Annotated in this window: 405 protein-coding genes, 5 tRNA genes, 1 other RNA gene and 4 pseudogenes (2 of these 415 only partly in view); 207 read left to right on the top strand and 208 right to left on the bottom strand. The window is 37.2% G+C overall.

All coding sequences use genetic code 11. The features are described 5' to 3' along the window. From FVB32_RS14925 to FVB32_RS14940, 4 genes are all read left to right on the top strand, one after another. A protein-coding gene (locus FVB32_RS14925) for a gliding motility-associated C-terminal domain-containing protein (RefSeq protein ID WP_147744630.1) crosses the window boundary here: on the top strand, positions 1 to 2,743 show its 3' portion. The gene continues 3,683 nt to the left of window position 1, outside the view; the window shows 2,743 of its 6,426 coding nt (coding positions 3,684-6,426); its start codon lies off the left edge, out of view; its stop codon occupies positions 2,741 to 2,743. A gap of 18 nt (positions 2,744 to 2,761) precedes the next feature. After that, positions 2,762 to 3,733 (top strand): PorP/SprF family type IX secretion system membrane protein, encoded by a 972-nt coding sequence (locus FVB32_RS14930; RefSeq protein WP_147744631.1) that lies wholly within the window; start codon positions 2,762 to 2,764, stop codon positions 3,731 to 3,733. 11 nt (positions 3,734 to 3,744) lie between these two features. After that, complete coding sequence (locus tag FVB32_RS14935; protein WP_147744632.1) at positions 3,745 to 5,697, top strand: OmpA family protein; 1,953 nt, start codon at positions 3,745 to 3,747, stop codon at positions 5,695 to 5,697. A 114-nt stretch (positions 5,698 to 5,811) separates the two neighbouring features. Further along, entirely contained in the window at positions 5,812 to 7,092 is a 1,281-nt protein-coding gene (locus FVB32_RS14940; RefSeq protein WP_147744633.1) for a hypothetical protein, read from the top strand. Between the two features lie 65 nt (positions 7,093 to 7,157). Here the strand turns inward: FVB32_RS14940 and FVB32_RS14945 are convergent, their stop codons facing one another. From FVB32_RS14945 to FVB32_RS18060, 4 genes are read right to left on the bottom strand one after another with little or no spacing between them, the layout of a single operon-like run. Next, positions 7,158 to 8,621 (bottom strand): lipopolysaccharide biosynthesis protein, encoded by a 1,464-nt coding sequence (locus FVB32_RS14945; RefSeq protein ID WP_147744634.1) that lies wholly within the window; start codon positions 8,619 to 8,621, stop codon positions 7,158 to 7,160. After that, entirely contained in the window at positions 8,606 to 9,889 is a 1,284-nt protein-coding gene (locus FVB32_RS14950) for a glycosyltransferase family 4 protein (protein WP_147744635.1), read from the bottom strand. Before FVB32_RS14950 ends, FVB32_RS14945 begins: the two co-directional genes overlap by 16 nt. Next, on the bottom strand, positions 9,889 to 12,321 hold the full coding sequence (locus FVB32_RS14955; RefSeq protein WP_147744636.1) for a YfhO family protein: 2,433 nt from the start codon (positions 12,319 to 12,321) through the stop codon (positions 9,889 to 9,891). The genes FVB32_RS14950 and FVB32_RS14955 overlap by 1 nt, the downstream gene beginning before the upstream one ends. Positions 12,322 to 12,345: 24 nt before the next feature. Next, positions 12,346 to 12,606, bottom strand: a complete 261-nt coding sequence (locus tag FVB32_RS18060; RefSeq protein WP_147744637.1) for a DUF4834 family protein — start codon at positions 12,604 to 12,606, stop codon at positions 12,346 to 12,348. 85 nt (positions 12,607 to 12,691) lie between these two features. Here FVB32_RS18060 and FVB32_RS14965 point away from each other — a divergent pair, with 85 nt between their 5' ends. The 4 genes from FVB32_RS14965 (at position 12,692) to hisC (ending at position 16,646) form a co-directional block, all read left to right on the top strand. Next, entirely contained in the window at positions 12,692 to 13,675 is a 984-nt protein-coding gene (locus FVB32_RS14965; RefSeq protein WP_147744638.1) for a transporter, read from the top strand. A 66-nt stretch (positions 13,676 to 13,741) separates the two neighbouring features. Continuing rightward, positions 13,742 to 14,860: a GTP cyclohydrolase gene (locus FVB32_RS14970; protein WP_147744639.1), complete on the top strand. Its 1,119-nt coding sequence runs from the start codon at positions 13,742 to 13,744 to the stop codon at positions 14,858 to 14,860. Positions 14,861 to 14,903: 43 nt separating this feature from the next. Further along, positions 14,904 to 15,458 (top strand): RidA family protein, encoded by a 555-nt coding sequence (locus FVB32_RS14975; RefSeq protein WP_147744640.1) that lies wholly within the window; start codon positions 14,904 to 14,906, stop codon positions 15,456 to 15,458. Between the two features lie 87 nt (positions 15,459 to 15,545). Continuing rightward, positions 15,546 to 16,646 (top strand): histidinol-phosphate transaminase, encoded by a 1,101-nt coding sequence (hisC, locus tag FVB32_RS14980; protein ID WP_147744641.1) that lies wholly within the window; start codon positions 15,546 to 15,548, stop codon positions 16,644 to 16,646. 4 nt (positions 16,647 to 16,650) lie between these two features. On the opposite strand, the gene FVB32_RS14985 is transcribed toward hisC, so the two are convergent. The 3 genes from FVB32_RS14985 to FVB32_RS14995 all read right to left on the bottom strand — a co-directional run bounded on the left by FVB32_RS14985 (position 16,651) and on the right by FVB32_RS14995 (position 21,286). Beyond that, positions 16,651 to 17,910, bottom strand: a complete 1,260-nt coding sequence (locus FVB32_RS14985; protein ID WP_147744642.1) for an aminotransferase class I/II-fold pyridoxal phosphate-dependent enzyme — start codon at positions 17,908 to 17,910, stop codon at positions 16,651 to 16,653. 126 nt (positions 17,911 to 18,036) lie between these two features. After that, positions 18,037 to 19,077, bottom strand: coding sequence for a PLP-dependent cysteine synthase family protein (locus FVB32_RS14990; protein WP_147744643.1), 1,041 nt, complete (start codon positions 19,075 to 19,077; stop codon positions 18,037 to 18,039). 73 nt (positions 19,078 to 19,150) lie between these two features. Beyond that, positions 19,151 to 21,286, bottom strand: a complete 2,136-nt coding sequence (locus FVB32_RS14995) for a S9 family peptidase (RefSeq protein WP_147744644.1) — start codon at positions 21,284 to 21,286, stop codon at positions 19,151 to 19,153. 59 nt (positions 21,287 to 21,345) lie between these two features. Between FVB32_RS14995 and FVB32_RS15000 the strand changes: the two genes are divergently transcribed. After that, positions 21,346 to 21,672: a YbaB/EbfC family nucleoid-associated protein gene (locus FVB32_RS15000; protein ID WP_147744645.1), complete on the top strand. Its 327-nt coding sequence runs from the start codon at positions 21,346 to 21,348 to the stop codon at positions 21,670 to 21,672. A 64-nt stretch (positions 21,673 to 21,736) separates the two neighbouring features. Here the strand turns inward: FVB32_RS15000 and FVB32_RS15005 are convergent, their stop codons facing one another. Beyond that, positions 21,737 to 22,768, bottom strand: coding sequence for a threonine aldolase family protein (locus FVB32_RS15005; protein ID WP_147744646.1), 1,032 nt, complete (start codon positions 22,766 to 22,768; stop codon positions 21,737 to 21,739). Between the two features lie 13 nt (positions 22,769 to 22,781). Then, a complete protein-coding gene (locus FVB32_RS15010; RefSeq protein ID WP_147744647.1) occupies positions 22,782 to 25,184 on the bottom strand; it encodes a zinc-dependent metalloprotease in 2,403 nt (800 codons plus the stop codon). Positions 25,185 to 25,266: 82 nt separating this feature from the next. Between FVB32_RS15010 and prfB the strand changes: the two genes are divergently transcribed. The 4 genes from prfB to FVB32_RS15030 all read left to right on the top strand — a co-directional run bounded on the left by prfB (position 25,267) and on the right by FVB32_RS15030 (position 29,855). Beyond that, positions 25,267 to 26,362 (top strand): peptide chain release factor 2 gene (gene prfB, locus FVB32_RS15015; RefSeq protein ID WP_147744648.1). Its coding sequence is split into 2 segments (ribosomal slippage): positions 25,267 to 25,329 and positions 25,331 to 26,362, totalling 1,095 coding nucleotides; the frame shifts between segments, so codons are not numbered across the junction. 11 nt (positions 26,363 to 26,373) lie between these two features. Continuing rightward, the gene (gene arsC, locus FVB32_RS15020) at positions 26,374 to 26,715 is read left to right on the top strand and encodes an arsenate reductase (glutaredoxin) (RefSeq protein ID WP_147744649.1); all 342 of its coding nucleotides are present in this window, start codon (positions 26,374 to 26,376) and stop codon (positions 26,713 to 26,715) included. Positions 26,716 to 26,839: 124 nt separating this feature from the next. Continuing rightward, the gene (locus FVB32_RS15025) at positions 26,840 to 27,331 is read left to right on the top strand and encodes a hypothetical protein (RefSeq protein ID WP_147744650.1); all 492 of its coding nucleotides are present in this window, start codon (positions 26,840 to 26,842) and stop codon (positions 27,329 to 27,331) included. A 1-nt stretch (position 27,332) separates the two neighbouring features. Next, on the top strand, positions 27,333 to 29,855 hold the full coding sequence (locus FVB32_RS15030) for a TonB-dependent receptor domain-containing protein (protein ID WP_147744651.1): 2,523 nt from the start codon (positions 27,333 to 27,335) through the stop codon (positions 29,853 to 29,855). A 27-nt stretch (positions 29,856 to 29,882) separates the two neighbouring features. Here FVB32_RS15030 and FVB32_RS17795 read toward each other — a convergent pair whose 3' ends face one another. Then, positions 29,883 to 30,056 carry a hypothetical protein gene (locus FVB32_RS17795; RefSeq protein WP_163422079.1) on the bottom strand — a complete coding sequence of 58 codons (174 nt, stop codon included), beginning with the start codon at positions 30,054 to 30,056 and terminating at the stop codon, positions 29,883 to 29,885. Positions 30,057 to 30,198: 142 nt separating this feature from the next. Between FVB32_RS17795 and fumC the strand changes: the two genes are divergently transcribed. Next, complete coding sequence (fumC, locus tag FVB32_RS15035) at positions 30,199 to 31,596, top strand: class II fumarate hydratase (RefSeq protein WP_147744652.1); 1,398 nt, start codon at positions 30,199 to 30,201, stop codon at positions 31,594 to 31,596. 78 nt (positions 31,597 to 31,674) lie between these two features. On the opposite strand, the gene FVB32_RS15040 is transcribed toward fumC, so the two are convergent. Further along, positions 31,675 to 32,562: a hypothetical protein gene (locus tag FVB32_RS15040; RefSeq protein ID WP_147744653.1), complete on the bottom strand. Its 888-nt coding sequence runs from the start codon at positions 32,560 to 32,562 to the stop codon at positions 31,675 to 31,677. Between the two features lie 168 nt (positions 32,563 to 32,730). Between FVB32_RS15040 and FVB32_RS15045 the strand changes: the two genes are divergently transcribed. Together FVB32_RS15045 and FVB32_RS15050 are read left to right on the top strand one after the other, a co-directional pair. Beyond that, positions 32,731 to 33,507: an MBL fold metallo-hydrolase gene (locus tag FVB32_RS15045; RefSeq protein ID WP_147744654.1), complete on the top strand. Its 777-nt coding sequence runs from the start codon at positions 32,731 to 32,733 to the stop codon at positions 33,505 to 33,507. Positions 33,508 to 33,573: 66 nt separating this feature from the next. Then, positions 33,574 to 34,260: a hypothetical protein gene (locus tag FVB32_RS15050; RefSeq protein ID WP_147744655.1), complete on the top strand. Its 687-nt coding sequence runs from the start codon at positions 33,574 to 33,576 to the stop codon at positions 34,258 to 34,260. 2 nt (positions 34,261 to 34,262) lie between these two features. Here FVB32_RS15050 and ettA read toward each other — a convergent pair whose 3' ends face one another. The 3 genes from ettA to FVB32_RS15065 all read right to left on the bottom strand — a co-directional run bounded on the left by ettA (position 34,263) and on the right by FVB32_RS15065 (position 37,219). Beyond that, complete coding sequence (ettA, locus tag FVB32_RS15055; protein ID WP_147744656.1) at positions 34,263 to 35,954, bottom strand: energy-dependent translational throttle protein EttA; 1,692 nt, start codon at positions 35,952 to 35,954, stop codon at positions 34,263 to 34,265. Between the two features lie 32 nt (positions 35,955 to 35,986). Further along, on the bottom strand, positions 35,987 to 36,163 hold the full coding sequence (locus tag FVB32_RS15060; protein ID WP_246139898.1) for a CAL67264 family membrane protein: 177 nt from the start codon (positions 36,161 to 36,163) through the stop codon (positions 35,987 to 35,989). A gap of 72 nt (positions 36,164 to 36,235) precedes the next feature. After that, on the bottom strand, positions 36,236 to 37,219 hold the full coding sequence (locus FVB32_RS15065; protein WP_147744658.1) for a Gfo/Idh/MocA family protein: 984 nt from the start codon (positions 37,217 to 37,219) through the stop codon (positions 36,236 to 36,238). Positions 37,220 to 37,286: 67 nt separating this feature from the next. Between FVB32_RS15065 and FVB32_RS15070 the strand changes: the two genes are divergently transcribed. Continuing rightward, the gene (locus tag FVB32_RS15070; RefSeq protein WP_147744659.1) at positions 37,287 to 38,915 is read left to right on the top strand and encodes an acyl-CoA carboxylase subunit beta; all 1,629 of its coding nucleotides are present in this window, start codon (positions 37,287 to 37,289) and stop codon (positions 38,913 to 38,915) included. Here FVB32_RS15070 and FVB32_RS15075 read toward each other — a convergent pair whose 3' ends face one another. The 15 genes from FVB32_RS15075 to FVB32_RS15145 all read right to left on the bottom strand — a co-directional run bounded on the left by FVB32_RS15075 (position 38,916) and on the right by FVB32_RS15145 (position 56,842). Then, complete coding sequence (locus FVB32_RS15075; protein WP_147744660.1) at positions 38,916 to 41,081, bottom strand: vWA domain-containing protein; 2,166 nt, start codon at positions 41,079 to 41,081, stop codon at positions 38,916 to 38,918. 1 nt (position 41,082) lies between these two features. After that, a complete protein-coding gene (locus tag FVB32_RS15080) occupies positions 41,083 to 42,822 on the bottom strand; it encodes a hypothetical protein (protein WP_147744661.1) in 1,740 nt (579 codons plus the stop codon). An 86-nt stretch (positions 42,823 to 42,908) separates the two neighbouring features. Further along, positions 42,909 to 44,255, bottom strand: coding sequence for a M24 family metallopeptidase (locus FVB32_RS15085; protein WP_147744662.1), 1,347 nt, complete (start codon positions 44,253 to 44,255; stop codon positions 42,909 to 42,911). A 23-nt stretch (positions 44,256 to 44,278) separates the two neighbouring features. Next, complete coding sequence (locus tag FVB32_RS15090) at positions 44,279 to 45,364, bottom strand: AMP-binding protein (protein ID WP_147744663.1); 1,086 nt, start codon at positions 45,362 to 45,364, stop codon at positions 44,279 to 44,281. Then, positions 45,339 to 46,277, bottom strand: coding sequence for a CPBP family intramembrane glutamic endopeptidase (locus FVB32_RS15095; RefSeq protein WP_147744664.1), 939 nt, complete (start codon positions 46,275 to 46,277; stop codon positions 45,339 to 45,341). The genes FVB32_RS15090 and FVB32_RS15095 overlap by 26 nt, the downstream gene beginning before the upstream one ends. Next, positions 46,268 to 47,320 carry an o-succinylbenzoate synthase gene (locus FVB32_RS15100; RefSeq protein WP_147744665.1) on the bottom strand — a complete coding sequence of 351 codons (1,053 nt, stop codon included), beginning with the start codon at positions 47,318 to 47,320 and terminating at the stop codon, positions 46,268 to 46,270. Before FVB32_RS15100 ends, FVB32_RS15095 begins: the two co-directional genes overlap by 10 nt. A gap of 71 nt (positions 47,321 to 47,391) precedes the next feature. Continuing rightward, the gene (locus FVB32_RS15105) at positions 47,392 to 49,353 is read right to left on the bottom strand and encodes a sensor histidine kinase (RefSeq protein ID WP_147744666.1); all 1,962 of its coding nucleotides are present in this window, start codon (positions 49,351 to 49,353) and stop codon (positions 47,392 to 47,394) included. A 491-nt stretch (positions 49,354 to 49,844) separates the two neighbouring features. Next, on the bottom strand, positions 49,845 to 50,600 hold the full coding sequence (locus tag FVB32_RS15110; RefSeq protein ID WP_147744667.1) for a LytR/AlgR family response regulator transcription factor: 756 nt from the start codon (positions 50,598 to 50,600) through the stop codon (positions 49,845 to 49,847). Positions 50,601 to 50,632: 32 nt separating this feature from the next. Beyond that, positions 50,633 to 51,541: a 1,4-dihydroxy-2-naphthoate octaprenyltransferase gene (gene menA / locus FVB32_RS15115; RefSeq protein WP_147744668.1), complete on the bottom strand. Its 909-nt coding sequence runs from the start codon at positions 51,539 to 51,541 to the stop codon at positions 50,633 to 50,635. A gap of 2 nt (positions 51,542 to 51,543) precedes the next feature. Beyond that, positions 51,544 to 52,143 carry an SPOR domain-containing protein gene (locus tag FVB32_RS15120; protein ID WP_147744669.1) on the bottom strand — a complete coding sequence of 200 codons (600 nt, stop codon included), beginning with the start codon at positions 52,141 to 52,143 and terminating at the stop codon, positions 51,544 to 51,546. A gap of 163 nt (positions 52,144 to 52,306) precedes the next feature. Next, a complete protein-coding gene (locus FVB32_RS15125; RefSeq protein ID WP_147744670.1) occupies positions 52,307 to 53,137 on the bottom strand; it encodes a CvfB family protein in 831 nt (276 codons plus the stop codon). A 74-nt stretch (positions 53,138 to 53,211) separates the two neighbouring features. After that, positions 53,212 to 53,553: a DUF2853 family protein gene (locus FVB32_RS15130; protein ID WP_147744671.1), complete on the bottom strand. Its 342-nt coding sequence runs from the start codon at positions 53,551 to 53,553 to the stop codon at positions 53,212 to 53,214. A gap of 38 nt (positions 53,554 to 53,591) precedes the next feature. Next, entirely contained in the window at positions 53,592 to 55,322 is a 1,731-nt protein-coding gene (gene menD, locus FVB32_RS15135) for a 2-succinyl-5-enolpyruvyl-6-hydroxy-3-cyclohexene-1-carboxylic-acid synthase (RefSeq protein ID WP_147744672.1), read from the bottom strand. Between the two features lie 55 nt (positions 55,323 to 55,377). Then, positions 55,378 to 56,439 carry a chorismate-binding protein gene (locus tag FVB32_RS15140; protein WP_246139899.1) on the bottom strand — a complete coding sequence of 354 codons (1,062 nt, stop codon included), beginning with the start codon at positions 56,437 to 56,439 and terminating at the stop codon, positions 55,378 to 55,380. Then, positions 56,420 to 56,842: a PaaI family thioesterase gene (locus FVB32_RS15145; protein WP_147744673.1), complete on the bottom strand. Its 423-nt coding sequence runs from the start codon at positions 56,840 to 56,842 to the stop codon at positions 56,420 to 56,422. The genes FVB32_RS15140 and FVB32_RS15145 overlap by 20 nt, the downstream gene beginning before the upstream one ends. A 68-nt stretch (positions 56,843 to 56,910) precedes the next feature. Here FVB32_RS15145 and FVB32_RS15150 point away from each other — a divergent pair, with 68 nt between their 5' ends. Then, positions 56,911 to 57,552 (top strand): alpha/beta hydrolase, encoded by a 642-nt coding sequence (locus FVB32_RS15150; protein ID WP_317132216.1) that lies wholly within the window; start codon positions 56,911 to 56,913, stop codon positions 57,550 to 57,552. A gap of 47 nt (positions 57,553 to 57,599) precedes the next feature. Here the strand turns inward: FVB32_RS15150 and FVB32_RS15155 are convergent, their stop codons facing one another. The 4 genes from FVB32_RS15155 to FVB32_RS15170 form a co-directional block, all read right to left on the bottom strand. Then, positions 57,600 to 58,520, bottom strand: coding sequence for a hypothetical protein (locus FVB32_RS15155; protein WP_147744675.1), 921 nt, complete (start codon positions 58,518 to 58,520; stop codon positions 57,600 to 57,602). A 74-nt stretch (positions 58,521 to 58,594) separates the two neighbouring features. Continuing rightward, the gene (locus FVB32_RS15160; protein ID WP_147744676.1) at positions 58,595 to 59,851 is read right to left on the bottom strand and encodes an NAD(P)/FAD-dependent oxidoreductase; all 1,257 of its coding nucleotides are present in this window, start codon (positions 59,849 to 59,851) and stop codon (positions 58,595 to 58,597) included. Between the two features lies 1 nt (position 59,852). Then, on the bottom strand, positions 59,853 to 60,863 hold the full coding sequence (locus FVB32_RS15165; protein ID WP_147744677.1) for a 4-hydroxyproline epimerase: 1,011 nt from the start codon (positions 60,861 to 60,863) through the stop codon (positions 59,853 to 59,855). Further along, positions 60,864 to 61,769 (bottom strand): dihydrodipicolinate synthase family protein, encoded by a 906-nt coding sequence (locus FVB32_RS15170; protein ID WP_147745080.1) that lies wholly within the window; start codon positions 61,767 to 61,769, stop codon positions 60,864 to 60,866. A 130-nt stretch (positions 61,770 to 61,899) separates the two neighbouring features. Between FVB32_RS15170 and FVB32_RS15175 the strand changes: the two genes are divergently transcribed. Both FVB32_RS15175 and FVB32_RS15180 read left to right on the top strand, forming a co-directional pair. Further along, entirely contained in the window at positions 61,900 to 62,742 is an 843-nt protein-coding gene (locus FVB32_RS15175) for a helix-turn-helix transcriptional regulator (protein WP_147744678.1), read from the top strand. Between the two features lie 72 nt (positions 62,743 to 62,814). Continuing rightward, the gene (locus tag FVB32_RS15180; RefSeq protein ID WP_147744679.1) at positions 62,815 to 64,374 is read left to right on the top strand and encodes a M28 family peptidase; all 1,560 of its coding nucleotides are present in this window, start codon (positions 62,815 to 62,817) and stop codon (positions 64,372 to 64,374) included. Positions 64,375 to 64,426: 52 nt separating this feature from the next. Here FVB32_RS15180 and FVB32_RS15185 read toward each other — a convergent pair. After that, positions 64,427 to 64,502 (bottom strand) — tRNA-His (locus tag FVB32_RS15185). A gap of 313 nt (positions 64,503 to 64,815) precedes the next feature. Here FVB32_RS15185 and FVB32_RS15190 point away from each other — a divergent pair. Next, positions 64,816 to 66,903 (top strand): tetratricopeptide repeat-containing sensor histidine kinase, encoded by a 2,088-nt coding sequence (locus tag FVB32_RS15190; RefSeq protein WP_147744680.1) that lies wholly within the window; start codon positions 64,816 to 64,818, stop codon positions 66,901 to 66,903. Here FVB32_RS15190 and bshB1 read toward each other — a convergent pair. Genes bshB1 through FVB32_RS15205 form a run of 3 tightly spaced genes read right to left on the bottom strand, consistent with a single transcriptional unit; the run spans position 66,900 to position 70,248 of the window. After that, a complete protein-coding gene (gene bshB1 / locus FVB32_RS15195) occupies positions 66,900 to 67,622 on the bottom strand; it encodes a bacillithiol biosynthesis deacetylase BshB1 (protein WP_147744681.1) in 723 nt (240 codons plus the stop codon). The two genes, FVB32_RS15190 and bshB1, sit on opposite strands and share 4 nt — an antisense overlap. Positions 67,623 to 67,633: 11 nt before the next feature. After that, positions 67,634 to 68,803 carry a trans-sulfuration enzyme family protein gene (locus FVB32_RS15200; RefSeq protein ID WP_147744682.1) on the bottom strand — a complete coding sequence of 390 codons (1,170 nt, stop codon included), beginning with the start codon at positions 68,801 to 68,803 and terminating at the stop codon, positions 67,634 to 67,636. Between the two features lie 35 nt (positions 68,804 to 68,838). Then, entirely contained in the window at positions 68,839 to 70,248 is a 1,410-nt protein-coding gene (locus FVB32_RS15205; RefSeq protein WP_147744683.1) for an MATE family efflux transporter, read from the bottom strand. A gap of 251 nt (positions 70,249 to 70,499) precedes the next feature. Between FVB32_RS15205 and FVB32_RS15210 the strand changes: the two genes are divergently transcribed. Continuing rightward, positions 70,500 to 71,807 (top strand): M14 family metallopeptidase, encoded by a 1,308-nt coding sequence (locus FVB32_RS15210; RefSeq protein WP_147744684.1) that lies wholly within the window; start codon positions 70,500 to 70,502, stop codon positions 71,805 to 71,807. Positions 71,808 to 71,811: 4 nt separating this feature from the next. Here the strand turns inward: FVB32_RS15210 and ccsA are convergent, their stop codons facing one another. Further along, the gene (ccsA, locus tag FVB32_RS15215) at positions 71,812 to 74,982 is read right to left on the bottom strand and encodes a cytochrome c biogenesis protein CcsA (RefSeq protein WP_147744685.1); all 3,171 of its coding nucleotides are present in this window, start codon (positions 74,980 to 74,982) and stop codon (positions 71,812 to 71,814) included. A gap of 168 nt (positions 74,983 to 75,150) precedes the next feature. Beyond that, entirely contained in the window at positions 75,151 to 75,834 is a 684-nt protein-coding gene (locus FVB32_RS15220) for an RNA polymerase sigma factor (protein WP_147744686.1), read from the bottom strand. A 106-nt stretch (positions 75,835 to 75,940) separates the two neighbouring features. Here FVB32_RS15220 and FVB32_RS15225 point away from each other — a divergent pair, with 106 nt between their 5' ends. From FVB32_RS15225 to FVB32_RS15260, 8 genes are all read left to right on the top strand, one after another. Next, a complete protein-coding gene (locus FVB32_RS15225; protein WP_317132217.1) occupies positions 75,941 to 76,315 on the top strand; it encodes a hypothetical protein in 375 nt (124 codons plus the stop codon). 107 nt (positions 76,316 to 76,422) lie between these two features. Beyond that, positions 76,423 to 76,800 (top strand): hypothetical protein, encoded by a 378-nt coding sequence (locus FVB32_RS15230; RefSeq protein ID WP_147744687.1) that lies wholly within the window; start codon positions 76,423 to 76,425, stop codon positions 76,798 to 76,800. A gap of 83 nt (positions 76,801 to 76,883) precedes the next feature. Then, entirely contained in the window at positions 76,884 to 77,645 is a 762-nt protein-coding gene (locus FVB32_RS15235) for a Rossmann-like and DUF2520 domain-containing protein (protein WP_147744688.1), read from the top strand. Next, positions 77,629 to 78,156, top strand: a complete 528-nt coding sequence (locus FVB32_RS15240) for a KdsC family phosphatase (protein ID WP_147744689.1) — start codon at positions 77,629 to 77,631, stop codon at positions 78,154 to 78,156. The genes FVB32_RS15235 and FVB32_RS15240 overlap by 17 nt, the downstream gene beginning before the upstream one ends. Next, complete coding sequence (locus FVB32_RS15245; protein WP_147744690.1) at positions 78,149 to 78,751, top strand: Maf family nucleotide pyrophosphatase; 603 nt, start codon at positions 78,149 to 78,151, stop codon at positions 78,749 to 78,751. The genes FVB32_RS15240 and FVB32_RS15245 overlap by 8 nt, the downstream gene beginning before the upstream one ends. Before the next feature lie 36 nt (positions 78,752 to 78,787). Beyond that, on the top strand, positions 78,788 to 79,744 hold the full coding sequence (locus FVB32_RS15250) for a septum formation inhibitor Maf (protein WP_147744691.1): 957 nt from the start codon (positions 78,788 to 78,790) through the stop codon (positions 79,742 to 79,744). 104 nt (positions 79,745 to 79,848) lie between these two features. Continuing rightward, positions 79,849 to 82,380 (top strand): PIG-L family deacetylase, encoded by a 2,532-nt coding sequence (locus FVB32_RS15255; RefSeq protein WP_147744692.1) that lies wholly within the window; start codon positions 79,849 to 79,851, stop codon positions 82,378 to 82,380. A gap of 109 nt (positions 82,381 to 82,489) precedes the next feature. Then, the gene (locus FVB32_RS15260; protein WP_147744693.1) at positions 82,490 to 84,196 is read left to right on the top strand and encodes a sodium:solute symporter; all 1,707 of its coding nucleotides are present in this window, start codon (positions 82,490 to 82,492) and stop codon (positions 84,194 to 84,196) included. A 52-nt stretch (positions 84,197 to 84,248) separates the two neighbouring features. Here FVB32_RS15260 and FVB32_RS15265 read toward each other — a convergent pair whose 3' ends face one another. Beyond that, on the bottom strand, positions 84,249 to 85,094 hold the full coding sequence (locus tag FVB32_RS15265; RefSeq protein WP_147744694.1) for a DUF2911 domain-containing protein: 846 nt from the start codon (positions 85,092 to 85,094) through the stop codon (positions 84,249 to 84,251). 224 nt (positions 85,095 to 85,318) lie between these two features. On the opposite strand from FVB32_RS15265, the gene FVB32_RS15270 reads away from it, so the two are divergent. The 7 genes from FVB32_RS15270 to FVB32_RS15300 all read left to right on the top strand — a co-directional run bounded on the left by FVB32_RS15270 (position 85,319) and on the right by FVB32_RS15300 (position 92,291). Beyond that, positions 85,319 to 85,816: an SRPBCC family protein gene (locus FVB32_RS15270; RefSeq protein WP_147744695.1), complete on the top strand. Its 498-nt coding sequence runs from the start codon at positions 85,319 to 85,321 to the stop codon at positions 85,814 to 85,816. A 4-nt stretch (positions 85,817 to 85,820) separates the two neighbouring features. Further along, entirely contained in the window at positions 85,821 to 86,513 is a 693-nt protein-coding gene (locus FVB32_RS15275) for an SDR family NAD(P)-dependent oxidoreductase (protein WP_147744696.1), read from the top strand. Beyond that, a complete protein-coding gene (locus tag FVB32_RS15280) occupies positions 86,513 to 87,823 on the top strand; it encodes a cryptochrome/photolyase family protein (protein ID WP_147744697.1) in 1,311 nt (436 codons plus the stop codon). Before FVB32_RS15275 ends, FVB32_RS15280 begins: the two co-directional genes overlap by 1 nt. Before the next feature lie 116 nt (positions 87,824 to 87,939). Further along, on the top strand, positions 87,940 to 89,367 hold the full coding sequence (locus tag FVB32_RS15285) for an amidohydrolase (RefSeq protein WP_147744698.1): 1,428 nt from the start codon (positions 87,940 to 87,942) through the stop codon (positions 89,365 to 89,367). A 75-nt stretch (positions 89,368 to 89,442) separates the two neighbouring features. After that, positions 89,443 to 90,327, top strand: coding sequence for a VOC family protein (locus FVB32_RS17925; protein WP_246139900.1), 885 nt, complete (start codon positions 89,443 to 89,445; stop codon positions 90,325 to 90,327). 2 nt (positions 90,328 to 90,329) lie between these two features. Beyond that, a complete protein-coding gene (locus FVB32_RS15295) occupies positions 90,330 to 91,334 on the top strand; it encodes a pirin family protein (protein WP_147744699.1) in 1,005 nt (334 codons plus the stop codon). A 78-nt stretch (positions 91,335 to 91,412) separates the two neighbouring features. Then, complete coding sequence (locus FVB32_RS15300; RefSeq protein WP_147744700.1) at positions 91,413 to 92,291, top strand: polysaccharide deacetylase family protein; 879 nt, start codon at positions 91,413 to 91,415, stop codon at positions 92,289 to 92,291. Here the strand turns inward: FVB32_RS15300 and murA are convergent. The 3 genes from murA to FVB32_RS15315 all read right to left on the bottom strand — a co-directional run bounded on the left by murA (position 92,288) and on the right by FVB32_RS15315 (position 94,645). Continuing rightward, complete coding sequence (gene murA, locus FVB32_RS15305) at positions 92,288 to 93,595, bottom strand: UDP-N-acetylglucosamine 1-carboxyvinyltransferase (protein ID WP_147744701.1); 1,308 nt, start codon at positions 93,593 to 93,595, stop codon at positions 92,288 to 92,290. The genes FVB32_RS15300 and murA overlap by 4 nt on opposite strands. A gap of 15 nt (positions 93,596 to 93,610) precedes the next feature. Next, entirely contained in the window at positions 93,611 to 94,273 is a 663-nt protein-coding gene (locus tag FVB32_RS15310; RefSeq protein WP_147744702.1) for a DUF4290 domain-containing protein, read from the bottom strand. 84 nt (positions 94,274 to 94,357) lie between these two features. Further along, positions 94,358 to 94,645, bottom strand: coding sequence for a DUF493 family protein (locus FVB32_RS15315; RefSeq protein ID WP_147744703.1), 288 nt, complete (start codon positions 94,643 to 94,645; stop codon positions 94,358 to 94,360). Positions 94,646 to 94,732: 87 nt separating this feature from the next. On the opposite strand from FVB32_RS15315, the gene FVB32_RS15320 reads away from it, so the two are divergent. The 5 genes from FVB32_RS15320 to FVB32_RS15340 all read left to right on the top strand — a co-directional run bounded on the left by FVB32_RS15320 (position 94,733) and on the right by FVB32_RS15340 (position 99,267). Then, complete coding sequence (locus FVB32_RS15320) at positions 94,733 to 95,296, top strand: AAA family ATPase (RefSeq protein ID WP_147744704.1); 564 nt, start codon at positions 94,733 to 94,735, stop codon at positions 95,294 to 95,296. Next, complete coding sequence (locus FVB32_RS15325; RefSeq protein ID WP_147744705.1) at positions 95,296 to 97,185, top strand: RecQ family ATP-dependent DNA helicase; 1,890 nt, start codon at positions 95,296 to 95,298, stop codon at positions 97,183 to 97,185. The genes FVB32_RS15320 and FVB32_RS15325 overlap by 1 nt, the downstream gene beginning before the upstream one ends. Next, positions 97,166 to 98,131, top strand: coding sequence for a methionyl-tRNA formyltransferase (gene fmt, locus FVB32_RS15330; protein WP_147744706.1), 966 nt, complete (start codon positions 97,166 to 97,168; stop codon positions 98,129 to 98,131). The genes FVB32_RS15325 and fmt overlap by 20 nt, the downstream gene beginning before the upstream one ends. A gap of 177 nt (positions 98,132 to 98,308) precedes the next feature. Beyond that, positions 98,309 to 98,581 (top strand): HU family DNA-binding protein, encoded by a 273-nt coding sequence (locus FVB32_RS15335; RefSeq protein WP_073176939.1) that lies wholly within the window; start codon positions 98,309 to 98,311, stop codon positions 98,579 to 98,581. A gap of 125 nt (positions 98,582 to 98,706) precedes the next feature. Then, a complete protein-coding gene (locus tag FVB32_RS15340; RefSeq protein WP_147744707.1) occupies positions 98,707 to 99,267 on the top strand; it encodes a YqgE/AlgH family protein in 561 nt (186 codons plus the stop codon). A 1-nt stretch (position 99,268) separates the two neighbouring features. On the opposite strand, the gene FVB32_RS15345 is transcribed toward FVB32_RS15340, so the two are convergent. Beyond that, the gene (locus FVB32_RS15345; RefSeq protein WP_147744708.1) at positions 99,269 to 100,114 is read right to left on the bottom strand and encodes an aminotransferase class IV; all 846 of its coding nucleotides are present in this window, start codon (positions 100,112 to 100,114) and stop codon (positions 99,269 to 99,271) included. A 54-nt stretch (positions 100,115 to 100,168) separates the two neighbouring features. After that, positions 100,169 to 100,552 carry an START-like domain-containing protein gene (locus FVB32_RS15350; RefSeq protein WP_147744709.1) on the bottom strand — a complete coding sequence of 128 codons (384 nt, stop codon included), beginning with the start codon at positions 100,550 to 100,552 and terminating at the stop codon, positions 100,169 to 100,171. Between the two features lie 135 nt (positions 100,553 to 100,687). Between FVB32_RS15350 and FVB32_RS15355 the strand changes: the two genes are divergently transcribed. The 3 genes from FVB32_RS15355 to FVB32_RS15365 all read left to right on the top strand — a co-directional run bounded on the left by FVB32_RS15355 (position 100,688) and on the right by FVB32_RS15365 (position 104,740). Then, positions 100,688 to 100,761: transfer RNA gene (locus tag FVB32_RS15355), tRNA-Met, on the top strand. A 443-nt stretch (positions 100,762 to 101,204) separates the two neighbouring features. After that, positions 101,205 to 102,314, top strand: coding sequence for a DUF4249 domain-containing protein (locus FVB32_RS15360; RefSeq protein ID WP_187269595.1), 1,110 nt, complete (start codon positions 101,205 to 101,207; stop codon positions 102,312 to 102,314). Further along, the gene (locus tag FVB32_RS15365; RefSeq protein ID WP_222707969.1) at positions 102,302 to 104,740 is read left to right on the top strand and encodes a TonB-dependent receptor; all 2,439 of its coding nucleotides are present in this window, start codon (positions 102,302 to 102,304) and stop codon (positions 104,738 to 104,740) included. Before FVB32_RS15360 ends, FVB32_RS15365 begins: the two co-directional genes overlap by 13 nt. 51 nt (positions 104,741 to 104,791) lie before the next feature. On the opposite strand, the gene acs is transcribed toward FVB32_RS15365, so the two are convergent. Then, entirely contained in the window at positions 104,792 to 106,699 is a 1,908-nt protein-coding gene (gene acs, locus FVB32_RS15370; protein WP_147744711.1) for an acetate--CoA ligase, read from the bottom strand. A gap of 173 nt (positions 106,700 to 106,872) precedes the next feature. Between acs and FVB32_RS15375 the strand changes: the two genes are divergently transcribed. After that, positions 106,873 to 108,291, top strand: a complete 1,419-nt coding sequence (locus FVB32_RS15375; protein WP_147744712.1) for an amidohydrolase family protein — start codon at positions 106,873 to 106,875, stop codon at positions 108,289 to 108,291. A gap of 12 nt (positions 108,292 to 108,303) precedes the next feature. Here FVB32_RS15375 and FVB32_RS15380 read toward each other — a convergent pair whose 3' ends face one another. Genes FVB32_RS15380 through FVB32_RS15395 form a run of 4 tightly spaced genes read right to left on the bottom strand, consistent with a single transcriptional unit; the run spans position 108,304 to position 112,275 of the window. Further along, a complete protein-coding gene (locus tag FVB32_RS15380; protein ID WP_147744713.1) occupies positions 108,304 to 110,079 on the bottom strand; it encodes a sodium:solute symporter family protein in 1,776 nt (591 codons plus the stop codon). Between the two features lie 3 nt (positions 110,080 to 110,082). Next, complete coding sequence (locus tag FVB32_RS15385) at positions 110,083 to 110,337, bottom strand: DUF4212 domain-containing protein (RefSeq protein WP_147744714.1); 255 nt, start codon at positions 110,335 to 110,337, stop codon at positions 110,083 to 110,085. Positions 110,338 to 110,361: 24 nt separating this feature from the next. After that, entirely contained in the window at positions 110,362 to 111,315 is a 954-nt protein-coding gene (locus tag FVB32_RS15390; protein ID WP_147744715.1) for a phosphoribosylaminoimidazolesuccinocarboxamide synthase, read from the bottom strand. A gap of 6 nt (positions 111,316 to 111,321) precedes the next feature. After that, positions 111,322 to 112,275, bottom strand: a complete 954-nt coding sequence (locus FVB32_RS15395) for a PhoH family protein (RefSeq protein ID WP_147744716.1) — start codon at positions 112,273 to 112,275, stop codon at positions 111,322 to 111,324. Positions 112,276 to 112,398: 123 nt separating this feature from the next. On the opposite strand from FVB32_RS15395, the gene FVB32_RS15400 reads away from it, so the two are divergent. The 6 genes from FVB32_RS15400 (at position 112,399) to FVB32_RS15425 (ending at position 118,438) form a co-directional block, all read left to right on the top strand. Then, positions 112,399 to 113,229 (top strand): SAM hydrolase/SAM-dependent halogenase family protein, encoded by an 831-nt coding sequence (locus tag FVB32_RS15400; RefSeq protein ID WP_147744717.1) that lies wholly within the window; start codon positions 112,399 to 112,401, stop codon positions 113,227 to 113,229. Continuing rightward, the gene (locus tag FVB32_RS15405; protein ID WP_147744718.1) at positions 113,230 to 113,532 is read left to right on the top strand and encodes a putative quinol monooxygenase; all 303 of its coding nucleotides are present in this window, start codon (positions 113,230 to 113,232) and stop codon (positions 113,530 to 113,532) included. It abuts the gene before it with no gap. After that, positions 113,532 to 114,263 (top strand): gliding motility-associated ABC transporter permease subunit GldF, encoded by a 732-nt coding sequence (gene gldF, locus FVB32_RS15410; RefSeq protein ID WP_147744719.1) that lies wholly within the window; start codon positions 113,532 to 113,534, stop codon positions 114,261 to 114,263. The genes FVB32_RS15405 and gldF overlap by 1 nt, the downstream gene beginning before the upstream one ends. Continuing rightward, positions 114,263 to 115,927: a gliding motility-associated ABC transporter substrate-binding protein GldG gene (gene gldG / locus FVB32_RS15415; RefSeq protein ID WP_147744720.1), complete on the top strand. Its 1,665-nt coding sequence runs from the start codon at positions 114,263 to 114,265 to the stop codon at positions 115,925 to 115,927. The genes gldF and gldG overlap by 1 nt, the downstream gene beginning before the upstream one ends. Before the next feature lie 122 nt (positions 115,928 to 116,049). Continuing rightward, positions 116,050 to 117,168, top strand: coding sequence for a DNA polymerase III subunit beta (gene dnaN, locus FVB32_RS15420; protein ID WP_147744721.1), 1,119 nt, complete (start codon positions 116,050 to 116,052; stop codon positions 117,166 to 117,168). A 187-nt stretch (positions 117,169 to 117,355) separates the two neighbouring features. Further along, positions 117,356 to 118,438 (top strand): hypothetical protein, encoded by a 1,083-nt coding sequence (locus FVB32_RS15425; RefSeq protein ID WP_147744722.1) that lies wholly within the window; start codon positions 117,356 to 117,358, stop codon positions 118,436 to 118,438. Positions 118,439 to 118,496: 58 nt separating this feature from the next. On the opposite strand, the gene FVB32_RS15430 is transcribed toward FVB32_RS15425, so the two are convergent. Beyond that, positions 118,497 to 118,856 (bottom strand): DUF4870 domain-containing protein, encoded by a 360-nt coding sequence (locus tag FVB32_RS15430; RefSeq protein ID WP_147744723.1) that lies wholly within the window; start codon positions 118,854 to 118,856, stop codon positions 118,497 to 118,499. Positions 118,857 to 119,198: 342 nt separating this feature from the next. Here FVB32_RS15430 and FVB32_RS15435 point away from each other — a divergent pair, with 342 nt between their 5' ends. Next, a complete protein-coding gene (locus tag FVB32_RS15435; protein WP_147744724.1) occupies positions 119,199 to 120,011 on the top strand; it encodes a hypothetical protein in 813 nt (270 codons plus the stop codon). Between the two features lie 48 nt (positions 120,012 to 120,059). On the opposite strand, the gene FVB32_RS15440 is transcribed toward FVB32_RS15435, so the two are convergent. Together FVB32_RS15440 and FVB32_RS15445 are read right to left on the bottom strand one after the other, a co-directional pair. Next, positions 120,060 to 121,367 carry a phenylacetate--CoA ligase family protein gene (locus FVB32_RS15440; RefSeq protein ID WP_147744725.1) on the bottom strand — a complete coding sequence of 436 codons (1,308 nt, stop codon included), beginning with the start codon at positions 121,365 to 121,367 and terminating at the stop codon, positions 120,060 to 120,062. A gap of 28 nt (positions 121,368 to 121,395) precedes the next feature. Further along, positions 121,396 to 122,058 (bottom strand): acetyltransferase, encoded by a 663-nt coding sequence (locus FVB32_RS15445; protein ID WP_147744726.1) that lies wholly within the window; start codon positions 122,056 to 122,058, stop codon positions 121,396 to 121,398. A 99-nt stretch (positions 122,059 to 122,157) separates the two neighbouring features. On the opposite strand from FVB32_RS15445, the gene mnmE reads away from it, so the two are divergent. Further along, positions 122,158 to 123,528: a tRNA uridine-5-carboxymethylaminomethyl(34) synthesis GTPase MnmE gene (mnmE, locus tag FVB32_RS15450; RefSeq protein WP_147744727.1), complete on the top strand. Its 1,371-nt coding sequence runs from the start codon at positions 122,158 to 122,160 to the stop codon at positions 123,526 to 123,528. A gap of 50 nt (positions 123,529 to 123,578) precedes the next feature. Next, complete coding sequence (locus tag FVB32_RS15455) at positions 123,579 to 124,322, top strand: tyrosine-protein phosphatase (RefSeq protein ID WP_147744728.1); 744 nt, start codon at positions 123,579 to 123,581, stop codon at positions 124,320 to 124,322. On the opposite strand, the gene FVB32_RS15460 is transcribed toward FVB32_RS15455, so the two are convergent. The 5 genes from FVB32_RS15460 to FVB32_RS15480 form a co-directional block, all read right to left on the bottom strand. After that, complete coding sequence (locus tag FVB32_RS15460) at positions 124,323 to 126,707, bottom strand: GumC family protein (protein WP_147744729.1); 2,385 nt, start codon at positions 126,705 to 126,707, stop codon at positions 124,323 to 124,325. A gap of 28 nt (positions 126,708 to 126,735) precedes the next feature. Beyond that, on the bottom strand, positions 126,736 to 127,503 hold the full coding sequence (locus FVB32_RS15465; protein WP_147744730.1) for a polysaccharide biosynthesis/export family protein: 768 nt from the start codon (positions 127,501 to 127,503) through the stop codon (positions 126,736 to 126,738). 55 nt (positions 127,504 to 127,558) lie between these two features. Next, entirely contained in the window at positions 127,559 to 129,502 is a 1,944-nt protein-coding gene (locus tag FVB32_RS15470) for a polysaccharide biosynthesis protein (protein WP_147744731.1), read from the bottom strand. Then, positions 129,499 to 130,632, bottom strand: coding sequence for a DegT/DnrJ/EryC1/StrS family aminotransferase (locus FVB32_RS15475; RefSeq protein ID WP_394348887.1), 1,134 nt, complete (start codon positions 130,630 to 130,632; stop codon positions 129,499 to 129,501). The genes FVB32_RS15470 and FVB32_RS15475 overlap by 4 nt, the downstream gene beginning before the upstream one ends. 617 nt (positions 130,633 to 131,249) lie before the next feature. Next, positions 131,250 to 132,764, bottom strand: coding sequence for a pectate lyase family protein (locus FVB32_RS15480; RefSeq protein WP_147744732.1), 1,515 nt, complete (start codon positions 132,762 to 132,764; stop codon positions 131,250 to 131,252). A gap of 313 nt (positions 132,765 to 133,077) precedes the next feature. On the opposite strand from FVB32_RS15480, the gene FVB32_RS15485 reads away from it, so the two are divergent. The 20 genes from FVB32_RS15485 (at position 133,078) to FVB32_RS15575 (ending at position 156,230) form a co-directional block, all read left to right on the top strand. Continuing rightward, positions 133,078 to 134,103, top strand: a complete 1,026-nt coding sequence (locus FVB32_RS15485; protein ID WP_147744733.1) for an NAD-dependent epimerase — start codon at positions 133,078 to 133,080, stop codon at positions 134,101 to 134,103. A gap of 467 nt (positions 134,104 to 134,570) precedes the next feature. Then, positions 134,571 to 135,902 (top strand): arylsulfotransferase family protein, encoded by a 1,332-nt coding sequence (locus FVB32_RS15490; RefSeq protein ID WP_147744734.1) that lies wholly within the window; start codon positions 134,571 to 134,573, stop codon positions 135,900 to 135,902. A 13-nt stretch (positions 135,903 to 135,915) separates the two neighbouring features. Continuing rightward, entirely contained in the window at positions 135,916 to 136,068 is a 153-nt protein-coding gene (locus FVB32_RS17800) for a hypothetical protein (protein WP_187269596.1), read from the top strand. A gap of 124 nt (positions 136,069 to 136,192) precedes the next feature. Beyond that, positions 136,193 to 136,459: a hypothetical protein gene (locus FVB32_RS15495; RefSeq protein ID WP_147744735.1), complete on the top strand. Its 267-nt coding sequence runs from the start codon at positions 136,193 to 136,195 to the stop codon at positions 136,457 to 136,459. A gap of 55 nt (positions 136,460 to 136,514) precedes the next feature. Then, positions 136,515 to 137,459 carry a sulfotransferase gene (locus FVB32_RS15500; RefSeq protein ID WP_147744736.1) on the top strand — a complete coding sequence of 315 codons (945 nt, stop codon included), beginning with the start codon at positions 136,515 to 136,517 and terminating at the stop codon, positions 137,457 to 137,459. Between the two features lie 133 nt (positions 137,460 to 137,592). Next, entirely contained in the window at positions 137,593 to 138,591 is a 999-nt protein-coding gene (locus tag FVB32_RS15505; RefSeq protein WP_147744737.1) for an SDR family oxidoreductase, read from the top strand. A gap of 11 nt (positions 138,592 to 138,602) precedes the next feature. Next, positions 138,603 to 139,931, top strand: a complete 1,329-nt coding sequence (locus tag FVB32_RS15510) for a UDP-glucose dehydrogenase family protein (RefSeq protein WP_147744738.1) — start codon at positions 138,603 to 138,605, stop codon at positions 139,929 to 139,931. Positions 139,932 to 139,935: 4 nt separating this feature from the next. Beyond that, entirely contained in the window at positions 139,936 to 141,219 is a 1,284-nt protein-coding gene (locus tag FVB32_RS15515; protein WP_147744739.1) for a nucleotide sugar dehydrogenase, read from the top strand. A gap of 41 nt (positions 141,220 to 141,260) precedes the next feature. Beyond that, positions 141,261 to 142,703 carry an MBOAT family O-acyltransferase gene (locus tag FVB32_RS15520; RefSeq protein ID WP_147744740.1) on the top strand — a complete coding sequence of 481 codons (1,443 nt, stop codon included), beginning with the start codon at positions 141,261 to 141,263 and terminating at the stop codon, positions 142,701 to 142,703. A 10-nt stretch (positions 142,704 to 142,713) separates the two neighbouring features. Further along, a complete protein-coding gene (locus FVB32_RS15525; RefSeq protein ID WP_147744741.1) occupies positions 142,714 to 143,631 on the top strand; it encodes a hypothetical protein in 918 nt (305 codons plus the stop codon). Between the two features lie 68 nt (positions 143,632 to 143,699). Beyond that, on the top strand, positions 143,700 to 144,794 hold the full coding sequence (locus FVB32_RS15530) for a glycosyltransferase family 4 protein (protein ID WP_147744742.1): 1,095 nt from the start codon (positions 143,700 to 143,702) through the stop codon (positions 144,792 to 144,794). 199 nt (positions 144,795 to 144,993) lie between these two features. After that, positions 144,994 to 146,304 carry a murein biosynthesis integral membrane protein MurJ gene (murJ, locus tag FVB32_RS15535; protein ID WP_147744743.1) on the top strand — a complete coding sequence of 437 codons (1,311 nt, stop codon included), beginning with the start codon at positions 144,994 to 144,996 and terminating at the stop codon, positions 146,302 to 146,304. Continuing rightward, a complete protein-coding gene (locus tag FVB32_RS15540) occupies positions 146,305 to 147,435 on the top strand; it encodes an O-antigen ligase family protein (RefSeq protein WP_147744744.1) in 1,131 nt (376 codons plus the stop codon). A gap of 3 nt (positions 147,436 to 147,438) precedes the next feature. Further along, positions 147,439 to 148,515, top strand: coding sequence for a glycosyltransferase (locus tag FVB32_RS15545; protein WP_147744745.1), 1,077 nt, complete (start codon positions 147,439 to 147,441; stop codon positions 148,513 to 148,515). 12 nt (positions 148,516 to 148,527) lie between these two features. Next, complete coding sequence (locus FVB32_RS15550) at positions 148,528 to 149,481, top strand: ATP-grasp fold amidoligase family protein (RefSeq protein WP_147744746.1); 954 nt, start codon at positions 148,528 to 148,530, stop codon at positions 149,479 to 149,481. A 29-nt stretch (positions 149,482 to 149,510) separates the two neighbouring features. After that, complete coding sequence (asnB, locus tag FVB32_RS15555; protein ID WP_147744747.1) at positions 149,511 to 151,367, top strand: asparagine synthase (glutamine-hydrolyzing); 1,857 nt, start codon at positions 149,511 to 149,513, stop codon at positions 151,365 to 151,367. Between the two features lie 7 nt (positions 151,368 to 151,374). Then, a complete protein-coding gene (locus FVB32_RS15560) occupies positions 151,375 to 152,511 on the top strand; it encodes a glycosyltransferase (RefSeq protein ID WP_147744748.1) in 1,137 nt (378 codons plus the stop codon). A gap of 11 nt (positions 152,512 to 152,522) precedes the next feature. Further along, positions 152,523 to 154,445 (top strand): asparagine synthase (glutamine-hydrolyzing), encoded by a 1,923-nt coding sequence (asnB, locus tag FVB32_RS15565; protein ID WP_147744749.1) that lies wholly within the window; start codon positions 152,523 to 152,525, stop codon positions 154,443 to 154,445. A gap of 1 nt (position 154,446) precedes the next feature. After that, positions 154,447 to 155,577 (top strand): glycosyltransferase family 4 protein, encoded by a 1,131-nt coding sequence (locus FVB32_RS15570; RefSeq protein WP_187269597.1) that lies wholly within the window; start codon positions 154,447 to 154,449, stop codon positions 155,575 to 155,577. A 23-nt stretch (positions 155,578 to 155,600) separates the two neighbouring features. Continuing rightward, on the top strand, positions 155,601 to 156,230 hold the full coding sequence (locus tag FVB32_RS15575) for a sugar transferase (RefSeq protein WP_147744751.1): 630 nt from the start codon (positions 155,601 to 155,603) through the stop codon (positions 156,228 to 156,230). Between the two features lie 12 nt (positions 156,231 to 156,242). Here the strand turns inward: FVB32_RS15575 and FVB32_RS15580 are convergent, their stop codons facing one another. Further along, on the bottom strand, positions 156,243 to 157,028 hold the full coding sequence (locus FVB32_RS15580) for a hypothetical protein (RefSeq protein WP_147744752.1): 786 nt from the start codon (positions 157,026 to 157,028) through the stop codon (positions 156,243 to 156,245). 112 nt (positions 157,029 to 157,140) lie between these two features. Between FVB32_RS15580 and FVB32_RS15585 the strand changes: the two genes are divergently transcribed. The 4 genes from FVB32_RS15585 (at position 157,141) to FVB32_RS15600 (ending at position 161,287) form a co-directional block, all read left to right on the top strand. Then, a complete protein-coding gene (locus FVB32_RS15585; protein WP_147744753.1) occupies positions 157,141 to 157,779 on the top strand; it encodes a sugar transferase in 639 nt (212 codons plus the stop codon). A gap of 188 nt (positions 157,780 to 157,967) precedes the next feature. Beyond that, positions 157,968 to 159,080 carry a GNAT family N-acetyltransferase gene (locus tag FVB32_RS15590; RefSeq protein ID WP_187269598.1) on the top strand — a complete coding sequence of 371 codons (1,113 nt, stop codon included), beginning with the start codon at positions 157,968 to 157,970 and terminating at the stop codon, positions 159,078 to 159,080. Positions 159,081 to 159,149: 69 nt separating this feature from the next. Further along, positions 159,150 to 160,238: a GNAT family N-acetyltransferase gene (locus tag FVB32_RS15595; protein ID WP_147744755.1), complete on the top strand. Its 1,089-nt coding sequence runs from the start codon at positions 159,150 to 159,152 to the stop codon at positions 160,236 to 160,238. Continuing rightward, positions 160,235 to 161,287 carry a GNAT family N-acetyltransferase gene (locus FVB32_RS15600; RefSeq protein ID WP_147744756.1) on the top strand — a complete coding sequence of 351 codons (1,053 nt, stop codon included), beginning with the start codon at positions 160,235 to 160,237 and terminating at the stop codon, positions 161,285 to 161,287. The genes FVB32_RS15595 and FVB32_RS15600 overlap by 4 nt, the downstream gene beginning before the upstream one ends. A 14-nt stretch (positions 161,288 to 161,301) precedes the next feature. Here the strand turns inward: FVB32_RS15600 and FVB32_RS15605 are convergent, their stop codons facing one another. From FVB32_RS15605 to FVB32_RS15695, 19 genes are all read right to left on the bottom strand, one after another. Next, a complete protein-coding gene (locus FVB32_RS15605) occupies positions 161,302 to 162,255 on the bottom strand; it encodes an SGNH/GDSL hydrolase family protein (RefSeq protein ID WP_147744757.1) in 954 nt (317 codons plus the stop codon). A gap of 2 nt (positions 162,256 to 162,257) precedes the next feature. Next, the gene (locus FVB32_RS15610; RefSeq protein WP_317132218.1) at positions 162,258 to 163,472 is read right to left on the bottom strand and encodes an MBOAT family O-acyltransferase; all 1,215 of its coding nucleotides are present in this window, start codon (positions 163,470 to 163,472) and stop codon (positions 162,258 to 162,260) included. Positions 163,473 to 163,718: 246 nt separating this feature from the next. Then, a complete protein-coding gene (locus tag FVB32_RS15615) occupies positions 163,719 to 164,447 on the bottom strand; it encodes a class I SAM-dependent methyltransferase (RefSeq protein ID WP_147744759.1) in 729 nt (242 codons plus the stop codon). 15 nt (positions 164,448 to 164,462) lie between these two features. After that, on the bottom strand, positions 164,463 to 166,151 hold the full coding sequence (locus tag FVB32_RS15620; RefSeq protein WP_147744760.1) for a carbamoyltransferase family protein: 1,689 nt from the start codon (positions 166,149 to 166,151) through the stop codon (positions 164,463 to 164,465). Between the two features lie 100 nt (positions 166,152 to 166,251). Further along, on the bottom strand, positions 166,252 to 167,505 hold the full coding sequence (locus FVB32_RS15625) for a sulfate adenylyltransferase subunit 1 (RefSeq protein ID WP_147745085.1): 1,254 nt from the start codon (positions 167,503 to 167,505) through the stop codon (positions 166,252 to 166,254). A gap of 7 nt (positions 167,506 to 167,512) precedes the next feature. Then, positions 167,513 to 168,418: a sulfate adenylyltransferase subunit CysD gene (cysD, locus tag FVB32_RS15630; protein WP_147744761.1), complete on the bottom strand. Its 906-nt coding sequence runs from the start codon at positions 168,416 to 168,418 to the stop codon at positions 167,513 to 167,515. A 1-nt stretch (position 168,419) separates the two neighbouring features. Beyond that, positions 168,420 to 169,013: an adenylyl-sulfate kinase gene (gene cysC, locus FVB32_RS15635; protein ID WP_147744762.1), complete on the bottom strand. Its 594-nt coding sequence runs from the start codon at positions 169,011 to 169,013 to the stop codon at positions 168,420 to 168,422. Next, the gene (locus tag FVB32_RS15640) at positions 168,977 to 169,426 is read right to left on the bottom strand and encodes a DUF2061 domain-containing protein (RefSeq protein ID WP_147744763.1); all 450 of its coding nucleotides are present in this window, start codon (positions 169,424 to 169,426) and stop codon (positions 168,977 to 168,979) included. The genes cysC and FVB32_RS15640 overlap by 37 nt, the downstream gene beginning before the upstream one ends. Then, positions 169,426 to 170,232: a 3'(2'),5'-bisphosphate nucleotidase CysQ gene (cysQ, locus tag FVB32_RS15645; protein WP_147744764.1), complete on the bottom strand. Its 807-nt coding sequence runs from the start codon at positions 170,230 to 170,232 to the stop codon at positions 169,426 to 169,428. Before cysQ ends, FVB32_RS15640 begins: the two co-directional genes overlap by 1 nt. Positions 170,233 to 170,271: 39 nt before the next feature. Then, positions 170,272 to 171,447, bottom strand: a complete 1,176-nt coding sequence (locus FVB32_RS15650) for an OmpA family protein (RefSeq protein WP_147744765.1) — start codon at positions 171,445 to 171,447, stop codon at positions 170,272 to 170,274. A 122-nt stretch (positions 171,448 to 171,569) separates the two neighbouring features. After that, positions 171,570 to 172,022 carry a hypothetical protein gene (locus tag FVB32_RS15655; protein WP_147744766.1) on the bottom strand — a complete coding sequence of 151 codons (453 nt, stop codon included), beginning with the start codon at positions 172,020 to 172,022 and terminating at the stop codon, positions 171,570 to 171,572. Between the two features lie 3 nt (positions 172,023 to 172,025). After that, positions 172,026 to 173,168 (bottom strand): N-acetyl-alpha-D-glucosaminyl L-malate synthase BshA, encoded by a 1,143-nt coding sequence (gene bshA / locus FVB32_RS15660; protein ID WP_147744767.1) that lies wholly within the window; start codon positions 173,166 to 173,168, stop codon positions 172,026 to 172,028. Between the two features lie 29 nt (positions 173,169 to 173,197). Further along, positions 173,198 to 176,113, bottom strand: a complete 2,916-nt coding sequence (locus tag FVB32_RS15665) for a glycoside hydrolase family 3 N-terminal domain-containing protein (RefSeq protein ID WP_147744768.1) — start codon at positions 176,111 to 176,113, stop codon at positions 173,198 to 173,200. Between the two features lie 88 nt (positions 176,114 to 176,201). Beyond that, the gene (locus FVB32_RS15670; protein WP_147744769.1) at positions 176,202 to 176,684 is read right to left on the bottom strand and encodes an ABC transporter ATPase; all 483 of its coding nucleotides are present in this window, start codon (positions 176,682 to 176,684) and stop codon (positions 176,202 to 176,204) included. A 29-nt stretch (positions 176,685 to 176,713) separates the two neighbouring features. Further along, positions 176,714 to 177,568 carry a LamG-like jellyroll fold domain-containing protein gene (locus tag FVB32_RS15675; protein WP_147744770.1) on the bottom strand — a complete coding sequence of 285 codons (855 nt, stop codon included), beginning with the start codon at positions 177,566 to 177,568 and terminating at the stop codon, positions 176,714 to 176,716. 27 nt (positions 177,569 to 177,595) lie between these two features. Beyond that, positions 177,596 to 178,387 carry a (Fe-S)-binding protein gene (locus tag FVB32_RS15680; protein ID WP_147744771.1) on the bottom strand — a complete coding sequence of 264 codons (792 nt, stop codon included), beginning with the start codon at positions 178,385 to 178,387 and terminating at the stop codon, positions 177,596 to 177,598. 10 nt (positions 178,388 to 178,397) lie between these two features. Beyond that, positions 178,398 to 179,720, bottom strand: a complete 1,323-nt coding sequence (locus FVB32_RS15685) for a (Fe-S)-binding protein (protein ID WP_147744772.1) — start codon at positions 179,718 to 179,720, stop codon at positions 178,398 to 178,400. 3 nt (positions 179,721 to 179,723) lie between these two features. Beyond that, positions 179,724 to 180,689 carry an MlaD family protein gene (locus FVB32_RS15690; RefSeq protein WP_147744773.1) on the bottom strand — a complete coding sequence of 322 codons (966 nt, stop codon included), beginning with the start codon at positions 180,687 to 180,689 and terminating at the stop codon, positions 179,724 to 179,726. 66 nt (positions 180,690 to 180,755) lie between these two features. Further along, positions 180,756 to 181,955, bottom strand: a complete 1,200-nt coding sequence (locus FVB32_RS15695; protein ID WP_147744774.1) for an N-acetylmuramoyl-L-alanine amidase family protein — start codon at positions 181,953 to 181,955, stop codon at positions 180,756 to 180,758. Positions 181,956 to 182,084: 129 nt separating this feature from the next. On the opposite strand from FVB32_RS15695, the gene FVB32_RS15700 reads away from it, so the two are divergent. Both FVB32_RS15700 and FVB32_RS15705 read left to right on the top strand, forming a co-directional pair. After that, positions 182,085 to 184,772 (top strand): putative LPS assembly protein LptD, encoded by a 2,688-nt coding sequence (locus FVB32_RS15700; RefSeq protein WP_147744775.1) that lies wholly within the window; start codon positions 182,085 to 182,087, stop codon positions 184,770 to 184,772. Positions 184,773 to 184,824: 52 nt separating this feature from the next. Then, positions 184,825 to 185,205 carry a RidA family protein gene (locus FVB32_RS15705; RefSeq protein ID WP_147744776.1) on the top strand — a complete coding sequence of 127 codons (381 nt, stop codon included), beginning with the start codon at positions 184,825 to 184,827 and terminating at the stop codon, positions 185,203 to 185,205. On the opposite strand, the gene FVB32_RS15710 is transcribed toward FVB32_RS15705, so the two are convergent. The 4 genes from FVB32_RS15710 to FVB32_RS15725 form a co-directional block, all read right to left on the bottom strand. Further along, a complete protein-coding gene (locus FVB32_RS15710; RefSeq protein ID WP_147744777.1) occupies positions 185,198 to 186,049 on the bottom strand; it encodes an N-acetylglucosamine kinase in 852 nt (283 codons plus the stop codon). The two genes, FVB32_RS15705 and FVB32_RS15710, sit on opposite strands and share 8 nt — an antisense overlap. Positions 186,050 to 186,118: 69 nt before the next feature. Next, positions 186,119 to 187,120, bottom strand: coding sequence for a type I glyceraldehyde-3-phosphate dehydrogenase (gene gap / locus FVB32_RS15715; protein WP_147744778.1), 1,002 nt, complete (start codon positions 187,118 to 187,120; stop codon positions 186,119 to 186,121). A 21-nt stretch (positions 187,121 to 187,141) separates the two neighbouring features. Continuing rightward, entirely contained in the window at positions 187,142 to 188,128 is a 987-nt protein-coding gene (gene pfkA, locus FVB32_RS15720; RefSeq protein WP_147744779.1) for a 6-phosphofructokinase, read from the bottom strand. Positions 188,129 to 188,259: 131 nt separating this feature from the next. After that, positions 188,260 to 192,681: a translocation/assembly module TamB domain-containing protein gene (locus FVB32_RS15725; protein WP_147745086.1), complete on the bottom strand. Its 4,422-nt coding sequence runs from the start codon at positions 192,679 to 192,681 to the stop codon at positions 188,260 to 188,262. A 102-nt stretch (positions 192,682 to 192,783) separates the two neighbouring features. Between FVB32_RS15725 and tsaD the strand changes: the two genes are divergently transcribed. Genes tsaD through FVB32_RS15740 form a run of 3 tightly spaced genes read left to right on the top strand, consistent with a single transcriptional unit; the run spans position 192,784 to position 194,887 of the window. Continuing rightward, complete coding sequence (tsaD, locus tag FVB32_RS15730; protein WP_147744780.1) at positions 192,784 to 193,812, top strand: tRNA (adenosine(37)-N6)-threonylcarbamoyltransferase complex transferase subunit TsaD; 1,029 nt, start codon at positions 192,784 to 192,786, stop codon at positions 193,810 to 193,812. A gap of 37 nt (positions 193,813 to 193,849) precedes the next feature. Beyond that, positions 193,850 to 194,176 (top strand): TfoX/Sxy family protein, encoded by a 327-nt coding sequence (locus FVB32_RS15735; RefSeq protein WP_147744781.1) that lies wholly within the window; start codon positions 193,850 to 193,852, stop codon positions 194,174 to 194,176. 3 nt (positions 194,177 to 194,179) lie between these two features. Beyond that, positions 194,180 to 194,887 carry a 16S rRNA (uracil(1498)-N(3))-methyltransferase gene (locus FVB32_RS15740; RefSeq protein ID WP_147744782.1) on the top strand — a complete coding sequence of 236 codons (708 nt, stop codon included), beginning with the start codon at positions 194,180 to 194,182 and terminating at the stop codon, positions 194,885 to 194,887. Here FVB32_RS15740 and FVB32_RS15745 read toward each other — a convergent pair. Beyond that, a complete protein-coding gene (locus FVB32_RS15745) occupies positions 194,884 to 195,669 on the bottom strand; it encodes a DUF1223 domain-containing protein (protein ID WP_147744783.1) in 786 nt (261 codons plus the stop codon). The genes FVB32_RS15740 and FVB32_RS15745 overlap by 4 nt on opposite strands. Positions 195,670 to 195,708: 39 nt before the next feature. On the opposite strand from FVB32_RS15745, the gene FVB32_RS15750 reads away from it, so the two are divergent. From FVB32_RS15750 to FVB32_RS15760, 3 genes are all read left to right on the top strand, one after another. Beyond that, positions 195,709 to 196,359 (top strand): DUF4159 domain-containing protein, encoded by a 651-nt coding sequence (locus tag FVB32_RS15750; protein WP_147744784.1) that lies wholly within the window; start codon positions 195,709 to 195,711, stop codon positions 196,357 to 196,359. A 3-nt stretch (positions 196,360 to 196,362) separates the two neighbouring features. Continuing rightward, positions 196,363 to 197,463, top strand: coding sequence for an AI-2E family transporter (locus FVB32_RS15755; protein ID WP_147744785.1), 1,101 nt, complete (start codon positions 196,363 to 196,365; stop codon positions 197,461 to 197,463). Between the two features lie 73 nt (positions 197,464 to 197,536). After that, entirely contained in the window at positions 197,537 to 198,649 is a 1,113-nt protein-coding gene (locus FVB32_RS15760) for a THUMP-like domain-containing protein (protein ID WP_317132219.1), read from the top strand. On the opposite strand, the gene FVB32_RS15765 is transcribed toward FVB32_RS15760, so the two are convergent. The 8 genes from FVB32_RS15765 to FVB32_RS15800 form a co-directional block, all read right to left on the bottom strand. Beyond that, on the bottom strand, positions 198,646 to 199,356 hold the full coding sequence (locus FVB32_RS15765) for a M15 family metallopeptidase (RefSeq protein WP_147744787.1): 711 nt from the start codon (positions 199,354 to 199,356) through the stop codon (positions 198,646 to 198,648). The genes FVB32_RS15760 and FVB32_RS15765 overlap by 4 nt on opposite strands. Positions 199,357 to 199,361: 5 nt before the next feature. Then, entirely contained in the window at positions 199,362 to 200,087 is a 726-nt protein-coding gene (locus FVB32_RS15770; RefSeq protein WP_147744788.1) for a carboxylesterase family protein, read from the bottom strand. An 8-nt stretch (positions 200,088 to 200,095) separates the two neighbouring features. Then, entirely contained in the window at positions 200,096 to 200,617 is a 522-nt protein-coding gene (locus FVB32_RS15775; RefSeq protein WP_147744789.1) for a 5' nucleotidase, NT5C type, read from the bottom strand. A gap of 111 nt (positions 200,618 to 200,728) precedes the next feature. Further along, positions 200,729 to 201,766: a LacI family DNA-binding transcriptional regulator gene (locus tag FVB32_RS15780; protein WP_147744790.1), complete on the bottom strand. Its 1,038-nt coding sequence runs from the start codon at positions 201,764 to 201,766 to the stop codon at positions 200,729 to 200,731. Between the two features lie 2 nt (positions 201,767 to 201,768). Further along, a complete protein-coding gene (locus FVB32_RS15785; protein ID WP_147744791.1) occupies positions 201,769 to 202,899 on the bottom strand; it encodes a glycoside hydrolase family 26 protein in 1,131 nt (376 codons plus the stop codon). A gap of 8 nt (positions 202,900 to 202,907) precedes the next feature. After that, on the bottom strand, positions 202,908 to 204,524 hold the full coding sequence (locus tag FVB32_RS15790; protein ID WP_147744792.1) for a sodium:solute symporter: 1,617 nt from the start codon (positions 204,522 to 204,524) through the stop codon (positions 202,908 to 202,910). Positions 204,525 to 204,533: 9 nt separating this feature from the next. Then, complete coding sequence (gene xylA / locus FVB32_RS15795; RefSeq protein ID WP_147744793.1) at positions 204,534 to 205,859, bottom strand: xylose isomerase; 1,326 nt, start codon at positions 205,857 to 205,859, stop codon at positions 204,534 to 204,536. Positions 205,860 to 205,867: 8 nt separating this feature from the next. Next, complete coding sequence (locus FVB32_RS15800; protein WP_147744794.1) at positions 205,868 to 207,349, bottom strand: xylulokinase; 1,482 nt, start codon at positions 207,347 to 207,349, stop codon at positions 205,868 to 205,870. Positions 207,350 to 207,683: 334 nt separating this feature from the next. Here FVB32_RS15800 and FVB32_RS15805 point away from each other — a divergent pair, with 334 nt between their 5' ends. The 4 genes from FVB32_RS15805 to FVB32_RS15820 all read left to right on the top strand — a co-directional run bounded on the left by FVB32_RS15805 (position 207,684) and on the right by FVB32_RS15820 (position 211,119). Further along, entirely contained in the window at positions 207,684 to 208,061 is a 378-nt protein-coding gene (locus FVB32_RS15805; protein WP_147744795.1) for a hypothetical protein, read from the top strand. A 96-nt stretch (positions 208,062 to 208,157) separates the two neighbouring features. Next, positions 208,158 to 209,135: a TonB-dependent receptor plug domain-containing protein gene (locus tag FVB32_RS15810; protein WP_147744796.1), complete on the top strand. Its 978-nt coding sequence runs from the start codon at positions 208,158 to 208,160 to the stop codon at positions 209,133 to 209,135. Positions 209,136 to 209,201: 66 nt separating this feature from the next. Further along, complete coding sequence (locus FVB32_RS15815) at positions 209,202 to 210,227, top strand: TonB-dependent receptor (RefSeq protein WP_246139901.1); 1,026 nt, start codon at positions 209,202 to 209,204, stop codon at positions 210,225 to 210,227. A 34-nt stretch (positions 210,228 to 210,261) separates the two neighbouring features. Next, the gene (locus tag FVB32_RS15820; protein WP_147744798.1) at positions 210,262 to 211,119 is read left to right on the top strand and encodes a hypothetical protein; all 858 of its coding nucleotides are present in this window, start codon (positions 210,262 to 210,264) and stop codon (positions 211,117 to 211,119) included. Between the two features lie 70 nt (positions 211,120 to 211,189). Here FVB32_RS15820 and FVB32_RS15825 read toward each other — a convergent pair whose 3' ends face one another. Then, complete coding sequence (locus FVB32_RS15825; protein ID WP_147744799.1) at positions 211,190 to 211,621, bottom strand: RrF2 family transcriptional regulator; 432 nt, start codon at positions 211,619 to 211,621, stop codon at positions 211,190 to 211,192. A 122-nt stretch (positions 211,622 to 211,743) separates the two neighbouring features. Between FVB32_RS15825 and FVB32_RS15830 the strand changes: the two genes are divergently transcribed. From FVB32_RS15830 to FVB32_RS15875, 10 genes are all read left to right on the top strand, one after another. Next, positions 211,744 to 212,250, top strand: a complete 507-nt coding sequence (locus FVB32_RS15830; RefSeq protein ID WP_147744800.1) for a c-type cytochrome — start codon at positions 211,744 to 211,746, stop codon at positions 212,248 to 212,250. Between the two features lie 12 nt (positions 212,251 to 212,262). Then, a complete protein-coding gene (locus tag FVB32_RS15835) occupies positions 212,263 to 212,847 on the top strand; it encodes a fasciclin domain-containing protein (protein ID WP_147744801.1) in 585 nt (194 codons plus the stop codon). A 40-nt stretch (positions 212,848 to 212,887) separates the two neighbouring features. Continuing rightward, positions 212,888 to 214,849 (top strand): Sec-dependent nitrous-oxide reductase, encoded by a 1,962-nt coding sequence (gene nosZ, locus FVB32_RS15840; RefSeq protein ID WP_147744802.1) that lies wholly within the window; start codon positions 212,888 to 212,890, stop codon positions 214,847 to 214,849. A 128-nt stretch (positions 214,850 to 214,977) separates the two neighbouring features. Continuing rightward, positions 214,978 to 215,598: a hypothetical protein gene (locus FVB32_RS15845; protein WP_147744803.1), complete on the top strand. Its 621-nt coding sequence runs from the start codon at positions 214,978 to 214,980 to the stop codon at positions 215,596 to 215,598. 4 nt (positions 215,599 to 215,602) lie between these two features. Beyond that, complete coding sequence (locus FVB32_RS15850) at positions 215,603 to 216,067, top strand: nitrous oxide reductase accessory protein NosL (RefSeq protein WP_147744804.1); 465 nt, start codon at positions 215,603 to 215,605, stop codon at positions 216,065 to 216,067. Then, a complete protein-coding gene (locus tag FVB32_RS15855) occupies positions 216,064 to 216,528 on the top strand; it encodes a pyridoxamine 5'-phosphate oxidase family protein (RefSeq protein WP_147744805.1) in 465 nt (154 codons plus the stop codon). Before FVB32_RS15850 ends, FVB32_RS15855 begins: the two co-directional genes overlap by 4 nt. 48 nt (positions 216,529 to 216,576) lie before the next feature. Then, positions 216,577 to 216,870, top strand: coding sequence for a cupin domain-containing protein (locus FVB32_RS15860; protein ID WP_147744806.1), 294 nt, complete (start codon positions 216,577 to 216,579; stop codon positions 216,868 to 216,870). Then, positions 216,870 to 218,108, top strand: a complete 1,239-nt coding sequence (locus FVB32_RS15865; RefSeq protein ID WP_147744807.1) for a nitrous oxide reductase family maturation protein NosD — start codon at positions 216,870 to 216,872, stop codon at positions 218,106 to 218,108. The genes FVB32_RS15860 and FVB32_RS15865 overlap by 1 nt, the downstream gene beginning before the upstream one ends. Beyond that, positions 218,105 to 218,821, top strand: coding sequence for an ABC transporter ATP-binding protein (locus tag FVB32_RS15870; protein WP_147744808.1), 717 nt, complete (start codon positions 218,105 to 218,107; stop codon positions 218,819 to 218,821). Before FVB32_RS15865 ends, FVB32_RS15870 begins: the two co-directional genes overlap by 4 nt. Continuing rightward, positions 218,814 to 219,596 (top strand): ABC transporter permease, encoded by a 783-nt coding sequence (locus FVB32_RS15875; protein WP_147744809.1) that lies wholly within the window; start codon positions 218,814 to 218,816, stop codon positions 219,594 to 219,596. Before FVB32_RS15870 ends, FVB32_RS15875 begins: the two co-directional genes overlap by 8 nt. A gap of 96 nt (positions 219,597 to 219,692) precedes the next feature. On the opposite strand, the gene FVB32_RS15880 is transcribed toward FVB32_RS15875, so the two are convergent. The 13 genes and pseudogenes from FVB32_RS15880 to FVB32_RS15935 form a co-directional block, all read right to left on the bottom strand. Further along, positions 219,693 to 221,624, bottom strand: coding sequence for an exo-rhamnogalacturonan lyase family protein (locus FVB32_RS15880; protein WP_394348888.1), 1,932 nt, complete (start codon positions 221,622 to 221,624; stop codon positions 219,693 to 219,695). Beyond that, positions 221,613 to 222,350: pseudogene (locus tag FVB32_RS18065) on the bottom strand (exo-rhamnogalacturonan lyase family protein); the annotation flags it as partial. The gene FVB32_RS15880 and the pseudogene FVB32_RS18065, both read right to left, overlap by 12 nt. Positions 222,351 to 222,409: 59 nt before the next feature. Beyond that, positions 222,410 to 223,267, bottom strand: coding sequence for an ROK family protein (locus FVB32_RS15885; RefSeq protein WP_147744811.1), 858 nt, complete (start codon positions 223,265 to 223,267; stop codon positions 222,410 to 222,412). A gap of 8 nt (positions 223,268 to 223,275) precedes the next feature. Then, positions 223,276 to 224,541: an MFS transporter gene (locus tag FVB32_RS15890; RefSeq protein WP_147744812.1), complete on the bottom strand. Its 1,266-nt coding sequence runs from the start codon at positions 224,539 to 224,541 to the stop codon at positions 223,276 to 223,278. 27 nt (positions 224,542 to 224,568) lie between these two features. Beyond that, positions 224,569 to 225,453 (bottom strand): PIG-L deacetylase family protein, encoded by an 885-nt coding sequence (locus FVB32_RS15895; protein WP_187269599.1) that lies wholly within the window; start codon positions 225,451 to 225,453, stop codon positions 224,569 to 224,571. A gap of 160 nt (positions 225,454 to 225,613) precedes the next feature. Further along, complete coding sequence (locus tag FVB32_RS15900; protein WP_147744814.1) at positions 225,614 to 227,011, bottom strand: RagB/SusD family nutrient uptake outer membrane protein; 1,398 nt, start codon at positions 227,009 to 227,011, stop codon at positions 225,614 to 225,616. A 16-nt stretch (positions 227,012 to 227,027) separates the two neighbouring features. Continuing rightward, positions 227,028 to 230,537, bottom strand: coding sequence for a TonB-dependent receptor (locus FVB32_RS15905; protein WP_147744815.1), 3,510 nt, complete (start codon positions 230,535 to 230,537; stop codon positions 227,028 to 227,030). 62 nt (positions 230,538 to 230,599) lie between these two features. Further along, positions 230,600 to 231,748 (bottom strand): FecR family protein, encoded by a 1,149-nt coding sequence (locus tag FVB32_RS15910; RefSeq protein ID WP_147744816.1) that lies wholly within the window; start codon positions 231,746 to 231,748, stop codon positions 230,600 to 230,602. Between the two features lie 128 nt (positions 231,749 to 231,876). Further along, the gene (locus tag FVB32_RS15915; RefSeq protein WP_147744817.1) at positions 231,877 to 232,419 is read right to left on the bottom strand and encodes an RNA polymerase sigma factor; all 543 of its coding nucleotides are present in this window, start codon (positions 232,417 to 232,419) and stop codon (positions 231,877 to 231,879) included. Between the two features lie 18 nt (positions 232,420 to 232,437). Then, entirely contained in the window at positions 232,438 to 232,809 is a 372-nt protein-coding gene (locus FVB32_RS15920; protein WP_147744818.1) for a nuclear transport factor 2 family protein, read from the bottom strand. 6 nt (positions 232,810 to 232,815) lie between these two features. After that, positions 232,816 to 234,015, bottom strand: coding sequence for an NAD(P)/FAD-dependent oxidoreductase (locus FVB32_RS15925; protein WP_147744819.1), 1,200 nt, complete (start codon positions 234,013 to 234,015; stop codon positions 232,816 to 232,818). Further along, positions 234,002 to 235,216 (bottom strand): acetylornithine deacetylase, encoded by a 1,215-nt coding sequence (argE, locus tag FVB32_RS15930; RefSeq protein WP_147744820.1) that lies wholly within the window; start codon positions 235,214 to 235,216, stop codon positions 234,002 to 234,004. Before argE ends, FVB32_RS15925 begins: the two co-directional genes overlap by 14 nt. Positions 235,217 to 235,221: 5 nt before the next feature. Beyond that, positions 235,222 to 236,556 (bottom strand): sodium-dependent transporter, encoded by a 1,335-nt coding sequence (locus FVB32_RS15935; RefSeq protein WP_147744821.1) that lies wholly within the window; start codon positions 236,554 to 236,556, stop codon positions 235,222 to 235,224. Between the two features lie 235 nt (positions 236,557 to 236,791). On the opposite strand from FVB32_RS15935, the gene FVB32_RS15940 reads away from it, so the two are divergent. Beyond that, positions 236,792 to 237,643: a MurR/RpiR family transcriptional regulator gene (locus tag FVB32_RS15940; protein ID WP_147744822.1), complete on the top strand. Its 852-nt coding sequence runs from the start codon at positions 236,792 to 236,794 to the stop codon at positions 237,641 to 237,643. A 9-nt stretch (positions 237,644 to 237,652) separates the two neighbouring features. On the opposite strand, the gene FVB32_RS15945 is transcribed toward FVB32_RS15940, so the two are convergent. Then, on the bottom strand, positions 237,653 to 238,708 hold the full coding sequence (locus FVB32_RS15945) for a DUF2911 domain-containing protein (protein ID WP_147744823.1): 1,056 nt from the start codon (positions 238,706 to 238,708) through the stop codon (positions 237,653 to 237,655). Positions 238,709 to 238,860: 152 nt separating this feature from the next. Next, on the bottom strand, positions 238,861 to 239,268 hold the full coding sequence (locus FVB32_RS15950) for a type II secretion system F family protein (protein WP_262712988.1): 408 nt from the start codon (positions 239,266 to 239,268) through the stop codon (positions 238,861 to 238,863). A 258-nt stretch (positions 239,269 to 239,526) separates the two neighbouring features. Here FVB32_RS15950 and FVB32_RS15955 point away from each other — a divergent pair, with 258 nt between their 5' ends. After that, positions 239,527 to 239,709 carry a hypothetical protein gene (locus tag FVB32_RS15955; RefSeq protein WP_147744824.1) on the top strand — a complete coding sequence of 61 codons (183 nt, stop codon included), beginning with the start codon at positions 239,527 to 239,529 and terminating at the stop codon, positions 239,707 to 239,709. 242 nt (positions 239,710 to 239,951) lie between these two features. Then, positions 239,952 to 241,373: a cardiolipin synthase gene (gene cls / locus FVB32_RS15960; RefSeq protein WP_147744825.1), complete on the top strand. Its 1,422-nt coding sequence runs from the start codon at positions 239,952 to 239,954 to the stop codon at positions 241,371 to 241,373. Positions 241,374 to 241,406: 33 nt separating this feature from the next. Here cls and corA read toward each other — a convergent pair whose 3' ends face one another. Both corA and FVB32_RS15970 read right to left on the bottom strand, forming a co-directional pair. Then, entirely contained in the window at positions 241,407 to 242,462 is a 1,056-nt protein-coding gene (gene corA, locus FVB32_RS15965) for a magnesium/cobalt transporter CorA (protein ID WP_187269600.1), read from the bottom strand. After that, positions 242,449 to 243,324 (bottom strand): mechanosensitive ion channel family protein, encoded by an 876-nt coding sequence (locus FVB32_RS15970; RefSeq protein ID WP_147744827.1) that lies wholly within the window; start codon positions 243,322 to 243,324, stop codon positions 242,449 to 242,451. The genes corA and FVB32_RS15970 overlap by 14 nt, the downstream gene beginning before the upstream one ends. A 764-nt stretch (positions 243,325 to 244,088) precedes the next feature. On the opposite strand from FVB32_RS15970, the gene FVB32_RS15975 reads away from it, so the two are divergent. Continuing rightward, on the top strand, positions 244,089 to 245,759 hold the full coding sequence (locus tag FVB32_RS15975; protein WP_147744828.1) for a sensor histidine kinase: 1,671 nt from the start codon (positions 244,089 to 244,091) through the stop codon (positions 245,757 to 245,759). A gap of 3 nt (positions 245,760 to 245,762) precedes the next feature. After that, the gene (locus FVB32_RS15980; RefSeq protein WP_147744829.1) at positions 245,763 to 246,173 is read left to right on the top strand and encodes a response regulator; all 411 of its coding nucleotides are present in this window, start codon (positions 245,763 to 245,765) and stop codon (positions 246,171 to 246,173) included. Positions 246,174 to 246,804: 631 nt separating this feature from the next. Here the strand turns inward: FVB32_RS15980 and FVB32_RS18035 are convergent. From FVB32_RS18035 to FVB32_RS16010, 8 genes are all read right to left on the bottom strand, one after another. Next, a complete protein-coding gene (locus tag FVB32_RS18035) occupies positions 246,805 to 246,975 on the bottom strand; it encodes a DUF6747 family protein (protein WP_317132220.1) in 171 nt (56 codons plus the stop codon). A gap of 602 nt (positions 246,976 to 247,577) precedes the next feature. Continuing rightward, positions 247,578 to 247,805: a hypothetical protein gene (locus tag FVB32_RS15985; protein WP_147744830.1), complete on the bottom strand. Its 228-nt coding sequence runs from the start codon at positions 247,803 to 247,805 to the stop codon at positions 247,578 to 247,580. Between the two features lie 433 nt (positions 247,806 to 248,238). Then, complete coding sequence (locus FVB32_RS18040) at positions 248,239 to 248,409, bottom strand: DUF6747 family protein (RefSeq protein WP_317132220.1); 171 nt, start codon at positions 248,407 to 248,409, stop codon at positions 248,239 to 248,241. A gap of 668 nt (positions 248,410 to 249,077) precedes the next feature. Then, positions 249,078 to 249,785, bottom strand: coding sequence for a LytR/AlgR family response regulator transcription factor (locus tag FVB32_RS15990; RefSeq protein ID WP_147744831.1), 708 nt, complete (start codon positions 249,783 to 249,785; stop codon positions 249,078 to 249,080). 1 nt (position 249,786) lies between these two features. Next, positions 249,787 to 250,107: an Hpt domain-containing protein gene (locus FVB32_RS15995; RefSeq protein WP_147744832.1), complete on the bottom strand. Its 321-nt coding sequence runs from the start codon at positions 250,105 to 250,107 to the stop codon at positions 249,787 to 249,789. Between the two features lie 821 nt (positions 250,108 to 250,928). Then, the gene (locus FVB32_RS16000) at positions 250,929 to 251,141 is read right to left on the bottom strand and encodes a hypothetical protein (protein ID WP_147744833.1); all 213 of its coding nucleotides are present in this window, start codon (positions 251,139 to 251,141) and stop codon (positions 250,929 to 250,931) included. Between the two features lie 81 nt (positions 251,142 to 251,222). Continuing rightward, positions 251,223 to 252,128 (bottom strand): hypothetical protein, encoded by a 906-nt coding sequence (locus FVB32_RS16005; protein WP_147744834.1) that lies wholly within the window; start codon positions 252,126 to 252,128, stop codon positions 251,223 to 251,225. 26 nt (positions 252,129 to 252,154) lie between these two features. After that, positions 252,155 to 252,571, bottom strand: a complete 417-nt coding sequence (locus FVB32_RS16010; RefSeq protein ID WP_147744835.1) for a hypothetical protein — start codon at positions 252,569 to 252,571, stop codon at positions 252,155 to 252,157. Between the two features lie 651 nt (positions 252,572 to 253,222). Between FVB32_RS16010 and FVB32_RS16015 the strand changes: the two genes are divergently transcribed. Then, complete coding sequence (locus FVB32_RS16015) at positions 253,223 to 253,627, top strand: SRPBCC family protein (RefSeq protein ID WP_147744836.1); 405 nt, start codon at positions 253,223 to 253,225, stop codon at positions 253,625 to 253,627. Further along, positions 253,628 to 253,963 (top strand): ArsR/SmtB family transcription factor, encoded by a 336-nt coding sequence (locus FVB32_RS16020; RefSeq protein ID WP_147744837.1) that lies wholly within the window; start codon positions 253,628 to 253,630, stop codon positions 253,961 to 253,963. It abuts the gene before it with no gap. A gap of 66 nt (positions 253,964 to 254,029) precedes the next feature. Here the strand turns inward: FVB32_RS16020 and FVB32_RS16025 are convergent, their stop codons facing one another. The 6 genes from FVB32_RS16025 to FVB32_RS17805 all read right to left on the bottom strand — a co-directional run bounded on the left by FVB32_RS16025 (position 254,030) and on the right by FVB32_RS17805 (position 258,306). Next, entirely contained in the window at positions 254,030 to 254,575 is a 546-nt protein-coding gene (locus FVB32_RS16025; protein ID WP_147744838.1) for a DinB family protein, read from the bottom strand. Between the two features lies 1 nt (position 254,576). Next, the gene (locus FVB32_RS16030) at positions 254,577 to 255,056 is read right to left on the bottom strand and encodes a DinB family protein (RefSeq protein WP_147744839.1); all 480 of its coding nucleotides are present in this window, start codon (positions 255,054 to 255,056) and stop codon (positions 254,577 to 254,579) included. A 395-nt stretch (positions 255,057 to 255,451) separates the two neighbouring features. Next, a complete protein-coding gene (locus tag FVB32_RS17830) occupies positions 255,452 to 255,790 on the bottom strand; it encodes a dihydrofolate reductase family protein (protein ID WP_222707970.1) in 339 nt (112 codons plus the stop codon). Between the two features lie 305 nt (positions 255,791 to 256,095). After that, positions 256,096 to 256,596: a cache domain-containing protein gene (locus FVB32_RS16040; RefSeq protein WP_147744840.1), complete on the bottom strand. Its 501-nt coding sequence runs from the start codon at positions 256,594 to 256,596 to the stop codon at positions 256,096 to 256,098. A 392-nt stretch (positions 256,597 to 256,988) separates the two neighbouring features. Next, positions 256,989 to 257,840 carry an alpha/beta hydrolase family protein gene (locus FVB32_RS16045; protein WP_187269601.1) on the bottom strand — a complete coding sequence of 284 codons (852 nt, stop codon included), beginning with the start codon at positions 257,838 to 257,840 and terminating at the stop codon, positions 256,989 to 256,991. Positions 257,841 to 258,168: 328 nt separating this feature from the next. Further along, entirely contained in the window at positions 258,169 to 258,306 is a 138-nt protein-coding gene (locus FVB32_RS17805) for a hypothetical protein (protein ID WP_187269602.1), read from the bottom strand. A 193-nt stretch (positions 258,307 to 258,499) separates the two neighbouring features. Here FVB32_RS17805 and FVB32_RS16050 point away from each other — a divergent pair, with 193 nt between their 5' ends. The 7 genes from FVB32_RS16050 to FVB32_RS16075 all read left to right on the top strand — a co-directional run bounded on the left by FVB32_RS16050 (position 258,500) and on the right by FVB32_RS16075 (position 263,931). Continuing rightward, positions 258,500 to 260,401: a tetratricopeptide repeat-containing sensor histidine kinase gene (locus tag FVB32_RS16050; RefSeq protein WP_147744842.1), complete on the top strand. Its 1,902-nt coding sequence runs from the start codon at positions 258,500 to 258,502 to the stop codon at positions 260,399 to 260,401. Between the two features lies 1 nt (position 260,402). Continuing rightward, entirely contained in the window at positions 260,403 to 261,026 is a 624-nt protein-coding gene (locus tag FVB32_RS16055; protein ID WP_147744843.1) for a response regulator transcription factor, read from the top strand. 133 nt (positions 261,027 to 261,159) lie between these two features. Continuing rightward, complete coding sequence (locus FVB32_RS16060; protein WP_147744844.1) at positions 261,160 to 261,567, top strand: nuclear transport factor 2 family protein; 408 nt, start codon at positions 261,160 to 261,162, stop codon at positions 261,565 to 261,567. Positions 261,568 to 261,705: 138 nt separating this feature from the next. Beyond that, positions 261,706 to 261,858: a hypothetical protein gene (locus FVB32_RS17810; protein ID WP_187269603.1), complete on the top strand. Its 153-nt coding sequence runs from the start codon at positions 261,706 to 261,708 to the stop codon at positions 261,856 to 261,858. Between the two features lie 86 nt (positions 261,859 to 261,944). Further along, positions 261,945 to 262,577, top strand: a complete 633-nt coding sequence (locus tag FVB32_RS16065; RefSeq protein WP_147744845.1) for a peroxiredoxin — start codon at positions 261,945 to 261,947, stop codon at positions 262,575 to 262,577. Positions 262,578 to 262,798: 221 nt separating this feature from the next. Continuing rightward, on the top strand, positions 262,799 to 263,251 hold the full coding sequence (locus tag FVB32_RS16070) for a hypothetical protein (RefSeq protein ID WP_147744846.1): 453 nt from the start codon (positions 262,799 to 262,801) through the stop codon (positions 263,249 to 263,251). Between the two features lie 203 nt (positions 263,252 to 263,454). Beyond that, complete coding sequence (locus FVB32_RS16075) at positions 263,455 to 263,931, top strand: hypothetical protein (RefSeq protein WP_147744847.1); 477 nt, start codon at positions 263,455 to 263,457, stop codon at positions 263,929 to 263,931. A 75-nt stretch (positions 263,932 to 264,006) separates the two neighbouring features. Here the strand turns inward: FVB32_RS16075 and FVB32_RS16080 are convergent, their stop codons facing one another. After that, the gene (locus FVB32_RS16080; protein WP_147744848.1) at positions 264,007 to 264,585 is read right to left on the bottom strand and encodes a hypothetical protein; all 579 of its coding nucleotides are present in this window, start codon (positions 264,583 to 264,585) and stop codon (positions 264,007 to 264,009) included. A 472-nt stretch (positions 264,586 to 265,057) separates the two neighbouring features. On the opposite strand from FVB32_RS16080, the gene FVB32_RS16085 reads away from it, so the two are divergent. The 6 genes from FVB32_RS16085 to FVB32_RS16110 all read left to right on the top strand — a co-directional run bounded on the left by FVB32_RS16085 (position 265,058) and on the right by FVB32_RS16110 (position 270,323). Beyond that, positions 265,058 to 266,308: a tyrosine-type recombinase/integrase gene (locus FVB32_RS16085; RefSeq protein WP_147744849.1), complete on the top strand. Its 1,251-nt coding sequence runs from the start codon at positions 265,058 to 265,060 to the stop codon at positions 266,306 to 266,308. An 8-nt stretch (positions 266,309 to 266,316) separates the two neighbouring features. Next, entirely contained in the window at positions 266,317 to 267,150 is an 834-nt protein-coding gene (locus FVB32_RS16090; RefSeq protein ID WP_147744850.1) for a hypothetical protein, read from the top strand. 109 nt (positions 267,151 to 267,259) lie between these two features. Continuing rightward, on the top strand, positions 267,260 to 267,583 hold the full coding sequence (locus FVB32_RS16095; RefSeq protein ID WP_147744851.1) for a helix-turn-helix domain-containing protein: 324 nt from the start codon (positions 267,260 to 267,262) through the stop codon (positions 267,581 to 267,583). A gap of 93 nt (positions 267,584 to 267,676) precedes the next feature. Beyond that, positions 267,677 to 268,906, top strand: a complete 1,230-nt coding sequence (locus FVB32_RS16100; protein ID WP_147744852.1) for a primase-helicase family protein — start codon at positions 267,677 to 267,679, stop codon at positions 268,904 to 268,906. 323 nt (positions 268,907 to 269,229) lie between these two features. Beyond that, positions 269,230 to 269,646 carry a hypothetical protein gene (locus FVB32_RS16105; protein WP_147744853.1) on the top strand — a complete coding sequence of 139 codons (417 nt, stop codon included), beginning with the start codon at positions 269,230 to 269,232 and terminating at the stop codon, positions 269,644 to 269,646. Positions 269,647 to 269,663: 17 nt separating this feature from the next. Then, entirely contained in the window at positions 269,664 to 270,323 is a 660-nt protein-coding gene (locus FVB32_RS16110; RefSeq protein WP_147744854.1) for a hypothetical protein, read from the top strand. Positions 270,324 to 270,655: 332 nt separating this feature from the next. Here FVB32_RS16110 and FVB32_RS16115 read toward each other — a convergent pair whose 3' ends face one another. Beyond that, complete coding sequence (locus tag FVB32_RS16115; RefSeq protein WP_147744855.1) at positions 270,656 to 271,126, bottom strand: SHOCT domain-containing protein; 471 nt, start codon at positions 271,124 to 271,126, stop codon at positions 270,656 to 270,658. A gap of 110 nt (positions 271,127 to 271,236) precedes the next feature. Between FVB32_RS16115 and FVB32_RS16120 the strand changes: the two genes are divergently transcribed. Then, complete coding sequence (locus FVB32_RS16120; protein ID WP_147744856.1) at positions 271,237 to 271,458, top strand: helix-turn-helix domain-containing protein; 222 nt, start codon at positions 271,237 to 271,239, stop codon at positions 271,456 to 271,458. 13 nt (positions 271,459 to 271,471) lie between these two features. Here the strand turns inward: FVB32_RS16120 and FVB32_RS16125 are convergent, their stop codons facing one another. Next, positions 271,472 to 272,539: a hypothetical protein gene (locus FVB32_RS16125; protein ID WP_187269604.1), complete on the bottom strand. Its 1,068-nt coding sequence runs from the start codon at positions 272,537 to 272,539 to the stop codon at positions 271,472 to 271,474. A 172-nt stretch (positions 272,540 to 272,711) separates the two neighbouring features. On the opposite strand from FVB32_RS16125, the gene FVB32_RS16130 reads away from it, so the two are divergent. The 5 genes from FVB32_RS16130 to FVB32_RS16150 are packed head-to-tail and all read left to right on the top strand — an operon-like array spanning position 272,712 to position 279,962. Then, positions 272,712 to 273,548 carry a DUF4007 family protein gene (locus FVB32_RS16130; RefSeq protein ID WP_187269605.1) on the top strand — a complete coding sequence of 279 codons (837 nt, stop codon included), beginning with the start codon at positions 272,712 to 272,714 and terminating at the stop codon, positions 273,546 to 273,548. Then, positions 273,538 to 276,738: a hypothetical protein gene (locus FVB32_RS16135; protein WP_147744859.1), complete on the top strand. Its 3,201-nt coding sequence runs from the start codon at positions 273,538 to 273,540 to the stop codon at positions 276,736 to 276,738. Before FVB32_RS16130 ends, FVB32_RS16135 begins: the two co-directional genes overlap by 11 nt. Further along, on the top strand, positions 276,731 to 277,870 hold the full coding sequence (locus FVB32_RS16140; RefSeq protein WP_147744860.1) for a phosphoadenosine phosphosulfate reductase family protein: 1,140 nt from the start codon (positions 276,731 to 276,733) through the stop codon (positions 277,868 to 277,870). Before FVB32_RS16135 ends, FVB32_RS16140 begins: the two co-directional genes overlap by 8 nt. 1 nt (position 277,871) lies before the next feature. After that, on the top strand, positions 277,872 to 278,942 hold the full coding sequence (locus tag FVB32_RS16145) for a DUF262 domain-containing protein (protein ID WP_147744861.1): 1,071 nt from the start codon (positions 277,872 to 277,874) through the stop codon (positions 278,940 to 278,942). 42 nt (positions 278,943 to 278,984) lie between these two features. After that, positions 278,985 to 279,962, top strand: a complete 978-nt coding sequence (locus FVB32_RS16150; protein ID WP_187269606.1) for a protein kinase domain-containing protein — start codon at positions 278,985 to 278,987, stop codon at positions 279,960 to 279,962. Between the two features lie 166 nt (positions 279,963 to 280,128). Here the strand turns inward: FVB32_RS16150 and FVB32_RS16155 are convergent, their stop codons facing one another. Continuing rightward, entirely contained in the window at positions 280,129 to 282,630 is a 2,502-nt protein-coding gene (locus FVB32_RS16155) for a hypothetical protein (protein WP_222707971.1), read from the bottom strand. A 240-nt stretch (positions 282,631 to 282,870) separates the two neighbouring features. Between FVB32_RS16155 and FVB32_RS16160 the strand changes: the two genes are divergently transcribed. Next, the gene (locus FVB32_RS16160; RefSeq protein ID WP_147744863.1) at positions 282,871 to 284,613 is read left to right on the top strand and encodes a hypothetical protein; all 1,743 of its coding nucleotides are present in this window, start codon (positions 282,871 to 282,873) and stop codon (positions 284,611 to 284,613) included. 1 nt (position 284,614) lies between these two features. Further along, positions 284,615 to 285,070 carry a hypothetical protein gene (locus FVB32_RS16165; RefSeq protein WP_147744864.1) on the top strand — a complete coding sequence of 152 codons (456 nt, stop codon included), beginning with the start codon at positions 284,615 to 284,617 and terminating at the stop codon, positions 285,068 to 285,070. A 66-nt stretch (positions 285,071 to 285,136) separates the two neighbouring features. On the opposite strand, the gene FVB32_RS16170 is transcribed toward FVB32_RS16165, so the two are convergent. Beyond that, positions 285,137 to 285,210 (bottom strand) — tRNA-Arg (locus tag FVB32_RS16170). A gap of 198 nt (positions 285,211 to 285,408) precedes the next feature. Here FVB32_RS16170 and FVB32_RS16175 point away from each other — a divergent pair. Further along, positions 285,409 to 286,380, top strand: coding sequence for an aldose epimerase family protein (locus FVB32_RS16175; protein WP_147744865.1), 972 nt, complete (start codon positions 285,409 to 285,411; stop codon positions 286,378 to 286,380). Between the two features lie 61 nt (positions 286,381 to 286,441). On the opposite strand, the gene FVB32_RS16180 is transcribed toward FVB32_RS16175, so the two are convergent. Genes FVB32_RS16180 through FVB32_RS16190 form a run of 3 tightly spaced genes read right to left on the bottom strand, consistent with a single transcriptional unit; the run spans position 286,442 to position 289,954 of the window. Next, positions 286,442 to 287,983, bottom strand: a complete 1,542-nt coding sequence (locus FVB32_RS16180) for an acyl-CoA carboxylase subunit beta (RefSeq protein WP_147744866.1) — start codon at positions 287,981 to 287,983, stop codon at positions 286,442 to 286,444. Between the two features lie 7 nt (positions 287,984 to 287,990). Beyond that, positions 287,991 to 289,463 (bottom strand): acetyl-CoA carboxylase biotin carboxylase subunit, encoded by a 1,473-nt coding sequence (locus tag FVB32_RS16185; protein WP_147744867.1) that lies wholly within the window; start codon positions 289,461 to 289,463, stop codon positions 287,991 to 287,993. A gap of 11 nt (positions 289,464 to 289,474) precedes the next feature. Continuing rightward, positions 289,475 to 289,954: an acetyl-CoA carboxylase biotin carboxyl carrier protein subunit gene (locus FVB32_RS16190; RefSeq protein WP_147744868.1), complete on the bottom strand. Its 480-nt coding sequence runs from the start codon at positions 289,952 to 289,954 to the stop codon at positions 289,475 to 289,477. A gap of 399 nt (positions 289,955 to 290,353) precedes the next feature. Between FVB32_RS16190 and FVB32_RS16195 the strand changes: the two genes are divergently transcribed. Further along, entirely contained in the window at positions 290,354 to 291,859 is a 1,506-nt protein-coding gene (locus tag FVB32_RS16195) for an aminotransferase class V-fold PLP-dependent enzyme (protein WP_147744869.1), read from the top strand. Between the two features lie 112 nt (positions 291,860 to 291,971). On the opposite strand, the gene pdxR is transcribed toward FVB32_RS16195, so the two are convergent. Beyond that, positions 291,972 to 293,477 (bottom strand): MocR-like pyridoxine biosynthesis transcription factor PdxR, encoded by a 1,506-nt coding sequence (pdxR, locus tag FVB32_RS16200; protein WP_187269607.1) that lies wholly within the window; start codon positions 293,475 to 293,477, stop codon positions 291,972 to 291,974. A gap of 107 nt (positions 293,478 to 293,584) precedes the next feature. On the opposite strand from pdxR, the gene FVB32_RS16205 reads away from it, so the two are divergent. The 4 genes from FVB32_RS16205 to FVB32_RS16220 are packed head-to-tail and all read left to right on the top strand — an operon-like array spanning position 293,585 to position 298,403. Beyond that, a complete protein-coding gene (locus FVB32_RS16205) occupies positions 293,585 to 294,580 on the top strand; it encodes an NAD(P)H-dependent amine dehydrogenase family protein (protein WP_147744871.1) in 996 nt (331 codons plus the stop codon). A 22-nt stretch (positions 294,581 to 294,602) separates the two neighbouring features. Next, positions 294,603 to 295,475 carry an aminotransferase class IV gene (locus FVB32_RS16210; RefSeq protein WP_246139903.1) on the top strand — a complete coding sequence of 291 codons (873 nt, stop codon included), beginning with the start codon at positions 294,603 to 294,605 and terminating at the stop codon, positions 295,473 to 295,475. Positions 295,476 to 295,521: 46 nt separating this feature from the next. After that, a complete protein-coding gene (locus FVB32_RS16215) occupies positions 295,522 to 296,817 on the top strand; it encodes a M20/M25/M40 family metallo-hydrolase (RefSeq protein WP_147744873.1) in 1,296 nt (431 codons plus the stop codon). Positions 296,818 to 296,828: 11 nt separating this feature from the next. After that, the gene (locus tag FVB32_RS16220) at positions 296,829 to 298,403 is read left to right on the top strand and encodes an N-acyl-D-amino-acid deacylase family protein (protein WP_147744874.1); all 1,575 of its coding nucleotides are present in this window, start codon (positions 296,829 to 296,831) and stop codon (positions 298,401 to 298,403) included. A 97-nt stretch (positions 298,404 to 298,500) separates the two neighbouring features. Here FVB32_RS16220 and FVB32_RS16225 read toward each other — a convergent pair whose 3' ends face one another. The 3 genes from FVB32_RS16225 to FVB32_RS16235 are packed head-to-tail and all read right to left on the bottom strand — an operon-like array spanning position 298,501 to position 304,430. Continuing rightward, complete coding sequence (locus tag FVB32_RS16225) at positions 298,501 to 299,922, bottom strand: SusD/RagB family nutrient-binding outer membrane lipoprotein (protein ID WP_147744875.1); 1,422 nt, start codon at positions 299,920 to 299,922, stop codon at positions 298,501 to 298,503. Between the two features lie 13 nt (positions 299,923 to 299,935). Further along, complete coding sequence (locus tag FVB32_RS16230) at positions 299,936 to 303,169, bottom strand: SusC/RagA family TonB-linked outer membrane protein (protein WP_147744876.1); 3,234 nt, start codon at positions 303,167 to 303,169, stop codon at positions 299,936 to 299,938. Positions 303,170 to 303,197: 28 nt separating this feature from the next. After that, the gene (locus FVB32_RS16235) at positions 303,198 to 304,430 is read right to left on the bottom strand and encodes a M14 family metallopeptidase (RefSeq protein WP_147744877.1); all 1,233 of its coding nucleotides are present in this window, start codon (positions 304,428 to 304,430) and stop codon (positions 303,198 to 303,200) included. Between the two features lie 310 nt (positions 304,431 to 304,740). On the opposite strand from FVB32_RS16235, the gene FVB32_RS16240 reads away from it, so the two are divergent. The 14 genes and pseudogenes from FVB32_RS16240 to FVB32_RS16310 all read left to right on the top strand — a co-directional run bounded on the left by FVB32_RS16240 (position 304,741) and on the right by FVB32_RS16310 (position 315,926). Further along, positions 304,741 to 306,258 (top strand): M20/M25/M40 family metallo-hydrolase, encoded by a 1,518-nt coding sequence (locus FVB32_RS16240; protein WP_147744878.1) that lies wholly within the window; start codon positions 304,741 to 304,743, stop codon positions 306,256 to 306,258. Between the two features lie 405 nt (positions 306,259 to 306,663). After that, positions 306,664 to 307,245 carry a Crp/Fnr family transcriptional regulator gene (locus FVB32_RS16245; RefSeq protein ID WP_187269608.1) on the top strand — a complete coding sequence of 194 codons (582 nt, stop codon included), beginning with the start codon at positions 306,664 to 306,666 and terminating at the stop codon, positions 307,243 to 307,245. A 91-nt stretch (positions 307,246 to 307,336) separates the two neighbouring features. Then, on the top strand, positions 307,337 to 308,023 hold the full coding sequence (locus tag FVB32_RS16250) for an SRPBCC family protein (RefSeq protein ID WP_147744880.1): 687 nt from the start codon (positions 307,337 to 307,339) through the stop codon (positions 308,021 to 308,023). Between the two features lie 16 nt (positions 308,024 to 308,039). Beyond that, entirely contained in the window at positions 308,040 to 308,453 is a 414-nt protein-coding gene (locus FVB32_RS16255; protein WP_147744881.1) for a DUF6326 family protein, read from the top strand. A gap of 11 nt (positions 308,454 to 308,464) precedes the next feature. Next, positions 308,465 to 309,475, top strand: coding sequence for an NAD(P)-dependent alcohol dehydrogenase (locus tag FVB32_RS16260; RefSeq protein WP_147744882.1), 1,011 nt, complete (start codon positions 308,465 to 308,467; stop codon positions 309,473 to 309,475). An 8-nt stretch (positions 309,476 to 309,483) separates the two neighbouring features. Beyond that, a complete protein-coding gene (locus tag FVB32_RS16265; protein WP_147744883.1) occupies positions 309,484 to 310,125 on the top strand; it encodes a hypothetical protein in 642 nt (213 codons plus the stop codon). Between the two features lie 92 nt (positions 310,126 to 310,217). After that, entirely contained in the window at positions 310,218 to 310,577 is a 360-nt protein-coding gene (locus tag FVB32_RS16270; protein ID WP_147744884.1) for a cupin domain-containing protein, read from the top strand. A 30-nt stretch (positions 310,578 to 310,607) separates the two neighbouring features. Next, positions 310,608 to 311,315: an aspartate/glutamate racemase family protein gene (locus tag FVB32_RS16275; RefSeq protein WP_147744885.1), complete on the top strand. Its 708-nt coding sequence runs from the start codon at positions 310,608 to 310,610 to the stop codon at positions 311,313 to 311,315. 426 nt (positions 311,316 to 311,741) lie between these two features. After that, positions 311,742 to 312,311: a Crp/Fnr family transcriptional regulator gene (locus tag FVB32_RS16280; RefSeq protein ID WP_147744886.1), complete on the top strand. Its 570-nt coding sequence runs from the start codon at positions 311,742 to 311,744 to the stop codon at positions 312,309 to 312,311. 10 nt (positions 312,312 to 312,321) lie between these two features. Beyond that, a pseudogene (locus FVB32_RS16285) lies at positions 312,322 to 313,208 on the top strand (DMT family transporter). An 80-nt stretch (positions 313,209 to 313,288) separates the two neighbouring features. Next, positions 313,289 to 313,705 carry a 4-oxalocrotonate tautomerase gene (locus tag FVB32_RS16295; protein ID WP_147744889.1) on the top strand — a complete coding sequence of 139 codons (417 nt, stop codon included), beginning with the start codon at positions 313,289 to 313,291 and terminating at the stop codon, positions 313,703 to 313,705. Between the two features lie 31 nt (positions 313,706 to 313,736). Further along, positions 313,737 to 314,489, top strand: a complete 753-nt coding sequence (locus FVB32_RS16300; RefSeq protein WP_147744890.1) for an alpha/beta fold hydrolase — start codon at positions 313,737 to 313,739, stop codon at positions 314,487 to 314,489. Positions 314,490 to 314,556: 67 nt separating this feature from the next. Further along, entirely contained in the window at positions 314,557 to 315,228 is a 672-nt protein-coding gene (locus FVB32_RS16305; protein ID WP_147744891.1) for a type 1 glutamine amidotransferase domain-containing protein, read from the top strand. A gap of 14 nt (positions 315,229 to 315,242) precedes the next feature. Next, positions 315,243 to 315,926 (top strand): type 1 glutamine amidotransferase domain-containing protein, encoded by a 684-nt coding sequence (locus tag FVB32_RS16310; RefSeq protein ID WP_147744892.1) that lies wholly within the window; start codon positions 315,243 to 315,245, stop codon positions 315,924 to 315,926. 269 nt (positions 315,927 to 316,195) lie between these two features. Here FVB32_RS16310 and FVB32_RS16315 read toward each other — a convergent pair whose 3' ends face one another. From FVB32_RS16315 to FVB32_RS16360, 10 genes are all read right to left on the bottom strand, one after another. After that, entirely contained in the window at positions 316,196 to 317,422 is a 1,227-nt protein-coding gene (locus FVB32_RS16315; RefSeq protein WP_147744893.1) for a site-specific integrase, read from the bottom strand. Between the two features lie 425 nt (positions 317,423 to 317,847). Next, the gene (locus FVB32_RS16320) at positions 317,848 to 318,990 is read right to left on the bottom strand and encodes a type II secretion system F family protein (RefSeq protein WP_147744894.1); all 1,143 of its coding nucleotides are present in this window, start codon (positions 318,988 to 318,990) and stop codon (positions 317,848 to 317,850) included. A gap of 1 nt (position 318,991) precedes the next feature. Then, the gene (locus FVB32_RS16325) at positions 318,992 to 319,456 is read right to left on the bottom strand and encodes a PulJ/GspJ family protein (RefSeq protein ID WP_147744895.1); all 465 of its coding nucleotides are present in this window, start codon (positions 319,454 to 319,456) and stop codon (positions 318,992 to 318,994) included. Continuing rightward, on the bottom strand, positions 319,440 to 319,775 hold the full coding sequence (locus tag FVB32_RS16330; protein WP_147744896.1) for a hypothetical protein: 336 nt from the start codon (positions 319,773 to 319,775) through the stop codon (positions 319,440 to 319,442). The genes FVB32_RS16325 and FVB32_RS16330 overlap by 17 nt, the downstream gene beginning before the upstream one ends. Beyond that, the gene (locus FVB32_RS16335) at positions 319,763 to 321,025 is read right to left on the bottom strand and encodes a bactofilin family protein (RefSeq protein ID WP_147744897.1); all 1,263 of its coding nucleotides are present in this window, start codon (positions 321,023 to 321,025) and stop codon (positions 319,763 to 319,765) included. The genes FVB32_RS16330 and FVB32_RS16335 overlap by 13 nt, the downstream gene beginning before the upstream one ends. After that, positions 321,012 to 321,476: a hypothetical protein gene (locus tag FVB32_RS16340; RefSeq protein ID WP_147744898.1), complete on the bottom strand. Its 465-nt coding sequence runs from the start codon at positions 321,474 to 321,476 to the stop codon at positions 321,012 to 321,014. The genes FVB32_RS16335 and FVB32_RS16340 overlap by 14 nt, the downstream gene beginning before the upstream one ends. After that, the gene (locus tag FVB32_RS16345) at positions 321,473 to 322,165 is read right to left on the bottom strand and encodes a fibronectin type III domain-containing protein (protein WP_147744899.1); all 693 of its coding nucleotides are present in this window, start codon (positions 322,163 to 322,165) and stop codon (positions 321,473 to 321,475) included. Before FVB32_RS16345 ends, FVB32_RS16340 begins: the two co-directional genes overlap by 4 nt. Positions 322,166 to 322,169: 4 nt before the next feature. Then, entirely contained in the window at positions 322,170 to 322,898 is a 729-nt protein-coding gene (locus FVB32_RS16350; protein WP_147744900.1) for a hypothetical protein, read from the bottom strand. A gap of 69 nt (positions 322,899 to 322,967) precedes the next feature. Continuing rightward, a complete protein-coding gene (locus tag FVB32_RS18045; protein WP_147744901.1) occupies positions 322,968 to 326,420 on the bottom strand; it encodes a T9SS type B sorting domain-containing protein in 3,453 nt (1,150 codons plus the stop codon). Between the two features lie 153 nt (positions 326,421 to 326,573). Continuing rightward, complete coding sequence (locus FVB32_RS16360; RefSeq protein ID WP_147744902.1) at positions 326,574 to 326,777, bottom strand: helix-turn-helix domain-containing protein; 204 nt, start codon at positions 326,775 to 326,777, stop codon at positions 326,574 to 326,576. 156 nt (positions 326,778 to 326,933) lie between these two features. On the opposite strand from FVB32_RS16360, the gene FVB32_RS16365 reads away from it, so the two are divergent. Together FVB32_RS16365 and FVB32_RS16370 are read left to right on the top strand one after the other, a co-directional pair. Continuing rightward, positions 326,934 to 327,338: a hypothetical protein gene (locus FVB32_RS16365; protein ID WP_147744903.1), complete on the top strand. Its 405-nt coding sequence runs from the start codon at positions 326,934 to 326,936 to the stop codon at positions 327,336 to 327,338. 181 nt (positions 327,339 to 327,519) lie between these two features. After that, the gene (locus tag FVB32_RS16370; protein WP_147744904.1) at positions 327,520 to 327,918 is read left to right on the top strand and encodes a hypothetical protein; all 399 of its coding nucleotides are present in this window, start codon (positions 327,520 to 327,522) and stop codon (positions 327,916 to 327,918) included. On the opposite strand, the gene FVB32_RS16375 is transcribed toward FVB32_RS16370, so the two are convergent. The 8 genes from FVB32_RS16375 to FVB32_RS16410 all read right to left on the bottom strand — a co-directional run bounded on the left by FVB32_RS16375 (position 327,898) and on the right by FVB32_RS16410 (position 344,472). Further along, positions 327,898 to 328,230: a hypothetical protein gene (locus FVB32_RS16375; RefSeq protein WP_147744905.1), complete on the bottom strand. Its 333-nt coding sequence runs from the start codon at positions 328,228 to 328,230 to the stop codon at positions 327,898 to 327,900. The two genes, FVB32_RS16370 and FVB32_RS16375, sit on opposite strands and share 21 nt — an antisense overlap. A 40-nt stretch (positions 328,231 to 328,270) precedes the next feature. After that, entirely contained in the window at positions 328,271 to 333,817 is a 5,547-nt protein-coding gene (locus FVB32_RS16380; protein WP_147744906.1) for a DUF6443 domain-containing protein, read from the bottom strand. Between the two features lie 95 nt (positions 333,818 to 333,912). After that, positions 333,913 to 337,536: an RHS repeat domain-containing protein gene (locus FVB32_RS16385; RefSeq protein WP_147744907.1), complete on the bottom strand. Its 3,624-nt coding sequence runs from the start codon at positions 337,534 to 337,536 to the stop codon at positions 333,913 to 333,915. A 42-nt stretch (positions 337,537 to 337,578) separates the two neighbouring features. Further along, positions 337,579 to 338,790: a fibronectin type III domain-containing protein gene (locus tag FVB32_RS16390; RefSeq protein WP_147744908.1), complete on the bottom strand. Its 1,212-nt coding sequence runs from the start codon at positions 338,788 to 338,790 to the stop codon at positions 337,579 to 337,581. Continuing rightward, positions 338,790 to 340,235: a fibronectin type III domain-containing protein gene (locus FVB32_RS16395; protein ID WP_147744909.1), complete on the bottom strand. Its 1,446-nt coding sequence runs from the start codon at positions 340,233 to 340,235 to the stop codon at positions 338,790 to 338,792. Before FVB32_RS16395 ends, FVB32_RS16390 begins: the two co-directional genes overlap by 1 nt. A 10-nt stretch (positions 340,236 to 340,245) precedes the next feature. Beyond that, on the bottom strand, positions 340,246 to 341,685 hold the full coding sequence (locus FVB32_RS16400; RefSeq protein WP_147744910.1) for a fibronectin type III domain-containing protein: 1,440 nt from the start codon (positions 341,683 to 341,685) through the stop codon (positions 340,246 to 340,248). Beyond that, positions 341,682 to 342,773: a fibronectin type III domain-containing protein gene (locus tag FVB32_RS16405; protein WP_147744911.1), complete on the bottom strand. Its 1,092-nt coding sequence runs from the start codon at positions 342,771 to 342,773 to the stop codon at positions 341,682 to 341,684. The genes FVB32_RS16400 and FVB32_RS16405 overlap by 4 nt, the downstream gene beginning before the upstream one ends. Before the next feature lies 1 nt (position 342,774). Continuing rightward, positions 342,775 to 344,472 carry a hypothetical protein gene (locus FVB32_RS16410; RefSeq protein ID WP_147744912.1) on the bottom strand — a complete coding sequence of 566 codons (1,698 nt, stop codon included), beginning with the start codon at positions 344,470 to 344,472 and terminating at the stop codon, positions 342,775 to 342,777. 307 nt (positions 344,473 to 344,779) lie between these two features. On the opposite strand from FVB32_RS16410, the gene FVB32_RS16415 reads away from it, so the two are divergent. From FVB32_RS16415 to FVB32_RS16440, 6 genes are read left to right on the top strand one after another with little or no spacing between them, the layout of a single operon-like run. Beyond that, complete coding sequence (locus FVB32_RS16415; RefSeq protein ID WP_246139904.1) at positions 344,780 to 345,214, top strand: general secretion pathway protein GspG; 435 nt, start codon at positions 344,780 to 344,782, stop codon at positions 345,212 to 345,214. Positions 345,215 to 345,237: 23 nt separating this feature from the next. Beyond that, complete coding sequence (locus tag FVB32_RS16420; RefSeq protein WP_147744913.1) at positions 345,238 to 345,699, top strand: hypothetical protein; 462 nt, start codon at positions 345,238 to 345,240, stop codon at positions 345,697 to 345,699. Beyond that, entirely contained in the window at positions 345,689 to 347,110 is a 1,422-nt protein-coding gene (locus FVB32_RS16425) for a GspE/PulE family protein (protein ID WP_147744914.1), read from the top strand. Before FVB32_RS16420 ends, FVB32_RS16425 begins: the two co-directional genes overlap by 11 nt. Before the next feature lie 4 nt (positions 347,111 to 347,114). Beyond that, positions 347,115 to 349,337 (top strand): type II secretion system protein GspD, encoded by a 2,223-nt coding sequence (locus FVB32_RS16430; protein WP_147744915.1) that lies wholly within the window; start codon positions 347,115 to 347,117, stop codon positions 349,335 to 349,337. Continuing rightward, complete coding sequence (locus FVB32_RS16435; RefSeq protein ID WP_147744916.1) at positions 349,337 to 350,548, top strand: hypothetical protein; 1,212 nt, start codon at positions 349,337 to 349,339, stop codon at positions 350,546 to 350,548. The genes FVB32_RS16430 and FVB32_RS16435 overlap by 1 nt, the downstream gene beginning before the upstream one ends. 46 nt (positions 350,549 to 350,594) lie before the next feature. Then, positions 350,595 to 351,050 carry a hypothetical protein gene (locus tag FVB32_RS16440; protein WP_147744917.1) on the top strand — a complete coding sequence of 152 codons (456 nt, stop codon included), beginning with the start codon at positions 350,595 to 350,597 and terminating at the stop codon, positions 351,048 to 351,050. Between the two features lie 163 nt (positions 351,051 to 351,213). On the opposite strand, the gene FVB32_RS16445 is transcribed toward FVB32_RS16440, so the two are convergent. From FVB32_RS16445 to FVB32_RS16465, 5 genes are all read right to left on the bottom strand, one after another. Continuing rightward, positions 351,214 to 351,780 (bottom strand): BfmA/BtgA family mobilization protein, encoded by a 567-nt coding sequence (locus FVB32_RS16445; RefSeq protein ID WP_147744918.1) that lies wholly within the window; start codon positions 351,778 to 351,780, stop codon positions 351,214 to 351,216. Between the two features lie 363 nt (positions 351,781 to 352,143). Next, positions 352,144 to 353,400 (bottom strand): site-specific integrase, encoded by a 1,257-nt coding sequence (locus FVB32_RS16450; protein ID WP_147744919.1) that lies wholly within the window; start codon positions 353,398 to 353,400, stop codon positions 352,144 to 352,146. Positions 353,401 to 353,618: 218 nt separating this feature from the next. After that, a tRNA-Pro gene (locus tag FVB32_RS16455) sits at positions 353,619 to 353,693 on the bottom strand. A gap of 32 nt (positions 353,694 to 353,725) precedes the next feature. After that, positions 353,726 to 353,809: transfer RNA gene (locus tag FVB32_RS16460), tRNA-Ser, on the bottom strand. Between the two features lie 113 nt (positions 353,810 to 353,922). Then, positions 353,923 to 355,959 (bottom strand): HD family phosphohydrolase, encoded by a 2,037-nt coding sequence (locus FVB32_RS16465; RefSeq protein ID WP_147744920.1) that lies wholly within the window; start codon positions 355,957 to 355,959, stop codon positions 353,923 to 353,925. Between the two features lie 113 nt (positions 355,960 to 356,072). Here FVB32_RS16465 and FVB32_RS16470 point away from each other — a divergent pair, with 113 nt between their 5' ends. Continuing rightward, on the top strand, positions 356,073 to 357,248 hold the full coding sequence (locus FVB32_RS16470) for an acetyl-CoA C-acyltransferase (protein WP_147744921.1): 1,176 nt from the start codon (positions 356,073 to 356,075) through the stop codon (positions 357,246 to 357,248). Between the two features lie 21 nt (positions 357,249 to 357,269). Further along, the gene (locus tag FVB32_RS16475) at positions 357,270 to 358,022 is read left to right on the top strand and encodes a C40 family peptidase (RefSeq protein WP_147744922.1); all 753 of its coding nucleotides are present in this window, start codon (positions 357,270 to 357,272) and stop codon (positions 358,020 to 358,022) included. 52 nt (positions 358,023 to 358,074) lie between these two features. On the opposite strand, the gene FVB32_RS16480 is transcribed toward FVB32_RS16475, so the two are convergent. Together FVB32_RS16480 and gyrA are read right to left on the bottom strand one after the other, a co-directional pair. Beyond that, positions 358,075 to 359,337: a tetratricopeptide repeat protein gene (locus tag FVB32_RS16480; RefSeq protein WP_147744923.1), complete on the bottom strand. Its 1,263-nt coding sequence runs from the start codon at positions 359,335 to 359,337 to the stop codon at positions 358,075 to 358,077. A gap of 34 nt (positions 359,338 to 359,371) precedes the next feature. Next, the gene (gyrA, locus tag FVB32_RS16485; protein WP_147744924.1) at positions 359,372 to 361,903 is read right to left on the bottom strand and encodes a DNA gyrase subunit A; all 2,532 of its coding nucleotides are present in this window, start codon (positions 361,901 to 361,903) and stop codon (positions 359,372 to 359,374) included. Positions 361,904 to 362,164: 261 nt separating this feature from the next. On the opposite strand from gyrA, the gene FVB32_RS16490 reads away from it, so the two are divergent. Together FVB32_RS16490 and FVB32_RS16495 are read left to right on the top strand one after the other, a co-directional pair. Then, complete coding sequence (locus FVB32_RS16490) at positions 362,165 to 364,717, top strand: ATP-dependent Clp protease ATP-binding subunit (RefSeq protein ID WP_147744925.1); 2,553 nt, start codon at positions 362,165 to 362,167, stop codon at positions 364,715 to 364,717. Positions 364,718 to 364,875: 158 nt separating this feature from the next. Continuing rightward, positions 364,876 to 365,289 carry an STAS/SEC14 domain-containing protein gene (locus tag FVB32_RS16495; protein ID WP_147744926.1) on the top strand — a complete coding sequence of 138 codons (414 nt, stop codon included), beginning with the start codon at positions 364,876 to 364,878 and terminating at the stop codon, positions 365,287 to 365,289. A 3-nt stretch (positions 365,290 to 365,292) separates the two neighbouring features. Here FVB32_RS16495 and FVB32_RS16500 read toward each other — a convergent pair whose 3' ends face one another. Beyond that, entirely contained in the window at positions 365,293 to 366,828 is a 1,536-nt protein-coding gene (locus FVB32_RS16500) for an NAD(P)H-hydrate dehydratase (protein ID WP_147744927.1), read from the bottom strand. A 251-nt stretch (positions 366,829 to 367,079) separates the two neighbouring features. On the opposite strand from FVB32_RS16500, the gene thrA reads away from it, so the two are divergent. The 9 genes from thrA to FVB32_RS16545 all read left to right on the top strand — a co-directional run bounded on the left by thrA (position 367,080) and on the right by FVB32_RS16545 (position 376,348). Beyond that, the gene (gene thrA / locus FVB32_RS16505) at positions 367,080 to 369,524 is read left to right on the top strand and encodes a bifunctional aspartate kinase/homoserine dehydrogenase I (RefSeq protein WP_147744928.1); all 2,445 of its coding nucleotides are present in this window, start codon (positions 367,080 to 367,082) and stop codon (positions 369,522 to 369,524) included. Between the two features lie 3 nt (positions 369,525 to 369,527). Further along, entirely contained in the window at positions 369,528 to 370,451 is a 924-nt protein-coding gene (locus FVB32_RS16510) for a homoserine kinase (RefSeq protein WP_147744929.1), read from the top strand. Positions 370,452 to 370,455: 4 nt separating this feature from the next. Then, positions 370,456 to 371,751, top strand: coding sequence for a threonine synthase (gene thrC, locus FVB32_RS16515; protein ID WP_147744930.1), 1,296 nt, complete (start codon positions 370,456 to 370,458; stop codon positions 371,749 to 371,751). Between the two features lie 103 nt (positions 371,752 to 371,854). After that, complete coding sequence (gcvT, locus tag FVB32_RS16520) at positions 371,855 to 372,928, top strand: glycine cleavage system aminomethyltransferase GcvT (protein ID WP_147744931.1); 1,074 nt, start codon at positions 371,855 to 371,857, stop codon at positions 372,926 to 372,928. Further along, the gene (locus FVB32_RS16525) at positions 372,928 to 373,842 is read left to right on the top strand and encodes a glutaminase (RefSeq protein WP_147744932.1); all 915 of its coding nucleotides are present in this window, start codon (positions 372,928 to 372,930) and stop codon (positions 373,840 to 373,842) included. The genes gcvT and FVB32_RS16525 overlap by 1 nt, the downstream gene beginning before the upstream one ends. A 3-nt stretch (positions 373,843 to 373,845) precedes the next feature. After that, positions 373,846 to 374,667 (top strand): sugar nucleotide-binding protein, encoded by an 822-nt coding sequence (locus tag FVB32_RS16530; protein ID WP_147744933.1) that lies wholly within the window; start codon positions 373,846 to 373,848, stop codon positions 374,665 to 374,667. Positions 374,668 to 374,723: 56 nt separating this feature from the next. Further along, positions 374,724 to 375,011, top strand: a complete 288-nt coding sequence (locus FVB32_RS16535; protein ID WP_147744934.1) for a 4a-hydroxytetrahydrobiopterin dehydratase — start codon at positions 374,724 to 374,726, stop codon at positions 375,009 to 375,011. 79 nt (positions 375,012 to 375,090) lie between these two features. Continuing rightward, entirely contained in the window at positions 375,091 to 375,801 is a 711-nt protein-coding gene (locus FVB32_RS16540) for a YebC/PmpR family DNA-binding transcriptional regulator (protein WP_147744935.1), read from the top strand. Between the two features lie 52 nt (positions 375,802 to 375,853). Next, positions 375,854 to 376,348: a hypothetical protein gene (locus FVB32_RS16545; protein ID WP_147744936.1), complete on the top strand. Its 495-nt coding sequence runs from the start codon at positions 375,854 to 375,856 to the stop codon at positions 376,346 to 376,348. On the opposite strand, the gene FVB32_RS16550 is transcribed toward FVB32_RS16545, so the two are convergent. The 6 genes from FVB32_RS16550 to FVB32_RS16575 all read right to left on the bottom strand — a co-directional run bounded on the left by FVB32_RS16550 (position 376,345) and on the right by FVB32_RS16575 (position 381,528). Continuing rightward, positions 376,345 to 376,884 carry a 1-acyl-sn-glycerol-3-phosphate acyltransferase gene (locus tag FVB32_RS16550; protein WP_147744937.1) on the bottom strand — a complete coding sequence of 180 codons (540 nt, stop codon included), beginning with the start codon at positions 376,882 to 376,884 and terminating at the stop codon, positions 376,345 to 376,347. The genes FVB32_RS16545 and FVB32_RS16550 overlap by 4 nt on opposite strands. 40 nt (positions 376,885 to 376,924) lie before the next feature. After that, on the bottom strand, positions 376,925 to 377,980 hold the full coding sequence (locus FVB32_RS16555; RefSeq protein ID WP_147745089.1) for an iron-containing alcohol dehydrogenase family protein: 1,056 nt from the start codon (positions 377,978 to 377,980) through the stop codon (positions 376,925 to 376,927). Between the two features lie 71 nt (positions 377,981 to 378,051). Continuing rightward, the gene (locus tag FVB32_RS16560) at positions 378,052 to 378,756 is read right to left on the bottom strand and encodes an HAD family hydrolase (RefSeq protein ID WP_147744938.1); all 705 of its coding nucleotides are present in this window, start codon (positions 378,754 to 378,756) and stop codon (positions 378,052 to 378,054) included. After that, positions 378,747 to 379,460, bottom strand: coding sequence for a 3-deoxy-manno-octulosonate cytidylyltransferase (kdsB, locus tag FVB32_RS16565; protein WP_187269609.1), 714 nt, complete (start codon positions 379,458 to 379,460; stop codon positions 378,747 to 378,749). Before kdsB ends, FVB32_RS16560 begins: the two co-directional genes overlap by 10 nt. Before the next feature lie 40 nt (positions 379,461 to 379,500). After that, positions 379,501 to 380,064 carry a DUF4126 domain-containing protein gene (locus FVB32_RS16570; RefSeq protein ID WP_147744940.1) on the bottom strand — a complete coding sequence of 188 codons (564 nt, stop codon included), beginning with the start codon at positions 380,062 to 380,064 and terminating at the stop codon, positions 379,501 to 379,503. 30 nt (positions 380,065 to 380,094) lie between these two features. Beyond that, positions 380,095 to 381,528 carry an ATP-dependent DNA helicase gene (locus FVB32_RS16575; RefSeq protein WP_147744941.1) on the bottom strand — a complete coding sequence of 478 codons (1,434 nt, stop codon included), beginning with the start codon at positions 381,526 to 381,528 and terminating at the stop codon, positions 380,095 to 380,097. A gap of 194 nt (positions 381,529 to 381,722) precedes the next feature. Between FVB32_RS16575 and FVB32_RS16580 the strand changes: the two genes are divergently transcribed. From FVB32_RS16580 to FVB32_RS16590, 3 genes and pseudogenes are all read left to right on the top strand, one after another. After that, positions 381,723 to 382,373, top strand: coding sequence for a hypothetical protein (locus FVB32_RS16580; RefSeq protein WP_147745090.1), 651 nt, complete (start codon positions 381,723 to 381,725; stop codon positions 382,371 to 382,373). Next, positions 382,351 to 383,190 carry a DUF3822 family protein gene (locus tag FVB32_RS16585; protein ID WP_147744942.1) on the top strand — a complete coding sequence of 280 codons (840 nt, stop codon included), beginning with the start codon at positions 382,351 to 382,353 and terminating at the stop codon, positions 383,188 to 383,190. The genes FVB32_RS16580 and FVB32_RS16585 overlap by 23 nt, the downstream gene beginning before the upstream one ends. Beyond that, a pseudogene (locus FVB32_RS16590) lies at positions 383,190 to 383,723 on the top strand (RsmD family RNA methyltransferase); the annotation flags it as partial. The gene FVB32_RS16585 and the pseudogene FVB32_RS16590, both read left to right, overlap by 1 nt. Here the strand turns inward: FVB32_RS16590 and rnpB are convergent. Beyond that, an RNA gene (gene rnpB / locus FVB32_RS16595) (RNase P RNA component class A) lies at positions 383,720 to 384,022 on the bottom strand. The pseudogene FVB32_RS16590 and the gene rnpB sit on opposite strands and share 4 nt — an antisense overlap. Before the next feature lie 108 nt (positions 384,023 to 384,130). Here rnpB and FVB32_RS16600 point away from each other — a divergent pair. Continuing rightward, positions 384,131 to 385,852, top strand: a complete 1,722-nt coding sequence (locus FVB32_RS16600; RefSeq protein WP_147744943.1) for a DNA polymerase III subunit gamma/tau — start codon at positions 384,131 to 384,133, stop codon at positions 385,850 to 385,852. On the opposite strand, the gene FVB32_RS16605 is transcribed toward FVB32_RS16600, so the two are convergent. Continuing rightward, positions 385,841 to 386,200: a transmembrane 220 family protein gene (locus FVB32_RS16605; protein WP_147744944.1), complete on the bottom strand. Its 360-nt coding sequence runs from the start codon at positions 386,198 to 386,200 to the stop codon at positions 385,841 to 385,843. The two genes, FVB32_RS16600 and FVB32_RS16605, sit on opposite strands and share 12 nt — an antisense overlap. A gap of 103 nt (positions 386,201 to 386,303) precedes the next feature. Here FVB32_RS16605 and miaE point away from each other — a divergent pair, with 103 nt between their 5' ends. Further along, the gene (miaE, locus tag FVB32_RS16610) at positions 386,304 to 386,885 is read left to right on the top strand and encodes a tRNA-(ms[2]io[6]A)-hydroxylase (RefSeq protein ID WP_147745091.1); all 582 of its coding nucleotides are present in this window, start codon (positions 386,304 to 386,306) and stop codon (positions 386,883 to 386,885) included. Positions 386,886 to 386,892: 7 nt separating this feature from the next. Here miaE and FVB32_RS16615 read toward each other — a convergent pair whose 3' ends face one another. The 10 genes and pseudogenes from FVB32_RS16615 to rpsA all read right to left on the bottom strand — a co-directional run bounded on the left by FVB32_RS16615 (position 386,893) and on the right by rpsA (position 396,261). After that, positions 386,893 to 387,774 carry a Ppx/GppA phosphatase family protein gene (locus FVB32_RS16615; protein ID WP_147744945.1) on the bottom strand — a complete coding sequence of 294 codons (882 nt, stop codon included), beginning with the start codon at positions 387,772 to 387,774 and terminating at the stop codon, positions 386,893 to 386,895. A 10-nt stretch (positions 387,775 to 387,784) separates the two neighbouring features. Further along, positions 387,785 to 389,866, bottom strand: a complete 2,082-nt coding sequence (gene ppk1, locus FVB32_RS16620; protein WP_147744946.1) for a polyphosphate kinase 1 — start codon at positions 389,864 to 389,866, stop codon at positions 387,785 to 387,787. Next, the gene (locus FVB32_RS16625) at positions 389,867 to 390,355 is read right to left on the bottom strand and encodes a SixA phosphatase family protein (protein ID WP_147744947.1); all 489 of its coding nucleotides are present in this window, start codon (positions 390,353 to 390,355) and stop codon (positions 389,867 to 389,869) included. Between the two features lie 31 nt (positions 390,356 to 390,386). Beyond that, entirely contained in the window at positions 390,387 to 391,034 is a 648-nt protein-coding gene (gene pdxH / locus FVB32_RS16630) for a pyridoxamine 5'-phosphate oxidase (protein WP_147744948.1), read from the bottom strand. 86 nt (positions 391,035 to 391,120) lie between these two features. Further along, positions 391,121 to 392,026: a ribonuclease Z gene (locus tag FVB32_RS16635; protein WP_147744949.1), complete on the bottom strand. Its 906-nt coding sequence runs from the start codon at positions 392,024 to 392,026 to the stop codon at positions 391,121 to 391,123. 74 nt (positions 392,027 to 392,100) lie between these two features. Continuing rightward, positions 392,101 to 392,364 (bottom strand): annotated as a pseudogene (locus tag FVB32_RS16640) (four helix bundle protein); the annotation flags it as partial. 131 nt (positions 392,365 to 392,495) lie between these two features. After that, the gene (locus FVB32_RS16645) at positions 392,496 to 392,828 is read right to left on the bottom strand and encodes a ribonuclease Z (RefSeq protein WP_147744950.1); all 333 of its coding nucleotides are present in this window, start codon (positions 392,826 to 392,828) and stop codon (positions 392,496 to 392,498) included. A 1-nt stretch (position 392,829) separates the two neighbouring features. Then, positions 392,830 to 393,756 (bottom strand): aspartate carbamoyltransferase catalytic subunit, encoded by a 927-nt coding sequence (locus FVB32_RS16650; protein ID WP_147744951.1) that lies wholly within the window; start codon positions 393,754 to 393,756, stop codon positions 392,830 to 392,832. A 6-nt stretch (positions 393,757 to 393,762) separates the two neighbouring features. Next, entirely contained in the window at positions 393,763 to 394,302 is a 540-nt protein-coding gene (gene pyrR, locus FVB32_RS16655; RefSeq protein ID WP_147744952.1) for a bifunctional pyr operon transcriptional regulator/uracil phosphoribosyltransferase PyrR, read from the bottom strand. 117 nt (positions 394,303 to 394,419) lie between these two features. Next, on the bottom strand, positions 394,420 to 396,261 hold the full coding sequence (rpsA, locus tag FVB32_RS16660; protein ID WP_147744953.1) for a 30S ribosomal protein S1: 1,842 nt from the start codon (positions 396,259 to 396,261) through the stop codon (positions 394,420 to 394,422). A 258-nt stretch (positions 396,262 to 396,519) separates the two neighbouring features. Between rpsA and FVB32_RS16665 the strand changes: the two genes are divergently transcribed. The 3 genes from FVB32_RS16665 (at position 396,520) to FVB32_RS16675 (ending at position 399,094) form a co-directional block, all read left to right on the top strand. Continuing rightward, on the top strand, positions 396,520 to 396,900 hold the full coding sequence (locus tag FVB32_RS16665; RefSeq protein WP_147744954.1) for a LysM peptidoglycan-binding domain-containing protein: 381 nt from the start codon (positions 396,520 to 396,522) through the stop codon (positions 396,898 to 396,900). Positions 396,901 to 397,130: 230 nt separating this feature from the next. Continuing rightward, entirely contained in the window at positions 397,131 to 398,624 is a 1,494-nt protein-coding gene (locus FVB32_RS16670) for an amidohydrolase family protein (RefSeq protein ID WP_147744955.1), read from the top strand. 47 nt (positions 398,625 to 398,671) lie between these two features. Then, positions 398,672 to 399,094 carry an SRPBCC domain-containing protein gene (locus tag FVB32_RS16675; protein ID WP_147744956.1) on the top strand — a complete coding sequence of 141 codons (423 nt, stop codon included), beginning with the start codon at positions 398,672 to 398,674 and terminating at the stop codon, positions 399,092 to 399,094. Between the two features lie 18 nt (positions 399,095 to 399,112). Here the strand turns inward: FVB32_RS16675 and cmk are convergent, their stop codons facing one another. Continuing rightward, positions 399,113 to 399,802, bottom strand: coding sequence for a (d)CMP kinase (cmk, locus tag FVB32_RS16680; RefSeq protein ID WP_147744957.1), 690 nt, complete (start codon positions 399,800 to 399,802; stop codon positions 399,113 to 399,115). Positions 399,803 to 400,451: 649 nt separating this feature from the next. Further along, complete coding sequence (gene lon / locus FVB32_RS16685) at positions 400,452 to 402,902, bottom strand: endopeptidase La (RefSeq protein WP_147744958.1); 2,451 nt, start codon at positions 402,900 to 402,902, stop codon at positions 400,452 to 400,454. Between the two features lie 216 nt (positions 402,903 to 403,118). Between lon and FVB32_RS16690 the strand changes: the two genes are divergently transcribed. The 5 genes from FVB32_RS16690 to FVB32_RS16710 are packed head-to-tail and all read left to right on the top strand — an operon-like array spanning position 403,119 to position 406,836. Then, on the top strand, positions 403,119 to 403,676 hold the full coding sequence (locus tag FVB32_RS16690) for an RNA polymerase sigma factor (RefSeq protein ID WP_147744959.1): 558 nt from the start codon (positions 403,119 to 403,121) through the stop codon (positions 403,674 to 403,676). Between the two features lie 2 nt (positions 403,677 to 403,678). Continuing rightward, positions 403,679 to 404,239 (top strand): hypothetical protein, encoded by a 561-nt coding sequence (locus tag FVB32_RS16695; RefSeq protein WP_147744960.1) that lies wholly within the window; start codon positions 403,679 to 403,681, stop codon positions 404,237 to 404,239. Further along, complete coding sequence (locus FVB32_RS16700) at positions 404,220 to 405,311, top strand: DUF4097 family beta strand repeat-containing protein (protein WP_147744961.1); 1,092 nt, start codon at positions 404,220 to 404,222, stop codon at positions 405,309 to 405,311. Before FVB32_RS16695 ends, FVB32_RS16700 begins: the two co-directional genes overlap by 20 nt. 35 nt (positions 405,312 to 405,346) lie before the next feature. Then, on the top strand, positions 405,347 to 406,087 hold the full coding sequence (locus tag FVB32_RS16705) for a hypothetical protein (protein WP_147744962.1): 741 nt from the start codon (positions 405,347 to 405,349) through the stop codon (positions 406,085 to 406,087). Between the two features lie 23 nt (positions 406,088 to 406,110). Beyond that, positions 406,111 to 406,836 (top strand): head GIN domain-containing protein, encoded by a 726-nt coding sequence (locus tag FVB32_RS16710; RefSeq protein WP_147744963.1) that lies wholly within the window; start codon positions 406,111 to 406,113, stop codon positions 406,834 to 406,836. Between the two features lie 91 nt (positions 406,837 to 406,927). Here the strand turns inward: FVB32_RS16710 and FVB32_RS16715 are convergent, their stop codons facing one another. From FVB32_RS16715 to FVB32_RS16745, 7 genes are all read right to left on the bottom strand, one after another. After that, a complete protein-coding gene (locus FVB32_RS16715; protein ID WP_147744964.1) occupies positions 406,928 to 407,416 on the bottom strand; it encodes a nuclear transport factor 2 family protein in 489 nt (162 codons plus the stop codon). 33 nt (positions 407,417 to 407,449) lie between these two features. Next, positions 407,450 to 408,775: an MFS transporter gene (locus FVB32_RS16720; protein ID WP_147744965.1), complete on the bottom strand. Its 1,326-nt coding sequence runs from the start codon at positions 408,773 to 408,775 to the stop codon at positions 407,450 to 407,452. Between the two features lie 98 nt (positions 408,776 to 408,873). Then, positions 408,874 to 409,683: a M48 family metallopeptidase gene (locus tag FVB32_RS16725; protein ID WP_147744966.1), complete on the bottom strand. Its 810-nt coding sequence runs from the start codon at positions 409,681 to 409,683 to the stop codon at positions 408,874 to 408,876. Between the two features lie 37 nt (positions 409,684 to 409,720). Next, positions 409,721 to 412,120, bottom strand: coding sequence for a glycoside hydrolase family 31 protein (locus FVB32_RS16730; protein ID WP_147744967.1), 2,400 nt, complete (start codon positions 412,118 to 412,120; stop codon positions 409,721 to 409,723). Positions 412,121 to 412,214: 94 nt separating this feature from the next. Beyond that, entirely contained in the window at positions 412,215 to 414,110 is a 1,896-nt protein-coding gene (gene glgB / locus FVB32_RS16735) for a 1,4-alpha-glucan branching protein GlgB (protein ID WP_147744968.1), read from the bottom strand. Between the two features lie 2 nt (positions 414,111 to 414,112). Further along, positions 414,113 to 415,717: a trehalose synthase gene (locus FVB32_RS16740; RefSeq protein WP_246139905.1), complete on the bottom strand. Its 1,605-nt coding sequence runs from the start codon at positions 415,715 to 415,717 to the stop codon at positions 414,113 to 414,115. Between the two features lie 21 nt (positions 415,718 to 415,738). Continuing rightward, positions 415,739 to 417,676: an alpha-1,4-glucan--maltose-1-phosphate maltosyltransferase gene (locus tag FVB32_RS16745; RefSeq protein WP_147744970.1), complete on the bottom strand. Its 1,938-nt coding sequence runs from the start codon at positions 417,674 to 417,676 to the stop codon at positions 415,739 to 415,741. Positions 417,677 to 417,818: 142 nt separating this feature from the next. Here FVB32_RS16745 and FVB32_RS16750 point away from each other — a divergent pair, with 142 nt between their 5' ends. The 6 genes from FVB32_RS16750 (at position 417,819) to FVB32_RS16775 (ending at position 421,854) form a co-directional block, all read left to right on the top strand. Further along, positions 417,819 to 418,424, top strand: a complete 606-nt coding sequence (locus FVB32_RS16750; RefSeq protein WP_246139906.1) for a collagen-like triple helix repeat-containing protein — start codon at positions 417,819 to 417,821, stop codon at positions 418,422 to 418,424. Positions 418,425 to 418,551: 127 nt separating this feature from the next. Then, on the top strand, positions 418,552 to 419,049 hold the full coding sequence (gene msrB, locus FVB32_RS16755) for a peptide-methionine (R)-S-oxide reductase MsrB (RefSeq protein WP_147744972.1): 498 nt from the start codon (positions 418,552 to 418,554) through the stop codon (positions 419,047 to 419,049). Positions 419,050 to 419,126: 77 nt separating this feature from the next. Further along, positions 419,127 to 419,534, top strand: coding sequence for a peptide-methionine (R)-S-oxide reductase MsrB (msrB, locus tag FVB32_RS16760; protein WP_147744973.1), 408 nt, complete (start codon positions 419,127 to 419,129; stop codon positions 419,532 to 419,534). After that, a complete protein-coding gene (locus tag FVB32_RS16765; RefSeq protein ID WP_147744974.1) occupies positions 419,534 to 420,076 on the top strand; it encodes a DUF1572 family protein in 543 nt (180 codons plus the stop codon). Before msrB (FVB32_RS16760) ends, FVB32_RS16765 begins: the two co-directional genes overlap by 1 nt. A gap of 93 nt (positions 420,077 to 420,169) precedes the next feature. Further along, positions 420,170 to 421,561 carry a dihydrolipoyl dehydrogenase gene (lpdA, locus tag FVB32_RS16770; protein ID WP_147744975.1) on the top strand — a complete coding sequence of 464 codons (1,392 nt, stop codon included), beginning with the start codon at positions 420,170 to 420,172 and terminating at the stop codon, positions 421,559 to 421,561. Positions 421,562 to 421,569: 8 nt separating this feature from the next. Further along, entirely contained in the window at positions 421,570 to 421,854 is a 285-nt protein-coding gene (locus FVB32_RS16775) for a DUF3817 domain-containing protein (RefSeq protein ID WP_147744976.1), read from the top strand. On the opposite strand, the gene FVB32_RS16780 is transcribed toward FVB32_RS16775, so the two are convergent. The 5 genes from FVB32_RS16780 to FVB32_RS16800 form a co-directional block, all read right to left on the bottom strand. After that, on the bottom strand, positions 421,851 to 423,020 hold the full coding sequence (locus tag FVB32_RS16780) for a PQQ-dependent sugar dehydrogenase (RefSeq protein ID WP_147744977.1): 1,170 nt from the start codon (positions 423,018 to 423,020) through the stop codon (positions 421,851 to 421,853). The genes FVB32_RS16775 and FVB32_RS16780 overlap by 4 nt on opposite strands. A 66-nt stretch (positions 423,021 to 423,086) precedes the next feature. Continuing rightward, the gene (gene aroQ, locus FVB32_RS16785) at positions 423,087 to 423,503 is read right to left on the bottom strand and encodes a type II 3-dehydroquinate dehydratase (RefSeq protein ID WP_147744978.1); all 417 of its coding nucleotides are present in this window, start codon (positions 423,501 to 423,503) and stop codon (positions 423,087 to 423,089) included. Between the two features lie 83 nt (positions 423,504 to 423,586). After that, a complete protein-coding gene (locus FVB32_RS16790; RefSeq protein ID WP_147744979.1) occupies positions 423,587 to 424,093 on the bottom strand; it encodes an outer membrane beta-barrel protein in 507 nt (168 codons plus the stop codon). A 220-nt stretch (positions 424,094 to 424,313) separates the two neighbouring features. Then, complete coding sequence (locus tag FVB32_RS16795) at positions 424,314 to 424,775, bottom strand: hypothetical protein (RefSeq protein ID WP_147744980.1); 462 nt, start codon at positions 424,773 to 424,775, stop codon at positions 424,314 to 424,316. A gap of 53 nt (positions 424,776 to 424,828) precedes the next feature. Further along, positions 424,829 to 425,344 carry a hypothetical protein gene (locus FVB32_RS16800; RefSeq protein ID WP_147744981.1) on the bottom strand — a complete coding sequence of 172 codons (516 nt, stop codon included), beginning with the start codon at positions 425,342 to 425,344 and terminating at the stop codon, positions 424,829 to 424,831. A 247-nt stretch (positions 425,345 to 425,591) separates the two neighbouring features. On the opposite strand from FVB32_RS16800, the gene xerD reads away from it, so the two are divergent. After that, a complete protein-coding gene (gene xerD / locus FVB32_RS16805) occupies positions 425,592 to 426,488 on the top strand; it encodes a site-specific tyrosine recombinase XerD (RefSeq protein ID WP_147744982.1) in 897 nt (298 codons plus the stop codon). A gap of 7 nt (positions 426,489 to 426,495) precedes the next feature. Here xerD and FVB32_RS16810 read toward each other — a convergent pair whose 3' ends face one another. Then, complete coding sequence (locus tag FVB32_RS16810) at positions 426,496 to 427,011, bottom strand: hypothetical protein (protein WP_147744983.1); 516 nt, start codon at positions 427,009 to 427,011, stop codon at positions 426,496 to 426,498. 141 nt (positions 427,012 to 427,152) lie between these two features. On the opposite strand from FVB32_RS16810, the gene FVB32_RS16815 reads away from it, so the two are divergent. Beyond that, the gene (locus FVB32_RS16815; protein ID WP_147744984.1) at positions 427,153 to 428,844 is read left to right on the top strand and encodes a glycoside hydrolase family 13 protein; all 1,692 of its coding nucleotides are present in this window, start codon (positions 427,153 to 427,155) and stop codon (positions 428,842 to 428,844) included. 188 nt (positions 428,845 to 429,032) lie between these two features. Here FVB32_RS16815 and FVB32_RS16820 read toward each other — a convergent pair whose 3' ends face one another. Both FVB32_RS16820 and FVB32_RS16825 read right to left on the bottom strand, forming a co-directional pair. Next, complete coding sequence (locus tag FVB32_RS16820) at positions 429,033 to 429,728, bottom strand: hypothetical protein (protein ID WP_147744985.1); 696 nt, start codon at positions 429,726 to 429,728, stop codon at positions 429,033 to 429,035. A gap of 131 nt (positions 429,729 to 429,859) precedes the next feature. After that, the gene (locus FVB32_RS16825) at positions 429,860 to 431,143 is read right to left on the bottom strand and encodes an NAD(P)/FAD-dependent oxidoreductase (protein ID WP_147745092.1); all 1,284 of its coding nucleotides are present in this window, start codon (positions 431,141 to 431,143) and stop codon (positions 429,860 to 429,862) included. 102 nt (positions 431,144 to 431,245) lie between these two features. On the opposite strand from FVB32_RS16825, the gene FVB32_RS16830 reads away from it, so the two are divergent. From FVB32_RS16830 to FVB32_RS16840, 3 genes are all read left to right on the top strand, one after another. After that, a complete protein-coding gene (locus FVB32_RS16830; protein WP_147744986.1) occupies positions 431,246 to 432,673 on the top strand; it encodes an amidohydrolase in 1,428 nt (475 codons plus the stop codon). Between the two features lie 73 nt (positions 432,674 to 432,746). Further along, positions 432,747 to 433,241, top strand: a complete 495-nt coding sequence (locus tag FVB32_RS16835) for an RNA polymerase sigma factor (protein ID WP_147744987.1) — start codon at positions 432,747 to 432,749, stop codon at positions 433,239 to 433,241. A gap of 6 nt (positions 433,242 to 433,247) precedes the next feature. After that, complete coding sequence (locus tag FVB32_RS16840) at positions 433,248 to 433,889, top strand: hypothetical protein (protein WP_394348889.1); 642 nt, start codon at positions 433,248 to 433,250, stop codon at positions 433,887 to 433,889. Here FVB32_RS16840 and FVB32_RS16845 read toward each other — a convergent pair. Further along, complete coding sequence (locus tag FVB32_RS16845) at positions 433,886 to 434,698, bottom strand: lysophospholipid acyltransferase family protein (RefSeq protein ID WP_147744989.1); 813 nt, start codon at positions 434,696 to 434,698, stop codon at positions 433,886 to 433,888. The two genes, FVB32_RS16840 and FVB32_RS16845, sit on opposite strands and share 4 nt — an antisense overlap. Before the next feature lie 36 nt (positions 434,699 to 434,734). Next, complete coding sequence (locus tag FVB32_RS16850; protein ID WP_147744990.1) at positions 434,735 to 435,376, bottom strand: NUDIX hydrolase; 642 nt, start codon at positions 435,374 to 435,376, stop codon at positions 434,735 to 434,737. Here FVB32_RS16850 and FVB32_RS16855 point away from each other — a divergent pair. Further along, positions 435,375 to 436,094: a peptidylprolyl isomerase gene (locus FVB32_RS16855; RefSeq protein WP_147744991.1), complete on the top strand. Its 720-nt coding sequence runs from the start codon at positions 435,375 to 435,377 to the stop codon at positions 436,092 to 436,094. The genes FVB32_RS16850 and FVB32_RS16855 overlap by 2 nt on opposite strands. Here the strand turns inward: FVB32_RS16855 and FVB32_RS16860 are convergent. Together FVB32_RS16860 and FVB32_RS16865 are read right to left on the bottom strand one after the other, a co-directional pair. Continuing rightward, entirely contained in the window at positions 436,091 to 436,705 is a 615-nt protein-coding gene (locus FVB32_RS16860; protein WP_147744992.1) for a trimeric intracellular cation channel family protein, read from the bottom strand. The genes FVB32_RS16855 and FVB32_RS16860 overlap by 4 nt on opposite strands. Before the next feature lie 2 nt (positions 436,706 to 436,707). Next, a complete protein-coding gene (locus tag FVB32_RS16865; RefSeq protein ID WP_147744993.1) occupies positions 436,708 to 437,424 on the bottom strand; it encodes an RDD family protein in 717 nt (238 codons plus the stop codon). A gap of 35 nt (positions 437,425 to 437,459) precedes the next feature. Here FVB32_RS16865 and FVB32_RS16870 point away from each other — a divergent pair, with 35 nt between their 5' ends. The 6 genes from FVB32_RS16870 to FVB32_RS16895 are packed head-to-tail and all read left to right on the top strand — an operon-like array spanning position 437,460 to position 443,548. Continuing rightward, a complete protein-coding gene (locus FVB32_RS16870) occupies positions 437,460 to 438,437 on the top strand; it encodes a stage II sporulation protein M (RefSeq protein WP_147744994.1) in 978 nt (325 codons plus the stop codon). Further along, positions 438,415 to 439,299 carry a hypothetical protein gene (locus FVB32_RS16875; protein WP_147744995.1) on the top strand — a complete coding sequence of 295 codons (885 nt, stop codon included), beginning with the start codon at positions 438,415 to 438,417 and terminating at the stop codon, positions 439,297 to 439,299. The genes FVB32_RS16870 and FVB32_RS16875 overlap by 23 nt, the downstream gene beginning before the upstream one ends. After that, entirely contained in the window at positions 439,300 to 440,034 is a 735-nt protein-coding gene (locus FVB32_RS16880; RefSeq protein ID WP_147744996.1) for a DUF4129 domain-containing protein, read from the top strand. Then, the gene (locus FVB32_RS16885) at positions 440,027 to 441,241 is read left to right on the top strand and encodes a DUF4350 domain-containing protein (RefSeq protein WP_147744997.1); all 1,215 of its coding nucleotides are present in this window, start codon (positions 440,027 to 440,029) and stop codon (positions 441,239 to 441,241) included. Before FVB32_RS16880 ends, FVB32_RS16885 begins: the two co-directional genes overlap by 8 nt. After that, on the top strand, positions 441,231 to 442,214 hold the full coding sequence (locus FVB32_RS16890) for an AAA family ATPase (protein ID WP_147744998.1): 984 nt from the start codon (positions 441,231 to 441,233) through the stop codon (positions 442,212 to 442,214). Before FVB32_RS16885 ends, FVB32_RS16890 begins: the two co-directional genes overlap by 11 nt. Positions 442,215 to 442,216: 2 nt before the next feature. Then, positions 442,217 to 443,548: a DUF58 domain-containing protein gene (locus FVB32_RS16895; protein WP_147744999.1), complete on the top strand. Its 1,332-nt coding sequence runs from the start codon at positions 442,217 to 442,219 to the stop codon at positions 443,546 to 443,548. A 9-nt stretch (positions 443,549 to 443,557) separates the two neighbouring features. On the opposite strand, the gene FVB32_RS16900 is transcribed toward FVB32_RS16895, so the two are convergent. The 3 genes from FVB32_RS16900 to mnmA are packed head-to-tail and all read right to left on the bottom strand — an operon-like array spanning position 443,558 to position 446,217. Beyond that, a complete protein-coding gene (locus FVB32_RS16900; RefSeq protein ID WP_147745000.1) occupies positions 443,558 to 444,040 on the bottom strand; it encodes a hypothetical protein in 483 nt (160 codons plus the stop codon). A gap of 39 nt (positions 444,041 to 444,079) precedes the next feature. After that, on the bottom strand, positions 444,080 to 445,024 hold the full coding sequence (locus FVB32_RS16905) for an NAD(P)H-dependent flavin oxidoreductase (RefSeq protein WP_147745001.1): 945 nt from the start codon (positions 445,022 to 445,024) through the stop codon (positions 444,080 to 444,082). A 2-nt stretch (positions 445,025 to 445,026) separates the two neighbouring features. After that, entirely contained in the window at positions 445,027 to 446,217 is a 1,191-nt protein-coding gene (gene mnmA / locus FVB32_RS16910) for a tRNA 2-thiouridine(34) synthase MnmA (protein ID WP_147745002.1), read from the bottom strand. A gap of 449 nt (positions 446,218 to 446,666) precedes the next feature. On the opposite strand from mnmA, the gene FVB32_RS16915 reads away from it, so the two are divergent. Together FVB32_RS16915 and FVB32_RS16920 are read left to right on the top strand one after the other, a co-directional pair. Then, positions 446,667 to 448,553, top strand: a complete 1,887-nt coding sequence (locus tag FVB32_RS16915) for a fasciclin domain-containing protein (protein ID WP_147745003.1) — start codon at positions 446,667 to 446,669, stop codon at positions 448,551 to 448,553. Positions 448,554 to 448,630: 77 nt separating this feature from the next. Next, positions 448,631 to 451,135, top strand: coding sequence for a fasciclin domain-containing protein (locus tag FVB32_RS16920; protein ID WP_147745004.1), 2,505 nt, complete (start codon positions 448,631 to 448,633; stop codon positions 451,133 to 451,135). Positions 451,136 to 451,415: 280 nt separating this feature from the next. On the opposite strand, the gene yidC is transcribed toward FVB32_RS16920, so the two are convergent. The 3 genes from yidC to FVB32_RS16935 form a co-directional block, all read right to left on the bottom strand. After that, positions 451,416 to 453,284, bottom strand: coding sequence for a membrane protein insertase YidC (gene yidC, locus FVB32_RS16925; RefSeq protein ID WP_147745005.1), 1,869 nt, complete (start codon positions 453,282 to 453,284; stop codon positions 451,416 to 451,418). Between the two features lie 67 nt (positions 453,285 to 453,351). Beyond that, positions 453,352 to 454,986, bottom strand: coding sequence for a CTP synthase (locus FVB32_RS16930; RefSeq protein ID WP_147745006.1), 1,635 nt, complete (start codon positions 454,984 to 454,986; stop codon positions 453,352 to 453,354). 57 nt (positions 454,987 to 455,043) lie between these two features. Further along, positions 455,044 to 455,277 (bottom strand): DUF3820 family protein, encoded by a 234-nt coding sequence (locus FVB32_RS16935; protein ID WP_147745007.1) that lies wholly within the window; start codon positions 455,275 to 455,277, stop codon positions 455,044 to 455,046. Positions 455,278 to 455,321: 44 nt separating this feature from the next. Here FVB32_RS16935 and FVB32_RS16940 point away from each other — a divergent pair, with 44 nt between their 5' ends. Together FVB32_RS16940 and FVB32_RS16945 are read left to right on the top strand one after the other, a co-directional pair. After that, the gene (locus tag FVB32_RS16940) at positions 455,322 to 456,182 is read left to right on the top strand and encodes a hydroxypyruvate isomerase family protein (protein WP_147745008.1); all 861 of its coding nucleotides are present in this window, start codon (positions 455,322 to 455,324) and stop codon (positions 456,180 to 456,182) included. Further along, positions 456,175 to 457,761 carry a M81 family metallopeptidase gene (locus tag FVB32_RS16945; protein WP_147745009.1) on the top strand — a complete coding sequence of 529 codons (1,587 nt, stop codon included), beginning with the start codon at positions 456,175 to 456,177 and terminating at the stop codon, positions 457,759 to 457,761. Before FVB32_RS16940 ends, FVB32_RS16945 begins: the two co-directional genes overlap by 8 nt. Positions 457,762 to 457,770: 9 nt before the next feature. On the opposite strand, the gene FVB32_RS16950 is transcribed toward FVB32_RS16945, so the two are convergent. Together FVB32_RS16950 and FVB32_RS16955 are read right to left on the bottom strand one after the other, a co-directional pair. Beyond that, a complete protein-coding gene (locus FVB32_RS16950; protein ID WP_147745010.1) occupies positions 457,771 to 458,517 on the bottom strand; it encodes a LytR/AlgR family response regulator transcription factor in 747 nt (248 codons plus the stop codon). A gap of 9 nt (positions 458,518 to 458,526) precedes the next feature. Continuing rightward, entirely contained in the window at positions 458,527 to 460,338 is a 1,812-nt protein-coding gene (locus FVB32_RS16955; RefSeq protein WP_147745011.1) for a tetratricopeptide repeat-containing sensor histidine kinase, read from the bottom strand. A gap of 219 nt (positions 460,339 to 460,557) precedes the next feature. Between FVB32_RS16955 and FVB32_RS16960 the strand changes: the two genes are divergently transcribed. Together FVB32_RS16960 and FVB32_RS16965 are read left to right on the top strand one after the other, a co-directional pair. Then, on the top strand, positions 460,558 to 461,079 hold the full coding sequence (locus tag FVB32_RS16960; RefSeq protein WP_147745012.1) for a hypothetical protein: 522 nt from the start codon (positions 460,558 to 460,560) through the stop codon (positions 461,077 to 461,079). Positions 461,080 to 461,141: 62 nt separating this feature from the next. Beyond that, positions 461,142 to 461,373, top strand: partial view of a hypothetical protein gene (locus FVB32_RS16965; RefSeq protein WP_147745013.1) — the beginning only. It continues 851 nt past the right edge of the window; 232 of the gene's 1,083 nt are visible here — the first part of the coding sequence; its start codon is at positions 461,142 to 461,144; the stop codon falls past the right edge of the window.

Genomic DNA, 461,373 nt, shown 5'->3' on the forward strand with positions numbered 1-461,373 from the left:
TAGCAGTTTTGAGGTTACGGATTTATCGGACCCAAGCGATCCATTGGGCAACGCCCCTAACAATGTTGATCTAGATGGGGTCTGCGCTACCTTTGCGGCAGCCATTTCCATTACCCTTTCGGATTCCCTTTCCAACACCGATACCGATGCGTGTGACGATACCATCATTTATACCTATACTGTGACCAATACGGGCAGTGTGGACTTGGACGGAATTATACTCACCGACGATTTGGGCAACACCATTTCTGCTCCCAACCCCAATCCTGGTGACCTTGACATGGATAACCAGATAGACCCCTTGGAAGCTTGGGTGTTTACGGCTTTGTACGACATTACCCAAAACAATATCAATAACTCCCCTGCCCCCTTGTCCAATCAAGCACACATCACCGTGCAACCCGTGGGAACCAATACCGATGTGATTGCTGATTCCAACACCACTGGCACCGATGTTTCAGCTGCATGTGACGATACCGTGGGCATCACCGTAACAAGGATTTCATCTCTTTCCGATACCGATGGGGACAACTGCCCTGACACAATTAACTTTACCATTACCGTCACCAACTCGGGACAAGTAGATTTGGACACGGTGAGTTTGGACGATGATCTGCTGGGCAATTCACTGTCGCCCGATACCAATGGCAATGGGGACAATATCCTCAATGTGAATGAGCAATGGATCTATACGGGTTCCCACAACATCATACAGGACAACATCAACAACACACCTCTGGTCAGTGGGGCCAACGTAACCGCCGAACCCATTGGGAGCAGCTTCGAGGTTTCTGGCAGCGACCAGAACAATATTGATCTATCCGGAGCATGTGCCGATACCATAGGTATGGATGTAACCCTTTCGGGAACTCCCTTGGATACTGGTAACGATAATTGCCCTGATGTGATAACCTATACATACCTGGTTTCCAATTCTGGATTAGCCAATTTGGATACCGTGGAATTGACAGACTTTTTAAACAATAACATCCTTCTTGAAAACCCCAATACAGGAGACCTAGACAGCGATGGAATACTTGATCCTCTGGAGGTTTGGGAATTCATTGCTACTTATAACATTGAACAAACTGACATCGACAATTCTCCATTGGACAACCAAGTAACCGTTACAGCAGAACATGTCGGAAGCACTTTTGAAGTCACAGACATTGACCAGAACAGTATCGACGTTTCAGGTGCTTGCGACACACCAGCTACTCCAGCCATTGGGCTAATAAAGCAGTTTTTTGCTTTTGAAGATGTTGATAGTAATGGCTGTTCCGATGCTATAGTATATACCTACAGCATTCAAAATTTGGGAAATGAAGATATTACCAATATTGCAATTACCGATACCTTGTTAGGTGGCTCAAATCTTATAATCGCCTCCGGGGATGAAGGTAGCCCCAATGTATTGGACGTGAATGAAACATGGATTTTTGAACCCTTCAGGTATTCCATAACTCCAGAAGACATAATCCAAGGAGAAGTGGTTACCCAAGCATCAGTGAGCGGACTATCTTCGGATTCTTCTACTCAAGTTTTTGACCAATCTGACGATAACACCTATGCTGAAAATGATTCAACAACAACTTCGGTGGTAGGTTTATGTCCTGATGATTCTGCCCGTATTGGCGTAAAAAAAACAGGGAATCTGTTTGATTCTAATAATGATGGCTGTTTTGATGCTATCCTCTATTTATTTACAGTGGAGAATCTGGGGAACATCGCATTGGAAAACATACTGTTGGAAGATGACTTTTTGAATGCCGCCCTGACTCAGCCCAATACTCGAAGCCTTAACGAGGATGATATTTTGGATGTTGACGAACAGTGGACATACAATCTGGTCTACAATATTTCCCAAACTGATATTAATCGGACTTATGTTGAAAATCAAGCTATGGTATCTGCATTTAGGGTTGATTCACCAAATACCATAATTACTGATTTCTCACACGAAAATCTTCATACCGAAGACGAACCTACCATAGTATCAGTGGCAGGAGCTTGTATAAATAATACCGCAGGTATAGGGCTAATCAAACAAGGTAGTCTGTTTGATGCAAACAACGATAGTTGTCCCGAAAGCATCCAATATACCTTCAGGGTGGCTAATCTTGGAAATCAATCTCTAACTGGTATTGTTTTACGGGATGACCTTTTGGGAAACCCCATTGAAGGGCCCTTAGGAGATGAAAATGCCAATGGAACACTTGATTTTGAAGAAGAATGGACATATACTGTTGTTTACACCGTCACCCAAGAAGATTTAGGTCTGGAAGAAGTAGAAAACCAAGCTACCGTAACCGCAAATGTTGTGGGACAGCAAAATACTATTGTCAACGACATCTCTGACAATGATTTATTTTCCCAAGATGACCCCACAATAGTATCAGTTTCAGATGCATGTGAAGGCAGCAATCCAGTAGATTCCGATTTCAAAATTTTCACTGGTCTAACTCCTAATGGTGATGGAATAAATGACTTTTTTAGAATTAGGAGTATAGAAAACTATCCGGACAATAAGCTACAAATTTTTAATCGATGGGGTGTATTGGTCTATGAAACGAAAGGATATGGTGGTGCAAATAATCTTTTCGGGGGTATTTCCTTCGGAAGGGCAACCGTTGCGGAAGACAGGGAATTACCTAGTGGAACATACTTCTATATTCTAACATTTGGAGCAGAAAACCCAGGTCAAGAAAGCTATACAGGCTATCTGTACATCAATAGAGATTAAGATAACAGATCCAAAACTATGACCAACTCCCAATTCTTGTATAAGCGCATGCAGAAAAAGAAAAATTTAACCTCTATACTATTGCTATTAGTAGGCCTTTATGCCATTGGACAACAAGATTCACAGTATACCCAATATATGTACAACACCCAGATAATAAATCCTGCGTATGCTGGGTCAAGGGAAACACTTAGTATTGGTCTTTTAGGGCGTACGCAATGGACAGGTTTTGAAGGATCTCCTCAAACTTTAACATTTACAGCAAATGCTCCCGTAGGTTTATACAACAGCATGGGACTGGGGCTTTCAATTGTGCATGATGAAATAGGCCCTGCAATAGAGTCAAACATCACAGTTGATTACTCCTACACTATTGATGTCTCCCGAACTGGTAAATTATCTTTTGGTTTAAAAGGTGGTGTTGACTTGTTGGATGTTGACTTTAGTAAACTGAGCGTTTTTGACCAAAGCGATCCCAATTTTCAAAATAATATAGACCAAAAATTACAACCCCAAGTTGGAGCAGGTTTATACTTTAAAACGGAAAGATTTTATGCTGGTTTGTCAGTTCCTAACTTTTTAAATTCCAAACATTTTGATGAAAGTTCCCTCCAAAATGGAAACACTAACAGCATTGCCGTAGAAAGACTCCACTATTTTCTTATGCTAGGTCTTGTTTTTGATTTAAATAGGAATCTAAAATTTAAGCCAGCATCTCTGATTAAAGTAGTAAGCGGTTCTCCTCTACAATTGGATGTATCAGCCAATTTTATGTTTAATGAAAAGTTTGTCTTTGGCACTTCATATAGATGGGATGCATCGTTGAGTGCCATGCTTGGGTTTCAAGCCACAAAATCGATTTTTGCTGGATTGGCCTATGACTACCAATCCACTGATATTGAAACCTACAGTGACGGATCTTACGAGGTTTTCTTACGATTTGACATCTTTCATAAATCCGATAAAATCATGATTCCACGATTCTTTTAAGAAAGCCTCCTATGAAAGTAATAACCAAGAGAAAATTATTTGTTGTTGTATCTATTCTTCTGATAAGTAATCTCACTTACAGCCAAAAAAGTAAAATCAAAAAAGCAAATGAAGAGTTTGACAAATATGCTTTTATAGATGCAAGAAAAATATACCTAAAAGTAGTTGATGCTGGTTATGAATCTGCGCAAGTATTTAAAAAATTAGGGGACACCTACTATTTTAACAGCGAATATGAAGAAGCAGTAAAATGGTATAAAAAATTGATAGAAAAATATCCAAAAGAATTGGAACCAGAATATTTCTATAGAGCAGCGCAAACATTTAAGAGCATAGGAGAATATCATATCTCCAAAAAATTGATGGGTGAATTTGCTTCTAGGTCCGCTACCACTAGAATTGCTAAAAACTTTATGGAAAATTACCCCGCATTGGATAGTTTAGTTGATTTTCAGTCCAAAATATTTGAAATTAAAAATATCACCAACAAAATGTCCAGTTCTGATTTTGGACCCTCATTTCATAACGATAAAATCGTATACGCATCCTCATCGGTGAATATAGAAGGAGACAACAAAACACATGACTGGACAGGTCTTCCCTATTTAAATTTATATGAGGCAGAAATAGATGAAGAATGGCAACTGATCAACCCTAAGTTATTAAAAGGGGACATTAATTCTCCTTATCATGAATCGTCTGCTGTATTTACAAAAGATGGGATGACCATGTATTTTACCAGAAATAATTACATCGACGGTAAGGAAAAGAAAAATCAGAAAAAACTTATAACCTTAAAAATTTATAAAGCCACAAAAAAGGAGGATGGAACATGGGGAAATGTTCAGGAGTTATCATTCAATGATGATTCCTATTCCGTTGCCCATCCAGCTTTAAATCCAGATGAAAATCGCCTGTACTTTTCTTCAAACATGAAGGGAACTCAAGGGGAGTCTGATATCTGGTATGTGGATATCATTGGGGATTTTTTTTATGGGACTCCAGTAAATCTCGGTCCTGAGATTAATACGGAAGCTCGTGAGACCTTTCCTTACATCAGTAAAAATAATAACCTCTACTTTTCAAGCGACGGCCATATGGGATTAGGAGGGTTGGACATTTTTGTCGTTTCCTTACAAGAAAACGGTGAGTTTAGCGAGGTAACCAACCTAAAACAACCCTTAAATACAAATATGGATGATTTTGGGTTTATTCTAGATGAAGAAAAACAAATAGGTTACCTTTCCTCTAATAGAGATGGAGGTGCTGGTAGTATTTCAGATGATATATATAGAGTATGGGAAAAATGTGGGGATATAACCATTAAAGGTGTGGTTTTAGACGCAGTTATTGAGAATCCAGTTGCTGACTCTGTGGTTTCGCTGTTAGATGAGGATAATAATGTTGTATCACAAACCACAACCAATATAGATGGTTATTATGAATTTTTAAATCTAGTCGACTGTAGCAAGCAGTATGCCATTCGAGTTGAAAATGATGATAAAGAATATGAACCCTCAGAACAAACCATTACAACGCCTCGCGGATCTCACTCTTTAGAAGTAAACATAGAACTTACTCCCCCAGAATGCGCTGTTAATGATTTAGGGTGCAGACTCAATTTACAACCTATCTATTTTAATTATGGAAAATATAGTATACGGTCAGATGCAGAGATTGAATTGGCAAAGATTCTTCAAGCCATGAAAGAATACCCTCATTTAGAAATTCATATTGAATCCCATACAGATTCAAGATCTAGCAGCCTTTTTAATCTCAAATTATCAGAAAAAAGAGCTTGGTCCACTATGCAGTGGTTAGTAAATAAGGGTATAGATCGCAGCAGACTCACATCTAAAGGTTATGGCGAAACCCAACTATTAAATAGCTGTTCCAATGGAGTAGATTGCTCAGATATGGAACATGAGTTAAACAGAAGATCTGTATTCATCATCAAAAAATAATTATAAACGATTCTTTTTCAATAACTTACAACTTATGTGATTTTTTTGGCACGCTGTTTGGTATTTAGTAATCAGAATGTAAATAGTTGCATTTTGAATTTAAAACCTTATAGTATGAAAAAGTTAATACTCGTTATAGCAGCGGTTCTTTTAGGTACACCAAGTATCAAAGCAACCACGACAGAACATAAGGTTGCAACCAGCAATGCTTATAGATATGGAAACTCTTTCATTTTCCAAGAAAATGGAATAACGTTTTCAGTATACCCAGATGGAGAATTTGATTTTTATTTAAACAATCAAGTAAATGTAGGTGTGGGTGCACGAATCGGTAATGTTGGAATCACTTTTAATTCAGGATACAACTATAACCCATATGTACAGTATGATGACTATGGTGCTGTAATCCAGATAGAAAATATTCCTATATACTATGATCCCTATGGACGTGTATCTCAAATAGGAAGTGTGGACGTATGGTACAGAAATGGTCGAGTTCGCAGAGTAGGTGGATTAAATGTGTATTACAACGGTGGAGTATTTAGCCACTATACAGGATACATTAATATCTATAACAGACATTATGTGTATAGACCTTTCCACAGGTACTTTGTTAGACCTGCAATATCATATTGTAATGTATATAACAGACCTTATAGAAGGTATTATAGTCCTGCACGATATACCTATTACAGACCATATAGATACAACCATAGAAGAAGTTATGCATCTATTGGTAAAACATATAGAAATGACAGACATTATAGAAGAGACAATATCTATAGAAATGATAAAAGGGTAACAAGACGTAACCATAGTGTTAGAAGAGATGGAGGAAACTATGGAAGAAGTAACAGATCCGTAGGTCAGTCTGACTACAGAAAAGGAAATGTTGCAAGACGTTCTGACAACACCGTAAGAAGAAATAACGGAAACGTTGGAACTAGAAGAACTGTTAAGCAGAGTGATTATAGAAAAGGAAATACGGTAACGCGTTCTAACAATACAGTCAGAAGAAACAACGGAAACGTTGGAACTAAAAGAACTGTTAAGCAGAGCGATTATAGAAGAGGAAATACGGTGTCTCGTGGAAATAAAGGCAGAACTGTAACACAAAAACAGGTTACAAGAAAGCCAAGTAGTAGAACCGTGACAAAAAGAGAGGTTACCACTACCCCACGAAGCAGAACAGTTACAAGAAGTACAACTAGTACGTATAGAAAGCCACAGGCTAGAAAAAGTACAAGTAGGTCAGTAGCTAGTAGAAGCAGTGCACCAAAAAGAACAGTTTCCAGAAAAACAAGTACAACTGTTAAGAGAAATTCAGGAAATACAAGTTCAAGAAGAAGTAGTAATTCAGGCACTAGAACAAGAAGTTCGCGAAGAGTGCAATAAAGATAGTTTTTAGGTTGGTTAGTTGTTTACCCCGTAGTTGGATTTATCCACTACGGGGTTTTTCTTTACTCCTCCTCTCTCCTTTTCAACCATTTTGAAAGGACACCAGAAACATCCTCAGAGATTTCAAAGCGAAATAAAATTCCCAAGTACATTGCTACTATCAATGCCGATTTTAAAATGATATTCAGAATGGGATGAAATGAAAACTGTAAAAACTGGAAAAGTACACCTAGCAATAATAGTAACGCAAAGACTTTAAATGTAGCAGCCGTAAAAGGTAAAAAGCCAAACTTCAATTTTACAAAGATTAGCTTTACCAAATTAAAAATGACAATGGCAATAAAACTAGCCAAAGCTGCACCCTCCATTCCAAACTCAGGAATAAGAAAAAGGTTCAACAGTATAGTTAATAAGGCTAAACATATTCCAAAAACAAGCACTGTTTTATAGTATTTGGAATTGTAAAGGATAGAATTGTTGTTGCCAAGCATAGAATCAAAAACCTTGGCCAAACCAATAAGAAAAACAATGGCAAACCCATTTCGATACGATTCTGGGAGCAGTTGATATAAATCTTCCATATTCAGAATAATCAACACAAAAAGAATTCCCGATGCAATAAACAACGTCAAAGAAGTTTTTTTATACAGTTTTTCTAGTTCAAAATGATTCCCAGAGTTTAATAGTTCCGCAGTTAAAGGATATGTAATCTGGTGCATGGCCCTTGAAGGCACAATAATCACGGTAGCTATGTAGACCGCCACTCCATAATAAGCAACATTTTCAATTTTAATAAATTGGTTCAACATTACCTTATCTATTTCCAATAAAATTACTGCCGCAGAACCTCCAAGGATAATTAGAAAACTATAGTTTAATATTTCTTTAGTATTTGATGGAAATTGAATGCTCCATTTCGGAAATCGGATACTATAGGCATACACCTTCATAATAATGGTTCGCAAAAGGTAAAGACCTACCAAACTCTTAATAAAAGTGTCTAAAGTGACAATTTCTAAGTGAAGTAACAGCAGTAGCGCTAAAACACCTATGCGCCCAAAAACCTCTTTCATAAAGTTTCCGAAAACCGATTTTAAATGCACCTTGCACCAGGCGTAAAACACCTCAAAATAGCCCATAGCAAGACCAACCAAAAACACATACCAGATATAATCTTTCACCAATGCATTCTCTCGGGAAAAAAAAGCAGAAATAGTATCATGGAAGAAAAACGTGATTAGTCCAAGAGGTATAATACCCAAGAGAGGCGTGAGCAACATCAAACTTAAGAATCCATTCTTTTTAGAATCCTCATAGCTGCTATAAAACTTAACCATAGTATTATGAACTCCAAAGGCCATGAGAGGCATTAAAATAGCACCCGAAGCCAATATAAAAGTGACTAATCCGTAATATTCATCTGGTAAGATTTGAGTATACAGAAATAGGGTGTTTACAGCCCCAAAAGCAAAGCCTGCATAGGTAATCGCTATATTCTTTAAAGATTGTTTTAAGACGATTCCCATTGAATATAATTTGCTAATGCGCGTGTCAATTCTCTTCTATGGTATTTCTCAATTCCTGTTGAATTGACTACCAGTGCTCCTTTTTGATATAATTCAAACCAATCTAAAAGTACATTTTTTAAAGCAGCCGAGTCTCCTGGCGTAAAAACCGCTCCAGAATTTGTTTCTGAAATAATAGTACCTCCCTCCCATTCTCTTGGACCGATGGCCAAAATGGGGCGTTTGGCATTCAAATATTCAAAAAGTTTGCCCGGGATAATACCTTTTGTCTCCTCAGAGTCTATTTCCAATAATAAAAGTAATTGCGATTTCCGTTGAACTTCCAATATTTGATTATGGGGAAGGTAGCCAAGTTGCACTACACAATTTTCCAATCCACAGGCCTTAACAGATTGCAAGACCTCTTCTCCTACGACTCCGGCAAATTGTATTCGCAATTGCTTTTTAAACGCTTCATTCTCAGCAGTCAATTCTTGTAACGCCTTCCACAATGACTTTGGATTTCGCCTTGTAAGCAACGAACCTATATGGGAAATGGTAAACAACCCATCCATTTGAATCTCTCCCAAATTATCGTCAAAACCATTGGTGATAACCCTTATCGGTTTAGCAGTAATTTTTTCAAACTCTTGTTTTGTGGTATTACTGGTAACTATAATTTTATCCGAGGTGTTAAGAACTATATATTCCAATTCCTTATGTTTTCTTTGCGAAGCTTTTGTCAACCGCAATTTACTATGATAGCCAATAGTGGTCCAAGGATCTCTAAAATCAGCTATCCATTCAATCTGATGTTGCTTTTTTAACCCCATTCCTATTAAATGGACGCTATGTGGAGGTCCAGTTGTAACAATAGTCTGAATACCTTGTTCTTCAATTACTTCGGATAGATACGTGATTGATGGTTTAACCCATAACTTTCTGGCATCAGGAATAAAAAGATTCCCTCGAATCCACAGCAGCAATTTCTCCACAAAAGATGGTTCCTTTTCTTGGATAACCCCAGAACTTATGGTCTTCGTTTTCTTTTTAGAAAGCATTGAAGCCCACTTATAAGGCTCTACTATAGGTTGTTTTAAAATCTGAATATCTTTTGGGATTTCATGTGCCAAATGGTCATCTACTATGGGGTAGTTTGGATTTTCAGGCACATAAACAACAGGTTCAATCCCAAAATCCTTTAAGTATTTTACAAATTTCAGCCATCGTTGCACACCTGGCCCACCCGCAGGTGGCCAATAGTACGCTATGACCAAAACTTTTTGCATTATGCCTTTTTGGATTTCTTGGGTCGGAAAGAATACCCTATACCACCAACAACAATAAGACCCAATAGGATACAGCTTGCCAAGGTAATTTGACTGCCAGTCTTAACTACTTCAGGCTCAAATTTGAATTCGATTTCGTGCTGCCCTTCAGGAATCTTGATGCCTCGCAGTGCATAGTTTACTTTGTAATGCGGTGTTGTCTTTCCATCAATATATGCTTGCCATCCAGAACCATAGTGCATTTCAGAAAATACAGCAAAACCGGCATTTGCATTGTTAGATTGATACTTATTATAATTAGGTCTATAATCTGTTAGTGTTATGGAAGCCAGGGAATCTATCTCATAAGTATGTTTGGTTACTGTAGGGTAATCATTGGTATTGATGACGGCCTCCAATTTTGAATCGAATGCTGTAAGCTCCAGGATTTCATCATTTGCTGAACGTACGGGTTTCAGTTTTTCAACAAACCAAGCATTGCCATTGGCATTATCATTAACCGCTGGAAAACTATTTCCTTCTTCATCTTGTTGAATAATATACTTTACATTCAACATATTTAGAACCTGTAAATTGTTTTGGTACAGATGATAATCAAACAAATTTTGTAACTGTCGTGGTTTGGCCGCATGGTAGCCCCCAACCGATTTATGAAAATAAGAAGTTCTTGCCCCATTTAATCCTTCCTGTGGGTCAAAAACCCGAAATATGGTTTTGTCCTGTTGAATCAATTCATCTATTTGATTTACTTGAAATGGTGTATTTACCATACGTTGACGTACAAAACTGTCTTCATTTACATAGCGAAGGTTCACTCCAATCAAATCAAACAAAATCAATGCGCCCAAAACCAGAGCAACTAGATTTTTTCCAATCTTTTCTTTTACAAATAGCCATAAAGCTACCGCTGCGAGTGATACAAAAATCAGCGAACGAATCGTATCATTGATATAAACGGCCTCGCGGTCTCTTATAATCATCGTCATCAATTCATCCCCAAAATAACCACGATATGTTTCATCCCGTAGTCCTTCAAAATCGAAGAATCCCTTAATTAAAAATATAAATACCCCTAATCCCAAAGTGATAAAAAAACTAAGTTTAAGCCCACTTATTTTTTTCTTTGGTTTCAAAGACTTTCTAAAAAGCTCACGAATTCCGAGAATTCCAAGTACCGGTAAGCATAATTCTAAAACTACCTGAATAGAAGATACTGCCCTAAACTTGTTATATAATGGGAAGTAATCAATCATGAAATCGGTTAATGCAGGAAAGTTTTTACCCCATGACAATAACAGCGAAAGAATTGCGCCAGTAAGTAACCACCATTTCTTTTTTCCCTTAACCACTACAATTCCAAGAATAAATAAAAAGATAACAATAGCACCTACGTAGGCAGGTGCAGCTACGATAGGTTGTTTCCCCCAATAGAGTGGCAATCCACTAGAAAGCTCTAAAGCCTTGGTTGGAGAAAGCCCTTGCCCAGTTAGATATTCATATGCTTTGGATTTTTTCCCCAAATCTTCATTTGTGGTACCACCAAACAAACGTGCCGAAAATAGATTTAAAGACTCCGCTATACCGTAACTATACTGTGTAATGTATTCCCTATCCAGCCCACTTTGCAGCGCTTTTTCGCTTCCGTCTGGATTAATAGTTAATTCCGATTTTCCCCGAGTACTCCAATCGGCATACTCTTTTGTGGCCATTAAGCCTGTAGCGTTGGTGGCTATGGATAAGGCCACCGCAGCAATCAAAATTCCCACGGATGTAAAAAAGTGTTTTAATTTTCTGTCCTTGATTGCATAAATCAGCTGCACAAGTCCTAAAATCAATACCAATAACATAAAGTAATAGGTCATTTGGTAATGATTGGCACTTATTTCCAGTGCCATGGCCAAGGCCGTTAATATAAAACCCCACAAATATTTCTTTCGGAAGACCAAGACAATCCCGCCCAACACCATTGGAATATACCCCAGCGCATGTGCTTTTGCATTATGTCCCACACCAAGAATGATAATGAGATAGGTTGAAAAACCAAAGGCCAGTGCCCCTAAAATTGCCAACCTGTATTCTACTTTTAAGCAAAGCATCAAGACATAAAATCCTAACAAATACAAAAATAGATAATCGGCAGGTCTGGGTAAAAACCGAATCAATCGATCTAGTTTTTTTATGTAGTCATGAGGATAGTTAGCTCCAAGTTGATAGGTAGGCATTCCACCAAAGGCACTATTGGTCCAATATGATTCTTCACCTGTGAGCTCCTTATGATCATTGCGCTCTTTTGCCATACCCTTGTACTGGGCAATGTCCGATTGAAAAATTGCTTTTCCTTGAAGTACTGGATAAAAGTATACAAGCGAAGCAAGAATGAATAAAGCAATTACACAGATATGGGTGATAATAGCTTTTGGAGAAAGACTCATGGATTGATTTTGAAAAGACAAATATTAGTCAATTTCTTCAAAATCTATATATTCTCCAACTTTTTTTGAAGGATTGGATTTTTTAAAAGGCTTTTTAGAAAATGTAGGCTCCTTTTCCGTTTTAGATTTGTTTCCAAAATCCTGATAATTACCAAACTGCTGCCCAAAACGCTCTTCCGTTTTTCTCATGGCATAGTTCAGTAATTTGGGTGCCAACCATTTTAGCAGCATTTTCGCTGCGTAGTATACTAATACAAGTATTAAAATCGTTTGTAATAAAACCATATAATAATAACTATTGCGTCAAAATTACATTGTTAGTCTATTAAAAGGCCCTAAAGTATCTTAAAATAGTATTAAAATCAGTTATATGGATCTTCATATTGTAAAAAAAGTCCTTTTCACCCTCTGTCTTATTCCCCTTTTTACCAGCGCACAATATACGGACGTTATCAATTCTAACAGGCCAGGTAGAGCGGTAAGTGCTTATGCTGTAGGAAAAAACGTAGTTCAGGCGGAAGTAGGGCTTGTATATGAACAACAAGATGATGCTTCAATAAATTCTGACTCCAATATTTTTGGCGCAGATATTTCCCTTAGATATGGGTTGCTTTTTGAAACATTGGAGATCAACTATGAAGGAACTTTTATAAACCAAAACATAACGTTTACCGATTTAGGCACAGATGAAACCAGAACGGATTTCACTAGAAATAGATTAGGACTCAAATATCTCATTTTCGACCCTTTTAAAAATCCAGAAAACAACAAACCGAACTTATATAGCTGGAGAGCCAATAATGTTTTTCAATGGAAAAATTTAATTCCAGCAGTTTCTCTTTACGGAGGAGCAACATTTAATTTGGGAGAGAATCCATTCTACGTAGGTGATCCAACCATTTCGTACCGTGGGGCAATTGCCACGCAAAGTCGGCTTTCACCAAGATTTGTGCTTATTTCCAACATTGCTTATGACAGAATTGGAACAGATTTTCCAGAACTGAGCTATGCGGTTTCAGTCACCCATGCCTTTAGAGATCCTAAATGGAGTGTTTTTATTGAGAACCAGGGCATAAAAAGTGATCGGTATTCAGATATTTTATTGCGCACTGGTGTGGCGTATTTAATTAGTCCGAATTTTCAGGCCGATTTTCATCTGGGCTCCAATTTTAAAAATTCACCCTCCCGTATTTTTGCTGTTTTGGGTTTTTCACAACGTTTAGATTTTCATAAAGACAAGTTGGTCCCTATCGAAGATCAAAAGACAGGTGTAAATGGAAAGATCCGTAAAAAAGATGTCAAAAAGAAAAGAAAGAAAAAGAAAAAAAAGGATAAAGATGATCTAGACTTCTAAGTTTTACAGCTATCATTTTTCTTCTGATTAGAATATTGCTAATATTGGCCTTACAAAAATTAATGTATGGTCACCATTAAGCAAGCGCAGTCCAAAGCTGATTTAAAAAAATTTGTAAAGTTTCCATTTTCCCTCTATAAAGATTCTCCATATTGGGTGCCACCCATTATTAACGACGAACTTGAATCTTTTAATCCTGATAAAAATCCAGTTTTCAAGAGCGCTGAAGCTTCATTTTACCTTGCTTACAAGGATGATAAGATTGTAGGCCGTGTTGCTGCAATCGTCAATTGGTTGGAAGTAAAGGAACAGAACCTTAAAAAAATGAGGTTTGGCTGGTTTGATTTTGTTAACGATTTTGAAGTATCTGAAGCCTTATTACAAAAAGTTGAAGAAGTAGGAAAGCAACATCAACTAAACTATATGGAGGGTCCTGTAGGATTTTCCAATTTAGATAAGGTAGGTGTGCTTATTGAAGGGTTTGACCATATTGGAAATATGATTACGTGGTACAATCATCCATACTATCAATCCCATTATGAAAAACATGGTTTTGTAAAGGAAAAAGGATATTTAGAAGACAAGTTTTTATTTGCCAATGCTGACCCAAAAATCTTTTATAAAGCCAATTTATTAATAAAAAAACGCTACAAGCTTCGAGAGCTAAATTTTACAAACAGCAAGGATATTATGCCTTGGGTAGATAAAATGTTTGATTTATTCAATAGTTCTTACGCCAGTCTTTCCTCTTTTGTTAAAATCACAGATGTTCAGAAAGAATACTTTAAGAAGAAATATATAAGCTTTATTAATCCGGAGTACATCAAATTTGTCGTGGACGAACAAGATCAACTTGTAGCTTTCGCCATTGTAATGCCTTCGTTTTCAAAAGCGCTTCAAAAAGCTAAAGGAAAGTTATTCCCAACGGGAGTCTTTCATTTGCTAAAAGCTAAAAAACAAAGCAAGGATGTAATTTTCTATTTGATCGGTATTCGTCCGGAATATCAAAGTAAGGGGGTAACAGCCATTATTTTTAATGAATACTACAATACCTTTCAAAAAAGAGGAATCGTAAATTGCATTAGAACTCCGGAGTTGGAGGAGAATACTGCTATACGGCAAATATGGAAACATTTTGATCCTGTTACCCATAAAAAGAGAAGAACCTATCGAAAGGATTTATGATTTAGTATATACGGTTATATGCCTATCTGTTAAGCCTTAGCCTATGAAAAAAATTTGTGTGTTATTTTTTGTGCTTTCACTAGGGTGCGCCAAAACTAGTAAAGTCAAGAAAGATAGCCCTGCTTTGTACACCTATGATGTCGAGGAGCGAATAAAGGAACTAGATATTACACTAGCTCCTCAAAAGTTACCTAAAGGCCTAAAAATTGCAATGGCAACAACAAGCAATAACCTTGTTTATTTATCAGGAAATGGCCCAATAAAGCCTTCAGGAGAACGTATAATAGGAAAAGTTGGGGTTGACTTAACTGTTGAAGAAGGATATGAGGCAGCCCGAATAACAGCAATTAACCACTTAAGTATTTTAAAAGAAGAAATTGGAGACCTTAATAAGGTGGTAAGGATTGTAAAAGTGCTTGGTATGGTAAATTCGAACAGTTCATTTGAAGATCACCCCAAAGTGATTAATGGGTATTCAGATGTACTGGTGGAAATTTTTGGGGAAAGAGGAAAACATTCTCGATCTGCAGTAGGTATGGCTTCACTGCCATGGAACTTGGCTTGCGAAGTTGAAACAATCGTTGAGATACAACCCTAGCCTTTCATCATTACATTGAATTTTTGGTTATTTTTAGTCAAGTGCTAATCTATTTTCCCGCGCGGAAATCACTCTAAAGTCTTAAGGATGAACAACAGAAGAAATTGGCTAAAACAAGTAGGGCTCGGTATTGCTGGATTAGGATTGAGCAGTTTTGATTCGGTATCCTTTGATGAAAATTTCAGCCTTCAACATGCTTTCGATGAGGACACTATCTTTTTAAGTTCAAATGAAAATCCATATGGTCCTTCTCCAATGGCAAAAAATGCCATGATAGAAAGCCTTTCTAAAAGCAATCGATATGGCATGGAAATCACTATGCAGCTGGCCCGTGCCCTAGCTGAAAAAAATCAAGTTTCCAGTGATAACATAATAATGAGTCCCGGTTCATCAGCCATACTAGACATAGTGGCAAGATTTGCCGGAATGCAAAAAGGGAATTTTGTAACCGCAGAACCCACATTTAACTATTGGGGATCTGTAGCTGAGGCATTGGGCCTAAAGAAAATAGGAGTATCATTAACTGACGATAAAAAGCATGATCTAGATACCATATTAAAGGCCATTACTTCAGAAACCAGATTGGTATATGTGTGTAACCCTAATAACCCCACAGGAACCATTTGTGAACATGAAGAGCTAAAATCTTTTATCGAAAGAGCATCGCAGAATGCCTTGGTCCTTTTAGATGAGGCATATTTGGAGTTTACCGATGAAAAATCTATGACAGCGATGGTGAAGACCAACAAAAATCTCATCATTGCCAAAACGTTTTCAAAAATCTATGGATTGGCTGGGGCAAGAATTGGTTATGCGCTTGCCCATAGCGATACCATTAAAAAACTAAAACAACTGCAAACATGGGCTGGTATTGCCCTAAGTGTTGTTTCCTCTTCGGCTGCCCTTGCAAGCTTAAATGACAATACGTTTATTGATTCTACTCGGAATTTTAATAAAGATGCCAGAACATATGCCATTACAGAACTGGAAAGAATTGGCATTCCCTGCATTCCTTCCTACACTAACTTTATCTATTTTTCCTTAAAAGATTATGAAAAGGACTTTTTCCAACAATTAAAAGCGGCCAATATTATTGGCACAAGAATTTATGAAACAGAAGGGGAATGGTCACGAATCACTGTTGGAACAATGGACGAAATGAAAGCTTTGTCAAAGGCTTTGGGTTAAAATCTTATTCCCCCATGGCCGCTGCAACAGCTGCCGACAATCGCTTATAGGTGCCATTTTGAAGCCTTTCCCGTATACTCGAAAAAGCATCTAATGTTTCAGCGATATCTTGCATGGTGTGCGTAGCAGTAGGAATCAATCTGAGTAGAATTAATCCTTTAGGTATTACAGGATAAACTACTATAGAACAGAATATTCCATGATTTTCTCTCAAATCCTTAACCAAAGCCATAGCTTCTGGGATACTCCCGTTTAAATATACCGGTGTTACACAACTTGTGGTGGTACCAATATCAAAACCACGCTCTTTAAGTCCATTCTGTAGCGCATTAACATTCTCCCAAAGCTTAGCTTTAAGTTCTGGCATCGTGCGCAACATATCCAAACGTTTTAAGGCTCCCTTTACATAAACCATAGGTAATGATTTAGCAAACATCTGGGACCTTAAATTATACTTTAAATACTCTATGATTTCCTTATCTGCAGCTACAAAAGCCCCAATACCCGCCATAGATTTGGCAAAAGTTGCCAAGTAAACATCAATATCATCTTGGATTCCTTGCTCCTCGCCTGCTCCAGCTCCCGTTTTGCCCAAGGTTCCAAAACCATGTGCATCATCCACAAGCAATCTAAACTTGAACTTCTGTTTTAGTGCAACAATTTCCTTTAGAATGCCCTGCTCTCCACGCATTCCAAATACACCCTCAGAAATCACTAGAATTCCGCCACCTGTCTCTGTAGCCATCTTTGTTGCCCGCTCCAAGTTTTTCTCTAAACTTTCAGGATCGTTATGCTTAAAGGTGAAACGTTTGCCCATATGCAAGCGTACTCCATCAATAATGCAAGCATGACAGTCAACATCATATACAATAATATCATCTTTAGATACCAACGCATCTATAACCGACATAAATCCTTGATAGCCAAAATTTAATAGGTAAGAAGCTTGTTTATTAACAAATGCAGCCAATTCTTGCTCCAATTGTTCATGGAAATCTGTATGACCACTCATCATACGAGCACCCATAGGGAAAGCCGCCCCATACTCATAAGCTGCATCACCATCAACTTTCTTAACCTCGGGTAGATTGGCAAGTCCTAAATAATCATTGATACTCCATGTAATGACATCCTTTCCTTGGAATTTCATTCTGTTAGAGATAGGTCCTTCTAATTTTGGGAATACAAAATATCCTTCTGCCTGTGACGCCCATTTCCCTAAAGGTCCCTTGTTCTCAATGATTCTATCAAATAAATCTCTCATCTACCTCTAAATTGTTTCAAATGCAAAAATATAGATTTTTGCTAAGCTCACATAACGAAATTTGTATATAAAAAAACGGCAATGTAATCCATTGCCGCTCAGACTCTTAATACATCAATTTGAGTTTTACTTGATGTATTCTATTTTTTCTGGGGTTTCAGCATTCTGAATATCGAAAAATCCTTGATTTTCCATCCATTCATTACTGTATACCTTGCTCATATATCTTGACCCATGATCAGGGAAGATAACTACAACATTGCTATCTTCTGAAAATTCGCCTTCTGTGTTTAATTGATATAAGGCCTGCATTGCAGCACCACTGGTATAGCCAACGAACATTCCCTCTGTATGCGCAATTTTTCTGGCCATATGGGCACTTTCCCCATCAGTAACCTTCACATAGCGATCAATGCAGTTGAAATCAGTAGCTGTAGGAATCAAATTTTTGCCAAGGCCTTCTATTCTATAGGGATACACCTCATTATGGTCAAATTCGCCTGTTTCGTGGTATTTTTTAAGTACAGAACCATAGGCGTCCACACCTAAAATTTTTACATCTGGGTTTTGCTCCTTTAGGTATTGGGCAATTCCCGAAATAGTACCTCCTGTTCCGCTACATGCAACCAAATGTGTAATAGCCCCATTCGTCTGATTCCAGATTTCTGGCCCCGTTGTTTCATAATGCGCCTTTATGTTAAGCTCATTAAAATATTGATTGATATATATAGAATTATTGGTTTCGCTATGCAAGCGTTTTGCGACTTCGTAATATGATCTAGGGTCATCTGCACTAACATGCGCAGGGCAGACATATACTTTTGCCCCCATAGACCGAAGCATGTCTATCTTATCTGGTGAAGATTTTGAACTTACTGCCAAAATACATTTGTATCCTTTTACAATACTCACCATTGCCAAACTAAAGCCGGTATTACCAGAGGTAGTCTCAATAATTGTGCTCCCTGGTTTGAGCAGCCCTTTGCGTTCTGCTTCTTCAATGATGTAGGCCGCTATTCTGTCCTTTGATGAATGCCCAGGGTTAAATGCCTCAATCTTGGCATAAAAATTTCCGGTAAGTGGCTCGGTAATCTTGTTTAACCTAACTAGGGGGGTATTTCCAATTAAATCTAGGATATTGCTATGCGCATTTATCTGTTTTTCCATAACTGGTTTTAGGTAATGAATAAACACTGAAAGTCTTCAAAATTTATTCGGCACAAAAATAGTATTTTTTAATTTAAGGGGCTTTACCCTCCAAATCTAATATAAATGCGTACTCTTTGGCTGTTTCCTTTAGGGATTCAAACCTGCCGGAAGCTCCGCCATGGCCAGCATCCATATTGGTGTCCAAAAACAACAGTTGGTCGTCTGTTTTATGTTCTCTAAGCTTGGCCACCCATTTAGCTGGCTCCCAGTATTGCACTTGGGAATCATGAAGCCCGGTTGAAACATAAATGTTTGGGTATTCCTTGGCCTCAACATTATCATAAGGTGAATACGATTTCATGTATTCGTAATATTCCTTTTCATTGGGATTCCCCCATTCGTCATATTCCCCAGTGGTCAAGGGTATGGAATCGTCCAACATTGTAGTCACAACATCCACAAAGGGAACCGAAGCGATAACGCCCTTGTACAGTTCTGGAGCCATATTGATCACGGCTCCCATCAATAATCCACCTGCAGAGCCCCCACTAGCATACAGATGCTCCGGACTTGTATATTGTTTTTCTATAAGGAATTTAGAACAGTCGATAAAATCGGTAAATGTGTTCTTCTTCCGAAGCATTTTTCCATCTTCATACCAAGGTCTGCCCAAGTATTCTCCCCCACGAATATGGGAAATGGCGTACACAAACCCCCTGTCCAAAAGGCTCAATCTTACAGAAGAAAAATAGGGATCAATCGTACTTCCGTAAGAACCATAGGCATATTGCAGCAACGGACTTGTGCCATCCAAAGGGGTGTCTTTGTGGAAAACCAATGAAATTGGAACCTTTACACCATCCCTCGCCGAGGCCCAAACGCGTTGAGTGCGGTAATTGGATTTATCGAAATCGCCACCCTGCACCTCTAGCTCCTTCAGGATTTTTTGTGTTTTATCTTCCATGTTGAAATCGATGATGGCATAGGGAGCACCCATTTCATTATAATAATAGCGAAGTTCCTTGGTGTCAAAATCCACGTTTACGGAAGTTCCGGCCACATAGGTCTCACTTTCAAAAGGCAAATAATAGCTATCACTACCATCCCAACGGGATATTCGGAGTTCATTAAGGCCATTTTTACGTTCAGAAAGCACATAATGGTCCTTAAAAATATCCACATCCTCAAGCAATACATCTTCGCGATGGGGAACAAATTCCTCCCAATTGTCAGATGCTGTGTTATTGGAGGAAGTCTTCATCAACTTAAAGTTGGTGGCGCCGTCCTTATTGGTCAAAATATAAAAGTGATCTTGGTAATGGGCAATGGAGTACTCAACCCCTATTTCCCGTGGTGAAAACATCTGAAAATTACCATTGGGGTTGTCCGCGTCCAAAATCTGGTATTCCGAGGTAAGTGTGCTCATCGAACCGATGATAATGTATTTTCTAGACTTGCTTTTATACACAAAAGCACTAAAAGTCTCATCTTCTTCATGAAAAACGAGTTCATCCTCAGTGGGCGACGTACCCAAAATGTGCTTATAAATACGATCGGACCGTAGGGTCACCGGGTCTTTTTTGGTATAAAACAGGGTCTTATTATCATTGGCCCAGACCGAACCGCCCGTAGTATTTTCAATTTTATCAGGGTAGACCTCTCCCGTTTTTAGGTTTTTTATTTGGATATCGAACTGTCTTCGAGAAACGGTATCCACTCCAAAAGCTGCCACAGTATTATCCTGACTGATGGAAATTCCCTTTAGTTTAAAAAAATCCTGCCCTTTGGCTAGTTCGTTGCAGTCGAACATGATTTCCTCTGCTGCATCTAAATTCTCTTTTTTCCGGGAATAGACGGGATACCCCTTGTCTTCTTCAAACCGGGTAATGTACCAATAGCCGTTCAGTTTGTAGGGAACGGAAGAATCGTCCTCCTTGATACGGGATTTCATTTCCAGAAAAAGCTCCTCTTGAAACTTCTTCGTGTGGGCCGTCATTTGCTCGTAGTATGCATTTTCGGCATTCAGGTAATCAATAACCTCCTGGTCATCCCGGTTTTTCATCCAATAATAGTCATCCACCCTAACATCACCGTGCTTTTCAAGCTTCGTTGGCTTTTTTTTGGCGATTGGGGGCTTTATCATCAATTCTTCCATATGATTTTTACAAGAGCCAGCAAAAATAAGGCATAAAATGATAAAACAGCTACTGAAATTGGAATGCTTCATGGGTTATGATTTGTGCCAAATTACTACATTTGGGTTGTTAAAACGAAAAAAGGAATTCTATGTTTGGAGATATCATGGGCATGATGGGTAAACTAAAAGAAACTCAAGAAAAAGTAAAAGCAACCAAAGAGCGTTTAAATACCATTTTGATTGATGAAAAATCCTCTGATGGGCAACTAAAAATCACACTGACCGCTAACAGAGAGATCAAATCAATAGAAATTGATGATACCCTTTTACAAGATAAAGAGCAACTACAGGATTATTTGGTTCTTACCCTCAACAAAGCTATTGAAAAAGCCACTGCTGTTCATGAGGCAGAGTTAGCTGCAGTTGCAAAGGAAGGCATGCCCAATATTCCTGGGATGGATTCTTTGTTTAAATAGTTGTCGGTTGATGGTTAATGGAAATCAGACATTACCTTGACAACTGCTTACTTTTTACTGTTTACTATTTATCGAATACTGAGTTAAGCACACCCAAGAAACGTGAATGCATCTTGTCCGTATAATCCAAATGCGTTACAATGCGCAATTTGCCCTGTCCCATTCCAATGATAAAAATGTTGTTTTCTTCCAATTTGGATAGAAAACTTTCCGAAGACATTTTGGCTTCGTTCAATTCAAAAATGATAATATTGGTTTCAATTGGTTCTACTTTTTGAATACACTCCAATTGGTTAAGTACCCGACCAATTTCTCGAGCCTTTGTATGATCTTCTGCAAGACGGTCAATATGGTTTTCCATGGCATAAATAGCCGCCGCTGCTAAAAAACCAGATTGGCGCATACCTCCACCCAATACTTTTCTAACACGTAGGGCATCATCAATCAATTTTTTATTCCCAACCAAAACGGATCCCACGGGACAACCAAGCCCTTTGCTAAAGCAAACACTAATCGTATCGAACAATTTACCGTATGCTCTGGGGTCTTCACTTTTGGCTATCAATGCATTCCACAAACGTGCTCCATCTAAATGGTAGCTCAAATGATGATTTTCACAAATACTTTTAATTTTTTTTAATTCTTCAAAGTCCCAACAAGCTCCTCCTCCCTTATTTGTAGTGTTTTCAATACATACCAAAGAGGTCAAAGGGCTGTGGTAAAAATCTGGCGGATTTATGGACTGCTCCACTTGCTCAGCAGTCATCATTCCTCTGGAACCATCCACCAATTTACAAGACACACCACTATTAAAACTAACTCCACCACCCTCATAATTGAAGACATGCGCATATTTATCACAAATTAGCTGTTCTCCTGGCTGCGTATGTAACTTAATTGCAGTTTGATTCGCCATTGTTCCACTAGGGAAAAATAGCGCAGCTTCCATACCAAAGTACTGGGCCACCTTTTCCTCCAAAGCATTGACACTTGGGTCATTTTTAAACACATCATCCCCTACTTTGGCGGTCATAATCGCCTCTAGCATTCCCCCAGTTGGCCTGGTGACCGTATCGCTTATCAAATTTATTTCCATAAAAAAGCGCCTTTTAGTGCATACAGTCCATTCCTATGGGTGAACCATCAGGAATTTTAGGTGAAGGAATAACTTTAAAACTAGTAGGCGTCTTAAAAAAGTCATCTATTCTGCGTAACATTTCAGCAGATGTTGTGCTCTTTTCGCCATTTAAGATTGAAGTCCTAAGCTCCTTTAAAACTTGGTAGGCTACGCCATTGACTTGCGGATGCACTTTTGTGTGTGCGGCCAAATTCATAATATGATACAGTACCCTAAAATTAATGGTTTGCTGTGTTTCTTCCAGGTATGCATCCTTATGATGTTTTTCTACTGTTTTGTCCAGCACCGTATTTAACACCTGTTTCAATCCCATCTGGTTTTTATCAAGACTCTTTTGTAAAATTAATCTTGAGGCACGCTCAGGGTGTAATAAAAGTCCCAAAGTCATATCTGCCGATGTTTCAACTGCTGATAATGCATCAAAAGAAACCCCAGTTCGGCTATTGAAGGATTCTCTAGTTCTCCCGTAGCCTATGGCTCTGGGAGGAAAAAGCACCAACTTTTCTTGAGGAATTGCCATTTCTTTGGAATCTAATGTTCTTAATATGGTCTTTAATGCATTTTCTTGGGTTGCGGAACTTATTGGATATACGGTGCGTTGTCCGTCTCCCTTTACGGTATAATTGTAATCCAATCCACCAACAAGTTTTGAAACCGCTTCTGTTTGATATCTGTGAAAGAAGAACAACGGCGCAAAAACATCCTCTAATGCTGAATTTGGTTCTCCACTTCGAATGTTGTCCATAGAAAAGTTATTGATTGCGGTCTTTCTAATCTCTAGGACATTGTCCAATTCCTGTGAAGCATTTCTTCCATTATCCCATAAATGCGCTAAGGCATGCGCACCACCTTGAGGTCTGGCATCTTGATCCGAAATATATCGTAACCCATCTGTCTGTGCCTTTTGCAAGATTGCATTCAAGCCTTCTTTTTCGTCTGCCGCACTACCAAAATCTGCATAGGAATAGGCTACTGTTACTTTATCCCATGCACCAATACCGGTATCATATGCCTTTGAAAAATCAATAGCTCCATCTTTCAATTCAAATTGAGGGTGTGGATAGTCCATCACAGAGGCTCTTCCATTTGTGCTGGCTGCAAAGTTATGGGCGAACCCGAGGGTGTGTCCAATTTCGTGTGCTGAAAGCTGGCGAATCCTCGCCAAAGCCATTTCCAACATCGGCTGATAGTTGTCATCACGCTCTGCAAAGGGCTTGTTCATTAAAGCTTGTGCAATTAAAAAATCTTGTCGAATCCTGAGACTTCCCAAACTTACATGTCCTTTAATGATTTCTCCTGTTCGCGGGTCGGTAATGCTACTTCCATAGCTCCAGCCCCTGGTAGATCTATGCACCCATTGAATTACGTTGTATCTGACATCCAGTGGGTCTGCATCATCAGGTAAAATTTTAAGTTGAAAAGCATCTTTGTATCCGATTGCTTCAAAAGCCTGGTTCCACCATTTTCCGCCATCAAGTAAAGCAGAACGAACAGGTTCGGGAGTCCCATTATCTAAATAGTAAACGATTGGCTCCACAGCTTCACTTACTGAAGCTCCCGGGTTTTTTTTCTGTAGTCGATGTCTGGTAACAAAACGTTTTAAAATAGGTTCTTGTACTGGAGTGGAATAGTCATAATATGAAAAAGGATATGAACCACATCTAGGGTCAAAAACTCTTTTTTCATACTTATCATCAGGTAATGCAATAAGCGAATGGTGTTGGGCTACGGTTACCAGTGAAGGGTTTGGTGTTACTGAGGTAATTAGATTCCCTTCAGGGTTTCCTTTGAATGTAAGGGTAACATCAAACTCCGTATTTTGCGAAAATGCTTTGGTTCGTTCAAAAGCCAAAGCACTCTTCGATGTGTCCAAACTGTATGATCCTTGTCCAGTGCCTTTCAATCTATTGGAAACTCCATGAGCATCTTGCATTAAAAAATCGGTAATATCGATAAGATAATTTCCTTTGCTTTCTTCTTCAATAGTAAAGCCAAAAAGCACAGATTTTGCAAAAGCTTGCTCCACAGATTTACGTTCCAATTGATTTTGGGTAAGTGCCCTGAATTTTAGATTGGGTTGTATTAAAAGAAGTTTATTCCCAGCTTTTCTAAAAAAGACAACTTGCTCGTTGCCCAATTGGCCACGGTCTAGGCCAATATCATTACTACCTATTCCACTACTAAGGGAGTATACATATAAAAACTCCTTTTCCAATTCATTGACTTCCAAAAATATTTTGTCCGTTTCATCATCATAATAGAAATTAAAATAACCATTGAATTTTTGATAATCCTTGGTTTTATCAAAGCTTTGGGCGTTTAAAAAACTGGCAGTAAGTACAATGGGTAAAATGTAAAAAAGGTAATTTTTCATATCTGAATTAGTTCTAGCTAAAATTATATAAATTTCGTTGTTTGACTGCATTGAAACATTATTTTTGCTTGAAATAAATTGTATGATAACCACAGATCAGCAAAAAGGTCTTATAGATCGCCTTGGTGCGTTAAGGAGGTATCTTTGACATTGATGCCAAACTTATTGAAATAGAGAATGAGGAAGAGAAAACCTTGGCACCAGGATTCTGGGACGATCCACAAAAAGCCCAAATCCAAATGAAATCCATAAAATCCAAGAAAAAGTGGGTTGATGATTTCAACGCGGCAGAATCCTTGGCAGTGGATTTAGAAGTATTATTGGAATTTCAACAGGCTGGTGAGGTTACTGAGCAAGAGGTAAATCAACAATACGAAAAAGCGTTACAGTCCATTGAGCTTTTAGAATTCAAAAATATGCTATCTGATGAAGGCGATGAACTCACCGCGGTTTTACAGATTACTGCTGGAGCAGGTGGCACTGAAAGTTGTGATTGGGCTGCCATGCTCATGCGTATGTATTTAATGTGGAGTGAAAAAAATGGTTACAAAGTAAAAGAGCTCAATTATCAAGAAGGAGATGTTGCAGGAATAAAGACGGTTACTTTAGAAATTGAAGGAGAATTTGCATTTGGTTGGCTAAAAGGAGAAAATGGTGTGCACAGATTGGTGCGTATTTCCCCTTTTGATAGTAATGCTAAAAGGCATACCTCCTTTGCTTCTGTATATGTTTATCCACTGGTTGATGATACTATTGAAGTTGAGGTAAACCCTGCGGATATTGAAATCACAACAGCTCGTTCTAGCGGTGCAGGTGGACAAAATGTAAACAAGGTGGAGACCAAGGTGCAATTGGTCCATAAACCAAGTGGGATTCAAATTTCATGTTCAGATTCCCGTTCACAGCACGATAATAGGGCTACTGCCATGAAAATGTTGAAGTCCCAGTTATATGAAATAGAGCTTAGGAAAAAACAAGAAGCCCGAGCAGAAATTGAATCCACAAAAATGAAAATTGAGTGGGGCTCACAGATACGAAACTATGTAATGCATCCATATAAATTGGTAAAGGATGTGAGAACAGGAGAGGAAACTGGAAATGTAGACGCCGTTATGGATGGTGACATCAATTCCTTTCTTAAGGCGTTCCTTATGATGATGGGACAACGAGAAGCATAAATTAATGAACAATGATTAAAATATATCACAATCCAAGATGCAGAAAATCGCGTGAAGGTCTGGACCTTTTAGAAAAGTCCGGAAAAGATTTTGAAGTAGTTCTATACCTGGAAAATGTTCCTACACCTAATGAGCTACAAACTATCCTTAAGCAATTGGGCATTCCTGCCATGGAATTGGTTCGTAAGAATGAAGCAATTTGGAAAGAAAAATATAAGGGCAAAACACTTTCAGAAAATGAAATCATTAATGCAATGGTTGAAAACCCTAAATTAATAGAACGTCCTATTGTAGTAAATGGAAATAGGGCAGTTATAGGCAGGCCTTTGGAAGAAATAAATAAAATAGTATAGCTGCACCATAAAATGGCAAGGGTTTTGCGTTCAAGAACTTAGAGAGAACTCTATTTAACATATATTTAACCAAACTAGGTTAAACCTTGATCTAATTTTAAAATCATACATTTTGAATACAATCATGAAAAACACACAGACCATCATTTTACTTACGTTCTTATTGGGAGTATTTTTTATGCCCACTTTAGAGGCCCAATATGGGTATGGAAATAGAAACGGATATGGAAATGGGTACGGTAGACGACAAAGTACACTTCCACAAACACAGGAAACGCCTAAAAAACAGGAGCCTATAACTGCTGAAGGAGTAGTAGATGACCAAATGCCATCTATTACAGAGGCCTTGGGACTAAATCCATTTGAAGAGGCAGTTGTAAGGACCACTTTGATAAAATCTGTTCAGCAACGCATAGAGCTTCAAATTTTGGAGTTGGAACCTCCAAAAATGAAAGAGGAATATGATAAAATTGTGGCTACTCAAGATGAAGAGTTAAAGGCTGGTTTACCTGAAGATAAGTATGAAGCTTTTCAAGAGCTTCAGAAAAACAACTTTAAAACCAAGAAGGATAAAAAGAAAAAAAAGAAGAAGAAAAAGGTGAAATCCAAAGAATGATATGAAGAAACTGCTGCTGTCCTTTTTACTGCTGAGTACAATAACAGTAATTGCACAAAGACCACAAGGACAGGGCAACAGACCAGATCCAATAAAAATTACAGGAAACGTAGTAGATGCAGATACTGGTCAACCTCTTGAATACGCTACTTTAATACTCCAACGCGCTAAAAACCCAGAAAGAATAACAGGCGGCATTACCGATGCCATGGGCAGATTTGAGGTAGAAACCTTTCCCGGCGTTTATAATATTCGCGTAGAATATATTTCTTACACAACATACGAGGTCAAAGCACAGGTTTTACGAGCTAGTGCAGATTTGGGTATTATCAAACTATCTATTGATGTAGAACAACTTGAAGATGTAGAGGTTGTGGGCGAACGTACCACGGTTGAATTCCGTTTAGATAAGAAAGTCTATAACGTGGGAAGTGATTTAACTGTTAAAGGTGGTTCGGTAACTGATGTTCTAGACAACGTACCATCCGTCACTGTTGATGTAGAAGGCAATATCAGTTTAAGGGGTAATGAAAGTGTTCGCATTCTAATAAATGGGAAGCCTTCAGCGCTTTCTGGGCTAAGTCCAGATGCATTGCAACAACTTCCGGCTGAGGCCATTGAAAAAGTAGAAGTCATTACAAACCCGTCCGCTCGCTATGATGCGGAAGGGACTGCTGGAATCTTAAACATTATTCTCAAACAAAGTAAAACAGCAGGATTAAATGGCTCTGTCAACGTTTTTGCCGGAAACCCAGATAATTTTGGCGGGGCATTAAGCCTAAACTTGAGAAGGGAAAACTTCAATATTTTTTCAAATACTACCTATCGCTATAGAGATGCTCCCGGAAACGCACAGTTTATTCAAGAAAATTTTAATGATGATGGTTCTACTGAAAGTTTTCAAGATGAATTTAGAAAGTACCAGCGAGAACGAGATGGATTCAACACCAATTTTGGATTTGAACTTTTCCTCTCTGAAAACAGTAGTATCACAAATTCTTTTGTTTATCGGAAAACAAATGGGGAAAATACAGTGGATGTTGATTTTTTCAATTTTGATGCCCTAAGAAACCCTACCATTCAAAGAAATAGATTTACTCTGGAAGATGAAGAAGATGAAAATGTACAGTATTCCTTAAACTATGAGAAAAAATTTAAAAAAGATGGGCATGTATTGACTATGGATTATCAATATTCTAAAGGAGCAGATTTTGAAAATTCTATTATTGATGAAGTAATCCTTGGTGAGAATATAGCTTTGCCAACGGAACAGACCATCAATGACGAAAGTCAAATTAACCAATTGGCACAGTTTGATTACGTTCTGCCCTTTGGCAAGGATAATCAATCACAATTTGAATTGGGATACCGTGGAACCTTTAACAATTTCAATACGGATTTTGATTTTGGTATTCTAAACACAGATGGCTCCTTAAATGTTGACCCAGATTTCAGTAATGAACTAAACTACCGTGAGTATGTTAATGCTGCATACACGCAAATAGGGACCAAACTAAAGAAATTCAGCATTCTTGGTGGTTTGCGAATGGAGGCTTCAGATATTGGTATTGAATTGGTGGAAACTGATGAGAATACGGATAAAGATTATGTGGATTGGTTCCCCTCTTTGTTTTTAGGCTATGAATTTTCTGAAATGGAACAATTGACAATTAGTTACAGTCGTAGACTTAGAAGACCACGATCTAGGTTTATTAACCCATTTCCCTCACGTTCTAGCAATACAAACCTATTTCAAGGTAACCCAGATTTAAATCCGACCTACACCAATGCATTTGATTTGGGTTATTTAAAAAGATGGGATAAACTTACTTTCACTACCTCTGCCTACTACAACCGCTCCACAGGTGTTTTTCAATTTATTACTCAAGAAACGGGAAATTTTGTTGAAATTGAGAATCCTGATAATCCTTCGGAACCAATTTTAGTACCTATACAGGTGCGCACTCCGATTAATTTGGCAACAGATATGCGCTATGGCGGAGAGCTGACCACTACGTATACGCCGAAGAAAGATTGGCGATTTACATGGAACCTAAATCTATTTCAACAACAATTAAGAGGCGATTTCTCGTTTATAGATTTTCAAAATGAAGAAGTTGTTCAAAATTTTGATGCCGATAACTTTACTTGGTTTACCCGTTTTAGTGCCAAGCTACCGTTACCCGGAGCAATTGATTTTCAGTCTAATCTTTTTTATAGAGGAAGACGTGTTGATGCCCAAAATGTAAATAAAGGAATACTATCTACAAATTTGGCCTTCAGCAAAGATGTAATAAAGGACAAAGCAACACTTTCCTTAAATGTTAGCGACCTATTTAATTCTAGAAAGAGAAGAACGGAAACTAGAACAGAAAATGTTTTTACGGAGAGTGAGTTTCAATTTCGCGAACGCCAGATTACATTATCGTTTTTATATCGATTTAACCAACCCCAGAATGAAAGAACAAAAAGGGATAGAGAAAGTGGCGGAAATGGGGATGATGATATAGAATTTGACGGATAACAAAAAAGAGGCTAAAAGCCTCTTTTTTTATTCATTTCGTTTGGCCTTTTTAGCCTCACGTTTTTCTTTGTACATTTCTATCAAGTTACCGAATAACCAATAAGGTACCACAAAAGTCAATAAGAAAATCATTAACCAGAAACCGATGGTCAAAATGGTTAAAAAAGCTAAGAAACCTAAATATTGGTCAAAATCAAACATTACTTTTTCCTTTTGTTTAACAAAGATACCGTGATTTGATTAAAAAAAACAAATCTCTAATTAAAAAATATTCATTTGTGCATATGTCATGTAAAATAAATTCATGAACCCCTAACTTTGCATATCCTTAAAAACATAAAAAATGAGTTTTAGAATTGAAAAAGATACGATGGGCGAGGTTCAAGTACCATCGGATAAGTATTGGGGAGCACAAACTGAGCGATCCCGTAACAATTTTAAAATTGGTGCGCCCGCTTCCATGCCTTTAGATGTGGTTTACGGGTTTGCCTACTTAAAAAAAGCAGCAGCATATACCAATCACGAGCTTGGAGTGCTTGCCATGGAAAAACGAGATTTGATTGCACAAGTATGTGATGAGATTCTTGAAGGAAAACATGACAATCAATTCCCTCTGGTTATCTGGCAAACTGGTTCTGGAACCCAAAGTAATATGAATGTGAATGAGGTTATCGCTAATAGAGCCCATGAAATTGCTGGAAAAACAATAGGCGAAGGTGAAAAGACCATCCAACCCAATGATGATGTAAATAAGAGTCAATCTTCCAACGATACTTTTCCTACTGGAATGCATATCGCTGCTTATAAAAAGATTGTAGAGGTGACCATCCCAGGAGTTGAACAATTACGAAATACTTTGGAGAAGAAATCAAAGGAATTTCAAAACGTTGTTAAAATTGGGCGAACGCACTTAATGGATGCCACTCCCCTAACCCTTGGTCAAGAATTTTCTGGTTATGTATCACAATTGGATCATGGATTAAAGGCCTTAAAACATACTTTAGAGCATCTTAGCGAACTGGCCTTGGGTGGAACCGCAGTAGGAACGGGACTAAATACCCCAAAAGGATATGATGTGCTTGTTGCTAAATACATTGCAGAGTTTACGAACCATCCGTTTAAGACTGCAGAAAATAAGTTTGAAGCTTTGGCGGCCCATGATGCCATTGTGGAAAGCCATGGTGCACTTAAACTTTTGGCTGTTTCGCTTAATAAAATAGCCAATGATATTAGGATGATGGCATCAGGACCACGTTCTGGAATTGGTGAAATCATTATTCCCGCAAATGAGCCAGGAAGTTCCATTATGCCAGGTAAAGTAAATCCAACCCAATGCGAAGCCATGACTATGGTTTGTGCACAAGTTATGGGTAATGATGTTGCTATCTCCGTTGGTGGTACTCAGGGACATTATGAACTCAATGTATTCAAACCCATGATGGCAGCCAATATTCTGCAATCTGCACAACTTATAGGAGATGCTTGTGTTAGCTTTGATGTGAATTGTGCTGTAGGTATTGAACCAAATCATGAGGTAATTAAAACGCTTTTAAACAATTCTTTGATGCTAGTTACTGCTCTCAACACCAAGATTGGATACTACAAGGCTGCGGAAATTGCCAATACGGCACATAAAAATGGAACAACTTTAAGAGAGGAAGCCGTTAACTTAGGTTATGTTACTCCAGAAGAATATGATGAATGGGTAAAGCCCGAAGATATGGTTGGTAGTTTAAAGTAGGTACCCTATCAAAAATGAAATAGAAAAAGCCCGGTTCAAATTGAACCGGGCTTTTTTATAAAATGTGGATAGTGTGTATTATTTTAAGGCGAACTTAGAAGTTCCCAATAGCTTTAAGCCATTGTCATATACATTTACCATATAGTTTCCTTTTTGGAAATCTGAAGCAGGCTTGTTGATGTAATCACAAACATCTAAAGAGCTATTCTCATAGTAAAAGTTAGTTCCTTTGCTATATGTGATAGAAGCACCTTCTTCGCTAGACTTAGAAAAGCTATCTCCCAATACGTTACCTTGAGGGTCAAGAACTTCAATAAAGAATTCTCTATCTCCAGCCTCAGCAATTACGTTATCGGCAATTGTGAAACATACTTTGAATTTATCAGTAGATTTAGCTCTTGAAGTAGAAACCAATTTTCCACTGTTTCTTTCTCTAACTGCATCTACAGTGAAAGTAGAAAGACTCAAAGCAGAACCTCTCTCAACAGCATCAGCCAATTGAGTGTTTTGTACAACTAAAGAATCGTTAAATACAGTTTGCTTTTCAAGTTCAACAAATGTGCTATCTCTTTGCATAGCCAACAATGTGTTAGAAGAAGTTAAAGAATCAACTTGCTTCAACAATTTTTCTCTTTCAGCTTTAAGAACACTTACTTGTCTTCTGTATCTTGAAAGAGAAGCAATATCAGCTTTCATTCCATGAACAGAGTCAATATATTTTGCAATGTTGTCTCTAGCAGCAACCAACTCTTCGTTAGTAGCATTACTTTCTAAAATAGCTTTGTCGTATTCCGACTTCAAGTTATTCAAATCTTCAACAACCAATTCCTTTTCTTGAGTAAGGGCAGTGGTCGTTTTTTTCTTATCTTGGTAAAGGCTCACAGTGTAAATAATAGTTCCTAAAAGAACCACCCCGAGTAAACCAGCTATTACCTTTAATCCGTTGTTACTTTTTGTTTCAGTCATAACTTTTAAATTAATTGATCTTGCGTTAAAGTGTATTTAATCAATTGTGTTCTGTTTATATACGCTTAAGTTTTTGATTTGGATTATTATAGATAAAATAATGCTAAAAAAATAGTGGTCAATACATTACAAGTCTTAATTTTAAAGGGCTCAATAAACTGTTCAGACATGAAAAAAAAATACATTTTAGTTCTTTTTAGCCTATTTCTAATGCTAGGAAGTATAGAAATTAGCGGTCAAGAAGATGGTTCAACAATGAAAATTGAGGAACCCGATGCTTTGAAAATCACTCCCATAGAACATGCTACCACTGTTTTGGAATGGAACGACATTACCATATATATTGATCCAGTTGGTGGAAAAAAAGCTTTTGAAAATCAGAAACTACCTGATCTTATACTGATCACAGATATTCATGGTGACCATTTTAGCTTGGAAACGCTTGAAGCATTGGATACTAAAAAAGCAAAGATTATGGTTCCTCAGGCAGTTGCAGATAAAATTCCTGTGGAATTCACCCCCCAAATAGATGTTTTAAACAATGGAGATTCTAAAGAACGCTTCGGAATTACCGTGGAAGCTATTCCAATGTATAATCTGAGGGAAGAAGCTTTAAAGTTTCATACTAAGGGAAGAGGAAACGGATATGTATTAAATATGGGCGGTCAACGCGTCTATTTTTCAGGAGATACAGAAGATATTCCAGAGATGCGGGCTTTACAAAATATTGACAAAGCATTTGTTTGCATGAACCTTCCTTATACAATGACAGAAGAAAACGCCGCCGATGCCGTGTTGGAATTTCAACCTAAAGAAGTGTATCCTTATCATTATAGAGGGCGCCCCAATGTTAGCGATGTTACCAAATTTAAGACTATTGTCAACAAACAAAACGCTAATATTAAGGTAGTTCAGTTGGATTGGTACCCCAACGATGATTTTTGATTCCGTAAAATATTGAGGCATTATTGTCGTTAATGATACAGAATCAAACCAAATCAATACTTAACCATGGCTCCCAAATCCTATGTTTTGTTTGCATTAGCATCTATTTTTGCAATACATGTCTCCTTTTCCAATCAGTGCGATAATTTCTACGCTAAGGTCACTTATGGCCTCAGCCACACTAAAAAGGCATTAAGTGCCACCAATTTTGAACATCAAATGTATTATGCAGAAAGGGCTTTGATAGCGCTTGAAAAATCAAAATCCTTTATGGAAGAGTGCGGTTGTGATAAATCTGAATACAAAACATTAGATGCCATAGAGAGTTTAAACAAGGCCATTGAACCTATTGACTGGGATGCTGGAAGGTATTTCTCAAAAAAATCGATGGGATTAATCAATGAGCTCATTACCATTTTGGATGAATGTACCATTGGAGCAACACCAATAGATGTTGTGATGGACAGTGGAGAGAGTACAATAGAAAATGAAGCTTACGTGGATACCGAAGAAAATCACCAAGCTTCCATGGAAATGGAAATGCTCAAGATTTTTGACAAACATTCTAAAGATCGTTTGAACAATACAAGAAGAGCTATTGACCAATTGGTGCTGCTTTCACAATCTTTTGACCATTCCCCATCTGAAAAAGAAAACGATCCAAATAGCATAGAATCCCATCAAAAAGCATATTTGCAAGAAGCAAGAAAACTTCTTGAGGACGGGTTAAAAGCGTTAGATCAAGAAAAGTAGATTTATCTGATCAGCTTTTTATATTTAATTCGCTTGGGCATAATATCTGTCCCCAGGCGTTTCTTTTTATTTTCCTCATAATCGGAAAATGATCCTTCAAAAAAATAGACTTGAGAATCTCCTTCAAATGCTAAAATGTGGGTGCATATTCTGTCCAAAAACCATCTGTCATGTGATATAATCACTGCACAACCGGCAAAATTCTCCAAACCTTCTTCCAGAGCACGCAATGTATTCACATCCAAATCATTGGTTGGCTCATCCAAAAGCAATACGTTTCCTTCCTCCTTCAAAGTCATGGCTAAATGAAGTCTATTTCGCTCTCCGCCAGAAAGCATATTGACTTTCTTATTTTGTTCGCTTCCAGAAAAGTTAAAGCGACTCAGATAGGCCCTAGAATTTACCTGCTTCCCTCCCATCATAACCAGCTCCTGCCCATCACTGAAGTTTTCCCATATGGTTTTATTAGGGTCGATATTGGAATGGCTCTGATCTACATAAGCCAATTTTGCCGTATCTCCTACTGCAAATTCTCCCTTATCAGCAGTCTCCTCCCCCATAATCATACGGAAAATGGTGGTTTTCCCGGCCCCATTAGGGCCAATAATCCCTACAATACCTGCTTGAGGAAGCTTGAAATTTAAATCCTCGTACAGCAGCTTATCGCCATAGGCTTTGCTTACTCCTTTGGATTCTATAACATTCGTTCCCAATCTTGGTCCATTGGGAATATAGATTTCCAATTTTTCCTCCAGCTGCTTTTGATCCTGACTTAAGAGCTTATCATAATTTTTTAAACGAGCCTTTTGCTTGGTCTGCCTGCCTTTAGCTCCCTGTCTTACCCATTCTAACTCTCGCTCCAATGTTTTTTGACGTTTCGATGCTTGCTTACTTTCTTGTGCCAAGCGCTTTGATTTCTGATCTAACCAGCTAGAATAGTTTCCTTTCCAGGGGATGCCCTCACCCCTATCCAACTCAAGAATCCAACCCGCCACATTATCCAAGAAATACCTATCATGCGTTACAGCTATCACCGTTCCTTTGTATTGCGCCAAATGATGCTCTAACCAATGCACTGATTCTGCATCCAAGTGGTTAGTAGGCTCATCCAAGAGTAATACATCCGGTTCTTGTAGCAATAATCGGCATAATGCTACCCTTCTTTTTTCACCCCCTGACAGTACACCTATTTTTTTGTCTGAATCTGGAGTTCGCAATGCATCCATGGCAATCTCCAATTTGGTATCCAATTCCCAGGCATTTGAAGCATCAATTTTGTCCTGCAAAGCAGCTTGCTTGTCCATCAGCTTCTGCATCTTATCTGCATCTTCATAAACCTCTGGCAAACCAAACATATCGTTGATCTTGTTATACTCGTCCAGAATAGCCACAGTCTCTGCTACACCTTCCTTAACCACATCAAGCACTGTTTTCTCATCATCCAATTGTGGCTCTTGTTCCAAATATCCAACGGAGTATCCTGGAGAGAAAACCACATCGCCTTGATAATTTTTATCTACTCCAGCAATAATCTTTAGCAAGGTAGATTTACCGGAACCGTTGAGACCCAAAATCCCAATTTTGGCTCCATAGAAAAAGCTGAGATAGATGTTCTTTAAAACCGGGGTATTGGCCGTTTTAAACGTCTTGGTTACACCGGACATTGAAAAAATGACCTTTTTATCGTCTGACATTAAGTTACTTTTTTATTAAGAAAAATGGAAAGTTATACTCTACCCTTAAGCGCATTAAAAACCCATGCAACAGCAAAAAATCCAATACCAACCGCGGCAAATCCATAGCCAGCCACTTCATCGTATTTAAAAGCGCCCAAGGCTATCATTCCTACACCCACAAAAATCATGATCCAAGTAGCCCAAGCGAGCACCGTATTTTTATTCATTCCCATATAGTTAGTTCAGCAGAAAATCAAATATCGTAAAAATTGATATAATCTTAGTGACTTGTGCGCAGTTTATGTTTCAAACGGAAATTTAATCCCCGTTTTTTGGCGCACAGTGTCTAACAATGTTATCAAATCCAGGCTATTTTGATGTGACCACAAGTCACTTTCCAGCGTCTTGGCTTTAAGACACTTATGTACCTCGCATATTTCATATACATAGCCATTGCCTTGTAGAGGAAACTTAAAATTTTCAGTAGTCTCATTCTTAACCAAGGAACATCCATGAGCCTCATGCCACCTGGGTTCAAGAAATAATATTCCATCCGTACCAGAAATTTCGGCTTCCATTTTAGATGTACTAACTAAGCCGCTATATAGGACAGCTTGCGCATCGGAATATTGAAAAATCATTGAAGTCTGCAACTCTGTTCCGTTCTTGTGAAAATTGGAATGGGCGCTAATTTCTTTTGGCATCCCCAATATGAGATATGCTAAAAAAATAGGATAGATCCCAATATCCAAAAGTGACCCAGAAGCCAAATTCGGGTTTAGAAGTCTTGAATCAATATCTCTATTTAAAGCATAAAAAGCAAAATCGGCATGTAAGTAAGACACATCACCAATAGTTCCTTCATCAATTAATGCTTTTACTTTTTGTATAGATGGATTGAATCTGGACCATAGCGCTTCCATAAGAAATACCTCATTCTTCTTGGCCGATGCTAAAAGTTCAACTACTTCAGATTGATGGATGCCCAATGGCTTTTCGCATAGCACATGTTTACCACATTCCATTGCTTTTATAGCCAAATTCTTGTGGAAATTATGCGGAGTAGCAATATAGACGACATCAACAGTATCCGATTCAAAAAGCTCATCATAGCTGCCAAAAACATGTTCAACTCCAAACTCATTCGCAAATTTTTGAGCATTCGCGATAGTTCTTGAGCCTACAGCTGAAATTTCAGCATCTTCGACCAATTTTAAATCTGAAGCAAACTTTCTTGCTATACTCCCGGGGCCAACAATACCCCACCTAATTTTACTTTCCATATAGAATCAAAAGTAATGATTATAACTCCTTATCTTTAGCGAACAAGACGAAATAGGTTAAAATAGTATGGATATCAACTTCAATAAAAACGAAGATCACAATAAGCTTAAACTATCTGAACTCCGAAAAAAACTTGTAGAAGTAAAACTCGGAGGAGGTAAAAAACGTATAGAAAAGCATCATGCCAAAGGCAAAATGACAGCAAGGGAACGGATTGACTATTTGTTGGATACTGATACCAACGCTGTTGAAATAGGCGCTTTTGCAGGGGATGGTATGTACAAGGAACATGGCGGTTGCCCATCAGCTGGAGTAGTTGTAAAAATTGGATATATTCAAGGAAAACAATGTGTAGTAGTCGCCAATGATGCCACGGTAAAGGCAGGTGCCTGGTTCCCTATTACTGGAAAGAAAAACCTGAGGGCTCAAGAAATCTCCATTGAAAATAAACTACCTATCATCTATTTGGTAGACAGTGCAGGAGTATACTTGCCCATGCAGGACGAAATTTTTCCTGATAAAGAGCATTTTGGTAGAATTTTTAGAAACAACGCTGTCATGAGTAGTATGGGGATTACCCAGATTTCTGCAATAATGGGTAGTTGCGTTGCTGGTGGTGCTTACCTTCCTATTATGAGTGATGAAGCTATCATTGTGGACAAAACTGCTAGCATTTTCTTAGCAGGAAGCTATTTGGTCAAGGCCGCTATTGGAGAAAGTATTGACAATGAAACTCTTGGTGGTGCTACCACGCATTCCGAAATAAGTGGTGTTACAGATTATAAGGCCAAGGACGACAAAGATGCCCTGGACAAAATAAAAAACATTGTTTCTAAAATTGGAGACTTTGATAAGGCTGGTTTTAATAGAGTGAAAACACAAAACCCCAAGGAAAACCCAAAGGATATTTATGGTATCCTTCCCGCATCAAGAGGTGACCAATATGACATGTTGGAAATCATAAAAAGATTGGTGGACAATTCAGAATTTGAACAATACAAAGAAGGTTTTGGAAAAACAATATTAACGGGCTACGCCCGTATTGATGGATGGGCCGTTGGCATTGTTGCCAATCAACGTAAAGTAGTAAAGACAAAAAAGGGTGAAATGCGTTTTGGAGGGGTTATCTATTCCGATTCTGCAGATAAGGCTACCCGGTTTATTGCGAACTGCAACCAAAAGAAAATACCTTTGGTCTTTTTGCAAGATGTAACGGGTTTTATGGTGGGCAGCAAAAGTGAGCACGGGGGAATTATAAAAGATGGCGCAAAAATGGTAAATGCCGTTAGCAACTCCGTTGTCCCCAAATTCACGGTTGTAATTGGGAATAGCTACGGTGCTGGTAATTATGCCATGTGTGGTAAAGCCTATGACCCAAGGCTAATTGTTGCTTGGCCAAGTGCCGAACTCGCGGTAATGAGCGGAAATTCTGCGGCAAAGGTGTTGTTGCAAATTGAAAAAGCCTCCTTGGAAAAGAACGGAGAGAAGCTAGATGCTGAAAAAGAGAAAGCTCTTTTTGATAAGATAAAACAACGATATGACCGTCAAATATCGCCTTACTACGCTGCTTCAAGATTGTGGACGGATGCCATTATTGATCCCTTGGACACGCGAAAATGGATATCAGCGGGTATCAATGCAGCCAATCATGCTCCTATTGAAAAACCATTTAATATGGGCGTGCTCCAAGTATAGTTATTGTACCGTAAATTTTGCCAATTGTAGTTCTTCATCTACTTCTCCAAGCCGCACTAGATGTTCTTCGCTTCTTTGATCCGGTTTGCCAAAATTATATTGTACGGTGCACTTTAAAAATGTAGGCATTTTATTCCCAGAGGTTCGATTACCGAGATAAGTGACATTTAATATCCAATCTCCAAGGGTTTCAGGGCCAACAATTTCAAACTGCTCGTTTGAGTACCCATGCTGCAGCTGATCCAATATTTTTTTTCTTTCTGACGTATCCGTGTGCTCCCAGCTAAAAAATCGTTTTTGTGGGTTTACAAATTGCACAATAAATTCAGCATCTGGGTTATTCCAATCCAATAGCAACCGAGCATTATAGGTAAGATTGTTCTTATATTTTTGCTCAACCTTTTTAATATCAAGCGTATTCTTCTGTTTATTGACTAAATTTCTTATTTCAGCGCCAACCACTTTTTCCAAACCACTAAAATTCAGTTTTGGGTTGGCAGTTCCATTTGCTATAGCAGTAAATATATCTAATGCTTCTTGATAATTTCCTTGATTTTTATTGGCAACGGCCATATCAAAATAGGGTTGCACTTTGTTTGGGTAAGCTTCTATCATTTTATTGGCAGAAAGTACCATTAATTCAGTACTTCCATGTTCCAAACTTTTAAGATACATTCCTCTTAATTCTTCATACGGAACCGAAGGCTTTTCCAAAACATTGGATAAAATTCGGTTAGCAATCTGTTTGTTCGAATTCTGAAAGAAGGAATATACATCTAGAAGGTAGGTAGGATCATTCCAATATGTTTCACGTTGTTTTAAGTAGATATCATATGCTTCTTGAAGATTTTTGCCCTTTTTAAGCTCTTTGAGGTAAGGAGTCACCAAGGTTTTGTTATTCACCTTTAACTTTCCATCATATACATTGTTGGTGAGCAGTGCCAAATCTTTTTTCTTGCCTCTTGGACCATCGACAGTAGCTGTTTTAGTGGTAATCAACAAAACACCATTAGCACCCATACTTCCATAACGATTTGTCGCCGCAAGTCCTTTTAAAACGGTAATGTTTGCAATGTTCTGAGGGTCAACAAAACCTGTTCCTGCAACTTCTCCAGTTCCGGAATTAGATCGTTCCGTGGGAACACCATCAATAACGATCAGTCCATAGTTATTCCCTAATATAGAATTGCTTGGTCGCATTTTAACTTGACTTAAATCATCATTTTGTCCCAGACTTACTCCGGAGAATTTTCCCTGTACGGCGTTATTTGCTGTTGTGGACACTGCAGAAATATCGCTATCATCAATGGACTGGACTGCATAGCCTACTTTATCTTCATTTTCCTTTCCATAGCCCGTGGTAATTTCATTTACCGGAGCAATGGCCTTTTCCGTAACCACAACTTCCTGAAGCCGGATTCCACCTTCTTCAAAGGAAAAATTAAGGGATAAATTGTCTCCAAGAAGCTGTTCTTTCTTTTTATTTCCATAGGAAATGACAAGCGTATCCCCTACGGCAGCGTTAATTTTGAACAAACCCTGTTCATTAGATCGTACAGTTTTATCAGCAACGCCTTTTATTGAAATCATGGCGCCAGCCAATCCACTTGTTCCATTATAAATGGTACCAGAATATTGTTTTGTATTGTTTTGTGATGATTTTGGACCTCCATTTTTCTTTAAATCCACCAAATTACCATTGTTTACTATGGCCAATAGGTTCAAAGTAGCTCTGTCAAAGACTTTGTTACTGTTGATGATATACAATTCTCCTTCAAAATTGGGGGTGGAAGTTCCTGAATTCTGTTGTCCGTCTGTAAACAAAAGTACATCTCCTTTTTCCGCATAATCCTCTAAGGCACTATAAGAGGTAGCACCATCATAGCTAAGGCCATTCAATTTTTCCTTGATTGACGTCCATTTTCCCCCGGTAAGGTTGAAATTGTCCTTTGAAATTACCTCATTGCTAAAAGTAAGTAGCGTTACATTGGCATTTTGGACTGTTTTAAAATAAGCATCTAGAAAGTAATACTCTTTTTCTATGTCTCTATCCATCATGGATAGCGATACATCCCAACAAATGGTGACATTTTTGCGTTCTTGTGTATATCCTGTATAATGAAGACATATCACTAACAGAAAACACAGTAATTTTAGGTTTTTCATTCTAATTTAATGGCGTCGATGCTGCCTTGTTGATATGGAACAGCGCTTGGTTTACGTTTTTGGTTCCCAATTTAAACACTTTTACTTCTTTTCGTTGCGATTTTGAACCATAATTGTGATATACTACAGCTTTCAAATAGGTAGGGGTTAAGCTTTTATTCCCCAAATATTTTACATTGACCCTCCAATGACCTGAAAACGAATCATCTATTAAATATTCTGCGCAGGAAAATCCAAAATCTTTTTCTTTACCAATGGTATCTGCATTTTCTTTAAGGCTGTGTTTCCACGTATAATATTGATTATCAGGATTCACAAATTGTAGCTCAAACTCCGCTTCGCTATCGTTCCACTCCAGCTTTAAACGGGTATTATTGAAATCTTCCCCATCCTTCTCTATACTTGTCATTCCTGTTTTTTCCAAAGCAACGAGGTTGTTGAATTCCCTATTGATGATTTTTGAAAAATTACTGGAATCCATTTGCATTAAACCTTCATCTACTAAATGAAAATAGCGAGCGTACAAGACCGCTGCTCTTTTCGCATTGCTTAGATTTCTATTGCTATTGGCTAAATCTAAATAGGATTGTCTGTATTGAGGTCTCAGAATAAAGGCTTCTCTAAAGGCACCATGAGCCATGTCGTACCTTCCCTGTGATTCATATATATAGGCCAGGGCTTTTAAAAGGACAGCATTATTCTTAATCAGACCATATCCCTTTTCAATGATGTCATCTGCATATTTCTCTTGGTTCCATTTTTCATAGAAATACTGGTATGAATCCAATAAAAAGTACGGTGAACTTGTATATTTTTTTGAATGGGTCTCAAATGATTCTTTAGCATTTTCAAAACTATTGGAATCCTTTAATTCTTGTAAGTAAGTCGGTGCATTTTTCATTACTTTCTCTGGAGTAAGTGCCGTACCATCATATTTATTATTGCGAAGTCTCATCCTATCCAGATACAACCCATTTTTATCCTTTGGTATCATGGTGCCAGTCTTAGTGTTGATGACCACTACACCGCCTTTTGCTAAATTTCCATATCGCACTGTTCCAATTGCTGAAGGTATAACAGCTATGCGGTCAATATTTTGAACATCAATAAAATCTGGAAAATCTGTAAAAACTTGCCCATCAATATCGAACACTGCAGGCCAGTTGCTTCTAAAAAAAACTGCTCTTGCGCTTCCCGCGGCATTACCTAATCCGAAACCTCTGCCTGAAGAAACCCTAACGCCAGCAAATCTTCCTCTAAGTACATTTGCTAAATTGTATTCACCGGGTAAAAACTCCTCTGCCATTAGCATCCTTACTGAATAGGAAGTTCTTGTTTTATCTAAAAACCCAAAAGCCGTTTTGATGATATTTGGGTTGTACGGATAATCCATTTCCAATTCTTTTTGACCATTGCGCTTGTTTCGGGTAACCGTTACATTCTCTAACTTTTCTACTCTTGGAAACATGACCACATTTAATGTCTTTGTAACATCCTCAACTCGTATTTGCAGTGGTTCCATGCCATCTGCATTGTAAAACAACATGTCACCGGTGCTTGCCACAATATTGTAATTTCCGTCTGTATTAGAACTGGATGTAATGCCTTGATTCACTACTTGAATCCTAACATTTGCCATTGGTGTTTCTCCATTTGTTACTTTCCCTTTGATCATGCGTTCTTTTGCAAAACCTGAAAAAATCATTAAAATGGATGCGATAAAAGTGAAGTTTTTTTTCATAGCTCTCAGTTTAAACCTACTATCAATTAACTGATATAGTGATGATTACTCCATTAAATTACTGAAAGAAAAACAGAGAGGCAATTTTAGTTTCCTAAATATTCCTTAATTCTGGGAATTAGCAAAAGTTCTGTTTGCCTTCCATTTACATATCTGAAACCATCCTCACCATAAAATCCGGCTTCCTCCAACATGATTCTAATGTCTCTTTTCCACTCAGGAATATTCACCGTAGCATTCAATTCAATGGCATATACAGTGTTTGGATTTAAAGGGTAGTTTTCTCCGTCATCTTTCATTACTCCGCCCTGTGAATCCCACATTCCTATAGTTGTACCTGCTGAGTGACCGTATGCTCCCAACGGGTGTGTATAAATAGCAGGCCGTAAGCCATTATCTTTTGCCTCTTGAAGCGCTTTAGCCAAAATTTCATTTCCGGTCCTCCCCTTTATCATATTTTTAGTTAAAAAGTCTTGGACCTTGTTCCCCTCTTTTAGAGCATCCTTCAAAAATTTAGGAGCCTCTTTTTCATTAGGCTTTAAAACATAAGCTAGTTCCTGGCAATCGGTATTCAATCTTAGATACGTAATTCCAAAATCACAGTGCAATAAATCCCCAGGTTGAATGACCAAATCATCTGGTCTACCTGAAAATGAATACAAATGCCCCACTAGCTCCTCACTTGTCCGTTGCACATCAACAGTTGGGTGAAACCAAGTTTTAAGACCCAAATCAGTTACTTTTTGACGCATCCACCACTCTACTTCGGTGGTTGTAGTTACACCAGGGGTAATTATTTTTTCTGAAAAAGCTTCGCTGATAACATCATGGGTAATATCCACCAGTTGATTATAAATCACCATTTCTCTTGGCGTTCTGGTTTCAATCCATCTCACAGCCAATTGCTCTGCTGAAACTACTTTGGATTGGTATTTTTTGGGAAGGTTCTCCATGAATTCTTCATAGTCTGTTTTGTCCAAGCCATCAGCAATATTGTGATCTTTGGAAAAATTAAGCCCTATCTTTTTGGGATTTCGTTCTTCAATCAATTGCATTAGCCTTTTCCACTGATTGGGTTCTTTCTCCTTATCCCAGGCTGATTGTATACTCTTTCCAACATTATAGCGTGCTACTGCCAGTTTATCAATGCTTCCTTTCTCCTTATCCCGATAAAAAAGTAAAATGGTTCTTCGCCTTGCATTGAGCCAGGTCGAAGGTAACATGGTTTTAATTACAGGGTCTTCGTTGTATTCACGGGAAATAACTACCCACATGTCAATTTCTGTCTTGTCCATCAACTTTGGAAGCAAGACATTAAAGCGTTCTTCCAAAATTTCGTCCACTACTTTAGCCCGTTGTGATTCTGGAAGAATTTGTTGACCGTAAGACCAAATGGAAATAATACTAAATGCAAAGAGTAAGGTTTTCTTCATGGATATATATTTATCCTCTGAATTTACAAAACTTCATCAATCTGCTGCAAAGTTTTTTTTCTATGTATTTTACCACTCTCTGTTTCAACAAAGGATTTTAAAAAGTGGATTTCCTTAGGAACCTCATACTTGGATATGCAATCTAAGCGTTTAATTTTTTGAAGTAAACCTGGTTTGAATACAGATATGTCTTCCACGACCAACACCACTTTTTGACCTAATTTGCTATCTGGAATCCCGGCTATAAAAAATCTACTTTTTATAAGTTGCAACAGCTTTTCTTCTAACTGCTCAGGAATTATTTTTATTCCTCCAGAATTTATGACTGAATCAAATCTCCCCAACCAACGAAATTTATTCTCATCCATAAGTTCAACCAAATCATTGGTAATAACTTTGGCATCAGAGATGTTTGATGCATCAATCACCAGGCAATTTCTGTCATCGGTTGAAACGCTAACATCAGGTAACGTTTCAAAATAGTTGGCACTTTCAGTTCCAATCTTCTTGCAAGCAATATGAGTAATGGTCTCTGTCATGCCATACGTTTCATAACAATTGGTGGAAACCGTAGTGAGTTTTTCTTTTAGAGCCTTGGATATTGGTGCACCCCCTATAATGAGGGTTTTAATTTGAGAAAGCTGTTCCAGTGAACTCTCAACTTGTAGCGGCACCATTGCTACAAAATCGTATTCCGCTCTGCAGTTCTCCAACGGTGTTGATGATGGTGACACATAATCCAACTCCAATCCAAGTACCATGGCCCGTACTAGCATCATTTTTCCTGCAATTCCAGAACTAGGTAAACAAAATAAGGCAGTATCTCCTGCCTTCAAACCAAAATGATTGCCTGTTGCGCTGGCAGAATTAACCATATGGTTTTTCTTAAGAGGAATCTTTTTTGGTTTTCCTGTTGACCCGGAAGTGAGTACGGTTACGGTGGTACTCTGAGAAGTCCAATCTAGAAGGAAATCCCCTATCGACACCTCATGTTCATCCCCTTCTTTTATTAGACTGTACCCTATTTCTGGTAGTTCAGCAAAGGTGTAATGAATCCCATTCAGTTTAAAATTGGAATGAGTGTTATGCCAAATTGGATTCCTTTTCATTTAGTGCAACAAATTCATCTTTGGTGAGTACTTTGCCAAATAGTTTTTCTTTCCAGTTTTTCCATCCATACTTTCTTCCAAAAAGGAACAATAAAATGGGAAAGACCACAAATACAGGAATCAATACATCCCACCCAATTATCGGTTCGGAAATATCACGGTAAATAGAATCGGTCTGGAACGCTGTCCAATCTGCTGTAACCAATAGGGCAGTTATAAGATTGTTAGCTGCATGAAAGCCCAGGGCAAGCTCCAAACCTTCATCCATAAGCGTAAGTATACCCAGAAAAAAACCTGTTCCTATATAATAGATCATAATACCCAGTCCTAACTTTTCCACTTCGGGGTTTGCAATATGCATCAGTCCAAATAACACAGAAGTCACTACCAAAGGCACCCAACGATTCTTGGCCAAAAGACCCAAGCCCTGCATCATATGAGCCCTAAACAAATATTCTTCAAAACTGGTTTGTAAGGGAATAAGTAGGACCGCAATAATAGCCAAGGGAATAAATTTGCCCATATTAAAGTTGAATACGTAGTCATCCGGAGAGAAGTAGATGTCTATTGCGGTAAGCAAAATGGTAAGGCCTCCCCATAATGCAAATGCAAAAAGGATACGGCCCCAATCTATTTTCTTTCTTGACGTGGTCAACGATGTTATAGATTGTTGGTGCACCAAATATGTCCAACCAAGGACCACAAACAGTCCTACAGCTAATGGCGCCAGGAGCATAATCAATACCAGATTAGAACCTAATTGAGTAATCATTTGTTGCATGGCATCCTCAACACTAACCGGAGAAGTAACTGTAGCAATATAATTGAGTCCCATAAATCCAATAAAGCAAAGAGGGATAACAAAATATTTCCAAAGGCCAATGTTTCCTTTATATCCTTGTTCTATATACATACGTGTTCTTTTAAATTCTGTTTCCAACTTTTACTGGTTCTGTAAAAAAGTTTGCCTCCTGAGACCGTTAAAGGGCTATCAATATTATTGGTGTACAGACTTCCTGTTCCCAGCCCTTGCGGCATTTTTGGATTCATGGTATATGTCCACTGGGCAATGGCATTTAGTCCAATGTTACTTTCCAAGGCACTTGTTGCCCACCAACCTATATTAAGCTGTTCTGCTATAGTAATCCATTCTTCGCATCCTTTAAAACCGCCAACCAAACTGGGTTTTAAAATAATGAATTGTGGTTGTATGGTTTGTAGCATTCGTTGTTTTTCTGTTACAGTGTAAATGCCAATTAATTCTTCATCCAGTGCGATGGGGAATGGGGTTTTCTTGCACAAGTCCGCCATATTGTCCCATTGGTTGGGTTTAATGGGCTGCTCTATGGAATGGATTTGGTATTCTGATAATTGTTCCAACTTTTCCAACGCATCTTCTGCGGAAAAAGCACCATTTGCATCTACTCTCAACACTATCTCCTCTGTACTGAAATTAGAGCGAATGGATTTTAAAATGGCGAGTTCTGTACTAAAATCAATAGCACCTATCTTCATTTTGATACATCTGAAACCGTCTTTTAGCTTTTGTTCCAATTGCTTCAACATAAAGGTTTCATCCCCCATCCAAATTAGACCATTAATAGCAATAGGAGCTTCCTTTTTTGTGAATTCTGATGGAAATAATTCAAATGGAGTGTCCGCTTTAAGGGATAAAAATGCCTGCTCTACACCAAATTGAATGGATGGGAATTGAACCAATTGCGCTATCAATGCATCTTCTCCCAAATGAATGTTATCACAAACCCAAGCCAGTTTCGCCTCATATTCTGGGACATCATCACTGCTTAATCCCTTTAAAAGGCCACACTCGCCAATGCCAAATGTAGTATTGTTTTCAATAGTGAGAAACCATGTTTCTTTCTCGGTCATAACCCCACGTGAGGTTCCGCTAGGGGTTTTAAAATTGAGAATATACTTTGTATAGGTAGCTTTCATCAAGTAGGTTCAAATTTAATCATAATTTGAATCTAATCGAAAGTAGTTAATCTGGTCTGAAAAGGAATTTATTAATTAAAATTAAACCAGAAACGAACGCCCTCGGTTTCCTTGTCTATGTTTAATTTGGATTGGAGTTGATTGACAAGTCTATTCATTAAACGAATACCCATGGAAGAATGTGTACGCTCATCCGTGTCCTCTGGAAGACCCACTCCATTATCAGTGTATTCAAAATACCCCTGTTCTCCATTCTTGCGAAGATGGATATATATTTTTCCATTTTCATCATTTTCAGGGAAAGCGTATTTGAAGGAATTGGAAACGAGTTCGTTTAAAATAAGCCCAAAAGGAATAGCTCTATCAATGTCCAATTCTGTGCCTTCTGCATCAATGGTAATGCTAATGTTATGGCCTCCTTTTTTGTAAACTGATTGTACGCTATTGATCAGACTCTCAATATAACCTTGCATTTCTATGACTGACAAATCATCATTTTGGTAAAGTTTCTGATGTATCAGTGCCATAGCTTTTACCCTACTCTTTCCTTCTTCCAGGGCAACAATAGCGGCCTTACTGCGAGTGTTTTTTGTCTGTAAACTTAACAGACTAGAAACCATTTGAAGGTTATTCTTTACTCTGTGATGAATCTCTTTTAGTAAGGAGTCTTTTTCTACCAGAGAGTTTTCTATAATATGCTTTTGCTCAGCAATCAACCTTTGGTTCTTGATACTTTTTAGATAAGCATATACCAAACCGGCAAAACCAAGAAGCGTGAAAATTAAGGAAATAAAGACTAAATTAATTCGCTCATCCTTTGCTTTCATTTCACTTCGGGCCAGCTCGTTGATTTTTTTCTGCTCATCTATCAAGCGCTGCGAGTTTTCTAAATCTTCATTAGCTACAATCGTGACCAACTGTTGTTTGATAATGGAAGATTGCTTTTGGGTAAGGGAGTCTTTTATTCTTTCGTTTCGTTTGTAATACGTAGCAGCGTTCTTGAAATTTTCCACTTTATCATAATATGCAGCAAGTAAACTATTTCGCTTAATGTTTTGTAGCATACTTATACTGTCAAAATCAGTATCCAAACTTCTCTTGGCAGCGGAAAATCTTTCCAATTGTAAATTAGCATCAGCAAGATTAAGCGTATTTTCAATCACCTCGCTTTTATGGATATTTTTAGAAGAGGTCTTTAAGATTTCTATACTACTTTCCAAATGCGGAATTGCCTCTTCGTATTCATTTAATAGGACATGACATTTTCCAATATTCCCTTGAATTTCGGCTTTCAACAAATCGCTTTCAAAAAGCTGTTCTTCTGTTTTTTGAACGGAAATATCATTTAAAAACACATCTAAATAGGCTTTTGCCTTTTTTAACTCGCTTATTGCCGTTGGTGCAGAGTTATCCAGCCTTAAATAATTTCCAACTTTGCTATGATACTTGGCCAAACCATAAGAATCATTATCAGCAATGGTGGGTTTCACTTCCATGATATACTGATTCCTTGCCTTTCTGTGTAGCCCTAAATTGCTATAGATATCATAGAAGGCAACATTTTCTGTAAGCCCCATCTCCTGCTTTTCCTTTCTTATCTCTATTTGCTTATCATAAAGTTGAAGGTTGGCGTAGTTATCATCCAACACATCTAAAACAATTTTTCTGGAATTGGGATTCAGAGAATCCATAATACCATGAAGTTCCTTTGCCAGAGCGGTGCTCTTATCAAACTCACCTAAATCATTATATACTTGGGTTTGCATCACCTTGTAAAGGCGAGCGGCTGTGGAGTCTTTAGTTTTCTGTGCATTGGCAAAATATACCTTAATGGTATCTAGCCAGTCATATGCTGAGTTGATATTGTACCGGTTAACAGAATTGAAGAAAACATCGAACCGGTCTTGGGGAGCGTCCGTATTTTGAAACTCAAGCAATACACTTACTTCTTCATTTTCAATTGACTGCGCTGACACATTCAACAGGGAAACAAAAATTAATCCATAAAACAATCTTTTAATGTAATGTCCCATTAATTTAATCAGCGAGGTCAACAAAAAAGGTTTCAAATTGTATTTGGTACTGTTTTAAAATTGATGCTTTTTTCCTGAACATTGTTCTATATAAGAACGCAGGTTTAGCTACAAAATTAAATCCATTAGGAGGGACTTATTCAGTATTGTTGTGAAAGTGTCCAATTCTGTTGTGAAACGTATTCAGCTGTATGCGAAAAAGCATTTTATCGGTGTTTTGTGCATTTCATGGAACGGAAAGGCTTTAAATAGCATTGGGGCAAACAAAAAAGGTCCTGTCACTTGGACAAGACCCTTTTACGAGAACACTATATGAAAATGAAAAAATTACTTTTCTGAATTAATTACACTGCTAAAGTACAGGCATACTTCTACCCAAGAAAAAGATTGTTGTGAACTAATCAAAAGTTGTGGTAACAGCTGCAATTGGTATTGTGGCATAAAAAAAAGTGCCCTAAGGCACTTTAATAATTTGCTAATCGTATTTCCAATTAACTATTCATGGAAGAAATAATAAATTCCTTGAAATCTTTGGAAATTGGAATCAAGTTATTGTTGATCATGATGTCCTTTGAATTAATCGCATCAATATGGTCAACATTTACGATGTACGATTTATGTGCTCTGTAAAATTTATTCTTAGGTAATTTCTCCAAATAATCCTTAAGTGGAGAGCGCACCAGAAACTTCTTATCTACAGTATTCACTTCTAAATACACGTTATCAGCTTTTATGAATTGAATGTCTCCAAACTGAATTCTGTAATAAAGGTGTTGCTTCTTTACAAAAATAGAATCCTTTAAAACAGAATTGGAAGTAAAGGCATCTCCTTCATTACCAGCAATTTCTTTTGTATTCTCTTTTCTTGCATAATTGAAATTGGACAAAGCAATCTCAATGGAGGTATACAAATCTTGCTGTTCAAAAGGTTTCACCAAGTAGCCATCTGGTTTTACTGTTTTTGCATTTTCAACAGTGGCCCTATCTGAGTTAGAGGTTACAAATATGAACGGAATGTTATATGCATCCCTAATATGCTTTCCTAAATCTATACCTGTTTTATCTGAAGCAAGAATAATATCAATTAGCACCAGATCAACATGGTTGTTCTTTAATACCTCAACGGCCTGCTCGTACACTATAACGTTGTCAACAATTTCATATCCGATTTCTTCGAGCATGGATTGCATGTCATCCGCTATAATTACGTTGTCCTCAACAATTAGTATTTTAATGGGGTGTTCCAAGTTGCGTAGTGTTTAGTGGGTTGCTACCAAAATTACAAAAAATTATTTACTGCAATGTAGAAGAGCACCGATAGTAAAAATGTACTAAGTGCGAGTTTTTTTAGCTCTCCATCCAGTTCTATAGGCTCTTTTGTTCTTATTACTTTTCTTAAATGGATGAAAATAGGAACAAAAGCGAGCATGTAAAATGCGTTAAGCGGGGTTGTCTTTTCCAGCAATGTATAGCTAAGCATACAAACAAATGCAAAAACGATTAAAAGTATATGATAGCGTTTGCCATTGGCAAATCCCATTTTTACCACCAACGTATTCTTACCATGATTTTGGTCAGAAATTATATCTCTTAGATTGTTCAGATTCAATACCCCTACACAGAGGAGTCCTATGGTAACAGCAGGTAAAGCTGATGTCCAATCCAGGGACTTGGTATACAGGAACATGCTTCCCAAAACACCAACCAATCCAAAGAATATAAATACAAATACATCTCCTAGGCCTCGGTACCCATATGGTTGTGACCCCATAGTGTATCTAATGGCTGCCCATGTACTTAAAATGCCCAATGCCAAAAACAACAATATGTAGTTTAGGTTTTCATTTCCAAAGGCAGTATAAATCAACATTATTGCCAGTAATAAACTTATAGCAACAGCAAGTACAATTCCTTTCTTTAGTCCTGATTTGGTAAGCAGCCCACTTTGCAAAGCTCTTGCAGGGCCAATTCTATCTTCTGCGTCAGTGCCCTTAACTCCATCGCCATAGTCATTTGCAAAATTGGATGTCACCTGAAAACCTATAGTGGTAAGTAATGCAAGAATAAAGATGGTCAGCTCGAAAAAATTCTGTTTTCTTGCCAAAGCGGTACCAACAATTATCCCAGAAAGTGATAATGGTAGCGTGCGCAATCTAGCAGCTTGTACCCAAGCCTTAGTTTTGTTCAAAATTAATAGGGGTCTTCTATTTTAACTCTCTTTCCATCTTGGTAAGAAGCAACAAAAGCGTCTTTGAAACCCATGTTCACCAATTGTTTTCTAAAAGACTGTGCCTCATCCAAGGTTTCAAAATTACCCAAGGAGTATGCATAAAAAGGATTGGTCTTCACAAATAATGTATTGGTCAAAGCTTCAGAGGCTAAGGTTACATTATTTTCCACAAACGATTTTACTTGAACAGAATAGACTTTTTCTTTATCCAAAAAAGCTTTCGCCAAGTAAAACTCTTTTACCAAACTCAATTCTTCATTTTGGACTTTAAGATTACCCATACGTGTCTTTATCGCTTCTAGACTATCCAAAGAAACCAATAGGTTATTTTGATTTTCGAAAGAGTTCTTGCTGCTTAAACCCGCTGTGAAAGACGTAATTGCCAAAGTCCCTACTATAAACAATGAAGTGAACCCTAGCAGTATGTTACGCTGGAGTCTTATCTTCCGTAAATCTTTGTTTTTAAATTTTATCTGATCTAAGAGTCTTTCGTTGATAATCTGGGCCTTATCTATATCCTTGTGTAGATCCAACAAATCACTTTCTTCAATAAAAGGCATATGCGGAGAGTTATAAATTCTACAACTATGCTAAGGGCATAATTGTCAATGAGTTATTACTATTTCTACAAATGTAAAATTTTTGCGTAAAGAAAAAAACTCTGCGTTAGCTAATTAATCTTTTTAAATCAACATTTTTGTAATGAACTTTGACAATGACCAGTTACAATAAACGAATTCCATCGGGGGCAATAGTGATCTTTCGTTCTCTATATAACGTTCCTATCGCCTTTTTAAAGGACTTTTTGCTTAACTGAAGTTTTGTTTTAATCTCTTCAGGGGAAGACTTATCATGCAAGCTTAAAAAGCCATTATTCTCTTGCAATCTTTCCAAAATCATTTTTGCTGTAGGCTCCAACATTTTAGCGCCAATTTGCTGAAGTGCAATATCTATCTTGTTATCTGGACGAATATTCTTGACATAACCCGTTAATCTATCCCCTGTGGCAAGAGGCTTAAAAACATCACTTTCAAAAATGAGACCCTTATGCTTATTTTCAATGATAACTTCCCAACCTAAAGGGGTTTTTCTATTCACCATTAATGCTACCGCATCGTTTATCTTAAAATCAACCTCTTCATTGGATAAAAATCTATTCACTCTACTTGAACCGGTCAACCTAAAAGTTTCTTCATCCAAATAACAATGAACAACGTAGCTTCTCCCCTCTTCCATTTTTATCCCCTGTTCCCTAAAGGGAACCAGCAAGTGCTTTTCCAAGCCCCAATCTATAAACGCTCCAAAATCCCCAACTTCCACAACTTTAAGGAAAGCAAAATCGTTACGCTTTACCAAAGGCTTAAGGGTTGTTGCAATCGGGCGTTCGTTATTGTCCAAATAGCAAAAGACTTCTAAGTCACCATCAATCTCAAAATCTTCTGGAACATATTTATTGGGCAATAACACCTCTGTTCCTTCATCATCTCCTAAAAACAAACCTACACTTGTACTTCTCAACACTTTAAGTGTATTATAATTTCCCAATTCTATCATAGCGCAAAGGTAAATTGAAATATGGGTATAAAAAAAGCTGCTTTAAAGCAGCTTTTATAAATACTAGTGATTTTCTAGTTATAAACGGATTCTTTTCCAAAATGCTTTGCCAACATATAGTAGATTACAGCACGATGCTTGTTTTTGTCCGATCTTCCATATTTGTCAATAACCCCATTTATTGCGGTCATTAAGTCTGCACTATCCGCAAGGCCCAATTTCTTGATCAAGAAATTGTTTTTTACTGTCTCTAATTCCTTATCATCTGACCCCGAGACTTTGGAGGCATCCAAATTATAGATTGCAGGACCCAAGCCAATCGCAACTTTGGTTAACAAATCCATATTTGGTGTCTCACCAAATTTGTCTTTTATGTCCGCGGCATACTTTACAATTAATTCATCTCTTTTACTCATAATAGTTAGTGTTCTTGTGTGTTTATATACTTATGCTTCTAAGATATGAAATCAAAGTAACTAAGCAAAACATTGTTGTTCTCTAGGCGAGGAGTGTTTATCTCCAAAATTTTAGGGTGTGCCGATACGGAATAAAAATTGGCTAATACATCTTGCAATTGCTCTTCACTGTTTACCTGGTTATATTCAAATCCATACATTTTGGACAACTGTTCTGCGGTTAAATGATGTGTGGTTTCAAAAAAGGTGGAAAATTCTTGGGTTTCTTCCTTACCCGGTAAAATTCTGAAAATTCCTCCTCCGGAATTATTGATGATAATAATTCTGAAATCTGGACGAATATAAGTATTCCAAAGTCCATTGCTATCATAGAAAAAGCTGAGATCCCCGGTAATCAATAAAGTTGGTTCCTCATTATAAATGGAAGCGCCTACCGCAGTAGAAACACTCCCATCTATTCCACTTGTTCCTCTATTGCAGAATACGTTCAGGGAAGCATCCATAGGAAATAATTGGGTGTACCGCACCGTCGAACTATTCGCCAACTGAACCTGATACCCTTTGGGTATGCATTGTTGTATTTGATTGAAAACTGTAAAATCTGAAAATCCTATTTGACTTAAGTAATTGATGCGCTTTTCTTCGTATTTTTCCCGTACCCCACTCCAAAAAGTGTTGTAATCGCTATGCTGCTTATTTTTTGGTAGTATGGCTTCAAAAAAATCTGAGGGCCTTGCCTTAATATGATGGGATAAACTAAAAAAAGTATCATAGGCCTTTTTTGTATCTATATGCCAATGTGTTTTGGGTTGATACGTCCTCAAAAAAGCTTTTATCTTTTTGGATACAATCAATCCCCCAAACGTAATCAACATATCTGGTCTTAGCGCATTAAAAAGCTCTTCTCTTTTATCCGATTTTTCTATCGGCGCTATAATGCTATCAATGCTTGGAAAAAAATTGGGGTGATGTACATTGGAGGTAGTCTCTGTAAATACCAGAACACTGTTATCGTTTGCCAGTGCCTCTAGAATTTCCTTGGTAAGGGTATTGGGATAGTTCACCCCAATTAAAATCATTTTTCGAACACTGGAATTCCAAGTGCCCCTAAGGGCATCCAAATTTTCTATTCCAGATTCTACTGCTGTTGAATTTGGTAGCTCTTGGATTTTTACTCCCGTTGTTTTTGTTCGACCATATAAAGGCTCTTCAAAAGGGATATTGATATGTACCGGAGACTGGTCCTCAATCGCTATTTGTAGTGCCAAGGATATCTCCTTATCATTATATTCTTGAATTGCTTTTTGCGTTTGTCCACCATCTAAAAAGACAGAGACAGACTCATTTCCATGATTAAGATCTTGCTTTAAATTGGCCTCGTATCCTATGTGCTCTTTAAACACATTTTCCTGCCTAATGGTTTGTCCATCACCAATATCGATCTTATAGCCAGGCCTATCTGCCGATACTACTATGAGTGGTATATCGCTGTAAAATGCTTCTGCAATTGCAGGATAATAATTTAAGAGAGCACTGCCAGACGTGCAAACCACCGCCACAGGTTCCCGCAACTGTTGTGCCATTCCCAGTGCAAAAAATCCTGCACACCTTTCGTCGACAATACTAAAACATTTAAAAAATGGATTCTTGGTGAAGCTCAGGGTCAACGGTGCATTTCTGGAGCCGGGAGAAATAACAATGTTTTTGATTCCCTTAGATTCAAAGTAAAGAACAAGTGTTTGTGCAGAGGGAATATCCGAATACGTCATTAGTCACAAAAATACGTTCCAAAAAGGTATTCCACCAAAATTCAGGGAAACGAAATTAGAGAACTTTCAACATGGTCTTGCTTTTGTTCTGAGTCTCAGTCCATTCATTTTCTGGATTGGATGCAGATGTAATTCCGCCTCCTACAAAAATAGAAGCATTTCCTTCCGTTAATTCCATACATCTCAGGTTTACAAATAGATGTGCTTCTTTTCCTTCGTTTAGGTTCAACTCCCCTAAAAAACCCGTATAAAAACTTCGTGAGTAGTTTTCATTGGCAAGGATAAAGTCCTTGGCTGCATCCATAGGAATTCCACAAATGGCCGGGGTTGGATGCAATGTTGAAATGATTTCCTCCACACTTGAATCTTCTGATAAAACTCCTTTAATCTCCGATTTTAAATGCCACAGGCCTCCCGCTTTTATCGCCTTGGCAGTTCCAATATCCAACCTTTTCAAGTTTTTTGATAAGCGCTCCTCAATATAAGAGGAGACCATTTCCTGTTCCTCAATTTCTTTGCTTCCCCAATTTGGCCGGACGCCTTCTTCAAAAGGAAGGGTGGCTGCCAGCGACATGGTTTTTAGCTGCTTTCCTTTAATTGCCAATAATGTCTCTGGGGTAGCACCGCACCAAATGCCCACTGCAGGATGAAAAAACAAATAACAGAAGGCATTCGGGTAACTTTCAAGAAGTGATCTAAAAATGTCAGTTGCTTTTCTTGAGTGTTTTACATCAACTTTTCGTGATAGCACAACCTTTTTCAATACTCCTTTCCCAATCTTATCTATTCCTTTTTTAACTAGATTTAAGTGAATGTCCTTTCCTAAATCTGAAGGAACCAGTTTATCACTGGTAGGTTGACTCTCTGCTTCAAAAGAAACTGTGTTTACTTCATCTGCAGTAATTAAAACAGCATTACTATCCAGCACAAAGGGAGCAAAAACGAACCCTCTTTCCCTAAAATCAATTGTGGTATGTAATTGATCATTGGATTGAAAAATTCCTTTTACATGATCTTCAGACGGTTTTCGATAAATAGAAAAAGGAAGTCCTTTTTCAAAACAAAAATCAATCTTCTTTAGAAGTATGTAGAAATCTTTATTTTCTTGGTAAGGCAATGGTAGTCAGTTTACAGTTGGAAATTAAATCTCCCTCCTCGTTGGTGATTTTTATTTCCCATAGTTGGGTGGTTCTTCCTTTATGAATTATGGTTGCGCGTGCATGTACAAACCCTTCTCGAATGCTTTTTACATGGTTTGCGGCAATCTCAATTCCTCTTACATAAAACTCCTGCCCATCTAAAAAAATGTAAGACGCTGCACTGCCCACACTCTCTGCCAAGGCAACGGATGCACCACCATGTAAGACGCCATCTGGCTGGTGAACTCTAGGGGTTACCGGCATTCTTGCAATTAAAAAATTCTCTCCCACATCAATATAGGTGATATCCAAGGTTTCCATTAATGTGTCCTTTCGAATTCCATTACAAACGGATAGAATTTTCTCTTTATGCTCGTTCATCCTTCTATTTTTTGTAAAATTACACAAAGCTACTGCAATTATAGTTTAAGCCGCTTCACAATATGGACATGAAAGAAAAGACGGTTACTTACTCAACCAAAAACACCTATATAACACTAAACACCCTTACTCCAAAAACAAAAAATGTGTGGTTGGTATTTCATGGAATAGGATACCTCAGTAAGTTTTTTATCAAATATTTTGAGGCGCTGGATGCTGAAGAAAATTACATTATAGCTCCACAGGCACCTTCCAAATACTATTTGAAAAATGAATATAAATATGTTGGAGCTAGCTGGTTGACAAAGGAAAATACGAAGACAGAAACTACCAACGTCCTTAATTATATAGATGTTGTTTTTGAATCCGAAGCACTTTCTTCCGACTTAAATCTTATTTTTTTTGGTTTTTCCCAAGGTGTATCCGTACTGACTAGATGGCTAACTCAAAGAAAGATTCAGTTTAACACTTTAATTCTTTATGCAGGTGGCATTCCCAATGAGCTCAAAAAAGAAGATTTTGATTATTTGGATTTCACCACTTCAAGTGTGAAAATCGTTTATGGAGATCAAGATGAGTATCTAAATAGTGAGCGATTGAAGGTAGAAAAAGTTAAGATTGACATGCTTTTTCAGAGAAACGCAGAAATTATCACTTTTAGTGGTGGGCATGAAATGAAACCAGAACTCATAAACACTTTAATTAACTAAAAGATACAAAAAGGTATTTAGCCGGTGCATCGATAATGGTTATTAAGTTAGTTGGTTTCTTCTTTAACTTCTTCAACAGGATAATAGGTGATTTTACGGGTGGTGTAAGTATTATCTGGAGTGATAATTTGTTTTACCCAATTCTTCTCTTTACTATTATCAAACTGGAATATGTACTCTTTAACGGCTTGGGATGTTGCTGTTTTAGTCACTACTTTGGATAACATCCCATCTGCATCATACGTGTAGAGCATTTTCTTTTCTGAAACAAACTCTTTTTTTTGGGCATTATGGATATACTGTTCGCTGGACAAGAGCTTTCCTTCACTATTAAATACTTCCTCCGTAGCTGTATTTGGCTCACCATCTATATATTCCTTGGTCAAAACTACTTTTTGGGTACCTGTACTACCTTTTCTTTCAGAAGCTCTAATGGATTTTTCCATAATACCATTTATGAAATAGCTTTTGGTAAACTCATCTTTATAGGGAACATATTCTATTTGGGTTTCATCTACCCCTTCTGCATTGGATGTAGTTATTTTTAACAACTTACCTTGCTCATCATAATCGTATTCTTGTTGTTCTAAAAATTCTTTGTCATAAGAAATAATTTTTTCTAAAACCTTTCTTTGCGGTAAGGTGTCTATGGTATAAAAGTTCGCCATAGAAGTGGCTTCATCAAGCATATTGTTCTTATAGCTTTCCATGCGCTTTTCTATGAGCTCCCCATCAACATATTTATAATAGGTAATATCTTGGTCTGTGTCATTATATTGTGTAATGGTCTTGTTTAAAAAGCCTTCTTCATTAAACTCAAAAAGCTCCTTTCCATAATCTGTAATGACCAAGCATGATTTTACGTTCCCGCGTAAATCAAAATCCTCAACCTTAAACACTTGAATCTCTTGAGACCAACCATTAAGCATTATCGAAGTAAAGAAAAATAAAAAGTAGTTTTTAACCATAATGCAAAATTACTTCTAATTGAGGCAACTAAAAAATCTAAACTATTATGCAATCCAAAAGAAAATGTTATCTATTAAAATTTGCGTTCTGGGGCAAAAGGTGCAATATCCATGCTAGTTTTTTTAACTGAAATTAATTCAGATACCAATTTGCCTGTTGCCGGGCCCAAACTCCAACCCATCATGGCATGTCCGGTGGCAAAGGTTAAATTTTCATATTGCTTGGATCTTCCAATATATGGAAGTCCATCTGGAGTAACAGGTCGCAGTCCGCACTTAGCGTTGCTCTTATCCTCTTCAGAAATTTTAAGCCCTTTGTAAAAACTCTCTGCTCCTCTTGCTATTGCTTCCACTCGTTCTTTTCTAACAATATTGTTGATTCCCGAAAATTCCATTGTTCCTGCAAAACGCGTATATCCGGCCATTGGAGTCACTGCCATTTTTGCTTCCATTAAAATAGCTGGCATTGATATGTTAGTTGATGCCTCCACATTTATTCTGTATCCTTTACCAGCTTGCATGGGTATTTTTGTCTTCAATTTCTTTGAAAGTTGTGAGGTCCAAGACCCAGCTGCAAAAACAACCTCCTCAGTTGCATAGCTTGCTTTTTTTGTCCTTACTTCGGTAACTCTTCCACCAGTAGTTATAATATCAACAACTTCTTCGTTTTTCTTGATAACAACCCCATTGTTTTGAAGAAAATCCAGCATTCTTTCCATAAACTGCTTTGGGGTTGTATGTCTATCGCATTCGTAATGAATGGCACCTAGTGCATTTAATTCAATATTAGGTTCCATTTTACGTAAACCATCCATATCGAGGTTGTTTACCTCTAGTCCTAAATCACCAGCCTTTTGTGCAACTTCCATTTCATGATCTCTTTCTTTCTCGGTCTTATACAACATTAATAACCCCTTTCGCTCCAAATGAAAATCGCCTAACTCTCCTGAGGATTTAATCCCTTCGAACAACTCCCTACTTAATAGATTAATATCTCGAATGATAGGCATAGCCTTTTCTACTTTTGACTTTGTAGAGGACTTTTTAAAATACCACGCCCATTTCATAAAATCCAAATCAAGTCTTGGTTTCATATAAAAGGGGCTAGATGAATTAAACATATACTTTATCCCTTTTGTAATCATTCCTGGAGAAGCCAAGGGAACGATATGGCTTGGTGTTATATATCCTGCATTGACAAAAGAAGCACCTGAATTGATATTGGATTTATCCAAAACGGTGACTTCATGACCTTCCTTCTGTAAAAAATATGCTGTGGAAAGCCCAACGATTCCCCCTCCTACTACAATAACTTTTTTGCCTTTGCTCATGCTAAATCACTTGAAAACCATATGCATAGGGATCATCTTCCGAGTCAATTGTAATGATATTTCTACCATATATTTTTGCCCATCCTTTTACACTAGGTACGATTGCCTTTTTATCCTGAAGCATGGTTTCTTGTTCTACTACTCCAACAAATTTAGACCCTATATAGCTTTCATGTATATATTCTTCTCCTAATTTTAGCAATCCCTTTGCATGCAGTTGTGCCATACGTGCGGAAGTTCCCGTTCCACAAGGAGAGCGATCTATGGCTTTGTCCCCATAAAAAACGGCATTTCTCCCTGAGGAACTCTGCTCAAGAGGGGTGCCAGCCCATAGTATGTGTGAAACTTGGTTAATGTTCCGGTTTTCTGGATGTATAAAAGTGTCTGTGTATTTGTTGTTGATTTTCTTTCTGATTTCTTGCGAAAACTGAATCAATTCACTGGCGGTGAAATCTTGAATTCCTGGGAAATTTTGTTGAGGATCTACAATGGCATAAAAATTCCCGCCAAACCCCACATCAAAATTCAACTTACCTAATACTGCACTGCTTATATTTAAATCTTGTGCTGCCAAATAACTTTTAACATTGGTCAATTTTACCCATTCCACTTTTTTATCTGGCTTGTGGTATTCAATTTCTACCAATCCTGCTGGGGTTTCCAACCTTACCCTTCCTTTCGTTTTGGGTTGTATTAACCCTTCTTCAAGGGCAATTGTTATTGTGCCTATGGTACCATGACCGCACATAGGTAAACAACCACTTGTTTCTATAAATAATACTGCTATATCGTTCTTATCATCATGAGGAGGGTAAAGAATACTTCCGCTCATCATATCATGACCTCTAGGTTCAAACATTAAGCCTGTTCTTACCCAATCGAAATCCTTCATAAAATGCTGACGCTTCTCCTCCATGGTATTCCCTTCCAGTTTTGGACCACCGTCCACAACAAGTCTAACGGGATTGCCACAGGTATGGGCATCAATGCACTTAAATGTATGTACGCTCATTTATAAGCTAGGAATTTGTGGTCTTGTTTTTACTCCTTCATCAATAATTGATAACACTCGTTTACGCTCTTTACCTTGCAAGGGCAATCGCGGAGCCCTTACATTCTCTGTTCCGATTCCTGTAGCGACCTCGGCCAACTTAATGTTTTGCACCAATTGTGGATTGATGTCCAATTCTAGTAAGGGCATAAACCAGCGGTAAATTTCTGTGGCTTCTGCCACTCTTCCAGCCTTTACCAATTTATATATGGCTACAGTTTCTTTTGGAAATGCGCAAACCAATCCAGCTACCCAGCCGTCGGCGCCCATCAAAAGACTTTCCATGGCCAAGGTATCTACTCCCCCTAAAACCTTTAGTCGGTCCCCAAATGTATTTCTTATCCTGGTAATATTGGTGATATCCCTAGTAGATTCTTTAACCGCCTTGATGTTGTCGTGCTTCAACAGTTGCTCAAACATATCCAGGGTAACCTCAATCTTGTAATCGACTGGATTGTTGTATACCATAATAGGTAGTGTGGTACTTTTTGCCACAGCTTCAAAATAAGCCATTGTTTCATAATCAGTAGACTTATATCGCATTGGAGGGAGCATCATAAGTCCACTAGCTCCGTACCTTTCAGCATTTTCGGCAGCTTTAATAGCTCCTTTTGTAGATTGCTCAGCAATATTCATTACCACAGGGACTTTTCCTTGTACCAAGTCCACTGTATGCTCAATTAAAATTCGTTTTTCATCCTCATCTAAAGTGCTAGCTTCACCTAATGTTCCTCCCAATATAATACCGCTCACTCCAGCGTCAAGTTGGGCATTTATGTTCGTTGCAAACATTTCTAGGTCCAATGTATCTTCATTGGTGAACTTTGTAGTAACAGCAGGCATTACACCTTTCCATTCAAATGACATCATAGTTAAATTGTTTTGTTCAAAAGTAGTTCATCAGTTTTGGCCTATTTCACTCAAAATTATCTAAAACCGATACTATATTAACCTATTTATAGATATTTATACATTTTTTTAGGTAATTTTGGATTGTATGAAAGTATATGCTTTTAAAGTTCCGAAAAAGCCTGGTGAGAATATAATTGTACAATGTGACAAAGGGCCTACATTTTTTGATAAACTCCATCAACATGAGGAAATTCAATTAAGCCTCATCATAAATGGACATGGAAAGCTAATTGTAGGCGGTAATGTACACTCGTTTAAAGACGGAGATTTTTTTGTTATTGGTAGTGGTCTTCCCCATTTGTTTAAAAGCACTGTAGACTATACGGATTCTTTTATGATCTCTATTTTCTTTACAAGAGCCTCTTTTGGGGATTCCTTTTTTGAACGTAGGGAGATGGAAGGGTTAAAAAGCTTTTTTAAGTATGCGGAGTCAGGATTCAAATTGAGCCGCAATGAAAATATGATACCTCAACTCATGGAATCCATAGTCTCTGCGGATTACTTTTCGAGGTTTATTTTGTTCTTACAGCTCCTTAAAACACTGAGTGAATGCAGAAAACACAAACTTTCTAATTTTACTCAATCCAAAGAAATATCCGATGATCACGGGGAAAGGTTACGGTCCGTTTTCGATTTTGTAATGCAAAACTTTGACCAGAAAATTACCCTCGAAAAGGTTTCGGAACTAGTGCATATGACTCCCAATGCTTTCTGTCGTTTTTTTAAACAACGCACAAATAAGACTTTTTTTAATTTCTTAATCGAGGTGAGGGTGGAACACGGAAGCCAGTTGCTATACAACAACAAAGATCTTTCTGTTTTGGAAGTTGCTCATTTATCAGGGTTCAACTCCATTTCAAACTTCAACAGAAAGTTTAGGGAAATTAAAGGCGTTAATCCATCTAGGTTCGTACAATCATTGAGTTAAATCGTTTTATTTAGAACATTGGATAACTTTTCTTTCATTATTTTTGGCGGATTATATGCTAAACAAGTACAAATGAAAAAAATACTGCTGTTGGTCGCTGGTTTGGTTTTCTCGTGCAATTCTGCTCAAAAAACCGTTGACAAACAATCTGAACCGTCTAACGTTTCTGCCGATCCGGTCGCCTATGCCGAGACCATAACCCAAGATGAATTAAAAGAGCATTTGTACATCTATGCCTCTGATGAATTTGAAGGTAGGGAAACTGGGACACCAGGACAAAAAAAGGCAGTTGAATACCTTAAATCCCAGTATGAAACCTTGGATATTCCTGCCGCAAAAGAAGACGGAGATTATTTTCAAAAGGTTCCACTAGAAGTGGCAAAGGTTCCTGAAGGAAACATTATGATTAATGGTAATGTCTTTGAATTGGGTGCTGATGCGCTAACCTTTACTGAAGCCGTAGGCACTTTTACAGATATTGTTTACGCAGGATACGGAGTTGAAACAGAAACCTATTCTGATTATAAGGGATTGAATGTTAGCGGAAAATTGGTGTTGATAAAATCAGGGGAACCCGTGAATGCTAATAGCACCTATGTTGTTTCCGGGACTGAAGAAAAGTCGGTTTGGAGCAATATGTCAGAAGCTTTGGGTAAAAAATCGAACCTTGCTGTAGAAAAAGGAGCAGTTGGCGTTTTGTATTTTGATGTACAAAATTTTGCTAGATACAAAAGCTATTTCGACTTTATGAAGACCAATAAAGCTGGCAAAATGTCACTTAGAGAAGAAGCTTCCGATAGCTTTATGGTACTGCTTAGTGAAAAATCTGCCACTGCTCTCAAAGAGGATATTCAAACAGATAACACACCCAAAACAATTACTACCGATATTGTTCTCAATGCTACTAGTGGAAATGAAGAAGTACATTCAGAAAATGTTGTGGCTATCCTAAAAGGTTCTGAAAAACCAAATGAATATGTTGTAGTATCTTCTCATTTAGATCATATTGGTGTAACGGCAGATGGGCAAATAAATAATGGAGCGGATGATGATGGTTCTGGCAGTGTGGCTCTTTTGGAAATTGCGGAAGCTTTTAAGAAAGCAGCGGAAGCCGGGGAAGGACCTAAACGTTCTATTGTATTTTTACATGTGACTGGCGAAGAAAAAGGATTACTAGGTTCCAAGTATTACACAGATTATGAACCAGTGGTACCCTTGGCACAAACGGTAGCCAATCTCAATATTGATATGATTGGTAGAATTGACCCTAAAAGAGTTGGAGATAGAAACTATATTTATCTGATTGGATCCGACAAGTTAAGTACGGAACTCCACAATCTTTCTGAAGAAATAAATAAAAAGTATACCAATATTGAATTTGATTACAAGTACAATGATGAAAACGACCCCAATAGATTTTATTACAGAAGTGATCACTACAACTTTGCAAAAAACAATATTCCAATCATCTTTTACTTCAACGGAACACATGCCGATTACCATAGACCTGGAGATACTCCAGATAAGATAAATTATGATCTCTTGGAGAACAGAACAAGGCTTGTTTTCTATACTGCTTGGGAAGTGGCCAATAGAGAAAATAAAGTGATTGTGGACAAGGCAATTGAATAATTTACAAACTAAGATAACAAAAAGCCCTTCTATATAGAAGGGCTTTTCTTTTGGGTGGAAGATCGGTCTCGAACCGACGACCTCCTGAACCACAATCAGGCGCTCTAACCAACTGAGCTACAACCACCATTTTAAGCGGAGGCAAAAATACTTTTTTTATTAATCCAATCAAAATAAATTGGCCTTTACCTCCAAAGAAATATTAAAGTTTCATGTTCAGGTAATTTACGAAATTATCACCTTGTGATTAAGGGTATTTATAAGCCTATATTCTTATATCTCATCATATTCCAATAAAACCGAATCAATACTGTCACAAGCGTTTTACCGATGAAATACACTATTTAACAGACAAAACACACATTTTTTAGCTGTTCACAACATTTAGTTCTTTAGAAAAAGCTACATAATTATTTTTACTAATCAAGATTTTGGCATCTTATGTCCCAACAGAACCTAACAATACCATTTAAAAACCTACCAAGGAAAATAGTCGTGCTTTTCGGTGTACTGCTATTTGCTTCCCATATTAATGCCCAAAGAGATAACAAGGATAGTGTTGAGTTTCGGTTAAAAAGATTGGAATCAACAAATCGTTTTAATCCAAAAGATACTACGCACATAAAATTACTCTCCAGTTTAGCTTTTTCTTATCGCTTTATAAATAACGATAGTTTACGCTCCATTTCTGAGCGTGTTTTGAAACTGAGTAAAGCAATAGATTATGTTCCTGGAAAAATTAAAGCATTAGAAGCATTGGGCAGTTACTACTCTGATGAGGGAGAACGAACAAATTCCAAGGACCTTTTTAAAAGAGCGCTCAAATTAGCCAAAGAAGTGGGTGACAAACGAGGAGAACTAAATATTATTAACGCTTTGGCTCATGACTATAGTTATGAGGGCAACTATGCCGAAGCGCTAAACCTGTACTTAATAGGTATTGATGTAGCAAAACAAATAGATAGCAAGAAAATGTTGTCCATTTTGAATGAAAATATTGCAAGCTTATATGCAGATCAAAGGGATTTTGAAAATGCGCTTATTTTTTACGACACGGTACAAGCGATGAACAAGGCACTCGGTAATGACATCATTCATGCCGAAACACAAAGCAATATGGCTTCTATGTACAAAGATGCAGAGAACTTTGAGTATGCCATGTTCAATATAAACAAGAGTATTGCAACTTTTGAAAAGCATAAGATTTATGATTGGTTGGCCTATGCCTATGAGGTAAAAGGGAGTATTTATTTAGAACAAGGCAAATACCAATGGGCACTATATTGGTACGATCAAAGTAGTTTGTTGCATAACCAGCAGCTTGATGATGAAAGAGAAGAAATTCAATTATTAAACGGAATGGCAAAAGTATATCTGGGTCTTGGTAGAGATAGCCTTTCCCAACAATATGCTGATAGGGGGTTGCAGTTATCCAAAAAAATAAAATCATTACAAGGCCAAATAGATTGCTCAGAAACTTTATATGAGTTACATAAGAACAAAGGAAATCATACTCTTGCTCTTACGTACCTGGAAATCTTTAAAAAGCTGTCAGATTCACTGTCAAAAGATAAGAACAAACAAAGTTTATCCTTATTAAAAACGAAACTGCAATATGAGCAGGAAAAAATGGAACTTATTGCAACAAATGATGCCGCATTGGCTAAACAAAGAAACTATATCTACTTCTCTGTTGCTATTTTACTCATATTGGCCGTAGTCACATTTATTGTTAGACGTAGTGAGCATATCCAGAAAAAATTGAACAGGGAGCTACAGGAAAAATCGGCTGTAGTAAGTGAAAGAGAGTCGCAGCTTAGCGAAATAAATAGAACAAAAACCAAGTTATTCTCTATAATCGGGCATGATCTTAGAGGCCCAATTGGTGCTCTACAAGGAATGCTAAAGTTGTTTACTGATGGAGAAATAGGTAAAGAAGAATTCTTATCCTTCATTCCAAAACTGAAAACAGATGTAGAACATATCTCCTTTGCCCTAAATAATTTACTGTCTTGGGGACAAACACAACTGAATGGAGTTGTTACTAAACCAAAAAAGGTTTCGCTGGAAAAACTGGTCAATGGAAACATGAGGCTATTATCAGAAGTGGCCGCAGGTAAATCCATTAAAATTATGAATCAATTGCCTGAAAACCCACTTATTTGGGCTGACCAGAACCAGATTGATATTGTAATCCGGAATTTGTTGAGCAATGCCATTAAATTTACACCAGAAAATGGATTGATTACCATTGAAGCCGAGGAGAAAAAGGACATCTGGCAGATAATGATTAGGGATACAGGTATAGGAATGAACAAAGAAATTCAGAAAAAAATATTCGCGAACACCTCTAATATTACAACCTACGGTACCAATAATGAACGTGGTACTGGTCTAGGACTTTCTTTATGCAAAGAAATGATTCTAAAAAATCAAGGGGAAATTTGGGTAGAAAGCGTATTGCGTAAGGGGTCTTCTTTTTACTTTACGCTTCCAAAAGCTGAAAAGAGCTATCAAAACGCCAGTTAGATCAAATCATCAAGGTTATCAACGGCCAAACACCGTTCTACCGTAAAACCTTCGGCATGCTCAACTCCTATTAATCTTCCCAAGTCTCTAGCCCTATAATTAACACTATCAATAAAGTTTTTGCTGCTTATCGGCGTAGCGGGTTCATCGCTCTTTGGGTCAAAAAATTGTGAACTATAAGCCAAAATGGCTTCAGTCTTTTTATCAATAAAGCCAGAAACATCCACAGCAAAATCTGGTTCTAAGTTTTTCCATTGAATAAAATGATATACCACTTTTGGGCGCCAAGCATCTTGCCACTTATCATCACCATCCATTTTGGTGTCAATCTTTATCAATCCACTTAAAAAGCACGCATCGCTTACTAATTTACTCCCTTTGGGGTGATCAATATGTCTATCATCAATAGCATTGCAGAGTACAATTTCCGGACGGTATTTTCGAATCATTTTAATAATCTCCATCTGATGTTCCTTATCATTAACAAAGAAACCATCAGCAAATTCCATATTCTCCCTAACAACGATTCCCAAAATTTTTGCGGCATTTGCTGCTTCTTGATCTCTAATTTCGGCTGAGCCCCGAGTTCCTAATTCCCCTCGTGTTAAATCTACTATCCCAACTTTTTTACCTCTAGAAACTTCTTTGGCAATAGTTCCGCCTGCACCTAACTCAGCATCATCTGGATGGGCGCCAAATACTAAAATATCTAACTTCATGAATGTCTTTATTATACAGGTACAGCCATTGATTTTACTTTGGCAATAGCTTGCTCAATATCTTGCACTAAGTCTTCAATTTCTTCAATACCTAACGAAAATCTTATAAGAGAATCCTTAATTCCTTGTTTCTGTCGGTCTTCTGCGCTCATTAAGGCATGGGATGTTTTGGTAGGTGACAGCACCGTACTCTCAATACCCGCCAAACTCATCGATGGTTTTATGAGTTTAAGATGTTTGAAAAACGATGAGGCATCAATATCGGAATTCAATTCAAAAGAGAGCATTCCACCAAAGCCTTTCATCTGTGATTTTGCTAAATTGTAATCAGGATGCGTATGCAAACCGGGATAATACACATTTTCCACATCACTGCTTCCCTCAAGATAGGTAGCCATCTTCATAGCGTTATCATTTTGGGCCTGTACCCTAATTCCCATGGTCTTGATACTTCGCTCCAAAAGCCAAACCGTATAATCACTTAGACTTCCTCCAAAGCAAATAGCGGATTGGAAAACCGTATCCATATATTCTTGCGAAGAAACTATAACTCCTGCGCAAATATCTGAATGCCCACCCATATACTTGGTAGCACTATGCAGAATCACATCTATTCCAAAATCAATTGGATTTTGATTTATGGGGCTTGCAAAAGTGTTATCAATCATGGAGATTAAACCATGCTTCTTTGCAAGTGCTGCAATTCCATTTAAATCTGTAATGGTCAATAGCGGGTTTGATGGGGTTTCTATATAAATAACCTTTGTATTGGGTTGGATTTCCTTCTCAAAATCTGCAACAGTCCATCCGTCGGTAAATGAATAGCTAATCCCATATTTTTCAAACTGCGTTACAGCAAAATTATAAGTTCCTCCATAAAGGGTCTGCTGTAACACAATATGGTCTCCCGCTTGTAAAAAAGCCATCAATGCAGTGCTAATTGCTGCCATTCCGCTACCAAAAATCATAGCAGCCTCAGCATGTTCCAAGGCTGCCAATTTCTTGCATAAAGCTTCTTGATTTGGAGTGTTAAAGTATCTTGGGTACCGTTTTACACCCACATCCTCAAAAGCATATGATGTACTCATATACAAAGGGGATACAGCTCCTTTATATTCTTTATCTTCTAGTTCGCCTGCATGCGTGCAGACCGTATTTACACCTTTTTTATCTGAATTCATAGTGCTAAAACTTTAGGTTAAAGATACGAAACCGCTTATACTTGGACCTGCTTCCACTTTCCTTTTTTGAACCATATAATGGCCATTACTGCCAATACAACTTCCGCTGCCGTAATAGCAATAAAAACACCTTTTGCTCCAAACCCAAATGTAAGTGCCGCCAAATAAGCCAAGGGCAATTGAAACATCCAAAATGAGAAAAAGTTGATTTTAGTAGGTGTTTTGGTATCCCCAGCACCATTGAATGCCTGAGTAACTACCATGCCGTAGGCATAAAAAACATATCCTATTGCTATAATCTGTAGGCAAAGTGCGCCGTTTTCAACAACACTAGGCGTTGCATTGAACCACGAGATAATACTCTTGGCAAAAATGAGATACACCAACGACACCACTCCCATAAAATAGGCGTTATACTTCCCAGTTTTCCAAACTGAGATCTCAGCTCTATCCGGTTTTTTGGCGCCTAAATTCTGCCCTACTAAAGTAGCTGCCGCATTACTCATTCCCCATGCAGGCATTAAGGTGAACATGATTACCCTAATAGCAATGGTATATCCAGCCAAAACCTCGCTACCAAATTCGGACATAATTCGCATGAGAAACACCCAGCTCGATGTTCCAATTAAAAATTGCGCAATACCTCCAAGCGATACTTTGACCAAATTGATCATGACACCAAGATTGAAGACCAAATCTTTTAGGACAAGTTTAATTTTACTCCAACCAAAAAACAAAATTCCCAATTGAAATAAAACAGCAGTACCTCGACCTATATTGGTCGCTATAGCGGCTCCCATTACACCATACTCAGGAACTGGACCCCATCCAAAAATAAATATGGGGTCTAAAATGATATTGAGTCCGTTAGACAGCACCAGTGTCCACATAGCGATGGAAGCATCACCCGCTCCTCTAAAAATCGCATTAATTAAAAACAACAGCATGATAGTGATGTTCCCCCCTATTAAAAACTTGGTGTACCCATACCCTTCTGCAATTAGGTCTGGTTCGCCTCCCATTAATGCCAATATTTCCTTGGCATAAAAGACTCCAACGACTCCTAAAAGAATGGAAATAATCACACCTAACCCAATGGCCTGTACTGCGGCCACTCTAGCACCTTGAACATCCTTTTCCCCTATTCTACGGGCTACAACTGCGGTTGCTGCCATACTCAAACCAATTGCAAGTGCATAAATTAGAGTAATTACAGATTCCGTTAGTCCAATAGTAGCAACTGCATTTACGCTTACTTGGGATACATATGCGATATCTACCAGCGCAAAAATGGATTCCATAAGCATCTCCAAAATCATGGGGATGGAGAGCATAAAGATTGCTTTTCGAATACTGCCAGAAGTAAATTCTGTTTCCTTGCCAGTTACAGCAATCCAGAAATAATTAAGGAATTTTTTAAAAGAAAATATATTTGAATTTGTCATTATAAAAGAATTATGTGTGAAAAAAGAATGGAAATGTCAGCCGTACCGAAAAAGTTTTCGGTTACTTTTTTGGCTTAAAGCCAAGGGTGACATCTATTGTGTACATAATTCTATAACTTCATGATGGGGACAAAGATGCTAAAAAAAATTATATTCTTCATATTAAGGCATCGAATTAATTCGAAAAAAGAAAATCATATTTTTATACCAAATCAAAAAATCATTGAATCCAAACTGCCAAAACTTTATATATGAGGCTTACTTTAGTATCATTATTTATCGGATTATTCATTCTTACTTCTTGTAAGAACTCAGCCAGTTCCATCAACACAGAAACTGCAATTAAGGAAAAGCCAACCGGGTATCAAGGCCAACAACCAAGTCCTATTGTACCCACAGTAAATAAACCAGTTCAGAAACAATGGAAAGGAATTTGGTCTTTTGATAGCGATAGTACTTTTTTTACCAATGATTTTGATGGTGCCCGCCTAAACGGGGTAGCTGCAGATGGGAATGATCATTATACCGTATGGATCACTGCAGAAAACACTCCTATTAATGTAAGTCCTTGGTATGCATTTAAAGTATGGACAGAAAATCCCAGAGACATAACGATTAAACTTTCCTATCAAGATTCCAGAAGTCGATATTATCCCAAAATAAGTACGGATGGGATACATTTTAAAAGCTTGGACAGTACTAATTTTAAGGCCATTAATCCAGGAGAAGGAGAATTTGGCATTAAAGCCGTACCGGAACTTGCAGAGTTGACCTTGTCCATTGGCAAAAATCCTATATGGGTGTCAGCACAAGAACTATACACTTCAAAACGGGTGAAAAGTTGGATTGATTCGTTATCTACAAAACCATTCATATCCAACTATGAAATTGGAAAGACCACAGAAAAGCGACCAATGCACCTGATGGAAATAAATGATAGTAGCCTTACTAAAAAAGCGCTGATGATTATCTCCCGACAGCATCCACCTGAGGTAACTGGTTTTATTGCTATGAAATCTTTTATTGAAACTATTTCCAGTGACACAGAACAAGCCAAAAACTTTAGAGAAAAACATACGGTTTTTGTGGTTCCACTTATGAATCCTGATGGTGCTGATAATGGGCATTGGCGTCATAATATGGGTGGAATAGACCTAAATAGGGATTGGCAAAATTTTAATCAACCCGAAACCAAAAGTGTTCGAGATTTTTTAAACAAAAAAAGCACTGACGGGTATGAGTTTGTCTTTGGAGCAGACTTTCATTCCACATGGGATGATATTTATTATCCTTTGGATACAACAGTGACGGGGGAAAAAGGCAAAATTGTATTTGATTGGATTGATAGTATTAGTGATAGACTTCCACAGAAAAAATCCAATGTGAAAGCTTCAGATAAATTGGATCCAACCATGGTATCCCGTACTTATTTTTTTGTGAAGCATCAAATGCCAGCCATTGTTTTTGAGCTGGGGGACAACACTCCAAGGCCGTTTTTAAAAGAAAAGGGAAAGGTAGCCGCAGAGGAACTCATGCGTCTTTTGCTAGAAACCGAATGAGAGATTATTTCGCATAATTGACGCGATATCTCCAAAAACTTACACCTCCTAAGATAAATACCCCAAGTACGGTATACCAAATAAAGCTAGGGGTTATCACTTGATCACCGCTAGCATAGCTATGTAGGCCTACCAAATAAAAGTTGACCCCAAAATAGGTCATCATAATACTGGCAAAGGCAATAATACTGGCAAAGCTAAAGGTCCATTTTCCACGCAATCCGGGCACTAGTCGCATATGCAATACAAAAGCATAAACCATAATTGAAATCAAGGCCCAAGTTTCTTTAGGATCCCATCCCCAATAACGTCCCCAACTTTCATTGGCCCATTGTCCTCCCAGAAAATTACCTATGGTAAGCATAACAAGACCAGTGGTCAAGGCTAGTTCATTGATCACTATTAACTCTTTTATATTGAGTTCCATGCGCTCCTTGTTCTTTTTGTTGGTAAGAATAATGAGTATCAAAGAAACAACACCTAAAATCATACCTACGGTCAAGGGTCCATAACTTCCCACGATAACCGCAACATGTATCATAAGCCAATAACTATCAAGAACCGGTTGTAAATTGGCTATAGCTGGATCTACCCAGCTTTGATGTGCCACTGCGAGAAGCAAAGCAGTTACAAAAGCGCTTGCAGCTAGAGTTAAATCACTTTTTCTTCCTAAAGCCAAGCCTATTCCCATAGTCGCCCAGGAAACGTATAAGATGCTTTCATAAGCATCACTCCATGGGGCGTGCCCGGAAATGTACCAGCGTAAAGCCAAACCGGCCGTGTGCCATATAAATAGGATAATTACTATTCCCTTAAATGCATATGCTGTTGCCTTCCAAATTTCTCTGTCCTTAAAAATTCGAAATATGAGAACAAAGAATAGAAATAAGCCAATCAGACCGTAGTACTTGTACAATCGATTGAAAATATCAAGTTTGTTGTAGATGATTTCAATCTCTACCTTTTTTTCATCGGGGAGTACCTCTGAACCATGGTTTTTCTGGTTTTGCTTAAAAGCATCCAATAATTTATCTGGTTGGGAATAATCTCCTGTTTCAATTGCAGTTTTAAGCGAGCCCAAATAATAGGGCATTGAATTTTTTATAAAATTGGCATATAGAGAATCCGCCACTTGGTATTGGCCAGAACGATACTCAATAGCAGAAATCCATTTGTTGTTTTCATCATTGAGCAAAGGAAATATTTTAACTATCTGTCCACTTAAAGCAATGTTCAAAAGGCTAAGCCGCTCCCCTACCTTTTTAAAATCTTTTTCAAAATTGGAAGGGTTGGTCGTTGAAGTTGCTTTCTCCAAATAGGGTTGCAACTTATAGGTCCCCTTTTCATCAAAAAAATCCGTGGCCTTTACATATTTTGTTTTCTTGGGGACATCAATAATACTACGAAGGCTGTCGTTCTCTTTTTTTCCAAGTGCTATGAACTCGGTGTTGTACCAAACACCTGGATTCATCATCATGGAAAGAAAGACTTGATTTGCCGACAAATCGTTGTACGTGTTCTTTCCGCTCAACCTCCGAAGCAGCTCAGAAGCAAAGGTGTGGATGGGTTTCATTCTACCCCCTTCATCTTGAATAACAAGAGCTCCAAAGTTTTCTGCATGCTCTTCTTTAACAATGGTAGTTTTAATAATGGAATCTACCTGTTCTTGTGTAGGAAGATTAGAATGTTCGTGATTTTTTGAATCATCTTGCTGAGAAATAGCCAAGGAGGTAGACAAGAAAAAAGCAATTGTAGCCAAAGTGGCTTTTTTCGCCTTAATTTTCTCCAAAGATTTTTGAAGGTCACGAAAACGGGTTTTTCCAAAGAACATAATGCCCATTAACCCTAGATAAAGTAAAAAATAACCAATATAGGTAATCCATGTGCCCCAAAAATCGTGGTTAACAGATAGCACTGTTCCTTTTTCATCTGGATGAAAACTGGATTGAAAAAAGCGGTATCCTTTATGGTCCAAAACGTGGTTCATGAAGATGTCATAGTCGAACGAGCGATCATCTTCCACGGTAATTTTGCTCATAAAAGAGGCATAGCCTGCCTCGGTGCCGGGGTATTTTTCTGCGATAAAGTCATTTAATTGAATAGCAAAGGGGAGCTCATGTACTTTAGAGCCATAACTCAATGAAAAGTCCAGGCCACCAACTTTAATTTTATCTGAAAAGTTAGAAGTGCCCTTTCCTCCCAATAATTTTTGTTCTATAGTTTCCCCATTTGCAGTAATCGATACTATCAGTGCATCTTGAGTGGCCTCGGTAATCTCATTTTCAGGAACCTTAACTATCCCGTAGCTGCCCTTAACCAAAGGTTCGGGGATTACAAACTGCATTCCAGCCATGGTATATAGAGAGCGTAACTGCAGCGTTTGTAGACTGTCATTTACCAACTGGCCTTGAAACTGATCAGCCATGCGCATGAAATTTCCAGGAAAAGGAGATTTAATTTGATAGCCGTCATTAGTTGTGTAAATATTTATCGCTCCATCGGTTTCATTGTTTAGTGAGAAAAGTACATTGTGTATACTGGCAATCTTTCCACTTTCCAAATAATGTTCATGGCGTTGACCATCTCCAGCTTCTACTATTTTAAGATACTCATTGCCCTGTTCATCTGGAACTAATCCTTCTTCGGCACCTGCGATGAAATCAATATAATTAATAGTAAATGGTTCACCATTGAAATCAGATTTCCAAGGCAGGCTAGAACGCATTCCCTCCGCTGTAATAAGCAAGTCATCTTCTAAAACCTTTCTCTTGGTTTCTCCATTTATTTCACCATCCACAAAGGCAGTCAAATAGGTCTTATCAGAATAGAATCTATTTTCGGTTTTCCCTTCTCTAATAGGCATCATGCCTTCATAACTGATATACCTTGTTACAAAAGCACCAATAATGATTAAAATCCAAGAAAGGTGTAGTATCAATACTGGCCATTTTTTCCAGCTCAGCAGTTTGTATCTAAAAATATTGCCTGTGAAATTTATGACAAAGAACACCATAATGGCTTCAAACCACGTGGCATTGTAAATGTAAATTCTAGCCGTTTCAGTACTATACCAGCTTTCTACAAAAGTTCCTATGGCCATCGCAGTAGCAAAAACCAAAAAAAGAACGGCCATAAGTTTTGTAGAAAAAAGGGTCTTTTTGAGAATCTCTATCATCAAATTTGGAGATGTATTTTCAGCTTGCAAAATTAAGCTATTTAAAAGAGAAATTATGCTCAAAAGTCCAAAAGCCTTGTCAATTTGTCAACTGCTTTTTATCTGATTATATGGATTAACATATAGTCAGTGTTTTTTGAATGGATTGTGAGCTGAATGTAATGATTGTCATGCTTGAAGTACGGCATCCATAACGTTATCCGTGATGCGATCACATTTGCTAAAACCAAAACCAAACACATCTTCCTTGTTCGCGGTAAGTTCATATAATTTTTCTTTTAGCATGTTTTTAGCCCTATGTAAGCGCACCTTCACATTGGCCTTGGTAACACCAAGACACTCCGAAATTTCATTTATGCTCATTTCCTCAATTTCCCTGAGCATGTATACTGTACGGTATTTGGTGTTTAAAGAATCAATTGCATCCTCCAATAGCTGTTTTGCTTCGTTTCTTATAATTCTTTTTTCTGGATTCATTTGGGTCTTATCTGGTACTTCCAAAACAGTATTTTGCTTTATCTCTGCTGACTTTTGGTACAAATCAATAATCTTATTTTTTTCCTTTAACCTGGCCAGAGATTCATTAATCCCAATCCTTATCAACCATGTGGAATATGAGGAGCTTTGCTTAAACTGATATAATTTCTCAAACGCTTTTAAGTAGGTGTTCTGCATAATGTCTTCAACCTCTGCAGCGTCCTTAATGTAACTTCTTATAACACGAAACAGCTTTTGATTGTTTCGCCTTAAAAGAATCTCATACAATTCCTTTTCTCCAGAAAGGATACGCTCGACAATCTCCTGCTCGGATATTTTATGATTGTTAAAATCGTTTATCCTTCGTATTTCCATTGCACCCTGTTTTCGCTTTAGATAGCATTTCCCAGAAATAGTTACAAAATTTTGTAACCTTTTTCACCATCCCTTATCTAAAGTTAAAAAATATAAAATCCTAAAAATGATGAATTCAAATGTTGAATTGGTAAAATCCATATTAAAATACACCTATGGACTTGTTCCCATTATTGCAGGCTTTGACAAGTTTGCTAATGTATTGACCGATTGGGGTCAGTATCTCTCACCAGGGTTATCCGAAATTATTCCAATGGAAGCAGGCACCTTTATGATTATTGTGGGAGTTATAGAAATTATTGCTGGTATTCTTGTTTTTCTTAAACCTAAAATCGGTGCACTGGTCGTAATGGGTTGGCTTACAGTCATTGCGGTTGTTTTGATTTCAAGTGGTCATTTTATCGATGTTGCTGTTCGAGATTTGGTAATGGCAGTAGGTGCATTTTCTTTAGCCAAATTATCCGATTCAAACCCCGCATAACATCTCTATATGCTTGACGGCGCTATTAAAAATGTAAGTTTTGATGCATCATTTTTTTGTTAATACCCTGAAAATGATTAATTTAAAAGAAAAAAATTATTATGAAAATGGACAGAAAAACTTTTATCCAAAAATCAACGGGTGCCCTACTTGTGGCATTACCTGTGTATTCAATTTTAAGCTGCTCTGGTGATGACAGCGCGAACGGAGACCCTACCATTGACCCAAGCTCTAGGGATTGTGCAGCAAATGGCGCCAATGCCATTGCTATTAGTAGTAATCATGGACATACACTAACAGTACCCAAAGCAGATATAGATGCTGGTGCTGAAAAAGAGTATTCCATTCAAGGTGGATCAGGACACAACCATAAAGTGAAGTTGACCCCTGGGAATTTTGCCTCTTTAAGAGAGAATAATCAAATTACCATTGAGTCTACTACTGGAGGAGCGCACAGGCATGATGTTACAGTCGCTTGTGCCTAACACCATTTACTTTATTTAAAGCCGCCAACTATGGCGGCTTTTTTGTTTTAGCCATTTACATTTCATTCCCTTATTTTTGACGCATGTACACTGTAGTCATTTTAGGAACCGGGAATTTAGCAGAACATCTTTGCAACGCTTTTTCCACCTTAGATGAGGCTACTATAGTACAGGTTTATGGTAGAAATCCTGAAAAACTTAAGAAATTCAATACCTACTCAGATACTTGTACTGATCCTACTCAAATCAAAAACGCAGACGTATACATTATTGCTGTAAAAGATGATGCCATAGTCCCTGTATCTAAATTACTTTTAGACAAAAAGGGAATCGTTGCACATACCTCGGGGGCGATTGGAATGGAAAGTATTCAGCCGAAAAACAAAGGTGTTTTTTATCCACTTCAAACCTTTACCAAAGGTAAACCTATAGATTTTAAAACCATCCCTATCTGTATTGAGGCAAAAGAGCGTGCTTCCTTAAAAATCCTGCATGACTTAGCGGGGCTTGTCTCCGATATGGTATATAAAACAACATCAGAGCAAAGAGAAAAACTTCACTTAGCGGCCGTTTTTGCCAATAATTTCACTAACTACTTATATAGTGTTAGTGAAACTATTTGTGTTAAAGAAGAATTACCCTTTTCACTTTTGCATCCATTAATCATGGAAACTGCCAAAAAACTTAAATCCTTATCACCTAGAGAAGCACAAACTGGGCCGGCGCGTCGAGGAGATCAAAAAAGCATGGAAAAGCATTTATCTTTATTAAAAAACAAAAAACAAACCGAACTTTACGCCCAACTAAGTGAAGCCATAAAAAAAATGTATGAAAAAGAATTATAAAGAGCTGCTAAATGCTATAACCACTTTTGTTTTTGATGTGGATGGCGTGTTTACAGATGGTTCAATTCTAATAACCACTTCTGGAGAAATGCTGCGTAAGATGAACGTAAAAGATGGCTATGCCCTAAAAACTGCCTTGCAAAAGGGATACAACGTATGTATTATTTCTGGGGGCACAAATGAAGGAGTTAAAGAACGATTAAAGGGACTTGGAGTGACGGATATTTACTTAGGTGCCCATCACAAACAAGATCCGTTGGAAGAATACTTGGATGTCTACAATATTAATCCAAAAAACGTTTTGTATATGGGTGATGACCTTCCTGACATACCGCCGATGAAAATGGTCGCCCTTGCCACTGCTCCCCAGAATGCAGTTGCGGAAGTGAAGGCTATTTCGGACTATGTTTCCCATAAAAATGGCGGGGAAGGTTGCGTTAGGGATATTATAGAGCAGGTACTTAAAGTGAAAGGAGATTGGAACGACAATTTTAGTGCTAAAAATGATTGAAAGAAATCCGTTAAAAGAAAAACTAGAAGGGTACAAACTCATTTTAGGCTCCGGTTCTCCTCGAAGAAAGCTATTTCTCGAGGAAATGGGTCTGGACTTTGAAGTACGTCCAAAATCGGTAGAAGAAGTTTATCCCAATCATCTTAAAGGAAGTGAAATCTCAAATTATTTAGCCGAATTAAAGGCCACCCCATTTAAAGAAGAATTAGTTCCAAATGAAATTGTGATTACCTCCGATACCGTTGTATGGCACAAAGAAACCTCGCTGGCAAAGGCCTCGAACAAAGAAGAAGCGTTTCAAATGCTGCGAACATTATCTGGAGATTGGCATAAAGTGATTACCTCCGTATGTTTTACAACAACTACCTCCCAAAAGACGGTAAACGCAACTACTTTGGTCAAGTTTATGGATTTTAGTGATGCGGAATTGAAGTATTATATTGATTTGTGCGAACCCTATGACAAAGCTGGAGCATACGGCATTCAAGAATGGATTGGACAAATTGGTATTTCTGAAATTAAAGGTCCCTATACAAATGTGGTCGGTTTGCCTACACATTTAGTTTACAAAACGTTAATGGACATGGTTACCTAAGCAGGGATACGTAATTTTACGTAAATCCTTCCTGTTATGAAAAAAGTATTCAAAACCGAGTTTGCCATTGCATTGGTAGTTTTAGTTTCTGTTTCCTTCGTTTCTTGTGTTGAAAAAACTAAGGCTTCCAACAAAGAAATGGCTCTAAATACCAAAGAGACATCAAAGAAATTTGAAAGCCCAAGAAAACAACTTTCTGAAGATTTTAAAAAATACTGGTATGCTGGAAATGCCGAAATCACTTCGTACACCTTGGAACAAGCAAGATATGGTGAAATACGAAATGGACATGCCGTGTTAATTTATGTTACTGAGCCTTTTTTACCCGAAATACAAGTAAAAGCGGATAGCGATAATGCAAAAAACATTCCAGTTTTAAAGCTAAATGCTACAAAAAAGTATTTGACCGGTATTTACCCATATTCCGTAATGAGTAGTACTTTTTACCCTGTTCATGACAATCAACATGCCATAAAAACCAGCTTATCCATGCAGGAATGGTGCGGCCATGTATATGCTCAAATTAACAACAGAGACCAATTTGAGTATACCTCTCATTCTTATTTTGAGACCGAAGCAGACCAAAACTTGGCATTGGAAAAAGACCTCTTGGAAAATGAAATTTGGAACAAAATACGAATCAACCCAACTGATCTGCCCATCGGAAATTTGAAAGTAATTCCATCTCTTGAATATTCTCGTCTTAGACATAAAACCCTCAAAGCATATAACGCTAAAGCAACACTGTCAACCCAAGGCGGCCTAAGCAATTATACTATCGTATATCCAGAATTAGAGCGAACGCTTAGCATACAATTTTCATCAAGCTTTCCATATACCATTGAAAGTTGGACTGAAGATTTTAAAAGTGGCTTTGGACCCAATGCAAAAATAATGACCACAAAAGCCACAAGGTTAAAATCCCTTAAGACAGCTTATTGGGGTCAAAATGGAAATAAGGATGAAGTGTTAAGGGATAGTTTAGGGTTATAATTAAATCAGTTTTGGCATAATCCCACCCTGTTAAAGATGTTCTAAAGTGCATCTGGGCTCATTTGAATCTTTCTATATTTGGTGCAACCACTAAAAATTTACCTATGCGAAACTTCTGGGTCAGCACCTTATTTGTAGCTGCCGTTTTTTCAAATGTATTTGCCCAAAGGCCAAACAAACCAACATCTACTGAAATACATCATAATCTTCAAAAACTCAATTTTTTAGGCACCGCGCTTTACATTGCGGCTCATCCAGATGATGAAAATACGAGACTGATTTCTTATTTGTCAAATCATGATAAAGCACATACGGCTTACCTTTCCCTTACGCGGGGCGATGGTGGGCAAAATTTAATAGGTTCTGAATTAAGGGAACTTTTAGGGGTTTTAAGGACCCAGGAATTGTTAGCCGCCAGAAGAATAGATGGAGGCGAACAATGGTTTACCAGAGCAAATGATTTTGGCTATTCCAAGCACCCAAATGAAACACTTAAAATATGGGACAAAGAAAAAGTCTTGGGAGATGTGGTTTGGGCTATTCGTAATTTAAAACCAGATGTTATCATAAATCGTTTTGACCATAGAACTCCAGGATCAACCCACGGTCACCATACATCTTCGGCCATGCTAAGTATGGAAGCCTTTGATCTGGCAAATGATGCCAATGCCTATCCAGAACAGTTGGAACTTACCTCCACCTGGCAGCCTAGACGCGCTTTTTTTAATACCACCTGGTGGTTCTATGGAAGTAGAGAGAATTTTGAAAAAGCAGACAAATCCAATATGCTGAAATTTGATATTGGTGTGTTTTATCCGGAATTAGGGCTTTCCAATAACGAAATTGCATCCATGGCAAGCAGCCAGCATTTGTGTCAAGGATTTGGAAGAGTGACCACAAGAGGGTCGCAAGACGAGTACGTAGAATTATTGAAAGGCGATTTGCCAACGACAAACAATTTATTTGAAGGAATTGATACCACATGGTCAAGAGTAAAGGGCGGAGCAGCCATCGGCGAAATTTTGTATAAAATTGAAAAGAATTTTGATTTTGCCAATCCATCAAAACATATTCCAGAGCTGGTAAAAGCGTATACCCTATTACAAAATATTGAAGATGAGCACTGGAAAACACTAAAGTCCGAAGAATTAAGGGCCCTAATCCTAGATTGCGCAGGTCTTTATTTAGAAACAAGTGCTACCGCTGCTTCTACCTCTGCAGAAAATACTTCCAAGCTTAATGTGGAAGCATTGAACAGAAGTTCTCAAAATATAGTACTAAAGGAAATACAAATAGAAGGGACAGCCATTAAGTTGTCGCCAAGCAAGGTGCTTGAAAATAACAAAAGAGAAAACTTTTCTATGGATTTTCCTGTTCCAAACTCCGTAACCGACTCTGGGCCATATTGGCTAACAGAACAAGGTAGTTTGGGAATGTATATAGTGAAAGACCAAAAGATGATTGGGAAACCTGAAACACCCAGTGCATTTAACACAAGATTTAGTCTGGACTTTAACGGTATAGAAATTGAGTTTTCAAAACCTGTTGTATATCGTCACTCAAAACCAGAAAAAGGAGAGCTTTATGAGCCCTTTGTAGTGTTACCCGAAGCTACTTCCAAAATTGCTGAAAAAGTGTTGATTTTTTCCGATTCAGAACCCAAAGACGTGATGGTAAATGTAAGAGCAGGCAAGGATAGTGTCTCTGGTCAAGTAAAATTAGATTATCCTTCTGGTTGGAATGTTTATCCAAAAAGTAAATCGTTTTCTATCCAACAAAAGGGCCAAGAACAATCTTTAACCTTTAAGGTTACCCCACCTTCCGAAGATAGTGAAGGAAAACTGTCGCCAGTCATTACAATTGAAAATAAGACATATACCAAAGAACTTGTTGAAATCGCATACGATCATATTCCAAAACAGTCCATTTTATTACCCTCGGAAGCGAAAGTGGTACGCGTGAACATTCAAAAGTCTGGAGAACATATTGGCTATATCATGGGTGCTGGAGATGAGGTGCCAGAGAGTTTAAAGCAAATCGGGTACCAAGTGCACACCATAAATCCAAATGATATACAAAAAGGTTCTTTGGACAAATATGACGCGATTGTAGTGGGCATTAGAGCTTACAATGTGGTCGAAGGCCTTAAGTTTAAGCAACCCATTTTATTCGATTATGTTGAAAACGGAGGAAATATGATTGTGCAATACAATACTGCAGGTAGATGGGCCAAACAATTTGAAAATATAGCTCCTTATGGTCTTACCCTTTCAAGAACAAGGGTAACCGATGAAACTGCGGAGGTTAACATAGTCGCCAATAATCATTCCTTGGTCAATTTCCCCAATACAATAAGGGAAAGCGATTTTAATGGTTGGGTCCAAGAAAGAGGATTGTATTTTCCCGAAGAATGGAGTTCAGAATTTACTCCTATACTTTCTATGAACGATGAAGGTGAATCTCCTACTGAAGGAGCCCTCTTAGTAGCGCCTCATGGTCAAGGCCATTATATCTACACCGGATTGAGTTTTTTTAGAGAGCTTCCAGCGGGTGTATCTGGTGCATACAAACTTTTTGCAAACATGCTTTCCATTGGAAAGAATGAGGTGAAATCTGAAAGTGAAATCAAAGGATAACATGGAAAACAAAATCAATTGGAAGAGGGAATACACATTAGTGCTCCTGTTAAACCTTCTGTATATTATAATTTTCTACTTCATCATGTCACAAAATAACTAAGCCTTAATGGGGATATTAGATTGGATCGTTCTTGGTAGTGCGCTATTATTTATTGTAGGGTACGGCGTTTGGAAAACCAAAGGAAGTAAAAATGTTGATGATTATGTATTAGGCGGGAATGATGCCAAATGGTGGACCATTGGACTTTCCGTAATGGCCACTCAGGCAAGTGCCATTACCTTTCTTTCCACTCCAGGGCAAGCATTTCACGATGGTTTGGGATTTGTACAATTCTATTTTGGACTTCCCTTGGCCATGATTTTTATATGTCTGGTCTTTATCCCTATATATAGAAGACTTAAGGTATTCACCGCATATGAAATGTTGGAGGGCAGATTCGATTTAAAAACGAGGACTCTAACTGCTATATTATTTTTAATCCAGCGTGGATTGGCGGCAGGCATAACCATCTTTGCTCCTTCAATAATTCTCTCCGCAGTACTAGGATGGGATTTACGCACACTAAATATCATTATTGGGGTTTTGGTTATAGCCTATACGGTATCTGGCGGCACAAAAGCTGTAAGCGTAACACAAAAGCAACAGATGTTCATCATTATGGTGGGTATGTTCTTTGCTTTCTTTTTTATCCTTGGCTCTTTACCCACAGGCGTTTCCTTTGGAGAGGCTCTTAAAATAGCTGGCGCCAACAACAAATTACAAATCCTTGATTTTAGTTTCGATACCAACAACCGTTATACCTTTTGGAGCGGCATTACGGGGGGATTCTTTTTAGCCTTGGCCTACTTTGGAACAGATCAAAGTCAAGTACAGCGATATCTTTCAGGGAAATCTGTTCGGGAAAGTCAATTGGGACTTATTTTTAATGGTATTTTTAAAATACCGATGCAATTTTTCATCCTTTTGGTGGGCGCTATGGTTTTTGTTTTTTATCAATACAATCCTTCACCTCTAAATTTTAATCCTGCGGCCACCCAGGCTGTAATGGAATCGGAATACGTAGACGATTACAAGCTATTGGAAAAAGGACATTTAGAATTGGAACAGGAAAAGAAAATGGCTCAAAATGCGTTTTCAGCTGCATTGCAATTGAAGGAATACAATGCTGTGGAACAGGCAAAACAAGACATTGTTAAAATCAATCAAAGAGAACGGGCAAGCAGGGATGCAGCAAAGACGCTAATTGCCCAAGCGAATGATAGTGTTGAAACCAACGATAAAGATTATGTTTTTATCCATTTTATTTTAGATAATTTACCCACTGGACTTATCGGTTTACTATTGGCCGTGATTCTCTCCGCTGCTATGTCATCCACAGCTTCAGAACTAAATGCCCTTGGTACCATAACCGCTTTGGATCTATATAAAAGAAATAAAAAAGGTGATCCAGATGAAAAGCATTACGTGCTTGCCACCAAAGGATTTACTTTGCTTTGGGGCATTATTGCCATCATTATTGCCTGCGTTGCTAACCTATTCGACAACCTAATACAATTGGTCAATATTATAGGCTCTATTTTTTATGGCAATGTACTGGGTATTTTTCTGTTGGCGTTCTTCTTTAAGTTTGTAAAGGGTAATGCAGTTTTTGTCGCTGCCCTGATAACGCAGGTAATTGTAATTATAGGTTGGTATATGGATTGGATGTCCTATCTATGGTTAAATGCATTTGGATGTATGTTGGTGATTTTCCTAGCTATGTTGATTGAGACCTTTGATGGCTTCTTAAGAAAACCTCCGATAAAAACATAAAAAGACCCGCGATAATCGCGGGTCTTTTTATGTTTTAAAACTATTTAAATAATTATAGCGCTCCCCATTCTTTCAGAGAATCTTTGTTCATTTTGATGTAATCATCATTTCCTGCGACCTCAGATGCAGCCAAAGATTTTTTAGCAGTCTCAATGGCTGCTTTCTTATCTCCAGCTTTAGCATAAATCAAAGATTGCTGACGTAATTGCCAAAACCTTGGTTCGTCAGTCATGGACATTGCTTTTTCCATCCACTCCTTAGCTTTAGAAATATCCTTGTCCTCATTTAAATAATACACTGCGGCTGTGTAATAATCTCCAGCACTTGGTCCTGCCAAAGTATTCTCAATATCTTTTAGAACGGTTGCGTCTGCAGGAACTGTAAAAGGAACAGCTACATATACTTTTTCCCAGATAAAACCTAAGTTGGCACCATTACTTTTTAAATCATCAATAGTAATCGTGAACGTCTCTACAGCCATAGGCATTGGGTAAACCTGAACAGTAGTTTTTGCTGCTACCTTAGCATCATCCCATTCTCTAGGAGTTCCTCCACCCTGTGTATCCGTGTAAAAGAAAACTTCCCAGTTAGATTCCCCAGGTTTTGTGAAAACTGAATATGTACCAGCTTTTACCTCCTGATTATCGATGGTGACATCAGTGCTAAAGCTAACTTTAGTGTATGCATTGGCTCCCGTTCTCCATAGTTTGTTATAAGGAACCAAGTCTCCAAAAATTGTTCTGCCTCGCATTGAAGGCCTTGAATAATCTACAGTAACATCTGTTAAACCAACCTTTTGTTCCAATTTAGAAGCAGGGCTTGGGGCAGGAGTTGTAATCTGCGCTTCCACTGCAAGGGAAACCGATACAGCACATAGTAATAAGAGTAATTTTTTCATTAGAAAGTGTTTTAGATTTGTTAGTGAAGCAAAACTAAAGATAATGGGAAGCTTGGGTTGTTAAGAAACCCTTAAAAGAGCAAGCCCTTTACATCTCCGTAAACAAATTCTTCAAAAGCTCACCTATTAGAAATAGGTTCATCCACAAAATCAATGCTATTTTGTTTAATCTTTTTAATTTTTCATTGAACATTTTTTGAAGTATCTTTGAATAAAGCAAGTCCATGAAAGTATATCAACTCCGTTCAAAACAGGTGTTGCCTATATCAAAAAAAGAAGCCTGGAATTTTTTGTCAAATCCTGCTAATTTAAAAACAATTACTCCTGATCACATGGGGTTCCATATTCTTTCAGGAGATGATAGACCCATGTATGCTGGGCAAATCATTCAATATATAGTACAGCCATTTCCCTTTTTTCGCACCAAATGGGTGACAGAAATTACCCATGTAATTGATGGAGAGTACTTTGTTGACGAACAACGCTTCGGCCCATATGCGCTATGGCATCATAAACATTTTTTAAAGAAAACTGAGCAGGGTGTGGAAATGGAAGACATTATAGATTATAAAATTCCGTTTGGAATTTTGGGACAATTGTTTCAACCTATTTTGGTAAAAAAACAACTCCTACAGATTTTCCAATACAGAGAACAAAAACTAGCTGAACTTTTTGGTAAAGTAGATGGTGAACCCAATACACTTGAATTGATATCAATTTAGAAAGATGAAAAAGAATATTTTGCTTGTTGGAGGATCACATGGTATTGGTTTTGAAATGGTTAAATCTCTTTTGGAAAACTACACGGTTTATGTTGCATCTAGAACAAAAAATGAGTTAGGAGACCTGAACGTAAATCACATTACTTTTGATGCCACAACAGATAATTTGAATGAAAGTCAGCTACCTAATGAAATTCATGGTTTTGCCTATTGCCCAGGGAGCATTAATTTAAAACCCTTTAAAATGCTGTCTTTGGATACTTTTAAAGATGATATGAATTTGAATTTTTTCTCCTTGGTAAATGTGGTCAAAACCATAATACCTAAAATGGCAGAAGACTCTAGTATGCTATTTTTTAGCACCGTAGCCGTAGGTACCGGAATGCCTTTTCATACAAGCGTTGCCGCAGCAAAAGGTGCTATCGAAGGTTTTACAAAGGCTATGGCAGCTGAATATGCTCCTAAAATACGTGTAAATACCATTGCGCCTTCTCTCGTAGAGACAGAACTCGCTAAACGTTTACTTAATAATGACAGAAAAAAAGAACTAATGTCGGAAAGACATCCTTTAAAAAGGTTTGGGAATGCATTAGATATTGCCAATTTAGCGGTTTTCTTATTAAGCGAAAAAAGTACCTGGATCACAGGCCAGGTTATTGGAGTAGACGGAGGGATATCCACTTTGAATGTGAATTAATGAAAGGTAAAATTTCCATTTTTTGGTATCGTAGGGATTTACGGCTAGACGATAACGTAGGGTTTTATCATGCACTACAAAATGGTGACCCAGTGTTACCCATATTTATTTTTGATACTGAAATTCTTGAAAACTTACCTAAAAATGACGCAAGGGTCACCTTTTTTCACGGTCAACTTCAGAAAATGCGAGACGAGCTTCAAAACAAGTATAATAGCACCATAGCACTGTTCAAGGGTGACGTAATTTCTGTTTTTGAAGGACTTCTACGAGAATATGATATCTCATCTGTTTACACGAATCACGACTACGAGCCGTATGCCATTAAACGTGATTTAAAAATAAAGTCATTTCTAAGCCAAAAGGGAATAGGTTTCCATAGTTTCAAAGACCAGGTCATTTTTGAAAAAAATGAAGTAGTCAAAGATGATGGCACCCCCTATTTGGTATATACACCCTACAAAAAAAAGTGGAAGAAGAAGTTTAACCCCTCTGTCCATATTCAAGAATACGATACCTATTCCCACTTCACAAAACTATGTCAGGAAACAAACTTTCCCAATATCCAGTTATCCGAAATCGGCTTTGAGCCCTCTACAATTCGAGTTGAAAATTATAAAACTACTCCTAAATTGATTGAAAACTATGAGGATACCAGAAATTTTCCTGCCCTAGACGAAGGAACTTCAAGGTTAGGTCCCCATCTACGATTTGGTACTGTTTCTATCCGCAAAATTGTAAAAAAAGCAATTTCAGAAAAAAATGAAGTTTTTTGGAGTGAGCTAATATGGCGTGAATTCTTTATGCAAATTCTCTGGCATTTCCCCAACACGCTCAACAATGCTTTTAAACCCAAATATGATCGAATTGTTTGGAGAAATGATGAAACAGAATTTGAACTTTGGAAAATGGGGAGAACGGGATATGCTCTTGTGGATGCAGGTATGAGAGAATTAAATAACACTGGTTACATGCACAATCGTGTGCGAATGGTTGTAGCAAGCTTTCTCTGCAAGCACCTATTAATAGATTGGCGCTGGGGAGAGGCTTACTTCGCCAAAAAATTATTGGACTTTGAGCTAGCCAGCAATGTGGGTAATTGGCAGTGGGCTGCTGGAAGCGGTGTGGATGCAGCACCTTATTTTAGGGTCTTCAATCCCATGACACAACTAGCCAAATTCGATAGCAAAGGAACATATATTTCAAAGTGGATTACTGATTACCAAGAACTTACTTATCCTTCAAAAATTGTAGATCACAAAATAGCCCGTGAACGGTGTTTAAAAGCGTATAAAGAAGCTGTAGGTTGATGCTTTTTCAGTATTTTTAGTACCCGTTTTTATCGTTTAGACTTCTTTCCTGTGAATTTCATTGATTGGTCTAATGATATTGACCTTCTAAATGTGACTAATTCAAATATTATAAAATGAAACAATTAACTACCCTATTCCTTCTTTGTTTGGTTTCCGTACAAATGACGGCTCAAAAGATGAATTCAAGCAAAAAAGCTATTATTGCCTCTGTTGAAGCGCACAAAGAAAACCTTATTAAGATTAGTGATTCTATTTGGGCACTTGCCGAAACAGCATTCAACGAGTCTAAATCTGCCGAAGTTTTAGCAGATTATGCAGAGAAAAATGGCCTGACCGTTACCAGAGGGGTTGCAGATATTCCAACCGCATTCACTGCAACTTATGGTTCTGGAAAACCAGTAATAAGCGTCTTGGGCGAGTTTGATGCATTACCCGGTCTATCGCAAAAGACGGAACCAACCAAAAATCCAAGAATTGAAGGAGCTCCAGGTCACGGCTGTGGGCATAATATGTTCGGTGCTGCGAGTTTAGGTGCAGCCATAGCCATTAAAGAACAAATAGAATCAGGAAAACTTAAGGGAACTGTAAAATTTCTCGGGACACCTGCCGAAGAGAAGTTTTTTGCAAAAGTTTGGATGGTAGAAGCTGGACTCTGGGATGATGTAGATGTAAACGTTAGCTGGCATCCTGGCGCCAATATTGAAGCCGATGTACAAAGTGGTTTATCTCTAATAGATTTCATCGTGGAATTTTACGGACAAGCAGCTCATGCTTCCGCTGATCCATGGAATGGGCGTAGTGCTTCAGATGCGTTGGAATTATACACAACAGGGATGAATTATTATAGGGAGCATATTAAACCAACCTCTCGAATCCATTATCACATTCAAGATGGCGGTCAGGTGGTCAATGTTGTTCCCGATTATTCCAAAATTTGGGTAAGGGTCCGTGATCCAAAACGTAAAGTAATGCTTCCTACATACGAACGGGTTAAAAAAATGGCTGAGGGCGCTGCTATAATGGCCAATGTAGATTACAAAATATCTTTAGTTTCTGGAATTTATGAGGTGTTGGTAAATAGAGCAGGAGGAGAAATCATGCAAAAAAACTTGGAGCTTTTAGGCCCTATTTCATATACAGAAGATGAAGTTGCTTTCGGAAAAGCCATTCAAAAAGCTACCGGGAAACCAGAAATTGGTATGGACAGTAAGATTGAGCCTTTAAGGGAAACTGAGAAAAGTCCAGGAGGAGGCTCTACAGATGTAGGCGATGTAAGTTGGAATGTGCCAAACATTAACCTAAGCGTTACTGTTGCGCCAAAAGATACACCATGGCATTCATGGGCCGTTGTAGCCTGTGGTGGAATGAGCATTGGACACAAGGGGATGGTTTATGCCTCCAAAGCAATGGCAATGACTATGGCTGATCTATTTGAAAATCCGAAATTGGTTGAAAAGGTAAAGGCGGAGTACAAAACTAGAAAAGGTGCTGAAAAATACGAGGCCATGATAGATGGTCCACCACCAATCGGAAAAAACTAAACAGAATAATTAAATTCAGCCAACATAAAAACTAAGAACAAAGAGAATTCTATAAACCTATAGGTACATAGTAAAATGAAGAAGTATTTAGTGATATTGGCAATAGGGCTATTTATTCAAAGTCAAGCCCAACAAAGTAAATTGGTCCTTTTTGATAACCTTATCGGTAAAACATGGAAAGCTGAGGGCAATTGGGGTGACGGTTCAAAATTTAAACAAGAAATAGAATTTCAATATAGTTTAGACAGCACCTTAGTCATTACAAATGCCCTTGGCTATACCAATAAAGAGCAAACTACTTATGGTCCAAGAAACCATGGGGTCAGAAGCTTTGATGCCGAGTCTAATACCATTAAGTTTTGGGAGTTTGACATTTTTGGTGGCGTTACAGAAGGTACCATTAAAAATGTGGGTAAGGATATTGTATATACTTACGCCTACGGAGAATCCATAGTTACGGACTATTGGCAATATGTAGATGCGTATACCTATAATTTTATTGTTGGTGATTTTGAAAACGGCCAATGGAAGCAAAAATATTTGACTACCCAATTTACAGCTCCTAAGAAGCTTGGGGTGAGTTTTGATTTTGACCATCAATCCCTTGTGGTTACCAATTTGATGAAAACTGGGGATTTTTATAAGGATGTCTTTGATTTTGAAGAGATTCCGCACCCAGAACGAAAACCTGGGTTTCGATGGTTCAATATTTATGGGAATTCGCAATTACACTTAATTAAAAAAGATGTTATTGAATTCAAAAAAGACAAAAGCATTCATTTATGTTTGGCGGTGAAAAATCTAGAAGGTTTTATTGAGCGCTTAATTTCAAAAAACATTGATTTTTACGATTGGCCTGGCAACAAAGGTTCTGTAACAGATAGAGCAGACGGTGTAAAGCAAATTTACATTCAGGACCCTGAAGGTTATTGGATTGAGATAAACACCGCAAAACATTAATTATGAGTGATGCCGTCTTACAAACATTTCCGCTTGGTTTTCCCTGGCAAACCCAGGATCCCTTTCTTTTTTGCGTATATCATTTAGATCATTACCCGAAAGGTACAGAAACCATGGGGCCTGACCCCAAACTTCTTGAAGGTAGAAACATTGGGAATGATTTTACCATAAAAGATGGCTGGCGCATGTATCACGGGCAGACCATTCCGGGATTTCCGTATCACCCACACCGTGGGTTTGAAACCATCACCATTGTTAATAAGGGGTATTGCGATCACTCAGATTCTTTAGGTGCAGCAGGAAGGTTTGGCGAAGGTGACACCCAATGGATGACCGCAGGGAGAGGAGTACAACACTCCGAAATGTTTCCCTTACTAAATACAGACAAGGAAAACCCCCTCGAACTTTTTCAAATTTGGTTGAATTTGCCTAAGGCCGATAAGTTTGTGGAACCTCATTTTAAGATGCTCTGGCATGAAGATATTCCGATTATTGATGAAGGAAATGCCCAAATAAAAGTAATTGCAGGGAATTATAAGGGTACACAAGCCAATGAACCAGCGCCAAATTCTTGGGCGTCGAAAACGGACCATGAAGTGGCCATTTGGAACATTCATATAGATGCCAATACGGAATACACTTTACCCAAAATCAGTACGCTAGCCACACGAACACTTTATTTTTACGAAGGTTCGGAAATCCACATCGGAAATAAAAAGGTGACCCCGAATTTTGGAATTGCACTGGACCCTTTTCAAGAAGTAACTTTAAAAATAGGTTCCGAGAAAGCTCATTTCCTACTATTACAAGGAAAACCCATCGATGAGCCTGTGGCCAAATATGGCCCATTTGTAATGAATACTGATGAAGAAATTCAGCAGGCCATGGAAGAATACCGCCTGACCCAATTTGGTGGATGGCCTTGGCCCTACCCCGACAACGTTCATAACAAAGAAAAAGGGCGTTTTGCTAAATACCCGGATGGGAGTTTGGTTGAAAAGAAATAGCTATCTATCCATTTTCATAACCCAAATCAGTCTTGAAATAACAAAAACCAAAACAAATACACAGGAATCTACTAAATAATGAACTTGCCAAAAAAGCTGGGATTTTCTGAGGAAACAAAATTATTGATAATACATGCTGATGATGCTGGTTTATCACATTCGGAAAATATGGCCACTATCGATTCTCTTCAAAAAGGAATTGTAAACTCTTATAGTATAATGGTTCCCTGCCCTTGGTTTTACGAAATTGCAATATTTGCCAAGAACAATCCAAAATTTGATAATGGCGTGCATCTAACGCTTACTAGCGAATGGGAAACCTACAAATTTGGACCGGTCTTACCTGTATCGGAGGTTCCGACTTTAGTGGATGAAAATGGCTACTTCTATAAAAGCAGGGAAGAGCTTAGAAAATATGCCTCAGCCGAGGAAGTAAAGAAAGAGCTAACAGCTCAAATAGAAAAAGCTTTGAAATTTGGGTTAAAACCAACACATTTAGATTCCCATATGTACAGTGTGGCTACAAAACCTGAATTCTTCCAAATCTATAAAGATTTAGGAGAAAAATATGATTTACCTGTCTTGCTTAGTCGTCAATTAATGGAGATGGTAGGGCTAAATTCTAATCTAAATCTTGAAGAAAAGGATTTACAAATTAAAGAAATACATTTAGGTAGATTTGACCTATTCGAACAAGGAAAGCTACAAGATTATTATAAAAATTCTCTTGACAATTTAACCCCTGGACTAAATGTGATTTTAATTCATCCCGCTTTTGACAATTTTGAAATGAAAGGAATCTCGGTAAATCATCCAAATTTTGGTTCGGAATGGCGACAAATTGATTTTGATACTTTTACCAGTGACTATTGTAAATCTCAACTCAAAAAAAATAATATACAATTGGTCACATGGCGTGATATAAACAAGATAAGGCAAACAAACAGTTTACATTAAACTCTAACAATTTTTGCCCCTATTGCTCTTAAGCGCTCGTCAATATTCTCGTAACCCCGATCTATTTGCTCAATATTATTAATGGTAGATGTGCCTTTGGCAGATAATGCTGCAATAAGCAATGACACCCCTGCTCTAATATCCGGAGATACCATTGTAGTGGCCTTGAGAGTGGATTTAAAATCGTGCCCAATAACGGTAGCTCGGTGTGGATCACACAAAATAATCTTGGCCCCCATATCAATCAATTTATCTACGAAGAAAAGTCGGCTTTCAAACATTTTTTGATGAATGACCACTTCCCCTTTTGCCTGGATGGCCACAACCAACAAAATACTCAACAAATCGGGCGTTAAACCCGGCCAAGGAGCATCTGCAATGGTCAGAATAGATCCATCGATATAGTTCTGGACTTCGTAGCCATTTTCATGCTTTGGAATGTAAATGTCATCCCCTTTTCGTTCCAGCTGAATTCCTAATTTTTGAAAAGCATTGGGTATTTGTCCTAAATCATCCCAGCTCACATTTTTAATGGTCAGTTCACTCCGTGTCATTGCAGCCAAACCTACCCAACTCCCTATTTCAATCATATCGGGTAGCATGGTATGATCAGTTCCACCCAACGTATCAACACCTTCGATGATCAATAAATTAGAGCCTATTCCAGAAATCTTGGCTCCCATCCTATTCAACATTTTGCATAATTGCTGCAAATAGGGCTCACAAGCTGCGTTGTAAATAGTGGTGGTTCCTTCAGCTAAAACTGCAGCCATTACAATATTTGCCGTTCCGGTTACAGAAGCTTCATCCAAAAGCATATAGGTGCCTTTGAGCTTTTCTGCCTCTACACCATAAAAATATTCTTCTTTATTATATCTGAATTTTGCGCCCAACTTGATAAAGCCTTCAAAATGGGTATCCAAACGCCTTCTACCAATTTTATCTCCACCTGGTTTGGGGATATATCCCTTCCCAAATCTTGCCAAAAGTGGGCCTACCAACATAATGGACCCTCGAAGTCCACGACCATCTTGCTTAAATTGATCGGACTGCAGGTATTCTAGGTTGATGTCGTCTGCCTTAAATGTATATGATCCTTTACCTTTCTTTTGGATTTTCACGCCTAAATCTTCCAATAAGGCAATCAATTTATTGACATCAATGATGTCTGGAATATTATTGATTGTGATTTTTTCGGCTGAAAGCAATACTGCACAAAGAATTTGTAGCGCTTCGTTCTTTGCACCTTGAGGTGTAATTTCACCATGAAGTTGGTGGCCACCTTCTATTCGAAATGTTCCCATGTATTCCTTTGGAATTTAATATCTTTTTTTGCCCCGGTTATTTCGCTGTCCTTTTTTATGGCTATGATTGCTGCCACCATTCCTATTGGATTTGGCCAAACGGTTTTTAAGGAACTGTCCGCTATCGGTCAAGGTTTCTCCGTCTGGGGCAAGATCAATCTGTCCATCGCTTAATTCCTTTAAGTGTGCGAAAATTGCTGAATCCTCTACGGTATCCTTGTTCCAATTTAAATAACACTTTTTCATATGATTTGCAATCGCATATTCCAACCCAGACCGCATATCTCCTTTTTCCCATTTTATGGCAACATCTATCATTCTTTTGATATTGTTTCCGTAAAAGCGGTACTTAGGATGATTTTGAGGGTATTCCAACGGTTCAGGACGCTGGTGCAATACCTCTTTAGAGGTAATGGGAAAGGGAGAATCTACATCCAAATTAAAATCGGACATGATAAACAGCTGATCCCATAGTTTATGCTGAAAATCGGGGACGTCCCTAAGATGGGGCTGTAGATTGCCCATCACGCTAATAATGGATTTTGCAACCTTATTTCGTTCCTCCTTATCGGCAATGGAAACTGCATGATCTACCATTTTTTGAAAATGACGACCATATTCTGGAATGATGAGCTTAGTTCGCTCCGTATTATATTGTAAATTTTCTACTACGTTCAAATTAAAGTGTTTAATGAAATTAAAATATTGGGAAGTATATCCAATAACGTTTGCAAATTACTAAAATTATAGCAATCCTAAACGTTAAAGGGAAATTACACCCTCTACACTGGAAACTTCTTTATATTTGGCAATTACCTCATCCGGATTATTTAGGTGCACGGTAATGGAAACACTAGTGTACGTTCCCTTTTTAGATTTTTTAGATTCTATCACCGCACCGGGCATATTAAAAATGGTCGTTATCTGATCAATGCGTTTCTTATCCGTAGGTACAATAAACTTATACAGATAGTTAGATGGCCATTTGGTGTTTTCTAGCAACTGCTCTTTGAGCCGGGAATAAAACTCATCAGATTTCTCCTTCTCCATACCTAATTTTTTACAAATATATGGGTTACACAACAATTTTTTTTCCTTCCACCTATTTCATTACTTTGTGTTTATAAATATTTGTATTTGAATACGAACAAAGTAGTCATTACCGGTGCACCTGGAACAGGAAAGACATCAATAATCAATGGATTGGAGAATGAAGGATTTCATTGTTTTCATGAAATTATACGAGATATGACCTCCAAGGCCAAAAAGGAAGGGGCTTCAGATAATTTTGTGTCCAATCCCTTGGTTTTTGTTGATGATGCACTACAGTTCAACAAAGATTTACTTTCTAGAAGGACTCTGCATTTTAAAAAAGCCATGGATATGGATGTTCCTGTTAGTTTTTTTGATAGGGGAATTCCTGACGTGCTTGCCTATATGGATTTCTTTGAACAAGAATATGATAATGAATTTATAGTTCCCTGCAAAGAAAATCGGTACGATGCAATCTTCATTGCCCCACCTTGGAAGGAAATTTATATTTCTGATAATGAACGGCTGGAAACCTTTGAAGAAGCAGAGAAAATACATGATGCCCTCATCAACACCTACATTAGATTCGGATACAATCCTATTCTAGTGCCAAAAAATACGGTTTCAGAGCGAATTGCTTTCGTTTTGGCAACCCTTAATCAAGCTTAGTGCAAAAACAAACCAAAGCAATCTTAAAAGAATACTGGGGCCATAGTGGTTTTAGAGGCTCCCAAGAGCAAATAATTAATGCCGTCATCTCAAAAAAAGATGTCTTGGCATTAATGCCTACTGGTGGTGGAAAATCCATTTGCTATCAAGTCCCAGCATTGGCACAAGAAGGCATTTGCATTGTAGTTTCACCTTTGGTTGCATTGATTCAAGATCAGGTAAATCAATTAAAAAATAAGGGGATTAAGGCTATTGCCTTAACAGGTGGTATCCCTTTTGAAGAGTTGAATGACCTTTTAGACAACTGCCTTTATGGTAATTACAAATTTCTCTACCTATCCCCTGAACGACTGCAACAGACCATTGTTCAAGAAAGGCTTAGAGAAATGAACATAAACCTCGTCGCTATCGATGAGGCGCATTGTATCTCGCAATGGGGTAACGATTTTAGACCTGCTTATCTGGACTGTAGTATATTAAAGGAATTTGCTCCAAATGCACCTATGATTGCCCTTACGGCAACGGCAACCCCTAAAGTTGTTAATGATATTGTAGAAAACCTAAAACTTGACCAAGTCCAAGTTTTCAAAGATTCCTTTTCCCGCTCAAACATCTTATTTAAGGTGAAACAAACAGAGGATAAACTCTACCAACTAAAAAAATACATCGGTTTAGTTCCAGGCAGTTCCATTGTTTATGTGCGCTCAAGAAAAATGACGCTTGCCCTTTCCGAATTCTTAAATAAAAATGGTTTTAAAGCCACCTATTTTCATGGAGGCATTTCCAAAGTGGAGAAGCAAGATAAATTAGCACTCTGGTTAAATGGAAATGTTACAACCATAGTGGCTACCAATGCCTTTGGAATGGGTGTTGACAAACCAGATGTAAGGTTGGTAGTCCACTATCAAATTCCTGATAGCATTGAAAGCTATTTTCAGGAAGCCGGAAGAGCCGGGAGAGATGGAAAGCAATCTACAGCAATTCTGCTTGCCACTGCAGAAGATGAACACTTGGCAAGGCAACAATTTTTATCTGCACTTCCAGACGTTGCTTTTGTGAAGCATTTGTATGTACAGCTAAACAATTATTTTCAAGTTTCATATGGTGAATCTGTGCAGGAAACGCTCTCTTTAAAATTCGATAAATTTTGCAGACGATATAACTTTGCGCCCAACATGGCCTACAATGCATTGCGAGTTTTAGATCAGAACTCTGTATTGTCTCTCTCCGAAAATTATAATGAAAAGACCTCCTTGCACTTTGTAGCATCAAAAAGCGGCATTTTTGAATACTTAAATACACATCGCAAGAGTGCCCCTATTATTCAAACTATTTTAAGGACTTATGGAGGGATTACGGATTATGAAACAAAAATAAACCTGAATCTTCTATCGAAAAAAATAGGCAAAACAGAGAAGGAAATCAAAAAAATTCTGAAACAATTGCATGATGACGGTATTGCAACCTACAAAAGTAGTTCCAGTGATTTAGAAATCACCTTTTTGGTTCCAAGGGAAGATGATCGCACCATCAACCGCTTCTCCCATAAAATAAAGGATTTTAATGCGGTCAAAGAGAACAATATGTCTTCTATGCTTGATTACGTTAAGAACACCTCAGAATGTCGTAGTGTTTTCCTATTGAATTATTTTGGGGAAAAGACTCCAGAAAAATGCGGTACTTGCGATATTTGCACAAAAAAGGATGCCTCGACCCCAACCGATTTAAAAAATAATATAGTTGCCCTTTTAAAAATTCGTTCACAAACATCTAGGCAATTGGAAGTATCAAGTGGTATAGAAGAAAAAGTGTTATTGGAAAACCTACAAGAACTTCTGGAAGATGAAGTGATTATTTTGAATCTAAGGAATGAGTATAAAATCAAGTAAAAATTCATTAGGCATTGTCTTTATGGGCACCCCAGACTTTGCAGTGGGTAGCCTGAAGGCTATTTTAGAAGCAGGTTATAATGTAGTTGGGGTAATAACCGCGCCTGACAGGCCAGCTGGAAGAGGTCGAAAACTTAAGGAGTCTGCTGTTAAACTGTTTGCCAAAGAACAACAATTAAAGGTATTACAACCTACAAACCTAAAGGATGAGGTTTTTTTGCAGGACTTAAAACGTTTGGATGCTAATTTATTTGTTGTGGTAGCTTTCCGAATGTTGCCTAAAGTGGTTTGGCAAATGCCAGAATACGGTACTTTTAACTTACATGCTTCCCTCCTTCCCCAATATCGTGGTGCGGCGCCTATAAATTGGGCCCTAATTAATGGAGAAACCGAAACGGGGGTAACGACTTTCTTTATTGACGATAAAATTGATACGGGTAACATTATTCTTCAGGAAAAGGAAGAAATACTTGAGGACGATAATATGGGCAGCTTACATAATCGTCTAATGGAGCTTGGAGCTAATTTAGTGGTAGAAACATGTAATCAAATTGCCAACAAGACTGTTAGTACAACTGAACAAAAACATTTTAACGATTTAAAGCCTGCACACAAAATTCATAAAGAAACTTGTAGAATAGATTGGAATACGCCTTTGAACACGATACACAATCATATTAGGGGATTAAGTCCGTACCCAACAGCTTGGACCATGCTAGTGAATAATAACAAGGAAGAGGCCCTAAAAATTTATAGAAGTAGCATGGAAAAGGGAGATCATAAACATCCTTTTGGTAAATTATTCGTGGATAAACGTACATTAAAAGTTGCTGTTAAGGGTGGCTATCTTCAACTTTTAGAAATTCAATTATCGGGAAAACGAAAAATGGAAGTGACTGAGGCTCTGAATGGTTTAAATCTTGACAAAACTGCATATCTTCGCTAAGCCCTTACTACCACTAGGCTAGCAAAAGAGGGGCTTTTTTAGTCGACTTTATCAACAAACGTTTCAAGTTATCAACAAAAAGCCCTATTTCCCTTGGTTTTACTTGCGTTAAACGCAAATCCATATAAATTTGTTTAGCATTAAAATTATTTTAACAACAATTAATTTAATTCCATTATGAACAAAACAGAATTAATCGATGCTATGGCAGCTGATGCTGGCATCACTAAGGCAGCAGCCAAAAAAGCATTGGAATCTTTCCTAGGAAATGTAGAGGGATCTCTTAAAAAAGGAAACAGGGTTTCTTTGGTAGGTTTTGGATCTTGGTCAGTATCCAGAAGAAATGCAAGAGAAGGTAGAAATCCACAAACTGGACAAACTATCAAAATTGCAGCTAAGAACGTTGTAAAGTTCAAAGCAGGAGCAGAATTGAGCGGTTCAGTAAACTAATCAGTTACGTTTTAAGATATACAGAAGCGCTTCCCTTAAAGGAAGCGCTTTTTTATTTTATGACAATCGCTGTTTTTTGTAATTATCATATATTATATTACATTTAGAAATAAGAACCTCGCACTATGGTAGGTCATGAGCCTAAAAAAGGAAAGCTACTCGTTGCGGAACCCACATTAACAGGTGATGTTTCCTTCAACAGATCGGTGGTGTTGCTTGCAGAGCATAACCATGAGGGATCTGTTGGGTTTATTTTGAACAAGCCGCTGGACTATAACATATGCGATCTTATCACTGAAATCACAATCCCCTTTAAAGTGTTTAATGGTGGCCCAGTAGAGCAGGACAATCTATATTTTATTCATAAGGTTCCACACCTTATTGATGATAGTATTGAAATTTCTGACGGGATTTTTTGGGGTGGTAATTTTGAAAAAACCGTTGAGCTCATTAATAACGAAACCATTACGGAGCAGGATATCCGTTTCTTTTTAGGGTATTCAGGCTGGGATTCCAGTCAGTTGGATCAAGAGCTTTCATCCAAATCCTGGGTGGTGGTACAGAATGAATATGAAAGTAGCATTCTTGAAAAATCTTCCAATGCCTTTTGGAAAGAAAAAATGGTAGAATTGGGCGGAGATTATTTGCTATGGTCTAACTCTCCTGAAAATCCTTCTCTTAATTAAGTTAACCCAATCGCGCTTTTGCATTCAGTTTTCCGAGTAGGCTCCTACTAACGATGTTATCGTACATTTTTTTTCTGTATTTGCTGATAGGTTGAATCCCCGTAATACTATTGGTAATAAAGAGCTCATCCGCTTTTTGAAGCTCAAAAGGTGATATCGATTCTTCTATTACTTCCAAATCGGTTATGGAGTCAATAATTTCTATTAGTTTCTTTCTGATGATGCCATCCAAACATCCATCATCTAAAGATGGTGTTTTAACCAAACCATCCTTCACCAAAAAAAGATTTCCATTTATAACCTCCACAACTTGTTTGTCAGTGTTAATAAGAAGGCAATTGTCATAGCCATTTTCCTTTGCATAAACACTAGCAACTACATTAAGTATTTTATTGGACGTTTTAAGGTTGGATAACATATCCTTGTTTACAAAATAATCTTTGAACAGTTCTACTTCATAATCTCCATCATTGATTATATAATATGGAGATTCCAATGGGCTTACATCAATAACATATGAAACTTCGTTCGTAACAGGGTTGTACATCCCTCCATCATTTCTAAAAATGGTCAGTCTAACCCTAACAGCTTTATCTTCAAGGTTGTTTTTAGAAACAGTTCTCTTAATTTCTTCTTCCAAAAATTCCAAAGTAAACTCCATTGGAATTTCCATTCTTAAAATACGCATGGATGCCATTAATCTAAAATAATGGTCTTCCCAAAAAAAGATGGTTCCGTTTACAAACCGTGCTGTTTCAAAAAGAGCGTCACCATACTTTAATCCCCTGTTGTTGGGCCCAAGAATTGACTCGCCTTTTGAATAAAGTTTACCATTAAAATTGACCATAAAAAAAGCCTTGAAAAAATCAAGGCCAAATATACGTTTTAGTTCAGAATCCTTCTATTTAGAACCCAGTACTTGTTTTAAATCCGATACTTGATTTTCCCAAAGCATTTTTGCTTCATCCACCTCGCCATCATCTGCAAAATCCGTAATGAACAAAGAGACATCTTTGGTAATCTCATCTACAATGATGCGCATTTCAAAATAACTATCATCATCATTTTCCTCCCAGGAAAATTTTACAAATTCGTCACTCTTTTTTTTCAACATTTTGGCATTTTCCTCAGCACCATCCCAAATAAAGGTGAACATTTCACTACGGGAATTAACGTTGTCCGCATACCATTCAGACAAACCAGAAGGAGTGGATATGTATTGGTAAAGCAACTGTGGAGAGGCTTGAATAACAAACTCTATTTCAAATTTAATCATATCACTCATTATAATGCTCGGTTTTTTCTTTCGACAATTGATATAGGTGGGAAGATATAAAAATAAATATCAAATAATAAATTAATTTGGATTTTGATTGAGCAAAAATTAAACTTTATATTTGCACCCGTTTAACCGCACCATGGCGAGGTAGCTCAGGTGGTTAGAGCGCAGGATTCATAACCCTGAGGTCGGGGGTTCAAGTCCCCCTCTCGCTACAAATAAACCCTTGAAAATCAAGGGCTTATTTTATTAATTTCTAAATCCCTAATCTCACATATAAAAGTGCCATTTTGTGTTTTTTTAGACATTATTTTCTTTAGAAATCATTGAGATAGTTCCTTCTATTTAAAGGATTTACCACTGACTATGGTTTCATTTTAAAATAGCGTAATTTCATAGCACAGGGCATTAATCCTTACAGCTCTGCTGATCATAATACTCTCAACTATAGATTCTTTGTATTGCATTAGAAAAGAGGACGTGAAAACTTTATCTTCTCAACATATGCACTTAATCATTTATCCATGCCGTCCACTAGAATCAATTTTTTGTCGACCTTTATAAGTGCAGAAAAGAAACCAATATGCCCAAGTTTATTAAAAAAAAATGCTTTTGCTATTGGAGAGGGTTGTTATGTTATAGTCTTATAATTTTCCATATGGGGTGTGTTGACCCTGTAGAACCCATTTTCGAAAACGAAGAAGGGTTGATTTATGTAGATGCTTTTTTGTCAACAACCTTGGGTTCTTCTTTTGTTACCGTATCGGAATCGGTCTTGGATTTTGACAGGCTGAGATTTAATTTTTTAAACGATGCCGAAGTCAAATATCGGAATGTAGAAACCAATTTAGAAGTTTCCCTAATATCCCAAGAAAACACCTATGTTCCACCATCTGATTTTGCTGCTGAGGAAGGAAGCGTCTGGGAGCTTTCCATTTTTCTGCCAGATGGCACGGAGTATCGGTCTTCACCTGAACGGATTTCGGAGCCCGTTGCTATTGCAGATATCCGCGCTACCTATAACCCCGAACTGATCTTTAGGGACAGTAAAGATGAGTTTCTTCCAGGCCATTTTATATCCATAGACTTGGAAGACCCTGCGGATAAGGACAATTATTACTTCTGGCGCTTTACTTCGTTTGAAAGTCTAATGATCTGTAAAAGCTGCACGAATGGCATTTTAAGAAACGGGGAGTGTCAAGAAAATGCTGTATTTGGTCTGGATTACACCGCTGATTATTTGTGCGAGCAGGATTGTTGGCAAAAACGATATAATGAAAACATCAAGATTTTTTCGGATGAATTCACCAATGGTCTTCAAATCACTGCACTGCCCGTAGCAGATGTGCTGCTATATTCAAAAGAGAATATTGTAGTAGAACTACAACAGTTTTCCCTATCCCCTGAGGCTTATGAGTATTATAAGGTGCTCAAAGATATTGTGGACAACAATGGCGGACTTAACGCTCCACCTCCGGCCGCTCTAGTGGGTAATATGTTCAATGCCCAAGATGACAATGAATTTGTGTTAGGGCGATTCACGGCTGCTGCCACTACCACGATATCTATTTTTATTGATAGGGAAGATATCGAAGAACCTCCTATAGAAGTTACTAGACCTCTTGAATTGGAATCTTGTTTTATATTATGCGATCCTGCGCAATGTACCGGTGAGGCGCCGCCCTGTTCCGTTCCAATAGTAACCAGCACGAGTTGTTCCGAAACCCGATTTATGACAGCTATTGAACCAGATGCATGGGAAGAATAAAACTCCATATGAAAACAGTTACCTGTATATGTGTTTTTCTTTTTGCCACGTTCAGTGGCACCTTAATCGCACAAACACCTCAGTACAGACTGTCGTTTGAAATTACGGATGAAAATGGTGCGGGTATCGAAAATGCCCAAATTTCCATTACTCCTTGTTCTTGTGGAGGGATTACTGATAGCAGTGGATTTTTAACCCTAGAACTTCCTCGGGATACCTATACCATAGTGGTAAGCAATATTGGGTATAAAGAGTATGCACAACAGATTATATTGAATCGTGAAGTTCTTTTGCAAATACGTTTGTCCGAGCAAGAACAGCAACTTTCAGAAGTAGTGGTCAAAGCCAAAAAGGTCAATGATAATATAGAATCGCCCCAAATGGGTGTAGTACAATTAAAAGCGCCAGAATTAAAAAAGCTGCCCATGGCTTTAGGGGAATTTGATGTACTCAAAAGCATGACGTTGGTTGCCGGGGTAAATAATGCTGGTGATGTAAGTAATGGACTTTCCGTTAGAGGAGGGTCTTTGGACCAAAATCTTTTGTTGTATGAGTATGCCCCTATTTTTAATCCTACACATTTGTTTGGCCTTATTTCGGTTTTCACACCTGATGCTGTGTCATCAGTAGACTTATATAGAGCTAATATTCCGTCCCGCTATGGGGGTCGTGTTGCTTCGGTTTTGGATATCAAAGTGAAAAATCCGTATGTTGATAAATTCAAGTTAGAGGGTGGTTTGGGATTATTATCCAGTAGATTGTCCGTTGAGACACCTTTAATAAAAGATAAATTGATGCTCCAAGCCGGGGTTCGAGGAGGTTTTACCGATTTTTTACTCCCACTTTTTTCCGAGCGTTTAAAAAATACGAAAGCTAGATTTACAGATGGAACTATAAAATTGGTTTACCTACCTACGGAAAATGACCAAATATTCTTTACGGGTTTCTATAGCAAGGATTTTTATCAATTAGATCTTATTTCCCAAATAGAAAATGTAAGCGCGGAAAGTAATCAATATGATTTTAGCACCTTGAACGGCACCTTAAAATGGACACATTCTTTTACTGATAATGCTACAATTAAAACGATATTGGTGGGTAGCGACTACACTCCAAAAATTATATTTCCAGAAATTGAAGGTGATAATGAAATTGAGTTCGAATCTGCAATCAACTATCTGAGTTTTATTTCTGAGTTTTCGAAGAAAGTGGATACTGAGTTGGATTATTATATTGGGGTGCAAGCAAATCAATACAAAATCTCCCCAGGGAGTTTAAACCCTGGTACGGCAATAGATATTTCCGCAGTAAGCCTGAATAAAGAAACAAGCTACGAACTGTCTGGGTATGCCAATTTTAATTGGAAGCCGACCAACGCCTTTTCGCTTTCTGGTGGTTTAAGATATAACCATTTTACGCTCTTAGGCCCGTATACCCTTGCCACCTTTGACGAGATGGATGGCTCCATTACCAATACAGAAGTTTTCGAGAAAGGAAAAGTTGTCCAAAGCTATACTGGTTTGGAACCACGGATGGGAATTTCTTTTTCTTTGGATAAAAATACCTCTTTAAAGGCAAGCTATGCCAGAGTAAACCAGTACCTTCAAAACATCTACAACAGCACTACACCATTACCTACCTCAAGGTGGAAGGTTGCTGATCCCAATATAAAACCTCAAATTGGGGATACCTATGGATTTGGCGTCTATCAAAATTTTAATAATAATGCTATTGAAATGAGCCTCGAAGGATATTATAGGGATACAAGAAATGTCCTCACCTATAAACCGGGCGCCGATTTTTTTCTTGAGGAGTTCGTGGAACAGGATATTGTTCAAGGTGAAGGACAAGCGTATGGTATTGAGCTTGGTTTTAGAAAACCCAGAGGAAGTGTAAACGGATGGTTTAACTATACTTGGTCAAGAAGTTTATTAAGATCTGTAAACGAACGTTTGGCAGATAGGATCAACAACAATAATTGGTTTGCATCTGACTATGATAGACCTCATGTCTTTAATGGTACCATCAATTTTGAAAATGATAGGTACAATACTGTAAGCTTTAATTTTACAGCGCAAACGGGAAGACCTTTTACCGCACCCAATGCCACAGTCGATGTAGATGGTATAGCCGCACCAATTTTCTTGGAAAGAAACAATGCACGGCTTCCCCTATATCATCGATTGGATTTTTCATGGAATGTTCATTTTAGCAAGAGTAAGAGAAATAAACGATGGGAAAACGATTGGACATTTACCATTTATAATGTTTATGGAAGAAAAAATCCGATAAATACGTTCTACTCGCAACGTGTGGATTTTTCTGAAAATGCAGAGATTTTTAAAGGTAGCCCTTTAGGGGCTTATGAAATAACATTGCTAAACAGCCCATTGGTTTCATTGACCTACAATTTTAAATTTCAATAGGAAGGAACATCCCTTTTACGAGAAGTAATATTTCAACCAAACCTGTAAACGCTATAGACTCTCCGACATTATTTTCTCCACCACTTCTGGATTCAATAATGTTGAAATATCACCTAGATTGTCGGTGTCATTAGAAGCAATTTTTCTGAGAATACGACGCATAATCTTTCCGCTTCGGGTTTTGGGAAGTCCGGGTACAAATTGAATTTTGTCCAGTTTGGCAATGGGGCCAATATGCTCCGTAATCACCTGATTGATTTCCTTTTTTAAATTATCACGATCCCTGGATTCCCCTGTTGCCTTAAGAATAACATAGCCGTAGAGTGCATTTCCTTTAATATCATGTGGGAAACCTACAATGGCAGATTCTGCAACAGCCGGATGTTCATTAATAGCATCTTCAATAGGAGCAGTGCCCAGATTATGACCAGAAACAATAATCACATCATCTACCCTACCGGTGATTCTATAATACCCTACCTCATCGCGTAGTGCGCCATCGCCAGTGAAATATTTACCCTCAAAAGCCGAAAAATAAGTGTCTTTATAGCGTTGATGATCACCCCAAATGGATCGTGCTATAGATGGCCATGGGAATTTCACACACAAACGACCATCAACCTGATTTCCTGTAATTTCTACTCCATTTTCATCCATCAACGCGGGCTGAATACCCGGCATGGGCAAGGTGGCATAAGTGGGTTTGGTGGGTGTGGAAAAGGGAATGGGAGAGATTAAAATCCCACCCGTTTCGGTTTGCCACCACGTATCTACAATGGGGCATTTCTTCTCCCCTACATGATCATTGTACCAATGCCATGCTTCCTCATTAATGGGTTCTCCTACTGTACCCAATACTTTTAAACTTGAAAGATCGTGATTGGTTACAAAATCCAAATTCTCTTTAGCCAGTGCCCTAATAGCAGTAGGGGCAGTATAGAATTGTGTTACTTTATGTTTCTGAACAATATCCCAAAAGCGTCCAAAATCTGGATAAGAAGGAACACCTTCAAACATTATTGTGGTGGCTCCATTAGCTAACGGGCCATATACAATATAGGAATGGCCGGTAATCCAGCCAATATCAGCGGTACACCAATACACATCATCTTCACGATATTGAAATACATTTTTGAAAGTATAGGCTGTGTAGACCATATACCCCGCCGTGGTATGCATCATCCCTTTTGGGCGTCCGGTTGACCCGGAAGTATATAAAATAAACAATGGATCTTCCGCATCCATAATTTCAGGGGTGAAATCTGAGTACGCCTTATCCAATAGAGGTTGTAACCACTTATCTCTGCCCTTTTCCATATGAATATCGGAACCAGTACGTTTAGCCACCAAAACAGTTTTTACATCAGGGCACTGGGTCAAAGCTTCATCCACAATGCCTTTTAAATCGATTGTTTTACTCCCCCTAAAAGATCCATCCGAAGTCAATACCATTTTAGCTTCGCAATCAACAATACGTGTTGCCAATGCGGTGGAAGAAAATCCTGCAAAAACCACAGAATGAATAGCTCCGATTCGGGCACAGGCCAAAACGGAAATTGCCAATTCTGGAATCATGGGAAGATAAATGACCACCCTATCCCCTTTTTGAATGCCATTGTCCTTAAGTACATTGGCAAACTTGCAAACACGCTCATGTAACGCTCTATATGTGATATGTTGCGCTTCTTCTTTTGGGTCGTTGGGTTCAAAGAGAATTGCCGTCTTGTCTCCCCGGATATGCAAATGCCTATCAATACAATTTTCCGTGATATTGAGCTTTGCTCCATCAAACCATTTAATTTCTGGCTTGGAGAAATCCCAGTCCAATACCGAATTCCACTTTTTGCGCCAAACAAAATGTTCCTCTGCAATTTCTTCCCAAAACCCTTCTGGGTTTCGAACCGATTTTCTATATACTTGAAAATATTCTTCTAAGTGTTTAATATGGTAATTGCTCATAGGTGGTGCTCCAAATTTTTTGAACTTTAAAAATAACAAAAAAGTAAGAGCAGTTATCGTATTGTAGAATTTATCGACGGAAGGAGAACACATGGCATTAATCCACTAAATACCATCGACCAATGACCCAAGAAAGATAAATATGTACATTGTACTCATCTAAAAAAGTAATCATGCGTAACCTTATTTTTTTTGTTGCCCTATTCTTATTTCATGTTTATGTAACTGGGCAAACCAAATTATCCAACGAAACAAAGGCATATGTTTCATATGAAAAGGGTACTTATTTGCTCCAAAACCTTACCCTTATTGATGGCAATGGAACTGCCGCCAAGACCAACCAAGATATTCTTATTGTAAACGATAAAATAGAAAAGGTAGGCGCGGATTTGATTGCACCGGAAAATGCTACCGTAATCAATATGATGGGAAAAAGCGCCATTCCGGGCCTAGTGATGCTTCATGAGCATCTCTTTTACCCTAAATCCACACCAGAGCACATTTATGGAGTGGATCAAATGAGCTATTCCTTTCCAAAATTGTATCTCGCTGCTGGGGTTACTACCATGCGTACCGCAGGGAGCATTATGCCTCAATCTGATGTGAACATTAAAAAAGCCATTCAAAACGGAAATACTCCAGGACCAAATATGGATGTGACAAGTCCCCATTTAGATCGAGAAGGTTTGGGAATTTACGAATTGGGTGCTTTTAACTCAACGGAACAGTTTGTAAATGCCATCAATTTCTATGCTGATATGGGAGTGACATCAATTAAAGTATACAATTTTATTACCAGAAATGACCTTAAAGCCATTGTAAAGGCTGCCCATGCCAGAAACATGAAAGTTACCGGACATTTGTGTTCCATTACCTACCGTGAAGCAGCAGATATCGGAATTGATAACCTTGAACATGGATTTTTTGCAAGTAGTGATTTTATAGAAAATAAAACGGATGGTGAATGTCAACCGTTTGAAATGCACAAGTCCATGTTAAATCTGCCCATTGATTCAGAAAAAGTAACTGACCTTATTGCCCATTTGGTAAAGAAAAATGTGGCACTCACCTCAACTATCAATGTTTTTGAACCCTACACCAATAGAGAAGTTGTTCCTGGCGGAGGTATAGATGCCCTATTTACCAATTCAAAAGATAAAGTATATAAAAGATGGGCCAGCAAGCAAGGTAAAGATTCTTTGGACTATGTGCTCTTTAACAAATCGAAGGTGTGGGAAAAAATGTTTTTTGATGCAGGTGGTTTGCTGGTTGCAGGAACTGACCCCACCTATGATGGTAGAATAGTCGCTGGATATGCCAATATGAGATTATTGGAACTCTTTGTGGAAATGGGTTTCACTATTCCCGAAGCAATTCAGATAGCTTCGTTTAATGGAGCTAAATATTTAGAACAGGAGGCTTCCATAGGAACCATTGAGCCTTCTAAAACTGCCGATTTGGTGATTATTGATGGGGATATCAGCAAAGATATTTCCGCGATACGGTCTATAGAAACCGTCTTTAAAAATGGCATTGGTTATGATTCTAAAAAACTGTTCGCTGCTGCAAAGGGATTAGTGGGTATTCGATAACAAGATTCTCAGTTAGTGCTCAATCGCGTCTCCTGCCCCGCTTGGAATTCTAATGTTCTCTACAATTTCTTGGACTTTTTCTGGAGGAGGAGCCGTTAATTGTGAAACAATCAAAGCCACTGCAAAATTGACCAACATCCCTACCGTGCCAAAACCTTCTGGGGAAATACCGAACCACCAATTATCTGTGCCGCTTGTTTCCGGATTTCCTATCCATCCCAACTTAAAGCGGGCAATATAATAGCTGGTAATTACCAAACCTGCAATCATACCAGATATGGCTCCTTCCCTATTCATACGCTTGCTAAATATGCCCATAACTATTGCTGGAAAGAAAGATGAAGCTGCCAACCCGAACGCTAATGCCACTACCGATGCCACAAAACCTGGAGGGTTGATTCCAAAATAGCCAGCAACCACTACGGCTAATACTGCTGAAAGACGTGCAATCAGCAATTCCTTTTTATCAGAGATGTCCCTTGCAAATTGTTTTTTAATCAGGTCATGGGAAATAGATGTAGAAATCACTAACAATAAACCTGCAGCAGTTGATAAAGCTGCCGCCAAACCGCCTGCAGCCACCAAAGCGATGATCCAATTAGGTAAGCCAGCTATTTCCGGATTTGCCAATACGGTAATATCACGGTCTACGTATAACTCATTGGCAATCTTACTGGAATTGGAGATTTTTCGCTGCCCATAATCACCTCTTCCTTGAATAAACATTGGTTTTTTTCCTTCAATGGCAGAGCCTGGTAAGTATTGTATTTTTCCATCCCCGTTTTTATCTGACCATGCTATAAGCCCAGTATCTTCCCATTTGGTAAACCATGAGGGGATTTCTTTATAGGGTGTATCTTGAACCGTTTCCATAAGGTTGGTTCGCGCAAAAACAGCAATTGCGGGTGCTGTAGTGTACAAAATAGCGATAAACAATAGGGCGTAGCCAGCAGATTTTCGTGCATCTTTTACTTTGGGAACTGTAAAAAATCGGATAATCACATGAGGCAATCCCGCGGTACCCATCATTAAGGCCGCTGTAATAAAAAAGACATCCGTCTTGGATTTTGTGCCATCTGTATAGGCTGTAAAACCCAATTCGGTCATCAATCCATCCAATTTATCCAACAAATACACGCCGTCTTCACCAGCTGAACCAAATCCCATTTGTGGAATTGGATTTCCTGTGGCCATAATGGAAATAAATATGGCTGGCACCATAAACGCAAAAATGAGTACGCAGTATTGCGCCACTTGGGTATAGGTAATGCCTTTCATGCCTCCTAAAAAGGCATAAAATAGTACCACAGCCATCCCAATATAGACTCCCGTATTCACTTCAACATCTAAAAAACGTGAAAAAACAACCCCAACACCTCTCATTTGCCCTGCGACATAGGTAAAGGATACAAAGAGCGCTGCAACAACGGCAACGGTACGTGCGACATTGGAATAATAGCGGTCTCCGATAAAATCCGGAACAGTGAACTTCCCGAATTTACGTAAGTAAGGTGCTAATAGTAACGCTAACAGTACGTATCCGCCAGTCCACCCCATTAAATACACAGATCCATCATAGCCAGAAAAAGCGATAATTCCTGCCATCCCTAAAAAGGAAGCTGCTGACATCCAATCTGCTGCGGTTGCCAAACCATTTGCCAATGGGGAAACACCACCTCCAGCGATATAAAATTCTTTGGTAGATCCTGCTCTAGACCAAATTGCTATTCCAATATATAGGGCAAAAGTAATCCCCACAATGATAAACGTCCACGTTTGAATTTCCATAGTTTACTCGTTTACCTTGAATTTTTTATCCAACTTGTTCATCAAACGGACATAGACAAATATCAGTATTACAAATACATAGATGGATCCTTGCTGGGCAAACCAGAAGCCCAGTTTAAAACCACCCAAGCGGATGGTATTTAATTCTTCAACCCATAAAATTCCGAATCCATAAGAAACTAAAAACCAAATGACTAAAAGAATGGTGAGGTATTTTAAATTCTCCCTCCAATATTTTTTTCGCTGCGAAGTATCCATTTCAATATTTGAAATGGTAAGATATTAAATAGAATTGAGATAGTTGGAAACGTTCTGTCCTATGCGCTCGTGAATATTGGAAACATCTGCTTTTTCAAATGTCTCTCCCATAATGCTCTCGTAGAGTTCAATGTAGCGTTCTGAAACAGATGTGATGTAGGCATCATTCATTTCAGGAACTGTTTGTCCTTCCAATCCTTGAAATCCATTGGAAATAAGCCACTGACGAACAAATTCCTTGGAAAGCTGTTTTTGAGCCTCACCCCTAGCCTGACGCTCTTCATAACCTTCTGCATAGAAATAGCGAGAAGAATCTGGTGTATGAATTTCGTCTATCAAGACAATCTCACCATCCTTAGTTTTTCCAAATTCATATTTGGTATCTACTAGAATCAATCCGCGTTTGGCAGCTATTTCTGTACCTCTTTGGAACAATGCTTTGGTATATTTTTCCAAGATTTCGTAATCGGCTTTGGAGACTATATGCTTGTTTAAAATTTCAGCTTTTGAGATATCTTCATCATGGTCTCCCTGCTCTGCCTTGGTAGCAGGAGTTATGATAGGTTCCGGGAATTTATCATTCTCTATCATTCCTTCTGGCATGGGCTCTCCACATAATACTCGCTTGCCAGCTTTATATTCTCTTGCTGCGTGTCCAGAGAGGTATCCTCTAATGACCATTTCAATTTTAAAGGGTTCGCATGCTTTACCCACCGCAACATTAGCGTCTGGCGTAGCCATCAACCAATTTGGGACAATGTCTTCGGTTGCTTGCATCATTTTGGTTGCAATCTGGTTAAGAATTTGTCCTTTATATGGAATGCCTTTAGGCATAACTACATCAAAAGCAGACAAACGATCTGTAGCGATCATGACCAGAATATCGTTCTCCAAGGTATAAACTTCCCTCACTTTTCCTTTGTAGATTGCCTTCTGGCCTGAAAAGTGAAAATTGGTGTCCATCAAAGTATTTGACATGCGTGGCTAATTATGGTGCTCAATATTTTTGTAGGCGTCGATGACCTTTTTAACCAATTTATGTCGAATTACATCTTTGTCATCTAAATAAATCATACTAATTCCTTCAACATTCTGTAAAATAAGCAGCGCTTCTTTTAAGCCTGAAATAACTCTTCTTGGTAAATCGATTTGACCAGGGTCTCCGGTCAAAAGAAACTTAGCATTTTTACCCATCCGAGTCAAGAACATCTTCATTTGGGCATGCGTGGTGTTCTGGGCTTCGTCCAAAATAACAAAGGCATTGTCCAAGGTTCTACCCCGCATAAAGGCCATGGGTGCTATTTGAATAGTACCATCTTCAATATATTTATCCAATTTCTCCGGAGCAATCATATCACGCAATGCGTCATATAGAGGCTGCATATACGGATCTAGCTTTTCTTTTAAATCCCCTGGAAGGAATCCTAAATTTTCACCTGCTTCAACTGCTGGGCGCGTTAAAATGATTCGCCTAACCTGTTTTTCCTTTAAGGCTTTTACCGCCAAAGCAACTCCGGTATAGGTTTTTCCGGTTCCTGCGGGCCCAATGGCAAAAACCATGTCATTCTTTTTGCAAGCATCGACCAATCTTCTTTGGTTGGCTGTTTGTGCTTTTATCAATTTACCACTAACGCCATGGACCAAAACATCCCCGCTACTTTTAGATGAGGCATAATCCTCTTGCCCATTGCTGGTGAGTACACGTTCAATCATGTTCTCATCCAATTTGTTGTATTTGGCAAAATGTGTGGTGAGCATATCGAAACGTTTATCGAACTCCTCTAAGAGTTCTTCGTCTCCATACACCTTTATTTTACTGCCCCTAGCAACAATCTTTAGTTTTGGGAAATATTTTTTAAGTAGCTCAATATTCTCATTTCGTTGTCCAAAAAAATCCTGGGGGCTGATCTCTGTTAATTCTATGATAAGTTCGTTCAAAAAAAGTGACGTGTTTTAAGGTTATTTTTGAAGAAAATTTATTCTTTCTTTTTTATTTAATTTTACCCCACAAACTTAACCAAAAATCAATTTGAGCAGGGAAAAACATATCAACAGTATTGCATGGCAATCATAACACTAACTACAGATTTCGGCCATAAAGACCACTTTGTAGGTGCCATAAAGGGAACTATCCTTAGTAATTTACCAGAAGTCAGCATTGTTGATATTTCGCATGCCATAAGCCCATTCAACATTCAGGAGTGTGCTTATATTCTAAAAAATGCATACCGTTCCTTTCCTCCTGGTTCTGTGCATATTGTGGGGGTTGACTCCGAACTATCTCCTGAAAATCAGCACATAGTGGTACAAGTAGATGGACATTACTTTGTAAGTGCCAACAATGGTGTTATCTCTTTGATCACTTCAGAAATAAACCCAGAAAAAGTAATGGAAATAGGCATTCCCAACCTAAGTCCTAGTTCTTTTCCTATGCTTAACGTATTTGTTCAAGTGGCTTGCCATATTGCGCGCGGTGGAAAATTAGAGGTGATTGGGAAACCTTTTGATGCCCTAAAGGAACTACGTGAATTTGAACCAAGGATTACCAATAACGGTAATTCCATTAGTGGAAATGTAATTTATATTGACAACTATGGCAATGTGATTACAAATATTCAACGCAGTCTGTTTGAAGCGTATCGCAATGGAAGGGAATTTGAGCTCATTGCGCGAACTACTAAAATGAAAACAATCCATACAAGCTATAATGATATCGTGAATTTTGATTTAAACAAAGCACAGAGAAAGGGGCCTGGAGATGCGTTAGCGCTTTTTAATTCCGCTGGCTATGTTGAACTTGCCATATATAAAAGTGACTTAAACACCGTCGGGGGTGCATCTACCCTTCTAGGATTGAATTATAGGGATACGGTAACCATAAATTTTTTGTAAATGTTGATACGTATCGTAAAACTCACCTTTAAACCTGAAAATATTCCTAGTTTTCAGCGTATTTTTGAAACTACCAAACCAGGTATATTGGCATTTGAAGGTTGTACTTTAGTTGAGCTATATCAAGATATCAAAAATCCAAATGTCTTTTTTACCTATAGTTTTTGGGATAAAGAATCAGATTTGGAAAATTATAGGGCGTCAGATTTTTTTAAAGATGTTTGGAGCAATACCAAAACCTTATTTATGGATAAACCCGAAGCTTGGAGTGTTACAAAATCCCAATCCTCAAACCCTTCTTAATGTTTGCGATTTTTAAACGAGAGGTACAATCTTTCTTCACTTCCCCAATTGGTTATTTAATTGTTGGGCTGTTTTTGCTCCTCAACGGTCTTTTCCTTTGGGTTTTTAGAGGCGACTTCAACATTTTTGATTACGGTTTTGCTGATCTTAGCAACCTCTTTTTACTTGCACCTTGGATTTTTGTCTTTTTGGTGCCTGCTATAAGTATGAAAAGTTTTTCCGAAGAACGAAAACTTGGAACCCTTGAATTATTGTTAATCAAGCCCATATCCATTTGGAAGCTAATTTTAGGTAAGTTTTGGGGTGTTTTCCTTTTGTGCATTATCGCATTGCTCCCCACAATCGTTTATGTATTTGCCATATCAGAATTGGGAATCATAACAGGCAACTATGATTTTGGAGTAGTTCTGGGCTCTTATTTTGGGCTTTTTTTCTTGGTCGCGGCGTATGCCTCCATAGGGCTTTATACATCATCTCTGTCCGATAATCAAATTGTATCCTTCATTTTAGGAATTTTGATTTGTTTTCTGGTGTTTAATGGTTTTGATGCGTTTTCATCCCTGTTTTCGAGTGGTGAAACACAACAATTCATTCAGAGCTTTGGAGCAAAATATCATTTTGACAGTATCGCAAGAGGCATCGTAGACACGAGGGATTTAATGTACTTTATTTCGCTGGCACTGCTCTTTCTGTATCTCACCTTTTTACGATTAAAACACTCGTCTAACTAATGGGGAAACATTTCATTTCAATTATTGGGGCACTTGTATTGGTCGTTATTCTCAACTTGGTTGGTAATTTTTTGTATACTCGGTTTGATCTTACGGAGGATAAGAGATATACCCTATCGGAACCCACAATAGCCGCTGTTAAACAGTTTGATGCTCCAATAGTGATCGATATCCTTTTGGAAGGAACCATCCCTCCTGAGTTTTCTAAGCTAAAAGCTGAAACGATTCAATTGTTGAAAACTTTTGAATCCTATAACCAAAACATTCAATTCAACCTGATAAATCCGCTGGAGGATGAAACAAACACCCAGCAGACCATAGCAGATTTACAGCGTATCGGCTTAAAACCTGCTAATGTTACCATTGAAGAAAATGGTAAGGTATCCCAAGAGTTGGTTTTTCCATGGGCCATGGTGAATTATGCAGATAAAACCGTGAAGGTTTCACTACTCAAAAACAAATTAGGTTCCAATGCCGAAGACCGTATCAATAACTCAGTACAGCAGCTGGAATATGCCTTTGCAGATGCCTTTACCAAATTAACCATTAAAGAGAAAAAACGAGTTGCGGTTATTAAGGGAAATGGGGAGCTGGATGATGTTTACATTGCAGATTACCTAACTACCATTAGGGATTACTATAATATAGGAGCGATTACACTGGACTCCGTGGAAACGAATCCCCAAAAAGTGCTGAACCAATTAAAAGGATTTGATTTAGCCATTATTGCCAAACCCACCGAAGCGTTTACCGATGAAGAAAAATTTGTGCTGGATCAGTTTGTGGTTAATGGTGGTAAATCTATTTGGTTAATAGATCAGGTTGCTATGGAGGTGGATAGCATTTTTAAAGGGGGTGGAAGTGCATTAGCGCTACCTAGAGACTTAAATCTTAAGGATTTTTTCTTCAAGTATGGAGTCCGAATCAATCCGGTATTGGTCAATGATTTGTATTTTACCCAAATTGTTTTGGCTTCAGGAGAAGGAAATGATTCGCAATATAATCCTGTTCCTTGGTACTATAATCCCATGGTGTTCTCAAGAAACAACCATGCTATCAACACCAATATTGAGGCGGTTCGCTATCAATTTGCAAATGCCATGGACATTTTGGAAAACGACTATGAAAAGACCGTATTGCTGTGGAGTTCTCCATTATCCAAAACAGAAGGAGTTCCTAAACAAATTGGTCTGAACATCTTGGATAATCCACCCAACAAAGAATTGTACACGAATGGAAATCAGCCCTTAGCCGTTTTAATAGAAGGTCATTTTGAATCAACCTTTAAAAACAGGGTAAAGCCATTAAAACTCCAAAATACCTTAGAATCTGGAAGCGAAAATAAAATGATTGTCATTTCAGACGGAGATGTAATAAAAAACCAATTAAGAAATGGTGTTCCTTTGGAATTGGGGTATGACAAATGGACAAATAGTTCCTATGGTAATAAAGAGTTCTTGGTGAATTGCATCAATTATCTCTTGGATGATACCGGACTTATAAACATTAGGAACAAAAAAGTAGCCATCCCTCTTTTAGATGCAGAGAAAGTTGCGAAGCAAAAAACAAAATGGCAACTTATAAACATTGGGCTCCCGGTTATCATTACCATGCTATTGGGGATTTTCTTTAGCTTCTTCCGAAAGCGGAAATTTGCACGTTAAGTGTTGATAAATTTGTTTCGTTGCTATTCCGTTTTAAGATATATTTGTTTTTAGTGATTTTAAAAATTCCGTTTAAAGATTAATTGGGAGAACGGAACAACAATTCTTAAAGAATTTCTTGAATGAAGTTTATTGTATCCAGTACATATTTATTAAAGCAATTACAGGTTTTAGGTGGTGTAATTAACAACAGTAATACCCTACCCATATTAGATAATTTCCTTTTCGATTTAAAACAAAATAAACTTACGGTCTCTGCCTCTGATTTGGAAACTACTATGAGTTCTGTCTTGGAAGTGGACTCAGATGCCGAAGGTACCATCGCCGTCCCAGCTAGATTATTGCTGGATACTTTAAAGACATTTCCAGAACAACCATTGACGTTTGTTGTTGAGGATAATAATACAGTAGAGATTAGCTCTAATCATGGTAAATATGCTCTAGCATATGCTGATGGTGCCGAATTTCCCAAAGCTGTGGAAGTTTCCAATCCAAGCTCCACTACCCTATTGGGCGATGTATTGGCTTCAGCTATCAACAAGACTATTTTTGCCGCAGGAAATGATGATTTGCGACCCGTGATGAGTGGTGTTTTCTTTCAGTTTTCTACGGAGAATTTAACTTTTGTAGCTACAGATGCCCATAAGTTGGTAAAATACCAACGTCATGATGTTTCCGCATCTGAAGTTGCTGAATTTATCATGCCCAAAAAGCCCTTAACGCTTTTGAAAGGAATTTTATCAGGTTCAGAATCTGAAGTGACCATTGAATATAATGACAGCAACGCCAAGTTTATTTTCGATAATTCAGAATTGATTTGTAGATTAATTGATGGGAAATATCCCAATTACGAGGCCGTCATTCCAAAAGAAAATCCTAACAAATTATCCATATCTAGAAATCAGTTTTTGAGTTCTGTCCGTAGAGTTTCCATATTTTCCAATAAGACTACACACCAAATACGATTAAAAATAGCAGGTGCAGAATTGAATATTTCCGCTGAGGATGTAGATTACAGTAACAAGGCAGAAGAACGCCTTTCTTGCTCCTATCAAGGTGATGATATGCAAATAGGCTTCAATTCCCGGTTTTTGGTAGAAATGCTTAACAATTTAACCTCTGACGAAGTGTCTTTGGAAATGAGCTTACCCAATAGAGCAGGAATTTTAACTCCTGTTGATGGATTGGATGAAGGGGAACATGTTACTATGTTGGTGATGCCCGTAATGTTGAACAATTAACTAGTTGACAGTAAGCAACTTCTTACGTCAAATCTAGATTACACTGCATTAACTTAACTGCTGGTTTAAGTGGATGTGTTACAACGATATTCTTGGTTTTTTAACGCCGATTTTTGACTCTTTCGTTCTCAATGGATAGATTTGGTTAATTCCTCAACCTAAAACATTAACTAAATTATCGAAAAACATGAAAAAATTACTTTTGGCCATTTTGGCTGTATGTATTGTGGGCCTGTACTCTTGTGAGACCGAGCCACTTGATTCGGAAGCCTTAGGTGTCATTGAAGGCAAGGGTAAAGTAAAGCCAAAAAAAGAAAAAGACGAGGAACAGGATTGTGAGGTTGACCTCACACCTGATTTACCAGCTTTGGTAAATGCATGTACCACCGCTAAGGGTGTAGATGCTAACGATATTTATTTTGATTTAACCATTAATGACACAGCCCTAGCTGGAGATTATGGTGCATGGTGTATTGATGTCGATTTGTCGTTAAGTGGAAATGAGTGTTTTGATGCAGACGTCTACTCTAGTTACGAAGATTTACCTGTTGGAGCATTTGAAAATCCAGATAATTTTGATTTAGTCAACTGGATCATCAATCAAAATTATATTGGAGAAACAAGTCCAAGTGGAGGCATGTATACTTTTGGTGATGTTCAATGGGCTATCTGGGAGCTAGTTGATAATCAAAATTGCCAAGCTTGTGCATTCTTAGGAGACGAATGGAGCGAGGAAAAAGGACAGGAAATTGTTGATGCAGCTATCGCCAATGGTGAAGGTTTTGAGCCAGGAGAAGGTCAGCTTTTGGCAATTATCTTGATTCCAACCAATAACCGACAGCCTGTCTTTATTTCCATTCCTGTGGAATGTGGACCTGAACCAGAGTGTGAAACTGCTTTCGCAAGAGGAAATGATGGAAACACTTGTTTCTTGGATGAAGGTTTCAGTAGATGGGGTTGGACTATCGGTCCTCTTTCCCCAGATGCAGATGAGTCATATGATATCTATGCAGGTGCTGGACAATGCGATATTAGTAAAGGAGAATTGGTAGGTACTGTTGATATAGTTTATGCGGATGGTGAAGTAACTGTAACATACAACATCGATGAAAGTTACTCTGTTGCTGAGACACATACCTATGCAGGTAACGATATGTTCCCAACTAAAAAGGGAGCTCCAACTGTTGCCCCAGGACAGTATAGCATTCAAGAAAACCTAGAAGGTGATATTTATGTAATCGCACATGCAGTGGTATGTGTAGAAGATTAAATCACCACATTAGAATAATATAATTAATTAAAAAGCTAGGGATAAAACCCTAGCTTTTTTATATAAACGGAATCGTTAAAAACCGGGAAGGAGTTTCTCCATTAGCTGCTTTAACAGCATTTACAATGGGTAAAACAAAACCAAGAATTGCAACTCCAATTAGACCCAAAATTCCCAGTCCCAATAGCAAAATAGCTGGAATACTTAAAATAATGTAGAGCAATAGACTTAACTGTAAATTTATCACAGCTTTTCCATGTTCATTCATTCCCTCAACGGTTCTTCTTGAAGAGAGCCAGATGATAAGCGGGACGATAAACCCTCCAAATCCTGTAACGTAATGTAATAACTGTGTAAGGTGTGTAATGGATAACAGTGTGGTATCCTTTCTAATAACATTTTGATTAATGACTTCCATTTTTGATTGATTTTGATGATGTATTATATCAGTCTAAGGTTTCGATAAAATGTTACAAACCAGTATTATACTTCAATTTTTAACACTTCATCTGAGATTTTGGTGCTTTATCGACGCCATTATATTTAATTAATTGATAATCAATACATTAATATATAAAATCACTTTCTAGAAGTATCATTAAAGTGTTTATCTGTAAGAAAAATAAGACTTTATTATTCAAAGTAAAATCTTCAGATGCATCTTATCTAGAGATATGGCCTATTCACCCAATTCTACTGGAAAACCAGTCAAAAAGTTAGAATTTTGTTAAAACCAATAATCACGCAAAATCAACTAAGTATGAAAAAAATTTACTATTTAGCTCTAGCATTGACAATATCTTTTGTCAGCTGCGAAAAAGAGGAAGTATCTGATATTGAAGAATCCTCTTTAGAATCAGTTGAGCATAGGTATAGGTATAAAAAATGGAAAAAGAAGAAATGTCAAATTAATGTGACACCTGAGTTACCGGCAGTAATCAATGCCTGTACAACTGCTAAGGGTGTAGACGCAGACAACAGTTACTTTGATTTGACGATCAACGATACCAATTTAGCCGGTGATTACGGTGCATGGTGTGTTGATGTAGACTTGTCATTAGCTGCTGGTCAGTGTTTTGAAGCTGATGTATATTCAAGCTACGACAGTTTGCCAGAAGGCAAATTTGAACATCCAGAAAACTTTGACCTAGTAAATTGGGTCCTTAATCAAAACTTTATTGGAATGGAAAGCCAAAGCGGAGGAGCTTACACTTTTGGTGATGTCCAATGGGCTGTTTGGGAGTTGATTGATGACCGAAACTGCCAAAGCTGTACATATTTGGGTGATGACTGGAGCCGGGAAAAAGGACAAGAAATTGTAGATATGGCAGTTGCCAACGGGGAGGGCTATGAGCCAGGTAATGGTGATTCCCTTGCTGTTATACTTATTCCAACCAACAATTTGCAAAGTGTTTTTGTTCCTTACGAACTAAAATGCGATGAAAATGTGGGAAGTATTTGCAAGAGGAGATACCGTACTTGGAAATGCTATAAATGGCGATGCAAGCATAAAAAGAAAAAGTGGAGAAGGAATTACGGAAGAAAAAAATTCAAATGTTCTTCTTCATATTAAAAATCAATATAGAAAAAAACGGGCAAAATAATTTCGCCCGTTTTTCTTTTAGCTCCTCCAGGCATTGATAACCTTCCGCCATTTACCAGATGCAAGAATCGGTATTTGATCAAAATAATCAAAACTGATTTGGGCCTTTTCTCCCAAAACATTTTTGAAATAACGGACAATTTCATTTTCCTTTACCTTGTCTGCTTTTGCAACTAGCCTAAACATGTATTTATTTTTTGTATTTTGAATAAACTGATATTGCCTAATTTCTCCAAATTCGAGTACCATATAAAATATAAACGGAGAAACGGCATTTCCATGTAAGTCAAAAATTATATCGGCTCTGCGTCCAAAGATCTCGGATAGATGTGAAGGTATTCTTCTTACACCTGTCGTTTCATGAACTATTCCGGTATCACCAGTATCATACCTGATCATAGGCATGGCATAATTGAACAAATCCGTTACAACTATTCTGCCTAACTCTCCAGGGAGGGAGGGCCTATCGGAATCCAGTGCAAGAAACTCAAAAAAATAGCTCCCCCAATTTAGCTTGTACATTTCAGGGGAATTGGAAGTCTGTTGTGCCAATATCCCATTTTCATTGTTCGAGTATCTAGCATAAACCTCTGTCTTAAAAACTTTTGTCAATCTCTGTTTTAACAATGTATTAAGGCCCTCCCCGAATGTTATAACGGATTCAAGATTTGGGTATTCGAGGTAAATCTTCTCTTTTTCCAGAACGTCACAAATTCTTTCCAAAAAGGAAGGGTATCCTAGGATTACTTTTTTTTCTTGGTCACGATTTATGGAATAGGCCAGGTCAATTATCTCATTTTCTCCAGAGTCCATAACATTATGCTGATGAATGTTTTGCAAGAACTTTTCCAGATTACTCTTCTTATTTGTATGATCCCATAACTTGAAATAATAGTACTTTATCCCTATTTGCCCCCCTACAGATTCAGAGAAGTGAACCACGTCGGAAGTATTTCTATTCTTTTTTCCCCTATCTTGAAAAATCGTAAACGGAACCCCAGTTGAACCACTACTGGAAGCTTTGTAAAGTTTTTTTGGATTAAAATATTGCGACAAGAAATTATCGTAATCGTTTAGAATTGTATTCTTGTTGATAATCGGAAAATTCCCCAGCTCATATCCGTCAAACTGGCGGTAAAAAGGTACAGTCGAAGTGGCATGCTTCATAACTGCCTTCAGGTTTTGGTTAACCCTCTCAAAAGTATTTGGATCATCGACATCTCCACCAACAACAGCATCAATTTCTTCAATATTTTTTGAAATCTGGTTTCCCTTTAAAAAATCGATTGCCAAAAATAATCTGCGTCTAGAATCTTGCAAAAACATAAACTAAATTCAGGTTGCTAACTCAGCATCATAGATACTTTTCATTAGGTTCCCTGTTTTTTATAAATTTTCCGGGCACACCATAATAGACGGCATTGCTTTCAGCATCTGTTGTGAGCAGAGATGCTGCACCAATAATCGTGTTATCCCCAATTTTTTTTCCATTTAAAACTGTAGCGCTGATAGAAACTGAACTGGTTTCACCAATTTGTACATTTCCCCCTAAAGTAACATTTGGTGCAATACTTGAAAATTGCTTCATATGACAATCATGTCCAACACTGCACTTTGTATTTAATATGGTAAAATCATCTATTCGGCAACCACGGTTTATCACTGTCCCTGCAATTATAGCCACTCCTTCTCCAAAAACAACATTTTTCGCAATAATGGCACTAGGATGAATTGCATTGACAAACCGAATATCTGTAAAGCGTCTTTTCAACCGATTTACGACCAGTTTTCTTGACCAATTATCTCCTATGGCCACAAAAAACTTTGGTAATGCGTTTACCTTTAACAAATCTGAAACCACATTTTCGTCCCCCAAAATCGGATAGCCAAGAAAATTAGTTCCCTTTTCTTTATTTGTATCCATAAACCCTACAATTTCATAACCATCCAACCTTTCAAAGATATCTGTGATAACTTTGGCATGACCGGAGGCTCCGAAAATTATAATTTCTTCCATAATACAATTACACAACGTAATGAAATTAGAAAAAATATAATTAAGATATTTAAATCAAAGGTCTTTAATCCATTAGCACACTTTATGTAATTTTGTCTAATGATAGATCAAGATACCATTGTAGCTTTAGCAACACCATCTGGAACAGGTGCTATTGCTGTAATTCGAATTTCTGGGCCTGAAGCTATTTCTATTTCTGATACTATTTTTCAGTCCATTCGAGGTAAGAAATTGATTCATCAAAAGAGCCATACGATTCATTTAGGTCACATTATAGAAAATGGTAAAATGTTTGATAAAGTTTTGGTTTCCCTGTTCAAAAGACCAAATTCTTATACTGCTGAAGATATCATTGAGATTTCGTGCCACGGTTCACCTTACATTCAACAACAAATCATTCAACTCTTTTTACGGAATGGATGCCGTATGGCTACTGCAGGTGAATTTACCTTACGTGCTTTTTTAAATGGAAAAATGGATTTAAGTCAAGCAGAAGCCGTTGCTGATTTAATTGCCAGTGATAGTGAAGCTGCTCATGATATTGCTATGAAGCAAATGAGAGGTGGTTTCAGTAGTGAAATTGAAAAACTAAGGGAGGAACTTCTAAATTTTGCATCCCTAATTGAACTGGAACTGGATTTCTCGGAGGAAGATGTTGAATTTGCAGATAGAACCCAGTTTGACCAACTATTGAATCAAATCAGTGAAGTACTCAAAAAGTTAATTGATTCCTTTGCCTTGGGCAATGTTATAAAAAATGGAATTCCAATAGCAATTGTTGGAGAGCCAAATGTGGGAAAATCAACATTACTAAATGCATTGTTGAACGAAGAACGTGCCATTGTTAGTGATATTCCAGGTACGACGCGAGACACTGTTGAAGATCAAATAAGCATCAACGGTATTAATTTTCGGTTTGTAGACACTGCTGGAATAAGGGAAACAAAGGATGTTGTAGAAAAAATTGGAATTGAGCGAACCTTTGAGAAGATAGAGGATGCTAAATTGGTTTTTTTTCTGTTTGATAATCCAGCTTTTGATAAAACGGAATTAGAAAAGATTATAAATCAGTATCCGGACAAGAACGTATTACCAATTTGCAACAAGGTAGATGTATTGACTAAGCTACAAGTCGATGAACTTAAGTCTGAAATTCCTGGCATTCTTTTTATCTCAGCAAAAAACAAAATTGGTGTCGCTGAATTAGAAAAAGAACTGCTTTCGCTTATCGACTCTGGCTCCCTCACCGGTGATGAAACCATTGTAACCAATAGTAGACATTATGATGCCTTACTAAAAGCATTGGAGTCCATTCAAAAGGTTAAGGAAGGAATTGATATAGAGTTATCTAGCGATCTTATCTCCATAGACATTAGACAAGCCCTTTTTCATCTAGGCGAAATAACGGGAAGTATTACAACCGATGACCTGTTAGGTAACATTTTTTCAAATTTCTGTATCGGGAAATGATTGTGAGTAAAGAAAGCATATAGCGTATATTTGCAATCCAAATTTTATGCATGTTCAGTTTTTTTCATAAGAAAATATTTTTAGTGGACTACCTTCACGGGCTTGTGGATATGCATAATCATATTCTTCCAGGAATTGATGATGGCGCAAAGACCGTTGAGGATTCTATCAACTTAATAAAGGGGTTTTCAGAGCTTGGGATAACAAATTTTGTTTGTACTCCTCATATTATGAACCACTATTATCCAAACACTCTAAAAACGATAAAACCTTCTTTTGATGCGGTTGTCGCTGAGCTTTCCACCCTCAAAATGGATTACATTAAAATTGATTATTCAGCGGAGTATATGATTGACGATGCTTTTGAAAGCCTATTGGAAGAAAGATCAATAGTTCCATTAAGGGTAAAGTATTTATTAATTGAAATGTCATATTTGCAACCTTCATTCAATTTCGATAACGCCATTACAGACATTGCAAAACATGGGTATTACCCAATTTTAGCTCATCCAGAAAGATATGTTTACTTTCATAAGGAATATAAAACCTACACACACCTTAAAAACCAAGGTATTTTGTTTCAATTAAATTTGATGTCGCTTGGTTCAGAATCTTATGGAACAGAAGTTCAAAAGGTAAGTCAAAAGCTTCTTGAAGACGGATGTATAGATTACATAGCATCTGATGTTCACAATAAACGTCAACTTAATTTACTACGTGAAATTAAAATATCCAATAAAACTCTGAAGCTTATTCTTCCAGTTATTGAAAATACAATCAATGCTTTTTACTAACTAGGAAAAACTCCACCACTTCTTAACGGTTTTTCCATAACCGTAACCATATTTCCCGCCGTACCCCAGATTAGATTGTTTCACATTGTTAACAACAAAGGTCAGACTCTTAAGTTTCCCTTCTTTTTTTAATTTCAAAGGAAAATCCAACACTTTGGATTCTGTAAACCCAGCGCGAGTTACATACAACACATGATCTGCATATTTGCTAATTAGGAGAGTGTCGGTTACAACCATTAAAGGTGCTGTATCGACAATAACATAATCATAGGTCTCAGAAGCTTTTTCAAAAAGTTCCGAAACTCTATCGCTCATTAAAAGTTCAGCGGGATTGGGGGGTATTTTCCCTGAAACAATAACATCAATTGTGGCCGCACTGGTTTTTAAAGTGCTAACTATATCATTGAACAAAACACGTCCGCTAAATAAAAAATTAGTCAACCCGTTAGCGGTGGTCATCTGATCCTTATTATTCTCTAGTCCTGGTAAAAATGTGTTTAACTTTGGGTTTCTAATGTCTGCTCCGATTAGCAGGACCTTTTTGTTGGTATTCGCAAAAATCATTGCCAAGTTGGAAGCTATAAAAGATTTACCCTCACCAGGGGTGGTAGAAGTAACAAAAATGATATTGTTTTTTACTCCATTTTTTTTCGGCTTAATAATGTAATCCAAATTGGCTCTAAGAATCCGCATAGACTCTGCAAGTACGGATCTGTCGTCTTTAAGGACGATTTTTTCCTGTTTCCTTGTTAATCTTGGAATTTCGGCCAATACGGGAACATTTGGAACCAACTTTTCCAAATCCAACTTATTGTGGATTTTATTATCCAACAATTCATTAGTATATATTATGGAAAAAGGGATTAATAAACCTAAAATAAACCCAGCTAAGTATACAATCTTGCTTTTGGGAGAGACAGGAAAAGGGCTAGTGGCATATGCTTGGTCAATAACCTTTGATTTTGGTGCTGCTGATGCAAAAGTAATTTGGGATTCTTCCCTTTTTTGAAGGAGGTATAGATATAAATTCTCTATGGTGTTCTTTTTTCTTGCTATGTCAGTAAGAACCCTTTGGTTTTTTGGTGATTGATATAGCCTTGATTGCGCTTGGGAGAGTTGTTTACTCAAATTGTTCACAGTTAAATCCAAGTTGTTTGTTACATTCCCCAAGCCCGATTGTATTCCTTGTCTTAAGGCATCTAATTGCTCGTTCAGATGTAAAATGGTAGGATGCTTTTCGCCTGTGTCTTCCAATAGTCGCTTTCGTTGCTGAATTAATTCATTGTATTTCTGAGCGGTATTTGCTATCGTAGGATCGGTCAAGCCAACGTTATATGCTATCAAATCGTATCCTTGTTGGTTGTCAACTTCATCCTTCATTGCGGAGGCAATACTTAATTGTACGCTGGCATTTTGGAGTTCTTTTTCACTTGCAGCACTTACGTTAAGATTTAAATTGGCTTGGGAAGCCACATCTGCAAGACCCCTGTTTGACCTAAATTCCTCTTCTGTCTGATCTGCGGAAGCCAAATTGGAATAGATTGCAGTGATTCGATCATCAATGAAGTCAGAGGTTTTATCTGCTATTGCTTTTTTGTCTTCTACGGCATTGTCATTATATTCATCTACCAGTGTGTTTATGATATCTATGGCCTTTTTTTGAATTGGGTCAACTAGTGAAATATTTAATATGTTAGAAAATTCACCGGCAACTGACACTTTTATTTTAGATTGATAAAGTTGTGCGATATCTGAAACAGGGCTGACCTCGACCCTATATTGTTCTTTCGAGTTCCTATTATCAGAATTCCCAGGAATGTTCGGTGTTAATACCATATCTCCTAGGGAGGTGCTAATAATTTTTCCATATTCGAGAGTCCTCATTGGGGCATCTTCGTCCCCTTCCGAATATTTAAAAGTAGTATTATTGGATTGTTCAACAAAAAAAGTAAGCCTCGAATTATTAATTACAGAATCTGGTTCATAGAAATTGATATTGAAAGGAAAAGGTTTCCCATATATTTCTGAATCCACAATTTTTCCCATAGCAAATACTCGGACATTTATGCCCAAATTTTTGACTACTTTTATTAAGTTAGATTTCGAATTTATAATTTCTATCTCATCTTCAACATTGTTTTTACCTCCAGAAATAAAATCCAAATCCCTAAATACACTAAGTTCTGATGAAGTACTTTTTTCATCAATTATCTGAATTTTTGACTGAGCAGAATACTGCGGTATTGAGTACCTAACATGAAGAAATGCCAAGGTCATTATTGAGACAACAGAAAGAGCAAACCACTTCCATTGCTTTATATAAACAATAACAAGCTCCTTCAAATTTATTGAGTTATTTGAATTTCCAAGTCTAAGTTCTCCCATTTAGGTTAAGTTTATTAATGTAGCAATGCTAATTTCTTGTCAACAATACAACGGTTGATGTAATCAAAACAGAAATTATTGAGACTGCTATGGAAGCCCTATTATCTAAATTTGATGCTGTTACTGCTGATCTGTTTGGTTCAACATAAACCACATCATTCTGAGTTAAATAATAAGCGGGGGATTTCATAGCATTTTTAGTTGTCAAATCTATTCTATGGTGAACCTTAGTTCCATCAAAATCGCGTATTACCAAAACGTTATCCCTAATCCCTTTTATTGACATGTCACCTGCAAGTCCTAGTGCTTCCAGTACTGTAATCCGCTCTCCATTAACTTGATAGGTCCCAGGTCTTCTAACCTCTCCTAAAACAGTAATAGTAAAATTCCGCAATCGAATATTGATAATCGGATCCGTTAAATAACCGGCTAGTTTTTCCCTTAATAAAATTCGAACTTCTTCTGGAGATAATCCTTCAACTTTGACTTTTCCAATAACCGGAAAATCAATCTCTCCTTCGTTATCAACAATATAATCAACTTGTTCCGGTCTAACCCCTCCTTCTGCCGAACCTCTATAAAGATTGAAAGGCAGACTTGCCTCTGGATTGAGTGTAGACACATGAATGCTTACAACATCATCGATTTTAAATTTTGGTTGAAATGTATTGTTTTCTACAAGTGTTTCAAAGTTTGCTGCATCTTGGAAGTATATTACATCCCCTTTTGAGGCGCAAGAAAAAATGAGCAATAACATTGAGGCAACAAGTACACCTTTATAAAGTTTTTTTTGCATGTTCATGGTTCAAAGAGGATTAGATTATGCTTTTAGAAATGTAAAAATAATCAAACTATGATTGTAACAAAGCTTTATCCGAAATTTCATTTTTTACATACTTTTCCTCATTCATTTTGTCCAATTCGCATAACTTTGAATTATTGGAAATATATTCTGGCACAATTTCTTTCATTAGCTTTATGGTATCCTTTTTAAAGAAAATATTGGTCACGCATAACTCATTTATTGATGCCCTTACTTTTGCATAATCTAATTCCCTAACCTTGCTTATCAATATCTTTTTATGATACGTTGGCAAGGTATTTTCACCGTTCGCCAATAGTTCTTCAAATAGCTTTTCCCCAGGCCTTAAACCAGTAATCTTAATATCTATGTCCGTTGGATAGTGTAATCCAGATAATCTGATCATATTTTTTGCCATTTCAAATATCCGAACAGACTCACCCATATCGAAAATAAAGATTTCCCCACCTTTGCCCATTGCCCCTGCCTCTAGTACAAGCTGTGAAGCTTCCGGAATCGTCATGAAGTATCTGGTAATATCTTTGTGTGTTACCGTTAATGGACCTCCTTTTTCAATTTGTTTTCGAAATAATGGGATTACAGATCCATTAGACCCAAGGACGTTTCCAAAACGAGTTGTAATAAATTTGGTTTTTCCATGTTGTTGCATGCAACTAATATACATTTCGGCAATGCGCTTGGTTGCTCCCATCACATTTGTGGGATTGACTGCTTTATCAGTTGAAACAAAAATAAATTTGTCTGCGCAATTTTGTAATGCTAAATCCGCAATTACCTTAGTTCCAGCAATGTTAATCTTAATTGCCTCGTAAGAATTGTATTCCATTAGTGGGACATGCTTATATGCAGCAGCATGGAAAACTACGTTTGGTTCATGCTCCTGAAAAATATGATTCATCCTATTCTTATCTCTAATATCTGCAACAATAGGTATGAAATTATGATATCCGTTTTGCTTTAATTCCTGTTGCAAATCATAAAGAGGTGACTCTGCTTGGTCTATAACAATAAGTGACTTATACTGATACTTACAAATTTGTCTAACCAGCTCACTACCTATGGAACCAGCTCCCCCTGTAACCATGACAGTCTTATCCTTTAGTTCGCTTCCAATTTTAGAACTTTGAACATTAATTGGTGCTCTGTCCAAAAGGTCTTCTATCTGTACCTGCTTGATTTGAGAAGCCTTCAGTTCACCATTAATCCAGTCTTCCACAGGAGGTACTATTTTTACCTTCACAGGTAATTCAACTACCTCACTGACTATTTTTCTCAAATCATTAGGTGCAATATTTTGAATTGAAAAGATTATTTCAGATACGTTGTGATATTTAATAAAATCTTCATTCAGCTTTTTAGAATCGAAGACTTTAATTCCATTAATCTGCTTTCCTATTTTTTGCTGATTATTATCCAAATAACCAGTCACCTTTAAACTAATTTTTGAATGATTGATAAGAGTATTGTGGGCAATGATTCCTGATTCACCAGCGCCATAAATTAGAACATTTTTAGTTGGAACTGCGCTACTTTTGCTTAGGCTCTCATAACAAACTTTGAATATATACCTAGATATTGTAAGGACTATAAATGTTAGTAAACTATTAATGATTATGATAGACAAAGGAATGGTAAACCCCTCAACAACATTTGCGTACTTATTGAACACTATTAACGCTATGATACCAATACTTGCAAGGCATGTGGAATTGAAAATGGCGTAAACATCCTTGATCCCAGTATGGCGAACCACTCCTTTATAGCTTCCTGTAACAATAAACGCCAAAAGAAACACCAGAACCACAAGAGGGAGTTGACTCCACAGCATATTCACGTTAAAACTGAAACTGAGATTAAAACGAATAAAATAAGCGAGAATAAAGGAAGTCGCCACAATATTCAAATCAATGAACAAGACAGTCCATTTTGAGGCATAATGACTTCTTTTATCAAAAAAATACTCTTTTATCATCTTAAAACATTCTTGATTATTTCACAAATTCGGTCTAGGTCATTCCTATCTAAATTTGATCCACTTGGCAAACACAATCCCTTTTCAAACAATTCCTCGCTTACACCATTTTTGTAGGCACTGCAATTTTCAAAAATGGGTTGGGAATGCATAGGTTTCCATAATGGACGAGATTCTATATTATGATTCTGCAAAGCCAAGCGAATTTCCTCCCTTGTTTCAAAGGATTGGGTTAAAATGCAGGTCAACCACCTATTGGAATGGCTCTCATCTAATTCGTTAAGAAAACTAAGTTCATGAAAATCAGAAAGGTGGTGATTGTAATATAGGAAATTTTCACGCCTAGCATTGATTCGGTCGTTCAAAACCTCCATTTGTCCTCTTCCGATTCCTGCAAGAACATTGCTCATCCTATAGTTATAACCAATTTGGGAATGTTCATAATGTGGAGCACAATCGCGGGCTTGCGTGGCTTTAAAAATAGCTTTTTCCTTTATATTTTGATTTTTGGAAAGTAAAGCTCCTCCACCTGAGGTTGTAATAATTTTATTCCCATTAAATGACAAAATCCCGATATCCCCAAAGCTTCCACATTGAATACCTTTATAAGAACTTCCCAGAGCTTCAGCACTATCCTCAACTATAGGTATGCCATACTTTTTTGATATTGCGCTAACCTCATTTACTTTATAAGGCATTCCATACAAGTGGACAGCAATAATTGCCTTGGGTTTTTTTCCTAATCGCATTCTGTCTAGAATTGCTTCTTCCAATAGCTCAGGAGAAAGGTTCCAAGTGTCTGCTTCACTATCAATAAAGATTGGATTTGCTCCTAAATAAGTAATTGGATTTGCTGAAGCAGAAAATGTAAAGCTCTGGCATAGCACCTCATCATTACGTTTCACATCTAATAGTTCCAGAGCTAAATGAATTGCCGCTGTGCCTGAACTAAGGCATGCAACATGAATATCTTCTCCAACAAATTCTTCTATTGCTGTCTCAAAATGATTTACGTTAGGGCCAAGTGGAGCAATCCAATTGCTCTTGAAAGCATCATTTACATAATTTAATTCTGTCCCCCCCATGTGCGGAGAGGAAAGCCATATTTTATCTGACACTGCGATATCCAAATTATTTATTTTTCTTCAAAATAACTGCAGCAATTTTGATTAATGAAATAATCTTAAGATTAATCGTTCATCTTAAATTATTCTCGGTATAATGACCAAAATATCTACTGTTTAATTGTAGATATAAATAGAATATTGGTTAGCACTTAGTTTAATCTGGGTTTTTATCCTAAAACTAAATGAGCAAGAAAGATAAATATGGCATTTCTAGGTAATTCTAGTTTTAAACTTTGCTGAATGCACTAAATTGCTAATATTCTAGATACACCTTTGTATATTCCGCTGCTTTAAAGTGGAAGTAGGTGATACTGGGTTTTGTTTAAAACTTATAAAATAAGTAAAGAACGATAAAATTGATATTGTTTACATATTTTGAGAAAATCAGTCTATATGAGACTATATTTATTGGAATCATCCTCAAAAAGGTATTTTTAATCTAAATTAGTTAACTGCTTATATTAAAAAAGGTAATAAACATTACTATCAATAAACCAAATGATAGAGATGGGAAATAATTAGCATACTTGAAAAGTCAAGTTATAGAATAAAAAAAAACGACCTTAAGGTCGTTTTTTTTTTATTCTTGGAAAATATCCAGATCTTCTTTTTCTAGATTATTATTGGAAATCTACACTATTCAAAAATTCCTCAATATTTGTATATCCATCTCCGTCTTCATCTCCATTAGCCGTCTTACTCAAATCTCCATAAGACGAAACCTCCCAGGCATCAGCTATCCCATCCTCATCAGAATCATAACTGGATGGTCTTGTTTCGGAGGGCATTTCTGTGGGCATTATGCCATATGAGGCCTCTTTCAACACTACTTGGTTTGCATCGGTCCGTATTAGATCTATATACTCCTCATCTAAAGAGTCTCTATATATTGAAACACCTCCACTGTTATTAATGTACAAGTGCGCACCTGTATTTTCAACCACATAATTAAGTGCCTCAGAAGCAGTCATCAATGGAGGTATAGCTCCTTGGATAGGCATTTCTGAGTTTACAAACCATTCGGATTTTGGTTGGATAGGACTTGATGAAAACTCCTCCCATGCCATAGAAGAGTTCGCTTTATAACCAGATGGCTCTATATTCTCTGATATATGGTTTCCAGAAGTATATATTCTAGGAGACATATTAGAATTTGTCCATGTTTTGTGCAGGGAGCCGCCTGATGTATTAGGACCAGATTGATAATAATTATTAATTTGGTTTAAAGAGTAATCAAAAGCATCCATTCTAATAGTTCTATGCCTCCAATTGTGATGAACATTATTGATCACATCAAGTTCCACAGCTCCCCCTGCCTTTGGAAAACGCCATCCCACATTGGCCGTGGCATTTCTTAGGACAGAGACACTGCCATAAGCTGTAGCGGTATTGGAACCAACTATCATAGCAGTCTTACATTCACCAAAAAGATTATTTTGTAAAGTAATATTTCCATTGGCAGGATTAGCATCTCCACTTACATCCAAGGCTTCATCCTTTGCATAAGAAAACGAACAATGATCCACTATTACAGATGAACTTCGCGCTATGGTTAGGCAATCTCCGTTGTCACTCTGATGACCATTCCTAAATTTTAAATATCTAACAATGATGTTTTTTGAACTAGCCCACCAAATTCTTCCACCAGTGATAGTGATTCCACCTTCGGGCGCGGTTTGACCAGCAATGGTTACATTACCATATTGCTCACCAGTCATAATCACTCTGCTACTCAAGGAAATTATACCAGAAACGTCAAAAACAATTATTCTAGGACCAGAAGTCAACAAGGCTTCCCTAAAACTGCCCTGGCCACTATCATTTAGATTGGTAACATGTATTACTTGGCCTCCTCTTCCACCTGTAGTATATGCGCCGGCACCATATGCACTTGGAAATGCTTTCAATTCAGAAGCTTTGTCTTCTGGGTTAATAATAGGGCCCTCATCCTCTGTACCATCATCAATGGGATTATCATCAGGATTCGCGGAATCTTCTTCCTTAATTTCTTTATCTATACTATCTTGAACTGCTTCTGTGAACAAATCACTGTCCTTGGAGCAAGAAACTATACTAAATAAAAGAAGGATATATAAAAAGTGCAATCTAAGGGGGTTAATTGATTTTAAGCACATAACATAAGATTTTGGAGAATAAAGTTAATTTTCAATTTTCAATTTTCGACCAAAAGTTTGCTTTTTTCGATGAAATGCAATTTTTTGGTTTAATCTATTTTTTTTTCACCCACTATCTACGTGACAAACTTCCAATTAGATCGTTGAAAAGTTTTTTTTAACAAAAAAATCGATGAAATACGCTCTATACAAAAAAAAATCAATTCTTAATTATTACACTTCAAGCCTCATGAATAAAAACTAAAATTCTAGTTGGAAATAAACATTTATAAGTGATAGATTTGCGGAGCATTTAAACTAAAATTTAGACCTAATGAAAGTTCTTGTAACCGGAGCTGCTGGTTTTATTGGATATCATCTTTCCCAAAACCTCATAAAAAATGGGCATCAAATAATTGGCCTGGACAATATCAATGACTATTACGACATCAATCTCAAGTTTGATCGCATTGAGCAACTGGGTATTGACAGAAAAGAAGCATCCATATATGGTTCTATGGTTCAAAGCGTGACTCATTCAAATTTTAAATTTGTAAAATCTAACTTGGAAGATCGGGGGTTATTACCAAGAATTTTTGAAGCAGAGAAATTTGATGTGGTCTGTAATTTAGCGGCCCAAGCTGGTGTGAGATATAGTTTGGAAAATCCAGAAGCCTATATTGACAGCAATATTGTTGGATTTCTAAACGTACTGGAGTGCTGTCGAAATTACGAAGTCAAACATTTGGTATACGCCAGTAGTTCTAGTGTTTATGGAACCAACAAAGAAATTCCTTTTAGAACAGACCATCGGGTTGACAATCCCATAAGTTTGTACGCAGCTTCGAAGAAATCCAATGAGTTGATGGCCCACACGTACAGTCATTTATTTGGATTTCCTACCACAGGGTTGCGATTTTTTACCGTTTATGGTCCTTGGGGTCGACCAGATATGGCCCTTTTCCTATTCACGGATGCGATAGCCAAAGGCAATCCTATCAAGGTATTCAATAAGGGTAATATGCAACGTGATTTTACCTATATAGATGATATAGTTGAAGGTGTGGTTAGAATTATTGAAAATCCGGTAAACAGTGTGGATAAATCTAGACCACTTTACAAGGTTTACAACATAGGAAATAGCACTTCCGTGAAACTTGATGATTTTATCCAAGCAATTGAACATAACTTAGGCATTAAAGCAGAACGAGTTTTACTACCTATGCAACCTGGGGATGTAGAAAGGACTTGGGCTGATGTATCTGATTTAGAACAAGACTATGACTACATTCCAAACACTCCAATTACCGAAGGTGTAGGCAAATTTGTTAATTGGTATAAGTTACATTATAAACTCTAGCGATCTTGGGTAAAAAGTTGGCAGTCTAACCAATATGGAGAGTGGTCACTCAAAAAGGACCTTTTATAAGATTGTTCATACTTCGTACGTCATTACTAACGTATTCTACCATTACTTACAACTAAAAGTTGACGTTTCAGTTAAACTGTTCGATTTAACCTAGGATAGGTTAATATATCTCATAACCTTTAACAATACAATCAAATTAGCACACCTTAAAAAGTGATAGGACTCCTATGTAAAATCAAATCACCAAAAACCATATTTTGATTGATAATACCATTACTGAAAATTTAACCATAGAATTGAGGGTTTGGAAATTTAAAAACTAAGCAAATAGAATCAAAAACGGATTAAAGACATCTCAAATTCAGGTTCAAGGCAGAACAACGAATTATTTGAAGATAATAACGAATTAATAAAGTAACATTTAACATCTTAACCCTAAAATTACTTTCTTTACATTCATGAAAAAACTCCGTCTCATTTTTATTACAGTTGCTGGTTTGTTTTTCTTTTCAGTGCTTTTGTCATCAAGTGTGCGAAATGTCTATTTATCTAATGACGGAGGGGCTTCTAGACTTGGTTTTCTTACTGCTCCCATAAAGTTTATGGCCGAAATTCCATCTAATTTCAAAAAACTTGTTTCTTCCCCAGAGTTTTTTGTGGCGAATTCGGAATCAAAAGACGGGTTTAACTATCTGAAAAAACTTTCTTCAAAAGAATACCCTAAATTGTTGATGTCATATAAAGATGAACAATTTGGTCAAAAGTTCAACCTACTAGATATTAACAACGGAAATGTTATCAAGCAATGGAGCCCAGATAATCAAATGTTGTATTTGAAAGCGTACAACGAAAAAAATCCTGAAAAGCCCGCCAAGGACAGTGATCTTTATTTTATGCACGCTTATATGGACAAGGACAGTTCCTTGCTGTTCACTGCTCAACTTACAAGCCTTCTGGCCAAAATTGATAAAAATAGTGAATTACTATGGTTGAAAAACGATCAGGTGTATCATCATACTATAGAGGGTGACTCGGATAATAATATTTATGTATGCACAAGGCCTTTCCTATCCCAACAATATGACTTTCTTCCAGGTGACCACGATACTTATAAGACTACCTTAATGGATGATCATATCACTGTGTTAAAGAAAGATACCGGAGAGGAAACTTTTAGTAAATCTGTCATACAAATTTTAGTTGATAATGGATATCTAGATTTAATTCTTTACAAAGGTCAGACAATAAGTGACCCTATACACCTAAACGATATTCAACCTGCTCCATACGATTCGGAATACTGGAAAAAAGGGGATTTGTTAATTTCTTGTAGAAATATTAGCACCGTCTTTTTGTATAGACCAGAGACTGACAAAATTATTTGGCTAAAACATGGACCTTGGTATAATCAACATGATGCTGATTTTTATGGTAAGGATAGTATTGTGGTATTTGGTAATGACGTAATACGTGAAGAAAGTAGAGTGGATTCTAGAATCACAACATCAAATCTTTCCTTTTCAAAAGCTAGGCCACATAATCAGGCCTATTTTTATTCCTTTGGTAAGGATTCAGTTTCAACACCCTATACTAAACTTTTTGAAAGTGAAAATATAAGAACAATAACATCTGGCAGGTGCGATATACTGCCCAATGGTGATATCTTTATAGAAGAAACCAATAACGGTAGGATTGTTATTGGAGATTCTATCTCTAAAAAAATTGAATACGTAAAAAGGCTTGATAAAGACCATATCTCTAGTCTTTTTTGGAGTCGCATTATTAATTAAAAACAAAATAATTATGTTTCTGTATCTAGGACCTGGACTTGGTGGAGGTGTTTTGGCGGTAATTACCGGTATTTTTTTAACCTTTTTGGCTTTTTTGACGGCGGTTTTTTGGATTCCATTAAAACGCTTTTTTGGCTTTATGAAGAGTAAATTTAACAAGGAGTAGTTTGGTAATAGCAATTATCGTTTTAGCTGCAATGACCATTTTGTCTTGCATCCTTTTTGAATATTCAAAACTTCCAAATACAATTAAGGTTCTGGTTGCTTCGTACAAGCAACAATTTCAAATAATGTCTAGTAAAGAGCTATCTGATGAGGATAAACAGAAAATGCTTCTGCAACAAATATCCAAGCAGTTGGTGCTAATTGGAAAACTCATTTTGGGTATTTTACTTTTCATTTTACCTTTTCTCACCCTTTTTGTAACGGAAAAGCTTGATGCTTCACTTAATCCAAATATTTTGCTGGACTGGTGGGGACTTTTGACTCCAATTGTTGTAGTCGTTCTTTATGTAATTTTCAAAAAAAATTATGGCAGGTTATTCGGCAACCGATAAATTCATTCACAAATTATATTTATCTAGTTATGGCATTTCCAAGTCAACAATGGAAATGGACGAAATGATTTATGGACAAAAGGCAAAACAACTGCCTATTGACCAAATAGTGTTTGTAACGGGCTTGGCACGATCGGGCACTACAGCTGTTATGAACAAGATTTTTCAACGTGGTGAACATGCTTCGTTACAATATGCCAATATGCCTTTCCTTTTAAGTCCAAATCTTTGGAATCGTAAATCTACCATTGCTGCACATGAAAGGGCACATAAGGATGGTATAATAATAGACGGAAACTCTCCGGAAGAATTCGATGAATATTTCTGGAAGGCATTCTTAAAAGATAGCTTTATAAAGGACAACGGACTCGAAACTCATCGAGTAAATGATGAGGTCTTTAAAAAATACTTAGAATATATCTCATTGATTTGTTTGGCTAAGGGGAAAAACAAATACATATCTAAAAACAATAATAATGTTCTTCGATTACTAGAGCTTCAAAAGATAGAAAATCAAAAAACCTTCATATTGTTTAGAGACCCCCTCTCCCACGCTTCATCATTGATGAAGCTTCATAAAAGTTTTTCCAAAAATCAAATGGAAGATCCTTTTTCCCTAAAATACTTCAATTATCTTGGGCATCATGAATTTGGCTTAAACCATAAACCATTTTTATTAACAAAAAAATTTGAAGAAAATCGACAGGAATTTAACATTGAAACAATTGATTATTGGTTGTCCATTTGGTTAAACTACTATCAGTATATTATGAGTATTCCTTTAAAAAATAGTTGGTTTATTTGTTTTGAAGACCTAATTACCGAACCAGATATAGTTTATGAACACATCAGAAGTCAGATTGGTTTCGAGACCGCTTTAAAATCAAGCAAAAGACATAAACCGTCCACCTACGAAAAACCCAATTACAATAAACAACTGTTGGAAGAATGTCAAGAAATTTACGTTCAGCTTTCACATCAAAGATTATATCAAATCTGATATTTTCAAAAGGACCATTTGGATTGAGCAATCAAAATGGTCCTTTGTCGTTTATTCTTTCCTTTTAAATAAATTATTCCATTTTAAGTATTACTTTTTTCATCTTTGCATTTGATAAATTAACAGATTAAATATGAACTTAAAGCTCCTTGGATTGGACTCCAAGACACATATATTAGTAACTGGTGGAGCTGGTTTCATAGGTTCTAATTTGTGCGAGGCACTAATAAAAAATGGAAACAAAGTTACATGTCTAGATAACTTTGCGACAGGCCACAAAAAGAACATTGAGCATTTACGCTCTAATGTAAATTTCACCTTGATAGAGGGTGATATTAGAAATTTGGATGATTGTGAAAAAGCATGCAAGAATATAAATTTTGTTTTACATCAAGCAGCATTAGGGTCTGTCCCAAGATCCATTAATGATCCTATTACAAGCAACGAAGTAAATGTTTCGGGGTTTTTAAACATGCTCGTGGCGGCCCGAGATGCTAATGTAAAACGGTTTGTATATGCCGCTAGTTCGTCAACTTATGGTGATTCAAAAAGTATGCCCAAGGTTGAAGATGCTATCGGCAAACCTTTATCTCCTTATGCCATAACTAAATATGTAAACGAACTATATGCCGATATTTTTGGCAAAACATATGGTTTGGAAACTATAGGCTTACGCTATTTTAATGTTTTTGGTAGAAAACAAGATCCAAACGGAGCCTATGCAGCCGTAATACCAAAGTTTGTAGCACAATTGATTCAGCACAAATCTCCAATAATAAATGGAGATGGTTCTTTTTCAAGGGATTTCACATATATAGACAATGTTATTGAGATGAATATAAGGTCTATAGTAACTGAAAATAAAAATGCCATAAATACTGTATATAATACCGCTTTTGGTGAACGAACCAATTTAAATGAATTAGTAACACTGCTAAAGGAATATTTAAGTAATTTCGACCCCGAAATAAATGATGTCGAAATAAAATATGGCCCAGCTCGTATCGGGGATGTGCCCCATTCTCTTGCTTCTATAGAAAAAGCAGAAAAACAATTAGGATATAACCCCCAACATGATATAAAAAAGGGTCTAAAAGAGGCCGTTAATTGGTATTGGGAAAATTTAAAATAAGATAAAACAAAATGAATTTAACTGTTATTGGAACCGGTTACGTAGGTTTAGTAAGCGGCTCTTGTTTTTCGGAAATGGGGAACACTGTTACCTGCATTGATATTGATTCTAAAAAGATAGAAAACCTTAAAAAAGGTATCATTCCAATATATGAGCCTGGATTGGAGGCCATGGTCAACCGTAATGTTCAAAACAAAACATTGCATTTTAGCACAAGCCTAAAAGATAATCTGCACAATGTAGATATCGCATTTATTGCCGTTGGAACCCCAATGGGAGAAGATGGTTCTGCAGATTTAAAATATGTACTGCAAGTGGCCAAACAAATAGGAGAAAATATGTCAACTCCGATAATAATCGTGGATAAATCAACTGTTCCTGTTGGTACAGCTGACAAAGTAAGAGCGGCCATCTCCAAAGAACTCGCAAAAAGAGACAAAAAAATTGAGTTTCATGTGGTGTCCAATCCTGAATTTTTAAAGGAGGGGGATGCCATAAATGATTTTATGAAACCTGATCGAGTTGTTGTTGGGTCAGATGATAAGGGCGCAACAGAAAAAATGAGAGCACTTTATGCTCCTTTTTTTAGAAGTAGTACGGATAGATTGATTACCATGGACGTACGTTCTGCAGAGATGACCAAGTATGTGGCAAATGCCATGTTGGCAACCAAAATTTCTTTTATGAATGAAATTGCCAACATTTGTGAATTAGTAGATGCAGACGTAAATAAAGTTAGAATTGGAATTGGGTCTGACAGCAGAATAGGTTATAGTTTTATATATCCAGGAAGTGGCTATGGTGGGTCCTGTTTTCCAAAAGATGTAAAAGCTTTGAAGAAAACTGCCGCCGAAAATGGCTACACAGCAAATCTTATAAAGGCTGTGGAAGATGTAAATGACAAACAAAAGTTGGTCATAGCCAAGAAAGTGATTTCTAGATTTGGTGAGGATTTAACTGGGAAAACATTTGCAATCTGGGGGCTTTCATTTAAACCAGAAACCGATGATATGAGAGAAGCCCCTTCATTATATGTAATAAATGAACTTACCAAAAGAGGAGGCAAAATACAAGCTTATGATCCAAAGGCTAGAGAAGAAGCGGAGCATTTCTATTTGAAAGGAAATGAGAATGTAGCTTATTTCAATTCAAAATACGAAACTCTGCAAAATGCAGATGCTATGATTCTATTAACCGAATGGAAAGAATTTAGATCTCCAGATTTTGAGGAGTTGAAAAAACAATTAAAACAACCTATAATTTTTGATGGACGTAATCAGTATAATCATTCAACCCTAATAAAAAATAATTTTGAATATTTTCAAATAGGGAAAAAATAAAACAATGAATACTTCCAAAATTGCCATTATCGGTTTAGGTTATGTAGGCTTACCTCTTGCGCGCTTGTTTGCTACAAAGTACCCAGTTATAGGTTTTGACATAAATGAAGAACGCATAAAAGAACTACAGGCCGGAACAGATAGTACTTTAGAAGTAAGCAATGACGTTTTACATGCCGTTTTAAAAGATAATGCCGAAATCGATCAAGGCCTTTTTTGTACCAATAACTTAGATGCTATAAGAGATTGCAACTATTATATTGTAACAGTTCCTACCCCAATCGACAAAAACAATAGACCAGATTTGACACCTCTTTATAAATCTAGTAAGACTGTTGGAAAGGTGTTGAAAAAAGGCGATATCGTGATTTATGAATCTACGGTATACCCTGGCGCTACAGAAGACGAATGTATTCCTGTATTGGAGAAGGTAAGTGGTTTAAAATTCAATGAAGATTTCTTTGCAGGATATTCGCCAGAACGTATTAACCCCGGAGATAAACTGCATACCGTAGATAAAATATTAAAGGTAACAGCAGGTTCTACCATAGAAATTGGCAAAAAGGTGGATGCTTTGTACGCTAGCATAATTACAGCTGGCACTCATCTTGCCCCCACTATTAAAGTTGCTGAAGCCGCAAAAGTTATTGAAAACTCGCAACGAGACATCAATATTGCCTTTGTCAATGAACTTGCCAAAATATTCAATCTTTTGGATATTGATACCCACTCAGTATTGGAGGCGGCCGGAACAAAATGGAATTTTTTGCCCTTTAAACCAGGATTGGTTGGGGGGCATTGCATAGGTGTTGACCCTTATTACCTGGCCCAAAAGGCACAGGAAGCTGGGTATCATCCCGAAATTATATTGGCGGGTAGGCGGGTTAATGATGGAATGGGACAATACGTTGCTACGGAAATCATAAAACTTATGGTAGATAAAGATATCCGGATAAAGAATGCAAAAGTCCTTGCGCTTGGAATCACATTTAAAGAGAACTGTCCTGATGTTCGAAACACCAAGGCAGTTGATGTGATTAATGAGTTAAAAGGGTACGGTGCCGATGTTATTGTCTATGACCCGTGGGCCAATCCAGCAGAAGTTCAACATGAATACAACCTCAAAACCATTCAAGAATTACCCAATGATGACATGTACGATGTTGTTGTTTTGACAGTTTCACATAAAGAGTTTTTGGATTTGGATATTAAGAAACTGTTGAACCCAAATGGAGTTGTATATGATGTTAAAGGCGTATTGAAAGGTGATATAGGTGGGAGATTATAAATTATTAAGTTTTCAAAGGAAATTTCACTATAACTAGGTAAATGCTTTTTAACTCAGCCGATTTTGCCATTTTTCTTCCAATAACATTCTTTTTTTATTGGTATGTTACCCATAAGAATGTTGCCATCCAAAATGTGTTTTTGGTTGTTGCCAGTTATCTTTTTTACGGTTGGTGGGATCCACGGTTTTTAACACTTATCATCTTCAGTAGTTTTGTTGATTATTCAATCGGTTTAAACCTTTCCAAATCCGGTAACCCTAAAGTGCGAAAGGCTCTTTTGTTCACAAGTTTGTTAGTAAACCTAGGATTGTTGGGGTTTTTCAAATACTACAATTTTTTTGTGGACAGTTTTGTAGATGCTTTTAGCTTTTTTGGAAGGGAAATTGGTGCTCAAAGTCTGAACATTATTTTACCTGTTGGCATAAGTTTTTATACTTTCCAAACCTTAAGTTATACGATAGATGTGTACAAGGGTAAATTAAAACCTACAAATAATTTGATTGCCTTTTTTGCCTTTGTCAGTTTTTTTCCCCAGTTGGTTGCCGGGCCCATTGAGAGAGCAACGAACCTATTGCCTCAGTTCTTTAACAAGAGAACTTTTAGTTATACTAATGCAGTAGATGGAATGCGCCAAATATTATGGGGGCTTTTCAAAAAAGTAGTGATTGCCGATAATTGTGCCAAATTTGTCAATATAATTTTTGAAAATTATCCCGAACAATCTGGAAGCACATTAATTCTAGGTGCTTTTTTCTTTGCTTTTCAAATTTATGGTGACTTTTCAGGGTACTCAGATATTGCCATTGGGGTCTCCAGATTATTTGGTTTTAGTTTGATGCAAAATTTTGCCTTCCCGTATTTCTCTAGGGACATTGCAGAATTTTGGAGGAGATGGCATATTTCGCTCTCTTCTTGGTTTAGAGATTATTTATACATTCCCATTGGAGGGAGTAAAGGAGGAAAACTTAATAAAGTAAGAAATGTTTTTATAATCTTTATTGTCAGTGGTTTTTGGCATGGAGCTAATTGGACTTTTATTATTTGGGGGTTTTTAAACGCTCTCTATTTCATTCCTATAATGCTTCTCAATAAGAATAGGATAAATACGGACTCGGTGGCAGAAGGAAAACTATTTCCCTCCTTAAAGGAACTATTCCAGATGCTATTCACCTTCCTTCTCACCCTGCTTGCATGGATCTTTTTTAGAGCACCGAGCGTGACGGACGCGATTAGGTATATTGAAAATATTTTTTCCGATTCATTTTTTTCAATTCCATCTGCCCTAAACGAGTGGTTACTTACAATAGCGCTTATAATTTTTATGGTGTTTGTAGAGTGGATTCAAAGAAGCAAGAAGCACGCCTTGGAATTGGAACATAATCAATTAAAGAAACCTCTACGCTGGGCATTCTATCTGGCGGTAACTTTTTCCCTCTTTTGGTTTGGAGGAGCACAACAAGATTTTATTTACTTTCAGTTCTAATGTTTTTACCATGGGAATTAAAAAATTCGTTATCACAAGTCTTAAATTTCTAATTGCAGTCATTTTGGTGTGCGTTTTATCATTTTTATTTAATTCCGCGTATGTCAATATTCGAGGCTACGAAATTGAACCCCACCAAAATATACTGATATTAGGTGATTCACATACGGAATATGCTGTCGATGACACCATTTTTACGAATAGTGTAAATCTTTCCCATAGTGCTGACTCCTATTTTTATTCTTACTTGAAAGTTAAAAGGATGAAGCAAGAAAATCCACAAATAGATACATTGCTTCTTGCTTTTTCAAATCATAATTTACTCTCCCAATATGATGAAAGGTGGCTATTAAACCCTCTTCATATAAAAAGCAAATTTAGGATTTACACAGATTTGATGAGTTTTTCAGATTTCGGATTTTTCTTAAAATCAAAACCTATGCCTGTTTTACAGGGAATAATGGAGATGCCTAAATATTCTATAAAACTACTATTAAAAGGAGGAATAAAAGAGAGAGACTTAGGAAGTTTCAAACCTTCGGAAAGAAACAAACTCGCAGAGAACATTGAACGATTTAAGAAAGATAGTAACAAACGAACACTTAAATATTCAGAAATAGAGAAGAGCAATTTTTTTAATATCATCAACTTTTGTAAAAAGAATGACATCACAGTAATTTTGGTAAGTACCCCAATACACAAAGTTTATTTAAGCAACGAGGACAAAATGAAAGAGTTTGAATTACTTTATAGTTTTTACGATTCAAAACTAAATGGTGTAACTTTCTTGGATTATTCGTTTTATAACATACCCGATTCCTGTTATCAGGATATCAACCATTTAAATCGCAAAGGAGCTCAAAAATTCACTGAACAACTAATAAATGATATTAGATCTAACTCATATACATCTGCCATTGACAAATAAGGAAATTATTTTTTATTCCATTAACCCTATGAAATCTTTTTGAATTTACAATGCCAAACAATTCATAAATGAACAGAAAGAAAAAAATTTCATTTGTAATAGGATCTTTGTCACCGGGCGGCGCAGAAAGGGTAGTAACAACCTTGGCAAATGAATTATCCAAAGTACATTCGGTTTGTATCATAACACTGATAAAATCCATCCCCTATTATACAATCAATAAAAATGTAAAAGTATTATATTGTGCGGAAAAAATAGCTCCGAGTAAAAATAGCCTACAGGCACTAAAGACCAATTTTCAACTTTACAAGAAAATCTCTTCCCTCATTCACAAGGAAAAGATAGATTTACTAATTGGCTTTATCACAAGCGCCAATATTCTTTCTGTTCTTGCTGCCAAAAGACAAGGGATTCCATGTATCATAAGTGAGCGCAATTTTCCAATGCATGCCAACACTCCCAAGATGTGGAAAATCCTTAGGAGGCTGCTTTATCGCAAATCAGATTTTCTTGTAGTTCAGACAGAAGAAATAAGGGATTACTTTAAATCTCTAATGCCTGAAGACAAGATTTTAATTTTAGCAAATCCTATTGCTCCAGAAATTTCCGCATCCAGGGATTCTAAGATAAAAAAGGAAAACATTGTTTTAAATGTAGGGCGGTTAACCTACCAAAAATCGCAGGATACTCTTATAAGAGCTTTTGCAAACATTGAGAACAAGAACTGGAAATTACTGATTATAGGTGAAGGCAATAAAAGAATGGAATACGAGGACTTGATTCAAAAGCTTAAGTTGGGAGACCGGGTCCTGCTTGTTGGGAACACCAATGATATGCCCCACTATTATAACAGAGCTTCAATCTTTGCATTTCCATCGAGGTTTGAAGGATTTCCCAATGCCTTATTGGAGGCTATGCATTTCGGTTTGCCTTGCGTATCAACAGATTGCCCAACAGGGCCTTCAAAATTAATAAATAATGGCTCAAATGGTTTCTTAATTCCAATTGACAGCCCAGAAACACTAGAAAAAAAATTAAGCGAATTGATTAACAATGATGTTTTACGAGGAAACATGGGAAAAAAAGCTGTGGAAAGTACAATAAAGTTTGAAACAGCCCCAGTAACAGAACAATGGAATGATGTCATTAATCGATTAGTTTGAAATTCATTGCCCAATAAATGAGAACTTTGAAAAATTCATGTATGAACCACCAAAAGTAATGGCTAAATTATTATAGTCACTGACCAAATTAATGACTGCAAAAACAGTTTCTGGATATAAATCCCGGCCCAAATTTTTATAAGCATATAAACCCATAATCTTGAAGATTCCTTCTTTACAAATAATAATTTCCAAGGGGATGGATTATTTAAAAAATCCAGTCTCTAGGAATATTATATTGATTGGGGTTTTGACCATGTTTGCCAAGGGTTTTGGTTTTTTTAAAGAAACCATAATTGCTTCCACATATGGTCTTTCAGAAATACTGGATACATTTTACATCGCTGTGCTAATCCCCAACTTTATCAACAATGTATTCTTAAGTGCACTTGGCAGTGTCTTTATTCCAAATTATGTTAGAGAGTCCAAAATATCTAAAAATCTTGGGCCTTTTCAAGCAAACGGATTTGTAATAACCGCTGGCATATCCTTAATTTTTATAGTAATATCCGTATTGGTCACTGATGTTTATGTTGAACATTTTTTTACTGGACATACTGATATTTACTATCAACTCATAAAAACTCAGTTTTATTATATCTCACCCTGTATATTGCTTTGGGGTATTTCCTCATTGATTTCAAAATTGTTGAATTTAAACGATGAGTTTACAATTCCTGTAATCAGCGGAGTGCTTATACCTTTGTCCATCCTTTCAGCAATCTTTATCTGGAGGGATTCTTCCCCTGAGATAGCGCTTGCTGTTGGCACTTTAGTAGGAAGTTTTTTACAACTCAGTGTATTGCTGATGATTGCATCAAGAAAAAAAATATTGGTCTTAGGAGTTCCCAACTTCAAATCTAAAAATGTCAAGCTCATGTTCGCGCAACTTCCAGCAAAAGTATCCTCTGGATTTCTGACAGGATTATTGCCTGTTACAGATCAGTTCTTCGCAGCTCAGCTTGCTATTGGATCTATTGCAGCACTCAATTTTGGATTAAAAGTCCCCGCTTTATTAACAACAATAGCCATAGTAGCCATTAACAGTGTGCTGCTGCCATTCTTCTCTAAATTAGCTGTTGAAAGCGAAAAGAAAGCCTTTACAGCACTTTTTAAAATAATTCGTCATTTATTTTTAATCAGTTTGACCATAACGATTATGTTTGTTGCCTTTTCAAACTCTATTGTGGAACTTCTTTTTGAAAGAAATTCATTTACATCTGAAAATACCGAAATTGTTGGAAAAATACAGACAATCTTTCTAATCTATGTACCTTTCACGATAAGCGGAATGGTGTTGGTTAATTTTTTAACAAGCATTAATAAGAACAACTTCATGGCCCTAGTATCATTCATAGGTGCCACATTCAATATTATTTTGGATATTATATTCATGAAGCTATATGGTGTATACGGAATTGCAATCTGTACTACCTGCGTTGTAATTATAAGATTTTTAATATTGTTAAAGTATACTGTAAAGCTCAATAATCGCGTTAATAAGGAATAGGTGAAGTCTTTAAAATACATTATTCTAGTATTGATATTATGGGGGTTCCCAACCTTTGCGCTATTTTATATTAGCCCAGCTTTAGGCTCAGCAACAAGCTATTTAACCCTATTGCTGCTCATGGTATACTATGTCTTGCTAAAAGAAAAAAAAGGTGTAATGATACCTTTCATTCTACTTGGTTTGGGATACTATTTACTTTCTGGCCTTAATTATACGGAACCAAGCTCTAGAGAGTTCTTTGTCAACTTCATTAAGTTCATAATTGTGGTCATTTGCGGTTCAGAGTTGGCTAGAAATACTACGTCCAAAGAAATGTACGTAATTCTAATTTTTGGTACTTTAAGTGTGGTTTTTCATTCCGTTTTTTTTCCAACTGTCGATGCACATTTTGGCAGCACATTTGGCAGGTTTAGCGGCTTTTACTTAAATCCCAATTATGCTGCCATTATGTGCCTATGCGGCTTTGGTCTCAGTTTTGGCATCAAAGAAACCAAGCTTAGATTGATTGGACAGCTCGTTTTTTCTTTTGCTGGGCTTTTAACACTATCTCGCTATTTTATTTCCATATGGGTATTAATGAACGTTCTAGGAATTATACATAGCAAGAAGAACCTCATTACTCCAGTGATTGGTGGTGGACTTTTGGTTTTGGTTTTGGTAATCGGTGGTAGTTCATTGAAATTAAATGTATCCCGATTTGAAGCTTTACAAAGTATTTTTGATAGTGAAGTTGAAGTAAAAACAAAAACTATCAACAGAGATACAAGAATGGATACTTGGTCCACCTACTATGATGTCATTTTTGACAAACCGTTTCTCGGAAATGGTTATCGTAAGCTTCAGGGGGGGTATTTCGGTTTATATGCAGGAGTACACAATACCTATTTAATGGTTATAGGGGAAGCAGGAATAATACCTTTTTTGATTCTTCTATGGATAATAGGGTACCTCGTTTTAATGAGTGTTTTAGACTATCAATCCAAACCGCATTATTTTTTCCTCAATATTGCGGTCGCAACTTCCCTGTTGGTTGGCCATACTTATTTTGAAAAATTTTCCAATATATTTTTCACATTATTCCTTTATGCGAGATTAATTGAGTATAAACAAAATAAAACGGAAGCCTGATAAATGGACGCCAAAATCAATATAGTTTTTGTTATACCGTCATTGTGTGCGGGAGGCACCGAACGGGTTATGTCTTATATTGCCCAACATCTGGACAAGGATACGTTTATTGTAACCTTAGTCGTTCTTGGGTTCGAAAAAGACAATGCTTTCCCTGTAAATGGCATAGAAGTTATTTATCTTAACAAGCCACGAGTACTTTCCGCTATTTTAGAGATTTTTTCTACACTCAAAACACTTAAACCAACGGTTGTAATAAGTGCCCTATCCCACTTAAATATTATAATGGGGTTAATGGCCCCATTTTTTCCAAAGGCCAAATTTATTGGTAGGGAAGTCAATATTCCAAGTGTGCTAAAAAACTTTCCAGAAAAAACAAATAGGTATTATCCACCTATACTTAAAACACTTGGATATAAATTCCTGGATGTAGTTATATGTCAATCCAACGATATGTTCAACGAACTAAAACTTAACTCCAAAATTAAAGCGTCCAAACTAGTAATTATAAACAATCCAATTACCAAAAGTTTTGAACCAAAGAAAAGAGGTGAAATAAGCAATCCTTTAAAACTCATTACCATTGGCAGTCTTGAACCAAGGAAAGGACATATGAGAATATTAGAAGCCCTTGGAAAAGTTGATTTTGATTTTCGGTATAACATAATAGGGTCAGGTTCTACAAAACAAGATATATTTAAATTAGCCAAAAAATTGGGAATACATGACAAAATTGTTCACATTCCTTTTACTCAGGAGGTTTCAAAATATTTATCGGAAAACGATTTGTTTTTGCAAGGTTCTTACGTAGAAGGCTTTCCAAATGCTTTATTGGAAAGCTGCGCTGTTGGAACTCCAGTCATAGCTTTTGAAGCTCCTGGTGGGATTAATGAGATAGTTCTTCCAGATGTAAACGGTTATATTGCTAGGTCCCAGGAAGAATTCATAGCGAATATAAAGAAAGCAATGAGCAAAACATGGAATCCTATTACTATATCAGAATCTGTGCTAAAAAAATACCATCAAAAAATCATATTGAATAAATACGAAGACCTATTTATTTCATGCGCCTCTAAATAATTAATCTTTCAAATGAAAAAACTTCTTCGATACCTCTATAAGAATACAACTATTGGGCATTTAGTTATTCACCAGTTTATTCGTCTCCACAACTTTTATTTGTTTAGGATAATGCCTGAAAAGGCCTTTTCAAAAAGAAAGTTTCGAAAATCCTTTAATAGAGATGTTGACCTAGATAATCCCAAAACCCTCAATGAAAAAATAGTTTGGCTTAAACTAAACGATAGAACTCCTCTTCATACCATTTGTGCGGACAAACTAGCAGTAAGGGAATATATAAAAGAAAAAATTGGTGATGATTATCTTGTCCCTCTTTACTTTCAAACCAAAAATTCTAAGGATATAATACCTGATAATCTGCCTGATAAGCCTTTCATTATCAAAACCAACCACGATAGCGGAGGAGGTGTTATTGTAAAGGACAAATCTGAAATCGATTGGAAAGAAGTAAGGGAAAATTTAACTAAAAGGTTGAAAAAGAATTATTACCATAGGTCCAAGGAATGGCAATACAAGAATATAAAACCATGCATAATTGTAGAAAAACTACTCATGGACAAAGGTGGCGAACTTACTAAAGATTTCAAAATGCATTGTTTTAATGGGGAAGTAACCATGTTACAGGTAGATATTGGAAGATTTTCAGGAAATCATTGCCGAAATTTTTACGACAAGGAATGGAAAAGACAGCCCTATAGGTGGGCTTCGCCAAAAGAAAATGGAAAGTTTACCAATCCAAGTGAAGATGATGTAGAGAGGCCACAGGCCCTAAATAAAATGATTTCCCTATCCGAAATGCTAGCAAAAGATTTTTCTTATGTTCGTATTGATTGGTATGAAGTAGAGGGGATTTTATATTTTGGTGAAATAACCTTTCATACTGATGGTGGTTGCGTACCTATACTTCCCGCCGAATGGGATCGTAAACTTGGAGATATGCTAACATTACCCAAAGCATCCCTATAAAATAAATATAAACTTATATTCGAAGAATTGTGTGTGGTATATATGGTGCAATAGGCCCTTACAGTAGTGAAGAAGTGGAAGCAAAACTGAAACTGACCCAATTTAGAGGGCCTGATTTTTATGGTTACAAAGCTATTAACTTACCTAATGGAAGAAAGTTAAGTCTTGCCCATAATCGTTTGTCAATTTTGGATCTTGATCAAAGGTCACATCAACCTTTTACTTATAATGAAGGCGGTATAACGGTGGTTTATAATGGGGAAATCTATAATTACAATACTATAAAAAATAAGTTGGTCTCCGCAGGCTATAAATTTAAGACTACTAGTGATACAGAAGTCATTTGCGCCGCTTATCTTGAGTATGGTTATAGCTGTGTGAAAAAATTCAATGGCATGTTTGCATTTGTGATATATGATCAGGAGAAACAGATTTTGTTTGGGTCTAGAGATAGACTTGGCCAAAAACCATTTTATTATTCCATAACCGAAGGTGGTTTTGAATTCGCAAGCCAATTGTCTTCAATACAGTTGTACAATAAAGGGTTATCCATTTCCAAAAGGGCAATTCGTGAATACCTCTCATGGGGGGTAATACCAGATACCTTATCAATTTTTAATGAGGTTGAAAAACTACGGGCTGGTCACTACTTTGTCTACAGTATAACTTCTGGAGATTTTGAAGTTGAACCGTTTTGGGATATTGATGTTTCCGGAAAGTCTAAATTTTCCGGTTCCTATTTGGACGCAAAACAAGAACTTGAAGAAATCCTTACTGATGCGGTCAAAATTAGATTGGTTGCAGACGTACCCGTTGGTGTATTCTTGTCGGGGGGTGTTGATTCTTCTTTAGTTGCAGCATTGGCAACCAAAACAACAAACGACAAAATCCAAACTTTTTCGGTAAAATTCAGTGAAAAGGGCTTCGATGAAAGTGTTTATGCGCAAGAAGTCGCGAATCATATCCAAACAGATCACCATATCATTAACTGCAACCCAAAAGAGGGCATCGATTTGATCGAAAATTTTACATCCTTCTACGATGAACCTTTTTCGGATTCCTCTGCAATTCCGTCTATGCTACTAGCAAAATATACCAGAAAACATGTGACCGTGGCACTTTCTGGAGATGGTGGCGATGAGAGCTTTCTGGGATACCATAGATACAATTGGGTGACCTACCTCACCAAAATCTATGGGCTTCCAAAATTTTTAAGGCTGTTTGGAGCTGGTGTTCTAAATCTGGCACCAAATTATAGGTTAAAGATTATTTCAGAGACTATTAAAAATAAAAGCTTGAACGAAGCCTATTTAAGTACAATGTTCAATACAAATCCATCCTGGATGGAACCCAACAATAGCACTTCTGAATTTGAAGAATTAAAATATCTTTTTCATAAAAACAAGAATGTTTATGAGAGGGTTTCAGATTTTGATATCAAAACATATTTAAACTGGGACATTAACACCAAAGTGGATAGGGCAACTATGGCCTATTCTCTTGAAGCAAGGGCTCCTTTAATGGACTATCGTGTGGTTGATTTTGCAAGATCCTTACCTACCGACTTTAAGTTCCTTAAAGGCAACCAAAAAAGAATACTTAAAGATATTCTCTATGCACATGCCCCAAAAGAAATTTTTGACAGGCCTAAGGCCGGCTTCACTATGCCGTTCAAAGAATGGTTCAAAAAAGATTTAAAAGACTTTATCTTATCAGAATTAAATGAAAATGAGCTTGCTATTATTCCGGGTATAGATGTTGAAGAAGTTTCTAAGATGATTGACCAACATATGAAGGGCACATGGAACAGGTATTCTTTAATTTGGAAACTATTGGTTTTAAAGCAGTGGCTAAAAAACAATGGTAAAGGCATAACGATTAAATAATAACACTATGACCATTGGAATACTCATTTACTCCCTAGGCGGTGGTGGCGCGGAACGTGTGGTTTCATATTTGCTGGACTACTTCCATACATCAAAAGTAAATGTAGCTTTGGTACTGATGAATCAAAAGATTGTCTATGATATTCCAAAAGACATTCCAGTTTTTTACATCGAAAAATCCAAATCGAATGAATCGGGCCTAATTAAACTCTTTAAAGTCCCTTTCTTGGCCTATAAGTATGCCAGATTATGCAAAAAAGAGAAAATTACGCACTCTCTGAGTTTAATGACACGCCCAAATTATATTAACACCCTATCTGGGTATTTCAATAGAAGTTCTAAAATAATTATTAGTGAGCGTGCATATCCATCGTTTCAATACGGCTACGGAGACCTAAAAAGCAGAATAAATAAATTATTGATAAAGAAAATTTTTAAAAGGGCCCACGGGGTAATAGCCAATTCGAAGGGAAATTGTAACGACCTTATTGAAAACTTTAACGTACCTAAGGATATAATTAGGGTAATATATAATCCAATAGCCTTGGCAAGAATTGAAGAGTCTAGTGCCATCAAAGACTATTTTGACCCAACTTATATCAATCTGATTACGGTTGGAAGGCTTGATCAAGGTAAAAATCATAAGCTCTTGATAGATGCCATTAAAAATCTTGATAAGGTAAGACTATATATATTGGGTAATGGTGAACTTCAGGAAGAACTGGAACGCCAAATAAAAGAATTGGACCTTCAGAACAACGTGTTTTTGCTTGGTTTTGTAGAAAATCCTTTTGAATTCCTTAAGGCCTCTGATATCTTTGTTTTTAGCTCAAATCATGAGGGTTTTCCAAATGTATTGTTGGAAGCCCTGGCATGTGGATTACCCATAATTTCAACGAATTGTAAAGCGGGGCCATCAGAAATTTTAGAGGTTTCTGATGAAAGATCTAATGCTATAATGCATTCTAAATATGGCTTTCTTGTACCCGTTGGTAATACCAAATGTATGACCGAAGCTATTTTAAAACTCACCTCCAATAATCAGTTTAGGAGTCAATTTGAAAATATTGCTAAAAAAAGAGCAGCTCAATTTGAACTTAGAACTATATTGAAAAAGTATGAGGCCTATATTTTTAATCATTAACCCATTGTATAATGTGCGGCATTAACGGCATAATCACTAAGAAAAATAGTTCGGTAAATACACTGAAGGAGCAGGTGCAAAAAATGAACGACTTCATCGTTCACAGAGGTCCTGATGATGATGGCATCTATTTAAATGAAGGAGAAGGCTATGGATTGGGAATGGGAATGCGCAGACTTTCAATTATTGATCTAAGCTCTGGCAAACAACCTATCATATCGGATGATAACTCAATTGCACTTGTTTTTAATGGGGAAATATATAATTATCGCCAATTGAGAGAGAACCTGATAACTGAAGGTGTAATTTTTAATACCAAAAGTGATACAGAGGTCATTTTAAAACTATACCAAAAATATGGGGTTGACAGCTTTAATCAATTGGATGGAATGTTTGCCTTCAGTTTATATGACAAAAAATTGAATAAGGTATTCATAGCAAGGGATTTTTTTGGTGAAAAACCCTTATACTATTCAAAAATCAATGAAAACTTCTATTGGGCTTCAGAACTAAAATCCCTGACCAAGGTATCACAATTGCCCCTTGCCATTTCAAGAGAGGGTATAAACCTGTTTTTTAGACTTACCTATATTCCTGCACCATATACCATATATGAAGGGGTTCATAAACTTCAGGCCAATCATTACTTGACGTACGATCTTTCCAAACATGAAATTACAGTTGAGGAAATTCACCCCTACTCCTACCCAGAAAAAAAGGAAATTGGTTTTGAGGAAGCCAAAAATACCGTTAAGGATATGGTATACAAAAGTGTTGAAAGCAGGTCTATATCCGATGTTCCTTTAGGTACTTTTTTATCTGGAGGAGTAGACTCATCCATTGTTTCCCTTTGTTTATCAGAGGCCACCTCAAGCAAGATAGATACTTTTTCAATTGGTTTTGAAAAAGCATCCTTTGATGAAACAGATAAGTCCAGACTGGTTGCAAAACACATAAATAGTAATCATCATGAGTTTATAATTGGAGAAAACGATTTGAAGGATCGCATCCATGATATTCTCATCAATTTTGATGAGCCATTTTCAGATACGGCCTCCCTACCCACGGAACTTGTTGCTCGTAAAACCCGGGAACACGTAACTGTTGCCCTTACAGGGGATGGCGGAGATGAAATTTTTGGGGGATATAATAAATATTACATCGGCAAGTTGAATGCAAAGTACACTAACATAATGCCCGAATCCCTTCATAAACTTGCTAGAAAATCCGCAAACTCTCTACTTAGAACAAAGGACGACAAACGTGGAAAACGATTTAAGGTAAGAAGATTTTTAAACGCTGTGGATTATCAAAATTTGTTTTATTGGGATATTATCTCTTTGAACAATACGTCCCATCAAATTTCCCAAATCTTAACACAAAAATGGCATCAATCAGATATCTTGGACCATTACCAAGAACAATTGGGCATTAAACAACCTACCTCGCTAACCGATTTTAGATTAGTGGATTGGGTATTAAGTCTTGAAGGGGGAATGCTTCCCAAAGTTGATCGTACGAGCATGTTGAACTCACTGGAATGCAGAGCACCTTTTCTTAATAGAGAACTCTGGAATTTTACCAATAGTCTTCCTGAGAGTTATTTGATGAAAAATTGGAATAAAAAATATATCTTAAAAGAAGCATTTAAAGATAAGTTCCCAGCAAACTTTCTGGAGCGAAGCAAAAGTGGATTTGGCTCACCGGTTGGAGACTGGCTTAGACAAAGTCTGAGACCAGAACTTGAATCCTACATAGAGTCAGGGTTCCTTAAAAGTCAAGATATTTTTAATGTAGAAAATGTTCAGGCATTAGTTTTAAACCATCTTAATGGAAAACAAGATAATACCTTCAGGGTTTGGGGGTTCTATTGTTTTCAAAAATGGTACAACCACAATGCCATTAAACCAAACTATAAAACCGATAAATCCTAAAATGAAGAAAAAGATATTAATCATCTGTTCTTATGATGGATCCTTAATCACATTTAGAGGCGATTTCATCCAGGATTTGGTTAAAGAAGGGTATTCTGTATATGCAGCTGCCCCTGAAATGAGTTCCAAAGTAAATGAGAAAATAAAAGAATTTGGAGCTTCTCCTCTTTCATTTCAGTTAAAAAGAACTGGCCTTAGCCCTTTTAGCGATATCCGATCAATGCTTCAGTTAAAAAAAATAATCCAGAAGCACCAAATTGATATCGTATTCCCGTACACAATTAAACCTGTCATTTATGGTTCTATGGCCGCAAATTTATCTAGGACACCAGTTGTTTCACTCATAACGGGTCTAGGTTTCACGTTTACAGGTATTTCATTAAAAGCCAGACTATTGCAGAGCATTGCAGAGTTTTTATATAAAATTTCTATACAGAAAAACAAACTAGTTATATTTCAAAATAAGGATGACGCTGAATTATTCCGAAAGAGAAACATCTTGTCTAATATCCAAAACACAAGTGTAGTCAATGGTTCTGGTGTAAACTTGGATAGATACTCATATAGAGAGAATACAAACACTACAGGCGCAGTTAAATTCTTGTTTGTGGCTCGGTTGATTCGAGAGAAAGGAATTCACCTTTATATTGAGGCAGCCAAAATGCTAAAGTCTAAATTTCCTATGGCCGAATTCCATATCATTGGAGCTCCAGACAAATCACCTTCTTCTATAAATATTAAAGATTTAACCCACTTTCATGATAATGGAGTTGTGATTTACCATGGACGTCAGAACAACGTTTCATATTTTCTAGGAAAGTCAGATATTTTTGTTCTCCCAACATACTATAGAGAAGGTGTTCCACGGTCAATCTTAGAAGCTTTATCAGTTGGATTACCGATCATAACAACAGATAGTCCAGGCTGTAGGGAAACCGTTGTAGGGAGTGAAAATGGGAAATTAATTTCACCCGGAAGTCTCGAAGAACTTGTAGGTGCGATGCAGTTTTTTCTTGAAAATCCATCCGCAATACATCAAATGGGGATATCCAGTCGTGAACTGGCTGAAAAAAAGTTCGACGTAAAAATCATCAATAAAGAAATTATAAGTAGTTTAAACCTTCATCTCTAGTGATTAGATTATAATCTGGACAAATGGTCAAAAGTTTTTACACTCTACTACTGAAACCTCTTGCAGACTTTGTGCTGGCATTGACCTTGTTAGTTCTACTTTTTCCAATCGGATTTTTTACGAGCATATTATTATACATCTCCAATAACGGAAGTGTTTTCTATATGCAACCAAGACCAGGAAGATATGGTGAGATTTTTACCCTTATCAAGTTCAAGACCATGAACGATGCTGTTGATGAAGATGGATATTTACTATCGGATACCGTTAGATTAACCCCCATTGGGAGGAAAGTAAGGGAACTATCCTTAGATGAACTTCCCCAATTAATCAATATCTTAAAAGGTGAAATGAGTTTTATCGGGCCTAGACCTTTGTTGAAAAGCTATTTGCCATATTATTCTGAAGAGGAACATAGGAGACATGATGTAAAACCGGGCATCACTGGTCTTGCCCAGATTTCAGGAAGAAATCAGTTGTATTGGGACAAACGAATGGAAAAAGATATTGAATATGTTAACACTATTTCTTTAAAAACAGATTTGGTAATTTTGTTTAAAACAATTATTAAAGTAATCAAACGTGAAGACATTGAGGTAGATCCTTACTCTAAAATGGTAGATTTCATAACCTTTAAGAAAATGCAGAATTAAAAAACTTTGAAGCTAGTTACACGACATTTTGTTTGGGTTCCTAAGCTGGTCTGTTAGCTCTTTATATATTGAATCTATTTCCTCATTTACATATTCAAATTTTTTGGCTTTGTTCTTATTTCTTGATGCTATTTTTGGTTCAGAGTCAAGGCCAATCAATTTGTCAATAATTGGAAGTTGTTCATCAATTTTGTTGAGATCTATGTAAACAACTTTGTCTAAAAGTGCTGTCTTTTTTGTGAAATCCATATAAAAATCCAGCATAGTATTAATTATCAATTGTTTGCTGGCTTCATCTTTTTTCAGAAAATCCGTCAAATCCACACCCACTTTATTTCTCCAAAAAAGTTCATTCAGATAGTCAAATTTGAGATAGTCAAGAATTCCCCAATAATTGATTACAGAGTTTATCCATTTTGAAGGAGATCGTAAAATACATACATAGGTCAGATTTTTGGCAATATCATTCCTTGATAGCTCTTCCAAATATGCCGACCAAAAACCTGAACATTCCAATTTAAGGTTCAAAAAGTTCTTACGCTTCTTAAAAAATTTATCGAAATTTCGGTCAAGCCTTTGTAAACTGAGATACTGCATAGGTTGTTGCCGAACATAATTACTTTTATAGCAACTACTTAGATAATATGTACCTGTTTTAAAAGGAGAAATTAAATAGACGGTATCACTATTAGTTTGCGGATAGCGTTTGAAGTTCATTTTTGCCAAATCCAGGACAGATTCGCTATTTTTTGCCAATTTGGCCAAAGGGGATGACAATACAAGTTTTTTGAAATTCATATCTAAAATACCTGACAACAAAAAAAAATAACCGTTATCCGATTTATTAGCAAATATCTTTTTTTTTACGAACATTTGCCTAAAATACTAACGGACTCAAAAGCATTACTGAATGAGAAAAGTTAAGTTACAAATTTATTTGTCCTTCAAAAGGTTTTTTGATTTTATTACTTCCTTACTTGCCTTTGTTTTCCTTTTTCCGATTTTCTTTTTGGTTAGTGCGCTCCTTGCATTCCAAAATAATGGTTCAATTTTCTTTATTCAAAAGCGACCTGGCCTCAAAGGGAAAATCTTTAAGATAATCAAGTTCAAAACGATGAATGACAAGACAAATTCAGACGGAACATTGCTATCAGATATGAAAAGAATAACGCCAATAGGAATTTTTATCCGTAAGTATTCTTTGGATGAAATTCCGCAACTGATCAATGTAATGATGGGTCAAATGAGTCTGGTTGGACCTCGTCCTCTTAGAGAAGAGTATCTTCAGTATTACTCTGAAGAGCAAATGAAAAGGCACGATGTTAAACCAGGGGTAACCGGATGGGCCCAAGTAAATGGAAGAAATACCATTTCTTGGGAACAAAAGTTTGATTATGATATTTATTATGTGAACCGTATGGGGTTTTTACTAGATCTGAAAATTTTGGTACTTACTTTTAAAAAGATATTTTTTCCCAGTGATGTGAATACCGATGAAAATGAAACCATGTCCTTTTTCATGGGTACCAAACCAGAAATAAACAATTAGCTTTTAACTCCAAAATATATAAAATCGTGTTAAACCACTATAGAGATCATTAGAAGAGAATGAAAAACCAACTAAATAGTTCTAAGGCCTTTTTAGAGACCTGGATAAAACATTTTAGCAATGATCACAATTTGTGCAAGTTTGAAGTATTTCCAAATATTAACTTCGTTGAGACAAAAAAAAACTTGATGTATCAAATGCTTGGCGGAACAATGGCGCCAGCGGTGTATTATAATCTTGATCCAGTCAAAAGCCAAGACTTGATAAAAAAGGTGATGATACTCTACAACATACCCAGCTACTATGAAATAGCACCACAGAATATACCTCTTGACAACCGTTTCAAATGCAAAGTCGTTAAAGAATACCAAGGATATCTCTGCAATTTAAAAAATATAGGCAATGTGGAGTCGTACCTTAAGGAAAAGCTATCTGCCAAGGCTTTAAAAAATTTTAAGACTAGAAAAAAAAGACTAGAAAAATGTTTTGATATTTCTTATGTAAGTCATGATCAAAACATTGATAGACAAACTTTTAATCTGATTTTTTCTAAATTTAAGATTTTACTCAAGAAAAAGTTTGATGAAAAAAAGGAGTATTTTGAGAGCCTGAAACCCAAAATTTGGGATTTCAATCATGAGTTGGTCTATAATTTGTTGAAAGAGAAGTCCGCCACACTTGATGTAGTCTACAATGGAAATAACCCCATTTCTATCCGTCTAATCTATCATTTTGGCAAGATATCCCATGCAATCACACCGGTCTATGATAGGAACTATGCCAAATTTGGCCTGGGTACTGTGGGCCTTATCAAAAGTATTGAATATTGTTTAGATAGGGGAAGTGAAAAATTTGATCTAGGCAAAGGTGAATATGGGTACAAGAAAAATTGGACCGATGAAATTTATCAACATGAACATCATATTTATTATGACAATTCATCCATTTCATGTAAAATATTGATGTTTGGCAAAAGTCTTAAATTTCGTTTGATACAATCCTTAAGGAATGTTGGTTTTAACAACCTATATCATGCCATTAGGTTTTACGCAATAGTTGGTATTAAAAAAAAGGATAAAAAAGTTTCTCTATCAGATATTGAAGATATTGTGGAAATTAATTTAGAGGGGAACGAAAAGGTGGATTTTCTTGATAGCAAAAATGCACCTTTAATGAAAGGAGTTGTGGAATTCATTTATTCATCCCAAGAGCACTATAGCAAAATTTCGATTTTCAAGTCAAAAAGTAACAGAAGGTACTATATAAGGGGAGAGAGAAAACAAGTCTGTTTAACACTGTAGTTGATTTTATAGAACTTACAAATTTGGATTCGATTAACGCTTTTTCATTTGTTTTAAATTTTAATAATAATGGTGTCACAAACAGAACTCAAAGCTCTCGATCTTCGGCAAAAAGAATCTCTTAAATCATACACTGAGTTGCTAAACAGTATAGATTTCCTAAATCCGTTTCTTAGATTGGAATTAATAGTGCATGATGCTGAAGAAAATAAAATACCCTATTCATTCATATACTTTGAAAAAGGTGAACCTAAAATATTAATGCCTTTTTTTCTAAGGCCCGTTGAGCTTCTTAAGGATACCAAATATTTTGACGTCGTTTCACCATATGGATATGCAGGACCTGTTATTGCAAAAGGCACAGATTACCTCATGATAAAGGATTTCTGGGAAAAAGTGGATGATTGGTACCTGAAAAACAACATCATCTCTGAGTTTATGCGATTTTCCTTGAATGGAAATTACCAAGGTTACAATGGTAATCTTGTCCACACACTTTATAATGTATCTGGGGTCATTGAAGATGAACAGTTACAGTGGATGAATTTTAAATCCAAAGTGCGAAATAATTACCGTAGGGCAGTTTCCAATAATCTGACCTTTAAATTATTTCACCAAAACATTTCAAAAGATGAAATTAAGGTCTTCTACTCAATCTATACCTCGACGATGAAAAGAAACCTTGCAAAGAAAAATTATTTTTTCGAAATGAAATATTTCGAAAATTTCATTAACCAGAACCCTGATAAGTGTCTGCTGGCATTAGTTTATAAAGATGACATTGCCATCTCTACTGAATTGGTACTTATTTACGACAGAACATTATTCTCCTTTCTTGGTGGAACGCGATCAGATTTTTTTCAAACCAGACCCAATGATTTTCTAAAAATAAATGTCATGAAATGGGCAAGGCAACATAATATGAAAAACTACGTTCTAGGTGGAGGAAGAAGCGATAACGATAGCCTTTACCAATATAAAAAATCCTTCTTCCCAAAACAGGAAGATGTAGTCTATTTTACAGGTAGGAAAATTGTGCATCCAGAAATATATCAAGCCCTGGTATTGGCCAACAATCAATCTGAATCGGCCAATGAGACCTTAAATCTAGACTCAACAGGTTTTTTTCCAAAATATAGAGAAAACAAAAGTCAATGAAATCCGAACTAACTGCTGTTACAGAAAGGGAACAATGGAATAGCGCTTTGGAAAAACATAAGGTCTATGATTTCTATCATACTTATGGTTATCACCAACTATCAAAAAAAAAAGAAGAAAAAGCTGTTCTTTTGGCGTATGACAATATTGGAGTCACTATTCATCTTCCATTACTGATTAGACCTGTACCAGGTCAAACCAATGTTTACGACGCAACTTCAGTTTATGGTTATCCTGGACCATTATGCACTGGACATTCTATTTCTTCAGAAACAATTACAAGTTTTAAAGCTTCTTTATTAGATTTTTTTAGAGAAAACAACATTGTAAGTGTTTTTTCAAGACTAAATCCTTTTATCCCCAATCAAGAAATTGTTCTACAAGATTTAGGTGATATAGAGATTCTAGGTTCAGTTGTAAATATTGATTTAACAAAGGATGTAGAAGAGCAAAGAACTTTATTCTCAAAGACAACCAAACGCTACATTAATAAGGTAAGGAAAATATGTACAACAAGGATTAGCAAAGAAAAAGAAGATATATTAAAGTTCATTGAGCTTTACTATGAAAATATGGATAGAGTAAATGCTGACCAAAGTTATTATTTTGATTATGACTACTTCTTTAATTTCATACATAGTCCAGACTTTGAGACCGACGTTATTTTTGCAGAATTAAAAGATACGGGGAAAGTTATCTCGGCGGCCATGATGGTCAAGACCAATAATATTATCCAATATCATATATCTGGGACGCTTAATGACTACCTAGAAATAACCCCAATTCGTCTTTTAATAGATACAATGCGTATCCGTGGAACTGAGCAAGGATACACTTTTTTTAATCTAGGTGGTGGATTGGGAAGTCAAAATGATTCTCTTCTACGTTTCAAATCTTCCTTTTCCAAGGATTTTAGAGATTTTAAAGTTTGGAAATTGATTGTGGATCAAACAAAGTATAATCAGTTGACTGGGCCTAAAGCAGAAAAAGTCAATTCGCTCGACAATACTTTCTTTCCATTGTACAGATATGAACTGACTAGTAAATAATCTAGGGACGAAGACTAATAAGTACTCCGGACGTATTCTGCAACTAATTCCGCAATAAGTTGTCTCCCATTATCATTCCAATGTTGATCATAAATCAAGGTTGTTGGTAGTTCCGAATCATTCAAGTCTTTTCCAAAATCAATTGATTTGAACTTATTTTCATCTAGGAAGCTTAGAAATTGATTTGGGCAAAGACTATAGTCTAATAATAGAACATTTTTCTGCTTGTCATAACCGTATTGGTCTACCAATATTTTGAAATTTTGAATTCTAGTGGCATAGGTATCCTTTACAATAGGCGTTGAGGACAACTTTCTGGTCCTACTTCCTTCTGCGAAGAGACTCAAAACTCTTGAAAGTGATTTAGTGATTGGGTCAACAAGGCCAATATCCTTTAAATAAACTATTGACTTAACATGTTTGGCTAGCCTACTTATTGGAGTATCTAAGGACAGTCTATTTGAGTGTTTATATTCTGACCTCTCAAGATCATCCGTAAAACGCATATAAATAACAACATGGTCCATTTCTTTAAAAATATCCCTATAAGCCTGGATAAGATGTAGCTGATCGGCCAAATCATAACCAGCATAGCCAAACTCGTAGACCTTGATGGAATCTCCTAGGCTTCTTTCTATCTTTTGACCTAGAGAACGGTGGTAATCTTGATGAAATCCTTCTATGAAGGAATCTCCGACCAACGCAATATATTTTTCTGGGTCTTTAATATCATATTGGTCGTAAACCGAATTAAACCCAAAAGAATTAATTCGATAATGCCCAACATTCTGCCTCCTATTGCCTACCACAGAATAGTCTTCTTGATTGGACATCCACCTTTCCACCTGCCGATCATCTAAAAACCGTACTGGTCTTTCATTGTGTAGATGAAAAATGCGAACCAGAAGTTCTAAACACAGAAAGAACAAAAGCACATATATAACAAAACGCTTGAGTAGCTTTATCATAATTAAAATTGAAAATATATAAATGATCTATCCACACCATCATCATAAAACAGTATAATCAGCAACAACAAGCATAGATAACACACCAGTCTTAAAAAACGATATTTAAATCCCAGTGGATTCCGCTCGTCTTTCCGAATACCGTATTCAAAAAGTACAAAACAGGTTAACAAGATATAATAATCAATCATTCGATATCCTCTAGGATGCAGGTACGAATCCCAAGAAAAATGGAGTAGTAAACGTTCAAAATAACAAAAAGCATCACTCAGTGTTTCGCTCCTAAAAAAAATCCAGCCCAAAGTAACTAAACTAAAAGTACATATCATACGGGGGGCTTCTGAAAGAAGGTTTGAAAAAGATTTTAAAACATTAGAGGTACCCAAATACCTTCTGTTGCTTTTAAGATAAAAAAGAGGTAAAAACAAAATAGCATGGAACAAACCCCAGACAACATAAGTCCAATTAGCACCATGCCATAACCCACTAACCAAGAAAATTACAAAGATGTTTCTTACTACAAAAATTCTTCTAATTTTAGATCCCCCTAAAGGAATGTATAGGTAATCGCGGAACCAAGTAGATAATGATATATGCCACCTGCGCCAAAATTCAGCTATATTGCGAGAGAAATACGGAAACTTAAAATTGGACATGAGCTCAATACCAAAAAGCTTAGCTGTTCCGATTGCAATGTCGGAGTATCCTGAAAAATCGCCATAAATCTGAAAACCAAAAAAAAGAGCTCCAAGTACCAAGGTTGAGGAGGGGTACGAAGCGTGATTAAGAAAAATATCATCGACAATTGGCGCTAAAGCGTCAGCAATTGCAACTTTTTTAAAGAGTCCCCATAGCATTAAGCGTAACCCTTCTATTTGCTGTTTGTATAAAAATTTACGAGGATTAACTATCTGTGGTAGTAACCTAGATGCCCTTTCAATTGGGCCGGCTACCAGTTGTGGAAAAAAAGCTACAAAGGTTGCAAAAGAAATTAAACTGTTTGTAGGCTCCAGGTTTCTACGGTAGATATCAAGTGAATAGGAGAGTGTCTGGAATGTATAAAATGAAATGCCCACTGGAAGTATAACTTTTAGCATCCAAGATGACTCCAATTGAAAGCCGAAAAAAGCAAAGGAGGCCACAAAAGAATCCACAAAAAAATTGAAGTACTTAAAAAAAACCAAGATTCCAATATTAAACCCAATACTTATACCCAAGTAAAGACGTTTTTTTTGCTGTGATCCTGAATAATAAATTGCTCTGCCTACGATAAAATCTACGAGTGTAGAAATGAGGATTAGAGACAAAAATCGGTAGTCCCACCATCCATAGAACAAGTAACTAGCGACAAGAAGCCATACATTCTTTTGCTTGGTTTCACGAAAAAAAATCCAATAAGCCAAATATACGATGGGAAGAAAAACAAAAAAATCCAAACTATTGAACAACATAATTATATACTGTTACAACTGTTTCTTACAGATTAAATATATGTTTGGCCAATTCTTAGGGGACAATTGTGCCCCTTGATAAGAATTCAATACCTCAAATCCCACTTCTTTGAAAAGTTCGTTCATTTCCTCTAGACGATACCATTGGATACAAAACTGATCTTTTTTAAAAAACCTGTAGTTGATTTTACCATCGATGACAAGTTCTGGGATACCTCTGTATTTGGGTTTTGTTCCTTGAAGCAAAAGTGCTATTTTTCTTAGGAAAAGTAACACTCCATTATACCATCTGGCATTGAAATCCATAAAACTGAAAACATATATTGCCTTATCGCTACCCACTCTAATTGCTTCTTCTAAAGCTTTCGGTAATTCCGAATGGGGTACCATACTAAGTATCTGTTGAAAGTAAAACAGATAATCAAATTTTGAATCTTCATAACAGGTAAGTTCAATTGCATTGGCTTGAACAAAATCCACTTTGGAGTTAAGCTCATTTGCCCGATGTTTTGCTTTTGACACCATAGCCTCTATGATATCAAAGGCGTAAACATTTTTAACACCCAAGGATTCCAAATAGAAAGCTATTACACCAGATCCTGTGCCTGCTTCCATGGCCTTACAATTCATTTTTTTAAGCACTTGACCAATAAGTTTTTTTTCTGTCGTGTTGACATGAGATCTATCAATCCAGTTATTGATTGTATGTGTTTCATAATTCTCTGAAAAAAAACTTTCCATATGGTATAAAGTTATCTACTTAACAAGTACATAGTTTCCAATTACCAAAGCATCCAACCCTGTGGAATAATAACATCTTATGGCATCCTTTGGGGATTCTACCACAGGTTCTCCTTGAATATTGAAACTAGTATTTAGTACTACAGGAACTCCTGTTTTTGTGCCCAGTTTTTGAATCACATCGTAATATCTAGGATGCAGTTCCTTTTTTACCGTTTGAAGACGTGCGCTTCCATCCACATGAGTTACCGCAGGGATAACACTTTGCTTTTCTGGCAGTACATTACATACTTTCAGCATAAATGGCGCTTCTACTTCAAGGTCAAAAAATTCATCCTTTGCTTCTACAATTGCTGAGGGAGCAAAAGGACGATATGCCTCTCGAAATTTAACCTCAGAGTTTATTTTGTCTTTCATATCAGGAAAAGCAGGATTTGCCAAAATACTTCTGCTTCCCAAAGCCCTTGGGCCAATCTCCATCTTACCTTGGAACCACCCTATGATTTTACCTTTTTCTAATAAAGAAGCGGCTTCTTCACAGATATCTTCACAATATTCGTAATCCAGTTTGGCTCCCTTTAGAACTTTCTCTATCTCTTCGTTGGTATAGCCTGTACCTACATAAGGGTCCATATGCTCAAAGTTTCGATCTTTCTTAAATATGCCATTATAAAGGTAATAAGCCGCCCCAATAGCTGTGCCATTATCACCAGCAGCAGGCATTACATAAATATCTTTAAACTGACTTTCGCGGACTATACGTCCATTCATAACACTATTCAAAGAAACACCTCCAGAAATGACAAGGTAATCCGCTTTCGTTTTTTTATGCAGTATATCACACATTTCCAAAACTCTATCTTCCAATACTCTTTGAAAAGCTGCAGCCAAGTCCTTGTGACGATCTTCAAAATCTTCCCCATGTTTTCTACCTTTACCAAATGTATTGTAAAATTTGGGTGATAATCTTCGCCATCCCATGTTCTGAAAGTTAAAATAGCTAAGGTCAAAGTGCAATTGACCTTTTTTATCTACCCTTACCATTTTAGCTACTTTTTCTCTATAAATCTCTGGGTTTCCCATTGGTGCCAACCCCATGGTCTTCCCTTCATCGTAACTTGTTCTAAACCCGCAGAACTGGGTAATTGATTCATAAAAGGATCCAAGTGAGTGGGGAAAGAAGGATTCACCAAGGCATTGCACCTCATTATCTTTTCCATAACCTAACCAAGTAGTCGCCCATTCACCAGAGCCATCAATTCCCAATAAGGCTGCCTCTTTGTAAGGTGAAACAAAGAAAGATCCTGGGGCATGACTATAATGATGAGGGATAAAGTGAACCTCTGGACCTTCTTTTTTATTATTGTAGTGGTACTTATACCAATTCCAAAAACCCTTTTGTTTGTTATAAGCGTGAACAAACTCGTGGTTGATGAATGGTTTTACAGTCTTTAGATTTTTTATAGAGTGGAATAACTTTTTGCTCAGGTTATGACTGGGCTTAATGGATACCGCAATATGATCAATATCTGAATAACTAAGTCCAGCTATTTTAAGGCAACGAGATATTGCCATTTGTGGGAAAACACGAGTATGCTTATCCCTGTTTAATCGTTCTTCTTCTATAGCAGCAATTAGCTGACCATCCACAACAATACATGCGGTAGAGTCGTGAAAATAGTAATTAAGTCCAAGTATAATCATAATAAATAATGTTAGTTAGGCATTTAAAAACAAGTTGAGAATTTTCTTTCAAGTATAATTTTTACAAATAAGTCTATGAATGTCAATACTTTTATGCAAACTAAATAATCATTCCAGCAGCTACAGTTTCATTAGTACTTTCATCCACCAAAATTATGCTTCCAGTCAACCTATTCTCACGGTATGAATCCACCATAAGCGGTTTTACGGTTCTTAGTTTAACTTTGCCAATTTCGTTCATTCCAAGAGAGGAAGCATCTTTTATCCTTGAAAGAGTGTTAACATCAATTTTGTAAATAATCTCCTTAATCATGCCAGTTTGAGCATTAGTTGTATGTCTCACGATATATTTCGTTTTTAATCTTATTTCTTCTTTATTCAACCAGCAAAGCATTACTTCCAAATCTTGAACAGCCTCAGGCTTATTTTTTGAACGCACTAGCATGTCCCCCCTTCCAACATCAATATCATCCTCCAAAGTAACGGCAATTGACATTGGTGCAAAAGCCTCTCTTAAATTGCCCGAAGGACCATTGATTGACTTAACCTTAGATGAAAATCCAGAAGGCATCGCAGTAATTGAATCGCCTACTCTTAAAATCCCACTGGCCAAGCGACCAGCATAACCTCTATAATCAATAAAATCATCGCTCTGTGGCCTTAAAACAGTTTGCACAGGAAATCTAGTGTCCACCTTATTTATGTCACTTCCAATGTGCATAGTCTCCAGAATGTGTAGTAAAGGAGAACCGTTAAACCATTCCATATTCTGGGAACGTTCAACCACATTATCACCGAACAAAGCGCTTATTGGTACAAAACGAACATCTTGAACAAAAAGTTTTGAGGAAAAGTCTTCAAACTCACCAACAATATTGTCGTACACATCTTCCTTATAGTCTACCAAATCCATTTTGTTTATGCAGACAATCAAGTGAGGGATTTGAAGTAATGAGGCAATAAAAGAGTGGCGTTTTGTCTGTTCAATAACCCCATGTCTTGCATCAACTAAAATTATTGCAACGTTTGCCGTTGATGCGCCAGTAACCATATTTCTTGTATATTGAATATGACCAGGAGTGTCTGCTATTATAAACTTTCTTTTTGGTGTTGTAAAGTATCTGTAAGCAACATCAATAGTGATTCCTTGTTCCCTTTCATCCTTAAGGCCGTCAGTAAATAATGCAAGGTCTATTTGCTCATGTCCTTTTTTTGTACTTGTTTCTTTAACTGATTTAAGTTGGTCCTCAAAAATAGATTTGGAATCATATAAAAGCCGTCCAATCAAAGTGCTTTTTCCATCATCAACACTTCCAGCTGTAGTAAATCTTAATAGTTGATTGTTCATTTCCATACTGTATTTAAAAGTACCCTTGTTTTTTTCTATCCTCCATTGCAGTTTCTGAGCGTTTGTCATCACTCCGATTACCCCGCTCAGTTTGTCTCATAGCGGAGACTTCTTGGACAATTTTTTCTAAAGAATCGGCATCTGACTCAATACCTCCAGTAATAGTAATATCGCCTAAAGTTCTAAATCTGATTTTTTTGGTTTCTATTATCTCGTTTTCTTCGAGCCTTAAAAATTCAGATTTTGGAATCCAAGAATCGTTCCTCCATACTACTTCCCTATCATGAGCTAAGTATAGTGAGGGAATAGAAATTTGCTCCCGTTTTATGTAATTCCATACATCCATTTCAGTCCAATTACTTATTGGAAATACCCTAAAGTGTTCCCCTTCGAAACATTTTCCATTAAAAAGATTCCATAGCTCAGGACGTTGATTCTTAGGGTCCCATTGACCAAACTCATCTCTATGTGAAAAAAAACGTTCCTTTGCCCTTGCCTTTTCCTCATCTCTTCTTCCACCCCCAATGGCACAGTCAACATTATTTTCTTCTATAGCATCCAAGAGTGTTGTGATTTGTAGGGCGTTGCGGGTCGCGTTCTTCCCTTTTTCTTCCTTTACTCTACCTCCATCTATCGATTCTTGTACTGATCCCACTATTAGTCTAACACCCAATTCTTTAATTAAGTCATCTCTAAATTTTATAGTTTCAGGAAAATTATGGCCCGTATCGACATGCATAAATGCGAAAGGAATTTTGCTTGGATAAAATGCTTTTTTTGCAAGATGCGATACAAGGATGGAATCTTTTCCTCCCGAGAACAGGAGCACAGGATTTTGAAATTGGGCACAAACTTCCCGTAACACATAAATTGCCTCAGATTCAAGTTCATCCAAATAATTTAAATGGTAGTTATTCATTTTAGCGTAATTGTAATTTTTTCGAAATTATTGACAATATAAGATTAGTAGATTCGTGAACTGTACTTTCATTTGATATGGTAACATCTGGATTTACAGGAGTTTCATAAGGGGCTGATACTCCAGTTAAATCTGAGATTTTACCTTCTCTGGCCATTTTATATAAACCTTTTACATCTCTTCTCTCACATTCCTCTAAGGTTGTATCAACAAAAACCTCAACATAGTTTTCAAAACCAACCGTTTCTCTTATAAACATTCTGTCTCTGTTGTATGGGGCTACAAATGCTGCAAGTACTACAACACCTGCATCTACAAATAATTTTGATATCTCACCTATTCTTCTGTTATTTTCTGACCTATCATCCGGACTAAATGAGAGTCCTTTATTAATTCCCTTTCTGATATTATCACCATCTAAAACATATGTTCTTATGCCCATGCCGAACAATTGTTGTTCTAATGCATTCGCTAGAGTAGATTTTCCCGACCCTGATAACCCGGTAAAAAAAACCAAAAAAGAATTATGGCTATTTAATTGCCTCCTTTGACGAACATCTACTTTGTATCTGTGCTCGGTAATATTTTTTTCCATTTTCTCGCTCTATTTCTTTTGTCCAATCCAAAGTTTATTTTATACCAAACTCGTTCATGAAAATAATATAAAAACATCTTAGTTAGAACTTCAGCCAATCCAACTTTTAAACCAATAATTGGATTCCCAGATATAAACCAGGACAGAAGCATTGTGTCAATAGTTCCTATGAATCTCCAAGTAATGGATTTAATTAAGTGCCTTCGATGGCTACTTGTTATATTTATTCTAAGCCAAACTCTTTCATGCACATAATATAAAATCATTTTAGTAACCATCTCCGAAAACCCAATTTTAAGACCTATGAGGGGGTTTCCAGAAATCAACCATGATAAGAGGAACGTATCTATCGTGCCAACTACTCTCCAAGTCACAGTTTTAGCAATATGTCTTTTGTAAGATACTTTTCTCATTATCTTCTGACAATAAAGTGACTATTTAATAGATTTTCTTTGTTGTACAATAAAGGTTCGCCTGTTTCTTTTGAAATTACTTTTATTCCTACTGCGTTACAGATAGCTTGTCCTGCTGCTGTATCCCATTCCATGGTAGGTGCAAATCTAGGGTACACATCTGCCTTACCCTCTGCAACCAGACAAAACTTTAGAGAACTACCTTTAGAAACTATTTCAACATTACTATAAGTAGTGCTAAGTTTGGTTACGAATTCTTCAGTCTCTTTGTTCATGTGAGACCTACTACCAACAATTTTAATGGTATTTTCAATTCTTTTTCTAGGAGTTATCTCATTTGTTTTTGACATCATTTGACCACTAAATTCATGATTTACATCCAGGGTTACTTTATATGCCTTCGCTTCTTCAGAGTCCGAAAAGAAAAGCTCCTTGGTTACTGGGACATAAATCACACCCAGGATTGGCGTATTATTTGAAACCAAAGCAATATTCACAGTAAATTCACCATTTCTTTTGATAAATTCTTTTGTACCATCTAGAGGGTCCACTACCCAACATGTTTCCCATTTACCTCTAGCATCATAGCTAAGGTTTTTATTTTCCTCGCTGATTATAGGAATATTTGTTCGTTGCAAAAACTTAAGTATTTCTGTATTTGATGCTATATCAGCTTTAGTAATTGGTGAATTATCCAGTTTTTGATTGAAAACAATCTCATCATCTTCCTCATATATTTTTAGAATAGCTTTTCCAGCTCTTATTGATGCTTTTATAGCAACATCCAAAAGATATGTTTTATCCATTTAATATGTTTTTTGACAAGTCATCCCTTGCTTTCAATTTTATTTATTACTTAAAATTTTAAACGCAGACCTTCTATTTTCACTATGCTTCTTCTCTGGACATGGAGTATCATCATCACATTCATTTGTCAGCCTAGTTTCACCAAATGCATCATATTTAATCCTTTCTTCAGAAATTCCCTTAGAGATTATATATTCAACCGTTCGTTTTGCTCTTTTTTCAGATAGCCATTGATTGTATTTATCTGTTCCTCTGGAATCTGTATGTGCAGAAACTTCTATTGCCAAACTTGGAGAATTCTCTAGTATACCCACCAACTTATCTAAAACTTTTTTATCGGCGATGGAAAGATAGGATGAGTTTAATTTAAAATAGACTCTACCAAGATTCCTTACTTCATTTTCAATTTTAGCTCGCCTGGCATCTTCAGCATCCTTCTTGGCTTTTTCAGCTGCCAGTCTTGCCGCTTCTTTCTCTCTTTCCAATCGTTCTGCTAATAAACGGGCCTCTTCATCCGCTTTTTGCTTTGCAGCAATGGAGTCTTGAACTCTTTGTTGTTCTTTCTCCATTTCTTGCAACAATGCTAACTTCTCCTCTCCTTTTCTTGAAAGCCCTTTTTTAACATCAAATCGATAGGCAACACCAACTGCATGCTGAATATGATTACTTGCATTTTCGGTATCCATGGCCCATTTTCCAGTTGTATTGAAATCTAACCCCCAATGGTCGGAAAACCATGTTCTAAAACCCAAAACCGCATTGTATGTACCTCTTCCTTGATTGTTAGCATCCGTATAGCCCGCACCAATACCAATATATGGATCAAAAAATCCCATTTCTCCTAAAATCATATTAAGGTCATAGCTTATTCTAAAATCCAAACCAAAATAATCAACATCGGCAGGGTTTACCACATTATCAACGATTTTTCCTTCTTTATATTTATTGTACGTTCCGATAGCTTCAAGCCCTAGACCATTATCAAAATAACGGCCAACACTAATGCGGGAAGGAAAGGGAACTGCGTGCCAACCATCTTTAATGTCAAATAAATTCCCGAATTCATCTCCGGAATCATCCACTATGTTTATTCCTAAGGATACCATCCAAGAACTCTTAACTATACTATCTTTTTTTGTCAATTGGACTTCTTGGGAGGAACTCGCCAATGACCATAAAAATAATACTGCTAATGCCAGTTTCGTAGATTTCATTCTGTGTGATTTGAGGTTATCACAAACAAAATTAATTCAACACCATAAAAATTCGTCTATTGTACTTTAAAGTGCTTTAATTCTCGATAAGAAGCTTAAAAAAGTGAAAAGTCTAATTTGATCTACCAATCTTTCTTCCGAAAATCCACTTTTTTGGAAGTTTGTGGGATTTTATAAATGTAGAAAGGATACGAAATAATTTGGTTCTCGGATTTGGTCGTATCACTTAGTGCTATGGATATCACCATTTCGCCATCAGATTCACTTTCTTTTCTTACTATAGGAGATACTGTGCTGTTCTGAGGACCCAAACATACTATAAGTAATGAGTTTTCAGAGAAATTTATGGAAGGAACTGGTAGTCCAGGTTTTCGGGTTTGATTTATCTTGCCATAGAAGCTACGCAAAGATTTTTCATCTTGTATTATACTAGCTTCAAATGCATCAATGCCGCTATAGCCGTCATGATCGATTAGAATCATATTTTCATCTTGCTGTTCTGCTTCTGATTGTCCTTCCTTTTGTGCTTTGCATGAAGTAAGGCAGGCTAGTAATATGATAATAACATGTTTCACTAATCAATAGGTGTTTTTAAAACGATATTTATAGGCCTTCTCATAAACCTCTTCATATATTGGTAAGATATGAATGATATCGAATTTTGAAGCAACTTTGAACGCACTTTCCTTAAAGTTCTCCAAAACATCGTCATCTTTTAGTAAATACAGCGCTTTTTCTGCCATAGTATCCACATCTCCAACATCAGCAAGAAATCCTGAGACACCATCCTTATTCACTTCTGGAATACCTCCTGTATTACTTGAAATCACAGGAACCCTATTTATCATTGCTTCCAAAGCCGCTAAACCAAAACTCTCTGATTTGGATGGCAGTAAGAACAAATCTGAAAAGCAAAGTATCCGGTCAATTTCGTTGCTATTACCCAAAAACACTACCTTTTCTTTAATTCCAAGGTCATCACAAAGCTGTTCGGCCATTTCCTTTTCTGGTCCTTCGCCCACCATCATTAATTTGGCTGGAATTTCCTTCTGAATACGGTCGAAAACCTTAATCACATCCGGAATACGCTTTACGTTTCTAAAATTACTGATGTGGGTCACGATACGTTCATCATCATTGGCCATTAAAGAACGCTGACAATCTGTGTAATCTGGACTGTACTTTGTAATATCAATAAAGTTAGGTATCACTTCAATCTCTTTTTCTATATTAAAGATTTTTAGCGTACTGCGTTTTAAATCTTCCGAAACCGAAGTCACTATATCCGACTTATTTATACTAAAAGTAACAGCGGGTTTATAGAATGGGTGTTTGCCCACCAATGTGATATCCGTACCATGAAGTGTGGTGATCATAGGTATAAAAATACCTTCTTCCTGAAGCATTTTTTTGGCCATATACCCTGCATAAGCATGTGGTATAGCATAGTGCACATGTAAAACCTCTATTCCATAGAACTTAATGGTATCTACTAACTTACTTGACAATGCCAACTCGTATGGCTGGTATTGAAAAAGTGGATACTCTGGGACATGGACCTCATGAAAATGAATGTTATTCCCCAACAGGTCTAAACGTACAGGTTGTTTATAGGTTATAAAATGAACTTCATGACCTCTTTCAGCCAGTGCTAGTCCCAATTCCGTGGCAACAACGCCACTACCTCCAAAAGTGGGGTAACATACAATTGCTATCTTCATAAGAGCAAATCTAAAGCAATATTTACTTTTTAATTTATAATAGAATCATAAATCGCTTGCTGGATTCTTGTTCGCAATCCAGATTTCACCAACAGTGTATTGCTTGCTGTAGGGTATGTTCTGTTGGATAAAAAAACATATACAAGCTCCTCGTCTGGGTCTGCCCATGTGTAAGTTCCAGTAAAACCACTATGTCCAAAACTTTTTCTTGAAACACATCCGCAGGTAGGTCCTTTTTCTTTTAATTGAGGTTTGTCAAAACCTACTCCCCTCCTTACATCCTTATGGCAAAAATAACAGGTGTTGAATTTTTTTATGGTTCGTTCGTCTAAAAACCGTTTACCTCCATAAATACCTCCCTGTAAATACATTTGCATAATCTTGGCAACATCGTTGGCATTGCTAAACAGCCCAGCATGACCTCCTACTCCACCCTGCATGGCCGCTCCCATATCGTGCACATATCCTTGAACGGTTTGATATCTAAAATATTTATCCTCTTCGGATGGCACAATCTCTTGTTTTGGAAATTTTTCAAGAGGATTAAAAGCAGTATGCTGTAATCCCATTGGGGTATATAAAAATTCGTTGATCAAGGCGTCAATGGATTTTCCATAAGACTCTTCAATATATTTTTTGAATATATAGTAAGCCACATCGCTATAACGGTATCGATTGGACTTCAAACTCTGTCTGCCTATTCTATTATAAATAGAATCTTTATAGGCATCTGTTAAATACAGATTATCCGCCACCTTAAAAGAAAAACCATTTGTAGGTTGATTTCTGTAGAAATCTGAAGAGGGTTTTCTGTTTTTGGTCAACGTATCGATATAAAATGCTATCCAAGCCGGAAGCCGGCCATAGTGGGAAAGTGCTTTTAAAACCGTTACATCCTTTAATTCTGAGGACTCATATTCCGGAACCAGTTCTTGAAACGTATTATTCAGGGCAATTTTGCCCTCTTCCTCCATCTTCATGATTAGAGGTAACGTGGATAGAATTTTGGTCAATGAAGCTAAATCATAGATATGCCCTTCGCTAATTTCATCTTCTGAAGTGTATGTAGGTTTCCCAAAACTCTTATTATATATGACCTTTCCTCTTTTTGCTATTAGTACCTGAGCTCCTGGGTACATTAGAGAGTCCAAACCAGCAGTAACCAAACTATCTACAATAGCCAACTTATCTGAGTTTAACCCAACTCTTTCAGGAATACTATAACCCAAGCGCAAAAGTGGCTTTAATTTAACCCCAGTATTCACCGGAAACTCTGGGTTGGTGGAAACAGGCAATCTCCCATCAGCTCCAATAGCCCCAAAAATTACCTCAGCAGCTTTTTCTTGTGCAATAGCACTGTTTTGGTATGCCATCACTAGCCCATCTATGGTATTGAAACTAGTTATATCTGAAAGTGCGTAGGGTTTTGCGAACAATGTAAGCACAGTATTACTAGTCCTAAGTCTAGAAATCTCCTGTAACCAAAATAGCTCGTTTTTCGAGAATTTATAGGATTTCCAAGGACTTTTATTACTCTTATGAAGGCCAATAATCACCAAATTAAAATCTGAAAGCTGGGTTCTATAGCCTGCGGCATCTTTTGCACTGATCTTAGTTACTTTAGCGTATTGGTTTAATGCTCTGAAAAATGTATATCCAGAATCATCTCCAAAGTTTACGTAGGCAATTTTTTTGTTTTCCAACTTCTTTATGGGCAGAAGGGAAAAATTATTTTTAACCACTGTAATCGCATTTTCAATGGCTTCTTCATAGACCACATCATTTTCAATTCCATTTAAGTCTTCATAAAGATTTTCCAATGCAATTGGCCGATACTTATGTAATCCCGCCTTATACTTGGCTAATAAAATCTTTTTAACAGAAGTAGAAAGTCGTTCTTCAGAAATGATACCGTTATTAAACGATTCCTCCATTTTTTGTTTTGCCTTTAGCACATTTTCTGGCATTAAAAGCAAATCATTCCCGGCAAGAAAAGCTTGAAGTTCTACCTCCCCTTCTGGTGCAAACTGGGAAACAGCCTTCATGTTTAAGGCATCGGTTATGGTCAATCCTTCAAATCCTAATTCGGTTTGTAATAATCCAGATATCACTTGTTCTGATAAGGTAGACGGCAAGCCTTCTCTCATAATTTCCACACTGGGAACATCTAAATGGGCAACCATAACCGAACTTAATCCGGCATTAATGAGTTCCTTGAAAGGATACAGTTCGATTGAATCCAATCGCTTTTTTGAAGAGTTGATAATAGGCAACGCCTTGTGGGAATCTGTTGCAGTATCCCCATGCCCGGGAAAATGTTTGCCACAGGATAAAACCCCCGCACGTTCCATTCCCTTCATAAAAGCAATACCCTGCTTGGATACATTTAAGGGATCCTCACCAAAAGAACGGTTCCCAATAATGGGATTCTTAGGATTGTTGTTCACATCTATATCTGGCGCAAAATTGATGTGCACTCCTAGCCTTTTTGCATGTTTCCCTACTTGAAAGCCAACTTTTTCGACTATTGAGCTATCCCTTATTGCTCCTAGCGTCATATTCCATGGGAAAGCATAGGTAGAATCTAAACGCATCGCCAAGCCCCATTCGGCGTCCATACCAATTAACAATGGAGTTTTGGAAATTGACTGATACTCATTAGTGAGTTTTGCCTGCCTGTTCGGACCTCCAGTGGAAAATATAACCCCTCCAATATTATGGGCTTTTATAAGCTCTTTTATGTTGTCCGTGGCACTCTTGCTTTGATTTGAAGCAACACTGACCATAAATAGCTGCCCTATTCTTTCGCTCACAGACATACTATCATATTGGGCATTAACCCAACTGTTTTGCGCAACGGAATCTGTGGTGATTAATGGACTTTTTTGACCATTAACCCCTAAGAACATCAGTAAGAAAAGGAGAAAGTAAAGGTTTATCCGCATAAAATCTTGTCTAGGACATGAACTTACAGCTGATAAAAATATTGTATTTCATCGAGGAAAGTATCGTATTTAGGATAATTTAAGGAGATTATACAAATCTTGAGTGCCAACTTTCGCTTGCTGGTACCTCCCAATGTTCCATATATTCTAGTTTATTGGCTACCAGATTATTGAACACAATAGTGTTTTTTGAGATGGATTTTTGCTTTGCCATTTTTTTAAAATCTTGCAATGATTTGTAAGACACGTATTCTCCCTGTTTAAAAGAAACATTCATCCGGTCTAAAAGATTCACTTTGTACTTTTTCTCCAAGTTTTGAATGAAATGTACAGACGCATCTATGGAACAACCTGAAGCACTGGCATTGGTTTGGTCTAACCCTATGATGATAAACCTCTTGTACTTTATTTCAAATCCAGCTTCCAATTCACTTCCATGGGCTGTCCATTCTTTTAAAAACCCAGTTAAGTTTTCTTCAACTTCCTGTAATTCTTCATCACTTAGGCTTCTATTGGACTGATAAATCCATATTCTAGCATTATCAGGAAGCTTTTCAAAAGGTACTACCATGAATTTATATTTATATAATGTGCGCTAAATCAGTTTATAATTGATTTCAAGCCATCTTTGGTATTAAAAATAAGTGTAATTTCTTCTGTGCCCAGCAGCCTATTAAACACGGCTAACTCATCCAAGAGGCCAATATAGTTTAATCCGAGCATCATATTTGCTTTTTCCTCCTCCCAGGTAAACGGATCTGTAATAGTAGGTGATGTTCCCATACTTTTGCCATTAACAAACAATTCCGAGCTTCCTTTTTCAGTATTCAATTCGGAAAAGTTAATAACGATGTGTGTCCAATCCCCTCTTCTAAATGGTGGTTCTTTAACCCATACCAATCTTTTTTCAAAATCAGGATTGTCATCAGGCCCCAAGCCTTTTGGGTTCCAGACTTCCAAATCCCCCAATACGCCTAAACGAAAGCTTCTGGGGTTATCCTTGGTAAAGTCTACCCACATGGAAGCATCATTATAGTTGACATCCGTAATCTGGATGGGATCACAATAGCCGGGTTCTAAGTCCTTTGCTGGGTCCAGTTGCAGCCAGAGTGATACAGAACCACTCCAATTTTCCTTGGAATACCCCATATTTTTAGCTGCTTTAAAAAAGGTAATCATCTTACCTTTCTTTTTGAAATCCAGTGCATCTCCAGATAATCCTTTGCCTTTGGCCACTACTACATCTGGATTCAATAAGCCTGGTTGCGCATTTTCTATATTCTTTCGCAGATCGGCAGTGTAAATACTTTTATCCCCCATGGCGATATCCGCAGAGGTTCCGCTATCAAATGAGGCATAAAATAATACATCATCAGCCAATTTATTTTCAATAGTAAACGCTAGCATCAAAATAAAAGCAGTAATGAGACAAGCGTATTTTAGAATATGTTTCATAATACTGTGTAATACGTTATTTTTTATTTATAAATCCTCAGCATTGGCAATAAGTTCTGCTACATCCAAAACGGTAACACTTCCCTCTTTTTCGTGCGCTTTAATTCCGTCCGTCATCATTGTATTGCAATATGGACAGCCTGTTGCAATAATATCTGGATTGGTTTCCAATGCATCTTTTGTACGCAATACATTGATATCCATGTCTCCCTTTTCCGGTTCTTTGAACATTTGTGCACCTCCTGCACCACAGCATAGCGCTGTTTTTTTATGCCGCTTCATCTCTACAATAGTCGCATTGGTTTTCTTAAGAACCTCTCTTGGTGCATCATAAACTGAGTTCGCTCTCCCTAAATAACAAGGATCGTGGAATGTAATTCGTTTTTCTTTGTAAAATGTACCTTCAACGGACAAACGTCCATTATCCAATAACTCTTTTATGAATTGTGTATGGTGAACAACATCATAGTTTCCGCCTAAACTTGGGTATTCATTTTTCAACGTATTGAAAGAATGTGGGTCGCAGGTTACGATCCGCTTTACTTCGTAGCCATTTAAAACTTCTATATTCATCATAGCCTGCATCTGGAATAAGAATTCATTGCCTGCACGCTTGGCCACATCTCCAGTGCAACTTTCCTCCGACCCCAAAACCGCAAACTCAACGTTGGCCTTATTCAATATTTTCACAAAAGCTCTAGAAATCTTTTTAGCCCTATCATCGTAGCTGCCAGCAGAACCTACCCAAAACAATATTTCAGGCTGTGCACCCTCGGCCATAAATGCTTCCATGGTTTTCACCTTAAGTTCCTCACTCATAATTCTAGATTTATTCGTTTACCCAGTTTAAACGATCCATTTGATTATATGGCCATGGCGCGCCATTGTTTTCAATATTGGACATCATATTGTTTAGTTCCATAGGTGCTGCAGATTGTTCCATCACCAAAAATCGTCTCATTTCCAGAATAATGGATAGCGGGTCTATACTTACTGGGCAGGCTTGTACACAAGCATTGCAGGTAGTACATGCCCATAATTCTTCATGGCTAATATAATCTCCCAACAATTGTTTTCCATCTGGAACAAATTCACCTTTATTGGCATCCATGTTTTTACCCACTTCTTCCAAACGGTCACGGGTATCCATCATTATTTTTCTAGGGGAAAGCTTTTTCCCTGTCTGATTTGCCGGACATTCCGAAGTACATCTACCACATTCCGTGCAGGTATAGGCATTGAGCAATTGCACCCAATTTAAATCCATGACATCTGATGCTCCAAATTTCTCAGGCTCTGGTGCATCTTCAGGTGGAGCGGCGAACGGATCAGCTAATGGGTCCATCATCAATTTTACCTCATTGGTAACTGCCTCTACATTATTAAATGCTCCTTGTGGTTTTAGCTTACCATAGTAGGTATTTGGAAAGGCTAATAGAATATGTAAATGTTTAGAATAGTATAGATAATTTAAAAAAGACAATATTCCTACAATATGTAACCACCAAGCCGTACGTTCAATACCTATTAAACTCGAAATTGACATGCCATCAAATAAGGGGGCAATCATTTGGCTTATAGGAAAGGCACCTGCTTTTGTATAATGTGCAGCATCCAACTGTTGTAATTGAAAATCGGCAGCATTCATGGTTAGGAATAAAAGCATGAGTACCAATTCAATGTACAAAATCATGTTGCCGTCTTTTTTAGGCCAACCCTCCATTTCTGGCTTAAGAAATCGCTGAAGTTTTATGATATTCCTCCTTATCCAAAATATTACCACAGCAACAATAACAAGCAATGCCAATATTTCAAAAGAGCCTATTAGAAAATCGTACAAAGTACCTAACGGAGCAAACACACGGTGAGTGCCCAACACCCCATCAATGATGATTTCCAAGACTTCAATATTGATGATGATAAACCCCACGTATACAATAATATGCATGAGGCCAGCGATTGGGCGAACCACCATTTTCGTTTGCCCTAAAGCAATTTTGGCCATGTTTTTCCAGCGTTGGGAAGCATTATCGCTAACATCAACAGCTTTTCCCAACTTGATGTTTCTTGACAATTTTTTAATATTCCTTACGAAAAAACCTATTCCGGCAATCAGGATTAAGGTAAAAAGAATATTAGGCAAGTACTCCATATATTAATTCTGGTTTTGTGCAGCAGGATCATTCTCCGGAAGCTCATATTCCTTTTGCTTTTTTCCGAAGACAGAGACATTTACGTAGCGTTTTGGATTTAATCTAAAATCTTGCAACAAAAGATCTAACTCTTTTGAAGCGGCCGTTAAATTTTCGTATAATTTATCGTCTTGGGTAAGTTTGCCCAATGAGCCTTCCCCTTTTTCAATTTTTCCGAGCACTGAATTCAAACGTTCCACCGTAGTTTTAAAGTTGGAAACCGTTTCCGCAAGTCCCGCATTTGCCAGCGAATCTGAAAGTTTAGAAAAATTAGTGGTGATATTGTCAACATTTTTCAATGAACTATCCAATTGTTCTTTGTTGCTTTCTAAAAGCGTGTTTAACTTATCTGCACTTCCTTTAAATGAATTTACCAGAGCGTTAAGACCTGAAATGCTTTGTCTCAATTCCATTCTGGTTCGATCATCCAACACATCATTAATATTCATTAACAAAGAATCTGCATGGGACACTGCACCCTCAACCTTCATTTGCAAAGGTGTTAGCTTTTGCTGTACCAATTCGGTGAGTCCAGGTTTTGTGTCCGTTGTTAAAGTATCTCCTGATTGTACATTGGATGCTCCATCAAAAACGGGTCTGATTTGAATTCCTTTTCCACCAATAATACCCGTATCATACAGCTCCGCTTTGCTGTTTTTGGAAAATTGGAAGTCGTCGCTTATAGAAAGAGTGACCAATAGTTTCCCAGAGGTATCTTTAAATCGAATACTGATTACATTCCCAACGGTGAGTCCGTTAATAGAAACTTGTGTTCCTGGTTGAAGACCACCGACATGATCATACACCGCATATAATGTTTTGTTGTTTTCAAAAAGTGAAGAGGACTTTAGATAACTCAACCCGAAAATTAGTGCTAAGATTCCTGTAAGTACTATAATCCCAGTTTTGATTTCCCTGGTTAGTTTCAAAAGATTCAGTTTACTGTTCAAACAAAATTAGGAATATTTTTGAGAAGGCAGCACCCTTATTTATTCCTATTTAAGGGCTTCCTTTAATGTAATTCTTGTCCCATTCCTGTACGCAACAATATAAGAAGTGGTATACCCTTTGGCATCCGCTCGGGTTTTTAGGTTTTTAGCTTCATTATAAGAGCTGGCATTACCATACATATAGCGATAAAGATTCTTAATTGGTTCCTTGGACAGCATATCCAGCCCTCTAAAATTGGCTTCCCTCAAAGGAATATTCTTGGCACTAGCCATCAACTGTACTTTAAAAATTACTCCTGTTTTAGGAGGCGCATCCTTTTTCTGGGTAACAGGAACCGTTTTGGCCTGTGAGACCGATGCGGATGCTGTTTCTGTATCTGATTTTTCTTGCTCTTTCTTTGTAGTGGTATGAACGGCTCCAGAGCTATCCTCTATTACAACGGGTGTATCTTCAATGTCAAAACCGTTTGAAATATCGGTCTTGTATGCAATAACAGCTTGTGCAATGGCCTTACCCATTTCGGATTGGCCTTTTTTGGAATTTAAATACCCTCCCTCTGTTTTGTTGGTTAAAAACCCAGTTTCTACCAAAACACTCGGCATAAAAGTTTGATGCAACACTATAAATCCTGCTTGCTTTACTTTTCTGTCCTTTCTTTTTAATCTTTTGGTAAAATTATCTTGAAGTTTTTTGCCAAGCATAATGCTTTGTTCCAAAAACTCCTCTTGCATAATGGTAAGCCCTATTACAGATTCGGGAGAATTAATATCATATTCAGCATAGCGCTGTTCATAATCATCTTCTAAGTAAATTACCGAGTTTTCCTTTTTCGCCACCTCAAAGTTTTGCCTGTTGGCATGAAGTCCCAATACAAAGGTACCCGCCCCGTGAGCATCTGACGTATGCGAATCGCAATGTACAGAAACAAAAAGATCCGCATTGGCTTGATTCGCTATTTCACCGCGAACGAAAAGATCAACAAAGGTGTCGTCCTTTCTGGTGTAAACAACTTTAATATCTGGGTTTTTCGCTAATTCTTCACCTGCCTTCAAGACAATACCCAATGCAATATTTTTTTCCAAGTACCCATTTCCAAGGTTTCCGGGATCATGGCCGCCATGACCTGCATCTAAAACAACAACAAACTTATCTTTTGGTGGTACTTCGGTATCATTTTTGGTGAATGAAGCCAAGGGAAGTACAGCGAGTAGAACAATTAAAAAAGCTAATCGACTTTTATTCATAGAACAGTGTAATAATAGCATTCTGGAATGGTTAAAAATATTGTAATCCCCAATCAACAGAACAAAAAATATATGTAAGTTTGAGCCCAAAAACTGCGCCAAACTAGCACAAAAATAGGATATATCACGTTGCAATCAAACAAACATCTTTTAGTTTTCCTATTTGTCCTTCTTGTTAGTGCCTTAAATTCAAGAGCTCAGGAAGACCGTATTATACCCCTACCTATCAAGCCAATACAGGACAGTATTACGGCTCCACTGCTGCCTCCCAATATTCTTAACGACTCCATTACCGTTGATAGCACGGAGGTTGATTCCGTCCAAGGCAAGCAACCACTTTTATTGGATAAAATAAAATACAAAGCAAAGGACTATGTAAAACTTAGTCAGAAAGATAATAAAATCTATCTGTACAATGAAGCTGAAATCTATTATCAGGACACTGAGCTCAAAGCGGGTGTAATTGTAATGGATTACATTAAAAATGAGGTCTATGCAGGAAGATTACAGGATTCTACAGGTACATATTCGCAACTACCCTATTTTAAACAAGGAACAAACGAAGTGCGACCAGATTCCATCAGATTCAATTTTGACACCCAAAAAGCGCTAATTTGGAATTCCAGGACCGAACAGCAGGCAGGTTTGGGACAACTTGGTAGTGACGCAATGAAGGTATATGCGGAAATTACAAAAAAGGAAAACGATTCGGTGTACTTTCTAAGTGAAGGAAAGCTCACTACCTCTAAGGACACTATCGACCCCGATTATTATATTAGAATTAGAAAGGCAAAGTTTGTTCCCAAAAAGAAGATTATTGCCGGGTTTAGTAACATTTATATTGTGGATGTGCCCACTCCTGTAGCATTGCCTTTTGCGTATTTCCCTTTAACAACAGGACGCAGTGCTGGGCTAATTTTTCCAACCTTTGGTAATGATCCCAATAGAGGTTATTTTCTTCAGAATGGCGGGTATTATTTACCGATAAGTGATTATGTGGATTTAAGTCTTACTGGGGATTTTTATACAAACGGCAGTTACGGTTTCAGGGGACAGTCTATTTATTCAAAGCGATATCGGTTTAGAGGGAATATCAATTTCAGCTATGAAAACCTTATTCAGAGCCAGAAAGGTTTCGATGATTTTAGCCGAAGTAGTAATTACAATATACAAATTAGGCATACGCAAGATGCCAAAGCAAGTCCAAATTCGCGTTTTTCCGCTTCGGTTAACCTTGGTAGCAGTCAGTTTTTCACCAACTCCCTAAATCAGGTCAATAGGTCTAATACACAGACCAATACCTTTGCTTCGTCCATAAGTTATTCCAAGACTTTTCCGGCGTATCCATCGGTCAATACCAGTTTAACCTTAACACATTCGCAAAACTCCAGGACTCAAGCCATCACTATGTCATTACCAACGTTTCAGGCAAGTATGGAACGGATTTTCCCCTTTGCAAAACGAGACGGTATTAAAAAGGGAATTGTTCAAAATGTGAACTTTCAATACGATGTAAACGCCCAAAATAGTATTACTACTACCGAGGAGGACTTTTTTACTAGTGCTATGTTTGAAAATGCCAGGGTTGGGGCAAGACATCGTATCCCCATTGCAACCAACTTTAAAGTTGCTAAATATTTAAGCGTTAGTTTAAATGGGAGTTACGAGGACGTTTGGACCCTTGAAACAATCAGTAGAAGGTTTGACCAAGATGAACAGGCAGTGGTAACTGATACCATTCCAGGTTTTGATAGATTTAATCGCTACAATTTAGGTGCGAGCATTGGTACGGTTGTTTATGGTACTTTTAATTTTGGCGAGGATAAAAAAATACAGGCTTTGCGACATGTAATGCGGCCCTCTATAAGTTACTCTTATGCACCCTCTTTTGAGCAATTTTATGATACCTATGCTGATGCTGATGGCGAAGAGGTGCAGTTTACTCCTTTTGAAACCAGTATTTATGGAAGGCCTTCATTAAGCAAAAGTAATTCCATGAGTTTTTCTTTGCAGAACACGTTGGAGGCAAAAGTTAGATCCAAGGATTCCACGGCTACAGAACCAAGAAAGGTAAGTATTCTAAGTAACCTTACGCTTTCCACTAGCTACAATTTTGAAGCAGATTCATTAAAATTAAGTCCTGTAAATCTTAGCGGAGGTACAGAAATCATTAAAAACGTACCCATAAACTTCTCCGCTACATTGGATCCATATGCCATTGATAATAACGGAAGAAGAATCAATACATTCAATGTGAGCAATGGTGGCGGGCTATTACGGTTGACCTCAGCTAGGATCAACACTGGCTTCTCCCTAAAAAGCGATATGTTCAAAAAAGGGGGAAACAAATCAAATGAAGATACAGAAACGGAAGACCCAGATTATGGTGCTAACCCATTTGAGTTGGAGGGAGCTCGTGATGGAGAGCCGTTTTTTAAACGAGAGAATCCGGACAGCGATGAGGTAGATAACCCGTTATTTGGAAATAAAATTCCGTGGGATATGAGATTTACCTACGTCGCTACCTATAACAATAGTAATCGGCAGAAAGAAATCACAAATCACTCTTTAATGTTTTCGGGCAATGTGCAGCTTTCCCCTAAATGGGAAGTAGGTTTTAACTCTGGTTATGACCTTAAGAACAAAGGGTTTGCCGATACTCGATTAAACTTCAAGAGAGATTTAAATAGTTTCCGGTTAAGTTTTGATTGGACTCCCTTTGGAAGGTTTGAGCGATGGTACTTCTTCATCGGAATAAAGAGTTCCATTCTTAGCGATCTAAAATGGGAAAATAGAAGTCAGCCGTTTAGCAGGTGATAATGTATAATTAAATAACTTGGCAAACTAAGCATCAATAAATACTGTATCAATGAAAAAAATTATCAATACTCCCAATGCTCCAGCTCCGATAGGACCTTATAATCAAGCAGTCCTTATTAAGGATACCTTATATATTTCTGGACAAATTCCTATTGATCCGGCTACTGGGAACTTGGTTGAAGGTGATATTAAAGCTGAAACCAAGCAGTCCATGGAGAATCTAAAAGCAATTCTTTCCGAAGCCCAAATGACCTTTGAGCATGTAGTAAAAACTTCGATTTTCATAAACGACATGAATCAGTTTTCTCAAATAAACGAGGTATACGGACGCTATTTTGATGCTGCCACAGCACCGGCTAGGGAAACTGTAGAAGTTGCCAATCTCCCAAAGTTTGTTAACGTGGAGATTTCTATGATTGCGGTTAAATAGTCTCTTGATGAAATTCCACCAGTCCTTCAATAGGACGTCTGCGAACAACACCTAAAATTAAATCGTTACGTTCTAATACTGTAGCAAGTTCATCTTTAAGGAAATGGGCTATACTACCAACAAAACTTATAGGGACTTTTGTAGCAAGTTCAAATTGCATAATGTAATTGTTCACAAACTGCTGTAATCCTTTGTCGATTACTCCTCGGCAATACGGATGTTCTTTGTTTTCAATGATAAAACGGGCGAAAGTGGCCAAATAGGTATTGGGGTTAGGCTGTTTGTACAAATTTTCCTTTATAACATCAGCTTCTAAATTGTATTCCTTGGCAAATTTAATTCCCAAGTCCTGAGGCATTTTATGAAAATAATAATCTCTTAATAGCTTTCTACCGAAAAAATTCCCACTTCCATCATCCATCAATATATAACCCAACGAGGTTACTTTTTGAAATAGTTGATGACCATCATAATAACTACAGTTAGAGCCAGTACCCAGAATACAGACAATGCCTTGATGTCCTATCTTGGTGGTCGCGTAAATTGCGGCAAAAGTGTCTTCTCTTACCTCAGTTTTTGCATTTGGAAAGAAATCCTTAAAAATATCCTTTAAAAAAATCTTCATTCTATCAGTGCCACAGCCAGCTCCGTAGAAATATAAATGACTTACATCTTCCCTGTTTTTAGAAAGCTCAAAATTATTGGCTAGCCTATCCTCAATCACTTCACGGGTCAGCACTTCTGGGCTAAGGCCTAGTGTTTGAGTAAGAAATAATTGTTTTCCGCTATCATTTAGGGCAATCCAATCAGACTTGGTTGCTCCACTATCAACAATCAGTATCATAGGCTGAATTTTAAAGAATCCTGGAATAGAATATGAGCCTATTCCAGGATTTTCTTGTAAGATTATAAATTAAAGACTGGCAACGTGTTCTGCCAAATCGACTAACTTATTGGAATAACCAGTTTCATTATCGTACCATGACACTACTTTGAAAAACTTGGAGTTAAGCTCCATTCCGGCTTCTGCATCAAATATGCTTGTTCTTACATCACCAACAAAATCTTGGGAAACTACAGGCTCATCGGTATATCCTAAAATACCTTTTAGTTCTCCTTCAGATGCATCTTTAAATGCCTTCTTAATTTCTTCATATGATGTTTCTTTTTCCAACCTTAAGGTTAAATCAACAACAGAAACATCAGCCGTAGGTACTCTAAATGCCATACCTGTAAGTTTACCTAAAAGTTCTGGAATTACTTTGGTTACGGCTTTAGCCGCTCCCGTGGATGCAGGAATAATGTTTAAAAGTGCACTTCTTCCTCCTCTGTAATCTTTTCTTGATGGACCGTCAACTGTCATTTGTGTTGCCGTAGTGGCATGTACCGTGGTCATTAGGCCTTCTTCAATACCGAACTTATCATTCAACACTTTAGCAAGTGGTGCAAGACAGTTGGTTGTGCAAGATGCGTTGGATACGATAGTATCGGATGCTTTTACATCGTTATGATTAACTCCCATAACAAACATAGGGGCATCTTTGGAAGGTGCAGAAATAACAACTTTCTTTGCTCCACCATCAATATGATATTGTGCAGTTTCCAAGGTGGTGAAAATTCCTGTGCATTCTGCTACGATATCAGCGCCTACTTCGTCCCATTTCAAATTTTTAGGATCACGTTCCGCAGTTATTCTCACGGTTTTTCCATTTACCACGAGGTTTCCGTCCTTTATCTCAATCGTTCCATCGAATTTTCCGTGAACAGAGTCGTACTCCAATAGATATGCTAGATGTTCAACATCCAACAAATCATTGATAGCAACAACATCTACATTGTCACGTTGCACGGTTGCCCTAAACACCAATCTTCCTATTCTACCGAATCCGTTAATTCCTATTTTTAAATTTGACATTTTTACTTTATTTGGTTTTTATTATGTAGTCATTATATCTGAAACTCGCACGAGTTCCTCATCAATTTCCGTATGTGCCTTTATCGCCTCACTAATTGGGGTAAGGATAAGGTTGTTATCTCTTATTCCTACCATATAGTTGGATTTTCCCTCTAGGAGACTTTCCACTGCCTTTACTCCCATTCTACTCGCCAAAACCCTATCAAAACAAGTTGGATTTCCTCCTCTTTGCATATGTCCCAAAACGGATACGCGGACATCATATATAGGTAAATGTTCTTCCACATATTCTTTTAGCTCAAAAACATTTTTACCGATTTTGTCACCTTCAGCAACAATAACAATACTGGAAGATTTTCCCGATTTTTTACTTCTTTTTAGAGACTCCAGCAAACGTTCCAATCCGAGATTTTGTTCAGGGATTAGAATTTCCTCTGCGCCAGCACCAACGCCTGCGTTAAGTGCAATATGTCCGACATCCCGTCCCATCACTTCAACAAAGAAAAGACGGTTATGCGAACTGGCCGTATCCCTAATTTTATCTATAACTTCGACAACTGTATTTATAGCTGTGTCAAAACCAATTGTATAAGTGGATCCTAAAATATCATTATCTATAGTTCCAGGCATTCCCATTACAGGAAAGTTATATTCTTCATTAAAGGCCAAAGCACCTGCAAAGCTTCCGTTACCACCGATCACAACAAAGGCATCAATACCTTCTTTTTTTAACTGGTCATAGGCTTTTTTTCTACCCTCTTTGGTACGGAAATCTTCGCATCGGGCGGATTTTAAAATAGTTCCTCCTTTGTTAATAATGTTGTTTACACTACGAGCGTCCAAAGGCTTAAAATCTCCTTCAATCATTCCTTGATATCCTCTATAGACACCAACGCATTCTATTTTTAAATAAGCACAGGTACGAACTACCGATCTGATCCCAGCATTCATTCCTGGAGAATCACCACCTGATGTAAGTACTGCTATTTTCTTAATTTCTGTAGCCATTCAAAATTTTAAAGGGTCAAAACTAGGAAACTTTATTTAATTATTGAATCACATAATAACTTATTTGTTTTCAGGCGTTTTCGCAAACGTTTTCGTAAAAATTTTGTTGAAAAATTGCTAAAAACGTAACGCTACTTGGGTAACTTTTTGGCTGTATTGCCCTTAGGAACAAATCGGATAAGACTATCCTTTCCCATAATATCTGTGGCTTGATTTTCGACTTTGGGAGTTATCTTTTTTTCTTTCTTTTTGAATACTCTCTGCATTAATTCCTTAAAACTGCCAAAATCAACCTGATAGGAGAGTCCTACACCTTGTGTATAACCCTGTCTTTCTGCAAGAAATTGTTGTATTTGATTTTCTCTGTTAAAAATTTTGGCACTTAATGTCCCTTCTTCATTTAGAAGCACCTGAACTTCCACATCTCCTGCCACCACGCTCTCAGAAACACCTCCTACCGGCACTCCTACTCTTCCATTTACCAAAATTCTATCGGATATTTGAGTGGAAACGGTCACCCCTATTCTATTTTCCGTCTGAATGTCAGCGCTGGTGTCCAAATAACCTTGTTCATAAGAAAGTCCTAAATTGAATTTATCATTATCTCCAGCCAGTATTTGGTTAAGTAGTCCTGATGCCGTTTGAATCAAGTTACCTGTAACCGCTTGTTGGTTTATCCCCGTTTGTTCATTTACAAAAGTTCCTTGAGCTAACAGGAAGAAAGCATTTCGCTCTTTTACGGTTGGATCTTGGAGTCTATATTCCAATTCTGACTGCACCACAGAGTTAGTCCCTGGAAAATCAATATCAAAATTAATGTTTGGACTTTCAAGTTCTCCATCTAAACGTACCACAACTTCTGTGGGAATTCTTGAACTATACCCTTGATTATCCAATAGAGGAGCAGGGTTGGCATTAAGGGCATAAACAGCCTCCAAATTAAGCTGAGCAGCTAATGGATCTCGTTCCCAAAGAATGGTACCTCCGGGGCGTACCTGGAATTTTTTATCAATAACACCACCATACTTAAAATTGTATTCACCAGTTACTGCAACAAATTCCCCATACATATTGAATTTCCCGTTGGTATTGATTTCTATCAACAGAATTCCTTCTCCGGTACCTTTTAAGGAACTTCCAGTACTCTGATCTACTACAATTTCCACTTCTGCTTCTGGTGTTACTGCCAAATCAAAGGCCATTTCCAAGCCTTGGTAATCCTTAAGTACACGCTGTTCTTCGAAAGACTCGGTACTACCTTTCTCTATGAAATTAATAAAGGAATAATCCCCCACACTGGTTACATCGCTAAGTGGGATTTTTAAAGAGGTGCCCCTTGCCGTTGTTGCATCTACCGCGATGGTAAGTGCATCTGTTGATCCATATATACTGCCGGTCCCATTTATAAAACCCGTTCCGTAATACAAAGCTTCTTCATCAAATCCTGTATTCAAAATCATAAAACGATTGTTCTTGGTATCCACATCTAAATCTAAAGACCAATCTCCAAAAGCGGTATGGTTAATAGTGCCATCCAACGTAGCTGTGGTTCCTTCGGCAACATCAGAAAGTTCAATATTTTCAAAATAAAAGGTTTGGTCAAAAAGACGAACACGGGAATACGGTGCAAAATCATAATCCACATTAAGGTATGGAATACCGATACCAGCATCTGTTAAACTCAATGTTCCATTTATAGATGGATTGGCAACGTTTCCAGTAATCTTTGCAAATCCACTCACCTTACCTCTAATATTGGATATTACTCCATCTCCCAGTGGACTAAATGGTTCAAGGTCAAAATCGGTAAGGTTTGCGGCTATATCCAAACGCCGTTCATTGTTTATGTTGGTTACCTTCCCGTTTAGACTCAACTTTTCTTTACCATTATTGTTCAACCATGTGCTTACTCCAAACTGGGTAAGGTCGTTATTTCCGAAGATCCCGATTTCCAAATCGCCCAACCTTCTATTGTTAACACTGAAGTTTCGAACATTTAAACTAGAGGTCGGTAAATATTTACCATCTTTTTGCAGAATATTGAGAAATCCATCTACATACCCATCCAACTTTAGGCTGTCAATAGCCGGGGTTATCTTGTTAAGGGAAACTATCTTAAACTGAAGGTCCAAATCTTTATAGGTAGAATCGGCCAACTCCCCTCTTAACCTGATCTGTTCTTCATTATTATTATCCATTACAACATCTTCAATTCTTATACTATCCAATGTTCTGTTGATAATGACCTTATTTTTATTATTTCCCCGCTTGTTCAGCACCCAGGTGTTTCCTTTGAAATTTACATCGGACTTTTTTAGTCCTATCACCGATTTGTTTTCTTCATTAAAAGTGTGATAGAAATTTAAATTATAGCTGTCATTAAACTCACTTCCTCCTTTAAATTCCGTTCTAAAAAACAAGGTGTCTTTTAGTGTGGTATTGATGAGGTTGAAATCTTTTACATCATAATAGACAGTGGACATATCTTCAACCGATATGAATGTATTAAAGAGTGGGTTCTTATTATCAATCTTCAGCTCAATATTATCAAAATCGTTTCCAAAAGCTTCTATACTGGGTGATTTAAAGGTAAGTTTGAAGTCTCCTTCGTCCGAAATGATGTTTCCCCTAATAAAAGTGTTAGGGTCAAAAACAACTTCTGGAAAAAAGACATCCACAATTTTATTATAAATCTTAAAATTGAAGTTGAGCCTTTGTCCTTCGGAAATCTCAAAAGGTTTGTAGTTGGTATAAATGCTTCCGACGGAATTTTGCACCAATTTTCCAATCTCCATCACCTTAAATTTTCCTTTGACATAGCCTGTGATGATATCTGGTGAATTTATTTCTACAGTACGTAGGGTATCTGTATCAAAAGAGGAGGTAACAGAAAAATCTTCAAAATAATAGGTGTCGTTCTTATTCTGATAGGTTGTATTGGAAAACCGAATTTGTCCTTCAATATTGTCGAGTGTGGTTCCAACAATATCCATATTTAAATCTCCTTTAAAAACAGATACACTATCATTGATAAAGTTCAATTTTTTGAAATCGGCATGAGCTACCGAGGCTATAAAATTGAAATTGTTTGCATTTTCCCCAAAATCCGCCAATCCCTTAAAATCAAATTGAAAATTCTCGTCTTTACTTACTAATGAACCATCAAATAATTTTTCTTTTAGAATTCCTGATACTTTAAGGTCATTATATTCATAATTGTTGAACTCCAACTTGTAGACCTCTCCAATAACCTCTGTGTTCAGATATTCAGCTATAAAACCTTTCCCTTCCACATTCACATCCATAGTGGCTAAGCCCAACTGGTCATTTGGTACAAATTTTCCCAAATCAAAATCTATAAGTGATACAAAACCAATGTAACTGGCATCATCTATGGTTTGAATATTGGTCATCTGCAAATCGGTGTAGCTGCTACCTATGGCAGTGTTTAGGTTAATCTGTACATCTAGTGAGGTCTCCGTCACTTCAGCATCGCCACGAATGGTAAACTGACCCAATCTTTGTATTGAAGAAGGAACATTTTTTCCAAAAATATTAGGTAATAATGATCTTAATTGATAATAACTGGAAGTTAGGTTGTCAATATCTGACCGCATAATAAATGGAGCTTCTTGACTAAACATATTGTCAAATTCAAAATCGCCTCTAATTCCCGTATTCTCTGATTGAACAAAAAGCTCTTCAACTTTTAATCTGTTTAACACCCCACTTATATTCCCAGCAAAGGATACCACCTTGTCTTTTCCAAACTCGTTGTAAAATGAATTTACATCATTAAGTGCGACGGTAGATTCATTAAAACTGGCCTCTACATTGACCCTATCTAAAAATTCAGCAAAATCCTCTCTATTATAATTGAATACCAGACCCCCTCTCAGTTTAGATTCTCCAGTTTGAATTCTGAGAGAATCAAATCGCATCTGCTTTTTGGTGTATTTAAAGTTCGTGGACAACTCTTCCAATTGTATGCCCCTTTTGCTCATCAATGATAGCGCTTCAATCCCCAATGTTACTTCAGGTCCCAATATTTGGAAGTCCTTTGCCAAGACTTCAATATTGGTAAAACTCAAGATTTCCTGTGACTCTGAATTTTCGTCAATAAGTTTAAACCTACCATCAGAAATTTCTATTTCATCAGAAGACATAAAAAAAGGCGGTGTACCTGGTGCTCTGGGTTGTCCGTCATCAAGCTTGGCCACAAACACATCTAAATTGGTATCCCGTTCTCCTTTATAGGTTTTTAAATTAAAGAACAGTCCATCTACATCAATATCGCCAAACTCCATTTTCCCATTGGCCATATTTCTTATGTTTAAAATGGAAGTGGTCAATTTTTCAATATAAGCTAGGGTGTCCTTTTGGTAATCTTCAACATAAATGCCCTTTAAGCCCGTATTTAAATTGAATAGGGATAAGCTAAGACGGTCTATGGAGATATTGGTGCCAAATTCTTCGTTAAGGGATTTTGTGGCATATTTGGCCATTTTGGTCTGCACTGCAGGAATTGATAAAATTAAGGAGCCCAATACCATGATTAGCAAGATTGCCAATAGTAATCGTAACAGTATTTTCCTTAGTTTTCTGATAGGGCTTTATGTTTTACCTTTGCTTGACCAATTTTTGTTCCAAAACCTGTGGCAAATAAAAAAAATTACATTCTTGCAATAGAATCTTCTTGTGATGATACTTCTGCAGCCGTTTTGTGCAATACAAAAGTGCTAAGCAATGTGGTGGCAACACAAGAAATACACAAGCAATATGGGGGTGTTGTTCCAGAATTAGCATCCAGAGCCCATCAACAAAATATTGTTCCAGTGGTACATCAAGCCTTGGCCAAAGCAAATATCGATAAAAAACAACTATCTGCCATAGCTTTTACAAGAGGTCCAGGACTTATGGGCTCTTTATTGGTGGGAACTTCTTTTGCCAAGTCATTGGCCTTGGGTCTTGACATTCCATTAATTGAAGTAAACCATATGGAAGCTCATATTTTGGCACACTTTATTGATGATGAAAGCATGACTGCACCTGAGTTCCCTTTTTTGGGCATGACGATAAGTGGAGGGCATACGCAAATTGTTAGGGTAAACAGTTATTTTGATATGGAAGTGCTAGGCGAAACATTGGATGATGCGGTAGGCGAAGCTTTTGATAAAAGTGCCAAATTAATGGGGTTGCCTTATCCTGGTGGACCATTAGTAGACAAAAATGCACAACTTGGGAATCCAAGAGCGTTCGACTTTCCAAAACCTAAGGTTGAAGGGCTTAATTTTAGTTTTAGTGGATTAAAGACTAGTATTCTATACTTTCTAAAGCGTGAAACCAAAAAAAATCCTGACTTTGTGGATGAGAACATCAACGATATCTGTGCTTCCGTTCAGTATACCATATTGGAAATTTTAATGGACAAACTCAAACTTGCCGTAAAGCAAACTGGGATTCAACACATCGCAATTGGCGGTGGGGTTGCCGCCAACTCAGGTATTCGAAAAAGGTTAAAAGATGCGGAGAAGGAACTGGGATGGACAACATATATTCCTAAATTTCAATATTGTACAGATAATGCGGGTATGATTGGCATTGTAGGGTATTTAAAATTTCTAGAAGGGCAATTCACCAATCAAAGCGTTGGGGCCAAAGCCAGATATGCGATTGGAAGTTGATGGTTAAATCTTTACCTTTTTACGTTCAAACATAAGAATGGCATACAACGAAGAACTAGCAAGCAGAATTCGGCATGCATTAACAATGTTTCCGGAAGAATTTACCGAAAAGAAAATGTTCGGGGGAATAGCCTTTTTACATCAAGGAAAAATGACCGTTGGTCCAGTAAAGAATGATCTAATGGTTCGTGTTGTAGGACATAAAATGCCAGACATCTTAACACATGACTTTGTAAGGCCTATGGATTTTACAGGTAAACCCATGAAAGAGTTTATTTTTGTCTCTCCTGAGGGTTATAAAACCGAAGAACAACTTCAAAACTGGATTGAATTGGGTTTGGAGCACGCAAAAAGTAAACTATAATTTATGCAACTCTTTTACAATCCTTCACTGGACAATAGCTCTAAACAATTCTTTTTCACAGCTGAGGAAAGCAAACATATCCTAAAAGTATTGCGAAAGAAAGAGGGAGATGTTTTACACATCACCAATGGCAAGGGATATTTGTTTAAAGCGGAAATTCTAATCACTGATTTACAAAAATGTAAAGCACAAGTAATTTCCACCAAAAAAAGCATTCCCAAACGATACGCCCTGCATCTTGCCGTGGCACCAACCAAAATGAACGATCGCTACGAATGGTTTTTGGAAAAGGCCACAGAAATAGGAGTGGATGAAATAACACCCATTATTTGTGAACATTCCGAGCGTAAGGTGGTAAAGTTAGAGCGCATGGAGCGTGTGTTGCAATCAGCAATGAAACAGTCGTTGCAAACCCGTTTGCCCAAATTGAACCCCCCAATTTCTTACAAAGATTTTATGCGTCAAGAAATGGACAGCCTAAAATTTATTGCGCACTGTGGTGAAGGTGAAAAAATGGAACTAAAAAGAAGAGTGGCAGCAGACAGAGACCTTGTTATTCTTATAGGCCCTGAAGGTGACTTTTCAAAAACCGAAATAAGTTTAGCATATTCTAAAGGTTTTGTGCCTGTATCCCTAGGAAACAATCGCTTACGAACTGAAACAGCGGCAATTGTAGCATGTACAACTGTCGTCATTATCAATAGCTATTAACGCACAATTGGTGCTTTGATTGCTCCAGTAATATCAAGGTTATCGGCTTCAATAAGAACCATGAGGGTCAAATTATCATTCGAGGACACTAACTTAGGAATCGCTATTGAGGATGTACCTTTTTGAGTGGTAACAGGAATATACTTTTCTGCCACAACGATATTGCTGTTCTTTAAAACCCTGTTTCTATTTTCCCCTCTTTTAACCGAGGTAGTGCGCTCATCCAATACCAAAACAACCCTAAGCTGCTTGTTGGTAAAATCCCCATCAACCGTATAATCAAATGATATTGAACTCCCACTTGTTTTCTTTACATCAAGATTTATTGCATTTGCTGCTTTTTTTGTTTTGTATACATTCAGTTTGGAATACATTTTCGATTGGTTAGAACCAACAAAGTGCTCTTTACCATTAATAACCAACTGAGGAGTATAATTGCTTCTATATCTAAACTTACTATTGTAATCCCTTTGCTTTTTTGTATAGACAGATTTACTAAAAGGATCTTCCCAACCTATATAGTTCCAATAGTCCACATGATAAGACAACGCATACACATTTTCAGGGTATTCCTTTTTTACCTTTTCCAAGAGTACATCGGCTGGTGGGCAACTAGAACACCCTTGTGAGGTAAACAACTCTAAAACTATGGAAGGCATATATGCCTCACTTTTAACAACGCTATTTTTCTCTTCTGCTATGTTTTCTTGTTTACCAGTATAAAATGCCATCAGAGACATTCCTATAAAGACCATGGTAGGAATTATGATTTTTTTAAACATGAATACTGTATTTTTGATTTCTTAGTTATTCGTGGGAAAATGAAACAACTTACCAAGCTGTGTGGTTTTTTAACTTTTTTTGTGATAAGCCTATGTCACGGTCAAGAAATAGCTGTATTGAAATACGGTGGTGGTGGGGATTGGTATTCTAACCCAACAGCTCTGCCAAACTTAATACAGTTTTGCAATAGTAACATAGGCACAAAAATTAATCCAAAACCAGAAACCGTGGAAGCCGGTAGTGTTTCCATTTTCCAATACCCCTACATTCATATGACAGGGCACGGAAATGTCTTTTTTACAAATGAAGAAGCGGAAAACTTAAGAACTTACCTAATGTCGGGTGGTTTTTTGCATATTGATGATAATTATGGCATGGAGCCTTATTTGAGGAGGGAACTAGAAAAAGTATTTCCAAATAAGCAATTACGAGAACTCGGCGGTGATCATCCTATTTTTAATCAGAAGTATAAATTCCCAGCCGGCTTGCCCAAAATCCATGAGCATGATGGCAAAAGACCACAAGCTTTGGGCATTTTTGATGAAGGGAGATTACTACTACTCTTTACCTTTGAAAGTGATTTAGGAGATGGCTGGGAAGATCCTTCCGTACATAACGACCCAGAAGAGGTCAGGCTAAAAGCACTCCAAATGGGAGCCAATATTGTAGAATATGCCTTTAAAAGCTAGTTTATGACTTCAAAAATAATAGCCAATGGAATTTTAAGGGCGGTAACCATTATTGTAGGGGTTGTTCTTTTAGCCTATTTTTTATTTAAGATTCAATCCGTTTTGGCTTATCTGGCCATTGCAGCGGTAATTGCACTTTTAGGGAGGCCTGTAGTGCTTTTTTTAAGGCGAAAATTAAAATTTCCCAATACCCTTGCCGTGATAGTTACAATGGTTTTTATGCTAGCCATTTTTCTTGGAATTTTAGCACTCTTTATTCCTTTGATTTCCGAACAGAGTAAAAACTTATCCCTTCTAGATATTGAAGCTTTAAAAGCCGATGTAAATACACTCTATTTACAAATTCTTGAATATTTTGGTGCTACTACAGCTAATGTTACCCATTTGATTGAAGACTCGGATTTGGAGAAAAATGTATTGGAAGGGTTGGATTTGGGATTCATACCAAACTTCCTTAATTCATTTGTGAACACCTTAAGTAATTTTAGCATTGGTCTTTTTTCCGTTCTTTTTATATCCTTTTTCTTTTTGAAGGACAGCAAACTTTTTCAAAATGGGATGTTGACTTTTGTTCCAGACAATAAAGAAAGTAATTTGGTGAAATCTGTTGATAAAATCAATGGATTATTATCCCGATATTTTGCAGGAATCCTACTTCAACTTTTTATTTTATTCGTTATTTATACCATTGCACTTTTGATTGCTGGTGTCGAAAATGCCATTGTAATTGCATTCCTTTGCGCGCTCTTTAATATCATTCCATACATTGGTCCAATCATTGGTGGTGCAATCATGATAACGTTGACGATGACCAGTTTTCTAGGGGCAGATTTTAGTACTATAATTTTGCCCAAAGCGCTATACGTTTTTATAGGTCTGATCATTGGTCAACTTATTGACAATTTCTTTTCCCAACCTTTCATTTTTTCAACAAGTGTAAAATCACATCCTTTAGAAATTTTTCTTGTGATCATCATTGCTGGACTTGTTTTTGGTGTTGTTGGCATGGTGGTAGCAGTACCCGGATATACTGCAATAAAAGTGATTTTAAAAGAGTTTTTGGCTGAAAATTCAGTAGTGAAAAAGTTGACTAAAAACTTATAGTTTTAGTTTGAATGAGCATATTTTAAATACTGGTGTACAGAATTTTATAAATAAAAATTGGAATGCTGACATCATGTCAGTTTTACTAAAAAAGCAACTTTTTGAAGGAATTTCGCAAAAAGAGTTGGCTGAACAGCTAGAAGCAAAAAAAAAGTGCAAGGACAAACTCCCCTCTTGGTTTAATACCGCTAACATTTATTACCCAAACAAACTCAATATTGAGCAAACGAGTTCAGAACAAACAGCTCGTTACAAATCCAAACTTATCAGCGGGGAAACACTCTTGGATTTGACGGGTGGATTTGGTGTTGATACTTACTCCTTTTCAAAACAATTTGCTGCTGTTTTTCATTGCGAAATCAATCAAGAATTAAGTGAAATTGCAAAACATAATTTTGAAATACTTGATCAACACAATATCACGTGTATTTCTGAAAATGGTCTTCAATTTCTCAAAAGTACCATTCAAAAATTTGACTGGATTTACATTGACCCTTCCCGAAGAGATGATGCAAAAGGAAAAGTTTTTTTGTTAAAAGATTGTTTGCCCAATCTACCTGAAAATCTTTCTTTTCTCTTTGAGAAAACCAAGTATGTTTTGATTAAAGCTTCTCCCCTTTTGGATATTTCCCAAAGCATTAAAGAACTGGATTTTGTAAAGGAAGTCCATATAGTGGCTATCAACAATGAGGTGAAGGAGTTGCTTTATATTTTGGAATACGATTTTAAACGAGAGACTACTGTCCATGCTGTAAACCTCACCCAAGATAAAGAAGTTCATTTTAGTTTTGCGCTGCAGGGAGAATCAGCTTCGATTATAGCATGTGGTTCTCCAGAAAATTATTTGTACGAACCCAATTCCGCTATTTTAAAATCTGGAGGGTTTAAATCTGTAGCGAAAGCCTATGACGTGAAAAAGCTACACCAACATTCGCATCTATATACCTCTAACTCTTTGGTTGATTTTCCTGGAAGAAAATTTGAAATAAGGAATATTCTCCCCTATTCTAAAAATGCACTAAAAGAATTAAAGCTTTCCAAAGCCAATATCACTACTAGAAATTTCCCTATATCTGTGGCAGAACTGCGCAAGAAACATAAGATTAAAGATGGTGGGGATGTTTATTTGTTTTTTACCACGAACCTGAACAGTGAACTTGTGGTTCTCATGTGTAAAAAACCTTAGTCTTTACATTCCCATTTAAAATTGGCCACTTTATCATTGGAGCCAGCCGAGAGATTGTAATGCCACCATTCCGTTCTAATGGACCAAAAACCATGGGCCTCCATCGTTTCTTTTAGAAGTTTTCGATTGGACAATATTTCTTCTGGTAAATCCAAATTGTCGTGGTATGCCCTTTTTCCAAAAAAATCAAAGTCAGTTCCCATATCCAATTCATTACCTTCTAAATCAACCAGAGTAATATCCACTGCTCCTCCTTTATTATGGATAGATCCCTTTATCGGGTTTGCAACATATTGCGGATTTGGAACAATCTCCCACATTTTGTATTGGACAGAATTTGGTCTATAACAATCGAAGAATTTTATTTTTACTCCCTTTTTTATAAAATCCCTATTCGCTTTAATCAATGCTTTAGCTGTCTTAACTCTAGTATAGCACTCCGCACAATCGTATACTTTTGCCTTTAGAAAATTATTTTCTGTGGCATAACGCAAGTCATACGCAAAGGCTTCACTATAATCAGCCAAACGAACAAAAGTGGTATCGGCCATGCCTTCAAACGTTTTTAGCTTTTTTTCCGGAACGGGAGCCACCTCAACCAAAGGTTCAATTTTCTCCTGGGTTTCTAGAACCTTTTGTTTTTTAACTACTTCTTGCCGACAGCCAAAGAGAACCAAGGCAATTAAAAAAAATAGATGATGTTTCATTTAATTCATTCCTGTTTTTGGGCTGTTAACCATTCGTACAATTCTTCCGTGGTATAGGCCCTACCCCATGAATTATGCCCTACATCTTTATATCTAGTGTACCTCACATCATAATTCATTTCTTTGAGCTTGGCTACCATTTTATCAGATTCTTCAACAGAAATTACCTCATCTCGGTCTCCATGAAATACCCAAATGGGCATTTTCTTATTAATCCAATGGGCATAAGGCAAAGGAGCCATTCCGCATACCACGGCCAGTGCTGCGAACTTTTTAGGGTATTGTGTGGCCAATTCCCAAGACGCACTTCCTCCCCTACTTAAGCCGCTTAGGTAAATTCGTTTTTTATCAACGTTGCTGGTTTCTACAATAGAATCTAGCAGTTTCATAATTGCCTCTGTATTCCACCACTTTCTCCTGTAAGGATTTTGGGGCGCTAGTACTAAAAAGGGGAACTGTTTCCCTTCGACCAAAAGTTTAGGGGGTCCGTTCTTTTTTATTTCTTCGAGCTTGGCGCCCGACTCGCCTCCGCCATGTAAGAAAAGCAATAGCCCAAATCCTTCTTCTTTATCTGATTCATAACCCTCGGGATAGTATAAATAATACTTTAGGTTTTCAGTTGTCACGGTTTGCAGCTCATCCTCAATAAGTTGGGACTGTGCTGAACAAGATTCAAAGAGAAATAAGGTACAACAGAAAAGGGCTTTTAGCAAAAAATAGGGCTTTTTCATGTCCTAAGTTACAAAAGTTTGTCTGCTATTTCTCTCCAAGAATTTGCGCGGTCAAATCCTTGGGTGTTAACATTGTGTGGGGATGTAAATATGATGGTCTTGCCTTTAAAACTATCCAAATTATAACTGCGGTCATCAATGAGTACGTCTCCTTTTAAAATATGCTTATCTCCGCATAGGATTCGCTTTTGCCAAGGAATAAAGGGAAAGAACTCATCCAGCCAATCAGACTTTTCCCTGAGCGAGTTTGGAAATTGAGTGGCAGCTGAGGCGATATAAACTTCATGTTTTTTGCTTAGTTCCGCCATTACTTCTTGACTGTCTGGAATGACTTTAAGGTCTTGAAAAAAACCTATTTGCCATGCATGATTTTTAATACTTTTCTGATGTGCTTCTGGTACACATTGCCATGCTTCTTTCCCAAGGCATTCTTCTATTCTAAGTGCTGCGTTGAACTCTTTGTTATACAATTCTATATGTGCTCCATACGTATCAGCAAGCACTTCGTCCATATCTACAAATAAGGTCATTTAAAAAATTTTAAGTTCCGAAGGAATGAAAAATGAATGTATTTACAAACTGTAAAAGGAAAAGATAATTGTAAGTTAATCTTTAATCATAACGAAATGGGGGCCTTTCTTTTAATAAGACGATGAATTTCCCAGAATCTTTTTTGTTGAATCTCGTTCTATTAAACTGGTTTTTACAAGTTTTGTGGTGTAGGGCATATCTCCTTCTTTCTCAATGCGATCAATAAGTATATTTGCCGCTTGTTCACCTATATACTGACCATGTTGACTTACCATGGTCAAGGCTGGTGAAACATACTTTGAGAGACGTCCATTGGTAAATCCAACAATAGATATTTCTTTAGGTACTTCAATGTCTTTCGATTTTAAGATATTAAGGGTATCTACCGCGGTAATTTCATCCAAGGCTATAATGGCATCAATTTCTTTATTATCCAATAGTAAGGATATCAATAATTGTAAATCGTCATTTTTTCTTACCTCAACAATAAGTCTTTCATCATATTCTACACCATTTTCCTTGAGTGCTTTCTTGTAACCATCAACTCTCAATTTTCCAACACTAGAATTATATATAGCAGAAACTATTACAATTCTTTTACATCCCGTTTTTAACAAATGCTTAGTTGTCTTGTAACCTGCTTCAAAATCATCAACAACGACCTTGTCGCAATCTACCTCTTCTGAAACTCTATCAAACATCACTAAAGGAATTTGGTTCTCAATCAAATTTTGAAGGTGTTCGACATTTCCTTTGGCCTGTGTTTCTTCAGATAAAGATAGAATAAGGCCTTCTACTGTTCCTGTACTCAACAACTCTACTGTCTTTAGTTCTTTCAAGTAAGATTCATCCGAAATACAACTTATAATGCTGTAGCCTCTAGAATTTGCCGTCTTTTCAATTCCGTAAAAAACTAGTGTGAAAAAATAATTAAGAATATTGGGCACTATTACCCCAATGGTCTTTGTGTTTTTTTTTAGCAAACTAAGGGCAACATGATTTGGTCTGTAATGGTGTTCTTTGGCATATTTCTGAATTTTTTCCTTTAGCTCCTTACTGATTTCATGACTGTCATTGACTGCTTTTGAAACCGTAGAAATGGATACTCCAAAATTGGCTGCAATATCTTTTAAAGCTATCTTTTTCATAATTATTTATTGTTATACAATTTATCGTATAACTCTTCTGAAGACAGAATAAAAGGTGCTCTTGAGGTTCGCTCTCTCCATCTTCTACTTATAGTGTCGCTTAATTGCAGGCGAGCATCAATTTTTTTAAAAGTTGGGTTTTGGAGCCACATAGGGTGGGAATCCCAATGGCAGTTAATATAGTGCACAGCCTTTACCACGTCAAGATTAGTATTAATAGTATTGAAAAAAGGTAAAAACCACTCATCCCATGCCATTTGAGCCTGTCTAGGGTTTGACAATTGCATTTCTTTAGTGATTCCTTGGTTTTCTTTTGGGTCCCAGACTAAATCAGAAGATGTTGGTGTAGCTTCGGCTATAAATACTGGCTTCCCTTTAGATCTTGCAAATTCAATCATTTTTTGCTTTTTCCATCCATTGAAAAAAGAGAATCCCAACCAATCTACGTAATCATCGCCAGGGTACCATTTTTCCAAATGCTTTTGGTCAGGAGCCATAGTCCCCGAAGATTGCCAAACATATGCAGTATTGTTAACCCCTCTTGCTCTTAATTTGTCAACAATATGCTTGTAAGCCGCAATGGCGGACTTTCTATCATAATGGTTCCAAGGGCCGTCAAATTCGTAAGCGATACGCAAGAATACTGGTCTATTTCCTAAAGAAATTAAAAAATCTCCAAATTTATCAATATACATATCATGGGTGCCGTCCGCTACCCTTTTTTCATGGTTCACAAATTGCAGACCAATGGCTAAAGCCATATTGGAATAATCAGGGTCATTATGCTGTAACATGGCATTATAGTCATTATCCCCCCAATCATGTGTTTCCCAAAGTCCATCCAATCCACGTTGTCTTCGGTAAAAAGAATATTCTCCTGGGTTTATATTTGTGTAAGTAGTCCATCCCGCAGGTTTATCAAAATGGTTCAAATATCCATCATTATATTCCTCTAACCCCCCAACGGCTTCCAGTTCTTGACCAACAAATAGTAGAACTCCTTCTTTTGGTTCAAATTTGGCCAACTTACGTTTTCCGTTTTCCGCTGGAGTCGCAGATATTTCTTGTTGTTTGATGGGTTTGCAGGTGACCAGCAGAAAAAGAACCAAAATGGATATAAGTGTATTTTTCATAATTCGTTTTATCCAGTGAAGTATGATAAAACCAAAACGACTATCACAATCAAAAATACTGAAAGTATAATGTCAATAGCTGATATACTTTCTTTGTTCAATTGTTTGTCTTGGGCGCTTAACGTGCCAAAAGAAAGCCCTTTAATAAGCGAGTAATCTGGTGGATTGGTAGCAAGACTAACACTGATACAGATAACAACCGAAAGGATAAACATAAAGATGGCCATATGCGCAAAATTGATTGTTGCAAAAGTTAAAAGGGCACCTGATAAATCAGTTTGGTATATTTCTGCTAAAATCCTTAGTGCAGCCATCAATAATCCTGAGAACAGGGTTACAATCGCAGCTTTTGAATTTACCCTCTTCCATATCACTCCTAACAAGAAAACTGCTGTTATGGGCGGAGCTATATACGATTGAACACTTTGTAAATATTGGTACAATACCCCGCCCCCTATTTTTTCCATGATTGGAATCCAAATAATTCCGAGAACTACTACAATGGAAGTCGCAATTTTACCAACATTTAAAAGCTTTTTCTCCTCGGTTAACGGTTTTAATTTTTTATAGATATCTATAGTGAAAATTGTAGAGCAAGAGTTAAAAACCGATGCTAATGAACTCATTAAGGCAGCCATTAACCCTCCAGCAACCAATCCTTTTAAGCCAACAGGTAAAAGTGTTTTTACCAATACCGGGAATACTTCATCACTTTTCTCATAGGTAAGTACTCCTTGCTTGGCGAGGGCAAAAGCTATGATACCTGGTATTAAAAAGATGAAAATGGGCAGTAGTTTCAAATAGGCTCCAAAAATGGCACCACGCCTACCGATTTTAATATTATTCGCCGCTAAGGTTCTTTGAACTATATATTGATCAGTACACCAATACCAAACCCCCACAATTGTTCCTCCTATGAGCATTCCTGTCCATGGAAAATCTGGATCAGATATTGGGCGCCACATATTAAAATGTTCGCTACCGGCAACAAGTCGGAGTTCTTCCCAACCTCCTACTTTCTCCAACCCTAGGTAGGTTATAATCAAAGAGCCAGCAATCAGAATTATTGTTTGTAATGTTTCGGTATAAATAACTGCTTTCATTCCTCCAATAACGGTATACGCTCCTGTAAAAATCACAATACCTATTGCTCCATACCAAAAAGGAATTCCTAACAATTCCGAGACCACGATTCCACCTGCATAAATGGTTACGGAAACCTTGGTGATGACATAACCCACCAATGAGAATACTGAAAGAAACCATCTAGATCGGCTATCAAAACGTTTCTCTAAAAATTCGGGCATAGTAAAGGCCTTACTTCTGAAATAGAAAGGAAGGAACAACCAACCCAAAAGCAATACAATCCAAGCATGCAGCTCGTAATGTGCCATTGGCATGCCAGATTCCGCACCTGTACCTGCAAGCCCTACAACATGTTCAGAACCAATATTAGAAGCAAAAATGGAAGCACCGATGACAAACCAGCCAACATTTCTGCCGGCTAAAAAATAGTCTTCCGTATTCTTGTTCTTTTGAAGCACCACCCAAACAGCTACCCCAATGAGGGCTGCAAGGTATGCTCCCAAAACCCACCAATCAGCTGTTTCTAATATTGATTCCATGTTTAAGGTTTACGAATATTGATTTAATATGTTTTCAAACAACTCTTGTTTTCCACTGATTTGTTCTGGTTCACCATTTTTACCTGCATACTCATACAAATCCGTTAGTGATAATTTTCCCTGAGCAAATTCTGAACCTTTTCCCTTTGTAAACGAGGAATATCTAGTATCTAACAAAGACTGATAGGGCGAATTTTCCAATACGGCATTCGCAATTAAAAGTGCTCTTGCAAATGTATCTGCGCCGCCAATGTGTGCATGAAAAATGTCTTCTAAATCTGTTGAATTTCGTCTTGTCTTAGCATCAAAATTTACGCCACCTCCTTGCAGTCCTCCAGATTTCAGAAAAACAAGCATGGCTTCAGCAGTTTCCATGACATTATTCGGGAATTGATCCGTGTCCCAACCATTTTGATAATCCCCTCTATTAGCATCAATACTTCCGAGCATACCTGCATTAGCTGCCACCTGAAGTTCATGCTGGAACGTGTGCTGTGCCAACGTTGCGTGATTTACTTCTATATTTAATTTGAAATCATTTTCGAGTCCATACTCCCTAAGTGAATTGATTGATGTGGCCGCATCAAAATCGTATTGATGTTTTGTGGGTTCCATAGGTTTCGGCTCTACAAAAAAGACTCCTTTAAAACCTTGGCTTCTGGCATAATCTTTTGCCATGTTCAAAAAACGTCCGATATTGTCTTGCTCCAATTTCATGTCGGTGTTCAAGAGAGACATATAGCCTTCGCGTCCTCCCCAGAACACATAATTTTCACCTCCAAGGGCAATTGTAGCATCCAAGGCAATTTTAATTTGTGCCCCTGCTCTTGCCACCACATCAAAATTTGGATTGGAAGCCGCACCGTTCATATACCTAGGATTAGAAAAGCAATTAGCAGTTCCCCAGAGTAATTTAACTCCCGAAGCTTCCTGTTTTTGTTTGAGGTATTCCACAGTTTTTTGAACTCTCTTTTCAGATTCAGCAAGTGTAGCTCCTTCATCTACAAGGTCATGATCATGGAAACAATAATAATCAAAACCCATTTTTGTGATGAACTCAAAAGCGGCATCTGCCTTATCTTCTGCAGCTTTTATAGGATCAGAAGCTGTTGACCAAGGAAAAACCTTAGTTCCAGGGCCAAAAGGATCTCCGCCAGTACCGCATAAGGTGTGCCAATACGCTACCGCAAATTTGAAATGCTCACGCATGGTTTTACCAGCTACAACTTGGTCTGGATTATAAAACTTAAATGCCATAGGATTATCAGAGTTCTTGCCCTCATATTTTATTTCTCCTATCCCTTTGAAAAATTCTTTATCTCCTAAAAGTGCCATTCTAAATACTATTTGTTTATTATTAATCCGAGTTCTTTTTTCCAGTCATTATATGCCTTCTGGTATTGTTCTCTATCCTTAAAAGGCATATAGGTCATTACATGGTCGTTTTTCATGAAAGATGAAAAAGTATCATATCCATTTGATGCTATTGTGCATGCTCTAGCCGCTCCAACCGCGCCAGTGGTATTATATATTTCAATCTCTTGTTGAATTAGGGTAGCAATGGTATTCGCAAATATTTCAGAACGGAACAGATTATCATTTCCAGCCCTGATTACTTTAGCTTCAATACCGTCAGATTTCATAAGCTCAATACCATAGATAAATGAGAAGGCTATGCCCTCCAATGCCGCCCTACATATATGTGCTTTTGAATGTCTGTTTAGATTAAGGTTAACGATTCTGGTTCCAATGTCTTGGTTTAAGAGCATTCGTTCGGCTCCGTTACCAAATGGAATAAGACAAACACCATCAGATCCAATTTCAATTTCAGAAGCCAACATATTCATTTCTTCATAAGAAGTCACTGCCAAGTTATTTAATAACCATCTATACTGAATTCCTGCGCCGTTGATACAAAGTAGTTTACCAATATTCTTTGCAATGTTTTTTTGATAATTGACATGCGCAAAATTGTTCACACGAGAACTCTCTTTGACTGAAAGGTTATTGGTTATGGCATATACTACTCCTGACGTGCCACCTGTTGCTGCCACTTCACCCGGATGGAACACATTTAATGAAAGTGCATTGTTGGGTTGATCCCCTGCTCTATACAAAATCGGAGTCCCTTCTAACAATCCACTTTCTTCCGCCCCTTTTGCAGAAACTTTTCCTTGATTGCCAAAAGTGTCAACAACCTCTGGAACTAAATTCTGTGGTATTTGAAAGTGATTTAATATATCTTCTGAAATAGCATCTTTTTTAAAATCCCAAAAAATACCTTCTGATAAGCCTGAGATAGTCGTGTTTATGGCATTAGAAAAGCGATAAGCAAGGTAATCGCCGGGTAACATGAATTTGGATACTTGTTTAAAAATTTCCGGTTCATGTTCTTTTACCCAACCCAATTTTGATGCAGTAAAATTGGATGGGGAATTCAACAGATTTTCATCACATGCAAGCTCTCCTATTTCTTGATAGGCCTTATTACCAATTTCCACTGCCCGACTATCACACCAAATTATGGATTTACGCAAAGGCTCCCCCTTTTCATCAACAATGACCAAACCATGCATTTGATAAGCAATGCCTATTCCAACAATATCTTTTTCTGCAACATTATGGGTCTTTTTAATTTTTTTGATTCCCTTACAAACAAAGTCCCACCAATCTTCTGGTTTTTGTTCGGCCCATCCTTTTTGAAGAGCATACATGGACATTTCTTCTTCAGGCTCTTGAACAACTCCTATGTTCTTTCCGCTACTGCGTTCCACCAAAGCTATCTTAACTGATGAGCTGCCTAAATCTATTCCTAAATAATACATAGATTCCTAAATTGTTGGACTTACTCAAATTTAAAGAATGCTTGTTCTAAAAAGGGAGTTGAGGTTGTAATTTAATCAGGAAGGAGGCTAAGCAGTAATTCGCTAAGTATATTCAAAATATCATAACTATTTTATAATCATACAGTTATAAACAATTTTAGAATACGAAAACTTTTCGAAAAGGTTTTCGTGATTTTTGGTGTAAATACAATTTTCAGCCTTTATTGTTTCAATTAGGATGGGTTGGGAATCATTTTAAATAATAAAAGACATTCTTATCCTTATTCTGACAATTATCATATTTTGCGCATAACCCCTGAATTACTTTTGGATTGTGAAAAAAATCGCAATCATATTATTCTCGATTTCAATTTTGGGAAAACCCCTATACCCTATTGCAGAGTATATCACAAACTATGACTATATCGTGAACAACCTATGCGAGAATAAAAACAAACCAGCATTAAATTGCGATGGAAAATGCTACCTCTCCAAACTATTGGCACAAGAGTCCAAGCAAAGTGAAGAAAATCCGTTCGGAGAAAAACAATCCCAAACCGAAGTACAACATATTTTCTTCTACAAATTAACTTCTCAAATTGATTTTGGGGAGGATTTATCACAAGCATCAAAAGACAATTTCGAAATTGTTTCCTTATTGATTTCAACTCCATTTATTTCAGAGATTTCTGAACCGCCAGAAGCATCCTAATTCAGCTTTTTGTACTTGCTTTTTTATTCGGATGGTTTTCTCATCCAAAGAAAGCATGTACCCTTCATCTTTTGAATTAGTCTAAAATACAATCTTATGAAAACCGAATATAGCATTGGGCTTCACCATTCTATTATAGGTGCGATAAAAGGCAAAAAAATAGTTTTTGCAGTCCTGTTGTCCATAATATTTCATTGGCAAAGTGCTGCCCAAGAACCAAAAGTAGTTTTAGTGACAGATTCTATATTGCCTGTGCACTTAGAGGAGGTAATTGTAATTTCCTCTTACAACAAAGCATTGGAACATAAGTCACATCACAAACCCTTATCCACTTTAGATGAGTATCTAGAATCCTCAAAAAAAGTGAACATGATTAAAAGAGGTGCATACGCGTGGGAACCGGTCCTCAATGATATGAGTTCAGAGCGCCTATCCGTAACCATTGACGGCATGCGTGTTTTTGGTGCATGTACGGATAAAATGGATCCAATAACTTCTTATGTTGATGTTTCTAATCTCTCCGATGTTCATGTGGCATCTGGTCAACAGGGTGCAGAACAAGGAGCAACTATAGGGGGTGCTATTGATTTAAGATTGGAGAAAAGTAATTTTATTCCCAAAGGATGGGTGGGTTCTGTTGAGACTGGTGGTGAAACCAATAACGAAGCTCAAATTATAGGTGGCGAACTGAATTACTCCGACGAAGCATTTTATATTGACACCGATATTATTTATAGAAAGGCCGAAAACTATACGGCAGGTGGTGGTGAAGAGGTTGCATTCTCTCAATTTGAAAAATACAATATATCCGCTAATGCAGGCTACAAAGTTTCAGATGATCAGCAACTATTGGCCAGTTTCATCTATGATGAAGCTAGGGATGTGGGCTACCCCGCCCTACCTATGGACGTCTCATTGGCAAGAGCATTTATTGGTTCCATAAGCTGGAAACAGTCCAACTTTATAGGTGATTTAAAAAACTGGGAAACCAAGCTATACGCAAATTCCATAACACATATTATGGATGATAGCCAAAGACCAGATGTGCCCATACGAATGGATATGCCTGGATGAAGTGATACCTACGGCTACTACTCTCAAACAGAACTTACACTGAACCGCCATAAGTTTTTACTAAAGTTGGATGGTTTCTACAATCGCTCCTTGGCCGAAATGACCATGTATCCCAACAATCCAAATGAGCAGGAAATGTTCATGCTAACTTGGCCAGATGTACGTACCGTAAATTCAGGTTTTTACGCTGAAGACGAAATCAGTCTCAAAGAAAGTTCCTTAAAACTTTCAACAAGATTGGCGATACAGGGTTTCAATGTGGCAGATGAATTTGGGCTCAACAGTCTTAGAATTTTTTATCCCGAAATGAATCAAAGACAGACTCGCTTTCTAAAAAGTGTTTCCGCAGCTTATCATAGAAAATTCAAAACATTCCATATAAACGGTGGACTATCCTATGGTGATCGTGCACCTTCTGTTTCGGAAGGTTTTGGGTTTTATCTGTTCAATAGTTTTGACAACCATGATTATATAGGTGACCCCGATTTAAAAAATGAAAAGGCCATTGAAACCAATGTCAAAGTATCATTGCCCCTTAAAAAAATAAATATAGGCCTTGAGGCTAATTACTTTCATACTATGGATTTTATCATCGGAGAGGTAAATCCAGATTTGAGTGTTATGACCATTGGTGCTGAAGGGGTCAAAGTCTATAAGAATTTGGAATATGCCGATCTATACAACATTTCTTTGGACACCAAATATGAGATTACCCCAGAACTCCTTTGGACAGGATTAATATCCTACCATAGAGGAACAGATCAGGATGGTCAAAATCTGCCTTTTATAAGTCCAATAGCCTATAATTCAATGGTGCAATATACCTCTGGAACTTTTTCAGGTTCACTTACGATGCGCGGAGCTGCAGATCAAGTAAACTTCAATCCAGTTTTTGGAGAAGACCTTAGTAATGCTTACACCGTTTTTTCAATGGCATTGGGTAAATCGTTCCCTGTAAACAATGATACTGTTTATGTAAAAGCAGGAGTGGAAAATATTTTTGACGAATTCTATTCCACATATACAGATTGGAACAATATACCGCGTATGGGCCGTAATTTTTTTATGACCATTTCTTATGCAATCAATTAAAATCAAAAACAATAATCATACTATAAACAACATAATGAAAACAATTAAAATCTTATTTACCGCACTTATATTATCAATGACCCTTTTCTCTTGTTCAGATAATGATAATGATGACCCCATTCCAATATCCGAAAATCCGCTAGAGGATTATAATATGTTGACCAGCTTTAAAGCCAACAATCATAGTGTAGAAATTTATTCTGAACAACAACAGTTTTCGGTAGGTTATAACGAGCTATTCTTCAGGATTAAGGACAAGGTTTCTGATAGCTATATCAGCAATGCAGATGTTTCTTGGATGCCCATGATGCATATGACCGAGATGACCCATTCCTGTCCAAAATCTTCAGTTTCAACAATCGAAGATAAGTCAGTTTATACTGGTTATGTGGTATTTCAAATGGCTGGAAATGCAAATGAATATTGGGAACTTACCCTGGAATATACCGTTGAAGGGCAAACGTACAATGCAACAGAACGCATAGAAGTTAATGCCCCTACAGATGGTAAAAAGACAGTAAACGTATTTATGGGAAGCGATGATACTAGGTATGTCTTGGCTATGATGCCCATAATACCGGAAGTTGCGGTCAATGACTTTTCAGCTCAGCTCTTTAAAATGGAAAACATGATGTCATTCCCGGTTGTAAAAAATTACAAAGTACATATTGATCCAAGAATGCCTGGCATGGGTAACCATAGCTCACCAAACAATGAAAACCTCATTTTTGACACATCTTCAGATACTTACATGGGAAAATTATCCTTAACCATGACGGGCTATTGGAAAATAAATCTAAAATTGGAAAATGAAGTTGGTGAGGTTTTAAAGGGAGAAGACATCACAGAGGAAAATGAAAGTAGTAGCCTATTTTTTGAGTTAGAGTTCTAAACTATAATTCCGTTTTATTGTTTGTTTAAAAGGCCATCCAAAAAAAGGATGGTCTTTTTATATGAGAAAATTAAAGCGGTAGAAAAGACTTTCCCGCCTTAATATCCTTTACCAAATCTCCAACCGTATTTTCTTCTAAATTCTTTACAAAATTTACTTTAGTGTTGCCCACAAGGTCATGCATTGGGCATGGGTGTTCTGCATCACATTCCTGCAAACTAAGCATGCAAGAAGTGAGTCTATTGTCACCATCCATCACTTGAATAATCTTCATCAAAGGTGTTTTAATATTTTCTTTTGAAAGATAAAACCCCCCTCCCGGTCCCCTAACCGAAGAGACTATATTATGTCTTGACAATTCCTGCAAAACTTTGGACAGATACGCTTTTGGAATATTCGTAGGTGTACTGATATCCTTTGCTAAAATTTTATGGTCTTCGGAAGAATTCACAGCAAGATATAGGACTGCCTTAACTGCATATTTAGAGGAGTTAGATATCATGATGAACAAGTTTTAAAACAAATATAAAGATTAAAAGACATTTTTATCCTTTATATGACAATTATCATGTTTTATGCAATGACTCCATCCTAATTTTGAGCATTTAATAAAAATACCCTTATATGAAAATCAATATCGTATTATCAGCATTAATGTTTTCCGTACTGCTCGTAGGATGTGGTGGTAAAGAAGAAAAAAAGACAGATGGTTTTAGTGTGGATCGCAAAAAATCAACCGAAAAACCGGTAGAAACTCCAGCGGCTGATAATGAAGTTCCAGCTTCACAGAGGATTACACTAGATGAAAAAGGGGTAGGACAAATAAAATCCATTACGCTTGATCCTGAAATTGATATGGAAATGGCAGCTGCTGGAGAAGCTATATACAATACCAACTGTACCGCTTGTCACAAATTGGACAAAAGGTTCATTGGTCCATCCCCAAGAGGAATTATGGAAAGAAGAAGCCCGGAGTGGATTATGAACATGATTCTTGATCCCAAACTGATGACTGAACAAGATCGTTGCGCTAAAGATTTATTGATTGAATTTAATGGAGCTGCAATGGCCAATCAGAATTTAACCGTGGAGGAAACCCGCGCTATCCTAGAATATTTTAGAACATTATAAACTCTAACAAATATGAAAACAGCCAATCTAAAATTTGTATTCGGCGCCGTTTTAGCACTATTAATGACTTTCGGATGTAAAAACGAGCCCAAAACTGATAATTCTACTGTATCCAATACCACAATAAATGATACAGAAGCTAACAAAGAAAAAGGTCAAGCCTTTATTGAAGACGATGGGTCAACACCCAATGTATTGCAAATAGCAATTGGTTCACCTGACCACACTACTCTTGTAGCCGCTGTGCAAGCCGCAAACCTGGAAAATGCACTTGTAAATGCTGGACCACTTATGGTTTTTGCCCCAACCAATGCTGCCTTTGATGCTTTGCCAGAAGGTACAGTTGAAAATTTGTTGAAACCAGAAAACAAAGATGCTTTGGCCAATATCCTTAAACATCATGTTACCGCAGGTAACTACTCTAAGGATTTTCTTAAAAGGTTTAAAAAATTAGGCCAGGCCAATGATCAGAATACCACTGTAGAAGTAAAAGGTGAAGATGTATATGTAGGAGGTGCCAAGATTATAGCCAGTGTCCCCGCAGGAAATGGCATTGTACATGTTGTGGACAAAGTGATTCTTCCACCTTCAGAGTAAATCGATAATCAAAATAAGAACAAACAATAAACAGTAAAAAATGAAAAAGTATAAACATTATGTATTCGCACTTCTTGGAGTGAGTCTATTGCTCGCAGGGTGTGGAAATCAAACTGGTAAAAGCTCCTCAAATGGCGCGCTATCTTCCAGTGCGGCAGAAAAAGTATATGTAGCTCCGGGAGAACAAGATGAATATTACGCATTCCTATCAGGTGGTTATAGTGGAAACCTAACCGTGTATGGTCTACCTTCAGGTAGAATGTTCAAGGAAATTCCTGTTTTTTCGCAATTCCCAACCTCAGGGTACGGATATTCCGAAGAAACCAAACCTATGTTAAATACTTCCTTTGGATTTGTGCCATGGGATGATGCCCACCACCCTGATATCTCTCAGACCAACGGAGAACTGGACGGTAGATGGATTTTTATCAATGGTAACAATACCCCAAGAATTGCACGGATTAGCCTTAGCACCTTCGAAACTGAAGAAATTATAGAGGTTCCCAATAGTGCAGGTAACCATAGTTCTTCATTTATTACGGAAAACACAGAATATGTTGTTGCGGGAACACGTTTCTCAGTACCCGTTCCACAACGTGATATGCCCATAAATGAATACAAAGGAAACTTTAAAGGTGCCTTGTCATTTATCAGTGTTGCTCCGGACAATGGAAGATTGAATCTTGAATTTCAGGTATTGATGCCAGGATTTAACTATGACCTTTCGCACCCTGGTAGAGGAAAATCGCATGGATGGTTCTTCTTCACCACATATAATACTGAAGAAGCCAATTCTTTAATGGAGGTGAATTCCTCGCAAAACGATAAAGATTTTATTGCTGCGATCAATTGGAAGAAGATAGAAGAGTATGTAAAAAATGGAGGGGGTACCAAAATGCCTGCCAATTATGCACACAACGTTTATGATGAGCATACCCATACCGGTACTTCTACCATGAAAAAAGAAGTGTTGACCGTAGACCCAACCGAAGTTCCTGGTGCAGTTTTCTTTTTACCAACACCGAAATCACCACATGGTTGTGATGTAGACCCAACGGGGCAATATATTATCGGAAATGGAAAACTATCCGCAGACCTTACAGTACATTCATTTGATAAAATGATAGCAGCAATTGAAGGTGAGAAATTTGACGGAGAAGCGTATGGCATTCCTATCCTTAAGTTTGAAGATGTTTTGGCTGGAACGGTAAAAAGTGGTGGATTAGGCCCACTACACACCGAATTTGATGCAAACGGAAATGCTTACACCACTTTCTTTATCTCATCAGAAGTGGTAAAATGGAAATTGGGCACATGGGAGGTTATTGACCGTAAACCTACATTCTATTCCGTAGGGCACTTAATGATTCCTGGTGGAAATTCAAGAAAACCATTTGGCAAGTATGTAGTGGCCATGAATAAAATTACCAAAGACCGTTACTTGCCTACCGGACCAGAGATGGAACACTCAGCTCAGATTTATGATATTTCTGGTGAAAAAATGGAATTAATCTATGATTTTCCAACACATGGTGAGCCGCATTATGCTGCCGGTTGTCCCGCAGAATTATTGGCGCCCAAATCCAAGAAAATCTATAGATTGTCGGAAAACAAACATGAATTTGCGACTATTAGTCCAAATGATGCCCGTGTAGAGCGCAATGGCAAAGAGGTCCATATTTATATGTCTACCATTCGTAGTCACTTTACTCCAGATAATATTGAAGGTATAAAAGTGGGTGATAAGGTATATTTCCATATCACCAATCACGAACAAGATTTTGATGTGCCTCATGGCTTCTCGATCATAGGACAAAATACATCAGAACTATTGGTTATGCCGGGCCAAACCAAAACCTCTATTTGGGAACCTAAGCAAGTTGGTGTATGGCCATTTTATTGTACGGATTTCTGTTCAGCGCTACACCAAGAAATGCAGGGGTATGTAAGAGTATCTCCAGCCAACTCTAATATTGAGCTCTCCTGGTCTTTGGGTGAATAAGGAATTATAGATTTATTTTTTTCAAGCTTGAAGCGGGCAGTGCTGGAAGGTCTGTCCGCTTCTTTTACAAATTAGAACAATCAATCAAAACTAATTTCAATTTGTAAATAATTTAAAAGTTTTTAAAGATGAAAAAAGCAAGTATCCTTATGATCGTTGGCCCTTTGTTTCTTTTAGGGTTGTATGCGTTCCCCTTATGGAATATTATGTTGGGTGCTCCTCAATATCCTGAACCTTTAGGAATGAATATCCATATTGATGGTATTCGTGATGTTAACGAGTTCGATTTGCAAAATATAGATGGCCTTAACCATTACATAGGTATGCGAAAATTACCGAAGCCAGAAGAAATGTGGGAGTTTAGCACCTTCCCTATTATTATTGGCGGAATGGTTTTTTTGGGTGTCTTGATAGGCTTGCTGGGATATTTTAAGAAAGTAAGCTATGCATGGTTTATTGGTTGGTTCGTTGTTATGTCCATTTTAGGAGTTCTGGGCATGTACGATTTTAATGCGTGGATGGTAGACTACGGAACCAATCTAGATCCTAATGCCATCATGAAACTTTCAAACCCAGATGGCACACCAATGAGTTACAAACCACCATTATTTGGGCACGCTAAAATGTTGAATTTTGATGTCACCTCGTTGCCATCAACAGGCGCTTGGATGATGTTCACAGGAATGATGCTGATTTTAGCAGCCTTTTTTATGGGCTGGAAAACAACTAAAAAATCTAAAACCCTTTAGACTTATGAAAGGTAAACATATCAATTTCGCTCTTATATTAATACTTCTAATAGCATCTTGTTCGATAACGCCAAAACCCATAAACTATGGTAGCGATGGATGTCATTTTTGTAGTATGACCATTGTGGACAAGCAACATGCCGCTCAATTTGTAACAGAAAAAGGCAAGGCTTTTAAGTTTGATGCTGCAGAGTGTATGATGAATCATTTAAAAGAAATTGATGTCGCAACCGTCTCGCTATTTTTGGTTAATGATTACCATTCTCCAGGAGATTTGATTGATGCCACAAAGGCCACTTATCTTATTAGTAAAAATATTCCCAGTCCAATGGGTGAATACTTAACCGCTTTTGAATCCAAAGCAATAGCGGAAAAAGCTAGAGAACAACATGAAGGTAAGCTTTTTACTTGGACGGAATTAAGCAACCGGTTTGATGTTGGACAAGATGATAAAATTAGTCTAAAATGAATGAAGCCATAAAAGATTTGGACATAGACAACTGTCTTCGACTACTTGGTGAAAATTATATAGGGCGTTTAGGGTTTATCTCATATTCTTGCCCATACATTATACCTATAACCTATTTTCATGATGTGGAAGAGAAAAGCATTTTAAGCTATTCCTCTGAAGGCAATAAAATAGATGCCATGCGGAAATTTCCATCTGTATCCCTTCAAATTGATGAAATTAATACCATACAACATTGGAAATCAGTATTGATACACGGAAAATTTGAAGAACTTAAGGGGAGTACTGCAAAAAAGTACTTGAAAAAATTTTCCCAGGGAGTTCAAGAAACCATATCCAAGAAGATAGATGAAAAGCCTAAATTTATTAGTGATTTTTCAAGCAGACTAAGCGAACGAAAACTACCTATAGTTTTCAGGATTCGTATAAAGGATATTTCTGGAAAGTATCGCGCATCTTAGAGATGATAAGCTTAAGGTAAAAACCATTTTCTTAATCTAATCAATAAAATGTATACAATTAAAGACACTATAAAAAACCAAGGATTTAATAAGCTGAAAGTTGAGAAAGTTGTCAAAACAAATGCTTTGGAAATATTGAGTATTACTTTGGAAAAAGATGCAATTTTCCCAGAGCATACCTCCCCTACCGATGCCCAGCTAATTGTTTTGGAAGGAGATATAGATTTTCATATTCAAGGGAGGACTTTTCAAATAGGGGCACAAAAGCATTTTAGCTTTCCGAAGGAAATTGCGCATTGGGTTAAAGCAAATGCCAATTCAAAATTCTTGATCATAAGATAATGAAACACCTGAGCGGACTACTGGTTTTCTTAATGTTAATTTCTGGGCATACACTGTCTGCAAAAACCATTTCGGTATGTGCCTCCTGTTCTGTAAAATCTATTAAATCGGGAATCGAAATAGCGGATGCATTTGATACCCTTCTAATAAAAAAGGGAACTTATAAGGAGTTCAACATTCTTATAAATAAGCCTTTGACCCTGCTGGGCGATAAATTTCCAGTAATTGACGGTGAAGATCAAGGGGAAATCATCAGAATCGCTTCGGACAATGTGACCATAGATGGGTTGTTCATTATCAACGTAGGGACAAGCTATACTTCAGATTACGCAGCCATTCGTGTAGTAAAAAGCGAAAACTTTCTCATTCAAAATGTGGTATTAGAAAAATTATTTTTCGGGATTTATCTAGAAAAGTCCAATAACGGTAGGGTATACCATAACAAAATCATTGGGGACGCGGTGGATGAGTACAATTCTGGCAACGGAATTCAGCTTTGGTACTCTAAAAATGTAGAAGTAGATCGTAATATTGTTCAGGGGGTGCGTGACGGCATTTATTTGGAGTTTTCGGATAACATCACCATCAATAACAATATTAGTACCAACAATCTCAGGTATGGACTCCATTTTATGTTCTCTAATGATGATATCTATACTAACAATACCTTTGAGAATAATGGTGCCGGAGTTGCTGTGATGTTTTCAAAAAGGATAAAAATGGTGGGTAATACGTTTAAGAAAAATTGGGGAGCCGCAGCTTTTGGAATGCTGTTAAAAGAAATTAATGACGCTGAAATATACGGGAACACTTTTGAGGAAAATACGATAGGCATCAATATAGAAGGCTCTAACAGAATACAATATAAAAACAACAATTTTATTAAAAACGGATGGGCAATCAAGGTATTGGGGGCTTGTTATACCAACACCTTCTCAAAAAACAATTTTCTCTACAATTCTTTTGATATTTCCTATAACAGCAAACTCAACGATAATGTTTTTGACCAAAATTACTGGAGCAACTACACAGGATATGATTTAGACAAAAATGGAATTGGAGATGTTCCTTATAGGCCGGTAAAGCTGTTTTCCTATATTGTGAATAGAACCCCAGAAACCATTGTGCTGCTTCGTAGTCTGTTCATGGATATCATCGATTTCTCTGAAAAAGTTTCACCAGTTTTTACTCCAGATAATCTTCTGGACGCGAATCCGCTAATGAAAAGAACAATATGATTCAAGTACAAGGCTTACATAAAAAGTTTAGCAAGAATCAAGTCCTAACCGGATTGGATTTAGATATTGAAAACGGGGGAATTTTTGCCATACTAGGTCCCAATGGCTCAGGTAAGACCACATTGATAAAGATTATTCTGGGGATGGTTATCGCGGATAAAGGAGCTGTTTCTGTCTTTGGAAAGCCCATTAAAAACAAATGGAAATATCGTCAAGAAATAAAATACCTTCCACAGATTGCCAACTTTCCCAGCAACCTAAGGGTACGGGAGCTTATTAGAATGATAAAAGATTTACGCCAGCAAACTAGCGAAGAAGAGCAACTTATTGAGTTATTTGGGCTGAAACCTTTTTTGGATAAAAAACTGGCTACGCTTTCAGGAGGGACAAAGCAAAAGGTGAATATTGTTTTGGCTTTTATGTTTGATAGTCCTCTACTCATTCTTGACGAGCCAACCACCGGTTTAGATCCTTCAGCTTTAATTAGTTTAAAAGAACTTATTCAAAAAGAAAAAGAAAAAGAAAAAGGCAAAACCATTCTTGTTACCAGCCATATTATGCAATTTGTAGAAGAGGTTGCTGATGAAATTGTTTACCTGTTAGAAGGTAAAATTTATTTTAGAGGTAGCATCTCCGAACTCATGGAAAAAACAACCCAAACTGATTTTGAACATGCCATAGCGGCCATAGCAACCAAAACGACCAATGCTTAAAATTTTAAAATACAGTTTTTACGATTTAATGCGGAGTAGATGGAGCTATGTGTACTTTCTATTCTACTTAGCACTTGGTTTTGTGCTTCTATTCTTAAATAATGATGTATCCAAGGCTGTAATCACATTGATGAACGTGATTATTGTGTTAGTCCCTTTAATCGGGACCATCTTCGGTGTTATGTACTATTATGATTCCAAAGAATTTACCGAACTGTTGCTGGCACAACCCCTAAAGCGTTCATCTATCTTTCTGGGACAATACCTTGGCGTTGCCTGTTCTTTAACCCTTAGTTTAGTATTGGGATTAGGAATCCCATTTCTTCTGTATGGCCTCTTTAAAAGTGATGTTATCTTCGATTTTTCACTACTGCTAGTTACCGGGGCATTTTTAACTCTCATTTTTACAGCAATTGCTTTTAACATTGCCATATCCAATGAAAATAAAATAAAAGGTTTTGGGTATGCTGTGTTAGCTTGGTTGTTTTTGGCAGTAATTTACGATGGGCTGTTTTTAATGTCGCTGATTATATTTGAAGAATATCCATTGGATTCTTTTTCCTTAGCGGCTACCATGTTGAATCCTATTGACCTTTCAAGAACCTTAATCCTTCTAAAACTGGATATATCAGCACTCCTAGGATATACAGGAGCAGTTTTTAAACAATTCTTTGGAACCAATCAAGGCCTCATCATAGCCATATTGATGTTAATTTTATGGACGGTTCTGCCCGTTTGGAGATTGGTATACAAATCAAAGAAAAAGGATTTTTAAAGTCGAAATCTAGTTCGGAATATTAAATAATAGGCTTTAAATTCCTAATAGATTTGACATCTTTAGAATCTTCAATGCTTACAATAAGTATTGTTTCTATTTCGTCTTTTTTGTATTCTCATTATCAAGCCAATAAATTAAATATGGAATGTTGTAGGCATGCGTCCATCCAAAAACTCGAAGACCTTGGTTAATTTCCCAATTGGTAAAGCGTCCAGCACTTTTTGGAAGATTAGACACTTTTAGTAATGCCTCATTATATGAATCCACGGTGTTGTACTCATCGCTGTTTTTAGGCAATCTTCCCACTTCAAGTAGTTCAGCACGTATTATTGCTTCTTCAAAAAATGCTTTATGTCCGCTGAACTCATAACCAATTAACAAAGGATAAATAGTAGCCAAGTAAGACTCCATTTCGTGGTTCAATGGGGGTACATCCCTTATCCAATAGGCATGATTCAGCAGCGCTTTCTTTATCTCTTTTTTACCGGTAATCTGATAGTATTTGTACAAGCCTTGCGCAACATATGTTTGACTATATCCATATCTATCCAATAGTAAATTTCCTCCCTGTTCTTCTTGCAACTGAAGCATTAATCCAACTCTTTCATCCAACTCTTTTTTATACTTAGTAAGTTTGGTAGCATCATATAATTCAACAAGATTTAGTACCGACAAATACAATCTTCTACCTCTTAAATCGTGTTCTCCCCATATACGTTTTAGATAAGTATCGCCTGTCATTTTAGCAACCTCCAAAGCTCGGTGATCACCACTAATATAATATGACGCGATCCACCCTTGAATCCAAACATGGGCGCTAAGCAAAGCATACCAATGTTCGTTGGCATGTCTTCTGCCAATACCTAAATAGGGCGTTGATTCTGGTTCCTCTCTATAATCCCAAAAATCTATAGCATCATTTATCTGTCCTAAATAATTTCTTTTTTTGGGCCAATGTACATTATCCACATCCATGGTATGTCTGCTCATGGCCTGTGCCATATGGAAGTATTTTGCATTGCCAGTTCTCATAAAATTGGTCCATAACATAAAATCAATTGTGGGCTCATTGTTTGTCCATTGAAACCATTTTTTATTGTAGAAATATGTTTTCCCGTCGCCATAATCAAACATCCCATACCACGGCTCATTGTTTTGGTTAAATGACCACCAGTCGTATTTGTACTGCAAAGCGTTTTCAAATTGAGGATACTTATCTGAAAATGGCGCCATATTGCCATACACCTTAGAATTTGAATACCATTCCGGAGTTGCATGAGCTATTGGACTATTGAGTACGTAGTCCATTTTTTGATTTATAATTTTCTCAGATTGATTATCATGAAAATAGTAGAGAAATTCCGTGGTTTTAGTGATTCCTTGAGCAAAATTGTCTAACATTCCACCGTCTGACTCTGTGTTATCACGAGCAAAACTCATAGGTCCATTTTCTAGAGGCCAAATATTTCCCAAGAGCATTTTAGAACTGGGATCAACTTCAATTCCTTTAGGATATTCCTTTAAAAAATTTTTGATTCCAATACTTACTCCTTTTTTACCATCAGAAACATCAATCCAACCTTTTGCCCTTTGTGTTTCATTTACCACTTTTTTGCCTTTTGTTACAACTGCTTTAAATATAGATTTATCACCTGTTAGCATGTTGTCACTTTCTCCATTTTTGGATTTACTCGTATATAAACTTCTCAAGCTCTGCCCATTATTTCTTTCAGGGCCTTTTTGTAAAAGACTTATCTTTTTATTCCCATCAAAGTCGATTTTCTTAACTTCTTCTTCTAAGGATTTAGAATCCCAATTTCCAGTATAAAGCGGTAAAGAAATCTCTGCCTCATCACCAAGATGATATTTAAGCTGAAGCCCACAAGCCGCTATCTGATCATTTGGTTGTGTCCATCCAGGATCATTTGAGGTGTCTTCTGATATTATTTTCTTATTCTGGGTGGCAATATTTGCATGTTCTCCATCCTGTTTTTTATGTTTATCAGGAACACCGGTGTATGTCATCGTATGCAAAACCTTTACATATGTTTTTCCAGCATAAGTGTGCAACCTAATGGTAAATGGCGACAGATTATTATCCTCTCTCCCATACACGTAGGTTCCTTCTACTCTAAAAATCATATGCATGGGACCAGAACCTTTTTCTCTAAAAACTTCATTTATGATTGCTTTTGATGCATCAATACCCGAATCGTCCAAAATATCCAGAAAGGTTCCTCTTTTATTTTCAGGAGCAGAAGCTATCAGTTCATTTTCATCAAACTTGCCATTTTGATCAGAATCAAGATAAACTTCATCTAGAAATCCATTTCCCTGCTTATTTATGGAAAAGGACAATGGTCCTGTATTTACCTTTATACCACCCCTAGGTCTCATGTTGTTTGTAGAAACTATCCTTTCTTTAGACCTCATCGGTTCAACACCTTCTCCGTATTCCAGAATATAATCAGGAGCTACTTCAGAAAAGAAGAATACCCATATCCATTTAATGCTTTCATCTGCTGGCTCCCATGAAGTCACTTCTGTTGTCTGACAAGCTATTTCTTTTCCTTTGGAGTTCAATAACCTAACATTCCCTACAGAATATAGTTCTCCTTTTGGAAACGGAATGCCAATGGTAATAGGGGCTCCTTCCACATTGTTTTCAATGGTAATATTGAGCTCTTTGGTTTCAATAGCAAAGGTTTTTAGACCCATGCAAATCAATAATACCAGTAATGTGTTCTTCATTTTTTATATTTTTTATTTGGCACTGTATTCCCAAATGGGACTACAGTGTTTCAGAATAATTATTCTTGTATTGTTACCTCTAATTTTTGAAAGCATAAACTTGCGGCTCCCAAAATGGCAGATTCTGCCAACTCTGATGTTTCTATTTTTAAATTTTTTATCTGCTCTGGATAGGCAAATAAATTTATCTTTTGATCCATAGATTGCTTAAAAAAAGAATACGCTTTGCGTATTGATCCTCCAAGGATAATAGCTTCGGGGGCAAATAGGTATAAAATCGTATTAATTGCCTCTCCCAAGTGTGTGCCAAATTCTGCGAAAGCAGTTAATGCCAAATCATCACCTTGTAATGCCCTATCATGAATCTCTTTTGCGTTCAGCCCATAATTATCAGTGAAAAAAAAGCTGCTTGTATACTGTTCCAAAATGCTGTCTTTATACGCTATCATTCCTATCTCTCCAGCTCCTGATAGAACTCCATTGTAAATTTCATTGTTGATGATTATTCCCATGCCCAGTCCAGTGCCTATAGAGAGTCCAATAAAATTTTGAAAATCTTTTCCTGTTCCATATAACTTTTCTCCCATTGCAAAGCAATTGGCATCATTGTTTATGTATACAGGAATGCTGTATCTATTTTCTAGGATGGTTTTCAAATGAACTTCTTTCCATGCAGGTATATTCTGTACATCATATACAATTCCTTTTAAAGAATCAACTATGGCCGGTACACCTACGCCTATAGCTTTGGTGTTATTGGTAATCAATCCATCAATGCAATTGAACAAAAGTTCCAGTGTTTGCTTCTCAGAATCCTCTGCATTTACAGACACAAAAGACTGACCGGTAATCGCCCCTTCTTTAACAATGCCCGCGTTGATGTTGGTACCGCCTATATCTACCCCAAGAACCTCCATACCCCTAGCTAATTACTTGGCTTATTTTTTAATTGAATGGTTTTGTTGTTCACTAAGGGTTTTGCCCAGAAACCTATAGATAGTACAAAAGCTAAAGGAATCAGTAAAAAGAACATGCCTATTTTAAGGCTTGAAACTTCACCCAATGCTCCAACCAAAAATGGAATAATCGCTCCTCCTGCTATGCCAGTGCATAAGATTCCTGAAAGCGAACCATGATTTTCTTTTACAGAATTAAGTGCAAGAGAAAAAATAACAGACCACATAACTGATATAAAGAAACCTATTGCCGGAAATGCAAAAAGAGCAACTTTATCGCTTCCTGTAAGGGCTAGAACCAAGAATACCATGGTAATAGCAGTAGCTCCTATTAAGAGTTTTCTACTATCCATAATTTTTAACAACAATAATCCAAGTAAACAACCTACGGTTAGCATAGCCCAAAAATAGGCCACCGTATCGGCGCCAACTGTCTGAGCATCCAAACCATGATATTGATAAAGAAATTGAGAAATCCAATTCCCTACACCCTGCTCCGTTCCTACATAACAAAAGATTCCCAGAAAAAACAGAACTGTCCATTTATTCTTTAAAAGGCTGAAATACGAGCTTGTATCACCAGCTACCTCATCTTCATTCTTTTCATATTTTGGGTATCGAGTAAGAAACACAACAGCCAATAATACAACAGCAATTACAGAAAAGATCATATATAACCCTACCCATGGTAGATTTTCAGGAACCAAATCTCTTATATAACCAGCCATTCCAAATTCATTCGAATCTGTATCAACTACATATTTATATAAAAAAGGACTCAGAAACGAAGCCAAACCAAACACCAGCTGGGCCAGAACAGAGTTGAACGCAAAATGTTCCTCTCCTCCGGCAACCCTAAGCATTGGGTTTATAATGACTTGCAAAACTGCCATACATGAACCTAGGGCAAACAGTGTAATACTGAATACAACATAACTAGGAAAGAAAGCAAACCCCATGGAAGCCAAAGCCATAAATAAAAATGACCATGACAATAAGGTCTTATCGCTATACTTTTCGGATAAAAACCCTGCGGGAATAGACATTACGCCATACGCAATAAAGAAAGCAAAAGGCAATAATCCGGTCAATGTTAGACTAAGGTCAAAACTATTCTTTACATCAACAATTATCGAATTCAGTATGTTGGTTATAAAAGATATTACAAAGAATATCAGCATCACCAAAGCTATTATATGGTAATATCTTTTTGAGGTCGTTTTTTCGCTAGCCATTGGTTTATTGGTTTATCAGGTTGCAGTTTACTTTTTGCCAAGCATAGGAAAGAGTTGCTTTATTTCCTCATCAGTTGGTTGTTTTCCATATTCACATATTTCAAAAAACTCTACATGTTTAGCATTGGCTGTATTCATATTTGGGTACCATTTTTTTATGGCGCTAGCTTCCGTAGCATCCCAAGTTTTTTCTCTTGCCCACCTTTGTTTTAGCCAATTAATTCGTTCGGCTTCTCCCGAAGGAACTTGACTCATATCCGCACCACTTACCCATGGCAACCATTCGAACATCTGAGAGTCATGAGCAGCCAAAGCTCTAACCTTTGTATCAATTACCTCATCTACAACCACTGCGATATCTTTTGAAAATGGATATGGTTTTTGAAAATTATCTTTCATATAGATAAAGACAGGATTCTTTTTTAAAGGTGGCGTATCTGGTGTTACATTGGGCACTATCACCAAATATGCGGCATCTTGAACCGCTATTCCAGCATTTCTATGATCAGGGTGGTAATCGTTGGGGCGTAGACCCAAAACAATATCTGCATCCCATTCTCGAATTTTTCTGATTACCTGATGCCTAACATTTAAAGTTGGAATTAATTCTGCATCATGGTTATCTAATACGTCATACTCAATTCCTAAAATTTCCGCAGCTTTTTTGGCCTCAGCGCGTCTACGTTTTCCAAGAACACCTCCACCCATACTTTGATGTCCAGCATCCCCGTTGGTCAAGGCTACGAACTTTACATTATGTCCCATTTTAGCGAATAGGGCCGCTGTACCGCCAAACTTGGAATCACAGTCATCAGGATGGGCTCCAATAGCAATAATATTCAATACTTTTTTCTCCTGTGCTTGGACCATAAATCCAACGCACATGCAAATAATTAATAAGATATTTTTCATTATATAGTTCTTTATTTAAGGGTTTTAAACTGATAATTGACAGTACAATTTATTTATCTGAGTTCATAATTTTCAAATCAATGTATTACCATATGAAAGCATAAGCAGGTAAAATTTGGTATTGGGGATAACTAAACAAACTCAAATAATAAACTTAAAATTAATTATCATTCTGATCGAAACTAGGATTAATGTCCAATTCTCTTTGTGGAATAAAAAACAGATTTCTGATGTCGCCTGCCTCAATAACATCTGATTCGGCTTCCAATAGCTTTTCAGCAACAACTCCAAATCTTTTTAAATCTGGCCAACGATGGTTTTCAAATGCCAATTCCAATTGTCTTTCATCAAGAAGTTTATCTTCAAAAGAACCTGGCGTAGTTCCATCTATAGCTCCTAATCCTGCTCTTGCCCGAACTTGATTTATTAGGTCGTAACTCTCTGTTGATTCACCTAATGCTTCTGCAAGCATCAACAATACATCAGCATATCTGAAGACAACGAAGTTTACATCTGAATCATTTTCAGTTGGTGGGTCGCTTTCATATTTTCTAACGTAATTCTGTACCACTACTTCTGCATCCACATTGATCCATTCGGTTCCCATGGAGGGTTCAAATCTTAAGTCACCTACCTCATAAGCATTTTCCAAAGTTGCAGTGGGCCTATTTCTTCCAAAACCCTGACCTGTTTGCAAATCTGAACTTGGAGAAAAATCATTGGTAAAAGCACTTCCTTGGCCAATACCTCCGCTTATGAACTGCACTTCAAAAATAGATTCAACATTGTTTTCATTTGATGCACCCCATAAATCCGCATAATTTGGCACCAATGAATAATTGTAGTCATTGATTATTCTACGCAAAACGGTTTCAGCATCTGAGTCCTGTCCTATGGTCAACAATACCTTTGCCAATAGGGTTGCAGCTGCTCCTTTGGTCGCTCTTCCAACATCACTTGCTGGATAAGATATTGGAAGATTCGCTTCCGCAATGGCTAAATCTGTGACCAATTGTGCATAAATTGTATTTGCATCTACTTGAACCAATTCATCACCAGGTACAAACGGGGTTAGTTGCAATGGAATGTTACCAAAGGCAACGGCCAAATGATAGTACATTAAAGATCTAAGGAAAATTGCTTCTCCTATGATTCTATTCTTTAAACTAGCTTCAATATCTATCGGGTCTATTCTATCCAAAATAACATTGCAATTGGCAATTACCCTATAAGAGCCACTCCATGCTATGTCTACCTGCTCATTTAAAGGATCTTCTGTAAATGCATTGATTTCGGTAAATTGTCTTGCTAAACCAGTAGCATCTGGTCCTTGGTCTGTGTTATCGGAGCGCATTTCAAACATGGTCCAATAAGCTCTTCCGTAAACCCCTGGCTCTTGCAGTCCAGCATAACTTGCGTTAAGTGATGCAACAAAATCATTGGCTGTGTTGAAGAAGTCAGCTTCATTTCGATTTGAAATTGGTGCTAATTCCGTAAAGTCCTCACTACAAGCTGATGTAATACACAGCGTTATTAGTATTATGATTATTTTTTTCATCTTTTACAGTTTTAAATTAAAAGGTCAGATTGACACCCATTGTAATGGATTTGGTCAACGGATAAGCTCCATAATCTTCCCCTGGGGTTAAACTATTGTTAGAAATATTACTGACTTCTGGGTTATACCCTAAGTAATCTGTAATCGTAAACAAATTGGTTCCAGTAACGTAAAACCTTAATCTGTTGATACTATTCCCAAAAAGTTTATCTGTAGGTAATGAATATCCTAAGGTAACATTTCGTAATCGAATAAAAGAGCCATCCTCTACTTGAAACGAAGAAGGTCTGTTATTGTTACCATGGTTTCCGGTTTGTCTATCGGCTCTTGGAATACTTCCATTTCCTGGATCTGAAGCAGAACGCCATCTATCATTAAAAACAGCGTATGAATTAAAGTTTGCCTCTCCATTTTTCAGGTGTCTAGAAGTCAGGTTCAAGATTTCATTTCCCTCTACTCCTTGAATAAGAAAGCTGAAATCCAATCCTTTAAACGTAAACCTGTTGTTGATTCCCCAAGTAAAATCAGGAAAATAACTACCGGTAACCGTTCTGTCATCTGGGGTTATTTCACCATCTCCATCCACATCCCTAAATCTAAAATCTCCTGGAGAAGCATCTGGTGCTTGTGTGTCAACTGGAGCAGCATCAATTTCTGCTTGAGTTTGATAAATGCCGTCAACTACATAACCAAAATAACTTCCGATTGGATCTCCTACTCTTGTAACATGCCTTACCCCTGCACTACCTGCAGAGAAGATGGGCTCATTATTTTCATTTAATGATATTACTTCATTTTTATTAGTGGAAAGGTTAAAATCAGTATCCCAAGTAAAATCTCCAACAAAGTTCTTTGTTCTCAAAGCAATCTCAAAACCACTGTTTTCAACTTCACCTAGATTCTGAAGAGTCGTCTGAAAACCGGATACTCCTGAAATACTAACATTCAATAATAAGTCTGAAGTTTTGGTATTGTAGTAATCCGCCAACAAGAAAACTCTATTGTCAAACAAGCCCAGTTCTAGTCCAATGTTCGTTTGTTGCGATTTTTCCCAAGTCAATTCAGGATTGGGAATTGTGGATTGGACCAAACCATTTATTTCATTACCACCTAAATTGTAGTTGTCTGGAGAAAGTAGGCCTATTGCACCATAATTAGGTATTTCAAAATTCCCTGTTTCTCCCCAGCTAAATCTAAGTTTAAGTTCAGAAATGGCTTCTATGGAATTAAAAATATCTTCCTCATTTAAACGCCATCCTGCAGAAAACGATGGAAAATAACCCGTTTGGTTATTAGAACCAAAACGCGAAGACTTATCTGAACGAATCGTACCTGTAAACAAGTATTTGTCCTTATAGCTGTAATTCATTCTGAACAGTGCGGAAGCAAGCGTCCATTGTTCTTGAATGGAATTACCCGCAAATACCTGACCTCCACTAATCGTAGTGACTAAATCGTCTGGGAAATTATCTGCTAACACTTCCTTTATGGTAATGTTATCTCTCTGAGCGGTATATCCTAAAACTGCATTAAAGAAGTGATCACCAAACTCTTTTTCCCAGTTCAAGGTGTTTTCCCAAACCCAGTTCGTCTCGGTTGAAGATGTTGCTTGGGCATACGATTCACCTTCACTCGCATTTCTGTATAAAAGTGTATTTCCCCTAAAGAAATCTTGATTGAACAAGTTTATATATGTTCCTCCAAATGTTCTAAATGTAAGCTCTGGTAAAATATCATATGACAATGCCAATGAAGCTCTAGTTTGAAATTGGAATATTTCATCATCAATAGCATTTAAAATGGCCAACGGATTACTTGCCGTTGTGGTACCGCCGCCCAAATACGACTGGTTATTCAGCTGGTTGACCGTACCATCTGGATTAAAAGGAGCTACGGTAGGGGAATGAACAATTGCAGAATAAACAATACCTGGAGGGCGTGCAAAATATGGCGCCGAAGCAGGAACTCTTTGATTTTCAGTTATCGTTGGAGCAACTCTTAAATCTAAGTTCAGTTTATCAGTTAATTGTGAGTTCAAATTCAACATCATATTATATCTGTCAAATTCGGATTTATCCAAAATCCCTTCTTGACTGAAATAACTCGCAGAAGCAAAAAAGCTTGTTTTGTTCTGTACGGGAGAAGCATAGGAAAAATTATAACTCTGCGTTATCCCCGTTTGAAAAATTACATCTTGCCAATCTGTATCCGTACCGTCCCAATTAATGAACGATTCCGGTAATTCAAAATTGGTATCGCCTCTCTCTCCATCACCAATAGGATCGTTAATAGATGCTCCATCAACTGAAGAAAGGTAATTGTTGTTTCTAGCATCCGTTGTAAAATCAATAAGCTCTTGGGCATTCATTAAATCAATCTTGTTTGCTACATTTTCAACCCTAAACCAAGAATCGAAAGAAAATCTTCCTTTCTCTGTTGCAGACCCTTTTTTAGTTGTTATCAAAAGAACACCATTTCCACCACGTGAGCCATAAATTGCTGCTGCAGAGGCATCTTTAAGAACTTGTATGGACTCAATATCATTTGGATTTAATGTGGCCAACGGGTTTACCGGTGGCGGTTGAAAAGCGGCGCGTCTTCTGGATACGCCTCCTATTGTCGAAGTTGTAAGATTTCTGGATATAGGAATACCATCAATAACAAATAATGGGTCGTTACCCGCCGAAATAGATCCTGAACCCCTAACTCTAATGTTTGGTGCAGCTCCTGGTTCCCCGGATACTTCTTGTACTTGCACACCAGCAACTTGACCAATTATTGCGGCCTCAGGTGATAATGCAGGTACTTCAACAATTGTTTCAGAGGCAATTGAGATAACAGATCCTGTTACCCTCTTTTTTGCCAATGTACCATATCCCACCACAATCACCTCATCCAATTCGGCTGCATCTGGGTCCAAATTAATGGTGAAGGTAGTATTAGACCCGATTTCAACTTCTTTTGACCTAAAACCAATATAGGATATCGTTAAGGTTGTACCTCCTTCTGGTACGGAAAGTTCAAATTTCCCATCAAAATCGGTAATGGTTCCAACATTGGTACCCTTAACAGCAATTGTAGCACCAAGTAATGGAACACCGTTGTCGTCCAAAACTGTACCTGTAATTGTGGCTTGCTGCTTTTCAATGGATTTATTCGGGATTTTTTCTTTTTTGATTACATCCTTTTTGGGCTTAATAACAATCTGTTTTGCTACGATTTGATGATTCAAATCCAAATCAGAAAATAGTTCTTGTAAAAATTCATCAATACAAGTATTTGTCACAGTTATCGAAACTCTTTTGTCAATATTGATTTCAGTAGCCTCATAGAAGAAATTATAGCCATTGGTTTGAGCTATTTTTTCAAAGACCTTTTTTAATTCAATATTTTCAAAACTTGCGGTAACCTTATCATTTTGTTCACATGTAGCAGCTTCTACATGAGCAAAACAAAGCATAGCTATACAAAGGAAACATATCTTGACTAGCCAGTTGGTCTTGGGAGTTATTAAATAATTTTTCATCTAAGTTAAATTTTAGTTAGCATTAATTTTGAATTGTTCATTTTTAATTCATTGGCTTTAGTTTAGTTCGGTTTATCAATTTTCAGGGTGTTTCCTTTCATTGCGTATGAAAAGTTGGTATGCGCTTGCATGGTCTTAAGTATCTCGTCTATGTTTTCGTTTTTAAACCTTCCGCTGTATCTCATTTCGTCAAGTATTTCGTAATTGTTCTTAATGTCAATATTGAACCTTCTCTCCAGTTTTTTGATAATCCCTCGCAGATTCTCATTTTCAAATACTAGAATACCATTCATCCAAGCAATATGATTTGCCACATCTACATTTTCAATAATCAAATCGGTGTCAGCATTTTTTGCAACTGCTCTTTGATTGGGGGTCATAAGTTTTAGTGCTGAGGTACTTTTGTCCTCATAATTTTGAAACACTTGAACCGAACCTTCTACAAGAATTACTTCTTTGAAAATCTCGTCTTTATATGCCGAAACATTGAATTCTGTGCCCAATACACGGGTTGACAAGCCTGCTACATTCACTTGAAAAGGAACACTTGCCTTGGCTACCTTAAAATAGGCCTCACCAACAAGGGTTACCTCTCTTAAATCAAATCCATCAAAGTTTTTAGGATACGTCAATTTTGAACCAGAATTCATATGCACTTGCGAACCATCAGCAAAATGAACTTTAAACGTTTTTCCATAAGGCACATTAATGGTATGATATTCAATAGTGTTTGACCTCTTTCCTTGTTTATTATTGGGTGAATACTCTAGTAGTCCATTACTTTTAAGTGCTATTGTTTTATCCTTTAAAGTAAAATCTGAATAATTTTCAAGAGAAAAATACTTTGAAGAACCGTTGTTTATTTCAAGTGAAATGGTTTGTTGGTCTATTACCTGAGAATCCGGTTGACCGCTGGAAAAGTACACAAATGCCACAGAGGTAAGAATCACAAGAAAAAGGGTAGCGTATTTTAAGAGGTTTAAGTTCGCTTTCTTTCTTTTTGACCTTGTGACAATGGATAACATTGAAAGCTGCTTCTCAACATCTGATGAATTAAAATTATACTTAACCCAAATCTCTGTTTTAATAAAGTCTTCAAAATAGGCCCTGTTTTCAGAATCCTTTATCCACTCAATTAAAAAAGCTTTTTCTGCTTCCGATGCTTCATCATCAAGAAAATTTGAAATGATGATATCTACTTTGCTATTCATTGGTTATTCAGCGTTTTCCTTAGAGTAGACTTAAAAAAAGTAGGAAACCCTTACTTTTTTCTAAAAAATCTTAAATAAATCGGAAAAAAACGCTAATCGGAAAAAAACGCTAAACGAAAAAACTGGTTCTAGTGAAGCGTGCTCTTTAGTCGAAGCATTGCTTTAGACATATGCACTTCAACGGTTTTTATTGAAATATTGAGTCTTTCGGCGATTTCCTTGTATGCCAAACCTTCTTTTTTTGCAAGCAGAAATACAGTTTTACATTTTTTGGGCAGTTTATCAATTTCTTGATTTAATAGCTGCATTCTCCGCTCTGTGTCTTCCGGATCCTTTTCAATAATACCAGCTATTGCAGCATATTGCAACTCTTGTATAAGGGCAAGCTCTTTTACACTCTGTTTTTGTAAATCTTTGTAAAGGTTATAAGCCATTTTAAAAAGGTATCGCTTAATGTTATCCTTTATAATCAAGTTTTTACGCTTGTCCCAAAATTTAACAAAGGTTTGCTGTACAATCTCTTGGGCCATTACCTGATTCCCACATATTACCGAGATATAGCTGTTCAATTCATTAAAATAACAGTTAAAAACATGAGTGAAAGCTGGCATAACACCCTCTCTTAAATCTCCCAGTAAAATTTCTTTGTTGCGATACCTATCCTTTTCCATATCCCCATTTTTAACTTGTTATAACACTGAAATATTTTCAGTAATCCGGACCTCTCTTCTCACAAAAGATGCTCGTTTTACTTTGTTATTTTGTAATTCAAAAATTGCAATGGCATGTATTGTTTTGCCTTGATCAAAACCTTCAATAAATTGTGATTCCACAACTACATTGTCATTAACTATTCTATTTAATGTAATCACAAAAAGGTCCTTGTTTTCACTAAACCTCTTGCCATATACTTTTCTTGCATCTGCAATACCTGAGCACAAACAGTCTTGTGATTCATATAGGTATGATTTAAACTCTGGATGCATAAACGATATGAATTTTTCCAGATTCCTTTCGTTGTAGGCCGCCATGAACTTGTGTATTATTTTGCTTGCTTTCATGTTACCCTAAAGTTTTCTGTTAATTACATATCTGGCTTCTTCCACTTGTGATGTATCGCTGGACAAATGCCTCCATCTGTATCTTTCAGAAAACATATGGGACTTTCCTTCAATCATATCTGCGGCCATTGCACCTAAAAGAGGTGCCATTTTAAGTCCGTGCCCACTTCCTCCCGTGCTCACAGACAATCCTTTTATATCTGGGTGGTTATCTATCCAAAAATGTCCATCCAAAGTATCTATGTACAAACACCTACGTGTAAAAACCAAGGGCGCATGTTCCAATTCTGGGAATGTCATTTTTACAAAAGACCTCATATCCGCAACCTCGGCATCCGTAACCTGTCTATCATCATTTTCTGGATGAACGGGAGTACCATTGGAATGTTTTGCAATCTTCACTATGCCCTGTTTCTCTAAAAACGGGAAGCCGTACCAGCCAGAGTTTGAAATGTCCGCGGTAAATACCGAGAAACGTGGCGGAATAAAATTGGCAGGATTTTTAGGTCTAAGCCAAAATACTGGATGCCCCGTGGACTTCATAAAGGGTTGCAATTCTGGGAGCAAAATTGGTGTATGTGCTCCAGCTGCGACCAGTGCGTGACCACATTGGAAAGTTTCTCCTTCCTTTGTATTTACCGCAGTCAACCTTCCATTATTAACTTCAAAACTAGCAGCCGTTTGTCCTTCATGTATCACAACACCTAATGATCGCGCATAATCAGCTAATTTTTGAACCGTCAAAGCAGAATCAGCATAGCCAGCCTTGCTATTAAAGTTTGCATCTATATATTCCGCGGTATTTACCGCTGGAAAACGTTCAGATATCCCTTTAGCATCTAAACGATCTGAGGCGTAACCTGCTTCTAACAAGTTTTGGTAACTATGTTTTTCAAAAGTGTGTTTTTCACTTTCAATACTGTCTTTGCAAAGCATTAAAAATCCAACTTCATGATACAGTTTTTCATCAAAAAAATCATTCCAAGAATGCCATTTTTCAATGGACATTTCTACCATTTTAAAATATTCTTTATCAGATCCGTACTCCATTCTAACCGCTTTTGTAACATCTGTTGATGCTGCCATATGATGTGGTATGGTATCAGGGTTAATCAAGCCAACACTGTATTTCCTCTGGGCCAATTCTACCGCTGCGGTAATACCATATATTCCTCCTCCAATAACTAGAATATCATATTTTTTCATAGCTCATATTTGCTTCGTTACCTGTTTTGGCCCAATCTGACAATCGTTCCAAAAAAGAAAGACACTTCTTTAATTCGTTAACCTCAATAAATTCATCCGCTCTGTGCCCTTGATCCATACTTCCTGGACCACATACCACTGTTTCAAAACCAGCTTTTGAAAAAAATCCCGCTTCAGAGGCAAATGACACCGCACTCGTGGATTCATTTCCGTTAAAAGAATTAACCATTCTAACTATTTCTGAATTTTCTGAAGTATCCAGACTGGGCACAATTGAAAATTGTTTGCTTGTTTTTATTTTAAAATTGGGAACTGTCTCTTGCTTTTCGGCTATCTTCTTTTTACAAAATTCTTTGAAAGAATCAAGAATTTCTTGAATGCAATCTGACGGAATGTTTCTAACATCCCAAGCAAACTCACATTGGTCTGCAACTATATTTACAGCAGACCCTCCATTAATAGTACCTACGTGAATAGTTGAATATGGTGGCTCAAACCGGTTGTCAAAATCCTGTTGTTCAATAAAATCATCCATCTTTCCCAATAACCACTGAATCAAATATGTGGCTTCCTCAATAGCACTTATACTTTTTCTAACCTCGGAGCTATGCGCTGCTGAGCTATAAACTGTTGTTTTAAAAAATGCAGCTCCTTTTTCCCCATTCACGGTTTGCATTAATGATGGTTCTCCAATAACAGCAAAGCTGGGTTGTTCTTTGTATGCTGATTTAATTGATGAAACCAGTTGTTCACTAGCCAAACAGCCAACCTCTTCATCATAGGAGAAGGCTAAATAGATCGGTTTCTTTAACTTTAATTCTTTAAGATGTGGAACCATGGCAAGGCAGCAGGCCAAAAAACCTTTCATATCTGAAGTGCCTCTTGCATAAAGCTTGTGGTCTTCCTGTGTTAGTTTAAAATCTGGTTTTGACCACCGTTGCCCTTTGGTGGGAACAACGTCCATATGTCCAGATAAAATAATACCGCCATCCACTTCTGGTCCAATGCGACAATGAATACTTACCTTATCTTCTGATGAATTAAATACTTGATGATAGTCTATATTATTATTTTGTAATGTCGTTGAGATGTATTCCGCTATTGACAAATTACTTTCACCACCCAAAACAGAAAACGCAACCAAATCACCAAGGATTGAAATGGTATTGTTAAGCCTATTTTGAATGTTCTTTTCTATCATTGTATTTAGGTATTTAATAGTCCATTGAGTAAAATAGTTATGAGCGATAAAGGCAATATCCAAATCAAAACAATCTTCCAAAAACCCTGTAGTCTCATCGTTTTAGTTCCTTCCAACAAGTGAATTCTGAGTTTCTTGTATCCAACTATATGTCCAGCAAAAAGTACAGTAAGCAATCCCCCTAAAGGCAATAGTATTGTACTGGTGACATAATCCAATATCTCAAAGACCGTTTTATCAAATAGTAGAAATGGATTATTAGAATAAGAAAAAACCGCCGCTATAGAAACTACCACAATACTTCCTATTACAGATAGCAAGGCCATATTCTCTGATAATTTGTACCTGTCCTTAAAGCTATCTTTTAAACCTTGTATCGCAGAGATAAGTGAAGAAAATCCTGCCAAAAACAATAACAGAAAAAATACAGTCCCTATAATCCAACCATATTCTAATTTATTGAATACCGTAGCCATTGTAACAAAAATTAGATTAGGTCCTGAATCTGGGCTTAGGTTGAAACTAAAAATAGCCGGAAACAACATGAGTCCTGAAATAAATGCAAAAAAGGTATCTGCCAGAACAATCCAAATTGTACTGCTTACAAGATTGTCTTTAGTACTGGTATAACTGCCAAAAACAAATGTCACCGCCATGCCCACGCCAACCGAAAAGAAAAGTTGGCCCATTGCACTCATAATCACTTGAAAATTGATTTTAGAAAAATCAGGTGATAGAAGCCAACGATAACCCTCAACTGCTCCATCTAAGGTGGCGGCCCAAATGGAGAGGCCCAGTATTAAAATCACCAAACCAAACATCATACCCTTGGCATACCGTTCTAAACCTGATTTTAAGCCTTGTCTTACTACAAAAAATGCAGCAAGCATAATCGAAAAGATTACAATAATAACCGTTGACAAGTTTGATGCAACCTTATCAAAATGACCAGGAATACTTGCGACTGGCAGTTTTGAGATTTCACCAGATAAGCACTCCCAGAGGTATATTCCTATCCACGCCATAATCATGATATAGAAACCCATAATTAATATGCATGAAATAGCACCCAACCAACCAATGCTGTTCCAAAAAGGTTTCTTGCCAAGTTTTCCAAAGCCAAGTAATACTGTGGTTTTGGACATGCGGCCTAAAGCAATTTCAATAGTTAATATGGGAATACCTATAAGAAGGATTAAAACAAAATAAACCAACAAAAAAGCTGCGCCTCCACCCTCTCCAGCAACATATGGAAATCGCCAAACATTACCCAAACCAATTGCAAACGCAGCGGTGGTAATGATAAAGGAAAATTTACTGCTCCATCGATTATTGGACATACATTGATGATTTTCAAAATTTTAACCCTTTTGATATAATCAAGTCAGTTTTGAAAGGTTTCCAAAACTTTTAATCTTTAGAAAATATCTTGCGATAGGAATCAATACAATGAATGTATGAAAAATAATTAAAATTGCAATATTAAAATTGTTATTTGTTAAAAAGCAATATTAATAGTGTTTATTTTGTTATATTAAAGCATGGTTCTTTTAAATATTTCGTTTCTTGTGACTTATGAAAACAATAAATGACATAGACTTATCAAAACTCTCCAAAAAGAGGCGATTAATAATTCAATACGCTTTGGATTACCCTGATAAGGTGGTGTTAATGCGAATGGAAGAACTTGGAGATAAGTTAAGTGTTAACCCTGCTACTATTGTTAAAGCGTGCAAGGCCATTGGACTTAATGGTTTTTATGAGTTGAAGGAACTTTTAAAGAATGAGGTTCAACTTACAAGGGTAGATTCTATTTTCAGTTCAATGATAAAGGAGGTTAGAGCCCACTCCAATCCGCAGAAGGTTGCACAAGATGCTATACTTGGAGATATCATGATGCTTCAAAAAACCTATGATACCATTGACTTTGAAGTAATAGAGAAAATTGCAAATGCCATAATTAATTCAAAACAAACCTACATCATCGGATTGGGGCATATTGGGTTAGTAGCCAATTACATGGAGCGAATTTGCCGATCAGCGGTTCCTCAAATACATGCCAGTACTGAATATCATGGAGAGCTTTTTTTGAATATGGCTCATTTTTCAGAAGATGATGTTGTGATAGGTATATGTTTGGATAAATGCCAAAATCAAACCATAAATGCGCTTAGGGTGGCTAAAACAGAGAAGAATGCTACCACTATTTCTATAGTAGACAGCGACCTCTCTCCATTAATTGAATGCAGTGATCACCACATCACTATAAACAGCTCCAATAGCTTTTACTTTGGCAGCATGGTTGGTGCTTATTGTATTGTAAATGCTATTTTTTACAGTATCGCAAACATCTTAAAACCAGAGACAGTATCCCATTTCAAGTTTTTTAGGACGATGTCCGAAAAGGACAATGTTTACAAAATATAGTCCTTGGAACTACTGAACTGATTCTATACTTTTTTGTATTTGAACTTTTTTATCCTCTGGACCATATTTGAGAGCAAGTTCAAAGGCTTTTCTAGCTTCCTTTTTTCTTTCGAGCGCCTTTAATGCATTTCCTCTATTAAAATGTGCTCGCCAATAGGACGAATTTTTCTTTATGGCCTGTCCAAACACGTATTCCGCCTTATCGTAATTCTTTTCTTTTAGAAGTCTTCGTCCATATCGCTCCAGATAAACATCACTTCCAACCTCAATAGCTCTTTCTATTGCTTTTTCGGCAGCAGCAGCATCTCCCAATTGTTTCAACAATTTAGCCTTAACATCCCAATTAGAGAAATTCTCTTGAAACTGAATAGATTTGTTGACCCATTCAAGTGCTTCCTTGGTATTAATTTCATATTCTGCACAGTAATCTGCCGCCTGGCACCAACTGAACCATTCCCAATAAGCATCTGAACGCAATTGCTTTCTGATATTGTCTAAAGCAAGTTCGTTAATATTAAGCGTCAAATTTAATTCAGCGCTTTTATCTGCCCAGCTTAACACAATGGAAACTCCACCCCTATCACGCTTCTTGAAATCGAAACTCATCCACTCCCTCATCTCCGAGGTATTCTGGACTGGTACTGTTACGCGCAGCGCATCTTCATCTTCCTCGTAAAAGTAACTTCCCCAAGAAGTATGATTTTTTGAAAAAATAAATGTCCATTGATTCGCTTCTGGAAGCAAGTGAATTCCATAACTCCCTGCCGCTAACTTCTGTCCTTCAATTTCAACATCATCTGTAATTGTGAATACCGTGTTCTCATTCGCTCCTGCTCTCCACACTTTACCATATGGAACCATCTTGCCCCAAACCACTCTACCTCTTGCCCCTGGGCTATGGTAGTTAACAGTAATGTCTGTATACCCAATACGCTGTGTAATAATAGACTGCTGGCTTTTGTCTGGTAAGGTAATTGGGTTATGAATATTAAAGTGCTGAGCGCCTACATCTACTATTAAAAAAGAAAAAACTAGGGCTGCTAGATAAAATTTAGAATTCTTCATTGTAGCATTTTTGATTGATTTTAAATTTGATTAGTTGAAATCACTTCTCAAAACTAACAAAAAGCCTTATTCAATTATTGGATTCAATCAATGTGTTTTCGTTAGGAAAAGAAAACATGTCCAAATAAAAAAGCCTTGGAAATAGTATCATTTTACCCAAGAACACTACCCAATTTAAACATTGGCAAGTACATTGCAACCAATATTACGCCAACACAAATCCCGACCACCAAAATAATCATAGGTTCCAACAGCGTGCTCAAAAGTTTGGACTTCTGCTGAACCTCAATATTGTACTGTTGGTTTAACCGTTCAAACATAAATTCCGTTTGATTAGTTTCTTCCGCCACTTTGACCATGGATATCATTTTATTGCTAAATACTCGGTTCCCTTTAAGGCTATTGCTCAAACTTTCACCTTTTAGAATTTTACCGCTTACACTATCCAATGCATCACGCAGTGGGTAAAAATCTATCATTTTTCCCGCAAGTTCTATGCTGTTCAATACAGGGACTTTTGAAGCAGTGAGTAAACTAATCGCCCTGGTAAATTGAGCCAAATAGACAGCCTTAAGAAAATTTCAAAGATAAGGGACCCTCATCAAAAAATAATCCGTCCTTTTTTTGAACCAATCATTGCCAAAAAGCACTTTTCGCAAAAGCAAGGAGCCAATTATTAGTAGTAGCATCCACCAACCAAAATCTCTGATAAAGTCCGATACGGCCACAATAAAACGGGTAATCCATGGCAACTCCACATTATTTTGTTCAAAAATGTCCCCCTTATAAATTCACAGTAATCCTAAAAAACAAAAACAATGAAAAAATTGGTATACACATTATTATTTGCCTTTATGACCATCATCGCAGCCTCAAGCTGCAGAGAGCAAAGAACAAAGGAAAAAGTAGAAGATGGAGTTGAGGAAGTTGCTGAAGAAATCGAAGAAGGTGTTGAAGAGGTCGAAGATGAAATCGATGACGCTACGGACGATAATAAGTAAGGTTTACAACAACATATGAACAAGCGGGTGGCTTCTAGGGTCTATCCGGTTTTTTATGAAATTGTTTTGAAATCAAATAGAATGAAAAGGAAAATTTTGAAATAAAAATTACAGGGAGAGCAAAAAGCCGGGGTATTGCTTTACTCCTTACAATAGTATTTATACTTAATATGGACGTACGTGCTTTCAGTTAAGGTAAGTTCGCACGTAATTATGCTACTTTAGTTTATCTTGTTGTTGATATGAAGACTATCCTATTCGGTTTTTATCTAGCGATTACACTATGGTGCCTTTTTAGCATAGTAATGCATGGTACAAGACCCTCAAAATCTTTGGGATGGGTTTTTGTAGTGGCTGTTTTTCCTTTTGCCGGAGCTTTGATATACTATCTCTTTGGCATGAATCGCAGAAAGTTCAAGTTCTACAATCTAAAAAAAAGCAAAGAGCGAAAACTGTATGACGAATCACGTTTACAAAAAGATAAAGACGGCGCCATTATTACATTTAATTCCAACAAAGCAAAGAAACTCTCTACTTTAATTCAAAACAATTCCAGTATCCGAGCTAGAAGCGGAAATAAGGTACAGGTCTTACATACAGGGAAGGAAACCTTTGATATCATTTTTACAGCTATAAAAGCTGCAAAAAAGTTCATTCATATTCAATATTATATTTTCGAGAAAGGGGAATTACAGGATAAATTCTACACACTTTTTAAGGAAAAAATTGCTGAAGGTGTCGAAATACGAATGATCTATGATTCTTTCGGAAGCTCTTCTTTTCGAGGGAGACTAAAAAAGCGTTTTCGAGATATAGGCGTTAAAGCATATCCTATGATGCCTCTACGGCTTAATAGTTTTATGTATACCTTGAATTACAGAAACCACCGTAAAATCATCGTCATCGATGGGAATGTTAGCTTTACGGGTGGGGTAAATGTGTCTGATAAATATATTAAACCTGTTTCTGACCTAGGTATTTGGGAAGACTTGCACCTAAGCTTAAAGGGTCCGGTAGTAAATAGTCTACACCTTATTTTTTGCAAAGACTATTATTTTGCGAGCAAAGAAGAACTATTGTCTAATCCAGAATACTGGACCGAACAAAATGAAAAGGGTGGGCATACGGTGCAAATAGTTGCCAGTGGGCCAGATTCCGACCAACCCGCAATTATGCAGCAGTATATTGCCATGATCCATCAGGCCGAAAAGAAAGTTTGTATTGCTAACCCATATTTTGTGCCCGGTATTGCGGTATTACAGGCCTTGAAAATTGCCGTCCAAAGTGGTATCGAAATCAATTTGGTGGTGCCAAAAAAATCGGATTCCTTCCTAGCAAAGTATAGTATGTTCAGCAACTTTGAAGAATTCTTAAAACTTGGTATCAATATTTATTTGCGTAAAGATTTTTCACATAGCAAAATCATTATGATCGATGATGAAATTGCATCAGTGGGATCGGGTAATTTTGATCATCGCAGTTTTGAGCATAATTTTGAAACGAACGCTTTGATATATGATAAAAAGATTGCTAAAGAAATTGCTATCGCGTTTGAAAAAGAAATATCTGATGCATCAAAACTGTCTTATGAGGAATTCAAAAGGCGGTCATTTGGGCAGAAGCTCATAGAGAGAATTGCTAAGTTTTTTAGTCCCTTGTTATAATGATGTTGGTATATTACCTTTTACCGATTTTGGCTATAACCATTTTTTGCGCCTAAAAATAAATATTAGCACGACAAAAATAATGAACATCACACCAAGCAGTATGTGATATCCATGTTTGTGATGGAGTTCTGGAATATTATCAAAATTCATCCCATAAATACCGGCCAAGAAAGTCAAGGGTATAAATATGACTGAAATTAGAGTAAGGAGTTGCATCACCTTGTTCATCTTAAAGCTCAGTTCCGAAATAAACAAATCTTGAAGACCGTTTAATATATCTCTTGATGAATCGATAGTATCCATTATTTGAACTGTGTGCTCATATAGGTCACGAATAAAAATCTGGGTATTGTCCTGTACAAAATTACTGTCTGTTTTTGAAAAACTAGCTATAGCTTCGCGTAACGGAGCAACTGATTTTCTTACAATGAGAAACTCTTTTTTGAGTTGGTGGATGTTGGTCTTATCCTTTATATCCAGTTCAACCAACATTTTTTCTTCCAAACCCTCCATGACCTCTTCTATTTCTTCCAAGACCACATAGTAATAATCGACTAGGACATCAACAAGTGCATATGACAAATAATCAGCTCCACGTTGTCTAATTCTTCCCGAGCTAGATGTAATACGCTTACGTACAGCTTCAAACAAATCACTTTCGGTCTCCTGAAAAGTGATTATAAAACCTTCATTAAAATAGATTGCAACATGTTCTTTTTTTATTTCGACCTTGTCCTTATCAAAACTAAGTGCTCTAAGTGTAATAAAATTTCCCTTGTCATATTCTTCGAATTTGGGGCGTTGATGTGTATCTACAATACCTTCTAATACCAAGGGATGAATATTATAGTTACTCCCAAAGAATTTGACCAATTCTGTATCATGAAGTCCACGTACATCGTACCAGTCGACCTTATCGATAGGAGATTGGTTCAATTCGCTTTTTGAATGGCTATCTATTTCTTTTTCCAATAGACTGTTTGCGTCGTATTGGAGGTAATGGATAAGAACCTTGTCCACCTTTCTATTGCCGGTAAAAACTACGGAACCAGGGGCCAGCCCTATTTTTTTTCTAAGCCTGTTCATATTGCTTTCGCTCCTTTGTTGGATTGTCTTTATAAACCAATGTCCTATGAGGGAATGGAATGTCGATATTTTCCTTATCAAATTGCAATTTAATGCTTTCCAATAGGTCGCACTGCATATTAAAGGCATCCGCACTATTTTTGGCCCAAGCAAATCCTCTTAGATTTACAGAGGATTCCCCAAGTTCAACTACCTTGACAGGGACAACCTCCATACCTTCTGCTGTTTCCTTTGGAGTTCTATTATCTATACTTAAAGGATGGCATATAATTTGATTTTTGATTATCTCCTTTGCTTTTTCTATATCAGAATCATACCCGATTCCTATTTCTATCCATTTGCATATTTTGTCATCCCCAAAGTCTGCATTTATGATGATTTCATCACTAATTTTTGAATTTGGGATTATAATTCGCCTATTCTCAAAATCCCTGATGACCGTGTGCCGCAAAGTGATATCTTCCACTATTCCGGCAAGCTCTCCAAGGCTTAAGCGGTCATTGACCCTAAAAGGTTTAAAAATCACTATAAAAATACCACTTATAATATTTCCTAAAGCATGTTGGGAGGCAAAGCCCACGGCCACGGCCAATACTCCAGCACCCGCCAATAATGAATTTGCAAGTACTCGTAAAGAGGGCATCGTATATATTGCTATACTTATGCCTGTTACATATAGTATAGCTCTGATCGCATGTCTAAAAAATTTATAATTGGTTGGGTCGTTTTTCATTTCTTCCGTGGATTTTCGTATTAGCCTTTTAAAAAAAAGGTCGACCAAATACGCCACCAAAAAGGTTAGAAGAATAATTACCAAGGGGATTCCAAAAGTGTCCATACTATTTAGGATTTCTTCTTTCATCAGTATACATACTTAATTAAAGTATCAACAATGTAATGATTTTACACTACAAGTATGGCCAAGGTATGCAGATATAAACCGCTGACGATAAAGAGCCGATCAATGAAGTAATTGGTGTGGCATGAAATAGTGTTGACTGGTAAAATTAGTCTCAAGTAAGTTTGATTCCACAAAATCGCCTGCTAATAGTACTAAAAGAAGAAAAAAGAGGAAGTCTTGGAAAACATTCGTGGCTGTTGCAGAACTCCGATAAATATCAATTTTTGCTTTTACCAATATGCGGGCCTCCTGTCATGGTATTTTAATTGGTTCCCTAGAGATTATCAAAACCATAACATGACTAACAATCGTTTCTTCTAAAAGTTCCAACCAAGTTTGAAATGTATCCAAGATCAGACTATAACAAATTAATATTGGAGCTGGCAGAAGTATTTTCCCAACCTTTTTAGATAATAATCCACCACTAGGCATTGATGTATTCATCTTCGGGACAATGGTATAAGTAACTGATTCTATTATATTGATGTTCCAAATACTACTTGAGCATACTATACAATATAGGTTTCGAAAACTGGATTGAATCATGCTAAATTGATTTTGGTTTCACATACAATAGTGTTAAAATATTGGTATATTTAGCACAAAAATTATGTATAATGCTGTAAATTATTAAAGTAAAATCTTACTTATAATAGAGATTGAATGCGCGCTTGAATAGTTGACGACATGGATGATTATAACCAACCAAACCACCAAAAAAGATTATGAAGCAAACGATTGCATTAAAGACCACAGTTTTAGCAATTAGCTTGCTCTGTCTAATTCTTGGAGTAGTTGTATTGTTTGGATGGTACACGAACAATGTTAAGTTTATTCAAGTACTGCCCATGTTTGTGCCAATGCAGTATAATACGGCCTTGGGATTTCTGCTTGCCGGTATTGGTCTACTCTCAGTATTAAAGGATAAAAAGATACTGGGCAAGCTATTATTCTTAATAATTGGGACAATAGGTATTTTGACGCTATTTGAATATATCATTGGAGTTAATCTGGGAATAGACGAGCTAATGATGGAACACCACATAACGGTGGAAACATCGCACCCAGGTAGAATGGCCCCTAACACCGCACTTTGCTTCCTCCTGACCGCGATTGCCATGTTCCTGCCACTCAATAAAGGACAAAAAGCCGTTCAAATAAGTGGCGTGATAGGATCTATGGTTTTTGGGCTGGGCCTCGTCGCCTTTGTAGGTTATCTTATTGATATGGAAGTTACATATGGATGGGGTAAATTAACCAATATGGCCGTACATACAGCTTTAGGCTTTATGGCTTTAGGCATGGGAATAACTTCTTTGAGCATTTACAAGGAATTTCAGACTTTGACTGTGAGCAATCCAAATAACGATTTTTGGCTTACTGGATATGCATTTTCTGTTGCCTTGATCATATTTTTTATTGACCTGAGTTTACCGCTTGGCATTTCGGCGGGCACCCTTTATGTGTTAATCATACTATTTGCATGGTTTATAAGGCGACGATACATCACTTTAGTTCTTGCATTATTTACAACACTGCTTGTAACGATGGGATATTTCTACTCAGAGGGAGGGGCCGAAACTTGGATGGTCATTTCAAATCGAAGTTTCTCCATAATGGTCATATGTGTTGTGGCTCGTCTTCTTTTATTAATAAAAAAGAAAAATAACGAACTGGAATTGACGAATGCTCAAATGGATTTGAACCTTGTGGAAATTAAAAATAAAAACAGGGAACTTGAACAGTTCACTTATATCGCCTCACATGACCTTCAGGAGCCATTGCGCACAGTAATCAACTTCACCGATCTTTTTGAACAACAATACAAAGAGAAATTGGATGAAGAAGGCAAAAAATATCTACATTTTATATCTCGAGCCTCAAAACGGATGAGCCTTTTGATCAAAGGGCTTTTGGATTATTCAAGGATAGGTCAAAACAAAGAAAGAATCAAAATTGATGTGAACAAGATGTTAAACGACTTACAAGTAGACCTTCATGCAACGATTGATGAGACAGGCACGAGCTTTGACATTGGGCCGCTTCCTAAAATACGAGGATTTAAAGTAGAATTGAGGCTATTATTTCAAAATTTAATACATAACGCCATAAAGTTTAGAAAAGATGTGGAGAAGCCACATATTGCAATTACTGCCAAGGATAAGATAGAATACTATGAGCTCTCCGTAAAGGATAATGGAATTGGTATTGCAGAAGAGCACCAGAAAAAGATATTTTCCATTTTTCAACGTCTTCACGCACAAAAAGAATACGAAGGTACTGGCATTGGACTGGCACATTGTAAAAAGATTGTGGAATTGCATCAAGGAACAATCAGGGTATCCTCTATTCCAAATTGTGGAAGCGAGTTTATTTTTACTATTAAAAAATTCTAAATCATGAGAAAAAAACTAAAAAGTATTTTATTGGTGGATGATGATGAGGCAACAAATTTTATACATAGATTAGTTATCAAACAATCAGATTGTGCTGAGAACATAGTAATCAAGGAAAATGGGATTGATGCACTAAACTACTTAAAGTCGGAGGTTAATGGTGAGCACCCCCAACCTAACCTAATATTCTTGGATATAAACATGCCAGCAATGGACGGTTGGGGATTTCTTGAAGAATATAAAGCCTTACCAAAACAACAGCAAGCCGATACAGTGATTGTTATGTTGACAACATCGCTAAATCCAGAAGATAAAAAAAAGGCAAGCAGTATTCCAGAGATATCAGATTTTATATCCAAACCATTGACCATAGAGAAGATGAACAAGGTGCATGCAAATTTTTTTTTAAATTAAAGAAGGCATTTTTAAGCTCCTATTTTACATTCAATACTCCAATTTTCTTTTTTCGCCACCAATACCGATAAGAAAGTAGCTCATAGCAATTAGCTATTTCTAAGATTTTTATAAAGCTATAAATATGCCCTATTTTAATTTGGTATCGGCAACGCTATGGAACATCCAGTCCTCGTTTCTGTGTGTTCTCACGAATGTGTTCCTACCATGATGGTGCCAAAATGTATGATTGATATTCTTTTAGCATCTTCGATGGATTGTTTCCTTGAACCCCATAAAAATCAAAAGACCCCTCCTGTAGGAGGGGCCCAATGGCCCGAAACCAAAATGTATACCTAAAATATTGTGTTTTTCAAATTCTTGGTTTAGTGGTATTAAAGAATGAAACCTTATAGCCAATATTTTATTCTACACTTGTAGGAGTTAGAAATAGCTCAAATCACGAATATTTAACCCTATATTCCCCTTTTTTGAAAACAATTGCCAAAATTGCCTATTCCTAATCTAACGATAATTAAAAAAAAACTACATAACCTCAAAATTTAGATTTATACCATATTAATAAAGATTTATAGATAATATTTCCTTTTTGTGCCCCTTATGGCCAATGACATGCATTGGGACATGGCTGCTAGTCAAATGCAAATCCGGTCGAAACCCTGAACACGAACGCGTACAGTACCACCGCGTACATCGATATTCCGAACCATGCGAAAAACTTGAAATAATTTTTAACGATTCTACTGCCCAGGTTGTTAAAGCCCTGGGTGTAAATTTCTTTTATTAGTTGTAGGGTGTTCATAATGTTTTTTTTAAAGATTAATATTTAAAATCGATTCGCCGGTGCAATCTTCCGCACCACTATGGCCGTAGCCCGATTTCTGCAAACCGTTGAGCATGACATGCTACCACTGTATGTTTCACATCGTGGTCAGATTTGTCGGCCCACTACAGAACAAGAAGTATGTATACGTTCAAGAACAATGTTGTGAGCAGTGCCGTCTTTGAAATAATAAAACTTAAATTTTTCATGATAATTAGATTTGGGTCCAATAACGATGTAAATGTAGGATGATTCTGTAATGTTGGTGGGCTTTTTTCGATGGATCGTATGTTGGGGCAGGTGAATCGGGGCATTTTTACAATAAACCAAACTGGGAAATGATCGATATCGGTGGACAAGCTTTGATCCAATTGGCCAAATAGGTGCGCTCAAGGAAAACAGGTGGGCGGAAATTGGTATATGGGTTCTGATGGCATGGCGGTCTGCACCTTAGGCCTAACGAAAAAGCACACTTTTCCCGGTCATTCCATAAACATTGGACCGTGTTTGGTTAAAGCAAGCATGTTCACAAGGAACGGTTGGGCATCTTTCCAATAGGATATAGGGCGGTGAACGAAAAACTAGGATTGTTTCCAAAAGGTCATTCTTGTGCTACCATCTACTACTACCAAAACAGAGCAGCTTCTGTGAGCAAAAAAAGGAGCCGCTGTGAAAAGATCTTCATGGTGTTTTTGTGAAGTTAGTTTTTTCAGGGGTCGTGTAGTGGATATCCATATTTTTCCCTTTACTGATTTTCCAATGCGCTTTTCGCTAAGTTTTTCTTGTTGCCCCTCTTTTGTCTTTTCCAAGTTTTCCACAATTAGGGTCTAGTGGTGAAATCCGATATTCTTTTAGCATCTTCGATGGATTGTTCCCTTGAACCCCATAAAAATCAAAAGACCCCTCCTGTAGGAGGGGTCCAATGGCCCGAAACCAAAATGTATACCTAAAATATTGTGTTTTTCAAATTCTTGGTTTAGTGGTATTAAAGAATGAAACCTTATAGCCAATATTTTATTCTACACTTGTAGGAGTTAGAAATAGCTCAAATCACGAATATTTAACCCTATATTCCCCTTTTTTGAAAACAATTGCCAAAATTGCCTATTCCTAATCTAACGATAATTAAAAAAAAACTACATAACCTCAAAATTTAGATTTATACCATATTAATAAAGATTTATAGATAATATTTCCTTTTTGTGCCCCTTATGGCCAATGACATGCATTGGGACATGGCTGCTAGTCAAATGCAAATCCGGTCGAAACCCTGAACACGAACGCGTACAGTACCACCGCGTACATCGATATTCCGAACCATGCGAAAAACTTGAAATAATTTTTAACGATTCTACTGCCCAGGTTGTTAAAGCCCTGGGTGTAAATTTCTTTTATTAGTTGTAGGGTGTTCATAATGTTTTTTTTAAAGATTAATATTTAAAATCGATTCGCCGGTGCAATCTTCCGCACCACTATGGCCGTAGCCCGATTTCTGCAAACCGTTGAGCATGACATGCTACCACTGTATGTTTCACATCGTGGTCAGATTTGTCGGCCCACTACAGAACAAGAAGTATGTATACGTTCAAGAACAATGTTGTGAGCAGTGCCGTCTTTGAAATAATAAAACTTAAATTTTTCATGATAATTAGATTTGGGTCCAATAACGATGTAAATGTAGGATGATTCTGTAATGTTGGTGGGCTTTTTTCGATGGATCGTATGTTGGGGCAGGTGAATCGGGGCATTTTTACAATAAACCAAACTGGGAAATGATCGATATCGGTGGACAAGCTTTGATCCAATTGGCCAAATAGGTGCGCTCAAGGAAAACAGGTGGGCGGAAATTGGTATATGGGTTCTGATGGCATGGCGGTCTGCACCTTAGGCCTAACGAAAAAGCACACTTTTCCCGGTCATTCCATAAACATTGGACCGTGTTTGGTTAAAGCAAGCATGTTCACAAGGAACGGTTGGGCATCTTTCCAATAGGATATAGGGCGGTGAACGAAAAACTAGGATTGTTTCCAAAAGGCCGTGGGGGCATTTCCATAAGGAAGGTGCAATTAAATTTGATGGTATCAGAGTCGGTTTAGCCGCCTCATCAGTTCCGGCTTGTTCGGCCGGCTTACCGGAATTACATCCTTACCTATCAAAACGCTATGATCTTCAATGTCAACTATTTTCTTTGTGTTGATTATATATGACCGGTGTACCCTAAAAAATATATCTTGAGGAAGTTTATTGTTTATTTTTTTTAAGGTAGAATGAACCATGTAATTTTTATCATTCGTTTTCATAAAGATATAATCTCCTTTTGCTTCTATTGATGTAATAGAGGGGATATCAATTTTCACCAATCTACGGTCTATATTTATATATAGTTCCTCAATAGACTCATCGGGAACTGGGCTTTCGAACGTAGCTTTAGTATTTTGAAATGTTGAAAGTGCCCGTTCTACACCTTTGTCAAAACGTTCTTGCGAAACAGGTTTAACGATATAATCTATTATACATCCGTATTCAAAAGCCTCTAGGGCATAATTCTGATCTGCGGTTGTCATTATAATTTGTGGTGGGTCCTTGATTGTCTTAATAAAGTCCAAACCCGTAAATATTGGCATATGTATATCCAAAAAAACAAGGTCAGTGGAATAGTCATTAAGATAAGTAATTGCATTCACGGCACTATGAAAAATTTCCTGAACTTCTATATTGGGATTGTTTTTACTGAGTCGCCCAAGAATGGTTCTAGATGTCTCCTCATCGTCTATAATAATACAATTCATATTATGCCTTTTTTATAAAAAGTAACATGGTAGCCAATATGCGTTCAAAATCTATTTTTAAACTTTGATTGCTATCCTTTAGTTGAATACAATACTTTTCAGCGATTTTAAATCCATTTTTTAAGTCTAAGATCTTTATTTTATGACTTAACTTATGAACAACTTCTGACGTTTTGAGGTAGTTTCCATTCTTAAGATATAGTTGGTAGCTTTCAATTTCCTTTGAAATTTCCCTTTTAAAAATATCAATAAGATCTTTCTTGAAATGCGCATCTCCACCACAAATTTGATTGATATAGTCCAAACTTGGTTTTTCCTCCATCCGATAACTTAATAAAGTTGTTTATTTCGTTTGCCCCATTATACCAATCTTCCTTTTCAAACCAAATCTAATGAGGTACAAACCAGTTTAACATCATTTGATTATCCATTGGCAACCATTAATTCAATAATGAATCACTATAACTTTCTATCATGAACATGAAGGAGAAAAGTTCATTTCTCATTGTGATTATTAAAACTCACAAGAATAGCAACGTATGCATTCTAATTCATTCAATATAAGTAAGATAATACTTGTTAATATTTTTGTTAACATATAACCAGCACCTCATTTGTTATATTGTGATTTTGAAGAAATATGTTGTAAAAGCCTTAAAAATAGATGTCAACTTGCTGTTTTAAAGTTTATTGGGTATAATGTTATTCCTTAATGGAAGCCTTAGTAATAACTCTTTAAATGTCAATTGTGGAAGGTTAAGAGCTATTGTATAGAGGATTGAACAAGATGATTCCTTAGGTTTATTCATCTCTGTTCGTAAATAAATCTGTTTCGTAATATTTAGGACGGTACTGAACCTCCCTCCTTTCGCCCTATTGATTAGACCTTCTCTTACCATAGCGTACAACGACTTTCTTCTTTTATAAAATGTCTTTTATTTAAGACGTCTCGATATCCCGTTTAATATCACTCTAATGTTTATCACTTAAGAACTAATAAGTCATAAAAAAGCACACCGTTTGGCTTAATGTGAGCCAAATTTTATTGCCTTCTACCGTCTTATTGCCATATATTAACCTACAAAAGAAAAATCCAATGGGTGTATTTTCAGATTTTACAGGATTCAAAATAGTACGCTTCCATCAATTAAGTTTCCAAACGGTATGGTTCGTTGAGCTAAAATTACTTCGGTGTGTTCCTCCAATTGCAAACAGTTCTCCATTTAGATTGACCAGTGAATAAAAAATAGCCCTTATGGGTACCGAACCAATTGTTGTTGCTAATTCCCAATCTTCTCCGGTTGAAGATTCATAAAAAGTAGAACTGTTGTTGGGGCCATCCACAAGAGTACTCATCAATATAATTGTATCGTCTGTCACCACTTTTCTTACAGCGTTTATGCCCCTCTCCCGAATATTTGATACAATAGGGTCGGATCAGTTGGTTCCATCCATACTTGTTCTTGTACCGATCCCATCAATGTCAGGATCTGGATAGGGCTCTATGCTATAGAGTATGCCGTTCAAGCTTTGGACCTGAAAGCTGTACTTGGTTTCAAATCCGTGGTTCTCTGTCTCCAAATCCCAACTCAGACCATTGATACTGCTGTACACATTGCGTTCCAGGGAGAGGTCATCAATTTCACTCGTATAACCGGCAATCCTAAATATCTTATCGCCCAGAACCGTAAACTTTAAGGATTGGTACTGAATAAACGGAGTTGTTTCTGTCTCTTCCATCCAAATTATACCATCGTCGGAACTGAAAATTCTAGTGGACTGACCACTATCATGGATACCTCCATAGATCCACAGCTTGTCATTGTTTTTTGAATAATTTGCAATTTGCTTGAAATAAGCTTGGGGATAATTGGGATTAATTAGAATGCAGATGTCATAGTAAAAGGTAGCATATTTGGATTCTACAGTATTTGCCAAATCATAAGCATAGCCTCCAACGTTGGCCAATAACCTTTTTGACATTTTTGCTTTCTCCGAAGTTGGATCGTCTAGGCTTAACTTGATGGTATTGATCTCCTTGCTCCACCAGTCAAAGTTTTTTTGGTTTAAAAAATTCTTCTCCAATTTTTTATAATAGAATTTTTGTAATTGCTGTTCTAACCTAATATTATGCTTAATTATTTTTAATTGGCGTATATAAGATTTGTTGTTTTCGATGCTTCTTACTTTTCTCGCTATACTGTCAAGATTTGTATAACCGCTGAGATTCCTTACCATCCGATTATATTCATTGTATACTAAAACAAGATTTCCCTTTTCTTCATGAGCTGTGGCTTCATTTATGAAATCGGAAGAGATTTTATCTAAATTTTCACTATCCAAGTCTATTAGTCCCTTTCTATCAGCTTCTAGTTCAAGTCAATGAAATACATGAAGAATATGGCTTTGGGAAGGCTAATCATGACCCATTTTATGAACGAATATTTCATTAGATATCCCCACAGCCTATCGAGCCATCCCTCTGTCTTTTTAATCTCTATAAAATTCATGTCCTCATTTCCAATAACAGCAGCGCAAGAAAAACTCTCATGGCCAGGCAAATGGCCGCCATAGTTTGAAAAACCAGCACCGCATGCTACTACTCCTTGAATTTTTTTAGTGAAAACTGCAATAGTTGATGCTAGGCGTGCTCCGCAGGAAAACCCGGTAGTGTAAATCCTATTGGAGTCTATATTGAATTCAGTGAAAACTTTGCCGAACAATCTATTTGAAACCTCAAAATTTTCATCATAGAGGGCATTTCTAGAATCATTGGAACAGACCAAAATGTAATTGTATTGTTCTGCCGACTTTATAAACCAATGTATGCCATGCTTACCTTCGGCGGCTGGATGAAAAAATGAAAACTATCGGAGATGATATATTCGGATTGTAGGTTTTTGGCAGATATAAAGCAAAAGATTCTGTTGTATTCTGTGAAACAGGTATTGAATCTAAAACTCTTCCAACAGGATATTTTCCAATTTGAGAATACGAATTTAAACAGAATACGAAAAAGAGAAAAGCCAAGCGGGAATACCTTTCCATATAAGATGGTGAATCAGATTCCTAAGATACTTTTAGCTTGAAACAAGTTTTACTTTTTTATGTCATACGGGACTTTTTTTATTCAAAAAATACTTTCCACAATGTAAACTGCTTAAATTAATCTTAAAATGAGTTTCCTCTAATGTTACTTATTAAGTAACATAAAATGGCCAATTGAAAGGACTTAAAAAAGTTCCAATAAATGTTCCTTTTACTGGGCTAGTGAAAGTTAGACCAATTTAACGCAAACCTCATTCAAAATATAACAATGATTAAAATTTGGATTCGTGCCTTAATTCTTGATTATCCTTTCTTATGCCTAAATGGTTTTGAGAACAAGTAAGTTTTATTTAAATTAGCAACCATATAGTTGCTAAAATCTTTTTAAGATGGATACCATAATTAAGAAACACTGGTTAGAAAGTCCCATTTCACAGGTATGGGATGCCATTTCGATTGCGGAGGAAATTTCCGCTTGGTTCATCAAGGCCGACTTTAAAGCCGAGAAGGGATATAAGTATAAATTTACCCACGAACAAACTATTGTTTCAGGCGAAGTCTTAAAAGCAAACCCTGTCTATGAACTGGTATATACTTGGATTGTAGGTGGGACAGATGTGGAAACCACGGTAAGCTGGAAGTTGGAAGAACATGACAAAGGAACCCTATTGACCTTGGAACATTCTGGAATCAGCAACTATCCGGGAGATACGGCAGTAATGATGTTCAATAATTTCAAAGGTGGGTGGGACTCGTGTGTTGAAAATCTTGAAAAATATTTATCCCGAAAATAAATGTCCTCGAAAGAAACCATAAATAAAGTCTTTAAGGCAGTTAGTGATCCCACCCGAAGGGAAGTTTTTCATGTTCTTATGGCAGCAAGTGCTGCTATGTCGATTGCACAGATTACAGAGCATTTTGAAATCAGCCGACAAGGAGTGACCAAGCATATAAAATTGTTGGAAGAGGCAGGATTGGTCAAGACCTTCGAAAAAGGGCGAGAGCGTTTTTGTGAATCCAATCCAACCCCATTAAATGAAATAAGAAATTGGCTCTTGGTTTATGACAAGTTTTGGGACGATAAAATCAAATCACTGGATAAATTTTTAACGCAAAGACCTAAGAAATAACATAAGATGTTTTACCTGGTATTGAGTTTATAAAAGGGAGGTCATTTAGAGCCTCCCTTTTATTTATTAAAACCCCCTAAACTGGATAGGTTTGATGCTATTCTGTCGTAAATATGCAATCAATTGGGCCCTATGGTGGGTAATGTGATCCCTCACAAGCATACAGGCCGTATAATAATCTTTGACCACAGGTTCATCCAGTGTCCCAAAAATAAAGGTTCTGCCATAGTGCTCTGCTGAAGCATTGCTAAAAAATGAGATAGATTGATCGAACTGTTCTTCTAGAAGTTGGTTTAGTTCCGATTTTCGCATTTTGCCGGCATAAGAAAATGCTTTTTGAAAATCTTCTTTCCTTGATGATTCTTCATTGCCTTTGAGGTAATAATTTAACAAAAAATGATTGGTTCCGATCATGTGCTGGACTTGTTCCCTGAAAGTCCTTACCGAATCCGTTGGCTTATAGTCGAATTTTTCCTGGGGCATTAGATTTACCATCTCGATGGTATAATCTTTCATATTTTTCATTATTTCCGCCATGCTGGCATTGAAATCTTGGGCCACAATAAATTGAGCCATTAATACTGCTAGAATTAATGCTGTTCTTTTTTTCATTTTAGTGAGATTTCATTGCTTCAAGTCCTATAATTTTTCTGGCATAACCCAATTGCCCTAGATGATAAGCTTCATGATACAAGAAAAAAGATACAATATCGATTAAAGCAGGCTTGTCGGGAGCAGGTTTTGCCTCAAGTTCTGCATCGCTTGTCCCTAAAAGTTTTTCCTTCAGTTCCCTACCGGCTTTGGCGAAGCTTTTGGATATTTCATTGATTGTCGGGTAATCTCCGTTTTCAATACTCTTCCAATAAATCTCTCCAAAAGGATTAATGGTCCCGTCTCCTAGCATGTTTGCTAGCATATACCTGCTATGAAGAATGTGCCCCAGCAACCAATTTGAATGGTTTGAATGTTCTGAGGGACACTTTAAGGCAAGTTCTTCGGTCAAGTTTTCAAAGGCGTTATCAAAAATTTTACCCTGGAACTCGAACATACTGCTTAATAGTTCTGCTTTGACGCTTGTTTTTTGTTCTATCATTTCATTTTGGTTTAAATTAATAATGCAACTATATGGTTGCTAATTTAAGCATAAAACCACAAATGGCAACCAAATGGTTGTTGTTTAACATTTTGTTAATTGTCTCTTAAGAAGAAATGTTAGGTTTTGAAGGCTAAAATCACTTTGAAGAATATGCACGAAGTAATGCGAGCTAAGTTTTGTAAAACTACCATTTTGAAGGACTTCACTCAGATTTTAGATTCGAACGGTCTGCATAGAATATACTTTATTTATTTTATTACTTCGTATGTTAATTCTACCATTCCATCTTTAAACGCAGTTGTATCTTTAAGATGTAGTAGTTGTTCTTGACCAATATGGTCAAAAAACAATATTCCATCACCTAGAATAATGGGTATAATTGATATTACTATTTAATCTGCTAATTTCAGTAGTAGACATTCCTTAGTTAGCAAAGCTCCACCAACCATCCAAATGTTCCTGTGATTTGATTTTAACTGACCATCGATGAGCTTTTTCAAATCACCAGAGCAGAATTCGACATTTTTCTTGTTGTTTACCAGGTTTCTGTTGGTCAATACATAAACTGGCGTCTCATCATATGGCCAACCAACTTCTAATGCATGTTCATAAGTATGTGAACCCATCACATAGCAATCAATGGAATCAAGAAACTCTGAAATATATTCATCGGTCAACATTACACCAAGTTCATAAGTATCCGTCGATTTCATCCACGAAACACTTCCCATCGTTCCTAGCTATAAAACCGTCTAGGCTAGAAACCATATATATCGTTACTTTTGATTCCTCTCTCAACATTTCAATAAGCTATAATCTAGGAACAAGACTTTTGATCATATATCTGTTCCACCTACTATACGAATTTAATGTTTTTTCAGGCGCATCCAATATTACAAAATACAGCGCTTTTCCATACCCAATTGAAACAGTTGAGACAGTTGAGACAGTTGAGACAGTTGAGACAGTTGAGACAGTTAAAAAATGTTCGTTTAATGTCATTTTAAAACGTCGCACTAAATAATTAATTCCATCCTCATTGAATCAATTGGTTCAATTCAGTCATGCTGATTTCTTCATTGTAAATTCCGGCACCTACCTGAATATTTAGATTTTTTACAGTCAACACATAGCTTATTTTTCTCAAGGGTTGTCCACCACTTGGCTTTGGCCAGATATATTCTACCCAGACCCCGTTTGGACTATCGCTTTCCTCACACATTTTCAAACCATACCGAAACCCATTGTAATCGGTATGTTGTTTAATGTCGCCACCTACCTTTTCTGGAAAAGCTGCATTTGCCAAGACCTTGTCCTCAGCACAGTTAAATGAAAACACATAGGTATCTTTCCAACTAAATTCAGAATGAGGGTCCCTAAGCACCTCTAATCCCTCCAAACCTTTATCTTCTATGAGCCGAGCGGCTTTTCTCACTTTGGCAATTACTTCTGAAGGAGTTGCATCGACCTCTTTTTTGCCGGCACAAGAAATAAGTAAAATTAAGCTTGGGAATAGCATTATGTGACTCAGTTTCATGCTTTATATTTATCGTTAGTATTCATTCAATCCTTTTGCTAATAATTCACTTTTATTTATCATGACAATGCAGTGACCATGATTAATTTTTCAAAAATAGTCATGTCAAAAAAAGAGGGTGTACCCTTAAATGGTTATATTCTAAATTGGCAGAAAATGGGGAGGAGAACTTCGATAGTTTTTCAGATCATACTTTGGGCAAATCTGTTACAATGAATTTTGATGAACCATTATGGGTTTCTTTTTATGACCTCCATCTGCAAATAGGATAAGGTCGAACCGGAGGGCATAACAAATTCCTATTCATAATCTAACTTGTTTTCAAGAATCAGTACCTAGTAGCAGACCCATAGGAAACAAGCCTAGTCAGCTGTTGAAACCAGTTGTGATTTTCATTGTGGATTGGATAATTGGATTTCATGTAGCAATACAGGCCAAAGTGATTCTTTCATCTTCTTCTTGAAAACACCAAAATGTCCAATATTTCCCATTTGGTAATCCCGATTGTGGATATGGAGGCGTTTACGATTCTCAGATCCGTAGCAGTTTGACAAGTACTCTACCGCGGCGAGAGGTGCAAAAGTGTCCCGTTCCATACTAATGACCAACAATCTCGCATCTATGTCCTTGTAAAAAAGTTGTTCTGGCGGAACATCGTCTAAAATATAGTTTGGAAGGGTACACCAATATCTCCATTGAAGGGCCATGTTCTTGGGCAAATTCTCCATCCCCAAAATCTTCTTTCCCGGAAAGTATCCGAACATCCATGTCAAGGAGGGTAGGAGAAAATACCAATAAAACAACATTTTTATCCTCGATAGACCGGGCCAAAACTTCCAATAACCAGATTGGGCTCCGACCAAGATTATCCGGCTGGCCTTTCTAGAGGTCGGTGCCAAGCCAATAAGTTGCCCACCTATACTATGTCCTAGGATACAGAGCGCTCCATGAGGATTTTCATCCATCACAAAAGAAAGCACTGCTTCCAAGTCCACACTTCCCCACTCTTGTGCATTTCCCTTCAATTGTGTAATAGGGCCCCTCAATGAATCCCCTATGCCCATATAATCAAAAGTAAGTACCCAAATTCCATGCCGAGCCATATATTCTGCGAAGTGGCCATAAAAAGATTGCTTCACTCCCGTTGCTGGTGCAATCACCAATATACTATTACTTTTTGGCAGGCCATAACTGGTAACAGCTATGGAATGTCCTGCACTTGTCACTACATCAAAATAAGTCACTTTACAAACTATTTAGTCAAAAACAATGTAATAATAATTTGCCTAATGCTCTTGCAATCCAATACGCAAATAGAACCCTCCAACTTCTTTTTGGAGCCATCCAGCACTTAAATCATCATACTGTCTGGGACATTAATTTTAGAACAGACGATTACAGAAAGTAGCGAAGATTTTAATTAACGTAAACCCGAAATGTCATTGTATCGAAAATCTTTATCACAAATACGATCTTGTTTTTGCCCATTTCTTTTATTTCTTGAATTGCTATACGCAAACCCCGGAATAGATCCGAAAAGCAATCATATACAGACGATTCCCAACCCTTCCTTTACTTTAAGGCTCCGTCAATGACTTCGCCATCGATACCGGCAACGTCAATGGCTTCTGACCTTAGCTTTTTCAACGCTACAAATTCTGGGTCTTTTTTTAACCTTTGGTAAGCGTCTGTGCTATCGTAATTTACCATATCTGGCTGGCTGAGTTCCTTGCTTTTTTTACGGCAAAAAAGTGGACACGGGTGGACAAATAATATAACCGAATACCATTCATGGTGTTAATTTAACCATTCAAGTGTATTATATGGAAGTTAATACAGTTTAACAAAACTTAGCATTCATTACATCTACCTTTGGGTAGAAATTCCAGAATATAAGTCCATCGTGCGCGTACTCATTCCATACTTTTTTTTAGTGATGGCAATGCTACCTCTTCAATCCCAAGAAAAAGAAGCAATTGATAGTCTTAGAATTACCCTTTCTTTAGTCAAAAATCAAGAAGATGCTGCCACTTTGAATTTAGCCCTTTATAAAAGGTTAATGGGTGTACATTCCGATTCGGCCCAATTACACCTAGATCGGGCAGTTACATTTACAAAAAAGGACTTGTCTAGCACCTTAACAGGAAAAATAATAGCAGCTCAAGTTGAGCGGCATTTGATTGCCAATAATTATGACAGTGTCTTCCACTATGTGCATAAAGCCCTAGGAGTAAAAAAACATCTTGGCCCTAAACTTTTAATCGATGTTTACTCTATGCAGGGCACTGCACATTATTATAAGAGTGAATATGCCAAAGCCATAGCTGCCCATAGGAGGGCTGAAAAAGTCTGTACTTCCAATAATTTGGAAGGAGGAATGGCGAAGGTGTTCAACAATATTGGGATTACCTATATTAAAATGGAGAATTGGCCCAAAGCCAAGGAGTTTATGACCAAATCATTTGATCTGTGTAAAAAACATACTATCGAAAGAGGAATGGCATTTACGCTCGGCAACCTTGGCATTATAAACAAGCACCAAGGTGATTTTAAGGAGGCCATTGAAGCTTACGAACGTTCCAATAAACTACTTGATAATTTGAATGATGAAAGAGGGATGGCAAGAAATTATGATAATCTTGGTGCACTTTATGAAGAATTAGGAAATCATTCGTTTGCACAATATTATTATCTCAAAAGTCTGAATGCCGCCCAAGCTATTGGTGATGAATCAACCATGACCAGTGCACTGCACAATCTCGGAAATCTGTACGCTAAACAGGGAGATTTTGCCCCCTCCATTGCAAACTATGAAAAGAGTTTGGCAATTGCAGAAAAACTTGATAATAGGGATGTTGTACGCGACAACCATCTGAGGTTGGCCAATGTTTATGAACGTAGTGGTAGCCCTTTACTGGCATTGCAGCACCAAAAGTCATATACAGCATGGAAAGACAGCATCATAAATCAAGAGCATCTAAAGGATATAAGTGAACTGGAAATCAAATATGAATCTGAGAAAAAGGAAAATGATATTTTGTTGCTTTCCCAACAAAAGTTACGCACTGATGCCAAGTTGGCCCAGCAAAGAGCAAGAATCAGACGACTATCGTATGGGCTCTTAGGAGTCACTATAATTCTTGGAGCAGGCATTATGATCATTATGCAATACCATAAAAATCGTAAGCAGCGACAGTTAATAGAGACCATCGCCGAAACTCAAATTGCCGAGAGACATCGCATTGCCAGAGATCTTCATGACAGCATTGGTGGTTCTTTGGCCCTGGCCAAGAATACACTGCAATGCGTTAGTGAAAATCAGGATGAAAAGAACAAAAACATTCAAGATTCCATTCAAGCACTTTCACAAACCGCAAATGACGTACGCCGGATAGCACACAACTTAATGCCGGGCGAATTGGTCAAGTTTGGATTAGTGCCAGCAATTCATACCACTCTTGAGGGTCTAAAAAAAACCTCATTGGAAGCTGACCTCTACACGTTCAATATGGAAGAACGCATAAATCCCAACAAAGAGATACATTTATTCAGGATTATTCAGGAGGCCGTTCAAAATGTGATCAAACACGCCCAAGCCGATCAATTGAATATCTCTTTGAACAAACATCGAAAGTATCTAAGTTTAATGGTTGAGGACAATGGTATAGGAATGGATAGTGACAAAACACGTTCGGGCATGGGCATTGAAAATATAAAATCAAGGGTATCCCAACTTAAAGGAACTTTGAATATTGATTCTGTTACTGGGAGGGGCACCATAATAAGTATTCAAATACCGATGTAATATGATACGAGTTGCGCTTGCAGATGACCATACCATGTTTAGGGAAGGATTGGTTTCCTTATTGTCACAGGGCAATCATGTCGCTGTTGTTGCCCAAGCCAATAATGGTAAGGAGCTCTTAGACCTGCTTTTGGATACACCTGCCGATGTTCTGATTTTGGACATCGAAATGCCAGAGATGGATGGATTCGATACCATACAGAAAATAAAAGAGCTATCCATCGATTTGAAAATACTTGTTTTAACGATGCATTCCACACCGCAGTTCATCAAAAATATTTTCAAGGCTGGAGCTGATGGTTATCTCCCAAAGGATGTAGGGAAAACCACCTTGTTGGAAGCCATTGATAGGGTACATCAAACTGGTAGCTACCATTCACCTGAAACTATGAAAATTGTGATGGATAATCTTAAAGAAGGTACAATTTCAACAGGAATATCACCTAGGGAAAAGGAGATTATAAGACTCATAGCCGATGGGTATACCACTCAAGAAATCGCCGAAAAATTATATCTGAGCAAACACACGGTTGAATCGCATCGCAAAAACATTCTACTCAAATTGGGCTTGAAGAATTCTGCTGGATTGGTGAAATATGCCATTCATAGAGGACTAATCTATTAATAGCAGAATTTGCCTACCTATTTACCGCCAGTTGATAATTTGGCTATTTCGGGTTAGAGCACTCATTTTAGGCCTGACTAATTTTGTATTAAAATTAATCATGGTATTTTTCAAAAGAAAACTTTTTATTGTTATGATCCTACTTTCCGCTGCAACTTATGCCCAAGCGGAAAATGAACGGAACACTGATTTAGTTGGACAGCTTTCCGAGACCTATCGTTCTGCTGTGCTAGAAGAAAACACCGATGCACTTATCAATATGCTACACCCGGAGGTGATGTTTCATCCACCATCGGGGGGGGCGTTCTCAGGAAAGGATATCGTAGGGAAATTAATCATATCCTTCTTGGATAAGAACGATGTAACGTCCTGGAAGGTAAATATCGATAAACGGGCAAATCTTGGTAATAGTTTAGTGGAATTTGGGAACTTCGAAATCGTTGAAAATGGTGAAACCACCAGTAAGCGAAAATATATCAATATCTGGTCTACGTATAAGGGGGAATACAAGCTATTCTTTCGGGGATGGTCTCCTCTATGACACTGTCCCGATTTAACCTCTATAAAAATAATAGTTCTCTTACCTGTTTTCTGGTATTTCAATTTTTGCCGATTTATGGTTAAAAATTGCTGCAGTAGCACATCTATTTTTGATCCATAACCTTTTAAAAGAACGATTATGAAAAAAGTACTGTCCATTTTGGTTTTGATGTTATTGAGCGTATCGCTTTTTTGCTGCGATAAGGACGATGATGGTTGCTATGACATTGGTGACCATAGGGAATTGTCCACTGATGGAAATACACCTGATGTTGCTAACTCTGGGGATTAAATTCAAATCTAAATGCAAAATAATACCTTGGGATTTGAACCCAATTCAAATTATTAAAAAAAATTAACCTAAAGAATAGATTAAAAATGAATGCAATACGATTAGGAGATATTGCTCCAAATTTTGTGGCTGAGAGTACACAGGGAGAAATCAATTTTCACGAATGGCTTGGTGATGCGTGGGGGATGTTGGTATCCCATCCAGCTGACTTTACTCCAGTCTGTACTACGGAACTGGGAACCATGGCCAACTATGGGGATGAGTTCGCAAATAGAAACGTAAAGGTAGCTGCCATAAGTGTAGACCCCATGGTCTCGCACATGAAATGGATCAAAGACATTGAAGAAACCCAGAATGCTGAGGTAAGCTTTCCTTTGATAGCCGATGAGGGTCGAAAGGTTTCTGAGCTATATGGCATGATACATCCAAATGATGATGCTACCATGACTGTACGGTCTATATTTATTATCGCTCCCGATAAAAAGGTGAAGCTTATTTTGACCTATCCAGCATCAACCGGAAGAAATTTCGATGAACTTTTACGGGTTATTGACTCCTTACGATTGACTCAATATGAGATGCTTGCCACACCGGCAAACTGGAAAAAAGGAGACGATTGTGTCATATTGCCATCGGTGAGCAATGAAGAAGCCGAGAAAATGTTCCCCAAGGGATTCAAGGAAGTAAAGCCATATCTCAGATTAACACCACAGGTTTAATCACCATAAGGCCAATATTATATTTTTGAAAAGGCATAAAGATGGGTTAATTCAGTGTTTTGGTGTAAAAGAGGCCCAAAGGTAGCTAGATGTCTCCATTGGGCCATTATCAGCCTTTAATAGGTCATTCAAAGTGAAATGAGGGTTTTAGGATGTTGCCAATTATTTTACAATATTAAAAGACAATATAACTAAGTGGATTACTAATTGAAAATCAGAAAATGAAAAACAGATTCTCCTACATATTAATAATCTTGGGATTGGTATGTGTGCGGGCGCAGGATAATATGGAAAGACTGACGGAGTACATCGATAATGCCCAATTGGTCATCTATTCTGAATCTTCCTATTTGAGTGACAGTATGGCCAGTGCCATTACCTATGTGGATTTCTGCCCTGGCGGCACTTACTATTATAGCTATGATGGCTCTTACACGGTAAAGGGTACTGGGAATACCAGTAATCGGAACAATAGGGCAAATGGTGCTGGAGTAGCAGAAAATTCAGGCCAATGGAAGGTTTTGGAATACCAAGCGGGGTATTATCTCGAAATTGTGGATGCCTATGGAAAGACTGATTATTACCCTATCAACATTCAAAATCTAATCAATGGAAAATGGAAAATAAATAATACCACTTATGTTTTTGCCCAAGGCAAAGGTAGATGTCATTGATCAACAATAAAAAAGTAGTATTTTAAAAGAACAAAAATTCTTTCACAATGAACAGCTATCGTTTTATGCCAAAGTATTTGATCGTAAGTCGGGTGAATTTATTAAAGACTTACCATAATACCATCGCATTACCTGGTTTTTGGAAGCTTCTATGAGCCAGGGTGAAAAGGATTCAGTACAACCACTTTATTTAAAATATGAAAATGTTACGAAGTACTATCTTAATGATCATTGCCATGTTCATATCCCTATCGCTGAATGCGCAAAAGGATTGGAAATTGGTCTATTACAATGATAAAAATGGCAATAAAATAGAAGGAGAACTCCAAGAACTCATGGAAGCCATCAGACTAGGCAAAGAAATCCGAATCTATTTCCAAATGAAACGCCAAGACGATTCCAAAGTTTTTGTCGAGCATTTGACAGAAGCCAAATACCTGACCATTCTAAATTCCCCAAGCGGAAATCATGTCACCGCACAAATCGATCCCATCGTGGGGCAAGTTCCGGTTTTTGATAAGGGGCACATTCTTCTAAAGGAAAATTTGGAATGGAGTTTAATCGTCTCCACCAATGGTGTAAACGATATGATGACACGCCATTTGGTCACCGGTGAGGTTATGGACCATCGCAGTGTTCGTTGGTCAACAAAATGGTATACATATATGGATAAAAAATAATACCCCAAGCTTGAAAAGGGCCCTGGAAGATATTACATTACCTATCTATGGGCGGATCTAAGCAATTAAAATACACTAATTGCTCTGGAATCTTACAGAAAAAATTCCATTTTCAATATCCACATAGTCATTCGTAGCCCTTATTACTGTTGGGTTTATTGTTATATGATATATCCTGCCACTAAAAGTGCCCTCAATGATATTATTTTCTATTTTTATAATTCGAATTTCCACTTCATCCCTTTCCGTAGTGCCATTATAAAAGCAAATTGCAGCTGGGTCAGAACAGGATTGTTGGAGGCCTTTGACAGTATTATCCACCCACGATACGGCCCCTTCAGACCTTTGAAGGGTATAGGGCAATGCAATATTATTTAAATCGACATTTGTCATAGGTATCGACCAGTAGCCATCGGTCTCATCAGATCCGTTTCTGTATGATTGTAGATATATGGTGTTGTCAGTGCTGTTAAAAACATTGATATTACCATTTGCACCGCCATTGAAAATTGTCTGCTCATAGAAAACAGATGTATTCAAAACATCTGATGAAATGCCAAGTGATGTAGTACTAGCATCCGAGCCATCATCATTTTGGCAAGAATAAAGCACAAAGGTTACCGATAGCATAATAATCATTTTGTCAATCTTCATTTTAAGAAGTCTCATAATTGTTTTCTATCAAAAGTAGTCTTGCTCAAAAAGAGGCATATACCCCTAAATGGCCAAATTATAAACTGGCAGAAAAAAGGTATAAATACATGATTTAAAAAAGGTCAAAGTTATAATACCTGATTTTCAGTAATCATTTTTTTTGAAAACTATACATAAACAGGCTTTTATTCTCATCTTTAAAAAAAACTAGGCACATTTTAGGTAAAACAAAGGGCTTCCAGTATTTGAAAGCCCTTTTTTATATGTGATCGCAGCAGGATTCGAACCTGCGACCGTCTGCTTAGAAGTTGTATAAATGTACTTGTAGTTATTTATTGTTATTTATCAATAACTTGATTATCAGATATTTACAAATTTTTTATTTATATTTACCTCTCGCCATTTTGTGCAATTTATTGAAAAATAATGCAAGTTTTGTGCAAGTATTTGGTTGAATTAAAATTGTAAATGGATGGATTACAACATTTCTTATTATCTGGACAAGAGGTTCGAGAGAACTGATAATACCTATTCCATAAAGTTAAGGGTTTACTCAAATTTGGTTAAAAAATCCAAGCTCTTTTCTACCAAAAGATCTTTATCCGTGGAAGACTTTGAACGATTCATCTATAATAAAAACCTCAAAGGGTTTAAGAAGGATACCAAGTTGGAGTTGGAAGCTTTGAAAGTTCATGCAGAAAGTATAGCTAAGAAGTTGGAACCATTTACTTTCGAAAAGTTTGAGCGGAGGATGTACGCAAAGAAAAATGCTTCAATCAACATTTCTCATCATTATAAAAATAAAATTGAAGCCTTGCACTACAACGAACAACTATCCACAGCGAGCAATTATGATTTAAGTTTTAAATCTTTAAGCAAGTTCGTTACTGCCAACTATAAAACCCTACCTGAAAACCTGACCTTTTATGACATCACTGCTGATTGGTTGGAAAAATATGAAACTTTTATTGTAAAGAACCAGAAACAAAGCCTCACCACAGTCTCTATTTACCTAAGAATGCTTCGTACCGTTTTTAACGATGCCATAAGAGACAATGACATAAAGCAGGAGCTCTACCCTTTTGGTAAAGGAAAAGGGCTTTATCAAATACCTGCGACTAAAAAGAAGAAAAAAGCACTTAGCCAGCAACAATTGGCGATATTGTTTAATGCAGAACCACAAACAAAGGACCAAGAAATGGCAAAGGATTTTTGGTTCTTTAGCTATGCATGCAATGGTGCCAACATAAAGGATATTATTCAACTAAAATGGGATAATTTAGATGGAGATTGCATCAATTATTTTCGTGCCAAGACGATTAATACTAAAAAAGGTAATCTGACGGAGATAAGCATTTTTCTAAACGAATATGCTTTAAGCATTATTGAGAGGTATGGAAATAAGAATAAGAACAACTACATATTTCCCGTACTTAAAATGGATGATGATGCAATGGAACAGTACCGCAAAACCAAGAACTTCACTTCTTTTGTTAACCTACATTTTAATAAGTTGGCAAAAACCCAAGGATTCGAATTTAAGATTTCCAGTTATTGGGCAAGACACAGTTTCGCTACAAATGCAATTAGAAGAGGGGCGTCTATGGAATTTATTAGCGATGCCTTAAACCATTCCAGTTTGAACGTAACTAAAGGATATTTTGCAGGCTTTCAAGACGATGTTAAAAAGCAATTTGCAAAGGATTTAATGAATTTTGAGTAGTTAGGGTTATGAAAAAAGGTGGGAAATTGGGTGATAATACGGATTTATTTGTGAATATTTTCAAGGAATCACATAAATCATGTTTGGATCAATTTAATATAGTTTTATCGTCTACCAAAGAGATTACTACTCCCGAATTAGTGGGTAAAATTGAATCCCTTGTCAATAAAATTGGTATCGATATCACCCAACGAGAAGAATTGTTCGACAATACCCAGAAGCAAAGAACAAGCAAGGAAGATGACAATCTGAAAAAAATCAAGGTTTTTCTTTTAAATAGGCTCTCCCTTTTACAAAAAGAATTGGATCTAGAACAAGAAGAATGGGCAAACCAAATTCTTGAAGAAGAGGGTGGGTCTTTTGATTATGAGAAAACAAGAAAGGAAATAATTGAATATTTAGGTATAAAACCTCACACATCTTTTAAGTCAAAAAACAATGCAAACTCGAAAAAAAAAGATAATAATATAGTCGAAAGTTCGGAGGAGATTTTTGGCATCAAACAATTATTTAAGAATGAAGAACAATTCGAAAAAGTGATTTGTTCTCTTGTCGAAAATGAATTTATAATTGCAAAGATGGATGCAGGCTATGAGTGGATTTTTTCAGAAACTAAGGAATATAAAACAATTCAAACAGTAATAGCTTTAATGGTCGTTCTGGAAACAAAAAATTATCTAAAACTCAATGCAAAGGCCGTATACAGGTATATAAAGGCAGAGTTTGGCATTACTATGAATAAATCCACCTATAGTCGTTCTTCCAATGCGTTAAAACAAGACTATGAAAAGCCAAAAACAAACAACTTTAGATATATTTCCTTATTTAGAGATATTCTGTAACAACTTTGGCAACTGTTGCAATAGTTGCAATAGTTGCTATTATGTTCCCCTTTTTTCTTTATAATTCCTTATAGTTTTACCTCGTATTAACATCTAAATATGCGGTAAAATGAAGAATTATAACGTGCCTACACTTGAAATGCTGCCTTTACTTGTTCAAAAATTGAACGGCGATATTTCCGAGTTAAAAGAACTAATTGTACAACAACACCCCTTAAATAAGGGAAGTCTACCAAAATACTTTGGTGCAAAGGAGTGTTGCAAGCTTCTGAATATAACATTACCTACATTATACCTATACACTTCTCAAAGAAAAATACCACATAGCAAGCAGGGAAAGCGCTTGATTTTTGACAAAGACGAAATTCTTGATTGGGTGAAATCAGGCCGTGTCCGCACCGCAACCGAAATCCAGAACAAAACAACCATATAAGCTGGTCAATTGAATTATTGGAAAAACTAGAAGCTCAAAAAAAGGCTATAAGTATAATGAGGAAGAATACCAATAACCTCAAATCAAGATGACATGGATAAAGCTAAAAAGAAAAAACATCTCAAAAAAAGAAAAAAAGATTCCCCTGAAAATTATGCTAGAGTAGGCATAATCTACTTCAAGATAATTTGGGTGTCCAATAGGTTTGAAAGCATTGTCCGCAACTTTGTACGATGGAGTCGACAAGAACTTTTAGTTGATTTTTCCGACAACAAACATTTGTTGAAAAAAATCAAAATATATGACGGTTTTGGAATGTTTCCAGACAATACGAAAAATGGATATGTAAAAAGTGAGTATAACCTTTTGAATCGTTACGATTCCTTTTTATATGAGCCCAAAGAAGGTGAATGGGGTTATGTCCGAGCATTTCTTATGCATATTTTCGGGGAGCAATACAATTTGGGCCTTCGGTATTTTCAAACCCTGTATATGTACCCTAAAGTAATCCTTCCCGTTCTGGTGCTTGTTAGTAAAGCAAGAGAAACTGGAAAAACTACATTTCTCAATTTCGTAATGGCAATTTTTGGGAACAATGCCGTGATGTTGAATAATGAAATGATCGGCAGCAGTTTTAACGGTTCCTATGCGTGGAAGAATATCATCTGTATTGACGAAGCTGGATTGAACCACAACAATCTCGATGAGAAAATAAAGCTTCTTTCCACCGCAAAGACAATTGAAGTTAACGAGAAATTTGTTCCGCACTACTCGCTTCCCTTTTATGGAAAGCTAATTATAGCCTCCAATAAGGAGAACAGCTTTCTCAGGATTGATTCGGAGGAAGTGCGGTACTTTATTCGCAAACTTAAAAAACCCAAAACCCATGATTCTTTTTTTCTGGATAAGATGATAGGGCAGATTCCAGCTTTCATATATCACCTCTCTCAAATGGAAGAACCAGACTTCAACAAGTCAAGGCAATTGTTTACCGTCAAGGAGTTGAAGAACGACAGTCTAAAAGCAGTTGTAGAGGAAAGTAAATCATATGTATATAAGGAATTACAGGAATCGTTTATAGAACTGTTTGCTAACAATGATATTTCGGACAGTATTGTGCATGCCACACCTACAGACATCAAGCAGAGGTTCTTTATCAACAACCACAAAATCGATAGGGTACAGGTCAAAAAGGCGCTTAAGGATGAATTCGGGTTTAAAAAAGAGGGGCTTTCCAGGTATGTCCCGTTTGGTATTAGGAATATGTCAAGTAAAACTGGTAGGCCATGGGTTATTGAAAAAAGGATTTTTATGGAAGAGTAGCATTGAATAGGTCTGACACAAAAGCACAAAAATAGTGTTACAAAAAGAAATTAGAAACAGCAGTTATACAATCAATTAATACAATAACTACCAATCTGATAATGGATAATGGCATGAAAAAGAGTTAATGTATATAACAACTGCCGTTGGTTACAATGTTACCAGAAAGTAACGGAAAACGTAACACGGTCAAGCCCTGTGAACAATGCATTTTATCCTATTCTATAACAATGTAACTTTTATTTTAAAGTAAATAGTATAAGTATATATAGAAGTTTAACTAAAATCTTGTAACAATGTTACAGGTGTAAAAAATGGATTGAATGGAAGAGACAAAACAAATGATTTTAATGGAAAATCTAAAAAGACTAGTAAGCGGCGAGGCTGCCCCATGCTATTTAACCTCACGTGGGTTTGAATATGGTAAGGCTGAAGGCTCAAGGATAGACCTTGACGGACTGGAGCCGGTAATAGAGTTTATCCATACCCATCTGCGAAGGACAGAATCCATTAACACCTCCCAGACCAGCTATGGGCTAAAAAGCATTTACGAAAGGTGCAACAGGGAGCAGATTTCAAACGGCCTGTGGATTGCCGCTATGCTGGCCTGTGGTTACATGTGTAGGCCCGCAGAGCCTTTCAGCACAGAAGTCCATTTTAACGTGTATAGTGTAAGCCGTAGAGGGGAGCATAAAATAACTGGGGGGATTGCACTGGAAAAAGAGGAAAAACGAGTATAATTATTAAACATAAAATTATGAGCAGACAATTGTTGCAATTTGAAAAGGAGAGATACGAGGCTACCAAGGAGAATGTTAAGAATTTCGCTAAGCTCCTAGTTAAGGCCTCAGAGGAAATAGAAAGGTTAGAGGTGGGGAGTATAGAACCAAACGGCCTAAAGGACGGAAACTTCACAGACAGGGTTCTGGATTTTTACAAAAACGAGTGGGAGTCCAATACCGCTTTTAAGCATGTTAGCTTTGAGAAATATCTACAGTTCATTGAGCTAGACCTAACCAACCTAGAGCTTTTACAGGAGGAATATAACGGTAGGAAAAATTGCACGTATTCCTTTTACCCCCACAACAATTCGTACTTTGATTATTGTGAGCATAGATACAAGGTAGGACTAGAGGACGCCAGCAACAAGGTGGAGATTAAGATAATGGACATGTTTAGACTAGAAGAGAAAGATGTAGCTGTAGAGCTAGACGAGGAATATTTTAAGCTATACACCACCAATGCCAAACAGGCAGAGAAAATTAGCGATATCGGGGCTTTTGTATCTGCTTCGAAGAAGATGGACTTAGATTACAAAATAGTTAAGAAAGCGGCAGGGCAATGGCTAAAGGATTTATCTTATAACCTAGAAAGCTTTGAAATCGATTATTATTATCTACTTACCAATATTAGATAACCAAAATGGCATATTCAATGAAGGAGGAATAGATCCACCTCCTTCTATTTAAGGGCTGGCAGTTGGCTTGGTAACTACGCCAGCCCTATTTTATTTTGAAGTGTTTTTCCACACCGATAACAAGCGTTAATATTTTTTTGTGTAATTATTATAGCAGACCTTTTTAAAAGTTATGATTTCAAGTGATTTATACCTGAAAAATTACCACATACAATTACCAATGGGAAATCCGTGCTAAGCAAGTGCGGATTGGAGTGCGCAACATATTGCAGCCAATCCATAATGAGCGCGAAGTAACTTAACGACTCCATACCAATATGTTAATGCCGCTATTAGATACCCAATACCTGCCTTTTCTTTAAATCAAATTCTTCTTGAGTAATAATGCCTTTTTCTTTTAATCCTGCCAATTTTTCTAACTCCTCCGCTTCGGAAAGTTGATTTTGAATTACGGTTTGAGATTTACTGCCATTCCTAAGCCTGTTGATTTCTGATTTGAGTTTATCGAATTCTGATTGCTGCTTTTTGGAAAAATTTATGCTGTAATCATCCATTGGTGATGCCATTAGACTTCCTTTGGATAACTCTTTGGAATTTTGGGAAGTGGCAAATTGGATAAAACCCCATGTCATGGTATTTGCTGATTTGTAATTGACATTCTTTATATCATCGAGGAATATCTCCTTGTCACCAGAGGTCATCATTCTTTTTAACCCAGTCAATTTTTTTCGTACAATCAATCTATTGGGGTATAGTAATACAGAACCATTTCTTCCATCTGCTTGAAACAAAATATCATCCATGTCTTTAATCTTTTTATTGTCTTTAAATAGGTTTGTCTATCTTAATTTGTTGAAATTAAAACAACCGTTCGGTTGTTATATAACTTAATTTTTGCCCTGAAATTGTCCTTATGGAAAAAAAGGGCAATGAGCAACTACTTACTAACCTCGCTAAGAGGGTTAAAGAGTTACGAAAAAACAAGGGTGTAACCCAAGAAGATGCCCTTAATGATACTGGTATTCAATTCTCTCGAATAGAACAAGGAAAAAGAGATGTACAGCTATCTACGCTTCATAAAATTTGTGAATATTTTGAGATTTCATTGAAGGAATTTTTCGATACTTCTTTTTAAATCAAAGGTGGATTCACTCTAACTTGAAATTACCAAATAAATCATCGTTTTTATCAATCAAAGGATCAAGCCAATCCGCTTTATCCTCCGCCCACTTAAGCCATTCATTGACCTTGAGTGTCAAACTTTTTTCTTTTATCAATTTGTTCTTTTTTGCACAAAGAAATGCTCGAATCGATTCCGCCTTTTTATAATTCTCAACATCCTTGAGGAGAAGTTTAAATTTTTGAATTTCTTCCTCTGTTTTTTGCTCTTGCTTTTCCCTTAATTCTCTTTCCTTTTCTCTTATTATTCTTTCCGCTTCAACCTCTTTTCTCCATTCTATTTCTTTTAAAGCATCTGATTCCAGTCTAGCAACAATTTTGGACAACTTAGTTTCAATTGGGTTCTGTTTACTATCACGCCACTCCTTGGTTTTGGAATACTCATTTGTTTTTAATGCTAACACTCCTGTAGGCACATAGTCAGAAGTTCCATATATAGTTTTGGCAGGTATTCTTTTATCTACTTCTCTTAAGTAAAACTTAATCTTTATATCAAAAACTTTTGCATAAGTGCCAAACCTATCTGTCTCAATAGTGTGTCCTCTTACCTTCAACAATTTGATTAGCGCATTTACAAATCGTAATGATCTTGACCTGCAATTTTCACTGACCCTAATTGACAAGGATTTTTCTCTTAAACTATAATCTCTTTGCTTTAAGTTCTGCCAATGTAGCGCAGTCGTAGAGATTAGAGAATCTGGATGTCTTAGGCTCTTGGGTACGACCAATAAAGAAGTATTTTCAATTTCAATTTTTCTTGATAATTGATTTATTGCTGAATTATTTAAAACATTCACAAATTGAATTTCTTTATCCCAACTCATTTTATCAGGCAGTTCCACTTTATCAACTGATTTGCCAAATCTAATCTTTGACCAATATCCCCTTTCTGGTAATGGTATGTTATATTTTTTACAAATCTTTTTGATATCTGATATTGAAAGAAAATACTGTTTTATAATAATGGTTATAGGTGTTGACCATATTAGATCGTATACCTCTTTTCGTGATAAACTGCTGTTTTGATCCAAATTCATGGCATTAGTTTTGTCTTCAATTTGATTCAAAGATTAATATTATATGGAGCAGTAACAATCTTTTGTGCATTTTAAATTTCAATGATTATCAACATTAGATTCTGAACAAAAACATTTACTATTCTTCGTTAAGCTTTGGTTAATAAACTATTTTTACTTTAAACGGTATATTTTGACTTATTCAGGACATGACACCTTTCATTGCAGGCTTTTTTGGTTAAAAAAGGGATTCGATTATACATTGACAAAACAAAAATTTCAAGATGATTCCGGTGTATTTCTTGGGGTGGGTAAAAACATGGTTAATTCTATCCGATTTTGGTTGAAAGCTTTTGGGATTGTTAATGAGCAAAACCAATTATCAAAATTGTTTAGCAACTTGCTAGATGACGATGGATGGGATCCATATTTTGAAAATGAAGGTACACTATGGCTATTGCACTACAAACTTTGTGCAATCAATCATTCCTCCATCTATAATTTGATTTTTAGAGAATTGAGAAAACTAAAACCTGAATTCACTAAAACACATTTCATAGACCTTGTTAAGGAGAAAAAAACAGACCAAAGTGAAAATATTTTAAGTAAAGACTTTTCAGTTTTTACTAGGACATACAACGATAAACAGAATGACCTAAAAGAAGATAGTTTGTCAGGATTACTTTCGGAATTAAACTTACTAAAGGAAATTGGAAAGAACGAAAACAAGGAGCCGTTATATAGAATTGAAAATAATTCTTCTGATAGTCTTCCAATTAAAATATTGTTATACTGTATTTTAGAAAATGAGGCCTATGGTAATTCAATAAGTTTCAAATCTTTATACAGTGATTTGCGTGGAGTTGGAAATATTTTTGTTCTAACTCCAGAAGAGCTTGAAAATAAATTAATCGAACTGGCGTCACTTTATCCCAACATTACTTATAGTAACGAAGCGGGAGTGAAAGAGCTTCAAATCAGGGAGAAACCTAATTTAATTGGAATATTAGAAGAATATTATGCCGCATAAATATACTCCGTCTGTTAATATCCTTAGAGATAGCGATTTACAATTAAACTATGTAGTCACTCCAAATGCTGAGAGGATTGCATCAGAAATTTTTAGTGAATATAATAGAGGGTTTCACTCATTTACGCTGATAGGATCCTTTGGCACAGGAAAATCTTCCTTTCTATGGGCATTAGAGCAAACTTTACTTTCAAAGAATTCATTTTTTGACCTTGACTTATCCAAATTTAACGACTCAATTAATATTATAAATTTCGTCGGGGAATACACTTCAATCATTCAATCATTCAATGAAAAAATTGGAGTGCAAAAAGATTTTCCTGGAAATCAAATATTATTCGACGTTATATTTCAAGAATATGAAAAAGTTAAGGATGAAAATGGTTTATTGATAATCGCAATTGACGAGTTTGGTAAATTTTTGGAGTATGCAGCTAAAAATGATCCTAACAAAGAAATGTACTTCGTGCAAAAATTGGCCGAGTTTGTAAATAGTCCAGATAGAAATATATTACTGATAACCACATTGCATCAAAGCATTGAATCATATGGTTCAAGTTTAGAGTCCAATCAGATACAAGAATGGAAAAAAGTAAAAGGACGATTTAAAGAGCTTACATTTAACGAGCCTGTAGAACAGCTTTTGCACCTAGCAACTTCTCATTTCAAAAAAAATAATGTCAAAGGGAACTTTAAAAGAAGTATTGCACGGCTGATTGGTGATTTCAAACTCTTTACTATTCAGAGTGAATTCTTAGAAGAGATTGAAAATGATTTATACCCTTTGGATTCAATTTCAGCTTATGTATTAGCTACAAGTATTCAAAAGTATGGTCAAAACGAAAGGTCCCTATTCACGTTTCTTAATTCGATGGATTATGCACAAATTATTGAATCCAAATCCCGCTATGGCCTCCAAAATATTTATGATTATCTATTTAAAGAATTTTATAATTTTTTGACAAGTAAATCCAATCCAGATTATTCAAATTGGTATGCTATTAAAACCTCAATAGAGAGAGTTGAGGCTATTATCGAAAAAGATCAAGCTCCTATTCTAGATTTAGTAAAAGCTATTGGATTATTATCAATTTTTTGCAGTAAAGGGGCTAAACTTAATGGTGCTTTTTTTGAATCATATTTTTTCGAAAATTCGAGCAACATTCCAAAATATCTAGAAAAGCTTAGCTCTTTAAAGATTATTCGATTTAATCGATTTAATAATTCTTTCAAGTTATTTGAAGGAACAGATTTAGATATTGAGCATGCCCTAATTAAGGCAGAAAACCAAATAGATGATTCAATTGATATTCTGTCTAAACTGAAAAATTACTTTGAGTTTCCAATCATTACGGCTAAATCAGTTTCGTATACTACCGGTACTCCTAGACTATTTGAATTTATTTTGACCAATAAGCCCATTGATACTGAGGCTAATGGGGAAATAGACGGATTTATCAATTTGATTTTTGATAATCAATCGAACAAGAAAGATTATATAGACTACTCTAAAAATGGGGAAAACGCCGTCCTCTATGGTTTCTTCAACAATACAAACAAAATTTTTGAAACTCTATTTGAAATTCAAAAGTCTGAAAAAGTCCTTAAGGATATGGAAGACCAGAAGGATAGAGTAGCAATAAGAGAACTACTTTCCATTATTAGTAGTCAAAAGAATTTACTTAATCACTATGTGATGGACAGTCTCTATTCAGATAGAATTACTTGGTTTCGGAATGGACATGAAATCACCATTTCTAATAAAAGAGATTTTAACAAACAGTTATCCAAAATTTGTAGTGAAGTATATAATTTGACTCCAAGAGTTAATAATGAACTTTTCAATAAACATAAGATTTCAGGAGCGATTTCCGCCGCCAGAAAGTCCTTTTGGAAAGCATTAGTGCAATCATGGGACATAGAGGATATAGGTTTTCCAAAGGATAAATGGCCAGCTGAAAAGACAATCTATTATACCCTATTGAAGCAAACAGGAATTCATGTTATAGAAAATAGCAGCTACACCTTAAAAAAGCCTCAGAAGAAATCTGAAATTATTGAATTATGGAACGCCTGCGATAATTTCATGTTAAGTTCAAGGGAAAAAAGAACTGATATAACGGAATTAATAGATATTCTAAGTTCTAAACCATACAAATTAAAGCAAGGTGTAATTGATTTTTGGATTCCTATTTTTTTATTTATTAGACGTGGTGATTTTGCCTTGTTTAATATAGATACAGGTTTTGTTCCATATATAGATGAAACAACTTTGTACATGATTACAAGGAATCCTCAAGAGTATTCTTTAAAGAGTTTCGAACTAGATAACTTAAGGCTTACTTTATTTAATAAATATCGTGCATTCTTAAAACAAGAATCTGCTGCAATTATAAACAATGATTCATTTATTGAAAGTATTAGGCCTTTACTGGTTTTCTATAGAGATTTAGACGAATATAGCAAAATAACTAAAAATGTTTCAGAGGAAGCAATCAAATTACGACAAGCCATTGCCAAAGCTAAAGATCCAGAAGTTACTTTTTTTGAAGACTTTCCAAATGCTTTAGGTTATTCATTAAAGGAACTTTCAGGAGATAAAAAGGTTTTTGATGAATACATAATCGAGTTTCAAAATAAAATAGAAGAAATCAAATCTTCATATGGACATCTGAAAATCAGATTGGAGAGCTATATTAATCAAGAGATTCTGGGAGCTGATAGTAAGTTTCCACAGTATAAAGAGAAGTTAAAAAAACGATTTTCCTCACTCAAAGAACACCAAATTTTAAACAAGCATAAAGTTTTCTTAATGAGGATTAATTCTAACATCAATGATAGAGATAGCTGGTTAGTTTCAGTTTGTCAATCAATTATGGGAAAACCTCTCGATTCAATAAAGGATTCCGATGAAAAAGTATTAAAAGATCGTTTGTCTCTAATGGTTAAAGAACTTGATAATTTAACCGACCTGAATAGAATAGAACAACATGATGAAGAAACAGTTTTAAAGTTGGAGTTAACATCGATTGATGGTGGACTCAAAGAGCATCTTTTGAGAATTCCCAATAGTAAGCAAAAGATTATAGCTGATAAGATAAAAAATATAAAGAAAGAATTAGAAGACGATGAGAATATGAAAATTCCTATATTAGCTATGCTCCTAAAACAAGAATTAGATAGTGAATAGACCAAGACATATTTTAGGAATCTCCGGAGGCAAGGATAGTGCGGCACTCGCAATCTATTTGAATGACAAATACCCAGAACTTGATTTTGAGTATTATTTCTGTGATACGGGCAAGGAACTAGACGAAACTTATCAACTTATTGACAACCTTCAGTCTTATTTTGGAAAGCCGATTAAGAAATTAGAGAATGAAGAACTAAAAGGAACCAACGAAACTCCTTTCGATTTTTATTTCAAATCCTTTAGAGGTTATCTCCCATCCCCTCAGGCTAGGTGGTGTACTGCTTTAATGAAGTTAAAGCCATTTGAAAAATTCGTAAATGGAGAGCCTACCGTTTCTTATGTTGGGATTAGGGGCGATGAAGATAGAGAAGGCTACATTTCAAGGGAATCCAATATTCAATCCATCTTTCCATTTAGACGAAATATCTGGAGTAGCGATATTCTTTATAAATTCTTTAATCCAGAGAATAAAAGTCTGGTTTTAGATTTATATAGTAGTTTCTATCATGGTAAAAGATTGGACAAAATAATAGATATTCTATCACTACCTATAACTTTTGACAGAAATCAAAGAGTTGAAACTGAAAGAATTATTAAGCATAAAACTAATAGTGTCTTAGACTTAGGTATTCCTGAATTCAATAGAGCGGTTTTTCAATTTTCAAAAACAATAGGTTATCCTTTAGCCTTAGAAGATGATTATCCACTATTGGATAATGAAGACGTTTTGGTCAGGGATGACATTTTTAAAATTCTTAGAGATAGTGGTGTAGGAGTACCTGCATATTATGAAAAAGTACAATATGAAATTGATGGCCAGAAAGGAGAATATGCTAGAAGTAGATCAGGATGTTATTTCTGCTTTTTTCAGCAAAAAATAGAATGGGTTTGGCTATATGAGCAGCACACAGATTTGTTCAAAGAAGCTATGAAATATGAAAATACAGAGGAATCTTTCACTTGGGTGCCTAATGAGAGCTTAGAAGAATTAATACAGCCTGAACGTATAAAAGAAATTAAACAAAACCACTTAAAAAGATCCAATAAAGAAAAAGCTAAATCTTCCCCCTATCTATTGGACATTTTAGAAGGAACCGAAAGAGACGGTTGTAATACTTGTTTTTTATAAAATGAAATTCAAAATTGAACCTTTTAGTATAGCTGAATTAATTAGGCTTATAGATGAAGATTTAATCGATTTAAAGCCATACTATCAGAGAAATGACATATGGACTAGAAAAGATCAGGAGGAGTTGATAGATTCAATAAAAAAAGGATACCCACTACCCAGTTTTTTTCTTTATAAAAATCCCGAAGGAATTATTGAAATGGTGGATGGACAACAAAGAGCAAGAACCATATTTAGGTATTACAAAAGGCAGATAACAGATTCAGCAAAGAATATATTTAATTCTGAAGAGCAATTCCTTAATTATCAGCTTAGTATTACCAATATTTATGATGTAACTAAAAAAGAAGAAGTCGAAGAGTTTTATGTTTTGGTAAATAAAAAGGGGAAACATCTCAATATCCCTGAAATAAATAAGGCTGAATTTTCAGGAACGAATTTCCTGAGACTAGCGGAAACAGCTTTAACCTATCAAAACTTTATGAACTTAAATCTCTTTACTGAGGCCACTTCAAAAAGAATGAATGATAGAAATTTTTTAGAAGAACTTCTGGCCTATCTTATTCATGGAACTCAGGATAAAAAGAAAATCATATCAGATATTTATGAAAAGGATATAACAAACGACCAGTACATTGAAATAGAAAAAATATTTTACAAAATAATTGATAGAATCGCTGAACTAAATGAAGTGGTAAATATTAGTAAAACTAGATATAGGCAGAAGAACGATTTCTATACTTTATTCAGTTTCATTAATGAAAATATAGATGCCAGTTTAGAGTTGCATAAGAGACAATATCAAATCCTATTGGCAATTTCCGGATACATTTCTCCTTCAAATGAAGATTGTTTTTCTCTCAGAGAGTATGCCATTAATTGTGTATCACAGTCCAACTCCAAAAATGCGAGAAAATATAGACTAGATTTTTTCAACTCCATTCTTCTAAATAAATCAAAAGCAATCGGTGACAACAAAATTTTGGCAGATATAGCTGACTATATAGATAGCCATCAATTATTTGATGTGAAGTTCGAAGAATTTGAAGGGTATTATCTTATGAAGATTTAGTAGATGAAAAATGTTGATATTACATTTCCAAAAAGCATTTGTTTGGATAAAGGAAAATTTCAAATTGATTTAGAAACCCCAAAAGAAAATGCAATAACAATAGATGGCGTCTTTTACCTACCATATTTTTTGGATAATTTAAATCCTGGTAATTCAGGAGCGAATGGTTGTGTTCTAAAATTAATAGATTTAGAAAAATATAATGACATTAGAGATTATCCACTTATTCCTGATTTGGTCATAAAAGTCTGTAAGCATTCCATTCCAAAATGGAAAGAGGAATCACAAAGAAGTAAAAGATTTGAAATAGAAATAGAAGCTCTAGTTGATTGTAATGAGCATAATTTACCCAATTTAATGACGGTACATCATTACGGCCAAGCAAGTATTCGTTGGTCAGATATCGAAAGAAACAGAAATGCAAACTTTCGATTTTACACCATGGATTATGCGGATAGTCAATTGTCTAAATACTTGGAGGTAAACAATCTTAGTTTATTGGAAAGATTGGAACTCTGTATCGAAATATGTGAATCGCTTAAACAAATTTGGTCAAGAAATTATTACCATAGAGATATAAAACCAGATAACATTTTATTTATCGAAGATAAGTGGATGATATCAGATTTAGGGTTAGCTGAGCATAGAGATCAAACTATCGAAATAGATGATGATGGTGAGTGGATAGGACCAAGAGGCTGGATGAGCCCTGAGGCCATGAACAAGTTTTTAGCCGAATCTAAACCTTGGAACAGCTTACATAATTGTAAAATAAATCATCAGTCAGACATTTATCAGATTGGTAAGGTTCTATGGTATATTCTTCAGGGTAATTCGCCTGAAGGGGGTATTCGGAGATCAGATTTTCTTTGGAAGAATGAAAATATTTACCAGATTATTCGAACCATGCTAAACAATTCTAAAGAAAGAAGGGTTAAATCAATTGAAGAAGTAATAAGTGCATTAAAAAAAGAACAAAAACAACTGTTCAAAGTGGGTGTGATAGATATGTTATATTAACCCTCCTTTTTTTCATAAAAATATGCATTCCCCTTTTTGATATATCGTAGTTCACCTGTAACCCGTAAGTGCATTAATTCGCAAGCAGAAATCTTTAGTTTTTTCATAGTTTCCTTGCTAGTCGAATATTTGGTTTTATCTATTTCCATGCGACATCAATATTTAATCATTCTCCTAAACCATGCATCATCTCTTCCATACCACCAAAGTTCAGAATAAAGGTTGAATAAAAGTTGTCAAACAGATCTTTCAAATATTGGCCTAAATCTACATGTTCCAATTCCTCTCGATCCTCTACTTTTTGTTTGATTTCATAGCCCCTATTTTTACTTATAGTATAGAGAAAAAGGGTATGGAAGTATACTGAAGTAAAGTATTTTCTATTAGATAAGTCTAATTGGTCTTGGTTTGGGTTTTTATATTTAGATTTAAAAGATTTTAATACACTACTATCCATATTTATATAGATGCTTGTCAGTGTATCTCCTTCTGCTGCGGGAACCATTACAGTATGATAGTCGACGTGTAATCCAGTAGCTTCTTCTACCGCATCCCATGAAACCTGATTTTTCTCCTTTTTATTTGGTTCTTTATACATAAACACCAATTGAGGGAGACCTAATGGTTCACTATCATCCTCTGGTTTTGGTCTTTGGTCATCTTTCTTTTTTGCATCTACAATTTTAACCCAAAATATTTCATCAAAGCCTCCTGTTGGAGATGTCAATGAAACTTTCATTTGAGTTGTATCCCCAACTTTTAAAACATCTTTTGGATTTAGGCTAATTTTAATTGTTCCCTTGTTTGGACTGCTTTTAACTACATTAAATAATTCCGTAGGTGCTTTAGGTTCTCCAGGAAAATTGCCTCCATCTTCTTCATTGTTTACAATATTCAAAATTGAAATTTTCAACTCCCCTGGGTCATCAATTCTATCAAAATAGTCATTCTCCACATCTGTTGAGAATTTGATGGTTTTTTCCCCATTTAATGGAATTGATGCTACTTCTGTTTTCCCATCATTTTTTCTATTAAGTTTGAATTGTGAAGGATATCGTTGTGGGTCAAAAGGGGCTTCTTCTTTTTCCTTTTTAGAGAGTATTTTTTCTTTTTTAGGGTTCTTTTCTTTTTTCTTCAAGTCCAATTTAAAGGTCTGACTAAGTAATTTCATCAAGTCAGAGTCCAATGGTAAATTTTTAGTAAACTTCTTTAGTAGGTCATTTGTATTTGAAGACGTATCTATATCCACCCCTTGTCTTCTTTGTTTTTCTATATCTGCAAGCCGACCATCTTTTTTACTTAGTTGAGTTGCTATATAGGATCTTAAATATTGAGTCTCTTCACCATCTTTTAATCGATCGCGTGAGGCCATAAAAAGCTCTTTACGAAAGTTGTATTCCATCTCTGTACAATCAACGTGAATCAGCAAGTGATGCCTCAAAAGATTAAGTTTTAAAGACCGTGTTATAAATTCAGAAGTATAGTGCCCATGCACTTGACCATTTAATGAAAATATAACAGACATAGAATTTTTAAAATAACGATTTTGTATAATCTCTTTGGTTCGTTTTAAATCAAAGTCTCTTACTTTGGTTTTGAAGACAAAGCATGATATTTTCATTTTCCCAATTATCGCATCTTCAAACTCATTCGAAAATTTATCGTCTAAATAGTCCTGTTCCTCGCTCAACAATCTTCTATTTAGACCGTAAAGGTCATTCGTGAGGACTTTATTGTTTGGGTATCTTTCAGCAGTATCCTTTGTTAAAATTGGTAATGCAGGGTGGAATAAAAACTCATTTATGCTTTGATTTAAATCTTGAGCAAATCCAGAATATCCTTTGGGAAACTGATAGGAATACATTTTAATTATAGTTCCTGTTTTGAATTTCCTATTTTCCAAACCCAATTCTAACTGCTCAATTGGAAAAGAAGGTATTTTGCTATTTATCAATAGAAATTCATACCAAGTTTCCTTTGATTTATCTGTTTCCCTTTTTGGATGCTCCCTTATTAACGTAAATCCAAAATCACCATCATTTGTGTATCTTTTGGAAGCTATTAATTGATATCTTTTCTTTCCACAAAAAACAATTGCTCCACTCCCTCCCATATTATATTTACCTTGAACGAAGTGTATATTGTTTTTGTTTCCACTAACTAATGATAAAAATGTGCTTTCAAACTTATCTGGATGCTGACCTTCTCCATTGTCATAAACTATTACAGACGTAGGGTATTGTTTTCTTGGACTCCTTGGTCCTTTTCCATCTGCAATAATCTGAATCTCCTCAGCTTGTTTTTTTCTAAACTCCGTTAAGTCCCAATTGTTTTTAGGATAAAACAGTTTTATTGCTTCTTCCATAGAGAGCGGTGCATTTTCAGCGGTTGGTTTAATACCTGCTTCATAGCACTTTTTGGTCAACAAGGCATCTATTGAGTTGGTTGCCTTTTCAATCAAAGCGGCAATTGGGCTAGACTGCTGATTTTTCACTATTCCATAGTTGCTATCGTTACCGCCTAAAGGTTTCCAATTAGAATCTTTAAAAACTTCTGGATTGGATTCCATGACTTCTAGAAGTTCTATTTCATCCTTAGCAAAATATAAGGCTGCAAATAATTCGGATAGTTCTTTCTTTTCATTTGAGCTTGCAAACAGATCGGACATAAATCGGCATTGGTTTGATTGAATCAATACTACAAAATTTTCTTTACACTAGTATAAGTAAATTCATATTGAATAGTCGCTAACATATTAATAGTCAGCTAGTCAATTTTACAAATGTTAAAATTTTTACTATTGTTATTCTACTTACATAATAAGTAGCTAAAATATTTCATATTTGAAAGCTGTTTTTTAAATTTAAGCTCCCCCATTAAACTAATATTAATCTAAAGCATATTTAAAATGAGGGGGTTATCAACTATAATTGTAATCAGTACTGCTCTTTTGCTTCTGTCATGCGGGGGAGGTTTAAACGTCACAAGTCAAGCTTATAAAAAGCCGCAACCACAAACTACTTCGAATAGTCCAGTAGACACCACTAAGACTATTCCGCAAGGTATTATCTACTACTTGCCAAAGAATCTAGTAAAAGTAGATATAACTTACTCAATCAAAGAGTATACAAGAATTGTAAATGGCAGGAAAAATCCAGATAAATACGAAGTTCTTTTTTCAAAACCAATTGTCGTTTCAAGTGAACTCATTCCTGATGATTCAAGGGCCTTTGTAATTGATGGCAAAAGACTTAGTAATAGTTTTTGGTTAAAATCTGTTCTAGACTTTAACCTATTCCCTAATGGCCTGATTCAATCCGTTACGGCTGATATCGAAGATCAAAGCACTGAATTCGCAAAAAACGTTGTAATGACTTCTGGAGAGTTAGCAAAAACGTTCGTTTCGCCAATTGGTATTCCTGATGGTTTCAAAAATGTTGCCGAAGCAATTAGAACTGAGGAAACCATGGAGAATCAGGTAATAAACTCAATTCCTAGCAAAGAGTTAAGCAACCCAAGTCAAATTTCTTATTCTAATCTGGAAAAATTTACCGCCAAATCTCTTGATCCGTTGACTATGAATTCTAACTCTATATTCGCAAATCAAGTTTCGTCCGTTTTTAATTTTCAAGGGAAAAACCTAGAGCAGAAGGAAACCTTTTTTCAAAACATCATAGACAAGATTAAAGTCAAAGAACGAAATGAAAACTATTATATCGATGCAATTAATGGATTCAATGACAAAATCAAAAATGCCAAAAAGAAGGATGAAGTTGACTTTTTGAAATCTCAAATTGAGCATTTTAGAAAAGAATTAAAATGGTTCAATGATAATAATAAAGTTGATGAGAAATTATATGATATAAACTTTACCGTGGTCATTGACCCTTTCCATAAGTACGAGATAAGCACTGAAGGCAAGGGACTAATGACATGTATTGATGGAAACCTATATAGACACAAAATAAAACCAGTACATCTTTTTGACCATTTAAATTCAAAATTCAATAAATCTGTTTCAAATGGAGTTGGTAATGATGGAGATTCAGCAAAGACAACTTTTAAAAAATTTAAATTACCTACAATTGAGGTAGTAATAGAAAAGCCTGATTCCTCCTTAAGCAAGCTTAGACAGCTTAATTCATATAAATCGATGGATGGGCTTGTCATAAGACAACCTATACAGACTCAAATCAAACTATTGATTGATGGAAGTTTAATAACAAGTAATGCTATTAATATTGCTCAACTAGGTTATGAGTCTGTAATCCCACTAAATTCAGTTAAAGGAGGAAAAATACAGACTAATCTAAAATTTGATAACGCAACGGGTGCTTTGGTGAATCATAAAATAACCAATATAAAATCAAGCATTGAGCAATCAAATGACCTCTTAACGACAACTCAAACAAGTTTAACAGGAGCATACGACTACTTAAAATATGAAAAACCTACAAAGGAATTGCAGAAATTAATAGACCAAAAAGCCAAATTAGATGCCTTAATTCCGTCTGATAATACAACTATTCAAAATGAGATTACCTTAATCAGAAGTCAAATGGATCTCCTAAAATTAAAAGGCGAGTTGGATGACTTAATCCAAAGCTTAGAGCAAAAGAAAGAGGAGTTGGAAGAATCTGATGAGGAGTAACATGGGAGAAAAAGCAAAAAAGAGTACCCTAACAAGAGTAGCTGAAATAGTAGGTATTATAGCTGGGGTAATCGCTATAATAATTGGCATTAAGGAATTACCTAAGGTTATACTTCCCGGTCAAAAAATTAAAATGACAAAATCCGAGCTTTTATCTAAATCTATAAACGATATCAGCATAAGCAAAAGAGACACATTAAATCTAAAAGATAGTTTCAATATATCATGGAGTGGAGTAAGTAGCTGCGAAAAGAAAAGTCGAATTGATGAAGAATATTCCAATGCTTTCAATAGCTGGAAAATTGAAACGATCAAACAATTTGATTCTTTAGTCTATTTAGATTCCAATTTTGAAATAGGGGAAATATCCACGAATAACAGTGAAACTTGGGATAACAAAAAAAAATGCAACTCTACGGGCGAAATAATTTGTTGGATTGAATTTGTAAAAAAATAATGCAAGTTTTGTGCAAGTAAAAGGGCTCCAGAAACATTAAAATCTCTGAAGCCCTTATTTTACTCGTGATCGCAGCAGGATTCGAACCTGCGACCGTCTGCTTAGAAGGCAGATGCTCTATCCAGCTGAGCTATGCGACCTATTTTGCGGGTGCAAATATACAATTAACATTAATTAATGTCCAATTAAATAAAATGAATTATTCAATTCCATTCAAAAAAATAGTAGGGTGAATATTACTTAGAGCATTTAGAAATGCTAAAATGATTATCTTGAAAAAAAATGCTACTTCTCTTCTCTTTTTGCAAGATTTAAATCAGTAGACATTTGTGCCAACCATGTTAGAAATAATTACACTGAATAATACAAATGGAGCAGAACTTGTTATCTCAAACTATGGAGCGACCATATTATCACTAAAAGTTCCAGATAAAAAGAACAATCTGGTAAATGTTGTTGTAGGGTTAAAATCTCCGGAGGATTATTTGGAGTCTTATTACCAAAATCACAATTTACTCTTAGGAAGTAGTGTTGGGAGATATGCAGGCCGAATTTCTGGAAAAGAGCTAAACATTGAAGGTAAAACCTATCCTTTATATCATAAAAATGGAGTACATCTACATGGAGGAAAACAGGGCTTTGACAAAAAGTTTTGGAATATTGATACATCCTTAAAGTCCAGTGTAAAACTTTCCTATTTAAGTAGGCACCTAGAGGAGAACTATCCAGGAAACCTTCAAGTATCTGTTCTTTATGAGTTATTGGAATCCAATTCGCTCAGGATAACCTATGAAGCCTACACGGATAGGACCACAGTGCTAAATTTGACCAATCATGCTTATTTTAATCTGGATGGAAACGGCAGTGTTTTAGATCACCAGTTACAAATCCATAGTAATGGTTATTTAGATATGGATGACCAACTGATTCCTACGGGTCTTATTGTCCCATCGGAACAAACGCACTTCGATTATAATAACCTATCCCAAATCAAAAAACAAGGCTTTACAGGCCTTGACAATGTATTTGTTTTAAAACAAGAGGAGGCGGCCACGTTACAATCAAGCCGAAGCGGCATTAGTATGAGGGTGATTACCCAACAACCGGCAATGGTCGTTTATACTCCAAAATCTTTTCCAAATCTAAATTTCTCAAATAATGTAAAATTTGGAAGGTTTCCTGCTATTTGTTTTGAGGCACAGAACTTCTCTGATGCTCCCAACAAACCTCATTTTCCAACAAGTCTTTTGCAACCCGGACAGCTTTATGTTAATGAGAGTTTATTTGAATTTGGTGTAATGGATTCTTAAGCTTCTCCAAAACATTTTGAAATATTATCAAGCCTTGCGGTTTAAGCTCTTTCCAATTTGCTCACAATGGAATATTACCATGTTTTTTCTTGGGTAAAGTGGCTACTTTATTTTGAAGCAGCGCATATGCCTTAATTAGTTTCCTACGCGTGTTTTTGGGCAGAATCACCTCATCTATAAATCCTCTTTCAGCAGCGCTATAAGGATTAGCAAATTTTTCAGCATACTCGGCCTCTTTCTCAGCCAGTTTAGCAACTGGATCATCCGATGTACTGATTTCCTTTCTAAAAATGATCTCACTAGCTCCTTTCGCTCCCATTACCGCTATTTCTGCACCCGGCCATGCATAGTTAAAATCAGCTCCTATGTGTTTAGAATTCATTACATCATAGGCGCCACCATACGCCTTTCTGGTTATTACAGTCACTTTTGGCACTGTTGCCTCGCTTAAAGCATATAACAATTTGGCTCCATTGGTTATGATTCCGTTCCATTCTTGATCCGTTCCAGGTAAGAAACCAGGAACATCAACCAATACCAATAATGGAATATTGAAACAGTCGCAAAAACGGGTGAACCTAGCAGCTTTTTTGGAACTATCTACATCTAAAACTCCGGCAAGGCTCATAGGTTGATTCGCAACAATACCTATGCTTTTACCCGCCAACCTTGCGAAACCCACTACAATGTTATCTGCGTAATCTTTGTGAATCTCAAAAAAGGTGTCTGAATCAATAATCCCATTGACTACATCACGCATATCATAGGGCTGACTGGCATTTTCAGGAACTATACCATTCAATTTTTCTCGGGTTTCCTCACCTATTTCATAAAAAACATCGGTAGGGATGTCCTCACAGTTTTGAGGCATATAGCTAATCATCTGCTTAATTTGGGCAATACATGCTATATCATTGGCAGCAGTAACATGTGTAACCCCAGACTTTGTTGCATGGGTGGAAGCCCCTCCCAATTCTTCCGAAGTTACTTCCTCATTCGTCACCGTTTTCACCACATTGGGACCCGTCACAAACATATAGCTTGAATTTTCCACCATCAATGTAAAGTCAGTCATAGCTGGTGAATACACTGCTCCTCCAGCGCATGGCCCCATAATGGCAGATATTTGAGGGACTACTCCCGAAGCCATTACATTTCTGTGAAATATATCAGCATAACCACCTAATGAGCGTACTCCTTCCTGAATTCTGGCGCCACCACTATCATTTAACCCTATAACAGGTACACCGATTTTCATGGCCATATCCATAATCTTGCAGATTTTTTCCGCATGGGTCTCAGATAATGCTCCTCCAAACACCGTAAAATCCTGAGCAAAAACACATACTTGTCTTCCTTCTATGGTTCCATATCCTGTGACCACCCCATCCCCGTAAAAAATATGTTTATCCATCCCAAAGTCTTTGGTACGATGGGTGACCAAAGCACCTACTTCTTCAAAAGAACCCTCATCCAATAAGAAATGAATACGCTCTCTTGCGGTAAGCTTTCCTTTGGCATGTTGTTTATCAATACGTTCTTGTCCTCCGCCTAAGCGAGATTCCTTCAATTTATCTTTGAGTATTTGTACTTTATCTTTCATCTGTAGTTTAAACTCTATTTTTCTGCCATTCTGAGGTAAGAGGACTGGGCATTTTTAAATTTTTCTTATCGTCCATATATAGTTTGAGGGCAATTAAAGCTGCTATTTTCTTTTCCTCATTATAAGCAGCTTTCAATTGTTCTGGAGCATAGTGATTTTTTACAAAATGTGTATCAAAATTGCCAGAGGTAAATGCCTCATGCTCGCATACGTATTTGCCAAACGCAAGTGTTGTAGCAACCCCTTCTATCTTATATTGCTCAATGGCCCTTAGCATTAGCTGAATAGCTTCTTCCCTATTTCTTCCATACGTAATCAATTTTGATAGCATAGGGTCGTAATGAATGGGAACTTCCATCCCTTCTTCAAAGCCATCATCCAGTCGAATACCATTTCCTTTTGGTCTTTTGTATATAGATAAGGTTCCAATACTTGGCATAAAATTGTCCAATGAATCTTCTGCATATACACGTATTTCCACTGCATGGCCCTTGATTTGTAAATCATCTTGTGAGAATTCCAACTTTTCTCCCCTAGCAACCTTAATTTGTTGTTCAACCAAATCCACACCAGATATTAGTTCCGTGACTGGATGTTCTACTTGTAATCGAGTATTCATTTCCAAGAAGTAGAAGTTTTTATTCTCATCCAACAAAAACTCTACTGTACCTGCACCTACATAATCACAAGCCTTGGCAACTTTTACCGCAGCTTCTCCCATTGCCTGTCTTTTTTCTGGGGTCAAAACAGCAGATGGAGCTTCTTCCACTACTTTTTGATGACGACGCTGAATACTGCATTCTCGTTCAAAAAGGTGTACGATATTTCCATGAGTGTCTGCAAGTACTTGAATTTCTATATGACGGGGGGAGCTCACGTATTTTTCGATAAATACTGCACCATCACCAAATGCCGCTTCCGCTTCACTTATAGCTCGTTCCATTTGTTCTGGCAAGTCCTTAATGGAATCCACTATACGCATACCTTTTCCACCTCCACCCGCCGAAGCTTTTATTAAAATTGGGAATCCTATCTCAACTGCTATTTTTTTTGCCAATTTAACATCGGTAATAGCTTCTTCTATACCTGGGACCATAGGAATATTGTAGCTTTTGACGGCTTCCTTTGCAGCAAGTTTATTTCCCATTACTTCAATTGCATGGGGTTTTGGACCTATGAATGTGATGCCATTGTCCTCGACCATTTGGGCAAAGACTGCATTTTCACTTAAAAAGCCATAGCCAGGATGAATGCCCTCAGCTCCGGTAATTTTAGCGGCATCAATTACCTTTTCCATGGCCAGATATGATTCTGAAGAAGGAGCTTTCCCTAATAGTACTGCTTCATCTGCAAATTTAACATGTGGGGAATGCCTGTCTACATCAGAATACACTGCCACAGTTTTAATACCCATTTTATTGGCAGTCTTCATAATACGAAGTGCTATTTCCCCCCGATTGGCTATTAGTATTTTTTTCATCTTACCTGCCTTTATTCCATTTCTATTATGAGCTGTCCTTTTTCTACCGCATCGTCTTTTTTAACCTCGATGGATTTTATAATACCCTCGCCCTGTGATAAAATGATGTTCTCCATTTTCATAGCGGACAACACAAGCAAAGGTGTACCTTCAATAATTTCCTGACCAATTTCTACCATTATATTTAAAATTAAGCCAGGCATAGGTGCTTTTATTTCATTTACCTTTTGCAAAGAATTGATCAATAGTCCCATCTCTTTTACCATTTGATCATGAGCATCGGATATTTTCACTTTATAGGTATTTCCATTTACACTTACAGAGGCTGTTTTCTCCATATGATTGGAATGTAATACCTGAATATTATATGCTTGATTGTCTTTTAAAAGATGAAAGTAATTGTTACCTGTGGGTAATAAATCAAGATTGTCAATTTCTTGTTCCTCAATATCGAATTCTTCGTTGTCTACTGCAACAGTATAGTTTGTCATGTTTGGAATCATAAAACACTGTTATAAATCAAAATATATGGAAAAAGTAGTCATTTTTAGCTATTAAAAAAATGACTTAATTCATAATCCATTAGATTCAGTTAAAATACTAAAACAATATGGCAAAAGTGGAACGAAAACTGAATTTGTCAACAACAAATCTTATGTAAAAAGCTTCTATAGAACGATCTGTTTGATTGCTAAAACAAGCATTCTTATACTGTTTTTACAAGAATTCAAACATGTTATTATTTCACTTAAACGAAATACCAAATGAGCTAGAAAAAGTATGCCATGCATAATTACATTCGCAAATAAAATCCTGTCCAAAGTATTGTGGGTGAACATGAGAGATTTCTTAGATTAGCACACTCTAAGAAGAAATTCAAAAAAGAAATTATGACATCTAATCCACAGCTTAAAGAACAGAAGGGAACTACTTTGGAAAAGTTCTTTGGCAATTTTAAAGCAAATATTGTAGGCGATGATGTGAATTTTGATTCAGTTTATGGCCCAAAAAAACTAATATATGCCGATTGGATAGCAAGTGGTAGATTATATGGGCCAATAGAGGACACCATGAAGGGATTGATAGGCCCAATGATAGCCAATACACATTCATTTTCAAGTGAAACGGGGAAAGCTTCAACCTATGCCTATAAACATGCACGAGAAATTATTAAAAAGCATGTAAACGCAAATGAAAATGATGTGTTGGTAACGTCGGGCACAGGAATGACCGGGGTGCTTTCTAGACTTCAACGAATAATGGGGCTACGCTGGCCTGATGCCGTGAAGAATGAAATTACATTACGAGAAAATGAACGACCGGTCGTGTTTATTTCCCATATGGAGCATCACTCCAACCATGTACCCTGGATGGAGACCATTGCCGACGTTGTTATTGTACCTTGTGATGAAAATAACCTCATCTGTCCCACCAACCTTGAAAAAGAGGTGAAAAAATATGAAGATAGACCCCTAAAAATTGGTGCTTTTACAGCCTGTTCCAATGTAACTGGAATTATAGCTCCATATCACAAACTTGCCAAAGTAATGCATGAGAACAAAGGCATTTGTATTATGGATTTTGCCGCTTCAGCACCTTATGTGGATATCGATATGCATCCAGAAGACCCAACAGAACAGTTGGATGCCGTTTGCTTTTCCCCCCACAAATTTTTAGGAGGGCCTGGCACCTGTGGTGTTCTTGTTTTTAATAAATCACTTTACAATACCAGCTGCCCAGATGTTCCGGGGGGAGGTAATGTAAAATGGACCACTCCTAAAGGAGAGTTTGCGTATTATACAGATATAGAAACTAAAGAAGATGGGGGGACCCCCGGTTTCTTGCAGGTGATGCGGACTGCACTATCCATACGGCTAAAAGAAAAAATGGGAACGCACCGTATTGCAGAGCGTGAAGAGGAACTCCTAGAATTATGCTTTGGCCAATTAAGAGCAATTCCCAACCTTTTTATTCTAGGCGACAATGATGAAAAACGAATAGGATGTGTTTCCTTTGGTATAAAGGGCATACATTATAATCTTATCGTACGCTTGCTAAATGACAAATATGGGATACAGGTTCGCGGCGGTTGGTCCTGTGCAAGTACCTACGGACATTATTTGTTCAAGTTGGATGAAAATGCCTCTAAAAAAATTATTGCTGACATAGAGAACCAGAACTTAACGGATAAACCCGGATGGGTTCGGCTATCGTTACATCCAGTAACTACAAACCAAGAGCTGCTTTTTATTTGCGATGCCATAAATGAGGTGGCAAAAAACATTGAGGACTGGCAAAAAGACTATACCTATAATCCGCAAAGCAACGAATTCGATTTTAATGGTGCAGGAGATGAGAAAATCGTACGTACCATTAAAGAATGGTTTGTGATTTAATTCTTCTTGCTGAAAACAATAACTCCTATTTCAAACCTTTGTCGAAAGATTAATTTTAATGACCCAATCGTGTTTCTTTGTGAAACTCAAGATATACTCTGAATAAGGTTAGCTACTTACATGACGAATGGATGGATTTATTTTGATAAAAAACCCTTGACATTTTTTCCAATTTACGTTTGATAATAGGTTTACTTACAGATGAAAAACCCATTACCAAACCCTTTTCTTTCTTCTTTTTAATGAAATATTTACTGTATGGGAAGGATATTACTTCTTCATCAATTAGCGTTTTGGATATTTCTATATCGCACATTTCATCTGGAAGCTTGGCCATAAGATGTAATCCATGGTTTGCGGGTTGTATTTTAAAAGTGTCGTCAAAAACATTTTGAAACTGGTTCACAAAAAACTGTTTGCGCTCATTAACCACCTGCACTACTTTTCTTAAATGTTGATTGAGGTAATCCTTTTCTATAAAGTCCGACATTACCCTTTGGGTAATTGGCGATATAAACCTTAGAGATTGTTCAAACATGGCTTCAATGCTATCAATATAATGTGGAGGAACAATCAAATAACCCAATCTTATTGAAGGATGTAATATTTTATTAAAGGTTCCTTGATAAAAAACCCTGTTTCCTTTGTCCAAACCAAATATTGAAGTAATTGGGGAATCCCAGTTGCTAAATTCATTATCGTAATCATCTTCAACAATAATCATATTGTTTTCCTCGGCCCAATCTAAAAGCTCCAATCGTCTTTTTAGACTCATTTGAACCCCTGTGGGATATTGGTTTGAAGGTGTTGTAAAAACCAACTTTCCTCTTTTTAGTTTAACATGGCTAAGGCTTTCTAAAGACAATCCTTCGTTATCAATCTCCGCAGGAATAATTTTAGCTTTCAAACTTTTAAAAATAGCCAAAGCATTTGCATAGGTAGGGTTTTCAACAACTACTTCGTCCTTTTTGTTCAAAAGCAAATCTCCAATAATAGACAAGGAATGTAATGATCCCGTAACAATTATGATTTGTGAATAATCACATTCAATATTTCTATATAGCTTTAAATACTCTGCAATATTTCGTCTCAAACAATCCAAACCAAGTGTATGGCTATAGGACATATCTGAATACCTAACATCCCTCCAATAATTATTGGTTAAATTTTGCCACTGCCTTACCGGAAAAACATCCAACGGAGGTAACCCAGGCCTAAACGCAATGCCTTTGTTATGCCCCCTGTTCATGATAGTGATATTGGAAGTAAAATGTGTTGCCCTATCAGAAATTTCAGGATACTTGGTTGCTCCTTTTTGAGTTCTTAAACTGTACTTGATTTTCTTGTCTTTTATATCATTGACATAGTATCCAGAACCTTGTACGGAATAAACATAATTTTCCCAACAAAGTATTTCGTAAGCTTTTATAACTGTACTGCGTGATAAACCCATGTCTTGGGCCAGTAATCGGGTTGGAGGTAGTTGGTAACCCGTTACCAGTTTTTTTTTCTTTATAGCACTTATAAAAGCATTGGACAACTTCATATAAAGGCTAAGTGTTCCATTATCCGGATTAAAGCCGTGAGATATCAGTAAACTATTGAGTTTGGTCTTCAAAATTGAAACGTATTGAAAAAAAAAATTGGTATGGGAAAGGTAGAAAAACATTTCATAATATTGATTTATAAGTTATAAACGACTAAATATTAATTATTTAAACAAGCATGATAACAGTATTACAAATAGGATTGGGGCCTTTGGGGCAACAAATTGGTATGTACATTTCTGAAAAAACAAATATTTGTACAACTGCCGCTGTAGATATAAACAAACAACTGGAAGGAACTGATTTTGGAAAACTCCTTAATGGAAGTCCATCAAGCGTTTTGATAGAAAACTCTGTGGAAAAGGCATTGCAAAAACTGAAAGAGAAACCAGATGTCGCTATTATTACCACAGTTTCCAGTATAAAAAAATTAGAATCGCAAATTGAAGAAGTAGCCAAACATGGAATTCCTATAGTCTCTACTTGTGAAGAACTTTCATTTCCTTGGGAAGAGCATCCAGAGTCTAGCAAAAATATTGAGGCTATTTGCAAAAAATATAACGTGGCCTGTTTGGGCACTGGGGTAAACCCAGGGTTTTTAATGGATTACTTGCCATCTGTACTAAGTTCTGTTTGCAAGAATATTGATAGTATTTTGGTTGAGCGAATTCAGGATGCAACTCCAAGGCGAATTCCATTTCAGAAAAAAATAGGTGCTGGATTAGATTTGGAAGCATTTAAGACCAAGGAAGCCGAAGGTACCCTTAGACATGTTGGACTTAAAGAATCCGTATATTTCCTTGCAAAAAGTCTAGGTTTTGAACTTGATAAAGTAACAGAAGACCTTACTCCGGTAATTGCGGAAAGTGATTTAAAAACGCCTTCAATGGAGATTCAAAAAGGAGATGCTCGCGGAGTGCAGCAGATTTCACACGGATATCAAAATGGCGGATGTAAAATAGAAATGCATTTTAAGGCAGCTGTAGGTGAACCAAGGTCTTATGACAAAATAACGGTAAAGGGAATTCCGTCATTCACCTCAGAAATAGATACAGGAATAAATGGTGATATTGCCACTTGTGCTATTACAATTAACGCAGTTAAGAGTATTTTAAAAGCTACTCCTGGTCTACACACAATGGCAACCATAGGTGTACCTGGATATTTAAGTTAGTAAGAACATTTTAATTATTAATATGGCCAACTATCCAGAAAAGGTTTATATAAATGGAGAAATAGTTCCACATCAAGAAGCCCAAATCTCAGTTTTTGATAGGGGTTTTCTGTTTGGTGATGGGATTTATGAAGTAATGGTTCAAATTGGTGATGATTTTTTCTATGGTAAAGAACATTTGGATAGGCTTACAAGTTGTCTCAAAAAAATAAACCTGAACTTTGATGTCTCTATCTTACCTAAAGAGATTGAAAAGTTGCTTGAAGTATCCGAGTTAAAGGATAAGGATTGCTTGGTTTATATTCAAGTTACACGTGGGGTTGCCATAAGAAAACATGCATTTCCAAAGACCGCTACGCCAACAATTGTCATGTATGCCATTCCATTTACATTACCACAAATCAATCAAAACAGTATTGCAGCGATTACTATCGAAGATAATAGATGGCACAGATGCGATATAAAAGCAATCTCACTTTTGGGCAATGTAATGGCAAATGACCATGCTGCGGCACAAGGAATGTACGAGTCTATTTTTATAAGAAATGGGAGAATAACAGAAGCATCCCATTGCAACGTCTTTTTTGTAAAAAACAATATTGTTTATACCCACCCTGCTGATACCTACATATTAGATGGTATTACTAGGCAGATTGTAATCCAATTATGCAAAAAGCTCCAAATAGAAGTTAGAGAAGAAGCTATTCTTGAAGAACATCTGACTACAATGGATGAAGCCTTCTTAAGCGGTACAACAACCCAAATTGCCTCTATAAGTAAGATTGACCACCATGCTTATAGTGAAGATGGCAGTATCGGACCCATAGTCAAAAGATTACAACAAGCATTTTTGGAATTAAAAGAAAAACACAAGGGAAACACTATAAATATGTAACACTGTTTAAAATATCCATACAACATAAAAAATCAAACCTTAGATAATGAAAAGAGCAACTCAACTAGGCATTGTATTCCTATTGTCCTTAATCACTATAAATTTCATTTATGGACAAGAAGTACCCCAAGCAGCAAAAAATTATACCAAAGAAATCAAAAAACTTGGAGGACAAAAATCCGTTAAACATGCGCTTCAGGTAATTGATGATATAGAGAATGAAACCAATGACGATCTTATCATATTGACTGAAATCCCTGCCCCCCCGTTTAAGGAAATTGTTAGAGCGGAGAAATTTAAATCCATGTTGGAAGCTGCCGGTGCAGAAAAAGTATGGATCGATGAGGTAGGAAATGTTATTGGACTACGAAAAGGTACAGAAGATGGTAAAGTAGTTGTGTTAGATGCTCATTTAGATACCGTTTTTCCTGAAGGTACGGATGTTACCGTGCAAAAAAAAGGAGACACACTCTATGCTTCAGGAATTGGTGATGACACTCGAGGATTAGCCATGGTAATTGCAACGTTAAAAGCAATCAACACTGCCAAGATTAAAACAAAAGCAGATATTCTATTTATAGGTTCTGTAGGTGAGGAAGGGCTTGGAGATCTAGGAGGCGTTAAACATTTATTTCAAGAAGGGAAGGATAACATTGATTCATGGATATCAATTGATGGAGGACAAATTGGAAGGGTGAACAATGCTGCCTTGGGTTCAGTGCGGTACAAAGCTATTTTCACTGGAAAAGGAGGGCATTCATGGGGGGCATTTGGTTTGGCCAATCCCCATCATGCTCTGGGAGCAGCCATAAAAGAATTTACCCTACAAGCATCCGAATATACCTCCACAGGTCCAAAAACAAGTTTTAACATTGGTCGTATAGGAGGCGGTACTTCGGTCAACTCGATTCCTTTTGAATCTTGGATGGAGGTTGATATGAGGTCGGTAAGTGCTGATAGGCTTCAAGAAATTGACGTCATATTCCAAAAATCGATGAGAAAGGCTGTTGACGAGTACAATGCATCCGGAATCAGAGATGCAATATCACTGGAATTGGTTAAAATTGGTGATAGACCTTCTGGGAAAACAGCTGTTGAAAATCCATTGGTACAGCGGGCAATCGCAGTATCGCATTATTTTAATGCCACCCCAAAGCTTACCATTGGCTCTACAAATGCTAGTATCCCAATATCCAAAGGAATTCCAGCTATAACTATAGGTCGAGGTGGAAAAGGAGGTTCCGCACACGCCTTGGATGAATGGTGGATTAATGAAAATGGTGCAGCAGCAATAAAACTAGCCATGCTGTTAACGTTATCTGAAGCAGAAATCACCAAATAAATATAGACATTATGAAAAGTAAAGTACTATTTCAATTGATTTTAGGAGTGATGTGTTTTTTTGGTTGCAACAACCGAGATTACGACATTATCATTTTAAATGGTGAGGTTTACGATGGATCAGGTAATGCTCCATTTAATGCAGATATCGCCATTAAGGATTCAACCATTGTAAAGATTGGGGATCTGTCTGAAGGTAAAGCCACCAGAATAATCGATGCAAAAGGCATGGCCGTTGCTCCCGGCTTTATAGACATGCATGCGCATTTAGACCCCATTTTAACGCTGTCTGATTGTGAAAGCCATGTAAGACAAGGAGTCACTACCGCTTTAGGAGGGCCTGATGGTGGAAGTCCATGGCCCATAAAAGCACATCTGGATACTTTGAAACAAATCGGAGTTGGCATGAACATAGCCTATTTAGTTGGCCATAACCAAATACGTAAAAATATTATGGCTCTGGAAAACAGGGCTCCGACACAAGAAGAATTGGAAAAAATGAAAGCGCAAGTGAAACTCGCAATGGAAGAAGGCGCTTTTGGTATTTCAACAGGATTAAAATATTTACCCGGAGCTTTTTCTGAAGTGGACGAAGTTATCGAATTGTCAAAAGTTGCTTCTTCTATGGGTGGTATTTATACATCACACTTAAGAGAAGAAGGTTTGGGACTTTTTGGCGCCGTAGCGGAAGCAATAAGTATATCTGAGAAGGCTGATATTCCAGTAATATTAACACATCATAAGGCCATCGGAAAGCCCATGTGGGGGAAAAGTAATGTGACCTTGGCTATGGTAGACTCTGCAAGGACAGCAGGCTTGAACATTAAGATTGATCAATATCCTTACAGTGCAAGTCATACAGGTATTTCCGTTCTTATTCCTAGTTGGGCAAGAGCTGGGGGAACAGAGGCGTTTAAAGAAAGGGTGCAAAATGCGCAACTTCGGGATAGTATAAAAGCTGGAATAATTTTTAATATCCTAAATGATAGAGGTGGTAACGACTTGACACGTATTCAATTTGCCAAAGTGAAGTGGATGAAGGAATTGGAAGGAAAAACTTTGCAGTATTGGTGCGAGTTAAGAGGACTTGAACCAACTCTCGCAAATGGTGCTGACTTGGTCATTGAAGCTCAAGTTAATGGGGGAGCATCGTGTATATATCATGCCATGCACGAAGAAGATGTGGAACGCATAATGAAGCATCCGCAAACGATGATTGCCTCTGATGGTAGACTAGTAAGGCCTGGACAGGGGCATCCGCACCCAAGATGGTATGGCACATTCCCAAGAGTATTAGGACACTATGTTAGAGAAAGGGCTGTCATCACCTTACCAGAAGCGATCTATAAGATGACAAAACTGCCGGCCATTTCTTTAGGTCTGACCAATAGGGGAACTATCGCAGAAAATATGATGGCAGATATCGTGGTTTTTGACCCCAATACCATTATCGATAAAGCAACATTTGAAGAACCCCATCAATACCCTGAAGGTATTCATTTTGTATTGGTCAACGGACAAATTTCCATTGATGAATCAAAATTCGAAGATATAAAGGCAGGAAAGATATTGCGAAAAAACGAATAGTAATTTACTATAGTAATAGAAGAAAAAAGGGATGCAAATTGCATCCCTTTAAGCATGAGAAAACTAAGCTAACTCAAAACTAACTACTAAAACTTTCTCATTGGTTAACAGGTGTTGGCGTAAACAAATCCGGTATCGGATTTGGTAAATTACTGTTATTGTTAATTTCTTCCTGAGCATATAAAAAACGCTGAGGATTAACCGTCGTAGTTGCATTGTTTAAGGGAAAAGGCACTATCAAATCTGTCTCTGATCGTAGTCTTCTAACATCATTAAAAGGCATATAAGTACTGAATCCTGTAACATAGCGCTCTTCAATAATTTCACGTAATACCGCCCTATCTGTAGCAATGTTATCTAGATTTTCCATCCCTCCGGCTTCAAAATCTGCTAGCACATATGGGTCGTAATTAAAGGTCTCATCCCCGTTGATAAGGTTAAAGGCCGCTCCTGTATCTAAATATGTCCTAAGCTCATTCAATTTGTCTATAGCACCTTGCACATCATCATTTGCCCTTATCAAACATTCTGCCCAAATCAACAAGTTTTCCTCAAAACTTACCAACTTCATTGGTGTAGTGGCGTCATCTATTCCTCCAGTCTGGTCTCCGTCCCCACTTATATAAGAATAATTTCTTCTTGCGGTTTCATCAGTTTTAGCATTGTTTCTACCTCCAGCATTGGCAGGATCAATTAAATCTCTATAGAATGCTCCATCACCAGTCATATCGCCAGCCCTACTACTGTTTACAAAATTGAACAGGATATTGCTGTTTCCTGGAACATCACCTATTGGATTATACGACATTGTTCCAGCACTACTGTTGATTCCATTAACCACATTAGCCAATGCTTGAGCATACTGTTTTGTTTGTAAAAAATAACGTGCTTTTAAGGTATAGGCAGCAGCAACCCAACTGTCTGCATTTCCTCCAAAATAGTTGTCTTGGCTATTGGTTACACTTGTGGTTGACCCATTTTGTAATTTTGGAATGGCACCATCGAGCAAGGTTTGTAAAGCAACATAAATTTCAGCTTGTCCATCTAAAGTAGGATCTTCTGAATTCACCCCTGGATTATCAGGTGTAGCCGTTGAATATGGTATGTCTCCAAAAAGGGATGTAGCTGTACCTACAGCCAAAGCTTCATTAACATCTATGATACCTTGTAAAAGTCCTATATCCGGAGAAATTCTGCGAATTTCTTTGTTTTGGACTAATAATCCGTTGTAAAGATGTCCCCAAACAGCATTGGAATCACCAGGAGTGTAATCATAGTTGTATAAGGTTTGTTGCACCAGTTGTAGGCCTATTAAGCCCCCTGTATAGTACATACTTGTTCTAGCCAACTGCCCTTGTTGTACTTGGGCATTTGCCAATAATGTTCCTGCTAGCAATAAATCTCCAGAAGGAACTTCTACTAGTTGATTTGGATTATCATTTACATCTAAGTATTCATCACAGGCTGTTGCCGATGTTAGAAAAATCAATGATAACATTATTTTATATATAGATTTCATAATTTCCTACGTATTAAAAATTAAAATTGATTCCAAAAGCATATGTTCTTGCACCAGGGTTGGAGAAATAATCCAAACCACGTGCTCTACCAACTCCAAACTGATTAATATCAGGGTCAATACCAACAACATCAGTCCAGATAATTAAGTTACGTCCTGAAGCAGTAAATTCTACAGAACTTAAACCTGTTGCCTTTTTAAAATTTTCTGAGTCAAGCCTATATGATAATGATAACTCTCTCAGTCGAGTCCAGCTACCATCTTCTACCGCAAACTCATTTAGTTTTCCATCTCCAAATCCATATAAAGAGGTATAGTATTCCTCATCCAGCAGCACATTGCCGCCACCAAAATTGCCTACATTACCCCTAACAACAGAGCCCGCAGGAATTACATCACCATCAAAGTTTGTTAAATCTTCCGATAATGTAATGGTCTTACCGACATCAGCATGTGTTCCGAAGAAAGATAAAATAAATCTGGTGCGCTGTGCCAAATCATTTCCTTGACTGGTATCAAATGATGCCGCTAAGGACAAATTCTTATAGGATAGACCAAACTGTAAACCACCTCTCCAATCTGGATTGGGATCCCCAACAATCAAGTTTCCGCCGGTATCTACTTGCGGGAAACCATTGGCATCCAAAACAAAACTTCCATCAGCATTTCTTAGAGCACCTTGGGTGTACAATACTCCAAGTGGTTCGCCATCTATCGCTACGGATTCAATAGAAGTACCTTCAGAGAATTCTTGGATAAATTCTCCAGTACCATCTACACCTCTCACGATATTCTCATTGGTGCTATAGTTTAATGAAATCGAACCTTTCCAATCCTGTTTTCTAAGAAAATCATATCGCAACTCAATTTCAAGTCCATCATTTTCTATAGTGGCTCCATTGGCATATATCTCATCAAACCCAAGTGAAGGAACCAAAGCAAGATCTAATAATACATCCTCTGTTTTATTGGTATAGTACGTGGTCGATAAGGCCAATCTGTTTCTTAAGAATCGTAAATCCAAACCTACTTCGTACTCTGTTTTTATCTCAGGTTTTAAATTAGAGTTTCCTAAACGTTCATCCAACTGAAAACCTCCTCCAAAATTTTCAAGGGCAATTTCATCTGAGAAACTTGAAAACGTGCCCACTTCAAAAACTGTTTGCTCTCTGTGTGCTATTGGAACGTTTGCCACCTGACCATATGCCAATCTTATCTTACCAAACGATAAGGGTCCCGAATCTTTTAATGCTTTTGTAAATGTCCAGCCCAATTCAGCGCTAGGATAAAAGAAGCCGTTATCGGATGCTGGTAATACAGAATGCTTTTCGAATGCTCCCCCCAGTTGTAAAATCAGCTGGTCGGCGTAATCAAAATTTGCCGTACCATAAAAACGAATGTTTCTTCTACTCGTTCTGGTAGTTTCTGATCCAATATTTTCTTTGGCAGAAAGTTCGGCTGCATCTAATGGGCTTCTAAAGTTGGCAATGAAGTTATCCGCTTCCGTAAAAATTCTTTTACGTCTTCTATCATTAATACCAAAGCCAACAACAACATTGGTGTTCAGGTTCTTGCTTAATGCGTAGTTGAAATTGGTCAATAGGTCTCCATTGTATTCCTCATTATTAATAGTCTCATCGTTTAAAAGGCCAAATCTTCTGGCAGAACCTGCAGTATAATAAGGGAAAAAATAAACCCTTGTGTCCACATAAAAATCAACACCACCTCTTACAATGGTGCTAATATTGTCATTCCATTGATATACAACCTCACCAGTACCAATTAGTCTATTTACTTTAGCAGTACTTTCTTGCTCATTTACAGTCCACAATGGGTTATTGTAAATGACGTTATCGCTATTTCCCAAATATCTTCTATACCCTCTATGCCTGTTAGGTGTAATAGATCCAGAGCTACTATTGTAATTTCCTATATAATCTGTTTGATCAAAATCTGCAGGGGTACGAAGCAGTCCTAAATATAATCCAGCAGTGTTAGAACCTTGTTGCGTTCTATTGGAACCTGTATGCACATAATTGGCTTTAAAATTGGTTCGCAACTTGTCCGTTAGGTTTTGTGTTAAATTAACAGTAAAGTTGGTCTTTTTATAAAAACTACTTTTAATTATACCTTCCTGATTTACATGTGCAGCACTTATGTAATACGTTCCTTTCTCGTTACCACTGCTCACGGAAACCTTATTATCGTAAGTAATACCTGTTTGAAAAACCTGATCAAAGTTTCTGTTAGTGAAAATTTCTCTTGAATTCTTTTGAGTGATGGGGTAAATAATATTGCCTGTAGTCAAAGATTCGAAAAATTCACCGGAAGTATCAACGTCATCTGCTCCACCTGCTCTTTCAGAAATTCTATCTCCCCAAGATCTTTGTGCCGTTGGACTAAAACTACCGCCATTACCTTGACCAAAAGTGGTCTGCAATGGATGTTCATATGAAATTTTATCAATAGAAACACCTGTAGAGTAATTTACGTTAAATTTACCTGCCTTACCTTTTTTTGTGGTGATTACAATAACACCATTTAAAGCTCTTGATCCATACAAGGCACCAGCCGAAGCTCCTTTAAAAACCTGAAACGATTCAATGTCTTCTGGGTTAATATCGTTTAGTCTCGATTGTTGTGATACCCCTGCGGATTGGTCATCATCTCCTGAACCCGCTAAATTATCGTTGTTTAACGGAATACCATCTACAACTATTAAAGGTTGGCTTGAACCACTCAATGAACTGGTTCCCCTAATCTGAATATTGGATCCAGCACCTGGATCCCCTGAGGTTGCATTTATAGTTACACCAGCTGCCTTACCCGCTATACCATCAATAATTTTATTTTCTACAGGCTGTACCAGTTTATCTGCATCAATCTTAGAATAGGTAGATGCCAACTTATCTCGTTGCTCTACAAATCCTAAGGCAGTTACCACTACTTCTGACAAGCTTTCAGCATCTGGTTGTAGCTCAAAACTCATTGTGGTTTCAGAGCCAATAATTCGCTCTTCGGTTCTGTAACCAATAAAAGAAACCACTAATGTCTCTCCTTGATTAGCCTCAATCGTATAGTTTCCATCAAAATCTGTTGTAGTTCCATTGGTCGTTCCTTTAACAAAAACCGATGCTCCTGGCAATGGACCAGTATCATCTGAAACTGTACCGGAAATCGAAATCTGGGAATACCCAATCCCTACTGTAAAACATGCCAGTAAGAATGTTAAAATTGATTTTCTCATAAATTTAGTAATTAGATTGTTATTTAATTTAGTTGTTGTTTGTTAGTAATCTCATCATTTCATGGGCTGATATTTTTCCTTTTAGTGTTATAAAATCTCTTGGTGTCTCATCACCTATTTCGTAAGTAATTCCAACTGCGTTGAATCGCTTTAGAAACCACCCCTTTGATACTGGTCTGGTACTGTTAGCACTTTTCTCATTGACCTTGTAATTTGGGATGTTTGCTTCCAATTGGGTAAACCAATCTGATACAAAGCTTGGTAAATTGGTGTTTTCGCGTTCTACATTGGTATAGAATACATCATGCCAGGTCGAATGAAAATCTAAACCCAACAACACCTTAACCCCTTCTTCCTTTACAATTTGCTCTATTTGGTTGGTCACTGCATAAACTTCTGGTTGGCGATATTTACTCCAATCCCTGTTAAGGTCTACCCCACCAGCATTATGTCTCCAATGTCCCAAGTCCACCCCATCAGGGTTCATTAAAGGAAATGCCAATACTCTATATTTTTCAAGAAAAGTGTCCGTAAGTGTCCCACTTTCCAAAACAGTTTCCAAAAAACTTTGGAATGCCAAATAACCGGTTACTTCTGGAGGGTGCTGCCGCGTTAGCAATACAATAATATCCTTCTTACTTTTTGAACCGCTATAGATATCCATCATGGGAATGTCTCTGCCCAAATGTGTTTTTCCTATAATTTTTAATTTGGTTACAGCATTGTTTTTTTGGGATAAAGCAGTATACCAATCCTTAACCTCTTTTGTAGTCCTTAGTTCTTGTGCCGCTATAAGTGCGGTATCCTTGGAAACATTAAACTTGAGTATAGCAATACTATCTTTCATAGAGAACATCAAAGAATCTGCCTCTTGCCATGCTTCATCGCCTATTTGGTATTTGGGAATATATCTATGCTCATATCCCTTGGGATATTCGAAATGGAAGTAAATTGCTTTGGAATAATCCCCCCAAGTTTTAAAGGCAAAATAAGCACTGTTGTTTATTGGCTCATTTTCGGGATGTATTTTCAATAGTAAAGTGCTATCATTTTTAACACTCACTTTGTTAAGTCTTGCGCTTGCAAAATCATTGCTGATGTAAATTCCAATATCAGATACAAATTCAACACCTTTATCCTGAAAAACTATTGGTTTGTCCTTGGTATCAACTTTTTTTGGAAATTTTATGATACGTGAGCTGTTGCAGGAGAATGCTAAAACAATAAGGACTATTGCTATAATAGAATAATAAAATCGCATGTGGCTCACCATGGATTTATTAGGTTTGAGGTTTAGTTAGTTATCATAAAATAAAGTTAAATTCCAAAGCAGCCTACAGACCAATTCATGGTTTAAAAGCATACCAATTTAGATAGGAACATGCCAAAAAGGTATCTCCCGATGTAAGTTAACCTTCTTTAGTGTAGCCCACTCTTACCCAGAATGTTTAGTATTCCCCATTAAGGACTGTTTTGTTTATTATTTTATATAGATCATACAAACTATACAAAAAATAACTTGCCACTTAGCTTTAGATTAATTCAACGTAAAGTTTTATTACCTTACGTAAATGAGAGCAGTAATAACATTAATTTCATATCTGTTTTTTGCAGTATGTTTCGGTCAAAGTTTGGAAAAAACAAAAATCGATTATTGGGCGGATGAATATTTTTTGGAAGGGGTATCCAGCTTGGCGGAGTTTTTGACTATTCCCAACTATGGCGGACTAAAAGACAATATTGATCTTAATTTGACATGGTGTGAGAGGGAATTCCAAACTGTCGGTTTTGAAACTCAACCACTTATTGCCCAAGGAACTAAGCATCTTCTTGCCCAGCGGATATTTAAAAAGAAAGCTCCGACCATTCTTTTCTATCTTCAAATTGATGGACAACCTGTTGATTCCACCAAATGGTTCCAAGAAAGCCCGTACATTCCGGTGCTAAAAGAATGTGTTTCTGGTGATTGTCAGAGAATACCCTGGGATAAACTAACCAAAGAGTTTAATCCGAATTGGAGAATCTTTGCGCGGTCAGCCTCTGATTCTAAAGGTCCGGCTGTCGCCTTTTTACAAGCTCTTCGTATTCTCCATAAAGAGAATATAAATCCAAATTTCAACATTAAAGTAATCATGGATTTCCAGGAAGAATTGGGTTCCCCCTCCTTACCTACTTTGGTTGAGGCGAATCAAGAAAAATTCGCTGCTGATGCCATGCTTATCATGGATGGTACTCGCCCTCCTTCAAATCTTCCTACGCTTATGTTCGGAGCCCGTGGTATAGCTACAATGAAGTTAACAGTGTATGGAGCAAGTAAAAACTTGCATTCCGGTCAGTATGGAAATTACGCACCAAATCCTGTTTTTCATCTCTCGAGATTGTTAGGATCGATGAAAGATGAGCATGGTCGGGTTCTTATTCCTGGCTATTATGATGGAGTCTATCTAAATGATGATAAAAAGAAACTTATCAATTCAGTACCTGAAAATAGAGCTGAACTATTGGCTACCCTAGGAATATCGGAGCCTGAAACTGTAGGGGAAACATACCAAGAAGCGCTTCAATATCCTTCTCTGAATGTACGAGGATTGCGCGCTGCGTGGGTAGAAAAAGAGGCCCGTACTATTATTCCCTCCACGGTGTTGGCCGAGATTGACATGCGATTGGTACCAGAAACCCCAGCTGAGCGACAAATCAAACTAGTTACAGAATACATTCGTTCAAAAGGGTTTTATGTGCTTGATAGGGAACCTTCGAAAGACGAAAGACGAAAATATGCAAAGTTGATCAAGGTAGAATCACGGATTGGATCACAACCATTTAGAACAGATTTAGACTCTCCTTTGGGGGATTGGTTGGGATTCTCCATGGAACATGTCTTTGGAAAAGGAAAATATATTCGAATGCAATCCACGGGAGGGTCACAACCGATTGCACCTTTTATTTCTAAACTTGGGATTCCTGCCATTTCTATACGCATTCCCAATCCCGATAACAATATACATGCACCAAACGAAAATCTAAGATTAGGAAATTTTCATGAAGGATTGAAAATGTGCTTGGGTATTTTAACTCAGAAATACGAGTGATTTAGGCTTACTTTTCCGCGTTTTCCCCTATCCTTGTTTTTAGTCGAATCTTATTGTGCTCGTCGTTCGCCTCTTTTTAATGGTTTTTTGGTATCAAAAAAAATGTGTAAAAATCAAAAAAAACTGAAAATCAAATGATTAATAGTGTTTTGTTATTTAAGGTCTTAATTCAGTAATGAAAGTATACTTTTTATGTTCCGTAAAAGGTTAATATGGAGACTATTAAAAAGGACCAGAAATGGGACACTCCGACGGAAGATTTCATACTCCAGGAAAAGAGTCATGTAAAACGGCCGTTTTTGAAACCATATATAGCGAATAAAATTGTAGATTACTAGTGGTTTTATCAAGACTATATTTTCAAGACTTATTAGGCTTTGTTGCGTAACATTTAAAAAAAAATCAGTGACTTTAAAAGAAAAAATAAGAATCCTGATCAGTAGCTTCGAAATACTGAACAAGGAAGAAGTTGAAATTATAGTTGAGAAAACTATTGTAGGTAAATTTAAAAAAGGGACGCTTTTATTGAAAGAGGGGCAAATTCCAACAAAGTGCTATATGGTGGTAGAAGGCTGCGTAAGAGAATATTTAATAAAAGATGGCGAAGAAAAATCAACGGCCTTCTTCATGGAAGGTGATACATTTACACCTCATTCTCAAGATAGTAAACCCTCAAAACATTATTGGGAATGTGTGGAAGATTGTATACTTACTATTAGTGATTCGTCATTTGAAGAAAAGATACGTGCAGCACTTCCCAGACTTGATGCTGTCTTTCAAAAAATAGCTATTGAAAAAATAAACAAGGCAAAGGAGGAGTGGAGCCAATTTATCACTTCTTCACCGGAAGAAAGATATCTCAATTTGCTCGAAACAAAGCCGGTTCTTCTAAATAGAATTCCCCAGCACCAGATTGCCAGTTATCTCGGTATGAAGCCACAATCGTTGAGCCGGATCCGTAAAAGGTTGCTAAGCAACAAATCCTAAGCGGCTCTCTACTACCAATACGATTTTAACTTAAGTGAACGACAGGGTTTCCGTTGTGACATAATTTTGTCCAGCTAAAACTTCTGTTAATATGAATAATAAGAGTATATCTACTCCTTGCTTCAATTTTGTCCTTTTTGCCATGCTTATAGTTATCAGCTTACAAAGCTGTGTGTCACCAAGGGATGCAAGCATTAGGGAATGGGAAAAACATGAATGGCAGTTGGTCAAAGTAGACAAAAACGACGAACCTACCTGGACGATTTACAAGCGAAAACTTGTCGGCACAAATTTCTTGGAGTACAAGATTGAAGGAGATATAAAATCATCCCCACAAGCTTGTATTTCTGCTTTTAGGCGGGATATCCATAATCAAGCTGATAATTTAAAAAATAAAAAGTATCCTACATATGAAATTGTAGATGAGTCAAAAGATAGTCTTCTGACTTATGCCATTCACAATGAACCTTTTCCTTTTAAAGACACTGAAATGAGCGTCCGTTACCATTTCTCTCGAGACATTGAAAGTAAGGTAGAAGAAGTGAAGTGGAAAGAAGCTTGGGATGAAAATTCAGTTCCGCCTCTGTCTAAAAAGCTTTCTCGAGTTCAGACTTTTAGGGGTGCTTGGAATTTCTCACCAGTATCCATCAATCACTGCAAAGCAGTCAATATTATCCAATTCAATCCAAAAAAGATGCCCAATTGGCTAGTTCAGCCTATGGTGGCAAATTTTCTAAAAAAAGGGTTGGAGGACATTAGAGAAATGACCTCTGAGTAAAATTAAAGCCAAAATTATGATAAATGATAGAATTAAACCACAAACTCTCCTGTCAACCTTATGGGCATTTGTTCTGTTCAATATGATTTTTAGAGACCTCCATCAATTAGGCAAAAAGAGTTTTATTGAAGAAATAATGGCCGGAGTAGTTAACGGCATAAAGATTACAGACGAATTGATGTTGTTTGGTGGGTTCTTAGTGGAAATACCAATTTTGATGATGCTCCTCTCCAGAGTATTGCGTGATAATGCGAACAAATGGGCAAACACAGTAGCCAGTGTAATCACGTTGCTGGTACTAGTTAGTGCTCTACCCACGGCAGACATGGATGATATATTTTTTATGATTATTGAAATCATGGCCTTTTTATCAATTATCTGGATTGCATGGAAATTTTCAACTCCTGATACAATCCAAGCTCGGTCTTAATGGTGCAAAAAATGAAGGCAGTTGTTTGTACCAAATACGGGCCACCAGAGGTTCTTAAAATAACGGAAGTTAAAAAACCTTCTCCGAAAGAAAATGAAGTACTTGTGAGAATCTATGCAACTACGGTAACCGCTGCCGATTTTAGAGTTAGGAGCTTTACTATTCCAGCTTTATTCTGGCTTCCTGCACGATTAATGTTAGGACTAAGGAAGCCTAGAAAATCTATTTTGGGCATGGAACTTTCCGGTGAAATCGAATCTATCGGGAAAAATGTTAAATCGTTCAAAGAAGGAGATAAAGTTTTTGCAGCTACACTACAGACTTTTGGAGCCTATGCTGAATACATATGTTTACCAGAAGATGGGCCAATTGCCTTGAAACCAAACAATGTAACATATGAGGAAGCTTCGGCTATACCTATTGGCGCCCGAACTGCATTTCATCATCTAAAAAGAATAGCAGAGGTCAAGCCGGGGCAAAAAGTACTTATATATGGAGCTTCCGGAAGTGTAGGCACATATGCCGTACAACTTGCCAAATACTTTGGTGCGGAAGTAACAGGTGTATGTAGTACATCTAATTTAGAATTGGTGAAATCTTTGGGAGCTGATAAAGTGATAGATTATAAAAAACCCGATTTCACGAAAAATTTTGAAACCTATGACATCATATTTATAACCATAGATAAATGCCCTTTTCTAGCCTGTAAAAAAGCGCTAAGCAAAAAAGGCACCTATCTAAATATTGGTAGACCAATGAAAAGTCTAAAAATGATATGGACCTCCTTAACAACTAGCAAAAAAATTGTTGTGGGAAAGAATTCACCTGAAACCGCTGAGGCACTTGTCATTCTGAAAAGGATTATTGAAAAAGAACAACTTAAACCAGTTATTGATCGAGTTTATTTATTTGATCAGATAGTGAAAGCACATCGATATGTTGACAAAGGACATAAAATAGGGAATGTTGTAATCACTTTAAATAGAGATGTATATAATCGAAAATGGTCAAAAGAAGTATAACAACGCGCATGAAAAAAGCACTTCAGGGGCTCATAATACCCCTAACAACTCTACTATATTGTAATTTGGGACTGTCACAAAATAAATTGTTAGCAGAACATAAACTATCAACTAGTGATAACGCAAATGATATAACTTGGATTGAATCCCATAGGAATATTGAATTACGAAAGAATAAAGAGATACCTTTTTTTTATCCATATGATTTCCCTGATGCCAAACGGGACGCATTAGCTCTTTTCAGAACTTATAGTACACCGTTAAATAATGGTTTTGCCATAATTAGAGTAGCTAGTAAAGGTTGGGCTCCAAGAAAACTTATGGGTCGGGCAAAGTTTTCGGGATCGGATATTGATCAAACCAAAGACACCCTGATTATTGCTGCGTACTATTCAAAAATAGATTCGTTATCAATAGCCAATTTAAATAAAGGACTAATTCCCGATAAAGCAGATGTCATAAAACTGAGTGAACCTTTGGCTCAATTTGAACCCTTTTACATTCCTTTGTCAGAACCCATCAAGGCAGTGGAAAAAAAGTATTTAATTATACAGCTAATTATTAAATCTGGTAGCGACGACAACTACTATTACGGCACTTCAAATGCCGTTGTAGACAATATTCATTTCAATGAAGAGAATACAAAATAATAAAACCATGTTCTTGGTAACGTTCTGCACAACATGCTAAAACAGGTATAGAATAAAAAAAGTACAACCAATATAATTACTTCCAAAAAAATATGAAAACAATAAACGTCAAAGAGAAGCTAAGTTTAATACATGACTTATGGAAACCAAAAGTCATAGCCGAATTAAATGGACAGCAAGTCAAAATATCAAAAGTAAAAGGAGAATTTGTTTGGCATGACCACAAAGACGAGGATGAGCTTTTTTTCATCTTAAAAGGCACAATGATTATGGAGTTTAGAGACAAAAAAGCAGAAGTAGGTCCTGGAGAACTAATTGTTGTCCCGAAAGGAGTCGAACATAGACCTATTGCAAAAGAAGAAGTTTGGATGATGCTCTTTGAACCCCAGAATATAAAACACTCAGGAGATGTGATTTCTGATTTAACCGTTGATAAATATGAAAAAATATAGTGCTTATCAAAGTATATAAAGACAATATATATGAAAAAAATTGGATTAGTCGGAGGCATAAGCTGGACGTCTACCTTAGATTATTATAAAGGTATTAATGAAGGAATCAATCGAAAATTAGGCGGACTGGATGCTGCTGAATGTGTCATCTATTCATTAAATTTTGGAGATATCCAAAGGAAAACATGGGTAAACTCATTTGATCTCATTTTAAATGCCTGTAAAACAGTTGAATCAATTGGGGTTGACGCCATAGTCTTATGTGCCAATACAGCCCATTTATTCGCCGATACCATTCAAAGGGAAATTGATATTCCAATCATTCATATTGTTAAAGCAGCAGCAAGTGAAATTCAGAAATCTGGTTTACAAAAAGTCGGGTTACTAGGAACGCAATTTACTATGGAAATGAATTTCTACCATGATAAACTCAATGAATATGATATACAAATCCTCATTCCAGAAAGTCAAGAAGAAATAGCCGAGATACAACATATTATTAAAAATGAGTTGGGCAAAGGTATTATTACTTCAGAATCAAAAAAGAAGTTCATTCAATATGCCGAGAAGTTAATTAGTCGCGGTGCTGAAGGTATTATGTTAGGTTGCACGGAAATCCCAATGCTGATTGAACAAAAGGACTTTAACTTTCCTGTATTCGATACCACAAAGATTCATGTTGAGCATATCGTAAACTTCGCTTTGGACACTGAAAATCCGGCTGTCAACACTATATAAAATACCTTGCCCATACTGAAGAAAAACTAAATGATATATTTAATTGTTGGAAATACGGGCTCAGGAAAAACCACATATTCAAATGAATAGGAACTGGAAAACGGAACTATAATTTCAAAATAACTTACATTGATGAATAGAACCATGAAGTAAGAATACTATTATCACTAAAATCCTACTCATCTATATCTTTTAAGGTTTATTGATTTACAAATCCCCCCTTGACAATCTTACCATCCTCCATCTCTATTATTCTGTCTGTTCGCCTGGCAAAATCCATATCATGCGTCACCACTAACAAAGAAAGTCCTTAATCATAATATAAAATAGCACTGTAGTAACCTAAAAGGTTGTCATAAGACAATAGTAACGTGACTACCACTTCTTACCTTCGCAACAAATATTCATTAAATCCACAAATTAAAAGTGTATCAAGAGCTAGAGCAATATATAAAAGGTCGCGGAAAAATAGGACAAAAAGAACTACAGGAAATAACTGCTTGTTTTAAACCTATAAAAACAACCCGGAATGAGATGTTATGCAATATTGGTCAAGTATGTAAACATTTCTATTTTATCAAAAAAGGTTGTTTAAGACTCTATGAAATAGATGCTAAAGGCAATGACGTTACCGGTTACTTTGCTTTGGAGCATTTCATTATGTCTGCAATTACAAGTTTTATTCTTCAAAAACCATCAAAAGATTGCTTGGTTTCTTTAGAGCCTTCGGAATTGTTGATTATTCATAGAGATGATTTTTATAAGTTAGTTGATACCGTACCACAATTTGCGAACGTGTACCATAAATTTATGGAATTTGCCTTTATCCATTCACAAATGCGAATTTATAGTTTTTTAGGAATGGAAGGAATTGATAAACTTCGTTGGGTTATGGAACACGAACCCAAATTACTATCCCGTATATCAAGTAAAGCGGTTGCATCGTATTTAGGAATGACTAATTCTACGTTGAGTAAATTACGAGCAAAATTGTAGTCCGTTGTTTATGAAAGCGATATTCTATTTAATTATTGACACTATATTTTTAGGATTAAACTTCCATTTAGCCAAAGTAATATTAAAAGAAGTTAATTTTATTGAAGCTGGGTTTTGGCGTTTCTTATTTGGAGTTGTGACATTGATGGTTTTAGGAGTCAAAAAACTCCCCTCATTTAAAATTATTCGAAAGAACCTAAAAGGTATTTCGCTTATAGGATTTATTGGTCTTTTCGGGTTTAATTTATTTTTCTTTCTAGGATTACTAAATACCTCAGCAGTAAACGCAGCTCTTATTGTCAGCTTAAATCCTGCATTAACACTACTCTTCTCTTTTAAAATATTAAAAACCCCAATCAATAAAATTCAAATAACAGGTATTATCATTGCTTTCTTTGGAGTAAGTTATTTAATCTTAAAAGGGAATGTAACCAACTTTAGCAACATCCAATTTAATTATGGAGATATTCTTATACTACTAGCCAATGTATTTTTTGCATTGCATCATGTTTGGGTAAAAAAATATAACACAACAATATCGAATTTAAATTTTACACTTTTAACAAGTTTATGTTGTCTAATAGGTTTCTTCATCTTATTGCCAATTAGCGGAATGGAAATCGTTATCACACATACACGCAATTTTTGGATGGCTGTATTTGGAATTGGATGTTTAGGCACAGCACTAGCCTATTTTTATGGCAAAAAGGAGTTCAGATTACGGGAGCAGATAAAGCAGGAATTTATATGAATATTGTTCCACTATCTGCAGCACTATTTGCCATTCTTTTTAAGGAATATATACATACCTACCACCTAATAGGAGGTGTTTGTATTGTTGTAGGTTTATTTATTAGTAAAAGTAGTACCTCAAAATTCTTCAAAGCATTGTCATAAGACAACTTTTAAACTTTCCAATCGTAAGATATTTGTACTGTTGTTGAACAACAAAGTTCACAATTCAAAACATATATAGTATGCCTTTAACTTTAACATTAACCGAAGGTGTTTTACCTGTCGGAAAGGAAAAAGAAGCTGTTCAATTAATAACGGACTCCTTCTTAAAAAATCACGGCTTAACCGGTAATAACGTAATGACGCCAAACATAACAGCCAATGTACACATAGTGTCAAAAGGCTTATCCTTCTCTGGAGGAGAGGAGTTTTCAGGTGCATGGGCAGAATGGAAAGTACCTTCGTTTGCTCTAGCAGATAAAGCTGTTATTAAACAACATTTTAATGAAGTGACGGAAATTATTCGGCAATTATCTAGCGGAAAACAACCTATAGACAACATCTATGTAAACGTTGTACATACTGTAGATGGTGGATGGAATCTTGATGGAATAGCTATGACTAATGAAGAATTGGGCGAAGCTATTTCTAAAGGATAACTAAAACCACCTAACAATAAAAAATTATACAATGAAACACTCGAATAAACATTTATTATTAATCCATGGAGCATGGGAAGGTGCTTGGTCATGGAAAGAAACAATATCCCATTTAGAAAGCAATGGGCACACTGTAAAAGCTATTGATCTACCAGGGCATGGAGATGATAAAACGCCAACTTCCGAAATCAATATGGCACTTTATGCCAACCGGGTCAAGGAAGAATTGATAAAAACAAAAGGTCAGGTTATACTAGTAGGACACAGTTTTGGTGGATTTGTAATTTCACAAGTAGCTGAAGAAATGCCAGAAAAAATTGAAAAGCTGGTTTATGTTGCATCTGCAATGCCTTACGAAGGAAAAACAGCTGTTGAAGTATTTGAAGAAGACGAAGAAAGTGAATTCCTAGAAAACTTAATTTTTTCGGATGATAAAAGTACTGCTACAATGACTAGAGAAACAATTAAAGATATAGTCTTTACAGGTGCTACGGATGCGCAAATTGATGAAGTACTCCCTATGCTAGTTGTACAGGCAACAGCTCCTTTTTTTGAAAAGGTAATAACAACGGAAGAACGTTTTGGAAGAGTTCCGAAAGCCTTTATTGAAACAACATTGGATAGAGTTATTTCATTAAAAGCACAAAGACATGGGCAAAAAATGTTAGGGATTGAAGAGTCAGTGACCTTAGAGTATGGTCATGTCCCTTTAGAAACTGCGCCTAAAAAACTTGCTAATGCATTACATAAAGTAGGTATTTCTGGAAATACAGTATTAGCCTAAAAACAAATTCAAACTAAAGGAAACTTAATATTGCTTCCTTTAGTTTGAATTATTAATAAACAAAACAATGAAACATATATTATTTATTGTTACCAGTGCAAGCGTTACTGGAACAGGTAAACATCCAGCGGGTTATGAATTTTCGGAAATTGCAGACCCTTATTACGAATTTATTAATAAAGGATATACAGTAGACTTTGCCAGTATACTTGGTGGTATTCCGCCACATGTTGGTTACAATTCATCTGAAAAAATTAGTAAGAAGTTTATAGAAAGTAACGGATTCAAAAGACTCAATTTTAGTCATAAACTAGATGACGTTAACATAGATGCTTATGATGCAATTTTCTTCCCAGGAGGTTTAGGATTAATGACCGATATGGTCGATAATCCATTGGTTAAAGAAATCATTAAAATCACATATGAAAACGAGAAAGTCATTGGTGCTGTTTGCCATGGACCGGCAGCTTTACTTAATGTTAAATTGTCTGATGAAAAAAATTTACTAAAAGGAAAAAAAATCAATTCATTTACAAAAGCAGAGGAAGAAAAAGATAAACATATTCTTGGAGATGTAATCCCATTTATGCTTGATGAAGAACTTATAAAACAAGGAGCAATTTTTTCGCATACCCTTCCTTTTGAATCGTATGTTATAAACGATGGTAACATTATCACTGGTCAAAACCCAGCGTCTGCCAGTAGAATTGCAATTGAAATGATAAAATCATTGGAATAAAATTATAAACAAGCATGAAAAGAGTACTATTTATTACAACATCACATAATGATCTGGGTGAGTCCGGGCTGAAAACCGGAGTTTGGTTAGAAGAAGTCGCGACACCCTACTATAGACTAAGGGAAGAAAGCATACATGTTGAAATTGCTTCTGTCCATGGAGGAAATATTCCTATAGATCCAGTAAGCGAGTCAAGGGATTGGATGACGGAAGACACTATTAGATTTAAAGGCGATAAAACGGCTATGATTCTAATGAATACTAGTTTAAGGTTAGACGAAATAAATCCATCGGAGTATGATTTAGTATATTTTCCAGGAGGTCACGGGCCGATGTGGGATTTTGTAAATAATCCATTATTAAACAATACTCTACAACATTCTATACAAGAAGAAAAGGTGATTGCGGCAATGTGTCACGGAGTCTCGGTTCTTGTGGATGCTTTTGATGCTGATGGCAATGTATTTGTTAAGGGAAGGAAGATTACATCCTTTGCAGATTCGGAAGAAATAAGTGTTGGAGCTGAGAAATTGGTTCCTTTTCTTTTGGAATCCAAATTAACAGCGCTAGGAGGGATATATAGCAAAGGAAATGATTTTTCTTCTTATACTGTTGTGGACAGAAATCTCATAACTGGTCAAAACCCAGCATCTTCGTCAAGCGTTTCCATTAAAATGATAGATTTATTAACGGATTGACTACTTAAACTAATGAGATAAAAAGAACTTTCAATAGCTCTAAATATATTGAGTAATACTCATTAATACTATTTGTAACTTTAACACGTCAAAAAAGATCAAATTATATCTTCAAAGTTCTTTTTTCGGTTTTAGTGTGCAACTAGGTGTCCATATTTTGAAAAACGAAGTAAAACACTAAATATCAGTGATGTACAAGAAAGTGATTAAATCTGCCATGGCACAAAAACAGATTACTTTTAAGCTGTTAGATAAATCAACTAAAAGTTTTATCCTCTTTCAAACTTGTCTTCCAGCTTACACATATCCTCACTTACCTTTCTTTCCAATACCTTGGCATAAATCTGGGTGGTCGTGATTTTTGAATGTCCCAAAAGCTTGGATACTGTTTCTATGGGTAAACCATTGAAGAGTGTTACCGTTGTGGCAAAAGTGTGTCTTGCAGTATGGAAGGAAATATTCTTATAGATTCCACAGGATTTAGCTATTTCCTTTAAATAGCTATTGGTCTTTTGGTTGGAACTTATCGGCAGCAAACCAGTTGTTAATCTCTCGTTTTGAAGAGTTTTATATTTTTCAAGTAAAATCCATGCTTTGGGTAGGATGGGGACTTTTACAAGCTCGTCCGTTTTTTCCCGTTTGGTATATATCCAGTTATTGTTGTCAATTCCCTTTACTATGTTATCCTCTGTGAGTTCTTTTACATCTGTGTATGACAGTCCCGTATAGCATGAAAAAACAAAGCAATCTTTTACTTTTTGTAACCGTTCGTTTTTAAATTCTGTTTGTTCCAATAGTTCAAGTTCTCTTTCCATTAAAAATACCCTATCGTATTTATTGTATTTCAATTGGAAACGTTCAAACGGGTTTTTATCCATCCATTCCAGTTTAATCGCCAAGTTTATTATTTTCTTGAACCGTTCCAGATGTTTCATCACTCCATTGTTTCCCATGGAAAGTTGTTTCTTGGAATCTTTATAATCACGTAGGTAATGTTCAAAATCTGTGATAAACCTATAATTTACCTGTTTCAGGTACATGTCCTTTACTTTTATTTTTTTGTCCAAAAATTGGTAAAGGTACTTTTCCGTGCTATAATAGTTCTTTCTGGTTCCAGCCTTGATGGAGGTGTGCATTGTTCCGTTGTGATAGCCAATAAGGTCCTTTAGGGTCTTACCATTCTCCCCAATATGCATATAACGTGATTTAATGGCCAATGGTGTGACCCTCTGCCCTTCCCTAAGCAATTCCCGATGCGCCTCAAGGAGCCCAAAATACACTTGGTCCAAATAGCTGTTCAGGGATGTAACAAGGGGTGAATGCCCCATTCCCCTTTTACGGGCATTGTTCCATAGATGGCATTGAAGTTTCCTCTGGAGGCTAAACTCCAAACGTTCCCCATTTACGGTGATTCGACAATAAACAGTGGATTTCTCGGAATCTTTTTCCCGCTTTCTTGGAAAGAAATTTATTGATAATGTGGCTCGGCTGCTCATATATTTTGTTTTACAGACGAAAGCCAAATAGCTGCTTAAATTCCTACACAATATACACCAAAAAAAATCTTCCTGAAAGGACTCCCGATTTGGACACCTTCAATCTTGGATTTAGTGCTAAATGGTGCTAAATAGTGCCAAATGGAATCTTTTTGTGATGTAATCAAAAAATAAACCCTTGATAAATAATTGATTATCAAGGGTTTATAAATTTGGTCGGGGTGGCAGAACTAATCCCATCATCACAACGTGTTAACTATCAGATTTTTAAAGCCTCCTTTTTGAACGATTAACCGAAAACTAAACTAGGTTCAAAATTGTACAAATCGATGTAAATAAAATGTCGTCTTGCAATAATAAAAATACGATTTTCACTTTACATTCAAATACTTTTTTTTTACAAAATGAAATCAACTCCATAAAAACTATCCAAGCACACTGCCCAGTTTAAACATGGGCAAGTACATTGCCACCAAAATTACACCCACGCAAACGCCAACCACAAGAATTATCATAGGTTCCAACAATGTACTCAACAGTTTGGACTTTTGTTGCACTTCAACGCTATATTGTTGATTTAATCGCTCAAACATAAATTCCGTTTGATTGGTTTCTTCAGCTACCTTGACCATGGATATCATCTTATTGCTGAACACCTTGTTTCCCTTTAGGCTGTTGCTCAAACTTTCGCCTTGCAAAATTTTACCGCTTACGCTTTCCAAAGCATCACGCAGTGGATAAAAATCAATCATTTTTCCGGCAAGCTCTATACTGTTCAATACTGGAACCTTGGAAGCCGTGAGCAAACTAATGGCTCTGGTAAACTGTGCCAAATAAACGGCTTTGAGAAAATTTCCCAGATAGGGAATCCTTAGCAACAAATAATCCATCTTTTTTTTGAACCAATCATTGCCAAAGAGCATTTTTCTTAAAAGCAAAGAACCAATTATCAACAGTACAACCCACCATCCGTAGTCTTTGATAAAATCTGATACAGCTACAATAAACCGTGTAATCCACGGTAACTCTATATTGTTTTGCTTAAAAATGTCTTGGAACATGGGCACCACCAATCTCAGCATAAAGATGACCACCAATACTGCCGTCACCAAAATAATAACGGGATAGGTCAACGCATTGACCAAGCTTCTTTGCTGTTCATTTTTTTTGGCAAAAAAAGACCCCAGTTCATTTGTAATCGTGGTCAGTGTTCCAGACTCTTCACCAATTTTTAGAGAATAATATTCGTATTCCGTAAACTCCTTTTTATCTTTTATCGCCTCAGAAAAGCTACTTCCAGAAAGCAGACTTTCACCCAAATGATGGAACAGCGCTTTTTGCTTCTCTTTTTTCTGTCCCTCTTCAATCAGGTGCAGCGATTCTTTAAGGGTTATCCCTGCCTTTAAAAGCACACTTAACTCCGTATAAAAATCCTCTTTTTTCTTGTTGGAAAAAGATTTTCCAAACAACGTTATTTCCCTTTCAAGAATTGATGGTTTACGCTCTTTTTGTGCACCATTTGTTTTGGATACCTGATCGACCAATATGTTTTCCAATTTAAAGCCCATATCAATTCATAAAATCGGTTGCAGTATTCTTTTTATGGACAAAAAGTGTTTTGGGCACTTCTCCAGGTTTTGTGAGCTCTAGGGCATCTATAACACCATTGCTCACCTCTTCTCCCATATAAAACACTTTTGAAATAGTATAATCAGTATAAAGTGTGTCTGTACCTTTTATAATGTAACCCTTATAAAACTCATATCTTTTACCATTGACCTCATTGCTAAGGAACAGTGTTTGCCCTTTGGAGGAAAACTCAATTTGGGCATTTGAATTAAAATCGACCCACAGTGCTTGTTGCAAAAGGTTATCATTAGTTTTTTCTTCATAATTATTCTGAATATCCCACATTTGCCCCTGTACCAAACCCAAAACTGAAAAAGCCAGTCCAACCACAATGATGGTGAGCAATAGCACGACCAACATTTCGCTCAAGGTGAACGCTGCTATCTTTTTAGAGATTCTGGACATAATGTATTTTTCGTTTTATGGTTCTTGACCCCGAATCCTGTTTTTCAACCGCTTCAATCTGCACTGCGTTTTGAGAAGTGTTGATAGTGATATCCCAAGTCTTCCATTCCTCATAGTAGGGAAGATTTATCTTTTGATTGATATATTGATATTCAAGTTGGTGTAAATGCGATTTTATTGGCTGCAGATTACCTTTTACCTGAGCGGAAAAAAGGGAATTTAAAATAAGGCTGGAGAACATAAAAATGACCACAATGAGTACAGTGGCCACCATGGTTTCCATTAAGGTCGAAGCTTTCAGTTTTTTTAGTACAACCATTTTGCCACTGCTTTTTCTTTAAGGAACAACAACCCTGCATATTGAGTGGGCAATAGACCCGAGTTTATAGTTCCATTAAACAAATGGTTCTGATATACACTTCCATTCTCCATCGCCATAAAGGCATCTGTGGTGACATTCCCTATAACATCCCCTTTAAGTTCCAAGTTTTTCTCGCAATAAATCTCACCAAGAACAGAGGCATTTTCAGCAACAGCTATTTGTGGAAAATAGATACCCTCTTCTGAATTTTCAAAATACGCCACGATTCCCTTGACCGTTGCTCCTTCCTCAATACTGATATTTGCTTCTCTATGATCTTTTGGATTTGTTGCGTTCCCTCTTTCCACTATAAGGGCAGATGGATAATCCAATATCACTTTTTTCCCAGCTTGGATTTTCCTGCCGGCAATTGCCTGAAGGGTTCCTCTAAATCCATTTTCAATGGTAATTTTTGGAGCCACAAGTACAACGTCCTTTAAAGTACAATCTGCACTAATGATAATTTGTCGGGTAGCTTTTACAATGATATTTCCACGTAGGTCAACACCAGATAATCTAAGCACATCGCCATGAATGTATTGTGTGTGGGATTCAAATGAATTAGCATGTTTTAGGTTTCTGGAAAATCGCACCGCGTTTTGCCCAAAGCCACTTACTTCTTCAAGCAATAACCGTTTTAAGTGATTTTCAAGTCCAGGGTGTAACGGAGGCAAGGTGGTGGAACTGTTTTTTGAATTTCCGTACACTGGTGATGCAAATTGATAAAATCGACCACCAATGGTTCCCGGTCGTATGCCTTGTTTTGGAAGGTAGGCATTTCCTGTTATTTTGGACTTTCCAGCAATGATCATCGGTCTATTGTTATCCTTTAGATACAAGGCTGAAAAATCATTGTCCAGCCCCCCACCTACTAGTGCAGTCTTTACAAACCTTGTTTTTTTAAATTGAGATACTGTGGTGTACTTTTCAAAAACACCCCAATATGATTTTATTGCGGATACCTTAATCTCATCTTCCAGTTCTACATTCAGCTGTACCGAATCATTGATGGCCATCTCTTGTTGTATGGCATATTGAAGCCCTAAATCCGCTTTTTTGATGACCTCAACCGTATTGGAACTCTTTTTGTCAAAAAATGAATGGCTATGGTGCAACAACACAAAGGTCATTAAGAGTACTGCTATAACAGTGCCTATAAACAGTACAAACTGCAATGCTCCCGCCCTTATTTTTTTAATTCGTGGCATTTTGAAGTTGTATCGTTTTTGCAATGCCCTTATAACGCACCCTAATGTTCTTAGAAGTGCCACTTACTAAGGTTACGCCATTGTTCTCACCTCTCTTTTGCATTAAATATTGAGTCCCATTTATAGTTACAAAAAAGATGTTGTCCTTGTTCTGTTGACCAGTAATTAGACCTGTGTAGTTGATGTTGGGAAACTGTACCACTGGTCGCTTGGTCTTTTTAATGGTATTTTTTTTTGATGTACTCATCGTCCCCAAAAAGGGATCTCTATAATCCGAAACAATACTAAAGGTGTCTCTTTGGATGATTTCCTTGGGCTTAAAATTTACATTTTCCGCAAACACAGATATTTCCGGTTCTGGGGAAAGAACTCCAAAGACTTTAACCGCAATAATGCCCCATATCATTAATACAGCGCCCAACAATATATATGTCTTTACATTTTTGCTCAATTGTTGATGGTAAAATTAAACGTTGAACTGACTTCACTTTCATTACCGGCCGCATCGTAAGCGCGTACAATCCAATAAAAAGTTCCGGCAGCTACGTTAGCGGTAAAAGCCTTGTTGGCACCTAAGGCCTTGGTTGTTAAATTTTGTAGGTTCTCATCTGAAAAGATGAAAATACTGTCCCGTTCCGCCGTTCCTGGAACATCTTCCCTTGTCCATGAAAAATTTACTGAAGCCTCTGTCTGCGAGGCCCCATTTGCAGGAGTTACCAATTGGGGTGTATTGGGCGGGGTTATATCCAGATTCTCATCTCCATCTACTTGAAAATTACGCAACGTATATACTGTTTCATAATCACTATTAAGGGCTTTTACTCGCCAGGCATAATTGCCATTAAACAGGTTTTGGTCAATACGGGTGTTTACCCTCCCTAAAGTATCCTCCGTTATAATGCTATCCAACATAATCTGGGTGGTGTTTTCAAAATCGGGGGTAGCAATTTGAACCCTGTAAGTTGTGGCATCATCTATGGTCTGCCAATTAAACCCTACCGCATTGGTGTTTAATATACTACCTTCACCTGGAGCCAAGATAGGTACGGTCTGGTTGGAAATATCTGGCACTTCCAAAATATCCTCACACCCCCAAACCACCATCAAAACAATACATATTGTCAATATCCTTTTCTTCATGCTGCTAAAATTTGAGGTACGATCTATCGCCATTTACTTTGGAAGCTTTTAAAAAGGTTCCCTTAGGACATTTTTGACCTTCGGAAATCAAGTTTTCTATAATCACATTATGGTATTGATCCTCTCCCCAACAGATATTGGAATACTGATAATCGAATACATGAAGCTCCGAGAAGAAGTAATGCTTTTCCAACTCTCCACTGATGACCACCAGGATAATGTTTTCATAACTGTCTTTTTGTAGTTGAATGGCCTCTGCTTGTAAAAAACTGGGCATCTCTGTCTCCGGAACGGTGATGTTCAATCCAGTCACCAATTTGTATCCATCATCGTTGGAAACATAGGATCGAAGTTCTTTATGCGTTTCTGCATTCAGTAAATTGGTAAGTCCCAATTTATCCAAAAGTTGTAGGCGTAAATATTTTGGTTTGTAGGGAAGCGAATCGTTATACGATATACTATTGATTTTCCCCGCTTGCTCCATATACTTGGCATAGGAGTAATAGCTCGTTCTATTAAATGGAAGCTGTTTTACATCTACTTTAAGAACTGACCAGTTGGGAACTCCAATTTGTTCCGCAGCACTGTACCACATATCCCCTTTGGTCTTTATCAAGGTGCCCAATTCTGGAAAGCTTAATAGGGATTCTTGTTTTTGGGCCTTGTACACATTACATCCTATTAGAAAAAGTGCTCCATAGACGACCAATCCCCATGTAATAAACTGCTTCATATTATATTTTCGTTTCCTAGTTCAAGGTACAGAAAATATAGTTTTTCTTGAAAGTAAATTCTTATAATTTTATCGTTTTAACGCGAAGTGTCCTGTAAAGACTTCACCCTCACCATATTCGAACATAAACCAGTAATCTGAAGAGGGCAACGGTCTGCCCAAATAACTACCATCCCAACCTGGCCCTTGTGGTGAAATTTGCCTCAATAGCTTGCCATATCGATCATATATATACAATCTAGCCTCTGGGAAAAGTTCTGTTCCGATAACATTCCAGTTTTCGTGGATTCCATCACCATTGGGAGTGAAAAATTTTTCGTAACCCATAGCTACAATATCTTGCGATAAGGTCCTGCATTCAAAGGGGTCACGAACATACACGGTATAGCTTCCTGGAAAGACTTCAAATTGATTATCGGTTTGGTAATTTTCGCCATCAATGGAATATTCAAAATCCCCTATTCCTACCGCATCTATGATAAGTGTGATCCTATCTGACAAACCACTGGTGTCAACCGTAAAACTATCGGGTGCTCCTGAGGACACTACTTCAAAAGCAACTGTTTTTTCACAGACAACACCATTTGTGGTTTGGGTAACCGCTAATGTATAAGTCCCAAGTTCAACAATATTTTGCGCTTGTTGATTGCCTATTACACTTCCTTCATTATTTCTCCATTCCCAAGATTCAAAAACCCCACCATCAATTTGCAAATCTGGACTATCTGGGCATATCACATAAATTTCTTCCAAACCTGGATCTGGCAAGGGGTTTATAAACAATGAAAAATGATTTACCGCATAGCAATCCGTTAGTTGACTATGCTGCACTCGAGCATAAACGACTTCATTCATTTGTATATTACTGTAATTAGTGCTGGACAACGCATTGCCATTGTTCATGGCATCCAATTCTGAGGCATGGTAACTTACCTCATAAATGGCAGTGTCTTGTCCATTTAATACTTCACTATCTTTTTCGGATAAGTCAAATTGGTAACGTCCCGTTTCATTGGTGTCACAAATAATAATATCTGATGGCTGGGAAGCCGTTGGTTCATCAAAAACCTGAATAGCAAAACTTCCGGTATCCGAGCAAGTGGTATTGCTGTTGTTTTCTATTCGAAAATAAATGGTCTGCGGGTTACTGGTGTTTTGGTAAGTTCCTGCTATCGCATTTACCCCTGTATCTGCATCGGTTTGATTTTCATGGTATGAAATCATGTAATCAGTGGCGGTTAGAGTACCTAATATCTCTACATCCTTCAAACCAAAATCAAAATTATAAAGCCCATCATTATTATCATCACAAATTAACCAATCGGAAATATCTGTAAGCATCGGAGTATCAAAAACCAAAACATCAAAATTGGAAGTATCATAACACGACGCGTCCGATGTATTGGAAACCCTCACATAAATAGTTTCTTGATAGCTGGTTGTATTAGTATAGTTCCCGGCATTTAACGCATTGGTATTGGCATCTGCATCCGTTTGGGAGGGATGAAAACTTATTACTATGGAGGAAGTGGTTTGTGCTCCGATAATCTGCGCTTCCTGGGCGGTTAAATCAAAGGTGAAGATACCATCGTTATTATCATCACAGGCTTGCATGTTATTGGGTTGATTTGCCACAACCTGACCAATAACCTCCACTCCAAAACTACCCGTCTCAAAACAATCTGGATAGGTGCTGTTCTGCACCCGATAAAAAATAGTCTCTGCCGCCAAGGTGTTTGTATAATTGGTTGGCAAGGCATTGGTTGCTGCATCCGCATCTGCCTGAGTTGGAAAATATGCTAAATCAAACACCAAGGGGTCTTCTCCATTTAACACTTCGGCATTTTTTGTAGCAAGGTCAAAGGTGTACAAGCCATCTGCATCATCATCACAAACCACCCAATCTGTAACAGTTCCTAATTCCGGAGCTTCTTTTACGATAACATCAAAACTTGTGGTATCGTAACAAAGGTTATTTTGGGTATTGCTTATTCGTGCATAAACGGTAGTTGTTCCATTATTAAATGTTGTTGTCTGCGCCAGTGCATTGGTGTTGGAATCTGCATCTGCCTGAGAGGCAAAATAGTTTATGCTAAAATCCGTTGCTGGTTGCGCTCCCAAAACTTGGGTATCCAAACTTGATAAATCCAAATCATAGGTAGTTTCGGGTTGGCAAACTTCCATATTGGCAACAATATTTGCCACTGGAACCGCTGAAATGGTAATTTGTTCTATTTCCGTTTTGGTTTCTGATGCTGTGGTCACGGTAACACTTACCGTATAATCGCCAGGTGTTGCATAGGTATGCGTAGCATTTTCAATAGTAGAAGTGTTACCATCGCCAAAATCCCAAAGAATGCTAATAATAGGTTCACTGGCGTTAATATTAAATTGTGTTACATCTCCAAGGCAAAAATGTTGCGCAGTAAAAGAAACCAAAAAGTAAGATTGTATAAACGGCGGCAAACCAAACCTTGAAATTTGGCCCGCTAAACCGATAGCATTGTAATTTACATTACAGCCAATCCCCAAAACATCTGGGTCTTCAATGACACTTAAGGTGGGCACATTGCCATCTGAAATATAAATTTTACCATCAATTGCCAATTGTAACGCCCCATGAAGTTCTGTGTTGGATGGTAATTGTATTTTTGAACCTTTTACATCTGCCGCCAAGGTATCATACTGGAATAAATCCCCATCTAAATTGGTGACATAGACAAATCTGCCAGATGGCGAAAATTCCACTCCGTAATATCCAAATAAGTCACCATCCCCTATTTCTCTTACATTGCTAAACTGACCGGTAGCAGTATTAAAATCCATGAGCTCTACTTCTAGATCACTATATACCAAAGCGGCCTTTGTACCATCTGGGGACACTTTAAAATATCCAAGAGAATCTGGCCCATCGTTAAGCACTACGCCCAGATTACTTATTATTGGTGTTGTAATCCCCGCAGGTGTTATTCTGTAAGCATAAAACCTATTGCCTATGCTACGTCTGGTAAGCAACCAAATATCTGTTCCATTGGCATGTTCTACTGCCGTTAGTTTTTCTGCACTTGGATCAAATAGAAATGTATTTTTTTGCACCACATCTCCCAAGCCCCCATCTAAGGTTAAATCCACAATGGAATATCTAACATCATGTGTACCCCATTCTATAGCGCCCGATGTAAAAACATAAAACTGGTCTGGGTTGCCCGGGGTAGGAACAATAAGTCCAGATTGTGTACTGGACGGGTTTCCCATTAACCCATTTCCATTGGGCATGGGGATATGGTTGCGGTTCCAAACGGTGATGCCATCTGTATAAAAAAGCAGGTTACCGCTAAAGTCTGAAATAGTGGAACATCCTTCATTTGTGTTTAATGCACCATTTGTTAAGGGTACCGGTGCTCCGCTCCTAAAGTCCAAGCCTGCATTTTCGCCAAAATACCAAATGGCCGCCTCTTGCTGTGCGCAGAGTTTCCCAGTAAATAAAATGGTTAACAGCAGTAAAAAAAAACGTAGGTACAAGCAGGTGAAGGGTTTAGGTTGTTTAACCTCTAAAATAAGATTTTTCGTGCATTTTTAAAAGCATATTCTTTAAAAAGAATATATCCAAGATTAACTACATTTTTTCTTAGTACAAAGACCTTATTAGATTCTATATTGAAAAAGAGGAAAAGCTTATTCCTCAAACAAAAATAGGGTATGTAAAGGGACTTCTAGCGCGCCTGCTATACGGTTAAGTGTGACCAAGCTGGTGTTGCGTTCTGCCCGCTCTATCCTACCAATCTGGTTTTTGGTTAGATCAGCTTCAATGGAAAGTTGAAATTGAGATAATTGTTTCTCCTTTCGAAGTTGGCGTATTCTCAAACCAACTTTCTTCATTGATTCTTTATCTCTTTGGGTATATTCTTTTAGCACATGCCAATTTGAATATAGTTTGAAAAATAAAAGACATCCTCATTGGGGTATTTTTAATTAATTTTTACTATTATTGAAATGAAATTTTTGCATAACCCCATTCACTCCAAAACCTGGGTTATGGCAGTTTCTTCTATTTTAACTGAAATTAATACGCTTCTTGATGATAAAAGTCCCAAATCTTGTGAACTTACCTTTGCCTTATTGGACATTGATACTTACCACAATGGTACATTTTTAAAAAGGGTGCAACGACCCTATCCCAAAATTATCATCCATAAGCCAGTGAATAGTACTTCTGCCCAAATGGAAGTGCAGAACAATTTGGTGTTCTCTTTTTCTTTTTGGTTTGAAAAACCTACTTGCCATTTTAACTATAAAAGCAAAATGCTACAACTACCCAGACCTCTCACCGAAGGCGCTTTGGAAATGGATGCAGAAAAACTAGTACTACGTTTTACCATTGATGCACCAGATAAGGTATTACAAGTAAGAATACAACATACCTATACCCAACTATTGTAGTTGTTCAAAAAATAATTGATTAGGTTAAAAAAACAAAAGCCACAACTAAAATAGCCATGGCTTTCTTATTATTTAATTTTACTTACTCTTACCGCCACTAGTCATAGACTAGCGGGAGCGGGGGGGTTATGTCCAAGTTTGGGGTATTGCCTATTTTTGTTATTCTAAAATTCTTTATCAAATGGAACCTATAATATTAAATGGAAGAAGAGTTCACAATCTAAATTCATTTGAAGTAGAAGAGATAGCCAAACTAATACTCGAAGAAAAACTGGATAGAGACTATTTCGTTCAAAAAACGCGAGCCTTCTATCCAGATATTTTAATTTCCGATCCTTTAGTTCAAAAAATAGATTTTGCTTTTAACAGAATAACCAAACCTTTAAGTATTGAAGAAAAAATAACTTTTATAATCATTCCTTTTGGTATTGTTCATCGATTATATAAAAACGAGTTGTTCGATTCATATGAAGAGCAACAAATGGGATTTAAAAAAAGAATTAACGATTATTATTTATTCTCATTAATCGGTCTAGTCATGTATTTAGCAATCGGAATTTCAATCTCCTATTTTTTTTAAATAAATAAGCCCCCCCATAAGTTTTTCTTCCTTTATAACCAATTGTGATTTTGAAACTTCAACAATGGAATAAGTAAAATAGGACACCTTAAGTGTATCTCCCTTTACGGAATAAGTGGTCTTCACCTTCCCAGCGGGATTTTCAAAAGTAGCGCGCTCATCATCATGAAATATTAACTTCAATTCTATGGTAAATGGCTCTCCGTCTAATGTCAAATCACTACCATCTTCCCCATCTAAAGTGGTTTTATTATATGCTTCCCATATTCCCAACAATTCATTTTTAAAATTTTTGGTTTGACAAAAAGACATATTTAATGTGAAAAATATAAAAATGACTAAATGTAATATTCTATTTCCCTTCATTTTTTTTCTGTTTTTCTAGTTTTCTATTTTGATGTTGTATAAATTGAATAAACTGAGCTACTAAATTTCCATTTTCGCTCAAAAATTTATTTGCATCAGTAGTACCTTCATCAGTAGTCAAATCAAAACTTTGTGTAAGTATTGAAATTCCAAGATAAATGGAATTCAATGAACTTTCAAGACCTTCAACAGACATATTCGATTCAGGTGTAACCTGCAAAAGCCCTGGATTAGAACCACTTTGATGACTAAATCCAATTAAAGCATCAGCAAAAGCAAATGTATATGATTCCAGTTTTTCTTGAACCGAGGCATCATAATTTAATATATTTGCTCCTATTTCAACTGCATCAATGCCTTTAGCTATTCCAGAAAATACGCTTTTTACATTAGGCCCAACAGCAGGTTTGATTTTTGGCAAATCCAAAAGATTGTCAAATCCTTCAACCCCACCTCCGAGTAATGCTGTCGCTCTTTCATTTGCCCGAGTTACCCAATCCGGTTCTGAACTATAATGGGCAGAAATTAATCCTGCAACAGCGCCATATAATCCTGTTGCCGCACTTGCTATTGAACCTTCCAAATCTAAAATATATCTTTGTTGCGCAGTGATGCGAAAAGCCCTAAGGGTTCCATATTTATCAATTATTACTCTACCAGTGAATGGTCCAGGTATTGGCTCATTTCCATCAGGGTCAACAAAAAATATTGGGTTATTTCTAGCATATACATAGGGAGAATTATCAAAAAATTTCTCCGCCAACGGATCCAAATTCATCCATCTACCCAAGTCTGGGTTATAGTTTCGTGCGCCAAAGTCATAGGTCTCCAAGCCAAGGCTTTCATCATATTCCTTACCACCAAACTTCCATTGCTGTGCCTTATCGTTACCCAAAGAACTTAACATGCCATCGTTATAGCCTTTATGTTGTAGCCCAAAGGGGTAGTAGTTATTTTCTTCTACCATCTCGTTGGTAGTTGGGTTGGTGGTTACATCAATATCTCCATCGCCATTACCATCTGCATAGCTTAACCGTACATTGCCCAAATGGTCCTTATATTGGTATACATAACTATACCCACCTTGGCCATCTGGCTTTACATACCCTTCTGGTTGGTTAAAAAACTGTATGGTGGTAATTGCATTCCCACCAGAATATACATAGTTGCCCGCGTATTCTGTCACAGAACTTCCCACGGTTTTTTTTAATTTGGTTCCCGTGGCATTGTAAATATAGTCAATAGTACCATTGCCACCAGTACCATTTATAGCAATATTGGTGGGCAGGTTTAAATGGTTATAGTCTATACCGGTAATGCCCTTATTGGCATCGGTCTTCATATTGCCATTGCCATCATAGGTATATTCCGTGGCCTGCTCTACCCCATCTACAAAACCTGTAAGGGCACTGGAAAGAGGGGCGTCATCCACTGCTTGCAATTGGTTGCCTGTATAGGTGTATGTTAAATCGTCCATTAGCCCAAAAGAAGTGGCATTTGCATCTGTATGCCCATTCCGGGTAAGGCGTTCTATATTTCCGTTCTTGTCATATTGTACCAAGCCCAAATTGTAATTGGAGCTGGAACCTGTGGCATTGGTAATTCTATTTAAAGCATCATAACCATAGGTATACCACCGTAAGGTATTGTCATTACTGGTTTCCCATTCTGTTTCGGAGATGTTACCATTAAATAAGGGCGTGCCGCCATGGGCCACAGTATTGTAGTTGATCCCAAAATTAAACAGATCATTGTCCGCATTGGCATCTTGGTTAATACTCTTGAGCCAGCCCCTTACATTATAGGTATAATCTACCGTCTGCAAACCTGCCGTATTTGCATAGGTAGTGCCCGGAGCACCTCCCACTTTTTTCTGGTCCATTTGCCCTAGTTCGTCATACTGGTTATACACAATAAGTTCTTCTGGGCCGCCACTGCCACCCAAAGATGGGTTGACCTCAAGGGTCACATCTCCACTTATAGTGGTAACCGGACTTATGGTAATGCTATTGGTTGCCAATTGGTCTGTGGTAACGGTTGTGTTTTCCAACACAAGGTTTACATCTACCGCCGTACCACTACAATCGTACCCCAAATTTTCATTGCCAAGGCATTGGGTCTGCTTCAGCAATCTGCCTACATGGTCGTACTCAAAATTGTCCAAGGTGGCAATGGTACTACTGGAGCGGGTATGCGCTGTACGTACTTTTAAGGGCTTGCCCACAAAGTCCAAATCACTCTCTATAATGTCCACGGTGCTTAGGTAATCGTTCTCACTATACACATATATTGGTCTGGCCTTATCATCATATCGGCTAACGATTGTGATCCATTTGGATTGCGCTGAACCAATGGCAGGGTCCAATACCTTTACCTTACTTCCTGTGGACAAGCCTTTGGTGCGATCATCTATGCTCTCACCAAAAACCAAGGCCGGGGGAGCGGATTCATTGGCGCGGTCAAAATTATAATCATCGTAATAATTTACAGTCAGCACTTCTGTAAGCGTAGTAGTTGGGTATGCCGTGTTCCCATAACCCACCGTAATATTGTCCATAGCAAAGCCACTATCGCGGACTACCCAAAGGTCCGTTGTTAAAGCATCTACATCTGTTGTTTGAATTACATCACGAGCTCTGGCATCTGTTGCCTTACCAGTGTAAGCCACTCTTCCAAAAACATCATATTTAGTAAAGAGCCATTCGTTAGTTGTGCGCTGGACAGCATCCTGTGTCATAATAGGTTGGTCCAGTTTGTTATAGATAATATGTTCCCAACCTTTGCCCGGAATCTTTTTCTCTACCAAACGGTTGCGATGATCGTAGGTATATTGATATCCCAAATCATCCAAATCCGCCTGCAAATTTGCAATGGTCCTTGCTGCATCACTAGCGTTCATTAATGGAGGTAGCACGTATGCAAGATTCCCATGGTCATCATACACATAATAGGTATCATGGGCTATGTCTGCATTATAGGTGCGTTTTAGCACTACCCTGCCTCGCATATTAATATATTCCTCTGTACTGTGATCATTACCAGAGGTATAATTTTCATCTCTGGTAACATTCTTATGCAATTGCTTGTTACCGTATATAGGGTTTAGTGCATTCTCTATTAGGGTAGGCGCATAGGTGTCCCCGGTCTGGACCAAACTTACTTCAAAATGGCGAACATTGTCCGTAAGACTGCTGAACCCGTAGGTGAACCCAATCTCATGTCCTTGCCCCAAGGCCCAATCATTACCTGGTGCTGCTTGTTTTAGCACACGGTTTGCTGGGGAAGATTCAAAATCCTTTTGGGAAAACGGATTTAGTGTGTTTTCATATTTTGTTGTGTTGTAATAGGACAATGTTGCACTTTTAGCGTCTATATTAAATTGCCCTAATACATCATTTACAGAATATGGCAAATACTCTTCCTGCTGCCTTCCATATTTGTCATAACCTATATAAGACACCACATCATCCTTATCTGGTGATTGGTCTATACCCAATTGTTGGAGCGGTCTACCCAAACCATCAAAAAATGAAAGTTGTTGTATTAACGCATCATTTTCTGTGAAAAAAGGCAGGTCTGTTGAAGTGGTTATGCCCATTTCCTCTGCACTTTTTTGATAAGTGCGGGTATATATATAATTGTAATCTTGCGGATCGCTACTTGGCGGCAAAATAGTACATGCATTACTTGGGTCATTTATGTTTGGACAATTATCCGTTGCATTCAAGACATACCCCATTGGTTGTTCGCATTGATTTGTTGAAATTGCTGGGTCACCAAGACCATCATTATCCGCATCTAGATAGTAGGTGGTCAATGATACCATATTCACATCTACACGTGTTCGTGTTGCAGACTCACAACCTTGCTCAGTATTATAACTAACTGCATAATAGCTTGTATTGATACTTAATTCTGGAGTTGAAAAAATTGTGCCAATAGCCAAGTGGGTACCCCCAGATGCTACATCATACCAACGAATACTGTTGGCATTAGTGTCTGGTGTTAGCACCAAGGAAGCAGATTCTCCAGTACAGACATCTACATTTGTGGTGCCTGTAGGGTTTTGCAATTGTGGTTCAACCATTACGGAAACAATAGTTGGTGTATATAAAATAAAGTCACACGAGTTAACCCCCCGTCTATAATATTTGGTTGCTGTTTGGTTTGCTGGCGGATTGTACGTAGCGGAGATTGCACCATTAATTGTGGTCCAATTGTTAATTCCGTCTGGTGAAGATTGCCAGCTATAGACATAAACTCCTTTACCACCGCTAGGCGCAACAGCATTATTTATAACCGTTGGGTCTTCTCCATAGCAAATGGTTTGATTGCCCGAAATATCACCGCCGAAGAGTTCTGGCCAGACTTCAACAAGCACTGATGCTGTTTGGGCAGTTTGCCCACATGAGGATACAACTCTTCGATACCAGCGCTCTTGTATAAAATTAGGAGGAAGGTCATAGCTGTTTTGGGTAGCTCCAGAAATATTGGTCCAATTCTGATTGTCTGTGGAAGTTTGCCATTGGTAGCTATAACTCCCATCTCCATTGTAAGCACTTCCAGCGTTAGTTAAAGCAGGTGGGTCTCCGCCATAACAGGTTTTAGCTATACCATTGATACTCCCTGGCTCTAAAGGATCATCTATAGAGATGTGGATTGCGTCTGTCACTAGGCTTTGCCCACATGAGGTTACTTCACGGCGATACCACCGATCTGAAGTAAGGTTTGTAGTTTGATTATAACTGGTTCCTGTTGCTCCAGGAATATTGGTCCACGTACTATTGTTTGTAGATTCCTGCCATTGATATGCATAGGAGCCATCTCCATTTGTGGCCGAATTAAAATTACGTAAGTTACCTGCCGTTGTATTATAGCATATTGTTCTGGTAAGAAAAATACCTCCTGCTGTAACGGAGATATCTCCTTCATCTAAATTATTGACTGTTACAGCTATACTGCCAGAACCAGAGCTCCATTCTCCACCGCAGCTACGGGCCCTAATATAATAGGTTCCATTACCTTCAGTGACGGTATAGGTTGCGGCACTTCCATTTGATGTACTTGTTCCATTCGCATTTTTCCCCTGCCAATACCATTTATCTCCCGTATCCAATGATAAGCCAACCCGCTGCAAAACAGGTTCCCCACAGGTATTTGTCAATATTTGAGGAGCATTAGGGGTCTGCGGATTACCACCACAAACCGAAATATGAAAAGATAGATTATACAAGGTAGCACCAAAATTCAATATAGTGGCTCGCAATGTAACACTGCCACTTTCATCAAAACGCACTCTTGCCGCATTTTGGTTGCTTTGCGTAATCACAGCTGCACTGCTTCCTCCAGCTATAAACCATTGTGTGTCCGTTCCAGCAGAACTTGATAGACTAAAGCTCTTTAAATCTCCAACAGTGGCTGTTGAAGCTCCTGTAATACTAATCTGACCATAGGCAGTAAAACAAAAGAAAAACGCAAAAAACAAACTGGTAATAATACTATTACGATATAAATAATTAGAGTTAATGTTCATTTTTTTTGATCTAGTTGCTATGAATGTTGATTTAGGCAAACTTTTCTGACTAGATATAAGCTGAGTATTTTTAAGTTTTTTCATAATACCTAGTTTTATTGTTGGTTCTTATAGTGATATTCATAATCAGTTACCTTATTATCATCCTCATCTCGAACTTCCTTAAGCCTGTTGAACTCATCATATATGTAATGCATGACATAGCCTCTGGGGTCAGTAACAGTATCTAGACCAACCATAGGGTTATAGGTATACGTGGTTACCATAGCTTGGTCCATAGTGGCATGGGTTCGTAATGAATTTTCTTGATTTGCTGTCAATCCATCTGAACCTAAACTGAAGTTAGGACCGAAATTGGGGAGATTCTCTATTTGGGAGTAGGTGGCATTATCTATTTTGGCAACAGGATACCTGTCATCATAACCCCATAAGTATACGGTTGTAGAACCTTCTTCTGGGTATGAAACTTTTAAATTTCCATTAGGGTAATATTCAAAATGAGCCCTATTCTCAAAACTTGAACTGCTTCCTTTTTTGGTTTTTATTGTAGATGGTGCTATCACATCTCCCTGAACATAGTATTCATTTTCTCTAGTGAAAACAACATTGTCATTTTCTAAGGTTTCTACTTTGACTACTTCGTTTAATCTATTCTGTGTATTAAGACTTGAATAGGCTATTGGATCATCCTCAGGATAATACAGTTGCGTAGTCATTGTTTCTCCATCGCTGCCTGTTAGTGTAGACTTGCGTAATTGCCAACTTACCGCTGGATCGTACTCCATATCAGTAACTGTAGTAACAGCTACATTGCTATTGTACTCTTGTCTTGTCATTTGTATAGTATTGCCTATCCTTCCTCCCGCGGTTGTAATATTCATTTTGTTGCGAGCCAAATCGGGATCATTAATACATCCAGGGTAAAGGTCTGTATCACAAGGTTGGGCAGTCATCTGATTCCAACAATCTCCAATTCCAAAATTGCTGCTTTGTAGACAACGGAACTCAACATCAACATATTGGTAAGTATACTTGCCATTTGATGTTGGTACTTTATTTACATATTTAAAGGTATTCCCAGATTCATGCCCTAAGAATATTCCTTTATTGATGTAATATAGGTGGTCCTCATAGACATATCGAGAAGCTCCAACTGCAGCTCCGTTTGTGGTTCTCGTTTCCACATCTTTTTCTTTACCTACCTCATGATTTTGAATAAAATAAGTTCCAAAAGGAGGTAACCCAGTAGTATAGATGCCAGATCCTGAGTTGGGGCCATTGCCATCATTATAAAAAGTATATTCGGTATATCCGTTGCGTTGTTGCTCTTCTGGGGTATTTGGGTCAATGGAATTGGATTTTAATATCTCAAATACTTTTGAATACCCAATATGTGGCCTATTTCCCCCTGATGAATGCCCCACCCTATTGAGTATTTTAAGTGAGAATACGCCAGGATTACCATTATTTGCAGAAGTTTGTAGATAAACCTGACTATCTGTAAAGTATGATAAATACGGATTATGGATAATCTTACCAGAAGAGTCATTGCCGTCTAATGCAGTGGTGTACTGGTATTCTTTATGGGTTGCCAGTGCTAAATCTGCACTATAATCCTTTATGGATTTTACCCGAAGTCCAGCTCTTGGTTCTTGTCCAGTTCCTATTAAAGGATTGCCTCCCAGTATTATCTCTCCCCAAACACTAAAGGTGCTCGTATTTCCTATGGTTCCATTAATCATGGATATTTGGTAACAACCAGCCTCCAAATATATCGTCCCTTCATAGCTTCCGTTTGCCGATAGTTTAAAACTATCTGGGTCTAAAGGCATCCCATTGGTCAAATCTAACACTTGATTTAGTGGGAGCGCAGTGTAATTTGAACATGATGTTCCACCGTTTGAAGCACTACCCCTGTAGAAAAGATACCCAAGTTTTGGGAATTGTGTTGTTCCCCCAGTACTTTGATAAACCACTCTGTACAAACCATCTTCACTAATATTAAATAAACCCTGTGATACATTGGGTGGTTTTGGATATTGATCTTGGCACCAAATTCCTGAGCAATCGGCTGGGTTAGGCTCATAAAAATCTGCTTGTTGTTCACCTCCTTGTAGTGATATCCCTGAAGCAAAGTCAACCTCAACAATCGTTTCATTTTGCAAATCCTCGCTATTATAGGGGGAAGTATGCAATTCGTATTCAAACTCTGTAAATCCGCCTGTTGGGTAAATCAGTTTTTTCAATATACCTACCTGAGCAAAACCAACATCAGGGGTACGATCAGCTCCGTCATAGGTATCATCTCCTACCTTCAGTCTTGGGTATAATACAGTATTAGGTTTATCATTAAAATAACCCAAATAATCCTGTCCAGAAAGGGCATCTCTTGAGGGGACAAGCTGCGGGCTTTCATATTCAAAGCTATAAGTTTGATACTGGTTGTTGTTTTTGGAAAAAATGGTAAGTGCATCTAATTTAAGACGCTTATCAATATTGAATGTGCTTTGCGAATCTCCAAAAATACTGTAGTCAAAATCAAAATATTTGTGGAGTGTTTCACCAATATCTGGAAGATGAATATCAATTCTTTCTATTGCCGAATCCAAACTACTATCTGCTCTAGCACCCAACGTAATGGACACTAATTTTTTTGTATTGTGTCTAATTTCCGAAAGGAATATTTGGTCAATGGAATAAGAGGATTGATAAATTGCTGGATTACCATACCCTATACCATAAAAGTCCGGTCCAATATTGCCATCATCTGAGTTATTGGTAATCTGTTGTACAGGTGCTGCCACATTATCGCCTGCCCATGACCCCAGGTTTACATAGTCAAATTCATAAACATCCTTTTTATTAGGGGATTCCACCTTGGTCAATAGCCAAGAAGAATAATAATCTCTCACCAAGCCATAAAATAAATCTGGCCCCACAATATAATCATCTCCTTGAAATTTTGTTAGTTCCTTATCATTATCATCATTATTATTATCATCATTAGCAAAATGAAATTTGGTGCCATCCTCATGAGTTACGATCCACCCAGTTATGAATGTTGGGGATCCACTTTGAATAATTTCAACCTTAATTCTTGGGTTTTCTAAGGCTTTTGCTTCTAAATTTGCGACATCTATTACAATATAATCATTGATTCCCAATACATTGAGACTAAAATAATCTGGTTGGGTCTCGTACTCACCGGTGCTAACCCTTTTAATAAAATCAAAATAAGCTTGGACATTATCATCAGTAGGTCCATCAAAGATTTGGTTTTCTTCAATATAATCAATCATTTGAGCTTGGACACTGGTATTATTAAAAAAGCTCTGATAAAGGGGGTTTGCATTGCTATAATCATCTGGGAAACCATTGACAATTCTAGATATTCTTCCTCCCACATTTAAGTTCCAGCCCAAACCAACTTGAGATGCCATTTGTTCTACTTTTATACCACTTGCATCATAGGTAAGTCCCATAGGTAAGTCTAATTCCCTTCCTTTATGGGTGTAGAGCGGTACTGAAATATTTGGTGTACCTGTATAAAGAGAAACTGAAGTATTTCCATACTTGGTAAAAGCTTCAGCCTCTGGTGAGTTTGGTATCTGTACCATTTTTGCCAGCTCGTCCAGATTGCTATATTGTTCCTGAGCAACTGCTGTGTATTCGCTCAGAAATATTAGGGCGAGCAATGCAATTTTTATTTCAGCTTTCATAAATATTATATTTTTTAAAAGGGTTGTTTTCTACTTATTAAATTAAAATCCACTTATTACTTTTTTAGAAGGAGGGCTTTGTTGAAGTGACTCCAACTTTGTTATTCTTTCTTCTTGCTCAAGAATATATAAGGTCAACTCCTCAATCTTCTCTATCAGCAATCTGTTCATTTCTCCAATCTCAATGCCATTAGCTTCTGCTTCCTTAGCAGATGGAATATTGGGCAAGTGTCCTTTTTCCTTAATATGTTTTTGGACATCTTCAAGGGATGACAAATCGTAATCTTTGGCAAAGACATAATCTGGCCAGTTGCCAGATAATTGCACTTTTACCTCTTCTGTAATAAGTTTGCCATCTATGGCCATTCTGTAGCCATTGGGAACAGTACTGGTTCCTACAGCAACATCACCGGTATAACTTGCCACCGAGCTAGATTCGGACCAAACCGAGCTTCCTCCTCCAGAAGAACCACCACCAGAACTATTGGTTGTTACGGACACAGCGTTACTCACGACACTTTCATTGTTGGCAGCATCAAGAGCGGTTACGGTAAAGTTGTATGCGGTGCTCGCAGTAAGTCCGGTAGCTTGATAGGTGTTCACATTACCCAAGGTGGCTTCTAGAACTCCATCTTTAAATATTTTATATCCCGTAACGCCAATATTGTCAGTTGCTCCGCTCCATGAAAAGTCGGCTGTGGTATCTGATTGTCCCGTGCTTGAAAGAGTTGGAGCAGTTGGAGATTGGGTATCTGTTGAACTTTGAGGGATAATAGAGACTCTGTCAATAAAGATCTCATCTCCAGTCGAACCTGACCCTGACCCTGTAAAAACTCTTATTACCGGAGCCGACGAAGTTGCAGTCACGGTAAAAGTATATTCTGTCCAAGCAGTACTACTTATTAAGGTGGTGGAAAAACCAGAGAGACCATCCCAAACCGCAAAGGCGGGATCATTAGCTTGGGACCCTACCTTTGCCCAAACACTTATATCATAAGTTTCCCCATTGGTTGCAGTAAAACTATACTCGGCCCTCCGGTTTTGGGTATTTGTAGAGGTAGAAACAATCTTCATGGCATAAGTTCCATGATAGGGGTCAGTAGTATCTGCAGTCATTGTGGATCCTCCAGTCCATCCAGTAACGGAATTGCTTTCGTTGTTTACACTCACAGCATTGCTAGGGGTATGAAGTTCTTGTGCATATATGCTTATTGTTCCAAGTATTGCCAAAAAGTGCATAATAGTTTTTCTCATTACTTAAGTTTTAATTGTTCTATCTCTTTTTGTTGATTTTGGTTTTCTTTTTTTAATTCTAACAGGTATAATGTCAACTCCTCTATCTTTTCTAAAAGCAACCGGTTCATTTCCCCAAGTTGGATTCCATTTTCTTCCACTTCTTTGGCCGATGGTATGTTGGGCAGATGTCCTTTTTCTTTGATATGTTTTTGGATTTCTTCAAGGGAAGGCAGGTTATAATCTTCGGCAAAGACGTAATCAGGCCAGTTTCCTGATAACTGCACTTTGACTTCTTCTGTAATCAGTTTGCCATCTATCGCCATTTTATAGCCAGTGGGCACAGTACTGGTTCCTACAGCAATATCACCGGTATAGCTTGCCACCGAACCGGCCTCTGACCAAACCGAGCTTCCCCCTCCTGAAGAACCTCCTCCCGAACTATTGGTAGTTATGGACACGGCATTGCTCACAACGCTTTCATTGCCCGCTGCATCCAAGGCAGTTGCCGTAAAATTATAAGCTGTGCTGGCCACAAGACCAGTAACTTGGTAGGTATTCACATTGCTCAAGGTGGCTTCGAGAGCGCCGTCTTTAAAGATTTTATATCCTGTAACGCCAATATTGTCCGTGGCACCGCTCCAGGAAAGGTCGGCTATGGTTTCGGTCTGGCTAGTGCTTGAAAGAGTTGGAGCTGTTGGAGGTTGGGTATCTCCTGACGGATTCGTCAGATCATTATAGATGGCCTGTATCTCGGATGATGAAAGTGCTTTGCTGAATATTCCTATGTTTCTAATATGGTCTGAATATTCCCAGTTAAATCCAGAGTTTCCAGAACTTCGATGTGCTCCAATTAAAATGTCAATACTATCCGTAAAAGTTCCAATGCTATTACTATTTCTAGTTTCAATGAGTTGACCATTTATGTATAGAAGAGATTCTGTTGTTTTGACCACAAGGACAAAGTGTATGTTTTCATCTACAAGTCCGCTGCTTAAATCAAAAAAGCGTGCCGATGAGTTTGCGTTGCCAATATCAGTCCAGAACTTACTGCTGGTAATATCAATCCCATATTGCCAATCATCATCACCTTTGGCAACCAAAACGCCTTGACTTGGAACACCGGTTCCCATAAAACCCATAATGGTAAACTCATCAGTACCCGGAACAAAGTTTAGTGCACTAGGTTGGCCCAAGTTGATTGCATTGCTGGAACCAGCAAAACTGAACTCTTTTTTACCGTCATTGCGAATATTCAAAGTGATAGACCCTTCCAATGTAATTCCAGAAATAATCTGAGCTTGGTCTGTTATAGTGGTAACAAGTGAGCCGTCCACTCCTGTCTGTTCCTCAGCATCTATCCATGCCTTCAATTCCGGTATCCTAGCACTAGGGGGTACTAAACTAGTTTGCGAATGTGAAATGAGGGCGAATCCTAAAAATAATAGGGTTATAATTTTTTTCATCTTTTCTGCTTTATTTGTTTTCTATCTTATTTAGCCGTTTTTCAATAGTTTGATTTTTCTGCTCCAATTGTAGAATGTACAAGGTCAACTCCTCTATCTTTTCTATAAGCAACCGGTTCATTTCCCCAAGTTCAAATCCATTTTGTTCTACTTCTTTGGCCGATGGTATGTTGGGCAGATGTCCTTTTTCTTTGATATGTTTTTGGATTTCTTCAAGGGAAGGCAAGTCATAATCCTTAGCAAACACATAATCTGGCCAGTTTCCAGATAACTGCACCTTTACTTCTTCCGTAATCAGCTTACCATCTATGGCCATTTTATAACCATTAGGCACAGAGTTAGTCCCAACAGCCACATCTCCTGTATAACTTGCCACGGAGTTGGCCTCGGACCAAACTGAGCCACCTGAGGAACCTCCCCCTGAACTATTGGTTGTTATGGGCACAGTATTGCTTACTGCACTTTCATTACCTGCCCCATCCAAGGCCGTTGCCGTAAAATTGTATGCGGTATCTGCTGTAAGCCCTGTAACTTGATGTGCACTCACATTGCCCAAAGTGGCTTCGAGAGCGCCGTCCTTAAATATTTTATATCCCGTAACACCAATATTGTCAGTTGCTCCGCTCCAAGAAAGGTCGGCCGTTGTTTCTGATTGTCCTGTACTTGCCAGTGTAGGTGCTGTTGGAGGTTGGGTATCTCCTGACGGATTCGTCAGATCATTATAGATGGCCTGTATCTCGGATGAGGATAAAGCTTTATTAAAGAATCCTATGTTCTTTATCGTTCCATCAAATTCAAATCCAGTTCCTGTGTTATTCGATGCATCCCTCCTAGCACCTATCAAAACATCAAGATCTACAGTTGATGTTCCAATATTATCAGAACTTTGAAGCAAGCCATTAACATATAAAGATTGCTGCGTTGTTGTTACTACTAAAGTCCAAACCTCATCTTCATCAAACATAGATTGTTGTGCAAAAGTTTCTATTGTTGAGCCAATAGTTGATGAGTAACTTCCAGGAGACCCTGATAATCTTGCCATTCCATAACTTGAATTACTTCCAGAAGAAGCTTTTGCTACTAAAAACCCTTGTGTTCCATTATTTTCTCCAAAAGTTGACATAATCGTAAACTCATCTGTTCCAGGGATAAAATTCAATGATGCAGGCTTACCCAAGTTGATGGCGCTGTTAGACCCAGAAAAACCAAACTCCTTTTTCCCATCCCCAGTAATGTTAAGGGTCACGGTTCCCTCAACCACTATTCCTGAAAGAACACCTGCTTGGTCTATGACCGATGTAACCTGTGAGCCATCCGCTCCAGTCTGCTCTTCCGCATCGATCCAGGTAACCAATTCAGGAATTCTAGCACTTTGTGGCACCAAACTCGTTGGGTTTTGGGCGAATACCATCATTGGCATCGCCAACACTATAATCAATATTACTCTCACTGTTTTTGTTTTAATTGTTCTATTTCCCTTTGTTGTTGAAGAATATAAAGTGTCAACTCCTCTATCTTTTCTAAAAGCAACCGGTTCATTTCCCCAAGTTGGATTCCATTTTCTTCTACTTCTTTGGCTGAGGGAATGTCGGGAAGGTGCCCTTTTTCTTTAATGTATTTTTGGATTTCTTCAAGGGTTGGTAATTCATAATCTTTGGCAAACACATAATCTGGCCAGTTGCCTGATAGCTGTACTTTTACTTCTTCCGTGATCAGTTTGCCATCTATAGCCATTTTGTAGCCAGTGGGCACAGTACTGGTTCCAACAGCAACATCACCAGTATAACTTGCCACCGAGCTGGTCTCTGTCCAAACCGAGTTTCCACCTCCAGAAGATCCTCCTCCCGAACTATCAGTTGTTACGGACACAGCGTTACTCACGACACTTTCATTGGTGGCAGCATCCAAGGCTGTTGCCGTAAAACTGTAGGCTGTGCTTGCTGTCAAACCAGTAACTTGGTGGGTGTTCACATTGCCCAAGGTGGCTTCGAGGGCGCCATCTTTAAAGATTTTATATCCCGTAACACCTGTATTGTCTGTGGCCTCACTCCATGAAAGGTCAACGGTAGTGTCCGTTTGAGCCGTACTCGATAATGTTGGAGCAGTTGGAGCCTGAGAATCTGTTGTAGTATTTACAAAAGTAATGGTGAAATTATCAACTGCGAATACATTTAAACTACTATCCAAATATTCAACTGTGAATGATAGGTCTCCTACACTTGGAGACCAACTATGTGCTAAATCATAATCACCGCTTGAATCGCCGCGGTAAGCATAAGGGATTGCGCCCTCAGTTTTAGTATACTCAGAGGTAGTAAAACGTACCTGATATGCAATTCCGCTAGTAGTTAGATTAGACGCTACATTCAAGATACTTGCTTCGTTTAAATTCCAAGTGAAATTATTGTTGAAAGAAGGAACTAAAACACTGTTATTGGCAGCATCTATCAACTGATAAGTATATGTGTTTTGTGCAACTGACTTAAATGGTAATATACATAGAATCAGTATGGGGAATATTGAAAATACATTTTTCATACTAGGATTTGTTTTCTTTATTTATAACTTTTGCTTCTATTTTTTTAATTTTTTCATTACTCTCTCTTTTCAATTGATTTATCTCCTTTTTCAATTCAATGATATAAAGCATCTGCTCCTCAATCTTCTCTAGCAGCAATCTGTTCATTTCTCCGATGTCAATACCATTGGCTTCGGTTTCTCTAGCTGATGGAATATTTGGCAGATGTCCTTTTTCTTTGATATGCTTTTGAACTTCTTCAAGGGAAGGCAGATTATAGTTTTTGGCAAACACATAATCTGGCCAGTTGCCAGATAGCTGCACCTTTACTTCTTCTGTGATTAGTTTGCCATCTATCGCCATTTTATAACCAGTGGGCACAGTTCCAGTCCCAACAGCAACATCACCGGTATAGCTTGCCACCGAACTGGCCTCGGACCACACCGAGCTTCCCCCTCCTGAAGAACCTCCTCCCGAACCATTGGTTGTTACAGACACAGCATTGCTCACAACACTTTCATTGCCCGCTGCATCCAAGGCAGTTACCGTGAAATTGTATACGGTATCTGCTGTAAGACCTGTAGCTTGATAAGTAATCACATTGCCCAAGGTGGCTTCTAGAGCGCTATCTTTAAAGATTTTATATCCGGTAACACCAACATTGTCCGTGGCACCGCTCCAGGAAAGGTCGGCTGTAATATCTGATTGTCCTGTACTTGAAAGGGTTGGAGCTGTTGGAGGTTGGGTGTCTGATGTGTTAACCGTTCCTTGATAAATTGACAGTTCATCCAATAATAAATAATCTGTTGTAGGAGTTCCACTACTTCCATATACTTGAAGAATAAACGTTGAACCAGTAGCTTCACCAGTAAATTTAAAAGGCGCATAAGATGTAGTTGGACTGGTACCTATGTCCACCGATATGTTCGTAAAATGAATGAAGTCCATACCTTGAGTATTAATGGTATTGACTTTTACATAGCCCTCTATAGTGTAGGTTTCACCTGGAATAGAACTTATTGTTAACCCAGAAAGTTCATATGCACCTGCATTTTTGCCTCCTACCTTTAAGGCATAATTCCCAGCATAAACATCGGCAGATTCTACCGTGAGCCAATAATCATTACTCCATGACGCTCCTATTTCAGCACTTTCGTTTGTTTTAGATGCAGCAGATGGTTCAGTATAAAGGATTGATCCCTGTTGGTTAACTGGCTGTACAGAAACACTGCTTATATATATTTTGTTATTCAGGCCGCTATCTAAAGTCGCGTAAGAAGTAATCACAAAATCATTTCCATCTGATGTTACCGTGAAGGTATAATCCTGATAGACATTCGATATAACTGATGTATTAATGCTCTCTTGTATCCCAAACCAGGCAAAGAAGGATCCATTGCTTGTATTACCGGCATCATTTCTTGCACGAATCACTACATTATACTGAGCTCCATTGGTAAGTCCGGTAATCGTGGTTCTCGCGGCATTAAAGCCAGTTCCACTATTTCCTGTAACGACAATGGAATGATTACTTGAACCATCGGTCTCTGAAATCGTGGTTACTGTGGTTACTCCATACGCCGTCCAACCAGTGGTTGAATTATTCTCATCACCTATGTTGGTCGCATTGCTGTGCGTATATAATTCTTGAGCTAATCCATTGGTGATAGAAAACAGAATTCCACAAATGCAGGGAATAAAAATTCTTGCCCTTCTCATGTTAGGTTGATTTAGATTAAAAGGAATGTTTGGCTATAGAAAAGTAGTAAATAATTAGTAGGAATTTTACTTCATTTTTTGAGGAAAGTTAACTTCACATAAGAGTGGGTATTAAAAGTTTTCTCAAACAACTGAAAATTAAAAGCTTACAATATTTATTCGTTGTTGATAATTTTTCTGATTTTTTAATCTTTAAAAATTTATTGAAAATTCTATAGAATATTGTATTAAAAAAACTACATTTCGAGTAGGATGCAATTCTATACTTACGTGAGTAACAAACAATTCATTATTGACCAATAATCCAATGAAAAGTATATTCAAAAAATGGTCCAGTGACTTCCATATGAAAAGGCTATACGCGATTAATTTGCAAGAAACCCTAATTGTATTGGCCATTATAGGCATTCTGCTCTTATTGGCCCTTCCCAACCTTATGCCCTTGATATCCAAGGCAAAGAGTGTTGAGGCACAGGTGCAATTAAAGGCTATTTACAATGCCCAGACCACCTACAGGTATATGCACAGCAAATATTCCAATGGGATGGGCGAACTGGACTTTGAGGCACCAAGGACCGTAAAGGAAAATGGAACGGCCAATTATATATATGAAATACTTAGTGCGGACAATGCCACTTTTAAAGCTAGGGCATCTGCCATCACCGATTTTGACGGGGATGGAATCTTCAATGTGTGGGAAGTTGATGAAAATGGTAATCCAAAACAGCTAATAAAAGATTGATTTTTACTTTAAAACTATTGCTAATGGGGTGTCTTGGGTTTATAGCCTTTCAGGATTTTAAGGAACGTAAAGTTCTTTGGTTCTTGTTTCCATTTGCCATGGTTTTATTTGGGCTTGTACATTTCCTACAAATTGATGGGCTAAACCTCTTCTCCCATTATATCCTTATCAATTCTGTGCTCATCACCAGTATTATTGGAATACTCTTTATATACACCAAGTTCATTTTAAAGAAAAAATTCCTTGACCATAGTTTAGGCCTAGGGGATATTCTCTTTTTCTATGCCTTTGGGTTGGGATTTCCCTCTGTCACATTTATAATTCTCTTCGCCAGCGCGGTCATATTTTCATTATTGGTTTTCTTATTGCTTAACAAACGGTTAGGGCTTGATACCGTTCCGTTGGCAGGCTTAATGGGCCTTTTTCTTGTATTCGTGGTTTTAGTCAATCTTATTTCCAAATCCCCTTCGCTATATGCCTATTGATACAAAGAAGAATTTACTTATAGCACCGAGCTTGGTACAGCGAATTACTGCGGAGCAGGCATTTTTTTATAGGATTGTTCCAAAAGAAATAATAGATGATGTTTTGATATTTTGGACCGATGCCCCGTCACCTGACAGTTTGCTTTCTGAACTCAGAATAGTCTTGGACTGTGCCCTAGAGCTGGCACCCCTGCCCACTGATGAGTTACAGGATTTTTTGGCGGCCAATTATCGAAAAGCGCAAACTGTACAAAACAGTGAATTGCATTACACTCCCGATTTTTTGGAAAAAATATTGGTCGATGCCAAAACTATCGGTAGCAGTGATATCCATTTTGAACCTTATGAGACTTTATGTAGGGTTAGGTTTCGGTTGGATGGAAAATTGGTGGAGCAATTCAGTATTCCCATTCAGGAATACCCGACCATAATCAATAAAATAAAGATTAGGGCAGATCTTGATATTGCAGAAAAACGTTTGCCACAAGATGGACGGATAACCATGAAATCCAACGGGAGTGAATTTGACATTCGTGTCTCTTCCCTACCCACATTGTTTGGAGAAAAAATTGTGCTACGTATTCTGAACAAGGATACAAAATCAGTAAGCCTAGTAGATCTAGGGTTTAATGAAATTGAACTTCGTAGGTACAAAGAAGGGATTAAAATCCCCAACGGAATCATCCTTATATCGGGTCCTACCGGTTCAGGTAAAACTACAACCCTATATGCCACCTTAAAATTGCTCAATGATTCCAAGACCAACATTCTGACCATAGAGGATCCTATAGAATATACATTGGAAGGAGTGAATCAAGTTCAGTTAAAAGAAAACATTGGGCTGGACTTTGCCAGTGCGTTACGGACATTTTTACGACAAGATCCAGATATTATAATGGTTGGGGAAATACGTGATGTTAAGACCGCGAACATGGCCATTAGAGCTGCCTTGACCGGGCACTTGGTTTTATCAACAATACATACCAATTCGGCCTGGGCCACCATTTCAAGACTTATTGATATGGGCATTCCTCCATTTCTCATTGCCAGTACCTTGAACATTAGTGTCGCACAGCGTTTAGTAAGACAGTTATGTTCGCACTGTAAACAAAAAGATAAGGTGAAATCTGAACTTTTTCCAGAAGGTTTCAACCCACCAAAAGACCTTACCCACCATTATGCCCCAATGGGATGTCAGACATGTCATCATACTGGTTACAGTGGAAGAAAGGCCATTTATGAAATAATACCCATCACCAGTTCCCTAACTCCTTTAATAAAAAACAATGCATTGGACATAAATGATTATTTGAAAGAAAATAATATACGTAGCCTTAAGGATAATGCGCTTTTATTGATAAAGGAGGGCGCAACATCCATTGAAGAAATATACCCTTTGTTAACCAATTGATTTGATGAAAAAGAACCTATTGTTGATTTTTTTGTTGCTCTCTTTTTTCTCCTATGGACAGGAAGAAACCAGAATACAGAATATAAAGAACAATCTGGAAGTCCTTTCCGTGGATAACCCAGGGCTTTCCGAGAATTTAAAACTTGATATCAATGTAAACAGTGTCTCGCTTTCCAATTTTTTATTAGCGGTATCCCAAGTGCATAAAGTAAACATCAATATAGATCCTGGGCTGCAAGGCATTAATATTGTAAATAATTTTTCAAATGTCACCGTTGCTGATTTACTGGTGTTCCTCTGTAAACAATACAGTTTGGACATCAACTTTACAGGTAACATTCTTTCTATCCAAAAATTTCAACCCCCTCCAGAAATCGTTCCAGAAAAAGAAGTTTCTGTGGGTTTTGACGCTTTGAACAATCTCCTTTCTATGGATTTAAATGGAGATATGCTCGAAAAAACATTTCGGAAAATTATTGATGTTTCGGGACAGAATCTATTATACAACAGCGGAATGGAAAATATTCCTTTGAACCTATATATTAAAGATGTGCCCATTGACGTGGCGATGGAAAAACTGGCTGAGACCAACAATTTAAAATACTCAAAATCTAGGGATGGTTTTTATCTTTTTGATCAGATCAACCAAAATGTTTCAAATCCTGGTGCTCCAAATTCAGGAAATAGGGGAATTGGTAATAACAATTTCCATTATCAGGTATTGGACACCATCAATAGGGTGCTAAATGTGGATTTTAACAATGTTCCCATTGCTGATATCGTAAGAGAAATAAGTTTGGACCTGGACTTGGATGTTTATGTTGCCACTCCCTTGACCGAGGCAGGAAACGTCAGTTTTAAGGCAAAACAAATTTACTATGATGAATTGTTGACCAAAATATTTGAAAGCAAAGCAACTTACACAGATAATCCAGTCAATAATACTTCTTCCCAATACGCGACTGGTCAATCTCAAAATAGAAATCAAAACAGAGCGGCTCTTAATCCGGCACCAAGCACCAATACTTCCCGTTTTACATTTAAGAAAGAAAACGACCGCTATTTTTTTGGAACAGCGGACCAATTGAGTGTAAGAAAATTGGAAATTGTGCAAATGATGCATCGTTCGGTGGAGTTGCTGGGAGACCCCATGCAGTCCGGGGGTTTTGGTAGATCTGCCGGGAGAACAGTAGGTGGTGGAGTCAATTATTTAGGCAATGGGTTTCAAAATAACAATAATGGGTTTGGTAACAATCAGGGCAACTTTGGTCAAAATACCAACAATGCAAGAAGAATCAATACTCAAGCCAGTCCATTTAACGAACGTGCTTCCAATGCCGAGGCCATAGTTAATATTTTGCCAGATGATGTCATTGCCGACCTCGACATAAAAATAGATTATGAGCTGAACAGCTTCTTGATCAGTGGTCCTGCAGCGAACATTAACCGGTTTAAAAAATTCATAAAGCAAATTGATAAGCCCGTCCCGGTAATACTTATTGAAGTTATGTTGATCGAGGTCAGAAAATCCGCTACCATTGAGACCGGTATTAGTTGGGGAATCGGCGATGAACCTGTAAAAACCTCCGGAGGTATATTTCCTGAAGCCGATTTGACACTGGGAGCTAAGACTGTCAATAAGATCATTGGTGGTTTTGATGGGTTTGGCTCCTTTAATATTGGTAGGGTGGTCCCAGAGTTTTTTGCAACTATCAAAGCGATGGAATCCAACGGAAACATAAAGATCAGATCGACGCCCAAGCTTTCTACCTTAAACGGACACCGTGCCAATCTTTCTATTGGGGAGACTACCTATTATGTGGTTACAAGCCAGAATTTTTTTGGGTCACAGATACCCACTACTTCTGAGGTTCGAAATTTTCAACCCATAGATGCACAACTTGCCGTAAGTATAAAGCCATTGGTTTCCGGAAATGGTCAAGTAACCTTGGATATTAATGTAATACAGTCAGACTTTAGCTCTGAGCGCATAGATGAAGACGCCCCGCCAGGACTTACCTCAAGGGAATTTAGTTCGATCATCAGAATGCAAAATCAAGATTTGGCTATTTTGGGGGGATTGGAAGAAAAAGTAAAAAATGACTCAGGTAGCGGTGTTCCCTTTCTAGCAAGAATCCCAGTGATCAAATGGCTATTTAGCAAAAGGAAAAGAGAGGATAGCAAACAAAAGCTTACCATTTTAATTAAACCAACAGTTATCTACTAGTGCTGGACATCGTAAGGACATATTTTACCAAAGGGAACGCCTTCTATGGATTGGAAGTCTATCAAATAGGGAACAATATTAAGTTCCATCTTCTGGAAGTAGTTAAAAAGAAAGGGGAACTAGTCATTACAAACAGCCAAAGTTTTGAAGAATTACAATTGCTCGTTGATTTTGCCAAACCTTCAGTTCCCATTTGTCTTATTTATAATACGGACAGTGTAATAACAAAACAAACAGGAGCTGAACCCAATTTTGAGGATAAGGGGGCCGTAGAACAACTTTTTCCAGGCTTGAATTTTGAAAACTTCTTTTACCAAATTTCAAATCTCGGCGACCTTTCCTATATCAGTGTGGTCAAAAAACAAGATGTGGAAACGTACTTGGTTCGATTAAAAGAAATGAAGTTTAAAATTGGTGGTTTATCTCTGGGAGCTAGCTCGTTAAGTCGTATTGCAAACTACTTGAACAACGATTTTATTCTCACAAACCGAGGTAAGGTTGTTCTAAACAATATTTCCGATACCAATTTATCTGCTTCAACAGAAAAGAGCAGTTCATCATCATATGACATCAATGGATTAAATGTTAAGCATACCGAAATTCTTGCTTTTTCTGAAATATTGGACTTCTTGACCCGTAACGTCAAAGACACGTCCAACTTTGTTGACGTTGTCGAAAATTTACAAAACGAATTTGCCAACAGCAGAACATTTGGTATACTTCTGCACTCATCTTTGGTTTTTATATTGTTGCTTTTACTTTCAAATTTTTTCCTTTTCAACTTTTATTTTGATGGAGTCCAATTGTCAAAAGAAAACTTGGCCTTTGAAAACGAGAACAAAAAGAATCTCATGGCGCTAACAGATAAAGTTGCAGAAAAAGAAAGAAAAGTGGATGCCGTCCTATCGGTTTCAAATTCAAGGACTTCTTATTACTTGGATGAATTGGGAGCTTCTATTCCCAAAAGTATATTATTGGATGGATTACAGTACCAACCGTTAACAAAGCCTGTACAATCATTAAAACCTATCGAATTGAATATAGATGAACTCCTTGTGATGGGAAATTGCATCAATAGTGAAGACTTTTCATCTTGGTTGATACATCTGGAAGGGTTAGAATGGGTACAATCCGTAGAAACTATGGATTACGATTATAAAAACAAGAATACCTCAAATTTTAAGATAAAGATCAGTGCAACAACTCCTTAAAAATAAAGTAGTTCTCTTACTGTTACTCTTGTTACTAACGTTGCTTATGTGCTATAAATTCGCAATATCCAATACATTGGCCTTAAGAAAAGAATACCGCTCCTTAAAAGTGGAAGAACAGTTGTTCAACGATATTCCGCAACAACTGGTATTTCTCTCCAAAAAAGAAAAGTATTTGGACTCGTTGCTCCAAAAACTGAATTTGAACAATACCTCAATGGAAAATAACCTAATACGTGTTGTAAACAGTGAAGCTGCCAAGAACAATTTAAAGGTCATGGATTTTAATCCGCCCCATAGAGTGATGACGGATAACAATTCGGTTACTACCTACGAATTTGTTTTGAGAGGTGGTTTTGGCCCTATTTTGAAAACTATTTACACCATAGAGAATCAATCTACCTTTGGAGAGGTCATACATTTAAATTTTGCCAAAGAGAAAAATTATAGGACGAACAAAAAGTATTTGGAGGTTAAAGTATTGATGCAACATATTGAGTAGAAATTTAAATAGTGGAAAGAGAATTTATAATATTAAATGTCCCAAATCCTTACCTCTAACTTTGCGCACGGATCCTGTTTCGATTTTATAGTGTTCCGATAGATAAGCGTTGAATAAAATCGAAAAAGGGCGCATTCTACTATTGCAAAAGGTAACTTGAATTTTATTTTCTATCTAGTTCTTGTCTAACGCTTTCCAATTCAGCTGAATCCATTTCCACTTTAAAATAAGGCTTGCCAAAAGTTGGTTCTACCTTTTTTATTTTATCAAGGATTTTAAAAAAGGCTCTTCGGTCTCTACCCAGAGTCTCAACAACTTCATTATATTCTTCGAAAGAAACTTTTCCCTCCTCCATATTCCATTCCTCTCTGGTCATTCTCATGCTCTTTTCGTCCACGAGTAAGGGTTGCTCTTTTTTCTTTAATGACATTCCAGTGAAGAGGCTTTTAAGCATGTCATGGGTCGGTTTTAGCTGCTCACGCTCCATCCTACGCAATACTTCTTCTATATAATCAAACCGTCCTGTCAAGTAATTTTGGAACTTGATAAAACGGATCATCACTTCACTTTTTGGATCTATCCTAGCTTTTTCAAAAAAATCGATCATGGCATCGATAGTCTCCGAATGTGATCTTGAAACGGTCTTGGAATATGCCCGAAATCGCTCCGCTGTAATCCGATTTATACTTATGGCCGAAAAAGTGCTTTTTCTTTTATTTTTTACATCCATTACTGTAAATTTTATTAATGTTTTTAGGTGTTCCCAGAGGATTTTACGCAAATTTGCCCTAGTGGAAAGTTTATTAGTACTTCAAATTTTTTTATAATCAACTGAAGGACAGCATTTTATTCATTGAACGGTTTATATCATAAAAATGGGTTACTGTAAATTTCACCAATGTTTTCAGGGCTTTTCAGGACATTTGACACAAATTTAGCCTAAACTCCATAACTAAAATATTTTCAATTAATTGAAAATCAATGGTTTAAATATCGTAACGTCGCTTTAGCGCGTTACCCTCTTGCTATTCAAACCTTCTCCGCTTCGCTACGAATTTTTGAATACCTCTAAAGGGTTTGTCCCATTTTAAAATCAATCATTGACTTTGGAAAGTCTTCGTTGCTTTTTGGACTCAAATTGGGCAATCAAATTTTGCATATCCTCCCCTACTTTCTTCTCTAACACCCGTGCATAAATTTGTGTAGTGGTCAATTTTGCGTGGCCCAACATTTTTGACACCGTTTCAATAGGTACACCATTGGAAAGTGTCACCGTGGTTGCGAAAGTATGTCTTGCGGAATGAAAAGTGATTTTTTTATGGATTCCGCAAGTCTTCGTTATCACTTTCAAATAGCTGTTCATCTTTTGATTGCTGAAAACAGGAAGCAACTTACCCTCTGGATGTTGGCACATTTCTTCAGCATAATTTTCAATGATGGCTTTTGCTTTTGGCAACAATGGAATCTTGACGATTTCGTTCGTCTTTTCCCTTTTGGTATGCAACCAATAATTCCCATCGATACCCAAAACCATTTGCTCGGCCAATAACTGCTTTACGTCTATATAGGCCAAACCTGTATAACAGGAAAATAGAAATACATTCCGAACCTTTTCGTAACCTGCACTTTTAAAAGTAGTTTCCTCAATTAATTCTAATTCCCGTTCGGATAGATAGCTCCGATTATGCTTTTGAAAATTCAACTTGAATTGGTGAAAGGGGTCTTTCTCCAACCATTCCAACTTGACCGCAAGGTTGGTCATTTTCATTAAGCGTTCCAGATGCTTCATCACACCATTGTTGGTACAAGTCCGTCTTGCTTTGTCAGGCTGATAATTTCTTAGATATTGTTCAAAATCCGTAATGAACCTGTAGTTCAATTGTTTTAAGTAGATGTCGGGGGTCTTGAATTTATCCCTGATGAACTTGTGGAGATATCGTTCCGTCGAATAGTAATTTTTCATCGTGCCATATTTTAGCACGGAATCCATGTTCGTGTTGTGATAGACAACCAATTCCTTTAAGGTCTTATGCTGGTCGTCTTGCCCCAAATAACGGGCTTTAATGGCCTGAGCGGTAATAAACTTACCTTCCGAAAGCAGTTGCTTATGTGCCTCCATAATTTGCACGTAAACCTCATCTAAATAGCTATTGAGTTTCCGGGCTCTTTGGGTAGTTCCGATCACCCTTCCCTTGGAAACGTCCCAAACATTCACCGAGGTATAGCGTTTAAGACTGATTTCGGCACGCCTTCCGTCCACGGTAATTCGGGCATAAACCGTAAGTTTTTCGGGATTGTAAGTAATGTCCCGAGTGAAAATAAGTACTGCTAAAGTGCTGTTGTTGCGCATGATATACGTCTTTTGAATTAAACAAACCTTGTTTGCAAAGACGACCTTAAATAGCCCTAAATACTACCTAAAATTACAACAACTTGTATAACAATCCATTCACCGAACTCTACACCTTTTATATGATATCAAATGGATTCATTTGAGTTCATTAAAAATGAAAAGCACTGTCAACCAGTCAGTTAACAGTGCTTTGATACCACTTTAAAAGTGGTTCGTCGGGGTGGCAGGATTCGAACCTGCGACCTCCGCGTCCCAAACGCGGCGCGATAACCGGGCTACGCTACACCCCGATAAGGTTATCTTAATATTTCCAAGAAAATTGCGGAGAGAATGGGACTCGAACCCATGCGACACTTACGCGTCGACAGATTAGCAATCTGCTCCGTTACCACTCCGGCACCTCTCCTTACATTTATTATGAACGTGCACTCTAAAAATGCGGATGCAAATGTACCTTTTCATCCATTAGATTGCAACTATTTTTTAGTTTTTTTAAAGGGAACTTGGTTTGGGAATGAATTACTCCGGGTACTCTACTCTTAAGTGATAAATATTTGTCAGTTTTCGTTTAAGAACCTTCTTTACCATTTCAATTTCTTTTAATGTGATATTGGCATTTAAAAACTGATTAGCCTGCATTTGTCCTTTCACTATTTTTTCCACAAACTCATCTATTATCCCAAATGTGGGGTTCTTTAAACTCTTGGAAGCCGCTTCTACAGCGTCGGCCATCATTAATATGGCTGTTTCTTTAGAAAATGGGATAGGTCCTGGATATCTAAAATCTTTATCACTTGTATTCTCTTCCAATTCCTGCTGTTTCTTAAAAAAGTAATATACCAACGTGGTTCCATGATGTGTACGTAAAAAATCAATGATTCTGTCTGGAAGGTTATTCTTTCTTGCTATCTCGATTCCCTTAATAACATGATCTATAATAATCTTTGCACTCTCCTTTGGAGGAAGGTCATCATGTGGATTTACATTGGTTATCTGATTTTCAGTGAAGAATGTGGGTTTGTCCATCTTACCAATATCATGATACAGCGCCCCTACTCTAACCAACATAGCATTTGCCCCAATTTCATTGGCCGCAGCTTCTGCCAGATTTGCTACTTGAAGGGAATGATGAAATGTACCTGGTGCCGTATCAGACATTTCCTTTAACAATTTTGAATTTGTATCGGAAAGTTCCAGTAAGGAAACATCAGATATCAGTCCGAATATTTTCTCATACATATAAATTAAGGGCTGCGCAAAAAGCGTTAATAGCCCATTTAAAATGAAAACCCCAAACAGTATCCATTCAATATTCTCCAAATTTCCCTCATGTATCGCATGAAAAGCAAAATACCCTATGATATAAATTAATGTAATCTGCCCTACAGAGATAAAAAGGTTGGCACGCTTGTATAGCTCAGATGCAGTTAAAATAGTCACGATTCCTGCTATAATCTGCAAAAAGATATACTCAAAGCTATTGGGTACTACAAAACCCAGAATAAGCACTGTAAGTACATGCACAAATAGTCCTAACCTAGCATCAAAAAAGTTTTTTAGAATCAAAGGAAGGATACAAAGCGGAACAACATAAACATAACTCTCATTGTTTTTCACCATCAATGTGGTGGCCAAAACCATAAGTAGAATATTTACAAATATGAAAGTAACTTTATTGTTATTGCCAAATATTTCGCTTCTATATCGTTTTAAGAATAGCAACAACATACCCAAAACCAAAGCCACTAAAATAGTATACCCTAAAAGGATAAAATAAAAATTATCCCCCCGCCATAATTCCGATTCGTATTCTCCCTTTAAAGAATTGAGTATTTTGAAATTCTCGGCTTCTACTACCTCGCCCTTGGCTATAATCAGCCTGCCTTCGGAAATCTCACCCCTTGTAAAAGAAATTTTAGAAAGTTCTTCATCCAAAGCTTTTTCTGTGAGTGCTTCGTCGTAAAAAACATTCGCCTGAATCACATTACTGATAGGGTTTTTTAAAGTAGTTCGAACAAGAAAACTCTTGTTTGCCAAAATTTCTGAAGCGAGTTGTTTGGCTCTTTGAAGATTCGTAAAATTGTTGGATCCCAATGGTCTTGCCTCATTATTTTTAACCAGCAAAACAGTATTGGAAGATGGCAGCTCTTGAAAAACACCTAAAGCATATACACTATCCATTATCGCTATTCCAGAGGTTAAAATACTTCTCTGCTGTATAGAACTATAACTGTTTGACGCAAATAAGGTCTCAAGGGATTGTTGTAAACTCTTTTTGACATTCGAGGGGATTGTGGCATCAAACGCGTAGTAATCTGATTTATTTTCTCTGAGTGACCTTTGCTCTTCTGCAATATCTTCATCAGTCTTTTTTATTGAAAAATCTATAGGGGCGTATAAATTCTCATATTGCCAAGGCTTGCCTTTTTGGAACTCGTACTTAAACTTGCCTCCTTTAGGAAAAAAGAATACAATCAGCGCGATGGAAACAAAATACAAAACGTACTTGTAAGCAAGTGATTGATGCTTGTAAACATTATCCAAAGTTTTTCCCATTCGGTGTGCTGTTAAGGTCAAAAATAGAAAATATAAATAAGAAGTGAGGCTCCCCTTACCCGCTAGAGCTTTGCATTTAAATTTAGTATTTTCGCATCAGTAAAAACGCATAAATGAATAAAGTTGTAATTGTATCAGCCGCTAGAACTCCAATTGGAAGTTTTATGGGCTCATTATCCAGTGTTCCAGCTCCTAAATTAGGTGCTGTAGCTATAAAAGGTGCATTGGAAAAGATAGGGTTAAAACCTGAACAAGTAGAAGAAGTGCTAATGGGCAATGTTGTTCAAGCTGGAACGGGTCAAGCTCCTGCTAGACAAGCTGCCATATTTGCTGGAATCCCCAACACAGTTCCTTGCACTACCATAAATAAAGTTTGTGCTTCTGGGATGAAAGCTATAATGCAAGGTGCACAATCCATTGCCTTAGGTGAGAATTCCATAGTAGTTGCCGGTGGTATGGAAAATATGAGTCTTATACCACATTATGCATATATGAGAAGTAGCGTAAAGTTTGGTCCGGCCACTTTAGTGGATGGAATGCAAAAGGACGGGTTGGTAGATGTTTATGATCAGAATGCCATGGGAGTTTGTGCTGATGCCTGTGCTGCAGAACATGACTTTAGTAGAGAAGATCAGGATGCCTATGCAATTCAGTCTTACCAACGATCAGCAGAAGCATGGAAAGCTGGAAAATTTAATGATGAAGTGGTCCCAGTAGAAGTACCCCAACGAAGAGGCGAACCTGTCATAGTAAGTGAAGATGAAGAGTATAAAAACGTGAAAATGGAAAAAATTCCAGCTTTGCGACCTGCATTTACCAAAGAAGGCACCGTTACTGCGGCAAATGCCTCTACCATAAATGATGGTGCTGCTGCCGTTGTCTTAATGAGTGAAGAAAAAGCTTCAGCATTAAATTTAACCCCATTAGCCACAATAAAAGGATATGCTGATGCCGCTCACGAGCCAGAATGGTTTACAACAGCACCTGCCAAAGCATTACCCAAGGCATTAGATCGTGCTGGTATAAACATAGATGATGTTGACTTTTTTGAGTTTAATGAAGCCTTTTCTGTTGTTGGACTTGCCAACATGAAACTGCTTGGATTAAACGATTCCAATGTGAATGTAAATGGTGGTGCCGTATCACTTGGACATCCACTGGGTTGTTCCGGTGCAAGAATTACCATTACCTTGCTTAATGTTCTTAAACAGCAAAATGCAAAACTTGGTGCCGCGGCAATTTGCAATGGTGGGGGTGGAGCTTCTGCACTAGTTTTAGAAAGAAATTAATTTATCCAAGTTCAAGAATAGATGCAATATGGAGTTTGCCACCTAAGCATTGTTCCTATAAGAGCACTCCCGGATGATAGTACCGAAATGGTTTCCCAACTTTTATATGGAGACCATTTTAAGGTTTTAGAACAAAGGAGGAAATGGAGCAAAATTCGAGTTGTTTTTGACAGCTACGAAGGCTGGGTGGCCAATAATCAAATAACTTTGGTTGAAGAGCCAGTGTTTGATAAATTAAACGCTGATAAAAAACCAAAGTTTTCGGCTGACATCATCTCACACATTTGTACTGAAGAGGGAGTACTTCTTCCCATTCTTTTAGGCTCTGTTATCTATACAACTGATATTCTAAAGCATACTTTTGAAGGGAATATAGTGCAAGGAAAGAATCCAAAAACGGCTTTGGTGGAAACTTCGTTATTATATCTTAAAACACCATATCTATGGGGAGGAAAGACACCTTTTGGGATTGACTCTTCTGGTTTTACCCAAATGGTTTACAAAATAAACGGGTATATGCTAAAGCGAAATGCGGAGCAACAATCCAAACAAGGAGAGGCATTGAGTTTTATTGAAGAAAGCGAACCTGGGGATTTGGCTTTTTTTGATAACAATGAAGGTGTCATTGATCATGTAGGAATCATTTTAAAGGATAATTACATTATTCATGCGCATGGCCATGTACGAATTGACCGTTTAGATCATACGGGGATTTTTAATACTCAGGAAAAATTATACACCCACAAATTGAGGGTCATTAAAAAAATTATATAAAAAAGCTCCAGCAAACGCTGGAGCTTTTTTTAATATCACTTTGGAAGAAAGTTTACTCTCCCAATAGTTTTTTAACTCTCATAAAGTTTTCAGTGTCGCCAAGAGCACCGTAAATATTCTTCAATTGAGATAACACACTTTGATTATCTGGATTTGATTTTAATGCGTCTTCCAAAATTTTAGAGCCTTCAAGGAATAAATCATCCTTTTGCTTTTTCAATTCGTCATAACGAGCGATATCTTTTCTTGAACTTCCAAGGGTGTTCATTTCATCAATGAGTCCATTCCCCTCATTCACATAGGTTGTCGAAAGATTCAACAAAGCGTTTATGTAACCTGGGTCTACTGCTAAGGTCTTTTTATAAGCTTCTCTGGCTTCTTCCAAGTTTCCTTGCTCCATATTAATAACACCAATGTTATACAATAAATCAGCATTATCTGGTGCCATATCCGAGGCTTCTGCCATCAATACTTTGAACTTATCTTTATCACCCATGGCGTAGTACAAATTCGCTTCACCTAAAACCAAGTTCACATCATCTGGGTCCGCTACTCTAGCATCTGCATAGGCCGCCAAAGCTTTATCATTGTCACCCAATTGTTGGTAAATCAAAGCAATATTTTTAACAATTTCTGTACTTTTAGATGGTGTTTTCTCTTCTGCCGGGTCTTTATGAGTACCCGCTTTTACGTAGAGATCACGGGTGTTTTTATCCATAGCTTCCACCTCACCAGTTTCAATATTCACCGCAGAGTAATTTACCTCACTACCATCATATCCAACATCTTTCAATTCGTTATAATAGACAAGGGCCTTTTCATAGTTTTGTCCATTTACAGCACTACTTGCCGCATAATACAGATAAAGGGTATCTGTTGGACTTAACTTATAACTCATGTACAATTTGTCAGCAGCAGCATCAAATTCTTTATTGTTGTTGTCTTCTACCGCTGCATTTACCAAGTCAGCCGTTAATTGAGCCAGTTTTTGTCTTGAAACAGTGGTGTACTTCTCTTTTCCTGCGGTTTCTTCTACAGAAATAACCTTGTTGAGTGCATCTATTGCAGGTTGGAAGGCAGTATCATCGCCCTTTTTAGCTAAATCTGCGTAGACATTACCTTTTACTGCATAGTACTGCGCTTGTGTTTTGGCATCTGCCGCGTCTATTAGCGATGCAGCCCCTTCTAAGGCAGTTTTCGCACTCTCTGAATCTCCATTTTTAAGTGCCTTTTCTGCTGCCTTTATCTCATTCTTCTGGGAAAAGCCCATAGCCGAAATTCCCAGGGCAACTAGTATTAGAACTTTAGTTTTCATCTTAAATGTAATTATAATTATTAGTGTTTATTTATTATTCCTTTGTTTCATCAGAGTTGTTATCAATTGCTGTGCCATCTTCTCCATTTACCTCAATATCAAGGATATCCGCTTCTTCAACAGCATCTTCATCTTTCATTACTTTGGCAACTGCCGCAATGGAGTCATTATCCTTTAAGTTGATAAGTTTTACACCTTGTGTTGCTCTTCCCATAACTCTTAAATCTTCCACACTCATGCGTATGGCAATTCCAGATTTGTTTATTATCATCAAGTCATCCGTATCCGAGACATTCTTAATGGCAACCAATCCTCCTGTTTTATCAGTAATGGAAATTGTTTTCACTCCTTTTCCACCTCTGTTGGTTACTCGGTAATCATCTATAGTGGAACGTTTTCCATATCCATTCTCCGAAACCACTAAGATATCATCTTCAAAATTATGAACGGAAACCATGCCAATAACCTCATCTTTATCATTGGCTAAGGTAATACCTCTAACTCCAGAAGCATTTCTGCCCATAGGTCTCGTCTTACCTTCCTCAAAACGAATAGCCTTACCAGATTTTAAGCCTAAGAAAATTTGACTTGTTCCAGTTGTCAACTTAGCTTCCAACAGTTCATCTTCTTCTCTAATGGTAATTGCATTAATACCATTTTGTCTTGGTCTGGAATACTGTTCCAAAGAAGTCTTCTTAACAGTTCCCTTCTTGGTAGCCATAATTACATAATGACTGTTTACGTAATCTTCATCCTTCAAATCCAAGGTACAGATAAAGGCCTTGACCTTATCTTCCTTATCTATATTAATAAGGTTTTGAATTGCCCTTCCCTTGGATGTTCTACTTCCTTCAGGAATTTCATATACCCGCATCCAGAAACACTTTCCTTTTTGCGTGAAGAACAACATATATTGGTGGTTGGTTCCAACAAAAAGATGCTCCAAGAAATCTTCATTTCTAGTTGATGAAGCTTTTTGACCAACTCCTCCTCTATTCTGTGTTTTGTATTCGGTAAGTGGAGTTCTTTTAATGTAGCCAGCATGGGAAATAGTAATTACCACTTGCTCATCTGGAATCATGTCCTCAATACTCAAATCACCACCTGCAAAATTTATTTCGGACCTTCTTTCATCCCCGTATTTATCCTTTACCTCTTGCAATTCATCTTTAATGATTTGCATTCTTCTTTCTTTCTTGTCAAGAATGTCTTTTAGGTCTTCTATGGTCTTCAAAAGGGCATCATACTCCTCTCTCAACTTATCTTGCTCCAGGCCTGTAAGCTGGCGTAAGCGCATTTCAACAATGGCCTTTGCCTGGACTTCGGTAAGTTTGAAGCGCTCCATTAAACTATTTCGTGCTTCATCAACATTTGAAGATGCTCTGATTATCGCAATGACCTCATCAATATTATCAGAAGCTATGATAAGACCTTCTAGGATGTGAGCGCGGTCTTCTGCTTTTTTAAGCTCGAACTTGGTTCTGCGAACCACTACTTCGTGTCTATGCTCAACAAAATGATGAATTATCTCTTTTAAATTGAGTAATTGTGGTCTTCCGTTTACAAGAGCAATATTATTAACACTGAAAGATGATTGTAGTGCCGTGTACTTGTACAGCATGTTCAGAACTATGTTAGGAATGGCGTCACGTTTTAAAATGTAAACGATACGCATACCTTTTCTATCTGATTCATCACGAATTGTAGAAATTCCTTCAATCTTTTTATCATTGACAAGGTCGGCAGTCTTTTTAATCATGTCTGCCTTATTGACCTGATATGGAATCTCTGTCACAATGATACATTCCCTACCCTGAACTTCTTCAAAGGTAGCTTTGGCACGCATAACTACGCGTCCCCTACCAGTATGAAAAGCCTCCTTTACGCCATCATAGCCATAAATAATACCTCCTGTTGGAAAATCCGGGGCTTTAATATGTGTGATCAGCTCATCTATTTCAATATCCTTATTTTCAATGTATGCAACTGTTCCGTCAACTACTTCCGTAAGGTTATGTGGAGGCATGTTTGTTGCCATACCAACAGCGATACCAGATGCTCCATTCACCAACAAATTGGGAATTCGAGCAGGAAGTACTGTAGGTTCTTTTAAAGAATCATCAAAATTTAACTGATGGTCAACGGTATCTTTGTCTATATCTGCCAACATATCATCGGCAATCTTGCGCATTCTTGCTTCTGTATAACGCATTGCCGCTGGGCTATCACCATCTACAGAACCAAAGTTCCCCTGTCCATCTACCAACATATAGCGTAAGCTCCATTCCTGGGCCATACGTACCATGGAATCATAAACCGAGGTATCTCCGTGCGGATGATACTTACCCAATACTTCCCCTACAATACGAGCAGATTTCTTATGTGCACTTGTGGATCTAACCCCAAGTTCATACATACCAAATAGCACTCTCCTGTGTACTGGTTTAAGTCCGTCCCTAACATCTGGCAGGGCACGTGACACAATGACCGACATTGAATAATCAATGTAGGCAGATTTCATCTCATCTTCAATGTTGATAGGAATTAACTTTTCTCCTTCAGCCATGCTAAAATCTTGTTGTTTTTTGTGGTTAAAATATCATGCCAATATACGCAAAATCACACCTTTCAAAACGATTGGCGCTTACTTTATTAAAAAAATTATCAACAGCATTACTTTCAATCAAACAATACCCATAAACCTTTGTTAAACTATACGAAAAGTGCACTTTATTTCGACTTTAACTACTAGTTTATCGAATATGGGTACGGTATTTGACTACGGTAAGGATACTTTTATTAATTTTAATTGCTGAAAAGGAAGCGTATGGATGATAATTTTTCCCCAAGAGTAAAAGACGTTATAGCTTATAGCAAGGAAGAAGCTCTTAGATTAGGGCATGATTTTATAGGAACTGAGCATTTAATGCTAGGTCTTTTAAGAGATGGAAATGGCAAAGCCATTAACATTTTAGATGCCTTGGATGTTGATTTGGACCACTTAAGAAGAAAAGTGGAAATTCTTAGTCCGGCAAATCCAAATACGGGAACAATACAAAAAGACAAAAAGAACCTTCATTTAACAAGACAAGCGGAACGCGCACTTAAAACAACTTTTTTGGAGGCGAAGCTTTTTCAAAGCTCCTCAATCAATACTGCACATCTTTTACTTTGCATACTCAGAAATGAAAATGACCCCACCACAAAATTATTGCATAAACTTAAGGTGGATTACGATAATGTAAAAGAGCAGTTCAAATCCATGATCACCAGTGATGATGATTATTTAGATACACCGCAAGCGGAATCTTTTCCAAGTGATCCAGATGAAGGTGGGGATTCCAAGGAGGGAACCTTTGGTTCAAGTTCCTCACAAAAAGGCACCAAAAAATCCAAAACACCCGTTTTGGACAATTTCGGTCGTGATTTGACCAAATTGGCAGAAGAAAATAAATTGGACCCTGTTGTCGGAAGAGAAAAAGAGATTGAACGGGTATCCCAAATCCTAAGCCGAAGAAAAAAGAATAACCCTTTACTTATTGGCGAACCCGGTGTTGGTAAAAGTGCAATAGCCGAAGGACTGGCTTTGAGAATTATCAACAAAAAGGTTTCTAGGATTCTTTATAATAAAAGAGTTGTAACGCTGGATTTAGCATCATTAGTGGCTGGCACAAAATATCGTGGTCAGTTTGAAGAACGCATGAAAGCTGTGATGAACGAACTGGAGAAGAATGATGATATCATTTTATTCATTGATGAAATACATACTATAGTAGGTGCTGGTGGTGCCACAGGAAGTTTAGATGCTTCAAATATGTTCAAGCCTGCCCTTGCAAGAGGTGAAATTCAATGTATAGGTGCAACCACCCTTGATGAATATCGCCAGTATATCGAGAAAGATGGCGCCCTTGAGAGAAGATTTCAAAAAGTAATTGTGGAGCCCACAACGGTGGAAGAGACAATTGAAATTTTAATGAACATCAAAGGCAAATACGAAGACCATCATAACGTTACGTATACCGACGATGCGATTAAAGCCTGCGTGAAATTGACTAACCGTTACATGACGGATAGATTTTTACCAGACAAGGCAATTGATGCTTTAGATGAGGCAGGTTCAAGAGTACACATTGTAAATATGGATGTTCCAAAACAGATTTTGGAGCTTGAAGGTCAATTAGAGGATGTTCGTGAACTAAAGAATAGCGTAGTTAAAAAGCAGAAATATGAAGAGGCCGCTAAACTAAGGGATGACGAAAAGCGATTAGAAAAAGAACTGGCCTCTGCACAAGAAAGATGGGAAGAAGATAGTAAACTAAATCGTGAGACGGTTTCTGAAGATAACGTTGCTGATGTGGTTTCAATGATGAGCGGTATTCCCGTTAATAGGATAGCACAAACGGAAAGCAATAAACTTGCTGAATTACCTGAGTTAATAAAAGGTTTTGTAATTGGGCAAGATGAAGCAGTAGCCAAAGTAGCTAAGGCGATTCAACGTAACAGAGCTGGATTAAAAGACCCTAACAAACCTATTGGTTCCTTTATTTTCTTGGGACAAACTGGAGTTGGAAAAACCCAATTGGCCAAGATTCTTGCAAAAGAACTTTTTGATTCTGAAGATGCCCTTATCCGAATTGACATGAGTGAATACATGGAAAAATTCGCCATTTCTAGATTGGTAGGCGCACCTCCAGGATATGTGGGTTATGAAGAAGGTGGTCAGCTAACGGAAAAAGTGAGGCGCAAGCCCTATTCTGTTATTCTTTTAGATGAAGTTGAAAAAGCGCATCCAGATGTTTTCAATATGTTGTTGCAGGTTTTGGATGATGGATTTCTTACTGATAGTCTTGGTAGAAAAATCGATTTCAGAAACAGTATCATTATCATGACCTCCAATATTGGAGCACGTCAGTTAAAAGATTTTGGACAAGGTGTTGGATTTGGCACTGCAGCCAAGAAAGCACAAGCAGATACGCACCAGAAAAGCGTTATTGAAAGTGCATTGAAAAAAGCATTTGCGCCAGAGTTCTTAAATAGAATTGATGATGTCGTTGTCTTTAACTCACTAGAACGTGAAGACATTCATAAGATTATAGATATTGAATTGGACAAGTTATTTGGCAGAATTAAAGATATAGGGTACGACCTTAATCTTACCAAAAAAGCAAAAGACTATATTGCCGAAAAAGGATTTGATAAGCAGTATGGAGCACGGCCTCTTAAAAGAGCAATTCAAAAATACATTGAAGATGCCCTTGCAGAGGAAATAGTAAACTCCAAGCTTGATGAAGGAGATAGCATTTTTATGGATTTGGATGAGAAAAAAGATGAGCTCACCATCAAAATAAAAAAGCCTGAAAAAACGCCCAAGGCAGAATAGTCAGGTACATTATATCATACTAAGAGCCGGATTAATGCCGGCTCTTTTGTTTACCAATATTACCGTACACACGATATTTACGTCTTTAATCTAATATTTTTCGGGTGATTTAACATTCGGTATATTTTCGTTCACGAGACACTATAATTACTTGGAGAATGAAAATTGCTTCTACGAAGAAAGCTATTGTTGTACGTGAATATCAATTGGATATTGGAAGTGTTCAAGTTTTCGACAACTACATGGTTTCTACTTTTGAGGAAGGTGCTACCCTAACTTTGGAACGCGCTTATCAAATTATTGGAATTTCAGAAATACACTTTAGAGATAAAAGCTTTGGCTATATCAGTCTTCGTAAAAATTCCTATGCAGTGGACCCGACCATCTACAATTACCTACGTGGCATGGAAAACCTAAAAGCTTTTGCCATTGTTTCCAAGAAGGAGATAGACATGCACAATTTTAAAATAGAGAAGCTATTTTATAAAAAGAATATGGAATTCTTTATTGAGTATGATAATGCGTTGGCTTGGGTGAAAAAAAGACTTAAAAAGAACAAAAAGAACACTTAAGCTTTAAGCCTCCTTATTATTTTCAATTTCAGGTGGTCTTAATAATTCCATATAGGCCTTTCCAATATTTTCGATTATTCCCGATGCTTTTAATGCTTCATATCCATTATGGGATACTCCCATATCCCCTGCCAACCCATGCAGGTATACGCCAAAAACCGCTGCATTTAAAGATGAATATCCCTGAGCAATCAGGCCAGTAATCATTCCCGTAAGCACATCGCCACTGCCTGCGGTTGCCATTCCGGGGTTTCCCGTTGTATTTACAAAGCCTATAGTATTATAGATGGTAATGGAGTGTGCCCCCTTAATCAATAAAATACAATCATGCTTAGTAGCAAAAGTTTTTGCTTTTTCAAGTTTATCAAAATCATCTTCCCACTCACCTATCAAACGCTCTAGTTCTTTTGGATGCGGCGTTAAAACAGATTGTTTAGGGACATCTTTCATGAATTTAGGATGCTTGGCCAAAATATTCAGCCCATCAGCATCTATGACCATTGGCGTTTCAATATTTTTCAACAATGCGGAAAAAGCCTTAACAGTATCCTCCTCAGTACCCATTCCCATACCTATTCCAACTACTGAAGGTTTGAATGGAATATCAATTTTTGTGATGGTATTATCCTCTTCATCGGTAAGTACCATGATTTCGGGAATCGCTGTTTGCAGGGAATGATATCCACATTCTGGCACAAAAGCGGTTACTAAACCACTACCAACGGTTAAACAAGCATTGCTTGCCAGTTGCACCGCACCAATCTTACCATAACTTCCGCCTACTATAACGGCATGACCATAAGTCCCTTTATGCGAAAATTTAAGTCTTGGCCTATACATGGGCAAAACTTCTGGTTTTCCAATAAGTTCATAGGCAGTTGCTGTTTTTCCCAAAAATTCTGAGTCCAGACCAATATCCAATAGTTCCCATTGGTTTTGATAGATTCCTGTTTCTGGAAGAAAGAAAATCAGTTTGGGGACTTGAAAACTGAGCACATAACTCGCACGCACCACATGTTCTTTATTCCACGGAGCTTTATCTGATGGCAATCCAGAAGGAACATCAACCGCCAAAACAAAAGCCCTTGAGTCATTTATATGTTTAATTAAATCGCCCACCCAAGATTCTGGAGGTCTATTTAACCCAATGCCGAAAATCGCATCTACGATAATGTCATTTGGAGATAATTCTGGCAATCCGCTATCATGGTTAATAAATTCGGGCCATATTTTGCGATCTTTTAGACGTTCTAGATTCAAAAGAAAATCCTTGGAACGTTTATCGCTATAATTTACCACATGTACTTGAATGGCATATCCATGCTCTTGTAAGTGCCTTGCAAGAGCAATCCCATCGCCTCCATTATTTCCAATTCCACAAAACAATTGAATGGTCACCTCGGCGCCTTGCAATCTGGAATGTATCCATTTAAACAATTCCGTAGCAGCTTTTTCCATAAGGACATCACTACTAATTTGCTGTTTCTCTATTGTGAATTTATCAGCTTCATAGATTTGATCGGCGGTAAAAATTTTCATTCAATAAGAAAAATTGATTATTACTATAGATTTCGCAAAAATTTTAGAATGATTTGAGGAAGCACTCAAAAGTACTACTTTTGACCTTGAATATTGTATTATGCAATTTAAAGAAACAGGTAATAATTTTTCTATGATGAATTCTTCTTCATCTATCTTCACTATTGTTACTACAACCCCTTTGGGGTAATCTGTACTTTATTTCCGTCCGTCTTTAAATCTATTTCAATTTCTTACAACACAATTTAATCATGAAAGTCTTAAAATTTGGTGGTACTTCAGTCGCCAATCCAGAAAACATAAATCGCGTTAAAGCCATAGTTCAAAAGGAAAATGACAAAAAAATAGCCTTAGTGGTATCTGCATTTGGAGGGATTACGGACTTGTTACTCCAAACATCCCAACTTGCCTCAAACCAAAACTTAGCATACAAAGAGGTCTTGACCGAAATTGAGAACAAACATATTGCAGTTGTCAAAGACCTTATTCCAGTACAAATACAAAGTACTGTTTTGAGTAAGGTAAAAAGTGATTTAAATGTTCTTGAGACCTTACTGGAAGGGGCTTTTTTAATTGGAGAGCTTACACCAAAACTATCCGATAAAATAGTGAGCTATGGAGAGTTGCTCTCATCATTCATTATAAGTGAATTTTTTAAATCTGAAAGACTCGATGCCGTTTTTAAAGATAGTCGTGCTTTAATTACCACTGATGAAACTTATGGGAAGGCCAATGTGAATTTTAAAGTCACAAATAAGAATTGTCAAGATTATTTTAAAACCAATACGTATCAAATTAATATACTTCCAGGGTTTGTAGCAGCAAGTAGCAATGGTGATTCTACAACGCTGGGAAGAGGTGGTTCTGATTATACTGCTGCTATTATTGCAGCCGCGGTTGGAGCTGAAATCCTTGAAATTTGGACCGATGTAAGTGGTATGTATACCGCAAATCCAAAATTGGTAAAGCAAGCAAAATGCGTTTCCCATATTAGCTACGAAGAAGCAATGGAGCTCTCTCATTTTGGAGCCAAGGTATTATACCCTCCTACCATTCAACCAGTATTGAACAAAGAGATTCCCATTGTTATCAAAAACACCTTTAAACCAGAAGACCCTGGAACGCTAATAACCAAGAACAACAACAAACAGGGGAAAACCGTAAGGGGTATCAGCCATGTAGGCAATATAAGCCTGCTATCGCTGGAAGGGCCTGGTATGATTGGAATTCCAGGAATTTCTAAACGCTTTTTTGAAACGCTTTCTTTAGAAGGCATCAGTGTCGTTCTTATTACGCAGGCATCTTCTGAACATTCTATCTGTGTTGGCATTTCCGATGATGATGTTGATAGCGCAGTGAATGCTTTAAATGAAGCTTTTGCCTATGAAATAGAAAGCAGAAAGATTAAACCTATTATTGTAGAAAAAGACCTCACCATAGTGGCTTTGGTTGGCGATAATATGAAAAGTCACCAAGGATTGAGCGGTAAGATGTTCAGTACATTGGGGAAAAACAATGTAAACATCAGGGCCATTGCTCAAGGCGCATCTGAAAGAAATATTTCTGCTGTAATTAAAAAGACTGATGTTAAAAAAGCACTGAATTCATTACACGAAGAGTTTTTTGAAGAGAACATCAAGCAACTCAATCTGTTTGTAATGGGCGTTGGGAATGTTGGGTCAAAATTCCTTAATCAAATTGGCAAGCAAACAAAATATTTAAAGGAAGAGCTTAAACTAAACGTAAGAGTAATCGGAATAAGCAATTCAAGAACCATGACTTTTAATGAAAATGGAATTTCATTGTCAGATTGGGAAACTGAATTGGCCAATGGTGAAAAAGCTGATAAGGAGGTGTTCTTTAATACTGTTAATGCACTGAATTATCGGAACAGTGTCTTTGTAGACAATACAGCCAGTGAAGCAGTTGCAGAAAGTTATACAAAGTATCTTAAAAACAGTATTTCTGTGGTTACATGCAACAAAATTGCCTGCTCTTCAGATTATGAGTATTATAAAGAGCTTAAACAATTGGCCAAGAAATACAATGCTCCATTTTTATTTGAAACCAATGTGGGCGCTGGACTTCCAATCATCGACACCTTAAAGCATCTTATTGCCTCTGGAGATAAAATAAACAAGATACAGGCAGTGCTATCTGGGAGTTTAAACTTTGTTTTTAACAACTTTAATGATACCGTTACCTTTCATGATATTGTGAAGCAAGCACAAGAAGAAGGATATACTGAACCTGACCCTACCATAGACCTAAGTGGTATTGATGTGATGCGTAAAATTCTTATCCTAACTCGTGAAAGTGGTCATCAATTAGATATACAACAAATTGAAAATGATGCTTTCCTTCCAAAGGAAAGTCTGGAAACAAATTCCAATGATTCCTTTTTCGCTTCTCTGAAAAAACATGAGAGCTCCTTTCAGGAACTCTATAAAAATGCAAATGATGTAGAAAGCAAACTCAAATATGTAGCGCAATTTGAAAATGGAAAAGCCAAGGTTGGCCTTCAGCAAATACCTAAAGGACATGATTTTTACAATCTGGAGGGAAGTGATAATATCGTACTTTTCTATACAGAACGCTATCCAAATCAGCCCATGATTATAAAAGGGGCAGGTGCTGGAGCAGAAGTAACTGCTTCCGGTATCTTTGCGGATATAATTAGAATTGGAAACTTCTAAATTATGGAAGAAATAAAGGTTTTTTGTCCTGCAACCATAGCCAATGTTTCTTGTGGGTTTGATGTTTTAGGGCTTGCTTTGGATTCAGTTGGTGATGAGATGACGGTCCGTAAAACAAATGAAAAAGGGATTAGCATCACCAAAATTATAGGTCAGGATTTACCTCTTGAAACTACAAAAAATGTTTCTGGAGTAGCGGGTTTGGCTTTTCTTGAGAAAAGTGATTATCAAGGAGGGTTCTTGATTGAAATCAATAAAAAAATTAAACCCGGTAGTGGTATCGGAAGTAGTGCTGCTAGTTCTGCAGGTGCAGTATGGGCCATGAATGAGCTCTTAGGAAAACCTTTTTCCAATCTGGAATTGGTGCAATTTGCAATGCAAGGAGAGAAATTAGCAAGTGATGTAGCTCATGCAGATAATGTGGCACCAGCTATTTATGGTGGTTTTACTTTGGTTAGGAGCTACGCTCCTTTGGATATCGTTCCTATACCTACTCCGAGTGAGCTTTTTGCCACCGTAATTCACCCTCAAATAGAAATTAAAACCTCCGATTCCAGGAAAATATTAAAAACCAATATTACCTTAGAAAAAGGGATACAACAATGGGGCAATGTTGGTGGACTCATCGCTGGGCTTTTCAAAACTGATTATGAATTGATTGGACGCTCCTTACAAGATCATATTGTTGAACCAATAAGGTCGATCTTAATCCCTGGGTTTGATGCCATTAAAACAAATGCCATCGAAGCAGGTGCTTTGGGATGTGGGATTTCAGGGTCGGGGCCATCAATTTTTGCATTGAGTAAGGGTAGAGATATTGCTGAAAGAGTTGCTGAATCCATGAAAGCCACCTATAGTTCTATCGGTCTTCCATTTGATATCCATGTGTCCAAAGTAAACACTGAAGGAGTAAAAAGAATAGCATAAATCCATGAACTTTTACAGTTTAAACAACGCTAACAACCAGGCTTCATTTAGGGAAGCAGTTATTGCGGGAATAGCGCCCGACAAAGGATTATACTTTCCTGAACGTATAAGCCCGCTTGCTGATGCTTTTTTCAACAACATTGAATCATTTTCTAACCACGAGATAGCCTTTAAGGCCATTCATCAATTTGTTTCTGATGATATTCCTGATGCAGTTCTCAAGGAAATTATTGAGAATGTATTGGACTTCGATTTTCCAGTAGTGGAACTAGAAGAAAATGTTGCCACGCTTGAACTTTTTCATGGTCCAACCATGGCATTCAAAGATGTGGGCGCTCGATTTATGGCCAATTGTTTAGGCTATTTTTCAAGAGGTGAACATACTGAAGTTACTGTGCTGGTAGCCACCTCAGGAGATACTGGAGGTGCAGTGGCCAATGGTTTTTTAGGGGTTGATGGTGTGAACGTGGTCATTCTTTATCCCAGCGGTAAGGTAAGCGACATTCAAGAAAAACAATTGACCACTTTGGGGCAGAACATTGTTGCCATAGAAGTCAATGGCACCTTTGATGATTGCCAAAGCATGGTGAAAACTGCTTTCCTTGATACTGATATTACTAATCAAAAAAAGCTGACATCTGCAAATAGTATTAATATAGCTAGATGGTTACCTCAATTATTCTACTTTTTATTTGCCTATAAACAGACAAAAACTAAAGGAAAAGAAATTATATTCTCTGTTCCATCAGGCAATTTTGGTAATATCTGCGCTGGAATGGTAGCTCAAAAGCTGGGTATGCCGGTAAAGCACTTTATAGCAGCAACCAATGCCAATGCAGTAGTCCCAAAGTTTATGGAAAATGGCACTTACAATCCTATACCTTCTGTAGCCACAATTTCAAACGCTATGGATGTTGGCGATCCAAGTAATTTTATAAGAATCAGGCATCTGTATCAAGATAACTTTGCAAAGCTTAAAGAAAATCTTTCTTCTTTTTCTTTTGCTGATGACACCACACGAGCCGCAATGAAAGCTATTCATTCAGAATCTGGTTATGTGACAGATCCCCACGGTGCAGTAGGCTATCTAGGCTTAAAAAAATATCAAAAATCAAATTCAGATACCTACGGTATTTTCCTTGAAACTGCCCATCCTGTAAAGTTTTTAGATGTTGTAGAGGATACTTTGGGCTTGTCCCCAGAATTACCTCCACAAATACAAAAGGTGATGGGGAAAGAGAAAAAATCAATTAAAATAAATACTTACGAGGGGCTAAAATCCTATTTACTGGATAGTTAACCGATTCTAGATTTCAATTAACAAAAGTTTGTTTAAAATATTTATGGAGATAAAGATTCATTTTAAGTGAATTCAATACATTTATCCCCATAAAATTGAAGTCATGAAGAACATTGCATTAAATGATACCCATGTAGCTTTGGGTGCAAAAATGGTTCCTTTTGCAGGCTACAATATGCCTGTTTCCTACGAAGGTGTCAATATAGAACACGAAACAGTGAGAAATGCTGTCGGTGTTTTTGATGTTTCCCATATGGGAGAATTCTTAATTGAAGGTCCAAAGGCATTGGAACTTATTCAAAAAGTTACTTCAAATGACGCTTCAAAACTTAGTATTGGCAAAGCACAATACAGTTGTTTTCCTAACGAAACTGGAGGTATTGTTGATGACCTCATCGTGTATCAAATCAAAGAAGAAACCTATCTGCTAGTAGTCAACGCTTCCAATATTGACAAAGATTGGAATCACATTTCAAAATACAATGAATCCGTAGGAGCGGAAATGCGAAATATTTCTGATGACTATTCCCTGTTGGCCATACAAGGCCCCAAGGCAGTTGAAGCAATGCAGTCGCTATCTTCAATTGATCTTTCGTCCATTAAGTTTTACAATTTTGTGGTAGGTGATTTCGCAGGAATTGAGCATGCAATTATTTCCGCCACTGGATATACCGGTTCAGGAGGGTTTGAAATCTATTGTAAAAATTCCGAGGTACAACAAATTTGGGATAAAGTAATAGAAGCCGGAGCCAAACCCATTGGACTTGCCGCCCGTGATACCCTCCGTCTGGAAATGGGATATTGCCTTTATGGCAATGATATTGATGATACTACCTCTCCCTTTGAAGCAGGATTGGGATGGATCACCAAATTCACCAAGGATTTTGTGAACAGTGAAGCTTTGGCAAAAGAAAAAGAAGAAGGCGTAAAACGGAAATTGGTTGCTTTTCAATTGGAAGAGAGAGGGATTCCAAGAAGTGGATATCCTATTTTAGATGCAGATGGAAATGAAATTGGCAAAGTAACATCAGGAACCATGTCCCCTTCCCTTTCAAAGGGAATTGGATTGGGCTATGTTTCAATAGAAAATTCCAAAATAGACAGCAAAATACAAATCCAGGTAAGAAAAAACCAGATTCCAGCTACCATTGTAAAACTCCCATTCTATAAAGCCTAATGCAGCATTATCAGCCTATAATAGATAGCATTGTTAAGGAAGCTGGGCAGCAAGCTGATAAAGGTCAAGTAGCAAACTATATTCCGGAACTTTCCAGCATAGACCCCAATAAATTTGGCATATCCATATTGGACAAGCAAGGGAACATATTCAATGCGGGGGATTCCAGCGAACAGTTTTCCATTCAAAGTATTTCCAAAGTGTTGCTATTGGCTATGGCATTTTCACATATTGGCGATGATCTTTGGAAACGTGTTGATGTAGAACCTTCAGGGGATCCTTTTAACCATTTATCCCTCTTGGAAATGGAAAATGGCATTCCAAGAAATCCGCTTATAAATGCCGGAGCCATTGTTGTTTGTGATATCCTGATTTCCATATTAAAAGACCCAAAATCAGAATTTTTGGCATATGTCCAGAACATTTCTGGTGACGCTACCATACGTTTTGATGAGCAAGTTGCATTATCAGAAAAAAAGACTGGGTTTAGAAATTATGCAGCGGCCTATTTAATAAAATCCTTCAAAAACCTAAAGAATGATGTAGAGACCGTTTTAGATTTTTACTTCTATTCTTGCTCCCTTAGCATGTCTTGTGAACAATTGGTTAAGGTGTTTTACATTTTCATGAACAGGGGCACTTGTCTTAAAAACAATAATTACCTGAAACTATCACAAGTAAAACGAATAAATGCTATCATGCTTACCTGCGGTTTTTATGATGAGGCAGGTGAATTCGCATTTGAAGTGGGCTTGCCTGGCAAAAGTGGTGTTGGAGGAGGTATTGTAGCCTTATTGCCAAACCAGTTCTGTGTGGCTACCTGGTCTCCTGGTTTAAACAAAAAAGGAAACTCCAAGCTGGGAATGCTGGCCTTGGAAAAACTTACAACCGAAACGGGGTTGTCAATCTTTTAATATTTGGATAAAAAAAAGATACTCATACTTGGAGGAAGTGGTTTTATAGGCAATGCTATCTACAAGGAACTCTGTTCCTATTTTGATACCTATGGCACCTATTGCTCTAATCGCATATTTTCACAGAATCAGCAGTTTTATAAGTACGATTTAGAGGAGGACGATATTTTCCAAGTACTGGAAAAAGTGAATCCTGATTTTATTATTTCTGCTTTGCGCGGAAATTTTGGAGCTCAAATACAGGCGCATCAGCATTTGATGGAATATCTTAATCAACATAAGTGCAAGCTGTATTTTATTTCTTCTGCCAATGTTTTTGATGCTTACAGTAAATTTCCGTCCTACGAAACGGATAAAACACTTTCGGAAAGTGTTTATGGCAGGCTAAAAATCAAAATAGAAAATATGATGATGCGGTTGCCCAAAAATAAGACCGCTATTTTAAGAATTCCAATGGTTTTTGGGAATAATTCACCCAGAGTTAAGGACATTAAGAATCATTTGGAAAATAATGAACCTATTGAGGTATTTCCCAATCTAATTATCAATGTCACTAATGACGATAGACTTACCCAGCAAATCCACTACCTAATAAACAGGGATAAAACAGGGATTTATCATTTGGGAAGCTCTGATTTAATTCAACATGAAGAATTTGTAAAAGAGATCATCAAACGAATAGGTAACTTTCATCCACTCCTTAAAAGAGTTTTTACCACCAATGAAGACCGCTATTTAGCCGCATTACCGAAAGACAATAAACTTCCAAAAAACCTTAGGGTTTCTTATCAAGATATTATAGACCATCATATTACCGTAGAATGATATTTTGAGTGTTGTCTTTTGCAATTTTCCGCTAACTTTAGAAAAAATCATAACACATGGAAAAGTTAAGTCTAGAGCAAATTGAAGCATCTTTAAAGCATTTGAATGGATGGAGCTATGCAAATGGCATGATTTCAAAATCATATACATTTCAAGATTTTACAGAAACCTTCGCTGTTATGACGCATATTGCTTTTGAGTGCGAAAAACAAAATCACCATCCCAATTGGGAAAATGTCTACAATAACTTAACGATAAGACTTAATACCCATGATGTTGGTGGTATTACCCAAAATGATTTTGATCTTGCCCAAAGCATTGAACGTATTGTAGGCAACAAATAATTCTAGGCTCTAAAAACACATTTGACCAGGGGTCTTTTTTTGCTAAATTTGCCCCTTATTCATAATCATAACATATTCAATGGGAAGAGCATTTGAATTTAGGAAAGCACGAAAAATGAAGCGTTGGGCGGCCATGTCCAAAGCATTTACTAGAATTGGCAAGGACATTGTAATGGCAGTTAAAGAGGGCGGCCCTGATCCAGATTCCAATTCCAGACTTCGTGCGGTAATTCAAAATGCGAAATCGGTCAATATGCCCAAGGATAATATTGAACGAGCTATTAAAAGGGCATCAGATAAAAACCATGGGGATTATAAAGAAGTTCTGTTTGAAGGGTATGCACCACATGGCATTGCCATACTTGTAGAAACTGCAACTGATAATAATACCCGTACCGTAGCAAACATTAGAAGTTATTTTAATAAATGTAACGGAAGTTTAGGAACATCAGGTTCTGTGGAATTTATGTTCGACCACACCTGCAATTTCCGTATTCCAGCAGATGGAATAGACCCCGAAGAGCTTGAGTTGGAAATGATTGATTTTGGAGCTGAGGAAGTTTTTGTTGATGAAGATGGCATATTGATCTATGCCCCTTTTGAAAGTTTTGGCTCTATCCAAAAGGAATTGGAATCTCGTGAAATTGAAATTTTATCTTCTGGTTTTGAACGCATTCCCCAAGTTACCAAAGAACTTAATGAGGAACAGGTTACCGATGTGGAGAAATTATTGGAAAAAATTGAGGAGGATGACGATGTACAGAACGTATATCACACCATGCAAGAGTAATTCTTTGTAAAGTAAGCTATGGTATGTCGACAAAATAACAAACGCTACCACCATGCGAAGTATTTTCTCTAGTATTTTTCTTTTTCTAAGCATTCTCACTTTAAGTGCCCAAGAAATGACATCTGCCAAACTTCTTGAAATTATAGAGCAAGAAGCCGATACGGTTAGCGCAAGTGGAAATTCTATACGCTTTTTATTGAAAGAGACGATGCTGTTTTGTATTTATGACGAGAATGCCAATAGAATGCGTATTATCTCCCCTATTGTAAAACGAGAAGAAATTGGTAAAGAAGAGCTTTTGAATGCCTTTGTGGCCAACTTTCATTCCGCATTAGATGTTAAATATGCGTTGAGCGATGAGATTATCTGGTCCGTTTTCACACATCCGTTAATGGAACTTTCGGATCATCAGGTTGTAGATGCTATACATCAAGTCTATTCTGCAGCCGTTACTTTTGGTAGCTCTTATTCAAGTACCAACATGGTATTTCCAGGGAATACACAAAAAAAGGAGAAACCCAAGCCAAAAATCTTGAATAAAATCTAGAAGCTATATTCTGGGATTTTACCTTGAACGCCTTTAAAAAATTTGTGGATTTTTTTAAAGTCCTCTTCCCTATCACCGGTTGGATGCATTTCCTTTGAAATTTTAATCTGTTTTTTTCCAAAGTCAAAAGCGACCATAACAATGGGAACTTGGGCCATTACTGCTATATGGTAAAAGCCGGTCTTTAATTCCGTTACTTTTTTGCGGGTACCTTCTGGAGCCAAGGCAAATCTGAACACCTCCCTTTCTCTAAAAATATTGACCACACTTTCCACGGTATTAGAATTTTTACTACGATCAATAGGCGCGCCTCCTGTCCATCTAAAAAACCAACCAAAAGGTGGTTTAAAAAGGCTTTTTTTACCAATATAATTGATTTCTATATCGATTACCTTTCGAATCAACAGTCCTAGAAAAAAATCCACCCAATGTGTATGAGGGACTACAATGACCACACATTCCTTCACTTCTGGAAATGACCCGACAAGCTTCCAACCTAAAATTTTAAAATATAAAAACTTGGATAGCTTGTGCATGATCACAATATAGTTTTACTTCAGAAAAATGAAGTAGCATTTAAATTTTCTGATATATGGCTTGTAACCTCTCTGGGGTCATGATTTTTTTCCATTCCTTGCCCAACGCATTTTCCCAAAGTGCTTCCATACCTAAAGCAACATTCACCAAGATATCAAAATCATTTTGGGTGAGATGAGCACAAACTTCTTTTGGAAGGTCAATCTTATGTTTCTCCAGCATTTTTTGAAAGAGCTCAACACCTTTTGGATAAAACTCATCTAGATGTTGAAAAACCAGACAGTTTCCTATACCGTGCTTTATTCCCAGTAAATAAGAAAGTCCATAACTCATTGCATGTGCAATTCCCACTTGAGAGTAGGCAATGCTCATACCGCCATGCCATGAGGCCATCATTAATTTATCTCTCGACTCATCTTCTGGGATATCTTCTAAAAAAACATCTTTGCAAAGCTCAAGGGCTTTCTCTCCATAACTTTCACTAAAGGCATTTAAATAGGTTCCATTCAATGACTCAATGCAATGGATAAAACAGTCCATTCCTGTATAAAACCATTGTTCTTTGGGTACCGTTTTGGTTAAATCTGGATCCAACACTACCTGATCGTATGTGGTATAGTCCGAATTAATTCCCAATTTTTTCTCTGGACCTAATAAAACGGTGGTTCTAGAAACTTCTGCTCCTGTTCCGCTAATGGTAGGGATACCAACATGGTATAGAGATGGCTTGCTCACCAAATCCCACCCTTGATACTCTTGGGCAAGTCCATTATTATTAAGAAGTATGGCAACGGCCTTGGCCAAGTCTAATAGTGTTCCTCCACCTATGCCCACTATTCCAGAGGGTTGCTCTTCATATCTTTCCTTTATTCTAGATACCAAGATATCTACCTGCTCTGTTTTAGGTTCTTCTTCAGCTGAAACAAAAATGAGCTCATCATTAAACATTAATGGTATTCGCTGGGCAAACTCCCGATTTTCGAAAAAATCGTCTACCAAAAAAATAAAGGGTGCATCAGAATTTCTGCGTTTGGGCAATAAAATCTCGCCCAACTGATCAAAGCTACCCTGCCCAAAAATAACTCTTGGCACCATGGGGAAATTACGGTACGAAGTCTTTTTGCTTGTTGTTGTTTCTTTATTCCTCAAATTGTTTTCTGTATTCACTAGTTGTCCAAATACTTTAAAATATCCTTTAGACTGTTCAATTTCAAATGATTGTTCACTTGCTCTGAATCAGTAACCATCTCATGTGCCCATGTTGTATGAAATGGTACATGCACTGCCTTTGCCCCAATATTTAATATTGGCAATACATCAGATTTCAATGAATTGCCTATCATTAGAAACTCATCAACATTTATCTCTAAATGCTCCAATAAGTTACTATAATTGCTTTCTTTTTTATCACTGAGCACCTCCACATGATGAAAATACCTAGAAATTCCTGATTTTTCCAGTTTTCTTTCTTGATCTAGTAAGTCGCCTTTGGTGAGTACAATTAATCTGTATTTATTTTCCAGCCTGCTCAACACCTCTTCTACTCCATCCAATAGTTCCACAGGATGTGAAATCATCTTTTTTCCAAGGTTTAAAATTTCAGAAATAGTTTCTTGTGGGATTTTATTGTTTGATAAATCCAGTGCCGACTCTATCATAGAAAGCATAAATCCTTTTACTCCATATCCATAAAGCTCCAGATTTTCCATCTCCATTTTAAATAGCTCTTGATCCACCTTATTTTTGGTCTCATAGCCTTCCAACAATTCAGCAAAACGTTCTTCCGTTTCCCTAAAATAGGTTTCATTTACCCAAAGGGTATCATCGGCATCAAAACCTATTACTTTTATGTTTTTGAAATCTATTTCCATGCTTTTTTGGCGCGTTCTAAATCTTCGGGAGTGTCTATCTCAATACCGGTGACATGTGTTTCCACCATTTTAATTTTCTTGCCGTATTCCAAAAACCGAATGGCTTCTATTTTTTCTTTGGCTTCCAAAGGCAACATGGGCAATCTTTGAAAATCTAAAAGGGCTCTTTTTCTAAAAGCATAGATGCCTTTATGTTTATAATACTTGGCATCTACTTGCTGGTCTCTTGGATACGGAATTGGAGATCGAGAAAAATACAGTGCAAAATCCTGATTGTCAACAATCACCTTTACGGTATTGGGGTTTGAAATTTCATCCCAATCAGTAATTGGCGTCATTAAAGAAGCTAAATCAATTTCTTTCTTTTCATCATTCTTGAAAACCTCTATGACCTTTGTTAGGCTTTCCTTGTCTATAAAGGGTTCATCTCCTTGCACATTAATTACAATATCAACATCCATTTCCTCCACAGCCTCCGCAATTCTATCGCTACCGCTTTCATGAGTCTTTTTGCTCATTATAGTTCGACCATCTATCCCAGAAATTGTATCAAAAATGATATCGCTATCCGTTACCACATAAACCTCATCAAACAAACCTGTTTGTACTGCTGCTTCATACGTTCTTACAATAACTGGTTTTCCACCTAGGTCCTGCATTAATTTTGCAGGAAATCTTGAGGCTTGGTATCTCGCCGGTATCATGGAAATGATTTTCACTTTAAAGGATTATAGCTTGATGAAATTATTTTTTGGGCCGCAACTTACGGTAAATTCTAAAAATGATAAACAAAATTATAATAACCAAAATGGCGGCTATTGGGGGTACTAATATTGAGGCTGTTGATACGGCTACGGCAGTCCCAGTTTCAATGGTTGATACTACCGGATTTGCAATTCCGCCGGTAGTTGCTGTAGAGGTTAACCTACCCGCGGCATTGGCACCTTTTATTGCTGTGGCTGTGCCTCCTCCTGCTATTATTGCCAAAGACCAGGTTACAACCGGGTCTAAATTGGCGACTGTGGATACCATTACAGCGGTACCAGCAATAGCAGCTAATGGCACCGCTATACTATCCAATGCATTATCTACCCAGGGTATGAAATAAGCGAAAATTTCGATAAAAGTGGCCACCCCTAAGGTGACTAAAGCTGCAAGACTTCCTATCCATTGCCAACTTTCGTTAAGCTGCCAAATATCAAGATAGGCTGCCAAGCTTAAAGCGAAAAGAGGTAGAAATACTCTAAACCCAACAGAAGCAGCTAAGCCTATGCCTAAAAAAATACTTATTATTGTTTCTGGTGCCATACCCATGGTGATGTCTAAAATAGCGTATTCCTAGTCAAGAAAAAAATCATCCTTAAATCCTATGAGAAATAGATTTTGTTTGGCCCTAGTGACCGCTGTGTATAACCAGCGTAAATAATCCTTATCCACCCCATTAGGCAAGTAAGGTTGTTCAACAAAAACGGTATTCCATTGTCCCCCCTGCGATTTATGACAGGTAATGGCATAAGAGAACTTTACTTGAAGTGCGTTGAAATACTTATTGTTCTTCACTCCTAAAAACTTTTTGTACTTCGATTTTTCGTGTGCATAATCCTTGGAAACCTCTTGGTACAGCCTGTTACCTTCTTCATAAGGCAATGATGGGGTTTCGGCACTTATCGTATCCAACAAAAGAACTGTTTCAAAAGGCCGTTGGTTTGGATAATCCACCATTTTTACCTTTACCTCAGCAAATGAGAATCCGTACAGTTCCTTTATAGAAAATAGTTCAAGAATCTCTATAATATCGCCGTTGGCAATGAATCCTGCCTCTGAGTTTGGTCTAAGCCAAAAATAATTGTTCTTCACCACCATCATATAATCTCCAACCGCTATCTGATGCTCTAAAAAAAGGATTCGCTCCCGTATATTTTGATTATATAAGTTGGCGCGTTTGTTTGAACGAACTATAATAGCGGTCTCTTCTTTTCCATTTTGATTGTAAGAATTATCAATAGCTTCCTGAATCTCGGTTCCTTCTATTAATCTTATAATGTCTTTAAATGGGCTAACTTCAAATTTAAAATCATCAAAAAAGTGCGATTGCAATTGCTCCCTTAGATTTGTAGCATTATACAATATTCCAGAATCACTGGTTTGACGCATCACTTCATCCAGTTCCAAACATTCCACTTCCTTATTATAATTCAATGAAAGCCTTTCTTCTTCCAAGGCCGGACTTAAATCCAACTTTACAGGGGGGAGTTGTGCAGTATCGCCAATCAAAAGCAGCTTACAATTATGTCCGGAATACACATAAAACATAAGGTCATCCAACAATGATCCATTTTCAAAAAGTTTGGAATCTGCCGGAGTATCCGGAATCATGGATGCCTCATCTACAATAAAAAGCGTGTTTCTATGCTTATTTGGGGCCAGAACAAATTGAATACCACCCCCAGTTTGTTTTTTAGGGTAATATATTTTTTTATGGATGGTCAGCGCAGCGTTACCAGAATAAACGGACATTACCTTGGCTGCCCTGCCCGTAGGAGCCATCAGCACGGCGCTTCTTTTAATCCTCCATAGATTATTTACTATGGTTCCGACAATTGTGGTCTTTCCCGTACCGGCAAACCCTTTTAACAGAAAAACCTCCTCACTTTTACCCTCCAACAGAAAACTGGATATTTTTTTCAGGGCAAGGGTTTGTTTTAGTGTAGGGTCGTGGGGGAATTTATCGGTTAGGATCTCTAAAAATCCAGTAGGCGTGGGCTCATTCATAGGGTTCTAAAGATAGCATGGATTTTTAAAGCAAAAAGTTTCGTGATTAAAAAAAAATTGTAGATTTGTCTGTAACCGCTAAATTAACTCAGAAAGACAATATTAGTATGTTAAACTTAATTCTCATCGTTTTAGTTATATGCCTATTGACCCTAGGCCTTGTATTCTTAATTGATAGATATTTACCACAAAAGATAAAGCCAGTTCTTGTCATTGTTTTTGGGCTTTTAAGTATTTTCTTAGGATACAAAATTTACCAATCCATCAATGCACCCATTGAATTTAACAAAACCAGAAAAGAGAGATTTACTCAGGTAATTGATAAGCTTAAAGACATAAGAGATTCGCAAGAAGCTTACAAAACTGTTAATGGACAGTTTGCAGGCAACTTTCCAAGCTTAATTAAATTTGTGGATACTGGAAGTTATACCATTACGCAGCAAAGAGATTCTTCTTTTATGCGATTTGATAAGACATATGGGATAGAACTTCAAAAAGATACCATTATAATAGACACCTTGGGCTTTGTTAAAGTAAAGGATTCTTTGTTTAAAAATGATGATCGTTATAAAACAATGATGAATGTACCTCTAGCACAAGGAGGTGAAAAATTTGAAATGAAGGCTGCTATTATTGATAAGCAGGGATATAAAGCCCCTGTTTTTGAAGCTAAGGTTAAAAAGAATGTTGTCCTATTTGATCAACCAGCAGACTTGTTGGCAAGAGAGAATGCACATCAAAGTGTGGAAGAAGTCAATGGAACGGAAATTAAAGTGGGCTCTCTTACAGATGTAAGTTCAAATGGAAATTGGCCACCAATTTATGACAGAAAAAAGAAGAATTAATACAGAAGATTCAAATACAGATAATTCTACTTTCAAAAAATTGTCCATTCAAGTTGGCTTGAATGGACTTTCTTTTTGTGTGTTGGATACCATCTCCAACAAAATATTGACTTTTGAAAAAATAGTTTTCAAAATTACCTCTACGCCTTATTTAGTTCTTAAGGAGCTGAAAAAACTTCTCAATAATCATGAAATATCGAACAAGGAGTTTTCAGAGGTGGTGGTCATACATAAAAACAGCCTTTTTAGTTTGGTCCCAAAAGTTCTTTTTAATAAGGAGGAACTTCCGAACTACCTGAAATTCAATGCCAAAATTATGGCTAACGACCATATTGTGTATGACGAAATACCTAATCAAGAAATGGTCAATGTTTACATTCCTTTCACCAATGTCAACAATTACATTTTTGATTTATTTGGTGAGTTTGAATTTAAGCACAACGGAACGATTATGGTTTCAACATTATTAGGACAAAGTAAGACCTCACAAGAGCCTATCTGTTATGTACAAGTAGCCGAAAAAGAAATGGAAGTTGTAGTCTTTTCAGAAAAAAAACTACTTTTTTACAACCATTTTGAATACAATACCAAAGAAGACTTCCTTTATTACTTGCTTTTTAGTCTGGAGCAATTACAACTTAATTTGGAAAACGTACAATTAAAGCTCTTTGGACTTGTTGAAGAGGGAGACGCGATATATGAGTTATGCTACCGCTATATAAAACATATTTCCGTTTTTGCACCCTCCAATTCATCTTATCCGATTGAAGAATTGGAGAATAAGGCGATTGATTTTACAGTGTTAAGTGCTTTGTAATGCGAATTATCTCTGGAAAGCACAAAGGCAGAAGACTTACGGCACCAAAAAAACTTCCAGTAAGGCCTACCACCGATATGGCGAAAGAAGGCCTTTTTAATATTTTAAATAACAGATTATACTTTGATGAATTAAAAGTACTGGACCTATTCGCCGGAACGGGAAACATAAGCTTCGAGTTTGGCTCAAGAGATTCCCATGAGATTATAGCAGTGGATAGTTATGCTGGATGCGTGCAATACATTTCCAAAATTGCTCGTGAGCTGAATTTTCCCATTACAGCCATAAAATCGGACGTCTTCAAATATTTAGAACGAACCAGAGAAAAAGCGAATATCATTTTTGCAGATCCGCCCTATAACTTTAAAGATGAGCTGTTTTCAAATATTATAGCTCTTGTATTTGATAGGGATTTGCTCTTGGAAGATGGTCTTTTGGTTATTGAACACTCTGATCAAACTGACCTTTCTGAGAATCCATATTTCTCTGAGAATCGCAAATATGGAGGAAGTGTCTTCAGTTTTTTTGAAAAAAAAGCAGGCCATAAGCCGGATTCTGTCTAGCCTTATCATTTATCTAGGCCTTAAATTGCTCTAAGGCTCCAACCGCCTACCCTCCAATTTGGGCGTGCAGCCCTCAAACATTGGTTTACATGACGTTTCACCGCATAGAGTTTACCTGATTTCACTACAGCCTAACTGTACTTGCTTTCTGTTGCACTGGTCCTCGTCTTTCAACGGACGGGTGTTACCCGCTATGCTGCACTATGGTGTCCGGACTTTCCTCTTTAATCCCAATTGCTCAGAATTACAGCGATAAGATGGCCTGCTGGCGGCAAAGGTAAAGTAATTGTTAATAAAAAAAAGCGTACTCTGCAAAGCTTAAGCGGCATTGCAGATTCCAATTTTTATATTTGTACTAATGCAAAATTTTTCCTGATTTGGAACCCTTTGTAGTATCAGCCAGAAAGTATCGTCCGCAAACCTTTAAAGATGTTGTGGGACAAGCTTCTATTACCAATACCTTGCTCAATGCCATTGATCATAATCACTTGGCGCAAGCTCTTTTGTTTTGCGGTCCAAGAGGTGTTGGAAAGACCACCTGTGCTAGAATTTTGGCTAAACAAATCAACCAAGATGGAACCGAGTTGGAAGATGAAGATTTTGCATTCAATATTTTTGAGTTGGATGCGGCATCCAATAATTCTGTAGATGATATTAGAAGCCTTATAGATCAAGTTCGTATTCCCCCGCAGGTTGGAAAGTACAAGGTGTATATTATTGACGAGGTACATATGCTCTCGCAATCGGCTTTCAATGCCTTTTTAAAAACTTTGGAAGAGCCTCCAAAGCATGCCATTTTTATCTTGGCTACTACGGAAAAGCATAAAATAATTCCAACCATTCTTTCCCGTTGTCAAATTTTTGATTTTAAGCGCATTACAGTAAAAGATGCCGCAGAATATTTAAAATATATAGCCGAACAGCAAGGTATTGAAGCAGAAGAAAGTGCTTTACATATTATAGCTCAAAAAGCTGATGGAGCTATGCGGGATGCCCTTTCTATCTTTGATAGAGTAGTTAGTTTCTCTGGAAAACAACTGACCAGAAAAGCCGTTACGGAGAACTTGAATGTGTTAGATTATGATACTTACTTTTCTACTACCGATTTAATCTTGGCAAACAACATTCCCGAAGTATTGGTTCTTTTCAATAAAACATTGTCCTTAGGGTTTGATGGACATCATTTTATCACAGGATTGGCATCGCATTTTAGAGACTTAATAGTCTGCCAACATCCCGAAACGCTTGCATTATTGGAAGTAGGAGAAGATGTAAAGCAACATTATCAGGAACAGGCACAGAAAGCTACAAAACCATTTTTACTGGAAGCCCTTGAAAAAGCCAATGATTGCGATTTAAAATACAAAACAAGTAAAAATCAACGCCTACTTGTTGAACTTACTTTGATGAAATTGGCCTCTATCACTTTTGATGGAGAAAAAAAAAAGCCTGACTTCATAATTCCAGCTTCCTTCTTTGCTTCCAAAACGAATGATAGTGAATCATTCAAAACTGAAGTTGTTCCTGCAACGCCTGCTGAAAAACAAGAAATACCAGCACCGGCAGAAAAGATACCTGCTCAGATTGAGCAAACTATAGTTCCTGAACCAATCAAAAAAATTCAAATCAAGGCACCTGAAAAAAGAGTCTCAGGACTATCGCTGTCTAGCATAAAAGCGAAGAAAGCCCATGAAAATATAAAGGTGCCCGCCGTTGCCCAAGAAAAACTACCCAAAGAATCCTTTACAGAAGAAGACATGCAAGGTCACTGGAATGATTTTGTGCAGCACTTAGAGGATAAGGGGCGAAAAATATTGGCGAGTAACCTCCAAACAGACGTGCCAAAGCTAAAAAATGACCATGTCATTTGGATTGAATTACCCAATAGTACCATGAAAAAAGAGGTGGAAAGGGAACAAAGCCTTATGCTGGACTATCTAAAAGAACAATTGAATAATTATTCCATTACCCTCCATATCACTGTTAATGAATTGGTAGCGAAAAAATTTGCATTCACACCAGAAGAAAAGTATCAGAAACTAGTAGAAAAAAATCCTGCACTGGAGAAGCTTCGCAAGGAATTTGATTTAGATTTTTAATTTTTTGCAGTACCAAAGTCTACACCCGTAAATAAGCATTGCAAAAGCAGAAATTCCAAGTCCCAGGGCTTCTCTTCCTCTTTCTATATTATTAATATCTCCTTCCCCAATGGACACTCCTTCAAATTTATCTGGCCATGTCCAATACATTTTAAATAAAAAGAAAAAGAACAATAACAAAGCCCATATAAGCTTTAATCTGTTAAAAACGAACAAAATCGAAGCCATTGCAGCCGCTCCATAATATACTATCCATTGTATTGGGTCAGGGTCATTGTATTGTAATATGGCTGACCATGTAAATAATATAGAAAATAGTACTCCCAGAACTTTAAAAAATAGCGTCATGATTCAAATCTATACATAAAAAACCCAATCTTAAAAATTCCATAGCTATTCATTAAATGGAATACTTTTATCTTTATCCAGTAAAATGTAATAGATAAAAATGATGTTAGGGCTAAAATTACCAACTGATCCCAGATGGGTGAATATCGTAGAAAAGAATATTGAAGAAATCTTGACAGATCACGCCTACTGTGAGCAAAAAGCGGCCAGTATGGCCATATCCCTCATCATTGGTTTTCCTGAAAAATCTGAATTGGTCAAAGAGATGACCGCTCTGGCAAGAGAGGAAATGGGCCATTTTAATATGGTGCACGATAAAATCTTAAAAAGAGGTTGGGTGTTAGGTCGTGAGCGCAAAGATGAATATGTCATCGAGCTGATGAAATTCTTCCCCAAAGGAGGTAGCCGCACTACGCACTTGGTACATAAATTATTATACGCTGCACTAATCGAGGCAAGAAGTTGTGAACGTTTCAGACTACTTTCCGAAGAAATGAACGATAAAGAACTAGCTGATTTTTACCGAAGCCTTATGGTTAGCGAAGCAAATCATTATACCATGTTTCTGAAATTTGCCCGTACATATGGTGATCGCGAAATTGTTGATGAAAAATGGCAGCAGTTGTTGGATTACGAAGCAGGATTAATGCAAAAACTCGGAAAAAAGGAAACCATGCACGGTTAAATCCAAATTACTGGTAATAAAGAGTTTTAATCATCCCATCGGCCAACCCAATTTTTGGGACATGGATTTTCTTAGCTCCACTCCATTTGGAAGCTGATAAAAATATTTTTGCAGCTGGTATGATCACATCAGCTCTATCTTGATTGAGTCCCAATTCTGAAATTCTATCATCATATCCCATGCTATTTAAAAAATGATACTGCGCATTCAGCCAAATAAAAGATAGAGGCTGTCCTATTTTCCTCCCGGACATTTTATGAAGTTTGTTAATGTTCCCTCCGGAGCCTATGATCTCAACCTTATTATTCTCGTTAAATTGAGATGTTATCCATTGCTGAACCGCATTCCAAACAGCTTCGTCCACAAGATTGTTCAAAATACGTAGCGTACCTATTTTAAATGATTTTGAAGCTAACAATTCACCTTGTTTAAAAACCGTAAATTCAGTGCTTCCTCCACCTACATCAACATACAGGTATGATCTATCGTTTTTAATTAATTCCTTCAAATCTGTCGATGCAATAATCGAAGCTTCTTGTTTGCCATCGATAATTTCAATGCCTACACCTGTTGCGTTTCGAACTTTTTCTACAACTTCTTTGCCATTTTTCGCCTCTCTTAGGGCAGATGTGGCGCATGCCATATACTTTTCAACCCCATAAACTTGCATTAAAAGATCAAACGATTGCATGGTTTTGATCAAGCGTTGTAAATTTTCTTCTGAAATCGCTCCCTTAGTAAATGAATCTTCTCCTAAACGCACTGGAACACGAATCAATGCGCTTTTTTTAAAAGATGCGGCTTTGTCTTCTTGTTCTATCACATTGTTTACCAATAACCTAACTGCGTTGGATCCAATGTCTATAGCAGCGTACTTTCGTATTTTCAACTTGGAAATTTTAAGATTCTAGCTTCCTTTGATAGTACTCATAAAGTTCAAACTGAGATCTAATAGCTGTCTCATTTGCATCCTTTTCTCTGTAGGCATTATCCTGTTTTTCAGAAAAAACCCTAGCCTTCTGGTTATCACGCCAAGAAATATCAAAAGTATCCAGTAGTTCTTGTTTGATATCCGAATCGTATATAGGGCACCCAACTTCAACTCTAAAATCGAGATTTCTTGTCATCCAATCTGCCGATGAGATATAAATTTTGGTATCACCTCCATTCCCAAAAATAAACAACCTCGGATGCTCTAAAAACTTATCAACTATACTAATGGCCTCGATGTTCTCGCTCATTCCCTGCACCCCTGGCACAAGGCAACAAATACCTCTAATAATTAGCTGAATTTTTACTCCTGCCCTACTCGCCTCATATAGCTTATCCACCATTTTATATGATGTAAAACTATTCATCTTGATTTTTATATACGCTTCTTTGCCCGCCTGGGCATTTTCAATCTCATTATCAATTAATTTGATGAATGTAGATTTTGTATAATGCGGAGAAACGATAAGGTGCTTGTATTTGTTTATTTTATAGTTGGTTTCAAAAAACTCGAAGACTTTGTCCATTTCTTTTAGGATTCCATCGTGAGCAGTAAACAAAGTATAGTCCGTGTAAATTTTGGCTGTGGACTCGTTAAAGTTTCCAGTACTTACAAAACCATACCTCTTCATTCCTTCGGCTTCTTCGCGATCTACTAAGCAAATTTTGCTATGTACTTTTAGCCCAGGTACACCAAAAATCAGGTTGATGCCTTCTGCTTGCAGTTGATTGGCATATTCAATGTTGGCCTGTTCATCAAAACGGGCTTGCAGCTCTATTTGGACGGTTACCTGTTTACCATTTTTAACAGCATTAATCAAAGCCGAAGCTATTTGACTAGCACTGGCAAGACGGTATACCGTAATTTTTATGGAACGTACTTTTGGGTCTAAGGCTGCTTCTCTTAAAAACTTGGTGACGTAAGCAAATGTGTGGTAAGGTGTATAAATTAAGTGATCCTTTTGAGCTATTTTCTCTAAAAGACTCCCTTCCATACTTAAACCTTTGATGGGAAGTGCTTCAATCTTCTCGTACATTAAATCCTGTCTTCCTAAACTTGGAAAACCCATATAATCACGGCGGTTATGGTACCTACCTCCGGGGATAACACTATCCGTATCAACAATATTCATTTTTTCCTTTAAGAATTGAAGGGTGTCCTTGTCAATACCTTTGTCATAAACAAAACGAACTGGATCGCTTATTTTTCTATGCTCAACACTTGAAGAAATTTTCTCAATAAAACTTTTCGTCAGATCATTATCAATATCTAGCTCCGCATCACGAGTAATTTTTATCATGTGGGCAGTAATAGACTCAAATTCGAACATGGTAAATACACTATCCAAACAAAACCTAATTAGATCATCAAGAATAATGATGTAGTTTTTTTCGCCTTCTTTAGGAAGCACGATAAAGCGATCAATTCCTTTGGGAATTTCTATTAATGCATACCTATTTCGGCCATTGGCACCTGCGTTTTCATCGTTGGTCATGACCATTTTTACTGCGAGGTAAGCTGCTGTATCCTTCAATAATGGAAATTCCGTGAGATCATTTAAAATGATCGTCATCAACTCCTGATTCACCATTTTAAAGAAATATTCCCTTACAAATTCGGCTTGGTTTTCACTGATTTCATTTTCATCAATAATGAAAATATTCTCTGCCTTTAATTCTTCTTCAATACTGCTTAAAATTTCAAGACTGCCTGCCTGTTGTGCAATCACAATTTTTGTGATTTCTTCCAACAAATCTTTCGCCTTTTCGCCGCCCAAAACACTTTTTCCTTTTTTTCCTGCATCAACAATACGCTTTACCGTAGCATATCTTACTTTAAAAAATTCATCGAGATTATTACTGAAAATACCCAAGAATCTAAGTCGGTCAATAAGCGGTACTCTTTTGTCGGCACTTTCTTGAAGAACTCTTGCGTTAAAGTGCAACCAACTGATTTCTCTGTTAACGTACTCGTTTTTTATTTTAATCATTTATTGCTTTAGATGTTTTGGAAAAATTAGCTGTTGTGTGGTTCCCTTTGAAACTTTAGACCATTCGGATACATCAAATTCAATCTGTACAAGTCCAGATGTTGGAACGTTTTCAATATACTGATCTCCCAAAGCATTTGCAAGGTTTGTGTACGCATAATTGTGCCCAAAAAGTGCTACGGTATCTAATTTGTTGTCCAAGTTTTGAATAAAGCGCTTTACATCTTGTCCTGAAAAATCATAAAGCTCCTCAGTCACTTGAAAGTCATTCAAATTGAATCCAATATTTCTCAGAAAAATCATACTGGTATGCAATGCTCTATTTGCCGGGCTTGAATATGCAAAATCGATTTGAATACCATTCTTCATAAATGTTTTGCCAACCATATGGGCATCGTTGATACCTCTTTCTTTTAATGGTCTATCCTTATCGGAAACATCATAATCCCACGAGGATTTTCCATGTCGCATTAAAATTACCGTCTTCATCTTTCAATTTTATCTGGTTTTAAACAATTTCCTATGGCTGCAACCGCTCCACTTTCCAATTATAATCTTCTTGAAGTGTATACCTAATTCGGTCATGTAATCTATTTGGGCGTCCCTGCCAAAATTCAATGGATACCGGTCTTACTAAATACCCTCCCCAATGTTCGGGTCTTTCAATTTCTTTGCCTTCACTTTCCCTTTCCAACTCTTTAAGTTTGGTTTCCAATTTCTCTCTGGATTCAATTACATCGCTTTGGTCAGACACCATAGCACCCAATTGACTGCCAAGTGGTCTGGATTCAAAATAACCATCTGAAAGGTTTTCTGCTATTTTCTCTGCTTTTCCTTTAATGATTACCTGACGCTCTAGGTTGGGCCAGAAAAAAGAAAGACAGGTTGATGGGTCATTCGTTATAGCCTTTCCTTTTTCACTGTTATAGTTTGTATAAAAAATGAACCCTTCATGTGTGTATTTCTTCATTAAAACCACTCGATTTTTTGGGTAGCCATCCAAACCAATGGTGGAAATTGTCATCGCATTGGGTTCATCCAGTCCATCCGTTGCTTCCACCTCATAAAACCACTTTTGAAATTGTTCCAGAGGGTTTTCTTTGATGGTTTCTTCCGTTAAAGCACTCTTTTCATAGGACTTCCTATAATTGCTCAAGTCATTTTGCATGGCATCACAGTATAATTACCTTCAAATTTCAGTAAAAGAATGGAGATTAGGAAAATTGGAAGCCTTTTGTTTTGCCTTCTGGGTAATTATATGGTAAAAGATTTACCATCGTCTGCCAGTTCCACATTAGGAAACACTTCTAACGCTTCTTCTTTGAAAAGGTCGATGGACTTGTATCGTGTTGAGTAATGTCCTAAAATAAGACCGCCTACGTCTGCTTTTTGGGCTATTAAAGCTGCTTGCTTGGCTGTGGAGTGTTTTGTTTTTTTACAAAGCTTGGATTCTGTTTCCAAAAATGTGGATTCGTGATACAGCATATCTGCATTTGCGATTATTGGCACAATGGTTTCATTATAGATAGTATCACTGCAAAATGCATAACTCTTTGGTTTCGGGGGATCTAGGGTTAAATCTGCATTGGAAATGGATACTCCATTCTCTGTAACGCCACTTGCTCCATTTTTTATATTATTGAATTGACTCCTATCTATTTCATGCTCCTCAACAGCATCAATATTTAGTTTACGAGGGTACGGTTTCTCTTTGAATAAAAAGCCATTGGTGTAAACTCGATGTTCCAATGGTATAGTATGAACGCTTACTTGTTCGTCTTCAAAAACAAGTTCGGAATCTTTAGCGTTTAATTCGTGAAAAATCAAGGGGTAGTTGGTCCAAGAGTCGCCAAGTTTAAGAAATAAGGTGATGGCTTCTTTGATTCCCTTTGGGCCATATATATGGAGTTCCGATTCTCTTCCTAAAAGCCGAAATGTAGATATTAATCCAGGGAGTCCAAAGAAATGATCTCCATGTAAATGAGATATGAAAATATGTTTAATTCTAGAAAACTTGACCTTGTATTTTCTGAGCTGTACCTGTGTACCTTCTCCACAATCAATCAAAAAAAGATGATTCCGTATTTCTAAAACTTGGGAAGTCGGGTTCGTAAAGGTTCTTGGAGTAGCTGAATAACAGCCGAGAATAGTCAGTTTCACAATGAATGGAAAATTGAGAATGAAAAATGAAAAATTACTGGGATTCGGAGAGTTTTTACTACTGTTAAAAACATTTAAATTTTCTGTTTTGATGATTTCACAATAGAAGCCAAGAGTTTTATCAACTGAGTAACTTCATCATTTAAAGTATTGTAAGGCATATTTGAAATATAGTCAGATTTAAAAAGTATATCAAGCCAATATCTTGTTTCATTGGCCTCCTTGAGTGCAATACTCATTTTGTGGATAAAATCTTTTTTGCTTTCGGCGTGTTCCGCTTCTCTAACTAATGCACCAATAGCAGTTCCTGAACGTATTAATTGTTTTGAAAGAATATATTCTTTATCCTCTTTCTACAATTTCTTTACAAGTCTAACAACCCTAAGTGCAAAACTGAAACTTTTCTCCCTAACAATATTCTCTTTTTGCAAACTTGAAATTTTCAATTACCCACTTTTTCCATTTAACATTAAATTCCTAAATCCCGTTCTATCTCTTCCATTTCTATTAAATCTTTTGCTTCTTGTATGGTTGGAACCACATTTATTTCCTCGGGTGCTTCATCATACGATACCTTGCTAGTGACCAAAACAAAAGATTTATTTGCTGCCTTATGTTTGTTTGAAATCTCAAAAAACTCCAAAATATCCCCAGCCGTTAACTTGCTAAAAGAAAACAGGTTGACAATAATATTATCATGTTTTATTTTGGGGTAGGCTTTTGTTAAATTTCCCAAGAAGGTGGCAATCGAGGTTTTTTCCTGGAAAACAATGGTTGTTGTTCCTTCTTTATTGAAAATCATTTTATTTAATTTTTGAGGCCAGTAGATAAATTACCGCCATACGAATTGCCACTCCATTCTCCACTTGTTCCAAGATTATGGACTGGTTAGAATCTGCTACATCACTTGTAATCTCCACCCCCCTATTAATAGGTCCTGGGTGCATGATTACAATTTGTTTATCCAAACTGTTCAACAGTTTTTTATTTACGCCAAATTGCTGGGTATACTCTCTGGTCGTTGGGAAATAGCTAATATCCATGCGCTCATTTTGAACTCGAAGCATATTAGCTACATCGCACCATTCCAATGCTTTTTTAAGGTTTGTTTCTACCTGAACCCCTAGTGATTCAATATGTTTGGGAATCAAGGTTTTTGGTCCACAAACTTTTACATTGGCTCCTTGAAGTTTTAGGGCAAAAATATTGGACAATGCCACTCTTGAATGTAAAATATCGCCCACAATGACCACATTTTTACCTCCCACATCTCCTAATTTCTCTCTAATGGAATACGAATCCAGCAAAGCCTGGGTAGGATGTTCATGTGCTCCATCACCTGCATTTATTATGGAAGCATTCACATGTTCAGAAAGAAAAATTCCTGCTCCTGGGTTAGGATGACGCATCACTACCATATCCACTTTCATGGACAGGATATTATTGACGGTATCAATAAGCGTTTCTCCCTTTTTTACGGATGATTGCGAAGCTGAAAAATTAATCACATCTGCCGATAATCGTTTTTCCGCAAGTTCAAAGGAAAGTTTGGTACGGGTACTGTTTTCAAAAAAAATGTTGGCAATGGTAATATCCCGCAGCGTAGGGACCTTTTTAATAGATCTATTGATAACTTCCTTAAAATGATCCGCTGTTTCAAAAATGAGTCCAATATCCTTCTTGTCAAGATATTTTATTCCCAGTAAGTGATTTACACTTAATTCACTCATTCTATCTTATTTGTTTACTAAATACACAATATCCTTTCCATCATTTTCTTCCCACATCACCTTTACTTTTTCTTCGTTAATGGCATCTACTTGTCTGCCACGATAGTTAGGTTGAATGGGTAAATGTCTGCTGAATCTTCTATCAATCAATGTCAATAATTCAATGTCTATAGGTCTTCCAAAAGATTGAATTGCAGTGAGTGCCGCACGTATGCTCCTCCCTGTATATAACACATCATCTATAAAAACAATGTTTCTGTTCTCCACCAGAAAGTCCATTTTTGTGGTATTTGCCTTTAGTGTTTTATCACTACGTCCAAAATCATCCCTATAGAAAGTAATATCCAAAAATCCTAAATCTATATGCTTGACCTTGTAGTCCTCTTTAAGGATTTTCGTTAACCGCTCGGCAAGATAAACCCCTCTGGGTTGAATGCCAATAAGCGCGGTATTACTAAAATCTAAATGGTTTTCTAAAAGTTGGCAAGCCAAACGGTGCAGTATGATGTTAATTTCTTTGGAGGTAAGAAGTACTTTTTGACTCATTTGCTATGCGACCGACTCAGTTGTATGCAAAAGTAAACAATTCTTTAAAAAGGTTAATGACATAAAAAAAGCCCCGCTGTTTCCAGCTGGGCTTTTTATACATCTATGAAGTTTTTATTACTTCTTCTTAGTATCTGCTTCCATTTTCTCCTTTAGTGCCTGTAACTGAGAGTTAGCATCACCTAAAGTTGTTTTGGCTTCTTCCGCAGCAACAGCAGCTTTTCTTTTTGCTGTACTTACATTGCGTTCTTCTTGCTCTCTAAAGATAGCTGTATGACTTGCTACTACTCGTTTGAAGTCTTTGTTGAACTCAATAATCTTGAATTCTACTTCTTCACCTTTTCCTAGCTTCTTACCATCTTCTTTTTCCATGTGTCTTGAAGGCACAAAACCAACAATATCCTCATTGAAATTAACAGTGGCTCCTTTGTCTACAACCTCAAAGATTGCAGCTTTATGAACGGTACCTTCTGCAAATTCAGCAGCGTACTTGTCCCAAGGATTTTCTGTTGTTTGCTTATGGCCCAAGCTAAGCTTACGTCCTTCAACATCCAATTCCAATACTTCTACTTCTAAATTGTCGCCAACGGCCACAAACTCAGATGGGTGCTTGATTTTCTTCGTCCATGAAAGGTCAGAGATGTAAATTAAACCATCTATTCCTTCTTCCATTTCTACAAACACACCAAAGTTGGTAAAGTTTCTAACAATTCCTTTGTGTCTTGAACCTACAGGATATTTAGAAGTAATATCAGTCCATGGGTCTGGCGTTAATTGCTTAATACCCAAAGACATTTTACGATCTTCTCTATCTAAGGTCAATACCACAGCTTCAACCTCATCACCTACTTTTACAAAGTCTTGTGCAGACCTTAAGTGTGTAGACCATGACATTTCGGAAACGTGAATCAATCCTTCAACACCTTCGGCAACTTCAATAAAGGCACCGTAATCTGCAATTACAACTACCTTACCTTTTACTTTGTCGCCAATTTTTATTTCATCACCCAATGCATCCCATGGGTGCTTCTCTAATTGTTTAAGACCTAATTGGATTCTAGATTTGTTATCATCAAAATCAAGAATTACCACATTCATTTTCTGGTCTAGCTCAACAACCTCATTTGGATGGTTGATTCTACTCCAAGAAAGGTCTGTAATATGAATTAATCCGTCAACCCCACCAAGATCAATAAAGACACCGTAAGAAGTAACGTTCTTAACAATACCTTCCAGTACTTGACCTTTTTCAAGCTGACCGATGATTTCTTTTTTCTGTTCTTCAATATCAGCCTCAATCAACGCTTTGTGTGAAACTACCACGTTCTTGAACTCATGGTTGATCTTAACCACTTTGAACTCCATGGTCTTACCAACGTACTGATCGTAATCACGAATAGGCTTCACATCGATTTGAGAACCTGGCAAGAACGCCTCAATTCCAAATACATCTACGATCATACCACCTTTGGTTCTGCATTTTACAAAACCTTGAACAATCTCTTCTTTGTCATGGGCAGCATTAACTCTGTCCCAAGCCATGATCGTTCTTGCTTTTCTGTGAGACAATACCAGTTGACCTGTCTTGTCTTCACGAATATCTATAAGTACCTCTACTTTGTCACCAACCTTAAGATCAGGATTGTAACGGAATTCGTTCAATGAGATAACACCTTCAGACTTTGCATTGATATCAATGATTGCCTCACGGTCGGTCATGTGAACAACTTTTCCCTGTACCACTTCTTCATCTGCGGTATCTACAAAGTTTTCCTCTACAAGTGCTTCAAATTCTTTGAGCTTTGTATCATCTACGCGCTCAATTCCTTCCTCGTACTTTTCCCAATCAAAATTTTCGAGATACTCTTTTGGGTCCTGTTGTGTTTGAACCTCTTCTTTTACTTCTTGAACTGCTTCAGTAGTTTCTTCTACCTCAACGCTTGCTTTTTCTTCAGCCATGTGCTGATTTAAATTTGTATTCTACAGTTTTACAAGAGTTAAACAATTACTGTAGAAGTTGTTATTGATTTTTCTGTTCCCTTTTTCTCTTGTCTATTTGTTAAAAAGGAGTGCAAAAATACAATTAATTCCTTGTTTTACAAACCCTTATTGCATGCATATCTTATTGAAACAATAATTAATGAAAAATTAAGCTGAAATGTGACTTTTATACATATCTTGTTTCTTAGTATTAACCATTAAAACAATTGAACTATTATGAGTGCAAAAGCGAAATATCAAGCAGTTTTAGATTTAGGCCAAGAATTAGGCATAAAAGACGGCGACGTATCTGAAGATGGAGGCGTTCTAAAGATAAAGGGAGTAGCCAATACACCTTACGAGAAAAATGCTATTTGGGATAAAATAAAGCAAATTGGCGGGGAAAGCCCTTCTGATGTTAAGGCAAACATTTCTGTTGCCGATGATTCTGTGTATCACAGACATACGGTAAAAAGTGGTGAGTCTTTAAGCAAAATTGCAAAGCATTACTATGGAGATGCCATGAAGTACAACAAAATATTTGATGCAAATACCAATATCTTGAAGAATCCGGATATGATACACCCAGATCAGGTTTTGGTTATTCCAAATATCTAAGAAATAAATTCTTTGCATAAAAAAAGGCGCCTTTTAGGCGCCTTTTTTATCTTTTAATTTCATCTGGATTTTTAAAGTAAAAATTCCGAACTTCAGGTATCGGTTAGATATAAATCATTAAAACGGATTTATATCCTTTTAGTTGGCAAACATTTAAAAAACTCAATAAATAAGGCAACCATTATTCGAAATTTTACGTCTTCCATAAAGAAAACTAAAATAAGTCACTAATGAGAAAATTATTAGCCATTCTCTTTGTTATAATTTTATTCTCTTGTCAAGAGAATAAAGAACAATTGAATCTTACTGAAGGTGTCTACATATCGAATGTTACCATAATCTCAACAGAAGATGGCACTTACAGCCCTTATATAGGTCATTTAGTGGTTGAAAAAGATAAAATCGTTTATGTGGGTAAAGATGAGCCAAGCATAAGCGGAACATTTGAACAGATCGATGGAACTGGAAAATTCATAATTCCAGGGTTAATCGATAGTCATGTCCATCTTCCAGGAGTGCAAGGAATGCTTCCCAATCATATAGAAAAATACCCTGAACTGGCCACTAAGTTTAAAAGCCAAATGCCGCGAAGCTATTTATACTATGGTTTTACCACTTTAATTGATCTTGGAGGCATATATGAAGAAGATATCACTTCTTTTAACATGGAAAAAGCAAAACCCGATTTATATCATATAGGATATTCAGGGGCTGCGGTTGCAAATGGCTACCCAATGAATAATATACCTATAGAATATCGATTTGAAGCCCTGCCAAATTTCATATATATGGAAAGTCAGGCAGAAAACATACCAGATAAGTATGACCCTACCAATCATACCCCCAAAGCAGTTGTCAAGCGTATCAAAAATTCTGGTGCTATTGCTGTAAAAGCGTATTATGAATCAGGTTTTGGTCACATGAAGGGGTTGCCCTTGCCAACCAAAGATATTATGGAGGAATTGCTTACGGAAGCACATTCCAATGGGCTTGTCCTAACAGTTCACGCTAATTCATTTGAAGGACATTCATTTTTAACAGATATAGGAGTTGATATCATATCTCACGGGCTTTGGAACTGGGAAGAATATAAAGATGTGCCCTCTGATTCTCTTCCAATAGAGATAAAAAACATGTTGGATCTACAAATTAAAAAGCAAATAGGCTATACCCCTACATTGACTGTTATTGAAGGAGAGAAAGCACTGGTTGATACCGAATTTCTTAATCAGCCTGGCTTAAAAAAAGTGGTTCCCAAAAATTTACTTGAATGGTATAAAACGGAAGAAGCACAATGGTTTGGCAAAAAAATTTTTAGTGAACTTACTGTAGAGGAGATCCATACAATGTATGACAATGTGCAAGGTCATGCAATGCTAGCTTTAAAGTACCTTTCTGATAATAATGGTCTGATTCTATTTGGCTCAGATACTCCATCTGGCCCAATTTATAGCAATCAACCGGGTCATAATGGTAATTGGGAGCTTAAATTGATGAAAGAAGCGGGAGTCTCCTTAAATAAAATACTTGCGTCCGCTACATTTAATAATGCCAAAGCTTTTCATTTAGATTCTTCTCTTGGCTCATTGGCTATCGGAAAAAAAGCAAATATAATTATGATGGCTAAAAACCCATTAACGGATATTGAAGCATATGATGCTATTGAGAAAGTTGTTATTGGAGGCAAGGTCATAAAAAGAGAAGATTTGGAGGTTAAAGAATAACTGGCTACAACATTGGCTACAAGTGAACTTGAAATATTTATTCGAAAATGAAAACCATTACTTGGAAATTACATTTAAAAGCTAACCCAAATAAGGTTTTTGATTTGCTCACCACCGCTGAGGGAATAACAAAGTTCAGGTCCGAAAAAGCAAATGAAGATGGCGATGTAATTCACTTCTTGTTTCCGAATGGCCAAACCTACAACAGTCAAATTATAAAGAGCATTCCCAATGAAGAATTCCATTTGGACTATTTTAATAGTTTGGTGAAATTTGAATTAAAGCAAGCGGAAAACGGTGGAACAGACCTTACTTTAAGGAATGAAAATGTACCTGAAAGTGATTTTTATGAGGTGCATGCTGGGTGGATATCTGTACTGATGAACCTTAAGGCAGTAGCGGACTTTCAATGCGATTTGAGGAATCATGACCCCAAAAAAACATGGGACCAGGGTTATGTAGATAATTAATAAAAAGAGTTCGATTTTCTAGGCTTTTAAAATAACCCTTTGGGCAAAATTATGCATCCGTTCAAATTGTTCCTCAATCCCCATATCGCTATTATCAAATTCAATGGCATCATCAGCCTTGCGTAAAGGGGATGTTTCTCGAGTAGAATCTATAAAATCCCTTTTTTGAACATTCTCAAGGACTTCTTCGAAGGAAACAGCCTCACCTCTATCCAATAGTTCCTTATAGCGTCTGGTCGCGCGGGTTTCTGGAGAAGCGGTCATGAATATCTTTAGTTCCGCATTGGGGAAAACCACGGTACCAATATCTCTACCGTCCATTACAATGCCTTTTTCATCCCCCATTTTTTGTTGCATTTCTACTAACTTGGTTCTCACCTCGGGAATAGCAGCCACCTTACTCACCTGCTCTGATACTTTCATGGTTCTAATCTCCTTTTCTACATTTAGGCCATTGAGGTGCATTTCTGATAATCCCAACGTTTTATTGGGCACAAACTTTAATTGTATATTGGGCAGTGCTGCAATTAAGGATGGGATATCTTCAGTAGCACCAACATAATTATGGTTCAATGCAAAAAGGGTCACTGCACGGTACATGGCCCCTGTATCTACATACACATAGTTTAATGCCGAAGCCAGTCGCTTTGCCAAGGTACTTTTTCCTGTGGATGAATACCCATCTATCGCAATGGTGATTTTTCCCATGGGTCAAAAATAAGGAGAAGGAAACAAAAGATTCCAAAAAAGCATTTTTAAAGTTTCTACAGAATCTCATTGGCTTGACCTTGCAAATAAGTATCATTTCAAAAGGTCGTTACATCAATTCAGACCTGACTTGATGATTGGAATTCCCGAACTTCACTTATCGCAAAATATAAAACGGAGACATATTAATATGAGTTAGCGGTCATTGATAAAAAATGGAAACCTTTAAAAGGATTAATTTATCTACTTAATAAAATGCATTGATACTATAATGAAAAACAAAAACAGGGTACTAAATTTTATATCAATACTAATACTGTTGCTATTGATGCAAGCTATTTCATATATTATTATTGGAGATGACCGTATTTGGAAACTTTTCCCGGGTGATTATGCGCTATTACTCCCTTTATTATTTTTTATTCCGTTAATACTCTCCATATTATCCTTGAAAAACAGAAAAAATGTATTAGCTAAAATACTACTGAGTATTTCCATACTATTATTAATTATAATGGGTATTTTGTCTATTTATGTATTTGCCTTGGGATCAGCTTGGAAAAATTAAGAGCTAACAATGTTTAACAAATCATAGTTACGAGTATTATACGGGACAATAAGTACAATCTCAAAAAACCTCTGTTCTTTTCTAAAGCTTTTTGGCATTTTTAACCTTCCTATCCGTAACGGCAATATCAATAACTTCACTCATATCCGAAACATAGTGAAATGTAAGTCCCTTTAAATAGTCTTCCTTTACTTCCTGAATGTCTTTTCTATTGTCTTCACACAAGATAATTTCCTTGATCCTGGCCCTTTTGGCAGCCAAAATCTTTTCTTTGATACCACCAACAGGCAATACCTTACCCCTAAGGGTAATTTCACCGGTCATGGCCAAACTCTTTTTCACTTTACGTTGTGTAAAAAGCGAGACCAGTGACGTTAGCATCGTGATTCCCGCACTAGGACCGTCTTTTGGGGTAGCACCTTCAGGCACATGAATATGGACGTTGTATTTATCAAATACCTCTGAATTTATGCCAAAAGTCTCCGCATTGGATTTGATATACTCCATGGCAATGGTGGCGGATTCCTTCATTACTTTTCCAAGGTTTCCAGTAATGTTCAAAGTTCCTTTTCCTTTGGACAAAATGGATTCTATAAAAAGGATATCTCCTCCAACACTGGTCCATGCCAAGCCCGTAACCACACCTGCAACATCATTATTCTCATATTTGTCCCGTTCTAAACGTGCCGGACCCAATATTTTTTCTACATCATCATTAGAAATTTTAATGTTGTACTCTTCTTCTATGGCAATGGATTTGGCAGCATAACGCACCATTTTTGCAATTTGTTTTTCCAAACTACGCACTCCCGATTCCCGGGTATAGCCTTCCACAATTTTTTCAAGCTGTGGTTTGCCAATTTTTAAGTCTTTTGCAATAAGTCCGTGCTCTTTTAGCTGCTTAGGAAGTAAATGCTTTTTGGCAATTTCTACCTTTTCCTCTATGGTATAACCCGTTACATTGATGATTTCCATTCGGTCGCGAAGTGCTGGTTGAATGGTTCCCAAATTATTAGCTGTGGCAATAAACATTACTTTGGATAGGTCATAGCCCATTTCCAAAAAGTTATCATAGAAATCACTGTTCTGCTCAGGGTCCAAAACTTCAAGCATAGCGGATGAAGGATCACCTTGATGACTGTTCGAGAGTTTATCTATCTCATCCAATATAAAAACGGGATTGGATTTACCTGCTTTCTTCAAACTCTGAACGATTCGTCCAGGCATTGCTCCAATATAGGTTTTTCTATGCCCTCTAATTTCTGCTTCGTCCCGTAAACCGCCGAGTGATATCCGAACATATTCCCTACCTAAGGCCTCAGCAACAGACTTGCCTAAAGATGTTTTACCAACTCCTGGAGGTCCGTACAAGCAAAGAATGGGCGATTTCATGTCGTTTCGCAGCTTAAGCACAGCCAAATATTCAATAATTCTTCGTTTTACATCCTCCAGGCCATAGTGATCACGGTCCAGAATCTGTTGGGCGCGTTTTAAATCAAATTTGTCTTTAGAGAATTCGTTCCAAGGTAAATCCAAGAATAGGTCCAAATAGTTGCGTTGTATGGAATATTCCGCCACCTGAGGATTCATACGTTGTATTTTGGAAAGTTCCTTTTCAAAATGTTCCTTTACTTTTTTACTCCACTTCTTCTTTTTTGCTTTTGCACGCATTTCATCAACTTCTTCCTCATAAGAAATACCTCCAAGTTCTTCTTGAATGGTCTTCATTTGTTGATGTAAAAAATACTCGCGTTGTTGCTGGTCCATATCATTACGAACCTTGGATTGAATATCGTTCTTGAGCTCCAATTTTTGAAGCTCTGTATTCATATACTTTAGGGTTGTAAGGGCTCTATCCTGTAAATTTGGGATTTCCAAAAGATTTTGCTTGTCCGCAACACTTAAATTAAGGTTGGAGGACACAAAATTGATCAGGAATGAATTACTCTGAATATTTTTGATAGCAAATGTGGCTTCACTAGGAATATTGGGGTTGTCTTTTATGATCTTAAAAGCCAACTCTTTTATAGAATCTATGATTGCCTCAAACTCCTCACTCTTTTCATTAGGTCGTTCCTCTTGTGCTTCTTTAACCGTTGCGGTCAAATACGGTTTCTCAGAAACCACCTGGTTGATTTCAAAACGTTTTTTACCTTGAATGATAACCGTAGTGTTTCCATCTGGCATTTGCAACACGCGAAGAATTCTGGCAACGGTTCCCAGCCTATTAATATCATCGACCCCAGGGTTTTCAGTTTCCTCATCTTTTTGTGAAACCACCCCAATGGTTTTTGTGCCATTGTTGGCGTCCTTAATCAGGTTGATTGATTTATCCCGCCCCGCGGTAATTGGAATTACTACGCCAGGAAAGAGCACCGTGTTTCGCAATGGCAAAACCGGCAAGGTTTCTGGCAATTCCTCCTTATTCATCTCCTCTTCATCTTCCGGTGTCAATAACGGAATTAATTCTGCATCCTCATCAAGCCCTTGCATTGATATATTGTCAAAAGTTGAAATTTTTATTTCTCCCATATCATATTTTCGGTCATTTTGTCACAAATGACACAAATCTTCAGTTTATACTAGAACCGATTTCCGCTATAATACCATAAAAGTAGGTATTACCATGGGTGTTAGGTTCTTTTCCACTTGTATAACGGCAATTCTTATGCCATTAAAAACTAAAAAAATGGAAAAAACTGTAACAATTGATAAATTCACCTATCTATAAGACAAACCATTCATTTTTTGAGCCACCAAAATGAACATACTGATGCGCTGCTCCAATCGTGCCTAAGGGGAAAACAAAGTGCGCAATTGGAAATTTACAATCGGTACTACAAAGCCATGTACAACATAGCTTTTAGGATTGTAAAGGACTCGGCCGAAGCTGAAGATGTAATGCAGGAATCGTTCTTGAACGCGTTTACGAAACTGCACACATTTAAAGGGGATGTCGCCTTTGGGGCATGGTTAAAGCGAATTGTGATAAACAACAGTATCTATCATTACAAAAAACAGCAAAAAACACGAGCTGTGGATTTGGATGAGGTAATGTACAAGGTCGAAGACAATGATGAAGTTGCTTTGAATCACAATGGTTATACTGAACTGAAGGCTCAAAAAGTGATGGAAACCATGAAAAGTTTAAAAGACAATTACAGAATTTCTTTGACCTTACATTTAATCGAGGGGTACGATTACGAAGAAATAAGCGATATCATGAACATTAGCTATGCTAATTGTAGAACAACAATTTCGAGGGCCAAGGAAAGTCTAAGAAAAAAATTGACAGTAAATGCTTGATTATGAGTAAAGATAATTTAGATCAGCTATTTGAAAGGCTAGAAGGCAATTTTGACTTTGAAGAACCAAGGAATGGGCATCAAGAACGTTTTTTGAAAAAGCTGAACAGGGATAACGGAGTAGTTCAACTCCAAAGAAAAAAGACAAGCTGGTGGAAACCATTATCTATTGCCGCTTCCATAGCCATACTATGTATGTTGGGGATACAAGTCTTTACTGCGCAACCAAGCATTAAAGAACAGGTTGTGGAAATTGCACCAGAGGTGTCGAAAACAGAGTTTTATTTTGCCAGCCTAATTGAGGAGCAGGTACAACTATTAAAAGATGAAAAATCCCCTGAAACGGCAAAACTGGTAGATGATACTTTGTTACAACTTGACAAATTGGAATCCAATTATCAAACCTTGGAGCAAGAACTTGTTAATGGGGGAAACAGTAAAATTATACTGAATGCCATGATAACCAACTTTCAAACTAGAATTGATCTTTTAAAAGAAGTATTGACCAATATTGAAAACATTAAAAATTTAAAAGCATATAATGATGAAAACATTACTATATAAATATGTCTTTTTGACATTAGCCCTTATCCCTTTGGCCTTAGTTGCCAATACTGGAAAATTAAAGGGCAAGTATACCAAGGAAAAGACCATTAAAAAGGAATTTACCGTAAATTCTGATGCACTTTTCAAAGTAAAGAACAGCTATGGCAATCTAAACATTACTTCATGGAATGAAGACAGGGTTGTAATAGAAGTTCATATTAAAACAAATGGAAACAATGAAGAGAAAGTCCAAAATCGATTAAATGAAATTGATGTAGACTTTGAAAATAGCGCCAGTTTAGTGTCGGCCCGCACCATGTTCGGAGACCGTAACAATAACTGGGGATGGAAATGGGGTAAAAGAAATAATGTGAATGTGCAAGTGAACTACACCGTTAAAATTCCAGTTAAAAACAACATCAACCTGAATAATGATTATGGGAACATTTACTTGGATCGCATAGATGGCCATGCCAAAATAAATTGTGATTATGGAAAAATAGATGTTGGGGAATTGAGAGGCAGAAATAATGAGTTGCGTTTTGATTATACATCCCGTTCCACTTTCGACTTTATTAATAGTGGGGAAATTATTGCGGATTACTCAGGGTTTACCATTGAAAAAGCAGGGAATCTTACGGTTAAGGCTGATTATACCAATGCTGTTATCAATGAAATGGGCGATTTGGAATATTCCAGTGATTATGGCTCTATACAAGTAAATGAGGTGGAAAACGTAAATGGAAATGGGGATTATATTGGTGTAAAGTTAGGAACTGTTCATGGAAATGTTTCAGTAACATCGGATTATGGCTCATTAAGAATTAGTGAGATGGCCTCGGATGCAGGGGATGTCAATATTAAAACAGATTATACTGGAGTTAAAATTGGCTATGATCCTTCTTATTATTTTGATTTTGAAATCACAACCGAATATGCGGGTGTAAGTGGAAAAGATGATTTTGAAATCAATATCAGTAAGGAAAAGTCCAGCGAAAAATATTATAAGGGCTATTACGGAAAAGAAAACTCTGGAAATACAGTCACCATTACAAGTGATTATGGTGGGGTTACTTTTTATAAAAACTAGGGGTTCGCTAAGACATTTGATAATATAAAAGGTTTATGAGCAGCAAATCAGGTATAGCACTACTCTCTTTAATCGTAGCTTTTTATAGTTGCAAAACAAAGGCTGAGCAAGAGAAAAATAACACTGTTCAAGATGCCTTCACTGAAATTACCGAGCAAAGGTATGTTGAAGGGACCCGGATTATTTCAAAAGAATATCCAAACATAGAAATTGAGGTGAACGATGAGTTTACCTATGTTGGCAAGTTTGATTTTGAGATAATCGCATCTTCAGATGAATATCCTGAGGATATTAGAGGTAAAGCTTTAGCAGCTGGTGAAAGGCTTGTTTTTGCCGTAACCGATGAACATCAAAATGTAGAGAAATTATTCATTGCTCAATTTGAAGGCTTTTTGGACAATAATGACTTTACCTATAATTACAATTTTGATAATGCAGCTTTTATCGGAAATAATAAGTATCGTCAAAACACTTGGTTTTACAATAGCAAAAAGCTTGCACAGGAAAGTCCAAGGAATGAAGGAGCGCTTACCCGTGCCTTTTTAGAAAAAAAAGGATATGTATTGGAAGATGAATTTATGATGTCTAGATATGTTGGTTTGGCAAGCGAGGATAGAAAAAAGGAAGTTATATTTTTCTATTTGGAAATGTTGAAAGGTGTTACCGGATACAATCTAAATGAATACCAAAATACACTAAGTAAAGAGAAAACAACTGAAATTGAACGTTCACTTGTTGAACGCTCAAAACAAAGTTTTTCAATAGTAAAAGGATAAAAAAATAATCAAAAAACACAATCATGAAAAAAATTATCACACTAGGATTAGCGCTATCGATGGTAGCAATTACACATGCCCAATGGGGCAAAAGAATCAAAGGAAATGGCAATGTTGTAACCGTTGAACGTTCTGTAGGCGATTATGATGCCGTTGCACTGGCGGGTTGGTTTGATGTTGAGTTGGTAGACGGAAATGAAGGGGAAATAACCCTCAAGGGTGAGTCTAATCTATTGGACTACATTAAAACTGAGGTAAAAAATGGCAAATTGATCGTTAAGGTTGAAAAAGGAGTGAATCTTAGGCCTTCCAATTGGAATTCAGGAATTTATATTACCGTTCCTGTAGAACAAATCAATGCCGTAGCCTTGTCTGGTTCTGGGGACATTGTTAGCAAAACCACATTAAAGTCGGATAATTTTAGCGCCAGAATGTCTGGTTCTGGAGACATTACTTTAGCAATAGAAGCAGAAACCGTTGAAACCTCACTGTCTGGTTCAGGTGATATTAACTTGGAAGGGAAAGCTACAAATTTGGACATTCAAGTTTCCGGTTCTGGAGATGTAAAAGCATATGAGCTTGAAGCAGAGTTTGTTACAGCACAAGTTTCCGGTTCTGCCGATATAAGAGTTACCGCAAACCAAGCTATTGATGCCAGAGTATCTGGTTCCGGTGATATTAGCTATCGCGGAAATCCAAAAAAGATTAAGAGTAAATCTTCTGGTTCAGGAGACATATCGAAAGGATAGTACGGAGTTTATTACCAATCAAAAACAATCTTCCGAGTTATCGGAACCATCAATCAAAAACAGAAAGCCCAAACTTTTAAGTTTGGGCTTTTTATTGCTTAATCCAGTTATTGGAATTCTTCCTTTTGTTGTAATCAATCAGATTTGAAGGGTAATTGATCCAATCTATATGTTTAATTATTTTCCCAGATTCGTTAAAAGTCAGTATCGTAACAAAATGCATGGCTTCTAATTTGGTTTCTCCCCAAAGAAATTCGGTAAAATAACCTCGTGTTACAACTTTATTATCTTCAATAATCTGTTCATAAATGACCAATGCTTCATTACCAACCTTTTGAAAGCTTGGGTTGTTCCAGTCCAAAAATTCTTTAAGAGCTTTTTTTCCAACAATACTATCAGCATTAACAATATCTTCCAGCACTATATTATCATCATAAAAACTTAGGAACTTTTCAAAATCATTTCTTTCTTGATACGTTTTATAGTATTCTTTTGCAATATCCGAGGTATTGTGACTATTGGGTGTACATGAAACTATAGCTATCAAAATGCAGCTGTAAAACCATACATTTAGTTTCATAATGAATTAAATTCTTGATGAAAATCTGGTTAACTAATTACTTTTCCGATTTACTCTAACCAATAAGAGCGCTCCAATTAAAAAGAATACTCCCAAGAAAATGGTACTGTTTCGCATACTTCCAGTTAGCTGGGCCACAGCGCCATATAAAAAAGTACCTATGACAATCCCTATTTTTTCCGCCACATCATAAAAACTGAAAAAAGAAGTGGTATCGGTAGTTTCTGGCAGAAACTTGGAATAAGTGGAACGGGATAATGCCTGAATGCCTCCCATCACCACACCTACCAAGCCGGCTGCAATGTAAAAATCCATTGGGGTCTGTAAAAAGTATGCATATATGCATAAAAGAATCCAAATGATATTGATAACAATAAGTGTTTTAATATTTCCAAAGGCTTTAGAAGCGTATGCGGTTACGGTGGCTCCAAAAATTGCTACAATTTGAATCACCAAAATACTAATGATAAGTCCGGTAGTGCGTTCACTATCTGTGCCCCAACCAATCTCTTCTTCTCCAAAATACGTAGCAATCAACATAATGGTCTGCACAGCCATACTATACACAAAAAAAGCTCCTAAATAGCGTTTAAGTCTAGTTTCGGTGCCCAATTGTTTCCAAACGCTCTTTAATTCCTTGAATCCGTTGAGAACAATATTGGTTCGCTGTCCTTCTCTTTTATATCCTTTTGGTAGGTGTAAAAAAGTATATTGACTGAAAAGAATCCACCAAATTCCTACGGAAATAAATGAGTATTTCATAGCTTTTACTTCGGCTACTTCTCCTCCAATATCAGTAATTCCGAATATGGCCGGTTGCATCACCATTGCTAAATTGAATACCAATAAAATGACACTTCCTATATAGCCCAAAGAGAAACCCTTGGCACTTACCCTGTCTTGTTGTTCTGGAAAGGCAATATCTGGCAAATAGGAATTGTTGATGGCAAAACTGACCCAAAACCCAACCAAACCAAAGAAGTAACAAACCAATCCAAAATAGATGTTTTCTAAAGAAAACCAGTAGAGACCAATACAGGAAGCAGCGCCTAAATAGCAGAAAAACTTGAGAAAAATCTTTTTGTTCCCCAAATAATCCGCAATACCCGAAACCAAGGGAGTCACAATAGCAATAAACACAAAGGCTAGGGAGGTCACATAACTAATCAAAGGAGCACGGGCAATTTCACCACCAAATACGGTCACTTTTTCTATTTCCGCGACTCGAAACAAGGCTCCATAAAAAATGGGGAAAATAGCAGAAGAAATGACCAAACTATACACTGAGTTCGCCCAATCATAAAATGCCCAAGCATTCAACAGTTTTTTACTTCCTTTCAATGCGATTGCTCGTGCCATAGTCTTTCAAATAAAAATGCCACTTAATGCCAAGGGAGAAAATCTAAAGGACTTCTCACTTAACGCTAAATGGCATTAAAGATTGGTTAGTCAATTGGTTATTTAAATGATGTTACTCCGTATTTTGCGGCCTCTTGCTTTGCAGCTGGCGCCCACACCGTTAAGTTATTTATTCTTGTGTCGTTTGATGGGTGGGTGCTTAAAAATTCTGGTGGCGCCTGTCCGCCAGCCTTCGCTTTCATTCTTTTCCATAAACTTGCTGCCTCATCTGGATTGTAGCCCGCAATTGCCATAATCTGAAGCCCTATTCTATCTGCTTCGGTTTCATGCCCTCTACTAAAAGGCAACATCACTCCAACAGTAGATCCCAGACCATACGCCTGATTGAACATATTTCTTTTTTCTGGGTCTTGAATGGCGACATTCCCAGCTACTGCACCAATTTGCTGTACCATTCCTGCGCTCATTCGTTGTGCACCATGATCGGCCAAGGCATGTGCTACTTCATGTCCCATTACCACAGCTACGCCTGTTTCTGTTTGTGTGATGGGCAAAATTCCTGTGTAGAATACAATTTTCCCCCCTGGCATGCACCATGCATTCACGGTGTCATCATTCACCAAATTATATTCCCATTTGTAGTCTTTTAAATACCCTGGGTATCCATTTGCATCTAACCACCTTTCGGCAGCTGTTGCTATTCGTTGCCCTACCTTGGTTATCATCTGCGCATCTGATGTTCCAGTGATAACCTTGTTTTCTGTCAAGAAGCTATCATACTGCGCAAACGCCATAGGGAAAATTTGACTATTTGGATAAAAATTAAGCGTACTTTTCCCTGTAAATGGATTTGTTTTACAAGCGGCAACAGCCAAAAAAACCACTGCCGTAATTATACATTTCTTCATTTTTTTATAGTGTTTAGTCTAGGTAAATTACAAAAAATTATTTTCCAATAATATGAAGTTCTGTAAAATCCTTACTTATTTCAATAGAGTTATTCCCGTTTAATTTTATGTCTTTTGGATTAACCACTTCATTATCCAATTCTACCGTCCCGATTGTAAAAGGCAGACCGTGGAAGGTTAATTTGAATTTTTCATACGGGGTGATAAAATTACCGTCTTTAAACTGTTGTATGATCAATTCTTTTTCCTTACCGCGTAACCTAAATTTTCTAAGGCTGTAACGTCCTTTTTTATAATCGTAACCATCTTGTTGGTCTTCATAAACACTGGAGATTTCAATTCCATTTTTATAATATACATCTATTCCCAGTTCTTTAATTTCCTTTTCCCCAACATATTGTTGCACGGGATACTTTGGAATCATGGAACCCTCTTTCACAAACCAGGGAATGATATGAATTTCCGCTGAGACCCATTTTTCCACACCTCCAGTTACAACCTCATCAGTCCAATAATTATACCAATTCCCTTTTGGGAAATACATCCGTCTCCCTTGTGCATTAGGTTCTTGCACTGGACATACCAACATTTTCTCCCCGAATAGAAACTCATCTGTTCTAAAATGGGTTTGGGTATCTTCTTGATCATAAAAAACCAAGGATTGCAGCATGGGCAGTCCATCCTTAATGTATTTATAGAACATGGTGTACAAATAAGGCAATAGCTCGTACCTTAATTCCACAAATTTTCTTACGATATCTGTGATTTCTTCCCCAAAAGACCAAGGTTCTTGTTCGCCATGGTCTCCGCTGGAATGTACTCTACAGAATGGATGAAAAATTGCCAACTGCATCCATCTGGCAAATAACTCACCGTTAGGCTGCTCCGCAAAACCACCAATATCTGATCCTACAAAGGAATATCCGCTCATACACATGCGCTGCATCTGAACATTGGCTATCCAAAGATGTTCCCAAGTGGCTACGTTGTCGCCTGTCCAAGTGGCACAATATCTTTGCGTACCTGCGTATGCCGCTCGGGTTAGCACAAAAGGTCTGCGCGGGAACATGAATTTTTTAACGCCTTCATAGGTCGCACGCACCATTTGCATGCCATACACGTTGTGTGCCTTTCTATGACTGCATGGATTGCCGTCATAATCATGTCGTACATCAAGGTTTGCTGTTTTGGACGGAACTTCCATTATAGCAGGTTCGTTCATATCGTTCCAAACGCCTTTTACTCCCATATCAGCAATCATCTCCTTGTATAATCCTGCCCACCATTCACGTACCTCTGGGTCCGTGAAGTCTGGGAATTTGCATTCTCCCGGCCACACTTTTCCCTTAAAGTGGGGGCCATCCGCTCTTCTACAGAAATAACCATTGTCCATGGCTTGTTGGTATACCCAATAATCCCGATCTATTTTAATCCCAGGGTCTATCATGGTAATGGTTTTAAAACCATCATTTTCCAACTCCTCTATCATTTTCTTAGGATTTGGAAAGTGTTTGTTATCCCAGGTGAAACAACGGAATCCTTCCATATAATCAATATCCAGATAAATGGCGTCACATGGAATTTTAAGCTTTCTAAAAGTTGAGGCAATATCTTTTACCTTCTTCTCTGGGTAATAGCTCCATTTTGATTGATGAAATCCGAGCGCCCACAAGGGTGGTAATTCAGGAACTCCGGTTAAATTTGTGTAAGCTTCTACCACTTGACCCATTTTTGGACCATAGAAGAAATAGTAATTCATTTCACCCCCGTCTGCCCAAAAGCTAGTGACGTTTCTTTTTTCATTGGCAAAATCAAAATAGGTGCTAAAAGAGTTGTCAAAGAAGACGCCATAGGCAATATTCTCCTTGAGTCCTACATAAAATGGAATCGATTTGTAAAGGGGTTCTTGGTCTTTTCCGTAGGCATAGGAATCCGTAGCCCAGTTGTTTACCCGTTTGCCTTTTAGGTTGGTATGGGAAGCCTTATCCCCCATGCCATAGTAGCTTTCACCTGAATGACATACTTTACTCATCTTTACGATGTTACCACCATAATCATAATTTTCTTCCCAATGAAAGCCCAGCTCGTCTTCCATTAAGACAACATCTTCTAAATCTGAAATCTGAATCTTAAGATTGGATTTATTGATGTATAATTTGATTTTTGAAGTAGTGATAACATACTCTGGTACTTCTTCTTTTACTGTAAGCTCATTGTAGCCGTGACTTACATCATCACTTATGGCATATGAAAAATCAGGTTCAAAAACATGTTCTGTGGCATACCTAAATCTAATGGCACTATCCCGCAATACGGTCAGTTCTAAAATAACGCCATTTTGAGTGGTAAAATAAAGTTTGTCGTTTTCTTGCTTGAAATCGACTATATGGTTTGGGTGGAGATTACCTCTCTTTTCTATTTCTGTGTTGGTGATCATTGTCAGTTCGTTAAGACTAACAAAAGAAACACTTTAGGGTGAGATATTAAAAAGATGTTTTAAACAAGTTAACTATAACGTTTTAGTGAATCCATTATCTGTAAATTAATACACTTAATGGTGGCAAATTCATTAAAACGGATTGTTTATGTCCATTCCATTCCGTGGCGGAAGGTTTTATTGTTTTTTTGCCCACTCCACTGCCAGAGTATTTTTTCTCATCACTATTAAAAAGTAATTTCAATTGTGTGGTTTTAGGAATACCAACCCTATAATTCTCTCGTGGTACCGGTGTAAAATTACAAGCTATAATTAAATCATCTTTGGGGTCCTCTCCTTTTCTGATGTAGGTAAGTACCGTATTTTCTTGATCATTGTGCTCAATCCATTCAAAACCATCTGGACTGAATTGTTTTTGATATAAGGCTGGATTATTTTTATACACCTTATTTAAATCTTTGATAACTTCTTGAATTCCTGAATGAAAGTCGTATTGGGTTAAATGCCAATCTAAGCTTTCTTGAAAATTCCATTCGGACGATTGTCCAAACTCTGCACCCATAAATAACAAGTTTGCGCCTGGATGGGTAAACATATAACCAAAAAGTAACCTTAAGTTGGCAAAGCGTTGCCACTCGTCCCCTGGCATTCGGTATAACAATGACTGTTTTCCATAAACAACCTCATCGTGCGAGAATGGTAACATAAAATTCTCTGTGAACGCATAGGTCATACTAAAAGTGACCCCATTTAAATCGTATGATCTATAAATGGGTTCTTTTTTAAAGAATTCCAGGGTATCGTGCATCCAACCCATCATCCATTTCATGCCAAAACCTAGACCACCAAACTCCACAGGCTTGGATACTCCAGAAAATGCTGTGGATTCTTCTGCTATGGTTTGTACTCCTTTGAAGCTGGCATATACCTCTGTATTCATATCCCTAAGAAAAGACATGGCTTCTAAATTTTCATTATTGCCGTACATATTTGGCTCCCACTCGCCGTCTTCTCTGGAATAATCCAAGTATAACATGGAAGCGACCGCATCTACCCGTAGTCCATCTACATGAAATTTATCCAACCAAAAAATTGCATTACTAATCAAGAAAGCACGTACTTCATTTCTTCCATAATTAAAAATTAGGCTTTTCCAGTCAGGGTGATAGCCTCTTCGCCTATCTGGATGCTCGTATAAATTGGATCCATCAAAAAAGCCCAATCCATGGGCATCTTCTGGAAAATGTGAAGGTACCCAGTCTAAAATGACCCCAATTCCTTTTTGGTGGAACTTGTCAACCAATACTTTAAAGTCTTCTGGTTTTCCAAAGCGTGATGTTGGCGCAAAGTACCCTGTTAGCTGATAACCCCAAGAAGGATCATACGGATACTCCATAATCGGCATAAACTCTACATGGGTAAAGCCCATTTCCTCTACATAATTAACAAGCTCATCCGCCAGTTCTATATAGGACATGAATTCCCAGCCATTTTTTTTCTTCCATGACCCCAAATGGACTTCGTAAACAGAATAGGGTTTGTCCAAGCCGTTTTTGGATTCACGGGTATCCATCCATTTTTTGTCTTTCCAGCTATGTTGATCATCCCAAACTACGGAAGCTGTATTTGGCGGATGCTCACAGTACCTTCCGAAGGGGTCTGCTTTTTCCGTCCAGATATCATTGTTATGGGAATTTATCTTGTATTTGTACTTGGTTCCCTTGTCCACACCCGGCACAAAACCTTCCCAGATACCACTTTCATCCCATCTCACATTAAGTTCATGCTCTCCGGCATTCCAAAAATTAAAGTCGCCTACAACCGAGACAGATTTTGCGGATGGTGCCCATACAGCAAAGTAGGTGCCTTTAACCCCATCTACCTCTACTAAATGAGAACCTAATTTTTCGTATAATCTATAATGCTTTCCAGATTTAAATAGATTGATATCGAAGTCTGAAAAAAGACTATGTGCAATTACTTTTGCCATATTTATTTTTTATTTATTATGCTCATAATTCCTCGTAGCGGAATTACTGCCCAAAGGGGTCTAGAATTCATTTCATACCCCAATTCGTATACTGCTTTTTCCAACATACAATATTCTAACAAGAAAATACGCTCTTGGGTATAGCCAATATTAATATTGTTTTCTTGTATTAAATCAACATAGGTGCCCAAAAACACTCCTATAAAATAGGCATATAGTATTTCTCCTGCATAAAAAAGCTCTTCTTGGGTATAAGGATATTTGCCATCGTTATTAAAAATACATGCATAAACGGCATAGTGAAAGGATCTAAAAATGCCTGCGACATCTTTTAGCGGGGGTTGCTTTACCTTTCTATCCCTAATGGTGCTTTCCGGTTCTCCTTCAAAATCCAACAAATAGAAGTCATCATCTTTTACCAATACCTGCCCCAAATGATAATCTCCATGAACTCGAAGTCGTTCCCCTTTTAATTTAGTCCAATCAAAACTTATAAAGCGTTTTCTTATTTCATTTTTTCGTTCCAAAAATTCCTTCGCCAACTCTGCAGACATTCCTGATAGACGACTAATGTTATTTTCAACAGTGTTAAGTCGGTTTTGAAACTGATAAAGCAATCTGTTTTTTAGCCAGACCTCATAGTCTCCATTAAAATGTTCTGGGGTAAAGGCGGTATCTTCAAATTCTGAGCCCAGAGCCACGTGCATTTCTGCTGTTCTCTTGGCCATGGTCTGTAGTTTTAGAAATATGCTTAATCCTGCCCAATCAATTATTTGAGGAGGGACGTCTGGAATCTGAAGCCTTTTGAACAACTCTACATTTGGAAGGCTATAAACATCTATTTTTTTTCGTTCTAAACATTGAAAAATTCCATCAACCTCTTTAAGCATAAAATCCCAGGCATCACCATCATTGGGAACCAATTGCTGCATAAGGGCAATGGTGATATTCGCATTGTCGGAGTCTATAATGCTAAGACTCCCTCTATATGCCGGAGTATTTTTGTATTCCTTCTTTTCTGATAGAAAACGACTCATTTCATAATCGGGATTCTTATCCGCATAAATACGCCTAAAGAATTTGATGACATAATTGTCGTTCATTATGATGCTAGTATTGCTTTGTTCCAGCCCCATAAAACGTGAAGATACGTATTCAGTATCCGTAAGGTCTATACTTTTATGATACCTTACCCTAGTGGTATCGTTGGGCTCGGCATGTAACAATCTTTCAAAAACAAGCTTTCTAAAGGCATCTAAATTTAGCGCATCAATTATGAATCCGTCCTGCCCATTTAACTTAAGCGGTAATATTCTATCCTTTTTGGCAAAATTCTCATCGGAAACAAAAGCAATAGGAAGAAAATAGTGCTGATAAAAAGCTTCTTCAAAGTTTACCTCCAGAATTAAACCATAATATACTTCGCCCTGTTGCTGAATCTTAAAATGCTCCTGTAATTCAATATACTTTAGCTTGCTAGATTTTCCACCGTACCATCTTTGTCTAATGATATAGTCTTCCAGCACCGTAGACAAAAATGCTTCTGTGAAGTTTTCATCTTCCAATAACTGTTCCCATGCAATATTAAACTCGTACGGTGGCTTCAAAATTGATTCTTATTTATGTTCTTACTTTTTAATATGAAATAGATGAAAAGGCAAATTTGGATGCAATTCCACAAAATTCCATTCCTCATGCCAATGGTACTCATTTTGCGTAATCTCATCTTTAATTGCAATTGCGCCTCCTTGATTGCCATTTAGTTCCTGTAAAGGGAGTTGAACGGTGCCTTGCTGCATATATTGAGAATCTAAGCTAATAATAATTAGCATTTCATCTGTTCTATCATCATTCCATTTATAAAAGGCAATTAAATTATCATTGGCTATTTGGCAGAATTGTATGTTATTGGTCTGCTGCAATGCAGGATGATCATGTCTTACCTGATTTATTTTTGTAATCAGTCGGGTAATCACATTTTCTTGGGACCAGTCCCAATGTCTTACTTCGTATTTTTCACAATCCAGATATTCTTCCTTCCCTGGCATGGCAGCCGTTTCCATATATTCGAATACAGGGCCATAAATCCCTAGGTTTCCACTTAAGGTAGCAGCAAGGGCATAACGGATAATATGTGTGGATTCATTTGCTCCTTGCAGGTGATACGGGTTAATATCTGGTGTATTGGGCCAAAAATTTGGGCGATAATACTCCCGCATGTCAGTTTGGGTAAGCTCCGTTACATATTCTATAAGCTCATGCTTGCTTACTCTCCATGTAAAGTAAGTATACGATTGTGAAAAGCCCTGCTTTGCTAGTTGTTGCATTACTTTCGGTCTAGAAAAGGCCTCTGCTAAAAACAGCACATCTGGATGGTCTTTTTTTACCTCAGTGATAAGCCAATTCCAAAAATAATAGGGTTTTGTATGTGGATTATCTACTCTAAAAATAGTCACGCCAAAGTCAACCCAATGTAGCGTTACACTGAGCAGTTCTTTCCATAATGCCTTATAATCCTTGGTTTCAAAATAAAAGTTTACTATATCTTGATATTTTTTAGGAGGATTTTCAGCATATTGTATGGTTCCATCGGGTCTTTTTCTAAACCACTCCGGATGTTCGGTAACATAAGGATGATCAGGAGCTGCCTGAAAAGCTAAATCCATGGCCACCTCAATCCCTAAATCACTCGCTTTCTTTATTAACTTCCTAAAATCTTTTTCGCTACCCAACTCTGGGTGTATTGCTTTATGTCCACCATGTTTAGAACCGATTCCCCAAGGTACACCCGAATCTCCATCCAAAGCATTTACGGTGTTGTTTTTCCCTTTTCTATTAACCTCACCAATGGGATGAACTGGAGGGAAATAAAGGGTGTCAAAACCCATTTTGGCAATTCTAGGCAGTAGCTTTTCGCAATCTTTAAATGTCCCGTGTTTGTTAGGCTCTGGAGAAGAAGATCTGGGAAAAAACTCGTACCATGTACTAAAATTTGCCTTTTTACGGTCCACGTACACTTGAAGCTCTTTGCTTTCATTGGCCAAAAGACGCTGCGGATGCGCCACAAACCAATTTTTTAATTGTAATGAAACCGCGTTTTCAACGGCTTCTTCGTACCTGCTTTCATCTTCAAACTGAGAAATCCAATCCTTAAGAACTGTTTTCTCTTTTTCAGTAACCTTTTTGGTTAAAAATTTCAGGTATTGAATACCATCCAAAAGCTCGCTCTTAAGTTGTTGTCCATCACCCAACTTAGCATCAGTACCATGTTGCCAGTTAAGCGCATAATCCACCCATCCCCTAACTTTATAATTATAAAACCCTTTTTTGTTTACTTTAAATTCGGCGCCGTAAACATCGTTTCCAAGATGCTCCATCCGTACCTCAGCATATTTTTTATCTCCTTCATGCTTATAAAGAAGTTCAGCTTGAATTACATCGTGTCCATCTGGTAAAACCTCGGCCGTTACCGAAACGCTTTCTCCTTCCGTTCGTTTAATAAAAAAGTTACCAGATTCTAATTGTGGCTGAATATTATCAATTACAACACGCTGTTGCTTAAACATAATTTGGTTTTAGTTGGTCACTGTCATAAATATAGAAATTAAACCAACAATTTAATGTGTGCGAAGAGATATTTATTTTCTGAAATTTTGGAGATTTAAAATTTATGGAATGCTTTTTGATTTCACTAGGAAAACAAATGAAATGAACACAAATCAAAAATCAAAAACCATGAATAAATTCAGTACTATTTTAGGAATATTCCTTGTATTATTTACCGTTTCCTGTGAAGGTCCTGCAGGCCCTCCTGGGTTTGACGGATTTGATGGGCAAGATGGCTTGAACGGACAAGATGGAATACAAGGGCAAGTTGTTGAAGTAGATGGTGTTAATTTTGACTATGACGTTGATGGCAATATCTACACTTCCTTAATTACATTTGAAGATGTTACCGATTTTGAAGTATTTGAGGCAGATGCAGTTCTGGTATACCTACTTGACGGCACCGTTGACCTTGAAGGTGGTAGCACAGCAGATGCATGGAGTCAAATTCCGCAAAGTTTCTTCTTACCCGAAGGAACCATACAATATGTTATGGCCCACACCTTTGTAGATGTAGAGTTGTTCATAGATGGTAATTTTGACTTATCTGCTTTAGATACCAGTTTTACGGACAATCAATCCTTTAGATTGGTATTTGTTCCCAGTGTATTTGCCAATTCATCCAAAATGGACACTTCCAATATTGGAAACGTAATGTCCTCTTTGGGAATTAATGAAGGTCAGGTCAGAAAAATTGATATCAATTAACAGCTATAGCGAAGTAATCCAAAAGTCCTACTCCAAACGATTAGGGCTTTTTTTATGTCTAATATGAAGAAATCATATTTTTGAAAGGATTTACGCAAAAAACCGTCTATTAAAGAAAAAATAAAAAATGGGGAAAAATTTGCTTTTCATCGCTCTCATCATACTATCCGGGTGCAAGGGTATTTCACAAGAAGAGAAAAAAGAAGATAAGGATACAAAAGAGATAGCCTACGCAGTTAGTAAAACTGATGCAGAATGGCGTGCGGAGCTAACCGATATGGAATACTATGTTTTGCGTAAAGCCGCCACTGAAAATGCCTTTACCAGTGATTTGTTGGATAATAAAGAAAAAGGCACTTATGTGTGCGCAGCCTGCGCAACTCCCCTGTTCCGAAGTGAAAATAAGTTTAAATCTGGTACAGGATGGCCAAGTTTTGACAAAGAAATTGAAGGCAATGTCGCTTATGACGTGGATTATAAAATAGGGTATCCACGAACCGAAGAGCATTGTGCTACTTGCGGAGGGCATTTAGGCCATGTTTTTAATGATGGACCTAGAGAAACTACCGGAAAAAGACATTGCATTAATGGTGTGGCTTTGGATTTTATTCCAGATAGCAAATAAACATCAATTTAGATTTAGGCAACCATTTACAAACTAAAGGGTTAAAATTTTAGCCCATTTTTCCTTATTTTGAGTGTATGGACAAAAAACATAGTGTACAAAAATCAGAAGAAGACTGGAAAAGGGAGCTTTCTCCAGAAGAATATCATGTACTAAGACAAAAAGGGACGGAAAGACCTCATACAGGACAATACAACCTACATTTTGAAAACGGCGATTATCACTGTAAGGCTTGCAACGCCAAGCTTTTTGAAAGTGAACATAAGTTTGAGAGCGGATGTGGCTGGCCATCTTTTGATCAGGCCGTAGAAGGTGCCATAGAATACATTCGGGACACCACACATGGTATGATTAGAACAGAGACCGTTTGTTCCAATTGTGGTGGACATTTAGGTCATGTTTTTAACGATGGACCAAGAGAGACCACAGGGCAGCGGTATTGCATCAATTCTGTAAGTATTGGCTTTGATCCTACTGAAAAATAATGGCCTTTCAAGAAAACTATTTAAAAAGCGTCCGTTTTGAATTTCATCGGTATAAAACGATGGGAGAAAAGACTTTTGCGCAACTTTCCGATACCGATATACATTGGACACATAAAGAAACAGACAACTCCATAGCCATTATTGTAAAACACATAGTAGGCAATATGCTGAGCAGATGGACAAATTTTTTAACGGAAGATGGTGAAAAAACCTGGCGTAACCGTGAAATGGAATTTGAAGCACCTTATGCCAACAAAAAAGAAATGTTTCTAGCTTGGGAAAAAGGATGGAAATGTCTTTTTGATGCATTGGAGGAGATCAATGCTTCAAATTTTGATACCAAAATTAGGATTAGAGAAGAAGAGCATACCATTGTCGAAGCCATAAACAGACAATTGGCCCATTATCCTAGTCATATTGGTCAAATAGCCTTCATAGGAAAAATGATAAAAGGCTCCAACTGGATATCCCTATCCATTCCTAAAGGAGGGTCTAACGCATTCAATAAAAAGATGTTCCAAAAAGATAACACTTCAAATTAAAGTGCTCTTTATTTTGGTATTTCCGAGCTTGGGAATTGGGAATTGAATTCCGTACTTTTGCACTTCATTTTTAACAACTAAAATCTAAATATAATGAGCAACTTCGATGTAATTGTTTTGGGTAGTGGTCCTGGAGGATATGTAACGGCCATACGGGCTTCACAACTTGGATTCAAAACAGCCATTGTAGAAAAGGAAAGTTTAGGAGGTGTATGTCTTAATTGGGGTTGTATACCAACCAAAGCCTTGTTAAAGTCTGCTCAGGTTTTTGAATACTTAAAACATGCTGAGGATTATGGTTTAAGTGCAAAAAAGGTAGAACATGATTTTGATGCCGTTGTTAAAAGAAGTCGTGGTGTAGCGGATGGAATGAGCAAAGGTGTTCAATTTCTTATGAAAAAGAACAAAATTGAGATTCTTAATGGTTACGGAAAAGTACAGCCAGGAAAAAAAGTTGTGGTAAAAGGAGAACATGGCGACCCTGCTGAGTATTCCGCGGACCATATTATTATAGCAACAGGTGCCAGAAGTAGAGAACTGCCCAGTTTACCACAAGATGGAAAAAAGGTTATTGGGTATAGAGAAGCAATGTCTTTGGAAACGCAGCCCAAGAAAATGATTGTTGTGGGAAGTGGCGCCATAGGTGTTGAGTTTGCCTACTTCTATAATTCTATGGGAACTGAGGTAACCGTTGTAGAGTACCTTCCTACCATTGTGCCAGTTGAAGATGAGGATGTTTCCAAACAATTGGAACGAAGCTTTAAAAAAGCAGGTATCAAAATAAAAACTTCAACAGAAGTTACCCATGTGGACACTTCAGGTGATGGTGTTAAAGCCACTATCAAAACAGCTAAAGGCGAAGAGGTTTTAGAAGCAGATATTGTTCTTTCGGCAGTTGGTATTAAAACCAATATTGAAAATATAGGATTGGAAGATGTAGGAATTGCCGTGGATCGAGATAAAATCTTGGTCAATGACTACTACCAAACCAACATTCCTGGGTATTATGCCATCGGTGATGTTACCCCTGGACAAGCATTGGCCCATGTTGCCTCAGCTGAAGGAATTTTATGCGTGGAAAAGATTGCAGGAATGCATGTAGAAGCCTTGGATTATGGAAACATTCCTGGATGTACCTATTGTATACCGGAAGTTGCATCAGTAGGGCTAACGGAAAAGCAGGCGAAAGAGCAAAACTATGACATAAAAGTTGGGAAGTTTCCTTTCTCCGCAAGTGGTAAGGCAAAAGCCTCCGGTACTCCAGATGGTTTTGTAAAAGTTATTTTTGATGCCAAATATGGGGAATGGCTTGGTTGCCATATGATTGGCGTTGGTGTTACGGATATGATCGCTGAAGCTGTGGTAGCTAGAAAATTGGAAACCACTGGCCATGAAATACTAAAAGCCGTACACCCTCACCCAACCATGAGTGAAGCCGTTATGGAAGCTGTTGCCGCAGCTTATGATGAAGTAATCCATTTGTAATTCAGACTGTGCTAAAATTCTTTAGACTTACCGCAATTCTAGAAGGGATTTCCTATCTATTGCTTTTTGGGATGACCATGCCTTTAAAATATTGGGCGGGTATTCTTGAACCTAACAAAGTAGTAGGGTATGCACATGGTGGACTGTTTATTGCCTATGTAATAGTTGCTTTGGCTTTCTGTTGGACTCGTAAATGGAGCATTAAGCGGTTTATTGTCCTTTTTATGGCCTCTTTATTGCCTTTTGGAACCTTTTATGCTGATAAAAAATATTTGAAGGGTTTGAGTAATTAGTTTTCTTCTACAAGTCTGTAGATAGATCCATCAAAAGCGCAAAAGTAGAGTTCATTATCGTTGTCTACCCCAAAGGAAGAAATGTTCAGACTACTATTTAACAATAGTGTATTACCAGGATTATTTTGTGTAGCATCCAATGCCCAGATACGACCATCTATAAAATCTGCATAGATATATTTTCCTGCCAAGGACGGCGTTTGGCTACCCCGATAAACATGACCTCCTGTAATGGATTGATCGTTGCCGTTATGGTTATATTCAAAAGCTGGTTCAATTAACCCTGAGTCATTGCAATCTCCTGAAAAACAAAAAGTGCCTTCAAAAAGTTTCCAGCCATAATTTCCGCCAGCAGTTATGACATTGATTTCTTCGCGTTCATCCTGCCCAACATCACCAGACCAAAGACTACCGGTTTGCGTATCAAAACTCATTCGCCAAGGGTTTCGAAAACCATAGGCGTAAATCTCCTCCCTTGCATTGGCCTGACCTACAAAAGGATTAGCTGTTGGTATGGCATAATTTAATCCATTGGAAACTCCATCCACATCAATTCGCAGCACAGCACCTAAAAGATTGGATAAGTTTTGAGCGTTATTGCCAGGGTCGCCTCCAGAACCACCATCACCTGATGCGATATAAAGATACCCATCAGGACCAAATGCCAGTTGTCCTCCATTGTGATTGGTAAACGGTTGTGGAATTTCCAATAAAATAAGTTCAGAATTGGGGGCAGCTTGATCTGGATTAGCCGTTGAAACCTGAAATCGTGAAGTCACCGATAGCCCTGTGTTTGGCGTATAGTTGACGTAAAAGTATCCGTTTGATGGGAAATCAGGGTGAAATGCCAGTCCTAACAATCCTTGCTCATTGGCCTCTGTGTTGATGTTTCCACTGACATCAAGAAAGGTTTCAGCGTTGCTGGAATTTTCATCATTCGGAAAAACCTTAATGGTTCCCCCCTGCTCCACAACAAAAATTCGATTGCTTGAATCTTCAGGGCTTTGGAAATCCACAGGTCTGGAAAAGGACAGGTTGGGAAAAGCATTTTCCAATATAAATGTCTCATCGGGCGGATTGTTATCATCTGAAGTTCCATTTCCATTGTCACTGTTACATGAAAAAAGCAACAAAAAAATGATAATCGGGGGAGAAATCTTTTTCATATCTACGGTATGGGGATATTTAAGATACGAAAAAAATAGTGCCTTGGATTTAGAGGATAATTCTTATCAGGCTATAAAACTCTTAATAGCCAAGTCATAGCTCTGTAGTCCAAAACCAAGAATTACGCCCTTCGCTCCTGAAGAAATATAGGAAACATGCCTAAAGTCCTCGCGTTTGTGCGTGTTGGAGATATGGACTTCTACTACTGGGGCTTCTACAGCTTTTACCGCATCGCCAATTCCAACAGAAGTGTGTGTGTAAGAGGCTGCATTTAAGACAATGCCATCATAAGTAAAACCGACTTCTTGAATTTTACCAATCAACTCTCCTTCAATATTGGATTGAAAGTATTCCAATTCAATTTCTGGGAACTTTTGTTGCAGTTGAGAAAAATAATCTTCAAAAGTTGTGCTACCGTATACTTCTGGCTCTCTCTTGCCCAACAAATTCAAATTGGGTCCGTTGATTATTATTAATTTCATGGGATAAATGTACCAATATTTTTAAGGCATAAAAAAGAGGAAGCGACAACTTCCTCTTTTTAAACCTATTTATTATTAGCGCTTTAATTAAATCTATATCCAGCTCCTACAGTTAAAGTGTTTATATCCACCGCATCTCCAAAATCCCCACCTCTTGAAATCTGAATGCCATAACGGGCTTCAACAAACCAATTGTCATCTATTTGGTAACCGCCTCCAAATGCAATGTCAAGTCCAAATTCACCATCTGGAAGGTCTTCCAATAGGTAATTGATCTGCGGCCCTGCTTGCACATTGAACTGATCAGTAATTCTGTACTTACCCATAATAGGAAGATACAAGGATGTTAAATCATCCACAAAGCTAAAAAGTAAAGATGGCTCAATATCAAAGCTTTCGCATACTTCAAAATTATAGCCCCCACCAACATAAAACCCAAGCTCACTATCACTAGCATCTCCAAAAAATCCGCCAGTATCAACACTGATAGATACATTATTAAAACCTGCTTTCACCGCAAAACCTTCTTGGCCATACGTTACAGCTACAATACTAATAAAGAGTACAATTAAAATGAATGATTTCTTCATGATATGTCATTTAGTTATGAGTTACAAATATATTAAACGCTCTGTTCTTTAACAGTCTTAAAACTTCAAAATATCAATCTTTTACTTAAATAAAATATGGCACTTTTAGTACAAAAAATACCAAAGTGCCATACTCGTCTTTTACAAACAAAAAACCAACAGTTGGTTGCATGTTGATGGAAGGAAAACTTCCACCTAAAAATACATTTCTGTTTTTTTATTAATTAAAGGCATATTGAATACCGAAGCCAAAGGCTCCTGCCTCTCCGTCACCACTATCACTAAGGACGATAGCTGGCCTCCAATCAAAATTAATCACAATCGGAACACCATCTATTTTAAAATCAAGTCCAGCATGGGGACGTAACGAGAAAATATTATCAAAATCATCAATAAGTATTATACTTGGACCTATACCGGCATACCACCTAAGTCCAGGCGCACCCACAAACTGTTTGTGGTATGAATAGAGGAACGTGAGTATGGTAGCATTATCCTCAAAACCTAGATCTGCTTGCCCAACATGATTGTCCGAGAAAAAATACTTTCCACTGGGCCCCACAAAAGTGGCGCTATCATACAGGTCAATACCAAGTCCCACAGCCGCTTTATAGCTCGTCTGTGCCTTACTGTTGACTGCGAATAAAAGTGTTAGTGTAAAAACAAACAATAATTTTTTCATTTTACTTTATTTATGGTTATTACTTACTTCTCTTAGCTGTTCTAAAGCTCTAATTAAAATAAAAACAGAAGTCCTACCATAGCAATGGAAAATGTTGCCCCATCGTTATCCACTGCAACGTAAGAAACGTTTAGTTCCGTATTTCCAGTGATATTATACCCAATTAACGGTCTATAATAAAGTCCTCCTTCATTTCCAGCATTTACGCCAACCGCATAGCCAACATCTCCTCCAAACTTGAATTGATAGGTTGGATAAATTCTTACTGAGGCTGCTAATGGTAAAAACTGAAAATCTTCAAATTCTGTTTCTATCGATAAACCACCTCCAGATAACGTTGTAGTATCACCAAAAGCATTTATAAATCCTGATGCCAAACCGACATCAAATAATTCAGAAACACCCCAATGGTATGCTGCATCCAAACCTAATGCAAAACTTGATACATCTGCTGCATCACCTACGGGTATACCTCCAATTAAACCTGCCTTAAAACTACTTCTGTCTTGGGCACTTGCGGTAAAACCCGCTATACATACGGTTAGGATAAGTAAAAAAGTTTTCTTCATGATTGTTAAAATTTAGTAAAAGCTTAAACGTGCCCTTCTTGATTATAGTATGAACAATGGCCAAAATGTATAGTTCTTTCAACCCCTACAATCGCAATTAAATTTTAAACTATCATAGTGAAAACAAGGGATGAAAGTATTAATCTTGGCATGATTTGTATTCTTTATTTGACTATTGCCGCATATGAATTGACCTGTACCAATCATTGAAGCATACGCTCAAAAAATATGTAACTATCTTTAAACAATGAATTGGGGACAAGCATTACGGGACTATGAAAGCTATCTCAAAATAGAGCGCGGGCTTTCCGAAAATTCCATTGCCAGTTATCTCCTTGATCTACAAAAACTAACCGATTACCTCAACCAACATGAAATAAATGTTTCACCCGTTCAAATTGAGCAGGAAACAGTTCAAAAATTTATTTACGACATTGCCAAAACCATAAATCCACGTTCCCAAGCGCGTATCATTTCTGGATTAAAAGGGTTTTTTAATTACCTCATTTTTGAGGATTACAGAACAGACAATCCAATGGATTTGATTGAATCCCCAAAAATTGGTAGAAAACTACCAGACACCTTATCCACAGACGAAATTAACGCCCTTATCGCGGCAATTGACCTTTCTAAACCTGAAGGTGAGCGCAATAGGGCAATTCTGGAAACCTTATACGGATGCGGCCTTCGAGTATCCGAATTAATCCATTTGAAGCTTTCTGACCTTTATTTTGATGAAGATTTTATAAAAGTAACCGGCAAAGGCAACAAACAACGTTTTGTGCCCATTAGTTCTGTAAACAAAAAATACATCAACATCTATAGAAACGAGATAAGGAACCATCTACAAATTCAAAAAGACCACAAAGATTATCTGTTTTTGAACAGACGAGGAAAACAACTTACCAGAGCCATGATCTTCACTATTATAAAACAGCTTGCGATTAAAATTGGAATGGAAAAGAATATTAGCCCGCATACTTTTAGACATTCCTTTGCCACGCATCTTTTGGAAAACGGAGCGGACCTAAGGGCAATTCAGCAAATGCTGGGGCACGAAAGCATTACCACAACGGAGGTGTACATGCATGTAAATCGGGTTCATTTGGTAAAAGTCTTAAGCAAATTTCATCCTAGAAAATAATATCCTTTTAGAATTTCAGTTTAGTTCCAACTTCCAGCCTTGTTCTAACCCCTTCAAGCCCTACTTTATAGAAATCTTTCTTGCTTATAGGTTGGACCATTTTAGCTTCCATGAACCAATTTGGTCGAATATCATTGCCTATTCCAAAAAAAACTTCTTGCATAGGTTTTGGATTGGGGCGTCCACGGCCTCGGTTGAGCAAATCCCACTCCTGTTGATACCCTCCTATTAGATAGGATTTTTCGTTAAAATATTTCTTAAACTGAATAGGAATTGTAAATCTATCGGCCATATAATTTCTATAATGCTCACCCCCTACACTAAATTCCGTTGTTGTGGTTAGTGGAAAATGAATCTTGAAAAAAGCATAATTGGAGATTGGGTCAAAACTTGGGTAATCGAATCCTTCAATGTAGATTGGCGTTTCTTTGGATAAAGGTGGATTTCCAACCGTTTGGGAATACCCATTTTGCAAAAACAAAACACACATTATTATTGAAAATTTAAAAATGTGCTTTAACATGGTTTGTTGTTTTACAACAAGTTACACATCAACACATATCCATACAATCATTTAATTAAATTTTAACCTTAGTTACTTTCAAAAAAAATCTTACCTGCCTTTAAAAAAGAACTTAAATTTGGAAATCAAAATTTTGAGCTAATGGATATAGAAAACAGAAAATGGTGGAAAGAAGGTGTAGTATACCAGATTTACCCAAGAAGTTTTCAAGATACCACAGGAAATGGTGTAGGCGATTTACAAGGAATAATCAAAAGGCTGGATTACATCAAAAGTCTTGGTATCGACATTATTTGGCTCTGCCCTGTATACAAATCTCCAAATGACGATAATGGTTATGATATTAGCGATTACCGCAATATTATGGAGGAATTTGGAACCATGTCAGATTTTGATGAGTTGTTGGCAGAAATGCATACCCGTGGCTTAAAATTGGTGATGGATTTGGTAGTCAACCATACCAGTGATGAACACCAATGGTTTGAAGAATCCAGAAAATCCAGGGATAATGCATACCGTGATTATTATCATTGGTGGCCGGCAGAAAAAGGAACTCCTCCAAAACGCTTTAGCTATTTTGATGTGGACGGCGATGCATGGAAATATGATGAACCAACAGATAGCTACTACTTACACTACTTTTCAGTAAAACAGCCAGATCTTAAGTGGGAAAATCCCAAAGTGCGTCAGGAGATTTATGATATGATGCATTTTTGGTTTAAAAAAGGGGTGGATGGCTTCCGGATGGATGTGATTCCTTTTATTTCCAAAGACATCAACTACCCAGAATTACCGGAAGAATTTAACGGAAACTTTATCCCGTTTTATGCCAATGGCCCAAAATTGCATGAGTATTTGCATGAAATGAACCAAGAAGTTCTTAGTAAGTATGATATTATGACCGTGGGAGAAACTCCCGGGGTGGCAAGGGACCAAGCCTTATTATTTGTGGACGAGGAAAGAGAAGAACTCAATATGTTTTTCCATTTTGAATTGATGTCCCTTGACCGTGATGGGGATGAAGTCTTCTGGATGCGAGAGGACAAATGGAAACTCACCGAGTTCAAAAAAATACATTCTGATTGGGATGAGACCTTTGCCGAAAAAGGCTGGGGCAGTATGTTTTTGAGCAACCATGACAACCCAAGAACCGTGAGCCGATGGGGCAACGATTCCCCTGAACATTGGCATAATTCTGCTACTATGCTTCACACTTTCCTATTGACCATGAAAGGTACTCCATATTTTTACTATGGTGATGAAATAGGAATGTCCAATATTCGATTTGATACTATTGATGATTATCAAGATATCAATACCCTCAACAGATACGAGTTGCTAAAACAGCAAGGGGTGGATTTGGATACGTTTATCGAAAATGAAAAAGAAGCCAGTCGCGATAACGGAAGAACACCAATGCAATGGGATGCATCTGAACATGCAGGTTTTTCCAAAGGAACGCCGTGGTTAAAAGTGCACCCAAACCATAAAAAAGGACTCAACGTTGCTGAACAGGAAAAGGAACGGGACTCTGTATTAAACTATTTCAAGAAAATGGTTCAGCTACGCAAAGACCATTTGGGGTTAGTGTACGGAGATTACCAATTATTATTGGAGGATAATGAACAGGTTTATGCGTATACCAGGAGTTTGGATGATGAGAATTATCTGGTACTGCTTAGTTTTTCTGAAGAAAAAGTAAGTTTAGAATTGGGTGATTTGGCAAGTTCAACGGTACAACTGCTTATCTCCAACGATTCCAACGTAGTGCTGAAAAGCAGTACTATTTTTGAGCTAAATCCGTACCAGGCTTGTGTTTATAAAATTGACTAAATCAACTTTTGTTGAATTTAAAAGAATGCCCCAAAACTCGGATAACACTTATTGGTCTCGTATAATCGTCAGTTACGGGTTAATATACGTTAATTTTCGGTTAGGAACTGACGTTAGCAATTCCGAGTGGATTCGGACGTAGTCGAATCCGCCGTAATTAGGGGTTATACATTGTTGTACAACGTACTTTATTTTTCATTATCGATAAGCCAAGGTTGTTCAAATTCCGTTGTTTTTTTCAATTCCCTTTTTAATTTTTCTCGGTCTAATTCCAATTCAGAATATTCTGCTCGTTCATAGAGTAGGTTATAAGCTGATTGATGAAGTCCGTATTTCTTTAATGTATAAAAATCCGATTTCAATTTTTCCGAATTCAGATTGTAATTATCAAATTCAATTTTCAATAAGTCAACTAAAGTGTCATTAACAAACTGATTTTCAAAATTCAGTCGTTTATTATCCGATTTTAAAGAGTTAAATTCTCGGATTATTTCATAAACGATTGAGTCGTTTTTCTCCGCTTTTCTACGATTCCAGAATTCAGCGTAATATTTGGTTTGTATTTCAGGTTTATCATAAGTCAGTTCCAAACTGTCCATTAAATTCTCGAAATTCCGTTTTATATAAATCCCTTGAATTAAAAATTCGTTCTCGCTTTTGAAAATCAGGTTTTCAAGTTTGTCGTAACCAAATTTTTTAAATGATTCGTGAACCATTTTAAGATTTTCAGGTTTCCTAATCCACGAGTTTTTTGTCCAGTTTCCATTTCTCAAATCAAAAAATGAAGTTTGGTTTTCTGCATAAAATTCCAATTCAGATTTTTTGTCATTTTTACAAGACAGAAATAAGAAAATCAAAAGTGAAATTGTCAGCAGTTTGTTCATTTTGGGTATGTTGCACAACGTCAAGCTAAAAATCGTTTCAATGATTCTTTAGCAACAGATACCTGAAGTTCGGGAATTTTTAGCAAAGAAGCCAGTATAAATGGATCACCAAATCTTTTAATCTGATCAACCTATTTAGCCCTTACTTTTTTAAACGGCCTAATGATCAAACGTGCTTCGCGATCAAATCGGATGTAGTTGTATACCCAGTTAATAAAGACCACTACTCTATTCCGAAACCCAATTAAGAAGTACAGGTGCACAAACATCCAAACAAACCAGGCAAAAACACCTTGAAACTTAAACCTTGGCAAATCCACAACAGCTTTATTTCTGCCTACCGTGGCCATAGTTCCCTTATCCTTATACACAAAAGGCTTTAAAGGTTTGTTTTCAACAATCCGCACCAAGTTCTCCCCTAAATTCTCACCTTGCTGCATAGCAGGCTGTGCCATCATGGGGTGTCCATGCGGAAAAGCTTCGGTTTCCATTTGTGCTACATCGCCAATGGCAAAAATTTCTTTGAATCCATCAACTTGGTGAAATTGGTTTACTGGTAATCGGCCTCCACGGCACAACAACTCTTTAGCATCCAAACCTTCAATACGCACCGCCTGTACTCCTGCTGCCCACACCAAGGTAGCACAATCAAAAGAGGTATCGGTATCTGTTGAAACATGCACGCCATCATAATCTGTAACGCGAATATCCTTCCAGACATTAACCCCAAGACTTTCTAAAAAGCGTTCCGCTTTGCTCGAAGCTATTTCACTCATTGCAGGAAGAATTCTATCGCTCCCTTGCACCAGATTGATTTGTGCCCTACGGGTATCCAAATCTGGATAATCCTTTGGTAAAATTCCTTTCTTAATTTCGGCAAGTGCGCCTGCCAACTCCACACCCGTTGGTCCACCTCCAACGATAACAAAATTCATTAAGGCGTCGCGCTCGTGAAGGTCATCCGTTAATAAAGCTTGTTCAAAATTCTCCAAAATTAGACTCCGAAGATTCAAGGACTGTGGAATGGATTTCATGGCCATCCCCATAGCTTCAATATTTTTATTTCCAAAGAAATTCGTTTCAGAACCTGTGGCTACTACCAAATAATCATACTGAATTTCTCCAATATTAGTTTGTAGCATTCTTCCGTTAGTATCGATTCGCTCTACCTCAGCCAATCTAAAGTAAAAATTAGAATATCCTTGTAGCACTTTACGAATAGGATATGCAATGGAATCTGGCTCCAACCCGCCTGTTGAAACTTGATATAAAAGTGGTTGAAAAGTATGGTAGTTATTTTTATCAATCAAAACCACCTGCACTTCTTTTTTACAGAGTTTTTTAGCTAATGCTATACCTCCAAAGCCACCGCCGATAATAATAATTCTTGGAAAACTGGATTGTGGAATATTCATAGTTGACATGGGCGCAAATTTACGTAATCCCAAGACCTTAAAATCAATTTAAGATGGGTTTTTTAGTATCTTTAAAGTCTGACTAATTCAAATAACCTTCCAATGAAAAAAGCACTTCTATTTAGTATTGCAAGCCTCTCTTTTGTATTCACTTCTTTTGCCCAAGAAGATAGAAACAACGCCTTAAAAAATTTAGACAGCAAAACTCAAAAATATGGGGATATCGCCCACGAAATTTGGGAACTTGCTGAAATGGGGTATTTAGAAAATAAGAGTTCTGCCCTGTTGCAAAAAACGCTTTCAGATGAAGGTTTTTCCATAAATAAAGGCGTCGCAGGAATTCCTACTGCTTTTATAGCCGAATATGGGTCGGGGTATCCAGTAATTGCAATTTTGGGAGAGTATGACGCACTCCCAGGTTTATCCCAACAAGCCGTAGCTGAAAAAAAATCCGCAAACAAAGCTGCAGGTCACGCATGCGGACATCACCTTTTCGGAACAGCTTCCACTGCAGCCGCAATTGCTGTAAAAGATTGGTTAAAGAAAAGTAAAACACAGGGTACTATCCGCTTTTATGGTTGTCCGGCAGAAGAAGGAGGTTCTGGTAAGGTATATATGGTGAGAGAAGGGCTCTTTAATGATGTGGATGCCGCAATTCATTGGCACCCTGGAGCTCAAAACGCCGCAAGTGCAGGTGCTGCCCTTGCCAATAAATCAGCCAAATTCCGGTTTCATGGTACTTCGGCCCATGCCGCTGGAGCTCCAGATAGGGGTCGTTCCGCTTTGGATGGGGTTGAAGCCATGAACAATATGGTTAACATGATGCGTGAACATATTCCGCAAGAAGCGCGCATACATTATGTAATTACAGATGGTGGTAAAGCACCCAATGTGGTTCCAAATTTTGCAGAAGTCTATTACTACGCAAGACATAATAAAAGAGATGTTGTCATTGATATTTTTGACCGTATTGTTAAAGCAGCGGAAGGAGCGGCTTTGGGAACGGGTACCACCATGGACTATGAAATGATTGGAGGTACGCACGAATTGTTGCCAAACCTTACCCTTCAAAAATTAATGCATGATAACTTAACCACTGTTGGCGGGGTTTCTTATTCTGATGAAGAAAAAGCTTTTGCCAATAAAATCTCAGTTAGTTTGGGCTATGAGGAATTAGATATCCAAAGAGCAAACTCCATCCAACCTTACAAAGAAGAGGCCAGAGCATATGGGTCTACAGATGTGGGTGATGTAAGTTTTACCATACCCACTGTAGGTATGGGTGCCGCTACTTGGGTGCCCGGCACCCCAGCACATAGTTGGCAAGCTGTTGCGGCAGGGGGTACTTCTATTGGAACAAAAGGAATGATGGTTGCTGCCAAAACACTTACCCTTACCGCTATGGATCTATTTAAAACACCGAGCACAATTGACAAGGCAAAAGCCGAATTAGAGGAAAGAAGAGGTAAAGATTTTAAATATATACCGCTGCTTGGCGACAGACCACCTGCTTTGGACTATAGAAAATAATTTCTCTTTTCTTCTCGTGCAATTGTAACAAATGTCCTTTTATACATACTTATAAGGCAAACTTACCAACCCTTTGAATAAAGAACTGGAACATCGATTTGTAACAGAACTTGAGAACAATCAGAACATTGTTCACAAGGTGTGCAGTCTGTATACCAACAATAGGGATGCTCATAACGATTTGTTTCAGGAAATTACAATCCAGTTATGGAAAGCCTATCCCAAGTTTAGAGGAGATGCCAAATTCAGCACATGGATGTACCGTGTGGCATTAAATACGGCCATAACACTTTATAGAAAATCTAAAAAACGGGTGCAAACCCAAGATTATGATTCGGTAATTTTTAAAATTAAGACCGACGAATATGATGATACGGAAGAAAAACAATTAAAATTAATGTACAATGCCGTAAGGCAGTTGGGGGACATTGATAAGGCTTTGGTTTTTCTGTATCTAGAGGATAAAGATTATGCTGAAATATCAGAAACTTTGGGGATTACCGAAGTAAATGCAAGGGTAAAAATGAATAGAGTAAAAAATAAATTAAGAACCATATTAAATCCTTAGGTTATGATGGATGAACTGGAGCTCTTAAAAAAAGACTGGCAGAAAAAGGATGATCATCTTCCTAAGCTGTCCTATGATCAGATATATAAGATGATTTGGAAAAAATCATCATCTATTGTGAAGTGGATTTTTTATATCAGTTTGATAGAATTTGTCTTTTGGGCAGGAATAAATATCATATTTAGCGATCCCGAATCTATGCAAGAGCTCAAAGCCATGCATATTTACAATACTATGATGGTGTTGAATTTTGTGAACTACGCGGTGATACTGTACTTCATTTATAAATTCTACAAAAATTATAGAAAGATTTCCTTCACAGACTCTTCTAAAAAGTTGATGAAAACCATACTCGATGTCAAAAAAACAGTGACGCAATATGTGTGGTTCAATCTTATCATTTTTACCATCACTTTGGTTATTAGCATCTATGGTGTTTTTATCTATGGTCCCGAAGGAAGACAAATTATAGAAGCAGCCACACAAGAGGGTAGCGAAACTACATTTTGGATCATGATCATCATCGTTTCGATAGTATTTACTGCAGTCTTACTACTATTGATATGGTTGTTTTACAAATTGCTTTATGGAATTCTATTAAAAAGACTCAAGGAAAATTACAATGAGCTAAAAAAATTGGAGGTTTAATCACCTTTATAGCTATACCTTCTTTTTCGATGCTCAGCCTCGTATGCAGCAAGTTCTTCCTTGGAAATCACCTTTAAAAAAGAGGGGTGTTGTTCAATGGCATACTCCAACTTTTCCATAATAGAGTCAATGGACTCGTTATCGTAGTCAATTTCAAGGGGTGTTTTTATATGCATGGATTGAAGAATTCCTTTCTTTTTTACACGCAATCCCTTTTTATCAAAAGAACGTCTAAAACCATCTATAACCACGGGAACTACCACTGGTTTATACCTCTTAATAATATGTGCCGTTCCCTTACGAAGCGGTTTCCATGGGGTGGTGGTCCCTTGAGGGAAAGTAATTACCCATCCGTCTTCCAAAGCCATGGCAATATTGCTGATATCACTAAATTTTACCTGCCGGTTTACATCCTGTCCGTCTGCTCTCCATGTTCTTTCAATACTTATGGAACCCGCATAGGCCAGTATTTTGGCTATTAAGCTTTGCTTCATGGTTTCCTTGGCAGCTACATAGTAGATATTAAGCTTAGGGTTCCAGAGATAGCCAAGGTTCCTAATAGAATCGTCCCTGCCTTTTAGGCTGGCATTAAAAACATGGAACATGGCCACAACATCCGCAAAATAGGTCTGGTGATTACTCACAAATAGAACATTGGTATCTGGTAATTCCCGTATTATTTGGGAGCCTTCAATCTCTAAAGTATTAAATCCCTTATATCGCTGATGCGTCATCATTCCAGCAATACGAATTAACCATCGCTTTAAAAATAGAATATGACCAAAAGGATTTTCTTTAAATAGCCCCATGCGGAATATGTTGAGGGCTAATTTACAAAATAGCGGTCAAAGGACTTGTTCTAAAAGTTCCTTGATTTCGCTCATCATCATTGCTGTAGCGCCCCAAACAGTATAACCGTTTAGTTTATAAGCAGGTACATTAATATTTTTGGCATAGGAGGTGCTTAAATTTTCTTCAATATGATTGGCTTTGTCCATAAAATCCTTCAAATAAACCTCAACTAAGGCTTCAACCTCGCTCTCTTGGATTACAAAAGGCTCCGGTTTAGCATACACCCCAATAAAAGGATGAACCATAAAATTACTCGGTGGTATATACACCTCACTCAATTCTTTTAGCACCTCAACCGCATGGGTTGGAACCCCAACTTCTTCATGAGTTTCGCGTAAAGCGGTACTTATCATATCCGTATCATGCTTTTCCACTTTACCGCCTGGGAATCCTATTTGATTGGAATGAACACCCTTATATGTTTTCCGTAAAATGAGAAGCATACGGGTTTCCAAAGCTGCATCTGGGTAAAAAAGAGCCATAACTCCTGCCCTTTTGGGGTTTCGTTTTTCTATTTTATTTGAGTTCAACCACTGAATCCGCATTAAAGGTGACATTTTATGATGGGATTCTGCACCGGGGAGAGGTAGATTTTTTATTTTTAGAACCTGTTGATAAAATTCTTTAAAATTCATGTTGCTAAAACAATCGGCATTGGTTACAAGTATACTATTAATTTTTCTAGTTTCTTGTGGCGAATCTCCTAAAAAAAACATTCCTAGTACAGAAGAATCCGTTGTAAAAAGCGATTCAATTGCTGTCGAAATACAAGAACCTCAAATACAAGAAAAAGAGGAAGAAGAATTTGTATTGGATGAAGAAAATGCTATTGATTTCTTTTTCAATTATGCAAAGGAGCATGAGGAAAATAAGGTAAAATTGACCACAAGCATGGGCAGCTTTACGGTGCAACTTTATAACAATGTCCCATATCATAAGGCTAATTTTATCTATTTGGCCAAAAAAGGATATTTCAACGACACCCAATTTCATCGTGTGGTCAAAGATTTTATCATACAAGGTGGGAACTCAGATGATAGGGAAACCGCTAAAAAAAGGAGGGAAATTGGTCGATATCTGTTACCTCCGGATGCAAAAAAAGGTCATAAACACCATAGGGGCACCATTTCCATGCCCAGCAGTGAACGAGACAATCCGCACAAACTGGCTTCACCATACGAATTTTTTATTGTGGTGACCAAACCAGGTTCTTATCATCTGGATGGCTCCTATACGCCCTTTGGAAAAGTAATTGAAGGCATGGATGTAGTGGATGCCATTAACAATGTTGCCGTTGGCGACGGGGATTGGCCTTGGAAGAATATATATATTCTTAAAGCTGAAGTGCTTTAATCAAGCTTTTTTCTGTAAATACTAGGTAGTCGTATGTCAAATTTCACGGCCAAGAGTCTCAATACAATTACTATAGTAATTGCCAGAACATAGGCATAGCTTTCCTGAATAGGGAACTGGGTAAAAAGAAAGTAACTGGCTCCTCCTAAAATACAGGCTGTGGCATAAATTTCTTTTCTAAAGATTACCGGAATCTCATTGCATAAAATATCTCGGATAACACCACCAAAACTAGCTGTTATGGTACCTAGTGCAATACACATAATTGGTGATAGTTCTGCTTGAAGGCCCTTTTCTATTCCCACCATAGTATACAACCCAATACCAATGGTATCAAACAAAAAAAGGGATTTTCTTAAATATTTAAGTTGTTTTACAAAGAGTATTCCAAAAACCACAGTGATGAAAATAGTAGAAACATAGGTCAAATCACGCATCCATACGACAGGAGTATTCCCAATGAGCAAATCGCGTAAAGTTCCCCCTCCAATGGCTGTCACAAATGCAATGATGAGCACTCCAAACATATCCAATCGCTTTTCCATCGCGACAAGTACTCCAGAAAGAGCAAAGGCAACGGTTCCTAAAATATCTATGGTTTGATAAAACATGCCTACATTTTTTGGGTGTAATAGTTATAGTCTTTGATGACTAGATCCACAAAATCGATTGGTTTTAGTTGTGTGCTTATGCCTGTCACCTCCTTTATTCGTTTGTCCAAGGATACAATAACATTGTGGTCCCCATTTAATTTCGATTTATCATACAGTTCTTTTATTGTCTGCATTTCTGGGTCTTTAAATACCGTAACCTGCGGAAATTGAGGTTTATAATCTTCAGGCAACTCGCGCAGTAAGGTATCTCTAAGTGTGATTCGCTTTTTTTCACTGATAACCGTTGTTCCTGCAGCAATATCTCCAATACGTTGCCCCTTTCCACGTATCAAAATGGTTAAAACCGCTCCTCCTCCAGAGGTCAAACTAACATCGATAATTCTTAAGGCCCATCGCACAAAATAATTCGCAAAGCTAGGTTTAGAACCGTCCAGTTTTACAACACGGAGTGACATGAGTCCTTTCCCAATTGTCTTTCCATCGGAAAAGGTTTCAAACAGCAGGTAATATAGAAAAGCAGGCAAGCTCAAAACCAAATAATAAGCCCATTGGTCGGCTAAATCTATATCCAAAGAAATCAACAGAATAAAAACCAAAATGGTATAAACTGTAATTACAAAGCTATCTATAAGATAGGCCAACATACGCTCACCTAGGTTAGAGGTGTTTTGATTGATACTTATATTTTGAGCCGTTTCTATTTGAAATTGATTCATATTTTAGTTTCTTTACTACTAAACCATATCATTTAATGCGCGAGGCTGCTTTTGTGAAGCAAAATAAGGATAAATGGGCCGCTTTTGAAAATGTCCTGAATAATAAAGGCACGCTGCAACCTGATGAGCTTTCTGACCTCTATATTGAAATCACCGATCATCTTAGCTACGCAAAAACCTTTTATGGGGGAAGTAATACCGAATTCTACTTAAATTCTTTGGCTTCCCAAGCGCATCAAAAAATCTATAAGACTAAACGGGAATCCAGGAATCGTATTGTTACGTTTTGGAAAACAGAGTTTCCAAACATGTTCCATGCCCATCACAAAGAATTACTGATATCCTTTTTGGTTTTCTTGTTTTTTGCCACGGTTGGTGCATTTTCTTCTGCAAATGAAGGTGATTTTGTACGGTCCATTTTGGGAGATGGATATGTGAACATGACTTTGGAAAATATTGAAAAAGGAGATCCCATGGCCGTGTACAAGCAACAGGGTGAATTTAATATGTTTTTGGGCATAACCATTAATAATATAAAGGTTGCCGTATACGCTTTCATCTTCGGTATTTTTCTTGGTATTGGAACGCTTATGATTATGTTACAAAATGGCATTATGTTAGGCAGTTTTCAGTACTTCTTTTATGAAAAAGGATTGCTTTGGGAGTCCGTCCGTACCATTTGGATTCACGGCACTATTGAAATCTCTGTTATCATCATAGCGGGTTGTGCCGGGCTTGTTTTGGCCAACGGAATTCTTTTTCCTGGCACGTATACCCGATTGGAATCTTTTAAAAGGGGTATGAAAAACGGGCTCAAAATTATGGTGAGCACTGTTCCTTTTTTCATTATCGCTGGCTTTTTGGAGGGCTTTGTAACCAGACATACCGAAATGCCCGACTGGCTCGCCATTCTAATTATATCGGGGTCTTTATTCCTCATTATTTTTTACTACATCATTTATCCAAACCAACTAAAAAAACGAATGCAACATGCAACAACAGCAATACATTGAATTTAAAAAGCAACGGGAATTGGGGGAAATACTCTCCGATTCTTTTGGTTTTATTCGAAGCCAGTTTAAACCCTTCTTTGGAACCATCTTAAGAATTGTTGGCCCCTATATACTCGTAATGCTGATTTCTATGGGTTTCTACATGTACACCATAGGCGATATTTTTAACCTTAGTGCCATTGGCAGTTCGGGAAATAGCTACTCCCCTGCCATCATGATCATTGCCATTCTAGCATTATTTGCAAGTTCAATTACGGCCTATGTTTTGGCACAAGGAACTGTTTTGCACTATATAAAATCCTATATCGACAACAATGGAAAAACTGTTTTTGAAGATATTAGAGGAGGGGTTTACGGTTCTTTTTGGTCTTTTATTGGACTAGGGTTTTTGGTAGGTTTATCGGTTGGAGCCGGATTAATGCTTTGTTTTATACCCGGTATTTATCTTGCAATTCCATTATCCATCTCTTTTGCCATCTTGGTATTTCTAAAAAAAGATACCATGGATTCCTATCAGTATAGTTTTACATTGATTAAAGAAAATTGGTGGATTACTTTCGCTACACTTATGGTAGTTTACATTATTGTAATTATCGCCACGTACGCCTTCAGCCTCCCAGGGGTTATTTACATGTGGGCAAAAATGGGTGTTTTCTCTGGTGAGATGGATGCAGAGAATTTAAACGTATTTAACGACCCTGTTTATCTATTATTAAATGCGGTAAGTACGTTGATTCAATTTTTAATGAATATTATTCTCTTGGTCACTACCTCATTTATTTTCTTTAACCTCAACGAAAAGAAAAATTTTACCGGAACATTCGAACGTATAGATAACATAGGAAAATCAACCGAGGATTAAATGCAGAAACTACTGCTTTTAGGATTTTTGCTTTTGTTTTGGACAAGTGGTTTTTCTCAAAACGATACCATTGTCCAATATGATCAATCAAAAATTACACCTCTTAAGATTGGGCAAGAGGACTTAAAAGCTTATTTGGATGATGACAAATTTGACTACGTAGTCATAAAAACAGAAAATACTTGGTGGGATGGAGTTACCAACTGGTTTTACAATCTCTTCAGGCAATTTTTTGAATGGCTTTTTGGGGTAGATCAAGCTGTTGGAAATCTAGCTGTTTTTTTAGAGATCTTACCTTACATTCTTCTAGCTATTTTGTTGTTTCTTATCATTCGTTTTTTTATAAAAGCTAATACCCGTTCTCTAGTATATAGCCAAAAAAACCCAAATATGGTTTCCCTTTCCGAAGAGGAACGCATTATTAAAACCGAGGACATTCAACAACTCATAAAAGATGCTTTAGAGGACAACAATTATCGCCTCGCCATACGGTATTATTATCTTTTTATCCTGAAATTACTATCAGAAAGGGAACTCATAGATTGGCAATTGCAAAAAACAAATGACGATTACATCCATGAGCTATCTGCTAGCACCCTAAAAAAGACCTTTAGCAGGGCTACTTTATTGTACGATTATATCTGGTATGGGGAATTTGATATTGACCATGAACGATATGCAAAAGCAGAGGCTGTTTTTGTTTCACTGAAAAAATCCATCGCGACAGATGCTTAAAAAGGGGCGGATATATATCGTAATTGGAATTATAACCTTAGGACTCATATTCCTAATGGAATATAACAAGCCAAAAAAAGTCAATTGGTTTGAATCCTATGTTTCGCATCATAAAATACCCTATGGCACCTACGTTTTAAACGATTTAATCACCAACTATTTTCCGTCAAAAGTAAAACAGGTTCGCATACCGCCTTTTGAATTCTTAATGAGAAATGATACGGTAAAAGGCACTTACTTTTTTGTAAACAGGTCTGTCTCCTTTGGTGAAACCGAACTTGATGTACTGTTAGATTGGGTGAGCATGGGCAATACGCTATTTGTTGCCTCAGATAATTTTGAAGCACAATTATTGGACACCTTAAAACTCGACCATAGCAGCATTTACAACGGAAATCAAATACATCCCTCTTTTTATCACCAATTGGTAAATCCTAACCTTAAATCTGATGCTGTTCCGTTTGAAAAAGATTATTACACACAAGCTTTCCATAAAATTGACACCTTAAATACCATTGCTTTAGGTGAAGTTTATGCCAAAGCCGATAGCACTGATACTATCACTAAGAGCATAAATGTGATTAAACAACCTTTCGGCCAAGGGCAAATTATGCTTTCGACCTTCCCCAAGGCATTCACCAATTATTTTATCCTAAAGGATAAAAATCTTAGCTATACATCAGGACTATTATCCTATTTAGATGGGAATGATACCATTTTAATAGATAATTACCATAAATCAGGAAAGTCCTTCTATACCTCTCCCATGTACCTCTTTTTAAATACCAAAGAGTTTAAATGGGCCTACTATTTGGTACTGATTGGAGCCTTGGTCTATGTTATTTTTGAAGGGAAGCGCAAACAAAGGGCAATTCCTGTCGTAACACCTTTAAAAAATCAAACACTGTCATTTACAAGAACTATAGCCGATATGTATTTTGAAAATGGGGAACAGCAGCAAATCACAGAACATAAAATAGCATATTTCTTAGAATACATACGCTCAAAACTAAACATGTCTACTCAGCATGTTGATGAAGCCTTCCTAAAAAGATTGGCCATACGAAGCAATAACAATATAGAAGAAGTAATTGAGCTGTTTGACTTGATGAAAAACGTTCAATCCAAACAACAAATTACAGATATAGAACTACAAAAATTGAACAAAAAAATAGAAGCATTTAAAGCACAGGTGGATGGAAAATAACGATTTAAACTTTGACAACAGAGTTCCATTGGAAGAATTAAAAAGCACTGTTGAACTCATTAAAAAGGAATTGGCAAGTGTCATTATAGGTCAAAAACATTTTATGGACCTTCTCATTGTTTCCCTATTGGTAGATGGGCATGCCTTAATAGAAGGTGTTCCTGGTATTGCCAAAACGGTAACAGCAAAACTATTTGCGAAAACGCTGAAAACCAATTTTAGTCGTATTCAATTTACGCCAGATTTAATGCCCAGTGATATTTTGGGAACGTCCATTTTTAATGTGAAGAGTTCTGAATTTGAATTTAAAAAGGGGCCTATCTTTTCCAACATCATTTTAATTGATGAAATTAATAGAGCACCTGCCAAAACTCAAGCGGCACTCTTTGAAACCATGGAGGAAAGACAGGCCACCATTGATGGAACCACCTATAAAATGGCAGAGCCTTTTATGGTTTTGGCAACACAAAATCCCATTGAGCAAGAAGGAACTTACGCCTTACCCGAAGCACAATTGGATCGTTTTCTTTTTAAAATCAAAGTGGATTACCCCTCTGTTGATGAGGAAATTCAAATTATTCAAAGTCACCACGAAAGAAAAGGTGAAAAACCTCAAGATAAAATCAAATCGGTGCTCACACCTAAAAAGTTGGAAGAATTCAAAAAGAACATTCACGATGTTATTGTTGAAGAGAAAATCATGACATACATCGCAAATATCATTACCAATACTAGAAATCATCCCCATCTGTATTTAGGAGCTTCTCCAAGAGCGTCTATTGCCACACTCACCTCGGCTAAGGCATTTGCCGCTATCTCTGGGAGAGATTTTGTAATTCCAGAAGATGTAAAAAAAGCGTTAGTACCTGTTCTTAACCACAGAGTAATTCTTACACCTGAACGAGAAATGGAAGGAATGACCACCGAAACTGTAGTGACCATGATTATGGAATCTGTTGAAATTCCAAGATAAGGATGCGCTTTCTAAAATCGTTTTACATACACAATAGGTTCTTCAGATACATCGCTTTTTTGGCGGCATGTTTTGTACTATCCTATTGGGTGCCTATCCTCTACCCTATAGGTTGGGTCTTGGTTTTCATTTTAATGGCCTTGTTTGTGTTCGATTGTTATCTTCTTTACACCACCCCAAATGCAATTCAATGTGAGCGGAATCTTCCACAGAAGCTTTCCAACAGTGACCACAATACCCTTACCATAAAACTTTCTTCAAAATATCCTTTTAAAACAGGAATAAGTGTCATTGATGAATTACCGGTGCAATTTCAAAAAAGGGATTTTGAACACAACATACATCTTCAAAAAGGCATCCCTTACCAATTTGATTATTCCGTTAGGCCTGTAGAACGGGGAGAATATATATTTGGCAATTTGAATATCTATGCTTCTTCTCCTTTTAGAATTGTTAAGAGGAGGTTCGTGTTTCAAAAAGACCAGATGGTTCCTGTATACCCTTCTATAATACAAATGCAACAATATGATTTTTTAGCCATCAACAATCGCCTAAGTGAATTCGGTTTAAAAAAAATACGGCGCATTGGACATACCCAGGAATTTGAACAAATAAAAGAATACATAAAAGGAGATGATATCCGAACTATAAATTGGAAGGCAACCGCAAAGAAGAACCAATTAATGGTGAACCAATATCAGGATGAAAAATCTCAGCCTATTTATTCCATTATTGATACAGGTAGAGTGATGAAAATGCCCTTCAATGGATTAAAACTATTGGATTATGCCATAAACGCAACCTTGGCTTTTTCCAATGTAGCCTTAAAGCGGAACGATAAAACCGGGATGATTACCTTTTCCAAAAACATAGAGACTTTTGTGCCCGCTGTGCAGAAAATTTCACACCTGAATACCATATTAGAAAAACTGTATAATATTACCACCGAGTTTACCGATTCAGATTTTGGCCTTTTGTATGCTCATATTAAACGTAAGGTCAACCAACGCAGTTTACTGCTTTTATACACCAACTTTGAACATATTTCAGCTTTAAAAAGGCAACTCCCCTATTTGCTGGCCATTGCCAAGAAGCATGTTTTAGTTGTTATTTTCTTTGAAAACACAGAATTGGAATCACTAATTGGCACAGATGCAGAAGATCTACAAACCATTTACCATAAAACCATTGCAGAAAAGTTTTCTTTGGAAAAAAGACTGATGCAAAGGGAATTGCAGCAATATGGAATTCAGACCATCTTGACCAAACCGGAAAGCTTGACCATAAACACGATTAATAAGTATTTGGAAATTAAGGCAAGAGGGCTACTTTGATAGCCTTTTCTAACGGGAAGAATTCATTAAGAATTTGGATGAGAATCCAAACGAAGTTAAGGTAGGTAACTTGTCTTGTTGAACCAATACATCCATGTCACTGTAATTAGTCCGAAAATTTATGGGTTCTAAGTACTCCGTAGTAAGACTTCCTCTAGGGCCTTGTTTGTTTCGTTTTTTGGAGAACACCTCAATGGCAACCCCTACGGTAATGCCACCTAAAATGGTTGCCGCCAAATCATCGTTATCCCACTGATTACCGTCCTGGCCTGCATCAATAGATTCTTTTGCTATTCCCGCCAGAGCACTTCCGACAACCGCTCCAACAAAAGTCCATGTTCTATTTCCATCAGAGATTTGTTTGGCAACACCAGCTCCTGCCAAACCAAATAATGCTCCCCCAGTAAAATGAAGTACTTTATCTCGTTCTACCTGTCCGTAGGACTGCATTAAAAACGCGAGGAGAAGTACTGTTGAGGTTAGTGTTTTCATCGACTAGTAAATGTAGAGAAAATCAATGAATTAAGTACTTCAGAAATTTCTGACCTCTTTTTTTGCTTTGTTGTATTCGTTGACCAAATCTTCCATTATTTGTGCAGTTGTTTTTATCTCATTGATCAATCCTGAAACTTGTCCTATTTCCAGTTCACCTTCAGTTAAATCTCCTTCAAACATACCCCGTTTTGCTCTTGCCCTACCCAATAAATCTTTTAAATCTTCAATAGTCGCTCCTCTGGCATACGCTTTTTGAATGTCCTCATAGAATTTGTTTTTCAGTAATCGGACTGGAGCTAATTCTTTAAGTGTTAAATGTGTATCTCCCTCTTTTGCAGCTATAATCTGTGCCTTAAATAAATCATGCGAAGAGCCCTCAGTGCTCGCGGCAAATCTACTTCCTATTTGAACACCATCTGCGCCTAAAACCCTAGCTGCCAACATCGCCTGGCCAGTAGCAATCCCTCCTGCCGCAATTAATGGAATGCTTATTTTTTCTCTTACGGAAGGAATCAAAACCATGGTGGTAGTTTCATCTCTTCCATTATGTCCTCCAGCTTCAAAACCTTCAGCAACAATGGCATCAACACCGGCATCCTGTGCCTTCAGGGCAAATTTTACACTACTAACTACATGTACTACCGTTATATCATGTTTTTTTAAATGATTGGTCCATGTTTTAGGATTTCCAGCAGAGGTAAAAACAATCTTAATTCCATTGGCAATTATAATCTCCATTAACTCCTCAATATTGGGATATAACATGGGAATATTTACACCAAAAGGTTTGGCGGTTGCTTTTTTACATTTCTCAATATGCTCCAAAAGGACATTGGGATACATGCTACCCGCTCCTAGAAGACCAAGACCGCCCGCATTGGAAACGGCAGAGGCCAATCGCCAGCCACTGGACCAAACCATTCCACCTTGAACTATGGGGTATTGGATTCCGAAAAGTTGCGTGATTTTATTTTGACCCATATTTAAGAAATAACTCCTGAGCCAATAAGTTCATCATTAGTATACCATGCCACAAACTGACCTTCAGTAATGGCGGATTGCTTTTCTTTGAAATCTACATACAAACCAAAGTCTGTTTTATACAAAGTGGCTTGCTGCAGTGGTTGTCTGTATCGAATCCTAGCCATCACCTCCATGCTCTCATCTATTTTTAAAGCCAAATCTTCCCTTACCCAATGCAACTCCTTATCATGTACAAAAAGTGTATGCCTCAATAAACCGGGGTGTGATTTCCCCTGACCGGTGTAGATAATATTTTTATCAACATCGGTTTCAATTACAAATAGCGGTTCCTTTGTTCCTCCGACGTTTAAACCCTTACGTTGGCCTATTGTAAAGTAGTGGGCTCCTTGATGTTCACCAACTACTTTTCCATCAGCTTCTGAATAAGATGGCTTTTCAGCATGAAAGGCTAGTTCCGCAGTTTTAGTATCGAACTTGGGGACACTTATATTAAACTGCTGGGCATCGTTAGGAACTTCAACAATTACACCTTTTTTCGGCTTCAATTTTTGTTGCAAGAATTCAGGTAAATGCACTTTTCCGATAAAGCATAGTCCCTGTGAATCTTTTTTATCCGCCGTTATCAAATCATTTTCTGTTGCAATCCTTCTTACCTCAGGTTTTGTGAGTTCACCAATTGGAAACAGCGTTTTTGAAAGTTGTGCTTGCGATAATTGACATAAAAAATAAGACTGATCTTTATTACCGTCCACACCAGCTAAAAGCTGGTACGTTTCTTCTCCATCATCATCTACCAACGTTCCTTTTCTACAGTAATGACCTGTTGCAACGTAATCGGCACCCAATTGCAACGCTATTTTTAAGAAAACATCAAATTTTATCTCGCGATTGCACAATACATCAGGATTTGGTGTTCTTCCCTTTTCATACTCGTTGAACATATAATCAACAATACGCTCTTTGTATTCTGTGCTTAAATCCACCGTTTGAAATGGGATTCCCAATTTCTCAGCAACAATAAGCGCATCATTGCTATCCTCTACCCACGGACATTCATCAGAAATAATCACAGAATCATCGTGCCAATTTTTCATAAACAGCCCAATGACCTCGTACCCCTGCTCTTTTAACAGATAAGCAGAAACACTTGAATCCACACCCCCAGAAAGTCCAATGACAACTTTTTTCATCATGCTCATTTAGCCCTGCAAAAGTACAAAAAGGTCACGGTTTATACTACCAGAGTCATAACCGTATTATTTAGAATCACGCCGGTAAAGTCCCAAGAAAAGATTAGTTCCATTTAATCTGAAAAAGCGGCATAAAAACAGAAAAATATTTGTCCATTCTGATTAAATAATTTTACAAAACACTAAACAAAGTAAAAAGATATGAAAATCTAATAAACGAATCTAAATTATAGGCTGCTTCAAATCCATAAACTGTTTTTCGAATAAAATGCATACTACACAAGCGTTCATAAAGGCTTTTCTGATTAATATTCATGAATAACATGTATTATCATGGATGCTAAACGCCAAAATTGTTAAACTTTTTATAAAAATAGTTAAACAGAAAGCAACCTATTTTGTTTAATAACATCTTTACAGCATTAAACAACATAAAATCATTTATACCCATGAAAGCACTAATGAAATTATCCCGATTAACCTTATTGGTTTTTACCCTGATTCTTACATCCTGTTCGGATGATGACGACAATTCAACACCAGTTGTACCATCAAGTAACATCGTAGAAGCTGCTATTGCTACTGCAGACTTAAGCAGCTTGGTAAGTGCCCTTCAAAAAGCTGATGAAAGCGCCGACAATGATCTAGTTAGTGCTTTAAGTGGAAATGGCCCTTTCACGGTCTTCGCGCCTACCAATGCTGCATTTGCAGACTTGTTTGCTCAATTAGATGGATTTGATTCCTTGGGTGACTTTAACAGCCAAGAGCTCCAAAACCTACTAGCTACCATTCTAACATACCACGTCATTCCTGGTACAGGTGCGCTTTCTTCTGATTTAAGTGATGGTCAAACTTTGACGACACTTCAAGGAGGTACTCTAGATGTTTCCACGCAAGGCGGTGTCTTTATTGGTGATGCTACAGATGTAGATGCAGAAGTGACCACCGCAAATGTTGAAACCACAAACGGTGTGGTACACATTATTAACAAAGTACTGTTGCCACAGCCTATTTTGGATGAATTGGCCGACATCATTTTGATTCCTATTACAGATTTAGCCCTTGGAAATGAAAATCTCGAAAGTTTAGTCGCAGCTTTAACCGCAGCTAATGGAGACTTGCCAACAGTATTAAGAGGAGATGGTCCTTTTACAGTATTGGCACCATCAGATGATGCTTTTACAGCTTTCTTGGATGGAGCAGAACTTGGAGATATCCCTGTTGATATTTTGACAAATGTATTATTGAATCACGTGATTGAAGGAGCTTTAATGAGTACCGATTTGGAAGGCTTAGGTTCTGGATATACAAACACATTGGCAACAGGTGCTGGTGACCAAAACATGAGTATTTTCTTTAATACTGCAGACGGGGTTGAATTCAATGCCGTTTCCTCCGTTGAAACACCAAATGTAAAAGCATTGAATGGTGTAATCCACATTGTAGATGCCGTAATTGGATTGCCAAACATTGTTGACCATGCCGTGGCAAATCCAAATTTAACCTCTTTGGTTGGCGCACTTACGGACGGTGGTAACACCACATTTACAGATTTACTTTCAACTGCTGATGAAGACTTTACCGTATTTGCTCCTATAAATGCTGCCTTTGATGCATTTACGAACCCAAGTTCCAACGATATCAATGATATACTTTCAAACCATGTTATTGTTGGTGCTGCCGCATTCTCTTCGGGATTGACCAACTCTTATGTCAATACCGCAGCGGAATTTGATACTGATGAGAATTTCAGTCTTTATATCAATACAGATGATGGAGTTACTTTAAATGGAGTAAGTAATGTGGCCATAGCAGATATCGTTGCTACTAATGGAGTGATTCATGCAGTGGATGCTGTAATAGACTTACCCAATGTAGTAAACTTTGTAGTAGCAGATCCAAATTTTGATTCCTTGGAAGCTGCTTTAACTACAGACGGACAACCTGATTTCATCCTTACATTGCTTGCCGATGGCCCATTTACCATTTTTGCACCAACAAATGAGGCCTTCCAATCTTTGTTGGATAGCAATGATATGTGGAACGGATTACCCGATATCGACTCTGGTTTATTGACCAGTGTTTTACAACATCATGTGATTTCCGGAGCCAATATACGTTCGGGAGACTTAACTCCTGATGGCGATACTGTCACTCCTGCAACCTTGGAAGGGGACAGCTTTACCATAACATTACCTGGCACGGATGGTAATATTGCCAATGTTACCGATGGTGCTGGCAATATGGGTATTGGTATTGATGCCGTGGATGTTCAAGCCGTAAATGGTGTTATTCATGTATTGGATGCTGTATTACTTCCAGATACTACAAATTAATTTTAAAAAGAGGGCCATTTTGAGAACAATGGCCCTCTTTTTTCACTTCAACAATTAACCCTTAACCCTTTTTGAAAATGAAAAAGACACTACAACTAAAGAGCCATTTTTTATTGATGGTTCTAGCGGTATTCACATTCTCATCATGCGATGACGAAGAAGACCAAACCGCATTCAACACGCTTAACGATGTTCGAAGTACTATTGTACAAACTGCACAAGCTACTGATGCACTAAGCTCCTTGGTAGCTGCATTGACAAAAGCAGATGAAAATGAAGAATCAGATTTAATTGGAGCCTTAAGTGGCAATGGCCCTTTTACCGTATTTGCCCCTACAAATGATGCCTTTACAGCCTTACTATCTGGTTTAGATGGTTTCGAATCCTTAGAGGATTTTGACACTCCTGAAGAAAAAGCATTATTGGCTACAATCCTAAAATATCATGTTGTTTCTGGTATTGCAGCAGCCTCAACCGACCTTAGCGATGGTCAAACCATTACTACTTTACAAGGAGAAGATGTTACTATAAGCCTAGATGGAGGAGTTTTTGTTTCGGATGTTACAGATATAGATGCTGAGGTAGTAATCCCCAATGTAAATGCTTCCAACGGAATAGTGCATGTAATTAACAAAGTGCTATTGCCACAAGAAATTATTGATGCACTTAATGGTGGAGAAGAAGGAAAGACTTTGGTTGAAATTGTGGTTGAAACAGAAGCTTTATCACTTTTAGAAGCGGCTGTTATCAAAGCTGGTTTGGTTGATACACTAAACAGCGAAGGCCCCTTTACTGTATTTGCTCCAACAGATGATGCTTTTGTAGCGTTATTGGATATTTTAGGTGATGATTATACTTCTTTGGAGGATTTTAATACCGATGAGGAGCTAGCGCTTCTTACAAATATATTACTGTATCATGTGGTTCCTGCCAAAGTTTTAGAAGCTGATTTGGCAGCTGGTGATGTGCCCACTGCCTTTACGGGCAATTCAATAGCTGTTATTGAAAAAGATGGAGGTTTTGTTATCGGTGATGCTTCTGATGTGGATGCTACCATTACGGGAACGGATATTATGGCCTCCAACGGAGTAGCACATACCATCAACAAGGTATTACTTCCTCAAGCCGCTTTGGATTTTGTTGCGCAATTACAATTGAAGAACATTGTAGAAATTGCAATAGAAACCGAAGACTTAAGTCTTCTAGTTGAAGCGTTGCAAACTGCGAATGCCGGTCTTGTTGAAACACTGAGCGGAAGTGGTCCTTTTACGGTCTTTGCGCCAACCAATGCCGCTTTTGTTGAATTATTGGGTATTCTAGGAGATAACTACAATAGTTTGGCCGATTTTGATACGCAAGAAGAGATTGATTTATTAATTGCCATTTTGACCTATCACGTAGTTCCAGATATTGCAGCACTTTCAACAGACTTATCTGATGGACAGCATATCCCAACCGTTTTGGGTGACAACTTAGGAATCAACATAAAAAATGGTAACGTTCATGTAGTCGATGCTACAGATACGAATGCTACCGTAGTTCTTCCAAATGTTGAAGCAAGTAATGGGGTTGTACATGTTATAAATAAGGTCTTACTGCCACAAGTTGCTTTGGATTTTGTTGCGCAACTACAATTGAAGAACATTGTAGAAATTGCAATAGAGACTAACGACCTAAGCCTGTTGGTAAAGGCATTGCAAACAGCCAACGCGGGACTTGTAGAAACCTTGAGCGGAGTTGGGCCATTTACTGTTTTTGCCCCAACAAATGCAGCTTTTGAAGAGCTTTTGGATATTCTGGGAGATGACTTTCATAGCTTAGAAGATTTTGATACCCCCGAAGAGATTGATATTTTAGTAAAAGTGTTAACCTATCATGTTGTGGTAGGTACAGCTGCCTTCTCAACAGATTTGTCCAACGGTCAACAAATTGAAACTTTCCAAGGCGAAAATGTTGGAATCAATATAAAAAATGGAACTGTGCATATTGAAGATGCCACAGATACCAATGCAACGGTTGTTTTGCCAGACGTAGAAGCAAGTAATGGTGTAGTACATGTAATTAACAAAGTACTATTACCTCAGGAAGTTTTGGATATTCTCTTTCCGCCAACACCTAATATTGTGCAGCTAGCCCAATCCGTGGACGACCTTAGTCTTTTAGTGGATGCATTGGTTCAGGCTGATGCAGGTCTTGTCAATGTATTGAGCGGCGATGGTCCTTTCACGGTTTTCGCTCCTACAAATAAAGCATTCCAAAACTTGCTTCATGCATTGGGAAATCAATACAACAGTCTTGAAGATTTTGATACAGACGAAGAAAAAGCCTTATTGGCCAAAATATTAACGTATCATGTTGTTGCTGGTAGTGCTGTAGCTTCTTCCGATTTATACAATCATCAAAGATTAAACACCTTTCAGGGGGAGTCCCTATTTGCAATTATCAATCATGGAATTTTCATTAGAGACAAAACCCATGTGGATGCCAAGGTAGTTGGTGCAGATAATGTTGCGAGCAATGGTATTGTCCATGTTATTGATAAAGTACTTTTGCCTGAAGAAGTTCTAAATGCACTACATTGATCTATATAATCTGAATATATAATTTGTAGGTTTTAATATTACTAAAAGCTCCGTTGATTAAAATCAACGGAGCTTTTTATCTATATGTCTTTACCGTTTATCGATGACACATCAAAAGAGGTCTCTTTACCATACAAAAACACCGTCTTTGACAACTATTAATTTTTTAGGCGAGTATTATGTCACATCTTTGAAGTCCCAAATCTTTCCAAACTATACCTAATCAATGGTGAAAGCTCCCCCAAATTCTGGGGGAGTTTTTGTTTTGTAGAAAAGTGTTTTAGCGTTTTCCCGTTTTCTTTTGGGCTTCAGCCTGCTCCATCATTTCACGCATCTTTTTCTGGAACTTGTTTTCCTTTTTAGGCTTTTTCTTGTTCTCCTGAATCTGCGCATGGATTTTATCCTCGTTCAAGATGTATTTTTTGATAGCCAACATAATAAAGATGGTAATCAAATTGGAAACAAAATAATACAAACTCAAACCACTTGCATAGTTGTTAAAGAAGAACAACATCATTACAGGAGATAGGTACATGATAAACTTCATGTTTGGCATACCTGGTTGTTGTTGCATTTGCATACTCTGCCCTGTGGTCATCGTCATATAGAAGAAGATAGCAACCGATGCCAAAATTGGAAAAAGACTTACGTGGTCTCCATAAAACGGAATGGCAAAGGGTAAATTGAAAATAGTATCATAAGAAGATAAATCTTCCGCCCATAAAAATGACTTTTGTCTCAACGCAAAGGACGTTGGGAAAAACATGAACAGTGAGTAAAAAATGGGCAACTGTAACAATGCCGGTATACAACCACTCATGGGACTTACCCCTGCCTTATTGTACAGCTTCATGGTTTCTTGCTGCTTTTTCATCGCGTTATCCTTCAACCGCTCATTGATTTCTGTAATCTCTGGTTTTAATACTTTCATCTTCGCCTGTGAGAGGTAAGATTTATAAGTAACCGGAGATAATGCCAAGCGCACCACAATGGTCATCACAATAATGGCAATTCCAAATGGTAGGAAAGAGCTCAAAAAAGTATAAAAGGGAGTAAACACATGCCTATTTATCCATCCAAAAATTCCCCATCCAAAAGGAATCGATTCTACCAATCCTAAATCTTTATAGTCATCTAAAACCTTTACGTCTGTTGGACCATAATACCAATGCATACTTTGGGAAAGTTCTCCCGCTTGTAATTCCAAAGCTGTCTTGGTAGTATAGGCTTTTGTAAATAATGTCTCTTTACTTTCTTCCTCAACTAAATTTGTGGAACTAAGTGCTGCACTCTTAAAGTGGGTATCTGTTGCCAAAATAGAACTGAAAAAATGCTGTCGGTAAGACAACCATTTCACATCTGTTTCGGTCTCTTCGTCTAAATCGCTACTCTCTGAAAGCTTGCTGATTTTATCTCCATCATGATTATACGTTAAACGGGTATAGCGATTTTCGTATAGAACACTTTTGTCATGTCTGATTCCTTTAAGATTCCATTCCAAATCAATGGGCCGAGTTGAATTAATGACACCGTTCAATCCTTGAGATCGAATAGTAAAATCCACCAAATAATCATTTGGTTTCATCTCATATCGATATTCTAAAAATTGATTTTGCGAAATCTTGGCTTTCATGGAAAGCACTTGATTATCTCCGTTGTTTGAAAATGAAGGTTCAAAAAACAAATCTAAAGTGTTCAACACCCTATTATCCGAAGTAGAAAAATTTATCCCAAATTCAGCATTTCCATCTTTAACCAAATATATTGGAATAGAGTCATGGTCAACAAAATTCTTCATTCTGGCTTCTACAATCTGGCCACCTTTGTTGTCCACCTCCAAATAAAGCACCTCATTTTCTAATTTTGTAGTTCCCTCCGAGGCCTTGGTAAAACCAAACGCTCCAACAGCACTCTTGTAGCTTGCTACTGCGGTAGAATCTTGTAAATTAATTGATGTAGGTTCATTATCTTGAACAGATTCAACAACAGTTTCAGATTCCGTAACTGCTGCTTCAATCTTTTCTTGCTCTGCTTTTTGGGCCTCTAATTCTTCAGGGGTAGGCTGATTTTGGTAAAACATAAAAATGAGTATCCCAAAAATCAATACAAAACCAATAATGGAATTGATATCCAACTTCTTTTCTTCCATGAAAGTTATTTAGTGAAAATCTCTATCTCAGGTTTTCAGGTGGCAAATATATGTCCAAAAACGGAGTTTATGCCAAACTGGCATTAGTTTGTTGCTGCTTTTGCACTAAAACCGCTTTTACAAACCCTACAAACAAAGGATGAGGACTTGCTACTGTACTTCGATACTCTGGATGGTATTGCACACCTACAAACCATGGATGCGAAGGAATCTCAATGACCTCTACCAAGCCTGTTTTTTGGTTTAGCCCTGTTGCAACTAATCCAGCCGCTTCCATTTGAGCTTTATAGTCATTATTATATTCAAAGCGATGGCGATGGCGTTCTTTAATATCGGTTTTTCCATAGACTCCATGTACCAAACTATCTTCTTTTAGCTGGCAATCCCATGCACCTAAACGCATAGTCCCACCCATGTCGGTCACCAACTTCTGTTCTTCCATTAAGCTAATGACAGGATTGGATGTTTTTTCATCCATCTCGGTTGAATTTGCATCGCTTAATCCTAACACATTACGAGCAAATTCTATTACGGCCATTTGCATCCCTAAACAAATTCCTAAAAAAGGGATGTTGTTTTCACGGGCATATTGAACGGCTAAGATTTTACCTTCAATACCTCTTTCGCCAAATCCGGGAGCGACTAAAATACCGTCTAATCCCATCATTTTTTTATCAATATTCGCTTCGGTAATATGCTCAGAATGTATGGATTGTATTTCTACCTTTACCTCATTTGCAGCTCCAGCATGTATAAACGACTCCAAAATGGATTTATAGGAATCTTGAAGCTCAACATATTTACCAATAAGCCCAATGGTTACTTGGTTCTTTGGATTCTTGTGCTTATTTAAAAATTGTTTCCATTGCTCAAGATTTGGTTCTGTTTCTTGTGGAAGTGCCAATTTTTCCAAAGCCACTTTGTCCAATCCCTCCTCTTGCATGAGCATGGGAACATCGTAAATGGTGGACGCATCGATAGATTGAATTACCGCTTCTTGTTTTACATTACAGAAGAGCGCAAGCTTTTCCTTAATATCATCAGAAATCTCATGTTCTGTTCTACAAACCAAAATATCAGCTTTTATTCCACTTTCCATTAAGGTTTTTACAGAATGCTGGGTAGGTTTGGTTTTTAATTCACCTGCTGCAGAAAGAAACGGAACCAAGGTCAAATGAACCACCATTCCATTGTTATCTCCCAATTCCCATAAAAGTTGTCTAACGGCTTCTATGTATGGTAAAGATTCTATATCACCGACAGTACCACCAATTTCTGTGATTACAATATCATAATCCCCACTATTTCCCAATATCTGGATGCGCTGCTTTATCTCATTGGTAATGTGTGGAACAACCTGTACCGTTTTTCCTAAAAACTCCCCTCTGCGTTCCTTTTCAATAACACTTTGGTAAATCCTTCCGGTGGTAACATTGTTTGCCTGTGAAGTGCGAACATTTAAAAAACGCTCATAATGTCCCAAATCCAAATCGGTCTCAGCACCATCATCGGTCACATAGCATTCGCCATGCTCATAAGGATTTAATGTCCCTGGATCAACATTGATATAGGGATCTAACTTTTGTATGGTCGTCCGGTAACCTCTGGCTTGTAGTAACTTGGCCAAAGATGCAGCGATAATTCCTTTTCCTAAAGAGGAGGTAACGCCACCCGTAACGAAAATGTACTTGGTCTGTGACATATTGGGATTTCTATTACGGGGTGTAAAGTTACAAATTGCCAGCAGAAAACCAGATCATTACTTAGGAAATTCTTTTTGAATTTGTCTTATGAGAGGTTCCAGCCCATTGTCCTTAACATCTAACATCGTATTTAAGTGTTCTCCCAAGGTTCCTCTTGGAAATCCTTTCCGCCTGAACCATACCAAATAAGCCAAAGGCAAATCCACCAAATAACGGTCTTTGTACTTGCCAAAAGGCATTTTGTAATGCGCAAGTTCCAATAGTTTAGCTTTGTCAGGTCGGATTTCCATTTGTATTTCTAAAATACTATCTTTCTAGGTATAAACATCTCATCATGAAGAGAAGAAATTTCATAGCAACCGCTGCCGTTGGTTCTGCCGGTATGGTAACTACCTCATCTTTAGCACAGAGTCAGCAACACAAGGATTTTGAGTTGAAGAACAATATTAACCATAGTGTATGCCAATGGTGCTTTAATCATTTACCTCTAGAAGAATTTCTTCAAATATTAAATGGATTAGGGATTAAAGCCATTGATCTTATCGGTCCCAAAGATTGGCCGCTTTTAAAAAAATATGATATTTATTGCTCCATGTGCAATGGCGCGGAAATTAGTTTGACAGAGGGATGGAACGACCCCAAATATCATGAAGAGCTTATTCAAAATTATACAACTATTATTCCCCAAGTAGCAGAAGCTGGTTACACCAATCTTATCTGCTTTAGTGGAAACAGAAGAGGAATTAACGACTATGTTGGGCTTCAAAATTGTGTTGATGGGCTTTCCAAAATAATGCCCTTGGCCGAGAAGCACGGCGTTGTTATTCAAATGGAACTTTTTAATCAGGTAAACCATCCAGACTATATGTGTGACAGTTCAATTTGGGGGGTCGAGCTCTGTAAACATTTGGGTAGTGACAATTTTAAACTATTATATGATATCTACCATATGCAAATTCAAGAGGGAGATATTATTCGAAGTATTCAAAACTACCATCCCTATTTTGGGCATTACCATACAGCAGGTGTGCCGGGTAGACATGAAATTGATGAAACCCAAGAATTGTATTATCCAGCCATTATGAATGCTATTTTAGATACTGGGTTTAAAGGCTATGTCGCCCAAGAGTTTATTACCACTTGGGATGATAAGATTGCAGCACTCAAAGATGCTTTTTTACGATGTGATGTGTAAACTACAAATAACAGGTGTTTTGAAAAACATAATTCTAATCCTCACATCGGCATTACTTATATCTTCTTGTAACTTAAATATTTCGAAAAAAGAAAATAAGCTTCCTAAAATTGCCATCGCGGGCATCGCAATAGAATCCAGTACCTTCTCACCCGCATTGAGTCATATAGAAGCTTTTCACCCAGTAACCGGAGATGTCATCTTTGATTCCTATCCCTTTTTTAATGTGGATTCCATTAATCGAAAACGTGCATATTGGATTCCTACTTTAAGAGGAAGGTCCCTGCCAGGAGGTATTGTTACAAGAGAAGCTTATGAGACCATGGTAAACAAGACATTGGACATGCTAAAAGAAAACGTTCCCTATGACGGGTTGTTTTTTGATATTCATGGTGCAATGAGTGTTGTAGGATTGGATGATCCCGAAGGAGATTTCATTAAAAGGATTAGAGAGGTGATTGGCACCAAAACTCTAATTTCAACCTCAATGGATCTTCATGGTAATGTTTCACAACTACTGGCAAAACACACAGATTTAATTACCTGCTATCGTATGGCACCACATGAAGATGCCCTAGAATCTAAAAAAAGAGCTGTAGATAATCTTTTGGATAGAATTGAAAGTGGTAAGGGAAAACCTAAATACAAAGCATGGGTTCCTGTACCAATTTTACTTCCCGGTGAAAAAACAAGCACTAGAATTGAACCTGGGAAAAGTTTATACGCAAAGGTAGCACCAGTCGCCTCACAAGAAGGAATTGTTGATGCGGCTATATGGATAGGTTATGCATGGGCAGATGAACCAAGAAACCATGCAGTCGTCATGGTAACCGGAGATAAAAAAGAAATAGTGATCGATTCCGCAGAAAAATTGGCCTCCAGTTTTTGGGAAGAGCGCAATAATTTTGAGTTTGTTGCCCCAACTGCTTCTTTAAAAGAAAGTCTTGACATGGCCATTTTGAGTGACAAACATCCATTCATTATTAGCGATATGGGTGATAATCCAACAGCTGGAGGAGCTGGTGATGTAACGTGGACACTGCATAGAATAATGGAACGACCAGAATTTCAATCCTCAAATGGCCCCTCACTTATTTATGCATCCATTCCAGGACCTGAATTTGTAGAAAAAGCTGTTGAGCTTGGAGTTGGGGGAAAGATAGATGCTTTAGCAGGAGCTGATATTGACGATAGATATGCTCCACCTATTCGTCTTGCAGGAACTATTTCCGCCATTAAGCATGGTGATAAACATGCCGAAACCGAAGTTGTGGTTAATGTGGGCAGTATTAATGTGATTGTAACCAAAAAACGCAAACCTTATCATAAGGAATCGGATTTCACTCATTTGGGTTTAAATCCTAGAGAAACGGACATTGTAGTGGTAAAAATAGGCTATCTGGTTCCAGAATTATACGATATGAGGGCAGATTGGATAATGGCACTCACGCCTGGTGGCGTAGATCAAGATTTAGAACGTTTAGAGTACAAAAGAATCCAAAGACCCATGTTTCCTTTTGATAAAGACATGGAAGAACCAGATTTATCGGCAAGGTTAATACCAGCTTCTAATAAATAATAGTAAGCATTACAATCCCGAGAGCCTTTTTAGAAATTCTTCTTTTCTTCTTACCGCAATTTCAACACGACTGCCATCTGTCATCAGTGCATATCCTCCTTTGCCTTTGATATACTTTTCCACCATTTTAAGATTTACTAGATGGGAATGATGTGTTCTAAAAAAGTGATGGGATTCCAACAACGCTTCAAAGTATTTTAAAGTTTTGGCTACAGTAGCCTTTGTTTTATTGGTTAAAAAAAGGTGTGTATAGTTAGTATCTGATTGACATCTAACAATTTTATCAATAGAATGGAATGAAATACCATCAATTGTTGGGACAGCTATTTTTTTTAATCCGGATTGCTCTTTAAAGTTATGAAGGAGCACTTCTAACCTTTTTGACGTGTCCTTAAGGCCTGCTTTTTCCTTGATTTTAGCCAATGCCCGCTCAAAGTCATCTTGGGCAACAGGTTTTAACAGGTAATCAATAGCTGAAAACTTAAAGGCATCAACCGCATATGCATCAAAAGCCGTGGTAAATACAATTTCAAAATCTATGGTTGTCAGTTGTTCCAATAAATCAAATGCGGTTTCCTCATTTAGGTGAACATCTAGAAAAACAACATCGGGCTTTGTTGTTGGTATGGTTTTAAGTGCCTCATGAACAGTTCTGCACTGAGAAATTATCTGAATATCATCTTCCACAGATTCTATCAACCTTATGATGTGGTCAATACAGTGTTGTTCATCGTCAACAATAATGGCTTTTAGCATACCCTATAATTAAAAACGAAGTTCTAATGGCAATTTTAACTCCACTCGAAGCCCCTGCTCTTTATCAAACATTTCAATACTTCCCTTGACTTTTTTAAGCTCACTGATGATATCCAACCTATTCTTAGTGATTTTTAGCCCCATCGAGTTTTTATCCGATTGGACATCCAATGTTTTCCTTCTCCCCACTCCATTATCATCCACAATACAAACCACCATATCCTCTTCTTTTTTTATATGGATATCTATTTCGCCAGGATGCTTTCCATTAGCAATGCCATGCCATATGCTGTTTTCAATAAATGGTTGTAACATTAATGGAGGCACTAAGGTATTCTCAGCATCAATAATTTCATCCACTTTAATGGTGTGACTTAATTTGTTTTGAAGGCGAAGAGACTCAATTTGAATATACAATTCGATTAGTTCCAAATCCTCTTGAAGGGTAATCCACTTTTTTTCTGAGTTTTCAAGAATTGCCCTCGTAAGTTTGGCAAATTTCAACAGGTAAGTGTTTGCCATTTCCACATCATTTTTAACCACATAATCGCTGATAGAGTTCAAGGCATTAAAAATAAAATGGGGATTCATTTGAGAACGAAGTGCCTTTAATTCGGTTTCCGCAACTTTAGTATGGAAATCAGCAAGCTTCTTTTGATCCAAAGCATCGCGCCGGCGCTTATAAAGCATATAACCAATCATAGAAGCTAGTAACAATAGGATACCTCCTATAATTGCTACATTTTTAACAAGACGTTGTCTGCTTATTTCCTCATCTGCTTCGACCTGCTGTTTCTCCAACTGAAACTGCATTTCCTTCTTGGTAAGTTCTGCTTTCTTTTCTTCATTTAGAACACTATCCCTAAGTTGAATATGATTTTTATAGGCGGTAAGTGCTTCTTCCATATTTCCCTGCTGCTCATTCACAGTACTCAACAGTTCCCAGGAATCTGCCTGCCATTCTACAGCATTAATTTCTTTGGACATCGCCAAACCTTCTTCAGCTTTTGATTTAGCCTCGTCCAAGTTTCCCAAAGCAAGATTCACTTTCCCTAGACTATTCAATGCCGAAGCTTCTATATATTTAATTTGGGATTCTTTTGCTAAATCCGCTGCTTGTTGATAATATTCCAAGGACGTGTTATAGGCTTTTTTATCCTTATACATAATCCCAAGGTTATTAATGATTCCGGCAATGAAATATGGATTCTTCTCCTCTTTTGCCAAGACCAGTGCAGAATCTAAATACGCTATTCCCACGTCCTGATTTCCCAAATCACCATACACCAATCCAATATTGGTCAATGCTCTAGCCTCATCTGGTCTTTGCTGAAGTGTTCTTGCTGTTTTTAAATACAGAAAATAATTCTCCAGTGCTTTCTGATTTTGTTTTAAATCTGCGTGTATGTTCCCGATGTTACCATACAGACTGGCTTCAAGCATTTTATGGTCTGATGTCTGCGCAATTTTTAGTCCTTCCTGAAAAGCATCCATGGCATTTAAATTATCTGCCATTACATAATACAGGTTTCCTTTTTGCCTCCATGCGCTAATGCTCCCCCTTGGCCAATTTAACTGGTTGGAAATTTCTATGGCTTCATCTACATATTTAAAAGCATCTTTTGGATTGGTATGCGTCATATTCCAAGCGGCATTCACCAAATATCCGACTCTAATGGTATCCTTTTGCGTATGTTGGGCTAACTGATTAAGTAGAGAGTCCAATATTTTGGTTTGAGCAAATGCATTACAGGAAAATAGTAATGCGAAAAATAGAGGTAAGCCTATTTTAAAGGTTTGGTGGGGTTTTGGTTGCTTCATACATTTCAAATGTAATGGATTTCCATTTTCAAAAACATACTCTTTTCAGAAATAGCAGCTATTTCAAAATAAATCAAGAAAAAGGATGCCTACGTCTTTCACAGTTATCATCAATTACACCACAGTTAACACTAAAGCATTCACATATAATAAATACCGATGGCAAATAGCAACTGTAACGCTTAAATTTCATGTTTTCATTTATTAAAACATGGCACTATGGGCATTACAAAGAAAATTATACTTGGCATCTGCTTATTCTCTCTTAACCAAATTATCTGTCAAGGGAAAAAAAAGGACGACAACCAAGTAAAGGAAGTTTCAAAAGTGGATAAAACCACAGAAGAGATAAAAGAAACTACAGAGAATACCAACGATGCCATTAACAGCACGGTAAAAAATTCAAAGGAAACACTTAAGACGATAGGCTCCATTTTTAGTTCTGGAAAAAAGAACAAAACAAAAACCAAAGGAACTGTTGTAGTTGATATTCAACAAATTACTTACAACGATCAGCGATTGGGCAAATTATATAGTTATCTTACAGATGCCAAAGGCGTTAAAAAAGCGTCACGAAGTTTTACCGATGGAAATGCATCCATAACCATAACTTTTAAGGAAAGTGCTGACCATTTATGGCAAGCTGTACCTATTGAAATTCAGAGTATGTTTAAAATGGTTGAAATGAGCGAAAACCGAATGCTTTTACAATTGGCGCAAAACAAAGTTGACGGAAAGTAATGCTTGCAACGCTATACATTTTACTGAATAAGCTACAATACCTAAACGAAACAGTAAGTACCATGAAAATCACCAACCTCAATCTATTGCATTGGGCTTTTATACTTCTATTGTCCATGCCCACTTTAGCAGTTGCCCAATCCGAGGAAGAACTAAAAGCAACAGCCGAAAAGGCATATGAAAACATCATTTCGTTTGCTCCGACATCCAAAAAATTCTTGACCATCCATTTGCAAACCAACAATGGTTTGTTGCGCTTTGGCGAACCAGATAACTATTTTACTTTACCAGATG

The organism is Flagellimonas hymeniacidonis, from assembly GCF_008040165.1.
Classification (GTDB): domain Bacteria; phylum Bacteroidota; class Bacteroidia; order Flavobacteriales; family Flavobacteriaceae; genus Flagellimonas; species Flagellimonas hymeniacidonis.

Excerpts from the sequence above, each read along its gene's own strand:
- FVB32_RS14930 (WP_147744631.1), top strand. The coding sequence starts at position 2,762 with ATGACCAACTCCCAATTCTTGTATAAGCGCATGCAGAAAAAGAAAAAT.
- FVB32_RS14935 (WP_147744632.1), top strand. The coding sequence starts at position 3,745 with ATGAAAGTAATAACCAAGAGAAAATTATTTGTTGTTGTATCTATTCTT.
- FVB32_RS14940 (WP_147744633.1), top strand. The coding sequence starts at position 5,812 with ATGAAAAAGTTAATACTCGTTATAGCAGCGGTTCTTTTAGGTACACCA.
- FVB32_RS14945 (WP_147744634.1), bottom strand. The coding sequence starts at position 8,621 with ATGGGAATCGTCTTAAAACAATCTTTAAAGAATATAGCGATTACCTAT.
- FVB32_RS14950 (WP_147744635.1), bottom strand. The coding sequence starts at position 9,889 with ATGCAAAAAGTTTTGGTCATAGCGTACTATTGGCCACCTGCGGGTGGG.
- FVB32_RS14955 (WP_147744636.1), bottom strand. The coding sequence starts at position 12,321 with ATGAGTCTTTCTCCAAAAGCTATTATCACCCATATCTGTGTAATTGCT.
- FVB32_RS18060 (WP_147744637.1), bottom strand. The coding sequence starts at position 12,606 with ATGGTTTTATTACAAACGATTTTAATACTTGTATTAGTATACTACGCA.
- FVB32_RS14965 (WP_147744638.1), top strand. The coding sequence starts at position 12,692 with ATGGATCTTCATATTGTAAAAAAAGTCCTTTTCACCCTCTGTCTTATT.
- FVB32_RS14970 (WP_147744639.1), top strand. The coding sequence starts at position 13,742 with ATGGTCACCATTAAGCAAGCGCAGTCCAAAGCTGATTTAAAAAAATTT.
- FVB32_RS14975 (WP_147744640.1), top strand. The coding sequence starts at position 14,904 with ATGAAAAAAATTTGTGTGTTATTTTTTGTGCTTTCACTAGGGTGCGCC.
- hisC (WP_147744641.1), top strand. The coding sequence starts at position 15,546 with ATGAACAACAGAAGAAATTGGCTAAAACAAGTAGGGCTCGGTATTGCT.
- FVB32_RS14985 (WP_147744642.1), bottom strand. The coding sequence starts at position 17,910 with ATGAGAGATTTATTTGATAGAATCATTGAGAACAAGGGACCTTTAGGG.
- FVB32_RS14990 (WP_147744643.1), bottom strand. The coding sequence starts at position 19,077 with ATGGAAAAACAGATAAATGCGCATAGCAATATCCTAGATTTAATTGGA.
- FVB32_RS14995 (WP_147744644.1), bottom strand. The coding sequence starts at position 21,286 with ATGAAGCATTCCAATTTCAGTAGCTGTTTTATCATTTTATGCCTTATT.
- FVB32_RS15000 (WP_147744645.1), top strand. The coding sequence starts at position 21,346 with ATGTTTGGAGATATCATGGGCATGATGGGTAAACTAAAAGAAACTCAA.
- FVB32_RS15005 (WP_147744646.1), bottom strand. The coding sequence starts at position 22,768 with ATGGAAATAAATTTGATAAGCGATACGGTCACCAGGCCAACTGGGGGA.
- FVB32_RS15010 (WP_147744647.1), bottom strand. The coding sequence starts at position 25,184 with ATGAAAAATTACCTTTTTTACATTTTACCCATTGTACTTACTGCCAGT.
- arsC (WP_147744649.1), top strand. The coding sequence starts at position 26,374 with ATGATTAAAATATATCACAATCCAAGATGCAGAAAATCGCGTGAAGGT.
- FVB32_RS15025 (WP_147744650.1), top strand. The coding sequence starts at position 26,840 with ATGAAAAACACACAGACCATCATTTTACTTACGTTCTTATTGGGAGTA.
- FVB32_RS15030 (WP_147744651.1), top strand. The coding sequence starts at position 27,333 with ATGAAGAAACTGCTGCTGTCCTTTTTACTGCTGAGTACAATAACAGTA.
- FVB32_RS17795 (WP_163422079.1), bottom strand. The coding sequence starts at position 30,056 with ATGTTTGATTTTGACCAATATTTAGGTTTCTTAGCTTTTTTAACCATT.
- fumC (WP_147744652.1), top strand. The coding sequence starts at position 30,199 with ATGAGTTTTAGAATTGAAAAAGATACGATGGGCGAGGTTCAAGTACCA.
- FVB32_RS15040 (WP_147744653.1), bottom strand. The coding sequence starts at position 32,562 with ATGACTGAAACAAAAAGTAACAACGGATTAAAGGTAATAGCTGGTTTA.
- FVB32_RS15045 (WP_147744654.1), top strand. The coding sequence starts at position 32,731 with ATGAAAAAAAAATACATTTTAGTTCTTTTTAGCCTATTTCTAATGCTA.
- FVB32_RS15050 (WP_147744655.1), top strand. The coding sequence starts at position 33,574 with ATGGCTCCCAAATCCTATGTTTTGTTTGCATTAGCATCTATTTTTGCA.
- ettA (WP_147744656.1), bottom strand. The coding sequence starts at position 35,954 with ATGTCAGACGATAAAAAGGTCATTTTTTCAATGTCCGGTGTAACCAAG.
- FVB32_RS15060 (WP_246139898.1), bottom strand. The coding sequence starts at position 36,163 with ATGAATAAAAATACGGTGCTCGCTTGGGCTACTTGGATCATGATTTTT.
- FVB32_RS15065 (WP_147744658.1), bottom strand. The coding sequence starts at position 37,219 with ATGGAAAGTAAAATTAGGTGGGGTATTGTTGGCCCCGGGAGTATAGCA.
- FVB32_RS15070 (WP_147744659.1), top strand. The coding sequence starts at position 37,287 with ATGGATATCAACTTCAATAAAAACGAAGATCACAATAAGCTTAAACTA.
- FVB32_RS15075 (WP_147744660.1), bottom strand. The coding sequence starts at position 41,081 with ATGAAAAACCTAAAATTACTGTGTTTTCTGTTAGTGATATGTCTTCAT.
- FVB32_RS15080 (WP_147744661.1), bottom strand. The coding sequence starts at position 42,822 with ATGAAAAAAAACTTCACTTTTATCGCATCCATTTTAATGATTTTTTCA.
- FVB32_RS15085 (WP_147744662.1), bottom strand. The coding sequence starts at position 44,255 with ATGAAGAAAACCTTACTCTTTGCATTTAGTATTATTTCCATTTGGTCT.
- FVB32_RS15090 (WP_147744663.1), bottom strand. The coding sequence starts at position 45,364 with ATGAAAAGGAATCCAATTTGGCATAACACTCATTCCAATTTTAAACTG.
- FVB32_RS15095 (WP_147744664.1), bottom strand. The coding sequence starts at position 46,277 with ATGTATATAGAACAAGGATATAAAGGAAACATTGGCCTTTGGAAATAT.
- FVB32_RS15100 (WP_147744665.1), bottom strand. The coding sequence starts at position 47,320 with ATGAAAGCTACCTATACAAAGTATATTCTCAATTTTAAAACCCCTAGC.
- FVB32_RS15105 (WP_147744666.1), bottom strand. The coding sequence starts at position 49,353 with ATGGGACATTACATTAAAAGATTGTTTTATGGATTAATTTTTGTTTCC.
- FVB32_RS15120 (WP_147744669.1), bottom strand. The coding sequence starts at position 52,143 with ATGCCTTTTATTGAAGAAAGTGATTTGTTGGATCTACACAAGGATATA.
- FVB32_RS15125 (WP_147744670.1), bottom strand. The coding sequence starts at position 53,137 with ATGATAGAATTGGGAAATTATAATACACTTAAAGTGTTGAGAAGTACA.
- FVB32_RS15130 (WP_147744671.1), bottom strand. The coding sequence starts at position 53,553 with ATGAGTAAAAGAGATGAATTAATTGTAAAGTATGCCGCGGACATAAAA.
- menD (WP_147744672.1), bottom strand. The coding sequence starts at position 55,322 with ATGACGTATTCGGATATTCCCTCTGCACAAACACTTGTTCTTTACTTT.
- FVB32_RS15145 (WP_147744673.1), bottom strand. The coding sequence starts at position 56,842 with ATGAACGAGCATAAAGAGAAAATTCTATCCGTTTGTAATGGAATTCGA.
- FVB32_RS15150 (WP_317132216.1), top strand. The coding sequence starts at position 56,911 with ATGAAAGAAAAGACGGTTACTTACTCAACCAAAAACACCTATATAACA.
- FVB32_RS15155 (WP_147744675.1), bottom strand. The coding sequence starts at position 58,520 with ATGGTTAAAAACTACTTTTTATTTTTCTTTACTTCGATAATGCTTAAT.
- FVB32_RS15160 (WP_147744676.1), bottom strand. The coding sequence starts at position 59,851 with ATGAGCAAAGGCAAAAAAGTTATTGTAGTAGGAGGGGGAATCGTTGGG.
- FVB32_RS15165 (WP_147744677.1), bottom strand. The coding sequence starts at position 60,863 with ATGAGCGTACATACATTTAAGTGCATTGATGCCCATACCTGTGGCAAT.
- FVB32_RS15170 (WP_147745080.1), bottom strand. The coding sequence starts at position 61,769 with ATGTCATTTGAATGGAAAGGTGTAATGCCTGCTGTTACTACAAAGTTC.
- FVB32_RS15175 (WP_147744678.1), top strand. The coding sequence starts at position 61,900 with ATGAAAGTATATGCTTTTAAAGTTCCGAAAAAGCCTGGTGAGAATATA.
- FVB32_RS15180 (WP_147744679.1), top strand. The coding sequence starts at position 62,815 with ATGAAAAAAATACTGCTGTTGGTCGCTGGTTTGGTTTTCTCGTGCAAT.
- FVB32_RS15190 (WP_147744680.1), top strand. The coding sequence starts at position 64,816 with ATGTCCCAACAGAACCTAACAATACCATTTAAAAACCTACCAAGGAAA.
- bshB1 (WP_147744681.1), bottom strand. The coding sequence starts at position 67,622 with ATGAAGTTAGATATTTTAGTATTTGGCGCCCATCCAGATGATGCTGAG.
- FVB32_RS15200 (WP_147744682.1), bottom strand. The coding sequence starts at position 68,803 with ATGAATTCAGATAAAAAAGGTGTAAATACGGTCTGCACGCATGCAGGC.
- FVB32_RS15205 (WP_147744683.1), bottom strand. The coding sequence starts at position 70,248 with ATGACAAATTCAAATATATTTTCTTTTAAAAAATTCCTTAATTATTTC.
- FVB32_RS15210 (WP_147744684.1), top strand. The coding sequence starts at position 70,500 with ATGAGGCTTACTTTAGTATCATTATTTATCGGATTATTCATTCTTACT.
- ccsA (WP_147744685.1), bottom strand. The coding sequence starts at position 74,982 with ATGATAGAGATTCTCAAAAAGACCCTTTTTTCTACAAAACTTATGGCC.
- FVB32_RS15220 (WP_147744686.1), bottom strand. The coding sequence starts at position 75,834 with ATGGAAATACGAAGGATAAACGATTTTAACAATCATAAAATATCCGAG.
- FVB32_RS15225 (WP_317132217.1), top strand. The coding sequence starts at position 75,941 with ATGATGAATTCAAATGTTGAATTGGTAAAATCCATATTAAAATACACC.
- FVB32_RS15230 (WP_147744687.1), top strand. The coding sequence starts at position 76,423 with ATGGACAGAAAAACTTTTATCCAAAAATCAACGGGTGCCCTACTTGTG.
- FVB32_RS15235 (WP_147744688.1), top strand. The coding sequence starts at position 76,884 with ATGTACACTGTAGTCATTTTAGGAACCGGGAATTTAGCAGAACATCTT.
- FVB32_RS15240 (WP_147744689.1), top strand. The coding sequence starts at position 77,629 with ATGAAAAAGAATTATAAAGAGCTGCTAAATGCTATAACCACTTTTGTT.
- FVB32_RS15245 (WP_147744690.1), top strand. The coding sequence starts at position 78,149 with ATGATTGAAAGAAATCCGTTAAAAGAAAAACTAGAAGGGTACAAACTC.
- FVB32_RS15250 (WP_147744691.1), top strand. The coding sequence starts at position 78,788 with ATGAAAAAAGTATTCAAAACCGAGTTTGCCATTGCATTGGTAGTTTTA.
- FVB32_RS15255 (WP_147744692.1), top strand. The coding sequence starts at position 79,849 with ATGCGAAACTTCTGGGTCAGCACCTTATTTGTAGCTGCCGTTTTTTCA.
- FVB32_RS15260 (WP_147744693.1), top strand. The coding sequence starts at position 82,490 with ATGGGGATATTAGATTGGATCGTTCTTGGTAGTGCGCTATTATTTATT.
- FVB32_RS15265 (WP_147744694.1), bottom strand. The coding sequence starts at position 85,094 with ATGAAAAAATTACTCTTATTACTATGTGCTGTATCGGTTTCCCTTGCA.
- FVB32_RS15270 (WP_147744695.1), top strand. The coding sequence starts at position 85,319 with ATGAAAGTATATCAACTCCGTTCAAAACAGGTGTTGCCTATATCAAAA.
- FVB32_RS15275 (WP_147744696.1), top strand. The coding sequence starts at position 85,821 with ATGAAAAAGAATATTTTGCTTGTTGGAGGATCACATGGTATTGGTTTT.
- FVB32_RS15280 (WP_147744697.1), top strand. The coding sequence starts at position 86,513 with ATGAAAGGTAAAATTTCCATTTTTTGGTATCGTAGGGATTTACGGCTA.
- FVB32_RS15285 (WP_147744698.1), top strand. The coding sequence starts at position 87,940 with ATGAAACAATTAACTACCCTATTCCTTCTTTGTTTGGTTTCCGTACAA.
- FVB32_RS17925 (WP_246139900.1), top strand. The coding sequence starts at position 89,443 with ATGAAGAAGTATTTAGTGATATTGGCAATAGGGCTATTTATTCAAAGT.
- FVB32_RS15295 (WP_147744699.1), top strand. The coding sequence starts at position 90,330 with ATGAGTGATGCCGTCTTACAAACATTTCCGCTTGGTTTTCCCTGGCAA.
- FVB32_RS15300 (WP_147744700.1), top strand. The coding sequence starts at position 91,413 with ATGAACTTGCCAAAAAAGCTGGGATTTTCTGAGGAAACAAAATTATTG.
- murA (WP_147744701.1), bottom strand. The coding sequence starts at position 93,595 with ATGGGAACATTTCGAATAGAAGGTGGCCACCAACTTCATGGTGAAATT.
- FVB32_RS15315 (WP_147744703.1), bottom strand. The coding sequence starts at position 94,645 with ATGGAGAAGGAGAAATCTGATGAGTTTTATTCCCGGCTCAAAGAGCAG.
- fmt (WP_147744706.1), top strand. The coding sequence starts at position 97,166 with ATGAGTATAAAATCAAGTAAAAATTCATTAGGCATTGTCTTTATGGGC.
- FVB32_RS15335 (WP_073176939.1), top strand. The coding sequence starts at position 98,309 with ATGAACAAAACAGAATTAATCGATGCTATGGCAGCTGATGCTGGCATC.
- FVB32_RS15340 (WP_147744707.1), top strand. The coding sequence starts at position 98,707 with ATGGTAGGTCATGAGCCTAAAAAAGGAAAGCTACTCGTTGCGGAACCC.
- FVB32_RS15345 (WP_147744708.1), bottom strand. The coding sequence starts at position 100,114 with ATGGTCAATTTTAATGGTAAACTTTATTCAAAAGGCGAGTCAATTCTT.
- FVB32_RS15350 (WP_147744709.1), bottom strand. The coding sequence starts at position 100,552 with ATGAGTGATATGATTAAATTTGAAATAGAGTTTGTTATTCAAGCCTCT.
- FVB32_RS15360 (WP_187269595.1), top strand. The coding sequence starts at position 101,205 with ATGGGGTGTGTTGACCCTGTAGAACCCATTTTCGAAAACGAAGAAGGG.
- FVB32_RS15365 (WP_222707969.1), top strand. The coding sequence starts at position 102,302 with ATGGGAAGAATAAAACTCCATATGAAAACAGTTACCTGTATATGTGTT.
- acs (WP_147744711.1), bottom strand. The coding sequence starts at position 106,699 with ATGAGCAATTACCATATTAAACACTTAGAAGAATATTTTCAAGTATAT.
- FVB32_RS15375 (WP_147744712.1), top strand. The coding sequence starts at position 106,873 with ATGCGTAACCTTATTTTTTTTGTTGCCCTATTCTTATTTCATGTTTAT.
- FVB32_RS15380 (WP_147744713.1), bottom strand. The coding sequence starts at position 110,079 with ATGGAAATTCAAACGTGGACGTTTATCATTGTGGGGATTACTTTTGCC.
- FVB32_RS15385 (WP_147744714.1), bottom strand. The coding sequence starts at position 110,337 with ATGGATACTTCGCAGCGAAAAAAATATTGGAGGGAGAATTTAAAATAC.
- FVB32_RS15390 (WP_147744715.1), bottom strand. The coding sequence starts at position 111,315 with ATGTCAAATACTTTGATGGACACCAATTTTCACTTTTCAGGCCAGAAG.
- FVB32_RS15400 (WP_147744717.1), top strand. The coding sequence starts at position 112,399 with ATGGCAATCATAACACTAACTACAGATTTCGGCCATAAAGACCACTTT.
- FVB32_RS15405 (WP_147744718.1), top strand. The coding sequence starts at position 113,230 with ATGTTGATACGTATCGTAAAACTCACCTTTAAACCTGAAAATATTCCT.
- gldF (WP_147744719.1), top strand. The coding sequence starts at position 113,532 with ATGTTTGCGATTTTTAAACGAGAGGTACAATCTTTCTTCACTTCCCCA.
- gldG (WP_147744720.1), top strand. The coding sequence starts at position 114,263 with ATGGGGAAACATTTCATTTCAATTATTGGGGCACTTGTATTGGTCGTT.
- dnaN (WP_147744721.1), top strand. The coding sequence starts at position 116,050 with ATGAAGTTTATTGTATCCAGTACATATTTATTAAAGCAATTACAGGTT.
- FVB32_RS15425 (WP_147744722.1), top strand. The coding sequence starts at position 117,356 with ATGAAAAAATTACTTTTGGCCATTTTGGCTGTATGTATTGTGGGCCTG.
- FVB32_RS15430 (WP_147744723.1), bottom strand. The coding sequence starts at position 118,856 with ATGGAAGTCATTAATCAAAATGTTATTAGAAAGGATACCACACTGTTA.
- FVB32_RS15435 (WP_147744724.1), top strand. The coding sequence starts at position 119,199 with ATGAAAAAAATTTACTATTTAGCTCTAGCATTGACAATATCTTTTGTC.
- FVB32_RS15440 (WP_147744725.1), bottom strand. The coding sequence starts at position 121,367 with ATGTTTTTGCAAGATTCTAGACGCAGATTATTTTTGGCAATCGATTTT.
- FVB32_RS15445 (WP_147744726.1), bottom strand. The coding sequence starts at position 122,058 with ATGGAAGAAATTATAATTTTCGGAGCCTCCGGTCATGCCAAAGTTATC.
- mnmE (WP_147744727.1), top strand. The coding sequence starts at position 122,158 with ATGATAGATCAAGATACCATTGTAGCTTTAGCAACACCATCTGGAACA.
- FVB32_RS15455 (WP_147744728.1), top strand. The coding sequence starts at position 123,579 with ATGTTCAGTTTTTTTCATAAGAAAATATTTTTAGTGGACTACCTTCAC.
- FVB32_RS15460 (WP_147744729.1), bottom strand. The coding sequence starts at position 126,707 with ATGGGAGAACTTAGACTTGGAAATTCAAATAACTCAATAAATTTGAAG.
- FVB32_RS15465 (WP_147744730.1), bottom strand. The coding sequence starts at position 127,503 with ATGCAAAAAAAACTTTATAAAGGTGTACTTGTTGCCTCAATGTTATTG.
- FVB32_RS15470 (WP_147744731.1), bottom strand. The coding sequence starts at position 129,502 with ATGATAAAAGAGTATTTTTTTGATAAAAGAAGTCATTATGCCTCAAAA.
- FVB32_RS15480 (WP_147744732.1), bottom strand. The coding sequence starts at position 132,764 with ATGTGCTTAAAATCAATTAACCCCCTTAGATTGCACTTTTTATATATC.
- FVB32_RS15485 (WP_147744733.1), top strand. The coding sequence starts at position 133,078 with ATGAAAGTTCTTGTAACCGGAGCTGCTGGTTTTATTGGATATCATCTT.
- FVB32_RS15490 (WP_147744734.1), top strand. The coding sequence starts at position 134,571 with ATGAAAAAACTCCGTCTCATTTTTATTACAGTTGCTGGTTTGTTTTTC.
- FVB32_RS17800 (WP_187269596.1), top strand. The coding sequence starts at position 135,916 with ATGTTTCTGTATCTAGGACCTGGACTTGGTGGAGGTGTTTTGGCGGTA.
- FVB32_RS15495 (WP_147744735.1), top strand. The coding sequence starts at position 136,193 with ATGTCTAGTAAAGAGCTATCTGATGAGGATAAACAGAAAATGCTTCTG.
- FVB32_RS15500 (WP_147744736.1), top strand. The coding sequence starts at position 136,515 with ATGGACGAAATGATTTATGGACAAAAGGCAAAACAACTGCCTATTGAC.
- FVB32_RS15505 (WP_147744737.1), top strand. The coding sequence starts at position 137,593 with ATGAACTTAAAGCTCCTTGGATTGGACTCCAAGACACATATATTAGTA.
- FVB32_RS15510 (WP_147744738.1), top strand. The coding sequence starts at position 138,603 with ATGAATTTAACTGTTATTGGAACCGGTTACGTAGGTTTAGTAAGCGGC.
- FVB32_RS15515 (WP_147744739.1), top strand. The coding sequence starts at position 139,936 with ATGAATACTTCCAAAATTGCCATTATCGGTTTAGGTTATGTAGGCTTA.
- FVB32_RS15520 (WP_147744740.1), top strand. The coding sequence starts at position 141,261 with ATGCTTTTTAACTCAGCCGATTTTGCCATTTTTCTTCCAATAACATTC.
- FVB32_RS15525 (WP_147744741.1), top strand. The coding sequence starts at position 142,714 with ATGGGAATTAAAAAATTCGTTATCACAAGTCTTAAATTTCTAATTGCA.
- FVB32_RS15530 (WP_147744742.1), top strand. The coding sequence starts at position 143,700 with ATGAACAGAAAGAAAAAAATTTCATTTGTAATAGGATCTTTGTCACCG.
- murJ (WP_147744743.1), top strand. The coding sequence starts at position 144,994 with ATGGATTATTTAAAAAATCCAGTCTCTAGGAATATTATATTGATTGGG.
- FVB32_RS15545 (WP_147744745.1), top strand. The coding sequence starts at position 147,439 with ATGGACGCCAAAATCAATATAGTTTTTGTTATACCGTCATTGTGTGCG.
- FVB32_RS15550 (WP_147744746.1), top strand. The coding sequence starts at position 148,528 with ATGAAAAAACTTCTTCGATACCTCTATAAGAATACAACTATTGGGCAT.
- FVB32_RS15560 (WP_147744748.1), top strand. The coding sequence starts at position 151,375 with ATGACCATTGGAATACTCATTTACTCCCTAGGCGGTGGTGGCGCGGAA.
- asnB (WP_147744749.1), top strand. The coding sequence starts at position 152,523 with ATGTGCGGCATTAACGGCATAATCACTAAGAAAAATAGTTCGGTAAAT.
- FVB32_RS15570 (WP_187269597.1), top strand. The coding sequence starts at position 154,447 with ATGAAGAAAAAGATATTAATCATCTGTTCTTATGATGGATCCTTAATC.
- FVB32_RS15575 (WP_147744751.1), top strand. The coding sequence starts at position 155,601 with ATGGTCAAAAGTTTTTACACTCTACTACTGAAACCTCTTGCAGACTTT.
- FVB32_RS15580 (WP_147744752.1), bottom strand. The coding sequence starts at position 157,028 with ATGAATTTCAAAAAACTTGTATTGTCATCCCCTTTGGCCAAATTGGCA.
- FVB32_RS15585 (WP_147744753.1), top strand. The coding sequence starts at position 157,141 with ATGAGAAAAGTTAAGTTACAAATTTATTTGTCCTTCAAAAGGTTTTTT.
- FVB32_RS15590 (WP_187269598.1), top strand. The coding sequence starts at position 157,968 with ATGTATCAAATGCTTGGCGGAACAATGGCGCCAGCGGTGTATTATAAT.
- FVB32_RS15595 (WP_147744755.1), top strand. The coding sequence starts at position 159,150 with ATGGTGTCACAAACAGAACTCAAAGCTCTCGATCTTCGGCAAAAAGAA.
- FVB32_RS15600 (WP_147744756.1), top strand. The coding sequence starts at position 160,235 with ATGAAATCCGAACTAACTGCTGTTACAGAAAGGGAACAATGGAATAGC.
- FVB32_RS15605 (WP_147744757.1), bottom strand. The coding sequence starts at position 162,255 with ATGATAAAGCTACTCAAGCGTTTTGTTATATATGTGCTTTTGTTCTTT.
- FVB32_RS15615 (WP_147744759.1), bottom strand. The coding sequence starts at position 164,447 with ATGGAAAGTTTTTTTTCAGAGAATTATGAAACACATACAATCAATAAC.
- FVB32_RS15620 (WP_147744760.1), bottom strand. The coding sequence starts at position 166,151 with ATGATTATACTTGGACTTAATTACTATTTTCACGACTCTACCGCATGT.
- FVB32_RS15625 (WP_147745085.1), bottom strand. The coding sequence starts at position 167,505 with ATGGAAATGAACAATCAACTATTAAGATTTACTACAGCTGGAAGTGTT.
- cysD (WP_147744761.1), bottom strand. The coding sequence starts at position 168,418 with ATGAATAACTACCATTTAAATTATTTGGATGAACTTGAATCTGAGGCA.
- cysC (WP_147744762.1), bottom strand. The coding sequence starts at position 169,013 with ATGGAAAAAAATATTACCGAGCACAGATACAAAGTAGATGTTCGTCAA.
- FVB32_RS15640 (WP_147744763.1), bottom strand. The coding sequence starts at position 169,426 with ATGAGAAAAGTATCTTACAAAAGACATATTGCTAAAACTGTGACTTGG.
- cysQ (WP_147744764.1), bottom strand. The coding sequence starts at position 170,232 with ATGGATAAAACATATCTTTTGGATGTTGCTATAAAAGCATCAATAAGA.
- FVB32_RS15650 (WP_147744765.1), bottom strand. The coding sequence starts at position 171,447 with ATGAAATCTACGAAACTGGCATTAGCAGTATTATTTTTATGGTCATTG.
- bshA (WP_147744767.1), bottom strand. The coding sequence starts at position 173,168 with ATGAAGATAGCAATTGTATGTTACCCCACTTTTGGAGGTAGTGGCGTT.
- FVB32_RS15665 (WP_147744768.1), bottom strand. The coding sequence starts at position 176,113 with ATGCGGATAAACCTTTACTTTCTCCTTTTCTTACTGATGTTCTTAGGG.
- FVB32_RS15670 (WP_147744769.1), bottom strand. The coding sequence starts at position 176,684 with ATGGTAGTACCTTTTGAAAAGCTTCCTGATAATGCTAGAATATGGATT.
- FVB32_RS15675 (WP_147744770.1), bottom strand. The coding sequence starts at position 177,568 with ATGAAACATATTCTAAAATACGCTTGTCTCATTACTGCTTTTATTTTG.
- FVB32_RS15680 (WP_147744771.1), bottom strand. The coding sequence starts at position 178,387 with ATGAGTGAGGAACTTAAGGTGAAAACCATGGAAGCATTTATGGCCGAG.
- FVB32_RS15685 (WP_147744772.1), bottom strand. The coding sequence starts at position 179,720 with ATGGAGTACTTGCCTAATATTCTTTTTACCTTAATCCTGATTGCCGGA.
- FVB32_RS15695 (WP_147744774.1), bottom strand. The coding sequence starts at position 181,955 with ATGAATAAAAGTCGATTAGCTTTTTTAATTGTTCTACTCGCTGTACTT.
- FVB32_RS15705 (WP_147744776.1), top strand. The coding sequence starts at position 184,825 with ATGAAAAAAATTATCAATACTCCCAATGCTCCAGCTCCGATAGGACCT.
- FVB32_RS15710 (WP_147744777.1), bottom strand. The coding sequence starts at position 186,049 with ATGATACTGATTGTTGATAGTGGAGCAACCAAGTCTGATTGGATTGCC.
- gap (WP_147744778.1), bottom strand. The coding sequence starts at position 187,120 with ATGTCAAATTTAAAAATAGGAATTAACGGATTCGGTAGAATAGGAAGA.
- pfkA (WP_147744779.1), bottom strand. The coding sequence starts at position 188,128 with ATGGCTACAGAAATTAAGAAAATAGCAGTACTTACATCAGGTGGTGAT.
- FVB32_RS15725 (WP_147745086.1), bottom strand. The coding sequence starts at position 192,681 with ATGGTATTGGGCTCCTTAATTTTATCAATTCCTGCAGTGCAGACCAAA.
- FVB32_RS15735 (WP_147744781.1), top strand. The coding sequence starts at position 193,850 with ATGGCATACAACGAAGAACTAGCAAGCAGAATTCGGCATGCATTAACA.
- FVB32_RS15740 (WP_147744782.1), top strand. The coding sequence starts at position 194,180 with ATGCAACTCTTTTACAATCCTTCACTGGACAATAGCTCTAAACAATTC.
- FVB32_RS15745 (WP_147744783.1), bottom strand. The coding sequence starts at position 195,669 with ATGTTTAAAAAAATCATAATTCCTACCATGGTCTTTATAGGAATGTCT.
- FVB32_RS15750 (WP_147744784.1), top strand. The coding sequence starts at position 195,709 with ATGAAACAACTTACCAAGCTGTGTGGTTTTTTAACTTTTTTTGTGATA.
- FVB32_RS15755 (WP_147744785.1), top strand. The coding sequence starts at position 196,363 with ATGACTTCAAAAATAATAGCCAATGGAATTTTAAGGGCGGTAACCATT.
- FVB32_RS15760 (WP_317132219.1), top strand. The coding sequence starts at position 197,537 with ATGTCAGTTTTACTAAAAAAGCAACTTTTTGAAGGAATTTCGCAAAAA.
- FVB32_RS15765 (WP_147744787.1), bottom strand. The coding sequence starts at position 199,356 with ATGAAACATCATCTATTTTTTTTAATTGCCTTGGTTCTCTTTGGCTGT.
- FVB32_RS15770 (WP_147744788.1), bottom strand. The coding sequence starts at position 200,087 with ATGAAAAAGCCCTATTTTTTGCTAAAAGCCCTTTTCTGTTGTACCTTA.
- FVB32_RS15775 (WP_147744789.1), bottom strand. The coding sequence starts at position 200,617 with ATGACCTTATTTGTAGATATGGACGAAGTGCTTGCTGATACGTATGGA.
- FVB32_RS15780 (WP_147744790.1), bottom strand. The coding sequence starts at position 201,766 with ATGAAAAAGATAGCTTTAAAAGATATTGCAGCCAATTTTGGAGTATCC.
- FVB32_RS15785 (WP_147744791.1), bottom strand. The coding sequence starts at position 202,899 with ATGAAAAATACACTTATATCCATTTTGGTTCTTTTTCTGCTGGTCACC.
- FVB32_RS15790 (WP_147744792.1), bottom strand. The coding sequence starts at position 204,524 with ATGGAATCAATATTAGAAACAGCTGATTGGTGGGTTTTGGGAGCATAC.
- xylA (WP_147744793.1), bottom strand. The coding sequence starts at position 205,859 with ATGGCACTTTTAGGAGATAAAGAATTTTTCAAAGGGATAGGAGAAATA.
- FVB32_RS15800 (WP_147744794.1), bottom strand. The coding sequence starts at position 207,349 with ATGTATTATTTAGGAATAGATTTAGGCAGCTCATCAGTTAAGATAGCT.
- FVB32_RS15810 (WP_147744796.1), top strand. The coding sequence starts at position 208,158 with ATGAAAACCGAATATAGCATTGGGCTTCACCATTCTATTATAGGTGCG.
- FVB32_RS15820 (WP_147744798.1), top strand. The coding sequence starts at position 210,262 with ATGAAAACAATTAAAATCTTATTTACCGCACTTATATTATCAATGACC.
- FVB32_RS15825 (WP_147744799.1), bottom strand. The coding sequence starts at position 211,621 with ATGATATCTAACTCCTCTAAATATGCAGTTAAGGCAGTCCTATATCTT.
- FVB32_RS15830 (WP_147744800.1), top strand. The coding sequence starts at position 211,744 with ATGAAAATCAATATCGTATTATCAGCATTAATGTTTTCCGTACTGCTC.
- FVB32_RS15835 (WP_147744801.1), top strand. The coding sequence starts at position 212,263 with ATGAAAACAGCCAATCTAAAATTTGTATTCGGCGCCGTTTTAGCACTA.
- nosZ (WP_147744802.1), top strand. The coding sequence starts at position 212,888 with ATGAAAAAGTATAAACATTATGTATTCGCACTTCTTGGAGTGAGTCTA.
- FVB32_RS15845 (WP_147744803.1), top strand. The coding sequence starts at position 214,978 with ATGAAAAAAGCAAGTATCCTTATGATCGTTGGCCCTTTGTTTCTTTTA.
- FVB32_RS15850 (WP_147744804.1), top strand. The coding sequence starts at position 215,603 with ATGAAAGGTAAACATATCAATTTCGCTCTTATATTAATACTTCTAATA.
- FVB32_RS15855 (WP_147744805.1), top strand. The coding sequence starts at position 216,064 with ATGAATGAAGCCATAAAAGATTTGGACATAGACAACTGTCTTCGACTA.
- FVB32_RS15860 (WP_147744806.1), top strand. The coding sequence starts at position 216,577 with ATGTATACAATTAAAGACACTATAAAAAACCAAGGATTTAATAAGCTG.
- FVB32_RS15865 (WP_147744807.1), top strand. The coding sequence starts at position 216,870 with ATGAAACACCTGAGCGGACTACTGGTTTTCTTAATGTTAATTTCTGGG.
- FVB32_RS15870 (WP_147744808.1), top strand. The coding sequence starts at position 218,105 with ATGATTCAAGTACAAGGCTTACATAAAAAGTTTAGCAAGAATCAAGTC.
- FVB32_RS15875 (WP_147744809.1), top strand. The coding sequence starts at position 218,814 with ATGCTTAAAATTTTAAAATACAGTTTTTACGATTTAATGCGGAGTAGA.
- FVB32_RS15880 (WP_394348888.1), bottom strand. The coding sequence starts at position 221,624 with ATGACATACACCGGTGTTCCTGATAAACATAAAAAACAGGATGGAGAA.
- FVB32_RS15885 (WP_147744811.1), bottom strand. The coding sequence starts at position 223,267 with ATGGAGGTTCTTGGGGTAGATATAGGCGGTACCAACATCAACGCGGGC.
- FVB32_RS15890 (WP_147744812.1), bottom strand. The coding sequence starts at position 224,541 with ATGGCTAGCGAAAAAACGACCTCAAAAAGATATTACCATATAATAGCT.
- FVB32_RS15895 (WP_187269599.1), bottom strand. The coding sequence starts at position 225,453 with ATGAAAAATATCTTATTAATTATTTGCATGTGCGTTGGATTTATGGTC.
- FVB32_RS15900 (WP_147744814.1), bottom strand. The coding sequence starts at position 227,011 with ATGAAAAAAATAATCATAATACTAATAACGCTGTGTATTACATCAGCT.
- FVB32_RS15905 (WP_147744815.1), bottom strand. The coding sequence starts at position 230,537 with ATGAAAAATTATTTAATAACTCCCAAGACCAACTGGCTAGTCAAGATA.
- FVB32_RS15910 (WP_147744816.1), bottom strand. The coding sequence starts at position 231,748 with ATGAATAGCAAAGTAGATATCATCATTTCAAATTTTCTTGATGATGAA.
- FVB32_RS15915 (WP_147744817.1), bottom strand. The coding sequence starts at position 232,419 with ATGGAAAAGGATAGGTATCGCAACAAAGAAATTTTACTGGGAGATTTA.
- FVB32_RS15920 (WP_147744818.1), bottom strand. The coding sequence starts at position 232,809 with ATGAAAGCAAGCAAAATAATACACAAGTTCATGGCGGCCTACAACGAA.
- FVB32_RS15925 (WP_147744819.1), bottom strand. The coding sequence starts at position 234,015 with ATGAAAAAATATGATATTCTAGTTATTGGAGGAGGAATATATGGTATT.
- argE (WP_147744820.1), bottom strand. The coding sequence starts at position 235,216 with ATGATAGAAAAGAACATTCAAAATAGGCTTAACAATACCATTTCAATC.
- FVB32_RS15935 (WP_147744821.1), bottom strand. The coding sequence starts at position 236,556 with ATGTCCAATAATCGATGGAGCAGTAAATTTTCCTTTATCATTACCACC.
- FVB32_RS15940 (WP_147744822.1), top strand. The coding sequence starts at position 236,792 with ATGAAAACAATAAATGACATAGACTTATCAAAACTCTCCAAAAAGAGG.
- FVB32_RS15945 (WP_147744823.1), bottom strand. The coding sequence starts at position 238,708 with ATGAAGAATTCTAAATTTTATCTAGCAGCCCTAGTTTTTTCTTTTTTA.
- FVB32_RS15955 (WP_147744824.1), top strand. The coding sequence starts at position 239,527 with ATGAAAAAATTGGTATACACATTATTATTTGCCTTTATGACCATCATC.
- cls (WP_147744825.1), top strand. The coding sequence starts at position 239,952 with ATGAAGACTATCCTATTCGGTTTTTATCTAGCGATTACACTATGGTGC.
- corA (WP_187269600.1), bottom strand. The coding sequence starts at position 242,462 with ATGAACAGGCTTAGAAAAAAAATAGGGCTGGCCCCTGGTTCCGTAGTT.
- FVB32_RS15970 (WP_147744827.1), bottom strand. The coding sequence starts at position 243,324 with ATGAAAGAAGAAATCCTAAATAGTATGGACACTTTTGGAATCCCCTTG.
- FVB32_RS15975 (WP_147744828.1), top strand. The coding sequence starts at position 244,089 with ATGAAGCAAACGATTGCATTAAAGACCACAGTTTTAGCAATTAGCTTG.
- FVB32_RS15980 (WP_147744829.1), top strand. The coding sequence starts at position 245,763 with ATGAGAAAAAAACTAAAAAGTATTTTATTGGTGGATGATGATGAGGCA.
- FVB32_RS18035 (WP_317132220.1), bottom strand. The coding sequence starts at position 246,975 with ATGAACACCCTACAACTAATAAAAGAAATTTACACCCAGGGCTTTAAC.
- FVB32_RS18040 (WP_317132220.1), bottom strand. The coding sequence starts at position 248,409 with ATGAACACCCTACAACTAATAAAAGAAATTTACACCCAGGGCTTTAAC.
- FVB32_RS15990 (WP_147744831.1), bottom strand. The coding sequence starts at position 249,785 with ATGAATTGTATTATTATAGACGATGAGGAGACATCTAGAACCATTCTT.
- FVB32_RS15995 (WP_147744832.1), bottom strand. The coding sequence starts at position 250,107 with ATGGAGGAAAAACCAAGTTTGGACTATATCAATCAAATTTGTGGTGGA.
- FVB32_RS16000 (WP_147744833.1), bottom strand. The coding sequence starts at position 251,141 with ATGAGTACTCTTGTGGATGGCCCCAACAACAGTTCTACTTTTTATGAA.
- FVB32_RS16015 (WP_147744836.1), top strand. The coding sequence starts at position 253,223 with ATGGATACCATAATTAAGAAACACTGGTTAGAAAGTCCCATTTCACAG.
- FVB32_RS16020 (WP_147744837.1), top strand. The coding sequence starts at position 253,628 with ATGTCCTCGAAAGAAACCATAAATAAAGTCTTTAAGGCAGTTAGTGAT.
- FVB32_RS16025 (WP_147744838.1), bottom strand. The coding sequence starts at position 254,575 with ATGAAAAAAAGAACAGCATTAATTCTAGCAGTATTAATGGCTCAATTT.
- FVB32_RS16030 (WP_147744839.1), bottom strand. The coding sequence starts at position 255,056 with ATGATAGAACAAAAAACAAGCGTCAAAGCAGAACTATTAAGCAGTATG.
- FVB32_RS17830 (WP_222707970.1), bottom strand. The coding sequence starts at position 255,790 with ATGGGAAGTGTTTCGTGGATGAAATCGACGGATACTTATGAACTTGGT.
- FVB32_RS16040 (WP_147744840.1), bottom strand. The coding sequence starts at position 256,596 with ATGAAACTGAGTCACATAATGCTATTCCCAAGCTTAATTTTACTTATT.
- FVB32_RS17805 (WP_187269602.1), bottom strand. The coding sequence starts at position 258,306 with ATGGTAAATTACGATAGCACAGACGCTTACCAAAGGTTAAAAAAAGAC.
- FVB32_RS16055 (WP_147744843.1), top strand. The coding sequence starts at position 260,403 with ATGATACGAGTTGCGCTTGCAGATGACCATACCATGTTTAGGGAAGGA.
- FVB32_RS16060 (WP_147744844.1), top strand. The coding sequence starts at position 261,160 with ATGATCCTACTTTCCGCTGCAACTTATGCCCAAGCGGAAAATGAACGG.
- FVB32_RS17810 (WP_187269603.1), top strand. The coding sequence starts at position 261,706 with ATGAAAAAAGTACTGTCCATTTTGGTTTTGATGTTATTGAGCGTATCG.
- FVB32_RS16065 (WP_147744845.1), top strand. The coding sequence starts at position 261,945 with ATGAATGCAATACGATTAGGAGATATTGCTCCAAATTTTGTGGCTGAG.
- FVB32_RS16070 (WP_147744846.1), top strand. The coding sequence starts at position 262,799 with ATGAAAAACAGATTCTCCTACATATTAATAATCTTGGGATTGGTATGT.
- FVB32_RS16075 (WP_147744847.1), top strand. The coding sequence starts at position 263,455 with ATGTTACGAAGTACTATCTTAATGATCATTGCCATGTTCATATCCCTA.
- FVB32_RS16080 (WP_147744848.1), bottom strand. The coding sequence starts at position 264,585 with ATGAAGATTGACAAAATGATTATTATGCTATCGGTAACCTTTGTGCTT.
- FVB32_RS16085 (WP_147744849.1), top strand. The coding sequence starts at position 265,058 with ATGGATTACAACATTTCTTATTATCTGGACAAGAGGTTCGAGAGAACT.
- FVB32_RS16090 (WP_147744850.1), top strand. The coding sequence starts at position 266,317 with ATGAAAAAAGGTGGGAAATTGGGTGATAATACGGATTTATTTGTGAAT.
- FVB32_RS16095 (WP_147744851.1), top strand. The coding sequence starts at position 267,260 with ATGAAGAATTATAACGTGCCTACACTTGAAATGCTGCCTTTACTTGTT.
- FVB32_RS16100 (WP_147744852.1), top strand. The coding sequence starts at position 267,677 with ATGGATAAAGCTAAAAAGAAAAAACATCTCAAAAAAAGAAAAAAAGAT.
- FVB32_RS16105 (WP_147744853.1), top strand. The coding sequence starts at position 269,230 with ATGGAAGAGACAAAACAAATGATTTTAATGGAAAATCTAAAAAGACTA.
- FVB32_RS16110 (WP_147744854.1), top strand. The coding sequence starts at position 269,664 with ATGAGCAGACAATTGTTGCAATTTGAAAAGGAGAGATACGAGGCTACC.
- FVB32_RS16115 (WP_147744855.1), bottom strand. The coding sequence starts at position 271,126 with ATGGATGATATTTTGTTTCAAGCAGATGGAAGAAATGGTTCTGTATTA.
- FVB32_RS16120 (WP_147744856.1), top strand. The coding sequence starts at position 271,237 with ATGGAAAAAAAGGGCAATGAGCAACTACTTACTAACCTCGCTAAGAGG.
- FVB32_RS16125 (WP_187269604.1), bottom strand. The coding sequence starts at position 272,539 with ATGAATTTGGATCAAAACAGCAGTTTATCACGAAAAGAGGTATACGAT.
- FVB32_RS16135 (WP_147744859.1), top strand. The coding sequence starts at position 273,538 with ATGCCGCATAAATATACTCCGTCTGTTAATATCCTTAGAGATAGCGAT.
- FVB32_RS16145 (WP_147744861.1), top strand. The coding sequence starts at position 277,872 with ATGAAATTCAAAATTGAACCTTTTAGTATAGCTGAATTAATTAGGCTT.
- FVB32_RS16155 (WP_222707971.1), bottom strand. The coding sequence starts at position 282,630 with ATGTCCGATCTGTTTGCAAGCTCAAATGAAAAGAAAGAACTATCCGAA.
- FVB32_RS16160 (WP_147744863.1), top strand. The coding sequence starts at position 282,871 with ATGAGGGGGTTATCAACTATAATTGTAATCAGTACTGCTCTTTTGCTT.
- FVB32_RS16165 (WP_147744864.1), top strand. The coding sequence starts at position 284,615 with ATGGGAGAAAAAGCAAAAAAGAGTACCCTAACAAGAGTAGCTGAAATA.
- FVB32_RS16175 (WP_147744865.1), top strand. The coding sequence starts at position 285,409 with ATGTTAGAAATAATTACACTGAATAATACAAATGGAGCAGAACTTGTT.
- FVB32_RS16180 (WP_147744866.1), bottom strand. The coding sequence starts at position 287,983 with ATGAAAGATAAAGTACAAATACTCAAAGATAAATTGAAGGAATCTCGC.
- FVB32_RS16185 (WP_147744867.1), bottom strand. The coding sequence starts at position 289,463 with ATGAAAAAAATACTAATAGCCAATCGGGGGGAAATAGCACTTCGTATT.
- FVB32_RS16190 (WP_147744868.1), bottom strand. The coding sequence starts at position 289,954 with ATGACAAACTATACTGTTGCAGTAGACAACGAAGAATTCGATATTGAG.
- FVB32_RS16195 (WP_147744869.1), top strand. The coding sequence starts at position 290,354 with ATGACATCTAATCCACAGCTTAAAGAACAGAAGGGAACTACTTTGGAA.
- FVB32_RS16205 (WP_147744871.1), top strand. The coding sequence starts at position 293,585 with ATGATAACAGTATTACAAATAGGATTGGGGCCTTTGGGGCAACAAATT.
- FVB32_RS16210 (WP_246139903.1), top strand. The coding sequence starts at position 294,603 with ATGGCCAACTATCCAGAAAAGGTTTATATAAATGGAGAAATAGTTCCA.
- FVB32_RS16215 (WP_147744873.1), top strand. The coding sequence starts at position 295,522 with ATGAAAAGAGCAACTCAACTAGGCATTGTATTCCTATTGTCCTTAATC.
- FVB32_RS16220 (WP_147744874.1), top strand. The coding sequence starts at position 296,829 with ATGAAAAGTAAAGTACTATTTCAATTGATTTTAGGAGTGATGTGTTTT.
- FVB32_RS16225 (WP_147744875.1), bottom strand. The coding sequence starts at position 299,922 with ATGAAATCTATATATAAAATAATGTTATCATTGATTTTTCTAACATCG.
- FVB32_RS16230 (WP_147744876.1), bottom strand. The coding sequence starts at position 303,169 with ATGAGAAAATCAATTTTAACATTCTTACTGGCATGTTTTACAGTAGGG.
- FVB32_RS16235 (WP_147744877.1), bottom strand. The coding sequence starts at position 304,430 with ATGCGATTTTATTATTCTATTATAGCAATAGTCCTTATTGTTTTAGCA.
- FVB32_RS16240 (WP_147744878.1), top strand. The coding sequence starts at position 304,741 with ATGAGAGCAGTAATAACATTAATTTCATATCTGTTTTTTGCAGTATGT.
- FVB32_RS16250 (WP_147744880.1), top strand. The coding sequence starts at position 307,337 with ATGAATAATAAGAGTATATCTACTCCTTGCTTCAATTTTGTCCTTTTT.
- FVB32_RS16255 (WP_147744881.1), top strand. The coding sequence starts at position 308,040 with ATGATAAATGATAGAATTAAACCACAAACTCTCCTGTCAACCTTATGG.
- FVB32_RS16260 (WP_147744882.1), top strand. The coding sequence starts at position 308,465 with ATGAAGGCAGTTGTTTGTACCAAATACGGGCCACCAGAGGTTCTTAAA.
- FVB32_RS16265 (WP_147744883.1), top strand. The coding sequence starts at position 309,484 with ATGAAAAAAGCACTTCAGGGGCTCATAATACCCCTAACAACTCTACTA.
- FVB32_RS16270 (WP_147744884.1), top strand. The coding sequence starts at position 310,218 with ATGAAAACAATAAACGTCAAAGAGAAGCTAAGTTTAATACATGACTTA.
- FVB32_RS16275 (WP_147744885.1), top strand. The coding sequence starts at position 310,608 with ATGAAAAAAATTGGATTAGTCGGAGGCATAAGCTGGACGTCTACCTTA.
- FVB32_RS16295 (WP_147744889.1), top strand. The coding sequence starts at position 313,289 with ATGCCTTTAACTTTAACATTAACCGAAGGTGTTTTACCTGTCGGAAAG.
- FVB32_RS16300 (WP_147744890.1), top strand. The coding sequence starts at position 313,737 with ATGAAACACTCGAATAAACATTTATTATTAATCCATGGAGCATGGGAA.
- FVB32_RS16305 (WP_147744891.1), top strand. The coding sequence starts at position 314,557 with ATGAAACATATATTATTTATTGTTACCAGTGCAAGCGTTACTGGAACA.
- FVB32_RS16310 (WP_147744892.1), top strand. The coding sequence starts at position 315,243 with ATGAAAAGAGTACTATTTATTACAACATCACATAATGATCTGGGTGAG.
- FVB32_RS16315 (WP_147744893.1), bottom strand. The coding sequence starts at position 317,422 with ATGAGCAGCCGAGCCACATTATCAATAAATTTCTTTCCAAGAAAGCGG.
- FVB32_RS16320 (WP_147744894.1), bottom strand. The coding sequence starts at position 318,990 with ATGGGCTTTAAATTGGAAAACATATTGGTCGATCAGGTATCCAAAACA.
- FVB32_RS16325 (WP_147744895.1), bottom strand. The coding sequence starts at position 319,456 with ATGTCCAGAATCTCTAAAAAGATAGCAGCGTTCACCTTGAGCGAAATG.
- FVB32_RS16330 (WP_147744896.1), bottom strand. The coding sequence starts at position 319,775 with ATGGTTGTACTAAAAAAACTGAAAGCTTCGACCTTAATGGAAACCATG.
- FVB32_RS16335 (WP_147744897.1), bottom strand. The coding sequence starts at position 321,025 with ATGCCACGAATTAAAAAAATAAGGGCGGGAGCATTGCAGTTTGTACTG.
- FVB32_RS16345 (WP_147744899.1), bottom strand. The coding sequence starts at position 322,165 with ATGAAGAAAAGGATATTGACAATATGTATTGTTTTGATGGTGGTTTGG.
- FVB32_RS16350 (WP_147744900.1), bottom strand. The coding sequence starts at position 322,898 with ATGAAGCAGTTTATTACATGGGGATTGGTCGTCTATGGAGCACTTTTT.
- FVB32_RS16360 (WP_147744902.1), bottom strand. The coding sequence starts at position 326,777 with ATGAAGAAAGTTGGTTTGAGAATACGCCAACTTCGAAAGGAGAAACAA.
- FVB32_RS16365 (WP_147744903.1), top strand. The coding sequence starts at position 326,934 with ATGGCAGTTTCTTCTATTTTAACTGAAATTAATACGCTTCTTGATGAT.
- FVB32_RS16370 (WP_147744904.1), top strand. The coding sequence starts at position 327,520 with ATGGAACCTATAATATTAAATGGAAGAAGAGTTCACAATCTAAATTCA.
- FVB32_RS16375 (WP_147744905.1), bottom strand. The coding sequence starts at position 328,230 with ATGTCTTTTTGTCAAACCAAAAATTTTAAAAATGAATTGTTGGGAATA.
- FVB32_RS16380 (WP_147744906.1), bottom strand. The coding sequence starts at position 333,817 with ATGAACATTAACTCTAATTATTTATATCGTAATAGTATTATTACCAGT.
- FVB32_RS16385 (WP_147744907.1), bottom strand. The coding sequence starts at position 337,536 with ATGAAAGCTGAAATAAAAATTGCATTGCTCGCCCTAATATTTCTGAGC.
- FVB32_RS16390 (WP_147744908.1), bottom strand. The coding sequence starts at position 338,790 with ATGAGAAAAACTATTATGCACTTTTTGGCAATACTTGGAACAATAAGC.
- FVB32_RS16395 (WP_147744909.1), bottom strand. The coding sequence starts at position 340,235 with ATGAAAAAAATTATAACCCTATTATTTTTAGGATTCGCCCTCATTTCA.
- FVB32_RS16405 (WP_147744911.1), bottom strand. The coding sequence starts at position 342,773 with ATGAAAAATGTATTTTCAATATTCCCCATACTGATTCTATGTATATTA.
- FVB32_RS16410 (WP_147744912.1), bottom strand. The coding sequence starts at position 344,472 with ATGAGAAGGGCAAGAATTTTTATTCCCTGCATTTGTGGAATTCTGTTT.
- FVB32_RS16415 (WP_246139904.1), top strand. The coding sequence starts at position 344,780 with ATGAAAAGTATATTCAAAAAATGGTCCAGTGACTTCCATATGAAAAGG.
- FVB32_RS16420 (WP_147744913.1), top strand. The coding sequence starts at position 345,238 with ATGGGGTGTCTTGGGTTTATAGCCTTTCAGGATTTTAAGGAACGTAAA.
- FVB32_RS16425 (WP_147744914.1), top strand. The coding sequence starts at position 345,689 with ATGCCTATTGATACAAAGAAGAATTTACTTATAGCACCGAGCTTGGTA.
- FVB32_RS16430 (WP_147744915.1), top strand. The coding sequence starts at position 347,115 with ATGAAAAAGAACCTATTGTTGATTTTTTTGTTGCTCTCTTTTTTCTCC.
- FVB32_RS16440 (WP_147744917.1), top strand. The coding sequence starts at position 350,595 with ATGTGCTATAAATTCGCAATATCCAATACATTGGCCTTAAGAAAAGAA.
- FVB32_RS16445 (WP_147744918.1), bottom strand. The coding sequence starts at position 351,780 with ATGGATGTAAAAAATAAAAGAAAAAGCACTTTTTCGGCCATAAGTATA.
- FVB32_RS16450 (WP_147744919.1), bottom strand. The coding sequence starts at position 353,400 with ATGCGCAACAACAGCACTTTAGCAGTACTTATTTTCACTCGGGACATT.
- FVB32_RS16465 (WP_147744920.1), bottom strand. The coding sequence starts at position 355,959 with ATGGGAAAAACTTTGGATAATGTTTACAAGCATCAATCACTTGCTTAC.
- FVB32_RS16470 (WP_147744921.1), top strand. The coding sequence starts at position 356,073 with ATGAATAAAGTTGTAATTGTATCAGCCGCTAGAACTCCAATTGGAAGT.
- FVB32_RS16475 (WP_147744922.1), top strand. The coding sequence starts at position 357,270 with ATGCAATATGGAGTTTGCCACCTAAGCATTGTTCCTATAAGAGCACTC.
- FVB32_RS16480 (WP_147744923.1), bottom strand. The coding sequence starts at position 359,337 with ATGAAAACTAAAGTTCTAATACTAGTTGCCCTGGGAATTTCGGCTATG.
- gyrA (WP_147744924.1), bottom strand. The coding sequence starts at position 361,903 with ATGGCTGAAGGAGAAAAGTTAATTCCTATCAACATTGAAGATGAGATG.
- FVB32_RS16490 (WP_147744925.1), top strand. The coding sequence starts at position 362,165 with ATGGATGATAATTTTTCCCCAAGAGTAAAAGACGTTATAGCTTATAGC.
- FVB32_RS16495 (WP_147744926.1), top strand. The coding sequence starts at position 364,876 with ATGAAAATTGCTTCTACGAAGAAAGCTATTGTTGTACGTGAATATCAA.
- FVB32_RS16500 (WP_147744927.1), bottom strand. The coding sequence starts at position 366,828 with ATGAAAATTTTTACCGCCGATCAAATCTATGAAGCTGATAAATTCACA.
- thrA (WP_147744928.1), top strand. The coding sequence starts at position 367,080 with ATGAAAGTCTTAAAATTTGGTGGTACTTCAGTCGCCAATCCAGAAAAC.
- FVB32_RS16510 (WP_147744929.1), top strand. The coding sequence starts at position 369,528 with ATGGAAGAAATAAAGGTTTTTTGTCCTGCAACCATAGCCAATGTTTCT.
- thrC (WP_147744930.1), top strand. The coding sequence starts at position 370,456 with ATGAACTTTTACAGTTTAAACAACGCTAACAACCAGGCTTCATTTAGG.
- gcvT (WP_147744931.1), top strand. The coding sequence starts at position 371,855 with ATGAAGAACATTGCATTAAATGATACCCATGTAGCTTTGGGTGCAAAA.
- FVB32_RS16525 (WP_147744932.1), top strand. The coding sequence starts at position 372,928 with ATGCAGCATTATCAGCCTATAATAGATAGCATTGTTAAGGAAGCTGGG.
- FVB32_RS16535 (WP_147744934.1), top strand. The coding sequence starts at position 374,724 with ATGGAAAAGTTAAGTCTAGAGCAAATTGAAGCATCTTTAAAGCATTTG.
- FVB32_RS16540 (WP_147744935.1), top strand. The coding sequence starts at position 375,091 with ATGGGAAGAGCATTTGAATTTAGGAAAGCACGAAAAATGAAGCGTTGG.
- FVB32_RS16545 (WP_147744936.1), top strand. The coding sequence starts at position 375,854 with ATGCGAAGTATTTTCTCTAGTATTTTTCTTTTTCTAAGCATTCTCACT.
- FVB32_RS16550 (WP_147744937.1), bottom strand. The coding sequence starts at position 376,884 with ATGCACAAGCTATCCAAGTTTTTATATTTTAAAATTTTAGGTTGGAAG.
- FVB32_RS16555 (WP_147745089.1), bottom strand. The coding sequence starts at position 377,980 with ATGGTGCCAAGAGTTATTTTTGGGCAGGGTAGCTTTGATCAGTTGGGC.
- FVB32_RS16560 (WP_147744938.1), bottom strand. The coding sequence starts at position 378,756 with ATGGAAATAGATTTCAAAAACATAAAAGTAATAGGTTTTGATGCCGAT.
- kdsB (WP_187269609.1), bottom strand. The coding sequence starts at position 379,460 with ATGATACCGGCGAGATACCAAGCCTCAAGATTTCCTGCAAAATTAATG.
- FVB32_RS16570 (WP_147744940.1), bottom strand. The coding sequence starts at position 380,064 with ATGGCACCAGAAACAATAATAAGTATTTTTTTAGGCATAGGCTTAGCT.
- FVB32_RS16575 (WP_147744941.1), bottom strand. The coding sequence starts at position 381,528 with ATGAATGAGCCCACGCCTACTGGATTTTTAGAGATCCTAACCGATAAA.
- FVB32_RS16585 (WP_147744942.1), top strand. The coding sequence starts at position 382,351 with ATGACAGAAAAAAGAAGAATTAATACAGAAGATTCAAATACAGATAAT.
- FVB32_RS16605 (WP_147744944.1), bottom strand. The coding sequence starts at position 386,200 with ATGACGCTATTTTTTAAAGTTCTGGGAGTACTATTTTCTATATTATTT.
- miaE (WP_147745091.1), top strand. The coding sequence starts at position 386,304 with ATGTTAGGGCTAAAATTACCAACTGATCCCAGATGGGTGAATATCGTA.
- ppk1 (WP_147744946.1), bottom strand. The coding sequence starts at position 389,866 with ATGATTAAAATAAAAAACGAGTACGTTAACAGAGAAATCAGTTGGTTG.
- FVB32_RS16625 (WP_147744947.1), bottom strand. The coding sequence starts at position 390,355 with ATGAAGACGGTAATTTTAATGCGACATGGAAAATCCTCGTGGGATTAT.
- pdxH (WP_147744948.1), bottom strand. The coding sequence starts at position 391,034 with ATGCAAAATGACTTGAGCAATTATAGGAAGTCCTATGAAAAGAGTGCT.
- FVB32_RS16645 (WP_147744950.1), bottom strand. The coding sequence starts at position 392,828 with ATGATTTTCAATAAAGAAGGAACAACAACCATTGTTTTCCAGGAAAAA.
- FVB32_RS16650 (WP_147744951.1), bottom strand. The coding sequence starts at position 393,756 with ATGAGTGAATTAAGTGTAAATCACTTACTGGGAATAAAATATCTTGAC.
- pyrR (WP_147744952.1), bottom strand. The coding sequence starts at position 394,302 with ATGAGTCAAAAAGTACTTCTTACCTCCAAAGAAATTAACATCATACTG.
- rpsA (WP_147744953.1), bottom strand. The coding sequence starts at position 396,261 with ATGGCTGAAGAAAAAGCAAGCGTTGAGGTAGAAGAAACTACTGAAGCA.
- FVB32_RS16665 (WP_147744954.1), top strand. The coding sequence starts at position 396,520 with ATGAGTGCAAAAGCGAAATATCAAGCAGTTTTAGATTTAGGCCAAGAA.
- FVB32_RS16670 (WP_147744955.1), top strand. The coding sequence starts at position 397,131 with ATGAGAAAATTATTAGCCATTCTCTTTGTTATAATTTTATTCTCTTGT.
- FVB32_RS16675 (WP_147744956.1), top strand. The coding sequence starts at position 398,672 with ATGAAAACCATTACTTGGAAATTACATTTAAAAGCTAACCCAAATAAG.
- cmk (WP_147744957.1), bottom strand. The coding sequence starts at position 399,802 with ATGGGAAAAATCACCATTGCGATAGATGGGTATTCATCCACAGGAAAA.
- lon (WP_147744958.1), bottom strand. The coding sequence starts at position 402,902 with ATGGGAGAAATAAAAATTTCAACTTTTGACAATATATCAATGCAAGGG.
- FVB32_RS16695 (WP_147744960.1), top strand. The coding sequence starts at position 403,679 with ATGAGTAAAGATAATTTAGATCAGCTATTTGAAAGGCTAGAAGGCAAT.
- FVB32_RS16700 (WP_147744961.1), top strand. The coding sequence starts at position 404,220 with ATGAAAACATTACTATATAAATATGTCTTTTTGACATTAGCCCTTATC.
- FVB32_RS16705 (WP_147744962.1), top strand. The coding sequence starts at position 405,347 with ATGAGCAGCAAATCAGGTATAGCACTACTCTCTTTAATCGTAGCTTTT.
- FVB32_RS16710 (WP_147744963.1), top strand. The coding sequence starts at position 406,111 with ATGAAAAAAATTATCACACTAGGATTAGCGCTATCGATGGTAGCAATT.
- FVB32_RS16715 (WP_147744964.1), bottom strand. The coding sequence starts at position 407,416 with ATGAAACTAAATGTATGGTTTTACAGCTGCATTTTGATAGCTATAGTT.
- FVB32_RS16720 (WP_147744965.1), bottom strand. The coding sequence starts at position 408,775 with ATGGCACGAGCAATCGCATTGAAAGGAAGTAAAAAACTGTTGAATGCT.
- FVB32_RS16725 (WP_147744966.1), bottom strand. The coding sequence starts at position 409,683 with ATGAAGAAATGTATAATTACGGCAGTGGTTTTTTTGGCTGTTGCCGCT.
- FVB32_RS16730 (WP_147744967.1), bottom strand. The coding sequence starts at position 412,120 with ATGATCACCAACACAGAAATAGAAAAGAGAGGTAATCTCCACCCAAAC.
- glgB (WP_147744968.1), bottom strand. The coding sequence starts at position 414,110 with ATGGCAAAAGTAATTGCACATAGTCTTTTTTCAGACTTCGATATCAAT.
- FVB32_RS16745 (WP_147744970.1), bottom strand. The coding sequence starts at position 417,676 with ATGTTTAAGCAACAGCGTGTTGTAATTGATAATATTCAGCCACAATTA.
- FVB32_RS16750 (WP_246139906.1), top strand. The coding sequence starts at position 417,819 with ATGAACACAAATCAAAAATCAAAAACCATGAATAAATTCAGTACTATT.
- msrB (WP_147744972.1), top strand. The coding sequence starts at position 418,552 with ATGGGGAAAAATTTGCTTTTCATCGCTCTCATCATACTATCCGGGTGC.
- msrB (WP_147744973.1), top strand. The coding sequence starts at position 419,127 with ATGGACAAAAAACATAGTGTACAAAAATCAGAAGAAGACTGGAAAAGG.
- FVB32_RS16765 (WP_147744974.1), top strand. The coding sequence starts at position 419,534 with ATGGCCTTTCAAGAAAACTATTTAAAAAGCGTCCGTTTTGAATTTCAT.
- lpdA (WP_147744975.1), top strand. The coding sequence starts at position 420,170 with ATGAGCAACTTCGATGTAATTGTTTTGGGTAGTGGTCCTGGAGGATAT.
- FVB32_RS16780 (WP_147744977.1), bottom strand. The coding sequence starts at position 423,020 with ATGAAAAAGATTTCTCCCCCGATTATCATTTTTTTGTTGCTTTTTTCA.
- aroQ (WP_147744978.1), bottom strand. The coding sequence starts at position 423,503 with ATGAAATTAATAATAATCAACGGACCCAATTTGAATTTGTTGGGCAAG.
- FVB32_RS16790 (WP_147744979.1), bottom strand. The coding sequence starts at position 424,093 with ATGAAGAAATCATTCATTTTAATTGTACTCTTTATTAGTATTGTAGCT.
- FVB32_RS16795 (WP_147744980.1), bottom strand. The coding sequence starts at position 424,775 with ATGAAAAAATTATTGTTTGTTTTTACACTAACACTTTTATTCGCAGTC.
- FVB32_RS16800 (WP_147744981.1), bottom strand. The coding sequence starts at position 425,344 with ATGAAGAAAACTTTTTTACTTATCCTAACCGTATGTATAGCGGGTTTT.
- xerD (WP_147744982.1), top strand. The coding sequence starts at position 425,592 with ATGAATTGGGGACAAGCATTACGGGACTATGAAAGCTATCTCAAAATA.
- FVB32_RS16810 (WP_147744983.1), bottom strand. The coding sequence starts at position 427,011 with ATGTTAAAGCACATTTTTAAATTTTCAATAATAATGTGTGTTTTGTTT.
- FVB32_RS16815 (WP_147744984.1), top strand. The coding sequence starts at position 427,153 with ATGGATATAGAAAACAGAAAATGGTGGAAAGAAGGTGTAGTATACCAG.
- FVB32_RS16820 (WP_147744985.1), bottom strand. The coding sequence starts at position 429,728 with ATGAACAAACTGCTGACAATTTCACTTTTGATTTTCTTATTTCTGTCT.
- FVB32_RS16825 (WP_147745092.1), bottom strand. The coding sequence starts at position 431,143 with ATGAATATTCCACAATCCAGTTTTCCAAGAATTATTATTATCGGCGGT.
- FVB32_RS16830 (WP_147744986.1), top strand. The coding sequence starts at position 431,246 with ATGAAAAAAGCACTTCTATTTAGTATTGCAAGCCTCTCTTTTGTATTC.
- FVB32_RS16840 (WP_394348889.1), top strand. The coding sequence starts at position 433,248 with ATGGATGAACTGGAGCTCTTAAAAAAAGACTGGCAGAAAAAGGATGAT.
- FVB32_RS16845 (WP_147744989.1), bottom strand. The coding sequence starts at position 434,698 with ATGGGGCTATTTAAAGAAAATCCTTTTGGTCATATTCTATTTTTAAAG.
- FVB32_RS16855 (WP_147744991.1), top strand. The coding sequence starts at position 435,375 with ATGTTGCTAAAACAATCGGCATTGGTTACAAGTATACTATTAATTTTT.
- FVB32_RS16850 (WP_147744990.1), bottom strand. The coding sequence starts at position 435,376 with ATGAATTTTAAAGAATTTTATCAACAGGTTCTAAAAATAAAAAATCTA.
- FVB32_RS16860 (WP_147744992.1), bottom strand. The coding sequence starts at position 436,705 with ATGTTTTATCAAACCATAGATATTTTAGGAACCGTTGCCTTTGCTCTT.
- FVB32_RS16865 (WP_147744993.1), bottom strand. The coding sequence starts at position 437,424 with ATGAATCAATTTCAAATAGAAACGGCTCAAAATATAAGTATCAATCAA.
- FVB32_RS16870 (WP_147744994.1), top strand. The coding sequence starts at position 437,460 with ATGCGCGAGGCTGCTTTTGTGAAGCAAAATAAGGATAAATGGGCCGCT.
- FVB32_RS16875 (WP_147744995.1), top strand. The coding sequence starts at position 438,415 with ATGCAACAACAGCAATACATTGAATTTAAAAAGCAACGGGAATTGGGG.
- FVB32_RS16880 (WP_147744996.1), top strand. The coding sequence starts at position 439,300 with ATGCAGAAACTACTGCTTTTAGGATTTTTGCTTTTGTTTTGGACAAGT.
- FVB32_RS16885 (WP_147744997.1), top strand. The coding sequence starts at position 440,027 with ATGCTTAAAAAGGGGCGGATATATATCGTAATTGGAATTATAACCTTA.
- FVB32_RS16890 (WP_147744998.1), top strand. The coding sequence starts at position 441,231 with ATGGAAAATAACGATTTAAACTTTGACAACAGAGTTCCATTGGAAGAA.
- FVB32_RS16895 (WP_147744999.1), top strand. The coding sequence starts at position 442,217 with ATGCGCTTTCTAAAATCGTTTTACATACACAATAGGTTCTTCAGATAC.
- FVB32_RS16900 (WP_147745000.1), bottom strand. The coding sequence starts at position 444,040 with ATGAAAACACTAACCTCAACAGTACTTCTCCTCGCGTTTTTAATGCAG.
- FVB32_RS16905 (WP_147745001.1), bottom strand. The coding sequence starts at position 445,024 with ATGGGTCAAAATAAAATCACGCAACTTTTCGGAATCCAATACCCCATA.
- mnmA (WP_147745002.1), bottom strand. The coding sequence starts at position 446,217 with ATGAAAAAAGTTGTCATTGGACTTTCTGGGGGTGTGGATTCAAGTGTT.
- FVB32_RS16915 (WP_147745003.1), top strand. The coding sequence starts at position 446,667 with ATGAAAGCACTAATGAAATTATCCCGATTAACCTTATTGGTTTTTACC.
- FVB32_RS16920 (WP_147745004.1), top strand. The coding sequence starts at position 448,631 with ATGAAAAAGACACTACAACTAAAGAGCCATTTTTTATTGATGGTTCTA.
- yidC (WP_147745005.1), bottom strand. The coding sequence starts at position 453,284 with ATGGAAGAAAAGAAGTTGGATATCAATTCCATTATTGGTTTTGTATTG.
- FVB32_RS16930 (WP_147745006.1), bottom strand. The coding sequence starts at position 454,986 with ATGTCACAGACCAAGTACATTTTCGTTACGGGTGGCGTTACCTCCTCT.
- FVB32_RS16935 (WP_147745007.1), bottom strand. The coding sequence starts at position 455,277 with ATGGAAATCCGACCTGACAAAGCTAAACTATTGGAACTTGCGCATTAC.
- FVB32_RS16940 (WP_147745008.1), top strand. The coding sequence starts at position 455,322 with ATGAAGAGAAGAAATTTCATAGCAACCGCTGCCGTTGGTTCTGCCGGT.
- FVB32_RS16945 (WP_147745009.1), top strand. The coding sequence starts at position 456,175 with ATGTGTAAACTACAAATAACAGGTGTTTTGAAAAACATAATTCTAATC.
- FVB32_RS16950 (WP_147745010.1), bottom strand. The coding sequence starts at position 458,517 with ATGCTAAAAGCCATTATTGTTGACGATGAACAACACTGTATTGACCAC.
- FVB32_RS16955 (WP_147745011.1), bottom strand. The coding sequence starts at position 460,338 with ATGAAGCAACCAAAACCCCACCAAACCTTTAAAATAGGCTTACCTCTA.
- FVB32_RS16960 (WP_147745012.1), top strand. The coding sequence starts at position 460,558 with ATGGGCATTACAAAGAAAATTATACTTGGCATCTGCTTATTCTCTCTT.